Annotated in this window: 346 protein-coding genes, 4 tRNA genes, 4 pseudogenes and 1 riboswitch; of the genes and pseudogenes, 156 read left to right on the top strand and 198 right to left on the bottom strand. The window is 50.7% G+C overall.

The genetic code is table 11. The features are described from left to right. Window positions 1–539: 539 nt before the first annotated feature. The 10 genes and pseudogenes from FOE74_RS21765 to FOE74_RS17725 all read right to left on the bottom strand — a co-directional run. Window positions 540–716 (bottom strand): annotated as a pseudogene (locus FOE74_RS21765) (IS3 family transposase); the annotation flags it as partial. Between the two features lie 112 nt (window positions 717–828). Continuing rightward, a complete protein-coding gene (gene rplT / locus FOE74_RS17765) occupies window positions 829–1173 on the bottom strand; it encodes a 50S ribosomal protein L20 (protein ID WP_149099972.1) in 345 nt (114 codons plus the stop codon). Between the two features lie 82 nt (window positions 1174–1255). Beyond that, the gene (rpmI, locus tag FOE74_RS17760; protein ID WP_066622245.1) at window positions 1256–1450 is read right to left on the bottom strand and encodes a 50S ribosomal protein L35; all 195 of its coding nucleotides are present in this window, start codon (window positions 1448–1450) and stop codon (window positions 1256–1258) included. 23 nt (window positions 1451–1473) lie between these two features. Then, window positions 1474–2004: a translation initiation factor IF-3 gene (infC, locus tag FOE74_RS17755; RefSeq protein ID WP_225840869.1), complete on the bottom strand. Its 531-nt coding sequence runs from the start codon at window positions 2002–2004 to the stop codon at window positions 1474–1476. A 111-nt stretch (window positions 2005–2115) separates the two neighbouring features. Beyond that, window positions 2116–4053 (bottom strand): threonine--tRNA ligase, encoded by a 1938-nt coding sequence (thrS, locus tag FOE74_RS17750; RefSeq protein ID WP_149099971.1) that lies wholly within the window; start codon window positions 4051–4053, stop codon window positions 2116–2118. 50 nt (window positions 4054–4103) lie between these two features. Then, the gene (locus tag FOE74_RS17745) at window positions 4104–5192 is read right to left on the bottom strand and encodes a tetratricopeptide repeat protein (RefSeq protein WP_188686857.1); all 1089 of its coding nucleotides are present in this window, start codon (window positions 5190–5192) and stop codon (window positions 4104–4106) included. 86 nt (window positions 5193–5278) lie between these two features. Then, window positions 5279–7738, bottom strand: a complete 2460-nt coding sequence (locus tag FOE74_RS17740; RefSeq protein ID WP_192576636.1) for a DUF5686 family protein — start codon at window positions 7736–7738, stop codon at window positions 5279–5281. A gap of 297 nt (window positions 7739–8035) precedes the next feature. After that, window positions 8036–8824, bottom strand: coding sequence for a tetratricopeptide repeat protein (locus FOE74_RS17735; protein ID WP_149099968.1), 789 nt, complete (start codon window positions 8822–8824; stop codon window positions 8036–8038). A 64-nt stretch (window positions 8825–8888) separates the two neighbouring features. Further along, window positions 8889–11636 (bottom strand): DNA gyrase/topoisomerase IV subunit A, encoded by a 2748-nt coding sequence (locus tag FOE74_RS17730; RefSeq protein WP_149099967.1) that lies wholly within the window; start codon window positions 11634–11636, stop codon window positions 8889–8891. Continuing rightward, the gene (locus FOE74_RS17725) at window positions 11629–13509 is read right to left on the bottom strand and encodes a DNA topoisomerase IV subunit B (RefSeq protein WP_149099966.1); all 1881 of its coding nucleotides are present in this window, start codon (window positions 13507–13509) and stop codon (window positions 11629–11631) included. The genes FOE74_RS17730 and FOE74_RS17725 overlap by 8 nt, the downstream gene beginning before the upstream one ends. Before the next feature lie 320 nt (window positions 13510–13829). On the opposite strand from FOE74_RS17725, the gene FOE74_RS17720 reads away from it, so the two are divergent. From FOE74_RS17720 to FOE74_RS17710, 3 genes are all read left to right on the top strand, one after another. Further along, window positions 13830–14930: an AI-2E family transporter gene (locus FOE74_RS17720; RefSeq protein ID WP_149099965.1), complete on the top strand. Its 1101-nt coding sequence runs from the start codon at window positions 13830–13832 to the stop codon at window positions 14928–14930. A 144-nt stretch (window positions 14931–15074) separates the two neighbouring features. Next, on the top strand, window positions 15075–15545 hold the full coding sequence (locus FOE74_RS17715) for a ferritin-like domain-containing protein (RefSeq protein WP_188686862.1): 471 nt from the start codon (window positions 15075–15077) through the stop codon (window positions 15543–15545). 169 nt (window positions 15546–15714) lie between these two features. Next, a complete protein-coding gene (locus tag FOE74_RS17710) occupies window positions 15715–17139 on the top strand; it encodes an exonuclease domain-containing protein (RefSeq protein WP_149099963.1) in 1425 nt (474 codons plus the stop codon). 35 nt (window positions 17140–17174) lie between these two features. Here FOE74_RS17710 and FOE74_RS17705 read toward each other — a convergent pair whose 3' ends face one another. After that, window positions 17175–18764 (bottom strand): hypothetical protein, encoded by a 1590-nt coding sequence (locus FOE74_RS17705; RefSeq protein ID WP_149099962.1) that lies wholly within the window; start codon window positions 18762–18764, stop codon window positions 17175–17177. A 156-nt stretch (window positions 18765–18920) separates the two neighbouring features. Between FOE74_RS17705 and FOE74_RS17700 the strand changes: the two genes are divergently transcribed. Further along, window positions 18921–20513 carry a hypothetical protein gene (locus FOE74_RS17700; RefSeq protein ID WP_149099961.1) on the top strand — a complete coding sequence of 531 codons (1593 nt, stop codon included), beginning with the start codon at window positions 18921–18923 and terminating at the stop codon, window positions 20511–20513. A gap of 320 nt (window positions 20514–20833) precedes the next feature. On the opposite strand, the gene FOE74_RS17695 is transcribed toward FOE74_RS17700, so the two are convergent. Then, entirely contained in the window at window positions 20834–21907 is a 1074-nt protein-coding gene (locus tag FOE74_RS17695) for a DNA topoisomerase IB (RefSeq protein WP_149099960.1), read from the bottom strand. Between the two features lie 208 nt (window positions 21908–22115). Here FOE74_RS17695 and FOE74_RS17690 point away from each other — a divergent pair, with 208 nt between their 5' ends. After that, entirely contained in the window at window positions 22116–22982 is an 867-nt protein-coding gene (locus tag FOE74_RS17690; RefSeq protein ID WP_149099959.1) for a M48 family metallopeptidase, read from the top strand. Between the two features lie 84 nt (window positions 22983–23066). Next, window positions 23067–24266, top strand: coding sequence for an App1 family protein (locus tag FOE74_RS17685; protein ID WP_149099958.1), 1200 nt, complete (start codon window positions 23067–23069; stop codon window positions 24264–24266). A 200-nt stretch (window positions 24267–24466) separates the two neighbouring features. Here FOE74_RS17685 and FOE74_RS17680 read toward each other — a convergent pair whose 3' ends face one another. After that, entirely contained in the window at window positions 24467–24916 is a 450-nt protein-coding gene (locus tag FOE74_RS17680; protein WP_149099957.1) for a YybH family protein, read from the bottom strand. A 4-nt stretch (window positions 24917–24920) separates the two neighbouring features. After that, complete coding sequence (gene mtgA, locus FOE74_RS17675; protein ID WP_149099956.1) at window positions 24921–25652, bottom strand: monofunctional biosynthetic peptidoglycan transglycosylase; 732 nt, start codon at window positions 25650–25652, stop codon at window positions 24921–24923. 119 nt (window positions 25653–25771) lie between these two features. Here mtgA and FOE74_RS17670 point away from each other — a divergent pair, with 119 nt between their 5' ends. Continuing rightward, the gene (locus tag FOE74_RS17670) at window positions 25772–26407 is read left to right on the top strand and encodes an LON peptidase substrate-binding domain-containing protein (protein WP_149099955.1); all 636 of its coding nucleotides are present in this window, start codon (window positions 25772–25774) and stop codon (window positions 26405–26407) included. 48 nt (window positions 26408–26455) lie between these two features. After that, window positions 26456–27709 carry a metallophosphoesterase gene (locus tag FOE74_RS17665; protein WP_149099954.1) on the top strand — a complete coding sequence of 418 codons (1254 nt, stop codon included), beginning with the start codon at window positions 26456–26458 and terminating at the stop codon, window positions 27707–27709. Here FOE74_RS17665 and FOE74_RS17660 read toward each other — a convergent pair. Next, window positions 27657–28544, bottom strand: coding sequence for a diacylglycerol/lipid kinase family protein (locus tag FOE74_RS17660; protein WP_149099953.1), 888 nt, complete (start codon window positions 28542–28544; stop codon window positions 27657–27659). The genes FOE74_RS17665 and FOE74_RS17660 overlap by 53 nt on opposite strands. Before the next feature lie 91 nt (window positions 28545–28635). Then, the gene (locus FOE74_RS17655; RefSeq protein WP_149099952.1) at window positions 28636–29445 is read right to left on the bottom strand and encodes a M48 family metalloprotease; all 810 of its coding nucleotides are present in this window, start codon (window positions 29443–29445) and stop codon (window positions 28636–28638) included. A 232-nt stretch (window positions 29446–29677) separates the two neighbouring features. Between FOE74_RS17655 and FOE74_RS17650 the strand changes: the two genes are divergently transcribed. Further along, a complete protein-coding gene (locus FOE74_RS17650; protein WP_149099951.1) occupies window positions 29678–29884 on the top strand; it encodes a hypothetical protein in 207 nt (68 codons plus the stop codon). Window positions 29885–29972: 88 nt separating this feature from the next. Here FOE74_RS17650 and FOE74_RS17645 read toward each other — a convergent pair whose 3' ends face one another. Further along, window positions 29973–30650 (bottom strand): murein L,D-transpeptidase catalytic domain family protein, encoded by a 678-nt coding sequence (locus FOE74_RS17645; RefSeq protein ID WP_192576635.1) that lies wholly within the window; start codon window positions 30648–30650, stop codon window positions 29973–29975. Between FOE74_RS17645 and FOE74_RS21320 the strand changes: the two genes are divergently transcribed. Both FOE74_RS21320 and FOE74_RS17640 read left to right on the top strand, forming a co-directional pair. Continuing rightward, the gene (locus FOE74_RS21320) at window positions 30643–30882 is read left to right on the top strand and encodes a hypothetical protein (RefSeq protein ID WP_192576634.1); all 240 of its coding nucleotides are present in this window, start codon (window positions 30643–30645) and stop codon (window positions 30880–30882) included. The two genes, FOE74_RS17645 and FOE74_RS21320, sit on opposite strands and share 8 nt — an antisense overlap. 222 nt (window positions 30883–31104) lie before the next feature. Then, window positions 31105–31341, top strand: coding sequence for a hypothetical protein (locus tag FOE74_RS17640; protein WP_149099949.1), 237 nt, complete (start codon window positions 31105–31107; stop codon window positions 31339–31341). A 71-nt stretch (window positions 31342–31412) separates the two neighbouring features. Here FOE74_RS17640 and FOE74_RS17635 read toward each other — a convergent pair whose 3' ends face one another. Together FOE74_RS17635 and FOE74_RS17630 are read right to left on the bottom strand one after the other, a co-directional pair. Beyond that, the gene (locus FOE74_RS17635; RefSeq protein WP_149099948.1) at window positions 31413–32111 is read right to left on the bottom strand and encodes a hypothetical protein; all 699 of its coding nucleotides are present in this window, start codon (window positions 32109–32111) and stop codon (window positions 31413–31415) included. A gap of 405 nt (window positions 32112–32516) precedes the next feature. Then, window positions 32517–32981, bottom strand: coding sequence for a DUF4199 domain-containing protein (locus FOE74_RS17630; protein WP_188686870.1), 465 nt, complete (start codon window positions 32979–32981; stop codon window positions 32517–32519). 313 nt (window positions 32982–33294) lie between these two features. Here FOE74_RS17630 and FOE74_RS17625 point away from each other — a divergent pair, with 313 nt between their 5' ends. Further along, window positions 33295–34923, top strand: coding sequence for an ABC-F family ATP-binding cassette domain-containing protein (locus FOE74_RS17625; protein WP_149099946.1), 1629 nt, complete (start codon window positions 33295–33297; stop codon window positions 34921–34923). 86 nt (window positions 34924–35009) lie between these two features. Here the strand turns inward: FOE74_RS17625 and FOE74_RS17620 are convergent, their stop codons facing one another. Further along, window positions 35010–35159 carry a lmo0937 family membrane protein gene (locus FOE74_RS17620; RefSeq protein WP_149099945.1) on the bottom strand — a complete coding sequence of 50 codons (150 nt, stop codon included), beginning with the start codon at window positions 35157–35159 and terminating at the stop codon, window positions 35010–35012. A gap of 55 nt (window positions 35160–35214) precedes the next feature. Continuing rightward, window positions 35215–35367: a lmo0937 family membrane protein gene (locus FOE74_RS17615; protein ID WP_123127185.1), complete on the bottom strand. Its 153-nt coding sequence runs from the start codon at window positions 35365–35367 to the stop codon at window positions 35215–35217. A gap of 241 nt (window positions 35368–35608) precedes the next feature. Here FOE74_RS17615 and FOE74_RS17610 point away from each other — a divergent pair, with 241 nt between their 5' ends. Then, a complete protein-coding gene (locus FOE74_RS17610; RefSeq protein ID WP_149099944.1) occupies window positions 35609–36499 on the top strand; it encodes a 3-hydroxyacyl-CoA dehydrogenase family protein in 891 nt (296 codons plus the stop codon). A 172-nt stretch (window positions 36500–36671) separates the two neighbouring features. Here FOE74_RS17610 and FOE74_RS17605 read toward each other — a convergent pair whose 3' ends face one another. Further along, window positions 36672–37490 carry a 2,3,4,5-tetrahydropyridine-2,6-dicarboxylate N-succinyltransferase gene (locus tag FOE74_RS17605; RefSeq protein WP_149099943.1) on the bottom strand — a complete coding sequence of 273 codons (819 nt, stop codon included), beginning with the start codon at window positions 37488–37490 and terminating at the stop codon, window positions 36672–36674. 45 nt (window positions 37491–37535) lie between these two features. Between FOE74_RS17605 and FOE74_RS17600 the strand changes: the two genes are divergently transcribed. The 13 genes from FOE74_RS17600 (at window position 37536) to FOE74_RS17540 (ending at window position 51635) form a co-directional block, all read left to right on the top strand. Further along, the gene (locus tag FOE74_RS17600) at window positions 37536–38681 is read left to right on the top strand and encodes a glycosyltransferase family protein (RefSeq protein WP_149099942.1); all 1146 of its coding nucleotides are present in this window, start codon (window positions 37536–37538) and stop codon (window positions 38679–38681) included. A 62-nt stretch (window positions 38682–38743) separates the two neighbouring features. Beyond that, the gene (locus FOE74_RS17595; protein ID WP_149099941.1) at window positions 38744–39754 is read left to right on the top strand and encodes a 3-oxoacyl-ACP synthase III family protein; all 1011 of its coding nucleotides are present in this window, start codon (window positions 38744–38746) and stop codon (window positions 39752–39754) included. A gap of 6 nt (window positions 39755–39760) precedes the next feature. Continuing rightward, window positions 39761–40420: a metal-dependent transcriptional regulator gene (locus tag FOE74_RS17590; protein WP_149099940.1), complete on the top strand. Its 660-nt coding sequence runs from the start codon at window positions 39761–39763 to the stop codon at window positions 40418–40420. A gap of 22 nt (window positions 40421–40442) precedes the next feature. Next, on the top strand, window positions 40443–41387 hold the full coding sequence (locus FOE74_RS17585; protein WP_149099939.1) for a metal ABC transporter solute-binding protein, Zn/Mn family: 945 nt from the start codon (window positions 40443–40445) through the stop codon (window positions 41385–41387). 427 nt (window positions 41388–41814) lie between these two features. Next, window positions 41815–42618: a metal ABC transporter ATP-binding protein gene (locus tag FOE74_RS17580; RefSeq protein ID WP_149099938.1), complete on the top strand. Its 804-nt coding sequence runs from the start codon at window positions 41815–41817 to the stop codon at window positions 42616–42618. Then, on the top strand, window positions 42615–43907 hold the full coding sequence (locus FOE74_RS17575) for a metal ABC transporter permease (protein ID WP_149099937.1): 1293 nt from the start codon (window positions 42615–42617) through the stop codon (window positions 43905–43907). Before FOE74_RS17580 ends, FOE74_RS17575 begins: the two co-directional genes overlap by 4 nt. Window positions 43908–43909: 2 nt before the next feature. Continuing rightward, window positions 43910–44791 (top strand): metal ABC transporter permease, encoded by an 882-nt coding sequence (locus FOE74_RS17570; protein WP_149099985.1) that lies wholly within the window; start codon window positions 43910–43912, stop codon window positions 44789–44791. 276 nt (window positions 44792–45067) lie between these two features. Beyond that, a complete protein-coding gene (locus FOE74_RS17565; RefSeq protein WP_149099936.1) occupies window positions 45068–47455 on the top strand; it encodes a hypothetical protein in 2388 nt (795 codons plus the stop codon). A gap of 283 nt (window positions 47456–47738) precedes the next feature. Next, window positions 47739–48164 (top strand): thioredoxin family protein, encoded by a 426-nt coding sequence (locus FOE74_RS17560; RefSeq protein ID WP_188686874.1) that lies wholly within the window; start codon window positions 47739–47741, stop codon window positions 48162–48164. Between the two features lie 31 nt (window positions 48165–48195). Next, complete coding sequence (gene mnmE, locus FOE74_RS17555; RefSeq protein WP_149099934.1) at window positions 48196–49575, top strand: tRNA uridine-5-carboxymethylaminomethyl(34) synthesis GTPase MnmE; 1380 nt, start codon at window positions 48196–48198, stop codon at window positions 49573–49575. Between the two features lie 208 nt (window positions 49576–49783). After that, on the top strand, window positions 49784–50140 hold the full coding sequence (locus FOE74_RS21760; RefSeq protein ID WP_149099933.1) for a helix-turn-helix domain-containing protein: 357 nt from the start codon (window positions 49784–49786) through the stop codon (window positions 50138–50140). A 68-nt stretch (window positions 50141–50208) separates the two neighbouring features. After that, window positions 50209–50535 carry a hypothetical protein gene (locus FOE74_RS17545; RefSeq protein WP_149099932.1) on the top strand — a complete coding sequence of 109 codons (327 nt, stop codon included), beginning with the start codon at window positions 50209–50211 and terminating at the stop codon, window positions 50533–50535. After that, window positions 50532–51635 (top strand): tyrosine-type recombinase/integrase, encoded by a 1104-nt coding sequence (locus tag FOE74_RS17540; protein ID WP_149099931.1) that lies wholly within the window; start codon window positions 50532–50534, stop codon window positions 51633–51635. Before FOE74_RS17545 ends, FOE74_RS17540 begins: the two co-directional genes overlap by 4 nt. 80 nt (window positions 51636–51715) lie before the next feature. Here FOE74_RS17540 and FOE74_RS17535 read toward each other — a convergent pair whose 3' ends face one another. The 14 genes from FOE74_RS17535 to FOE74_RS17470 all read right to left on the bottom strand — a co-directional run bounded on the left by FOE74_RS17535 (window position 51716) and on the right by FOE74_RS17470 (window position 61950). Then, entirely contained in the window at window positions 51716–52324 is a 609-nt protein-coding gene (locus FOE74_RS17535; protein WP_149099930.1) for a hypothetical protein, read from the bottom strand. Window positions 52325–52414: 90 nt separating this feature from the next. Continuing rightward, a complete protein-coding gene (locus tag FOE74_RS17530) occupies window positions 52415–52765 on the bottom strand; it encodes a 2-dehydro-3-deoxyphosphooctonate aldolase (protein WP_149099929.1) in 351 nt (116 codons plus the stop codon). Between the two features lie 317 nt (window positions 52766–53082). Beyond that, window positions 53083–53625, bottom strand: a complete 543-nt coding sequence (locus tag FOE74_RS17525; protein WP_149099928.1) for a hypothetical protein — start codon at window positions 53623–53625, stop codon at window positions 53083–53085. Window positions 53626–53646: 21 nt separating this feature from the next. Then, window positions 53647–54168, bottom strand: a complete 522-nt coding sequence (locus FOE74_RS17520) for a hypothetical protein (protein WP_149099927.1) — start codon at window positions 54166–54168, stop codon at window positions 53647–53649. Window positions 54169–54209: 41 nt separating this feature from the next. Continuing rightward, window positions 54210–55238: a hypothetical protein gene (locus tag FOE74_RS17515; protein ID WP_149099926.1), complete on the bottom strand. Its 1029-nt coding sequence runs from the start codon at window positions 55236–55238 to the stop codon at window positions 54210–54212. Beyond that, a complete protein-coding gene (locus tag FOE74_RS17510) occupies window positions 55235–55420 on the bottom strand; it encodes a hypothetical protein (protein ID WP_149099925.1) in 186 nt (61 codons plus the stop codon). Before FOE74_RS17510 ends, FOE74_RS17515 begins: the two co-directional genes overlap by 4 nt. A gap of 155 nt (window positions 55421–55575) precedes the next feature. Further along, entirely contained in the window at window positions 55576–56007 is a 432-nt protein-coding gene (locus tag FOE74_RS17505; protein ID WP_149099924.1) for a hypothetical protein, read from the bottom strand. A 118-nt stretch (window positions 56008–56125) separates the two neighbouring features. Further along, the gene (locus tag FOE74_RS17500; RefSeq protein ID WP_149099923.1) at window positions 56126–56749 is read right to left on the bottom strand and encodes a hypothetical protein; all 624 of its coding nucleotides are present in this window, start codon (window positions 56747–56749) and stop codon (window positions 56126–56128) included. 280 nt (window positions 56750–57029) lie between these two features. Next, window positions 57030–57611, bottom strand: a complete 582-nt coding sequence (locus tag FOE74_RS17495; RefSeq protein WP_149099922.1) for a hypothetical protein — start codon at window positions 57609–57611, stop codon at window positions 57030–57032. Between the two features lie 557 nt (window positions 57612–58168). Then, complete coding sequence (locus tag FOE74_RS17490) at window positions 58169–59188, bottom strand: tetratricopeptide repeat protein (protein WP_149099921.1); 1020 nt, start codon at window positions 59186–59188, stop codon at window positions 58169–58171. 25 nt (window positions 59189–59213) lie between these two features. Then, window positions 59214–59639, bottom strand: a complete 426-nt coding sequence (locus FOE74_RS17485; protein ID WP_149099920.1) for a hypothetical protein — start codon at window positions 59637–59639, stop codon at window positions 59214–59216. 129 nt (window positions 59640–59768) lie between these two features. Further along, complete coding sequence (locus tag FOE74_RS17480) at window positions 59769–60314, bottom strand: hypothetical protein (RefSeq protein ID WP_149099919.1); 546 nt, start codon at window positions 60312–60314, stop codon at window positions 59769–59771. Between the two features lie 217 nt (window positions 60315–60531). Beyond that, window positions 60532–61122: a hypothetical protein gene (locus FOE74_RS17475; RefSeq protein ID WP_149099918.1), complete on the bottom strand. Its 591-nt coding sequence runs from the start codon at window positions 61120–61122 to the stop codon at window positions 60532–60534. A gap of 60 nt (window positions 61123–61182) precedes the next feature. After that, window positions 61183–61950 (bottom strand): hypothetical protein, encoded by a 768-nt coding sequence (locus FOE74_RS17470; RefSeq protein WP_149099917.1) that lies wholly within the window; start codon window positions 61948–61950, stop codon window positions 61183–61185. A 257-nt stretch (window positions 61951–62207) separates the two neighbouring features. On the opposite strand from FOE74_RS17470, the gene FOE74_RS17465 reads away from it, so the two are divergent. Then, window positions 62208–62432, top strand: coding sequence for a hypothetical protein (locus FOE74_RS17465; protein WP_188686877.1), 225 nt, complete (start codon window positions 62208–62210; stop codon window positions 62430–62432). Window positions 62433–62913: 481 nt separating this feature from the next. Here FOE74_RS17465 and FOE74_RS17460 read toward each other — a convergent pair whose 3' ends face one another. The 3 genes from FOE74_RS17460 to FOE74_RS17450 form a co-directional block, all read right to left on the bottom strand. After that, entirely contained in the window at window positions 62914–63522 is a 609-nt protein-coding gene (locus tag FOE74_RS17460) for a hypothetical protein (RefSeq protein WP_149099915.1), read from the bottom strand. A gap of 91 nt (window positions 63523–63613) precedes the next feature. Further along, window positions 63614–64072: a 2-dehydro-3-deoxyphosphooctonate aldolase gene (locus tag FOE74_RS17455; RefSeq protein ID WP_149099914.1), complete on the bottom strand. Its 459-nt coding sequence runs from the start codon at window positions 64070–64072 to the stop codon at window positions 63614–63616. Between the two features lie 132 nt (window positions 64073–64204). Next, on the bottom strand, window positions 64205–65467 hold the full coding sequence (locus FOE74_RS17450; RefSeq protein ID WP_188686880.1) for an erythromycin esterase family protein: 1263 nt from the start codon (window positions 65465–65467) through the stop codon (window positions 64205–64207). A gap of 523 nt (window positions 65468–65990) precedes the next feature. Here FOE74_RS17450 and FOE74_RS17445 point away from each other — a divergent pair. After that, complete coding sequence (locus FOE74_RS17445) at window positions 65991–66707, top strand: hypothetical protein (RefSeq protein WP_149099912.1); 717 nt, start codon at window positions 65991–65993, stop codon at window positions 66705–66707. Window positions 66708–67073: 366 nt separating this feature from the next. Here FOE74_RS17445 and FOE74_RS21755 read toward each other — a convergent pair whose 3' ends face one another. Both FOE74_RS21755 and FOE74_RS17440 read right to left on the bottom strand, forming a co-directional pair. Then, window positions 67074–67172 (bottom strand): DUF5025 domain-containing protein, encoded by a 99-nt coding sequence (locus FOE74_RS21755; RefSeq protein ID WP_225840872.1) that lies wholly within the window; start codon window positions 67170–67172, stop codon window positions 67074–67076. Between the two features lie 507 nt (window positions 67173–67679). Beyond that, a complete protein-coding gene (locus tag FOE74_RS17440; protein ID WP_149099911.1) occupies window positions 67680–68429 on the bottom strand; it encodes a hypothetical protein in 750 nt (249 codons plus the stop codon). Window positions 68430–68714: 285 nt separating this feature from the next. On the opposite strand from FOE74_RS17440, the gene FOE74_RS17435 reads away from it, so the two are divergent. The 3 genes from FOE74_RS17435 to FOE74_RS17425 all read left to right on the top strand — a co-directional run bounded on the left by FOE74_RS17435 (window position 68715) and on the right by FOE74_RS17425 (window position 71622). Next, window positions 68715–69278 (top strand): recombinase family protein, encoded by a 564-nt coding sequence (locus tag FOE74_RS17435; protein WP_149099910.1) that lies wholly within the window; start codon window positions 68715–68717, stop codon window positions 69276–69278. After that, on the top strand, window positions 69259–70134 hold the full coding sequence (locus FOE74_RS17430) for a hypothetical protein (RefSeq protein ID WP_149099909.1): 876 nt from the start codon (window positions 69259–69261) through the stop codon (window positions 70132–70134). Before FOE74_RS17435 ends, FOE74_RS17430 begins: the two co-directional genes overlap by 20 nt. 123 nt (window positions 70135–70257) lie before the next feature. Next, window positions 70258–71622, top strand: a complete 1365-nt coding sequence (locus tag FOE74_RS17425; RefSeq protein ID WP_149099908.1) for a DUF3987 domain-containing protein — start codon at window positions 70258–70260, stop codon at window positions 71620–71622. Window positions 71623–72261: 639 nt separating this feature from the next. Here FOE74_RS17425 and FOE74_RS17420 read toward each other — a convergent pair. Beyond that, complete coding sequence (locus FOE74_RS17420; RefSeq protein WP_149099907.1) at window positions 72262–73251, bottom strand: hypothetical protein; 990 nt, start codon at window positions 73249–73251, stop codon at window positions 72262–72264. Continuing rightward, window positions 73235–73432, bottom strand: a complete 198-nt coding sequence (locus FOE74_RS17415) for a hypothetical protein (protein WP_149099906.1) — start codon at window positions 73430–73432, stop codon at window positions 73235–73237. Before FOE74_RS17415 ends, FOE74_RS17420 begins: the two co-directional genes overlap by 17 nt. Window positions 73433–73557: 125 nt before the next feature. On the opposite strand from FOE74_RS17415, the gene FOE74_RS17410 reads away from it, so the two are divergent. Then, entirely contained in the window at window positions 73558–73914 is a 357-nt protein-coding gene (locus tag FOE74_RS17410; RefSeq protein ID WP_149099905.1) for a WG repeat-containing protein, read from the top strand. A gap of 154 nt (window positions 73915–74068) precedes the next feature. Here the strand turns inward: FOE74_RS17410 and FOE74_RS17405 are convergent, their stop codons facing one another. Next, a complete protein-coding gene (locus FOE74_RS17405; protein ID WP_149099904.1) occupies window positions 74069–74467 on the bottom strand; it encodes a hypothetical protein in 399 nt (132 codons plus the stop codon). 440 nt (window positions 74468–74907) lie between these two features. On the opposite strand from FOE74_RS17405, the gene FOE74_RS17400 reads away from it, so the two are divergent. The 4 genes from FOE74_RS17400 (at window position 74908) to FOE74_RS17385 (ending at window position 79594) form a co-directional block, all read left to right on the top strand. Beyond that, window positions 74908–75321, top strand: coding sequence for a hypothetical protein (locus tag FOE74_RS17400; protein WP_149099903.1), 414 nt, complete (start codon window positions 74908–74910; stop codon window positions 75319–75321). Window positions 75322–75758: 437 nt separating this feature from the next. After that, window positions 75759–77342: a hypothetical protein gene (locus tag FOE74_RS17395; protein WP_149099902.1), complete on the top strand. Its 1584-nt coding sequence runs from the start codon at window positions 75759–75761 to the stop codon at window positions 77340–77342. Window positions 77343–77512: 170 nt separating this feature from the next. Beyond that, window positions 77513–78346, top strand: coding sequence for a hypothetical protein (locus tag FOE74_RS17390; protein ID WP_149099901.1), 834 nt, complete (start codon window positions 77513–77515; stop codon window positions 78344–78346). 438 nt (window positions 78347–78784) lie between these two features. Next, complete coding sequence (locus FOE74_RS17385; protein WP_149099900.1) at window positions 78785–79594, top strand: hypothetical protein; 810 nt, start codon at window positions 78785–78787, stop codon at window positions 79592–79594. A 306-nt stretch (window positions 79595–79900) separates the two neighbouring features. Here FOE74_RS17385 and FOE74_RS17380 read toward each other — a convergent pair whose 3' ends face one another. From FOE74_RS17380 to FOE74_RS17365, 4 genes are all read right to left on the bottom strand, one after another. Then, window positions 79901–80263, bottom strand: coding sequence for a hypothetical protein (locus FOE74_RS17380; protein WP_149099899.1), 363 nt, complete (start codon window positions 80261–80263; stop codon window positions 79901–79903). Window positions 80264–80361: 98 nt separating this feature from the next. Beyond that, window positions 80362–80859, bottom strand: a complete 498-nt coding sequence (locus FOE74_RS21310) for a hypothetical protein (RefSeq protein ID WP_192576633.1) — start codon at window positions 80857–80859, stop codon at window positions 80362–80364. A gap of 166 nt (window positions 80860–81025) precedes the next feature. Further along, the gene (locus tag FOE74_RS17370) at window positions 81026–83293 is read right to left on the bottom strand and encodes a ThiF family adenylyltransferase (RefSeq protein WP_149099898.1); all 2268 of its coding nucleotides are present in this window, start codon (window positions 83291–83293) and stop codon (window positions 81026–81028) included. A 2-nt stretch (window positions 83294–83295) separates the two neighbouring features. Next, entirely contained in the window at window positions 83296–84465 is a 1170-nt protein-coding gene (locus tag FOE74_RS17365) for an MBL fold metallo-hydrolase (RefSeq protein WP_149099897.1), read from the bottom strand. 220 nt (window positions 84466–84685) lie between these two features. Between FOE74_RS17365 and FOE74_RS17360 the strand changes: the two genes are divergently transcribed. Then, window positions 84686–85672, top strand: a complete 987-nt coding sequence (locus tag FOE74_RS17360) for a helix-turn-helix transcriptional regulator (RefSeq protein WP_188686888.1) — start codon at window positions 84686–84688, stop codon at window positions 85670–85672. A gap of 56 nt (window positions 85673–85728) precedes the next feature. Here the strand turns inward: FOE74_RS17360 and FOE74_RS17355 are convergent, their stop codons facing one another. The 6 genes from FOE74_RS17355 to FOE74_RS17325 form a co-directional block, all read right to left on the bottom strand. Continuing rightward, window positions 85729–86019: a hypothetical protein gene (locus FOE74_RS17355; RefSeq protein ID WP_149099895.1), complete on the bottom strand. Its 291-nt coding sequence runs from the start codon at window positions 86017–86019 to the stop codon at window positions 85729–85731. A gap of 1 nt (window position 86020) precedes the next feature. Further along, the gene (locus FOE74_RS17350; protein ID WP_149099894.1) at window positions 86021–86842 is read right to left on the bottom strand and encodes a hypothetical protein; all 822 of its coding nucleotides are present in this window, start codon (window positions 86840–86842) and stop codon (window positions 86021–86023) included. Window positions 86843–87971: 1129 nt separating this feature from the next. Beyond that, window positions 87972–88391 carry a nuclease A inhibitor family protein gene (locus FOE74_RS17340; RefSeq protein WP_188686891.1) on the bottom strand — a complete coding sequence of 140 codons (420 nt, stop codon included), beginning with the start codon at window positions 88389–88391 and terminating at the stop codon, window positions 87972–87974. 37 nt (window positions 88392–88428) lie between these two features. Beyond that, window positions 88429–89283 carry a DNA/RNA non-specific endonuclease gene (locus FOE74_RS17335; RefSeq protein WP_149099891.1) on the bottom strand — a complete coding sequence of 285 codons (855 nt, stop codon included), beginning with the start codon at window positions 89281–89283 and terminating at the stop codon, window positions 88429–88431. Between the two features lie 129 nt (window positions 89284–89412). Beyond that, a complete protein-coding gene (locus FOE74_RS17330) occupies window positions 89413–90561 on the bottom strand; it encodes an HNH endonuclease (protein WP_149099890.1) in 1149 nt (382 codons plus the stop codon). A gap of 12 nt (window positions 90562–90573) precedes the next feature. After that, complete coding sequence (locus FOE74_RS17325; RefSeq protein ID WP_188686894.1) at window positions 90574–91689, bottom strand: PD-(D/E)XK nuclease family protein; 1116 nt, start codon at window positions 91687–91689, stop codon at window positions 90574–90576. Window positions 91690–91835: 146 nt separating this feature from the next. Here FOE74_RS17325 and FOE74_RS17320 point away from each other — a divergent pair, with 146 nt between their 5' ends. Both FOE74_RS17320 and FOE74_RS17315 read left to right on the top strand, forming a co-directional pair. Further along, complete coding sequence (locus tag FOE74_RS17320) at window positions 91836–93599, top strand: WYL domain-containing protein (protein WP_149099888.1); 1764 nt, start codon at window positions 91836–91838, stop codon at window positions 93597–93599. 132 nt (window positions 93600–93731) lie between these two features. Next, window positions 93732–94031 carry a hypothetical protein gene (locus FOE74_RS17315; RefSeq protein ID WP_149099887.1) on the top strand — a complete coding sequence of 100 codons (300 nt, stop codon included), beginning with the start codon at window positions 93732–93734 and terminating at the stop codon, window positions 94029–94031. Window positions 94032–94235: 204 nt separating this feature from the next. On the opposite strand, the gene FOE74_RS17310 is transcribed toward FOE74_RS17315, so the two are convergent. The 8 genes and pseudogenes from FOE74_RS17310 to FOE74_RS17280 all read right to left on the bottom strand — a co-directional run bounded on the left by FOE74_RS17310 (window position 94236) and on the right by FOE74_RS17280 (window position 100341). Further along, entirely contained in the window at window positions 94236–95513 is a 1278-nt protein-coding gene (locus FOE74_RS17310; RefSeq protein WP_149099886.1) for a Y-family DNA polymerase, read from the bottom strand. After that, a complete protein-coding gene (locus FOE74_RS17305; RefSeq protein ID WP_225840868.1) occupies window positions 95510–96010 on the bottom strand; it encodes a LexA family protein in 501 nt (166 codons plus the stop codon). The genes FOE74_RS17310 and FOE74_RS17305 overlap by 4 nt, the downstream gene beginning before the upstream one ends. A gap of 207 nt (window positions 96011–96217) precedes the next feature. Beyond that, window positions 96218–96622: pseudogene (locus FOE74_RS17300) on the bottom strand (SOS response-associated peptidase). A gap of 243 nt (window positions 96623–96865) precedes the next feature. Beyond that, window positions 96866–97069, bottom strand: a complete 204-nt coding sequence (locus tag FOE74_RS17295; protein WP_149099885.1) for a hypothetical protein — start codon at window positions 97067–97069, stop codon at window positions 96866–96868. Window positions 97070–97245: 176 nt separating this feature from the next. Next, complete coding sequence (locus FOE74_RS17290; protein ID WP_149099884.1) at window positions 97246–97752, bottom strand: hypothetical protein; 507 nt, start codon at window positions 97750–97752, stop codon at window positions 97246–97248. Window positions 97753–98416: 664 nt separating this feature from the next. Continuing rightward, entirely contained in the window at window positions 98417–98578 is a 162-nt protein-coding gene (locus FOE74_RS21305; RefSeq protein ID WP_188686897.1) for a hypothetical protein, read from the bottom strand. 63 nt (window positions 98579–98641) lie between these two features. Next, entirely contained in the window at window positions 98642–99550 is a 909-nt protein-coding gene (gene bla, locus FOE74_RS17285) for a class A beta-lactamase, subclass A2 (protein ID WP_149099883.1), read from the bottom strand. Window positions 99551–99723: 173 nt separating this feature from the next. Further along, entirely contained in the window at window positions 99724–100341 is a 618-nt protein-coding gene (locus FOE74_RS17280; RefSeq protein WP_149099882.1) for a hypothetical protein, read from the bottom strand. A 2180-nt stretch (window positions 100342–102521) separates the two neighbouring features. On the opposite strand from FOE74_RS17280, the gene FOE74_RS17275 reads away from it, so the two are divergent. Next, window positions 102522–102848 (top strand): hypothetical protein, encoded by a 327-nt coding sequence (locus FOE74_RS17275; protein ID WP_149099881.1) that lies wholly within the window; start codon window positions 102522–102524, stop codon window positions 102846–102848. Window positions 102849–102868: 20 nt separating this feature from the next. Here the strand turns inward: FOE74_RS17275 and FOE74_RS17270 are convergent, their stop codons facing one another. From FOE74_RS17270 to FOE74_RS17255, 4 genes are all read right to left on the bottom strand, one after another. Continuing rightward, entirely contained in the window at window positions 102869–104026 is a 1158-nt protein-coding gene (locus tag FOE74_RS17270) for a glycosyltransferase (RefSeq protein ID WP_188686901.1), read from the bottom strand. Window positions 104027–104221: 195 nt separating this feature from the next. Further along, window positions 104222–105244 carry a synaptic vesicle VAT-1 family membrane protein gene (locus tag FOE74_RS17265; protein WP_149099879.1) on the bottom strand — a complete coding sequence of 341 codons (1023 nt, stop codon included), beginning with the start codon at window positions 105242–105244 and terminating at the stop codon, window positions 104222–104224. 332 nt (window positions 105245–105576) lie between these two features. Then, window positions 105577–108918, bottom strand: a complete 3342-nt coding sequence (locus FOE74_RS17260) for a UTP--glucose-1-phosphate uridylyltransferase (RefSeq protein WP_149099878.1) — start codon at window positions 108916–108918, stop codon at window positions 105577–105579. Between the two features lie 63 nt (window positions 108919–108981). Further along, window positions 108982–109932, bottom strand: coding sequence for a UTP--glucose-1-phosphate uridylyltransferase (locus tag FOE74_RS17255; RefSeq protein WP_149099877.1), 951 nt, complete (start codon window positions 109930–109932; stop codon window positions 108982–108984). A 1000-nt stretch (window positions 109933–110932) separates the two neighbouring features. Here FOE74_RS17255 and FOE74_RS21595 point away from each other — a divergent pair. Next, window positions 110933–111067, top strand: coding sequence for a hypothetical protein (locus FOE74_RS21595; RefSeq protein ID WP_262713753.1), 135 nt, complete (start codon window positions 110933–110935; stop codon window positions 111065–111067). Between the two features lie 157 nt (window positions 111068–111224). On the opposite strand, the gene FOE74_RS17245 is transcribed toward FOE74_RS21595, so the two are convergent. Beyond that, window positions 111225–112322 carry a PAS domain-containing sensor histidine kinase gene (locus FOE74_RS17245; RefSeq protein ID WP_149099875.1) on the bottom strand — a complete coding sequence of 366 codons (1098 nt, stop codon included), beginning with the start codon at window positions 112320–112322 and terminating at the stop codon, window positions 111225–111227. Between the two features lie 401 nt (window positions 112323–112723). Between FOE74_RS17245 and FOE74_RS21495 the strand changes: the two genes are divergently transcribed. The 4 genes from FOE74_RS21495 to FOE74_RS17225 all read left to right on the top strand — a co-directional run bounded on the left by FOE74_RS21495 (window position 112724) and on the right by FOE74_RS17225 (window position 117610). After that, entirely contained in the window at window positions 112724–114772 is a 2049-nt protein-coding gene (locus FOE74_RS21495) for a DnaJ domain-containing protein (protein WP_225840867.1), read from the top strand. A 176-nt stretch (window positions 114773–114948) separates the two neighbouring features. Next, complete coding sequence (locus FOE74_RS17235; RefSeq protein WP_149099874.1) at window positions 114949–116238, top strand: LVIVD repeat-containing protein; 1290 nt, start codon at window positions 114949–114951, stop codon at window positions 116236–116238. Then, window positions 116239–116829: a hypothetical protein gene (locus FOE74_RS17230; RefSeq protein ID WP_149099873.1), complete on the top strand. Its 591-nt coding sequence runs from the start codon at window positions 116239–116241 to the stop codon at window positions 116827–116829. Window positions 116830–117418: 589 nt separating this feature from the next. After that, window positions 117419–117610: a cold-shock protein gene (locus FOE74_RS17225; RefSeq protein ID WP_062545387.1), complete on the top strand. Its 192-nt coding sequence runs from the start codon at window positions 117419–117421 to the stop codon at window positions 117608–117610. 438 nt (window positions 117611–118048) lie between these two features. Here the strand turns inward: FOE74_RS17225 and FOE74_RS17220 are convergent, their stop codons facing one another. After that, the gene (locus tag FOE74_RS17220) at window positions 118049–118621 is read right to left on the bottom strand and encodes a transposase (RefSeq protein WP_225840866.1); all 573 of its coding nucleotides are present in this window, start codon (window positions 118619–118621) and stop codon (window positions 118049–118051) included. Window positions 118622–119052: 431 nt separating this feature from the next. On the opposite strand from FOE74_RS17220, the gene FOE74_RS17215 reads away from it, so the two are divergent. Beyond that, complete coding sequence (locus FOE74_RS17215; RefSeq protein WP_149099871.1) at window positions 119053–119817, top strand: membrane or secreted protein; 765 nt, start codon at window positions 119053–119055, stop codon at window positions 119815–119817. A 139-nt stretch (window positions 119818–119956) separates the two neighbouring features. On the opposite strand, the gene FOE74_RS17210 is transcribed toward FOE74_RS17215, so the two are convergent. After that, window positions 119957–120664 (bottom strand): RNA pseudouridine synthase, encoded by a 708-nt coding sequence (locus FOE74_RS17210; RefSeq protein WP_149099870.1) that lies wholly within the window; start codon window positions 120662–120664, stop codon window positions 119957–119959. Window positions 120665–121068: 404 nt separating this feature from the next. On the opposite strand from FOE74_RS17210, the gene FOE74_RS17205 reads away from it, so the two are divergent. The 5 genes from FOE74_RS17205 (at window position 121069) to FOE74_RS17190 (ending at window position 126791) form a co-directional block, all read left to right on the top strand. Beyond that, entirely contained in the window at window positions 121069–121749 is a 681-nt protein-coding gene (locus tag FOE74_RS17205; RefSeq protein WP_149099869.1) for a hypothetical protein, read from the top strand. 92 nt (window positions 121750–121841) lie between these two features. Further along, a complete protein-coding gene (locus tag FOE74_RS17200; RefSeq protein ID WP_149099868.1) occupies window positions 121842–122219 on the top strand; it encodes a hypothetical protein in 378 nt (125 codons plus the stop codon). 45 nt (window positions 122220–122264) lie between these two features. After that, window positions 122265–122669, top strand: coding sequence for a hypothetical protein (locus tag FOE74_RS21300; protein ID WP_188686944.1), 405 nt, complete (start codon window positions 122265–122267; stop codon window positions 122667–122669). Window positions 122670–122692: 23 nt separating this feature from the next. Continuing rightward, entirely contained in the window at window positions 122693–123358 is a 666-nt protein-coding gene (locus FOE74_RS17195) for a class I SAM-dependent methyltransferase (protein WP_225840865.1), read from the top strand. A 544-nt stretch (window positions 123359–123902) separates the two neighbouring features. Next, entirely contained in the window at window positions 123903–126791 is a 2889-nt protein-coding gene (locus tag FOE74_RS17190; RefSeq protein WP_149099866.1) for a PAS domain S-box protein, read from the top strand. A gap of 472 nt (window positions 126792–127263) precedes the next feature. On the opposite strand, the gene FOE74_RS17185 is transcribed toward FOE74_RS17190, so the two are convergent. The 4 genes from FOE74_RS17185 to FOE74_RS17170 form a co-directional block, all read right to left on the bottom strand. Beyond that, entirely contained in the window at window positions 127264–128667 is a 1404-nt protein-coding gene (locus FOE74_RS17185) for a S8 family peptidase (protein ID WP_225840864.1), read from the bottom strand. Between the two features lie 474 nt (window positions 128668–129141). Continuing rightward, a complete protein-coding gene (locus FOE74_RS17180; RefSeq protein WP_149099865.1) occupies window positions 129142–132093 on the bottom strand; it encodes a DNA polymerase III subunit alpha in 2952 nt (983 codons plus the stop codon). Window positions 132094–132761: 668 nt separating this feature from the next. After that, on the bottom strand, window positions 132762–133913 hold the full coding sequence (dinB, locus tag FOE74_RS17175; protein WP_225840863.1) for a DNA polymerase IV: 1152 nt from the start codon (window positions 133911–133913) through the stop codon (window positions 132762–132764). A 1071-nt stretch (window positions 133914–134984) separates the two neighbouring features. Continuing rightward, the gene (locus FOE74_RS17170) at window positions 134985–135752 is read right to left on the bottom strand and encodes an SOS response-associated peptidase (protein ID WP_188686903.1); all 768 of its coding nucleotides are present in this window, start codon (window positions 135750–135752) and stop codon (window positions 134985–134987) included. Between the two features lie 214 nt (window positions 135753–135966). Here FOE74_RS17170 and FOE74_RS17165 point away from each other — a divergent pair, with 214 nt between their 5' ends. Next, the gene (locus tag FOE74_RS17165) at window positions 135967–136713 is read left to right on the top strand and encodes a hypothetical protein (protein WP_149099863.1); all 747 of its coding nucleotides are present in this window, start codon (window positions 135967–135969) and stop codon (window positions 136711–136713) included. A 436-nt stretch (window positions 136714–137149) separates the two neighbouring features. Here FOE74_RS17165 and corA read toward each other — a convergent pair whose 3' ends face one another. From corA to FOE74_RS17150, 3 genes are all read right to left on the bottom strand, one after another. Then, window positions 137150–138100, bottom strand: a complete 951-nt coding sequence (gene corA, locus FOE74_RS17160; protein WP_149099862.1) for a magnesium/cobalt transporter CorA — start codon at window positions 138098–138100, stop codon at window positions 137150–137152. A gap of 244 nt (window positions 138101–138344) precedes the next feature. Beyond that, window positions 138345–140822 (bottom strand): outer membrane beta-barrel family protein, encoded by a 2478-nt coding sequence (locus FOE74_RS17155; RefSeq protein WP_149099861.1) that lies wholly within the window; start codon window positions 140820–140822, stop codon window positions 138345–138347. A 116-nt stretch (window positions 140823–140938) separates the two neighbouring features. Continuing rightward, window positions 140939–141193, bottom strand: a complete 255-nt coding sequence (locus FOE74_RS17150; RefSeq protein WP_149099860.1) for a hypothetical protein — start codon at window positions 141191–141193, stop codon at window positions 140939–140941. Between the two features lie 41 nt (window positions 141194–141234). Here FOE74_RS17150 and FOE74_RS17145 point away from each other — a divergent pair, with 41 nt between their 5' ends. Continuing rightward, window positions 141235–141582, top strand: a complete 348-nt coding sequence (locus FOE74_RS17145) for a hypothetical protein (protein ID WP_149099859.1) — start codon at window positions 141235–141237, stop codon at window positions 141580–141582. Window positions 141583–141679: 97 nt separating this feature from the next. On the opposite strand, the gene FOE74_RS17140 is transcribed toward FOE74_RS17145, so the two are convergent. Beyond that, on the bottom strand, window positions 141680–141904 hold the full coding sequence (locus FOE74_RS17140; protein ID WP_192576631.1) for a hypothetical protein: 225 nt from the start codon (window positions 141902–141904) through the stop codon (window positions 141680–141682). Window positions 141905–142332: 428 nt separating this feature from the next. Next, window positions 142333–144756 (bottom strand): ABC transporter permease, encoded by a 2424-nt coding sequence (locus FOE74_RS17135; protein ID WP_149099857.1) that lies wholly within the window; start codon window positions 144754–144756, stop codon window positions 142333–142335. Between the two features lie 538 nt (window positions 144757–145294). Here FOE74_RS17135 and FOE74_RS17130 point away from each other — a divergent pair. Continuing rightward, the gene (locus FOE74_RS17130; protein WP_149099856.1) at window positions 145295–146653 is read left to right on the top strand and encodes a sigma-54-dependent transcriptional regulator; all 1359 of its coding nucleotides are present in this window, start codon (window positions 145295–145297) and stop codon (window positions 146651–146653) included. Then, complete coding sequence (locus FOE74_RS17125; RefSeq protein ID WP_149099855.1) at window positions 146643–147998, top strand: sensor histidine kinase; 1356 nt, start codon at window positions 146643–146645, stop codon at window positions 147996–147998. Before FOE74_RS17130 ends, FOE74_RS17125 begins: the two co-directional genes overlap by 11 nt. A 608-nt stretch (window positions 147999–148606) precedes the next feature. On the opposite strand, the gene FOE74_RS17120 is transcribed toward FOE74_RS17125, so the two are convergent. From FOE74_RS17120 to FOE74_RS17080, 9 genes and pseudogenes are all read right to left on the bottom strand, one after another. Next, on the bottom strand, window positions 148607–149797 hold the full coding sequence (locus FOE74_RS17120) for an MFS transporter (protein WP_308422720.1): 1191 nt from the start codon (window positions 149795–149797) through the stop codon (window positions 148607–148609). A gap of 84 nt (window positions 149798–149881) precedes the next feature. Beyond that, window positions 149882–150208 (bottom strand): DMT family transporter, encoded by a 327-nt coding sequence (locus FOE74_RS17115; RefSeq protein WP_149099854.1) that lies wholly within the window; start codon window positions 150206–150208, stop codon window positions 149882–149884. A 70-nt stretch (window positions 150209–150278) separates the two neighbouring features. Beyond that, window positions 150279–150842: a Crp/Fnr family transcriptional regulator gene (locus FOE74_RS17110; RefSeq protein WP_149099853.1), complete on the bottom strand. Its 564-nt coding sequence runs from the start codon at window positions 150840–150842 to the stop codon at window positions 150279–150281. Between the two features lie 40 nt (window positions 150843–150882). Then, window positions 150883–151647: pseudogene (map, locus tag FOE74_RS17105) on the bottom strand (type I methionyl aminopeptidase). A gap of 490 nt (window positions 151648–152137) precedes the next feature. After that, window positions 152138–152563, bottom strand: coding sequence for an SRPBCC family protein (locus tag FOE74_RS17100; RefSeq protein WP_149099852.1), 426 nt, complete (start codon window positions 152561–152563; stop codon window positions 152138–152140). Between the two features lie 96 nt (window positions 152564–152659). Continuing rightward, window positions 152660–153232 (bottom strand): hypothetical protein, encoded by a 573-nt coding sequence (locus FOE74_RS17095; RefSeq protein ID WP_149099851.1) that lies wholly within the window; start codon window positions 153230–153232, stop codon window positions 152660–152662. A gap of 77 nt (window positions 153233–153309) precedes the next feature. Beyond that, a complete protein-coding gene (locus tag FOE74_RS17090; RefSeq protein ID WP_149099850.1) occupies window positions 153310–153762 on the bottom strand; it encodes an HAD family hydrolase in 453 nt (150 codons plus the stop codon). Between the two features lie 84 nt (window positions 153763–153846). Next, on the bottom strand, window positions 153847–154296 hold the full coding sequence (locus FOE74_RS17085; protein WP_149099849.1) for a hypothetical protein: 450 nt from the start codon (window positions 154294–154296) through the stop codon (window positions 153847–153849). An 85-nt stretch (window positions 154297–154381) separates the two neighbouring features. Continuing rightward, a complete protein-coding gene (locus FOE74_RS17080) occupies window positions 154382–155176 on the bottom strand; it encodes a thymidylate synthase (protein WP_149099848.1) in 795 nt (264 codons plus the stop codon). Window positions 155177–155488: 312 nt separating this feature from the next. Here FOE74_RS17080 and FOE74_RS17075 point away from each other — a divergent pair, with 312 nt between their 5' ends. Then, on the top strand, window positions 155489–157279 hold the full coding sequence (locus tag FOE74_RS17075; protein ID WP_149099847.1) for a DUF885 domain-containing protein: 1791 nt from the start codon (window positions 155489–155491) through the stop codon (window positions 157277–157279). 1042 nt (window positions 157280–158321) lie between these two features. On the opposite strand, the gene FOE74_RS17070 is transcribed toward FOE74_RS17075, so the two are convergent. Further along, window positions 158322–159974 (bottom strand): NADP-dependent glyceraldehyde-3-phosphate dehydrogenase, encoded by a 1653-nt coding sequence (locus tag FOE74_RS17070; RefSeq protein WP_149099846.1) that lies wholly within the window; start codon window positions 159972–159974, stop codon window positions 158322–158324. A 553-nt stretch (window positions 159975–160527) separates the two neighbouring features. Here FOE74_RS17070 and FOE74_RS17065 point away from each other — a divergent pair. After that, complete coding sequence (locus tag FOE74_RS17065) at window positions 160528–161814, top strand: citrate synthase (protein WP_149099845.1); 1287 nt, start codon at window positions 160528–160530, stop codon at window positions 161812–161814. Window positions 161815–161969: 155 nt separating this feature from the next. Here the strand turns inward: FOE74_RS17065 and FOE74_RS17060 are convergent, their stop codons facing one another. Continuing rightward, entirely contained in the window at window positions 161970–162458 is a 489-nt protein-coding gene (locus tag FOE74_RS17060; protein ID WP_149099844.1) for a toxin-antitoxin system YwqK family antitoxin, read from the bottom strand. 152 nt (window positions 162459–162610) lie between these two features. Here FOE74_RS17060 and FOE74_RS17055 point away from each other — a divergent pair, with 152 nt between their 5' ends. Continuing rightward, window positions 162611–163987 (top strand): PhoH family protein, encoded by a 1377-nt coding sequence (locus FOE74_RS17055; protein ID WP_149099843.1) that lies wholly within the window; start codon window positions 162611–162613, stop codon window positions 163985–163987. Window positions 163988–164140: 153 nt separating this feature from the next. Here the strand turns inward: FOE74_RS17055 and FOE74_RS17050 are convergent, their stop codons facing one another. The 3 genes from FOE74_RS17050 to FOE74_RS17040 all read right to left on the bottom strand — a co-directional run bounded on the left by FOE74_RS17050 (window position 164141) and on the right by FOE74_RS17040 (window position 166329). Then, window positions 164141–164665 (bottom strand): DinB family protein, encoded by a 525-nt coding sequence (locus FOE74_RS17050; protein ID WP_149099842.1) that lies wholly within the window; start codon window positions 164663–164665, stop codon window positions 164141–164143. A gap of 96 nt (window positions 164666–164761) precedes the next feature. Continuing rightward, window positions 164762–165523 carry a hypothetical protein gene (locus FOE74_RS17045; RefSeq protein WP_149099841.1) on the bottom strand — a complete coding sequence of 254 codons (762 nt, stop codon included), beginning with the start codon at window positions 165521–165523 and terminating at the stop codon, window positions 164762–164764. Window positions 165524–165663: 140 nt separating this feature from the next. Further along, window positions 165664–166329: a toxin-antitoxin system YwqK family antitoxin gene (locus tag FOE74_RS17040; protein ID WP_149099840.1), complete on the bottom strand. Its 666-nt coding sequence runs from the start codon at window positions 166327–166329 to the stop codon at window positions 165664–165666. 252 nt (window positions 166330–166581) lie between these two features. Between FOE74_RS17040 and FOE74_RS17035 the strand changes: the two genes are divergently transcribed. Continuing rightward, window positions 166582–167019, top strand: a complete 438-nt coding sequence (locus tag FOE74_RS17035) for a YkvA family protein (RefSeq protein ID WP_149099839.1) — start codon at window positions 166582–166584, stop codon at window positions 167017–167019. Window positions 167020–167217: 198 nt separating this feature from the next. Next, a complete protein-coding gene (locus tag FOE74_RS17030) occupies window positions 167218–169482 on the top strand; it encodes a S46 family peptidase (protein ID WP_149099838.1) in 2265 nt (754 codons plus the stop codon). 151 nt (window positions 169483–169633) lie between these two features. On the opposite strand, the gene FOE74_RS17025 is transcribed toward FOE74_RS17030, so the two are convergent. Together FOE74_RS17025 and FOE74_RS17020 are read right to left on the bottom strand one after the other, a co-directional pair. Beyond that, window positions 169634–170524 carry an SDR family oxidoreductase gene (locus FOE74_RS17025; RefSeq protein WP_225840862.1) on the bottom strand — a complete coding sequence of 297 codons (891 nt, stop codon included), beginning with the start codon at window positions 170522–170524 and terminating at the stop codon, window positions 169634–169636. Window positions 170525–170755: 231 nt separating this feature from the next. Beyond that, on the bottom strand, window positions 170756–172252 hold the full coding sequence (locus FOE74_RS17020) for a phytoene desaturase family protein (RefSeq protein ID WP_149099837.1): 1497 nt from the start codon (window positions 172250–172252) through the stop codon (window positions 170756–170758). A gap of 67 nt (window positions 172253–172319) precedes the next feature. Between FOE74_RS17020 and FOE74_RS17015 the strand changes: the two genes are divergently transcribed. Both FOE74_RS17015 and FOE74_RS17010 read left to right on the top strand, forming a co-directional pair. Continuing rightward, on the top strand, window positions 172320–173147 hold the full coding sequence (locus tag FOE74_RS17015; protein ID WP_149099836.1) for an SDR family oxidoreductase: 828 nt from the start codon (window positions 172320–172322) through the stop codon (window positions 173145–173147). 65 nt (window positions 173148–173212) lie between these two features. Beyond that, window positions 173213–174454 carry a BaiN/RdsA family NAD(P)/FAD-dependent oxidoreductase gene (locus FOE74_RS17010; protein ID WP_149099835.1) on the top strand — a complete coding sequence of 414 codons (1242 nt, stop codon included), beginning with the start codon at window positions 173213–173215 and terminating at the stop codon, window positions 174452–174454. 1082 nt (window positions 174455–175536) lie between these two features. Here FOE74_RS17010 and FOE74_RS17005 read toward each other — a convergent pair. After that, window positions 175537–177459 (bottom strand): DEAD/DEAH box helicase, encoded by a 1923-nt coding sequence (locus tag FOE74_RS17005; RefSeq protein WP_149099834.1) that lies wholly within the window; start codon window positions 177457–177459, stop codon window positions 175537–175539. A gap of 243 nt (window positions 177460–177702) precedes the next feature. After that, on the bottom strand, window positions 177703–177828 hold the full coding sequence (locus tag FOE74_RS21590) for a hypothetical protein (RefSeq protein WP_262713752.1): 126 nt from the start codon (window positions 177826–177828) through the stop codon (window positions 177703–177705). 560 nt (window positions 177829–178388) lie between these two features. On the opposite strand from FOE74_RS21590, the gene FOE74_RS17000 reads away from it, so the two are divergent. From FOE74_RS17000 to FOE74_RS16990, 3 genes are all read left to right on the top strand, one after another. Further along, a complete protein-coding gene (locus FOE74_RS17000; protein WP_149099833.1) occupies window positions 178389–181760 on the top strand; it encodes a UvrD-helicase domain-containing protein in 3372 nt (1123 codons plus the stop codon). Between the two features lie 943 nt (window positions 181761–182703). Further along, on the top strand, window positions 182704–184755 hold the full coding sequence (locus FOE74_RS16995; protein ID WP_188686905.1) for a T9SS type A sorting domain-containing protein: 2052 nt from the start codon (window positions 182704–182706) through the stop codon (window positions 184753–184755). A 127-nt stretch (window positions 184756–184882) separates the two neighbouring features. Next, on the top strand, window positions 184883–186391 hold the full coding sequence (locus FOE74_RS16990; protein WP_149099831.1) for a malate:quinone oxidoreductase: 1509 nt from the start codon (window positions 184883–184885) through the stop codon (window positions 186389–186391). A 561-nt stretch (window positions 186392–186952) separates the two neighbouring features. On the opposite strand, the gene FOE74_RS16985 is transcribed toward FOE74_RS16990, so the two are convergent. Next, window positions 186953–187624 (bottom strand): metallophosphoesterase family protein, encoded by a 672-nt coding sequence (locus FOE74_RS16985; RefSeq protein WP_149099830.1) that lies wholly within the window; start codon window positions 187622–187624, stop codon window positions 186953–186955. Between the two features lie 176 nt (window positions 187625–187800). On the opposite strand from FOE74_RS16985, the gene FOE74_RS16980 reads away from it, so the two are divergent. After that, entirely contained in the window at window positions 187801–190716 is a 2916-nt protein-coding gene (locus FOE74_RS16980; protein WP_149099829.1) for a PD-(D/E)XK nuclease family protein, read from the top strand. 531 nt (window positions 190717–191247) lie between these two features. Here FOE74_RS16980 and FOE74_RS16975 read toward each other — a convergent pair. Continuing rightward, window positions 191248–191679: a DUF2062 domain-containing protein gene (locus tag FOE74_RS16975; RefSeq protein WP_188686908.1), complete on the bottom strand. Its 432-nt coding sequence runs from the start codon at window positions 191677–191679 to the stop codon at window positions 191248–191250. 448 nt (window positions 191680–192127) lie between these two features. Here FOE74_RS16975 and rmuC point away from each other — a divergent pair, with 448 nt between their 5' ends. Then, window positions 192128–193504 (top strand): DNA recombination protein RmuC, encoded by a 1377-nt coding sequence (gene rmuC, locus FOE74_RS16970; protein ID WP_149099827.1) that lies wholly within the window; start codon window positions 192128–192130, stop codon window positions 193502–193504. Between the two features lie 405 nt (window positions 193505–193909). Here rmuC and FOE74_RS16965 read toward each other — a convergent pair whose 3' ends face one another. Both FOE74_RS16965 and FOE74_RS16960 read right to left on the bottom strand, forming a co-directional pair. After that, complete coding sequence (locus FOE74_RS16965) at window positions 193910–194626, bottom strand: pirin family protein (protein WP_149099826.1); 717 nt, start codon at window positions 194624–194626, stop codon at window positions 193910–193912. A gap of 154 nt (window positions 194627–194780) precedes the next feature. Then, a complete protein-coding gene (locus FOE74_RS16960; RefSeq protein WP_149099825.1) occupies window positions 194781–195542 on the bottom strand; it encodes a LexA family transcriptional regulator in 762 nt (253 codons plus the stop codon). Between the two features lie 335 nt (window positions 195543–195877). Here FOE74_RS16960 and FOE74_RS16955 point away from each other — a divergent pair, with 335 nt between their 5' ends. After that, a complete protein-coding gene (locus tag FOE74_RS16955; RefSeq protein ID WP_149099824.1) occupies window positions 195878–197089 on the top strand; it encodes a S8 family serine peptidase in 1212 nt (403 codons plus the stop codon). Between the two features lie 130 nt (window positions 197090–197219). Here the strand turns inward: FOE74_RS16955 and recQ are convergent, their stop codons facing one another. The 12 genes from recQ to FOE74_RS16895 form a co-directional block, all read right to left on the bottom strand. Then, window positions 197220–199349: a DNA helicase RecQ gene (gene recQ, locus FOE74_RS16950; protein WP_149099823.1), complete on the bottom strand. Its 2130-nt coding sequence runs from the start codon at window positions 199347–199349 to the stop codon at window positions 197220–197222. A 123-nt stretch (window positions 199350–199472) separates the two neighbouring features. Next, window positions 199473–199805 carry a phage holin family protein gene (locus FOE74_RS16945; protein WP_149099822.1) on the bottom strand — a complete coding sequence of 111 codons (333 nt, stop codon included), beginning with the start codon at window positions 199803–199805 and terminating at the stop codon, window positions 199473–199475. 16 nt (window positions 199806–199821) lie between these two features. Next, the gene (locus tag FOE74_RS16940; protein WP_225840861.1) at window positions 199822–200913 is read right to left on the bottom strand and encodes an agmatinase family protein; all 1092 of its coding nucleotides are present in this window, start codon (window positions 200911–200913) and stop codon (window positions 199822–199824) included. Between the two features lie 4 nt (window positions 200914–200917). Then, window positions 200918–202201 (bottom strand): polyamine aminopropyltransferase, encoded by a 1284-nt coding sequence (gene speE / locus FOE74_RS16935; protein ID WP_149099821.1) that lies wholly within the window; start codon window positions 202199–202201, stop codon window positions 200918–200920. Window positions 202202–202401: 200 nt separating this feature from the next. Beyond that, window positions 202402–203025: a chemotaxis protein CheC gene (locus FOE74_RS16930; protein WP_149099820.1), complete on the bottom strand. Its 624-nt coding sequence runs from the start codon at window positions 203023–203025 to the stop codon at window positions 202402–202404. A 36-nt stretch (window positions 203026–203061) separates the two neighbouring features. Beyond that, a complete protein-coding gene (locus tag FOE74_RS16925; protein WP_149099819.1) occupies window positions 203062–204693 on the bottom strand; it encodes a chemotaxis protein CheA in 1632 nt (543 codons plus the stop codon). After that, complete coding sequence (locus FOE74_RS16920; RefSeq protein WP_149099818.1) at window positions 204690–205817, bottom strand: chemotaxis protein CheB; 1128 nt, start codon at window positions 205815–205817, stop codon at window positions 204690–204692. Before FOE74_RS16920 ends, FOE74_RS16925 begins: the two co-directional genes overlap by 4 nt. A gap of 37 nt (window positions 205818–205854) precedes the next feature. Next, a complete protein-coding gene (locus tag FOE74_RS16915; protein ID WP_149099978.1) occupies window positions 205855–206235 on the bottom strand; it encodes a response regulator in 381 nt (126 codons plus the stop codon). A gap of 24 nt (window positions 206236–206259) precedes the next feature. Then, window positions 206260–206760, bottom strand: coding sequence for a chemotaxis protein CheW (locus tag FOE74_RS16910; RefSeq protein WP_149099817.1), 501 nt, complete (start codon window positions 206758–206760; stop codon window positions 206260–206262). Further along, window positions 206760–212201 carry a methyl-accepting chemotaxis protein gene (locus tag FOE74_RS16905; RefSeq protein ID WP_188686911.1) on the bottom strand — a complete coding sequence of 1814 codons (5442 nt, stop codon included), beginning with the start codon at window positions 212199–212201 and terminating at the stop codon, window positions 206760–206762. Before FOE74_RS16905 ends, FOE74_RS16910 begins: the two co-directional genes overlap by 1 nt. A 131-nt stretch (window positions 212202–212332) precedes the next feature. Continuing rightward, window positions 212333–213082: a ParA family protein gene (locus FOE74_RS16900; RefSeq protein WP_149099816.1), complete on the bottom strand. Its 750-nt coding sequence runs from the start codon at window positions 213080–213082 to the stop codon at window positions 212333–212335. Window positions 213083–213204: 122 nt separating this feature from the next. Next, window positions 213205–213681 carry a SixA phosphatase family protein gene (locus tag FOE74_RS16895; RefSeq protein WP_149099815.1) on the bottom strand — a complete coding sequence of 159 codons (477 nt, stop codon included), beginning with the start codon at window positions 213679–213681 and terminating at the stop codon, window positions 213205–213207. A gap of 151 nt (window positions 213682–213832) precedes the next feature. On the opposite strand from FOE74_RS16895, the gene topA reads away from it, so the two are divergent. Further along, window positions 213833–216283, top strand: a complete 2451-nt coding sequence (gene topA, locus FOE74_RS16890) for a type I DNA topoisomerase (RefSeq protein ID WP_149099814.1) — start codon at window positions 213833–213835, stop codon at window positions 216281–216283. 180 nt (window positions 216284–216463) lie between these two features. Beyond that, entirely contained in the window at window positions 216464–217153 is a 690-nt protein-coding gene (locus tag FOE74_RS16885; protein WP_149099813.1) for an SIR2 family NAD-dependent protein deacylase, read from the top strand. A 51-nt stretch (window positions 217154–217204) separates the two neighbouring features. Here the strand turns inward: FOE74_RS16885 and menC are convergent, their stop codons facing one another. Continuing rightward, window positions 217205–218281, bottom strand: coding sequence for an o-succinylbenzoate synthase (menC, locus tag FOE74_RS16880; RefSeq protein WP_149099812.1), 1077 nt, complete (start codon window positions 218279–218281; stop codon window positions 217205–217207). A gap of 77 nt (window positions 218282–218358) precedes the next feature. On the opposite strand from menC, the gene egtB reads away from it, so the two are divergent. From egtB to FOE74_RS16855, 5 genes are all read left to right on the top strand, one after another. Further along, window positions 218359–219651, top strand: a complete 1293-nt coding sequence (egtB, locus tag FOE74_RS16875; protein ID WP_149099811.1) for an ergothioneine biosynthesis protein EgtB — start codon at window positions 218359–218361, stop codon at window positions 219649–219651. Window positions 219652–219666: 15 nt separating this feature from the next. After that, window positions 219667–220668: an L-histidine N(alpha)-methyltransferase gene (egtD, locus tag FOE74_RS16870; RefSeq protein WP_149099810.1), complete on the top strand. Its 1002-nt coding sequence runs from the start codon at window positions 219667–219669 to the stop codon at window positions 220666–220668. A gap of 234 nt (window positions 220669–220902) precedes the next feature. Next, window positions 220903–221997, top strand: a complete 1095-nt coding sequence (locus tag FOE74_RS16865) for a pyridoxal phosphate-dependent aminotransferase (RefSeq protein ID WP_149099809.1) — start codon at window positions 220903–220905, stop codon at window positions 221995–221997. 192 nt (window positions 221998–222189) lie between these two features. Further along, complete coding sequence (locus FOE74_RS16860; RefSeq protein WP_308422722.1) at window positions 222190–223524, top strand: MATE family efflux transporter; 1335 nt, start codon at window positions 222190–222192, stop codon at window positions 223522–223524. A 68-nt stretch (window positions 223525–223592) separates the two neighbouring features. Next, the gene (locus FOE74_RS16855; protein ID WP_149099808.1) at window positions 223593–224141 is read left to right on the top strand and encodes a DUF922 domain-containing protein; all 549 of its coding nucleotides are present in this window, start codon (window positions 223593–223595) and stop codon (window positions 224139–224141) included. A gap of 263 nt (window positions 224142–224404) precedes the next feature. Here FOE74_RS16855 and FOE74_RS16850 read toward each other — a convergent pair whose 3' ends face one another. After that, the gene (locus FOE74_RS16850) at window positions 224405–225943 is read right to left on the bottom strand and encodes an FAD-dependent oxidoreductase (RefSeq protein WP_149099807.1); all 1539 of its coding nucleotides are present in this window, start codon (window positions 225941–225943) and stop codon (window positions 224405–224407) included. Between the two features lie 144 nt (window positions 225944–226087). Here FOE74_RS16850 and FOE74_RS16845 point away from each other — a divergent pair, with 144 nt between their 5' ends. Beyond that, complete coding sequence (locus FOE74_RS16845; RefSeq protein ID WP_149099806.1) at window positions 226088–226426, top strand: tRNA-binding protein; 339 nt, start codon at window positions 226088–226090, stop codon at window positions 226424–226426. A 28-nt stretch (window positions 226427–226454) separates the two neighbouring features. On the opposite strand, the gene FOE74_RS16840 is transcribed toward FOE74_RS16845, so the two are convergent. Next, window positions 226455–226916 carry a DUF4296 domain-containing protein gene (locus FOE74_RS16840; protein ID WP_149099805.1) on the bottom strand — a complete coding sequence of 154 codons (462 nt, stop codon included), beginning with the start codon at window positions 226914–226916 and terminating at the stop codon, window positions 226455–226457. A 53-nt stretch (window positions 226917–226969) separates the two neighbouring features. Between FOE74_RS16840 and FOE74_RS16835 the strand changes: the two genes are divergently transcribed. The 5 genes from FOE74_RS16835 to FOE74_RS16815 all read left to right on the top strand — a co-directional run bounded on the left by FOE74_RS16835 (window position 226970) and on the right by FOE74_RS16815 (window position 231011). Continuing rightward, on the top strand, window positions 226970–227851 hold the full coding sequence (locus tag FOE74_RS16835) for a DUF58 domain-containing protein (protein ID WP_149099804.1): 882 nt from the start codon (window positions 226970–226972) through the stop codon (window positions 227849–227851). Window positions 227852–227954: 103 nt separating this feature from the next. After that, complete coding sequence (locus FOE74_RS16830; protein WP_149099803.1) at window positions 227955–228890, top strand: hypothetical protein; 936 nt, start codon at window positions 227955–227957, stop codon at window positions 228888–228890. Beyond that, window positions 228871–229920, top strand: a complete 1050-nt coding sequence (locus FOE74_RS16825) for a VWA domain-containing protein (RefSeq protein ID WP_149099802.1) — start codon at window positions 228871–228873, stop codon at window positions 229918–229920. The genes FOE74_RS16830 and FOE74_RS16825 overlap by 20 nt, the downstream gene beginning before the upstream one ends. A gap of 2 nt (window positions 229921–229922) precedes the next feature. Then, window positions 229923–230606 (top strand): YggS family pyridoxal phosphate-dependent enzyme, encoded by a 684-nt coding sequence (locus FOE74_RS16820; RefSeq protein WP_149099976.1) that lies wholly within the window; start codon window positions 229923–229925, stop codon window positions 230604–230606. A 21-nt stretch (window positions 230607–230627) separates the two neighbouring features. Next, entirely contained in the window at window positions 230628–231011 is a 384-nt protein-coding gene (locus FOE74_RS16815) for a DUF423 domain-containing protein (protein ID WP_149099801.1), read from the top strand. A gap of 246 nt (window positions 231012–231257) precedes the next feature. On the opposite strand, the gene FOE74_RS16810 is transcribed toward FOE74_RS16815, so the two are convergent. The 3 genes from FOE74_RS16810 to FOE74_RS16800 are packed head-to-tail and all read right to left on the bottom strand — an operon-like array spanning window position 231258 to window position 233637. After that, the gene (locus tag FOE74_RS16810) at window positions 231258–231707 is read right to left on the bottom strand and encodes a DUF1573 domain-containing protein (RefSeq protein WP_149099800.1); all 450 of its coding nucleotides are present in this window, start codon (window positions 231705–231707) and stop codon (window positions 231258–231260) included. Window positions 231708–231751: 44 nt separating this feature from the next. Continuing rightward, window positions 231752–233179, bottom strand: a complete 1428-nt coding sequence (locus FOE74_RS16805) for an ATP-dependent DNA helicase (protein ID WP_149099799.1) — start codon at window positions 233177–233179, stop codon at window positions 231752–231754. A 2-nt stretch (window positions 233180–233181) separates the two neighbouring features. Continuing rightward, window positions 233182–233637: a PaaI family thioesterase gene (locus tag FOE74_RS16800; RefSeq protein ID WP_149099798.1), complete on the bottom strand. Its 456-nt coding sequence runs from the start codon at window positions 233635–233637 to the stop codon at window positions 233182–233184. Window positions 233638–233675: 38 nt separating this feature from the next. On the opposite strand from FOE74_RS16800, the gene FOE74_RS16795 reads away from it, so the two are divergent. Then, window positions 233676–234161, top strand: coding sequence for an NUDIX domain-containing protein (locus FOE74_RS16795; protein ID WP_149099797.1), 486 nt, complete (start codon window positions 233676–233678; stop codon window positions 234159–234161). 464 nt (window positions 234162–234625) lie between these two features. Here the strand turns inward: FOE74_RS16795 and FOE74_RS16790 are convergent, their stop codons facing one another. Both FOE74_RS16790 and FOE74_RS16785 read right to left on the bottom strand, forming a co-directional pair. Then, complete coding sequence (locus FOE74_RS16790; protein WP_149099796.1) at window positions 234626–235576, bottom strand: aldo/keto reductase; 951 nt, start codon at window positions 235574–235576, stop codon at window positions 234626–234628. 100 nt (window positions 235577–235676) lie between these two features. Further along, window positions 235677–236309, bottom strand: coding sequence for an NAD(P)H-dependent oxidoreductase (locus FOE74_RS16785; RefSeq protein ID WP_149099795.1), 633 nt, complete (start codon window positions 236307–236309; stop codon window positions 235677–235679). A gap of 119 nt (window positions 236310–236428) precedes the next feature. Between FOE74_RS16785 and FOE74_RS16780 the strand changes: the two genes are divergently transcribed. Further along, window positions 236429–236794: a winged helix-turn-helix transcriptional regulator gene (locus FOE74_RS16780; RefSeq protein ID WP_149099794.1), complete on the top strand. Its 366-nt coding sequence runs from the start codon at window positions 236429–236431 to the stop codon at window positions 236792–236794. A gap of 42 nt (window positions 236795–236836) precedes the next feature. Here the strand turns inward: FOE74_RS16780 and FOE74_RS16775 are convergent, their stop codons facing one another. Continuing rightward, a complete protein-coding gene (locus FOE74_RS16775) occupies window positions 236837–238096 on the bottom strand; it encodes a dicarboxylate/amino acid:cation symporter (protein WP_149099793.1) in 1260 nt (419 codons plus the stop codon). A 526-nt stretch (window positions 238097–238622) separates the two neighbouring features. Between FOE74_RS16775 and FOE74_RS16770 the strand changes: the two genes are divergently transcribed. Continuing rightward, window positions 238623–239438 (top strand): PhzF family phenazine biosynthesis protein, encoded by an 816-nt coding sequence (locus tag FOE74_RS16770; protein ID WP_149099792.1) that lies wholly within the window; start codon window positions 238623–238625, stop codon window positions 239436–239438. Window positions 239439–239721: 283 nt separating this feature from the next. Further along, entirely contained in the window at window positions 239722–240876 is a 1155-nt protein-coding gene (locus FOE74_RS16765; RefSeq protein ID WP_149099791.1) for a sigma-54-dependent transcriptional regulator, read from the top strand. A 103-nt stretch (window positions 240877–240979) separates the two neighbouring features. Here the strand turns inward: FOE74_RS16765 and FOE74_RS16760 are convergent, their stop codons facing one another. Further along, window positions 240980–241972: an acyl-CoA synthetase family protein gene (locus FOE74_RS16760; protein WP_149099790.1), complete on the bottom strand. Its 993-nt coding sequence runs from the start codon at window positions 241970–241972 to the stop codon at window positions 240980–240982. Here FOE74_RS16760 and FOE74_RS16755 point away from each other — a divergent pair. Next, window positions 241971–242633 carry a hypothetical protein gene (locus FOE74_RS16755; RefSeq protein WP_149099789.1) on the top strand — a complete coding sequence of 221 codons (663 nt, stop codon included), beginning with the start codon at window positions 241971–241973 and terminating at the stop codon, window positions 242631–242633. The two genes, FOE74_RS16760 and FOE74_RS16755, sit on opposite strands and share 2 nt — an antisense overlap. Window positions 242634–242714: 81 nt before the next feature. Here FOE74_RS16755 and FOE74_RS16750 read toward each other — a convergent pair whose 3' ends face one another. Further along, window positions 242715–245126 (bottom strand): alpha-ketoacid dehydrogenase subunit alpha/beta, encoded by a 2412-nt coding sequence (locus FOE74_RS16750; RefSeq protein ID WP_149099788.1) that lies wholly within the window; start codon window positions 245124–245126, stop codon window positions 242715–242717. A 184-nt stretch (window positions 245127–245310) separates the two neighbouring features. Between FOE74_RS16750 and FOE74_RS16745 the strand changes: the two genes are divergently transcribed. Both FOE74_RS16745 and ald read left to right on the top strand, forming a co-directional pair. Further along, window positions 245311–246102 (top strand): DUF1573 domain-containing protein, encoded by a 792-nt coding sequence (locus FOE74_RS16745; protein WP_149099787.1) that lies wholly within the window; start codon window positions 245311–245313, stop codon window positions 246100–246102. Between the two features lie 518 nt (window positions 246103–246620). Continuing rightward, entirely contained in the window at window positions 246621–247736 is a 1116-nt protein-coding gene (gene ald / locus FOE74_RS16740) for an alanine dehydrogenase (RefSeq protein ID WP_149099786.1), read from the top strand. 177 nt (window positions 247737–247913) lie between these two features. Here ald and FOE74_RS16735 read toward each other — a convergent pair whose 3' ends face one another. Then, window positions 247914–248381 carry a type I restriction enzyme HsdR N-terminal domain-containing protein gene (locus FOE74_RS16735; protein ID WP_149099785.1) on the bottom strand — a complete coding sequence of 156 codons (468 nt, stop codon included), beginning with the start codon at window positions 248379–248381 and terminating at the stop codon, window positions 247914–247916. A 76-nt stretch (window positions 248382–248457) separates the two neighbouring features. Here FOE74_RS16735 and FOE74_RS16730 point away from each other — a divergent pair, with 76 nt between their 5' ends. Both FOE74_RS16730 and FOE74_RS16725 read left to right on the top strand, forming a co-directional pair. Next, complete coding sequence (locus FOE74_RS16730; protein WP_149099784.1) at window positions 248458–249228, top strand: AMP nucleosidase; 771 nt, start codon at window positions 248458–248460, stop codon at window positions 249226–249228. Further along, window positions 249221–250873 (top strand): amidohydrolase, encoded by a 1653-nt coding sequence (locus FOE74_RS16725; RefSeq protein WP_149099783.1) that lies wholly within the window; start codon window positions 249221–249223, stop codon window positions 250871–250873. Before FOE74_RS16730 ends, FOE74_RS16725 begins: the two co-directional genes overlap by 8 nt. An 87-nt stretch (window positions 250874–250960) precedes the next feature. Here the strand turns inward: FOE74_RS16725 and FOE74_RS16720 are convergent, their stop codons facing one another. Continuing rightward, window positions 250961–252277, bottom strand: a complete 1317-nt coding sequence (locus tag FOE74_RS16720; RefSeq protein WP_308422724.1) for an MFS transporter — start codon at window positions 252275–252277, stop codon at window positions 250961–250963. A 150-nt stretch (window positions 252278–252427) separates the two neighbouring features. Here FOE74_RS16720 and FOE74_RS16715 point away from each other — a divergent pair, with 150 nt between their 5' ends. From FOE74_RS16715 to FOE74_RS16700, 5 genes and pseudogenes are all read left to right on the top strand, one after another. After that, the gene (locus FOE74_RS16715; protein ID WP_149099782.1) at window positions 252428–253012 is read left to right on the top strand and encodes an RNA polymerase sigma-70 factor; all 585 of its coding nucleotides are present in this window, start codon (window positions 252428–252430) and stop codon (window positions 253010–253012) included. Between the two features lie 97 nt (window positions 253013–253109). After that, the gene (locus tag FOE74_RS16710) at window positions 253110–254180 is read left to right on the top strand and encodes a FecR family protein (protein WP_149099781.1); all 1071 of its coding nucleotides are present in this window, start codon (window positions 253110–253112) and stop codon (window positions 254178–254180) included. 88 nt (window positions 254181–254268) lie between these two features. Then, complete coding sequence (locus FOE74_RS16705; RefSeq protein ID WP_188686916.1) at window positions 254269–254949, top strand: head GIN domain-containing protein; 681 nt, start codon at window positions 254269–254271, stop codon at window positions 254947–254949. Between the two features lie 312 nt (window positions 254950–255261). Beyond that, window positions 255262–255552: pseudogene (locus tag FOE74_RS21750) on the top strand (DUF4974 domain-containing protein); the annotation flags it as partial. A 48-nt stretch (window positions 255553–255600) separates the two neighbouring features. Then, complete coding sequence (locus FOE74_RS16700) at window positions 255601–257925, top strand: TonB-dependent receptor (RefSeq protein ID WP_188686920.1); 2325 nt, start codon at window positions 255601–255603, stop codon at window positions 257923–257925. Between the two features lie 119 nt (window positions 257926–258044). Here FOE74_RS16700 and FOE74_RS16695 read toward each other — a convergent pair whose 3' ends face one another. Next, on the bottom strand, window positions 258045–259526 hold the full coding sequence (locus tag FOE74_RS16695) for a hypothetical protein (protein ID WP_149099778.1): 1482 nt from the start codon (window positions 259524–259526) through the stop codon (window positions 258045–258047). 279 nt (window positions 259527–259805) lie between these two features. Here FOE74_RS16695 and FOE74_RS16690 point away from each other — a divergent pair, with 279 nt between their 5' ends. The 6 genes from FOE74_RS16690 to FOE74_RS16665 all read left to right on the top strand — a co-directional run bounded on the left by FOE74_RS16690 (window position 259806) and on the right by FOE74_RS16665 (window position 265121). After that, window positions 259806–260018, top strand: a complete 213-nt coding sequence (locus FOE74_RS16690) for a hypothetical protein (RefSeq protein WP_149099777.1) — start codon at window positions 259806–259808, stop codon at window positions 260016–260018. Between the two features lie 133 nt (window positions 260019–260151). Next, complete coding sequence (locus FOE74_RS16685; RefSeq protein WP_149099776.1) at window positions 260152–261873, top strand: ABC transporter substrate-binding protein; 1722 nt, start codon at window positions 260152–260154, stop codon at window positions 261871–261873. Between the two features lie 429 nt (window positions 261874–262302). Continuing rightward, window positions 262303–263238 carry an ABC transporter permease gene (locus FOE74_RS16680; protein WP_188686923.1) on the top strand — a complete coding sequence of 312 codons (936 nt, stop codon included), beginning with the start codon at window positions 262303–262305 and terminating at the stop codon, window positions 263236–263238. A 9-nt stretch (window positions 263239–263247) separates the two neighbouring features. Continuing rightward, window positions 263248–264303 (top strand): ABC transporter permease, encoded by a 1056-nt coding sequence (locus FOE74_RS16675; RefSeq protein WP_149099774.1) that lies wholly within the window; start codon window positions 263248–263250, stop codon window positions 264301–264303. Window positions 264304–264462: 159 nt separating this feature from the next. Further along, window positions 264463–264747 carry a hypothetical protein gene (locus FOE74_RS16670; protein ID WP_149099773.1) on the top strand — a complete coding sequence of 95 codons (285 nt, stop codon included), beginning with the start codon at window positions 264463–264465 and terminating at the stop codon, window positions 264745–264747. 26 nt (window positions 264748–264773) lie between these two features. Further along, window positions 264774–265121, top strand: a complete 348-nt coding sequence (locus FOE74_RS16665; RefSeq protein ID WP_149099772.1) for a hypothetical protein — start codon at window positions 264774–264776, stop codon at window positions 265119–265121. 59 nt (window positions 265122–265180) lie between these two features. Here FOE74_RS16665 and FOE74_RS16660 read toward each other — a convergent pair whose 3' ends face one another. From FOE74_RS16660 to FOE74_RS16650, 3 genes are read right to left on the bottom strand one after another with little or no spacing between them, the layout of a single operon-like run. Next, the gene (locus FOE74_RS16660) at window positions 265181–265642 is read right to left on the bottom strand and encodes a hypothetical protein (RefSeq protein ID WP_149099771.1); all 462 of its coding nucleotides are present in this window, start codon (window positions 265640–265642) and stop codon (window positions 265181–265183) included. Further along, the gene (locus tag FOE74_RS16655; protein ID WP_149099770.1) at window positions 265642–266169 is read right to left on the bottom strand and encodes a hypothetical protein; all 528 of its coding nucleotides are present in this window, start codon (window positions 266167–266169) and stop codon (window positions 265642–265644) included. Before FOE74_RS16655 ends, FOE74_RS16660 begins: the two co-directional genes overlap by 1 nt. Beyond that, on the bottom strand, window positions 266166–266714 hold the full coding sequence (locus FOE74_RS16650) for an RNA polymerase sigma factor (RefSeq protein ID WP_149099769.1): 549 nt from the start codon (window positions 266712–266714) through the stop codon (window positions 266166–266168). Before FOE74_RS16650 ends, FOE74_RS16655 begins: the two co-directional genes overlap by 4 nt. Before the next feature lie 515 nt (window positions 266715–267229). Between FOE74_RS16650 and FOE74_RS21295 the strand changes: the two genes are divergently transcribed. Further along, on the top strand, window positions 267230–267622 hold the full coding sequence (locus tag FOE74_RS21295; protein ID WP_192576629.1) for a hypothetical protein: 393 nt from the start codon (window positions 267230–267232) through the stop codon (window positions 267620–267622). Between the two features lie 338 nt (window positions 267623–267960). On the opposite strand, the gene FOE74_RS16640 is transcribed toward FOE74_RS21295, so the two are convergent. The 9 genes from FOE74_RS16640 to FOE74_RS16600 all read right to left on the bottom strand — a co-directional run bounded on the left by FOE74_RS16640 (window position 267961) and on the right by FOE74_RS16600 (window position 275806). Continuing rightward, a tRNA-Ser gene (locus tag FOE74_RS16640) sits at window positions 267961–268047 on the bottom strand. Window positions 268048–268122: 75 nt separating this feature from the next. Beyond that, on the bottom strand, window positions 268123–269196 hold the full coding sequence (locus FOE74_RS16635) for an asparaginase (protein WP_149099767.1): 1074 nt from the start codon (window positions 269194–269196) through the stop codon (window positions 268123–268125). 4 nt (window positions 269197–269200) lie between these two features. Next, complete coding sequence (locus tag FOE74_RS16630; RefSeq protein WP_149099766.1) at window positions 269201–269962, bottom strand: TatD family hydrolase; 762 nt, start codon at window positions 269960–269962, stop codon at window positions 269201–269203. Window positions 269963–270052: 90 nt separating this feature from the next. Further along, window positions 270053–271144: a glycosyltransferase gene (locus tag FOE74_RS16625; RefSeq protein WP_149099765.1), complete on the bottom strand. Its 1092-nt coding sequence runs from the start codon at window positions 271142–271144 to the stop codon at window positions 270053–270055. A 3-nt stretch (window positions 271145–271147) separates the two neighbouring features. Beyond that, complete coding sequence (locus tag FOE74_RS16620; protein ID WP_149099764.1) at window positions 271148–271783, bottom strand: polysaccharide deacetylase family protein; 636 nt, start codon at window positions 271781–271783, stop codon at window positions 271148–271150. 179 nt (window positions 271784–271962) lie between these two features. Then, window positions 271963–273186, bottom strand: coding sequence for a PP2C family protein-serine/threonine phosphatase (locus FOE74_RS16615; protein ID WP_149099763.1), 1224 nt, complete (start codon window positions 273184–273186; stop codon window positions 271963–271965). Window positions 273187–273414: 228 nt separating this feature from the next. After that, on the bottom strand, window positions 273415–273672 hold the full coding sequence (locus FOE74_RS16610; protein WP_149099762.1) for a hypothetical protein: 258 nt from the start codon (window positions 273670–273672) through the stop codon (window positions 273415–273417). Then, entirely contained in the window at window positions 273669–274799 is a 1131-nt protein-coding gene (locus tag FOE74_RS16605) for a glycosyltransferase (RefSeq protein ID WP_149099761.1), read from the bottom strand. The genes FOE74_RS16610 and FOE74_RS16605 overlap by 4 nt, the downstream gene beginning before the upstream one ends. Continuing rightward, window positions 274796–275806: a lysylphosphatidylglycerol synthase transmembrane domain-containing protein gene (locus FOE74_RS16600; protein WP_149099760.1), complete on the bottom strand. Its 1011-nt coding sequence runs from the start codon at window positions 275804–275806 to the stop codon at window positions 274796–274798. The genes FOE74_RS16605 and FOE74_RS16600 overlap by 4 nt, the downstream gene beginning before the upstream one ends. On the opposite strand from FOE74_RS16600, the gene ruvC reads away from it, so the two are divergent. Next, on the top strand, window positions 275798–276370 hold the full coding sequence (ruvC, locus tag FOE74_RS16595) for a crossover junction endodeoxyribonuclease RuvC (protein WP_149099759.1): 573 nt from the start codon (window positions 275798–275800) through the stop codon (window positions 276368–276370). The genes FOE74_RS16600 and ruvC overlap by 9 nt on opposite strands. 148 nt (window positions 276371–276518) lie before the next feature. On the opposite strand, the gene FOE74_RS16590 is transcribed toward ruvC, so the two are convergent. Both FOE74_RS16590 and greA read right to left on the bottom strand, forming a co-directional pair. After that, window positions 276519–276929: an HIT family protein gene (locus FOE74_RS16590; RefSeq protein ID WP_149099758.1), complete on the bottom strand. Its 411-nt coding sequence runs from the start codon at window positions 276927–276929 to the stop codon at window positions 276519–276521. 10 nt (window positions 276930–276939) lie between these two features. Further along, complete coding sequence (greA, locus tag FOE74_RS16585; protein WP_062545562.1) at window positions 276940–277413, bottom strand: transcription elongation factor GreA; 474 nt, start codon at window positions 277411–277413, stop codon at window positions 276940–276942. 266 nt (window positions 277414–277679) lie between these two features. On the opposite strand from greA, the gene FOE74_RS16580 reads away from it, so the two are divergent. Continuing rightward, on the top strand, window positions 277680–278606 hold the full coding sequence (locus tag FOE74_RS16580) for a Ppx/GppA phosphatase family protein (RefSeq protein WP_149099757.1): 927 nt from the start codon (window positions 277680–277682) through the stop codon (window positions 278604–278606). A 164-nt stretch (window positions 278607–278770) separates the two neighbouring features. Here FOE74_RS16580 and ppk1 read toward each other — a convergent pair whose 3' ends face one another. Beyond that, window positions 278771–280873, bottom strand: coding sequence for a polyphosphate kinase 1 (gene ppk1, locus FOE74_RS16575; protein WP_149099756.1), 2103 nt, complete (start codon window positions 280871–280873; stop codon window positions 278771–278773). 159 nt (window positions 280874–281032) lie between these two features. Beyond that, complete coding sequence (gyrB, locus tag FOE74_RS16570; protein WP_149099755.1) at window positions 281033–282988, bottom strand: DNA topoisomerase (ATP-hydrolyzing) subunit B; 1956 nt, start codon at window positions 282986–282988, stop codon at window positions 281033–281035. A gap of 670 nt (window positions 282989–283658) precedes the next feature. Here gyrB and FOE74_RS16565 point away from each other — a divergent pair. Beyond that, window positions 283659–284636, top strand: coding sequence for an ROK family protein (locus FOE74_RS16565; RefSeq protein WP_149099754.1), 978 nt, complete (start codon window positions 283659–283661; stop codon window positions 284634–284636). Window positions 284637–284797: 161 nt separating this feature from the next. Here the strand turns inward: FOE74_RS16565 and FOE74_RS16560 are convergent, their stop codons facing one another. Then, window positions 284798–286042 (bottom strand): family 1 glycosylhydrolase, encoded by a 1245-nt coding sequence (locus tag FOE74_RS16560; RefSeq protein ID WP_149099753.1) that lies wholly within the window; start codon window positions 286040–286042, stop codon window positions 284798–284800. A gap of 215 nt (window positions 286043–286257) precedes the next feature. Here FOE74_RS16560 and FOE74_RS16555 point away from each other — a divergent pair, with 215 nt between their 5' ends. Continuing rightward, complete coding sequence (locus FOE74_RS16555) at window positions 286258–286509, top strand: hypothetical protein (RefSeq protein ID WP_149099752.1); 252 nt, start codon at window positions 286258–286260, stop codon at window positions 286507–286509. Window positions 286510–286632: 123 nt separating this feature from the next. On the opposite strand, the gene FOE74_RS16550 is transcribed toward FOE74_RS16555, so the two are convergent. Further along, window positions 286633–287781, bottom strand: a complete 1149-nt coding sequence (locus FOE74_RS16550) for an alpha/beta hydrolase (RefSeq protein ID WP_188686927.1) — start codon at window positions 287779–287781, stop codon at window positions 286633–286635. A 124-nt stretch (window positions 287782–287905) separates the two neighbouring features. Between FOE74_RS16550 and FOE74_RS16545 the strand changes: the two genes are divergently transcribed. The 6 genes from FOE74_RS16545 (at window position 287906) to FOE74_RS16520 (ending at window position 297412) form a co-directional block, all read left to right on the top strand. Next, window positions 287906–288439, top strand: coding sequence for a hypothetical protein (locus FOE74_RS16545; protein ID WP_149099750.1), 534 nt, complete (start codon window positions 287906–287908; stop codon window positions 288437–288439). 10 nt (window positions 288440–288449) lie between these two features. Continuing rightward, on the top strand, window positions 288450–290348 hold the full coding sequence (locus FOE74_RS16540; RefSeq protein WP_149099749.1) for a glycoside hydrolase family 13 protein: 1899 nt from the start codon (window positions 288450–288452) through the stop codon (window positions 290346–290348). 49 nt (window positions 290349–290397) lie between these two features. Further along, entirely contained in the window at window positions 290398–291060 is a 663-nt protein-coding gene (gene pgmB / locus FOE74_RS16535; protein WP_149099748.1) for a beta-phosphoglucomutase, read from the top strand. A 357-nt stretch (window positions 291061–291417) separates the two neighbouring features. Further along, window positions 291418–293736 carry a glycoside hydrolase family 65 protein gene (locus FOE74_RS16530; protein WP_149099747.1) on the top strand — a complete coding sequence of 773 codons (2319 nt, stop codon included), beginning with the start codon at window positions 291418–291420 and terminating at the stop codon, window positions 293734–293736. 569 nt (window positions 293737–294305) lie between these two features. Beyond that, complete coding sequence (locus tag FOE74_RS16525) at window positions 294306–295991, top strand: alpha-amylase family protein (RefSeq protein WP_225840870.1); 1686 nt, start codon at window positions 294306–294308, stop codon at window positions 295989–295991. Window positions 295992–296086: 95 nt separating this feature from the next. Continuing rightward, complete coding sequence (locus tag FOE74_RS16520; RefSeq protein WP_225840860.1) at window positions 296087–297412, top strand: MFS transporter; 1326 nt, start codon at window positions 296087–296089, stop codon at window positions 297410–297412. 139 nt (window positions 297413–297551) lie between these two features. On the opposite strand, the gene FOE74_RS16515 is transcribed toward FOE74_RS16520, so the two are convergent. The 6 genes from FOE74_RS16515 to FOE74_RS16490 form a co-directional block, all read right to left on the bottom strand. Then, window positions 297552–298220, bottom strand: a complete 669-nt coding sequence (locus FOE74_RS16515) for a GDSL-type esterase/lipase family protein (protein ID WP_149099745.1) — start codon at window positions 298218–298220, stop codon at window positions 297552–297554. A 216-nt stretch (window positions 298221–298436) separates the two neighbouring features. Then, the gene (locus tag FOE74_RS16510; RefSeq protein WP_149099744.1) at window positions 298437–300005 is read right to left on the bottom strand and encodes an alpha-amylase family glycosyl hydrolase; all 1569 of its coding nucleotides are present in this window, start codon (window positions 300003–300005) and stop codon (window positions 298437–298439) included. A 366-nt stretch (window positions 300006–300371) separates the two neighbouring features. Further along, window positions 300372–302576 (bottom strand): glycoside hydrolase family 97 protein, encoded by a 2205-nt coding sequence (locus FOE74_RS16505; protein ID WP_149099743.1) that lies wholly within the window; start codon window positions 302574–302576, stop codon window positions 300372–300374. A gap of 260 nt (window positions 302577–302836) precedes the next feature. Further along, window positions 302837–303859 (bottom strand): SusE domain-containing protein, encoded by a 1023-nt coding sequence (locus tag FOE74_RS16500; RefSeq protein ID WP_149099742.1) that lies wholly within the window; start codon window positions 303857–303859, stop codon window positions 302837–302839. 31 nt (window positions 303860–303890) lie between these two features. Further along, window positions 303891–305483, bottom strand: a complete 1593-nt coding sequence (locus FOE74_RS16495) for a RagB/SusD family nutrient uptake outer membrane protein (protein WP_149099741.1) — start codon at window positions 305481–305483, stop codon at window positions 303891–303893. A gap of 18 nt (window positions 305484–305501) precedes the next feature. Continuing rightward, window positions 305502–308513: a SusC/RagA family TonB-linked outer membrane protein gene (locus FOE74_RS16490; protein WP_225840859.1), complete on the bottom strand. Its 3012-nt coding sequence runs from the start codon at window positions 308511–308513 to the stop codon at window positions 305502–305504. Between the two features lie 351 nt (window positions 308514–308864). Here FOE74_RS16490 and FOE74_RS16485 point away from each other — a divergent pair, with 351 nt between their 5' ends. Further along, window positions 308865–309920 (top strand): LacI family DNA-binding transcriptional regulator, encoded by a 1056-nt coding sequence (locus FOE74_RS16485; RefSeq protein WP_149099739.1) that lies wholly within the window; start codon window positions 308865–308867, stop codon window positions 309918–309920. A 116-nt stretch (window positions 309921–310036) separates the two neighbouring features. On the opposite strand, the gene FOE74_RS16480 is transcribed toward FOE74_RS16485, so the two are convergent. The 8 genes from FOE74_RS16480 to FOE74_RS16445 form a co-directional block, all read right to left on the bottom strand. Beyond that, the gene (locus FOE74_RS16480; RefSeq protein ID WP_149099738.1) at window positions 310037–310480 is read right to left on the bottom strand and encodes a GNAT family N-acetyltransferase; all 444 of its coding nucleotides are present in this window, start codon (window positions 310478–310480) and stop codon (window positions 310037–310039) included. Beyond that, complete coding sequence (gene gldG / locus FOE74_RS16475) at window positions 310419–312182, bottom strand: gliding motility-associated ABC transporter substrate-binding protein GldG (protein ID WP_149099737.1); 1764 nt, start codon at window positions 312180–312182, stop codon at window positions 310419–310421. The genes FOE74_RS16480 and gldG overlap by 62 nt, the downstream gene beginning before the upstream one ends. Continuing rightward, window positions 312176–312904 (bottom strand): gliding motility-associated ABC transporter permease subunit GldF, encoded by a 729-nt coding sequence (gene gldF, locus FOE74_RS16470; RefSeq protein WP_149099736.1) that lies wholly within the window; start codon window positions 312902–312904, stop codon window positions 312176–312178. Before gldF ends, gldG begins: the two co-directional genes overlap by 7 nt. 114 nt (window positions 312905–313018) lie before the next feature. Next, window positions 313019–313363 (bottom strand): protein-tyrosine-phosphatase, encoded by a 345-nt coding sequence (locus FOE74_RS16465; RefSeq protein ID WP_149099735.1) that lies wholly within the window; start codon window positions 313361–313363, stop codon window positions 313019–313021. Window positions 313364–313428: 65 nt separating this feature from the next. Further along, entirely contained in the window at window positions 313429–314349 is a 921-nt protein-coding gene (gldA, locus tag FOE74_RS16460) for a gliding motility-associated ABC transporter ATP-binding subunit GldA (RefSeq protein ID WP_149099734.1), read from the bottom strand. Between the two features lie 9 nt (window positions 314350–314358). Further along, a complete protein-coding gene (locus FOE74_RS16455) occupies window positions 314359–315075 on the bottom strand; it encodes an SDR family oxidoreductase (protein ID WP_149099733.1) in 717 nt (238 codons plus the stop codon). Window positions 315076–315269: 194 nt separating this feature from the next. After that, on the bottom strand, window positions 315270–316046 hold the full coding sequence (locus tag FOE74_RS16450) for a DUF695 domain-containing protein (protein WP_149099732.1): 777 nt from the start codon (window positions 316044–316046) through the stop codon (window positions 315270–315272). Between the two features lie 20 nt (window positions 316047–316066). Next, a complete protein-coding gene (locus tag FOE74_RS16445; RefSeq protein WP_149099731.1) occupies window positions 316067–316774 on the bottom strand; it encodes an SDR family NAD(P)-dependent oxidoreductase in 708 nt (235 codons plus the stop codon). A 109-nt stretch (window positions 316775–316883) separates the two neighbouring features. Here FOE74_RS16445 and FOE74_RS16440 point away from each other — a divergent pair, with 109 nt between their 5' ends. Beyond that, window positions 316884–317612, top strand: a complete 729-nt coding sequence (locus FOE74_RS16440; RefSeq protein ID WP_149099730.1) for an MlaE family ABC transporter permease — start codon at window positions 316884–316886, stop codon at window positions 317610–317612. 41 nt (window positions 317613–317653) lie between these two features. Next, window positions 317654–318472, top strand: coding sequence for an ABC transporter ATP-binding protein (locus FOE74_RS16435; protein WP_149099729.1), 819 nt, complete (start codon window positions 317654–317656; stop codon window positions 318470–318472). 237 nt (window positions 318473–318709) lie between these two features. Here the strand turns inward: FOE74_RS16435 and FOE74_RS16430 are convergent, their stop codons facing one another. From FOE74_RS16430 to FOE74_RS16415, 4 genes are all read right to left on the bottom strand, one after another. Continuing rightward, a complete protein-coding gene (locus FOE74_RS16430; RefSeq protein WP_149099728.1) occupies window positions 318710–320011 on the bottom strand; it encodes a NupC/NupG family nucleoside CNT transporter in 1302 nt (433 codons plus the stop codon). Between the two features lie 96 nt (window positions 320012–320107). Next, window positions 320108–320722 carry a bifunctional nuclease family protein gene (locus FOE74_RS16425; protein ID WP_149099727.1) on the bottom strand — a complete coding sequence of 205 codons (615 nt, stop codon included), beginning with the start codon at window positions 320720–320722 and terminating at the stop codon, window positions 320108–320110. A 9-nt stretch (window positions 320723–320731) separates the two neighbouring features. Next, window positions 320732–321706 carry an electron transfer flavoprotein subunit alpha/FixB family protein gene (locus FOE74_RS16420; protein WP_149099726.1) on the bottom strand — a complete coding sequence of 325 codons (975 nt, stop codon included), beginning with the start codon at window positions 321704–321706 and terminating at the stop codon, window positions 320732–320734. A 2-nt stretch (window positions 321707–321708) separates the two neighbouring features. Continuing rightward, window positions 321709–322446, bottom strand: a complete 738-nt coding sequence (locus FOE74_RS16415) for an electron transfer flavoprotein subunit beta/FixA family protein (RefSeq protein WP_149099725.1) — start codon at window positions 322444–322446, stop codon at window positions 321709–321711. A gap of 62 nt (window positions 322447–322508) precedes the next feature. On the opposite strand from FOE74_RS16415, the gene FOE74_RS16410 reads away from it, so the two are divergent. Further along, window positions 322509–322847: a tetratricopeptide repeat protein gene (locus tag FOE74_RS16410; RefSeq protein ID WP_149099724.1), complete on the top strand. Its 339-nt coding sequence runs from the start codon at window positions 322509–322511 to the stop codon at window positions 322845–322847. Between the two features lie 327 nt (window positions 322848–323174). Beyond that, complete coding sequence (locus FOE74_RS16405) at window positions 323175–325109, top strand: sialate O-acetylesterase (RefSeq protein ID WP_149099723.1); 1935 nt, start codon at window positions 323175–323177, stop codon at window positions 325107–325109. A gap of 145 nt (window positions 325110–325254) precedes the next feature. Here the strand turns inward: FOE74_RS16405 and FOE74_RS16400 are convergent, their stop codons facing one another. Then, a complete protein-coding gene (locus FOE74_RS16400) occupies window positions 325255–325980 on the bottom strand; it encodes a GlxA family transcriptional regulator (protein ID WP_308422725.1) in 726 nt (241 codons plus the stop codon). 521 nt (window positions 325981–326501) lie between these two features. Between FOE74_RS16400 and FOE74_RS16395 the strand changes: the two genes are divergently transcribed. Together FOE74_RS16395 and FOE74_RS16390 are read left to right on the top strand one after the other, a co-directional pair. Continuing rightward, window positions 326502–326954, top strand: a complete 453-nt coding sequence (locus FOE74_RS16395; RefSeq protein ID WP_149099722.1) for an SRPBCC family protein — start codon at window positions 326502–326504, stop codon at window positions 326952–326954. 126 nt (window positions 326955–327080) lie between these two features. Then, complete coding sequence (locus FOE74_RS16390; RefSeq protein ID WP_149099721.1) at window positions 327081–327548, top strand: VOC family protein; 468 nt, start codon at window positions 327081–327083, stop codon at window positions 327546–327548. A 205-nt stretch (window positions 327549–327753) separates the two neighbouring features. Here FOE74_RS16390 and FOE74_RS16385 read toward each other — a convergent pair whose 3' ends face one another. Next, window positions 327754–328353 carry a porin family protein gene (locus tag FOE74_RS16385; RefSeq protein WP_149099720.1) on the bottom strand — a complete coding sequence of 200 codons (600 nt, stop codon included), beginning with the start codon at window positions 328351–328353 and terminating at the stop codon, window positions 327754–327756. A 392-nt stretch (window positions 328354–328745) separates the two neighbouring features. On the opposite strand from FOE74_RS16385, the gene FOE74_RS16380 reads away from it, so the two are divergent. Then, window positions 328746–329492, top strand: coding sequence for a ThuA domain-containing protein (locus FOE74_RS16380; protein ID WP_149099719.1), 747 nt, complete (start codon window positions 328746–328748; stop codon window positions 329490–329492). A gap of 88 nt (window positions 329493–329580) precedes the next feature. Here the strand turns inward: FOE74_RS16380 and FOE74_RS16375 are convergent, their stop codons facing one another. After that, window positions 329581–330090, bottom strand: coding sequence for a YciE/YciF ferroxidase family protein (locus tag FOE74_RS16375; RefSeq protein WP_149099718.1), 510 nt, complete (start codon window positions 330088–330090; stop codon window positions 329581–329583). Window positions 330091–330369: 279 nt separating this feature from the next. Next, window positions 330370–333195 carry a DUF4961 domain-containing protein gene (locus FOE74_RS16370; RefSeq protein WP_149099717.1) on the bottom strand — a complete coding sequence of 942 codons (2826 nt, stop codon included), beginning with the start codon at window positions 333193–333195 and terminating at the stop codon, window positions 330370–330372. Window positions 333196–333396: 201 nt separating this feature from the next. Here FOE74_RS16370 and FOE74_RS16365 point away from each other — a divergent pair, with 201 nt between their 5' ends. Further along, the gene (locus tag FOE74_RS16365) at window positions 333397–335418 is read left to right on the top strand and encodes an alpha amylase C-terminal domain-containing protein (RefSeq protein ID WP_149099716.1); all 2022 of its coding nucleotides are present in this window, start codon (window positions 333397–333399) and stop codon (window positions 335416–335418) included. A 225-nt stretch (window positions 335419–335643) separates the two neighbouring features. Here the strand turns inward: FOE74_RS16365 and FOE74_RS16360 are convergent, their stop codons facing one another. After that, window positions 335644–337002 (bottom strand): glycosyltransferase family 4 protein, encoded by a 1359-nt coding sequence (locus FOE74_RS16360; RefSeq protein ID WP_149099715.1) that lies wholly within the window; start codon window positions 337000–337002, stop codon window positions 335644–335646. Window positions 337003–337818: 816 nt separating this feature from the next. Then, the gene (locus tag FOE74_RS16355) at window positions 337819–339615 is read right to left on the bottom strand and encodes a glycosyltransferase (protein WP_149099714.1); all 1797 of its coding nucleotides are present in this window, start codon (window positions 339613–339615) and stop codon (window positions 337819–337821) included. A 407-nt stretch (window positions 339616–340022) separates the two neighbouring features. Here FOE74_RS16355 and FOE74_RS16350 point away from each other — a divergent pair, with 407 nt between their 5' ends. Further along, window positions 340023–340454, top strand: coding sequence for an acyl-CoA thioesterase (locus FOE74_RS16350; RefSeq protein ID WP_149099713.1), 432 nt, complete (start codon window positions 340023–340025; stop codon window positions 340452–340454). Window positions 340455–341024: 570 nt separating this feature from the next. After that, complete coding sequence (locus FOE74_RS16345) at window positions 341025–342521, top strand: M20/M25/M40 family metallo-hydrolase (RefSeq protein ID WP_225840858.1); 1497 nt, start codon at window positions 341025–341027, stop codon at window positions 342519–342521. Between the two features lie 140 nt (window positions 342522–342661). Here the strand turns inward: FOE74_RS16345 and FOE74_RS16340 are convergent, their stop codons facing one another. The 3 genes from FOE74_RS16340 to FOE74_RS16330 all read right to left on the bottom strand — a co-directional run bounded on the left by FOE74_RS16340 (window position 342662) and on the right by FOE74_RS16330 (window position 348268). After that, entirely contained in the window at window positions 342662–343585 is a 924-nt protein-coding gene (locus FOE74_RS16340; protein WP_149099711.1) for an alpha/beta fold hydrolase, read from the bottom strand. Between the two features lie 245 nt (window positions 343586–343830). Beyond that, window positions 343831–345489 carry a M1 family metallopeptidase gene (locus tag FOE74_RS16335; RefSeq protein ID WP_149099710.1) on the bottom strand — a complete coding sequence of 553 codons (1659 nt, stop codon included), beginning with the start codon at window positions 345487–345489 and terminating at the stop codon, window positions 343831–343833. Between the two features lie 295 nt (window positions 345490–345784). Further along, entirely contained in the window at window positions 345785–348268 is a 2484-nt protein-coding gene (locus FOE74_RS16330) for a cellulase family glycosylhydrolase (RefSeq protein WP_225840857.1), read from the bottom strand. Between the two features lie 476 nt (window positions 348269–348744). On the opposite strand from FOE74_RS16330, the gene FOE74_RS16325 reads away from it, so the two are divergent. The 5 genes from FOE74_RS16325 (at window position 348745) to FOE74_RS16305 (ending at window position 351289) form a co-directional block, all read left to right on the top strand. Beyond that, entirely contained in the window at window positions 348745–349254 is a 510-nt protein-coding gene (locus FOE74_RS16325) for a GAF domain-containing protein (protein ID WP_149099708.1), read from the top strand. Further along, window positions 349251–349649 (top strand): hypothetical protein, encoded by a 399-nt coding sequence (locus FOE74_RS16320; protein ID WP_149099707.1) that lies wholly within the window; start codon window positions 349251–349253, stop codon window positions 349647–349649. The genes FOE74_RS16325 and FOE74_RS16320 overlap by 4 nt, the downstream gene beginning before the upstream one ends. A gap of 96 nt (window positions 349650–349745) precedes the next feature. Further along, window positions 349746–350150, top strand: coding sequence for a hypothetical protein (locus FOE74_RS16315; protein ID WP_149099706.1), 405 nt, complete (start codon window positions 349746–349748; stop codon window positions 350148–350150). Between the two features lie 58 nt (window positions 350151–350208). Then, window positions 350209–350778, top strand: coding sequence for a heme NO-binding domain-containing protein (locus FOE74_RS16310; RefSeq protein ID WP_149099705.1), 570 nt, complete (start codon window positions 350209–350211; stop codon window positions 350776–350778). 94 nt (window positions 350779–350872) lie between these two features. After that, on the top strand, window positions 350873–351289 hold the full coding sequence (locus FOE74_RS16305) for a hypothetical protein (protein WP_149099704.1): 417 nt from the start codon (window positions 350873–350875) through the stop codon (window positions 351287–351289). Between the two features lie 583 nt (window positions 351290–351872). On the opposite strand, the gene FOE74_RS16300 is transcribed toward FOE74_RS16305, so the two are convergent. From FOE74_RS16300 to FOE74_RS16290, 3 genes are all read right to left on the bottom strand, one after another. Beyond that, a tRNA-Arg gene (locus FOE74_RS16300) sits at window positions 351873–351946 on the bottom strand. Window positions 351947–352007: 61 nt separating this feature from the next. Further along, window positions 352008–352081 (bottom strand) — tRNA-Pro (locus FOE74_RS16295). A 111-nt stretch (window positions 352082–352192) separates the two neighbouring features. Then, a tRNA-Ser gene (locus FOE74_RS16290) sits at window positions 352193–352280 on the bottom strand. A 285-nt stretch (window positions 352281–352565) separates the two neighbouring features. On the opposite strand from FOE74_RS16290, the gene FOE74_RS16285 reads away from it, so the two are divergent. The 12 genes from FOE74_RS16285 (at window position 352566) to lysA (ending at window position 371363) form a co-directional block, all read left to right on the top strand. Next, on the top strand, window positions 352566–353534 hold the full coding sequence (locus FOE74_RS16285) for a VWA domain-containing protein (RefSeq protein WP_149099703.1): 969 nt from the start codon (window positions 352566–352568) through the stop codon (window positions 353532–353534). Continuing rightward, complete coding sequence (locus FOE74_RS16280; protein WP_149099702.1) at window positions 353531–354436, top strand: tetratricopeptide repeat protein; 906 nt, start codon at window positions 353531–353533, stop codon at window positions 354434–354436. Before FOE74_RS16285 ends, FOE74_RS16280 begins: the two co-directional genes overlap by 4 nt. Window positions 354437–354808: 372 nt before the next feature. Beyond that, entirely contained in the window at window positions 354809–355993 is a 1185-nt protein-coding gene (locus tag FOE74_RS16275) for an acetyl-CoA C-acyltransferase (RefSeq protein ID WP_149099701.1), read from the top strand. 70 nt (window positions 355994–356063) lie between these two features. Then, a complete protein-coding gene (locus tag FOE74_RS16270; protein ID WP_149099700.1) occupies window positions 356064–357389 on the top strand; it encodes a toxin-antitoxin system YwqK family antitoxin in 1326 nt (441 codons plus the stop codon). Window positions 357390–357749: 360 nt separating this feature from the next. Next, window positions 357750–358787, top strand: a complete 1038-nt coding sequence (gene bioB / locus FOE74_RS16265; RefSeq protein WP_149099699.1) for a biotin synthase BioB — start codon at window positions 357750–357752, stop codon at window positions 358785–358787. A 13-nt stretch (window positions 358788–358800) separates the two neighbouring features. After that, window positions 358801–359949, top strand: a complete 1149-nt coding sequence (locus FOE74_RS16260; protein ID WP_149099698.1) for an aminotransferase class I/II-fold pyridoxal phosphate-dependent enzyme — start codon at window positions 358801–358803, stop codon at window positions 359947–359949. Continuing rightward, window positions 359907–360560 (top strand): dethiobiotin synthase, encoded by a 654-nt coding sequence (gene bioD, locus FOE74_RS16255; protein WP_149099697.1) that lies wholly within the window; start codon window positions 359907–359909, stop codon window positions 360558–360560. The genes FOE74_RS16260 and bioD overlap by 43 nt, the downstream gene beginning before the upstream one ends. Continuing rightward, the gene (bioA, locus tag FOE74_RS16250; RefSeq protein WP_149099696.1) at window positions 360550–361836 is read left to right on the top strand and encodes an adenosylmethionine--8-amino-7-oxononanoate transaminase; all 1287 of its coding nucleotides are present in this window, start codon (window positions 360550–360552) and stop codon (window positions 361834–361836) included. Before bioD ends, bioA begins: the two co-directional genes overlap by 11 nt. Window positions 361837–361867: 31 nt before the next feature. Then, window positions 361868–363094 carry a beta-ketoacyl synthase N-terminal-like domain-containing protein gene (locus tag FOE74_RS16245; RefSeq protein WP_149099695.1) on the top strand — a complete coding sequence of 409 codons (1227 nt, stop codon included), beginning with the start codon at window positions 361868–361870 and terminating at the stop codon, window positions 363092–363094. 2438 nt (window positions 363095–365532) lie between these two features. Then, a complete protein-coding gene (locus FOE74_RS21290; protein WP_188686930.1) occupies window positions 365533–368772 on the top strand; it encodes a T9SS type A sorting domain-containing protein in 3240 nt (1079 codons plus the stop codon). Between the two features lie 118 nt (window positions 368773–368890). Next, window positions 368891–370225: an aspartate kinase gene (locus FOE74_RS16235; protein ID WP_149099693.1), complete on the top strand. Its 1335-nt coding sequence runs from the start codon at window positions 368891–368893 to the stop codon at window positions 370223–370225. Beyond that, window positions 370218–371363 (top strand): diaminopimelate decarboxylase, encoded by a 1146-nt coding sequence (gene lysA, locus FOE74_RS16230; protein WP_149099692.1) that lies wholly within the window; start codon window positions 370218–370220, stop codon window positions 371361–371363. The genes FOE74_RS16235 and lysA overlap by 8 nt, the downstream gene beginning before the upstream one ends. Before the next feature lie 298 nt (window positions 371364–371661). Here lysA and FOE74_RS16225 read toward each other — a convergent pair whose 3' ends face one another. Genes FOE74_RS16225 through FOE74_RS16215 form a run of 3 tightly spaced genes read right to left on the bottom strand, consistent with a single transcriptional unit; the run spans window position 371662 to window position 375283 of the window. After that, window positions 371662–372909 (bottom strand): homoserine dehydrogenase, encoded by a 1248-nt coding sequence (locus tag FOE74_RS16225; protein ID WP_149099691.1) that lies wholly within the window; start codon window positions 372907–372909, stop codon window positions 371662–371664. After that, window positions 372888–373943 carry a homoserine O-acetyltransferase MetX gene (gene metX / locus FOE74_RS16220; protein WP_149099690.1) on the bottom strand — a complete coding sequence of 352 codons (1056 nt, stop codon included), beginning with the start codon at window positions 373941–373943 and terminating at the stop codon, window positions 372888–372890. The genes FOE74_RS16225 and metX overlap by 22 nt, the downstream gene beginning before the upstream one ends. 5 nt (window positions 373944–373948) lie before the next feature. Then, window positions 373949–375283: an O-acetylhomoserine aminocarboxypropyltransferase/cysteine synthase family protein gene (locus FOE74_RS16215; RefSeq protein WP_149099689.1), complete on the bottom strand. Its 1335-nt coding sequence runs from the start codon at window positions 375281–375283 to the stop codon at window positions 373949–373951. A gap of 276 nt (window positions 375284–375559) precedes the next feature. Then, a riboswitch (SAM riboswitch) is annotated at window positions 375560–375674 on the bottom strand. Between the two features lie 202 nt (window positions 375675–375876). Here FOE74_RS16215 and FOE74_RS16210 point away from each other — a divergent pair. The 6 genes from FOE74_RS16210 to trpS all read left to right on the top strand — a co-directional run bounded on the left by FOE74_RS16210 (window position 375877) and on the right by trpS (window position 381063). Next, a complete protein-coding gene (locus tag FOE74_RS16210) occupies window positions 375877–376812 on the top strand; it encodes a phosphoribosylaminoimidazolesuccinocarboxamide synthase (RefSeq protein WP_149099688.1) in 936 nt (311 codons plus the stop codon). Window positions 376813–376880: 68 nt separating this feature from the next. After that, window positions 376881–377258: an STAS domain-containing protein gene (locus FOE74_RS16205; protein ID WP_062545662.1), complete on the top strand. Its 378-nt coding sequence runs from the start codon at window positions 376881–376883 to the stop codon at window positions 377256–377258. A gap of 21 nt (window positions 377259–377279) precedes the next feature. Next, window positions 377280–378197: a ribonuclease Z gene (locus FOE74_RS16200; protein ID WP_149099687.1), complete on the top strand. Its 918-nt coding sequence runs from the start codon at window positions 377280–377282 to the stop codon at window positions 378195–378197. A gap of 337 nt (window positions 378198–378534) precedes the next feature. After that, window positions 378535–379293: a queuosine precursor transporter gene (locus FOE74_RS16195; RefSeq protein ID WP_225840856.1), complete on the top strand. Its 759-nt coding sequence runs from the start codon at window positions 378535–378537 to the stop codon at window positions 379291–379293. A gap of 45 nt (window positions 379294–379338) precedes the next feature. After that, complete coding sequence (locus FOE74_RS16190) at window positions 379339–379992, top strand: alpha/beta fold hydrolase (protein WP_149099685.1); 654 nt, start codon at window positions 379339–379341, stop codon at window positions 379990–379992. Window positions 379993–380088: 96 nt separating this feature from the next. Continuing rightward, a complete protein-coding gene (gene trpS / locus FOE74_RS16185) occupies window positions 380089–381063 on the top strand; it encodes a tryptophan--tRNA ligase (RefSeq protein ID WP_149099684.1) in 975 nt (324 codons plus the stop codon). A gap of 86 nt (window positions 381064–381149) precedes the next feature. Here trpS and FOE74_RS16180 read toward each other — a convergent pair whose 3' ends face one another. Beyond that, entirely contained in the window at window positions 381150–382328 is a 1179-nt protein-coding gene (locus FOE74_RS16180) for a hypothetical protein (protein WP_149099683.1), read from the bottom strand. A gap of 767 nt (window positions 382329–383095) precedes the next feature. Beyond that, window positions 383096–383497 carry a hypothetical protein gene (locus FOE74_RS16175; protein WP_149099682.1) on the bottom strand — a complete coding sequence of 134 codons (402 nt, stop codon included), beginning with the start codon at window positions 383495–383497 and terminating at the stop codon, window positions 383096–383098. Between the two features lie 158 nt (window positions 383498–383655). Here FOE74_RS16175 and hppD point away from each other — a divergent pair, with 158 nt between their 5' ends. The 4 genes from hppD to FOE74_RS16155 all read left to right on the top strand — a co-directional run bounded on the left by hppD (window position 383656) and on the right by FOE74_RS16155 (window position 391006). Continuing rightward, the gene (gene hppD, locus FOE74_RS16170; protein WP_149099681.1) at window positions 383656–384756 is read left to right on the top strand and encodes a 4-hydroxyphenylpyruvate dioxygenase; all 1101 of its coding nucleotides are present in this window, start codon (window positions 383656–383658) and stop codon (window positions 384754–384756) included. 69 nt (window positions 384757–384825) lie between these two features. Beyond that, window positions 384826–386574, top strand: coding sequence for a phospho-sugar mutase (locus tag FOE74_RS16165; RefSeq protein WP_149099680.1), 1749 nt, complete (start codon window positions 384826–384828; stop codon window positions 386572–386574). Window positions 386575–387405: 831 nt separating this feature from the next. Beyond that, on the top strand, window positions 387406–389991 hold the full coding sequence (locus FOE74_RS16160) for a gliding motility-associated C-terminal domain-containing protein (RefSeq protein WP_188686932.1): 2586 nt from the start codon (window positions 387406–387408) through the stop codon (window positions 389989–389991). A 4-nt stretch (window positions 389992–389995) separates the two neighbouring features. Further along, the gene (locus FOE74_RS16155) at window positions 389996–391006 is read left to right on the top strand and encodes a PorP/SprF family type IX secretion system membrane protein (protein ID WP_149099678.1); all 1011 of its coding nucleotides are present in this window, start codon (window positions 389996–389998) and stop codon (window positions 391004–391006) included. Between the two features lie 362 nt (window positions 391007–391368). Here FOE74_RS16155 and FOE74_RS16150 read toward each other — a convergent pair whose 3' ends face one another. Beyond that, window positions 391369–392487 carry a glycoside hydrolase family 43 protein gene (locus tag FOE74_RS16150; RefSeq protein ID WP_149099677.1) on the bottom strand — a complete coding sequence of 373 codons (1119 nt, stop codon included), beginning with the start codon at window positions 392485–392487 and terminating at the stop codon, window positions 391369–391371. 509 nt (window positions 392488–392996) lie between these two features. On the opposite strand from FOE74_RS16150, the gene FOE74_RS16145 reads away from it, so the two are divergent. Further along, window positions 392997–394928, top strand: a complete 1932-nt coding sequence (locus tag FOE74_RS16145) for a glycoside hydrolase family 2 protein (RefSeq protein WP_149099676.1) — start codon at window positions 392997–392999, stop codon at window positions 394926–394928. Between the two features lie 150 nt (window positions 394929–395078). Next, window positions 395079–395846: an MBL fold metallo-hydrolase gene (locus FOE74_RS16140; RefSeq protein ID WP_149099675.1), complete on the top strand. Its 768-nt coding sequence runs from the start codon at window positions 395079–395081 to the stop codon at window positions 395844–395846. 121 nt (window positions 395847–395967) lie between these two features. On the opposite strand, the gene FOE74_RS16135 is transcribed toward FOE74_RS16140, so the two are convergent. Together FOE74_RS16135 and FOE74_RS16130 are read right to left on the bottom strand one after the other, a co-directional pair. Next, the gene (locus FOE74_RS16135; RefSeq protein ID WP_149099674.1) at window positions 395968–396345 is read right to left on the bottom strand and encodes a hypothetical protein; all 378 of its coding nucleotides are present in this window, start codon (window positions 396343–396345) and stop codon (window positions 395968–395970) included. A 160-nt stretch (window positions 396346–396505) separates the two neighbouring features. Further along, on the bottom strand, window positions 396506–396847 hold the full coding sequence (locus FOE74_RS16130; protein WP_149099673.1) for a hypothetical protein: 342 nt from the start codon (window positions 396845–396847) through the stop codon (window positions 396506–396508). Between the two features lie 175 nt (window positions 396848–397022). On the opposite strand from FOE74_RS16130, the gene FOE74_RS16125 reads away from it, so the two are divergent. The 3 genes from FOE74_RS16125 (at window position 397023) to FOE74_RS16115 (ending at window position 401414) form a co-directional block, all read left to right on the top strand. Continuing rightward, entirely contained in the window at window positions 397023–398207 is a 1185-nt protein-coding gene (locus FOE74_RS16125) for a transglutaminase domain-containing protein (protein ID WP_149099672.1), read from the top strand. A 138-nt stretch (window positions 398208–398345) separates the two neighbouring features. Continuing rightward, entirely contained in the window at window positions 398346–400814 is a 2469-nt protein-coding gene (locus FOE74_RS16120; RefSeq protein ID WP_149099671.1) for a prolyl oligopeptidase family serine peptidase, read from the top strand. Window positions 400815–400973: 159 nt separating this feature from the next. Beyond that, window positions 400974–401414 carry a hypothetical protein gene (locus FOE74_RS16115; RefSeq protein ID WP_149099670.1) on the top strand — a complete coding sequence of 147 codons (441 nt, stop codon included), beginning with the start codon at window positions 400974–400976 and terminating at the stop codon, window positions 401412–401414. Between the two features lie 92 nt (window positions 401415–401506). Here the strand turns inward: FOE74_RS16115 and FOE74_RS16110 are convergent, their stop codons facing one another. Together FOE74_RS16110 and FOE74_RS16105 are read right to left on the bottom strand one after the other, a co-directional pair. After that, complete coding sequence (locus FOE74_RS16110) at window positions 401507–402550, bottom strand: flavin reductase family protein (RefSeq protein WP_149099669.1); 1044 nt, start codon at window positions 402548–402550, stop codon at window positions 401507–401509. 218 nt (window positions 402551–402768) lie between these two features. After that, on the bottom strand, window positions 402769–405255 hold the full coding sequence (locus FOE74_RS16105) for a TonB-dependent receptor domain-containing protein (RefSeq protein ID WP_188686936.1): 2487 nt from the start codon (window positions 405253–405255) through the stop codon (window positions 402769–402771). Between the two features lie 383 nt (window positions 405256–405638). On the opposite strand from FOE74_RS16105, the gene msrA reads away from it, so the two are divergent. Next, complete coding sequence (gene msrA / locus FOE74_RS16100; protein WP_149099667.1) at window positions 405639–406331, top strand: peptide-methionine (S)-S-oxide reductase MsrA; 693 nt, start codon at window positions 405639–405641, stop codon at window positions 406329–406331. 371 nt (window positions 406332–406702) lie between these two features. Here msrA and FOE74_RS16095 read toward each other — a convergent pair whose 3' ends face one another. The 14 genes from FOE74_RS16095 to FOE74_RS16020 all read right to left on the bottom strand — a co-directional run bounded on the left by FOE74_RS16095 (window position 406703) and on the right by FOE74_RS16020 (window position 418761). After that, window positions 406703–407041, bottom strand: coding sequence for a peptide-methionine (R)-S-oxide reductase (locus tag FOE74_RS16095; protein ID WP_149099666.1), 339 nt, complete (start codon window positions 407039–407041; stop codon window positions 406703–406705). After that, complete coding sequence (locus FOE74_RS16090; RefSeq protein ID WP_149099665.1) at window positions 407034–407477, bottom strand: AAA family ATPase; 444 nt, start codon at window positions 407475–407477, stop codon at window positions 407034–407036. The genes FOE74_RS16095 and FOE74_RS16090 overlap by 8 nt, the downstream gene beginning before the upstream one ends. A 27-nt stretch (window positions 407478–407504) precedes the next feature. Continuing rightward, the gene (locus FOE74_RS16085) at window positions 407505–407888 is read right to left on the bottom strand and encodes a methionine-R-sulfoxide reductase (RefSeq protein ID WP_149099664.1); all 384 of its coding nucleotides are present in this window, start codon (window positions 407886–407888) and stop codon (window positions 407505–407507) included. A 674-nt stretch (window positions 407889–408562) separates the two neighbouring features. Further along, window positions 408563–409420 (bottom strand): HAEPLYID family protein, encoded by an 858-nt coding sequence (locus tag FOE74_RS16080; RefSeq protein ID WP_149099663.1) that lies wholly within the window; start codon window positions 409418–409420, stop codon window positions 408563–408565. 446 nt (window positions 409421–409866) lie between these two features. Then, on the bottom strand, window positions 409867–410592 hold the full coding sequence (locus tag FOE74_RS16075; RefSeq protein WP_149099662.1) for a hypothetical protein: 726 nt from the start codon (window positions 410590–410592) through the stop codon (window positions 409867–409869). A gap of 51 nt (window positions 410593–410643) precedes the next feature. Further along, window positions 410644–411183: a GNAT family N-acetyltransferase gene (locus tag FOE74_RS16070; protein ID WP_149099661.1), complete on the bottom strand. Its 540-nt coding sequence runs from the start codon at window positions 411181–411183 to the stop codon at window positions 410644–410646. Window positions 411184–411276: 93 nt separating this feature from the next. Next, window positions 411277–411786 (bottom strand): DUF2004 domain-containing protein, encoded by a 510-nt coding sequence (locus FOE74_RS16065; RefSeq protein ID WP_149099660.1) that lies wholly within the window; start codon window positions 411784–411786, stop codon window positions 411277–411279. Between the two features lie 69 nt (window positions 411787–411855). After that, the gene (locus tag FOE74_RS16060) at window positions 411856–413163 is read right to left on the bottom strand and encodes a TlpA family protein disulfide reductase (RefSeq protein WP_192576626.1); all 1308 of its coding nucleotides are present in this window, start codon (window positions 413161–413163) and stop codon (window positions 411856–411858) included. Window positions 413164–413339: 176 nt separating this feature from the next. Continuing rightward, the gene (locus FOE74_RS16055) at window positions 413340–413813 is read right to left on the bottom strand and encodes a hypothetical protein (RefSeq protein WP_149099658.1); all 474 of its coding nucleotides are present in this window, start codon (window positions 413811–413813) and stop codon (window positions 413340–413342) included. 541 nt (window positions 413814–414354) lie between these two features. Further along, window positions 414355–415527, bottom strand: a complete 1173-nt coding sequence (locus FOE74_RS16045; protein ID WP_149099656.1) for a hypothetical protein — start codon at window positions 415525–415527, stop codon at window positions 414355–414357. Between the two features lie 294 nt (window positions 415528–415821). Continuing rightward, window positions 415822–416148 (bottom strand): hypothetical protein, encoded by a 327-nt coding sequence (locus FOE74_RS16040; protein WP_149099655.1) that lies wholly within the window; start codon window positions 416146–416148, stop codon window positions 415822–415824. Between the two features lie 667 nt (window positions 416149–416815). After that, window positions 416816–417244, bottom strand: a complete 429-nt coding sequence (locus tag FOE74_RS16030) for a DUF7674 family protein (protein ID WP_149099653.1) — start codon at window positions 417242–417244, stop codon at window positions 416816–416818. A 91-nt stretch (window positions 417245–417335) separates the two neighbouring features. Next, window positions 417336–417983 (bottom strand): hypothetical protein, encoded by a 648-nt coding sequence (locus tag FOE74_RS16025; protein ID WP_149099652.1) that lies wholly within the window; start codon window positions 417981–417983, stop codon window positions 417336–417338. A 103-nt stretch (window positions 417984–418086) separates the two neighbouring features. Further along, window positions 418087–418761 (bottom strand): hypothetical protein, encoded by a 675-nt coding sequence (locus FOE74_RS16020; RefSeq protein WP_149099651.1) that lies wholly within the window; start codon window positions 418759–418761, stop codon window positions 418087–418089. Window positions 418762–418903: the final 142 nt, after the last annotated feature.

The following is a 418903-nucleotide window of genomic DNA, read 5'->3' as shown; positions in this document are numbered from 1 at the left end:
TGTGGGCTGCAGGCCCCTCACCAGGTTCGGGTACTTGCGCAGAAAGTGCTTTGAGTTGGTTGTCTGCACGTAACGCCTGCCGGGACGTAGCAGCAAGCCGAACTCCCTCATCCAGGCGAACAGCCTGCCCCTCCCTAGCTTGATGCCCATGCCCGCCAGGGCCGGGCGCAGCCTGAAGTAAAGCTTACGCGTGCCCAGGCGGGGCAGCAGCTTCCGCTGCCCGTCTACCAGCGCCTTGACCTGCTGCTTGACCAGTTTCTCTTCACATGCCTGCTTCCGTAGCTTGTAGAGGTACTGCCGGCTGTAGCCCAGGCTCCGGGCTATCTGCTTTCGGGTGGCTCCGAGTGCCCCTTTGGCCGGAAAGCTTGCTGCGAGAGGGGCAAATACTTTTTTCGGATATTGGTGCCGAACTGTTCGTCAGCGATATCGATGGCCCGGTTGAGGATCATCTTCTCCTGCTCCAGGCGCTTGATCCTGGCTTCCAGCGCGTGGATCTTCTTGCGGGGTGGCTGCTTGTCTTTCATAGGTGTCCTGCTTTCCCAGTCTAAGCTACCATGTTTACGTAGCCAGACCAAAACCGTCGAACGGCCCTGGATGCCGTACCTCGACTGCGCCTGCTTGTAGGTCAGAAGCCCTTTTTCTACCTGGTCCACAACATCCAGCTTAAAGGCCAGACTGTAGTCCTTTTGACTTTTCCGTAAAAAGCCCTTCCTGATTGTTTCTTCCAAATAAGTCAACTTTTGTGTCAACTTATTTTAGGACGGTACAATATGGTCATAAAAAAAGCCCAGCAATTGCTGGGCTTTTCATTGGTATGGGAAGGAAAGCTTATTTTACTTTCTCAACGATTCCGGTGAAGGCTTCTGGGTGGTTCAAAGCCAGGTCAGCCAAAACTTTACGGTTCAGGTTGATGTTCGCTTTTTTCAATCCGCCCATTAATTGAGAGTAAGACAGGCCGTTGATACGGGCTGCGGCATTGATACGCTGGATCCAAAGAGCACGGAAGTCTCTTTTCTTCACTTTTCTATCGCGGTATGCATAAAGCAAACCTTTCTCAACCGCGTTTTTGGCTACTGTCCAAACGTTTTTTCTCCGACCAAAGTAACCTTTGGCCATTTTCATTATTCTTTTTCTCTTGTGGCGGGCCGCCACGGTATTGACCGATCTAGGCATTTCTGATTTTTTTTGGGGCTGGTGATTTCGGTTTAATGCTTAGTTACCAGTTCCCGTTGAAACAATAATTAAATTGATTGGATTAAGACGCAAGCATTCTCAATACGTTGGCCTGGTCAGCTTCGCTAACAAGTCCGGTGTGAGTCAGATTTCTCTTCTGCTTGGTGGTCTTCTTGGTCAGGATGTGGCTTTTGTAAGCGTGTTTACGCTTTACTTTGCCAGTACCTGTCAGGGTGAATCGCTTCTTAGCCCCTGATTTGCTTTTCATCTTTGGCATTTGGGTGTATATAAAGTGTACTGTTATTTTTTCACCTTCGGTCCCAGGAACAGAAACATCCGCTTCCCTTCCAGCTTGGGCAACTGCTCAACTTTGGCCACGTCTTCCAACGCTTGCGCAAATTTAAGCAAAAGTAATTCACCGCGCTCTTTAAAGACAATCGTTCGGCCAACAAAGTGCACATAAGCCTTCACTTTCGCGCCTTCTGCCAAAAATTGGCGGGCATGCTTCAGCTTGAACTCGAAATCGTGGTCATCGGTGTTAGGACCGAACCTGATTTCCTTCATCACCACTTTCGTGGTTTTCGCCTTCATTTCCCGCTGCTTCTTCTTTTGCTCGTATTTGAATTTCGAGTAATCAATAATACGGCAAACGGGCGGATCTGCCTTGGGAGATATCTCAACCAGGTCAAGGTTCTGCTCAGTGGCGAGACGACGGGCTTGGTCTATGCTGTATACACCCGGCTCCACGTTCTCACCTACCACCCGAACGTCGCGGACGCCGGTGATGCGCTGATTGATACGATAAGGTTCTTCGACCTTGCCACGTGGCACGTAGCGTCTGTTATTCGTAGAAATAGTTGTACCTCCTAAAAGTTTAAGGTTTCACAATCAGGGTGCGAATCTCGCCTTTTTCCCTGTAAAATAAAAGTATTTTATAATATTTTAACTGAGCATCTCTGCCAGCACCGCCCGGAAGTTGTCCACGAAGGCTTCTACCCGTAGCGTACCCATGTCACCTAAGCCATGTTTACGGACAGAAACAATCTGATCTTCCTGCTCTTTTTCCCCTACAATGATCATGTAAGGTACTTTGCTTACTTCAGCATCACGTATTTTCCGGCCTATTTTTTCATCACGGGTATCAATGTACCCTCTGATGTCCTGGTCCGCCAGTTGCGCGTTTACTTTTTGGGCATAGTCATGGTACTTCTCAGAGATAGGCAGAATAGCTACCTGGTCTGGGCTGAGCCACAACGGGAAGTTACCCCCGCAGTGTTCAATCAATACCGCCACAAATCGTTCCAGGGAGCCGAAAGGTGCTCTATGGATCATCACAGGACGGTGTTTCTCGTTGTCAGCGCCTACGTACTCCAACTCAAACCGCTCCGGCAGGTTGTAATCCACTTGGATAGTTCCCAGCTGCCATTTGCGGCCTAGCGCGTCTTTCACCATGAAATCCAGCTTAGGTCCATAGAACGCAGCCTCGCCCAGTTCGGTTACGGTAGGCAAGCCTTTCTCCGTAGCGGCTTCAATGATAGCCCGCTCTGCTTTCTCCCACAGATCATCAGAACCTATGTATTTAGTTTTGTTCTCTGGGTCACGCAAAGAGATCTGGGCGGTGTAGTTCTCAAAGCCCAGGGCTTTGAACACGTACAATACCAGGTCAATCACCTTGGTGAATTCTTCTTTCACCTGATCTGGACGGCAGAAAATGTGAGCATCGTCCTGAGTAAAGCCGCGCACCCGGGTCAAGCCGTGCAACTCGCCGCTTTGTTCGTAGCGGTATACCGTCCCGAACTCAGCCAGACGCACCGGCAACTCTTTGTAGGAGCGCGGACGGGTCTTATAGATCTCGCAATGGTGCGGGCAGTTCATGGGCTTCAGGAAGAACTCCTCCCCTTCATTGGGGGTCCGGATGGGCTGGAACGAATCTGCCCCGTATTTCTCATAGTGGCCCGAAGTCACATACAATTCCTTGGAACCGATGTGCGGGGTCACCACCGGCTGGTAACCAGCCTTGGTCTGGGCTTTGCGCATGAATTGCTCCAGGCGCTCGCGCAGCATGGTGCCTTTGGGCAACCACAATGGAAGGCCCATGCCCACCTTCTCAGAGAAAGCGAACAGTTCCATTTCCTTGCCCAGCTTACGGTGGTCGCGGCGTTTAGCTTCTTCCAGGCGCTCCAGGTACTCCGTGAGTTCTTTCTGCTTAGGGAAGGTGATGGCGTACACGCGCGTCAGCTGCTTGCTCTTCTCATCACCGCGCCAGTAGGCACCGGCCACGTTCATCAGCTTGGCTGCTTTAATGAACCCTGTGTTAGGTATATGAGGCCCTCGGCAAAGGTCGGTGAAGTTCCCTTGGGTATAGAAGGTGATGGAACCATCTTCCAGACCCTGTAACAGGTCAAGCTTATAGGGATCGTTTTTTTCGGTGAAGTAGGCGATAGCCTCGGCTTTGCTGATGGGCTGGCGCACAAACTCGCTTTTCTGGCGGGCCAGCTCCAGCATCTTCTGCTCAATAGCCGGGAAATCCTCGCTGGAAAGCGTTTTATCGTCGGCCAGGTCAATGTCATAGTAGAACCCGTTCTCAATGGCCGGGCCAATGCCCAGCTTCACGCCGGGGTACAAAGCCTCCAGCGCCTCGGCCATTAAGTGGGCTGAAGAGTGCCAGTAGGTGGCTTTGCCTTCGTCGTCGTTCCAGGTGAGCAGCTGAATGGCGGCATTCTCAGAAATAGGGCGCGTCAAATCCCAGACCTGACCGTTCACTTTCACGGCCAGCACGTTACGGGCCAAGCCTTCACTGATAGAGGCGGCTATTTCTATGCCGGTTACTCCCTCTTGGTATTCCCGGATCGAACCGTCTGGTAAGGTAATGTTGATCATATGGAAAGTAATAAAACTTCTTTGTTTTAGGCGGTTTTCTGGCAAAATAGCTAAAAAACCGATATGCCGCTCAATGTATCTATGATGGTACGCTGCGGCACCGGCCTGGTGACCCGTTGCAAAGCTACACTATAGCGCCGGTTCTGCGGATATTTTCTGGTTAAAAAAACGTACTGCTGTCTGGCCGCCTCTTTCTGCCCTGTCCACTCCAAACAAGAAGCCAGGATCCACCGGTTGTGCTCGGTCATGGGCAGCCCTAACTCGCGGGCTTTTTCCAGCAGCGGCAAGGCGGTACTGTATTGCCTCTTCTTGTACCAAGCCTCTCCCAACCCGGCGTATGCCTGGGCTTGTTTAGGATTCAGGTTGATGGCCCGGGAGAAAGTAGCCAAGGCCGTGTCTGTTTGATTGCGGCTCAGGAAATACTGGCCCAACTGCTGCCACCAAAAGCCGTCCTGGGGTTGTTTCCGCACTCCCTGCTGCACCAAGGGGTAGGCATAGTCATACAACTTGCGGGCGGTATAGATAGCGCTCAACTCCCGGAAAGCCGGGAGCGAAACAGAATCCCGCACCAAGGCCCGCTGTAAGTTCACCAAGGCCCGCGTGGTATCACCGGTTCCTACCTGGGCCTGGGCCAGCAGCACGTAGTGTTTGGCTTCAGAGGGACTCAGTTTGATGGCTTTAAGGCCATGGCCCAAGGCCCGCTCATACTGCTTAAGACCCACGTACGTCTCCGTCAAGATGGCTTCCGACTCCGGGGAGTAGTAGTTGAAGGCCTTCGCCTGCATCATCATGCGCATGGTCTCCTGGTACTGCTGCCCCTGGAGCAGGATCTTGGCCTTGTAAAAATAGGCTTCCCCTAAAGAGGGGTCTAAGGCAGTGGCTTTGGTGAGGTCCTTGAGGGCAGGCGTGGCCTGGTTAAGGCTCAGGTAAAGTTTGGCCCTTTTCACGTACCATTCCGGTTGGGGATCCCGTTGGTCCAGGGCCCGGCTGATCTCGTTGATGTGGGTGGGAATGGAACTGTCTACTTTCTGCGGGTGGAACATTCTCTCTTCAGAGGTTTTCTGGGAGCACGCTGAAAGCAGACCCATACCTAACCCCAAAAACAAAAGAGAATAACGCATGCCAGATATGAATTCCATGGTTTGTTGTCGTGGCGAAGGTACTATTTCCTGTTTAGTTCTACTGCGTTTTAACCCCCTATTTCTAAAAACCGCACTTAAACCCGTTACGGATTCACCGCCACCGACACGCATACTCCCCAACGGGGCGCCTCCAGGTCTTGGTAGGTTAGCCGGTGCACCAGATCTACCCGCAACAGTTGGTAGATATTCTTGAAGCCTACGTTCACCTCAGCATAGGGATTTTTGCCTAATCCCTGGAAACGGGGAGTTTCTCCAGCCAGGCCGGTGCTGGCTATCCAGTTCTTTTCTGACAGGTGGCCATACAACACGGCACCACCAGCTACTAAAATAAGCTTGGTTTTCTTGAGCAGGGGCAGCCGGTTGGTGAGCGAGAAAGCCCCTTCAAAATGGTGGTCATACCGCAAGGAGGCAAACTCGTCGGTGGCAAAGGAGAAGAACGGCATCAGGTTGAACCCCTCCATCACAAAGAACGGCGTCTGGTTGCCTAGCGGCACCTGCAACAACGGAAGCGGCACCCTGGTAAAGGTTTTGCCTGCTTTCAGGTAATAGCGCGCATACCCGAAGATGCCCGCCCGCACCCGCTGCTCCAGAGATACCCCCACTTGCTGGTAGGAAAAGTCTGAGTCCATCACCCCTTTGATCCCGGCCGTCAGGTGCAGCCCAAACAAAGGAGCCGTGGAGGTGGAGATGGGTATTTTCTCATGGTGCCGGATGAGCATCTTCTGGTCGGCGGTATAGCGGAAGGCTAGGGTAATATCAGTGGTTTGGAACCGGCCAAAAGTTTTTTGATCTCTTGCGGAAGACCACGCGCCTGGGGCAAAAGAAGGGACGTAGTTGGCCCTACGGACCGTTACCCGTTGCCTCAGCCCTGGAATCCACTCCCGCTCGGCCCACAGTTGCAGGCGTTCCTGCTGGTAAGGATAGCTCATGTTCCCCCACCGGAAGGCCGAGAAGAAAAGGCTGCTGACCTGGCTGTTGTCAAGATCCAATGTGGCTGGACCCACGTCTTGCAGGTAGCTCCCCCCCCACTCGGTCCAACGGTGCCGGTCTATCACATACCGGAGGTTCAAAAGGCTTTTGAAGGAAGCATCTTTGGTGCCATACGCCAGGTACCCGTTCACTATCCAGTTGGGGTGAAATTGAGCCGTAGTTCTACCGCCTACCTGTAACCGGTGCCCTTCCACTTCATTGTACACATAGGTGCCCAGAACCGGCCCCCATTCTACTTTCTCATTCAGAGGCAAATGGCCTTCCATCATGACCCTGACTAGTTTTACGGTTCCCCTGATCTCTGGCAGCTTGTTGATCTGGGCAATGGACTGCACCCGCTTCTGGTCTTCCAGGGATAGTTCCTGAGGCCGTACGCGCTGCCAATACTGCTCTTGGTGGGTAAGGGCAGAATCATGGATCTGGTGCGTCATGTCAAAGAAGGCGGCCGGCTTGGGCTGGTCCAGCGCCAGGCCGGTATAGGTGGTCCTCGACTCAATGAAGAGCCTCACCTCCGTGCCCGGCAAGCCCGTGAGCTGGAACTTGCGTTCGCTGAATATAGGCAGCAGGGAGGGCTGCTGGTCATCCCAGGCCTGGGTTATCTGCAGGCCGGCTACAAAATTAAGTGCCACCGCTGGATTCACCTTTAATTCAGCCCTGCGCAAGGCAAAGGAACCGTCTGAGATCCATATCGTTCCCTCAAAAGCCAGGTCCTGGGCCCGCTTAGGGTGGACTTTCAGCCGGTACACCTTTCCCTGCGGAGTTTCCAGGCTGTCTTCTAAAGTATAGTCATAGTAACTGCTCCATTGGTTGGCAACGGGGCTCACGAAATCCTTGTCAAACATGCGCACCCAGTTCTGGTACAGCGAGAAATGTTCCGCCTGGGCATTCAGGAGTTGGGCCACCTGGCTTTCCCGCTCAATGCCCACCCCTACCGTCTTACTGGCTTTCAAGATCTCTTTCGACTTTCTGGGGAACCGGCTGAAGTAGGTTTCCTTCACCGTTTCCGCCTGGAAAATGGGCAAAGAAGCCGTTTTGGTACCTGCTTTCTTTAGGGAGAGGCTATCCAGGTAGGGCGCGTATCTCTTGGAGAAGCTTTTCCTCTTGTCATGGGCCTCCCCTTCCAGAATACTTCCTTTTAACAAGGTATAGGTGCCAAACTGGATTGCTTCTTGGTTTTCTGGTAAGTACAGGTGTTTGTTCCTGGCAGCCGACCGCACAATACGGTAAGCCGGGTTTTCCTTAGGCCGCACCACCACTTCCTGCAGGGAATAGCTTTGCCGCACCAGCCGGATGACCGGCGTCTCCGCCAAGACCTTGACGGGCAAGGCTAGGGGAGCAAAACCCAACAGGGTGAAGGTTACGGTATCGGTGGGTTGATAGCGCAACAGGATGAATTTCCCGTTGGCATCTGTGAACACCGGCACTTTGGCGGAAGCCACGTGAACGGTCACATATTCTAAAGGTTTCCCACTTTCTGCTTCTACTACCCTACCTTCCAGCGGCCCCTTCTGAGCAAGGACCAGCAAGGCGTTCAGGAAAAAAAGGAGTAACAAGATGAGTGGTTTCACGCCCGCAAAGTAGATTTTCAATTCAAAAGATAGGCATTTTTTAATATTTACTTCTACTTTGTTTCCCAAAAAACAGGCCCGAAATGCGAAAAGAGACGGAAGCAGTGCTTCTTTTTGGTTTCCAGAAAAGAAAGGGGGCCTGGTAGTTTTAGGAACCCAAAGCCGGGAGGGCATTTTCTGGGGAATTTTTCAAAAATGGGCCTGAAACGGAATGGACACTACATAACAAAGGCACCCCTGGGTTGGGTGCCTTTGCCTTATAACTTTAAATAAAGGAGGGGTTTATGCTTTTACCTTCAAGACTTCCTGCAACAAGACTTTGCATCTTCTGCTCACTTCCAGGTCTTCAGAGGTCAGTAGTTTCTGGTCCAGCGCCCGCTGCAAGGTACTCACGCATTCAGAGGACTGATCTGCTTCACGTTGCACCCGGGCCAGGTCATAGTAAAAAAGCAAGTTTGAAGGTTCTAACTCAATGGCTTTTTTAAACGCCTCAATGGCTTCTATATTGGTGGAGGTAGGTAACGGAAACTGCGTCAGCAGTTTATTAGCAGACCGTTCGGCAAAGGAAAGGTTCGCTACCCTGAAAGCCCAACGCCCTTTAAGGTGCCAGGCACCCGCGTGTTTAGGATCTTGGGTAAGCGCTTTGTCTAAGTAGGTTTTGATCAGGCTCAACTGCACCAACCGGTCTTTGAGGCTGATGGTCTGGCACAGGTTGTTGAGGGAAAGCGCCATGACGTAATTTGGCTCTGCGGCCAGGCTGTCAACTTCCAGGGCTTTCTGGGCATACCCAAAAGCCTTCTGAAAATAGAGGCCTTTGCGGGTATCATCCTGGAAGCGGCTTCCAATGCGGCCGCACACAATACTGGCTTTCACCAAGGCCTCTTCCACTTTGGGATAAGAAGCCAGAAGGGTCTCATATTTCTCTAACGCCTCAGCGTCTTTGTATTCCCTGAATAGTTGATTCGCTTCCCAAAGTAGTTTTTCCGAACCTAAGCCCCCCGCAAAGGAGGCCAGGTTCGGAAAAATGATAAGAGACAAAGCTAATAGCATCAGGCTAAATGTTCTTCGCATAACTCCCCGGTTCATCTGTTTTAGTCCAACGTACGGGTAATCTACTTAAACAATTTAAATAATCCTAAAAAAGATTCAACTGTTTCTTAGGAGCTTTTACAGGTGTCGGCAGATCATCAGATTGTTCATTTTCTACGGACAAACCAATATCTTGTTGTACTGCCTCTATTTCTAATAAAACTTCTTCTCCTGTAGAGTAGGATGCCGCTACTGCGGGCACCTGCTTTGGCTCTACTTTTACAGATTTAACTTGTTTAGTGCTATTTTTAACCTTAGTTGGGGCTGCTTCTTCCTCCTTTTGGATTGTTATACCAAAGATTTTAAAGTAATTAAGTTTATTACCAATAGCCCGCCATCCTTTCACGTCAATGAAGGCACTCAGCAACAAAGTCTCACTCTCTTTGTCAGACTTCTTGTCCCGCTGGAACTTGATTTCAGCTTTAGGTTCAGGATGCACGGAGGCAGCCAGCAATTTAGACCCTTTGGACTCACTGATGAAGATAAACCGTTTACCAATGGTGCTGGTCTCTACCACAAAACGTTTTACGTAGGTGACCTTGGTTTCCCCTTCGGTGTATACCGCAGACACCACCAGTTCCGGTGAGAATTTGTGGATCACTTCTATGTTCTGCACATCATAATGGTTCGTCACGTCAAATGAAGTCATCTCATAGGAACCATCTTTGTAGATCACCAGGATTGAATCATCAGTGTTGAAGGACCCCAGGTATCTTCCCCGGTTCTCAGTGTTCAAACGGCCAATCACTTCGTCATAGTAGATATCACGTCCGCCTCTAGTAGAGACTCCCAGTTCCTTCTGCACCACTTTCTTGATGGGGTGCTTGGTCACGATGTTCCCTTGCGAGCCTTTGCCTTTGATCAGCAGTTCAGCAAAATCAAAGTCAAACTGCTTTACTCTGGCGGTACTGGCCGGTTGCAGCGTGATGCTCACCAACTCGGATTCTGAGTTAGGGTTGGCCGTGAGGTACACCACCTTGGAGTTCTTCTCGCCTTTGGTCAGATCATATTCTTTGTCACGGGTAATAGAGGTCACCGCAAAACGCTTCGCGAAGGAGATGCCCGTTTTTCCGTCTACATAGATCATGTTATAGACCATGTGCTCATCATTCTTATTGTACACGCCAACGTAGATGATGTCTTTGCCCATGAAGATCTTGTCGCTGATGCGCGATACCATGAACTTCCCGTCTTTCCGGATGGCAATGATGTCATCCATGTCAGAGCAGTCGCACACGAATTCGTCTTTCTTGAGGCCATAGCCCACAAAGCCGTCTTTGCGGTTCACGTACAGCTTCTGGTTGGCCACCGCTACTTTCTGGGCAGACACCACATCAAAGGTTCTGATCTGCGTTTTACGTTCTTTCCCTTTGCCGTATTTGGCTAAAAGACCCTCAAAATAGCTGATGGCATAGCGGGTGAGGTTAGCTAGATTATCCAATACCTCGGCCATCTCCTCTTCCAGCTTCTTGATGAACTCATCGGCTTTGAAGGAGTCAAACTTAGAGATGCGCTTGATCTTGATTTCCGTCAGGCGGATGATGTCCTCCTGCGTTACCTCACGGCGTAGGATAGGCTTGAACGGATCCAACCCTTGGTCAATGGCCACCAACACCGCTTCCCAGGTCTCGCACTCTTCAATGTCGCGGTAAATACGGTTCTCAATGAAGATTTTCTCCAGGGAGGATTGGTGCCACTTGTCTTCCAGCTCGCCCATCCGGATCTCGAGCTCACGCTCCAGCAACCGGACTGTTTTCACCGTAGACATGCGCAGCAACTCATCCACGTTCAGGAAACGGGGTTTGTCTTCAATGATCACGCAGGTGTTAGGCGAGATAGAGACTTCGCAATCCGTGAAGGCGTACAGCGCGTCAATGGTCAGGTCAGGGGAAATCCCCGGCGGAATGTGTACCTGAATCTCCACGTCAGCGGCAGTATTGTCTACCACCTTCTTGATCTTGATCTTGTTGTTCTCGCTGGCCTTCACAATAGAGTCCATGAGCGCCGTGGTGGTGGTGCCGTAGGGAACGTCTTTGATCACGAGCAGCGATTTGTCTACTTTCTCAATAGTAGCCCGTAAACGGATCTTGCCACCTCTTCCCCCACCGTTGTAGTTGGTGAAGTCGGCGAGGCCGCCGGTAGGGAAGTCGGGTAACAGATGGGTAGGCCTTCCCTTGAGCACGTCAATGGAGCCTTTGATCAATTCCCGGAAGTTGTGGGGCATGATCTTGGTAGACAAGCCCACGGCAATCCCTTCCACGCCTTGCGCCAGCAGAAGCGGGAATTTAACCGGCAAAGTCACGGGCTCGTTTTTACGGCCGTCGTAGCTCAGCTGCCACTCGGTGGTCTGCCCGTTGAAGACCACATCCAACGCGAACTTGGTGAGCCGCGCCTCAATGTAACGGGGAGCGGCCGCGCTGTCGCCGGTGCGCACATCGCCCCAGTTTCCCTGGGTTTCAATAAGCAGGTCTTTCTGGCCCAGGTTCACGATGGCATCTCCAATGGAGGCGTCCCCGTGCGGGTGGTATTGCATGGTCTGCCCGATCACGTTGGCCACCTTGTTGAAACGGCCATCGTCCATTTCCTTCATGGCATGCATGATGCGGCGCTGCACCGGCTTGAAACCATCTTCCAGGGCAGGCACCGCCCGCTCCAGTATCACATAGGAGGCGTAGTCCAGAAACCAGTTTTCGTACAGGCCGGAAACAGAGGTGATGTCATGGATGGTCTCCTCTCCTTCCAGTTCCGCGCCCAGCTCCAGGTTGTTCTCGTTTTCCAATTCTTCGTTAAGCATATACCTCCTCTACTATATCTTTCTCTATTTTGAGATTCTCAATGATAAACTGCTGCCGTTCAGGCGTGTTCTTGCCCATGAAGTAAGAAAGCACCTTCTGGATGTTCTGCTCCGTCTTGCCCATGATCACCGGCTCCAGGCGGATGTTGTCGCCGATGAACTTACCGAACTCCTCTGGTGAGATCTCCCCGAGCCCTTTGAAGCGGGTGATCTCCGGGTTCTTGCCCAATTTGCGCATGGCGTTCTGCTTCTCCTGCTCATTGTAGCAGTAAATGGTTTCCTTCTTGTTCCGTACCCGGAAAAGCGGCGTCTCCAGAATGTAGAGGTGGCCGTTTTTGACCAGATCTGGGAAAAACTGCAGGAAAAACGTCATCAGCAGCAAACGGATGTGCATTCCGTCTACGTCGGCATCCGTGGCTACTACCACGCGGTTGTAGCGCAAGCCTTCCAGACCTTCCTCAATGTTGAGGGCGTGTTGTAGCAGGTTGAATTCCTCGTTCTCATACACCACCTTCTTCTTCAGCCCGAAGCAGTTCAAAGGCTTCCCGCGCAGGGAGAACACCGCCTCCAACTCTACGTTCCTAGATTTGGTGATAGAACCTGATGCTGAGTCACCTTCGGTGATGAACAAAGTGGTCAAGGCCTCTTTCTCCAATTCTTTGCTTTCACCGAAGTGGAAGCGGCAGTCACGCAGTTTCTTGTTGTGCAGGTTCGCTTTTTTGGCGCGCTGGTTGGCCAGTTTCTTGATGCCGGCCATATCCTTCCGCTCCCGCTCACTCTGCTCAATTCGCTTGCGCAAAGCCTCGGCAACATCTTTGTTCTGGTGAAGGAAATTATCCAGATGCTTCTTTAGAAAATCAACTACAAAATTCCGGACACTTTGGCCATCATGGCTCATGTTAATAGAGCCCAGCTTAGTTTTAGTCTGACTTTCAAAAACCGGCTCCTGAACGCGAATCGCGACAGCGCCTACAATAGAAGCCCTGATATCAGTTCCATCGAAATCCTTCTTCTCTTTGGCATAAAACTCTTTAACCGTCTTTACTACAGCTTCTCGGAAGGCAGCTAAATGCGTACCGCCCTGCGTGGTGTATTGGCCGTTTACAAAGGAATAATATTCCTCTCCGTAATCATTTCCGTGAGTTAAGGCTACTTCAATGTCATCTCCTTTGAGGTGGATGATCGGATACCGCATGGTCTCCTCCGCGATCTTGCGGCTCAGCAGGTCTTTCAGGCCATTCTCAGACAAATACTTTTGTCCGTTGAAATGGATGGTAAGGCCGGCGTTGAGGTACACGTAGTTCCAGATCTGGTTTTCCAGGAACTCCGGAATGAAGTGGTAGTTTTTGAAGATGGTGTCATCTGGCACAAACACGGTGGTGGTACCGTTGCGCTGGTTGCTTTCCTGTAAAGGCTCATCCTTCACCAGTTCACCGCGCTCAAACTCGGCCACTTTGGTTTTACCGTCCCGCACGGACTGGATCCGGAAACTGGAGGAAAGGGCGTTCACCGCTTTGGTACCCACCCCGTTCAAGCCCACCGATTTCTGGAAGGCCCGGCTGTCATACTTACCGCCGGTGTTGATCTTGCTCACGCAGTCAATCACTTTGCCTAAGGGAATACCGCGGCCATAATCCCGCACCACTACTTTGTGGTCGGAAATCTTTACTTCAATCGTGCGACCATGCCCCATCATGTGCTCATCAATGGAGTTGTCAATCACCTCTTTTACAAGAATGTAGATCCCATCATCGGGAGAGGAACCATCGCCTAGCTTGCCAATGTACATGCCCGGGCGCAGCCGGATATGTTCACGCCAGTCCAGCGACCGTATACTATCCTCGTTGTAGGTAACATCAGTCAGTTCAGCCATAGAGAACTTTTGGGTTTAGTAGAATAAGGTAAAATAAAAGAAAAAATGCGTGTACTTTGGCATCATCACCGGGAAAGGGCAATTTTATTGCAGAAACATCTGGTATGGAAAAGCAGTTAAGTATTCTTAGGCGAGCAGTCCAATAGCCCATTTTCTCTTTTAGTGTAACCAAATATAGCGGTTAGCAGTTCATTCACACGGCTAACTTTTGCTTATTTTATTAGCTAAAATACTACTGCCTTCTATTACAACTGCTTATAAATACTAATATTATTAGCACAGCTTAAAATTCCTTTCCTCCGCACAGAAACCTTTAACAAATGGAAATAAAATTACCCGTTTACTTCAAGTACACCGTTATTCTACTGGGGCTGTTCCTGCTGCTTCATTTCTTGCAGACCTTCAGCCCGGTCCTGATCCCCCTCTGCTTTGCGGCCCTGTTCGCGTTGCTGTTGCTGCCCATGACGCGAGGCATGGAAAGACGCCTTCCCCGGGCAGCAGCCATTGTTATCTCCCTGGTGGTGGTCATGGTAGTGCTGGCCCTGCTGATTTGGTTTCTATCGGCTCAGATCAGCAATTTCTCCTCTGAGCTCTCTGAGATCAACAGCAAATTCTCTATGCTGCTGGCCAAATTCCAAACGTTCCTGTTTGAACGCTTTGGCATTAAGCCCACGAACAAATCTGAGTTCCTGCAAAAGGCCCTAGGCAACGTGACCCAGACAGGAACCGCCTTCTTAGGCAGCACCATTTCACTTACCACTGGTGCCCTGACCGTTATCTCGCTTATCCCTATCTACATATTCTGTATGCTTTACTACCGTGACCACCTGCGGCAGTTCATGTTCCAATTCATCACCAGAGACCGCCGTGAGCCGCTTATGGAAACCGTAGATAATATTCAGCGGGTGGTACAGGGCTATTTGTCTGGGTTGCTGATTGTGATCGCAGTGGTGTCTGTGCTCAACTCGGTGGGCCTGATGATCATGGGGGTGGAATACGCGATCTTCTTTGGCGTGATGGCGGCCATACTAACAGTCATTCCCTACATTGGTATTTTGATTGGCGCCTTGTTCCCAGCCTTGTTTGTGCTCATCAACACAGGTTCTGCCGCCCAAATGCTGATCGTGATCGGAATTTTTGGGTTTGTGCAGTTCCTGGAGGGGAACTTCATCACGCCGTTTGTGGTAGGTTCTAAGGTGAGCATCAATCCGTTCGCGGCTATTTTGGCCCTGATCATAGGGGGTGAGATATGGGGAGCCCCGGGCATGATCCTTTCCATCCCCATCATTGCCATCCTGAAAGTGATCTTTGATGCTTATGAACCACTACAGCCGTTCGGGTTCCTGCTCAATGACATCAACCAGGGGCCAAAGGAAAACAAACTCCTCAAGAAGCTGAAGAGCCGGCGAAACAAAGAATAAGAAAAGTACGGCTCTGTTTTGGCAATTGGGGCATTTCAGCACCGTAACCAATACAGGACACCCTAAGTATAAGAAAAGGCATTGAAGTAGTTGATTACCAACTCTTCAATGCCTTTTCTTATACCACCAACTAAAACTGAAACTATGGACAATGCACAAGACAAAGCCCTCAACACCTTGAATGATTTAGTGGAAACCGCCCGCGATGGGCAGAAAGGATATGAAACAGCCGCGGGCGCGGTAGACAACCCCAGCGTGAAAGCAGAGTTAGAACGCTTTGCGCAGCAACGGGCCATCTTTGTGAGTGAACTGGAAAGCAAAGCGCAGCAGTTGGGCGGCAGCACCAGAAACACCACCACCTTAGAAGGAGCCGCTTTACAGGCCGCCGGAGCAGTACACCGGGGCTGGATCAACCTCAAGGCAGCCGTAGGGGCCAATGACAGCAAAGCCATACTTGGGGAATGTGAAACCGGTGACGAGGCCGCCCTCAAAGCCTATGATGCCGCCTTGCACGAACAAGGCCTGCCGGTAGACCTCAAAACCGTGGTGCAGCGTCAATACCAGGAAATACAAGCGGCCAAACAGACCATCACTTCCCTGAAGGAAAGACTGTAGCCTGCGCCTGACAACAGCCGATTAGATAGAAAGCAGCCTTAGGGGCTGCTTTCTTTTTACCTCCTTTGGCGCCTGATTTCTCAAAAAGGGCCATGAAACGTTCTTGGCTATTTTTTGGTTTTACCCTTACGAGTACCCTGGTACTGATCCTTCATCTTAAACAGAGCGCGTGTACGCAATAGTAGATATTGAAACCACAGGCGGCCAACCCGCCGAAGACCGGATAACGGAAATAGCTATCTTCATCCATGATGGTACCCAGGTGGTGGACCAGTTCCATTCCCTGATCAACCCCGGGCGGCCCATCCCCTATTTCATCTCTAACCTCACCGGCATCACTGATGAGATGGTGCGTGATGCCCCTAAATTCCATGAGGTTGCCAAGCAGATCGTGCAGATCACCGAGGGCAATGTGTTTGTAGCCCACAACGTGCGGTTTGACTATTCCTTTCTTAAGAAGGAGTTTTCTGACCTGGGGTTCACCTTCCAGCGCAAAACCCTGTGCACCGTTCGGCTGAGCCGGAAACTGATGCCCGGTTTGCCTTCTTACAGCCTGGGCAAGCTGTGCAAGAGCATTGACATTCCCCTGCAGATGCGGCACCGCGCCATTGGCGATGCAGAGGCTACTGCCATCCTTTTTGACCGGTTATTGAAAATTGATGAGCAAAAGGTCACCTCGGCCCAAGATGACAAACTGCTGGAGCCTTCCTTCATCTCCAAGGAAATCAAAACCTCGCTGTTGCCACCTGCTATCACCAGAGACATGGTAGACGCGCTTCCATTGGAGGCCGGGGTCTATTATTTCCATGATGAGAGCGGCGAGATCATTTACGTGGGCAAAAGCAAGAGCATCCGGAAAAGGATCATCCAGCACTTCAGCATTGACTTCAAGAGCCGCAAGTCCATTGAATTCAAGAACCGCATTGCCAGCATCACCTATGAGCGCACCGGCAGTGAACTGGTGGCCTTGCTGTTTGAATCAGATGAGATCAAGAAACGGAAACCCTTCTATAACCGCGCCCAGCGCCGCAGCGTCTATCATTCAGGCATTTACTCTTTCATAGACCAAGACGGTTATATGCGCCTCACGTTCCAGAAGGCCAAAACCGAGGTGCCGCCCCTGCTCACCATGAGCAACCAGTTCCAGGCAAAGAATTTTCTCTTTAACCGGGTGGCCAAGTACAACCTGTGCCAGAAAATGTGCGATCTCTACAAATCAAATGGCCCTTGTTTTGATTACCAGGTCCACCAGTGCAAAGGAGCCTGCGTGGGCAAGGAGTCACCGGAGGAATACAACCAACGCGTGATGGAGGCCATGGATGCCTTCAAGTATGACTATGACACCTTCGTGATCATAGGCAAAGGCCGGCATCCAGAGGAAAAATCAGTGGTGGTGGTAGACAACGGACGTTATTTGGGTTTCGGGTATTTTGATGAATCGTTCTGCGCCAGCTCCATGGAGGACTTCAAAGGCGTGATCAAGTACTACAATGACAATAAAGATACCCAGCAGATCATACGCGGGTACATGCGCACCAAACACCAGGACAAAGTGTTGGTGTTCTCGCAAGACGAGGAGAACGCCGCGTTTTAGGCCTAATTTTTTATATATGGCCCGTAAACCAGCAGTTAATGCAGGCGGTGCCGAAGAAGCCAACCATCACCGTTGAATTCCTGGGCAGCGGGCACATATGCCTTCTTGTTGATCTTCTGGTGCTTGCCAAACTCGTTCCCGTCTTCCTCGTCCAGCACCAGGATTTTCCTGCCCTTTAATTGAAAACCAGGGGAAATCTCCAACAGATCGGTGCCTTCTCCGCCATAGAGTTTCAGGTTCATCTTGTTTTTACCGGTCCCCCGCAGCACGAAGGTGTCTTTATCCCCTAAGCCGAAGACAGAGATGCTGTGGGTTTCCTTAGGAAGGAACTTCTTCTGGTGGATCAGTTTCTTTTCTTTGTCGGGCGAATGGGTATAGTGGAAAAGGAGCAGACTTCCGTCCGGCTCAAACTGAAACTCAAATGTGTCCTGGGCATCTGTGCCGGGCACCAGCACGTCTTCATTGATTTCTTTATAGAACGCCTCCGCCGCAGAAAGCAAATCCTGGCGGCGCGATTTGAGCTTGTTCGCAAACTCCGCCGCTGACAATTCTCTGATCTGAGGCGGCCAGGTTTGCAGCGCCTGTTCAATCACCTGGTCGGTTAGCCTGGCCTGTAGATCTAAGGCGGCTTGCTGAAATTCTTCCCGGGTCAGGTACGCGAGCAGGTAGGAATCCATCTGGCGGGAGCTTTTAATCAAGCCTGTCACGTTACTGCCTACTATGGTTTTGTCAAAACTTTGGTAATTGGGCTTGAAAACGCCCACCAATTTGGTTAAAACCCCATCATTGAATTTAAAGAAAGCATGGTCCCGGTCGCGGGGAATGGGCGCGTAAAAAGTCTGACCATCCTTTTTCTGTACTGCCCAACGCCATTGGTCTTCGCGCCGGCTCCAGTCGCTCAACCACATGTCAAACAACCTGGACCGCAGGTACCGGCCGGCCTCTACAGCATGCGTAGGGCTTTTCACCATTTGGCTAATCGCTTTTTTAGAGCTTACTATATCATTTGGATTCCCGAAACTGCTGATGGTTTCCCAATTGCCATCGGGCCGCTCCTCCAGCAAAGCCAACGTATGGGCGAACTCTGCTCTAAATTCCCCCAGTGCGGGATCATCTGCCACGTAGACCAATTGGGGATTGGTATGGTAAACATCCGCGGCAGTGGCCAGGGCCGGCACAATAAAGGCTCCGTACGGATGGATCACGCTGGTTTGGTCCCGCATGAGGTTGGCTACAAACGTCTTCTGCAGAAAGGTAGGCAAGGCTTTTGAGGGGTCCTTATCAATGGACCGTAGCACATACTCCCGCCCCTTCTTGTCTACTAACCTCAGATTCTTGGTCTGGAAACTCCCCCCCTGTTTCAAGGGTTCCACACCTCCCTGGAATTTGCTGATCCAAAGAAACGGCACCTGCACCGGCTCGGCCCACACCTTGCGGTAATGTTCTCCCCACCAGAACCGGTGAAAGCTACTACGCAGGTAATGCTTGCCCGCCGCCACCGTAGCGGTTGAATCATTGGGTACTGATTGGGCTTGAGCAGCAACCGGCCAGAAGTAAGACAATACCCACAATAGACCTATTATAGATAACGTGGCCTTCTTCGGGGAAAAGGGAAATTTCATCATAGATTCGTATTTATACCTAAGAAAACCGTGCGATGTTCTGTGTCTATGCGCAATTTCATTAAACCCCTGATTTTCTTACTTTTAACTATATATAAAATAAGCTATTAAAACTTTTTTGGCATACTTCCTGTATGGCAAAAGATTCACACCTGATGCATGCGGAAACTATCTACCTACTTTTTCTCTCTGCTTTTCCTCTGTTTCGGTTGCGCCCGGAAGGAGTTCTTCCAGAAATCTGCGCTGGTTGGGCCTATTGAGCAGGAACGCCATGCCCGTTGGGATTCTGCCACGGTGGTGGCTGGAAAACACTATGACAAGGGGCTATTTCATCGTTTCGTTTGGGGTACGCATTACCGCAAGGTTTGGGCTCAACCCGTGATTTTGCCTGTTTTAGATATTTCCCGCATCCACGGAGGGTTAACCCCGGAGAAAATGGGCGGCGGCTTTCAAACCACCAGTTTAACCTTGGAGAATGAAACAGGCAAACAATATGCGCTTAGGTCCGTGGACAAAGACCCGCAGGAGGTTCTACCCAAAGGCCTCCGGAAAACGGTGCTGACCAATTGGCTGCGAGACCAGACTTCGGCCATACATCCCTACGGGGCAGTGGTGGTATCTGAATTGGCGGGCGGCGCCAGAATCCCGCACAGCCACCCCAAGTACGTGTACATTCCCAAGTATGAGAAAGGCCTGGGCAAGAATTCCTCTGAATTTCAGGACCGCGTCTTTCTGCTGGAAGAGAAGTATGAAGGCAAGGAAGCCCTTACCAGCTACCTGGGCAAAGCCAAAGACCTGATTGATTCCGAGGAGTTTTTCAAAAAACGCTTTACCCAGCATTCGCATTTGCCTGACCAGCTGTCTTTTGCCAAGGCCCGCCTCTTTGACGTTTTCATAGGCGATTGGGACCGGCATGAGGGCCAATGGCAGTGGGCCGTTTATGACACCAGCCACGTGACTACCTATACTGCGGTACCCAAAGACCGGGACCAGGCCTTCTTCAAGTTTGATGATGGCATGATGCCCTGGCTTTTCACCCGCCGCTGGGCACCCCTGAAGAAGATGAAGACCTTCCACCCCAAAGTTTCCTTCACCAAAGGCTACCTGCAAAATGCGCAGTTCATAGATGCCCGCTGCCTGAACGAGGTGACCCTTGACCAATGGCAACAACTGGCCCAGCAACTCCAAATTCAATTAACCGACAGTGTGCTAACGGCAGCGGTTTCTGCCTTACCAACACCAGTATACGCCATTACCGGAGAGGAAATCCTACGGAAACTGAAGACCAGACGGGAACAACTAGCTCACATAGCCAAAGATATGTACCGGCATCTTTCTAAACATGTGGTGGTGGCCGGAACAGACCAGAAGGAGAAATTTGTGGTGGAACGGCTGCCCACCGGAGACACTCGCGTGTACCTGATCCAGATAGGTGATAAAGGCAAAAAAGGCGACCTTTTGGTTTTTGACCGTATTTTCAAAAAAGAAGACACTAAATCCATTGCCTTGTACGGCTTAGCCGAAGAAGATGAATTTGTTATTACCGGTCAGGGAGACAGCGGCATCAAGGTGTTGATATACGGCGGCATGGGCGAAGACAAAGTTAGTGACAATTCCCAGGTGAAAGGCTGGGGCCACAAGACCTTGGTACTGGACACCAAGCAAGGGGTTGAGGTAGAGAAAGGGAAGGAAACTAAGGTTAAGAAAAAGAAGAGCGTAGCAGTTCATGCCTTTGACCGCGAAGGTCTTTAAAAAAAAGATGTGGAGATTTGGAGATTTGGAGATGAGGAGATTTGAAAATTTGGAGATGTGCAGATATGAAGATTTGCAGGCGTTTTGCCTAATCAATTAAATGCATAAGCAGATTTACCTAAAGAAAAGAAAGTACCCTTTAGCACTACCTAGTTCATTACTTTTCTAAACCTATTCACAACTCCACATCTTCTCATCTGTTCATTTTCAAATCTCCAAATCTCCTCATTTATTCATCTCCATATTTCCAAATCTTCAAATCTTCAAAAAGAGGCATCATTGCCTCCTTTAACGGTAGCTTGTCAAGAGGAACTAGAGGCTTAAGCCACCTTTACTTCCTTCAGCATTTTTATGAGGAATTCCTCTGTTCGGGAAAGGAACGGGTTTTCCTTCCGCTTTTTGGCGTCGTGCTTTCTTAGGTAGTCTATCAATTTGTCTTGCTTGAACAGGTTTACTACCTCTGGGTGGATGTAGTACTTACTGCAGACGGTGGGCGTGTTGCCTAACTCTTGCGCAACCCGTTTGGCTGCCTCTTTCACTGATTTCTCCTTCTCAATATCCGGGTTCTCGTCCAGTAGTTGTTCCAGGCATTCTACCATCAAGACGGTGCCGCCCCAGGTTCTGAAGTCTTTGGCGGTGAACTCCTCTTTGCTCAGGCTGCGTAGGTACTCGTTCACGTCCCCAGATTCTATGGGTAGGTGGTGCCCCTCTTCGTCATAATACTGGAACAGATCATGGCCTGGGATGTCCTGGCATTGCTTGACCAGGCGCGCCAGGCGGCGGTCTTTGATGCTGATCTCATGTTTTATGCCTTTCTTGCCCACAAAGTCCAGCCGCAGGTTATCGCCTTCCACCTTCACGTGGCGATCACGCAGAGTAGTAAGGCCGTAGGATTTATTTGACTTGGCGTAAGTTCGGTTCCCGATCCTGATGAAGGAGTTGTCCAGCAGTTCCACCACAATGGCCAGGATCTTGCGCTTCTCCAGCTTCTTAAGGCGCAGGTCTTTCTCCACCTGTTTCCTGATTTCGGGTAACGCCTTGCCAAAAGCCAACATGCGCCCAAACTTATTCAGGCTCCGGGCTTTCCGCCACTCCGCGTGGTAGAGGTACTGCTTCCGGCCTTTGTCATCGCGACCTGTGGCCTGGATGTGCCCATTCGCTGACGGACAAATCCATACCTCGGTCCAAGCCGGCGGGATGACCAGTTTTTGTATGCGGTCCAGGATTTTCTCATCAGTGACGCGTTCCCCCTTGGCGGTGAAATACTCAAACTGTTTCCGTTTTAGCTGCCGGGAGATGCCAGGCTTGGTGTCAGGGAAATAGCGCAGCCCGGCTTGCTGGGCAGAGGCGGCCACGTCGGCGTAAAGGGCATGAGGAGTCAATTGTTCTTCCATGGAAGTAGATCAAGACAAACGTTCCTTCCTTTAACCTATCCAAGGCATAAAAGTTGTACCCTTCCTTTTGCCGTTGTTTTACAAAAAGAAGCCTTTTTCTCTTCTTTCCCCATAATTCAGAATGGTTGGAATTATCCGCCGAAAACAACTTCCTTTGTCGTTTTTCCAGAACCTGCGTAGTACTCTCAAAGCAACCATCTTTCCTTATATGAACCATACCAAACTCCCGGTCTCCGCCAACGTTAGGCAGCGGATTTCAAAGGCCTTCTGTATCCTGTCCTGTGTTTTGCTTTCGGCTTGCGGCAGTGATAAAAACGGCGATACTGTGTTTTTCTCCATTGAAGAAGATCTGAAGCTGGGGCAGCAAGTAGCCAAGCAGGTAGACTCTACCTATGAGGCTACCGGAAAACTACTCAACCGCAATTCCTCTGACCCTAAAATCAGGGCTGCTTACCAGCACCTGGATCAGATTGTGGAGCGGTTACTGGCCACGGACCAGGTAAGTTACCGCGAAGAATTCCCCTGGGATGTGAAGATCATCAAAGATGCGGAAAACCTGAATGCCTTTGCTACGCCTGGGGGTCACATCTATGTTTTCACTGGCCTCATCAACAAACTAGAGACCGAAGATGAATTGGCCGGCGTGCTGGGGCATGAGATTGCTCATGCTGACCAACGGCACTCCATTAAGCAGTTGCAGAAGCAATACGGCATCTCCTTTATTACCAAATTGCTTTTAGGGGATAATGCAGGCGAGTTAGAACGGGTGGCTACCTCGGTGGCGGGTCACCTCACCGGATTAAAATTCAGCCGGGATTATGAGCGTGAAGCCGATGAATACTCGGTTTTGTACCTGGGCGCCACCAATTACTACGCGTGTGACGGGGCCGCGGGCTTTTTCCAGAAAATGCAGAACCTGCAGAACAGCGGAAACCCGCCAGAATTCATCAGCACTCACCCGGCGCCCGGCAACCGCATTCAGCAGATCCAGGCCGAGGCGAAGCAACGCGGCTGTAATACCCAACCTGCCGCCAACACCCGTTTCCAGGAATTCAAGAGAAACCTGAGCTTGTAAAGGAGCTTTAAGCCGCTATGCGTATTTATACTTATAAGCCCTTTTTTCGTACACTTAGCAAACACGCCAACCTACCTCACAACTATGGAAAACGATTGGAAAAAAAAGGCAGGATCAGTCATTGAGCGCCTGGATGATTCGTTTGACCTCTTCATGCAGCGGTTCCGGAACAGATTCGGGCTGTATAAGCCCCTCCAGATTGTACCTTACCGCAGCTACGGAACCGTGAACCGGTTGTACCTGAAAGGAAGGGTATTGGCCAACAAAGGCATTACCGGGGCGGCTGACAATGACAACCTCCTGAAAAACCTGGTGAACATGTACCGCCGCTTTGAGAGTGACGAGGTGCGGGATGCCCAACTGCGCGTCTCTTTCCAGGGGCAGGAACACACGGTGATCACCGACAAGGAAGGTTATTTCGTGATCAACCTGGAGCCCCAGACGCCCCTGGTGCTGGAGGATATCTGGCATGAAATGGAAGTGGAACTGGTCAAAGCCGATATTTCCTCTTTTGTGCCGGGCATTACCACCAAAGCCCACGTGCTGGTGCCGCCCCCTGATGCAGAATACGGGATCATCTCAGACATTGACGACACCATTGTGCTCACCTCGGCTACAGATGTGATCAAGATGTCGCAGCACACCTTCATGAATAACGCGCGTACCCGGCTGCCATTTGCAGGGGTCTCGGCGTTCTACCGCTCTTTGCAGCTGGGCCGAAACGGCAAGCGCAACAACCCGTTTTTTTACGTGAGCAGCAGCCCCTGGAACATGTATGACCTGCTCCACGATTTCCTAGACATCAATGATATTCCAGCCGGCCCCCTCCTGCTGCGCGATTTCGGCCTCATGCAGAACAAGTTCTTTGGGGCAGACCACATGAGCCATAAGTTCAAAGAAATCCAGAACATCCTGCTCACCTATCCGCACCTGAACTTTGTGCTCATCGGGGACAGCGGACAACAGGATGCGCCCATCTACAAGGAGGTGATCAAGAACTTCCCGGGCCGCATTCTCTGCGTCTACATCAGGGATGTGGAGTTGGAGGACCGCGCCAAAATAGTAACTACCATCTCTGAGGAACTCAAAGGAACCGTAGAGATGCTGCTGGTCAAAGATACCGCCGCCGCCGCTAAGCACGCCGCCGACAATGGCCTGATCTACCACGAGGAGATCCAGAAAGTAGAGAAACAGAAAGAAATTGACAAGGATGATGCGGCAGGCACCGCCACCCAACAAACCCCAGCCCCCATCAGCAAAGACACGAGAGGTGTGAAGAATTAAGAATTTAGAATTAGGAATTAAGAATCAGAGGAAGTGTTTAGAAACCAGTTTTAAGGAAACAGGCCCAAAACACTTCCTCTGTTCTTTTACCTCGGAACCTAAAAGTAAAAGGTACCAATTCAGATAAAGGCGGCCAAGGAAAAACTAATTCCTAATTCCTAATTCCTAATTCCTAATTCCTAATTCCTAATTCCTAAAAATCAACTTGAATGGTCGGCTACGATTTTCCATTCTTGGTCTATTTTTCTGAAAACAAGGGTAAAATGGCCTTGGACATCGCCTATGGTGCGGCGCAGGTGCCATTTGCCTACCACAAACACCACTTCTTTGCTTAGCTGCTCAGTTTTCAATAAGGTAAAGGTGAGGTGCCCCATGGCTTCTGGGGTGGGATAGCTTTTCCGGTAATTCTGGAGCGTTTTCTCCCAGCCATAGGTGGGGCCGTTCTTGCCCAGGAACAGCAGGGAATCAGACTTCCAGTAGGGCTGCATATAAGTTTCCAGGTCTCCTTTGTTCCAGGCTTCGCTTTGTTGCCGCATGACTTCCCCAATCTCTGTCTTAATATTCTCTAAGGGCTGAGTTGTCTTACAGCCCAACGTGAAACAGAGCAAGAGCAGATAGAAAGTTTTGCGTAGGTAAGGAGGAATCTTCATAACCTTATTCTAACATCTTTTTTATGTAGGTAGAGCCGCCCAGGCGGGTCATGTTCCGGGCAATGTTCCGGCGGCGCCGAAGGGTATAGCCAGAGGGGCTGGCCGCCGTATACTTGATAGGGTTGGGTAACACAGCGGCTAGTAAGGCAGCCTGGTTCTTTGTGACTTCAGTAGGCGCGCACCGGAAATATTTCTGGCTGGCCGCGTGCACCCCAAAAATATGGTCGCCCATCTCGGCTATGTTCAGGTACACCTCCAGAATACGCTCTTTGCCCCATAACACCTCTATCAGGAACGTGAAGTACATCTCCACTCCTTTTCTAAGGTAGCTGCGGCCGTGCCAAAGAAAGACGTTCTTGGCTACTTGCTGGCTGATGGTGCTGCCCCCTACTGTTTTCTTGCTGGACATGTTCCTTTGGAAAGCCGCTTTGATGGCCTTGAAGTCAAACCCATGGTGGGTAAAGAACAGTTGGTCCTCCGCTGCCACCACCGCCAGAGGCAAGTGCAGAGACATGTCCTCCAGGTCTACGAACTGGTGCTTGATCTCTGAGATCTTCTGGTTTTTAGGAGACGGTTCTGACCGCTTAGACAACATGTGCAGCGTCACCGGTGGATCAAGCCAACGGTAGGCCAACACCCAAAGCACCGACCCTAAAAATAGAGTGATACAAAGCTTCAGGAAAAGCCATCGGGCATCTGCCCAGGTAAAAGACCAGGATAATTGCTGTTTTGCCATAAATCAACCTACGCAGGCCGCCCCAATTGCCAAAGCCGGCCCCACAAAAATACAGAAATAGTAGCAGCATCAGGAAAGGCTTCTTAAATTAGGAGCTTATCCTTTTCCCCTGCCCGGCCATGAGTAGATTTCTGCCTCTTTTTCCGCTGAACATTGTCGTTTTTCCGGGGGAAAAGCTCAACCTCCATATTTTTGAACCTCGCTACCGCCAGTTGATCCTGGAGTGCGAAGCCAATGACTCTACCTTCGGGATTCCCGTTTACCTGGAAAAAGGGGTGGGTGATTATGGCACGGAGATCAAAATCTTGGGGATAGAGAAAAAATACCTCAGCGGCGAGATGGACATCAAAACCAAAGGGTTGGGCATCTTCAAGATCAAGGAGTTTCAACGGCAGGTACCAGGGCGCCTCTATTCAGGGGGCGAGGTGGAAGACCTGGAAATCATCCAGGATGAGGAACCCTTGCAGCGGGTGCAGATTCTGGAGCTGCTGCGGCAACTGTACTCGGCACTGGGCATCCAAAAGCTCATGCTCAACCTGCCAGACAACTTCAAGTCTTATGACGTGGCACATCATTTGGGCTTCTCCACAGAACAGGAATATGCCCTATTGCAATGTCTGCGCGAAAGTGAGCGGCTGGAGATCATATTAGACCACTTAACCAAGATCTTGCCGGTAGTGCTGGAAACGGAACGCCTGAAAGAACGCGTCAAATTGAACGGCCATTTCAAACATCTACCGCCACCCAACTTTTGAGGGCTTAAAAGAGTAAGATAAGAGAGCTTTAACCGCCCGCACACGCACATGCTCTATATTATTGCCCTCATTGTTTTCCTGGCTGTCAATACGTGGTTTATCCTGGCATATAGGCGGGAAAGGAAATTCAGGAAAAAACCTTTCTACTCCCTGGCAGAGATTGGCTGGCGTACTACCTCGCCCCCACCGGCGGAAAAAAGAACCCACTCCATTGCCCTGGTAGGCGATGTGGGCAACAACGGTTCCTTAGAAGATGACGTATTGCTGCAGGCGGTGCACCATTGGGTGCAGGAAGCCGGGCAGAATAGCACCATCCTCTTCTTAGGCGACAACGTCTATCCCACCGGGCTACCGCCGGTGGGCAGTTTCAGGCACCCCCAGGCAGTACAGAGGCTGGAAAACCAACTGGCGCTCTTCAAAGGGTATACCGGAAAAGTCATCTACCTGAGTGGCAACCATGACTGGAACAAAGGCCGCAAAGATGGCTATGACTTTGTGTTGCGGCAAGAGAAGTTCATCAATGAAAAACTTCAGGATGAAAGCGCATATCTTCCCCGCGGGGGCTGCCTGGGTCCGGTAACCTGGGAAATCAACGGACAGCTCCTGATCATTGTCATCAATACGCAGTGGTGGGTGCAAACCGGACATAAACCTCTGGAACGGTCACCGGAGGAGCCATATGCCACCTCCCGGGAATTTTACGCTGCCCTACAGGCTCTTTTAGAGGAGAACCGGCACCGGTTCATTGTGTTGGCCGCCCACCACCCGGTGTACAGCAATGCCCTGCACGGGGGCAAGTTCACGGTCAAACAACACCTCTTCCCGCTCACTTTCATCAACAAGCGAGCCTTGGTCCCCCTGCCTATTATGGGCTCTATTTTCAGAATTTACCGCAAATACGTGGGGGCCCATGAAGACATGTCTTTTCCGCCGTTCAGGAAATTCCGCCGTAGGTTGCTACGCATCCTGCACCAGCACCAGTCTATCTTCTACGTGGGCGGGCATGACCACAACCTGCAGTACTTTGAGGTAAAAGGCAACCATTATGCGGTAAGCGGCTCAGGAAGCAAGACAAACTTTGTAGCCAAGGGCGGAAAAGCCTCTTTTACCCACGAAAACAAAGGATTCATGGTGCTGGACCAGTACCAGGACGGTTCAGTATGGCTTAGGGTGGTAGAACCAGCTACGGCGCCGGGAGAAGATCCGCAGGTGGTCTTCCAGAAAAGCATCTACCAGGGAGCACCGGTTCCTACTCGGCAGGGTGCGGCAGCACCACCTTCAAGCTCTTCGGTTGCACCGTGAACTTTAGTTCCTGGTCAAAGTGCTCCGGCTCCCCGTCTATCTGGCAGACTTCGTTTGAATGGTTGATGATTGTAGCCGAACTACAGCTGAACCGGTGGGTATAGACCGAGCTGTCAATGCTATCTGTGTACAACCGGTACAGGATGCCCAGGCTGGAGGATTTAGGAAACGGCTCTAAAACACAAATCTCAAAGCTTCCGTCATTGATGACCCCGGTTGGGTTGATAGCGGCGTTGCTGCCGAAGGCTTTGGCATTGGTCACGGTAATCATGAAGGCTTCCGCATCAAAGATGGTTTTGCCTTCGGCGATGATCGTGTATTTTTTTGGCTCATAAGCCATGAATTCCTGCATGGCAATCCAGGCGTAAGCCCCGGGCCCCCGGGTATCACCCGAACAGAAACGCTCTACCACCAGCGCATTGAACCCCACATCACATAAGTGGATGGATAATTGGCCGTTCACATCCAAAGTGTCAATGGCCATGATATGATGCTCCGCGAGCAAATGGAGGGCCTCATCAAAGTTTTGGGGGATTCCCAGGTCTTTTGACAAACCGTTGCCAGAACCCTGCGGAATGATGGCCAGGGCCACCCCTGTTTTATTGATGGCCTTGGCTACCAAGCTCACCGTTCCGTCACCGCCCACCGCGCAGGCAATGTCTGGGGAAATGGCAGCGATCTTCTCCTTCAGTTTTCGGTCATCCTCTTCCCCAGTGGTTTTGTAGTAGTCCGCCTGGAGGTCATTCTGCCGGCAGAAGGCGATGATGTCTTCGGTCAGTTCATCTTTGTCAATGTCGCCGGAAATGGGGTTTATCACGAAAAGGATCTTTGTCATACCAACACAGCAGATTTAGAAGGCGTATCTAATTTATAACCAGTTCCTGTTTTTAGCCTGTTTTACAGAAACCGGTGCTTTTTTGGCTTACTTACGGAATCAGCCCAGAGGGAACCCCGTTGGGAAAAGCGGAGGCAATGGCTTGTTCAATGCGGCCCACCCGGTTTTCTGGGTTAGGGTGGGTCTGGAAAAACTCTGGACCACCCGCCCCCGACCGGCCTTCAGACAACACCTCCATCACCCCTATCATGGCTCTGGGGTCATACCCAGCCTGGGACACAAACAAAACCGACAACTCGTCTGATTCCAATTCATCATCACGTCCGTATTTGAGGTTCATCAATTTCCCAATCATGGCGGCCGCCGCGGCCGCGCTGGCACTGGAGGGGTTCTGAGGGTCATAGGTTGCAACGGCCGCAGCCCCGGAAATGCCTTGGGTTAACTGGCTTTTGGCGATCTGTTCCGCTGAGTGGCGCGCCACCACATGCCCGATCTCATGGCCTAATACTCCCGCCACCTGACCTTCCGTTTTCAGACGGGCTAATAGACCAGCGGTAAGGAAGATCTGTCCGCCGGGCAAGGCAAAGGCGTTGATGGTGCTTTCATCTGCCAATAAATGGAAGTCAAACTGGTAAGGGGTTTCCCGGGCTTTGGTGCTTTGCACAATGCGTTGCCCTATTTCTTTGACCCTGGCTGCCGCTTCCTGGTCTGAGTGCAGGCCACCGTATTGCTGGGCCATTCCAGGCGCCGCCTGCAACCCTAGGGCTATCTCCTGGTCAGCGCTCATATTCACGTGCTGCGTTTCACCCGTCACCGGATTATACTCCTGGTTGCACCAGTATGTCACCAAAGAGAAGGCAGCAATGAGCAAACCGATCACTAAGCGCAAAGAACCTCTCATTTTTGTAGTTTTCTCAGTCCGGTTAAAAGTTTCCAACTTCCCTTCCTGGCAAGGTCAGGTAAGTGCTTGAGTAGAAGAACGGCTATCAAAGGACTTGGTTACGTGCACTACGGAGGAGCTGTGGCAGAATTTCTTTCTGATATAGGGCAAATACTATATCATTTTTGATTGTACATACGTAAGAAGCTCTATAACGTCAATTGGCGGATATAAATCACTTATTGATATAAAAATGAACCTAAAAAGAACGTTCGGCGCTATTCTCACAATCCTAGGGATTGTTGGCGTCATTTGGGGGGCTTATGCCTTTTTAGCCGGTGGTGATTCAGTAGGCGGCGTGTCTATGAACCAATTCTCATCAGTGGTACCCTTCATTGTAGGATTGATCTTTTTCTTCACAGGAATCAGCCTCATCAAAGGCACCAAAGATACCGCTTGATCACCCGTGTAGGTTCTCATGCTGATAAAACAGAAGAAGCCGGTCAATCCTGACCGGCTTCTTCTGTTTTATGCTTGTTCCTAAAAGGTTATTTACTCAACAATTTCGCTTGCTTGGCCAGGATCTCAGACTCAAAGCGTTTGATGGCGGAATCAGTATCTAAATAGGCTGAGGTGTAGTTGGCAGAGGGAGCGTCTATGTATAACAGGGTTCCTCCTTTGATTAACTGAACCACCTCTGAGGTGATTTCTTTAGGTAAGGCAGGGCAACCGTGGCTGCGGCCTAACCGGCCATGTTGTTTGATGAAAGCCTCACTAACGTAATCTGCTCCATGAATAACCACGGCACGTTCTTTGGCTTTGGTATTAAAGCCCTTGTCCAGGCCATTCAGTTTCAAAGACAGACCATGTTTGCCATGGTAGGTGTTCTCTGTCACATAAAAGCCCAGGCTGCTCATGTGGGAATTGACAATGTTGGAGAATTTCACTGCTTTCTCGTTGCCAGAACCCATGCCATGGGCCACCAAGCTGTGGTATAACACTTTCTTCTTATCTAAGTCAATGATCCAAAGACGCTTCTCTTTGCTGGGCTTGCCAAAATCCACCACGGTGAGCAGATTTCTGGGGCTTTTTAATTTCTTCTGCTCTTTCAGGTTATAGAAACCAGTGGCTGCTTTGCTGAACACCTCATAGCTTAAGCCTGCTTTTCTAAGGTCAGCCTCATCGTAAAGATCTTCCAGGAAATCCTCAAAAGATTTATTGACCATTACCATCTCCTTGTCAGAAGAAGCCAAGGCAGTGTCAAATGAAAAGTTTGGAGTTGAGGTAGCGCTTTGTGCAGGAAAAACAAAAGACAAAACTGCTATACAGGAAAAGGAAGAAATCAATCGTTTCATATACGGATTCTTTACGAGTGTCGGTTTTATAACCCAAATACTTCCTACTTTTGTTCCAAGCAGCCAAAATTCATTGTTAGAAAACTATATTTGTTTGAGCTGACAGAAGGGTTTTAAGGTTATTAGTATCTAGTTACAAGGCATTTACATGATGAAGGTATATACTTTTGGCAAACAAAAAAAGATTAAATTTTGCCTTTGTTTCATTTTTTGCCTCCTCTTTTTTTCCTGTTCCTCCAAAACAGACCACCTGAATTTTGATTCTGACACCTGGAAGGCGGACCTGAACGGGTGCAAGGGCCAGAGGCTTTCCCTTAGAAGCCAGGTGGCAGACATCCGGTTACAGCTGGTGGGCCTGAAGGAAGGAGATGTACGCAAGCTCTTTGGCAAGCCAGACACAGAAGAACTGATGGAGCGCAGCCAGAAAATTTACATCTATTTTATCACCCCCGGCCCAAAGTGTTCCCCCACCCCAGCCACCCAGCCAGGAAAAAAAGAAGCACTGGCTATAAGACTAGATGCCTTAGGGAATGTAAGGGAAGCCAATGTGTTTGTAGAGTAACATGAAAGGCCTATAAAAGAAGAAAGCCATTCTCCCACAGGAAGAACGGCTTTCTAGGCAAGCGTCAAATCTTAGTTTTTGACCTTCTTTTTAGTAGTCTCTGTTTTTATCTTCATTTTGTCATGCTCCACTTTGGATTTACCTTCCGGAGTAATGATCTTGGTTTCTGAAGGAGAAGACTTATATTTTACTGATTCTGTTTTCAGTTTCTCAGTATTGCCTTTTACTTTCATTTCGCCGGAAGCAGATTCAGCTTTCATTTTATCGCCTTCCAGCTTTACCTTGGCATCTCCGCTTTCCATCTTCACTTTGTCGTCTTTGACTTTGATCTCAGCATCAGTGCCAGTGGTGGTTCCCCCTGAAACATCAGTGCTGGTTCCGTCTGTTTGGGTTGAGGCGGGCGCAGGGGCTGCCGTTGCGCGGCCATCCATTTCCAGGTAAGCGGTAAATTGCTTAGGTGTCAAAACCTGGGCGAATTCTTGATCAAGTTGCTCGTTTACTTCTTTGATCTTGGCTTCGCGCATTTGGGCATCATTGCCATACATCTTCTCAATCTCACTGAACTTGTCAAACCGGGCTTGGTTCAAGGCCTTCAACTTGATGTACTGCCCTTCATTCAACTGCAGCTCATTGTACATCTGACGGCTCATTTCCTGGGCACTCATAGACAGAACAGCCCGCGACGTAGCAGCAGCACCGGTAAGGTTTGTTTGAGCTTGGGCTGTGAACACAGCTCCTACAAATAAGGCAGATAGGATAAATTTTTTCATGGTGTTTTTTGACGCTTTAGGTAGATTTTTTTATCAAGTCTCTCGTTGTTGTTATATATGTCCTTTAACGCAAGCTTAAATACGCAGGTTATAGGAAATTTAACATTTTGTTATTGCACTTAACTCACAACCGGAATTGAATTGACTCATTCGCTTTCTATTACTCATCAATCTATATATATGATAAAACAAATATTATAGTCTTAATCGGCCATTATTCCACTATCAGGTAAAAAAAAGCCCCGCTAAGCCAAATAGTAAAATGGTGTTTAAGTCATTTTATAAATTCTTAAACTCTTTCATACACCAGAGTCTCATCTAAGAATATTATAGTTACCACCACAAAACAGGGACAAAAAAAGTCTGACTTTCAGGTCAGGCTTTTCAAATGCTTGGGGCTTCCTTTTAAGAGGTAAGTTTATGGTCTGGTCTTTTAAAGAACTGCATGGCGATGTACCCCACAAAAGCACCAATCACCACGCCCATCAAAACCCAGATAACCCCTACCAGCCAGGTGGCCTGCTCGTTCCCTGAGGTGTCATCTACCATATAGGGGTAGGACAAAGCCAGGTCGAAGATTTTATTTACCACTACCTGGAAAAGGGAGAAAAGAACAGAAGATACCAAACCCACAAAGAACCCTACTCCTATCCCTTCCAGATAGCCTAATTTACCGTGATTGGCTATTTTATGGCGTTTAATGGCCAGGCATACGCCTACCACTAAGATGATACCCGTTAAAAAATGCAATGACACGTTTTCTATAAGTCCTAACAGCTTGATCAGGACAATGTAAATAATGGCAGCAATTCCCGTCATTACTCCAAAATAGGTACCGGTTTTCTGTACCGTTGCTCGACGTTGTTCCATGATGTTTTTTTGTTTGTTTAGGTTCATTTTATGGAGGCATCTTCCTGTGCTCCGCTTTATCTGTCCTAGATATGGAATCTTATATACTTATTTAAGTGGAGAGGCGTTGTGCTTTCCCCTATTTTTTTGCCGTTTCCCAAGCCTGCAAATAGCTGCGGCCCCTTCCCAGTTTTGCTGAACTCAATTAAGCCTTTGATTGTCTGTAGGTAAAGACAGTTTTCCAAAAAGCTTGATTTGCACCTCCTATAAGGTCCTTTTCAGTTCTTTTGGTAACTTCGCACCCAGAAATCCTATTTATTTAGTATAGAGCAGCATGATCAGTACCAGCAACGTAAGTCTTGGCTACGGCAAACGCACCCTTTTTGAAGACGTTACCATTAAGTTCTCTCCCGGCAACTGTTACGGCCTTATTGGCGCCAACGGAGCCGGCAAGTCGACTTTTCTGAAGATATTATCCGGCGAGATAGACCCCAACACCGGCACGGTAGACATTCCGGCCAAAATGCGCCTGGCTATCCTGAAGCAGAACCATTACGAGTATGATGAGTTCCCGGTGCTTCAGACGGTGATCATGGGCCACAAACGGCTCTATGACATCATGAACGAGAAAGATGCCATCTATGCCAAAGAAGATTTCTCTGAAGAGGATGGCATGCGCGCCTCTGAGCTGGAAGCCGAGTTTGCGGACATGGAAGGCTGGAACGCCGAGTACGAAGCCGGTGAATTGCTGAGCGGCCTGGGCATTCAACCCGACCTGCACTACACGCTCATGAAAGACCTGGGCGGTAATGAGAAAATCCGCGTGTTATTGGCACAGGCCCTGTTTGGTAACCCAGACATTCTGCTGCTGGATGAGCCTACCAACCACCTGGACGCTGAATCCATCATGTGGCTGGAGAACTTCCTGGACAACTTCCAGAACACGGTGATCGTGGTTTCCCACGACCGCCACTTCCTGGATGCAGTGTGTACGCACGTGGCCGACATTGACTATGGCAAGATTCAGCTATACGCCGGTAACTACTCCTTCTGGTATGAATCCAGCCAATTGGCTACCAAACAGCGCACCGACGCCAACCGCAAAACCGAAGACAAACGCAAAGAGCTGCAGGCGTTTATTGCCCGCTTTAGCGCAAATGCCTCTAAATCAAAGCAGGCCACCTCTCGGGCTAAATTGTTGGAGAAACTTACCCTGGAAGATATCAAACCTTCCAGCCGCAAGTACCCCTACATCCAATTCAAGCAAGAGCGCGAGGCGGGCAACCAGTTGCTGCAGGTAGACAACCTGACCAAAAGCAATGAAGGGGAGTTGTTGTTCAAAGATGTCACCTTCACGGTAGATAAAAAGGACAAGATCGCCGTCATCAGCCGCAATGACCTGGCCGCCACTACCTTCTTCAAGATCATCATGGGCGAGGCTTCCCCAGATAAAGGAGAATTCAAATGGGGCACCACCATTAGCACCGCTTACTTTCCTAAAGACAACAATGAGTTCTTTGAGGTAGACCTGAACCTGGTGGATTGGCTGCGCCAGTTTTCCGTGGAGAAAGACGAAAGCTTCATCCGAGGTTTCTTGGGCCGTATGTTATTTTCCGGCGAGGAATCTTTGAAGAAAGCCAGCGTATTGTCTGGAGGCGAGAAAGTAAGATGTATGCTGTCCCGTATGATGTTGCAGAGCGGCAACATGCTGGTATTGGACGAGCCTACAAACCACTTGGACCTGGAATCCATCACCGCCCTGAACAACGGCCTCAAGGATTTTGCGGGCTCCCTCCTGTTCAGCTCCCATGACTTACAGTTCGTAGACACCATTGCCAACCGTATCATTGAGCTGACGCCCAAAGGTATCATTGACAAGCGCATGAGCTATGATGAGTACCTCAGAAACGAAGAAATCAAAGCGCTTAGAGCCCAGATGTACGGCGTGAACACGTTGGTATAAAGTTGTTTCAGCCCTTTATTCAGAAAACCAGGCAAAAAGAAAGGCCACCCGAGTGGGTGGCCTTTCTTTTTGGTAAAGCTCCTGGCTTAGCCGCGTATTAATCTGAGTAAAACCATTACAATGGCAATCACCAATAATACGTGGATGATACCGCCTACCTGGTCTCCGAATCCGAGGAACCCGATGAGCCATATGATGACAAGAACTACCGCGATGATATACAGTATGTTTCCCATGATCTTGTTTTTATTCAGTTTATACAAATATTGAAAGCCTCACACCAGGGCAGGTTTACGCCCTGCGGATCAGTCGAAGCAGTACGGCAATGACTGCGATCACCAAGAGCACGTGGATGATTCCACCCACTTGGTCACCGAAGCCTAAGAACCCGATTAACCAGATAATTACCAGCACTACCGCGATGATATACAATAGATTTCCCATAGTTTTAGTTGTGTTAGGTTTTAGTTTTTGTTTGCACCAATACTTGGATAAAAATCCTAATATTGATTTTTCTGCTTGTACGCAGGAATATTATAAAAGATTTATATAGACTTTTAAAAAGATGTAAGCCGCTATTTTCCTGCTCCTTAAAAAGTGCAACCTGGCCCAAACGAACGCTTCTTGTCGGCCTGCAGAAATATCATAGCTTTGTAACTTCACTTTACTAACTAACGCTTATTCTATGAACATAGCCGTCATTGGGTCTGGCACCATGGGCAACGGAATCGCCCACGTCTTTGCGCAAAATAACTTCTCTGTCGCTCTTATTGATATTTCCCAGGATTCGCTGACCAAGGCAGTGGGCACCATTTCTAAGAACCTGGACCGCATGGTAGCCAAAGGAACGGTCACCGAGGAGCAGAAAACCGAGACCCTGCAACGTATCAGCACCTTCACTGATTTAGAGGAAGGCGTGAAAGAAGCGGACCTGGTGGTGGAAGCCGCCACCGAAAACGTGGACATCAAGTTGGATCTTTTCCGGCAATTAGAGCAGTTCACAAAGCCTTCCTGTATTCTGGCCAGCAATACCTCCTCTATCTCCATCACCAAGATCGCCTCAGTTACCAAGCGCCCGGACAAAGTGATCGGGATGCACTTCATGAACCCGGTACCGGTTATGAAGTTGGTAGAAGTGATCAGGGGCTACTCCACCAGTGACGAGGTCACAAACCAGATCCTGGAGCTTTCCAAGAACCTGGGAAAGATTCCGGCCGAGGCCAATGATTATCCGGGATTTGTGGCCAACCGCATTCTCATGCCTATGATCAATGAGGCCATCTATTCCTTGTATGAAGGCGTAGCCGGTGTGGAGGAAATTGACACCATCATGAAATTGGGCATGGCCCACCCCATGGGCCCCCTGCAGCTCGCCGACTTTATAGGGCTGGATGTGTGCCTTTCTATTCTGCGGGTGCTACACGATGGGTTCGGGAATCCTAAGTACGCCCCTTGCCCTCTGCTTGTGAACATGGTACAGGCCGGCCACAAAGGAGTGAAAAGCGGCCAAGGCTTCTACTCCTACAGCCACGGCACCAAAGACCTGGTGGTCGCTGACACCTTCAAAAAACGATAGCGGTATAAGGGAACGCAATCCTTGTTTTCTGGCCCTTTTCTGAAAATAAGAGCAAAACGCAGAGTAAAAGATCTCTCCAGCTCTTAAAACGGCACAAAGTCTAATAAAAAAAGGAGAGGCCGGTGCAGAACCGGCCTCTCCTTTTTTATTAGACTTTTAAAAAAAAAAAGCCTTAAACAGCTACGCCATTTTCCCGCAGTGCATCATTCAGGGAAGTCTTCAGGTCGGTGCTCTCTTTCCGCTGGCCAATGATCAAGGCGCAAGGCACCTGGAAAGCTCCCGCTGGGAACTGTTTGGTGTAGGAACCAGGAATCACCACAGAGCGCGGTGGCACATAGCCTTTGTATTCCTTGGGCTCAGCTCCGGTCACGTCTATGATTTTAGAAGAACCCGTAATACACACGTTGGCACCTATCACGGCTTCTTTTCCAATGTGGCAGCCCTCCACCAGAATACTGCGCGACCCGATGAAGGCCCCGTCTTCAATAATTACAGGTGCCGCCTGCACCGGTTCCAGCACGCCGCCAAGGCCCACGCCCCCGCTTAGGTGCACGTGCTTGCCCACCTGGGCGCAGGAGCCCACGGTGGCCCAGGTGTCTACCATGGTTCCTTCATCTACGTAGGCACCAATGTTGGTGTAAGACGGCATCAGGATCACGCCTCTGGAGATATAGGAGCCATAGCGCGCCAAAGCATGCGGCACCACGCGCACCCCAAGTTCGGCAAAGCCGCTTTTCAGAGGAATTTTATCATGGAACTCGAAAGGCCCGGCCTCAATGGTCTCCATTTTCTGGATGGGGAAGTACATGAGCACGGCTTTCTTCACCCATTCGTTTACCTGCCATTTCTCAGTGTCAGTGGGTTGCGCCACCCGCAGTTCCCCGCGGTCCAATAACTGGATGACGCTTCTGATGGCTTCCGCCGTTATCTTCTGGCTCAGCAACGACCGGTCTTCCCAGGCGCTTTCTATGATTTCTCGTAAGTCGTTCATTTGGTCTTTGTGAAAATAAGAAACCAAAATTATTAAATTGTGGCGATGATTCGAAAACGAATTCTGCTGGCTTCCCTTCTGAAGCCGGTTTCTGACACCCGTTTGTATGAGAAAATAGGGAAAAGCCTGGCCAAGCTTCCGCAGCTGGAAATCCACGTGGCTGGGTATGCCGCTCCCCTCCCGGCTGCGCCGGAGTCGGCTGGAATCATCTTTCATCCGGTCTTTTCGTTCCAGCGCTTATCCATAGGTCGCTTTACTGCCCAGAAAGCGTATTGGGCTCTTCTTCACAAGGTACAGCCGGCAGTACTGGTAGTAGGCACGCATGAGTTGCTGCTGGTTAGCTGGCTTTATGCTAAACGCCACCGCTGCCAATTGGTCTATGACGTGCAGGAAAACTATTACCTGAACCTCACTACCCAACAGGTATACCCGGGCCTTCTGGCGAAGTCGATGGCATCTATTATCAGAGGCATAGAGAAGGCGGTAGCTCCTGCCATACGCCATTTCTTTCTCGCGGAGCAATCCTATGCTTCGGAATTACCTTTTATTATGGACCGGTTCACGGTACTTCAGAATAAATACCTGCCCCCGTCTGACCAGCCGGCAATTTCGTCTACACGCGAGGTGGTTTTGCAGCACGTAAACCCGCTGCGGCTGTTGTACTCTGGTACCATTTCTAAATTGTACGGGGTATTGGAAGCCATTCGGTTCACAGGCCGGCTGCACAAATGGGTGCCCTCGGCGGAACTAACTATCATTGGCTACTGCGCAGATCAGACGTTTCTCCAAGAATTACAGGCCCTCATCCGGCCCCTGCCCTATGTGCGCCTTATAGGAGGTAATACTCTGGTGCCCCACCAGGAGATCCTGTACCAGCAAAGGCACCACCACGTGGGGCTCTTGCCGTACCGTCCCCACCCCAGCACCTTTGCCTGCCTTCCTACCAAACTCTTTGAATACATCGGCAATGGGTTGGTCGTACTCATGGAGGAGAATCCGCTCTGGGCGGAGGTTTTACGTAGAACCACCGCCGGAACCTGCCTCTCATTTGACCAAGAGCTTTCTGGGCAAGAAGTAGCGACCTTGCTCCACCAGGTATTCTACCAAACCGGAATTCCGGAGGAGGTTTTTTGGCGGCAGGAAGAGGAAAAAGTGCAGCAGGTTATTCTTGCGTTAGCGGAGGAAGGGTGACACCCAAATTTAATTTAGACAAACCTAAACTTTTATTTCAATACACGTATATTTGACCAACTATGACAAAAGAACTAAGAAACTCCCGTATTGCCGGTCTTGGTCACTATGTGCCGGATAAGGTAGTAAAGAACGCTGATCTGGAAAAACTGATGGACACCTCAGATGCCTGGATCGTGGAGCGGACAGGTATAAATGAGCGCCGGTATTTTGAGCCGGGCAAAGACACCACCGCTAACATGGCGGCCAATGCAGCCCGTAAGGCCTTAGAAAAAGCAGGTCTGGAAGCTAAGGACCTGGACATGATCGTGTTTGCCACCCTGAGCCCCGACTATTTCTTCCCGGGTTCAGGGGTATTGCTGCAGCGCGAACTGGGCCTTTCTGAGATTCCCTGCTACGATGTACGCAACCAGTGCTCCGGTTTTATCTACGCCTTATCTTTAGCGGATCAGTTTATCAAAACCGGGATGTATGACAACGTGCTGGTGGTTGGCTCAGAAATCCACTCTTCAGGGCTTGACTTCTCAGACAAAGGCCGGTCCGTTTCTGTGATTTTCGGCGATGGAGCCGGAGCTGCCGTTTTGACTCCCTCAGACAGCTTAGATCGGGGCATTCTGTCCACCCATTTACACGCTCAGGGCGAATTTGCCGAGGAACTGATGACCAAGGGACCATCTAGTAACGATGCTGAGCGCCTCACTTACCAGACCATTGATAGCGGCGACATCTGGCCAGTTATGAACGGCAGCACCGTGTTCAAGCACGCGGTAACCCGCTTCCCGGAAGTGATCAATGAAGCCCTTACCCACAACGGGGTTACCGCAGAGGACCTTGATTTGGTAGTGCCCCACCAGGCTAACCTGCGCATCACCCAATTTATCCAACAAAAAATGAAGCTACCGGAAGGTAAGATCTTCAGCAACATCCAGAAATACGGAAACACCACCGCAGCATCGGTGCCTATTGCTCTCTCTGAGGCTTTTGAAGAAGGCCGCGTGAAGGATGGTGACCTGATCTGCCTGGCTGCCTTTGGAAGTGGTTTCACCTGGGCTTCGGCCTTGATTCGCTGGTAAGCCAACATGCATAGTACCGCGGAAGAAAACTACATCAAGGCCATTTATAAATTATCTGGCAACGGAGCTAACGCGGTCAGCACTACCGGTCTGTCTGACATGCTGGCCACCAAACCCGCCTCAGTGAGTGACATGCTCCGGAAGCTGAGTGCTAAAGACCTGGTGCACTACGTGAAATACCACGGCGTGCAGCTTACGGAGGAAGGCCAGCGGGTAGCCCTGAAGATCATCAGGAAACACCGCCTCTGGGAGGTGTTCCTGGTGCAGAAGCTGAATTTCACCTGGGACGAGGTGCACGAGGTAGCCGAACAGATGGAACACGTGAAATCTGAACTGCTGGTGCAGCGACTAGATGAGTTCCTGGGCCACCCGCGCGTTGATCCGCACGGTGACCCTATTCCCACCGAGGCCGGGGAACTGCCAGAGATGGAGCAAAGGGCTCTGGCCTCGCTGGAAGTAGAGCAGAAAGGTGTGGTGTGCCGGGTGAAAGACTCGCAGCCCGCCTTCCTGCAATACCTCAATAGAGTAGGTATTCAGATTGGTACGCAACTGCAAGTGGTAGATAAAATACCCTATGATAACTCCCTGGAGATAAGCATCAATAAAAACAAATCAGTCATTCTCTCTTCAGATGTGCTGGAGAAGATTTTTGTGATTAACCCCTGACGTGCGTTCTAGCGTTGCTTTTATGAAACTAGCCCTGAAACGTCGGTTCACTTGTTCCTTTTTCCTTTTGCTCCTGCTGGCTGCGGCCTGCAATCCCCAGGATACGCCCGGGGCGCTGGCCCACCAGCAAGGCAAACTCTACATCGTCACCACCACCGGCATCTTAGCTGATGCGGTGACCAACGTAGTAGGCGACCGTGCAGTGGTCACTGCCCTCATGGGCCCCGGCGTTGACCCGCACCTTTACAAAGCTGCCCTGGGGGATCTGCAGACGCTACGCGAGGCGGACGTGATCCTTTACAACGGGCTGCATTTAGAAGGTAAAATGGGAGAAGTACTGCAGAAACTAGCGCGTCAGAAAGTAGTGTGGGCGGCCGCCGAAGGGTTGCCAGAAAACCTGCTCCGCCGTACGCCTGAGTTCCAAGACAGCCATGATCCGCACATCTGGTTTGATGTAAGCCTCTGGAGCCGGGTAGTGGAACATGTCTCCCGGAAACTGCAGCAACAGGACCCGCAGAATGGCGCCTATTACCAGCAGAATACCCAGCGTTACCGGGCGCAGCTAGACAGCCTGCACCAATGGACCAAAGAACAGATTGCCTCCATTCCGGCCCAGCAACGCATTCTTATTACCGCCCATGATGCGTTCGGGTATTTCGGAAGCGCCTATCAGATTCAGGTGCGGGGCCTGCAGGGTATTTCCACGGTGTCTGAATTTGGTCTGCAGGATGTGTCTTCGCTGGTGAACTTCATCGTGGATCGGAAAGTAAAGGCGGTGTTTGTAGAGAGCTCAGTGTCACAAAAAGCCATTGAAGCCGTGCTGGAAGGTTGCCGCCAGAAAGGGCATGCTGTGAAGTTAGGGGGCACCCTGTACTCAGACGCCCTGGGCGATTCCCAAGGTCCGGCCGGTACTTACGCAGGCATGGTACAGGTGAACGTAGGCAAAATAGTGAAGGCGTTACGGTAAGGAGGATTTGGAGATGTGGGGATTTGGAGATATGGAGATATGGAGATTTGAAGATTTAAGGATGAGGGATGAGGCGGAGATGAGGAATTTGAAAGAGAAGTAGCTGTGGGAGAAGTTGGGAAGCTAGTTCAGGAAGGGTTCTTTTTAAGGGCCTGTTTTGCAATAAATGATTTTAAAACAATTGCTCTTCCGGCTAGCGTTTTCTCCCACTCCTAGCTTCTTATTCTCCTCTTTGTCATCCTGAAAGGATCTTGTGGGCGAACGGTTAGCAAGCAAGTTCCTCGTAGATCAGGTTGGCCACATTAAATCCTTAAGGCAGGGTCAAAGAGTTAAAGCCAAAATAAAAACGATTGGTTAATCACTTTACTCATAAGCATTTATCCTCTTTCTAACTAACAGATACATAAAGTAAATTAATTACGAGTCCATGATACAACACGTGACAGAGCCGGTATTGGAGGTGCATGACGTAACGGTGAGTTATCAGCGGAAGCCGGTGCTGTGGGATGTGGACCTTACCTTGCCTTCCCAGGCGCTGGTAGGCATCATCGGGCCCAATGGGGCCGGTAAATCTACCTTGATCAAAGCCATCATGGGCTTGCTGCCTTTGAACAGCGGGTACGTGGAGCTGTTCGGGAAATCCCTGAAGGAGGTGCGCCACCGGGTGAGCTATGTGCCCCAACGGGAGTCGGTGGACTGGGACTTTCCTGCCTCGGCGCTGGATGTGGCCATGATGGGAACCTATGGACAATTAGGCCTCTTCAAGCGGCCAGGTGCCCGGGAAAGAAAACTAGCCATGGAGGCACTGGAGAAAGTGGGCATGCAGGATTATGCTAACCGGCAGATCTCCCAGCTCTCCGGGGGGCAGCAGCAACGGGTCTTCCTTTCCCGCGCCCTGGCCCAGGATGCCGACCTATACCTCATGGATGAGCCTTTTGCGGGAGTAGACATTGCCACCGAGACGGCCATCATAGAACTGCTGCGGCAGATGCGCGAAACCGGCAAAACCGTGGTGGTGGTGCACCATGACCTGCAATCGGCGCAGGATTACTTTGACTGGACCATCTTGCTGAACATGCGCCTGGTTGCCTCAGGTCCTACCCATGAAACCTTGACGCCTGACTTGCTGGAGAAAACCTACGGTGGCCGCCTCACGGAGCTCAGCAAGGTGAGCGAGTTGTTGCATAAGAAGAACTTCCCTATCCGGGAAACCAAACCTGTTCGCAAATGAATACGCTGTGGGAATTCCTGAGCATGTCAGATGCCAACGTCAGGTTTGTCACCATCGGGTCTATCCTGCTGGCGGCTTCCTCGGCGGTGGTAGGTTGCTTTACCGTGCTCCGCAAACGGGCGCTGGTAGGCGATGCGGTTGCCCATGCGGTTCTTCCAGGCGTCTGCCTGGCCTTTATGCTGACTGGTGAGAAAAACCCGCTGGTCCTGCTACTGGGCTCTTTTCTGACCGGTTGGTTATCCTTGGTCATCATTGATGCCATTACCGCCCACAGCCGCATCAAAGAAGACACGGCCATTGGCTTGGTGCTGTCGGTTTTCTTTGGGATAGGCATTCTATTGCTCACCGCTATCCAACACTCCGGCAACGAAAAGCAAAGCGGGCTGGATAAATTCCTCTTCGGCAGTGCAGCCGCCCTGGTGGGCCAGGACCTGATCACCTTTGGGGCCGTGGCGGTGTTGTTGCTTTTAAGCGTGCTGCTGCTTTACAAAGAATTCAAACTGATCAGCTTTGACATGGCCTATGCCCGTACCATCGGGCTTCCGGTGCGGGGGCTGGAACTGCTCCTCACCACGCTTACTGTTTTGGCCGTGGTAGTGGGGATCCAATCGGTGGGCGTAGTGCTGATGTCGGCCATGCTGATTACGCCGGCTGCCGCCGCCCGCTTCTGGACCGACCGTCTGGGGGTGATGATCTTTATTGCCGCTGCCATGAGCGCCTTCTGCGGGGCCGCCGGGGCCTACGTCTCCTTTACTGCCCCGGCCATGCCTACCGGTCCCTGGATTGTGATGCTGCTGTCTTTGCTGGCCATTTTCTCGTTTATCATGGCGCCTAAGAAAGGCTTGCTGGCACGGTACCTGCTCCAACGCCGGTTACGTAACCAGATGACCCGCGAGAACATCCTGAAAACCCTGTTCCTGCTAGGGGAAACCAAAGAGGAATTCGGGCACAGCTACTCCAGGCAGCAGATCATGGAGCGCCGCAAACTGCCGTTGCTCCGCATGCAAGGTGGCCTTAAAGCCCTCTGCCGGCAGAACCTGGTCAAGAAGGATTCGGCGGGCTGGGCCCTTACGGATGCCGGTAGAAAAGAGGCGCAGCGGGTAGTACGCCTGCACCGCCTCTGGGAACTGTACCTGACCCAGTACCTGCAGGTGGCCTCTGACCACGTGCATGAAGACGCCGAATCCATTGAACACGTGTTAACCCCGGAACTGGAAAAACGGCTGGAAGAACTCTTGAACTATCCCACCACTGATCCGCACCAAACCATCATTCCCCAACAACCATGAACATAGATGCCTTCTGGATCATATTGACGGGTGCCCTGGTGGCCATTTGCTGTAGCCTGCTGGGGTGTTTTTTGATCTTGCGCCGCATGGCCATGGTAGGCGATGCCATCTCCCATGCGGTATTGCCCGGTATAGTGCTGGCCTTTCTCTTCAGTGGCTCTCGCGAGGTTTGGACCATGTTGATTGGCGCAGCTCTTTTAGGAGTGGCTTGTACCTTTCTCATTGAGTTCTTCCACAAGAAGGCCAATGTGTCTGCTGATGCCTCTATTGGGGTGACCTTTACTTGGTTGTTTGCCCTGGGCATTATCCTAATCTCTGTTTTTGCGGGCAAGGTGGACCTGGACCAGGATTGTGTTTTGTACGGCGAAATTGCCTATGTGCCCCTGGATCTTTGGCTTACCCAAAGCGGCCTGAACCTGGGCCCGCGCACGGTCTGGATTCTGGGTGGGGTGCTGGTGGTCTTGTTGCTTTTCATAAGCTTGTTTTACAAGCAATTGTATCTTACCTCCTTTGACCCGGCGTTTGCGGCGGCCATTGGCCTCTCTACTACCCTTTGGTATTATCTTCTAATGGGCGCCGTTTCTTTGACCACGGTAGCAGCCTTTGAATCGGTGGGTGCCATTTTAGTGGTCGCCCTCATGGTAGGCCCTCCTGCCACGGCTTATCTACTCACCGATGACCTGAAAAAAATGCTGTTGCTTTCGGCGGTAGCCGGAATTATTGCCTCTGCCGCCGGTTATTACCTGGCTCTTTGGTTGAACGGGTCGGTGGCGGGTGCTATCTCGGCGGTCATTGGGATAGAATTTCTGTTGGCCTTTGTGTTCTCTCCTAGCCATGGTCTTCTGTCGCGGCGGCGGCAGCTGATGCCGGTAGCAAATGGATAAAGTTGATTTCAAGCAATAAGCCAACTCTTATACTATCCTATTTCTTGCCCCTTTTCAGAAAACTCCTTGAAAAACAGCTTAAGGCACCCCTTAAGGCTTTTCTTTGCCATTAGTATGGACATAGGATGGCTATACATATATATAAAATCTCACTTTAATTTATTACTAAAATCATATTAATAATGTATATAATTAAATTTATTTAGAATTTTAATAACTATTCGTCTATATTTAGAGAAACGGAACCCGTTTGATGTTTCACCACACGTTTCTTCTATGCCACTCCTCTCCTTTGTAGTACATCTTGGTTTACTGGCGATCATGTCCCATTTCAAAGGATGTGCGCAAGCAGGTCCTGCCCTTCCACCGTCAGCGGTGTCCCTCAATTCGTCTGAGGCCACAGAAGGAAGGAAATCTGGGGTAATCCCGTACAACCCAGATTGGGCCTATCAGCTGGATGTGTCTGAGAATAATTTCGAGATGTGGTTTGATGGCACGCCAGGTAACAACAAAGACACTCCCACCTCTTTTGAATTGAAAGGAGTCATGGACACCACCGAGACCAGGTTCACTTTTCCGGCAGAGATGGAAGTGGAATTAACCGAAATACGGATCCACGATGCCGAAGGCAGTTCCACCCACCCTTTGAAGGTGCAGCTTCTGTTACAAGATGGCCAACGCATAGACGGGGCGGTGCCCGATTTCCTGGGCAACCAGTACCTGGCCTGGCTCTCCCACCCCATTCCGGCCAAATACCAGAAGGTAAAGGCAGTGGTTTTTTTGATGCCCAAAGACCCCATCCATGCCACCGATGCCGGCATCTACCCCAATGAGATTCAGTTCATAGGCAAATATAGCCCGCTTCCTACCCCTAAAACTGCCCCTGTGACCAGGGTAAGCTTCCGGAACATGTACGGCGTGAATTCCTTTCCCTGGGATAATACCGGCCGAGAAGCTACGTTGGCAGCACCAGGAGATAAGGAGCAACTGTCCAGGTTTGAACAGATGGGATGGAACCGGGCGTATGATGATTGGCACCTGTTTGAAGCGGTAAAGGATGATTACCGGTTTGCCCCCACCCACAGCGGCGACTGGAATCAGGACCGGGGATTTTCCCGCCTGAAGGAAAAAGGAGTGAAAAACATTCAAGCCATCAAAACTATACCATCATGGATCACAGACACTTACCCCAAGTCGCATGTGAACCAGGTAGAATACCGGAATGGAGAGAATGCTTACCACCCCTACAAAGGAAACGTGGCCTTCTACAGCAGCCTGGGTGCGTTTCCAGAGAAGGGAACTACCAACCCAGAGGACTTTCCTTTTACCTCCAAACAGCCTACCACCTTTGTTGCCCAGGACACTAAACTGTGCTATACCTGGAACGGCAAAACCTATGTATTACGCACCACCAATGACGCTGTCAACTACCTGGAGGTATTCACCAAGGCGAATGCCTCTGATGAGAACCCGGTGGGGAAACTGAAAAGCCTCTTCAACAAAAACCTGGACCGCGACCGCCTAACTCCCGCTACGTACCTGGCTTTCGCGCAAATGGCCTTCCAATCGGCGGTGCGGTACGGGACCAACAAAGGAGTGAACCCGGCTTTGGTGCTTACCCCCGACAAGAAAACCGGTTTGGATTTGGTAGATGGCGTGGAGGCCGGGAACGAGTTGAATGCCCATTGGCACGGCCGCAAACGGTACCTGAACCCCTATGAACACGCGGCGTTTTTATCGGCGTTCTATGATGGGCACAAAGGCACGCTGGGCCCAAGAGCCGGCGTAAAGAAGGGAGACCCTAACCTGAATGCCTATGTAGGGGGTATTGTCTCGGCCAACCCCCGGTTTTACCGGGCCATGATTGACTGGTGCCGCGAGAACCGGGGCTACCGGAAAGACGGCACGGTAGACATCTGCTGGGATGTGGTCAAATACCACCAATACACTACCTCCTCCGGTCTGGAGCAGCATAAAAACTCCACTCGCTTTGCCATTCCCGCCGACATGCACCCTGATGCCACGGGCAAGGTACAGACCATTAAAAACCTGCACCTCAACCTGGTGGGCCGTACGGTTCCCGTGCATATTGGTGAACTGGGCTATGACGTGGGTCCTTCTGAGCAAGGAGCCGCCCAAATCAAGAACTCGGCCACCGGGTATATCAGTAGCCGGAAGAACACGCAAGGGGTTTGGGTTTTGCGGGACCAACTCACCTATGCTTTCCAAGGCGTAGATGGCCTGCAGTTCTATATTCTGGAAGATCCAGTGTACATTGAAGATCCCTACGCCTCTGCGGCCATTTATGCCACCTCCGGGTTTTTCGCCCGAAATTTTGGAAAGTACCCCAAAGAGAAAAGACCAGTGGCCTGGTATTCGGCCCAGTTCCAGAAAGAGTTTGGGGAATATACCCCGCAGCAGTTGGTGAACAAAGCCCCTATGGTGTTAAAGGCCAATAACAAGGAGAAGGTGATGTACGCCCTGTGGCTTCCGTCTATGGAAGGGAAAACCGGAACTTATCCCCTCGCCTTACCAGGCGTGACCTCCATTACCTTGTTTACCTTGCAGGATGGCGCAGCCACCATGAAAAGCCAGGTGATTCCCGTGAAAGGAACCTATACAGTAGCCCTTTCAGAAACCCCTGTTTTTGTGAAAGTAAACTAGAAACGGGTGTTCGTTACGGGAAGGAATTTGATAAATTGGTTCGAAAGGTAGTCAAGGCTAAAGGTGATTGGAAGCTTTATGATGACCAAAGACAATACTTGAGCAAGTCATCCGTATAAAGAACGTGCTTCCCTTACCTTGACAAAAGATTGTCCTTCTAAAGGAGAAGCTAATTGGGTTTTACCCCTCTTTTCAAAAAACACCCATGAATCTCGCTTACCTTCTTTTGTTTTCCCTCCTGCCCTTCACCAAGTCACCAGTGGGACTTAAGGAGGAGAAACCAATGAAAGAAACTGTAACGGCCTCTACCCAAGGGCTGGAATGGCTTACCTTGCCCCAAGCCCTGCAGAAAAACAAAACCAAGCCCCGCAAGATCCTTATTGACGTGTACACTGATTGGTGCGGCTGGTGCAAAAAAATGGACAAACAAGTCTACCGGCACCCCGAGGTGGTACGGTTGCTGAACGAGCAGTACTACGTAGTAAAATTGAATGCGGAGCAGAGGCAGCCCATCACCATAGAAGGCAGAACCTACAAGTATAATCCCACTTACAAAGCGCATGAACTGGCCCTCTCCCTTCTGAACGGGCAGATGAGCTACCCTTCCACCGTTTTCCTGAATGAACGGCAACAAGTGATGGAGCGGGTACCCGGCTTTATACCAGCCAAGAATTTTCTGCGCGCTTTGGCGTATCTTGCGGAAAAATAGCCTTTAAACGCCCACAGGTGGGCACCTTGCTGTGATACCTTCGCTTCTCTCCAAAGATACCATCGTGGCCCTGGCCACTGCCTCCGGCCATGGGGCCATTGCCATCATCCGATTATCTGGTCCCCAGGCCATCTCTATTGTTCAAGGGGTGTTCAAGGGGAAAAACCTCCAGCAACAGCCTTCGCACACGCTCCATTTCGGCACCATCCGGGACGAAGAAAGAATCCTGGACGAAGTGGTGGTATCCTTGTTCAAGGCTCCAGCCTCTTATACTAAGGAAGATGTGGTGGAAGTTTCCTGCCACGGCTCGCCCTATATCACTGAGCAGCTTTTGAAACTCTTCCTGCAGAAAGGCGCCCGTCTGGCGGAACCTGGGGAATTTACCAAAAGAGCTTTCCTGAACGGGCAATTTGACCTGGCCCAGGCCGAAGCCGTGGCTGATCTGATCGCCTCTGATTCTGCGCTCACCCACCAGGTAGCCATGAAACAGATGCGCGGCGGGTTCTCCCAGGAAATCAAGGCGCTGCGGGCGCAACTCATCCATTTTGCGTCTATGATAGAGCTGGAGCTGGACTTCAGTGAAGAGGACGTGGAATTTGCTGACCGCACCGCTCTCAGGAAACTGATCTCCCAACTGCAACGGCTCATCACCGATCTGCTTCAATCCTTTGAGATGGGGAACGTGCTGAAGAACGGGGTGCCCACGGTCATTGCCGGCAAGCCCAACGCGGGTAAATCCACCTTGCTCAATGCCCTGCTGAACGAAGAGAAAGCCATTGTCTCTGAGATTCCCGGTACCACGCGTGACGTGATTGAAGACGAAGCCCTGTTGGGCGGCATCCGGTTTCGGTTCATTGACACCGCGGGCCTTCGGGAAACCTTGGATACGGTGGAAGCCATTGGGGTGGCCCGCACCAAGGAGCAGCTGAAAAAAGCCGCCCTGGTGCTCTACCTCTTTGACCTCTCTTCCACCACCCCTACCCAATTGCAGGAGGAACTGGCCGCCCTGGAGATGCCGCAGGTGCCCTACCTGTTGCTGGCCAACAAAAAAGACCTGGCCACTCCGGCGCAGATCCGTGAATTCTCAGGAATGGAAAACGTTGTTTTTCTCTCCGCGGGCACAAAGGAAGGAATGGAAGACCTGAAACACACGCTCTTGGAGCAGGTACACGACAATGAAGCCATGACCGGCGACCGCACCATTGTCACGAACCTACGCCATTACCAAAGCCTGCAGCAAACTTCTGATACTCTTGCTGAAGTGCAGCAAGGCCTAGACAATGGCCTAACCGGCGATTGGCTCGCCGCCGATATCAGACGCTGCCTCTTTTTCCTTGGTCAGATCACAGGAGAAATCACAACCGATGACTTGCTAGACAACATTTTCACCAAGTTCTGCATCGGGAAGTAAATCAGCCTAAAAAGGCGATTTTAAGCCCACTTTTACAATTCTCGAGGTCTTTTGCAGGGTTAAATACCCAGTTCAAAGGGGGAGTTTGTTACATTTTTGTTACGAATTCCCCCTTTTTGCGTCCATGTCCAAAAAGTGGCGAAATTATGTCACTTCCTGTCCCTTTAAGTCACCTCCTGTCCCCTCAGGACACATATAGACATGCGAGATGAGCAGCAATATTCGAGTTACTCGCAGGTGCCAATTCTGCGGCAAATCTTTCATCGCCAAAACCACCGTCACAAAGAATTGCTCGGACTATTGCGCCAAGCGGACCTATAAGCTCAAGCTAAAGGAAAAAAAGGTCCAATCCTCAGAACTAGATAGTGCATCTGTATTTAAGGTCGCTAAAGGGAATCTCTCTGAGAAACCATACTTATCCATAGATGAGGCTGCAACATTATTTGGTGTTTCCTCGCGTACGCTCAAGCGGATGGTGGCTAATAAAAAGCTGCCAGTACTAAGATTCTTCCGAAGGATCATACTTGTTAAGGAGGAAGTAGAAACTATTTTGAAAAATAGATGAGACTCTTATCAAACTTTCAATAGGTGAAAATCTATAATGATCGATTTTGATTTTCAACTTAACCGATCATGTGTTCCAAAAACGAGTTTAACTTATTACAGATCGCCTTGTTGCAGGCGCAGATTATGGAGGCAAGAAGCGCCAGCAGAAAGAACCTTTGGGAGCGAGAGTACATCACGCAGGAGGAGGCAGCCTTCCTTTTAGATATCACCAAGGAGAACCTACTTGACAAGAGCATGTACTACAAGCCCATAAAAAAAGGCAAAAAGCTCTACTATAGTACGGAGCAATTAAAGAGATCTTTCGCTGAAGCAACGATTATGCCTGCTTCTGCTCACAGTGACTTAGAGGTGCAAATGAAATTCCAACAGCTTACTAGAGGAAAAACAGCATGAGAGTATCATTTTACACAAGGAAGAACAAGAAGTTTGACTCCATTTACGCAGATATCTACTATGGAAATGGGAAAAGGAAGCAGGTGAAAATTGGTAAGATCTACCCAGATGAGACAAATCCCGAAGTGAAGAAAAACAATATGCTGGTGATGCAGAAAGTGGTGGAGTTTGAGCAAATCATTAAGAGCACCAACAATCCCTATTCATTTGCCTCAGCTACCTACTATGACCTTAACTCAGACTTCTTACAGTACTTTCAAATATTGGCCGAGAAGGCAACGGAGAGCAATCAACAGTATATTTCTTCTATCGGTCACTTCAAGAAGTTTTTGGAGAGTAGATCTGGGAAACTGAAACCTTTACCTTTTAAAGATATGAGCGCCGCTCTTGCAAAAGATTACCATGACTATTTGTTCGAGAATGCTATTTCAAGGAACAATAAGAAACTGGCAAATAACACTGCCCTCGCCTACTTTGAAAAGTTCTCTTCTGTCCTGAACCATGCAGTGGAAGAGAACATAATCATGAAGAATCCAGTGCTTAAAATGAAAGATCGACGTAAATATCGGCAGACCCAGCGAAGCTACCTGAGTGTAGCGGAAATTGATCTGGTGGAACGAACTCCTTGCCCTCACAACATATTACGGCGTGCATTCCTATTCGGCTGCCACACGGGACTACGATTTGGGGACATCAAAAATTTAAGGGTGAAGGATGTTTACTCCGTTGGCCTTGGAGAGTTTGAATGCTCCATAAGGATGCAGAAAACAGATGATCCTATTGCTATCCCCCTCAATAACAAAGCTTTTGCCCTAATTAAAGATGAACTGGGAAGGGATCCTGAAGAAAGGGTTTTCCATGGACTTTCCTATAATCAGTCCAATATCATCATCCAGCAATGGATAACGGATGCTGGAATTTATAAGAAGATCACTTTCCATAATTCAAGGCATTCTTTTGCTAGCAATTTGATAAATAGAAACGTGAGCATGGCACATGTTAAACACCTATTAGGTCACAAGAGCATAAGTACCACCGAAATTTATGCCAAGTCTTCTGCTGGTGTTCTGAGGGAAGCAGTTCAAAAACTAACCACATGATTCTATATTTGTGTTCATCAGTTACACATTTTCCAAGTATTGAAATGTGCAACTGATGAATACCTACATATCAATCAAGCCTATGGTTTCCTTCTCCTCCACTGAATCAGCATAATCAAAACAAATCCACCCACCAAGGTGGCCAATATGATCCTCCCCCAGCGCAGCTCTTCCTCCAGCCTCCCGTTGGATGCCCTCAGTAGGCTCAACTCATACTCCGCAGCACCACCCAAGGAGACATACTCCGTACCCTTCGCCTCCTGCATGAGCTTCCTGAGTTGCTCCAGCTCTGACACTTCGGTATGCCCCAGCAGGCCTGTCCTGTCGCAGAGGGAAGATCTGAGCATACCCCACTGGGAGTCGGCGTAAGCGTAGATCAAGTATTTCTCCCCCACGCGGAAATAGCTATCGCATGCGGCTCCCCCATTACTTACGAATGACCTCAATGGGTAGCCTTCATAAACCTCCTGTTTGAAGGATTCCAGTACCCTGACGGTGAACAGTGTCACTCGCCCCCCACTTGAGGAATAGAAGTGACTTGAGGTGTCAACTCTTTCTACCTGACCTATGAAGACTTGGCCCGCCGCCCGCCAGTTCTCCTCGACGGAAGGGGGATTCATGCAGGAGCAGGCCACCGCCACGTGGGCAGTAAGCAGGAATAAGGAGAGCACAGTGAAGGTCAGTTTCATAGTCGAGGCATAAAGGTTTATAGCCGTAAGTCGTTTCCGCCAGCCACCACGTGGTCACCCAAAGTTGGATCGCCGAGCCAGCGGGCACCTTTATTTCTTGGCTGTAAACCCCACAGGCACCTTCAGGTCGCCTTTGTCATACATGTTGACGTAAATATCCAAGGTGTCCTTCCCACCTTCCCAGTACATCCTGTACTTGTCGAGCATGCCCTCGCCCATAAACCCGTTCGGGGTCTTGAAGCCGCAGCAGCTCCCCGCCCGATGGTAGCCGACCCGCTCCCCGTTGGGGCCGAGCAGTGCGTTGAGGAACCTCCGCTCGTTTAGGGGGCCGCTGTTTTCCCCGCTACCGCCGACATTAACTGGGTTTGCCCTATTGTACCCGTAGGTCTTGTCGCTGCTTGTCTCGGTCAATCTGTAGGTGTCCTCGTCAAGGAAACTCACTTCCGTAGTCCGCGTGTGCCCCGTGCACTCTTGGGTTGCGGCTGGAACCTTCTGAGTCGCGCAGCCAGCAAAACTATCATGCCAATGGCTAGTAGAGTTTTTCTCATATTGTGTGATGTGTATTAAATTTGGTTAAGCCTACTGGCTGGAGCAATTCAGGGGTTGTTTTATCCTATGATGCAGAGCCGAGGTTATTTCCATAAACCATGCGTCAGTGATACCCTGCTTGCTCTGGGGAAGGCTTCAGTGTTACTGTGGCTTCAATGCCGCTTAATGTAGAAGACCCAGTCGCTGGCACATATCAAGACTGCGTTAAGTCATTTCCACTGCCGCCTTATACCCTTGCCCCTAAGATGCTCGCGGATGGATTGCCCGTCCCTTAGGAAAAGGGTTAGGTCGGCTATTGTCTCAGAGACACCGATCAGGAACTCGTTTCCGTCCTTCTGGGTAAAAAGGAAAGCGGAGTCGTACCTGACTGAAGCCAGCTCCGACTCGGGATCGGCGTATTCAAACTCGTCGCTGTCCTCGAACAACTCGATTTTCCTGATGGCACTCGCGGGCGTGATGCTTATCCAAGAGGTGGCCATCAACAGGCCTTCTTGGTTTCTGGTGATGCCGAAAGGGTCGTCTGTTCGGCTCAGGGTCATCTCATAGTAATCGAACTCGTCCGAATCTATCCATGAGGTGTAGAAATTGAAGAAGCCCATCTTCGATGACAATGAAAGGGAATTGGCCTCGATCATGTTGAGGTTGGCGTCCACGTGCAGCCCTGGGCTGTAGATCATATATACCTGCTCCCCCAGAAGGCTGGGGATAAGCTCAAGTTCCTCATCAGTCAGGTATTTCTCTATGGTCTTCATCTGTCTTACTGAGATCACAATCTATTTAACGGTTACTTTCAGGGGTATGCGCTCGGCCTTTTCCCTGAAGCCCAATAACTGGCCACGCAGGATGAACATCAGGGTGGAATCCGCCTCCAATATGAGCGTATCTCCTTTTTTCTCCCACGTGCCATCAAGGAAATACGTTGAGGAGCCTGCGCTCTCAATGTAGCCCATCGAGAACTCCCTAACCTCCTCCCATTTGGTCAAGTGGAACACCGTATCCTGTCTGGTGAACTCCCATGCGTCGAGCCGCCGCTCCTGATGCACCTCGATCCCCGCGTGGAAAAGATGGGACATCAGCAGGGAGGAGACCAAGGCGTTGGCGAAGAAGACCATGCTGTCCCTTTTCCGAAAGAAGGCCAGCACCCCGCCGATGGCGGCGTTAATACCGAACACCAGCGGCACCAGCAATGTGACTGCGATCGAAATGCTTGGGTCTGGGTCAAGTTCCCTCACCCACGCCCATATCAGGGCGTAATCTATGAGGGCGAGGCCCATTATCTTCCCGAGTCTATCCAAATTTAAATAGCTTTTGCAGTGACATGGCAGAAAAATCGATGTCAGTTAGTTGTAATGAATATCAAGAGCTTCCCTTTTTCAAAATGAGTGACGGTCATGGTGTAGTGGGGTGTGATGAGCGCGGCGTTTTTAGTAGAAGAGTTGAACCCATCCAATTCACTTAGAACCAATGATGGTGATTTTATCCCATTCTTTTCTTCTCCATCAAAAGTGATAGAGTAACCTTCAGCACGGATGCCTTCTTCAACATACCTGTGAAGATCCGCCTCGAACTGCTTCTTGTCTTGAAGATAGTTCAAGGTCATTTCGCTGCGAATGGGGTTGTCCGAGTTATCATCAAGCTCCACCAAGATCAACTTCATGTCTTCCTCGCCATACTTGGTTTGGAATGAATGACTGTCGGTGAATGACTGGTGGTGCTTTTGTGCGACACGGGAATACTCTTCTAATAACCTGTTCATCTCAGCGATGACCTTCGTGCCGTTATCCTTATCACCGAAAATAGGGTAGAACTGACCGAGATCAAATTCATAATCCATCACCCCAATCCTTGCTGACATCCACTTCGGAGTCGGTGGGTCTTTCAATTCTAAATCAATCTTGAATTTACCGTCACCTAAGCCTTTAGAAGTTATGGTAAAGCATGGTGTAGTAATGATCGTGTAATTAGTGAAGTCGAGGTATAAATTAGATACAGTTGGGCCAAGAAATGACTCTCCGTCGCAGATGATACTATATCCCATTTCGTTTAACCAACGTTCTACCTGATACTGACGCTCAAATTGATAATTAGATAGAAGTGCGGAGTATGTTTTCTTTTCTTCGCTCTCAAAATCAAAGGCTATTCCAAACGAAAGGTAAGGAGGTAAATCGCCGTCCTGTTTACGGTATCCACAAGCCTTCTCGAAATTGCGTCGATGAAATGTATCATAGTGATGTGTGAATTCCCAATTCAGCCATGATATCTCTTTTTCTATCTTTTTGATCAGCTCAACGGTTGATGGGTCAATACCACTGAAGTAGCTTACCTCGCTTCCAAATATTTCGTCTGACCACATGTCTAATGTCATAGGTTTATTACTTGATTAAAGTCTCTCTCCTTGATGGTTACCCTGTGCCTGTACATGCCCAGCATGCCGCCCATTGCTTTCAGTAAAGCCCAGATGACTTCCTTATGGAGGGGTATAGCTGTCTTGTTGCGTGACTCCTCTGGGCTGAAGTAGATCTCTGTGTACGGGTTGACGAAATTCATACAGGGTTTGTGTGGATTCAGGTACTGGTTAGGCCATAAACAGGGTTAAAGGTCTTGCTGGAGGCAGTATTGGTGGATCATCCGCAACTGGGCATAGCTTTCAACCCTTATACCCAGCCGCTCCGCGGCACGGAGGCTATGGCAAGCCTCTTTTTCTAACTCGCTATCATGCTGGACAATGGATAGGTTTGCGTGGTAATCCCATCGGAGGCCAAATCATAGGAGATGGACAGGTGGTGGAGGTAACCCCTTTCAAGCTCCGTGAACTGTGGCTCGTCCGCGAGGCCGTACATCATCCTTGAGACTAGGTCAAAGCCGTTACCTTCCCGAAGACGCCTGTAGAGAAGCCCCAGCAGTGCCTTGCCGTTCACGGGCTGTTCCGAGCGCAGGTGCCCCAACAGAAGAGAAATAGCCTCGTTGGCCGTTCCCGCCAGCGATAGCTCGATGAAGAAGATGTCTGGCTCCGCCTCACGCAGGATGATGTCGTCCGCCCACACGGTGACCTCCTCTTTGCTAATGAGTCCGCCCGCCAGTCCTGTCCTGAACAAGGCCAGTAGCTCCCTGTACTCTTTGGGATCCGCCCCCATAAGTTCAATAAAATAGTTTAAACAGTTATTGAATTAGAAAACAGTTGGACTTCCGCCAGTAGCAACCTTACTGCAAACACCATAAGCTATGCCTGACCTTATTCAACCCTGCATTGACTTAAAACCAGTTGTCAGGGGCAGTGCCTGTCCCCTCAGCCATTCTGTTGATTTTAGGCTGCAAGCTCCATATCCCGATCGGGAAAAACCAAAACTGGAAGAATTCCCCAGAGAAATCCCAAAAACCCACCTCCCTCTGAAGCTCCACCGTCTTGTATGTCTTTGCCACGAAATAGAGGCAATAGAAAATGCAGAACATGGAGAATAGGTGCAGCGGCACAATGATCCCGATGAAGCCGCCGATAAGCCCCTCGCTTGGGCCTGTGCCCCCTCCCACCATTCCATCCACTGCTCCCCCCATGGTTATAGAGATGAGCAGGATATATGCCAACGGCATGAAGAAGAACACCTTGAACTTCCTGACCTTCATCTTCACATTCTTGGGAACCCCGCCCTGTAGTCCGATCGCAACTGACCAAAACCATCCAAAGAAAATTGCCGCGAACAAAACCACCACCACCAGAGAGAGCTTCAGGTAGGTGAACACGGCCGAGGGGTCAGAATCACCCCCGCTGCCGATTTTTGAAAGGATTACCTCCATTATCCCTAACTGGAAAACCACAGGTATTCCGCAGGTCAGGATGAATAATTGCCAGTGTTTGGCCTTTAGGAATTTCTCTTTCATGTTCTTCTCAAGGTATTCGTTTTATTAAGGATAACTGCAAACGGTTAAGCCACTGCGCGTTTGCACTATAGCTGGTTTTGTGCGGGTGCGGTTTTATTTATTGCAGCCCCACTGCGGTAGTGGTGCAAGATAGAAATCGCAAGCCTATCAACCTCAGGCAAGGTCAACTTTCCTTCGTCCGCCTTCAACTGGTTACAGTTCCCAATCTGCTGCAAACTACTCTCAAAATCCATTTTGGAGGAATTTTGAGAGTAGTTTGGATGTCAAATTTTGCCTTGGCTCAGAAATCGATCTGGAAATAATAGTAACTACTGTCATAGATGCCATCCACCTTCTTACTGAAGTAGATCCTTTTCTCCTTTTTGTCGACCAACAGCTCCCGAGGGATGAAATCCGAACCCGCGATCGGGTACTCGCCAAAGATTACCCTGTCACCCTCCATCGTGTAGGTGCCAGAGAACCTCTCCTCCCCGAACATCCAACCCGAGAGCAGCAGGTATTTCCCGTTTTTATACAGCTCCAGATCCATCCTGCTCCTGTCGTCGATGAAGGCGGCATCAAGGACGGGCGTGCCCCAAAGCAGACCATTCCTGTAGGCGAAGGTAAGCGCGAAGGAGGCGGCCAATGCGGCTGAGGCCGCCAAAGCCTTTCCGCCAGACTTTATGCCAACGAGGCCTGACTCCGAGGCGATCGTCAGGAAGAGGGCGACACTGGCCATCAAGGCGAGCAGCATCGCCAGCCCCACGAAAATCTCATAGGTCATGAACAGGTCAAGGGCTACGATGAGGTACAGCGCGTACGAGACCGCCAGCAGGATCAGGAGCAGGCGGGCGTTGGCCTTGGCTTTTTCAAACTTATCCATTTATGATTTTGGTTACTATCGGGTAAATCAACCCTCTGCGGTCACAATTGAGCAGAGGGAATGCCTCTTCTTCCTGCCGAGAGGAATCGGTGGGCTGTGCCAGCTAGATATAGGCCAAACAATTTACTATTTTCTTCCTGAACAGCATGTGGTTGCTCTTCTTACCATAGTGTCGCCGTCTGCTTGGAATTAAGCCAAGTAATGTCCCACAAGGGCGCAAACAGAGGAAATGCCAAGCATGGCCGTTAACCTTTGGCGGAGGCCGCTCTGCTGCGCCCTCGGGTCTTGCCCAAGGTTAGCCCCCATCCGCAAGGCGATCGACCAGCCGACCGTGGCATCGTAGACTCCTACCGCGCAGGCACTCAGGATCGCCCAGGGGAGCGCACTTTCTTTCGAGACCCAGTACCCGATGAAGGCGTAAGTGATAAGGGATAGCGGCGTTAGTAGGGCGTAGTTAAAACCCAGCCGCCTTGAGGCGAGGGATCCGAAGAAATCGATGGCGGTCACGGCTAGCAGACCAAGCAAGGTGGGGAGCAAAATGGGCATAAGCGTTTGGATTAGTTCGTGCAGCTTTGGCTGATCAGCGCATCGGCCGTCTGTTTCCCCAGGGCCTTGATCTGGTGGAGGTCTTCGCAGGCAGCGGCCCTGTTGCCCAGCCGCAGCCTCACCACCGCGCGCTGGTAGAGCAGGTCGGCGTCCGTGGGCACCTTCTTCAGACCCATGTCCAGGTAATAGAGGGCCTTGAGGTATTCCTTGGCCTGTATCGCCGACCTAGCCTTGCTGGAGTAGTCATAGAGGGGAAGGAAGTTGCGGGAGGAGACGAACCTGAACCGCTCCAGCATGCGCACGTCCACGTTCCTCCCCCCGAGTGTGGCGGGGATCCACTTGCCTTTCGCCTTGTGGAACGCCTTGGTGAACTGCGCGTCGAACACGGGGTTGAGGCTCTCCAGAATCTGGAGGCTGTCCACCTCCCCCGTCTTCCTGACGATGAAGCTGGCCAGAAAGGTGTTGTCGGAGGACTGCACGGTATTGTAGGAGGGGATGTTGGCCGTCAGGAAATCATGGAAGGAGACTGGGCCGCTGTATTTGGCGTACACCTTCGGGCTGGCGGCGAAGAGCGTGTCACCAGCAGTAACGGCAAGCACGTCCTCCGCTCTGAGCGGGATACCTGCCTGGTAGCTCGGCTCCGCGGTGAAATAGTAGCGCACGCACCCGTCATCGCTGAACCCGCCGTTCGCCGCTTGGAGCAGCACCATCTCCCCCTCGGTTTGCCGCTCGACGAGGAAGCGGTTCATGGTGAACCCCTGGGGGCTTTTGACCTCCAAGATACCTTTCCCCATGCTATAGGCCATGGCCATGCCCTTGTCCTCGTAGGCAAGGGCGACAAAGAGCCTGCTGGTCTTCTCGAAGGAATAGCGCAGGTAGCTGTGCTTCACGCCGTCCTCATCGGGAAGGGCGGTACCGTCCCTGTACTCTACCTTGGCCTTCACCCAGCTTCCGAGGAGTGCCTTCGGTCCATCCTGCGCGAAAACGCACCCGCAGCACAGCCACAGGGCGATTGTGATTAGTTGTCTCATATGGCCTATATAATTTGTCTGGCGCCTAAAACAGCCCCTTGAAAATAGTCACGATCCCTGTGACCAAAGCCACCAGTAAAAACAGCAATGTGAGCAGGCAGCCTACTTTTAGGGCCTGTTCCTTCACCGTCTCGGGCCTTTCGTCCTCCCCCTGACCTGCCAGCGTCGTATCAGCCAGCTCTATGTGGCTGATGACCGTTTCGCTGCCCTCTCCCCATGCCTCTTCATCGAGGACGGCAGTCGTTTCCCTTTGCTCCTCAAACCGCCGTAGGGCCTCCAGCAGTTGGGCGGAGAAAAGCCTCAAACCAGCGGGGTTGGCTTCAATGTGGCTACTCTCTGTATTATCCCCATTCCCGAATATACCGAAACGGGCCTTCGTCCCGAGCGCATCGGCGTTCAGCCGATCCGCAAAGTCGCTCAGCTCTTCAGGCTTCAATTTTCCGTCTTGCATCCTGATAGGTTCTGAAAAGGGCATTGTCTATTGACCATAATTTAATGTGCGCATGAGACCGCCAGCGGAATTAGATGGCCAGAAGCCTTTCTTGAATCAACCTAGCTGGTGGTTCGGGTGTGGGGGCCATCAATCTTTAGTGATCTCGATCGAGCGCAGGAATCGCTCCTCCACGGCACGGGAGGAATCAGTGGCCTGTACCAGCGGGGTATAGGCCAAGGAATACACCATGTTCTTTCTGAACAGCACGCGGTTGCGCCGCCTTCCCACCGTGCCGTTGGCCTGCTGGGCGGTGTAGCTGAAATCAAGGCCCTTAACCCCTCCCACGGAGAAAGAGGCTGAGTCCGTCAGGGTACCATTCACGTTGCGCACCATGGAGTTCATCATCCCCAAATAGAACTGGTACGAACGGGCCTCCGTGACGGTCTGCTGCCCAGCCTCGGACTTGTGATTGAGGTACATGGCCATGTATACCGCCTCTGGCCTTGCCACCTTATAGATTTGTATTCCGTTCATTTCCTGCTGGGTGGGTTTCTCTGGGAAACTGACGGATACGGCAGGGGTCAGCCTCACCTTTACCCATTCAGTAATGTTTGGCCTGAAGGAAAGGAGCGGCAAAAGGCAACTGGCAGCTACCAGCAGTATCAATAATTTTACGGATAATTTTGATGACATAAAGCGGGTTTTACTAGTAGAAGCTGGTCTACTGGAACAGGGGATTAAATGGCTCATAAATCTAGTGTATTGCCCTGTAATTACCACAAACTTTGGGGAAGGTCAGGCTTTAGGAGTGGGGTAACGACTATTGTGAAAATGGCCTAGGTAAACAGTTGGAATGGTGAAAGTGCGGCAGATCCTACCAAAGTCTGCGCCTCCCCGCTTTCTTCCCCGATTATCCCTGCGTTGGATCGCCGTTGCCCGTTGCTCTGGCGGCAACGGCTCGGTATTCCCTCTCCAACTCCTTCAGTGCCTGGTCGGCCTTCTTTCCCAGCGTCTCCCAAAGCCCGTGGTTTTGCCAAGTGAAATCACTATAGACCGAGAGGAATTCCTCCATGTCCTGCCTCACCTTCGGGATGGTGCCCCAAATCTTCTCAGATGCAAGGTCATAGCCATCATTCAACTGGTAGATGTAGCCCCGTTCCAGCTCGGTAAACTCGGCCACATCCATCACACCGTACATGGTTCTAACAATGACGCCGAGGTCTTCCCCTTCCATGAGGCTCCTGTGGAGAAGCCCCAGCAGCACCATGCCGTTCACTGGCGCTTCCGAGCGCAGGCACTCCCCCAGCAAGGTCACCGCCTCATCCGTTGTCTTGGCAAGGGACAGCTCTATGAAGAGGATGTCAGGCTCAGGCTCGCGCAGGATGATGCCGTCCGCCCACGCGGTGGCTTCCTCCCTTTTGATCAGGCCGCTCGCCAGCCCCACCTTGAACAAGGCCAGAAGCTCCCTGCCTTCCCTCGGATCCTCCATATTCCTAATCATTAACCCTATTTTTAATCATTAAACTTTTTTTATTCTGGTTGCTCTACTAAGAAGTTGCATTCAGGGCGTTTTCCCTTTTAGTTTTCCAATCACCGCCTTCTCAAAATCCCTGATACCTTTTGCTTCGTCTTCGTCTCCCTCTGGACAGGAATGGGAAATGCTCTCCAGCGTCAGGAGCGTCTTCCCGTCGGGAAGCTCGTCCACCCTTACCGCGGCATCGATTCTATCGAAGCACAGGTCGCTGGGTATTTTGAGGTAAACCATCTCGGGAATATCCCCCATCATTCGAACACCGTCCCCCCCGTGGAGGGAGTCCAACAGGTTCAGCCTCTGCCCAAGAGTGGCCTTCTCCATGTCCAGCACATATACCTTGTTCACCTCTACGCTGGAAACCCTACTGGTGGCCATGAAGGCGAAGGCGGACAAGGCCAGCGGGAACAGGGGGTTTACCCTTATCCCGCTGGCCTTGAGCGGCTGCTTGCTGTAGAGGAAGGCGGCTGGCAGCACGGCCAACGCCATCAGGTCGGAGAAGTCCACCACCCTCCCGATCTGGAGAGGCACATGGCTATTCCACAGGTCGATGAAAGGCTGGCTGTGCGGGGATTTCCACCAGATGAACACAAGCCCAGTCAAAAGCACAGCCTGGAGCCTGTATTTAGGGAACAAGGCGCACCAGAACAGGGGGAAGACGAAAAGGCCAGCGAAATCGGAGAGCTTGCCCGTGAGCCAGTTGCCGTAAAGGCCCTTCAGCACGAGGTCGTTCAGCAGCAGTGCTGCCAGCCCCAGCAGGAAATACATAGATGATAAGATACCGAGTTCATTTCTCATGTGTTAGAAGAAAACAAGATTTGGTACATGGTTTTGGCTATGCTGCGGCCCCACGTGGCACGAAGTCTCCGCAACCTACTGACAAGCACATTATACCATTAATCTGTTTTACCCAAATTGGTAACCCTAATCGTCCAGATGGCGCGAGAAAATTTACCAGGCAGAAGCAATTTGGTAGTTAGGGCGGCAGTGTGGGTGATGCACCTGTTAGATCTTTGCCCGAGGGTCTACGTAACGGGATTACGATGGAGGAACCAATGAAGGACCAGATAGAGGTTTTGCTCTCAAGGTACAGGCACGAGGTGCACCTGTACGAGACGCTGATAAGGACAAAGCTTGACGCGCTCAACAGCGAAGCTCTGTTCGTGAACCCCAACGCCAGCCAGGGAGACATCCTTGAGTTCCTGGAGTGCAAGGTTAAGATTCACCTCCTATACACGGTGATCCGCGACCTAGAGACAACCCTCGGCCACCACACCTAGAATGAAATCAGAGGCCAAGTATCAGGCACCATATTAGTCAGTAGAGCCATGATTGCGTCTCATTGAAACCCAACCATTTGCGAGCCTGGCAGATCCCATAGATTCAAGAGGCCAGAGAGGGCGCTAGGGTATACATAAATATTGCTAATGGCCAAGGATGTTTGTATTACCCAAAGAAACCAAGTGAATATAAATTTGTGCATGTTGGATCGATATGCCATCGTGTGTCCTCTTACAAGTAGTGCACACCGATTAAAATTTAACAGGAGTCTTAAATTAAGCTTTTCTGATCATGGAATTCTATGTGACGTTCCAGGTATTTAAGCCAGCCAAGTATTGCTGAGGCCTTTGTATATGTCGGATAGTCGATTCTAACACTACTTACCCCTTTGAGAACGGGTCGGGACAATTTGATTTTGAACGTTGTCCCAAGTGGATGTTGGCTGTCAATACTCCTGCTCCTCACCCTACCAAACAATTACTAAAGCTTCCCATTCCTCCACTGGATAAGCAGAAGCAAAATGAATCCAGCCGCCATGGTGGCCAACGCGGCCTTGGCCAAGCCTAGTCTTTCCTCCAGTTTCTCGTTGGAGGCCCTCAGCAGGTTCAGCTCAAACTCCTCAGCGCTGACAAAGGAGACATATTTCGCACCTTTCGCTTCCTGCCAGAGCTTCCTTACCAACTCAAGCTCCCCCTCCTCGATATGCTCCAGCAGCCCTGTCCTATCGCAGAGGGAAGACTTGAGCATGCCCCTGGGGGAATCACCGTATGCGTAGATCAGGTATTTCTCCCCTACGCGGAAATAGCTATCGCACGCGCCTTCCCCTGAGCTTACGAATGTCCTCAAGGGGTAGCCCTCGTGCACCTCCCGCTTGAAGGACTCCAGCACCCTGACGGTGAACAGCGTTACACTACCCCCGCCTGAGGAATAGAAACCTCCTGAGGTGTCCACCCTTTCCACCTGGCCAATGAAGACTTGGCTCGCCGCCCGCCAGTTATCCTTCACTGTGGGGGCCTTCAGGCAGGAGCAGGCTAACGCCGTTTGGGCCGTGAGCAGGAGGAAGGCGAGAATGAATTCGGCAAGTCTCATTTATGGGGATAGGAAAGGTAAATAGCTTTAAGGAATCCCTGCCAGCGGATCAGGTGGTCTCCCAGGTCTGGGATAAGCTCTAGCGGACACCCTATTTCTTGGCCGTAAGCCCCACGGGCACCTTCAGGTCACCCCTGTCATACATGTTGAGGTAGATGTTTAGGGTGTCCTTCCCTCCTTCCCAGTACACCCTGTAAATATCAAGCATGCCCCCACCCATGAACCCGTTCGGGGTCTCGAAGCCGCAGCAGCTCCCCGCCCGATGGTAGCCCACCCGCTCCCCGCTAGGCCCGAGCAGCGCGTTGAGGAACCTCCGCTCGTTACGGGGGCCGCTGCTTTCCCCGCTCCCACCCACCTTGACGGGGTTGGCCTTGTCGTACCCATAGGTCTTGTCGCTGCTCGTCTCGGTCAAAAGATAGGTATCTTCGTCAAGGGAACTCACCTCCCTTGTCCGCGTGTGCCCTTGGGTATTGTCGGCCGCGGCAGGGACCTTCGGGGTCGCGCAGCCCGCGAGGGCTATCATGCCCATGGCTAGTAATGCTTTTCTCATATTTTGTTATTTATGATGGGTTGGTGGGGTTGTGTAAGTTGCCTTAGCGCAAGCCAAAGGGCTTTCCTAGCAAGGATGCCGAGTTGACGGGTTTTCCATAATTCCTGAAATGGGATGCCCTTCCTGCCCTGGTCAGGGCTTCAGGGAAACGGTAGGCTCCATGTCGCGGATGTAGAAGACCCCATCGAAGACCTTTGTCCACAGAGCGGTGGCGTTCATGTGCCTGCTCCCTTTCATCATGAACAATTCCCTTCGGCTGGGGTTCTCCCGCCTGAACCGCCTGAAGTCCACGAACCCGTAAGCCATGCTGTCCGCTACCCACGTCTCAAACCCGTCCTTCAGCGGCTTAGGCACCCCGACCAGCTTCGGGCCGTTTCTGTAGGTTCCCTGCCGCGAGGCGAAGCCGATGGTGTAGGCCTGTCGCTCCAGGGTGGGGTCTTCGGCGAGCTGGGTGCCCATCCATCGGATGGCCGCATCCTGTCCCTTGAGGGCAGAGCCTGCGTTCTTCATGATATGCGAGTTAGCCGCCCACACGATGACCTTGCGGTTCGGGTATCTCACTTGGGCCAGCCAGCGTAGGTTCCGCGCCATCTGCGTGTCCCTGACGATGTAGCTGGCCAAGGGCTGCTCGTAGACGAGGAGTTGGCGGGCGAAAGCCCTGGCGTTCTCCAGCATCAGGTAACCGAAGTCATCAGAAGCCGTGGGGCCGAGTTGCGCCAGCACGGTGTCCGCCGCGAGCGCGAATCCCTCCATCCAAACCCTTCCCTCCTTTGTTTTACCCGTCCACTCCTTCAACCTGGTGATACTGGGAAGGAACAACTGTTCGTACCTACCCATGCGGGTATAGGGAACGCCTAGGCGGCGCAGGTACTGGTCAATGGAGTCCCTCAGCGATGCGTTGCTGTGGGCGTAGCCCACTTGGCTGTCGAAGCCAGTGATCTCCATCGGCCTCCCGTACAGGTAAGTGGCTGGCAGGAAGGAGTACAGCAAGGAGGCGCATTGGGCGGTGGAGGACCACATGGGCGGCAGGTTCCGCGTCAGGAACGCCCTTACCCCTGCCGAATCTTTCTGGGCCAGGCCCCAGCCCGTGTTCAGGCCGAAGAAGTCGCCCTCGAAGGCTAGCACATCGAAGCCCTTCTTCTCGTGCAGGTACCTCACCAGCCTGCTTTTGGCAAGCATCGTCGCCCCGTCCCCATGGCTCTGCTCGCCCAGCAACACAATCCTGGAGTCTGCGATGGCATTGCCGATGGCCTCCAGATCGGAGTAGTCGCGAGAGTCGGGGGAGATGGTTGCGACGGGGACGGTATTATTCTGGATATACCCTTTGGCCTTCTCCTGGGCTAGGGATGGGAAGGATAGAGAGAAGAGCAGCGCGGGAAGCAGGGCAAGGCGCATGGGACAGGTTATCATTTCTTATTTGGGTGCATTATACAAATTCTATATAATACCTTCTATATAGCACCGACAAACAACTGGTCACCTCAATGAACTACCGTCTGGTAGGTCACGCGCAACTCAAACACCCCGTTCCTGCTCCTGAATCGGGAAAGGTACCACGGCTCGTCCGCGAGGCACTGGAGGCCTACTTGCGCTTACAAAGCCCGACAGACCATCTTCCCAAGTCATTGTGGAACCACAGGGCTGTTCCGCCCATGCGGCTGCATTCTGTTAGGTACACTAGGATTAAGAAGCCTAAGTCAAACGATCTTTATCGGCAAAATAATTAACCCAGAAAGGGACGAGGTAAAGGCTGGGGCTATGAGCTTATGTAGGTTAACACAACCTGAGGGAAATGCAGTGATATAGATACGGATATCATTGGGATTGACGATATTTAATCAAATGTTTACTAATCCTCTATTAAATTTTATCTGAATATTCACCCCTACCTTTCATATAGCCCTATCAATATTTATAAATGATAACGCTTATACAAGTACTAGCCGCACTCCCACAAATTGAACCTTGGGATAGCCCGAATAAGCTACTTCCAATCATCATTGGTGCTTTACTGGGTTCTGCATTAACCTTTGGCATAGGAAGGTTTATCATTTACTATGAGAGGAAGGTAAAGGAGAGAGAGATAAGGAAACTTATCATATCTGATTTAAAAAGGCAGATTCTACCATTGGCAAGGTTACGCGAAGAGATTCTTCAATTATCAGAGTACTTCGGTGGAATAGCGTCAACTGGGATAGTACATGACGAAGGCCATATGTTCACCCTAAACAGAGGGTTACAGACCGATACTTTCAAATCCCAAACCAGGATGGATTTCTTCAAATCCTTTGATGAGGATGACTTCCATATCCTGATGGAGATATACTTTGCCATTAGGATACTAGAGAATGTCAACCCTTTAAACCTTAAGAACGCCCTGATTCAAAAGCACGCCGAGATGGTCAAAGAGGGAAAGGAACCATGGATTATAGAAAACTATGTTGGCGGTGAATTCAACATGCTTAGAGGTTATGAAACTGGGGCATCCAAGGCAACTAGCCAAATCAACCAATTAATCGAGAACGCTGCCTCCAAATATAACAATAAGAACCTAGTTTTTTATTTTATGCCCTACCTCCTGTTGATTGTGTCCTTGATAGCATTGGTAGGGTCTGTTCTATGGAAATTACGATAAAAATGCCGTTAAAATCGAACCTGTTTAGTAAAGAAACCGCAACTGACTCTTGCCCTTGCTGCGTGTTTTCACTAGCAAGCGAAAAGGCTCCTGCGTCTGGATTGTTGGCCCCTGGGAACACCAACAATGGCGGCTGGATTATCTATTTTTGTTCTGTACTAAACAGGGTCATCTTTGACAAGAAAACGTTAGGTCAATATCTTCCCTAAGATTGCCGCTGTTGCTTTCATAGTACGCATGAACCGTTGGATGATTCTGGCAGGGATTCCCCAGCCATGCCAGGTTGGAAGGGATTGGGTATGCTTCCCGTTGCCGCTGCGGTCTTTCCCCTCACCAAGCACGTAGGGCATCCTCCTCTGCCGACCGTCAATGCCTCAGCCGCGCGTCGAACCTGCCCTCCCGAACCTCGATGCTGTCATGGGGATCACTGGTGTTATGCAGCACCCCGCTGAAGGTGCCCGACACCACCTTCTCCACCGTGTCCAGCCTTGTGATGCGAAAGTCACCCTTGAGCTGGTGGAATATGTTGTTCTCTTTCCCTACTGGGGCCTTTTTGATGTAATCCCAGAAGACCTTGGCCTCAATTCAAGGGGTGGCCAGGGCCTGAACCTCGCCTTTTCTTATTTCCAAGGTATAGGTTTCCACCGTCACCTTCGGGGCATCCTCCTTCTCCGTGTCAGAGGCGGACACCTTGTATATCCATCCTTTTATTGATCATAAGACTGGCCCCAAAACATATTGTAGCACTTATAGGGGGCACCCACCACCCAAACCCTTCCGCGGGTACGAGCACCTCCCCGTACTCGTGCCCACGGAAGGGTTCAGGCTCTGCCACGTGGCCTTTGGCAGCCGCGGATTGTCGTCATCGTCAGCGCAGGAAAACAAGGAGTAAGGCGAGGATGATGTGAGTCATCATTAAGCCCCAGCCATTTGGCTCTGGCTCAAATTTTTGTTCAAATTCATGGGGCAGTCTTACAATGTTTCCCTGAATTCTTCTAATACAAGCAAATAAAACCTAGTGTCATTAATTGCATGAGCAGAATCCATAGCCCTCTGACTTCTAGGGTCTTCAAATCTAGTATACCTAAATTCTAGGCTTCGATCTATTATCCTTTTAGAGTATTGATTATCGTAATTACGAGCTACCTCTATTTCCCTAATCACCCTCATTACATCACTACTATAATAATTGAATGAAACCTCCCAAGCTCTTTTTTGGCCACTGAGAACACTGTCAATTATACCTTTTCCCCTCATGATGATTAAATCAACACTTCTCTTCTGACGTTCATTAACTAAATTCATCTTTATTTGGTTTTCAATGTAATCAAGGGAATCTTGTCTACGTTCATCAGCCCGAAGACCCTCTGCTTCTTTCCGTTTAAATTCATTTTCTGATTCACTATGTCTTATTGATACATATGCAATGATTAATCCCCCACTTATTAATGAAAAGGCAATAATTAGTTGACTTAGAATGCGATTGTTTAATATTCTTAAAGTAACTGTGCCACGTTCTGATTTAGCAATGCCAACAAACTTTATATCAAGTCTTTCAGCGGTGGCTCTATACGCCTCGGGATTGGCTTCAAGTTTTTTTCTATCATTAATATTTTTTGATATAAAATAATAGGTAACTAATGCACAGGCATAAGCAACCAAAGAAATCGGATGAGTGATATACTTTGTAACTTCAAAAAAACTCACATCAAGTAATGTCATAACTATAAGATTTATTAAATCAATATTGTTATATAAACTTAAATCAACTTTTTACTAGGCTCCTTCCCATTGCTCAGGGCACAATTTCTTTTATAGGCCACAAATGACTTAATAAGTTACAAATCAATAGTTAATAAAACAATTGGTTTCTTTACTCCTCTACCGTGAAAACGGGAAAGCCTCACCAAGCTCCTATTGGCATCTTCAATAGTAAATAAACTCGGTAAAGTATTCAAAGTAAGTTATTATCTTAGCGCCACGAGTTGTTTAACCAAAACCAACCACATGCAGATAGGATACGCCAGGGTCTCCACAATCCAACAGGTAGCTGACCTCCAGCATGACGCACTTAGGAACGCTGGCTGCGAGAAGATCTACACCGACAAGGTAAGCGGCTCGGTCTCCAGCAGACCAAGCTTGAATAAGGTAAGGGAGATCCTCAGGCGCGGCGACACGCTCGTCGTCTGGCGGCTTGACCGCTTGGGCAGATCGCTCAAAGACCTCATCGAGTGGATGACCTATCTGGATCAGGAAGGCATCGCGCTCAGAAGTCTTCAAGAAAACATAGACACCAGCACCGCGACTGGGAAGCTGGTCTACCACGTCTTCGGGGCAATTTCCGAATTCGAGAAAGGATTACTCAAGGAGCGGGTCATGGCTGGCCTGACCGCCGCTCGGGCGAGGGGCCGCGTGGGTGGCCGCCCCCAGAAGCTGAGCGACCAGAAGAAGAAGCTCGCCGTCCGACTGTATGAGGAGAAACAGCACTCCATAGATGAGATCTGCCAGATGATGCAGATCACTAAGCCTACCCTATACAGCTACATCAGGCATGAGCAGAAACAGAAATAGAATAACATCCTTGGAAGTATGGAAGTGGAAGCGGAACCGAGGAAAAGGGCACATACTTCCCTACTTCCAAAACATCAATAACAACATAAGCACCAAAATGAGTAAAAAGTCAGCAAAAGAAAGGCTATTACAGGCACTAGCAGACGGGCAGGTTGAAATCATCGACCATTTATACCGCGAAGAAGTATCAGACGTAAGCTACAACGAATATTTCCTCGGCGACCAAACATCAGAGACAATTGACAAGGCTAAGGAGGAATACACGAAGCTTTTGGAGAGACTATACACAGAATTCAAGGATACAGCGGATGAGGAAATGGTACAGGCATCAAACTCGGACCTATACCTAAGGAACCTGAAGAAAAAACTGGAGGAGGTAAAGAAACTGTTCGACTCGAATAGACAAGAGGTGCAGGCAAGGATCGAGAAACACAGGTACCGTGTACCCGAAGAGAAGATGGCCTTTCTCAACTCTATGGCTGATATCCAGAGCGGCTATATCGGAAAAACAATCCAATATGTAGAGGAGGCAATCTCAGACATGTATCCTCAGGTTTCCCCACCCACTAACGGAGTTGAGCTGAAATTGAAATTCAATCTAAGGAAAAATGAGGTTATTACCCTGTTTCTATTGCTTGAGAGCGCTGGATTCCTCAAATCGAAAGTTACCGAGAACGAGATTTCAATGTTCCTTGAGAAGCATGTGACTTTCAACAAGAAGGATGAATCGGAGTCTATTAAGGGATTATCCTCCCTTTTAGCTCAGATCAAAAACGAAAGGGCGGTAAAACCTTATACTATAAAAAAACTAAAGGATAGAATAGCCAAAGCATCCATCGTGACAAACGATCGATAATAGTTTGAAAGTTAAATACTTACAAAAAGCGCTTCTTCCTAAAAAAGAAGCTTCTTTTTTAATCTTTTTGTCGCCGAAACAAACCGCAAACTTTGTCACATCGAAACCAAAACGGCAAAGTTTATGACAATCAACAGACACCTTCCCAACCCTCACGCACCGCTTTCTGAGCACAGCGGATCAAATCCTTCCGACGTCAACGGCTTCCCTGTCGATGTTTTTCCCGCCCCATTAAGAAAGTACATTGAGGAAAACCTAACCTATAGGGGCTGGGACCCTGCCCTCTCAGGGCCAGCTACGCTTGCGGCGGCGGCCTCGGCGATCGGGAACACGCATAGGGCAAGGGGAAACGGTAAGGAGGTAGCACCCGTGCTGTTCGTCATCCTCACCGCTCCCCCTGGCACCGCCAAATCCGATATCGCCGAGGCGGCCTTCAGGCCATTCAGGGAAAGACAGCAGCAGTTACATGACACCTATATTAAGGAGAGAAAGGAATACCAGACCAATTTACTTAATTGGAAACTCAACAAGGCCGAAATGGTCAGCCTAGGGATTGAGAAGCCCGAGGAGCCAAGGCTGGAGAAACTGTACATCGACAAACTGACTTCTGCCTCACTTTCCCTCGCCCTTCCCAACAGCCGCAGATCTATCACCATCTTCAAGGACGAGGTTGCCGAGTTCATCCGCGGGCTGAAGGGCGAGACGAGGGATGACTTCCTGTCCTTCTGGAACAACTCAGTCTACTCTCGGGAGACCGCCCAGACCATGCAGTTCGTGGAGATGCCCTTCGTGAACATGGTAGGCACCATCCAGCCAGAGCGGCTATCGGTGTTCGCCAAAGGTGACGGGATGGAGAGCGGGTTCAGCGCGCGGTTCCTATTCGGCTACCAAGAGGCTAGGCGCAGCAGATCCAAAGATACCATCGGTACGGTCTCAGAAGAGGCCGTCATTGGTTATGAGGATACCATCAGCAGACTTATGGGGCTGGAGCTTCATTTGGACGGCTCAGGCAACCCATTGCCTACCGTTATCGGGCTTGACCGAGAGGCTTTCTCATTTTATGAGCGCTGGCGGGCCGAATTCACCGACTATACCGAGGACATGGACAATATGGAAATGTCCATTCGGGGGAAGCTGGAGAACTACAGCCTGCGTTTCGCCCTGATCCTGCAACTGCTGTACTGGGCCTCCTCGGAACAAGACAAGGGTGCCATAGGCTTAGAGGCGGTAAAAGGGGCTATAAGGCTGACGGAGTATTTCCTCGCTAGTTCCCTGAGGGCACACAGGCAAATGGCGGAGGGAGGGAGGAGCTTGGGCAATGCCAGCAAGGTTGCTGAAGTCATTGACCTCTTCAATGATGGCCGCACATACCCTCAGATAGCATCCACCGCCAGAATAGCCCAGCGGGATATCAAACCCATACTTTATACACACCGTCACCAGCTTACCCCCAAGGCCCTCGGAAGACTGAGGGATCTGAACAGATAAACTGCTGGAATTTGGAAGTGGAAAGTGGGGAAGCGGCCAAACCCTACTTCCCACTTTCACATCACCAGAAGATTAGACTTGGTAAACCTAAATACATACCATTCAATAAAAGTCAAGCCCCCTGCGCGCTTTACTGTACGGCACCCGCCCCTCTCTGGGGCGCTAAGCTTTTAACAATTAATAAGCCATAAAAAAAAGATGATTAAGCAAAAGCAGCAAAGTGGATCTTTCCTACTCGATGATCCCACAATATCCAAACTCATCCATGGATGCATTAGGACGGTGAACTCCGAACTGGGCAATTCATGCGGGTACCCAGAGGGCATAAACGTTCGGGAACTCTCCGACCGCTATCTCTTTAACTTCAAATGCCTTTTGCAGGACAAGCTCGGTCTTTCCCATCATATGGACCAAATTGCCGTGTTCGGGGGAATTACCCGTAGGATGGGAAAATATTTCATTGTCACTTCCATTGGCCTAGGCTCTAAGCTCGGAAGCCAAGTCAGGTTCACCATGGACTTTGAAGTGCCGAAAGCGAGGGTGAGGCGACAAAGGACCGCCCACCTCCTACAACACCTCTAACAGAGGGGTAAACCCGTCCCAATGAGGCAACGCCCACAGAGTCGCTTCCCTATTCCTTCAAGTCAAATACGGAAAATCCCTGAAACCTCGGATGATCTTCCGCTCCGAAAGGTCAAGCTCACGATAACTAAGGTCTTTGAAGGGGATCTTGGCGGTTGGGAATTCCACCGTCGCCAGTTCGATCCCTACGCGACACCAGGTGGTATGTAGCTTCTGTGACCCGACCAATGTAGAATACACCAGTATGTCAAATTCTACCTTGTTGGCGGCCACGGGTTCCTCCAACCCCGATATTATGCGATCTATAAGACTGCCAAGCTCTTCCGCCTTGGAAAAGAAATCGTAAGAGGAGGTATAACCCACGTTCATTTTCACCGTGACGTCAAAGGTGGCGTTCCCACCAGTGTATTTATATAGTGTCTCTATGGCTTTTTCTTCGGTCTTCATTTTCTCTTGGATTGGTTTTATGGGTAGCTCTTTGATCCTGTGGCCAAGGGCGGGCGGCGTGGGTTCCTTCCTGAAGGCAGCAAGATCCTTCGCAAAATAGAAGTGGGCGGTGATGGGCTGGGCCTTGTAGAACGCCTTGCCCGAGTCTATCAATAGAAAGGAGGCGTGGCCGTACTGCTTGCCAGCCAGAAGCCCTATATAATTCTCCATATCTCGGTCGAGGGTAGCCGTGTAGGAGACCAAGGAGAACATCCCCTTCCCATAGGTTTCCCTTTCGAATTGGACATAGTAGTACCCACCCTGGGTCTGGATGACCATGGGCCGCGGAAACCTGAAAGCACTACCCATCGTGGACAGCCCAATCATGACCCTTATATCCAACATCTCATCAGCCCGCTTCCCTCCCACGAGCCTGATGTAAAGGGTAAGGTCGAATGCCTTGGCAGATAGCGCCGTGTGGCGCTTGATGGTATCCTTCAGTTCCTCTAAGCTGATCTGATATGCAAATTCGAAGTCTTTCTCCTCCGCGGAAGAAAGGCTTATGGTGGCGAGATACCTGTACTTTTCGTCCTCCCACAGGAAATTATTTGGCTTTTCCATCCTTGCCCTCCTTCATTTTCGCCAGTTGGTTCCTGACACTGCTCACCATCAAATCCAACCCGAGGTCCATGCACTGGCTTCGGTTCAGGTGGTAGCCTATTGCCTTGAACGAAGCGCGGATATACCCTACCTTCTCCCACGTCCTTGCGTAGACCTTGATGCTTTTGAAATTGCTTCCCATATAGATTTATGTTTAAAGTATATATCAAGGCCATGGCCCAGAAAACCCTTTTCCCCGTTTTTTTTCTACTTTTTTTCTACTGGATACCCCCCTCTGGGATATATAGCTGAAAAGGAAAGAGAGAGATGATTACACTGATTTACAGCGAACTAGGCCATGGGCTTGTGAAAACAGTTGACCCAAGAACGGGCCTCTATGGGGCCGTCGATGGGAATGGGAAGGAGGTGTTCAAGCCAATCTATTTTGAGCTGCACCCGTTTAAAGGTGACTTAGCGGCCGCTAGAAAAGATGGGGAGTTACTCCAGCTAGACAGGAGTGGAAAGGAATATAGGGAGGTGGAAGCGGAAGTAGAAACAAACCCATGGCAATTCCTGTTGAACAGGAAAGCCGACCGATGCCCGAGCTGCTATAATACGGGCTGCGGCTTCTGCAATGGCTTGGGGTTCATTCCGCTGAATTTTAGGTTCGGGGACATCGACTAAACCACTACCCAGAGTACAGGCATAGCTGAACTTGGATAAGTAGCTATTGTCTCCCTTAATGCGATGATAGTTGGGTTAGTGGTTATGACAGCTTAGGTTTACGCAAAAAGGGGGAAAGTGCCTGTTATAGACCCCTTCCCCCTGCTTAGGCGGCTTAACGGTACACCCCGCTGGAACCGATGGCATGCTTAGCCCCCTTTTTCGAGCCGACCTTCTCCATGGTGAATATGTCACCCGCCGTTACCTTCATTCGCTCGAACTCTTCCGTGGAAAGGTACTCTTGCTTGGCCGACATTAGATGATTCGCGAACTCCTCTGAAAGGAACATTCTCCCATCAGGGTGGATGAAGTAGGTACCAAAAGGTGTGACCAATTTATCCATAGCGATAAAGACCTCCTCCATGTCCATGGTCTCCCCAGTGGGGATATACTCGATCACCTGTTGGGCAACCTCCTCGGTTTCCTCGTCAAACAGATTAAATACCCTAATTCTTTTTACATTGCTTATTATCATCGTAGCCAGCTTCTTGTGACGGTTCTTGATAGGTCTCATTGTGATTCTTTGTCTTTAAAAGGTTAGTAATACCCTTTATAGACGGCCGATCGGGAAAGTTTGAAATGCCGACAAAAATTATTTTCACTTTCCCTGTGGGTGCCCATCAGCCCTTGGATTCCCTCCCTGAAGTTAAGGTTGCACCGCCAGCTAAAGATCACCCCCAACCTAATGCGACTGGAGAGGCCCCGTTCCCTTGCCGTCCCGTGTCATAGGGATAACCTTCTTTCCACAATCGGTATAATCCCAATAGGAAGCAGCGCAGAGCTTAAATTCCGCCTTTATGCCAAAGGACCCCTGGCAAAGTATACCCGCCCTATTTTCACAACTTTCCCTGCTTCCGCTATATAATTATAGGGTCAGTGAATAAGCTGTTTTGGACTGAACAGACCAGCCTACTCCCCTTGGACAAATAAGTATAAACCTTTATAACAGAGAACATGAAACTGAAAATACTGATACCCTCCCCAAGCGAATACTTCAAGACAAAGGAGGAACACGGGGAAAACCACATCAGGGTGAACAACGAGAACATCGCCCGCATGAACGGCCTGCACCTCTCCGACACTTACCGAAGGCTCAGCCTAATCCAAAAGGCAGTCGGCCACTACTACGTGGTGGCAGTGCTGGACGAGCGCGGACAGTGCTTCCGAGTGGGGCACACCGAGTCCCCCTTCGACTACTGGACAAACCTGCTGTCGAACGATACCGTCACCCAGCCTATCGCCGACGTGGTCGTGCTGGAGAGAGGGCTGGAGAGGAAAGCGGCGCACAGGAGACGCAGGGAACTGGACGGTGAGAAGCTACAGGTAACCCGCAGACTGAGGATAGCAAGGCTTCTTGCCTATGAGTGATATAAGAAAGAGGCGTCGGTTTATGCTGACGCCTTTTTCATGTCTTCTCCTTCTCGGTGGAGCAACCGCCTGAAGGCATATCAATCTTTTAAAGGTATATCAACCCATGGATGCATTATACTCCCCAAACCCCTTCAACCATTTAGATCCTTTTTCATCAAACTCCATCTATAATAGTTCGTCTACTGCGTGTCACCGCCCTTGGGGCTGCGGTGACACAGGTAACATAAAACAGGAGTATAGTTCCTTCCATGGCTCTTAATACATAAGAGCATTCAGGCTTTACCTCTCCCACCCCCAAACACCACAAAACCAAACCACCATAATATCTATTTCCCTCCTCCCTCTCTCCTATCAATAAAGTCAATGAAACTTTTTTTTGGGTTCGTACCCAACTTTCCCGATCGGTGTGATATAACAGGAAACGAAACCAAGATATGGAATACACACACGGACAAAGGCACCCAAAGACTGGAAGGTACTATAACTCCAGCAATCAGAAATGGCTAGCAAAGCCAGTGCGCCCCAGCACCAAGGGGATGCACAAGGGAAAGGCGAAAGGGAAGGCGGTCGGCAAGGCCAGAGGAAAAGCCAAGGGCATCACGTACATAAAGAGACTGGAGGCGCTGAAGGTCAGCCACCCAGAGAGCTGGATGAGCCACGGCTGGCTCCCCATCAACGTCACTACCCAAGACATAGAGGCCGCGGCGGCCAAACACTGGAAAGACACTGAAACTAAGTTCGAGATCGACAGGGCACTCTCCCTTTCCTCCCTGCTGATCATCCTGCGCTGCAAGGTGAGCAAGGAGCAGAAGCGCAGGGCGGCCTACTCTGCTGGGTTCGCCAACCTGCACAGCCATGACCTTATCCTCTACGTGGGAAACCACTACAGAAAGTACCTCCAGCTCTTCATAGATGCGAGGTTCATCAGCGTCCACCCCAAGGGACTGGAGGACACACGGGAGAGCTTCTGCCCCAACGCCTTCGCCAAAGCCTACAAGTGGCAACCGAGGCACATGAGGAAAGAGGGGGACCAGCGGATGTTCCAGCGGGTGGAGTACGGAAGCCCACGCCTGCTGCTGAGGTTGTTCAAAAAGAAGCAAGATAGGAAACAGCAACTGCTCAAAGACCAGTTCAGGAGCAGGCTCAAGGAGGACGCCTTCAGGCTGGCGGCGGGACTGGAAGCGGACGGGTTCACGGCGTGGGCACTGGCCAACCCTCAGGAGTTCCCCAGCCAAGAGGAGCTGAACAAAGCCATCGTGCAGGTGCACGCCATGAAGGCGGGCGAGCTGGGCATCACCCCCACCGACGCGTACGGGGAGCGTTTCCACAGTTCCTACACCCAGACGAAGCGGGAGCTGCGGCAGTTCCAGCGAATAGGCTATGAACAGGCCACGGAGCTGGACCTGAAAGCCTCCCAGTTCTTCTTCTTCGCCTGTATGGTGCACTACCCCGAGCAGTGCACGGAGGTGCTCCGAAGGGGCATGTCGCCGCTCAGGCTCAGGGAGGTCATGCATACCATGCGCGCGTCCTACGAAAAATATGCCGACGTGCGGGAGTTCGTGGACGCCTCGCTGGGTAACAATATCTATGCGACGATAATGGGAAGATATGGGGGGAGTCTGGGCAAGGCGGCGGTGAAGGATCTCTGCTTCAGGGCCTTGTTCAGCAGCTCAGGCCAGTCACCCGAGGAGAAGAAGGTGCTGTGTGAGCGGTACCCCAACGTGATAAAGCTGTGCGAGAATATAAATAACTGGGCAAAGAAACAGGAAAAGAGGAACAGATTGGGGGGGAACCCAGACGCCCCGATCTATTCCATCCCGCAGCTCCTCCAGCGGCTGGAGAGCCGCATTTTGATCGACATGGTGGCCTTGCGCGCCGCCGACCATACGGACAAGCCCTTCACCACCATCCATGACAGCTTCCTGATAGCTCCGTCCGACGCGCCTCTTTTCAGGGCCGTGATCGAGGATACCTTCAGGGGGCTGGGGCTGCCCGTGCCGAGGGTGGAGCAAAAATAAATATGCAGGCCAGTTAAAACTATTCCTTTTTCTGGGATATAAGGGTTGTCGCTGGACCTTGAGGGAGTTGGGCGGGCGGCACCAGTGAACCCATCTCGGGAAACTGGCTCGGTGGCCACAGGGAACCACATAAACTCCAAAATATAAACATAAACCCAAACCCACACAAAATGGATTTCAGCCTAAAGGACATACTGAATACCAGTCCCCTCTACACCAAAATGGCTCTTACCGATTACAATACCATCGACAAAGACCTGAATGAAGAGTATTACCGCGGTCTTACCCCTGAGCAATTGGTCGGGATCTCGGATGTGGTAATGCTCGATAGCCAGTTAAGCGTAAAGCCCGTGACCCACACTATTGAAAATGATAATTGGCTTTGCTTCGCCTCCACCGACTGGACCGATAAACGACCGATCAGAAGGTATTTTGACTTGCGGTATAAAGGCGAATTCGAATCCGCGTTCGGCACGAAAATCACCTCGGTCCCCTCCCACCTGCCACCCGTCAACCACAGCAGGTACGAAGCATGGGCCTTGGGGGTCTGGGACAGCAATACCCCGTACTCAAAGGCCACCGAGTTCACTTCTGAACCCGCACGTAACCGCTATGGATTCTATACCGAGTCTGAGGAGGAGTTCGGGTTAGGTATCGCCCACATGGTGCACGTATTAGGGGAGACCACGGGGTACACTTGGTATGACCGCGGTCTCACCCCACGGGAAGGGGCATTATACGCACATATCATGGCGGTGATTGACGAGGAAACTTACCAAGACCTTGTCACAATGACCATCTACACCTTTAACTCGGAGGGAAAAACCAAGGTACTGTACAAATTCGAACTCAGGCTCGGCGGAGAGATGCACGGGACGGTGGAGGGTTTCGAGCATGGGGAGGGTAAGCCCCTTTTCATAGAGTATAAACAGTGGGGTGGGAAACCCTGGATGGGATCGGTTCTGGGCTGTAGGGTCATCCTTGACTCCATGAGTTTGTTTTAGGCCCAGACATTGCCATAAGGGCCAAGCCTGGGGTTTGGAAAGGTTTCCAACCCCTCCAGATATACTTGATTTTTTCAAAGCGGAAAAGGAGCTACATGGCTCCTTTTTCGCTTTAAGGCCGAACGCTGAGGGTTTCTCCTATTGCAGGATGCTGTTCGGGCATTCTATTGGGGACGTCACCTCCTGCCTCCAGTCCACAACCATGCACCCTGCTAACCCATCGCAGCCGAAGGTCTAAACCCTAATGCTCTGCGAAGGCTCATCGTCCATTGGTTGGCTGCTTGCCCTAACCCATTCTTATGTGGATAACTTTATTTATACCTCCCATCAAACTTTTCCCATGGGCAGGATATAACCTTCACAAACCAGAACAGGACCTAACACCTGAATGGCCCAACAAAATATTCTAACCAATTTTTACCACTAAACCCAATTGACATGAACACATTAATACTCGGCATCGCCCACAAAAGCCCCTTCTACAAAACCGTGAAGGCCGCAGAAATGAACCAGATCGATCTGACAAAAGGCGAAAGCCACTACTCAGCCCACTCCAACCAACATGTCCTTGCCTTGTTCGCCGATATCAAGGAAGAAAGCCAGAACCCATTCATGAAGGTAACCCACCGCCTCGACGAAAAGGGAAGGATATGTTTTACTACTTACGACAGCAGGAATGGCAACATCACCAAAAGGTTTATCTGTTACCTTCGGTTGATTCCCCTTGTAGGCTATCTACTCAACTCCTACGTCAGCAATAACCTCACCCCGCTCCCACCAGTCAACAACCGAAGCTTCGGCCAAAGGGGAAGGCGTTTGTTCAGCAAGGACTGCGTCTTGACCTTGCCCACGGAGATGACGGTCAGCGAGGGCGGCAAGAATTCCCATCTCTACACAGAGACGAAAAGGCACTTCGAGGCTGGGATCGCCCACATCGTTTACATGCTTGACTATATAAGCGGGCACCACTGGATAAACCAAACCAGTAAACCTAGACAGAATAAAATCTATGCCACCCTGGAAGCCTATCTACACAGGAACTACCTCCAGCTAAGGTTATTTGGTTTTGACGCACAGGGAAATGAGATCAACGAGTATCTTTTCAGGCTTTCTATTGGAGGGGAGTTAAAGGCTCAGGCAAGGGAAGTGATGTACCAACTGAATGGGGCGGAGGATCGGCAACTGCTCGAAAAACTCAGGCAGTTGGCAAGCCCTCAGAAAGAGGGATCCCTGCTGGTGGCCTGTTAGCTGGATCAAAGACCTTAGGCTTTAGGGCCGCACAATGTCTTTACTTAATCAATACCGCTTCCTGACTGGAAGTAAACCAAACATAAGAGGAGCCTCATGGCTCCTCTTATGTTTAATGGGTAAAGGATTTGGTCACCTCTTGATCGCTTTAAGGTGGTGATACAGGGTTATTGCGTTTAAAATTTCATTGAGAACTATATACCCGAGGGACGAACCGCTACTTCCTACTTCCTGCTTCCACCGAAAGGATTTTGACGATCAACTTGCTTTGCCATACAAAACATAGAAAGGAGCCATGGGTGAGGGTTAACTAACCAGGTCAAGATCCTCTTCGGCCATCCATTCCCTCGTGGCAGGGAAAACGACCTCGCTCACCCAGTCGAAAAAGTCTTTGGAAGACTTGGCAGAGGGATACCCTCCTTCCTCTCTCCTTCCCAACCAAGTCAAGTGAACCGTCAGTAGGGTGCTTTGGACATTGGATCCGCTAACGGGGAAGCCTGCGATCTCGTCATTGTCCTGCCTCCTTGCAAACGGTAGGATGTCCATTCCTGTCTCCAACTGGAACTCCCTCCTCAACTGAGCCTTTGCTTCTGGCTCAACCAAATGCCAAGGCGTCAACAATTTGAACCCGTGGGCTATTGCCCATCTGTATTCAAGGGGTGGATCCATATCAACTGGGACTGGTTTTAAAGGTAGGTAAAAGTCCAAAGTTGGTCACTTACTTATTGATAATACATTCGTTCTTAAATAACCTAAAGCGATCAACCTTAGGTGGTCTTCATTTTCAGGTACACAGTCAATATCTCACGAGCATAATAATAATTTCTTTGTTTACACCGTAGCCAAACGGTAAACAGAATTGGTATAAGTATAGCGTAATATCTCCAATCCATATAATTTCTGACAATCAACACCGCCGATCCAATAAATACCGTCGTTAACAGTACCCGAGCAAAAGCGTAAGCCGTGTTGAAATCTTCCACCCTTGGATCTTTTTGGCTGTTCGCGTATCTCATCGCTATTGAGAAAAGTTCATCATTACAGGCATTCGGTTTTCCCTCGGCAATAAGTAAAGCCTTGGCCTCCTCGCTGCAATAAAACCGAACCTTCCAGATCCCATTCCCCTCCAACAACCGAACAGAGGGCTTTCCCCCCCACGTGAAAAAGAAGAAGTCCTCCAGCCAACTGGACAGTGTATTCATCACGTTACCCAGCAGGAACGCGACAGCGGTATAAGGCACAACCATATCCTTGTCAAACGGCATCTTCCCCAGCTTTAGGAATAGAAGTAACATCAAGAACCCTGGGATAAGAGAGGATAGGATATCGTATGCTTTGAAGTTCATTACTTGAGAATCTATTGGTGATTTTTATCAAATGTACTTTTTTATAGCCGTCCTAGCCCCTTTATAACCAACACGCTTTCAGAGTCTATAGGAAAATGAACGGCAGGATCTTGCGGTTGGTAACGATAACCGCACAGGTAGGTATAGGTACTTTTCTGTTCACTACCGCCAGCTCTTCTATGGTGGCCCTATCTCTGGCACTCAGCCCTTCCAGATCCATTGGATGGGAGTGCCACTCGCCGATATAGCCAACCAGCCCTCCCGTCTTTTCTTTGACCGCTTCTATAATCTCGGACAGCCCCTTCACCCCCCTGATAAATCCAGTGCAGGTTCCTTTACTGTCCTGCGGTTCCTCGATTAAATCGAAGATATGGATCGTACTGGTTTTGTAGTTGGCCATGCCCACTAAAACGCCTCCTGTCTCTATCCGAGCATTCTGTTTGCAAAGGCTTAGGAGTCTTGCGGATGTACCTGCCGCCATCCTGATCTCCCAACCGCTTCCTTCTTGACACGACATACTTTCGAAAGCGGGTACAGTGATAGTTTCGCTGTGCAACCTCGGGATTCCCTCTGTCTCAATTTGGCTTAGGTAAATCAATCCTTCACCCCCAATCGAAGATTTGCTTTGTTCTTGGTGGAGCAGTCTGGAGAACACCGATGAATGAAAGGATATAATATCGTCTGGCATTACGGTAGTAGTGGAGCTGCACCCCAACCCAACATCAATCGTGCTAAACTCCCTTTCTGAGTCGCGCCGTCTCCAAGACTCCAGTGCAACGTTGCTGATGGCAGAGAAATAAGCCATGTTGATTAAGTCATCGATACGGGGGTTTCTATTTTCACCCTCTATGTAAAGCAGCCCGAGCCTTCCGTCATCGGCTATCTCGCAGCGGCTCACCTTGAGCGACGTTGAAAACTGCTTCCTTGCGAGCCAATTCTGCACCAGCAGGCTGGCCGAGCTGTCCACCAGCCACTCATACTCCTCGAATACATTGTCCGCAACAAATTCTACTGCCATAGCAAAGGCACGGAAACCTGTGGTAATGTCGGCTTCAAACATGTCAGAAATCTGCCTGATGATAGCCTCCGCCTTATTCACCCCCACCTTATCATCGTACAATGCGTGACGGGCAAGGTTGTGTTGCAGGAGCTTGTCTTCATCCACCACGCCGATATCCATCTTACCACTTCTGGCGTCATGTATGATCATCTTGGAACCTAGGGAGCCTGCACCAATGTAAACGGTTTTGGATGACCTTCTTTCCCCAGACAATTTCGCTGCCAGATCAGGACTGAAGGGTTCCAAATTAGACTGGCACCAAACTTCGGCGTCGTCTGGAATTGGAACCCCCTTTGTCTCAGGGGTGAGTACACAGAAGTTTATAAACTCATAATGCCCGCCATACCCGACCATCTTCTTTGGTCTTTTGATGGCATGTACAATCGGAAGGCCCCGCTTTTCTCGCAGTCCTAAGTTCTCAAATACAGCCAGTGTTGCGTCAATATCAATCCCCCTTTGGTTGAAGTACTGCCTTAAGTCACCAAATGCCTTCGGCAGACTTGAGCTGTACTCCGCCTCAATCTCGCCGTCTACCCTCCAAACAAGTATAGACAGAAGAGGTGAATTAGACTTACTTTTAGCCTTCGTGTTCAGTTCTTCGATGACCTTAACAATTGTATCGAGCTGTGAGAAAGGCACGGAAAACAATGTCTTATATGTCAATGACCCGTACTTTTTGTCGTGGTCGTTCAGGATGCATGAGAAGAGCAGGGCCATCCCAAGGTCTGACAGGAACCGTTCGTCCTTGCGCACCACTTCATGCAACACGTCATATTTGTATACATGGTACCCGCTGTAACGCTCCAGACGGATGGGGTCAAACTCCTCACCGTCATCGGAGAGCCGACCGATCGCTGCTTTGAATAGCCACTGCTCCCCGACTGCCAGCAGATCCGACATCCTGACCCCTGCGAACCACTCATTTGGGTTGTTCCTCACAAGGCAGAACTTGCCTGGCTCCTCCGAGGTTCTGGATACATAGAGATGTGCAAGGTGCTTCTTTGGGAAGTCCTTGCGGTTGCTGAGGATCAAAGGTACGTGGTCAGGGTACCTGTTGAGGGATATTTTGATAAGAACAGGCTCCTCTTCACGTATGTCTATGCCGCCTACCGTTCCCAGTGGAGGTATGGATACCTTGTAAGTAACAGGTATGGCTATATGATTTTTATCATATGCCAAAACGCTTACTTGCTCTAAACCAAAGAAGTCACGTATCTCTCTTAACCCAATCTGGATTTCCGCGGAAAGCTCACCCTCATAAGGTTTCAACCCCTCGCTAAATAGCATACTCATTTTTAGCCCTGCTTCACCACCGTTGAAGCCGCGCCTAATCCGCCAGCGGAACCTATCGCACTACCAACCTTACTCGTCGGGGAAAGGGTCGGCCCCCCGCTGGTGACGGTAAACTCAATAGGTTTCAGCTCGGATTCCTTCGGGTAGACGGCTGTGTTGAGAAAGTCCGCTGCCTTGTCTAACTTCTTCACGTACTCCTCCTTCGCCTCATAATGAGGAGGGTTTGGCTTCTCGTCCAGTATCTTCTTGCAGGATGCGATAATTTTCCCACCTGTCCTTTTGTAATCAAGCACTTCGAGAGAGTTTGCCTTTGGTTCTGGGTTATCGGCTTGCGGTCGGTCATTGAAGAAAGACCATGAGCAGTGGTGTGGCGCAAGGAAGATATCCCAGTCAAGTGCCTGCTCTTTTTTATCATTCTTGTATCTTTTCGTTTTCTCCAAAATGATCTCCCATGAGTAATGGTCAGAATCCCCACCGAACATAGCAAGACAGGCGTATTTGGAATCGTAGGAGGCATTTTTGAACCTTGCTTGGAATACAATACTGGTAGAGTTCTTGTCTTTCTCCGCTGAGGCTAAGTGTTCCTTGAACGGCGCGTGGATGAATACTGAGAATGTTGTCTGCTTTTTGCCGTTGAACTCATCCACCACGGTGCCAGGGGTCGCACGGAGATGGTCTATGTCTTTATAGTCTTTGTTACCGTCGTAACCTATAATTTTGATTCTGTTACCAGTCTTGTCTCTGTCCGCGCTCTTTTTGCGGTGCAACTCGATTCGTCTCTCTGCTTCTTGCTGGTAGGCGTCCTCATCATCGTTGGTGTGCTCTTCCGCGATCATAGGCGAAAACCACATCTCGTCAATCAGGATTTTATTCTCTTTCCTGTCCTCAGCACTGTACTTGGTCGGGTCTCCTTGGTAAAAATTGCTTTTGAAGCCCCTACAGTGGTCACAATCGCCGTGAGTCAAGACGAATACATCCACGAAAGGATTAGAGTCTCTCTTTTTAATGGAGTAGAGAAGGTCTTTCTTGACGTCATAAATCTTCGAGTCGTTGCTGCCGATTGAACTCTGCCTGATGTTACAGTCCACAAGGATGGACGTGTCATCTTGGAGCAGGATCAGCGACATATCTCCGTTGTCTACTGGGTAATACTTTATTTTTGAATCTGCCATAAATTATAGATATCCATTATAGTTAAAATTTTTTCTAATAGTTCGACCTACATCTGATCAGGTTTATTATAGCCCCAAACAGGAATAGCATGTGACTTTAATACCAGGTAATGAGCCAAAGCTACACAAGATGAACGCAATGTTTCTGCGTTCATCTTTTTATTATTAACTTTCTAAAAATAAAATCAATATGCCTAAAAGTAAGCAAGCATTGGTGCGGATGAGGATTATTGATGAGTGCCTCAGGAACAAGACTGGCTGGTACTGGTCGAAGGAGCAGTTAATTGCCCGTATTCTGGAGAAGAGTGACATCATGGTGAGCGAGAGAACGCTGGACAATGATATCTACCTGATGCGTCACTGTACCCAGCTCAACTATAAGGCACCGATCAAGTACCTGAAGAAGTTCGACGGTTACGTCTACACGGAACCTGACTATTCCATAGAGAAGCTCCCGCTGAATGAGGCGGAGATCGCCGCGCTGGCAATGGCCGCCGCCACGTTCAGCCAGTACAGGCATGTGAGGGTGCTCAGCGGTTTCGCCTCTACCGTGGACAAGGTGATCACCTTGGTCAACCAGATCAGGAAAGAAGGGGCGGAGGAGCCGTTCAGGTTCATCGACTTCGAAAAGGCACCCTACTCCGTGGGCAATGAACACATCGACTTTATCATCGAGTCCATCAGGAGCAGAAAGCCGATCGCTTTATCTCACCGAAGCTTTGACCAACCCCTGCCAAAAGATCGCACCGTCAGCCCCTATCTGCTCAAGGAGTACCGCAACAGGTGGTACCTGCTAGGGTTCCAGCACGAGGACGGTAAACTGCGCAAGTTCGGTCTTGACCGCATCGTTAGTATTGGTTTTGCCGAGGGTACGAGGTATGTGGAGCCAAAGGATTTTGACCCCGAGCTGTATTTCAGGAATACTATCGGGATCTCTTTAGAGGACAGTGAGGTGACTGAGGTGATTCTATCCTTTTCACCGCATGACGGCAACTACGTGAAGACACAGCACCTTCACAGCTCGCAGGAGACGCTCGTGGATGACGGCAAGGAGTTCAGGATCAGGCTCAGGGTGGTGCTCAACTATGAATTGGTCTCGACAATACTTGGGTTCGGGAAAGGTGTATTGGTCTTAAGTCCTGAGCGGTTGAAAGATCAAATATCCGACGTTCTTGAAGACCGTATCAAGCATTATCGAAATATGTAAGAGAAAACCCACAGTTGCTAGTCTATATCACAATACTGCTGGAGCAGCTAAGACGACTAAACTGGGTTGTTCCAGAGTTTAAGCAGTTTTCTTATTTTTTCTTTTCTAAAAAACACACGGTGTTCGCGGTGCATCCAAGCCAATTGTTCTGCATTGAGTTTATCCACATGCCGCTGCCTTATAATCAGGTTTCTATTTCTCATGTTCGCGCTCAGCCCGTCACCGAACCAAAAGAACACGCCATCTTTGTAGTACAACCACTCAATCATAGTGTACCCAGCATTCTCTAACGCTTTCTCAGGTGTTTCGCCTTTTTTAACAGCAACTTTTTCTAAAACGTCCTTCATTTTACAGGCCTTTTAAAAGGTTCCCGATCCGTTTTCTTCTCAAAAAAGGGGTAAAAGAAGTGTGCCCCATTATCTTCTGCTCTTCGAGGGTATGCAATTTTCTGAGTTTAAAGATATCGGCTTCAAAGGTTGTTCCCTCCGCTTTATAGATATGGCCTTTTGCATAGCACCAAACAGCACGGTTATATAAGGGAGGAAGCACGGAGTGTGTAACTTTCATGAATTCATCGGGAAGGGCTATGAGTCCGTTGGCGTTTAAAAGCTCTACTTCTAATTCCCTATATGTGGCTTTACATATCTGCTGTGCTCTCCTGTCATTTGTTTTGCTAGTAGTATGCTGTAAGCTGTTAAAGGCAAAAGCTTGCATTCTCGTTAACCCTAATTCAAGGTACTTTCCATCAAGAAAGGCGTCTATTTTATCTCCGACTAAATCCAAGCCACTTGAATGCACACCTTGTTTATAAGCTAAAGAATCAGCAAGTATTTTATTAATACAGTGAGATATTATACCGTTACACCCCTCATCAAAAACATTATCTTTTAGGTAGTTAACCAATCCATTATCAGTTGAAAAACAATATTGATCCCTTGTAAATCCCAGCTCATTTAAGTCGTAAAAAAGAATCAAGAATTTATTTTCTATGACTGGAAAGTTCGAACTGAAAAGAGTTTCTAGTTTCAATAGAGTATCCAAGGCAGCCTCTCTTTTTGACAAAAGCTCACTACTAACTATTATAACAATAGGACGCTTGAATTGAGAACGGCCAGCTTTTAGGATCTCTTGCTCTAGTTTTTGGTTAGGTGGAAGCTGTGTTGTTGTCATCGTTGTAAATTTTAAAAGTTAAAGGTTATAATTATGGGTTCCCGAGCCGCTCGTTTCGCATGGATTATTATAGGCTTTCGAGCCATATGACACAAATGCGAAAAGGCTGACAATTTTTCCAGGTTTAATCTCACTACTTTTTTGAGCTCAAGGACAAAACACAAAGTGATAATGCGGCGCATAAATATGGAAACCATCGTTACAGACTATGACCAAACATTTAATAGTTAGCATTCTCTCCACTTATGTATATCATGTTTGTTAAACATCAAGCCGCTCGCCATCCTTGTAGTGCTTCCATTGTACCCGAATCAAATCTTAAAAATCTTAATATTGTATTATCCCAACGCTACAAATGTATAGGAAGATTTGTAATAAACAAAATAAATGACAAAATTATTTTATACTTTTTTTAGCCTAATGCGTGTTTCTGCCGTTTTAAAGCTATTATATTATAATTATTTTAATTTACATCTTCAATATTAAATTTGTAGTTAACTAACAATTTTTCCCGATCATAACAAATATAAATATCATACTTGTCTCAGTTTTAGCACTTTTCCAATAAGTATAAAAAATGAATTGATTGAATTTATAATAGAAGTTGTTCAGCCTATGTAAATGCATCAGTAGGCAAGTTGACGATGAACCGTATAAGGGGTGCTTATAAATGATCTATAAAATGCCTAATATTGGAAGGATAAGTTCGCGAAGGATAACCTCTGTGATGGTATGAGCAGTGCCATAGGGTTCGATAGCTTGGGGAGAGACCTTACAAGCCAGGATGGCTTCGCTACGGTGAATTTCAGAACTTCAAAAAATGAAGGCTTCATAGGCTCAAAATCGAGTTTTAAGGAGATGGTCAGCCATCAGGTCTACTGGTCAAGCCCATTCGATAAAATCGGTCTTTATGACGGCAGGAAAAAGGATTGAAAGTACTACGTACACTTGCATCACCGATCGCTGAAGCAGCCTGATACATGAAGTAAAGCCTGTTTTATCAAAATTAGCAGTGCGGCTCAGTCCAATGAAAAAGGCCTACCATAATCCATGGAAAGTCTTTTTCATGGCAAGATTAGACTAAGGATCTGAAACTGAAAATAAATTAGATGGTCAGGTTAACCAAACATCAGGTCTCTATAAGGACTGTTCTAAAACCAGCAAATTCACCACTAGACGTTGATCCTAAGGCCAAGGCGGTCACCTCAACCTTTCCAACTCTGTACACCTTCACATCGGATAAGCTCTTGACCATGAAATCCTGTAGTGCCTGAAACCGCAGCGTAGTCTCTATCCTCGCAGGATCCGCTTCTGGCGGCACCTTCGTCATGTTGCGGAGGAAGTATGTCAACTCCACAACCTCCACATTAGCGTCAGCAGGCTTCCCAGCGAAGCCCCGCAATTCATCAGGGGAAAGCTCATCTTCCTTCACGGCAGTGACGGTGAAAGGCTCCAAAGGATAGTCGCTCTCACTCATAAAATACAGGCCCTGCGTAAGCTCGCTCAGATTCCTCATCACCTGTTCTTTGTCTGCACTGGAAGTATCCATAGGACTCATCTATAGTTTCGGTTCATTATCAAAAAACTTAGCGGGTTGGGCCATTGTCAATTTTAGATTCCAGCGTTTTCTGCAACTGCTCAGGCAAAGCAGAGAGTAGATCATAACCTGTGGCCTGCTCGATGGCATCCACCGATGTCCTGTACCCTCCCCAGTCTGCGGAGACAGTATTGCAGTTTGGAGTATTGACGGCTATTACACGCGTGGATTCGTTGATGCGGGCGAGATCATCCCTACCCTGAGGCAATACCACGATCACCTTCCACAAGTTCTTCGGCACCGTCACCCTCCCGTTATCAATGGTGCTGGCTGCACCATTTGCCCCTGTGCCTCCTACCCCATAGGATCCCATAATCACATATGCCTCCATCCCTGTCCCTACCAGATCGCGCGTGTAATCCTCCAGCGCTGCCCATGTCTGGCGGTTATGGTTCGGGGCTTGGGGTATCATGTTGGTCATCAGGAAGGTGGAGGAGTTGTCCTCCACCGTCTTTGTCCTGTCCGCGCTGGGGATGTTGTGACCTCGGTCGAACCCTGTTCCCGTGTAACTGGAGGCACTTACCCTATACCAGCCAGTTGGAAGGCTCGGGTCAGCCCTGAAGTCGTCTTGGCGGTCAGCATTTCCAAGCCAGTCGGAGCTTACGTGCCAGCTAACCCAATTCGGGGTACCACGGTCTCTGCTGTAGGAGAGAACGAACTGCGGCTTGAGCATCAGATAGTTATTGTAGTCCGTGATTTCTGCTGTGGCCCCACTGGGGTTTCCTAAGGTAAGGTGCTCGCTCAGCGGAAGATCGGTTGATTTCTTAGGCGTGACCTCGGTTTCTTTACACCCTACTGCCATTATCAGGAGCACAACCAAGTAACTCTGTATCCTTTTCCTCATAATCTACCGTTTTGATTGACACCAACAGCTTGATTACAGTTGGTGTCAATCAAAACGAATGGATCCACCAGAAAGTTGGTCTCTATATACTACACAGATCAAATACCATGGTTTTTGCGGTTCAGTCCGCTACTTTCTGAACACTTCCTCTCTATGGTATTCCAGATAAGATAAATTCTGAGGGTATACCCTCCTAAGCCGCATTCCTAAAGTGATGTTAAGCAGCTTACAGGACTGATATGAAAGACTTTTGGAGATAATGATGGTACCGTCACCCTGGAAACTGATGTAGCCGTTGTCGAAGAGCGAGTCCAGATTGGGTGTCAGAAGTAGGCCGTTGTACGGATCCAGCCTTTGCATATTGTCACAATCCCTCCATGGTTTAATGTGGGAAGCGACAAGGATACCCAGCGGGCCAGCCCCCGTTACCGCGCATGTCTGCCAGAGCCGAACCAAGTTCTGCCTGTAGATTCCCTGACCGACTCGGCTGGAGACTATAGATTGCCGTGTGGTGGCATGGACATTTGAAGGAAGTGGTAAAACAGGATCCAATATCTCCGTATCGGCACTCCCTATGATCCTGAATACTGCCGACATAGGAGTAGTGAAGACATCCGCGCTCTCCAGCTCCAGCAAGCCCATATAGGTAAAATCCGTGTGGTGCTTCTCGCGGTAGAACAGGTGGATAGTGTCACCCGCCTGTTTCGCGTTAAGGATCCTATTGTTGCTCCTCCCCTTCTCCTCCCCCTCCCAGTATAGGTAATCGGCACTTATGTAGTCGTTGTACTGGGTAAGGGATGCTTGTTTTTCGCTTGTGACGAAAAGGATGATGGACTTTGAATTGGCAGGCGCGACTACCCCTCGGCTAATGGCTTGGCGGCCTTGGTATCCCCAGAGAGAGGCAAGGACGTTCCTGTCATACCTTTCGCCGATCCCGATGTTTTCGAAACTCACCGTTGCCTGCGAATTTGATAAAGCACCATCACCAGTTGAAGGGGCGCATGTCTTACACTCCTTGGTTATGGAAATGAAATTTGGTCTTTCCTGCTGAAGCCAGCCCTCTATCTCTCCTGGATCGTGAGAGCATAGCTTTATATAGTTCCTCTCTGTAAAGGCACCATAGGTCTGGCCGCTGGTAATGGCGATATGGGGGCAGCCAGATCGATGAATCACATAGTATCTACTGTTGCCCCTTCTCTCGGTGTTAACCACGAAAGCGGCAGGATTGGCATTCATCCAGCTCAGGTAGTCTCTGTCATCTTTGTCAAAAACTCTCACTTCCCTTATTGATTAATTGAGAGTTTGTGCTTCTAGCTGTATTTCAATAATAGGCTCTACAACCTTATGCTTCAGGATAGAATATATTTCAAATAGCCTTTCCGTTATCTGCTCCTCGGTCGGGTTCAACATTGGGTCGAGACGGAAATTGGCCTTCCCGCCGCCATACTGCACCTCATTGTCTGGGAAAAGCGGGGTGACCGCGCTGCGGAAGTAATCCCAGTCTTTAATATTCCATGCGGTGATCTGAATATTGAACCTCCCGATAGGGTTTCGCTTCTCCTTCTCGTACACCGACTCGATACCAAGCTTGCGACCTTCGGTATCGTGGAAGGTAAACCCAAGGTCGAAGCCTGACCAAATCCACCAGTTTTCCCCAGTCTTCTCCGACATGGCTTCTCGGAGGGAATTGATGTGCTGGTTCCGAATTTGGGTAATTTTGTTGTTGAACTCATTGTAGAGCTTGACCAATTCATCCACCTTCTCGGCGTTATCGAAGAAGAAGTCAGCCAAGGGCTGGTTCATGGTATTGTTGCCTTCCATGTTCTCTATTGTCTTGATGAAGTCCTGTAGATATATAAGGTATTTGTCGCTGCTCTTGCCAAGGTAGAAGCCTATGTTCTGCTTTACACTAGTGAACAGTTCTGAGTAAAGGATATTCACGAAACCGTTCTCCCGCATCCAATCGACTTCCTCCCTCCGCTGCACCCTCCTCAGTGAGAGGACGACGCCGATCGCCTTCTCCTTCTGGTAGGAACTGAGCTTTTCCCTGTATTTATCCAGCGGGTTGTACAGACCTGCAGTGATCTTGTTCTCAATCCCGATCACGAAATTCTCCCCTGCCACCACTAGGTCTATACGCTTCCCCTCTGCGTTGTCCTCCACGATCACTCTCAGATTGCCAGTGCGGTACTCAAGGTCCTCCTGCAAGGTTTGGGCAAGCGACTGGATGAACAATTCATCCATGCCGTGTTCTGCCGTAGGCTGAAGAAAGAAGCTGAGCATCCTGCTGCAAATCTCCTTTAACCTGCGGTACGGGTACTGGCATAGCTCAAGGTACGTGGGCTGAGGCACCACCTTTGGCAGCGAATAAAACTCTTTGATCAGTTTTTCATATTCCTCAATCATAGGCGCATCATATTTCCTCGAAATGCAAGTAAGGTACCATAACAAGGTTAAATAGCTACAAATTGTATTGAAAATTTTATGAAATTGGGCAGACATAATAACATTATGTTTCAGGACTTATATTTATCAAAGATTCTATTAACCAAATGACAGTACAGAAAAATCTACTTGCGCAGGTGATGTCGTCAGACACCCTCACGCAAACCGCAGATGCGGCAAATGATTCCGAGGGTACCTCGATGTATATATTCTGGGTATTATTCGCCCTGGCAGTGGCCCTAATTTGGCTACTTGTTTCACGTAAAAAGAAAGTAGCCGATGCCAACATTGCTATAGTAAAGAACAAAGCCTCAGCTTCTCCAGTGGCCCAGAACGTACCACCAACACTACCACCAGCGGAAAAGGTGATCCGCCAGAATCCCACATCCAGTAGTAACACCCTGCATATAGGGATATCAAACCCAACGCCGTCGCCTGCCCCGACCATGGTTAAACCACCAATCAAATCGGCTCCTCGAAGGACAGTAACGACTGAGAATAGGGAGCTGCCCCAACAGCGGGTTGCAAAGCCTTTGGCTCCTGCCGCCCCAGTGGTATCGGAGCCAGAGACGCAGACGAACGTAAAATATATAGGGTACCAGCCTCTGAATGTCTTCGAGCAGTCTGAGCCGTACAATTTTCCGATTGTCATCATGCCTAAACCTAATAGCGTGATCAAGTTTCCGAGGAAAGGGCGGGTCGGCAGAAAGGGATATAAGGAAGAGGCTTTCAAAAAGATATTGGACCCTTTTTTCAAGGATACATTCCAAGTCTTCGATGACCGCTTCATAATGGTGAAGGGCAACGCCCAACCGTTTGAGCCAGACTTCACGCTGGTGAACGAGCACAACGGCCTCAACATGTTCATCGACATCGAGATCGATGAACCGTACGAAGGCACCAATGACATAGCCACACGGCAACCCATGCATCACCAGCTCGCTGATACCGCCAGGAACCTCGCCTTCAGGAACAGGGGCTGGATCGTGATCAGGTTCGCGGAGAAACAGGTTCACCAGAACCCGAAGGGCTGCTGCCTTTTCATAGCGGATGTCATCAAAAGCCTGTACCCAGCCTTCCAGATCCCAGCGTCACTTATAAGTGCCAACCAAATAGCCTCAGTCCAGCAGTGGACATCGGATCAGGCGAAGCAGTGGTCGAGGGAGAAGTACCGTGAAAAATACCTCGGCATAGAAAGCTTTGGCCATACCGCCTCCTCTATGCGAACAGAGAACGTGGCGGAGACATCCCTTGGGGATGCCATCGAGAAGGAAGTCAATGATGAGACCTTCAAGGCACCACGCCCAATAACAGCCACATCTACCACCGACCCAAAGATGGATATGCTGAGGGCTTCTATCGCTAGGCAGAAATATATTTCCTTCACCTATAACGATAAACCTACGGTAGCCAAACCGATTAAAGTCGAGAACGGCAGACTTTCCGCCTTCTGCTATGTCAAGAATGGCGAAAGAGAATTCGATGTCACCAAAGTATCAAACGTGGTTATGAAAGAATCTCCCTTCACTCTACGAGTGGCAGGGCCGACCCTTGGGATCGACAGCATAAAGTCAGTGGTGAACACAGCCATCCAGTACCAGAAATACCTCAGGATCACATACACAAGAGCCTCATGGTCTTCCATGGCAGTTGACAGGGAAACAGGAGAGCTGATCCTCAACAGGATTGAAGCGGAGGAAAGCACCCGAACGATCTGTGATGTACAGTTGGCCATAAACGCGCTGGAGCAGGAGCACATCAGACGCTATAACCTCACCAGCGACTATATCACCGCGTACTGCAACCGAAGAGATGAGAAGAGAACTTTCCGTTTCGACAGGATAGGCCAATTGGAGATCTTGGATTTGTAGTGAAACTTTTCGGATGGATAACAAGGAGGACGACTTCAGGAAATACGTCATCAGCCTATTGGAACCTAACTTCAAGGTATTTGAGGACGTGAAAGGCTCCATCACCTACTGGGGGAGACAAGGCATTTGATAATGAATTTGGGGATACTGCCTAACCCTGAGCTTATTGCGAAGGGATTCCCTGACTTTTTCATTGGGGTAGAAGTCAAGTTCTATGATCTGGAAGGAGGTGGCGATTGGAGCGCAAGAAGGAAATTGAAGGAGGCACTGAACCAGTGCATCTCATACAAGTACTCAAAGTTCGGATCGTCAAAGATGGAGCCAGCAATGGTCATGTTGGCCACCAACATCTCCACTCAATTCAGTAAATACAGCCCAAAGGTTGTCAAAGGGTTTGATGATGCCACCGAAGATCTTAGGCACTTTTGCTAATGCCAGAACATAGGCTTATTAGGATATGGATGGAAAGGTGTAGTACTTAAATTTGGACATGCCATATGGACAGAGGAAACTGGGTGCCAACACCAAGAGCTGCTGGATCTTCATGTAGGCTACAGAGCCAAAAAACCTATTAGACCTGTTGAAGTGAACAGCACGAAAAATCTCGATTCGCCATTGGAGGTATCATAATAGCTCTCAAACGGAATTGTTCACAATGGGCAGATCAGAAAGGCGGGTTGTATAACAGGGAGACTTGCGCTCGCATTTGAGCTGCCAAGAATTACCTAAGCCCTGCGTGCCCACCTTCACGACATCCCTGCCGTACCGCGTCGTGAGTTTATCTACTGTCTCCATGATGCTGCCGTGCTTTTCCCTGTCCACGGTGTCAAGAAGGTCATACTGTATCTGGTTGTCAGGCACGATCTCCTTGAGGATCACCCCCGTCTTCTTGTAGCGGTACCCAGCACGGTAGATGGACTTGAGAGCAAGCGTAGCGTAATGGATTAGTTCTAGATCCGAGCTGGTCGCCACGGGCATGGCAATGGTCTTGCTGTTGAAGTACTGGGCATCCCGCTCGGAGAAATGGTTGGTCTGCACGAACACCGTGACCACCTTAGCGCAGCTTTTCTGTTTCCTGAGTTTCTTGGCGCACTTGGCCGCATAGTTGGCAGTAGCCTCCACCAGATCATTCAGCTCCGTGAGCCGCTCCCCGAAGCTGCGTGACGTGCAGATGCCCTTCTTCGGCGGGGAGACCTCATCCAGATCAAGGCAGCTCTCGCCGCGCAGCTCCTTCACCAGCCGCAGACCTACCACGGCCATGTGCTTCTTTACCCACGCATCTTGCTTGAGCGTAAAATCATAGGCGGTCTCCACCCCGTGCCTGCGCAGCAACTTGGCGTACTGCCGCCCCACGCCCCACACGTCTTCGATGCTGGTCGCCTTCAGCGCCGCAGTGATGTGGTGCGGATCGGTGAGCACCAGCACGCCATTCGCCTTCGCCGACTTCTTGGCGAGCCTGTTGGCCACCTTGGCCAGTGCTTTCGTGGGGGCGACACCGAGACTGATGGGGATCTTCGTCCATTGCAACACGCTTTCCTTTATTTGGCGGCAGTAAGCGTTCATATCCTTTCCAAGCATGTTGCTCAGGTCTAGGAAAGACTCGTCGATCGAGTACACCTCCACACTGGGCGCGAACTCCGCCAGCCCGCGCATGACCCTGCTAGAGATGTCACCATATAGCGTGTAATTAGAGGAGAACGCATGAAGGTCACCGCACTCCACCAGATCTCTTATCTGGAAAAAGGGAGTACCCATCTGGATGCCCAACGCCTTGGATTCGTTGCTGCGTGCGATCACACAGCCGTCGTTGTTACTAAGAACCACCACAGGTTTGCCATTCAGTGAAGGCTGGAATGCGCGCTCACAGGAGGCGTAGAAGTTGTTGCAATCGCATAGCGCGAAGAGCGTGCTCATCGCCTGATGGGTTTGTGCAGAATCCAAACGATTACTCCCCAAGCCCGCAATTCCATCTCACCCGTGATCTCTATGATAGGGTAATCTGGGTTTGCTGGCTCCAAAAACAGCCTCCCGCCCTTCTCCCTGAACGTCTTTGTGGTGAACTCACCGTCTATGGAGCAGATGATCGGGTAGCCGTCCTTGGGCTTAGCCTTACAGTCGATGATCAGGATGTCGCCGTCCTCTATTTTGGCGTCACGCATGGAATTGCCCCTTACCCGCATCATATAGGTGGTGCCAGGGTTTCGTATCAGGTGCTCCTTAAGGTTAACCATCTCTTCTAGGTAGTCATCTGCTGGTGATGGGAACCCAGCGGTGACGTAGGAGGAGTACATGGGTAGCAGTATACCCTCGAATGATTCCAGTGAGAGCGGCTCCAGAGTGTTCTGGGTGGTGATGGTTGGTGTTTCTTCGCGCATATCAACTTCTTCAGTAAATATAAATACTAATTTCATTAGCAATAACGGCAAAGAATATAGAAAAGCTGTATGATCTAGTATAATTTTCTAATATTGTTGGTAACTAACGTGGATAAGCCCAAAATTGTTAGCAACTCCTGCTAACGGGAGTTTAGTACCTCAGGCACCTTGTTCAGAGGAGAGTTCACCAGCGGCGAGACAGGGAAAGCCTTCATCAGCGCGGCGTCGAACGCCCTGAGCAGGTCAAGCAGCTCGATTTAGGTCTGTGCGGCCCAGCCAAAGTTCCTCGGCCTCGGGCATCAAGATGACAGGCATTTGGTCATGGATCGGCTTCACCAGCTCGTTAGCTTCGGTAGTGATGATGGTGTAGGTGTGCAGCACGTCGCCCGTGGAGGTGTCCGCCCATTCATCCCAAAAGCCAGCTAACGAGTACAGATCCTCACTGCGCTACAGGATCCTGTACGGTTTCTTTCCCGAGGAAGCAACCTGCCACTCATAGAAAATGTCCGCCAGCACCAAATAACGCTTGGACTGGAGCAGTTTCCTGACAGACGGCTTCTCCGCCAGTATCTCCGCCCGCACATTAATCGGTTTCCTGAGCGACTTCAGGTCATTCGCCCAGAACGGCACCAGCCCCCACTGGTACATCTGCACCTGTCTATAAGTGCGTTCGTAAACACGGGCAGGCTCTGGCTGGGAGCCGCGGAGTAAACTCGGTTCAAAGCTCCGTTACAGGGAACCACTCTTCTCCTTTATCCAGCCCCTGAAGGAAATTGCTTAAGGAGTAGCTGATGCAGATGTGATATTCGGCACTTAGGTCTGAGAACGACGTCAGCACGACCTTGAACTCCTTCCCGTTCACCTTCTCCAAGGCGTAAGCTCCCCCCCGTTCTAGCCTATCCCCAATGAGCCAGGGATGTTTTTCTGAATGGCATATCCCAGGTTTGCGCTTTCTGGCTCACCCAAGTCCCACAGTACCACGTGCTCTTTCACGATCTGCCCCTCGAAGCCATGGAAGGTCCTCAGAAAACCTGCGTAGTCGGCTGGTAACTGGAACCCTAGGGTAGCCTCCAGTTCCTTAAAGGAGAAGTTCATTGGATCGACCCGCTTTGTGGCTCCATGCCTTGATAGGATGGCTTCAATGTGATGCACAGGGTTTTCTCAAGGTTGAGTTTCTATGGGACACGTCAAAGGCAGTGGCTTGTAAAAGTGGGTTGCTCCTGCCCCTATTCGAACCTCGTGTTACCTTCGGTATCCTTGGCTGGTTTGAACTATCGGTAATACCCGAATACTCTCTTCCTGACAGTATACATGAGGGCAATCGTCAATAAGAGGAATCCTACGTAACCCCATGAAAACAGCACGATGAATCCGCGGTCAGGCTCATCGGGCGAAAGCCAATATACATCTTTTGCCGTATTGTAGACCCCGAGGGCTAACCACACCATGCCCGCGAGGTAAGCATCACCGTTAAACCGCCAAAGCTGAAATAGAAGAAAAAAGGAGCCAGCTAGGGAAAGGATGGTCTTTGGGTTGAACCAGCTTGAGGTATCAAAGTCTCCGAGGATTTCCATCAGGACAATCAGAACCCAAGACCAACAAACCGCATTGTTCAGGATGCGGTCAGCCCTTCTTAGCTTGCGCGGCGGTTTGGAGGCCAAAGCCCTCCTCAGGGTCTCGTCATCAGTGCCATTGGCAAGCTCGTGATAAATGTCCGCCTTGCTGGTTCCCGACTTTAGCCGTTGAGACACCTCCGACCTCATGGCACTGGTACTCATGTTCTTCGCTGTTTATTGGTTTGCATGTGTAATTTGAGACATACCCTTAAAGAAATGACGGTGGTATTCCGTCAGTGAAATATATCAAAGTATATCATATGCACCAACTTCAGAATGACCATTCTAAAAGAATTTGGGTCTTAAATCACGTTCAAGAAATATAAAATTGGGGGAAGGGAAAGCAATGGCGTGTAGAACAACCTCTCAGGCGTGTAGAACAGTTTGTTCTACACGCCCAGACCTTTAAAAGCAAAAAGCCTCCATACGCAATGTATAAAGGCTTTTGCAAATTGAATTTTGTGATCCCGTTTGGATTCAAACCAATGTAAAGCTCATGTAGAACTTAAATTTTCTAGCGTTTTCTCTTATATTTAGGTCATTATAATCAGATGGTTAATTACCACTTATTGTTACAAATCTTGTTACGCTAACACATAAACACCTGATATTCATGAATAATTACTTTCTGCATCGGAAAGTAAAGCGACAATTCAGTTGACTAATGAAGGCATGGAAAAGTTAGGGTTAGGTTAACCTCTTATGAGCACAAACCGCCTAATGCAGGAGGGACTTCGATCATTACTAGTAGGTATGCACCCTAAACATCAACAGGAATCACCTCGGTAACCAAGAAGAGGCCTTCACTACTTTGCCCATTAGAGCATTAGTCGTCCGTTTTGCGCTTCTTGTCTGCTTGATCGTCGGCCTTAGATGGCTCGCTTTTGGCTTTTTTTGCCGCAGCTTTCTGCCTTTCCTCGTTCTCTTTTCTTTCCCTGAATTCCTTTTGGCGCTGCTTCTTTTGTTGGTCTGCTGATCTGGTACTCATCTTTTAGCTCCTTTAGTTCTTTATTATAGGTACAGGACTTTCTAAAAGAAGGTTAGAGTAAGGCTATTTTGCCGAGGAAATAAAATAGTCCCAGGCTGCTTTAGAAATGTCTGCAATGATTTTCTCGTTCGTGGGTAAATCCTCATTCGAGTTGGATGCAAATACACTGATGAAGTAATATTCTCCGTTCGGCAAAAAGACTACGCCAATATCGTTGACCGCTGCAGTGATACCGGTACTTTTGTTCCTGCCCGAAGAGCCTGTTTTGTGGGCCACCACGGTACCCTTTGGCAGTTGCCCTTTCAACCTGTTTTTACCTGTTTCTGTTTCTCTCATTTCTTTCCACACAAAGTCATGACTTTTTTGGGAAAGCAGTTTTTCCTGGTTGTGATAATAGGATTTTAAAACTTTGCTGGCGGCATTAGGAGTCGTCCAGTTTTGGAACTGCAGGTCCCAGTTATTCTGCATAACCTCTTCATTGATTTTGATGGAAATATCTTGGAAGTTGTTTCTTACAAAGTATCTCTCTACTTCCTGTGGTCCGCCCAGAAGCCTTAACAGAGCATCACAACCCACGTTATCGCTGCTAGAGACCGTATAGCTTAATACTTCTGAAAGGGGAAGTGAAGCTCCGTTCGGATACTTTTCCCTGAGCGGGCTATGCAGGCCGGGAAGCAGGTCTTTCTTCTGAATCTTTATTTTTTGATCCAGCGACAGCCTTCCTTGATCTATTTGGGACAATACTGCCAGGGCAATATGAAACTTGAACACGCTTTGCATGGGAAAGCGATTTTCTCCATTAAGAGATAAGGTGTCGTTCCCATTACTACCCATAATCGAAACACCCACCGTGGCATTCTTTGCTGAGGCTATCTGATATATCTTATCTCGTAGTGATTCTGGAATTTGCGCCGATGCATGGAAGACTAGAATTAATAAAAGGCCAGTTGTGAAGGTCCGTACTTGGATCATGTATTCTGGAAATTTGATTGTTGTTGAATGGGTACAAAAGAATATATGGACGGTTGGGTATAACTAAAAGCGGTTTTTTCAAACCATCAATCCCTTTAAAACAAGGGTTCATTTAATAATAGTCACAGTAGCACCTTTCAACTATTGCACCTTATAAGGTTAGTGGAAGGCTTTTATTTTCCAATTAAGACATGGTATTCTTTTTGGATAGTTACTCCTGCAAAATGATTCGTTAGCCCATAAAATATCACCACTGTGAGAATAACTCCCATAGCTAGAATGGCGTTTGATTGCCTATGTGGTGACAACCCAAAAACAGTATGTTTCATCTTTTTACTATGTACTGCAGCGATATGTCCAAAGAAAGAAACAATAGCAAGACCATAATAGGGTATAAAAAATAAATTATATGGAAACGTATTCAATCCTGCTACTCCAAAATAAAAATTGGTATCCAGTTGCAGAAAAAACCTTCCGCTTAAAACAACACTTACATGGATAAGAAAAAAAATAAACAAATAAAACCCCGTCCATACCTGCAATTTATCAAACTTTGAGGCAGCTGTTATTCTTTTCTCTTTAAACAGCCTTAACCCTGACAGAATCTGCACCAATACAGCCAACAATAAAATTGTCTCTACAAATACATTGCGGTAAAACACTCGCAGTAGGTCCATCAATTCAATGTGGCTTTCTGCACCCCATAGACTTACCAAATGATTTAATAAGTGAACGCCTATAAAAGTCATTAATACCAGACCTGAGATATAATGGGTTTTGTTTACTGTCATTCTTAAGTTCGCATAAAAAGGGGGATGCTTGGAACAGGTTTTAAATATTAGATATAGCCAAAGGTTTTGGCGAAGCCATTGCCTGATTCATTAAAACAATTAGCTTCTAAAATTTTCAATATTACCCAAGGTAGAAGACCTAGGCATTATACATAGACTGTTATGAAAACAGTCTTAAAGTTCTAATCAACTTTTTTACCTAATTTTTAAGCTCCTTCAATTGCCTGTTTTTTAGAAAATTAGGCCAAAAAATATATACTAGTTGAAGTCTATATTATAGTAAACTTAGGACCTGAAATAACATAAGGCTCACGAACATAATAGATACTACTTTAATTGTTCGTTTCAAGCCGTTTCCATGGTTCATTTGCCATTGGAGGTATTTCTCTTTTTTGTCGCTTCCTTGAATGTTGGCTTTCCCATCCGCATATCGGTAGAGGTACCTTGCTATAAATAAAAAGGCAACTATTCCTAAAATCGACGAGAGAAGTAATGTTTGATTGTCCACTTTCTTTATTAAGTATTATAAATTATAAAATTTGCTACCGAGCTAGGTCGTCGGCCGAAGGGTGACGTTTATGCATTTTTGGCAATGAGCTTTTTTTACTTTTATATGACTGGGCTTTAAAAGTCTCAACGAATTCTTTAGCTTCTTTTAAGGTCTCTGGATATTCTACATTTTCAGTTAATAACTTTATGTTTAAGTCGGTGTATTTATAAATATGTTGGTACTTAAATCCATTATCAATAAAGAATCCGACCGTTTTCCATCTTTTGTAGTCGGTCCGTTTTGGTGGTCTGAATCGGTGTGGTATTAAAATCATTTCTTTACCACAGTCGGGACAAATGTAAATATGGCCTTAACCACCGTCAAATTCACGGTTGAATGCCTTTCTACAGTTTAAGCATAGTTTCTTATGACCCATTTCGATTTTATAGGTTACCGCCAACTACAGTATAAAAGGTACCCTTTGATTATTTGATTTTTGGTTGGAGCTTTTTTTCGTTTTCACCCTCTATTTGGTAAGGAATAACTGCGCGGCCTTGCCCTCTTCTGATCCTTTCCCAATATAGTTGTTTTCTAATAAACGACAAGGTAGCTATTGTTCCTTCTTTATTTGGAAAGTAAAGAAGGGATTGTCATGACAAGCCCTTCTTTTGACAAAACTGTACTGGAAATGAGGTGATTAAAATTTAACAACCAAGAAAAAGTAAGACAAAGCAGGATTAGTACTGAAAACTTTTCCATAATTAGAGACCATAGGCTCCCTTAGCTTAAGAAAGACGAGGATGATTGAAGATAAATCCGAAAGTGAGTAAACCTTTTAACTGCTAATTACTTAGGGAACAGGGCATCGATAAGGTATCCTAATGAGAAACTCCTCATACTTTAATAAAATTAATGTAAGAGTACCTAAATACGTTACAGAAGAAGGTATCAAGGAACAAATAGATAATTCCGACTTTATTTAGGTAAAGGCGAAGTACGCTAAGTTTTAACGAGAAGCCTACCCGGTATTTAGACGCCCTAAATCTGGGGAAAGGAAACTACCATATCTGTTGTAACATGGGCCGTTGTCTTCACTCTAAATGAAACCAGCAGTCCCAATCTTAGAAACACTTTGACAAAACCAATCCTATCCTAAGAAAAGTAAGGCCATTATAAAAAACCCAAGGCTTTTCAGAATTTATTCCCCCTGTCGCATCTGTTGTTGGATGGATTTCACTTCCGCTACCTTATCAAATTTCAATTCTTCTTTTATCTAAGGCCTAAAATTTTAACCATGGCGTTGGCTAATTAAGCAACTTGGACAAGAGGATAGGTTCTACATTTAACTGTTGAGCCAAAAGGCTACCTATTAATGGCAAACAACCAAACCAGTCCATTTTACTCTAAGAAGTAAAGATTTCCCCTAACTGGGCCCTAAGGCATTTGTTTATTCGTTCACCACAAGTCTTCAAGAAGAGCTAAAGCGCAAGTATTAGGCACTTATTTTATATTTTTTATTCTTTTTATACCAATTCAATTGCTTTTATCTTTTTGCTTTATTATAATCGTGCAATAATTAATTGTTTTTATGATAAATAACCGGGCAATTGGACAATACTTACGGCTTACCCATGGGTTAAGGCTAGAAGATTTACAGCGAATGGTGAAGAACCAGAACCTTATGAAGTTAATGACCACACAAAAGGTGGAGCCGTGGGAATACATCTGCGCCCCTGCCTTTGGAGACGAAAACTCCTTCTATGGGCAATATTTGGTGAACATCACGTACCTGGGGCATGACAAGGATAGCCTTTACTTCATAGATATTGACGGGTACCTGATCAAGAGCAAGTACGCCATCAATGGTAGTGGCCTTTGTTCTACGATGGTATTAACCAGTACTTCCGTTTTTCCGGCCGAAGAGGCAGCTACTGTCTTGAATTTCAACTTGGCCAGCAGTCTTACCCAACTGATCAGGAAAACTATATCTTCCCATTTCCCAGTGGCGCCTCGGTAACCAAAAAAATAACCTTACTCCTACCGCTGCTTCTTTAAATCCTTCAGGGAATAGAAGCTATCACGCCAGTAGATGCCACCTTGTTGAATGGTAAGAAAGGCCGATTTTAGCAGGATGTACATGATTATGGCGCCGGCTACCGGAATCATAAAGGCATGCCACCATTTTCCCTGAATGCCTTTCTTGAACACCATCAACAGGAGTTGTGAGGTGACCAAAACGCCTGCCATGGCCAGTCCATGACTTCCGGATAGCAACAGCAAAGGCAAGGGCAGTACAAACACCAGGAACGTAGCCAGGGCCATTCCCAGGGCCGTGGGCAAATGGTAATTTGAGATGGAAAAGGTATTCTTCATAAGCCCCTGCACAAATTCCCTCAAGCTGGTGTACCACTCCAGCGATACTTCGTCTGTTCCGTAAGCCACATCTTGCCGGAACCCAGCCGCTTTGATTCTCTCCCCCAGTTTCAGGTCATCGTCGGGACGCAGAGAGAAGGCGGCGTGGGTCCCCATTTTCTCGTAGGCGGAACGGCGCACCAGGTTGAAGGCTCCAATCCCGATAGAGGCCTTGGAAGTCGGTTTCCGGATGTCCCAGGGCCGTTGCCGAAGTTCCAGCATTAAAGCGAAGGTGCTCATCACGCTTCGGAACAAGGCGGACCGGGAGGTGATGTCGGGCAAAACCGCCAGGTGGTCCAGGCGGTGGGCCAGCACATAACCCATGGCCTTGTGGAGAGCCTGGGCATTGAAGGTCACGTCTGCATCGGTAAACAACATCCACTCTTCTGCCGAGGCAAGGTACCCTTGGTACAGGGCATGGTTTTTCCCCAACCAACCATCGGGTAGCTCTTGGATGGTCAGCACCGTGAGGTTAGGGTATTGCCGGACCATCCTTTCCAGGATCTGGGGAGTTTGGTCGGTGGAGCGGTCATTGACAGCAATAATACGGGCGTTGCTATACTGTAACTGGCAGAGGGTGGTAAGGGCTTGTTCCAGCTCGGCCTCCTCGTCTTTTACCGCCACTATGATCGCCACCGGCGGCGCCTGCTCCTCTGCCACAGACGGACAATCCCCCAAAAACGGGACCTTGTGGCTATTCAGCAGCACATACCCGGCCACCACTACCCAGTTCAACGTCAGGAGAAGGGAAAAACCTAAGAGAACCTGGTCCCAGAAGGTCATATCTTCAGAAAAGGAAAGGGCTAAATAGACCATAAGCAGGAATAGGGCAAATTTCCAGAAAAGAGGCTATAAATAGCCAAATCTGCCGCTAGTAGGTTAACCCCCAAACAACTTGCATTGTTTCCCTTGCCTTTTTAAAGAAAGAGGCTAAAAATGCCTTATCCTCTTTGCCATTTCCTAAACTTAGGGATTATCTTACAGCGTCACCACCACCTTGCCTACCGTTTGCCCCCGTTGGAACAGATGGATGGCTTGGTGCATCTCCTCAAAGGGAAACACATGGCCAATGTGTTGGGGCGCCAGGTGCAGCTCCTGAAGCTCGCGCAGCAACTGGTGCATCAATTCTGCTTCCTCATACAGGTAAATGAGGTTGAAGCCCATCAGCGACTTGTTTTCGGTGGGGAGCCGCAGGGGATCAATCTTCGGGCGCCGCAGGTATTTCCAGAGCAATTGGGGGTACTGGGGTTTGGGGCTATGGCTGGAGAAACTGGCGTTACCGTAGACCACCATGCGGCCCATGGGAGCTAGTTGTTCCCATCCCTGCGCCAATATGCGGCCCCCAATGCACTCCATGATGAGGTGGAGTGGCCGGCCACCCAAGGCCTCCTGCAACCGGTCCGGGAAATCCTTTCCCCGCAGGATTACCGCGTCATATGCCTCCTGCTGCCGCAGGAAATCTATTTTCTCCGCCTTCCCTACGGTACCAATGGTAAAGGCCCCGTACTTTTTACAGATCCGGTTGGCCAGGATTCCCACGCCGCCTGCCGCGCTATGGATGAGCACCGTCCTCTCTGGCTTGAGGTTACCCAGTTGGGTGAGGGCATAATACGCGGTAAGGCCCTGCACCAGAAACCCTGCCCCTTCCTCAAAACTCCAGTTACCGGGCAATGGCACCACGTACTCCCGGTGGAGGTTGAGGTGTGAGACATACCCTCCGAACTTGGTAACGCCCATAACCCGGTCCCCCACCCGCCATTCCGGTTCACCCTCGCCTACGGCGATGATCTCGCCGGCAAACTCCAGACCCGGGATGAAAGAGCCCTTAGGGGTGGCGCTATAGAGACCCTGCATGGCAAAAATATCAGCGAAATTAAGGCCTATGGCCTTTACCTGCACGCAGACCTCCTGCGGTTGGGGAGCGGGCAAGGCTTCTTTCACCAGTTTCAAATCAAGAATAGAACCCGCTTTAGGCATGCGGTACGCCAAACGCTCTAGCATGGGCAATTGGGTTTAAGGCCTCCTTTTCACCTTTTATTGCCAAACGGACTACGGGAGATGGAAGTTTAACATCAGGCAGCCCAGCCTAGTCCAACCTATGAACCGCGATGGCTGGCCATTTTCATCGCCTGCCAGAACCACCTCCTGCCAGAGGGGTGAGCAGAAGGCTTTTCAAGTACCTATGTCTCTCCATTTTTGTATGCCCTTTAAAGCTTATGCTCCACCTGTTGATCCTCTAATGAGCAATAATGTACCTTTTTACACAAGAATTCCCGGTTTCAAGCGCTTTTTCAGAAAAAGCACCTAAAACCGGGAATAGGTTTAACGGGATTTTACTTGGCCGCTTCAAATTTACCCAAAGCTGCTACGTGGGCTTTACTCCCATCGGTGAGCCAGGCATCCAACTGGGCCGGGTCTTTCATCTGTTGCCCCCGGTGGCGCGGGACGGCCAGGTACCCGCAGGGAACCTCGGGCAACGCCGACATGTCACTCCAGAGCTTCTCAATCTGGGCTACTGGGTAGATGTCTTCCTGGCCATGCCCCCAACGGTACTTCACGTCTTTGATGGTGACATAAGTGGGCATTTTATGCGCTACGTTCCTGACGGCCTCGGCCAGAACTGCCGGGTCGCCTTTCAGATCCTGGCGGGTTAACCCGAAGAGGGCCAGCAGCGGGTCTATCTGGATCCAGGTGGTCATGGTGTTGTAGTAGCTCAGGTTCAGCTCGTCTTCTTCCCTTGGTTGGGCCAAACCTTCCAACAGCCGTACCTTGCCGTTCACCCGGGCCAGTCCGCCGCCCCGGTCTTCAATGCGGCGGGGCACCACCTCAAACGTAAGTACGTTCCCCGAGGCCAGATGATGGCCCAGCGCTGCCGGATGCAGGTCAGCGCCCAGGGTGTCAATGTTGTGGAGCATGAGTGTCTCCAGCTGCGGGTTCTCTTCCAGTACCTGGGCCAGAATGCCGTTGCGAAGCATGTTAGACACCTCATACCAGTGCCCCAGCGGCGAAAACCGTTGCGAAGCGATGTTGTCTACGTAGTCTGCCCCTTCGCCTTTGGACCTCGCCCATTGGATCATGGCCCCTCTGCCAGCTTCCCGTACTTTTTGTTTGTTTTCATCCAGCGTTTCCTGGGGCATTTCTTCCCACAGAAACCGCAGATCCCGCTCGGTAGGCACAAACCGCTGCCCAATAGACCGGCCCGGCGACAAATACACAGGCCCCTCGTAACCAAACTTCTGCGTCAGTTCCAGGTGCTGCCGAATGGGTTCATGGGTGAGGTAACTGGTGGCTACCACATGCGGGAGCACCGCTCCATAGGTGGCCGCGACTGCTTTGGTTTTGGCCATGTGGATTTCCAGGAAGCTGCGGTGCACGCCGTCAATCTCCACAAACGGATTCAAGGCCTTGATCACCCCGGCACCTTTGGTCCAGCGGCTGCCCACCCCAGCGGCCAGACTCAGAACCCCCACCTTTCCGGCTTTCAGGGCTCCTTCGCCAATGCCAGAAGCTTGCCCTACTGCTTCCAGATGGGCGAGGTCGGTGGGGAGCACGTCTTCAATGGCCGTTTCAAAAGGCAACCGGTTCCTGGACAAGCCAATCAGGCCTTTCTGCAGTTGCTCCCTGATTTCTTCGTGCTGGATAAAGTCAAACCCATTTTCTTTCTTGATGGTATCGGCTTTCTCGTTTTCAAGACTGCGGTTGCCCTGGGTGGTGGGGTCTGACACCTTGAACAGGTTGCTCACAATGGTGCGCAGCAAGGGGTAGGCCAGGTTGTTTTGGTGGCAGTGGGTGGTAAAGAAGTCGATCTCGGCGCGCCGCACATAGGAGACCGTCTGCGGGTCTTTCCGCACCAATTCAGACACGTGAATCCCGTAATATTGGTCGGGCATGAGCGCCTGAGAACCTTCGTGCAGGTAAGACCAAGAGCCTTTCTGGTTGATGCGCCAGTTGTACACCACCGGCTCCATGGCAAAGGGCAACGAAGCGGAAAGCTCCTGTTTGGTAGTGGTTAAAATCTCCAGCACCCGCTGTTTGTGTTCTTCATACCGGCCCGGATCTACGAACATGCCCATGCCTCCGCCCGACATGCCGCCCAGCATCAGGAAGCCTAGATAATCCTCGCCTAGCTGCTGCTTGGCTTTCTGGATAATCTGCTCGGTAAAATGGGTGGAGGCCCAGGGGATAATCGTTTTGATGGGGTTCTCCCAATTATAGGCCGTATTCGCCGCTAGTTTTCTGATGTCGCCTTCTTTCAGGGCCGCCAGGATGTTGTCAAAAACCTGGTTCGTCTTCTGCCGGGCCGCCCACTCCTGTTCGCCCCGCAGCAGGTATTTCTCGGTGACCATCTCCAGGATTGGCCCCACGTTAGAGGCCATGCCCCCGTGCATGAGCACCAGGGAGTTGATGATCTTGTCGGCCATGTCCGGATGTAGGTCCTCGCCCTGCAATACCCGGTGACGGGGCAGCAAGGTGCCGCGGCTAATGCCAAACTCTGGATCGCCTTCCTGGGCGAAGGTGCCTTGGATGGCTTTAATGCCGGGCCACACGCCCCCGGAATCCTGCCAGCCGCCGCCCGAGCCGCCAATCCATTCCCCAAGAATCGCCCGCGATGCTACCAAACGGCGTTCACTTTCCTCCAGACCGCCCACCAGGTTCTTGGTTTGGCCCGTGGCCCGCATCAACAGACTGATGATGGATCCTAACAGGTTAGTAGAGACGGCAAACCGTGACCCTTTGGGAATGTCGTTCACCTTGGTCACCAATTCAATGCCCATGCCCGGGGCCACCATGCGCGCCAGCATCTGGGGCAAGGATTGATTCGTTCCTTCAAAAGAGGGCGGCACCAACCCAGAGGCAATCACGCCAGCCTTGATCAAACTCAGATAATCATTCCCGAAGTTGAACAGGTCTTCCAGGTCGGTGATGTCTTTGGTGGTATTCAGGTCAATGCTGGTCAGGCGCAACACCGGCTCAGGGATGACCCGCACATATGTCTGCAACGGCGGCTTGATGTCCTGGTCCCGGCCAAACACGCCCAGGTCTATGGAGATGTTCAGCACCCGCGCCCCTTCCGGATAATCCATGCCCAAGAAGAAGATGTCTGACCAGCCACTGTGAGTCAAATCCATCCTCACGGCAGTCTGCTCTTCCAACACGGGGTAGAAAAGGGAGTTCTCCTGCCGCTGCAGCAAAGCGGGGTGAATCTTGATGGGGTGCTCTTCCTGGTGCCCCACCCGGAACATCCACTGGTTGCCTTTGCTGGACCGCACGCTTTTCCGGACCTGGTTGGCCAAGATCTGGAAAGACAGGTGGTGGTAGCTTTCGGCCAGGCCGCTGAACAAGGTTGCGTTGGGCCCGTGCCGGTCTATTTCTCTCAGGAAAGTGGCAATGGCATGCTCAAACCGCCTGGACAGCAGATCCTCAAAGCCTGCGTAAGGGATCTTTCCGGTAGGCGGGGTATCTGCGGCTTCCATGAGGAAGAACCGGTAGCCCGCAAACAGGAACAGGATGGCCCGCACCTTCTCGTAAAGATTGGGGGTTGTTTTCCTGAAATCATCCAGTTCCCGCAAAGCCTGGAATAGCTCTTTGGAAGAAAGGCTACGGCTAAGCTCAAAAAAGGACCGGTCCCGCAGGGCGGGCGAAGAAGAAGTAATGGTTTGGATAAATAGATTCATCTGCCACTTTGGTGAAGGTATGGGGAAAGGGGACAAGAAACCGCGGTAGGAGTATGGGAAAACCTAGAGCGTTTTCCGCTGATTCGCCTCGGCCAGCAGGTCTACCATAGAGGTAAGAGTTTCATCATGCGCCTCCCCTGCCAGCCCCAAGGCTATCTGGGCCTGCAACAGCCCTTGCTTTTTGCTCAGGTCATAGCGGTTGCCTTTTACCTCCAGGGCCAGGTATTTCTCCTTTTGGGCCAGTTCCTGTAAAGCAGGCGTTAATTGAATGTTTTGGTTCCCACTTTCTACCTGCGCCTGCAAGCTGGTAAAAACAGCGGGGGTAAGCACGTGCATCCCGAAGAAGCAGAGGTAGTACCCATTGCGCAGGCCGGGCGTTTGCAGTTCCAGTTCCGCAGTACTCATGGAAGGCTTCTCTATGATCCGCTCAATCTGGTAGATCCCTTTGCGGTTGGGCAGGTGTTTGCCGGTGAGGGTGCCGTACCGGTGAATCTGGTGTTCAATGGTAGGGTTCACCGCAGACACGGCACATTCTTCCTGCACGGCCAAGGAGATCAATTGGGCCGCTGAGCGTTGACCGGACCTGTTGGAGACATACAGATGGTCGCCTAAGAGCAGCAGGAAAGGCTCCTCTTTCACAAAATCGCGGGCGCAGTATACGGCGTGGCCGTAACCCCACGGCTCCGCCTGTTCCTGGAAATGGAGGCAGGTGCGCAGGTGGTCTATTTTCTCGGCTTCCTCTCTGGCCCAATCGGTGTTTTTATATGATTCCAGCAGGTTGTTGCGAAGCGAAGTGAAGGCGTTCTGGTAACGTGGTCCATCACCGGGGGCACAAATGACGCAGATTTCCTCTATGCCAGCGGCAAAAGCTTCTTCGGCAATGATTTGGATGGTAGGTTTGGGAAGTCCGTCAATGTCCACGACCGGAAGCATGGCTTTTTGCACAGTATCAGCTACCGGGTAGAGCCTGGCCCCGCGGGCCGCCGCCGTAATCACAGCTTTTCTTATTTTCATCTGAGCAGGTTGAGAGGATTGGTGTAACTATTACATTTCTTCTGTCGGCCCCAATATACTATTTTAATTATTTTTCAGGATAAAATTCAGTCTGCGGTTGATGGGAATGCTGCCTCTCTCCTTTTAAGCTGAACCCATTTCACTGACCGCTATTCTGAAAGTGTAAAGCCTCTACGACCATTCGTACTTCCTTGATGTCCTTTTCTTTTTCTGGGAAAGGATTCAGCTTCGGTGTTGGTACCCAGTTTTAGAGTTGTTTCCAGGTAAGGAGGTGAAGCCGAGAAACCTCTTTCCATCCTTTGGAGGATAGGCAGATGGTGGTTTAGGCGTATTGATCATCCCCTACCAACGGAATGCGTGGGCCCATTAGTTACTGGTAGTGGGCCAGAAAAGCTGGATTGGGATATGGGAGTTGACTTATGGTTTTAGCTTATGTATGTTTCAACCTCCCGCTTTTCAAGATTTAGTTGAGGCCTAGAAAAATATCAAGGGTAGAGGGAAGTTGGCTGTTATTGAGGTGGCCTTGAACCTTTATAATTCATAAAAAAGAAACAAGAGGATAGAACAAGAATGCTTAAGCCTTCTTGATAATAGGAAAGGCTGTCTAGTTTGGGGCATAGAACCAGGGCAACTCAATTCCCCCACTTTTGATCCAGTACCTCCTTCAGCATGGGGCAAGGAGTCATCAGGTCTGGCAACCTGTTTTTCTTCCGTTTAATGGCTCTTCCTGGTATTTTATGCTGGTCTACTACCTCTTTTGGAGATAAGAGCAAAGAGCTGTAAACAAACTACTTCTAGAATAAGTACTTAATTACAGTTGTTTTACTTGGAATTAGCTTTAGAAAGTACAATATTAGCCGCGTGGCAACAATAGCCCAGGATTTGTAGTACATTAGGCATGGAAATTTATGCAAGGGAACAGGTTTCAAGGGAAGTACTAGAAATTATTCTGGAGCACTACCAACCTAGACTCACTTCTGAGACCCTCTGTTTGTTTGGAATGTCCATTACCTATTTCTTCCCGGCAGATGACCAGTCTGGAAATGAGGAAAATACAGTCGCTTTTTCCTCCACAGAAGGTTCCTGTACCGCCTATTACCTGCTGGTCCGCCTTGAGCAGTCACGGCTAGGCTGATACCCACTCATTTTTTACAATACTTCTCTTTCTATAAAGTATAGAGACCGGCCGCTATGCGGCTTTTCCCTTTACTAAATAGTTACCAGGAAAAGGCAATGGCTTTTCTATGAAGAACCGGCCAATTACCCATCTCGCATTTTGCTACAGAACCTTGCTAAGGTATTTGCACTTTGGGTAAGCGTAAGAAGAAAGTAGTTCCTTTGTTTTCCTCACTCTCCAACCAGATGTCTCCCTTGTGCCAATCAACAATGGTTTTCACAATGGACATGCCCAACCCCACAGATTGCTCCCCTTTCAGACCAGGCCGGCGAGCCTTGGTGAACTTTTCAAACAGATGCTCATGAAATTCTTTAGGGATGCCTACCCCTGTATCAGCCACTTTCACCAGGAAGGTGGTTTCTTCCTTTTCCAGGCTGATGGTGATTACTCCTCCGGGAGGCGTGAATTTGAGGGAATTAGAGATCAGGTTGGTAATGACCTGTAGGAACTTCAGGTCATCCAGGTCTACAAAAATCTCCTCATGGCTATACTGGAATTCAAACCGAACATCCATGAGGCGGCCCTTTTCTCCCAGGTACTCCTCCAGGGCCTCGCGCACCTTCTCTGTCACATTCACCCGCCGGGTCACCAGGTCTGTCTGAGATGATTCCAGAAACTCATGGTTCATAAAGTCCCGGAGAATGGTAGAGCCGTGTTTGCTGATGCGTTCAATAAGGGCAATGGTTTTTTGGCTCTCTTCTTCCTCCAACGCCTTCAGCTGGTCGGTAAGAAGGCCCGACAAGTTGTGGATCATACCCAGGGGGCCTGCCAGGTCATGAGCCAGGATATTCAGCACCGAGTTTTTCTTATTGGAGAATTTCTTGAGGTGGTCATTGTATTTCCGTTGGGTGGTAACGTCTTCCACATGCCCTACCAGAAGGCGCTGCCCATCCCCTTTTTCAACCACTGACGCGGACAAGCATACCCACTGCCCTGGCTGCCCCGGAAGCTGCACCCTGAATTCAAGGGAGTGGCAAACCCCAGAGGCTAGCACTTCCGGCAGTTTCCCAACCACATAGTTGCGGTCTTCAGGGTGTACCACCTCTAGCCATTCCTGTTGCGTACTAGTGCCTTCCGGGACCTTGAAAGCCGCTTCAAAGGCACTATTCTGGTAAACCAGACGCAGTTGGCCCAGGTCAAAAGCAAAGAAGGCCTGGCCGGTTCTTTCTATCAAAGCCTCGTAGAAATCCGGAGGAAGGTTGGTTGAGGGCATGGAAGTACGTAAAGCTGTTAACACGATAAGCTTAGGCAAATTTACCAATAAATAAGCATAAAAGTTTTCTCCCTCTTTTGGCTGGGTTTGTACGCAGACTATCTTCCTAAAATAGGTGGCTTTGGCAGGCGACTACTGAAAAGTGGAAAATTTTCCGCAGCAAGAAAACTAGCCCTTTTTATCTTTTTGGGTTTCTTTTCAAAAAGTAGCCTCAAAAGAACCAGGGACCTAAGAAAAATTCATAAAAGCTCATATCTTAAATTTTACCTTTATTTTTTGTAATTTTTACTATATTTAATAATCAAAACAGCTGCGGTTTGCCTCATAGTGCTTTCAACCGCTGGTTTTATGTCTATCAACCATTTTATAAAGGCTTTTTCATACCACCTGTACTACCCAAAATGGACAAGAATTATTACCAGCTCTTAGGCCTGAAACCTAGAGCCTCCCAGCTAGAGATCAAAGAGGCGTACCGAAAGCTTTCCAAGAAGGTGCACCCAGACCTGAACCAGGGCGAGGTGTTTTTTGAGGAGTATTTTAAAGAAGTGAAAGAAGCCTATGAGGTGCTCTCTGACCCGGAGCGAAAGCGCCAGTATGACACCAGGCAGTACAGGCCTTTGGTGGCCGCCAGCCCCATTCTCCCATCCAACCTGAAGAACCTGGAGTATCAGGTTTCCCGGCTGGAATTGAAATTACAGGACCAAAACGAACAGATGGACCTTTTGCAAGCCGAAAAGAAAGCCTTGCACCAGGAGCTGGACCATTTTGTGCAGGCCTTGTTTGAGGTGAAAAATGAAAAGACCCTTCTACAAAAAAAGGTAAAGGAGCTGGAGAAGGAACAAGCCACGGTTAAAAAAGAACAACCGCCGGTGGTGCGCCCAGCAGAAGGGCCTTCTCCGCAGGAATTGCAGCGCCGTATTCTGGCCCTGGAGCAGGAACTCCAGCGGGTCCACCAAAGCGCCTCCAGCAAACGCCAGGAACTAACCCAGGAAACCCAAAAGAAACAGGCCCTGGAGAAACGGGTTCAAGAACTTTCGCTGGCATCTGCCAAGCAACACCAGCTGGAAAAGCAAGTGCAGGCGCTGGCCCAGGAGGCAGAACAGCACCAAACCCGTCTGGCAGAACTGCAAGAAATCGCTGATCAGGCCACTGCCGAGCTGCAGGCCAAAACCAAGGAACTGGAACGGGTGCTCCTGCAACGCCAGACCCTGCAGGGGCATCTGCAGGAACTGGAACAACGGCAGCAGCAACCGCCTTTGCCCATAGCTTCCTCAAAGGAAGAGAAAGGACGCCACCACCAAAACCAGCTTCTGGAGATCACCACCCAGAATCAGGCCCTGCAAACCCAGGTACATGACCTGGAACTAGCCACCGAGCAGCTCAAACAGGTACTGCAAGACAAAAACAAGCTCCTCCAGCAGGAGAAAACCCAGAAGCAGGACCTGCAAGGCAAAATCAAAACCCTTGATATCCAACTTACCCGGCAACAGCAACTCCTGAACGACCAAACTACCCGCCTGGAACAGGAGGTGGCCTCAAAAAACACACTGCTGGAGAAGATCAGGCACCTGGAGGAAGAAGAAAGCCAGCTGCAGGTTTTCCTGAAAACCAAAACCCAGGAAAAAGGCCAGCTTTCTCAACAGCTGATGGCCCTGGAGAACGCGCGGCAAACGCTGGAGCAGGAAATAGCCCAGCTCCGGACACAAGTTCAAGCCCTGGAACTTCAGGCGGCCCAGGACAAGACTGCCTTAAAAGTTAGCGCCCAGGCTTTGGAAGGAAGCCACCAGGAAGTGAAAACCCTGCACCACCAGCTGGAAGACCTCCGGAAAACCCATACTGCCGCGCAGCAGGCGCTGCACCAGAAAACCCAGGACCTGGAAAAAGAAGCGGCTAAAAAACGGGTAGCCTTAGGCAGAATCCAGGAACTGGAAAAAGAAAAATCGGCCCAGGTTCTTAAGGAAAGGGAACTGCAGAAGGAAATGACCGGGGTGGTCCGAAAATACGCGCACCTGGCACTCCTCCAGCCATTTCTGGTGGAGCACATGGATTTCTTCAATTCCGCAGCCCCAGAGCAGTACGGCACCTCCTTTGAGCGGGCCGACATCAAATACATTTTCAGCCGGATGAAAATCACGGTGCTCACTGATAAGCCCGGAACCCTGCCAGTGTTGGTCAAGTACCTGAAACCGAACGGCCAGTTGTACTTCAACCCCAAATCATCGCCTACGGGGTATTCTTTTGCGGCTACTATTAGTTATAGTCCGGAAGAAGAGTACCTGTACCTTTCTGGCTGGGGAAGTGACCGGGAAACCACCTTCGTGGCCGGGGACCACCGCGTGGAGATCTATGACCAGAGCGGCCGCCAACTAGCGAACGCCAACTTCCAGGTAAAGGAGAAAATGATGACGGTCTCCAAAATCAGAAACTTCTTTCAGCCTTCTGGTGCCTGAGTTTAAAAATGGAAATCTGTCTAGAGTAGTGGGAAAGGGGAAAAGGGAGGAATTTTTAGTTTTCCGGTACAGGCCATGCAACCAATAAGGCGGGCGAAGGCTCTTGTAAGTAAAGAAGTTATCTAAGAAAGCTATCTACTTACGAACAGACGTTTCCACCTCTTCACCCTACTTCTATGCAGCCAAAACTTTTACTCTTATTTAAGCCGTTCTATTTGGTGCTTTTTTGGGGCTTTTTTCTGGCCTCCTGCACCGATGAATGCGAGTCTACCATCTCCTACACGGTGTATGAACCGGTGTATCTGACCAAAGAAGAACTGCGTACCTCGGTGAAAGTAGAACCCGCCCGGGCGCTTCAGAACCCGGGTAAGATCTATTCCTACGGCGACTACCTGTTTGTGAATGAGGTGGGCGAAGGCATCCACGTCATTGACAACCGGGTACCGTCCTCTCCGCAGGTGCTGCGCTTCCTCAGTATTCCTGGCAATGTGGACCTGGCGGTAAAAGACAACACCCTCTACGCCGACAGCTACATTGACTTGGTGGTGCTGGACATTTCCCAACCGCTGGACATTAAACTGGTGAACCGCCTCCAGGACGTATTGCCGGTGAACGGGGTTATTGTCAATCCGGCGGCCACCACCTTTTTGGCCAAGTACAACCCCAAACAAGTCACCGCCCCTTATTCCTCTGATTGCGGGGCACCGGTGCAGAACGGGCGGGGCATCTTGTTTGACAATATTTCCACCCAATTCTCTAACAAAGGCTTGGCTGGAGCCGCCATGAGTAGCCCGCAAGGCAAAGGCGGCTCCATGGCCCGTTTTACCATCACCGGAGATCACCTGTATACCGTGAGCCTTTCCTCGCTGCAGCTTTTTGACATCAGCCAGCAGAACCAGCCGCAGAAAGGGCAGCGTATCAACCTGGGTTGGGGCATAGAAACCATTTTCCCGTACCAGGACAAGCTCTTCATTGGCTCTACCAACGGCATGCACATCTACGACAATGCCAACCCAGCCAGTCCGGTGCATTTGTCTACCTACGCGCACGTGAACAGCTGCGACCCAGTGGTGGTGGAAGGTGATCTGGCCTGGGTCACGCTCCGGTCGGGCAATGCCTGCGCCGGGTTCACGAACCAACTGGAGGTCATCAACATCAGCAACCCCAGAAGCCCTAAAATGATCAAGACCTACCCCATGCAAAACCCGCACGGCTTGGGCATTGACCAAAGCACCTTGTTTCTGTGCGAGGGCGCGTTTGGCCTCAAAGTCTTTGACGTTAAAGATCCTTTGGCCGTGACCAATAACCTGCTGAAGCATTTCAAGAACCAGGATGCCTATGACGTGATCCCCTTGGGGCACACGCTTTTGCTGGTAGGCAAAGACGGCCTGTACCAATTTGACTACAGCAACCTGGCGCAAATGAAACTGATCAGTAAGATTCCGGTGGCACCCGCCAACAGCTAAATGAAAAAATTATTTCTTCTCCTGCTGGTTTGGCTGCTGGTCACGGCGGCCTCCCTGGCCCAGGAACGCGTTCCTGCTACACCGTCTGCCTCTGACGCGACTGCCAAGAAATACCTGGGTATGGTGGAATTGGGCTACCTGAACCAGAGCCACAATGACCAGCCCCTGCATATCTCGGTCTCGTCGCCTACGTTTACCATCTTCAACGGCTACCAGTGGCACCGCCTGCTGGCCGTGGGCACCACCCTGGGGCTGGATTTCTATCAGGAGGCGGTGGTGTCTCCGCTGGCATTGGGCTTTCGGGGCACCGTGCTTCCTGCCCGCGTAAGCCCTTTCTATAGCATGGATATGGGCTACGGCGCCACGTTCCTCCAGAAGGGCAGCGATGCCAACGAAACCAGGGGTGGCTTTCTGTGGAACCCGGCACTGGGCCTTCGGGTACAGGCCGGTCCCCAAACCGCCTTTGCTTTCAGCCTGGGCTACAAAACCCAACGCCTCCACACCAAAATCACCAACACTTGGGACAATTCGGTTATCTCTAATGACATCACCTATAAAAGGCTTTCCGTTAGGATAGGGTTTCAGTTCTAAGGCGAGGCCTTCTTTAGGTTAATGTTCTGTGAGTAAATAATCGATGGCAAGCCTTCCCTAGGCAGTTTCTGCTATGGTTTGGTTTTCCGGTTAGATTTTATAAAATCGGCCGAAAATGGAAAAGCTGTGGAGGGTGGTTTGCCTGCCTCCGCAGCTTTTTCGTTTTGGGCTTCTTTTTAAGGAAGCGCTTGAAAAACGGCCCGGCTTCCTTCTGGTGTTCTTACCAACCTGCGCTTGTTTACCTCATTGTTTTCTTCTGGCCCTGCTTCGCTGCACAGCGTAACTTTCCTGCTTGTCTCACAGACTTGACAAAGCTCCCTTCAAATCAGCTGTTGTTGCTGGGTTGCCAAGGGAACAAGTTATATAGAGAAGAAGCCCCGCCCCTGCTGCCCTGCCGCTAATATTGTTTGGCCGGTTTAAGCTTTCTTAACTCCAAAACAGGGCAAAAAACAAGGGTGGGTAAATTAGTTGGCCATTTTTTATGCCCTGAGGGCCTGGAAACGAGGTATTTGAAAGTTTCTGGTTTATTTTCCATTCATAATGAACGATTGCCCGTATAGGAGTGTCATTACGGTATAATAACAACAATATGAATCAAGGAACAGTAAAATTTTTTAATGATGATAAAGGCTTCGGCTTCATCAAAGACAGCAATTCAAATCAAGAGTACTTCGTGCACGTGTCAGGTTTGATCGATGAAATCAGAGAAAACGACGAAGTAGTCTACGAACTTCAAGAAGGAAGAAAAGGACTAAACGCCACCAACGTTAAACTGGCTTAGTCTTTCGCTATAAAGACAAATTGCTTTAAAAAGCCTCTCCTATCTGGAGGGGCTTTTTTGTGTTTATATACTTTGCTACTTAGATTACTTAAAGGGCTAGTTGTTTAAAAGAAGCTAAACGATACCAAAGCACAATTACAGCTTGCCGAGAAGAAGGTGCTGTGCTTAAATGTAAAAGCAGAAATGCAGGTGATACTGGATGAAATACTGGAGCAGGCAGAGGAACGGTATAAGGTGTGGGCCTTTGAAGTGGCGTAGTTCAGGAACGATTGGACAGGTCGCGACCTGTCCAATCGTTCCTGAACTACATCATCAAAGCGCCCTTCCAGAATAAGGGGATCAGGCATGCGGGGATCTGGAATGCGGAGAGGACAGGTCGCGACCTGACCGTACCTCGTGCCCAGCTCTCCCTCCTTTTACGGATCTCCTTCCTGGATATCATCTCCTGAAGGTATCCTCCTGCCACCGGGCAGGGTTATTTTCGATGTAATCTTTGATGCGCTGGAAACTACTGGCACTTCTGATGATATGATCATGGAAAGAACGGTGCCAGGCAAAATCCGTTAGGCCTGCCAGCCTGATTTGCTTGGAGGTGATGGTTTTATACGCTCCCATGATCTGAGAAATAGATTTTATCTTAGGCACCTTCCCCCCAAGTACGGACAGGTCGCGGTCTGTCCCCACGCATTGCTGCTGCTTCCCCTCGCCCACCGGGCCCAAGGTATTCCCTTCTTCCCCTAAACCTTCTCTGTTTATTTCAAGGATAGCATGCATGTGATTGGGCATCACCACGAAAGCATGGGAGACCACATAAGGGTAGCGTTCCAGCAGCCAAAACCAGTTGCGGGTGGCTATCTGCCCATAGGTAGTTAAGTGCATTTCTTCGTGGACTACCTCCCCAAAGACACAGGCCATCTCTTTCACGCAAGAGGTGACAAAATAGAGGGCATCATGGCTGTAATCGAAACCGAGGAGCCTGTTCCGTTTTCGGGCTGGGTGCATGGGGTGCATTAGTGAATTGGTTTTTACGGAAAAGCAGTAGGGAGAGAATGGAAGATGGGTGCTTGCGTGGGAGGATCAGCAATGCGTGGGAGGATCAGCAATGCGTGGGAGGATCAGCAATGCGTGGAAGATCAGCAATGCGGGGAAGATCAGCAATGCGGGGAGGACAGGTCGCGACCTGTCCGTACTGAACTGATCTTGGTCGCGTTTATGATATAGCTATCACTAGGAAGCAATTAAGGAACACTTTTGGGCTTGGGGTACTTTGCCTTTTCTTATTTTCAGCGTCTTTTCTGGAAAACAGGCTAAGAACAGCAGAAAAATTCCTTTTTCGTATTTACTTCAGAAAGGCATGTTAAACTCCAACTTTATTCTTTTTTCCTATGGCTACGCTACCCCTACTTACTTCCTCGGCAATCTTAAGTTTAAGCTTTCTGTTTATGGGCAGTTTTTACCATTTCTCGCCTGAAACACCTGCCTACCTTACCCACGAGCACCGCATGGTGCAGACCTCGTCTTCCCCAACAGAGTTGGAAGGAGCCTGGCAACTGGTGGGCAAAACGGGGATCGGAGGCCAAATGACCGTGGTGCAGACCCTTGCGGATGGCTTTTTCTCGGTGGCGCACTTTGATAAGGCCGGGAAGAAGTTTCTGGGCACGTACGGTGGCACGTACACCCTTGCTAAGGGGAAGTTCGCGGGAAAATATGAGTTCAATACTTTTGACAGCACCAAGGTTGGTTCAGCGGTAGCGGGCACCTTGGCAAGGAAGAATGGGAAATGGCTATTGCAGACGGTAAGTGGGGTGGACAAGGCGCCTCAAACCTGGGAGAAAGTAGCAGATAAAAACGCTACCTCTCCGTTGGCTGGGGCTTGGCGCATCAGTGGCAGACTGGGCGAGAATGGCCAGATGAACCGGATGGTGCCAGGGCCGCGCAAGACCATCAAGATCTTATCCAAAGACCGCTTCCAATGGATCGCCTTCAATTCTGAAACCGGCGCTTTTTCCGGCACGGGCGGCGGCACCTACACGGCCCAGAATGGCAAGTACACAGAGCACATTGAGTTCTTCTCCCGCGACAACAACCGGGTGGGCATGGAGCTCACGTTCAACTATGAGATTAAAGACGGCAACTGGCACCACACCGGCCTCAGCAGCACCGGCGGCAAAGTAAACGAAGTCTGGTCTAGGTGGACGAACCGGTAATTCTTTGGGATTAGCGTCAATACTTTTCCGCTCAGGGAGTGCTAACGCAATTTGAAGGCGCTTTTAGGGCGTTTTCTATAAAAGCGGCCTAAAATGCTTGGATTAGCAATGAATAAAGAGCTATAAACCTGGGGTTGCCCTACTTTACAAGGCATTGATTCAAAGAGTCCAATTCCGCTTGCGGGATGGGGCGCCATTGCCCTGGAGAAAGGTCACCAATAGTAACCGTTACTACCCGCACTCGCACTAACCTCTCCACCTCAAATCCCAGCTTATAGCACATGCGGCGGATCTGGCGGTTTAGGCCCTGGGTCAAAACAATGGAAAACGTCTTCTCTCCTAGCTTCTGCACCTGGGCGGGCCGCGTCATTTTCCCCATGATCACCACCCCGGCGGCTAAGTGAGCAAGGGCCTCAGCAGTTAAAGGTTTGTCTACTGTCACCACGTATTCCTTTTCCTGGTGGGTCTCAGCATGACTGATGCGGTTGTAGAATTGGCCATCGTCTGTGAGCAGCAGCAGCCCTTCTGATTCCTTGTCCAGCCGCCCTACCGGGAACACGCGCACGTTCAAGTTCAAGGCTTGGGTCAGGTTGTTCTCAATTTCTGGGTTAAGCGTAGATTCTATGCCGCGGGGTTTGTAGTAGGCCAGGTAGGTGAAGGCTTGCCCCGCTTTCAGGAGTTGACCGTCTAGCCGCACCTCATCTTCGGGTTGCAGAACCTGCCGGAGTTGGCCTTTCTGATTATTTACCAAAACCCTTCCTCCCAGGATGGCCTGAATGGCCTCTTTGTTGGAAAGGCGTCCTTTCTGCACCACAAAATACTGGAGGGAAGACGTCAGGGATTTCATGGAAAGGAAAGGCGTATTGGGTGAGGGAGCCGCATAGTTGCCTGGCAAAGATACATGTCAGTGACCAGACTGCCGGAAAGGGGCTACTTATTATCAATGCTCATCGCTTGATCCTCGTTTCTCCCTCTATCCTCTCCTTTTCAGGGGTGGTCTTTTTCTGGAGAAACGTTTCTGCTTTAAAAAATCTTATTTCCAACCTTCGCCACCCGCACGCGTTCAAGAGAAAGAGATTTCACCTGTCAGGTGCCGCATCCTTTCTTTTAAAGCCTGGCTTTTCACCTCTTCGTTTTCTACCGGCTGTTTTCATCTTTTTTCCTTTGCATCTGCTGCTGCAGAAATAGAGCAAATGTTGCTCTTTGGTTTGACGTTAAAAACAAGCCTTCCATCTACTTACCTTCCTTTATATGAATTTTTCCATCACCATTCATAGTGCCGAAACACTTGAAGAAGTACCCGGCTATTGGTCAGACCAAGACTACATCCAACTGCTGGAGAAATTCAATTTTCCAGATGCGGCTTCGGCCAGTCCAGAGTCCCTGCCTGAATTACTCGCCATGGCCATCACTGATTTTGAGCCCAATGAAGCGGCAGCCCTGGTGTTGGAATACAAATTGTCTGACAGCCTAGGCGAAGGGCAGATTCAGCAAATCTCCAACGACATGCTCCTGGACAAAATCTCTGAGGAATACCCGGTGATCAGCCTGCATGCTCCCTTGTTCCACATCAACCAGTTGCTCTACAAAGCTTTTAACGGCAAATTCCCCAATACCAAAGCCACGCGCATTCAGTTTACCGCCTTACCGCAGGACCAGTCCCAGAACGCTTCCCTTTCCAAAGAAGGCGCTCTGCGGTTACTGGAACAGGGGTTATCAGACAGTAACCTGGTGAAGCGGTTGTTTGGGGAGCAGATGGCCGGTACCGTGGCCTTCCCGGAAGCCGATGCCATTGTTTGGGAGTTACAGACCTCCGGAGACCATACCTATTCCCTGCTCACGTCTGAGTATTGGATCAACAAAGAAGAAGTGGTGACTCAGGAGTTTGAAGGAACTTATGAAGAAAGCACTGCCCCGCAGGAAGCTGCTTAAAAAAGGCTGCTAAAAACACAAACTGGCCACTATACAGGGAAAGACTTTGCTCCTACGGCCAGCTACAGGCTAATATATTTAAACCCAAGAGAATGTCAGGAAAGAACAGCAAGCAATTTGGCGTATGGTTAGATTCAGGTCAGGCTACCGTAGTAGGTAGAAAAGACGTGGATTCCGGTGCCTTCGTGGTAGTAGGCCAGGCCAAAAACGAAGGCCAGGGCAGTAACTCCAATGAGAACACCGCCCACCACGCAGAACAATCTTTACAAGTGAAGTTCTTCAAGGAAATCAGTGCCTTAATGACGAATGCTGAGGAAGTGCATGTGACCGGTACCGGCATCACGCAGGAGCAGTTCATCCATTTCTTAGCGGACACGGCCCAATTCAAGAACACCCAGGCTAAAGAAAGCACCTCCAACCACATGAGCGACGAAAAACTGCTTCAATACATCACGGAGCAATTTAACTAAGGGCTAGCTTTACCTAGAACCTCCCGTGAAAAGCGGCTTCCCAGGTTGGAAAGCCGCTTTTCTATTTTCCGGGTAGAAGGTTTTTTAACAGAATGGCTCTCTAGGATATGTTCTAGGGAACACCCTTTCTGTTTATGGCTTGATTTAAAGAAAACAGACCTTTTACAAGCCTCGCACTTCATCCCTTACCAAAAAGCGCTACTTTCCGCACAACTTCTCCTGGACCTGGGCTCCCCTGATTCTGTTCACAAGGAAGGCTTCCCTCTTCCCAAAGGGCCTGAAAGAAAGGTGGCGCAGCAAAGCCCACCCTACCAGAAGCAGACCAGTACAAACTTTTCTGTCGGAAGAAGGTTAAAAGAAGAGATCCCAGGTTATGCCTTTTGTCTATGTTCCCTTTCCGGAATTCTCTTGCTGTCGTTAGCTTTTTCTGGGGCTCCTTACTGGCGCTAAGCACTGGCTGTGAGTCACAGCCGGTGAAAAGCCAGAAGGTCGAAACCGGTAATTATACCTATAAATACCCGCACCCCGACGGGACTGGCAAAGTATACTTGGGCCGGGAGATCGCGCACGTGATGTCGGCCTCTGGGGCGGCCTGGCTGGAGCGTGACACCCGGCAGGAAGAAGAGAATGTGGCGTTGGCTCTCTCCCATCTGGAACTTGCCCCCTCCAGCGTGGTAGCCGATGTAGGGGCCGGCACTGGGTACTACACCTTCCGGATCGCGCCCAAAGTACCCCAAGGCAAGGTGTATGCCGTGGAAGTGCAGGACGAATTTGTCTCTATCCTGAAGAGCCGCGCCCAGGAGTTGGGGCTGGCTAATGTGACGGTGGTGAAAGGCAGTGCCTTATCACCCAACCTGCCTGCGGCCTCGGTAGATGTGGCCATCATGGTAGATGTGTACCATGAACTGGAATATCCGCAGGAAATGCTGCGGGCCCTGCACCAGGCGCTCAAACCTACCGGCAAATTGCTGCTGCTGGAATTCCGCGCCGAAGACCCTTCGGTGCCCATCAAGGAACTGCACAAGATGAGCATAGCCCAGGTAGACAAAGAACTCGCCGCCAATGGGTTCACCCTTTCCCGCCAGGAGAACTTCTTGCCCATCCAGCATTTTCTGTTGTATGAGAAGAAAAAAGAGTAACCCCAAAAATTCACCTATTTTCTAAAAATAGCAGGTAAACAGCCCAACCTGAGGCCTTCTCCTTCGTTTTGGGCTTCTTTAACCTAAACCAGCCAAAAAACAGAAAGAACACCTCCTTAACTAGCCATAGTTTTCACCCTTTCCAGTGGCTACAGGTAGGATCTCGTTCCTTTTCATTGGCTCTAAGACGCACAAGGTTTAGAAAACGGTTCCTGAAAGTCTTATCAAAGCTACGATTCCGGGCTACTTATTCTGCCTTCCTTTTTTCAGCTTCTTCCAAGTATCCTGCCTTAGAAAAATCCGATTCCAGGCATTGATGCACTTTGGTTTGACAGGAAAAAGGAGTTACGGGTAAAAAGCTGTATCTTACCAGAGTTCCACTGCGCTATAGACAGTACTGCATGGTCTTGGTAGTTATTACCGGATCAACCCAGCTGTTCTTAGATCTACCTCCCCCTTCACCCTTCCGGGTGCAATGGCCGTTGCCGTAGTCTTACACCCTAACCAGACTACCCGCTAAAGGGCCTTGAAAGCCTCTACCCCCATGAAGGAAAGTGAAAAAAGATACCGCCGCCTTATAGAAGCCAGCCTTGACCTGTTGGTCACCGTGAACCTGGAAGGCATTGTCACGGACACGAACGAAGCCGCCGCGAAAATCACCGGGGTGGAGCGTGATCGGCTGCTAGGGTCAGACTTTTTCAGCTATTTCACCCAGCCAGCGCTGGCTCATGCCACCTACCAGCAAGTTATTGCCCAGGGCGCCGTGGTAGATGCCCCGCTCACGCTCCGGCACCACGACGGCACCTTGACTGATATCCTGTTCAACGGGTCGGTGTACAAAGACGAAGAGGGAAACGCCTTGGGTGCGGTGATTGTCGCCCGCGAAACCACCGACCGGAGATGGGCCTCTGAACTCGCCATCGCCAACAAAGAATTAGCCTTCCAGAACGACGAGAAAGAGAAACGCGCCGCGGAGTTGAGCATTGCCAACAAGGAACTGGCCTTTCAGAATGATGAGAAGGAGAAACGTGCCGCCGAACTCAGCATTGCCAACAAGGAACTGGCCTTTCAGAATGATGAGAAGGAAAAGCGGGCGGCCGAGTTGAGCATCGCCAACAAAGAGCTGGCTTTTCAGAATGATGAGAAGGAAAAGCGGGCGGCCGAACTCAGCATTGCCAACATTGAACTGGCGTTTCAGAACGACGAGAAAGAAAAGCGCGCCGCGGAACTGAGCATCGCAAACAAAGAATTAGCCTTTCAGAACGATGAAAAGGAAAAGCGGGCGGCGGAGTTGAGCATCGCCAACATAGAGCTTGCCTTCCAGAACGACGAGAAAGAAAAACGCGCCGCTGAATTAATCCTGGCTAATAAAGAACTCGCGTTCCAGAACGATGAGAAAGTGAAACGGGCCGCTGAACTGCGGGTGGCCAACTATGCGCGCGGCCTTATTGAAGCCAGCCGAGACCCGCTGGTTACCATCAGTCCGGAAGGCAAGATCACCGACATGAACCAGGCCATGGTGAACATTACCGGTGTTGACCGACAGGTACTTATTGGCTCTGACTTCTTTGATTACTTCACCGAGCCCCAGATGGCCCGGGAGGTGTACCAGGAGGTTTTCGCCAAAGGCGCCGTAGCCGACTTTCCCCTTACCCTGCGGCACAAAGGCGGCAAGCTCACCGATGTTCTGTTCAACGGGGCCGTCTATAAAAACGACGAGGGAAACGTGCTGGGGGTGGTGATCGTGGCCCGTGACGTGACCGATCAGAAACGGATTGCCACCGAGCTCATGGAAGCCAAAGAGGCCGCCGAACAAGCCACCGTGGTAGCCGAAGAAGCCAAAGCGAAGGCGGAGAGCGCCACTGCCCTGGCCGAAGACGCCGTGAAAGCGAAGCAGCAGTTTCTGAGCAACATGAGCCACGAGATCAGGACGCCCATGAACGCCATTATCGGGTTTACCAAGGTGGTCCTCAAGACCGATCTGACCGCCAAGCAGCGGGAATACCTGAACGCCATCAAACTCAGCGGAGATGCCCTGATCGTGCTCATCAACGACATTCTGGACCTAGCCAAGGTAGATGCCGGTAAAATGACGTTTGAGCAGATCCCGTTCAAGCCCTCGGCTTCCATTTTTGCCATGGTGCACCTCTTTGAGACCAAGATACAGGAACGGAACCTGGAACTGGAGATGGACTATGACCCCAAGATCCCGGAGGTGCTGGTGGGTGACCCCGTGCGCCTGCACCAGATCATGTTGAACCTGGTCAGCAATGCCGTCAAATTCACCACCGAAGGGAAAATCACCGTGGGCGTGCGTATGTTGGTGCAGGACGAGGAAAAAGTCATTCTGGAGTTCTCTGTCACCGACACCGGCATTGGGATTGAAGAATCTAAGCTGGAGCGCATCTTTGACAATTTCCAGCAAGCCACCAGCGGCACCTCGCGCTTGTACGGGGGCACCGGTCTGGGGCTGGCCATTGTCAAGAACCTGGTGGAGCCGCAGGGCGGAACCATCACGGTCAAAAGCAAAGTAGGCCAAGGCTCCACCTTCAGTTTTATCCTTAGTTTCAAGAAAACACAGGAAAAAGCCGATGCCGACGCAGGCCTGCACATTGACCTGGAGGCGGGCCTGAAAGGCGCCCGCATTCTGGTGGTGGAAGACATTGCCCTGAACCAGCTGCTCATGAAAACCTTGCTGGAAGACTTCGGGTTTGAGATGGAAGTAGCCAGCAATGGCAGAATAGCCATTGAGATGCTGGCGCATACCACCTATGACATCGTGCTGATGGACCTGCAGATGCCGGAGATGAATGGCTTTGAGGCCACCTCCCACATCCGGAACCAACTGCACCTGCAGGTACCCATTATTGCGCTCACCGCTGATGTGACCACCGTAGACCTGGAAAAATGCCGGGCCGTGGGCATGAACGACTATATCTCCAAACCCATTGATGACAAGCTCCTCTACAGCAAGATCATCAAATACCTCAAGCACGGCGACCAAGGCCTGGCTCCGGTGTTGTCAGGTGCGGGAGCCCGGAAACTCCATTCCCCGCGGTGCGTCAATTTTGACTACCTCATCCGGATCACCAAGAACAACACCCGGTTGGTAGAGATGATCCAGCTGTACCTGCAGGAGATTCCTCAGCTGGTGCAGGCCATGAAGCAGGCCATCCAGGAACGCCAATGGAACGCTTTACGGCTGGCCACCCACTCCATCATCCCTACGTTTTCTACCATGGGCATTCACCAGGAGTTTGAAGATCTGGCCAAGGCCATTCAGGTGTTGGCGGTAAACCAAAGCCTGAACGCGGCTGATCAGGAAGCCACCCCAGAAACCATGGCCCTGCTCCACACCATGTTTGGTAAGATAGAAGCTGTTTGCGCCCAGGCGGCTGCCGAACTGGAGGAAGAATTGCTAGTGCTTTCTTAGGAGCTGGCGAGGAAATTACGTTCGCTTTAGGGGGCTGCCAGCGGTGAATTTGACTAACCCCTGGTGGAGGAACGCTTTCTCCAGGGTTCATCTTCGGTTGGCTGCTGATTGGGATCAGTGTTTAAAGCCTCTTTTTGCCAAAATCACATAATATCCTTCTGCACAAAAAGATATACCAGATCAACTGGCAACAACCAACCTCCACTACAGCTGCTTCTTTGGGGCCTTTTCGCTGAAGACAGGCGGTAATCAAAGGGCCGCTTTCCTTCCTGTATCTGCCTTCCTATTTCAATTTCCTTTTTAAGAACATACTGCGTTTAGGGACCATTTCTCAGAAATTGGCTTGAAAATCCACCTCTGGAAAGTACCAAACTACTGCCACCTACGCCTCTACTTTTCCTGGTCACTTCCACAAAAAAAAAGCCGCCCTGCTCTAAGAACAGGACGGCTTCAACTATAGGAATTGGATGGTTTAGAAACCGCTCACGTTCAGGCGGCCCCCAGAGACGCATTTCCCGGCCATAGAAGGCGTAGGAACGGTGCTGCTCATGATGGCGGCTTTGATGGCGGCCGCCGTAGAACCTGGGTGCGTAGCGGCATACAAGGCTACCCCTCCGGTTACGTGCGGCGTGGCCATAGACGTTCCGTTGTAAGAAGAATAGGTGTTGAAGGCCGTGGTAGAATAGATGGCAGAGCCAGGCGCGCCCAGGTCCACGGTGGTGGCACCGTAGTTAGAGAACGAAGACTTCGCGCCGGTGTTGGTGATGGCCGCTACCGCAATCACGTTAGGTAGGTCCATGTTAGAAGGGAAGCTGGCTACAGCATCATTGTTGTCGCCTACTCCGTCGCTTCCGCCGTTGCCGGCTGCGGCCACAAACAGGATCTCTTTGGCGTTGGCGCGGTTCACGGCGTCATACAGGGCTTGGGAGAAGCCGCCGCCGCCCCATGAATTGTTGCTGGCCACAATGTTCATACCGTGGCGGGTTTTCAGGTCGGTGAGGTAATCCACGGCTTTCACGGCATTGGCCGTGGTGCCGCCTCTGCGCCCCAGGAACTTAAGCGAGATCATGGTCACGTTCCAGTTCACACCTACTACGCCGGCGCCGTTGTTCTTGCCGCCAATGGTACCGGCCACGTGGGTTCCGTGGTCATCGGTTCCGCCGCTTGAGCCGCCGTCATACACGCTGCTGTTGTTGCCGTCAAAATCCCAGCCGTTCACATCGTCTATGTAGCCGTTGCCGTCGTTGTCAATGCCGTCTACTTTGTCATAAGGGTTGATCCACATCTGGCCCTGCAGGTCTGGGTGCGTGTGCTGTACGCCTTCGTCAATGATTCCTACCACCACAGAGGCAGAACCGGTATTGCCGCGGGCCCAGGCTTCACCGGCCTGGCTGCCGAACTGGTTTGCAGGGCTGGTGGCATCGCCGTACAAGCCCCACAGGGAACCATTGGTGAAATAAGGATCGGCGGTAGCCGCCTGGTGGGTATAGATGTAATTAGGCTCCGCGAACTCAATCTCTGGAGCGCCTTTCACTTTGCTCAGCGCCTCCAAGGCCGCCATGGGCGTATGCAACAAGACCAGTCCTTCTTTGTCGCCCAGGCGCTGCATGGTCTTGGTCAATATCTTTTCTTTTACTTTTCCGCTGATGCGGGCCAGTACGGCGGCTCTCGCCTCTTCTGAGGCCCCGGCCTTGAACTTCACCAGCACCTCATTCGGCACGAAGTCCTGCTGCCCTACGGCATCCTGCGCCTGGGAAGACGCTACCAATTCTTCATTCTCCATCAGCTTGTCTGTTTCGCAACCTGTTAAAAAGGCGACAGACAAGGCTGCAGCTGCCACGGCAGACTTTCCAACTGTAAAATAATTTTTCTTCATGTTAGATTGGTGTAGTAAGGTTTGTAATAAGTGTATCTAATTGACACATTTAAAATTGTAAAAAACAGGAAAAGAAGGCGGGATTGGTAACATCAAAAATGGCAGATTCTCCTTGGCTTATAAGCAGGTTTCTGTCTCCGGATGGCCTTTTAACCCTATATGTCTGACAAAAAGCAACCACTATTCCGGCTAATGGTAACAATAGCAATTTCCCTATACTGTGACTCCATTTAGAGTGGTCCTATCCGCTTCTTTAAATAAGGCTACTTTTCAGGCTGCTTTCCGGTGGCGTACAGCGCGCAGGCTCATTGAAAACCGGTTCTTTTTGGCTCGCTAGTTTTATTCCGGGGCTATTTTGGTAGAGATTCTGTTTCTCTGGCCTTTTGCAGAAAAGAGGCTTTAAACTAGTCAGGCACGGTGCGGCTTCTACTTGCCGGCCTGGGAAGCAGAAGCCGCACCTCATGCGCTTGGCTTTTAGTACCGCGGGTCTTTCTGGAAAGGCAGCTTGGCCAGCTTCTCCACCTCCAGGCTGGGAAACCCGAACTCCTCTACTACTTTGCCATAGATCAGGTACACGCCATTGCCTTTGAAAGGCCAGGCCTTGAGGCTGGGCGGGAAATGCACGGTGTCAAAGAAATCGCCGGCGGCGTCCAGGAACGTACCGAACTGCATGACCTCGCCCCGCACGGTACGCACATACTTGGTGGTGACCAACACGCCCATCATGCGTACCGACTGGCCCAGGAACGCCAGCAGGTCTTTGGCGGGCACGTCGCCGCGCTCTGCGGTCTGCAGCAGGTCAAAATAGGTACAGGACACCGGGAACCCCAGCAGTTCCATCTCATCATAGGCGTCTTCTACCCAGGTATGGGTTAGGGTGGGCAAGGTGAAGACCTTGGCGGGGGTCTGGAAGAGCAGTCCGGCTCCGCTCCCCTTCCCGGGGGTGGCTTCTTGCAGGTGGGCCTCCCAGAGCAGCGTCTTCTTGCCCTGGCCCGTGAAGCGCAGGGCCTGCACCCGCACCAGGATCAGCAGCTGCTCCAGGGTAGTCTGGGTGCGCCGCAGGAAATCCGCCAGGCTGGTGTAGGGCCCGTTCTCTTCGCGCTCGGTTACAATTTTGAAAGCCGCTTTCTGCTCCAGGTTCTGCACGTGCACCAGCCCTAGATACACATCGGAGCCTTGGAGGGAGGTGTAGTAGCTGCTGTGGTTCACGCAGGGCAGGTGCAGGATGCCCCCCGCCTTCTGGGCCTGCTGCACATACACCCACGTGCGGTAGAAGCCCCCGAAGTTGTTGATCACGGCCACCATGAACTCCAGCGGGTAATACGTCTTCAAATAAAGGCTCTGGTAACTCTCCACGGCAAAAGAGGCCGAATGCGCCTTGGAGAACGAGTAGCCCGCAAATGACTCCACCTGCCGCCAGACCTCTTTGGTGATGGCCTCTGGGTAGCCCCGCTCCCGGCAGTTGTCAAAGAACTTGTCTACCAGTTTCTGGAACTCGGCGCGGGAACGGTACTTGCCGCTCATGCCCCGGCGCAGCACATCGGCATCTGCCAAGTCCAGCCCGGCAAAGTGGTGGCAGACCTTGAGCACGTCTTCCTGGTAGACCATCACGCCGTAGGTCTCGCCCAGCTGTTCGGCCATGACCGGGTGCAGGTGTTCAATCTTGCCCGGGTCATGGAACCGCTGGATGTAGGCTTTCATCATGCCGCTCTTAGCCACGCCCGGCCTGATGATGGAGCTGGCGGCCACCAGCGACAGGTAGTTGTCGCAGCGTAGCTTAGTGAGCAGCCCCCGCATAGCCGGACTCTCTATATAGAAGCAGCCGATGGTATCGCCGGACCTGAGCTGCTCCTTCACCTTCTCATCTTGCTTGAACTTGGCCACCTCGTGCGCGTCTACCTTGATGCCCTGGTTCTGCCGCACCAGGTGCACGCACTCCTTTATATGCCCAATGCCGCGCTGGCTCAGGATGTCCAGCTTCTCAAAACCGATGCTTTCTGCTACATACATGTCCCACTGCGCGGTGGGCAGGCCTTTGGGTGGCAAATCCAGGGCGGTGTAATTATAGATGGAATCCTCAGAGATGAGGACCCCGCCCGCGTGGATGGAGCGCACGTTGGGGAAATCGGTGAGCAGTTGCCCGTACCTGAAAATCTCCTGGGTGAGGCGGTTCGCGTTCCTGGAGGCCTGCGGTCGCTCCACCAGCGCATCCAGTTCGGTTTTAGGCAGACCGTAGACCTTGCCCAGTTCCCGCAGGATGGAGCTCTGCTGAAACGTGACCATGGCCCCCATGAGCGCCGTATGGTTTTTGCCGTAGCGCTTGAAGATATAATCCAGCACCTCGTCGCGCTCGTCCCAACTGAAGTCAAGGTCAAAGTCTGGGGGCGAGGTGCGTTTGGGATTCAGGAAGCGCTCAAAGTACAAATCCAGCTCAATGGGGTCCACATCGGTGATGCCCAGGCAATAGGCCACCACGCTGTTGGCCCCACTCCCCCGCCCAATGTGGTAGAAATTACGCTTCTTGGCGTAGCTGATCACGTCTTCGGTAATGAGGAAATACGCCCCGAACTCCAGTTTCTCAATGATAGCCAATTCATGCTCCACCCGTTGTTTGGCTACTTTGTTGGCCGACCCGTAGCGCCGGTTGGCCCCATCCAGCGCCAGCTTCCTCAACAGCACGATATCCTCATTGGCAGAAGTGGTGAAGTGCTGTTTATTTCTTCTTTTCTGAAAATCAAACGAAAAAGCCGCCTCCCGCACCAAGTGCTCATTGTTTTTCAGCAACTCAGGGAACTGCCCGTACTGCTGCCTGACCTTGCCCGCAGAAACAAAGCACGGCTCCTCAGCTACCCCATGCCCCACGTCTAGCTGGCTCAGCAGAATGTTGTGGTCAATGGCCCGCAAGTGCCGGTGCAGCGCAAACCCCTCCAGGTTCTTGCAGGTGAAGCGTGGGTACAGCAGCAACCGTATGCCTTTCCGGCGGAGGTCAGAGAACAACAGCTGGTTCACTTCCTGGGGCCGCACTCCCACGTACTCATTCTCCCGCAGTACATGCTTCAGTAGCAGCTCCTGGGCCCGGGCAAACGGATAGATGGTCAGAGCCTGCGAGAAAGCCGGCGGCACCAGAGGCACCGGCTCATGTTTCAGCAGGTAGGTGCTCAGGAACTCGTTCAACTCCCGGAAGCCTTCCTGGTTTCGGGCCAGGCCCGTGTACACCCACACGTTGCCCACCCTAAACTCAATGCCTACCAGAGGTTCAATGCCCTGCGCCCGGCACGCCTGCACAAACGGAAACACGCCAGAGGTGGCGTTGATATCCGTGAGGGCCAGGGCACTGTAGCCATTGGCCTTCGCCTCCACCGCCAGTTCTTCAGGCGACAGGGTGCCATAGCGCAGGCTAAAATAGGAATGGACGAAGGCTAACATTTTTTAGAGACACAAGAAGCAGGATATAAGACACAAGACCGGAAGATGTCAGTGGTTTTAGAGATGTGCAGGAATGAGATGTTCTTCGTTAGATGATTAGAATCAATTAACTAATAGTTAGATATTTATAGAGTCAATTCTAATAACACAAGCTACCCCTATATGGCTTTGGCTGCGCCCGCCTCCCCTCTTCTGTCATCCTGAAAGGATCTTGTGGGCCAGCCAGCCAGGCAGTGGCTACATGCTGGGCCGCTTTCAGCCTTCTTTCTAGAAAACAGCCCCTAAACGCATTACCGTGGTTCCTTCTCCCTCAGGGAGAAGGCTAGGATGAGGGGGGATTAGTTTCCCTTTAAAAAAGCCTTTGCTATAAAACAAGGGCCGCCTGCTCAGGGAAATACTCCACTATTGAACAGCCTTGGCTTAGGCACTAATGCTATTCCCTCAGGGCTTATTTCGCTGGTGGTTTGCGCTGGAAAAGCCTTTGCCTTGGCATCACCGCTGCCCCCTCACCCTAGCCCTCTCCCTCCAGGGAGAGGGGATACCGCTTTTCACGTTTTGGGTCACTTCTCAGAAAACAGGCTGAGAAATGCCTTTCGACTTTTCAAATCCTCCCATCTTCAAATTTCCAAATCTTCAAATCAAAATCAGCACATCAGCACATTAATAAATCAGCACCCTACCGCCCGCTTCACCGCTGTTTCGCCGTAGCGGTTCCGGATTTTGTCCATGGCTTGGTAGAGGCTGGCTAGTTCAGCGGTGTCTTCAAAGAGGTCTATCTGCTGGAAGCCCTGCACCAGATGGCTGAACCGCACGCCCAGGAGCCGGATGAGCAGGCGGCGGTTGTAGAGTTTCCGGAAGAGTTCTTTGGCGGTTCTGATGAGGAGGTGGTCTGCAGCGTTGTAGGGCACGGAAATCTGCTGGGTATGGGTGTCGAAGTTGGCGTAGCGGATTTTGACGGTGATGCAGCCGGTGAGCTTGCCCTGCTGCCGTAGGTCAAAAGCCAGTCCCTCGGTCATGGACACCAGCAGGCTGTTCAGGAAGGCCAGGTCGGTGGTATCGGTGGCGAAGGTCTGCTCCGTGCTCATGGACTTCTGCTCGGTGTACGGCACCACCGGCGCCCGGTCAATGCCGTTGGCTTTCTCCCAGATGTGCACGCCTTCCTTGCCCAGCACCCGCTGCATCACCTCTACCGGGATCATGGTGAGCACCTCAATGGTGGGAATGCCCATGTTGCGCAGCAATTGGTAATTCTTCTGCCCCACCCCTGGTATTTTCCGGATGGAGAGCGGGGCCAGGAACGGCTTTACCTGGGGCTGGGCTACCTGTAGCGCCCCGTTGGGTTTGGCCTGCCCGGTGGCGATCTTGGACACTGTTTTGTTCACCGACAAGCCAAACGAAATAGGCAAGCCGGTATCCTGTATGATGGTCTGCCGCAGTTCCTGCATCCATTTCCAGGTACCCACGAACTTGTCCATGCCGCTTACGTCCAGGTAGTGCTCGTCAATGGAAGCTTTTTCGTAGACGGGGGCCTTGGCGGCGATGATCTCGGTGACCAGTTTGGAGTGCTGGCTGTAGGCTTCCATGTCGCCGCGCAGCACAATGGCCTCAGAGCAGAGCTGGCGGGCCATCTTCATGGGCATGCCCGCGTGTACCCCAAAGAAGCGGGTCTCATAGCTGCAACTGGCCACCACGCCCCGATCAGAGAGGCCGCCAATGATGATGGGCTTGTTCTGGAGCTGCGTGTTGCGCAATCGCTCCACAGATACAAAGAAGGTGTCTAAATCTAAATGGGCAATGGTACGGCTGTCTTCTGTCATCATCCTCTTCCGGTAAAGCTAAAACCAAGAACCTTTTAATAGCTAATATTTTTAGCAAATACGGAACTAAGACATAGAAAAGCTAAATATATAAGAAGTATTTATTCACAAATTTACTAAATAACTTAGCAATAAGATGCTTTTGCTATTCTCATAGGCACCTCTAATCTTCATGGTGAATCACGGAAACAAGGTCAGAAATAGAAGTTCAGCGTTAGCACGAGTGGCCATTCTAAGTTTGAAAGAGGGATAAGGAAATGGAAGGCACTTAAGTAAAGCCGCGGCTCTTCTAGAGCTTCGGAAGTGATCTGTAAAGAAGTTGTATTCCGCTGTGTTCGCTGATGGTTTTTGGCGGAGTGAAATTACGCAGCAGGCAGGTTTAGGAGTAGAACTCCCGAACAGTAGACGACAGAATATTGCCTGCCCCTAAAGGAAATTTGCTTTTGCAGGGCAGCAAAAGCTAAGCGTAAGTAACAAGGACGAAAGGAATGAATCTAAATGTGGGTAAGGAATGCGCGAGAGCAAAAGAAAGCAATGCGTGAGAGACAAGAGAAGGAAATGCGAACGAGCAAAAGATACGATGCGTGAGAGACAAGAGAAGGAAATGGGTGAGAGACAAGGCGGTGCCTGGTCTCTACAGGGTTCCATATCACCGCATTTACAATCATTCCCCTGTTCCAGTCTTTCCCGAGCGCGCCTCGCTTTTGGCCTTAGATAAATGATCAATAAGAGAGAAGGACAGTTCAGGCCGAAAGGGCAGTGCGAGAGGGGAAGACGGGGCCTCGCGGCCATGAGCGCTCGGAGGGCAGCTATGGAAATACCCAGCATAAGGGCCTCGCTAAAAGCGTCTGCTACGCCAGCAGAAGCAAAAGGCGTGCACAGAACAGCCATAAGTGGAATGAGTAGTAAGGAGCCGCAGTCTTGGTTGTTGGTGAGAACACCAACAACGGCAGGAAATCACAAATTCAGCTAAGGCAGCTGGACTAGCAGAAGGACATCCTTCCTATCAATACCCCAAAAGCCAACTAAAGGGCTATTTTAGGAAACAGGCGTTAAAACAAAACTACAACCGTGTCATTTTGAATTCAACGCCGGCGCCACATAATTGCCCCAGATGCTTTCTGCCTCATCAATGGCCATTACCTTCATCTGCTTGGCGTCATAGGGTTGCAGCACGTGGTACCATTGCTTCTCAGCCAGGCTGTTGTCCAGCCAGATCTCTTCGCTCTGTGGGGTCAGGATCACGGGCATGCGGTCGTGGTAGGGCTGTACGGCGTTGTTGGCCTGGGTAGTGATGATGCTGAAATGCGCCACCAGTTCGCCGGTACCCGGATTCAGGGATTCCCGCCAGAGGCCGGCCAGGCCGAAGGGCTCCTCGTTTTTCAGGGTGAAGCGGTATTTCTGCTTGCGGGGTTTCGGCTTGCGGGAACGGGCCTTCTCTTCTTTGCTGCGGATGGGGTTCCCGAACAGATCCAGGCCCAGATCAGCGGCAGGCGCAGGCGCAGGTGCTTCCGGTTCTTCCTCCTCCTCCAACTCCTTCCACTCAAAGAAGCCGTCCACGGGAATAAGGCACCGGTGGCGGGGCAGCAACTCCCGGAACCGCGGGATGTAGAGCAGGTTCTCCTGCCGCACGTTGAAAGGCAGCGTGGGCTTGCCGTCGGGCTCTTTCTCCGGGGAGGCCCAGGTAGCCATCATGGCTTTGGCGGCCTCCGGGAGAATGACCGGCATCTGCTGCGACGGACGGGCATCGAAATTAGGGGAGAACACCAACCCCTCCAGCTTGGAAGTGAACCGATGCTCTTGGGGTACTTTTTTCTTACTGAAGGAATAGCGGCCACACATACGCGTCTGGGTTAAGGGGTAAGAGAGAAGGAAAGATACGCAGTTTACGCCCAAAAAGGCAATCCAACCGGCCATTCAGCCCAAAGTAGAAAACAGCCTGTTTTCAGGAAAAAAGCTCTAAACCGACAGGCGCTAACAGGCCAGGGCGTTTCTTCTCCCCGCTTCGCGAAACAATGTGCATCTTCGCGGCGCGGAAATTCCGTTACATGTCTTTATGAACCAATTTGTCTCCCGAGAAACGGCGGCGCAGGTGCTGCAGAACCTCAAGGCCCTGGCCCTGCCGACCACCTATGACCACGAAAAGCACCGCGTAGTCGTCTCAGATGCTCAGGGAAACGAGCAGGTGGTGTTCCGGTTGCCGTTGCCTTTCTCGGCGTTGAACGCGCAGTTGGAACCTGTGCAGGAAGACCCGGTCCAGTACGTGATTCTGCTGATCCAGGCGGGCAATTGCGCCCTAGGCTATTTTGAAGATGGGGTGAACCTGCACCACAAAGTGTTCAGGTCGTACATGGTGCGCAAGAAGCAGGGCAAGAGCCAGATCAAGTACCTCAAGACAAAGGGAAAGTCCCGCGCAGGTTCCCGCGTGCGGCTGGGCGAAACGGCGGAGTTCTTTGAGAACATCAACGGCCGGCTGCAGGAATATTTTGCGCACTACCAGATCCATCGCATTGCCCTGAGCTGCTCCAAGACGCTGCTCCCCTACCTGTTTGACGCCAAAGTAGCGCCTCCGTTCCAGAAACGCGACGAACGGATTCTCAAGATCCCCAAGCACATTCACACGCCCATCTATGAGGTGATGATGAACGCGAACCGGTTCCTGCTCAAAGGTGAGCTGATCTTTGATCCGCGCCACCAGGACCTGATCCACCAATTACTACCCGATCACCAGGACGAAGAATTGCCGGAGGAGGAAGAGGATTTTGGTTCTGAAGAGGAGGATGAACAGGAAGATTACTATTAGCCTTTCCTTTGTTTCACCTCAGTCCCTTCCATTACATGAAGCTTACAAATATATAATACAATACAACTCTCTGTTAAACAACAAATTATATTTAAAATATTCCCCATCAACATTTCCACTCAAAATGGGGCAGGGGTTGATTCAGACTCAGGAATTCTTGTTGGGGTAGAGACACCAAAAGTCAATTTTGAGGCTATCGCCTCACGGAGCCCCAAACTTCCGGTAATGGTAGGTCCAAGTTGAAAACTTGAACCAGTGATAAAGTAGAACCAGAGAGGAAATAGAAGAAAATGCCCTGCTTTTACTGGTGTCCCTTTCCAACCTTGGAAGCCGGAGATGAAAGTCTGCTGCGCGAACAATCATCCCCTCCTCCCTTTGCAGGTGAAAGGAAGACGCAGGAAGCAAGGTACTTACGGTTAACTCAAGCCATGGAAGCCTAGAGCCACTTCTTGCGTTTGAAGTACCACAGGAAACACAGAGACGAAAGCACCATCATACCCAGGGCGAAGGGGTAACCGGCCACCCATTTCAGCTCGGGCATCACCTCAAAGTTCATTCCGTAGATGCTGGCAATAAGCGTGGGCGGCATGAAGACTACCGTCATCACGGTGAAGATCTTGATGACCTGGTTCTGCTCAATGTTCACCAGACCCAGAAAGGTGTTCTGCAGGTACTCCAGGCGCTCAAAGCTGAACTGGGTGTGTTGCAAAAGCGAGTTGATGTCTTTGATAATGGTGCGCAGGCGTTCTTTCTCGGGTTCATCTACGGCGTAACTGCGCAACAACGACGACACCAGCCGCTGCTTGTCCACGATGCTCTCCCGTATGAGGATGGTGTTTTCCTGCAGTTCGGTGATGCGCAGCAGTACTTCCTCTTCAATGGACTGCTCTTTCACCAGCCGCTTGCTCACCACATTGGTGGTACGGGTAAGAAGCTCAATAAAATCGGCGTCATAGTCAATCTGGGTTTCCAGGAGCAGAAGCCAGATCTGGAAGGCCTTGGTGGTGGCGCTTCTGATGGTCTTCAGCTTGCGTACCGCCTCGGCAAAGGACTTCATCTCGGTGCGGCGCAGGGTGAACAGGATGTCGTTCTTCAGGATGAAAGAGACTTGCCGCGTGCTGTAAGATCCGTCATGGTGCATCACAAAGGCACTGTTGGCCTCAAAGATGTCGTCGTCTTCAAAGTAGCGCGAGGAGCTCTCAATCTCGGCGGCCTCCTGCTGGGTGAAGAACTCAATCCCGAACTCCTCCTCCACCACCCGCTGTTCATGGTCAGTGGGGGCCTGCAAGTCAACCCAAATAGTGCGGCCCTTGCCGGGGGCTACCAAATTCTCTGGATTCTTCTCCCAATGGATCTCCCCCTCTCTAATGTAGAAGCCTCTAATCATCTGTGGAATGCTGGTTTCCCTTCGCCCGGCACGCCCGGGCAAAACGTATTTCTTTCTGCAAACTTAAGAATAATGTTCGCATAGGAACCGGTCTCCCAAAGGCCTTTTGCCCGACCCCGCCTCTTTTTTAAGGGCCTATTCACAAAAATAGCCCAGAAACCAAAAGAAAAGCCTCTCTCTGTTCTCTGGAAGCAGAGCGCAGGGAGAGGCCACCAAGACCAGAGGCGTTTCCGGCTTGTTTCTATTAGGTGCGGTTCAATTCATCCAGGCTGTTGGTGCGGCGTTTGGGATCGAATTTCTGGCCGCGGCTGAAGTTGTAGCGCAGGGTCACGCCTACGCTGCGGTTGTAGAAATACTGGTCGAAGTCATTGATGTTGCGGCCCAGGCGGGCGTCAAAGCGCAGGCGGTAGGTTCTGAAGATGTCGTTCGCGTTCACGCTCAGGTCCAGTTTCTTGTCCAGGAAGCTTTTCTTGAAGCCCAGATGCACCCACCACATGGGCGCGATCTTGTACAGGCCTGAGACGCCCGCACTCCGCACCACCCCATTCACTTCCATCTGCACGCCCAGGGGCAGCAGGATGTTATGGTTCGTCTGCAGCACATACAACACCTGCGAGTTGACTTCCTGCACGTTGTCTACCATCATCCTGAACTCATTGTAAGACACGGTCATGGTGTTATTGGTGTCCCACTTCTTGGTGATTTTGATGGGGGCAATGGCGGCCAGGCTGAAGTTCTGCGAGTTGTCTACGTTGCCCACGGTGTAGATGGTGGTGGCGTTCTCCACGTCCAGGAAGGGGAGTTCAGAGATCACGTCTTGCAGGCGCTGGTAGTTGAACACCAGGTTGTAGTCTTTCTTAAAAGTCTGCGTGATGCCCAGGGCGTGGGTGTACTGCGGGCGCAGGTACGGATTGCCCTGCCAGTAGGTATAAGGGTCGCGGTAGATGATGAACGGATTGAGGTTGCCGTAGTTGGGGCGCTGGATGCGGCGGCTGTAGCTGTAGCTGACCTGGTAATTCTCAGAGACCTTCTGCTGCACAAAAATACTGGGGAACAAATTCAGGTAATCACGTTTGGTTACTTGGCCCGTAGTCAGCTGTTCTCCCTTGGAAATGGTTTCCTCGGCCCGCAGGCCCGCCTGCACCGTGTACCGTTCCCCAAGTTTGTGGTTCCAGTTCACGTAGGCCGCCAGAATATTCTCACTGTACAGAAAGTGGTTCGTGCGGTTGGGGTCCAGCACCAGGCCCTGGTTGTTGAAAAAGAACCTGGAATCGTTGTCAGACACCACCCGGCTGGCCTTGGCGCCCAGTTCCAGTTTCCCCAGCCGTTTCAGCTTTTTGGCGAAATCCACCTTGCCCGAGTAAATGTCAAAGCCGTTGTCTGAGTTGGCGTGCAGAAAATCCTGGGTAATGGGCTGGGCAGGGTCTACGGCCCCGAAGTAGTTGAAGAAATCTGAGTGCCCAGCATTGGTGATCTTCACAAAGTCCACGTCAGCGGAGAGCGTGGAGCCCAGGGTGTCTAGTTTGGCAACGTAATGCAGATTGGTGGTGAAGTTGGTAAAGGTATTGGTGACATAGTTATTGGCTTTGATGAACTGATCTGGTTGCTGCGGGGCGTTGCCGATGAAGGTTTCGGTATTGAAGTCTTCCCACCGGGTGTTGCGGTTAAAGTAAACCATGCCGCCAATGCTGTGCTTGTCATTGAGGGTATAGTCCGTGCCCAACCGGAGCACCGGCGGGCCCAGGTTCTTGCTTTTCCCGAAGGCCTCCTGGTTAAAATAGGTGGTCTCCTCTTCCTGGAAGAACACCCGGGTAAAGGTACCGTCGCGGTTATAGGCCCGGCGCTGGTACTCCAGGCTCATAAAGGAATTCCATTTACCCGCCTTGTAGTTCATGTTGCCGCCCACAGTGGCCGCCACCTGCTTGAAGTTATAGGTGGACGTGCCAAACACGCTCCCATTTATTCCGCGCAGCTCGTTTTTCTTCAGGTTGATGTTCAGGATACCCGACACCCCTTCGGCATCATACTTGGACGAGGGGTTGGTGATAATCTCAATGTTCTTGATGTTCTCCGCTGACATGCTTTGCAACAGGTTGCGCAGATCCGTCGCCGACAGATAGGTCAGCTTGCCGTCCAGCATCACGGTCACCCCTCCCCGGCCGTTGAGTTGGATGTTGCCGTCCTGGTCTACAAACACGCCCGGCGACTTAGCCAACACATCAAAGGCCGTTCGGCCCGCCGCCAGGGCCGTGCCCTCAATGCTCACCACCAGTTTATCGGCTTCCTGCGTGATGCGGGGCCTGAGGCCAGTCACGGTCACTTCTTTAAGGTTGGTGGTAGCCTGGGAGAGCTTCATGGCCCCCACCCGCACCTCTGGCGCTCCTGGTGCCACGGTCACCACCGGACTTGTTTTGGTTTTGTACCCAATGAAGCTGAACGACAAGACATAGTCCCCAAAGGCCACGTTCTGGAACGAATACCGGCCCTGGGCATCTGTGAGAGTGCCACCCACGGCGGTGTTGGTACCCTTCTGCAGCAACGCCACGGTGGCAAATTCAAAGGGCTTACCCGTAAGTGAGTCGGTGAGCTGGCCAGAGATGGCCCCGGTGGCGGCGGGCGCGGTGACCGCAGGGGCTGGTGGTGTGGTTTGCCCCCAGGCCGCCCCAAAAAAGTTCAGGCAAAGGCATACCAGTCCCAGCAAAAAGAGGGCTCTTTTTTTCATAGGAGAAGAAAATTTAGACGTTTATGTTAGAAGATCGGGTTCTGGTGAGGCACTTTAAAAGATAGACACCAGAAAAACCAAACCGTTGCACAGGACTCTCCATTAGGAGTAATAATTTATTTCCCCGCAGAAGGGGCAGGTGCCTTTTCAGCCTGCTTTTGCGAAACAAGGCCTAAAACGCAGGAAGGCCGCAGCAGACAAACACCTTTGGGTTTGATCAAACCAAGGAAAAAGAAGTGCCGCTTCACTGCTTTTCCTTGGGTGGCTGAATTCCTTAAAACTGCTTTATTCCAAGTGAATACCGCATAAAAAGCATCACCAATTAAAACCATCAGCCCTGAGAATGAGGCGGAATAGTTGCCTGTTTTCAAGCTAAATTTTAACCATGGAATGAATAATCTTATATTGCAAAATGTTTGCGAATGAACTTAGGTTAGGGAATATCGTTTTGGAGGCTGGGAAACCCGTGGCCCTGGACGTACCCAAACTCATCTCTATCTTACAAGGCCAGGAAGTCGCCTTTGAGCCCATGCCCCTCACGGTGGAATGGCTTTCCGGCGCTACCTATAATGAACTGGAGCATGAATACACATTCCAGGAGTTGAGCCAATGGGCTCTAGACCCTGAGTACAAGGAGATTGTGTTCAATGGCGGTTACATTGCCACCAGTGCCCCGGTAGAGTATGTGCACCAGCTCCAGAATTTCTTTTTTGTGATGACGGGTCAAGAGTTAGCCCTACCCCTGGAGGCATTTCAATAGCTTCTCTCCTTTTCCGCCTCCGGTTTCGGGCCTGCTTTCCTAGAAACAAACCCAAAACGGGGCAACACCAGCTCTCTTCAAGCTTCTTTCAATTCCCTTATTCTTGGGCCGCCCGTTGCGCTTCTTCCAGCCCCTGTGGGGTGAGGCGGCAGAAAAGCATCATTTCCGGGCTCTGGTCCAGTTCCACCAGCTTCTTGAGGCTCAGATCCCGTATCTCCTGCTCTATCTCTCCCAAAGAGAGGCCAGGGGTTTTCTCTGAGATAGCGGCGGCATCAATAGGCCAGCTGGTTTGATTTTCTTGGTCTTTCACTACGGCATACATTGCTTTTAAAATTCTCTTCTCCTTGGCCATATCGGTTATCGGTTAAAGGCTGTTGTGGTGAATTTTCTTCTTTTGGTATCCCTGATGTACGAAAGAAGAAACCAGAAGGTCAACAACACGATAAGCCCACCCCCCAGAAATAGGTTCTGTCCCAATTCCAATAGGATTTTCTGTTGGCATCTTGCACCTATTACCTTTATCACCTCCTGCCTCCCAGCCAAACAATTAGATCCTTCATTTTGAAAGCAGTAGAAAAACAATAACCCAGACGATGAGCCTTAAAATAGGCTGATAACCCTAGATGACAAAAGTTTACCACCACCAAGATAACCTACTTGTCACTAATAGCTTATCAGACAACAACTACTTCACATCTTTAACTTGTAGCAAGGTCAGGGATAGTAAAAGACCCACTCTGCTCCACAGCCTTAATCCATTCTTAGGTTTTTCACGGGATTGAGGGTGGCGGCTTTGAGGGCCTGGTAACTGACGGTGAGGAAAGCCACCAGGGCGGCCAGGGCAAAAGCGGCCAGAAAGGCCCAGACGGGAATCTCTATGCGGTAGGCAAAGTCTTCCAACCACTTGCTCATGGCGTACCAGGCCAGGGGCACGGCCAGTAACCCGGCAATCAGCACCAGTTTCAGGAAATCCTTAGAAAGCAGGGTCACAATGGAAGAAGTCTCCGCGCCCAGGATTTTCCTGATCCCGATCTCTTTTTTCCGGCGTTCGGCCGCGTAGGCCGCCAGCCCGAACAAGCCCAGGCACCCCACAAAAATAGCCAGTCCCGTAAAGATCCAGAGCAGCGACCTCAGCTTGTCCTCTGCCTTGTACATGACCTCGAAGTTCTCATCCATGAACTTGTACTCCATGGGGTACTCCGGCGAGAAATCATCCCACACGTTTTTGACATGGCTCATGGCCCCTTCCACCTGGTCGCTCTTCAGTTTTACGGCTACTTTCCAGTTGGCTCCCGGGAAAATCTGCAACACGGTAGGGTCCACTTTGTCAAAAAGGCTCTTGAAATGGAAGTCCTTCACCACGCCAATCACCTCGCCCCGCTTCAGGGAATCAGGCTTGTCTGACCACACCTTCCACTCCATCTTCTGGCCCAGGGCTTTCTCGGGGGTTCCGAATCCCATGTCGCGCACGGCGGTCTCATTGATGATAAACGCGGCGTCTTTGTCGGTGGGGCGGTCTTTGGAGAACGGACGGCCCGCTACCATCTGCAGGCCCAACGTGTTGATGTAGTCATGGTCCACCATAAGCTGCGTCACCGAATGGTGCACCCACTCCCCGTTCTTGAGCACCTCTATGGCATCGCCGGCCGTGGCGTCACCCGGAAACCCGTACCCAATGGAGACGTTGGCCACGCCCGGCGATTTCAGTAACTCCCGCTTGAAGGTCTCATAGTTGGTGAACATGTTTTCGCCGCGCATGGGAAAGAACAGGATCTGGTCCTTGTTGAAGCCCAGGTCTTTGTTGTGCAGGAATTCCACCTGCCGGTACACCACCAAGGCACTGATGATAAGGAAGATGGAGAGCGCAAACTGCACCACAATGAGGCCGTGCCGCAGCCAGGGCGTTTTGCCCGGACCACCGTCGCTCACAGCGGCCCCTTTCAGCACCGCCACCGGCTTGAAACCGGCCAGCACCAGGGCCGGGTACAGGCCCGCCAGAATGCCCACCACCAACACCAGGGCCAGCAGCAGGAGCAACAAAGCAGGTTGGCTGAACACGTTGAACGTCATCTCTTTCTCAGTGAAGGTGTTGAGCCAGGGCAGAAACAGGGACGTAAGCGCCGCCGCGAAGACCACGCTGATCAACGTCAGCAGCAAGGTCTCTGACAAGAACTGCAACAACAACTGCTTCCGGCTGGCGCCGATGGTCTTGCGGATACCCACCTCCTTGGCCCGCTGCAATGATTTGGCCGTGGACAGGTTCACAAAGTTGAAACAGGCAATGAGCAACAGGAAGGCGGCAATAATGCTCAGGGCCTTGACATAGGTGATGTTTCCCCGGATGGCCTGGTCAAACTTGAAACTCGCGGAGTACAGGTGCACCTGGTGCAGCGGCTGGAAGAAGGGCTCGTACTTGAAGGGCTTCTCTGTTTCCGGGTCTACCTGCTTTTTCACCAGTTCCCGGAATTTGCCCAGCATAAAGGCAGGGTCTGTCCCTTCCTTGACCTTTACATAGGTGTAGAACTGCTGCCAGCCCCAGTTCTTCATGCGGTCCGGGGGAAGCTCCATGGCCGCCAGGGGCCGCACGTAGTTCACCGGCAAATGGAATTTGGGATTGCTGGCGAACACGCCTTTCACCAGCAGGGTCTGCTTGTTGATGGAAACCTTCTGGCCCACCGGGTCACCGTTCCCGAACACTTTTTGGGCAAACTTATCAGAAACCACCACCGACGTAGGATCTTCCAAGGCTTTCTCTGGCGAACCGTACACAAAGGGCAAGGGAAATACCTGGAAGAAGCCCGGGTCAGCGGCCAGACCGCCTTTCTCATAGATCCGTTGGTCTCCGGCCTCTACCAGGCTCTGGGCGTCCCATTGCTGCATGAGAATCCGCACCACCGTCTCCGCTTCCGGAAAACTTTCCTGAAGGGTGGTGCCAAACATAGGCGGCACGCTGGTGATCACGTCATTGGCTTCTTCTGAGCTCACCTGGTTATACACCCGGTACACCCGCTCGCCCTGCGGCAGGAACTTATCATACTGCAGCTCATCCACCACAAACAACCCAATGAGCAGGCAGGCCGTGATACCCAGGGCCAATCCGGCTATGTTGATGAACGAAAACCCTTTGTGCCTGATGAGGTTACGATAGGCTACTTTAAAGTAATTCTGGAACATATGCGTCTGTTTTAAGGGTCTTTTATGAAATCCACCTGGAAAACCTGAGGCCGCCAGAAGGCAATGGTTAATCTAACGCCGGACCTACCGCCCTTACCTTATTCCCTTGAAGCCGCTTCTCCGCTTTCCCGTCACGGACTTCTGATCATCCACTTCTGGCAGTGAGCAACTCATTTTGGAGGTCGTTTCAGGAAAATGCACAAGAAATGCCAAAGCCATTTCTGCTTTATTCTCAGCAACTTATGAAATTACTTCCAGAAAAACCTGTGCAGATCCGCACTGAAGGTGTGCGTTTTCGCACGGGGTGGCACCGTCAAAGGCGCCAAAAACATTAATGTTCAAGCAGTTGCAAGAATGGCATAATAATCGTTTTTTAGCTAAGCCCGGAACAGGCTTCCCCCCGTGACTATTTACGCCCTGCTCTGTGGTGCAACCCTGGGCTTTTTCCGCTTCTTTTAAGAAAATAGGTTCTAAAGGGACTTAAAGGCTAATCCCATAGAATGATGTTATGGTCACCCACCTTCCAAAGTAGAAACCCATGCAGTTGAAGAAAGCCACCGTTCTGGTGATTGATGATGACCCTGATGTGCTGACGGCGGTACGCTTACTTCTGCGGCCGCAGGTGAAGGAAATTGTGGCGGAGAAAAACCCGGCCAACCTGCCGTCTCTGCTGCGGCAATACGCCTTTGACGTGATCCTGCTGGACATGAACTTCGCCGCTTCCATCCATACCGGCAACGAAGGTATTTTCTGGCTCAAGGAAATCAAACGGCTCAAAGCGCAGGCTGCCGTGATCATGATCACCGCCTACGGCGACATTGACCTAGCCATCCGGTCGCTCAAAGAGGGGGCTTATGACTTCGTGGTTAAACCTTGGCACAACGAGCGGCTGCTGACCACCTTGCAAGAGGCTGTGAGCGGCAAGCAGAAAAGCCCCAAAGCAAATGGTCAAAGCTCCAGTGGCTCTTTGACGGCTCCTGAATTGCTGGGCGAGTCTGAGGCCATGCAAGACATCTTCTACAAGATCAAGAAAGTGGCCCCTACTGATGCCAACATCCTGATTCTGGGCGAGAACGGAACCGGGAAAGAACTCATTGCCAAAGCCATCCACCAGCATTCCCTGCGGGCGAACCAGCCGTTTGTGAAAGTAGACGTAGGTGCCCTCACCGAGTCTCTGTTTGAGAGTGAGCTGTTCGGGCACAAGAAAGGCGCTTTCACCGATGCCCGCGAAGAGCGCGCCGGCCGGTTTGAAGCCGCCGACAAAGGCACCATCTTCCTGGACGAGATCGGCAACATCTCTTTGCAGCAGCAGGCCAAACTTCTGAGCGTGCTGCAGAACCGCCAGGTGATTCGGGTGGGGTCCAATGAGCCCATCAACGTTAATGTGCGGCTGTTGTGTGCCACTAATGTGTCGCTCACAGATCTGGCCAGCGACGCGCGGTTCCGGAAAGACTTGATTTACCGCATCAACACCGTGGAGATTCTGGTGCCGCCCCTGCGCCAACGGGGCAACGACGTGCTGCTGCTGGCCCGCCACTACATGGCCCTTTACGCCGAAAAATATTTCAAAGGCCCGCTAGACCTCACCGCCCGGGCCATAGAGAAACTGAAAAACTACTCTTTTCCGGGAAACGTGCGCGAACTGCAGTACGCCATGGAGCGTGCCGTGATCATGGCCGATGACCAGGCGCTGGATGCCCGGGACATCATCTTCTCCCCTATTGAATCGGTGCAGCCGGAAAGCATCTTGCCCACCGCCACCAACCTGGAAGAACTGGAGCGGGCTACTATCATTAAAGTATTGGAGAAACATAACGGGGTGATGACCAAAGCGGCCAAGGAGTTAGGCATTACCCGCACCGCCTTGTACCGGAGACTGGGAAAATATGAGCTTTAAGAACTTCGAGGGAAAGTTACTGCTGCGGGTGCTCCTGCTGCTGGTGACCTTGAGCACTCCATCAGTGGCACTGGTGAACGGCTGGGCCGAGTTGCTGGTGTTCCTGGTGCCCCTGCTTATGTTCCAGGTGTATGAGCTGTACCATTTCCTGAAAAAGGCCCAGGAAGAACTGAACCTGTTCATTGAGGCCATCCAGTACCGCGACTTCTCCCGCTATTTCAGCGAAAAGCCTACCTCGCCGCAACTGCTGTACCTGCGCAAAGGCTTCAACCAGATCAACACCACGTTCAAAGCCATCAATCAGGAGAAAGAAACCCAGCACCAGCACCTGCAACGCATCCTGGAACTGGTGGAAACCGGCATCTTATCCTATGACCTGGAAAGCGGCGAGGTGGTGCTGTTGAACGAGTCGCTGAAGAAACTGCTCCAGGTGCCGTATCTGCGGTCGGTGCGTACGCTGGAGAAAAGGGACCCCAGCCTCTACGCCCAGATTTGTGCCTTGGCACCGGGCCCGGCCAAGATTGTTTTGATCCAGACGCCCAGCCTGGAAAGAAGCACCTATAAGTTCATGCTGAGCGCCACGGTTTTCCAGAACGAGGGCCGGCGGTACAAACTGGTAGCGTTCCAGAACGTGAACGATGCCCTGGAAGAAACCGAGTCTGAGGCCTGGCAAAAGCTGCTTAACGTGATGACCCATGAAATCATGAACTCCATTGCGCCCATCTCCTCCCTCGCTGACACTTTGAAAGACCGCCTCCAGGCCACCGTGGTGGGTGGGGTTTCTTCCCATGACCTGGAAGATTTGGAGGAAGGCATCAGCACCATTAAATACCGGAGCCAGGGCCTGCTGAAGTTTGCCCAAACCTACCGCAACCTGAGTAAAATCACCCACCTGCACCAGGAGAAGCTTTTGGTGGAAGACATTTTCCTGAACCTGCGCCGGCTCATGCACCCCTCGCTCGCCCAGAAGAACATCTCGCTGCAGTTGCTCCTGCATGAACCCCACCTCACCATAGAAGCCGACCCCAACCTGCTGGACCAGGTACTCATCAACCTGCTGGTAAATGCCATGGACGCGGTAAAAGAACAACCGGAGCCTCAAATCACCCTGGCGGCCTACTCCGCCGCTGACGGCAAAGTAGTCCTCAAGGTCACCGACAACGGCGTAGGCATGCCCAAAGAAATACAGGAGAAAATCTTCATCCCGTTCTTCAGCAGCAAGAAAAACGGCAGTGGCATTGGCCTGAGTCTGTGCAAGCAGATCATCATGCTGCACAAAGGCACCATTCAGGTACAATCTGAGGAAGGCAAAGGAACCACCTTCACCCTGCTGTTCCGGCATTAGAGGTTTCCTTGGTATTTGGGTGAAATGGTAATTTGAGAGGCGATCAGGAAACCGTAAAGCATTTTCTGCTATGGCGCGGATTTACTTCCGTAACTAACGGTTATCAAATGAAAAGACAAAGGAGACTCCAGGAAAAGGCGTATGATAACGGAATTCCCTCTCCCTCTGGTAGAGGGCTAGGGTGAGGGGCAGCGGCGCTCCATGGAAATAGCCTACCCATTTTGAACTACATTTCTATTAAAAGTCAAATGATGCATGGCCAAGGCTAATCTCATTTGAGACTTCTTCCCCTCATCCTAACCTTCTCCCTGAGGGAGAAGGAACGGCTGGCTTCCTTTTCAAGTCAGGTTTAAAGAAGGGAGCCTTTATACTGCTTGTATCGTCAGGCACGGAAGTAAATCCGCGCCAAAGTGGGGGTTTTCATCAGGTTATTTAAAACAAGGCTCTAAACCACTCTGAGTCTAATGGAAAACAATAATAAAGGTGGCGTCTCCAAACTCCCGGAAGTAGATCTGCGCCCCAGTGGGTGACGCCGAAACTGTCCTTTTCCCCTTGTTTTCAGAAAAACAGGCTTGAAAAGACTTTTCGTTTCCCTAGATGCAATCACCTTACCGCGCAGGCCTCCGCAGCAGGCGCCGCATGGCCAGCAGGCCCAGCAAGGGCCCAACAAACAGAATCAGGAACCAGAACCTGGCTGGTACTTCCGGTTGCAGGCTCCGCACCACCTGGATACTGACAATAGTGATGGCAAACCCAATAGAGTTGACAATGGTCAGCGCTGTGCCTTTGGCTTGCACCGGGGCCGCCTGCGCCACCAGCGTAGAGAACTGCGGGGAATCCATGACCACGGCCAGTCCCCAGACCACCAGCAAGCCTAGAAAAAGCGGCAAGGACAACTGAAAGGACCACGGCGACAACAGGCAGCAGACCATAGACACTGCTAATGCCCCGAAGGCCGTTCTGGCGCTTCCCACCTTTTCGGCTATATAGCCACCTAAAATGCAAGCCAGCGTTCCCGCCCCAATCACCCAGAAAGACAAAAGGGAGATTTTAAGTTCTACTGTAGGGTGCGCTTCCGCATAAAGGGCCAGCAGGACCGGTACAAAGGCCCAGAAGGTGTACAGCTCCCACATGTGCCCAAAATACCCGAAGGCCGCCGCCCTGAACTCCTTTTGCCGGAAAATCTGAAAAAAGGCCCGGAAATCTGGCCGGGTGCTTCGGCTTCGGAAGGGGCCGTCAGGGACCAGCGCCACCAGGGCAATTCCTCCAGCCAAGGCCAGGCCCGAGGTAGCCCAGATAACGTACCGCCACGGCAGCCCGTGGGTGAGGCTCTTGAGCAAATGGGGAAACGCCGTACCCAACACCAAGGCTCCTACCAGATACCCCAAGGCTTTTCCTAAACCCTTCTGGTGGTAATCTGCCGCTATTTTCATGCCCACCGGGTAAATGCCGGCCAAACAGAAACCCGCCACAAACCGGGACAGCAACAAGGTAGTAAAGCCTTCGGCTAGCAAGAGGCTCAGGTTAAACCCTGCCCCCGCCACCGCGCAAACCAGAAACACCTTAGACGGCGAGAACCGGTCTGAAAGGGTGAACACGGCAAACACCAACGTGCCCAGAATGAAGCCCAACTGCACCGCCGAGGTTAGATGTCCCAAGGAACCCGCACCTAACCCAAACTGCGGGACAAGGTTAGGCAGCACCGCATTCCCCGCAAACCAAAGGGAGGTGCAGGCAAACTGAGCCAGGACAATGGTAGGGAGGACATGGCGAGGAATGCTTGCGGAAGGTGGTATCAATTAGGTACCTGGTTAATTCCTGGGAAAATTAATGATATGACTCTTCGCGCTGACAATAAAGAGAGCAGCACAAGAATTGTTCTTTTAATGCGACACTGATTTCAAGCCGATGATGGAGCCAATAAGCGTAAAAAGGAAGAAGATTCTCCAAAAGGTCACCGGATCTTTAAAGAAAAAGATACCCATGAGGACCGTTCCTACGGCTCCAATCCCCGTCCAGACGGCGTAGGCCGTACCAATGGGCAAGGTCTGTACGGCTTTCATGAGTAAGACCATGCTTATGGTCAGGGAAACGAGGAACCCGCCATACCACCAATACATTTCATTTCCGGTAGTTTCTTTGGCTTTGCCTAAACAAGAAGCAAACGCTACTTCAAACAAACCAGCAATAATGAGGATAATCCAGTTCATACTTTTTTTGCCCCAAAGGTCAGGAGTAGAGCGGAGATTTGATTTACCAAATGGTAAAAACCACCAGAAATTACCTGATTTCTGCCCTGATCCGGCTGAGACTTCCCCTGGTAATGCCCAGGAAAGAAGCAATATGCCCTAACTGTACCCGCTGCACCAGGTCTGGGTTTTCCCTTAGTAATTGCTGGTAGCGTTCAGAGGCACTTCGGAATTGACGGGAAATCAGGCGTTCTTCTGTCTTGATCAATTCTTGTTCGGCAAAACGCCTTCCCCAGTTGGCCAGGTGCAGGTCTTCCACGAAGAGCTTCTGAAGGGTAACTGCTTTCAACTCGTACAGCACGCTCTCTTCCAACAGCTCAATGCTTTCATACCCCTTCTGGTTTTCAATGTAGCTCTTCATGGAGATGACCGGGTCCCCTTCCCTCCCGAACCAGAACGTCACCTCCTCTCCCCCTTGATACGCGAAAGCGCGGGCAATCCCTTTTTTGATAAAATAGAGGTTTGGTTCTATGTGGTCCGCCCTTATCAATAGGTGGCCTTTGGGATAGGTGACTTCTGCCAAGTGCCCTTTCATTATATCTTTAGAGGCACTGGGCAAAGGGTGAATACAATCCAAGATCTGGTCTAACTCCATTATATGCCGCTTCTCTTTAGCTGACAGCGTTCCATTCAGGCTACTCCCAAATACCATTCAGGTGGGTGAGGATAATGGGCTGATCATCTGTCACTACCAAGGTATGTTCATGTTGCACCACAAAACCGCCTTTGTTCCCCACCAGGGTCCAACCGTCTGGTAAGGTATTGGCCATGGTAGAATTGGTAGAAATGAACGTTTCCACGGCCACGACCGAGTTTTCCTTGAACCTGGTCGTATTAAAGCGATCATAGTAGTTGGCAATCTCACTGGGCTCTTCATGCAGCTTTCTGCCAATGCCGTGCCCAGTCAGATTTCGGATGACCTTGTAACCTGAATTTTTTGCCTCGGTTTCTATGAGCCGGCCTACCTCTGCAATGCGAACTCCGCCCTTGATGGTTTGCAGGGCTTTTTTCAAAATCCATTTAGAGGCATCTACCAGCTGTTGATGCTGGTGCAGGTCTTGCCCCACCACAAAAGAGCCGCCATTGTCGGCTCAGAAGCCGTTTAACTCCGCAGACACATCAATATTCACCAGATCTCCTTCCTGTAATATTCTGGTAGCAGAAGGAATACCATGGGCTACTTCATTGTTCACGCTGATACAGGTCCACCCCGGAAAGCCATAGGCCAACGCTGGCGCAGATTTCGCCCCCAAAGATTGAAGCAACTGTCCGCCGAATTCATCTATTTGTTTTGTAGACATGCCGGGCTGGGCAAACCGTCTCATTTCCTTCAGAGTAGTAGCCACTGCCTGGCTTACCTTCTCCATGCCTTCCCATTCCTGGTCTGTTGTAATAGACATGATCTTCTTAATTATTCGGGTTTCTGTTTTCTGATGACCGCCAATCCCACTGGGGAAAGATGCACCTAAAGACGGTCCATTCTTCCTTCGGAAGGTTTGGGTTTTCAGGATTCCCCTATCAAAAGTTGTCGTTTGATTATATCCCCGGACATCTCATATCTTTCCTCCGCTTCTGCGTTCCAAGCCGCTTGGTTAAAAGACTGCTCAGGATAATAAGAAACAGCAGGAAACAGAAGCAACATCACGACTCCATAAAGGCAGGGAGTAAGAACGGCCGTAGGAAGTAAGACCAAGGATTTTCTATGCAAGGCCGTGCCTATTCCTGCTTTTCTGAACACCTAAAGTAAAAGGTGATAAACTGGAATAGCCAATACTAGAAAGATAACCATTAGGTCTACCCTCATATCTAAAGGATCAGTTGGTGACAGCACTGGTGGGAAAGAGATTTTATTCCACGGAAGAAGTCAAGGTGAGGCCCTACCGGAGGTGGTTATTTGGCTTCTGTGTGTTTTTTAAAGTTTTCTAAGATGGCTTGCCACCCAGATCTTTGCAGGTCCAGCGAATTCAGGTCTTCTACCTCAAAGGTCTCCACCACCTTAGTCTCCTGGCCCAGTTCCGTAAAGGTTATGGTCACTTGTCTGTTGTCATCCAGCCTGTACTCAATACTTTCATGCGGCACTACATGGCCATAGGTACCAGAATAGTCAAACCCGAAGCTTCCGTCTTTTGCTTCCATTCTCCAGACAAAGCGCCCGCCGGGTTTCAAATCATTCTCCGCCGATGGGCAATGCCAGGCATCGGTGGCGAAATTCCATTGCGTGATGTGCTCTGGGGCAGTCCAAAGTTCCCACACCTTCTCTACGGGTGCCTGAACAGAGGTCTCAACAGTCACGGTAGTCAAGTCTTTCTTTTCCATTTTATTGCGATTGTAGCGTTAAATGCGACTTACCATTAACGAACTCGGCTAAATTGTGGCGTAGCAAAAGTTTGCCTGTGGGCCGAACTTTCTTGCTTAACCTATTCTCCACCAAGGTTTTTTCTCAATTTTATATCTGTTATAGCTGCCACCTGTTAACAGTTTTGAGTCAATATTATAAGTGAATTCAACCCATTGATCTTCCTCATTCATTGGGTCATAGGAGAGTCCAATGACAACATTATTCTCAAGCTTAAGGTCTTTCATTCCGTCCCAAGAAATTCTTTCACTATAGCAGTATTCTCCATTGGTCTCCATGATGGTTAGGTCAACCTGGTCCTGAAGAATGAGCCGGCCGTCTAAATTACTTATTGAATCAACATAGCCAGAACCAAAAACAGAAATAGGTTTTGTCTGGTCAGGATTCATTAGGTAGCAAGTCCCGCCAGCAATAACTAGCATGTTTTGGCTGTCCCTCAAATCAAAAACTCCCTTGAAATTCGTCCATCCCGGTTTAAAGTTAGCAACCCATTCATTCCCGTCAGATTGGTAGAATCGAATAGCAAATCCTTCTGAAAAGAAAGGTTCGTCATCACCAGTCACGGGTATGTACATCGGTCCGTAGGCTGGCAATGATTCTAGAATTTCGTATCGTTTCTTTTCTTTCAAATTCAGTTTCTGTTTTAAGGATACCCGCTCACCTCTGGGTTAAACAACGAGAAAGGCCGTCGGCCGAAGCATGGTTTTTATAAGAGGCCGTTAGCCCCTGTTTTTATTTTATTTAACCATTCAGTATCATCTTTTTTAATAATAATAGTCTGAAAGCTGAACTTATGCCCTTCCCGTTCTACGCCAGGTGAGTCATCAATATGTAAATTAATCTTAAATGCAGGTGGATATTTAGAACAACTGATGTGTCTTTTTGCTAATTCACGTCTATTCTCTTTTTCAGTAATTATAAAGTCGGGGCTAATTCCATAAGTTAATAAGTGAAGCCTCAATTTTAATTTAGGCCTATAAGAGGTGGTATAAATACCAACCTTATGACCTTGGTTCTTGAGATGTCTAATCAAATCACTTGCTCCGAATCTTATTCGCTCTACTCCCAATATTTTTTGCAAGACGTTTCTTTGCTCCGTAGGAAAGCCGGTATCACTTAGAGGAATCAAGGTATCATCCAAATCGAAGGAAATTATCATTTTAGTAGGTCCAAACGTACTTGTGTAAACGGCGGCAGAGGCCGGCGGTCGATCCTTGCGTTTACATGTTATTGAGCTACGTATTTAGTTATGGTTGCTCCAAAATATTTTATTGTTACTCAATGTGAACCGAAAAAAGTAGTTAAAAATCGTCGGCACGTCAAAATTAGGCTCAAAGGTAATCCATACATCTTCACTTTTTCTTTTGAGCACTAAGGCTGAAAGGAAATACATTCTTTTTAATTCCTTCTCAGTTCTTTGCCACTTTGTACCTGCAAAGCAACCATAGATGTGTTTATAAATAGCTTGCTCTGTGTTTTCAATATTCTCAGAAAATTGATTTAAAAATTCTATCTGTTTACTTGAGGGCGGAGAATTTCCCTCTACCTCAATCGTTAATTCTACAGTATGACTTTTAGAAATATTCTGAACGACCCCAAACCATTCATTATCGCTTTTGTCGGGATTCAATTCTAGTAAGCCAAATCCTTCTAATTCAAATACAGGTTCTCTATCTTTTCTTCCAAAGAACATTTCTTATTTAATATAAAGCCTAACCATCATATATCAGGAACTCCTCCGGTTATTGGACCTATATTATAGAGTTGAGACATATACATTACACCGCCACCGGCGCCTTAATCCCCGGCCAAGGTTCATACTCTTCCAGGGTAAAATCCTCGAAGTCAAACCCGAAAATGTCTTTCACGGCTGGGTTCAGTTTCATCTTGGGCAGGGGTTTTGGGGAGCGGGAAAGCTGGAGTTGAGTTTGCTCCAGGTGGTTCGTGTAGAGATGCGTGTCGCCGCCAGTCCAGATGAACTCGCCGGGCTCCAAGTCGCACACCTGGGCCACCATCATGGTAAGCAGCGCGTAGGAGGCAATGTTGAAGGGCACACCCAGGAACACATCTGCGCTGCGTTGGTAGAGTTGGCATGACAGCTTGCCGTTGGCCACGTAGAACTGGAAGAAGGCGTGGCAGGGCGGCAGTTTCATGTTGTTGACCTCGGCCACATTCCAGGCACTCACAATAAGGCGTCGGGAATCTGGGTTGCGCTTGATCTGGTCAATCACCTGGGCAATCTGGTCAATGTGCCCGCCGTCTGGTGTGGGCCAAGACCGCCACTGCGACCCGTATACCGGCCCCAGCTCCCCGTTTTCGTCGGCCCATTCGTTCCAGATGCTCACCCCCCGCTCCTGCAGCCACCGCACGTTGGTCTCGCCGCGTAGAAACCACAACAATTCATAGATAATGGACTTGAGGTGCACTTTTTTGGTGGTCACCAGTGGGAACCCCTCCTGCAGGTTAAACCGCATCTGGTAGCCAAACACACTAAGGGTACCGGTGCCTGTCCGGTCCTCTTTCTTCACCCCGTTGTCCAGAATGTGACGCATCAAATCTAAGTAAGCCTGCATGGTATTAAGTAGGTATTAGGATTTAAGATTAAGGAATGGGAGTGCCCCATTTGAGACTTGAAGATAGGAAAAACCGGTTACTCCCAAAGACTCCACCAGAAAGTCATGGCCTCTTTTGGGGCAATTTTTTCCTTCCCCGTCCTCTGGCAGGACCAGAAAGAAAGCAGTCTTTTTTCCCCCTGATTTTCGGGAATCCCCCTAAAAACAGGCACTTAGGGGCTAATCCTCTTGTAAAGGCAAGCCGATGCAGAAGCACGTTTACCTCCAACAATTCTTTATCTTGTCCTTTATTCCAACCCTCAAACAAAACCTATGAAGAAAATTTTGCTCATGGCCGCATTGGCCGGCGTGCTGTTTTCCTGTCAAAAGAAAGCAGATTCTGGGGCGGCCGCCAACGTGTGGCCCAACCAGCAGCTCATTACCATGTTTGAAACCTACTGGGATCAGAACCTGCGGTTCTTCCCCCTGGAAGCCACCGCACAGGGCGACAACCGCTACAACCACCTGCTGCCCAACGACAATACCCAAGCCTTCCGGGACAGCCTCCAGACTTTCTACCAGCAGCACCTGGACAAGTTGCACCAGTTTGACCGCGCCAGCCTGAACGCCAACGACCAGATCAGCTATGACATCTTTGAGTACGAGCTGGAAACCCGGCTGGAAGGCCTTAAGCTGAACACCTGGATGATCCCGTTCCAGCAATTCTGGGGGCTGCCCCTCACCATGGGCCAATTGGGCGCCGGCACCGGAAATCAACCGTTCAAGACCACCAAAGACTATGAGAACTGGTTGGGCCGCGTACAGGGTTTCACCGTATGGGCCGACAGTGCCATTGCCAACTTCCGGCAGGGAATGGCGGCCGGGGTGGTATTGCCCCGCCCCCTGGTGGTCAAGATGATTCCCCAGATGCAGAGCATGGTGGTTTCTGATCCTACCAAAAGCCTTTTCTACGGCCCAATCCAGAACTTTCCGGGTGAGGTTCCGGCCGCCGACCGTCAGCGCCTGACCCAGGCCTATCAACAAGCCATCAGCACCCAATTGGTGCCCGCGTACCAGAAACTGGCTACGTTCCTGCAGCAGGAATACCTGCCCAAGGCCCGCACCACCACCGGGATCAATGATGTGCCCGGCGGGAAGGACCTCTACACCTACTACGTCAAGTACTGGACCACCACAGATAAGGCACCTGACGAAATCTACAAAACCGGGCAGCAGGAAGTAAAGCGTATTACTGCAGAAATGCAGAAGGTGAAAGACCAGGTAGGCTTCAGAGGAAACATGGAGCAGTTCTTCACTTACCTGCGCACCAATCCCCGATTCACGCCCTATAAAACACCAGAAGAGGTGTTAAACGCCTTTAGGAGTATTCAAGCTAAGATTGAGCCCAACCTTCAGAAGATGTTCGGGCGTACCCCCAAAACCCCGTTTGAAATCCGCCAGACCGAAGCCTTCCGGGCTGCCTCTGCTTCCGCTGAGTACAACCAGGGCTCCCCAGATGGCACGCGTCCGGGTATTTTCTACCTGCCCATCTTAGACGCCACTAAATTCAACACCACCTCTGGCATGGAGTCGTTGTTCCTGCATGAGGCCATTCCCGGGCACCATTACCAGATCTCGCTGCAACAGGAAAACGAGAACCTGCCCAAGTTCCGGAGGTTCAGCTGGTACGGCGCCTACGGCGAAGGCTGGGCGCTTTACACTGAGTCGTTGGGCAAGGAACTGGGCCTCTACACGGACCCTTACCAGTACATGGGCGCCCTGGGCGATGAGATGCATCGCGCCATCCGGTTGGTGGTAGACGTAGGCATGCACACCAAAGGCATGACCCGCGGGGAAGCCATCCAGTACATGATGGCTAACGAGGCGATCTCAGAGGAAGGCGCTATTGCCGAAATTGAACGCTACATGGCCATTCCCGGCCAGGCTTTGTCTTATAAAACCGGCCAGTTGAAAATCAAGGAGCTTCGGGAGAAATACGAGAAAGAACTGGGCGACCAATTCAAGCTGGCCGCCTTCCATGATGAATTCCTGAAAGACGGCACCATGCCGTTGCGTCTGGTGGAGAAGAAAATGGATGACTGGGCGAAGCAGCAGAAGAAATAACGCCTTCCGCTGCGAAGGGCTTCCTTTTAAGAAGAATACATTTACCTGCTACTTTTTCAAAAGAGAGGCTATTGCTTTGGCAGTAGCCTCTCTTTGTTTGTATGGAGTAGTAGAAAGACTTCAGCCGTCTAGCCGTTGTTGGTGTTCTCACCAACAACCAAAACTGCTTCTCTCCTGCTTCTTTCTTAAAATGCTTTGGGTGCATGCCTTTTGCAGTTCCCCTGGCAGTACCGCTTCTAGCGATGATCCAGGTACGGCTCTTTACATAGGTGCCGCTAAGCGCTCACGGCCGCTAGGCCCCGTCTTCCTTTCTCACACTGCCCTTTCGGCCTGCGCTGTCTGTCCCCCTTAGTAATTGTCTATCTAGGGCCAAAAGCGAGGCGCTCGAAGGAAAGACTGGAAACAGGCAATGCGTCAGGGGATGGTGGCAGACCTTACAGGTTTTAAAAACCTGTGAGGTCTGCCACAATGCGCAAGCCTTCAACTTAGTTCTGTGGTTCGGTTGTACTTCCTTAACGAAGGGATAAAGTCAAGTAGAGGCTCTGTAAAATGGCATGATAAGAGGAATTCCCTCTCCCTCTGGGAGAGGGCTAGGGTGAGGGGCAGCGGTGGTTCCAAGAGAAACAGGTGCCCTCCCCTTGGAACCGTAGGAACAGGTATTGGCCTGTCCCTACGGTAGTTTTATAGTTACTGTTTTTCTAAGTGGTGGCTTCTTCCCCCTCATCCTAACCTTCTCCCCCGGGGAGAAGGAACTCCGCTTTTACATTAAGGACCTGTTTTACTGAAGGGAGGCAGAAAACGCATTTCCGCATAAAAAGCCCATGCCAACAAAATCAAACCCATGGTTCAAGTTTGCAACTTAGACCTACATTGTCGGGAAGTCTGTGACTTCCCTCGCTGCCCTGTAGCGAAATCGGGAAGCTTCAACAGAACCAATGACAGCTTAAACCTTTCACCCGCATGCCGGTACCACGGCCAAAACGAAAAAGCCTACGCAGAACAAGTCTGCGGAGGCTTTTGGCTTGTTTTCTGGAAAACACTCCTAAAAAATAAACTTGGTGCTTAGGAACGTTGATTTTTCTTCAGAGATGATCTGGTTCAGTAACTGCTTGTTGTTCTCGTTCATTTTGGTGGCTACCAGCGAGCGGATGGAGAACGAGCGCAAGGCATCTACCACGGAGAGGGTGCCTTCTGCGCTGTCTTTGCGGCCGGTGAAGGGGAAAGCGTCTGGTCCGCGTTGGCATTGGCAGTTGATGTTCACGCGGCTTACCTGGTTCACCAGCGGGTCAATGAGCGAGGCAACTTCTGAGGCATCCTGGCTGAAGATACTCACCTGCTGGCCATGGGTGGAAGCAATCAGGTACTGGATCGGCTCCTCCAGATCGTCATAGGCTACTACCGGGATGAGGGGCCCAAACTGCTCTTCGCGGTACAGCTTCATTTTCTCGTTCACCGGGTACAGGATGGCCGGGTACACAAACGACTCAAAGGCCGTGCCTCCACCGGGGTTCACCACTTTTGCTCCGTGCGCCAGGGCATCGTCAATGCACTCTTTCAGGTAGGCGGGCTTGTGAGGTTCAGGCAGCGGCGTAAGCGTCACCCCTTTCTCCCAAGGCATGCCGTATTTTAGTTTGGCTACTGCCTCTGTGAGATGCTCCAGGAAAGCCTCTACCTTGCTGCGGTGCACGAAGATGATCTTGAGGGCGGTGCAGCGCTGGCCGTTGAAAGATAGGGAACCCAGCACCGTCTCCTCCACTGAGAGCTTCAGGTCGGCGTGTGGGGTGATGATGGCGGCGTTTTTGGCGTCTAATCCCAGAATGGCCCGCAAACGGTTCACCTTGGGGTGCAGCTTTTTCAATTCGTTGGCCACCTTGCTGGAGCCAATGAGAGTGAGCACGTTGATCTGTCCGCTTTTCATCAAGGCCGGCACAATGGCGTGACCACGGCCGTAGATGGTGTTCACCACTCCCTCGGGGAAACTGTCTCTGAACGCCTCTAATAAAGGATAAAACAGCAAGGTGCCGTGCTTGGGTGGCTTGAAGAGGATGGTGTTGCCCATGATGAGCGCCGGGATCAACGTGGTGAAAGTCTCGTTGAGCGGATAGTTGAAAGGGCCCATGCACAAGACCACGCCCAACGGCGAGCGGCGTACCTGCGCCACAATACCCTGCTCTATCTCAAAGCGGGAGGACTGGCGGTCCAGGTTCTTTAGCGCGTCAATGGTGGCGTAAATGTACTCCACGGTGCGGTCAAATTCCTTTACCGAGTCAGCGTAGGATTTGCCAATCTCCCACATGATCAGCTTCACCACGGCCTCTTTCTGCCCGATCATCTTCTGGGTGAAGTGCTCTACACACCGGATGCGGCCGTCTACGCCCATGGTAGGCCAGGCGCCCCGGCCGTCGCTGTAGGCTGCCACGGCTGCATCCAGTGCCTCCAAGGCCTCTTTCTCCGTACACACGGGGTAGGTGCCAATAAGTTTGCGGGCATAAATCCCGTTGGGTTGGGCCAAGGCTACCGGGGAGTACACCTCGTGCACCGGTCCCGACCATTCCTTCATGAACCCATTGGAGAGGTACTCCCGCTGGTGCAGCTCCCCGGCCAGCGCGTAAGGCGCCGGCACCTCAGCATCTGTCACGAAAATCCGGCGAAGCGAATCCTGCGTAACCAGAGCAGTTTGGTCTTGTACTTCCATCTTACTTTTGTGTATAAGTGATTGGTGAGAAAACGAACTTCTAATCCAATCATACTTATTATTGTCATATCTTCAAAGCATTTTATTAATATTTAATAAATTTTTATTATATCAGCTATTTTTTTAAATATTTCTTGTATAATAACTTTTCTTTGAATTTTTGGCAATGAAATTTTCCTAACTGTTGTTTGTTTACCATTTTTGCAATACCATAAAGGTACAGCCCCCCTGTTTAAAGCGGGAAGCGCCAGCTAATCCTGGAAAAAATGAAAAGAAACGCTTCCTCTTCAGGCAGGAAATTTGCCCGGTTTTTCATTTTCCTTAGTAAGACTTATAACGCCTGAATCCCCTGCTCCTGCCTTCTATGCCCCTTCTGGTTTGTACTCAGAAAAGAAACAAAAGGGGTATGCGCAACTTTTTAGGCAAAACCTGCGCAATAGAGGGAATACTGGAACAAGTAGGTTCTGCATAACACTTTTCATTTTAAATCGCTTTTGGCTAACTTCGCCGCAAGGCGTCATACCCTAACTAAACACTCACTTAAAGAAGTAATATGTCTGATTTTGCTGAACTAATTCTAGAGGGCAAATCGTACCAGTTTCCGGTTGTAACGGGTGCTGAGAACGAGAAAGCCATTGATATCAATGCTTTACGCGCGCAAACCGGTTATATAACCCTAGACTCGGGCTACAAGAATACAGGGGCTACTGAAAGCGCCATCACGTTCCTGGACGGCGAGGAAGGTATTTTACGGTACAGAGGGTACCCGATAGAGCAGTTGGCAGAGAAATCTTCTTTTATTGAGGTTGCGTATTTATTGATCTATGGCAAGCTTCCCACCCAAACGGAATTAGACTTCTTCGCAAACGAAATCAAGATCCACACGCTGGTGAACGAAGACATGCGGAAGATCCTGGACGGTTTCCCTTCCGCTGCCCATCCCATGGGTATTCTTTCTGCATTGGTGAGCTCCCTTACTGCTTTCTACCCCGAGTCTCTTAAATCAAACCAGACCAAGGAAGAGGTAGATCTTTCCATCATCCGGTTGATGGCCAAGCTTTCCACCATTGCCGCCTGGTCTTACAAGAACTCGATGGGGCACCCAGTGAATTACCCAAAGAACAAACTGGACTACTGCTCTAACTTCCTGCACATGATGTTCGCCTACCCTACTGAGGAGTATGAGGTGAACCCAGTGGTGGTAGATGCGTTGAACAAGCTGTTGATCCTGCACGCAGACCATGAGCAGAACTGCTCTACCTCTACTGTGCGTTTAGTAGGTTCAGCCCACGCCAGCCTTTATTCTTCGGTTTCTGCCGGTATCAGCGCCCTTTGGGGCCCGTTGCACGGCGGTGCCAACCAAGCCGTGATTGAGATGCTGGAAGCCATCAAAGCAGACGGTGGTGATTCCAAGAAATACATTGAGAAAGCGAAAGACAAGAACGATCCGTTCCGTCTCATGGGCTTCGGGCACCGGGTGTACAAGAACTTTGACCCGCGCGCTACCATCATCAAGAAAACCGCTGATGAGGTGCTGACAGCCTTGGGCATCAATGACCCCATCCTGAACATTGCCATGGAACTGGAGCAAGCCGCCTTGACAGATCCTTATTTTGTGGAGCGCAAGCTGTACCCGAACGTAGACTTCTACTCCGGCATCATTTACCGCGCCATCGGCATCCCGACGGAGATGTTCACCGTGATGTTCGCCTTGGGCCGTCTCCCAGGCTGGATTGCCCAGTGGAAAGAGATGCGCGAAGCCAAAGAGCCCATCGGTCGTCCGCGCCAAGTGTACACCGGTGAAACTGAGCGCGACTATTCCGCTATCAATGAGCGCTAGTCAATCGCTTGCTTAGTTACTTATCAAATATAAAAGAGAAGGTCAGGCTTAACCGCCTGACCTTCTCTTTTATATCCCTTACTGGTTTTTAGCCTTCTTTTGAGAAAAGGCCGGTAAAACATCCTTTTCTATCTGTTACTAGTACTCAAGTGGCTTTAATTAGTCTTTAGAACCGGATCTCTGGTGGTGGGAGTCCCTTTCACAAAAGTCTTCACGCCCAGTGGGCGACCAACCTCATCAAAATACTCCCAGTCTCCCTCCCAATAGAAATGAACCCCACCGTTTTCGGCGTCTTTTAAAAAAGCAGTGCCTTTATGCGAGACTTGGCCGTTGGGGTGGTAATACACGGTTTTGATGTTCTGTTTCCGGCGGCGGATGCGCTCTGTGAAATACAGTCTGCCGTCTGGGGTGAAGGTTTTCCAGGCCCCTACCTCTTTTCCGTGCCGGTACCTGCCCACGTAATGGATCACCTTGGCGTCTGCATCGTGGTACACGCGCCACCGGCCGTTCTTCAGTTGTTTCTTGTCAAAGCGGTTCCATTGCCAAGGCCAGGCCTGTGCTGGTGCCGCCAGCAGGAATAGCGCCAGTATCAGAATAAACCATCCTCTCCGGTGGTGGGTGCTCTTTGTAGTAGACCAGGCCATAGCGTACGAGGTTAATGACAGGAAAAAGGAGAAGGCGGACACCTAAAATATAATGCCTTCTAATTATACTTTAAAACGAAATAATTGCCATCTTAGGTATTTATGATGCGCCTCTAACCGGAGGAAAATGTTCACCCTCTAACCCCTTTCGTGTGCAGACAACAACCAAACCCCGTAAGCGTGCAGCCAAGGCTACCACTGAGGCGCAAAAAGTAAAAAAGGCCTTTGTGCTGGATACCTCCGTGATTCTGTATGACCACAGCGCCGTGGAGCATTTTGGAGAGCATGATGTGGCCATCCCCATCACGGTGCTGGAAGAACTGGACAACTTCAAAAAGGGAAACGACATCAAGAACTTTGAGGCCCGGGAATTCATCCGCTACATTGACAATCTTTCCGCGGAACACATGCTGCAGACTTGGATTCCGTTGGCAGGGTCTAATAAAGGGCGTTTCAAGGTGCTTATGGGAAACGGCTCGCCCATAGACGCGGAGAAGATCTTCAATGAAGACAAAGCCGACCATAAAATCCTGAATGCCACCCTGTCGCTGCAACACGAGATGCCGGACCACCGCGTGACCCTGGTGACAAAAGACATCAACCTGCGGCTCAAGGCCCGGGCGCTCAACCTGTCGGCAGAGGATTATGAGACCGGCAAGATCCAGAATGTGACCAACCTGTACCGGGGCAATGACCTGGTGGAAGACATTCCGCAGGCGGTGATTACCAAACTCTATGATAAGGGAGAGTGCCCCGTAGAGGAAGCCATGCCCAACCCGCCTTCAGACAACCATTACTTTATCCTGAAAAGCAATAAATCTTCTGCCTTAGCCTATTATAACCCCCAGGAACGAATTCTGGAACGGGTAGACAAGCCCCACGCGGTAGGTATAAAGCCCCGCAACGCTGAGCAGACGTTTGCCCTGCACGCCATCCTGCACCCCGACATAAAACTGGTCTCCATCCAGGGGGTAGCTGGCACAGGGAAAACCTTGCTGGCTCTGGCCGGGGCCCTGGAGCAGCGCGAGACCTACCGCCAGATTTACCTGGCCCGCCCCATCATCCCACTCAGTAACCGCGACCTGGGCTTTCTTCCCGGCGATGTGAACTCCAAGATTGGGCCCTACATGGAGCCCCTGTGGGACAACCTCAAGTTTATCCAAAACCAGTTCCCGGAGCACAGCAAGGAAAGCAACCGCATCAAGGAAATGGTGGAAGATGACCGGCTCGTGATCACGCCCCTGGCCTACATCAGGGGCAGAAGCCTCTCCAACATCATCTTTATCGTGGACGAAGCCCAAAACCTGACGCCGCATGAAATAAAGACCATCATCTCCAGGGCCGGCGAAAACACCAAGATCATCTTCACCGGTGATATCTACCAGATTGACACCCCTTATCTGGACACCCAAAGCAACGGCCTGTCTTACCTCATTGACAAGGTCAAGAACCACCCACTTTACGCGCACGTGACGCTACAACGGGGCGAACGCTCAGAATTAGCCAACTTGGCCAATGAGTTGCTTTAGGGGTTGATTGATGATTGTTAATTGTCAATTGTTCCTAAAATCAGAATCCCTTTCAGGGCCGTTTTGAAAAAACGGCCCTGAAAGGGATTCTGATTTTAGGAAGTACCTCCCGAAAGAACAATTAACAATTAACAATTAGCAACTAACAATCAACTACAACTTCACCAGGTAACGCTCTTTCAGGATATTGAGGTGGTGGCGCTCATGGCCGGCAATGATGAAAGCCAGGGCTGCTACCGAAACGGGGCTTCCGTTGGCGTTGCCAAGTCTGGGGTAAGCGGCCGGGGCCATGGAATCAAACAAGGCGATGGTGGCTTCGCGCACTACCTTGTGTTCTTCCAACAAGCCAGCCAGGGTACGTTCATGAAAGAAAGCATGGGCCACGTAGTCGTTTTCGTCAAAGCCCGGCAAAGAATTCTGCTCCCCCCGGGCAATGCACAAGGCCCGGTACGCCATGATGCGCTCCGTGTCATTCATGTGCCCCAGCACCTCTTTAATGGACCACTTGCCCGGTGCATAGGCGAAGTCAGCTTCGTTCTCACTTACCCGGCCAAATAGTTGCAGTACATCATACCGTTGCTTCTGCAGTACCTCCAGCACATCTGCCTGGTCTGGGATGCTCTGCACATATTTCTCATAATAGGCATTGTATTCAGAGGGCTGAGGCTTTGGAATCATAGCAAGACAGTTTTAAGACCAGCACCAAGGTCGGAAGACTTGCCTTCTTTTACAACTACCGGCTCCTTTATGGGTCCCTGACCGGCCGATTTAACGTTATTGGTCAGGAGTGGTGGAAAACAGGTCTTTGCCTTCCTGGTTCTGCTTTTTCTCCCGCGCAAACTTTTCTTTCCGGGTCAAGATGTCTGACAGCATCCTTTCCTGCTTGTCCAGGTAGAATTTTAGTTCTGGGGTAGGAACAAAGGTGATCTGCTGCAGATAAGGGGCGTTTTCCTTCAGGTCCACCGCCACAATCTCGCACCGCAGCGCCTTCAGTTCCCTGATGATGGCGTTGAACTTGCTGCCCGTTGCTTCCAGCTTTATGGTATATTTCTCGTTATCGCGGTATCCGTACCGTACGTAAGCGCCGGCTAGAAAAGAATACCGCTCCTGGTTTTCTTCAAAAAACTTTGGTTTCAAGAGCCCCACCAGTTGCTTGTACCCCTTTTCATCCACCTCCTTGTTCCACTTGAACGAATACGCGGCGTGTACTTGCTCCACCAGCTTAGGAGAAACAATCCGTTTGAACTCAGGGCAGTAAAAACAATTGGGTTTCTCCCACTTCTCAATGGAGATCTGCACTTTGTCATAGGTGCGCTTATTGGTTTCCTTGATAAGGGAATCCAGGTAGTTGACCAAAATCGTTTCTGTGGAATGGAACTTGTCCAGGACGGGGCTTTCAGTGGGGTTGTCCTTCCACCACGTTCTTCCGTTGTAATCATCTATCAGGCCCAGCACATAGGGAGTGATCAGAAGTTTTTGGCCGTGGGTCGAAGAGAGAAAGCAGCAAAGGACACTCAGAAGTAGAAATCTTTTCATAAGCTAAAAGGACCAGGTGTGGCCAGTGGAAGATCAGGTATTGATTGAAAGAGAAAATGAATAAGGTATTGGTAACTTTTTAGTTTAAAGATGTTTATGACTAAAGTACTTTATGATCAAATGGCACGAATACCTGAAGGCTAATTTACCTTCTTGGGCATTACCCGCACGGTACTATCTCCGTTCTCATGGTACTCAATGAGGATTACCTCCTCTCCTTTCCGCATCATTTTGGTGCCGCTCCTGTATTTTCCGCCTCCCAGTTTTTCCCCTAATTTTAGCACCTGTGGTTTGGGAGGAGGCGGAGTATGGTTGACGGTGCCGTCTGCATAGGTAGTCTGCACGCCCCAGCCGTCTTCAAAAACCACTTTCTTATCAAGGTCCCCGTTGGGCTGGTAATACACCCATTCATCTTTCAGGAAAAAGCGGGGTGTCTTGCCGGTACGGTCCAACACCGCGATTCCTTTTTTATGCACTTGCCCATTGGGGTGGAATTCAAGGGTCTCCAGAATGTTTTTGCCTCCGTCTAGCCGGCAGATTTCCAGCTTCCGTAGCTTCTTATCGGCGGAGAAGGTTTTCCATTTCCCTACCATGTACCCATGCTTGTACCGGCCCTTGGTGGTCATCTGCTCCTTGTCCCCCACGGCATCGGTCAAAAAGACCCAGCGGCCATGGTGGCTCCCGGCCCGGTCAAACTGATTCTTGAAAAACAGGTTCACCAACGGCCAGGTTTTGATCTGGGCCTGGGTAGTGGAAGCCCCTAATAAGAAGCCACACGTGACAACAAAATAAAACCACTTTTTCATGCCGGCAGAAGTTGAGTGTACCCCATCTTGGCTTTCTTCCGGTGCAGGGGAAGGAGGGCATCGCCGCCAAAACTACCCTGGTGCATACCCCGGAAGATTGCCTTTCTAAATATATAACTTTATCTATTAAAAAGTAAAGGATATGTTGTTTTAGCCTTGTTTTACCTAAACCAGCCTTAAAAAGGGCAAGACATCCCCCTGCCGGTTACCTGCGTATACGCAGCATGTTTTAAGCCTTAACTACTGCTGTATATGACCACACTCTCAGAAAAAGGGTTGCAACTCTCTAAGAATGCTTTTTTCAACTTTATGGTCTCCCGGGCCTCGGGCATCATGAAAAAACCAGTTAAAATAGGATTGCTCCTGACTACCGCCTATGAAAGACTCACAGACGCCAACAGCAATGAAAGCGGCGTGAACCAGATAAAGGACCTTATGTTCCGGCTCATCAGGCTGGTGAAAGCCTACTACAGCGGCGCCTACCGGCAAGTGGAAACCAAATCGCTGCTGCTGGGGGTGGCCGTGCTTTTGTACCTGGTCACGCCTCTGGACCTGATCCCAGACTTCATCCCCATCATCGGCTTTGCCGATGACCTTAGCCTCATGGCCTGGTTTATCACGGCCTTCCAGGATGAGCTGCAAAAATTCCAGCTGTGGGAAGAAAGCTCAGTGGCCGTAGGGCATTCCTAGTCCTGGAAGAGCCCCTCTCCTTTACCCCGTTTAGGGCCTGGTTTAATAAAACAAGGCCCTAAACGGGGTTTTCTTTTTCTGCTCTGGCTGCGCGGGAAGCTCTCATTTCTTCTCTTCTGCTGATCGCCGATGGTACGCAAAACCCCATGAGAAGCAGATAATTGTTAATTTTGGAAAATTCACCACTTAAACGAACCTATGTTTAACCGCAAACAACTCTGCCTTTGGGTGTTGCTGGCTCTAAGTTCTTTTTCTGCCTCCGCTGACGAGGGCATGTGGCTTCCTATGTTGCTCAAGCAACTGAATGAAGCCGACATGCAGAAAAAGGGCATGCGCCTGTCCGCCGAAGACATTTACAGCATCAACAAATCCAGCCTCAAAGACGCCATCGTCCAGTTTGGGGGCGGCTGCACCGGCGAGATCATCTCCAACCAAGGCTTGCTGCTCACGAACCACCACTGCGGCTACGGCCAGATCCAATCGCACAGCTCGGTAGAGAACGATTACCTCACCAACGGGTTCTGGGCCATGACTCGCCAGGAGGAGAAACCCAATCCCGGCCTCTCCGCCACCTTTATTGTGCGCATGGAAGACGTGACCAAGCAGATTCTGGGAGATGTGCCAGCCGGTTTGCCGGAAGCCGAACGCGAGAAGCTGGTGCAGGCCAACATCAAGAAAGTGCAGGCCCAAACCACTACCGGCACGCACTATGAGGCCATCATCCGCCCATTCTTCTACGGCAACGAGTATTACATGTATGTGACCGAGACGTTCAAAGACATCCGGCTGGTAGGGGCTCCGCCCGAAAGCATCGGGAAATTCGGCGGCGACACCGACAACTGGATGTGGCCGCGCCACACCGGTGACTTTGCCCTGTTCCGCATTTACGCCGGGCCAGACAACAAGCCGGCGGCCTATTCCCCTGACAACAAGCCGTACGTGCCCAAGCACCACCTGCCTATTTCCCTGGCGGGCATCCAGCAGGGTGATTTCACCATGGTGTTCGGGTTTCCGGGTAGAACCACAGAGTACCTTCCTTCGCAGGCGGTCCGTGAGATTGCCGAAGTCTCTGACCCTGCCAAGGTGAAAATCAGGACTGTGAAATTGGGCATCCTGGACCAGGACATGAAAGCTGACCCCAAGGTGCGCATCCAATATGCCGCTAAATACGCCAGCGTGAGCAATGCCCACAAGAAATGGATTGGCGAGATGCGGGGCCTCAAGAAATTAGACGCCATTGCCAAAAAACAGGCACTGGAGCGTCAATTTTCGCAGTGGGTAGCCCAGGAAACCGGCCGCAAAAATACCTATGGCCAGGTTCTGGGGCAGTTTGAGCAGAACTACGCCCAATTAGGCCAGAACCTCACCCTGGGTCGTGACTACTACATGGAAGCCGTTTTAGGGGTGGAATTATTGAACTACGCCCAAAACTTCGTCCGGCTGGCGGACCTGCTCCAAACCAACGGCTCTGCCGCCGACGTACAGGCCCTTACCAAGCGCCTGCAGGAATCAGCCCCTGGGTTCTTCAAGAATTACAACCTGCCAACTGATAAAAAAGTATTTGCGGCCCTGATGGAGCTGTACGCCAAAGACCTGGATCCATCTCTGCACCCCGCTGCTTTTGGGGTAGTGGCCAAAAACCACAAGGGAAACTGGGCCGCCTTCGCGGATAATCTATACGCCAACACCAACCTGGTGTCTGAGCAGAAAGTACAAAACCTGCTGCAACTGGACCCTGCCGCCCTTAAAGCAAAGCTTACCGCCGACCCGGCTATCATGTTAATGTTCAACTTCATGGCGATCTACCAGAGCCAGATTTTACCAAAGTACACCCAGCTAACCGACCAGAACACCTTGTTGAACCGCACCTATCTGCAAGGACTGCGCGAGATGCAGAAAGACAAGAAGTTCTACCCAGATGCTAACTCTACCCTTCGGGTTTCCTTTGGGCAGGTAGATACCTACAAACCCGTTGACGGCGTGACGTACGACTACTACACCACCCTGGAAGGCATCATGGAGAAGGAAGACCCTTCCATCCCAGATTACAAGGTACCTGCTAAACTGAAGGAGCTCTACCAGAAGAAAGATTATGGTCCCTACGGCGTGAATGGCAAAATGCCGGTGGCGTTTATCGCCTCTAACCACACCACGGGCGGTAACTCTGGCTCACCGGTGATCAATGCCCGCGGGGAGCTCATAGGCACCAACTTTGACCGTAATTGGGAAGGCACTATGTCTGATATCATGTATGACCCTGACCGGGTGCGCAATATCAGCATGGACGCCCGCTATTTCCTGTTCATCGTGGACAAGTTTGCCGGAGCCGGCCACCTTGTAAAGGAGATGACCCTGGTGAACAACGGTCCTCAGACCCCAGCCCCCTCTGCCAGCAAGAAACAGCCGGAGCTTAAAATCAAGAAAAACAAGAAAAACACCAAAATCAAAGTGGAAGCAGAATAAGGCCATTGCCTTCTGTTTTCATCAAAGAAGCCCGGAAATGTTCCGGGCTTCTTTTTTTGCCGCTCCTTCAGGCCTAAAAACTTCAGACCATAATCGAAAGGCCGATTTTTAGCGATGAAAGGCTTCTATGGGTGGCCGCATTGGCAGTTGCCTATTCCGCCTGTTTGGGTTTCTTGCCACGAACCATGTCTTCAATGGTATCCCACATCTCATGCGGCACCTGGTCCAGGTAATTGAACTCGCCGCCGCCGTACAGCCACTCACCCCCGTCTATCGTAACCACCTCACCGTTCACATAAGCAGAATAATCTGAAATAAGGTAGGCTGCCAGGTTGGCTAGTTCCTGGTGTTCGCCGTAGCGTTTCAAAGGAATCCGGTTCAAAGGATCTAATTTCTTCGCTAGGGCCTCCGGGAAAAGGCGGCTCCAGGCGCCTTCCGTAGGGAAAGGACCCGGCGCAATGGCATTGGACCGGATACCGTATTTGGCCCATTCGGCTGCCAGGGACCGGGTCATGGCCAACACGCCGGCCTTGGCCGTGGCCGAGGGAACCACATAGCCGGAACCAGTCCAGGCGTAGGTGGTGACAATGTTGAGGATGGTGCCGGGCTGCTGCAGGTCAATCCAATGCTTGCCCAGGGTAAGGGTGCAGTTATAGCTACCTTTGAGCACAATGTCCACGATTACGTCAAATGCTTTGGGCGAAAGCCGTTCGGTGGGGCTGATAAAGTTTCCCGCGGCATTGTTCAGCAAGCCATGCACGGCCCCAAAACGGTCTAAGGTGGCTTGTAGCATGGCTTCCACCTCTAAGGGTTTGCGCACGTCACAGGCTACCGGCAGTACCTGACCACCGGTTTGATGGGCCATTTCCTGGGCAGCTTTCTCCAGCACTTCCATTTTACGGCTGGTGATCACAAGATTGGCGCCCAGTTGCAAGAAATACAGGCCCATGGATTTACCCAGGCCTGTTCCCCCGCCGGTAATGATAATCGTTTTTCCGTTCAGTGCCCCGTCGCGCAGCATTGGTTCTGTGTAAGTAGCCATGGTCAAAGTGGTATGGTGAAAGTGTAAAGTCTTATTTCTTGTTGTAGTTTCCTGAAGTAGCAATTTCTCTAAAAATAACCTAAAAACTCCTAGAGATACAACGGCCAAGGGTTTCTACAGCAAAAGAGGCTCTTTTCCTTAGCACCCAAGCTCAAAGAAGCGGGTTCCCTTTGCGCAAACGTTACTGTAGCTAACATAATGGGAACCGTTTCCTTTCACCCATGAAAAGAATCAAGCCACCAAAGATTTATGTTGGCTTGGGAAATGATCGCGCAGCAATTTATGCGCCGCGATGATCCCACTTAGGCACACGCCCGGTATTCCCTGACCCGGATAGACGGTATCACCACAGAGGTAGGCACCTTCGCCGTCTAACCGGGCATCCTTCATCTGCCAGGGTTTGATGTGCTGGTATTGCGGATACCCGCCTACCTGCCCCCATTCCCGCCCCGTCCATTCCAGCCAAGCACCTGGGGTGGCCGCCTGCACAAACTGCACCTGGGTAGGCTCAAAGAAGCCTCGGTCCGCTAAAAACTCCAACACCCACTTCTCCAGCTCTTTCTTCTGCTCCACCCATGTGTCTTTGGGGTTCCTGACATGCGTGCTCACCGAGGCTACACAGGTGCCGATGGGCGCCCGCTGCTGGTCCTCAGGGTGACTCAAGCTGATAAAGATGCTTTCGCTTTTGAGGAAAGGCACCCCGCCCGGCACATGTATCTGGTGGTGCAGCACCGTAGGGGTGGTGGCAGACCGCTCAAACACAATCCCCCAGGTCAAAGCCCCGTTTACCTGGTGGGCAGGTAAAAGGTAGTTGGCCAACTTCTTCTGCACCGCCTGGTCCTGAAACAAGGAAACCACGTTGTTCAACGGCAGCCCGCACACCACATAATCCGCGTGCACCTCGCCTTTGTCGGTCAGAACTCTATAGCCGCCTTCAGGGGCCGGTTGTATCTCTTTTACCAAACGGCGGTACATCATCTGGCTTCCTTGTTCCTCCAGGTACGTGGCCACCTGCTCCCCCAATTGCCGCAGACCGCCTGGCACGTAGTAATTCCCAAAGAGGGTGTAACAAAGCGCTGTGGCCCCAAAAAGGGCATTTACCTGGGTATGGTCATTCTGCGCCGTGATCAGCAACTGTTGGTCAACGAAGGCCACAAACCGTTCATTCGTGAGCAGCCCATGACGTTGCAGCAAATCTTTCATGGTGATGAACGCCTTCGGCACCAGCCCCACCTGCTCTATCCGGGTGGCCTTGAGAGCCTCCCATACATCAGACAAGGAACTGAAAGGGAAAGACAATTGCCGCACCGACGTGCGCCAAACTTTCAGGCTGAGGTCATAACAGGCTTCCCAAAATCCTTGCTGCCCTTCTTTCCCGAAAACCCACTCCGCCTCGGCAACCCAGGCGGCCAGCGTGGGGTAGCGGGTGACCAAGGTTCCGTCCAGAAGCCGCACCTGCATGGGTGTTTCCAGTAAAAGCACTGGCAACTGGATGCCCGTCTTGTCCAGCAGGTACCGGAGCGGCATGTCCTGGTCCAGACCCACCAGGGTGGTGGCACCGGTCTCAAACCAAAACCCTTTCCGTTTATAGGAAGAAGCGCAACCGCCCGGGTAGTTGTTCTGTTCCAGCACCGCCACCTGCAACCCGGCTTTGGCCAGCAGCGCGGCGGCGGTCAGTCCCCCAAACCCTGACCCGATGACGGCAACCTGTACGCGTGGTGTCTCCATGTTTGCTTAGAACCCAATGCCGGGCCTTTTGTTGCAGCAAATGGTATTAAACCCGTTCTTTGCGCCTATGAGGAAGAAAACAATCAGCGTGTTAGGCTGCGGCTGGCTGGGCTTGCCGCTGGCCCAGGAACTGGCGCAAGAGGAGTTCCTAGTGAAAGGATCCACCACCACCTCTCAGAAGCTAGAACTCCTCCAGAACAATGGCATTGAGCCATTTTTGCTTTCTTTCCCAGAAAATGCCCCGGAATCGGCCTTGGCCCAGTTCCTTGACTCAGATTACCTGGTCTTCAACCTCCCCCCTTCCAGATCCTCTTCTTCTTCAAGCACTTATGAGGCCTTGCTTCAAAGGGTACTGAAGGCTCTTCCTCCTCGTGTGCAAGGCGTTTTATTTGTTTCCTCCACCTCCGTTTACCCAGACCTGAACCGGGAAGTAACGGAAGAAGATGCCCTCCCTAACCCAGAGGCTACCTCTTTGCTTTTGCGTTGTGAGCACCTGGTACAGCAGGCCACGAACGGGAACTGCACCATTGTCCGCTTCGGCGGATTGATGGGCGGCAACCGCCATCCAGGCCGGTTTCTGGCGGGCAAAACCGAGGTGCCGCAACCCCAGGCCCCGGTTAATATGATTCATCTGGCAGATTGCGTAGAACTGCTGAAAGAGATTCTTCACCAGGAGAAATGGGGCTTCACGTTCAATGCCTGTGCGCCGGAGCATCCCACCAAAAAAAATTTCTATGAGCGGGCGGCCCGGTCCCTGCAACTCACGCCCCCTTCTTTTGCCGCTGAAGGGGAAGCGAAGTTTAAGTCCATCAACAGTGACCTGATCACCCAGGAGTTGAACTACTCCTTTCAGTTCCCAGACCCGCTCCTGTGCCTGTCTTCACCCCACTTTTAAGAGTGGCCTCTCCCTCAGAAACCTTCTGTTTTTTGCGTATTTTTGCAGATTCATAGCAGAAACAGATGCAAGAGACCGTCGTGATTATTGGAGGTGGAGCCGCCGGATTCTTTGGGGCCATCACCTGTGCCGAAGCGAACCCCAAGCTGAAGGTGGTGTTGCTGGAGAAAACCTCCAAACTACTGTCGAAAGTACGGGTTTCTGGAGGCGGGCGCTGCAACGTGACGCATGCCTGCTTTCAGCCTTTGGCTTTTTCGCACCATTATCCCCGCGGGCAGAAGGCGCTGAAGAAACTTCTCCCGCTATTTGGCGCCCAGGACACGGTAAATTGGTTTGAGCAGCGCGGGGTGAAACTGAAGGCGGAGCCCGATGGACGGATGTTCCCGCAGTCTAATACCTCTGAAACCATTGTAGACAGTTTATTGCAAGCCGCCCGCCAGGCCGGGGTGCAGATCCATACCAGCCTTGGGGTGAATTCTCTGGAAATACAGGAACCTGCCTCCTCTTCCCGAAGGTTTAAACTGGTCTTGAGCAACGGGTCTACTCTGGAAGCCGCCAAAGTATTGGTGAGCACCGGGGGCAGCCCTAAACCTGAGGGGTACCAATGGCTGCAGGCCTTGGGCCACACCATTGAACCGCCCGTCCCTTCCCTGTTCACCTTGAATGTTCCTACCTCGCCCTTCAAGGATTTGTTAGGCGTTTCGGTACCGAAGGCGAAGGTGAAACTGACGGGCCAGAAGCTAGAGACCGAGGGTCCTTTGCTCATCACGCATTGGGGCTTAAGCGGCCCCGCCGTGTTGCGTTTCTCCGCCTGGGGCGCGAGGCTCATGCACGGGTTGTCCTATACCGGCACCGCCCTGGTGAATTGGGTGCCGGGGGCGACGGAAGAGCAGGTTCGGCAACAGATCCTCCAGCAGCGGCAGCTTTCGCCCCGCAGAACCGTCTTCACCAATCCCCTTTACCAACTCCCCACTCGGCTTTGGCAACGGTTGTGCGTTCTATCAGAAGTTCCTGAACAGGTGAAATGGGCCGAAATGCCGGGCAAGGCCCAGAACAAGCTAATAGAGCTATTGCTGCGCACGCCCTTTGAGATGAAAGGCAAGACTACCTTCAAAGAGGAGTTTGTCACCTGCGGAGGCATCAAACTAGACGAACTGCACTTAGAACGGATGGAAAGCCGCCTGGTACCGGGCTTGTTCTTCGCCGGCGAGGTGGTGGACATAGACGGTATCACCGGAGGATTTAACTTTCAAGCGGCCTGGACCGGGGGATATTTAGCCGGGAAGGCGATGGCGGAGGAAAGGTAAGCCTATAGGGCTTCGCTTAATGGGCGAAGGTGTGTTTTGTGGATGGCTTTTGCAGATTTCTTGGCTGGTCAGCTTCTAGCGGTGATTCTAGAATGAATCTTTGTGCACGCCTTTTGCTATTCCCTTGGCATTTCCGTTTCTAGCATTGATCCATAAGCGGCTCTTTTCATTTCCGGCGGTAAGCGCTCACGGCCGCGAGGCCCCGCCTTCCGCCTTCGCGCTGTGCCCTCTACTCCACCCACTTCGCTTCGCTCAGGGGCGGTCGAGTGCTAGGCGCTCAAGCGAAAGGCTGGAATAGGCGATGCGTGGGGAATTGTAATAGACCTCACAGGTTTTGAAAACCTGTGAGGTCTTGGCTCCTAAGGCGCTAAGCTCCCTTCCTATGGCGCTGATTTAATCCCTTACTTAAGGGAAGAAGCTAAAGAAAGGGGAAAAGGCGTAATAACAGGAATTCCCTCTCCCCCTGGGAGAGGGTAAGGGTGAGGGGCAGCGGTGGTTCCAGGGTAAAGCTTATCCAGTAGGCAAAATTGCCCTCATCCTAACCTTCTCCCTGAGGGAGAAGGAACGCCGGTATTGCGTTTGGGACCTAGTTTACAGAAAGGAGGTGGAGAAAGCATGACGGCATAGATAGTCCTTTCAAACAAAATCCACCCATGGTTCAAGTTTCTAACTTGGACCTGCCTTACCAATAAACCTGTGAATGCCCCCGACGTCCCGCAGCAAAATCGGGCAACAAAATTAGACTAGTAACCTTATGGCCTTTGGGTAGCCATCACTCAAATCAATAGAAACGCCCTTTCCCCTTCCATGTCTTAACCCTGAAATATTACCGATCCAGCCCAGCCAGCTTCAGAAACAGTTGCTTTAGAATAGAAGGTACAAGCCATTAGTAAGTAGTGCTAACTTATACAATCGCCCTTTTGAAGATTTGATTCGGATAAAACAGGCACAAAAAAAAAATCGCGGTCTCTTCTGGACCGCGATTTTTTAAAACAGATACTAAACCCTTTATTAACTTTTAAGCTCTGTCCCTCGGGTATACGGAGGGTGTTTTGAAAGGGTTATGCTATTTGAAAAATAAATTAGAAATCTCTTCTCTTTCTTTCTCTGAAGCCGCCGCCGCCAGTGCTGCCACCACGGTCACGGTCTCCGCCGCCGCCGTAGCTTCTGCCGCCACGGTCGCCACCGCCGAAGCTTCTGCCTCCACGGTCACCACCACGGTCTCTGTCGCCACCGCCGTAAGAACGGCCGCCTCTGTCGCCACCACGGTCTCCACCGTAGCCGCCTCTGCTGCCACCGCGATCACCGCCACGGTCTCTGTCGCCACCGCCCCGGTTGTTGTTGAACGGTCCGTCATAGAATTTCTTTCTAGGGCGGTCTTCCAGTTCCTGCAACTCACGGCCGCCTTCGGCAGGGTCCATGTTTTTCTTCTCTGCCTTCTGGAATTTCACGGTCATGCCGTTGATTTCCGTCACTGACAGTTGCTCCAGGATCTCAGCGGTGTACTCGGTAGGTACTTCAATGAAGCTGAACCGGTCATACAGGTCAATATCGCCTACTTTGCCACCCGGTATGCTGGTGCTGTTGGTCAGGATATCTACCAGGTCTTTGGGGTGCAGACGGTCTTTTTTGCCTAAGGTCACGAAAAGACGGTCGAAACCAACTTTAGGGCCACCTTTGGCCTCACCGGCTTCGGCACTCTTTTCTTTGGCTTTAGAATCTTTCATCACCATTTTCAACAAAGCCGCGGCAATGTCCATGGTAGTAAGATCCTGGTCCACCAAACGCTCAATCTTCAAAATGTGCTTAGAAAGTCCGCCTTTGGCGATCACTTCTTTTACCTGGTCTAATACCAACGTGGTACGAACTTCGGCCACATCTTCATAGGTAGGTACGTTCTGACGGATGATTTTCGCTTTGGTGAAACGCTCAATGTCCCGCAGCTTGTACAAATCACGTCCGGCTACAAACGAGAAGGCTTTCCCTGATTTGCCGGCGCGGCCTGTACGGCCAATACGGTGCACGTAGCTTTCATCGTCCTGTGGCAGGTCATAGTTGATCACCGCTTCCACGTTGTCCACGTCAATACCACGGGCAGCTACGTCTGTCGCTACCAAAATCTCCAGGGTACCGGCTTTGAATTTATTCATCACGTTGGTACGCTGGTTCTGGTTCAGGTCACCATGCAAACCGTCAGCGAAGTAGCCACGGGCTTGAAGGTTGCTTACCAGCTCATCTACCATGCGCTTGGTGTTACAGAAGATGATCACCACCTTGAAATTGTACATGTCAATCAGGCGAGTGGTTACTTCCATCTTGCCGCCGCTGCGTACTTCAAAGTAGATCTGCTCAATGTTGTTCACGGTCAGCTGCTGCTGCGTTACCTTCACAATCTCAGGATTGGTCTGGTACTTGCGCGTCAGCTCCATGATGGGCTTGCTCATGGTAGCCGAGAAGAATACCGTCTGGCGGTCTTCAGGCATCTTGGTCAAGACAAACTCAATGTCTTCTCTGAAACCCATGTCCAACATTTCGTCGGCCTCATCTAAGATGATGGTTTTGGTGGTTTCCAGACGAAGGGTGCCTCTTTCAATGTGGTCCATCACGCGGCCAGGGGTCCCGATCACGATCTGTACCCCTTGCTTAAGGGCGCGTAACTGGCGTTCATAGGGCTGACCACCATAGATAGGCACTACGCTGATGCCTCTTTTGTATTTAACAAGTTTCTGAATCTCTTCTGATACCTGAATGGCCAACTCACGGGTTGGGCACAGGATAAGGGCTTGTACTTCGCGGTTGTTGGGGTCAATTCCCTCAATAGTTGGGATAGCGAAGGCGGCAGTCTTGCCGGTACCGGTTTGGGCTTGTCCGATTACGTCACGGCCTTCCAATAACACAGGAATGGCAGCAGTCTGAATAGGAGAAGCTTCTTCGTAGCCTAAGTCCACGATAGCGCGCTGGATTTCTTCCGACAACGGAAGCTCCTGGAATTTAATTCTTTCCATTAATTTTTGATAGTGTTTTATAAAGACAATACACCTGCCCTAGGGTATTCGTCATTTATCAAGATTTCGTTGCGGAGAATTCCACACAGAGGTTTGCTTGAGAAGTGCCTTAATGCCAAAAAATGAGACCAACGAAGTCTCGGCGTGTATTGTGGGGCAAAGGTACGTAAAATAATAGTAGGTTCCTAATATATACCAGAAACCGGCAACAGCGTCCTTCTTAATTTCAACTTATAACCTTTTTTAATTAATATCATTACGTCTTGTCACTTCCATCACCTGTTTTGCCTTATTTTCAGGAAACACCTTTAAATCGTGGTTAAGAATAATCCCTCCCCTTATGGTCTCTTCTTTAGGAGGAACTGTCATAGGGTTTTAGCTGCCTTCTTTCTCCGGGTTCCTGTACCCTGGTTTCGGTTTATTTGCTCCTTTTTAGGGCAAATGCTTTTAAATTCTATTTTGTGAGGCACTAATCCTGAAAAGCTTATAAACCTGGGGCTTTCCTAACCGCTTCCGGGTTGAGTGAAAATAGAAAAGACCGGAACCTCTTAATCAAAAAGACACCTACTAAAGTAAGAACCCAGTTTTATATCTGAGGACGAGGATTCTGCACCCTCTCTCATCTTGATGAAGTCCCAAGTTTTCCATCCTTTTCCTATCAAAGGTAATCCTGTCTCTAAGCGAAGTGGGTAGCCAGCGATTATGCCCTCTTTTCACTGGAACTTATAAAATCTTAAAAGGAAAGCCAACGGGAGAAAAATGGTTAGTTTAGGAGGAGGCCCCACATAATAAAAAGTAGGTCTATGGTAAAATAAACTGTGGCCCAAAGTTCCGTTTTTTGCTTATTTTCGTCAAAACAGCTTAAATTCGAAGGGTGTTGATCCCCCGGCTCTGCCAGTTTCTTGATTCCCACTTTTTAATTCTTCAAAGTGCCTGCTTCCTTTAAAATCTACTCCTCCTCTGCCGGCTCGGGCAAAACCTTCCAGCTCACCAAAGAATATCTGAAACTGGCGCTTCAGAGCGAGGACGTGTCTTACTACAAGAACATTCTGGCCATCACCTTCACCAATGATGCGGCGCAGGAGATGAAGACCCGTATTCTGGGGGCCTTGCGCAGTTTCAATGAACAGGGCCTGCAAGAGAAGGAGAAAAGAAAAAGTGACGCTTTACTGCTTAACATATTAAATGAAATCAAGGATGAATACGAACAACCTAACCTGACAGAAGCCCAATTGCGCGTACGGGCGGCGCGGGTGTTTGACCATCTGCTGTTCCATTACTCAGAGTTTGCGGTAAGTACTATTGACTCCTTCGTAAACCGGGTGGTAAGGGCATTCACTACGGAGTTGAAGCTACCCCACAATTTTGAGGTAGACATGGACGCGCAGACCCTCCTGAGCACCGCCGTGAGTCTGCTGCTGAACAAGGTGAACACGCAGGCGGAGAACCGGCTCCTGGCCGAAACATTGCAACAGTACGCCCTGGAAAAAGCCGAGGAAGGCAAAAGCTGGAACAACCTACCGGAGGAACTCGCGGAGTTTGCCCGGCACCTGCTCAATGAACAAACCTATGAACACCTGCTCGACATAGGCACCCTTACCCTCCAAGATTTCAAGAAGATACGGCAAGACCTGTACGCCCAGAAGCAGACGGTAGAAAAACAGATCCAGGCCCTGGCCAAAGAAGCCGCTGACCTGATAGACCAGCACCACATCCTGCCCGAGGAAATATCCTACGGCAAGAACGGCATCTACTCCTACTTCCGGAAATGGAACGCGTCCTTTGACATCACCACCGCTAACAGCAACGCCGCCAAGACGGTCTCTGACGACAAATGGCCCAGCGGCAAGGCCAGTACCGGCGCCAAAGTAAGCCTGGACCAGATCAAAGGCAGGCTGGCAGAGATTTACCGGGCCATTGAAGACCTGAAAGAGCGCGAGACCCAGAACCACCTCCTGATTTCGGCTATGCTGCCGCACCTTTATAAGTTGAGTGTGCTGAGTGAGTTGGAACGCTGCATCCAGGAAATCAAGGTGGACAAGAACCTGGTGCACATCTCGGAATTCAACAAGCGCATCACCGACATTGTGCTGCAGGAACCCATTCCCTTCATCTATGAAAGACTAGGCGAACGGTACCAGCACATCCTCATTGACGAATTCCAGGACACGTCTGTGCTGCAGTGGAACAACCTGCTGCCTCTGGTGGAGAACGCCCTGGCCGGCGATAACTTCAACATGGTGGTGGGTGACGCCAAACAGGCCATCTATGGCTGGCGCGGCGGCGAAATGGAGCAGATCCTGCACCTGCACCGCAACCAGACGCATCATCTGTACCAGAACTCCCGCTTTGAGGAAAACGTGGCCCCGCGCTATGACACCCTTCGGTGGACCCTCACGCCAGAGCACCTGAACACCAACTACCGAAGTGCACCGGAGATCATCACCTTCAACAACGAGCTATTCGGGTACATCAGCCAGGCCAACCCGCAGTTCCCGTTGCTGGGCGCTATCTATGACGAGAATTTCGCGCAAAAAGCCCCGGAGGGCAAAGCGACTGGTTTAGCGCACCTCCAGGTCTTGTTCACCAAAGAAGAAGACAGCCCCAGAAAGTTTGACCTGGACCAGTGCACCCGAACAGAGGAGGTCTATGCCGGCTACGCTTCGGAAGACTTGCTTTCCTACCAGGAAAGCACGCTGCAACTGGTGCTGCAGATGGTACAGCAGGCCTTAGCAGATGGGTACGCCCCTCGGGACATCGCTGTCCTGAGCCGCACGAACCGCAACAGCAAACTGGTGGCGAATTTCCTGAAGCAGAAGAAATTCGATATCATCTCGCAGGATTCCCTTTCCCTGCAGTTTGCCGAGGTTATTAACCTGATCATCGCCTTCTTCCGGCTCCTGAACCAACCGGCCAACAGCCTGGCCCGGTCCCAGGCCTTGTACCTGGTCTACAAAGTGGTGCACCAGGAACTACCGGACGGGGCCACCACCGCCCGCATAGCAGGATTGGCCACCACTCCTTCGGTTGATCCCTTCTTTGGGTTTCTGCAGCAGCAAGGGTTTGACCTGGCGTACCGTGACGCCGGTAACCTCTCGCTCTATGAACTCACCGAGAAGCTGATCAGGGTATTTGACCTGCTGGGCAAGAACAACGAGTGTGAGTACCTGTTCCGGTTCCTGGACCTGGTGTTGGAATACACCCTCAAGTACAGCAACAACCTCAACAATTTCCTGGAGTACTGGGACCTGCACAAGGAATACCTGAGCATCAACACCCCTAAAGACCGCGACGCCATCACCATCACCAGCATCCACAAGAGCAAAGGGCTGGATTACCCGGTGGTGATTGTGCCCTTCTGTGACTGGAGCCTGGAACCGCAGACCTCTACCCTCCTCTGGGGCACCCTCCCCGCCTCTATCTCGGGCGACTCTAAATTACGGACGGCCGTGGTGACCCTGAACAAGAAGCTGGAACAGACGGCTTTGCACCAACAGTACACGCAAAAGCTGGAGAAGACTTTTATTGAGAACCTCAACATGCTGTACGTGGCCCTTACCCGCCCCGTGGACCGGCTGTACCTCATAGCCAAGGCCCAGGATTTCAAGAAGGGCGGCGCGCAGAAGAACGTGAGTTATTGGCTTCAGCAGTTTTTAGTCAATAAAGGGGTTTGGCAGGAAGCCACCCTTTGTTACCAATTGGCCAAGGGCCCCACCCAGGCGGTGAGCCACAAACCCGTGACAGAGGAAGTGTACGTGCTGGATAAATTCACCTCCGCTGATTGGGCCAAGAACCTGAAACTGAAGCAGCACGCCAACAACGTGTTTGACTTTGAGACCCAGCAGGAACACCGCCGTTGGAACCGCAAGTTGCATTACGCGCTGGCCCGCATCACCTACGCCCAAGATATGCCCAAGGCCTTGCGCCAGCTGGTGCACCAGGGCATCATCAGCCAGCGCGAATTACCCACCCTCACCCAGATGGTGGACCACGTAGTGCATCACCCGCAAATGCAGCGGTACTTCAACCGGTCTGTAACGGTGGAGAACGAGCGCGAAGTGCTGGACGTGCGCACCAACCGCTACAAACCAGACCGCATCGTGTTCGGGGAAACGGGCGATGTCACACTCATTGACTACAAACTGCCTCCTGGCAAACCAGAATTCGTAGAGAACCTGAACTCCTATGCCGCACTGTTTCGAGAACTAGTCTTCAGCAAGATCACCTGCGTGGTGTATTACTTTGAAGAAGACCGCGTGGAGGAATGGGAATACACCGGGGAAGTAGCAGAGCAGAGGTAACAAGAGGATTCGAATGGTTTTAGGCTTGCTTTCAGAAAACCAGCCCTGCAATAGGCGTTAGCAAAACCTGAACCCTCTGGTGAAGCAGCAGCGAGTGGTGAAACGGTGAATTTCCGTTTCCACTTCTTTTTTCATTTTTAGGCCCTAAACAAAAGAGTGAATAGTTAAGGCCATCTATTGCATTTGCCTATCCTTCATCAAAGGAGGGGACGTTTCAGGGCATCCTTCATCTAAAAGATTATCTAACGGTCTGCCCCCCTCCTTAGAAGTTCCCTCATTGAAGTATAGTATGGCGCAACTGCCATACCTTATCAAAGGCATCTTCCCCTCCCAGGCCGACTTTTGGGGCTCCCTGAAAATTGTATCCTTTTAGGAAAATAAGCTGAAATTGGTCGCTTGGGGGCTAGAAATCTGTTCTCCTGTTGGTTTTAGGGAATAACGACTGGAAACAGGCTTGGGCTTTCTCTAAAAAAAGATTCAAAGGTTAAAAAAGCTATTGCCTTCAAGGCAGAAGGCGAGGTAGAATCTTTATTTGGTTCGATAAATCAGGGATACTCCTAAGTGTCCTCCCTTACGCTCAAATAGTTAACCAGAACCATTTAGGATATTTGCTCCGGGCCTTCTTCCCTAACAAATTCCAAGGGGTAAAAAATAATCCCATTTAGGTTTACCTGTCGCCAACAAAGTTCTTAGGAGGATTAGTTCTCGTTAATAAATTATCTCTTTCTCCTTCATCGGGCATTTCCACCCATTCATCGGGCATTTCACCTCATTCACTTCGGAAATCGATTTCCTTAACCCTAAATAATCCCGATTCATCACCTAAAACCCCTCCCTCATCGAAACCTTCCTTTAGCAAATAAGGATACAGGTACCTTTGCAACATCAAATTATACAGCACCGAAGTATGATTTGCACCAAGAAATATAACTTTCTAAAGAACATGATTACCACGCTCACACCACTCCAAATTTCACGTAAAGGCCTGAAACTCTCATTCTGGTCCAACAAAGTGGTGGTAGCGATCCTTTTATTTGCCTTGATCACCCTGGCGGCTCAGGCGCAGACTACGACCATTACTTCCGTAAAGAACGGAAATTTTGAAAGCGCTGATACCTGGAACCTAAGAAGAATTCCTGCCAACAATGAAATCATCGTGATTAACCACACGGTAGCCCTTAACCATGACTTCATGTTAGGGGAAACTTCCAGAGGTGAAATCAGAGTGGCTGCCACAGGTGTTTTTTCCACGGGTATGAACGGGAAATTGAGAATCAGAGGCAACGGGTCACAGGTAGAGAACTTTGGCCGGGTGACCCTAAAAAACCTAGGTTTGGGCGTGAATGGTAGTGACTCAGGGTTTTTCATCAACCACAATGTTGCCATCCTCACTGAAAACCCAGAAATGAAGGTAGGCGCTATCAGAAACTCAGGTACCCTTACTTTGAATACTTCCAGCACCGTTACCCTGGAGAAAGTAACCATCACCAATGCCCAAAACGCCACCCTTACCTTTACCAGAAACCTCTTACTTACCAGTGGTGCATTCGTTAGCAATAGAGGCAACCTGCTGCTTCAGGGAAGAGATGCTTCAGCTCTGATGATCAACCAAGGAATTGTAGACAACTACGGCGACATCAAGGTAACCGGCGGCCTGAATATCTCAGGGGCACCTATTGACAAATCAAATTCCAACCTGAGAAACTACGGCACCTTCAGCACCAGCAGTGTCTATCTGAATGTGCAGACCAGCCTCCAGAACTGGGGAACCTTCGTGTGTGCCAATAACTTTATCTCCAGTCAGGCTACCGTAGTGAATCATGCCAATGCACTTTTAGAGCAAACCAATAGCGGTAGCGTTTTTGAAAACAAAAATGCTGGGGCTGTTTTAACCAACAATGGCAGCCTGAAAGTAAAAGGTGACTTCACCAATACCGCCAGCGCTGTTTTGAATGGGACGGGTTTTATCTCTATTGAAGGCTATTCCAAGAACACTGACCGCGCCATCATCCAAGGATCCCTTACCATCTATGACCCGTCGGCTTACAGAACCACCATTATGGATGAGGGCTTCTCCAATGGTGCCACCATGGCTTCTACGGTACAAGCAGGAACTCCTACTGCCGCTCCTGAGTGTAAGAACCCAGTGGTTGCCGTAACAGGCCCTACCCAACTTTGCAACGTGGCAGATGAGTTCTACACCTTCACCGTTGGCCAGGAGGCGGCTAATACTACCTACTCCTACACTTTGCCAGAAGGGTTCTTCATCATGGAAGGCGAAGGAACCGGCACTATCTCGGTGTTTGTGGCCGTGGAAGAATATCTTCTGAACCAGCCTTTGACGGTAATGGTCACCGCTACCAACGCTTGTGGCTCTACCTCAGCGGAAATGGAAGTAACGGTTAAAGACTGCAACCTGGGTACCGCGCTACCAGTTAGCCTTACCTCTTTCACCGCGGCAGTGACCAAAGGCAGCAGAATCCTACTTAACTGGGCTACGGCTTCTGAGAAGGACAACCAAGCATTTTTGGTAGAGCGTAGCGCTGATGGCAAGAACTTCACCGCCATAGGGACAGTAAAAGGCGGCGGCAACAGCAACGTGCCTTTGAACTACTCTTTCCAGGATGCCCAACCTTTGGCCGGTATCTCTTACTACCGCCTGAAACAAGTGGATTTTGACGGCACTACGGAATATTCAAAAGTAGTTAGCGTGAAAAACCTGAACGCCGGTTCTACGACTGCTACTAAAGTAACTGCCTATCCTAACCCGTTCCAAGCCACTCTTTCTCTGGAGCTGAACGTACAGGAAGCCGCTGAAGTAAAGATCACCCTTACCAACACTGCCGGCCAGGTGGTGCAGCAGAAGACGGTGCACGCGGCAGGAACCGCCACCTACACCCTTGACAACCTACAGAATGCCCCGGCAGGTATCTACTTTCTAAGAGTATACCAGGGCGATGAAGTAACGGTGCATAAACTTCTGAAAAACAATTAATAAATAAAGGCCTCCTTTATCAGCGCCACTGCCCATGCAGTGGCGTTTTTTATTTAGGTTCATCCAGATTTGGGCAAAACACTTTCTGTTGGTTTCTTCGTACTCTAGGTAGATATAACAGCAGACCATGGACAAGATAATAACTGAACCAGATGTAGTGTTGATTGGCGCCGGCATCATGAGCGCCACGTTGGGCGTGATGCTGAAACAACTACAGCCGGATCTGACAATAGAAATACACGAGCGACTAGACGAGGTGGCAGCCGAGAGTTCAGATGCCTGGAATAACGCCGGCACCGGCCACTCTGCTTTCTGTGAGCTCAATTATACGCCTGAAAAGGCAGACGGCTCCATAGATATCTCCAAAGCAGATGTCATTGCCGAATGGTTTGAGCAGTCGCGCCAGTTTTGGGCTTTTTTAGTGGAAAGAGGCATTATCTCAGACCCCAAGGCTTTTATCCGCAGCGTACCGCACATGAGCTTTGTGTGGGGCGATAAAAATGTCTCTTTCCTGCGCAAGCGCTACCAGGCCATGACTTCTTCGCCCCTTTTCCAGGGCATGCAATACTCAGAAGATTTTGACCAACTCCACCAATGGATGCCCCTCATCATGAAAGGGCGCAACAGAAACGAGAAGGTGGCGGCCACCCGCATGGAAGTAGGCACTGACGTGAACTTCGGGTGCCTTACCCGGCAGCTCTTCAAACACCTGAAAGAGATGGGCGGCGTGGAGTTGTTCCGTAACCACGAGGTTCGTTCCTTCAAACGCAAAGACAACGGCCACTGGAGCGTGCGCATCAAAGACCTTACCACCGGACAGAAACGCAGAGCCCGCACCAAATTCGTCTTTATCGGCGCTGGGGGGGGATCACTGCCCCTTTTATTGGCTACCGGTATTCCCGAAGGCAAAGGATTTGGGGGCTTCCCCGTTAGTGGGCAGTGGCTGAAATGTACCAACCCTGAGATTATTGCCCAGCACCAGGCCAAGGTTTACGGCAAAGCCTCTGTTGGGTCCCCGCCCATGTCGGTACCGCACCTTGACACGCGCGTGATCAACGGGGAGAAAGCTTTGCTCTTTGGGCCTTATGCCGGATTCACCACCAAATTCCTGAAGAAAGGGTCTTTCTTTGACCTTCCGCTTTCTATCAAGGTAAACAATCTCCGGCCTTTGCTGGCCGCTGGCTATACCAATATCCCGCTCACCAAGTACCTCATCAACCAAGTCATGCAGTCGCCGGAAGACCGTTTGCAGTCCTTGAAGGAGTACGTGCCCACGGCCCAGGGCGATGATTGGGAACTGGAAGTTGCCGGACAGCGGGTGCAGGTCATCAAGAAAGACGCGAAAAAAGGCGGCGTTTTAGAATTCGGCACCGAAATGGTCAGTGCCGCTGATGGTTCCGTAGCAGCCTTGTTGGGAGCTTCCCCTGGCGCCTCCACGGCTGTGTCTATCATGGTAGACCTCATCCATAAATGCTTCCCGCAGAAAGCCGCTTCTCCTGAATGGAAGGAGAAAATAAAGCAGATGATTCCCACCTATGGCATGTCCTTGGCCAAAAATCCGCAGTTGTGTGAGGAAACCAGGGCATTCACGGGCCGCCTGCTCCAATTGCAGGAACCGCACCCGGTACAGAGTTAGCGAATACATAGCCTCAGGTTTCTCCTGGGGCTATTTTTTTAGTCAGCTTTTAGAGTTATGCGGGCGGGGGCTTTGCGTCAGCAGTAGCCAGTTGGCTTAAATATGGGGCGTTTCTGGTGGGCGCAGAAGGATGTTTTTTCAATACAGGTTCTTGGTAGAGACAAGGCACTGCCTTGTCTCACGGTCGCAGATGAAAAACCCTTCACTGGTGTGTACCGCTGTTGTTGATGTTCACATCATACACCTCTTATGCCTCTTCCTGCGGCTTTTTTGCTCATAAGGAGGTTTTGTGCACGCCTTTCGTTACTCCCCTGGCATTTCCGCTTTCAGCGTTGATCCATGTGCGGCTCTTTGCATAGCTGCAGATAAGCGCTCACGGCCGCGAGGCCCCGCCTTCCGCCCTCACGCTGTGCCCTCTACTCCGCCCACTTCACTGCCGCTCAGGGGCGGTCGAGTGCTAGGCGCTCAAGCGAAAGGCTGGAACAGGCGATGCGTGGGAAATGGCGGTAGACCTCACAGGTTTCCAAAACCTGTGAGGTCTTGGCTCCTCGGGACCTGGATTTACCCCTCTTCCCTATTTGGGGTAAATTTAAGTTCTAGCGTATCTAAATTCAAGGCAGCTAAATAGCCAAGCCTGCTCTTGAAAACGCAGCCCCCGTCTATATTTAAGACGGAATCCACCGGGGTTTGTAGTGAGGTTTTCATCTGCTCTAGGGGGATTGGGGTGTGTCCGTGCACGACCTTACGGTGGCCTAGCTTTTGGGGATCTACCTCGAAATCCCTGGCCCATAAAAGGGTATGGCGGTCAGAAGAAGGGTCAGCGGCGGCGAAGTTGAATCCTGCGTGCACCAACAGGTAATCGTCCAGCTCCAGGAAAAGGTCCAGTTTTTCAAAAAACGCCCAGTAAACGGGCCCAATCTCCTGAAGGGAAGTCGCCTGAAAACTCTTCAAGGTCTCTTTTCCTCCGTTCAACATCCAGGTAGTATGGTAAAGGGCATCTTCGCGGGCTTGCAGCAGCATGTCTTCATGGTTTCCGCACAAGGCGTGAATGGAATAGCCCTCTTTCTGTGAGGCCATGATGTAATCCAATACCCCCTTAGAATCTGGTCCCCGGTCAATGTAATCCCCTAATAGGTAAAGGTCATCCTTGTGTTTTAGTTGGATCACCTCCTCCACCAGATACCTAAAGGTTTTTAAACATCCATGAATATCAGAAATGGCATATCGGCTCATAAGCTTCCCCCTCGGTTTTACCTTGTTGTACGGGCATGTTATAAGAAGTTCTGCCAGCAGAAACCTTCAAAGGCCTTCCTGTCACTCTTGGGCTGCTTTTGGCCTGTTTTCAAAAATACCGCCTGAAAACGTTGTATCTTGCTTCTTGATCTTCTTACCAGATTCCTCACCGCGTCATGCAATCTTTCCTGCGGCAAACCGCTGAACATATCTACCAAACATACACAGACCGTCTGAGCGATCTGTGCATTGTTTTGCCTACCCGTCGGGCCACGCTGTACTTCAAGAACGCCTTGGCCCAAGCCGCTCCTACCGGTATCTGGTCGCCGCAGATTTACTCCATGGAGGATTTTGTCTGCAACATGGCCCAGGTGGATGTGCTGGAACCCCTGCATTTGCAGCTGGACCTCTATGACCTCCTGCTGCGCTTTGACCCGAAGCTGGATTTTGACCAGTTTGTGGGGTGGTCGGCGATGTTGCTGGAAGATTTCTCGCGCATGGACATGGAGTTGGCCGACCCCAAAGCAGTGTTTGAATACGTGAGTGAGGCCAAGGCACTGGAACGGTGGGATCCCTCCAAGCCGGGCAGCAGCGCCCTTACGGGCAACGTGAAGCAATACTTTCAGCTGTGGGCCAATCTGGAGCGCACCTATTTCGCGCTGAAGGAGAAACTCGCGAAAGATAAACAGGCCTATACCGGCATGGCCTTCCGTATGGTCTCTGACCGCATCAAAGACATTGCGCAGAGCAGCGAAAGCTTTTACCGTTACATTTTCATTGGGTTAAACGCGCTGTCAAAGGCCGAGCAGAAGATCATCCACACCTTGCTGCAGGCGGGCAAAGCCGACGTGTTCTTTGATTCAGATGAGTATTACATGGCCCCGGAGGCTGAGAAACGGGCCGGTCACTTTCTGAAGCGCTACAAAACCAAGTGGCCGCTGCCCGAATGGAACTGGCAACAGAACCTGCTGCTCACCGACACCAAGGAAATCAACGTGATTGGCGTGGCCAATGCCAGCATGCAAGGCAAGATTGCCGGGCAACTGCTGCGCGAGATCCGGCAGCAAGACCCTACCGCGGAGATCGCCATCGTTCTGCCCGATGAAACCCTGCTCCTGCCGGTCTTGCACTCTATTTCAGATGAGGTCTCTGATTATAACGTGACCATGGGTCTCTCCTTTAAAGGAACGCCTTTGTTCAACCTGGTAGACCTTCTCTTTGACGTGCACCTTACCGGCGTGGTGCAGCCCACAGATACCGGCTACAAGGTGAACCGTTACCACCACCTGGCCGTGACCAAACTGTTGCAGCACCCCTTTCTGCGCCGGTATGAGCAGTACCTGAACAGCATTGCCGAGCGGGAAACGGATCTGGACCTGTTTCAGCACGTGCTGGATGAGATGGTGGCCCGCAACAGCGTCTTGCTGACCGCCGAAGAAATCATCCGGCTGGGCCGGGAACACCCGATGTTCATCACCCTCTTTCGGACCTGGGACGACTGCACCGACCTGATTGACACCTTGTACCAGTTGGTAGATGCCCTGGGCCGCATTTACCGGGTAGAATCTGAAAACCCCATTGAAACGGAGTACCTCTACATTCTGTACACCATTGTAAAGCGGCTGGACTCACTCTTTGACTGCCGTGAGCACAAGATCTCGGTGCGTAGTTTCAAGAAGTTCCTGTATGAGCAGATTGGCAATACCAAGCTGCCGTTCAGCGGGGAACCTATCTCGCCCACCCAGGTCATGGGGATGCTGGAAACCCGCGCCCTGGACTTTGAGAACCTCATCATCCTGAGCGTGAACGAGAATGTGCTGCCCCAGCCCAAGCAGCAGAATTCGCTTTTCCCGTTTGATGTGCTGCGCACCTTCGGGCTGCCCACTTACGCCGAGCAGGAAAGCATCACCTCCTATTATTTCTACCGCCTGTTGCAGCGGGCCAAACGCGTGAACCTGCTCTACGTGCTTCCTTCAGACACCTACGGTTCCGGCGAGAAAAGCCGCTTCCTGCTGCAGTTGCAACATGACCTGGCCCCGCGCAACCCCAACATCACGTTCTCCGAGATGACCGCCGTGGTAGAGCAACTGGACACCAAAGAGTACGAGCCCGACATCATCATCCAGAAAGACGCCGAGGTGCTGGCAAAACTAAAAGAGCAGCTGAAACGCGGCCTTTACCCATCGCACCTGAACCAGTTCGTGAACTGCTCTCTGCAATACTACTTCAGCCGCATCGCCAAGCTGGAAGAGGTAGACGAGATAGACGAGCTGGTAGGCGCTGACACATTTGGCACTATCGTGCACCAGGTGCTGGAAGACTATTTCAGGCCCTTCGCCGAGGAAGCCCGTCCGCTGGAGAAGCTGGATGTGCAGCAGATGATCGATGCGCTGCCGAAGAAAGTACAGCTGGAGTTCAAACGCGGCACTTTAGGCAACCTACCGGAGCAAGGCATGAACCTGATTCTGTACCAGGTGGCCGTGCAACTACTCACCCGCTACCTGGAAAGCCTGCTGCAGTCAGAGGAACTGCCACTTTACATTCTTCAACTGGAAGAAACCCTGCTCACCGACCTGGAGGTGAAACTACCCTCAGGTGAGAAAGTACCCGTGCGCATTGCCGGCAAAGCCGACCGTATTGACCTCAGTGGCCGCACCTTGCGCGTAATTGACTACAAAACCGGCAAAGTAGAGGCCCGCCATTTGAAAGTAGCCCCTGAGGAATTGGAGGCGACGCTCCTTCATGACCGCCACCTGGACAAGGTGCGCCAGCTGTGGCTCTACCGGTACATTCTGGCCAAGGAAATCCAGAAGGGAAGCTTGTTGGAAAGCAAAGTCCTGAACCTGCCCAAGAACCAATATGACTTTGAGGCGGGTATCATTTCCTTCCGGAATTTAGGTGCTGGGGTACTGACTTCTGAACTTCCGTTCGTAGATGCCTTGGGCGAACCAAAAGATTTCATAGAAGCCTCAGAGCACCTCCTCAAGGACCTGGTCATCCGGATGCTGGACCCTCAAGACCCTATCCGGAAAACCAATGACCTGGAAACCTGCCAGTACTGCGCCTACAAAAGCATTTGCGCCCGAGGGTAGTCTACAGCTTCCTATTCCTGAGGACTTGTTTTAAGGCTGTTTTAATAAAAATAGCCTTAAAACAAGTTTGCCAATTTGGTAAAGTAACCAAGAAAAATAAGCTGTCTCTCACGTAAAGCTTTCCATCACATCTCTAAAGAAGAAGGGCAATGTGAGGTAGATGTCTGAAGAAAGCCCTTTTTCTCCCATTCCACCAAAGACGCTTCTACAGTTAAAACCTTTTACCGAAGTTTTATTTAATGGCCCTTTTTGAGAAATCAGGCCCTAAACCTTACTTATGATTGTTCCTTCCTAAGGCTAATAATAAAAGTGCCTTCCTACAGGAAGTCTTCACCTGCTTTTTAAGGAAAAGGATGAATAGTGCTAGCCTCCTGCCAGCAAAGGCTTTCCACAGAAAAGCCCGAAGGTCCTGTTACGGCGCCACCGGGCTTAAATTAGGGTTCCAGGACCAGGGATTTAGTGCCTCAGAAAATAAGGTACTTCAAAGAAAGAGGTAAATGATTGGCTTCTTTAAAAATATGGGCGCCTCACCTAGGCAGCAGGTTGGGCAGGCAACAGACGGTACAGCATCTTTCGGCTTAAAAAATAAATAGCCACTCCTAAAGGAATACTGCACAAAAGCCAGGCCACCACGCCAAGCAGATTAGCGAACCAAAGTTGCTGCAAAGCCAGAAGCCAGTCTGATTGGAACATCAAGCTCAGTTTCTCCAGGGAAAAAGGAATAGGAGTAACCGGGAAAATGGTCTGCCCTAGGTCCACGAAGGGAACGTACAGCGCCAATTGCACCGGCTGCATCAAATACCCAATAAGAATGGTAAAAGCCACGTTCAGTCGCAGCCGCAAAGCCCAGAAAGTGCAAAGGATGGTAGTAAGCCCCAGGAAGGGAACCATGCCAAAGCCAGCGCCCAACGTAATGGTCAAAGCCAATTGGTGCGGCGTGACTCCTTGTTTGACTAATTCCAACACCGGCTCATACAGCCGCCGGCGGATAAATTTTTTAAAAGTTGTAAATGTAAAGGGCAACACAATAGAGGATAAATTTATTCAATATAGAAGTCTATGGTTCTTTTAAAAAGGTAACGCTTAAAGCAGACCTTTCCACACGTAACAGGACACTTATTTTGCTTTCTTCAAGATAGGTACTTCATTCCGTTTTCCGCCTGGTTTCCCAACCTTTAGCAAAAACAGAGAGGGAAACCTATTTAGGAAACCCTTCCTCTCTTAATACCAGGTTCCTGCTTAAGTAACCGCTCTTTTAATTAGAAAAACAGGAATTTCCTGCTTTTGCCCTTCTTTTCATAAAAAGACAGGGAAACCCATTGCTAACCCTATTACTATTTGCGAAAAATTTTAGGAAAGGGCACTTTTGCTTTATCTTTAAGTGTTGGTTCTGTTAACCAGCCTCACTCCTATGGACATCACGCTTTCCCTGCTGGCTTTTCTGCTTGGCGCCATCATCACCTATTTCATGGTGCGGTCAAAACTGGCTGCGCTCCAGACTCAGCTGCAGAACCTGGAAGGCGACCGCGTGGTGGCCTTAAAGCAACAGGAAGCCGCCCAGGCAGAAACCGCTAAGCTGCAGGAACAGGTTCGGCGGGAGAACAGCAAAGTCATGGAGCTGCACGCAGAAGTAACCCGGGCCGAGAATGACATCTACCACCTCAAACAGAAACTGTCAGATGAGCGGGCTGAGCTTTCCCATCTTCGGGAAACGTTCATGCAGCAGTTCACCCAGGTGTCTAACCAGGTGCTGGTCACCAATGCTGAGCACTTCAGGAAGGCCTCCGCTGAAAACCTGGAGCAGGTGTTGTCTCCCCTGAAAGAACGAATTAAGGAGTTTGAAAGTAAAGTAGAGCAGACCTACGAAAAAACCCTGAAAGACACTACTTCCCTAAAGGAACAAATCACCTACATGGCCAGCCTGAACCAACAGATGAGCCAGGATGCGGTAAATTTGACCAAAGCGTTACGGGGCGAGAAAAAAGCCCAGGGGAATTGGGGCGAGTACCTGCTGGAGAACCTACTGGAGAAATCTGGCCTGGAACGGGACGTGCATTACCGCCGCGAACAGGTTTTACAGCACGACGATGCTAAGATTTTCCGGCCAGACGTCATCATTGACCTGCCCGACAACAAGCATCTCATCATTGACTCAAAAGTAAGTTTAGTGGCATATGATGCCTATTGCAACTGTGAAGATGAAGGGCAGCAACAACTTTACCTCAAAAGCCACGCCCAGTCCATCAGGAACCACTACACTGACCTGAGCCGCAAAAATTACCAATACCTGCACGGTATCCATTCCCCGGATTTCGTGCTGATGTATATTCCCATTGAACCGGCCTTCAATTTGGCCATCCAGCAGGATCGTGACCTTTTCCTGGAGGCCTTGGACCGCAACATCGTCTTTGTCACCACCTCTACCCTTCTAGCAACCCTACGCACGGTGGCTAGTGTCTGGAAACAGGAAAGCCAGAAACGCAACGTATTAAGGATTGCGGAGGAAAGCGGAAAGCTGTACGATAAATTCGCCAATTTCTTAGAAGACCTGAAAGACATTGGGGTCAATCTTGACCGGAGCCAACAGAAATACCAGGCTGCCATGAACAAGCTCTCTGAAGGAAATGGCAACCTGCTCAAAAAGGTAGAACTCCTGAAAAAATTAGGGGCCCGCACCAGCAAAACCATGGAGACGCAATGGCTTCAGAATACCTCTTCGGTGGCGTTGGGTTTACTAGAAGGTGATACCTTGAAGGAAGAAAACGTGGCAGACGGTATGGAAGGGTAAAACCTTTATAAAAGTACTTAACTGAAAAGGCAGTTACGGTTAACTTGATAGCCGTCACTGCCTTTTCAGTTTAAAATAACCTATTATGTTTACCAGCATTTGGTTCTTAAAGCAGGAAGGACCAACCTTTAAGTTGCCAGATTAGGGTAACTTATAGCAGCAATTGTAATTCCTTTAGTTCAGCAGATGGATGATTTTTCATCAGGAAGCTGGTTGATTCCATCTTCCGCTAAACGAGGGATTATCACTATTCCTTTAATGCTAATAGCTATGCCTTTGAAAGATTACATAAGAGTTTCATTCTTGAACCTTACCATTACTATACCTATTCCAAGAAACTCTACCCACAAAAAAAAGACGGACCTTTGGAAAAAGATCCGTCTTCCCCTTTAATGGGTAAAATGCTTAGTAATTTGCTTCTACTCCAGGTAAGTCTATTAGAAGGAAGGAGCTGTCAGCAGTGGCTTGGATACGAAGGGCGTCTACATCGGCTGACCGTACCTGGTCGTTTTTCTGCACCTGGATCCCATTTACAAAGAGCTCACCGGAAGTCACATAGATCAAGCCTTTCCGAATAGGGAAGGTTTTGAAGTCGATTTCTTTCCCTTCGCTAAGGTTTGCGTGGTAAATGGTGGAATTGGAATTGATGAACACCACATCTTCCAGTACTTTCTGCCCGGTCACCAAAGGAATCAACTGATTCTTCTCCCCGGTGAAATCAATGGGCTTTTGCTCATAGGAAGGGGTCAGGCCCTTTTTATTAGGGATAAACCAAAGTTGGTACAAGTGCAACTCCCCTTCTGTATGGTTGTGTTCTGAATGGCTGACACCCGTACCGGTAGACATGCGCTGAACCTCCCCGCCTTTGATCACCGTTTTGTTCCCCAAGCTGTCTGAGTGGGTGACTTCTCCTTCCAGAACAATGGTCACGATTTCCATTTCTGAGTGGGAGTGTTCAGGAAACCCGCTGTTCCCTTTGATGTAATCATCGTTGAAAACCCGCAATGGCCCCCATTGCACGTTGTTCGGGTCATAATAATCAGAAAAGGAAAAGAGGAAATATGAATCAAGCCAGCCATGGGTGGCATGGTGTCTTTCAGAGGCGGGAATCACTTTTATCATATGATTGACGTTTTGGGTTCCTGATTAAATACGTACCCACGTGCCGGAGGTTTATAATGCCTTTCCTATATAAAAAAGGTTCGGCGTTTAGGGGTTGTTCTGGTTAAAACAACCCCTAAACGCCGAACCGGAGTTTAATTTTGACGATAAGATTTTACTTGGCCGTCTTTAGTTTCTTTACTTCTTGCTGCAGGTCAAGTACCAAGGAGGTTAGTTTATCCAGGGAGATTTCCGCCAGCGGGAAGGTAGTGCTGATGTAGGCTTTCGCTTCCCACAGTTCCACCACATCTTCCAAAGCCACGGTGTATGGCTCATAGCTGGGGTTGTCTGAATGGAGCCTCAATGCCGTTTCTTTCTGTTGGTGGTAGATGCGTTTAAACACGATCCCTTCCTGCAGGCTCACCACCACGCAGGGGGTTCCGTCTTTTATTTCCTGCCAGTTTTCTACATAACGGCCCACAATCACCGTTCCCGAAGGGATGGGCAGCATGGAATCTCCCTTGATCTCAAAAGCGCGGTACGTGCCCGGGCTCTGGATCATAGGAAGCCTGAACTTAGGAAGCTCTTCCATGAATTCAGGGTCAGAATACCCATTAAGGTAACCTGCACTGGCCTTGTACGGCACCAATTCTATATTTTCTCTGTCCTGGGCATCAACCGTAATGGAGAGCACCTTGACATTTGGCTGACGACGGCCTCCTCCACCTTTGGCGGTATTAGGCAAATCTGGATTGATAAGCTCATCTACTGACAAGTTAAACACCTGCGCCATCTTCACCAGGGTGACCAGTTTAGGTTCTGCCCTACCCTCTTCATAGGCACCAATCAGGGATCGCTTAATCTCCAGCTTTTCGGCAAGCTGTACCTGGGTCAGATTAAGTTGCTTTCTTAGGTATTTGAGATTAGTGCTGAGCATATGTCTGTTTGTCTATTTTTAAGAAAAGTAAAAGTACTAATTCTTTAGCAAATAACTAACAGTTTTGGCATCTGATTCTGTTCCAGAATTAATTATTTTTCTTTCTTTAAGTACCACCTTTAAAAAAGACCTAATGATCAACCAGATACCATGATTTATATAATTATATAAGAATTAAGATACTTCTATGTTCTCATCATTATCAAACTATTATTTATATAAACCCTTGGAGGGCATTTGGATTATTTTGTACATTTGAACACTTTACCAATGAATCCCCCTAGGTGGTGGAGAAAAAAGAAATTATATGATTTTATTTTACTAATTCTTATTTTATGAATTCATCTTCGTTCAAGAAAGCGGTGTCTTTCTTTGCCTTGGCCTCTGTGTTTTCAATGGCAGGTTGCCAGCAGGATGGCTTAATGGAAGAGGTAGCTACTAAAGCGCCTGTTGATCCTTCCGCTTCCTCAAAAGTGATTGCAGGGAAGTACATTGTCATCCTCAAAAACAACAACGCGTTGTCCAGCTCTGCCGTTAGGGAGCGCGTGTTAGGCAAAAACGGTCTGGAACTGAGCCGTGCCCGTGAAATTTTACAAGGCGCCATCAATGGCTTCTCCGGTTCTTTCAGCGAAGATGAGATCCAAAAATTAAAAGCCGACCAGAACGTGGCCTTCATTGAACCAGAGCAAGCCATCATGCTGGGCAAAGGCTCTAAAATGGGTTCAACAGTTTCACTTTCTAGCCGCACTACTACCTCCAACACTACTACTTCCACTTCTACCACTTCTACGCAATCTATTCCTTGGGGCGTTGCCCGGGTAGGTTACGGCGACGGTACCGGCAAAACGGTATGGGTAATTGATTCTGGCGTACAGTCTAACCACCCAGACCTGAACGTAGACATTGCCCGCAGCAAATCCTTTATCTCCGGCGATGTGTCTATTGAAGATGGCTATGGCCACGGTACCAGCGTTGCCGGGGTAATTGGCGCGAAGAACAACAATGAAGGAGTAGTTGGGGTTGCCGCCAATGCTACTATTGTAGCTCTTAGAGTGTTTGACAACACTGGCTATGGTACCCTTACCCGTATCTACTCTGCCGTGAACCATGTGTTTTCTAACGCCAAACCAGGTGATGTGGTGAACATGAGCCTTCGGGTAAATGCCTCTACCATGTTGGATGACCTGATCAAGAAGACGGCCGCCAAAGGAGTTTACTTCGCGGTAGCCTCAGGAAACAGCTACATTGACTGTGTAGTGGATTCTCCGGCCCGTATCATTGCACCTAACGTGTACGTGGTTTCTAACATGGACATCAACAGTAACTTCAGCCCTAGTTCTAACTATGGCGCCTCTGTTACTTACTCTGCCCCTGGTACTGATGTACTGACCACTGGAACCAACAGCGGTTACCGTTATGCCTCTGGTACTTCCTTTGCTGCCCCGCACGTAGCTGGTATCCTGGCCGTGAACGGAGGCGTAGTTAATTCCCAAGGGTTCGTGAACAATGACCCAGACGGTAAACCAGATCCTATCGCTCTGAAATAATCTTTCAGGTTTCATAAAAAGAAAGGCCCGCCAACATTTTGGCGGGCCTTTCTTTTTGATCACATATTTCGTTTTAGGCCTGTTTTCAGAAATAGAAGCTAAAACGATTCTCTTTCAGGTCAAACCCGTTTTAACTATTCTCTTTATTGAACCGGCCAATCCCCAGCCTGATTTTCATGTAATCAATCTCTCCTTCCAGATAATCAAAGATGGGTTTCATGGCCGCTGTCTGTTTGGTTTGCAGAATGGCTTCGCGCACCCGGCTGTACTCCCAATCTGCCAGATATGGCTTCAAGTCCACTTCATAACCCTGCTGGTATAAAGTAGCCAGGTGCGAGTAAATGGTGGTCAGTTGAACCTGGCGCTGTTCAGATATTTGCTCTGGGGTTTTCCCTTGGCGCAGGAGTTCATAGGTGACCAGGTGGGTGGTGCCTTTCAATCGGGCCTGCTGCTGGTCGGCTTGTTGGGCCAGGAAACTGAGAATGGCGTTGATGAAGATCTCCCCGTACTGCTCGTACTTCGCCTGCGCCACCCCTGATATTGCCAAGAAGGCGGGTTTATTGGTAGGCCGTTGCTCTACGATTTCCTGCAAGGTATTATCGGTGAAGACCACGTACGGCGGAATGTTGCGTTCATTGGCCAATTGTTTGCGGAGTTGCCGAAGGTGCTCAAACAAGGCATTCTCCACCCCGCTTCTGCTTTTCTTCTGCCGCTTCTCTTTCTCTTCTTTGGGCAACGGTGCCTGGAATTTTACCAGTTCCACTTTTTTGCCCCTGAACAGCACCTCCTGGCTGGCATTCGTCAGCTTCAAGGCGCCGTGCTCATCATAGGCCACTTCCAGAATGCCTTGGTTGATGAGTTGATGGATATACCGCTGCCAATCCTGCGACGGCACCTCGCGGCCGGCCCCAAAGGTCTTCAACTGGTCATAGCCCCGGCTAATGGTCAACTGGTTGCGTGAACCCCGCAGAATATCCACCACTTGCGCAGAGGCGACCGTTTCTTTGGTTCTGGCTACCGCCGAAAGGATCTTCTGGGCCAGTTCGGTTCCGTTGAACGAGGTTGGCGGATTGTCGCAGATGTCACAGTTGCCGCAGTCCCGGTCAAACTCCTCGCCAAAGTAGTGCATGAGCGTTTTGCGGCGGCAACTGGTGCTTTCGGCAAATTGCTGCATGCGGTCCAGCTTGGCCAATGACAACGCCTGTTCCTTGTTGTCGCCCTGGGTTACAATATCCCGCAGGGTCATCACATCCGCCAGGCTGTAAAATAGCAACGCCTCAGCCGGAGCCCCGTCGCGGCCTCCCCTTCCTATCTCCTGGTAATAGCTCTCCAGGTTCTTGGGCAGGTTGTAATGGATAACCCAGCGCACATTGGATTTGTCAATGCCCATGCCGAAGGCGATGGTGGCGCACATGATCTGGATGTTGTCCTGCAGAAATTTCTCCTGCACCTTGTCTCGGTCTTTAGCAGACAGGCCGGCATGGTAATAATCGGCGTTAAAACCTTTTTCCTTTAATTTGGCAGCCAGAGACTCCGTGGCCTTGCGGCTGAGGCAGTAAATGATGCCCGGTTGGAACGGGCGCTCCTCCAGGAAATCCAAGATGGCCTCCATGCGCTTCTGCCCCGGCTGCACCTGCAGGTGGATGTTGGGCCGGTCAAAAGAGGAAATGAAGACCCGGGGGTTCTGTAGGTACAGCTGGGTAAGGATGTCTTTCTGGGTGAGACGGTCGGCGGTGGCGGTGAGCGCGATGATGGGCACCTCCGGGAACTGCAGCTTCAGGTTTTTGAGCTGCAAATACTCTGGCCGGAAGTCATGGCCCCAGGCCGAAATACAGTGAGCCTCGTCAATGGCGAACAAACTGATCTCCAGGCGCTTCAGGAAAGAAAAGAAACCGGCAGACAAAAGCTTCTCCGGCGACACATAGAGCATTTTCAGGCGGCCGTCAAAACACTGCTGTTCAATCAACTGCTGTTCTTTGGCGGCTTGGGAGCTGTTGAGGTAGCCCGCGTTGACCCCGTTGGCCAGCAGGGCCTCCACCTGGTCTTTCATCAAAGCAATCAAGGGCGACACCACCACGCATAAACCCGGCAGCACCAGCCCCGGCACCTGATAGCACACTGACTTTCCGCCGCCGGTAGGCATGAGCACGACCGTGTCCCGTTTTGCCAGAACGTTTCCAATGATATCCTCTTGACCCGGTCTGAACTGATCATAGCCAAAAAACTGCTTCAGAACCTCCCGTGCTTCCTTAACTCCCATTTTAATGTCTTTTCACAAAAATACGGCAAAATCGGCTCTTATCCTTTCGCCTCAAACCCCAGCAACAGAAATAGCCCGGAATTGCTTCCGGGCTACCCACGATTCCTCAATTTGGGGCTGTTTTTAGAAAATTGCGTCTAAAATGGCCGTGACAATTGACAGGGCCAAGCTGAACAAGATCGCCGTCAACAAGCCGCTGATGTCAACCCCGCTCAGAAGATAATCTGCCAGATACAGGATAATGGCATTGATCACCAGCAAGAACAGGCCCAAGGTTAAAAAGGTGATGGGAATGGTCAGGATAACCAAAATAGGCCGTACCACGGCGTTCAGGATAGCCAACACTAAGGCAAAAAGAATAGCAGTGCTGTACCCGTCAATTTTGACCCCGGGGAAGAACTTGGCCAGAACTATGGCAATGAAACCGGTAAGGATGATCTTGAGGATAAATCCCATGTTGTGTGGTTTAAGGTTAATGCGAAGCTTCTAAGCGTTTCTGTGATACGGCCATCCAGTTGCAGAGTTTATAGAGCAGGCGCGCGCCTACGTTTCCGTTCCACTCTGTGTCACCGGGGGCCACTTCGCATAAATCAAACCCAATGATCTCCCGGCCTGATTTCACCAGGGCCTTGATCAGGTACACTGCCTCCTCAAACTCAAACCCACCGGGCACCGGGGTTCCCGTACCTGGGCAAAGCTTGGGGTCTAAGCCATCAATGTCAAAACTGATGTACACCTTCTGGGGCAACTGCGCAATGATCTTCTTGCACTGCTTGCGCCACGAGGTTCCTTCATACATCTTGGTTTTGATCTTGCTGTCATAGAAGGTGGTGATGCGGCCATTAGACTGATCTACCAACTCCGCTTCTGCCTGACAAAGATCTCTGATGCCTACCTGCACCAGTTTTTTCACCTGGGGCAGCTTCAAGGCATTAAACATGATGGAGGCATGCGAGTAGGTAAACCCTTCATAGGCATCACGCAAGTCGGCGTGGGCATCAACCTGCAAGATGCCGTATTCCTCGTGTTTTTCCGCCAAAGCGTGCATGAAGCCCAACGGCGTACTATGGTCTCCGCCTAAAACCCCTACCAGCTTGTTCTGTTCCAGCAAGGCCAGGGTTTCTCTCTTGGACCATTGCAGCAAAGCCTCACCTCTTTGGTTTACTTCTTCAATGGTTGCCTCATGGATAGCGCTGTCCCCTTTGCTGCCGTTTTCCAGAAATTCAATGTACGCTTCCGTTTTCTCACGCAGGCGCTGGCTTTCCTGCGCCCAATCTTCCGGAACCGCCGGCATGTGGATGCCCAGGTGCCAGGCGTTGGGTAACTCCGGATCGAACAGGTCCAGTTGGGGCGAGGCGTCTCGCACGGCCGCGGGGCCCTCGGCGGTGCCGGCGTTGTAGGAAACGGTTACTTCCCAGGGAATGGGAAAAATCACGATTTCAGATTCTTCCTGGGTAAAAGGGAGGCCAAACAGGCCGCTTCCCACTTCCCCCACCCCGTTCTGGTCAAAAGAGGTGATCTTGGTGTGCTTGGAATCGCACATGGTAGGCATGTTCAAACTCATACAACTATTGGTTAGAAGAAAGTAACTCTTTTACGAAATTAGGCAGGGCAAAAGCGGCCCCGTGGATGTCTTCATTGTAGTAGCGTAAGCCTTGGGTGCGGGAGAAAGCCGCAGCCGCCTCCTGGTTGAACTTCTTGGGGTGCACGCTTCCTTTAGAGCAGAACGAAAAACTCCAGGTACCAGTGGGATACGTAGGAATGGCCGCCAGGTAACAATGCACGTTGTCTGCCCCAAATATTCCTTTGTACGTATCAAAAATCTCCACGAACACCTTGGTGTTGAACCTAGGCGATTCACTTTGGGTGATCATGACGCCTTCAGGAGTCAGGCACCGGTACACCTGGTTGTAGAATTCAGCGGTGAACAAGCCTTCGCCGGGGCCAACAGGATCCGCAGAATCCACGATGATCAAATCAAAAGAGCTGTCAGCACCTTCCTGAATGTATTTGATGCCGTCTTCAATGAGTAATTTAAGTTTTGGGTGGTCAAAGGCGCTGGCGGTCTCCGGCAGGTGGGCCTTGCAGGCTTCAATCACCAGTTCATCTATCTCTACCAATACCACTTCCTCAATGCTCTCGTGCCGAAGCAGCTCCCGCACCGTTCCGCCGTCGCCGCCGCCTATTACTAAAGCACGCTTTACATTGCCGTGGCTGAAGAACGGAACGTGCGTGATCATCTCGTGGTACACGTACTCATCTTTCTGGGTACACATCACCATGCCGTCTAAGGTAAGCATGTTGCCGTAGGCCAAGGTCTCAAACACCTCCACTTTCTGGTAGGGCGACTGTTTCTTGTAGAGCTGGTTTCCGGTGTGTTTTAAGGAAAGGGCAATGTTTTCGTCGCGCTCCGTGAACCACACATCCCGCTTGATACGGGGAATAGGCGTCACCTGCTGGCCAGAGTCGCGGGCCTCCACGGTGAAATCCGTGCGCTTTAAAAGGCTCTGCTGCCCCCGCAGGCATTCCATGGAAGAGCCATGGCTGGCCTCAAAGGCTTCAATCAAGTAATTGTAAGAAACCCAGGGGTCCACGGAATCGCCGCAGGTAAAAAGGTCCACAGCGGCATAGCCGAACTCAGGCCAGGTATGGATGGCCAGGTGGCTTTCCTGGATAACCACTACCCCAGACACACCATAGGGAGAGAAATGGTGAAAGGTACTGTTGATGACCGTGGCCCCGGCCGTTTCAGCGGCGGCCACCATGCTGTTCTCAATATGTACAACATCGTTCATCAATTCTGGCGAGCAGTTGTAAAACTCCACCAGGATATGTCTTCCTAAAGCGTCCATAAACGGGTTATCTAAGTCAGGTTAATCTTCTGACGCGCAAAACAACAAAAAAGATACTGGAATGGAAAGGCCCGAAAACCGGTGGTGAAGGGTCTCTTTTATGAAAAAGAGGCCTTAAACCCGCTCATCTGGCTCTCTTCCAAGCAAAAGAGCCGCACGGGGCGGCTCTTTTGCTTTATAGAAAATATGCCTGGGCAGGCTTATTTGGTAAGGAAGTTATAGGATCTGATGATTTCCAGGATCTTGATAAAGGTATTGGTATCAAAAAACAGGAGAAGCGGCAACTCCACCATTTTGGAGTTGTTGGTGAACTGGGTGATGACGGTGAACACCAAGGGCTGGAACAACGGATGGTCCGTAAAAATACCCTTGAGCGATTCAGCGATATCATGTTTGGGGGCCACCGGGGGCGACCCGTAGATATTGGATTTCAAGATATTGGCCAACTGGGTCACCAAAGCCCCGGTAATGATGTTGCTTACTTCCAGCAGCAGCGACTCCTGCATCTCAGTGAGAGGGTCACTCCCTTTCACGGTCATGCCCAGGCACACCTTTGACAGCTGTTCCACATGCAGGTCAGAGAATAGCATCAGGGTAGACCCATTCAGTTCCCCCTTTATGTCTGACTGGATAATCGTATGCGAATTCTCATACGCCCGTACTATTTTCAGCAACTCCTCGGCCTCCATTAACTGCAGGTCCGGCACTTTCAGCAGTACACGGTCTTTGGCAATCACTGCGAACGAGTCAGCTGCCCGGGCAAGCCCTATGTTCAGGATCTCTTTGATGATATCCCGCTCTAGTTCATTTACTTGAAGCTCCATGAATCAGGCATTAATAATGTTGTTTCCCATCAGCTTTTACCTTCTGGCAATAAAGTAACGCGTAATAGCCGCCACATCCAGCACCAGACACACTTTGCCTGATCCTAAAAGGGTAACCCCGGCGTAAATTTCAATGGTATTGACCGGTTTGCTTAAAGCCTTGATCACAATGTCCTGCTGCCGCAGAAGTTTGTCCACAATGAGTCCCAGCTTCCGGTTGTTGTAGGTCACTATAATGATGTTCTGCGCATCTCCGTTTAAATCGCTTTTCTTAACGCTGTAGTCGTTGAGATCGGTATTGAACAACTCGCGCATGGAGATGATGGTAATGGTCTCTCCATTGATATCGGCTACCAAAAGGTCTCCCACCTCGTGCAGTTCCTGGGTGGGGAAAGCCACCACCGAGTCGGTGTGCATGAGCGGGATGGCATAGAAGTTCTCTTCCACCTGGCACAGCAAAGCCCCTTTCACGGCAATAGAAGTAGGCAGGAAAAGCGTGAAGGTAGTGCCCTCGCCTTTCTTGGAATCTACCTTGATTCTGCCGCCTATGGAATCAATGGCGTTCTTAACCACATCCAATCCCACCCCACGGCCCGACACTTCTGTTACCTCTTTGGCCAGGGAGAAGCCGGGTTCAAACAGGTAAGACAAAACCTCTGTATCCCGAAGGTCAGCGGCGGCATCTGCCGTCAGAAAACCGCGATTCACAATGGCCTTTCTCACTTCCTGCTGGTCTATGCCTTTGCCGTCATCAATGAGCTTTAGGATCACCGTGTCCCGGTCGTTCTGGGCCGAGAGCGTTACATTCCCTTGCGGGCTTTTCTTGTTTTTTTTGCGAACGTCTTCTTTCTCAATGCCGTGCGAAATTGCATTCCGCATCAAGTGCAGCAAAGAGTCTGTGATGATCTGGAGGATATTCCGGTCTATCTGGATATCCTGGCCTACAATCTCCAGGTTGATCTCCTTCTTCTCCACCACCGCAATATCCCTCACAATCCGGGGGAATTTATTGAACAAAGACCCTACGTTAACCAAGCGAGCGTCCATGACGCTGTACTGCAACTCCTCGGTGATACGGTACAGGTGGGCACTTACATTCTTGAGGTCTTCGTTGTCCAGTTCCTTGCTCAGGGAAAAGATACGGTCCCGGTCAATGATCAGCTCTCCTACCAGGTTGAGCAGATGATCCAACTTCTTGATCTGAATATAGATCAGGTCAGAGAGCGAGAGGTTCTTGGTGGTGTAGTATTTCTGGACCTTTGTTAACTCTGATGAATTTTCAGAGAGAGAATTAATGATGATGTCCAGGTTGCGGAGCAGCTCGGGGCTGGGTTCTACCTCTTTGGGGCTGTCAATGTTAGTGATCATCTCTCCTAACAGATCCACGCCGTCAAAAAGAACCGTCACTACCTCATCACTGAAACTAAGTTCGCGGCTCCTGATCAAACCGAAGGCGGTTTCCAGTTTATGTGACACATCCCCAATGGACTCATACCCAATGGCCTTGGCATTGGCCTTGAGGTTATGCAGCAGCCGGAAGATTTCGGCCAGTAACTGCTCATCTTCTGGGTTCTTCTCCAGATCACTGATGTGCCGGTTCAGCGCATCATAGTACTCGAGAGCCTCGGCTATAAATATCTCTTTATACTCCTGATCTCTCGACTTCATCCTACCAATTTCTGTTGGAGCATAGCGCTCATGTTCCGGTCTGTGACGAACCGGTTGATAATAGAATTAATTTGGCCTAAAGCAAACACCCCATTCACTGCCCCACTCTCAATCGCTGACTTGGCCATCCCGAAAATCGTGGAAGTCTCCTCATTCTGGGCAATCACCACGCCTCCGTTCTCCCTCACCACCCTGGCCCCGGCGGTACCGTCCTGGCCCATACCCGTCAGGATAATGCCTAGCACCTGTTCCTGGGCGCAGCAAGCGGCCGATTGAAACAAGGCATCTACGGAGGGCGAGTCCATGGCCAGAGAGGGTTCCAAATCCAGTTCAAATTGGTAAGCTCCCCTTGTGGTCCTCTTCACCCGCATGTCTTGGCCACCCGGCGCAATGACAATGGTTCCGGGAAGAAGCGCCATGCCTTGAAAGCCTTCCTCTACCCGCCAGGTGGTCAGTTTCTGCAACCGGCGGGCCAGGCGCCTGGTGAATTTCTCTGGCATGTGCACCGCCACTAAGATTACAGCGGGCTGTTGCAGCGAAAGATCCTTTATCAAGTATTCCAACGCGGAGGAACCACCCGTGGAAGCGCCAATGGCCACCACCGGCAGAGGGGCATCCACACGAACTGGCGGACCCAAAAAAGATTTTTTCAAGGAAGCCTCCCCCATGGGGCTGGTTTCTTTAAGCTTTTCTTTCTGGGCGCCGGAAATGAACTGACCTACAAATTCCCGCAGGCACGACATAAAACCTGTCTTGAGGCCTTCTTTGGGGGCGTTTTTCTCAAAAGAGCCCTGAAACGGTTTTACCCGGTGAAGATAGGAGAATGGCGCAGAACCAGTGGTCGTCTGAGCCCAATCCTGGGACACCATGAGCAGCAAAGAAGACGTTTCGCCAAAAACAGGCTGGAAAAAGGGCACCCGGCCACTCATGGTCATGCTGAACTGGGCCACAATCAAATCAGGTCTGGAAGCCATTGCCTTGAACAGCAATTCTTCTCTGGATTGGGCAGTATCCACCACCTCCAGTTGGGGCTCGGCATCTATCATGCCGGAAAGCACCAATCTGGAGCGTACGGAGGTATCCCCAATTAAGACCTTAATTTTTGGTTGCTGCGTCTGCTGCACGGGTAGATAGGGTGGCGGAAGGTAAGGTTCTTTTCTGCTATTCTCCTTGAAAGGCTTTGCTCAACGCTTCCAGCACTTTGTCTTCTGAAAAGGGCTTGATGATGTAGTGCAAGGCGCCATATTCAGCGGCCTCGGTCATGATCACTTCCTGCCCTACGGCACTTACAATCACAACCTTGATGTCTGGGTTATCCTGTTTGATTCCCTTGAGCACATCTAGGCCGGTGTTGTCTGGCAAAATCACGTCTAGTGTCACCAGATCCGGAATTTTGTCTTTGGCCATCTGGAGCGCCGTTTTTCCGTCTGGGGCTTCCCCTACTACATCATAACCGGCATCTAGCAGCATGTTCTTCAACATAGTGCGCATGTAGAAAGAATCATCTACAATCAGTATTCTTTTTTTATCGGTGATTTCCATAAGTAATAAGGTCAAATATGAGCACTATGATTTCAATTGCATCACTTCATCTGAAGTAAGGATCTTGAAGATGTCCAGCACTATGATGAGCCGGTCTTCATGCTTCCCTATGCCTTCAATGAAGTTCTCATTGATGTTGATGTCCTGGATAAAGGAAGGTGCTTTGTCTATGCTGGATACGGGCAAGGTCAGAGACTGGGGCACCTCGTGTACAATAAAGCCCATGGTATACTCCCTGGCTTCCATCACCAAGGTATACGTATGCTGGTGCGGCAAGCCGGAAGGGCGCTCAATTCTGAAGCGCTCTTCCAGGTCCATAATAGCGATAATGTCCCCCCTGATGTTGGAGACCCCTTTTATGAAGGAAGGTGTTTTGGGCATGCGGGTGATTTCAGGGGTAATGGTTACCTCCTTTACCTGGTCAATGCGCACGCCGTACTCCTCCAGGCCTAGTTTAAAGACAATCAGGTGCACCTTCTCCTCTACTACCTTCTCCTTTTTATCTCTGATGTTCTGAGACTCCATTATTCCTGACCTCTGTTTTTAGACGATTTTTTGCTCGCAATCTTATTGTCAAAATCTACGTCGTTGGCCTCGTCTCCGGTGAAGGAGCGTTTGCGCGGCGCCGGCACTGCTGACAATTTGCGGGCGTTGCGGTTAGGGAACACCAGGTTTCCGTTCACCAGCTTGAAGGCGGAAATACTTCCCTGCAGGTCATCTGCAATGTCATTCAGACGCTGAGAGGCAGAAGTCATCTCCTGCATGGAAGCTGATAGTTGCTTCGCGGTTCCGGCTACCTGCTGGGTACCAGAGGCCGTCTGTTCCGCAATGGCTACCACTTCTTCCACGTATTTCACTACGTCGCCAATAGAGGTTTTCTGTACTTCGGTAGACACCAAGATATCCTGGGCACTGCGGAGCGTCTCACCGCTGGAGGTGGCAATGTTCTTAAAGGCCCCGGATGCCTCAAACGTGGCATTCTTTCCTTTCAATACCCGCCCTTCCATGGTAGCAATCGCCGCGGCGGCAGAAGAGGTATCTTTCTTCACATCATCTACCAGCGTATTGATCTCACTCGCTGATTTGCGCGAACCTTCCGCCAATTTCCGGATTTCCTCGGCTACTACCGCGAAACCACGTCCTGCCTCGCCGGCTCTGGCGGCCTCAATGGCTGCGTTCAGGGCCAGTAAGTTGGTTTGGGCTGCAATATCCGTGATCACCCCCAGTGATTTAGAGATTTCCTGGCTACGGGTGCTCAGTACTTCAATGGTTTTGGCGGTCAGGGCTGCAGAAGAAGAGATTTCTTCCATGTTGCGTACCACCTCGGCCACTGTTTTCAGACCCAACTGGGAAGTTTCCTCTCCCATTACCGCTGAACGGTTCACTACATCCGCTTTGTTGGCGGTTTCTTTGGTGGCCTTCATGATTTCTTCAATCAGTTTGAAGGCCTGGTCTGTTTTCAAGGCTTGGTTCTGTGCACCCTCTGCCATTTGTTGCATGGCCAATGCTACGTCTACCGTTACCCGGTTCATCTCCAATCCTTTGGCAGCCATCTCTTCAGAAGACGAGCCCACGATGAGCGAAGAATCATTGATTTCACCTAATAAGGCATTCAGGTTGTCTACCGCCAGGTTCAAGGCGTTTGACATAGCCAGAATATCACCGGCGGTATGGATTTCTACTTTTTGGGTTAAATCACCCTCAGAGATAGAACGTACCACACGGGATACTTCCAATACTGGCGTTACGATGGACTCTAAGAGATCATTCAGGGTATCTACCAGCTCTTTCCAGCTACCTGATACACCGTGCACGGTGGCCCGCTCCGTCAGCTTCCCTTCCACCCCGGCTACTCTGGCCACCCGGCTAACCTCACCCGCTAAGCGGTTCAGGTCTTCCACCATGCTGTTGATGGTATCCGCCAGGTCTGCTAATTCACCTTTGGCTTGTAAGGTCAGTTTCTGAGTTAAGTCACCTTTAGATACCGCCGTTACTACTTTCACGATTCCCCGTACCTGAGTCGTCAGGTTAGAGGCCATGGTATTCACGTTATCCGTCAGGTCTTTCCAAATCCCAGCCACATTCGGCACTTTGGCTTGGCCACCTAATCTTCCTTCGGTACCTACCTCTAACGCCACCCGGGTTACTTCCCCGGCAAAGATGTTGAGGGAGTCCACCATCTGGTTCAGGTTGTCTTTCAGCTCAGCTAACTCACCCCGTACATTCACGGTGATTTTCTGGGTCAAATCCCCTTTCGCTACCGCGGTGGCCACGTTGGCGATGTCCCGCACTTGCAGCGTCAGGTTAGACGCCATGGTATTCACATTATCGGTTAGGTCTTTCCAAACCCCAGCCACATTGGGCACTTTGGCTTGTCCACCTAATCTTCCTTCGGTACCTACCTCTAACGCCACCCGGGTTACTTCACCCGCGAAGATGTTGAGGGAGTCTACCATCTGGTTCAAAATATCTTTCAGTTGAAGGATCTCGCCCTTCACGTTCACCGTCATTTTCTGGCTTAGGTCACCTTTCGCCACCGCGGTGGCTACGTTGGCAATATCCCGTACCTGAGAAGTCAGGTTAGACGCCATGGAGTTCACGTTGTCGGTGAGCATTTTCCAGGTTCCGGCCACATTCGGCACAGAAGCCTGACCTCCCAGTTTCCCTTCGGTACCTACTTCCAAAGCTACCCGCGTTACCTCACCAGCGAAGATGTTCAAGCTGTCCACCATCTGGTTTAAGATGTTCTTCAGCTCTAAGAGCTCGCCTTTTACATCCACGGTGATTTTCTGGGTCAAATCGCCTTTCGCTACCGCAGTAGCTACGTTGGCGATGTCCCGCACCTGCAGCGTCAAATTAGACGCCATGGAGTTCACATTGTCAGTGAGTTCTTTCCAGGTACCACGTACTTTAGGCACGGAGGCCTGACCGCCTAGTTTCCCTTCGGTTCCCACCTCGCGGGCCACCCGGGTTACCTCATCCGCAAAGATGTTGAGGCTGTCCACCATCTGGTTCAGGTTGTTCTTCAGTTCAAGAAGTTCACCTTTCACGTCCACGGTTATTTTCTGGCTCAAATCGCCGCGGGCTACCGCAGTAGCTACGTTGGCGATGTCCCGTACCTGAGAGGTAAGGTTCGAGGCCATGTAGTTCACGTTCTCAGTTAAGTCTTTCCAAACCCCGCCTACGTTAGGTACATTGGCCTGACCACCTAAGATACCCTCAGTACCTACTTCTCTCGCCACTCTGGTTACCTCACCAGCGAAGATGTTCAAGGAATCCACCATCTGGTTTAGGTTGTCCTTCAACTGAAGGAGCTCGCCTTTCACATCCACGGTGATTTTCTGGCTTAAGTCCCCGCGTGCTACCGCAGTAGCTACGTTCGCGATATCTCTTACTTGCAGCGTCAAATTAGACGCCATAGAGTTTACATTATCTGTAAGGGCTTTCCAGGTTCCAGCTACATTAGGCACAGAAGCCTGGCCACCCAATTTACCTTCGGTTCCTACCTCTCTCGCCACGCGGGTTACCTCGCCGGCGAAGATGTTGAGGGAGTCCACCATCTGGTTCAGGTTGTCCTTCAGCTCGGCTAATTCGCCTTTCACGTTCACCGTGATCTTCTGGCTTAGGTCACCGCGGGCAACGGCAGTGGCCACATTGGCAATATCCCGCACTTGCAGCGTCAAATTAGACGCCATGGAGTTTACGTTGTCAGTAAGGGCTTTCCAGGTACCGGCTACATTTGGCACAGAGGCCTGGCCACCTAGCTTACCTTCCGTACCCACTTCCAGCGCCACGCGGGTTACTTCCCCAGCGAAGATGTTGAGGGAATCCACCATTTGGTTCAGGTTGTCCTTCAGCTCAGCTAGTTCGCCTTTTACCCCAACAGTGATTTTCTGACTTAAGTCGCCGCGCGCTACCGCAGTAGCTACGTTGGCGATATCTCGTACTTGCAGCGTCAGGTTAGACGCCATGTAGTTCACGTTGTCGGTGAGGTCTTTCCAAACCCCGCCCACATTAGGTACGGAGGCCTGGCCACCCAATTTACCTTCGGTTCCTACCTCTCTTGCCACGCGGGTTACCTCACCGGCGAAGATGTTAAGGCTGTCCACCATCTGGTTCAGGTTGTCCTTCAGTTGAAGGAGCTCGCCTTTTACGTCCACGGTGATTTTTTGGGTCAAGTCGCCTTTCGCTACCGCGGTCGCTACGTTGGCGATATCCCGCACTTGCAGCGTCAGGTTAGACGCCATGTAGTTCACATTATCCGTCAGGTCTTTCCAAACCCCGCCCACATTCGGTACGGAGGCCTGGCCACCTAATTTACCTTCGGTACCAACCTCCAAGGCCACGCGGGTTACCTCACCGGCGAAGATATTGAGGGAGTCCACCATCTGGTTTAAAGAGTCTTTCAACTGAAGGAGCTCTCCGTTTACATTTACCGTGATCTTCTGGCTCAGCTCGCCACGGGCCACCGCGGTGGCTACGTTGGCGATGTCCCGTACCTGGAGGGTCAGGTTAGACGCCATAGAGTTCACGTTATCGGTCAGCTCTTTCCAAACCCCGGCTACCTTTGGCACGTTGGCCTGGCCACCCAGAATACCTTCGGTTCCTACTTCTCTCGCCACCCGCGTTACTTCGTCTGCGAAGATGTTGAGGGAGTCCACCATCTGGTTCAGGTTGTCCTTCAGTTCGGCTAACTCGCCTTTCACGTTTACCGTGATTTTCTGGGTCAGGTCGCCTTTGGCAACCGCAGTGGCTACGTTGGCAATATCACGCAGCTGCGAGGTCAAGTTGGAGGCCATGGTGTTCACGTTGTCGGTGAGGTCTTTCCAAACCCCGCCTACGTTCGGCACTTTCGCCTGACCACCCAATTTACCCTCGGTACCCACTTCACGGGCTACCCGGGTTACCTCATCCCCGAAGATGTTCAGAGAGTCCACCATTTGGTTGATGTTCTCTTTCAGCTGAAGCATTTCCCCTTTCAGGTCTACCGTTACTTTCTGATCCAGGTTCCCCTGGGCAACGGCAGTGGTTACTTTCGCAATGTCCCGTACCTGAAGCGTCAGGTTGGAGGCCATCGCGTTCACGTTGTCGGTTAGTTCTTTCCAGATACCGGCTACGTTCGGTACCGAGGCCTGTCCGCCCAGTTTCCCTTCAGTACCTACTTCCAGGGCCACCCGGGTTACCTCACCGGCAAACAGGTTCAGGTTGTCAATGGTACGGTTGATGGTTTCAGCCATGACCTTAAAGTCACCGGACACCGGAATCTGGAACGTCTCATCCAGGTTACCCCGGGAGATGTTCTTCAATACCTTGCCTACCTCCAATACCGGAACGGCGATGGAGTCTACCAGGCCGTTGATATTGTTGATCATGTCTTTCCAGAAACCGGAAGCACTCTCAGCAGAGGCCCGGGCTTTCAGGTTACCCTCTACCCCGGCCACTTTAGAGATCCGCGACACCTCTCCTCCTACGCCGCCAATCATCTCCACCATGGAGTTGTAGGCTTCGGCAATCTCAGAGAAGATGTCGTTATTCTGTTTGGTCAAGCGTACGGAGACGTCCCCTTTCTTGAAGGCGTCCAGGGCGTAAAGCACCCGGTTCAGCTGCTCGTTGATATAATCAGAATCCTGCGTCTGGGTGGTCTGGCGCGGAGAATTGCTTTTCCGGGCCTGATCATTGGTCTCAGATTCTATGATGGCTTTTTCTTCTTTCTCTTCTTTCTTCTCCACTGATTTTCCTCCTGCACGGGCCTTTGTGGTAGCAGTTCTTCCGTTAGTCTCTACCAAAGGGAGGTGTACCTCTGGGGTAGCGACCTCCTGGGCTGGCATTTCCTCAGGCTGCGCGTTAGCCGGATTCTCTACCGGAGCCAAGGCAGCGCCCTCCGTAGACGCTTCAACAGGCGTCCCGTTTTCTGTCTTCCCAATCAATTTATCCTTGTTGAGTTTCAAGTTTTTCCCTAAAGCCATCTTTTCTTTGAATGAAGAGCGTTTTTACCTCTACTGCACCACAACGTGCCAATAATTTTATATAAGATGTCCTCTATTATCAGACATCCTCGCAATTTACTAATAAAACAAGACTTCCGGAAGTATCCTTGCTAAGGAAGTGCCACAAATTCCTTGGCTAAACCCAGATAATCCTTTGCCCCGTAAGAGGAAGCATCATAGTCCAGGACGCTTTGCCCAAAGGAAGGCGCCTCTGCCAGTTTCACATTCAGTCTGATGCGCTGCTGGAAAATATATTCGTCTATGTTCTCTTTCAGGTAATCTTCTATCTCGGCACTTAATTTACGGCGTTTATCGTACATCACCACCACAATTCCTTTGACCTTCAGCTTGGCGTTCAGCGTTTTCTTGATCTGTTGCACCGTGTTCAGGATCTGCCCCAGGCCCTGCAGCGTGAGCACTTCCATCTGTAGCGGAATCAGCACCTCATGCGAGGTGGACAAGGCATTTACTGTAAGCAAAGACAGGCTTGGGGGACAATCAATGAGAATATAATCAAACCCAGTCACTTCTTCCAGAAAATGCTGCAGGAAACGCTCCCGCTCCTCATGGTTCACTAAGGAAATCTCTACATCTACCAGGTCATTGGAACCAGGGACCACAAAAAGCCCGTTGGTTTCCTGCAGGCAATCAGTGAGTTTCACCTTGCCGGCAAACACCTCTGCTAAGGTAGCAGAAGGCTCTGTGATTCCCAAGGAATAAGACAGGTTGGCTTGGGGGTCAAGATCAATCAACAACACGCGTTTGCCCAGTTTTTGAAGGGCACTCCCCAGGTTAATGGTAGTGGTGGTTTTACCAGTACCCCCTTTTTGGTTGATGACCGATACGATAGTTGCTGCCATTGGTTACAGTAAAAAAAGGAAAAATATTTCCTGGTGTGGGACGAGCCGCTAAACTACAAATAATTCAAGGCCTCTCTATGGTTTTATGCCTCTTTTCAGCAAAGAACCCTTAAAACAAAAATCTACTCCCGGTATAAGCCATGAAGCTTGCAGGTGTTGGCCCTCAGGTTCTCCCAGGAAAAGCCATTATAATGCAGATGCGCAATGGTGGCCGGCTGAAAGTTCACCTCTTCATGCGCCAGGTCAGAGGCGAAAAAACTGATGGTGGGGTTATGGCCGATGACCAGCACGGTGTCTGCCTCTTCGGCCACGCCGTGCAACAGGCTGAGCAGGTCGCTTTCAGAGCCATAATAGAGGTCATGCTCCAGTTGAACCGGTACTTTGCGGCCTAATTGCTCTACCACGTTCTCCAGCGTCATCTGGGTTCTCACGGCCGGACTGCACAGGATCAGGTCGGGCTGGAGTTTCTGGTCTTTGAGCCAGAGGCCGGCCTCCCCTGCCTGCCGTTGTCCTAACAGGGAAATCTCCCGGTCAATATCAAGTTGCCCTATGGCTTTGTCTGCCGCTGTGGCATGCCGCATCAATAAGAGATTCTTCATGGCGAAAATGGACTAAAAAAACCTTTTTACCCCCTCAAGGTATATTATTTAACCTTCTGGGAACAATCGGCATAAAGATAGTGGTTGGATTGTCTCAAAAAATTACTACATCTTTGAAAAATTTTTGGGCATAGCCCCACTCAAATCCCATATGATAAAAAACCTAGTAATTGTGGAGTCGCCGGCCAAGGCCAAGACCATTGAAGGGTACCTGGGTAAAGATTTCATTGTGAAGTCGAGCTTCGGGCACGTGCGTGACCTCCCCAAAGACAATAATGCCATTGATATCAAGAACGGTTTCAAGCCCACCTACGTGGTCAGCGCCGATAAGCGGGAAGTGATCTCGCAACTGAAGAAATTAGCCAAGGAAGCGGAAGTTGTGTGGTTAGCGTCCGATGAGGACCGTGAGGGGGAAGCCATTTCCTGGCACTTGTCTGAAGCCCTGAACCTCTCAGAAGCCAAGACCCGCCGCATCGTTTTCCGGGAGATCACCAAAAGCGCCATCCTGAATGCCATTGAGAATCCCCGGGCTATTGACGTGAACCTGGTGAACGCCCAGCAGGCCCGTCGTGTGCTGGACCGCCTGGTAGGGTTTGAGCTATCTCCGGTGCTCTGGAAGAAAATAAAGACCGGGCTTTCCGCTGGCCGCGTGCAGTCCGTGGCGGTACGGGTGGTAGTGGAACGCGAGCGCGAGATTGAGCGCCACAAGTCGGTTTCTGCTTATAAAGTAGTAGCCCAGTTTGATGCCGGCGGAAAACGCCTGGAAGCGGAACTGAATACCCGCTTTAAAACCCAGGCCGAGGCCGAAGACTTTTTGCAGCGTTGCATGGGTGCCTCCTATTCTATAGAGAGTTTGGAGAAAAAGCCCACTAAACGCAGCCCCGCACCGCCCTTTACCACCTCTACCCTGCAGCAGGAAGCCAGCCGTAAGCTCTCTTTCTCCGTGGCCCAGACCATGCAGGTGGCCCAGCGCCTGTATGAGGCCGGAAAGATCTCCTACATGCGTACCGACTCTGTGAACCTGTCACAGGATGCCATGACCGCGGCTGCCGCTGAGATTTCGCGCTCCTTTGGGGAAAACTACGTGAAGACCCGCCAGTACAAAACGAAATCAAAATCAGCGCAGGAAGCCCACGAATCTATCAGGCCCACTGATTTTGCCGCTTTACAGGTTAGTTCTGACCGCAACGAGCAACGCCTGTATGACCTGATCAGGAAACGCGCCATCGCCTCGCAGATGGCCGATGCCGAGATTGAAAAAACCACCGCCACCATCACCATCAGCGGCCAGCCCGAGCGGTTAGTTGCCACCGGAGAGGTGATCAAGTTTGAAGGGTTCCTGAAGGTGTACACCGAGTCCACGGATGACGAGGAACTCGCCGACGATGACGTGAAAGGAATGCTGCCGCCGTTAACAGAAGGGCAAACTTTGGGTTTCCAGCGGATGCAGGCCACCGAGCGGTTCAGCCGCCCCGCCCCGCGCTACACCGAGGCAAGCCTGGTGAAGAAACTGGAGGAGATGGGCATTGGCCGTCCTTCTACTTACGCACCTACCATTTCCACCATCCAGAAGCGGGGTTACGTGGAAAAAGACAACCGCGAAGGAAAGGAACGAGCTTATAACGTGCTCACCCTGGAGCAGGACCAGATCTCTACCCAGAAGAAAACCGAGATGGCCGGCGCCGAGAAAGCCAAGCTTTTCCCCACCGACATTGCCATGGTGGTGACTGACTTTCTGGTAGCCCACTTTGAGAGCGTGATTGACTACTCGTTCACGGCCAGGGTAGAAGAAGAGTTTGATGAGATAGCCGCGGGTAAAAAGCAATGGGACAAGATGTTGGACACGTTCTACTCAAGCTTCCATCAAACCATTGAAACCAGCGCCAACGTAGAACGCTCTACTGTGAGTGGCGCCCGTGAATTGGGGGTTGACCCGGTTTCCGGCATGAAGGTAATCGCCAAACTAGGCCGCTTTGGCCCCTATGTACAGTTAGGCGAGGAAGTGGAAGGAACGGATGCAAAGCCGGTGTATGCCAGTCTTCGGAAAGGCACATTCATTGAGTCTATCACCCTGGAGCAAGCCTTGGAATTATTCAAGTTGCCGCGCGTGGTAGGTGAGTTTGAAGGCAAGGACATGAAGGCTGCCATTGGCAGGTTTGGTCCCTACATCCAGCACAACAGCAAGTTCTATTCCTTGCCTAAAGACCTGGACCCGCTCCTGGTAACGGAGCCAGAGGCCATTGCCTTGATTGAAGCCAAGCGCAAGGCAGATGCCGAGAAAATGATCAAGACGTTCCCTGAAAACCCAGAAGTGACGGTACTCAATGGCCGCTTTGGGCCCTACATCTGCGTGGGCAAAAAGAACGTCAAAATCCCCAAGGGGCAGGAACCATCAGAACTCACCTTGGAACAGTGCCTTGAATTAGCAGAGGCCACTCCGGACAAACCCGCGCGGGGAGGCTTCAAGAAAAAGGCTGCCCCTTCCGCAGACGCCCCTGCCGCCAAGAAAACCCCAGCTAAGAAAACGGCGGCTAAGAAAGGAACTACCACTAAAGCAGCCACAACCAAGAAAGCCGCTGCTCCCAAGAAAAAAGCCAGCTAGTTTTTAGACATAGGAGGTAAGACCTTAGATAAAGGACTTATATTTTTATTAAACCCCGTTACGGGCCTGTTTTCGTGAAAACGGGCCCATAACGGGGTTTATCGTTTCCGCGCTGCATTCGTATTACCTTCACCCTCTTTTGATAAGGAGCCTTGTATCTTACATCCTGAGTCCAAAAAAATGAAACAAAAAGTAGTCGTTTTAACCGGAGCCGGAATCAGTGCGGAGAGCGGGTTGGCCACGTTCAGAGATGCCAACGGCCTGTGGGAAGGGCATGATGTGATGGAGGTCGCCTCACCGGAAGGCTGGCAGAAGAACCCGAAGCTGGTGCTTCAGTTCTACAACGAGCGCCGCAAAAGCGCCCTGGCGGTAGAACCCAACGCCGCCCATAAGGCCCTGGTAGACCTGGAGCAGAAGTATGAGGTATCCATCATCACGCAGAACGTGGATGATCTGCACGAGCGCGCCGGTTCCACTAACATCCTGCACCTGCACGGAAAGCTGTTTGAGAGCCGTAGCACCAAAGATGAGCGCCTGGTGTACCCCATGAAAGGTTGGGAATTGAAACTGGGGGACCTCTGCGAGAAAGGTTCTCAGTTGCGGCCCAACATTGTATGGTTTGGCGAAGCGGTTCCCCTGATAGAGAAAGCCGCCGAGGAAACCATGCACGCTGATTACCTGCTGATCATTGGCACCTCCTTGCAGGTATATCCCGCAGCCGGCTTGCTTGCCTACGCTCCCCATGACACGCCCATCTACCTGATTGACCCCAACACCCCCGCCGTCTCGCACAGAAGAAACTTCACGATCATCCAGGAAAAAGCCACGGTAGGCGTCCCGGCTCTGGTCAAAAAACTGCTGGGAGAATAAAAGCGGGTTTTATGCCTGTTTTTCGAGAATACCTCTAAAAATCCCCTTCTATTAGCCAGGAAGCTCCCAGGCATTAGCGGGGTTGTACCACAGCTCTTCTCCCCTGATCTCCAGGGGGGAGGCAAAATTATTATGGTAAAGTTGCCCCGTGCCTAACCCCTGCGGCAACGGATTATCCAGCTCTGCCGCAAACTGGGCAATGGCATTAAGGCCTATGTTTGACTCTAACGCCGAGGTAAGCCACCAATCCACGCCCAAGGACTTTGCCACCTCAATCCATTCGCGGCTACTCACCAGGCCCCCCACCAAGGTTGGTTTGATGATGATATAAGGCGGCCGAAGCTGGTCTAAAAGGTTCCATTTTGCTTCTTTGCCTTTGACCCCAATCAACTCCTCATCCAGGGCAATGGGAATAGGCGACACGCTGCTCAACAGCTGCATGGTTTGGCCCTGGCCGGGTTTAATGGGTTGTTCCAGGGAATGAATGCCAAAATGGGCCAGCTGCCGAAGCTTTTCCTCTGCATCTGTAGGAGAAAAAGCGCCGTTGGCATCTAACCGCAACTCCAGCACCTCAGGGCCCGCCACTTTTCTTATTTCCTGTAAAATCCTCAATTCCTGGGCAAAGTCAAGCCCGCCAATCTTGAGCTTCAGGCAGGTGAAGCCCTGGGCCAGCTTTTTCTCAATCTGCTCCCGCATAAACGCTGGGTCGCCCATCCAGATGAGGCCGTTGATCTTGATGCCCCTTTCTGACCTAGAGAAATCTGTAGGGTACAGAAGGCGTTTGGCGCCCCTGAAATAATCCACCCAGGCGGTTTCGGCCGCAAAGCAGATAGAAGGCCATTGCTCCAGCGATTTCCAGAAAACCATACCCTCCTCAGATTCTGAGTCTTCCAGCTGCAAGGCGTTAAACTGGTGGCAAACCTTTTCCAGCAGCTGCCCGAACCCAGCGGAAAAATCGGGGCTTAGGCCGGGCAAGGGAGAACACTCACCCCAGCCGTGCTTTTCGGGGTTCTGGGTGTGGTGCACCCGCAGGTAATGAGCCTGGTGGATTTGCATGGCGCCCCTAGAGGTACGGGCGTCAAATTTGAAAGACAGGTCGCGGTGGAAAGGAGTTAAAACAAAGGGCATAGTTTCGTTTTGGCACCAGTGAAGGTACAACCTTTCGGTAAAAATCTAGTTTAGAAGGTGTAAATACGTAAAACCAAATGTCTTTCCATTCTTTAGAAGGTAATGCCGCTTTTTGGCCCAGGTTCCAGGGCATCCGGCGGCAGACCGAGCAACTATGCGCTCCCTTGACCGCCGAGGATTCTGTCATGCAGCCCATGGTAGATGTCAGCCCGCCCAAGTGGCACCTGGGGCACACCACCTGGTTTTTTGAGACCTTCCTCCTACTTCCGCATTTACCGGGCTACGAACCGTTCCACCCCCAGTACGCGTTCCTGTTCAACTCCTATTACAACACCATGGGCAGCCGGGTGGCCCGCTCTGACCGCGGCACCTTGTCACGGCCACCGCTAGAGGATATCTACGCCTACCGCCGGCACGTGGACCAGGCCATGGAAAAACTGCTAGCCCCCGCTTTGCTCCAGACCTTACCTGAGTTACCCGCCCTGGTAGAATTGGGCCTGCAGCACGAACAGCAGCACCAGGAATTATTGGTCACCGACATCAAGTATATCCTGAGCTGTAACCCCCTGTTGCCCGCCTACTCAGAAAAGAAGGCAACTGTATCTAGTCCGGTTTCAGAGAAACAAGGTCAAAACGAATGGTGCACGGTGCCGGCTGGGCTTTACTCCATCGGGTACACGGGCAATGGTTTCAGCTTTGACAATGAGCACCAGGCCCACCAGGTGTACCTGCAGGAGTTCCAGGCGCGCCGCACCCTGGTAACGAATGCTGAATACCTAACCTTTATGAAGGCGGGCGGTTATTCTGATTTCAAGTACTGGCTAGACGAAGGCTGGCAACTGGCGCAGCAGGAACAATGGCAGGCTCCCCTGTATTGGCTTCAACAGGACGGCGACTGGTGGCACTACACTCTGCACGGGTTAGAGAAAGTGGAGGAACAGGCCCCCGTCACGCACATCAGCTTTTATGAGGCCCTGGCCTATGCCAACTGGTCGGGGAACCGGCTGCTCACCGAGTTTGAGTGGGAAGCCCTGTCGCAGTTGCACGCCAACCCGGTGGGCGAAGGGAATTTCCTGGAAAGCGGCTTGCTGCATCCGGTGGCTTCGGCCCTGCCCGACCATCCTTCACATGTGGCCCAGTTGCTGGGCAACACTTGGGAATGGACGTACAGTGCGTATTTCCCGTACCCTGGCTTTGTCACCGCCCCGGGCGCCCTGGGCGAGTACAACGGCAAATTCATGATCAACCAGATGGTGCTGCGCGGCGGTTCCTGCGCCACGCCCCAAAGCCACATCAGGCCCACCTACCGCAACTTCTTCCACCCAGAGAAACGCTGGCAATTCACCGGCATTCGGCTGGCGAAATCCTAACGCAAGACATATTCTATGACCGCACGTACTACCCAAAACTCCCTTGTCAACTTGTTGCCCACGCGTGTCTCCGACGACAACGGGTTGGCGCAAGACGTCATGCAAGGCTTGAGCCAATCGCCTAAAAAGCTCTCATCCAGATTCTTTTATGATGCTAAAGGAAGTCAGTTGTTTCAGCAGATCATGGAGCTGCCGGAGTATTACCTTACCAAGCTGGAGCACCAGATCCTGTCCCGGCAGCGCAAGGAGATCCTGTATGCCATAGACACCCAGAATCCGTTTCAGCTGGTAGACCTGGGGGCCGGTGATGCCTATAAAACCAAGCTCCTGCTCTCGGAGTTGGTGGCCTCCAAGGCTGATTTCTCCTACGTGCCCCTGGACATCTCTGAAGACCAACTGAACCTGCTGCTGGAAGACATGCACCACCGCTGGCCCCACCTGGAGGTACAGGCCCTGGCTGCCGAATATTTCCAGGGCCTGGAGTGGCTGAACCAGAACCGGCGGCAGCGGAAGGTGGTGTTGTTCCTAGGCTCCAACATAGGAAACTTTGATTTGCCGGAGGCCCAGAACTTCCTGTGCGCCCTTCGCCAGACCCTGAACCCCGAGGATTCCTTCCTTTTGGGCCTGGATTTGAAAAAAGACCCCGAAAAAATCAGACGCGCCTATGACGACGCCGCCGGGGTAACCTCTGCCTTCAACCTCAACCTCCTGCACCGCATCAACAAAGAGCTGCAAGGTGATTTTGACCTGGACCAGTTCCAGCACTTCGCGGAATATGATCCCCTGGAAGGCACCATGCGCAGTTTCCTCGTCAGCCGGCAAGCCCAGGAGGTACACATTGGCGCCCTTAAGCAGACCTTCCGTTTTGAGGCCTGGGAGGCCATCCATACTGAGAACTCTTACAAATTCACCCTGCGCCAGGTAGAAGAAATGGCCGGCTCCTGCGGGTTCACCATCCAGGAGGTCTTCACAGACAAGACCTTCGGCTTTGCCGATGTGCTTTTAAGGCCTGTTTAAGGAAAATCAGCTTCAAATCAGGTGGGTAAAACCAAGGCAACTCAAAGATTGGCAAAGCCGAAGCTCCAGTTAAAAAAGGCCTATGGACCAAAGAAACCTCCAAGAACTGGATCCTTTTAATGTTTTCAGCTCCAACTCTTAACATTGGGCCTATTTTCTGAAAAACAGGCCCACAACAAGGCTCAAAGGAAAGACAAAAGGTAGTTTAAGTGTTCCCACCCGAACCCAAGACCCATGGACATCATCCCGTTGCATTTAGGCGTGAGCCATTTTCCTACGCCCGCAGTGGCTACCCAGGCTCTGCAAGAGGCCATAGCCCAGAACAACACCTTCTACGGGCCCAACGAGGGATTACCTGAACTGCGGCTGGCCCTGGCGCAGCGCTACCTGGAAGACGATGGGGTACCGGTACCGGCCGAGCAGATCCTGATCACCCACGGGGCTAAACACGCCATTCACCTGTACCTGCACAGCCTGCTGCACCCCGGTGATGAGGTGGTGGCGCTGGCGCCGTATTGGTTCGCCTTTCCGGAACTGATCAGGCAGAGTGGCGGGAAACTGGTGAGCGTGCCGGCCAATCCAAACCAGGAGTACGCGCTGGAGGTTGAAGCCCTCCGGGAAAAACTGAACCCCGATACCAAGCTCCTGATTTTGACCAACCCCGGCAACCCCACCGGGAAAGTCTACTCTCCCGCTGAACTGCAAGCCGTGGCCCAACTAATGGAGGAGTTCCCCAACCTGCACCTGCTCTCTGATGAAATTTACGATGGTTTGGGATTTGAGGGTCCGGTCCAAAGCTTTTTACGTTTTGAACACCTGCGCGATAGAGTGGCGGTGGTAAACGGTTTCTCCAAGTCCTTTGCCATGTCGGGGTGGCGGGTGGGGTACCTGGTGGCGCCCTTCCAGATCCTGCACAAAGCCACCGATCTGCAACTGAGATGGATCTCCGGGGTGTCGCCATTTCTGCAGGCCGGAGCCGCCGAGGCGATCCGGCAGCGGCACCAGATCTGGCAGCAGTTTCGGGAGGACTTGGCTCAAAAACGGACTCTGGTAATGCAGGAACTGAAGAAGATGCCCAAACTCAAGTTCACGGTTCCGCAGGCGGGGTACTATGTCACGTTGCAGGTGGAGTGTTGCCTGAGGCCCCAAGATCCCTCCTCTCCTTTCCAATTGGTAGAAGAATGGGCGGCGGCCTTGAAAGACCAGGTGGGGCTGGAAGTATTGCCCTCTACCAACATGGGCATGCCAGCCGCTGTGCGGATGTCCTTTGCCGTGCCTGATGAAATTCTTTCCAGCGCCTTGATCCGGTTAAAAGCTTTTGTCTCCTGAGTTTTTCTGGCGGTTAGATTGGGATAGCCTGGGTTTAAGGGGTGTTTTTGGCAAAACAGGTGCTAAACATCTCCTGGCTCTGAGGTACAAACTGGCTCGGAGGTAGAGACCTGTAGTCCAAAGCATAGTAGTCCTCCTTGGGTTAGGGAAATAAGCCGTACCTTTGCGGCCTGTTTCAAAAACCGTAGCCGTTTGATTTTCTCCGCCCACTACCGCGAACATTATAAAAGCACTTTCTGGTTGGCCTATCCTGTGGTGTTAAGCCAATTAGGCCACATTATGGTTACCGTGGCCGACAGCGTCATGGCAGGCCGCATTGGTACGCTCCAATTGGCGGCTGCCTCGTTGGGCAATAGCATCTTTACCATTGTCCTGGTCTTTGGGCTGGGCATCTCGTTTTCCATGACGCCCCTGGTGGCCCGCGCCGATGGCCGTAAGAACCACACCCGCATCGCCTTGATCCTGCTGAACGGCCTGGTCATGAACACCTTGATTGGCGTTTTGCTCTTCCTGGCTTTCTGGGGCCTCTCGCCGTTGCTTGCCTTTTTGAATCAACCCGCCGAGGTGGTGCGGTTGACCATTCCGTACGTGAACATCCTGTTCCTGTCTATGGTGCCGCTCATGGTGTTTCAGGCCTTCAAGCAGTTTGCCGAAGGGCTGTCCCTCACCAAGCAGTCCATGTACGTGTCTATTATAGCCAACGTGATCAACATAATCCTGAACTACCTGCTCATCTATGGCAAGTTGGGGTTACCGGCCTTAGGTCTGAATGGGGCCGCCTGGGCTACCTTGATTTCAAGGGTACTCATGGCGGTCATGATGGCCATGTTCATCTTCCTGGCGCCGCGCTTTGCCCACTACCGGAGCTACCTGCGTTGGCAGAGCCTATCCTGGACCCACATGACCCGGATGTTCAAGATCGGTTTCCCTATTTCCTTGCAGATGATTTTTGAGATGGGGGCTTTCAGTTTCTCTGCGGTCATGATTGGCTGGCTGGGAGCCAGAGAGCTGGCCTCGCACCAGATCGCGCTCAACGTAGCTTCGGTGACGTATATGATGGCCGGCGGCATCTCTGCGGCGGCCACCATTAGGGTGGGCAAGTTGCGCGGTTCCAGTGATGCCCACGCCGTGCACACCGCCGGGTACACCAGCCTTATCCTGGGCGTTTTATTCATGGCGGGGAGTGCATTGTTGATCATCCTGGGCAAAGACTTGATTCCGCACTTGTACGTGGAAGACGTCTCTGTGCATGCCCTGGCCTCTAAGTTGCTTATCATTGCGGCCATCTTCCAGTTGTCTGACGGGGTGCAGGTGGTAGGTTTGGGTGCTTTGCGGGGCCTGGAAGATGTGAAGATCCCCAGCATGATCTCCCTCTTCTCTTATTGGCTTATTGCCCTGCCGCTGGGGTACATGCTGGGTTTCTGGGCTGGTTTAGGCGCCATTGGCGTGTGGTTGGGTCTGTTGACAGGACTTACCTTTGCCGCGGTTCTGTTATTTTTGAGGTTTAAGAAACTCAGTCCGCAATAATTTTTTTTAGCTGGTAGTTGTACTCAAAGGAAACTCCTTTTAGGAGAGAATGTGTTACGCGAGCAGCTATGTCATTTTCCTTTTTACCTCTTTGGATCAGCGCGTTGTTTTTTGCTTCTTTTCCAGAAACTACGCCCACAACGATTGCCCCTGCGGCAGACATTCCCTGGTCGGTGCAGAAGCGCCTTACCTGGGATGACTTTGCCGGCAATCCCGCGCCCGAAAACCAACACCATGCCCTTACCTCTACCAACATGGAGATGAAGGTGAAGTGCGAGAACAATAAGCTCAAGTTCAAGGTAGAGGCAGTCTTCAACCCCAAGGAATCCTGGACCCGGAACAAGACATCGGTGCTCTTGCTGGCCCACGAGCAGCTTCATTTTGACTTAACCGAGCTGCATGCCCGCCTGTTGCGCAAGCGCCTGGCAGAACTACCCAATGCCTGCCAACGCGGGGCCGGTGATCTAAACAAATACGCCAATGAGGCCTTTAACAATTGGCACCAAGAGCAGGATCTCTACGACCAGGAAAGTCGGCATGGGCTTAACAAAGAAGTGCAGATGGAATGGATTGCCTCAGTGAGCCTACGACTGAAGCAACTGGAGGCTTATAAGTAGTTGTTGGTTATTAGATTTTAGTGATTAGTGTTTAGTTACTAGTGATTAGTTTTTGATTCATTGTTGGAAAAGGCCCTAAATCGCTAAAAAATAAAAGGAGAAGAGCTTGGCAGATACTACTGCCCAGCTCTTCTCCTTTTATAGCTACTTCACTTTCAGGCTTTACTTGTTTGAAGAAAACAACTGATCCCTTAAAAGCATTATTTATCACTAATCTCTAGAAACTAATCACTAATCTATAGCAACTAATCACTAGAAGCTAATTATAGTTTATCCAAATCTTTGGCAGCCGGACCAGCCACTACTTTCCCGTAGGGGTCAAAGCGCGAGCCGTGGCAAGGGCAATCCCAGGAGTTTTCCAGGTTGTTCCAGTGCACAATACAGCCTAAATGGGTACAGACGGCGGAGCACTCATGCCTGTTGCCTTGGGCATCACAATACACCGCTACCTTTCCGGCTCCTTTCTGCACCACTACGCCCGTGCCCGGGGAAATGACTTCTTCTTCCTTGCTTCCGGGTTTCACCCAATCCAGGTACTGGCCGGCTACGTTCAGGTTCTCTTTCAGGAATTCCTTGGCAGAATCGGTGGAGAAGGTGATGCGGCCTGGGTCATACAGTTTTTCCCAGGGATTAACCCTTTCCAGGATCAGGTCCGTGATCAGGATGCCGGCAATAGTGCCATGCGTCATGCCGTGGCCCGAGTCACCGGTAGCAATGTACACCTGCTTGTTGTCGCCAGGGTTACGGCCTATGAACCCCATGAAATCAACGGGCTCCATGACTTGGCCCGACCACTGGAACACCACGTCCTGCACCATAGGGAATTTCTTGCGGGTCCATTCTTCCAAGCAGTCAAAGCGTTCGCGCTCATCTCCCTGGCTTTGGCCGGTTTTATGGTCTTCGCCGCCCACAATCAGGACCTCGGTATCCAGGTTCTCTTCGCCTGCCACGGTGGCCAACCTTACATAGTGGTAAGGGTCAGAATCATCCCAATACAGGGCAGAAGGTACGCTTCCTTTGGGTACCCGCGCGCCCACCACGTAGGTGCGGTACGGGGCTTGCTTCGTGTGCATGGTCACCTGGTCATTGACCGGGGAATTGGTACACACAACCAAATGGTTCGCAGTGACGGAGAAACCGGCATCGGTGACGGCCCGGTGCACCCTGCCGGTATCAAATTGAGACACGTGGCTGTTGGTATAGATTTCCCCGCCGTGGTCCAGGATGTACCGGGCTAGGACAGAGAGGTATTTCACTGGGTGAAATTGCGCCTGGTGCGGGAACTGCAGGCATGGCCCGTTGCTGAGGCTGGGCAGTGGGCACTGTTTTAGTTTCACCACCTCTTTGATGCCCAGTTCATGGCAGGCAGCCAGTTCTTCGTCTAACTGATCTTCAGAGTCAGTGGCGCCCAGGAATAGATACCCTGGCAGGTACTTGAAATCACACTGGATCTTTTCGTCTTTGATGATCTGCTCAATCCGGTGGATGGCTTCGCGGTGGCTCTCATAAGCCAAAAGAGCCTGGGCTTTGCCGAAGACCTTGATCAGTTTGGAGAACCGATCATCCAGGGCCCAGGAAAGGTGGGCGGTGGTGCGGCTGGTCTCGCCGCCGCAGATCTCGCCGGCCTCCACTACTACTACCTTCTTGCCTTCTTTGGCCAACAGGTAGGCGGTGGTAAGCCCAGAAATGCCGGCTCCTACCACGCATACGTCGGTGGTGACATGGGAATCTAAGGTTTGGGTGACCGGCATTTCCACGCCCGGCTGCCAAACCGACAAAGTTGTACCTGTGTTGTTTTTCATAGTTGGGATGGGTGTAGGTGGTAGCGAACGCGAATGCAGTTCCGCCTTTTGAGGTACGCACACCTTTAGGAGAGGTTTCTAACGTAGGGGTCTCCTTATTTGCCTCTTAGGGACAGAGCCCTTACCTTGGCCTTAAAAACACCAATGGAAAACAACCTCACGTGGGAGCAATTCATGGCCGTAGACCTGCGGGTAGGCACTATCATAGAAGCTTCGGCTTTCCCGGAAGCCCGCAAACCAGCCTATAAACTGAAAGTGGATTTGGGTGAGTTAGGCATCAAAAAATCCAGCGCCCAGATCACCCATCGCTACACCAAAGAGGAACTGGTAGGTCAACAGGTAATCTGCGTGACCAATTTCCCACCCAAGCAAATTGGGCCCTGGCTTTCTGAGGTACTGGTCACGGGCTTTGAAGACGAGGAAGGTTTTATTGTCCTTTCCCAACCCCAGGCACCCGTTCCCAACGGTAAACGGCTTATCTGATCTTACCTTTAGCGCCTAGCAGGAAGATTTACAGCGAATCAGGACCTGAAACACGCTTGAATTTGGTGAGCACAGCTTTGGTTGTATCCTTGGCTACGTTAGAAGTATCAGAAACAGTGGTTGTGGAGTCCACGGTTGGGGCCGCCTGTTGGGCCGTTAACTTGGCTTCGCGGGCACTCAGGCTGTCTAACACCACCTCATAGATCTTGTCAAACTGCTCGGGGTGGGCAAGGTAGTAGTCATAACTGTGCTTGAAGGCACTATCAGAGACAGCGTGGCGTTTTAAAAGCAGGGAATGAGCCTGCTTATAAGCTACCCGAGAGGTGTCATAATTAGGAATCGTGCGCCCGATCACGGCTTCCGCCAGGTGAATGTCTATCATGAGGCGGGCCATCTTTGTCTCAGGGATAAGATCAGCCGGCTTCTCATTCTCTGGGTTGCAGGAGAAAAACGCCAATGGCAGTAAAAAGAGGCACAAACGTTTTTTCACGCGGTTGTTCGTAAGTTTGGGTAATTTTAATCGCTGCAAAACCTTCAGCAGGTATGAAAGACTTGGTCAGGAAGCTACGAAAGTACGAGATACAGATCAGAAAGGCAATTGACGCCCAGATGCAGGGCGATTTCAAATCTGTCTTCAAAAGCTCTGGCCTTGAGTTTGATGACGTACGCGCCTACCAGTACGGAGATGATGTGCGGGCCATTGACTGGAACGTGTCGGCCAAGGGCCACGGCACCTTCATAAAAACCTACCGCGAAGAGAAAGAGCAAAACGTGTTCCTGCTCCTGGACGTGAGTGGCTCCCACTCCCTGGGTAGCCAGGGGGCAAAGAAAATTGACATTGGCAAAGAGATTGGCGGCATTCTGGCGCTTTCCGCCCTGAAACAGGGAAGCCAGATAGGCATGATCTGCTTCAGCGACGGCAAAGAGCGCTACCTCAAACCCAGCAAAGGGAACGAGCACGCCTACACCCTCATCAAAACCCTGGCTGTGCTACAACCCCAGTCGCTGAAAACAAACATTGGGGCAGGCATCAAATTGTGCCTGAACGTGGTCAAGCGCAAGAGCATCATCATCTTGATTTCTGATTTCATTGACCAGAACTATGAGCGGGAACTCATCATGCTGGCCAAGAAACATGACCTGATCGTGTTGCAGCTCCTGGACAAGCGCGAGATCGACTTCCCTAAACTGGGCATTATTCCCTTGCTGGACAAAGAAACCGGGAAGACCATCTGGATCAACACTTCTTCCAAGGCATTCAGGGAACGGTATTTGGTGCCCTACGTCCAGAACCAGGAAAGACTGATGAAGATTTGCCGCCAATACCAGGCCGACTTTCTCCCTATCTATGTGGAGCAGGACTATGTACCCCAGTTGGTGCATTTGTTCCGGTCCAGAAACAAGACCATGAAGCGCAGTTCGTAAGAATAGTGCGGCCGTTTTACCGCCTAATTTAAAAAAGAAGCCCAAAAACCACCCTCTACTTGTACGCACCCATTACCCCTGTTTTGTCCCCGGAATCTGAATAATGTCAAAATTGCTGTCTGTCTTAAAAAAGCAAGCGTGGCTCTTGCTCTGCTTCCTGCCGCTCCTCTCCTGGGCCCAACTCCCTGCTGTCAAAGTAGAAGGGTTCTTCCTGCGTGATTCAGTGGAAGTAGGGCAGTCAGTGAAATACGTGCTGCGCTCGCGCCATGCCCCGCAGGCCGAAGTGGTCTTCCCCGACACGGCTGCCCTTTTCGCGCCCTTTGAACTGGTCAGGAAAGACTTCTACCCTACCCGCACCGTGAACGGTACCAGCACCGACAGCACCGTCTATACCTTGCGTACCTTCTCCCTCACCCCGGTACAGGCTTTGCAGGTACGGGTGCAGTTGTTTTACCGCGGAGACACTTTGCATCTCACTACTGCCCCAGACTCTGTGGTGCTGGTGCAGAACGTACCTGCCGTTCAGGAACCGTTGCAGCTTCATTCCACTACCCTTTTGCGGCCGGTACCGGAGCAATTCAACTACCTGTATTTTGGCATGGCGGCTATTGCTGTGAGCATTCTCATTGGCGGCATCTGGGTTCTGTTTGGGAAGGAAATCAACATCAGGTACCGGCTGTACGTGTTGCAAAAAGACCAGGCCCAGTTCCAGAGCAGGTTCCAGACCTCAAAAGAACGGTTCCAGCGGGGTAAAACATTAGATCAACTGGAGCGGGCGATCATCTTGTGGAAGAACTACTTAACCAAGCTGGAAGAAACAGAAATCAACTCCTTCACCACCAAAGAGATTGTAAGTTATTATGAAGAAGACGAACGGGTCAGCAATGCCCTCAAAGTCTGTGACCGGGCCATTTACGGGAACATCATCTCAGATGATGAAACCGAGGTGACAGGCTCCCTCCACGAACTGGCCGAGTTTTCAGCCTTTCGTTATGTTTTAATCAGAGACTCCCTGCGCAATGTGGCAAGCACCCGCTGATTTCTCCTGGCTTAACCTGAGCTGGTTTTCCTGGCGCACCTGGCAATCCTTTGACTGGGCCAACCCAGGCTACCTTTACGCGCTCCTGGCAGTGCCGGTGCTATTTCTGCTGCGGTGGCTATTGCACGTGCGCTTCCGCAAGAAAATGGATGTAGCCCTGTTTGAAGGCAACCTGACTTGGCACTGGACCAGCATTCTGCGCTACCTGCCAGATGTGGTGTTCGGCTGTTTTCTCATGTTGGTGCTGGTAGCCCTGGCCCGGCCCCAGAAATCAGATGAGACCGTGGAGCTTTCAGCGGAAGGCATTGACATTGTCCTGGTGATGGACGTGTCCGGCTCCATGGAACTGACAGATTTCCTGCCCAACCGGCTGGAAGCGGCGAAGGAGGTAGCCTTGCAATTCGTGAACGGGCGGGTGCAGGACCGGATTGGCCTGGTGGTTTTTGCAGGCCGGGCTTTTTCGCTGGCTCCGCTCACCACAGATTATGACCTGGTGCGGCAAAGCATCAAGGGAATTCACCTGAACATGGTTTCGGAAGACGGCACGGCCATTGGCAGCGCGCTGGCAGTCGCCATTAACCGCCTCCGCGACTCGCAGGCCAAGGCCAAAGTCTGCATCCTGATCAGCGACGGCGAGAACACCGCCGGCAGCCTGGACCCGGAGCTGGCGGCCCAGCTGGCGCATGCCTTCCACGTGAGGCTGTACACGGTGGGTATAGGCAAAGAAGGCACCGTACAGCTGGAGCCAGATTCTACGGGCAAGGCCGTGACCGTGCAGACGGGCCTGGAGGAGAAGACGTTGCGGCAACTGGCCTCCTTAGCGGAAGGGCAGTTCTTCCGGGCCCAGAACGCGAACACCCTTTCTGAGATCTTCCAGAGAATCAACAGCCTGGAGAAAACCGAAATAAAAGAAACCCGCTACCGTGACACCCGTGACTATTACCAGATATATTTGCGCTGGGCCATGGTGTTGCTTTTGCTGTGGCTCTTGTTAAAAAACACCTTTTTCACCAACGCGTTAGAAGACTGATGATGTCCATTGCAGAAAATATCCAGGATTTCCAGCAACGCCTGAGCGGCACCAACTGCCAATTGATAGCCGTGTCTAAGACGCACCCGGTAGAGCTCATCCGGGAGGCGTATGACGGCGGCCAGCGGGCCTTTGGCGAGAACAAGGCCCAGGAAATGATGCAGAAACAACCCCAGCTTCCCGCTGATGTGGAATGGCACATGATTGGGCACCTGCAGACAAACAAGGTGAAGTACATTGCGCCGTTCGTGCACCTCATCCAGTCAGTGGACAGTCTGCGTTTACTGCAGGAAATCGATAAACAAGCCCAGAAACACAACCGCGTCATAGACTGCCTGCTCCAGTTCTACATTGCCGAGGAAGACACCAAATTCGGGTTGGATCTGGAAGAGGCCAAACAGTTGATTTCCTCAGAAGCATTTGCGGCCTTACAACATGTGCGGCTCTGCGGAGTTATGGGCGTGGCCACTAACACAGATGACGAACAACACCTGCAGCGCGAATTCTCTCGCCTTAAAAGCTATTTTACCACCATCAAAGAGCAGTTCTTCCCTAACGACTCCTTTTTCAAAGAGGTCTCCATGGGTATGAGCTCTGATTACCAATTGGCTATTGCCGAAGGAAGCACCATGATCCGGGTGGGCAGTGCCATCTTCGGGAACCGAAACTATTCTGTTGCCCCCTAATTTTCACTTGATTTTCTTAAAATGACCGTAAAAACCATATTGATTCTTGGTGCCCTGTTGAGCGGCATTGGCGTGATGATTGGCGCCTTCGGAGCACATGGCCTGGCTAAACTGCTCACCGAGACCGGCCGCACCGACACCTTTGAAACTGCCGTGAAATACCAGATGTACCACGCGCTGGGCTTGTTGCTGGTGGGCGTCCTCATGACCCAGTTCCCAAGCGCCACCGGCCTGTCCGTGTCTGGCATTTGCTTTCTGCTGGGCATCCTGATTTTCTCAGGCTCCCTGTATATTCTCTGCCTCACGGGTATTACCTGGTTAGGGGCCATCACGCCCATAGGTGGCTTGTTCCTGATTGCTGGTTGGCTGAATCTGGTATGGGCCCTGGCCAAGAACCTGCCGTAACTTTAACAGCCTTTTTAATGAAAACGCCTCTCCTGCAATGCAAGAGAGGCGTTTTCATTTTATTTTTAAGAATAAGACGCAAAGCGGTAAAAGACCTTAATCCGTCCTACCCTTTCTTCAGCAGCCTTTGTCCAGGCGCCAATGCAGATGGACCTCAAGAATAAGCTTTATAGAAGCTTTCACCCTTAACATACGGGAGTTTATTCATTAGTTTTAGGGAAATGGCCCTGAAACTGTTCCAAGTCCTTATTTCGCGGCCACAATGGTGGTGGCAATAATAACCTGGGTTCTGCCCTGCACAGCGTTGGACTCAATGGTGATCACTTTGTTCTGCTGTCCCCGTTTGCCGGCACTATTAAAACTGGCGGTGATGGCAGCGGTTTCGCCGGGCCTTACCGGGGCCTTAGGAAAACCAGTGGCGGTGCAGCCACAGGTGGTGCGCACGTTAGAGATGATCAAGGGCATGGTGCCATTGTTGGTGAACTTGAAGGTGTGCTGCACCACGTCGCCGGGTTTTATTTCCCCGAAGTCAAACCGCTGCTCTTCAAATTGAATGGAAGGCCCTACCGGGGCAGGTGCCGGGGCGGCAATGGGGGCTACAGGAGCCAAGGGGGGCTGCTGCCCGCTAGTGGTCTGAGCCAGGGCAGCGGAACCGCCAAAAAGCAGAAACAAACCTGCCACTATTAACTTTTTCATGGTATTCCTTTAAGCGTATTTCACCTCCAACAAAGCGAAGATACTTAATCTTCTACCCGTTCAGGTGCATTCTCCAACAGTTTTTCATTGAAATTCACCAGGAACAGCTGCTCAGAGGCCCGGGTGGTGGCCGTGTACAGCCAGCGGGCGAATTCCTGGCCTACCGTATCTTCCTTCAGGAACCCATGGTCCACGAATACCGCCTGCCACTGCCCGCCCTGCGCCTTATGGCAGGTGAGCGCGTAGGCGAACTTAACCTGTAGGGCATTCAGGTATTTGTCTTGCCGCATTTCCTGTGACCGGGCGCGCTTGCTGGCGATATGCTGGTAGTCTATCAATACCTGTTGGTACAGCTCCTTGTTTTTATCGGCGGGCAGCGCGGGCGATTCTGTGTAGAGGGTATCCAGCATGATCTTGGTTTCCAGTTCGGGCTCGTTGGGGTAATCCACGAACCTGATCTGGACATCCGCGAAGCGCATGCCGTACATTTCCTCGTAGCGGATGATCTTGGTGATCTCCACGAAATCGCCGTTGGCCATGAACCCGATGCTGGACTCTTTGGGCAGCCAGGTGTAATTGTTGCGCACGATCATGAGGTAATCGCCTACCCCTATCTCGTCCTCGGCAAAGAAAATCTGCCGCCTGATGTGCTGGTTGTACAAGTTGGCCGTTTTGTTGGACCGGCAGATAACCGTGGTGTTGTCTATCCCGAACTTATCGTAGGCGTATCGCAGGCCGTCTTCCAGCTTATCGCCCCGCATGGAGAAGATATCCTTGAACCCTTTGGTTCTGAAGGCCAGGGACGGCTCCTCCTTGACCAGTTCGTTGCGCAGGCGGGTGGCGTTCATCAGAATGCCGGACTCCTCAGCCTGGCGCATCACCTGGCGCAACTCCATCTCGTGCACGTGCAGCTTAAAGTAACTGGTGAGGTACGAAGGATCCAGTGAGGGGCTGATGGCCTGGTTCACCGGCGGCAGCTGCGCGGTGTCTCCTATGAGCAGCAGTTTGTTGCTGGGGCTTTCAAACACGTAGTTGACCAAATCCTGGAGCAGCCCGTTGTCGCCGAAGGCCTTGTCGTCTGAGATCATGGAGGCCTCATCCACGATATACACCACCCGCTCGTTCTTGTTGGGCTGTCGCGCGAAGGCCAGGCCCTCAGAAAACGGGTTGGCCGTCTGCTTATAGATCTTCTTGTGGATGGTAGAAGCCGGCTTGGCCGAATAGGTGGACATCACCTTGGCGGCCCGTCCGGTGGGGGCCAGCAGCACATATTTATAGCCGAACTTGTTCAGCACTTTCACCAGGGCGCTCACCACTGTGGTCTTTCCGGTTCCGGCAAACCCCTTCAGCATGAACACTTCTTTGAGCCCGGTTTTGCGCAGGATAAACTGATCCAGTTTCTGGAAAAGCTGGGCCTGGTCTGGGGTGGGCTCAAAAGGGAAATTCTGACGGATGGCTTCAGATGGGGTCATGTTCAGTTCTGAGGTGATGTGGCAGTGGGCGGCAACGTGGCCATGGTGGCCGAAGCTTTGGCCACCAGGTTCTTCTGGCCCTGGCCATCTATACTAAAGATTTCTGCCTCACAAAAGTTCAACCTTTTGCCTTGTTTCAGCACCCAGCCTTTGGCCACCAGCGCGGTGCCCACGCCGGGGCTTAAGTAGGAAATCTTCAAATCCGCCGTTACCACGTGATGGTCAGCAGGAACCAGCGTAACAGCGGCAAAACCCATCACTATGTCAGCCAGGGTGGCAATCACGCCCCCATGGGCGAAGCCTTTGTGCTGTTTGTGCTTCTCCTGCAACACCAGGGTGCCTTCAATTAGCCCAATTTCTACGGTTTCTATTTCAAATTCCAGCAAATGCATGTAAAATTGCCGCTGAAGTTTTTCTTTTACCGTATTGGTGAAGTCAGGATTGAACGTTTTTAACATGAGGCAAAAGTACTGCCTCTGGACCTGCCCCACAACCTATGGAGAACATTCATCCGCTTGCGGAAACATACTCACACAAAACCAGAGTCCGGGTGTGCGGGCTCCTGGTGCAAAACAACACCTTACTTCTAGCTTGCCATAAAGCCGCGTTTGGCTCAGGGTTTTTCTGGATGCCGCCCGGTGGGGGTCTGGATTTTGGCGAGAAGGTGAAAGATTGCCTGGTTCGGGAATTCAGGGAGGAAACTGGGCTGGAGGTAGAGGTTGGCCGGTTCCTTTACCTGAACGAGTTCCTTAGGTCCCCGCTCCACGCCATTGAACTGTTTTTTGAGGTGAAACTGGTGAAGGGCACCTTGGCCCTGGGTTCTGACCCAGAGCATGCCTCACACGCCCAGCTTCTGGAGGACGTGAAATTCCTGTCCATCAGAGACATGTTCCAGTTGAAACGCGATGAGCTGCACCCCATTCTCCACGCCTTGGTCAACCTGGACGATCTTTTTATTCCAAGACAGATTTTCCTGGATTAGGCCTTCTCTTATCGTTTACAGGCAGTTTCCATAAAAACTGCTTCGAATGAAGGCTAGGCTAGCTGCCCTTTTGCTTGCATCCCCCGGAATTGATTCCTCTCTGGTAATAAAGAGGCCCCAGATAAGGAAGGCTGCCGCATAAAGGCCTGCTTACTTGGGAGGCGTGGTTTCAGAAAGGTGATGAGTCCCTAAGCAAGAAGAAAAAAAAATTGTTTACGGCATCCATCCCTATTGTCATCCTGCATGGATCACGTAGGCGAACGGTAGTAGCGTTTACTACAACGCCTTACAAATTCGCCCACAAGATCCTTACAGGATGATGAATAAAGAACAGGAGCAACCATGGAAACATCCTTTTCGCCTGACCACTTAAGAACAATGTCCGTGTATTAAGGCTGGTTTTTGAATAACAGCCTTAATACAGGAACTTTGGGTATCAACTTACTAGTGCTTCCGCCTAATCCTTAATAAGCACTGGCAAAATCCAGCTGGGCGATATCCTCCTGACTTAGTTCAAGTTGGGCGGCTTTAATTAAATCATCCAGTTGTGCCAGACTGGTGGCACTGGCAATGGGCGCTGAGATACTGGGCCTCGCCATGAGCCAGGCCAAAGACACCTGGGCCGGATTGGCGTTGTGTTTGGCCGCCACTTCATCCAGCGCCTTCAGAATTCGGAAGCCTCTCTCGTTCAGGAACCGTTTGACGCCCCCACCCCGCGGGCTTTTGCCCAAATCTTCTTCTGACCGGTATTTCCCCGTCAGGAAACCGCTTGCCAGAGCATAGTAGCTGATCACGCCAATGCCTTCCTGCAGACACAGAGCCTCCAGCCCAGATTCAAATTCCTGTCGGTTATAAAGGTTGTATTCAGGCTGCACACTTTGGTAAATGGGCAGCGCGTGGTGCTTGCTGACTTCCAGGGCTTCTTTTAGTCGGTCTGCTTTGATATTGGAGGCGCCAATGGCCCGCACTTTTCCTTCTTTGATCAACTGGGCGTAGGCTTCAAGCGTCTCCTCAAAGGGAGTACCGGTGTCATCCACGTGCGATTGGTACAGATCCAGGTAATCGGTTTGCAGGCGGCGGAGCGATTCTTCGGCCCTTTTTAAAATATAGGCTTTTTTCAGTCCTTTCTGATCAGGAGCGATCTCCCATCCCACCTTGGTGGCGATGACTACCTGGTCCCGGTTGCCCCTTGCTTTCAGCCAATTTCCGATGATGGTCTCAGACTCACCGCCGGTGTGGCCGGGCACCCACACCGAGTACCCGTCAGCGGTATCAATCAGGTTGAAACCTGCCTCCGTGAAGGCATCCAGCAGTTGGAAGGAGGTTTTCTCGTCAATGGTCCACCCAAAGACATTTCCACCGAAGGCCAATGGCCCTACTTCCAACCCAGATTTTCCTAGCGTGCGCTTTTTCATATTCTCTTGAGGTTAGATTAGTTAAATAAAAAAACCGCTGAGGCTTTTCTTTAAGCACCCAGCGGATAGAGTATTCTTATTCCCTCTTTAAGGAAAATAGTTACGAAATGGTCAGGAAAAATTCCTCCGCCGGACGGCGCACCTTCTTAGCCGTGGCCAGAACGTCATTCGCCGCATCACGGTAACCCAGGGCTAAGAGAGCCACACTCCGGAGGCCTTTCTCGCGCAGGCCCAGAAGTTCATCCAGGGCCGCGGGGTTGAATCCTTCCATGGGGGTAGAATCTACTTTTGCTGCCGAAGCAGCCACCAGCCCCGTGCCTAAAGCAATGTAGGCTTGTCTGGCCGCCCAATTGAAATTCTCTTCGGGGGTTCTGCTCTTGATCAAGCCGTTGATGCTGCTGGAGAAACCTGCAAGCGATTCAAGGGGCACGCCTCTTTCAGCGGCAATCTGGTTCATGTAGGTGGCTACCTGTTCTTCTGACAGAGAATCCCAGGCGGCGAAGATGAGCAGATGCGAGCTTTCCACCACCTGGGGCTGGTTGGCGGCTTTGGCCTGTATCTGTCTACGCACCTCGGGGTCTTCCACTACCACCACGCTATAGGGTTGGAATCCCATAGAAGAGGCGGAAAGCCGGATAGCTTCCAGGATAGCCTCTACTTTTTCTTGTGGGATCTTTTCTCCCGTCATGCGTTTGGTGGCGTAGCGCCAGTTTAAATCCTGCAGTAATTCCATGGTTGAAGCAATAATTATTGTGTCTACTTTAGTTGTATAAACAAATTTACGTACCTTTGGTTTCAATTAGATACTGGTTTACGTTTGTATACTGGTATACACCGTGAAATCATACAGATATGGAAGCAGTTATCACACCCAAACGCAACCTTTGCATCACGCACATCCTCCCCATCAGAGATGCGCTGGACATCCTGAGCGGGAAATGGAAAATCCCGATTATTGTAGCACTATGCGTTCATAAGAGACGCTTCAAGGAGCTGCACCGTGATGTGCAGGGCATTACCGCCAAAATGCTCTCCAAAGAACTGAAAGAGCTGGAAATGAATAAGCTGGTGAAACGCACTGTGCATGATACCTCTCCGGTCACCGTGGAATATTCCATCACCGACTATGGCCATAGCCTCACCCCCGTGATCAACGAATTGCGTGACTGGGGCATGAAACACCGTGACAAGATCATCTACCACCCGGAAGAAGCATAAGCAAAAGGGGCCGTTTTTTCAGAAACGGCCCCTTTTTATCTTTTAGCCAATCAGTTTCTTGGCTCGTTCTAGGTCAATCTCCTTCTCCCATTTAGAGACATAGATGGTGGCTACGGCATTCCCGATGAGGTTGGTAAGCGCCCGGGCCTCACTCATGAACCGGTCAATGCCCAGAATGAGCGCCAGCCCCGCCACGGGAATGTTGCCCACCGCCGGCAACGTGGCGGCCAGCGTGATAAAGCCGCTTCCGGTGACGCCGGCGGCCCCTTTTGAAGTAATCAGCAATACCAACAGCAGCGTTACCTGGTGGCTAAAGTCCAGGGGCGTATCAGTGGCCTGGGCTACAAACACGGCAGCCATGGTCAGGTAAATGGACGTGCCATCCAGATTGAAGGAATAGCCTGTGGGTACCACCAGCCCTACCACCGGTTTAGAGCAACCCAGCTTCTCCATTTTCTCCATTAAGGAAGGCAAGGCGGCTTCTGAGGAGGAAGTGCCCAGCACAATGAGCAGTTCCTCGCGTATGTAGCGCAACAGCTTGAAGATACTCAGCCCCATGACTTTCATCACCCCGCCCAAAATGACCACAATAAAGACAATACAGGTCAGGTAGAACGAACCCATCAACTGCCCCAAGGCTCCCAAGGACTCCAGCCCGTATTTCCCGATGGTGTAGGCCATGGCTCCTAACGCCCCCAAAGGCGCCACTTTCATGATCATGTGGATCACAGCAAACAAGGCCGTGGCAATGGACTGGATAGCCGTGTACACCGGCCGCCCTTTCTCGCCTATTTTTGACAAACCAAAACCAAACAACACAGAGAAGAACAGGATCTGAAGCAAGTCCCCTTGGGCCAGCGCATCAATGATGTTCTCAGGAATAAGATGCAGGAAAAAGGCCATAGCCCCAGTTTGCTCTGGTTTCTTAGTGGTGGTAAGCGCAGACAAAGCACCGGTATCTAAACTGGCGGCGTCTACATGCATGCCTACTCCGGGCTGCAGCAGGTTCACCACCAACAACCCCAGTAACAGGGCCACCGTGGTGAGGACCTCAAAATACAGCAAGGCCTTCACTCCTACCCGGCCCACCTGCTTCATGTCTTGCATGCCCGCAATCCCCGTGACAATGGTACAGAAGACCACCGGCCCGATCATCATTTTCACCAGTTTAATGAAAGCATCCCCCAACGGTTTCAACTGCACCCCCAGGTCGGGAAAAAAGTGGCCCACGGCAATACCAGTGATGATGGCGGCAATAACTTGAAAATAAAGACTTTCGTAGATGGGCTTCTTCCTGATCATGTAGGTGGGTGGTAAAGCAAGCCCTAAGGATACTGGATTTTATCTTTAGGGCAAATTCTGTGTTCCTTGGCAAATCTTATTTCCAAACTTATTAAAATTTTTTAAAAATACTTTACTGATTATATATATAAGTTTAAAATATTTATAAAATAGGCATCCTTTGAAAGAGGCGACAACCTTAATTACCTTGCTTTTGCCTTAATTTGAATAAAAGCAAAAACAGGTGATTATTGAAATTGTCTGGATTTTAAAGTGAGAAAATATTTCCTCCCATTCACTCTAAGCAATTTTCTTCGGAGTAGGTGGTTGTAAAGTGAGAAAGGCAATTAACATGATTTGTTCCTTTGGATTATAAGAAATAGATACCAAAGAAATAAGGCAGGGCACCTGCTTTTTCGTTTTTTGAAGCCATTTAATGGTTATCTGGGCGTAACAGATAAGCATCAGTCAGCCAATTTCCCATAAGGTCCTCTACGAAGAAGATCACAGAACATTTGTAGATTCAGCCCCCCATTATGACCAGGATATGAATATCAAAACCTATATCGTAGATGCCTTCACCACAGAAGCGTTCAAAGGGAACCCTGCCGGAGTTTGCCTCCTGGAAGAACCGCTGGCCGATGGCCAGATGCAGGCAATTGCCGCGGAACTTAATCTTTCAGAGACTGCCTTTCTCAGACAGCAACCAGAGCAGGTAGATAAGTTTGATATTCGGTTTTTCACTCCCACCGTAGAGATGGCTTTTTGCGGCCACGCCACCTTGGCCTCCGCCAAAGTGGTGCTGGATAAAATAGGGCTTTCGCGTGTTACCTTTCGCACCCACCAAAACTTGGTTCTGCAAGCCACCAAAGAGAAGGATAATATCTTAATGCAATTCCCGCTGTACGGATACCAGCCGCTGCCGCACCAACCTCTGGTCTCTGAAGCCCTAGGTTTGCCCTCTACCAATCATTTCTATTTCGCGGAAGAAATTCAAATGCTTTTGCTGGAGGTCCCGGACAAAGCTACCTTACTCCAGATCACGCCGGATTTCCCGCGCCTGGTGAAGGCATTGGACACTGTTAATGGGCTGGCCGTCACCACTAAATCGGAGGATCAGGAGTACGATTTCTATACCCGGTGCTTCTGGCCCTGGGTGGGCATCAATGAAGACCCGGTGACGGGATCAGCCCACAGTGCCCTGGCCAGGTTCTGGGCCGACCGGCTGCAGAAAACGGAATTGAAAGCGTTCCAACTCTCGGCCAGGGGTGGATTTTTACACCTGAAGCTGAAGAATGACAACATCTTGGAGGTGCGTAGCCAGGCCCAGATTGTATTGGAAGGAACATTATTTCTAACCTAAGGGAGCTGTAAGTCCATTGACCTCTAATCTTGGCTGTTGTTATTCATTTAAGGGCCGAGTTATCAAAAAAGCACCAAAAACAGAACCAGGTCGTTAACCTGTGAGGTGCCTCCGACAAGCCTTTGCCGCCCAGCAAAAGTTTCCTACTTTTAGCGGCTGGTACCTTTCGTTTTAGAGCCATTTTAGGAAAAACGGCCTTGAAATATCTAATAAGGCTATTCTCCCGTATGCTTCGGGATACACCTGGAACATCCACCGTTGGCAAAGTAATTAAGTAAAACCCATGCCTAAGATTCTGATCATTGATGATGAACGTAGCATCCGCTACACCCTTAAAGAGATTCTGGAATACGAAAATTACACCGTTGATGAGGCCGAAGACGGCGAACGTGGTCTAGAATTATTGCAGAAAAGCAAATATGACGTAGTGCTCTGTGACATCAAGATGCCTAAAATGGATGGCATGGAAGTGCTAGAGCGGGCGACGGCCCTGGTACCCGACACCCCTTTCATTATGATCTCGGCCCACGGTACCATTGACACGGCGGTAGAGGCAACCAAGAAAGGCGCCTATGATTTTTTGGTGAAGCCACCCGACCTGAACCGGCTATTGGTTTCGGTTCGGAACGCCCTTGACAAGGCCCATCTGGTCACGGAAACCAAGACCTTAAAGAAAAAGATCTCCAAGACCTATGAAATGGTAGGCTCCTCAGCCGCCTTGGGCAAGGTAAAGTCGGCGGTGGCAAAGGTGGCTCCTACCGATGCGCGCGTGCTGATTACCGGGCCTAATGGGGCCGGGAAGGAACTGGTGGCGCGGTCCCTGCACGAGCAGAGCAACCGATCCCAGGGGCCTTTGGTAGAGGTGAACTGCGCCGCCATTCCCAGTGAGTTGATTGAAAGTGAGTTGTTCGGGCACGAGAAAGGCTCTTTTACCTCGGCGGTGAAGCAACGCATCGGTAAGTTTGAACAGGCCCACGGCGGCACCTTGTTTCTGGACGAGATTGGGGATATGAGCCTCTCGGCGCAAGCCAAAGTATTGCGGGCCCTTCAGGAACACAAAATCACCCGGGTAGGCGGCGACAAAGACATCACGGTAGACGTACGCGTGGTGGCAGCCACGAACAAAAACCTGCTGGAGGAGATTGAAGCCAAGAACTTCCGCGAGGATTTGTACCACCGCCTCAGCGTGATCCTGATCCACGTGCCCCCGTTGAACGAGCGCCGCGAAGACATACCCGCTTTGGTAGAGAAATTCCTGCAAGACGTGGCCCGTGACTACGGCAATAAACCCAAGAAAATCTCTCCTGAAGCGCTCACCTATTTGAAAGGCTTGGACTGGCGCGGGAACGTACGTGAACTGCGCAACGTGGTAGAACGCCTGGTCATCATGAGCGAAGACACCATCACCGAAGACGACGCCAAGTCGTACGCCAAGTAGCCAATAAAAAAAAACTCTATTTCCTAAAGCAGCAGCGGCCCCTGATCAGATTCAGGAGCCGCTGCTGCTTTAAAGCCATTCAACAAGAAACAAGGCATAAACCTCAAGATACTAAAAGGTTACAACCTCTTATATCTGAATTATCAAAGCGGCCCATGACCTCAAAAGAACCATCAGCATAGAGCTTTCCCAGGTCTTTGGTTTCTATAAAAGCGCAGGAATCCACATTGGCCAGGTCAATGACATTCACCCCACCAGAACCAGCTTGATCAGTGATAGTAAACGGGTCATTCACGTCCCGCACCAATACCCGTAACGTACGCGATGGCTGGAAAATACCCTCTCCCGTGGAATAGGCCTGAGAAAGAAGTTCGGTCATGCCATATTCAGAGTGGATGGCTGTGGCCCCAAAAGCTTTGGTTAAAATCCCATGCAACTCTTCACGCACCATCTCTCTCCGGCGGCCCTTCATACCACCGGTTTCAAAGATGGTGATGCCGCTTAGTTCCTGGGCACCTGGTTCCTCGGCCAGATCCAACAAGGCGTAGGTGACCCCAAAAAGATAAACCTTCTTCTGGCTCGCTTTGGCTTCCTGAACGGCTTTTCTCAGATCGTTGTGGTTCTGGAGAAAGAAACCATTCTGGGATTGCCCTGATACCTGCATGAAGTGGTCCACCATCATGACCAAAGAGGAATCACCTTGTTCCAGGTAAGAAGGCAACAAAGCCAACACCACTGAACCCGCCAGGGGGCCATATGTTTCTTCAAATAGGTTTTGGGCGTGTTTTTTGTAAAAGTCTGTATGGGCTACCAAGTGCTGGCTCCGCTGTTGCAAGGTGGTGCCGCTGCTCTTGAAAATAGTCTGGGGCGTGAAAGGACGCGATTGCACCTGGTGGGTTTTGAAGAACTCTATTGGGAGAAAAGGAATTTGAGGCAACTCCTTCACCTGGGCTGGGTCTTTCTTCAGATGCTTCAGGTACGCCTGGTAAACCGGATTGTGCTGCGCCTGGTATTGGAATAGCTCCAGAGCGGCCGTGGTAAAGTCTGGTGGTCCTTTTTGGATGATGATTTTTTTGTACTCTTCCGGAAATCCCATGGGAGATGATGCTAAAATTATACAACAAAGTAAGCAAGTGCGCGTTAGGATTTGTACCTTAGGTGCTCATAAATCTGCTATGAAAAAACATAGACTTCTGTTTGGTTTAGCCCTTGTGTTGAGCTCCCTGGGGCTCACCTCCTGCTATGATGACCCTGATTTTTCACTTACCCCCAACCTCACCTTTAGGGGAATTGAACAGCGCACCTTGCGGAATGCCCAAAACATAAGGTATGACTCGCTTATTCTGGTGGTGAGGTTTCAGGATGGAGACGGAAACTTAGGGCTTTCTGAGACCATCTTTCCAGAGGATGAGGCCCCCCCATTCAATCCAGAGAAATTAAATGTTCCTCAAGGACCTGGCTTTCATAACATTCTTTGCGATCTTTATAAAAAGGCGAATGGTAAATACATAAAAATAACTAATCAAGCGGGCAAATCCTTCTATAATGGACGTTTCCCCAGAGTCTCCACCGATAAAAGATCTGAACCATTGGAAGGTGATATCCGCTACAGTATTAGTATTTATGAGAACCCAAGTCGTGAAAATCCAATACAAAAAGGTGACACCATTAGGTTTAGTATCCAGATAATGGACCGCGATTTAAATAAAAGCCAAGTAGTGAATACTGATGATATTATTTTCCTTTCCAAGGAATAACTTCATTGAATTAATTTGAGTAATTAATTATAAATCAAATGGCCTGCCTTTCACAAAGCAGGCCATTTGATTTATAACCCTTTAGTACAAGGCCGGGAAGCTTTCCGGGTCTGCTTCATGTAGGAGGGCGTAGACTGTTTCATACACATCCTCAGCACTAGGTTTTGAGAAATAATCGCCGTCGGTAGAGTAAGAAGGCCGGTGGTCCTGCGCGGAAAGGGTAGCCGGTTTTGAGTCTAAGTAGCGCCAGGCCTCTTGCTCATCTACCACTTTCTGCATCATATATGCGGTGGCCCCGCCAGAAACGTCCTCGTCAGTGAACAGCACCCGGTTGGTTTTCCGGATGGAGTCTGCGATCACATGCTCCAGGTCAAAAGGAAGCAAGGTCTGCACGTCAATCACTTCTGCGGAGATGCCCGAAGTCTGTAATTGTTCCGCTGCCTCCAGGACCACACGGCACATAGAACCATAGGTCACTATAGTAATGTCAGTACCGGTCCGCAGCACCTCTGGCATTCCCAATGGGATAGTGAATTCCCCTATGTTGGTCGGGATACGCTCTTTCAAGCGGTAGCCGTTCAGGCATTCCACCACCAGGGCCGGTTCATCTGCTTTGAGCAGTAAGTTGTAGAAGCCCGCTGCCTGGGTCATGTTACGGGGCACCAACACGTGCATGCCGCGCAAGCTGTTCAAAATCATTCCCATGGGAGAACCAGAATGCCAAACGCCTTCCAAGCGGTGTCCGCGGGTTCTCACAATCAAAGGAGCTTTCTGTCCACCTTTGGTGCGGTATTGCAGGGAAGCCACATCATCACTCAGGATCTGGATCGCGTAGAGCAGGTAATCCAGGTACTGGATCTCGGTGATAGGCCGTAAACCCCGTAGAGCGGCGCCAATGCCCTGCCCTACAATAGTGCATTCCCTGATGCCGGTATCGGTGACCCGCAACTCACCATATTTGTCCTGCAACCCGGCAAAGGCCTGGTTCACATCACCAATCTTACCCACATCTTCACCTATGGCGAATAATCGGGGTTCCCGGGCCAAGGCGGCATCAAAGCAAGCCTGTAACACCTCGCGGCCATCTACTGCCGGACTTTCCTCGGTATATTCCGGCTTGACTTCTTCCACCAACAAGGCAGACTCGTCTGATTGGCTGTAGAGGTAGGAATTGTAACGCTCCGCATTCTCCCCTTGCACGGTTTCCAGCCACTTCACCAGATCACGTTTGGCCGGGGTTTTCTCTCCCCGCACAATCTGTAAAGCTCTTCGGGCGGCCCTGATGGCATCTGACCGGAGTGGGTTGATGGTTTTCTGGAGCTCTTCCCGTAAGGAGGCTATTTTAGACGCATTTCCGTTGATACTGGCTGAAAGGGCCTGCAGTAAGTGCAGGCACTGCTGGTGGTCTTCCAGGATGGCTTTGTTGAAGGAGTTCCAGGCTGCGGCCCGCGCTACCCGCACGGCTTCTTTGGCTTCTGCCTCAATCTGGTTCAGTTCAGCATGTTCGGCGTAGCCGCTGGTGATCAACCAGTTGCGCATTTGCTTGATACAGTCGTATTCTTCTTCCCAGGCTAGGCGCTCCTTTGATTTGTACCGCTCATGCGAGCCAGAGGTGGAGTGGCCTTGGGGCTGCGTCACCTCTTCCACATGGATCAATACGGGCACGTGCTGCTCGCGACAAACCTTAGTGGCCTGCTGGTACACTTCGCACAGGGCAGGATAATCCCAGCCTTTCACCTTGAAGATCTCATAGCCTTGTTCGCCTGGGGCCTCGCGCTGAAAACCAGCCAGAATCTCAGAGATGCTGCTTTTGGTAGTCTGGTAATGGGCCGGTACCGAGATGCCGTAGCCGTCATCCCACACAGACACCAGCATGGGCACCTGTAAAACCCCGGCGGCATTGATGGCCTCAAAAAAAACTCCCTCAGACGTAGAGGCGTTGCCAATGGTACCAAAGGCGATTTCGTTGCCCTGGTGGGAAAAATCAGTGAATGGGTGCAGGTCTGGGTTCTGGCGGTATAATTTAGAGGCGTAGGCCAATCCTACCAGGCGGGGCATCTGCGCCCCCGTGGGGGAAATATCTGCCGTGGAGTTCTTGCGGCTGGTCTGGGGTTTCCATTTCCCTTCCTCATCTAATAAACGGGTCCCAAAGTGACCAGTCATACTGCGGCCGGCAGTAGATGGTTCCTCTTCCACGTCAGTGTGGGCGTATAATTGGGCAAAGAACTGCTGAACGGTCAATTCACCAATGGCAAACATAAAGGTCTGGTCCCGGTAGTACCCAGACCGGAAATCCCCGGGGCGGAAAAACCGGGCCATGGCCAATTGCGCCACTTCTTTTCCGTCTCCGAAAATCCCAAACTTGGCTTTACCCATGAATACTTCCTTTCGGCCAGTTAAACTGGCTTGCCGGCTTTCGCAGGCGATGCGGTAATCTTGCAATATCTCTTCTCTGGTAAGGGAAAGCTGATAGGTCCGTTCAACGGTTTGCATGCGATTTCTTATAAGGTCCGAAAAGGATTTTTAAAGCCAAAACTAAACAAGTTTTGCCCCATTTTCAAATGGCGGCATGGGGCCAAGCAGGTTTAACGTGATTTTGATAGTGATCCGAACTAAATTTTATTATTTTTGTTCTGTCCCTAACGGGGTTAATTAACTGAAGCAAACACTAAGAATTATGAAAAAAGTTTATCTTTTCCTGTCTCTTGCCCTAGCCCTGCTAACCCAAGGAATGGTTTACGCACAAGGGGTGCTTACCTTTGAGAAAGATCTCCATGACTTCGGTAATGTAACAGAAGGGGTACAAGCCGTTTACGAATTTAAATTCAAGAACACCGGAAACCAGCCACTTATCATTTCCCACGTGCAGGCTTCCTGCGGTTGTACCACCCCGGAGTGGCCCAAAGAAGCCATTTTACCCGGTAAATCTGGGGTAGTGAAAGCAGGTTACAACAGTGCCGGCCGCCCTGGCGCCTTCAACAAGACCTTAACCGTTACCTCTAACGGAAATCCGGACACTAGGTCTTTGTTCATCAAAGGAACGGTGATCCAGAAATCTGCCGCTCCTGCCCCGGCAGGCGCTTCCGTGGCGGAAGCAGCCAATTCTCCAAAAATCGATTTTGCCAGCACTACCTATGACTTCGGCAAATTGGAGAAAGGTCAGAAGGCTACGGCCAAATTCAGCATCAAAAACACCGGGAAATCTGATTTAACGGTTTCTGGTCTGCAGACCGCCTGTAACTGCGTTGGCTTCAAAATGAGCCCTTCGGTAGTAAAACCTGGTCAGTCTGCTAAATTGGAACTAACCTATAGCCCACAGGTGTTGCAGGATAGAATAGAGACAGTCACTCTCCTTTCAAATGACATTACTGGGACTACTCCTACCCTTACCCTTAAGGCCAAAGTAGTAGAATCCCTTGCCAAACAAAGTTCAGTTAAGGTTAACAAGGCGTCAGTGCCTTTTAAATAGTTTTTTCATAGTTTTATTTTGTACTAATGGCAGTAACACAGTTGCTGCCTTTTTTTATGCCCTTTTATAAAAAACTAGGGTATTCGCCCACCTATCTCCTTATTAGGGAAACAAAAAGGAAAACATTTCTAAGACAACTATAAGACTGTAATCAGGCGGCAGTAATCCCCTTTCGAATTCTGAGGAGCCGGGGAAAATTTACTTTTCGTTATTGGCATACCAGGTTTAACCTTTAATATAACTCTTTGCATAAGGGCTTCTTCTTCCATACTGGAGCCTATTTTTATTTTGGCAATTACCTTTAGACCCTCCTTTTAATGAATTAACCACAAATCAATCCTCCTTTTGGGTGGGTTTTCCTTTTGGCTGGAACTTGTTTTAGGGCTTTATTCTAAAAAAGAATCAAAAAACAGGATAAACCGAACAAACGTTAATTTATTCCCGCTTACAGTTGCAAATCTGCTAGCAGGTTGGTGTATATTTGGGTACTTTTTCACCAACTTATAAAAAATCATACGATGATAATTGGTCTTCCGAAGGAGATAAAAAACAACGAAAACCGTGTGGCCCTCACCCCCGGTGGCGTAGCAGAATTTGTAAAAAACGGCCATACTGTATACGTACAGAGCACCGCCGGCCATGGCAGTGGTTTTTCTGACGAAGACTATACTGCGGCTGGGGCAACGGTTCTGCCTACTATTGAGGAGGTGTACGCCATCGCCGAGATGATTGTAAAAGTGAAAGAGCCCATTGAGCAGGAATACAGCCTGATCAAGGAAGGTCAGTTAATCTTTACCTATTTCCACTTTGCCTCTTATGAGCCGCTTACGCACGCCATGATTGAGCGCAAAGCCACCTGTCTGGCGTATGAAACGGTAGAGTTGAAAGACCGCTCGTTGCCTTTGTTGATTCCTATGAGTGAAGTGGCCGGACGTATGGCTCCCCAGGAAGGTGCCAAATACCTGGAGAAACCATTGAAAGGCCGTGGTATCCTGTTAGGTGGCGTACCTGGTGTGAAACCGGCCAATGTTTTAGTTTTGGGCGGTGGTATTGTAGGAACACAAGCTGCCAAGATCGCTGCGGGTTTTGGTGCCAACGTAACCATCATGGACATCAACCTGAAGCGTCTGCGCGAACTGGATGACATCATGCCGGCCAACGTGAACACCATGATGTCTAACCACTACAACATCAAGCAGGCCATCAAAGACTCAGACCTGATCATTGGGGCAGTCTTGATCCCCGGTGCCAAGGCACCTCACCTGATTACCCGCGACATGCTGAAAGACATGCGCCCAGGTACGGTGTTGGTAGACGTGGCCGTTGACCAGGGAGGTTGCATTGAAACCTGCAAGCCTACCACCCATGAAAACCCAACCTTCATCATTGATGATGTGGTGCATTACTGCGTAGCCAACATGCCAGGCGCGGTTCCTTACACCTCTACCCTGGCCCTCACCAACGCTACTCTTCCTTATGCCCTGTTGCTGGCCAACAAAGGCTGGAAACAAGCTTGCCAGGAGCGCGAAGAGCTTAAACTCGGGTTGAATGTGGTAGACGGTAAAGTAGTTTACCCTGGCGTTGCCCAAGCCTTCAACCTACCGTTAACAGACGTTGCCGAAGTTCTGGCATAAGCATAAATTTAGCTTCAAATTAAAAAGGCCCTCCTCTGCAAGCAGAAGAGGGCCTTTTGGTTAGGTATGTTTAGGGCCTTTTTCAGGAAAAAACACCTGAAACAACCCCCGATTGCTTTGGCTTTTTAGTGGCTCAAGTACAAATTGGAAATTTAAAAGCCTCAAAGGATACTAAAGCTACAAACCTATTTTCTGGCAGATTTCAGAAAAGGAAGGTAAAACCGGAATGGGGGTAATGGTATTCGTTTGGGGCTGCACATGCCAGCAATAATGGTCGCGGCCGTTGCTCACCATGAGGTAAGGAGCGGCAATGCTTTGGTTATAGACGGCTACCTGCTGCACGGTGGCTTGGGTGATGGGAACGTGCCCTGCCTTGCATTCTACCAACAGAAGAGGCGTCCCCTCCGGGGAATACACCCGAAGATCCGTCCGCTTCTGCAGGGCGTGGTATTTGGTGCCCCGCTCCACGCTCATGAGTGTCAACGGATAGTGCAAATGCGCATGTAACAAATGGATGATATGTTGCCGTACCCACTCTTCTGGGGTTAACACCACATATTTGCGCCTTACCTGGTCCAGGATAAATGTTTTCCCTCCAGAATCCTTAAGTTTGTGGGAATATGCCGGTAAAGAAAGCTGATCCATGCGGTAAAAGTACTAAGTTAGGGGCAGACCGTTTGTTTTTGCGCCTTTTTTCTCATTACAGAACAAAAATAACACTATGAAAACCAAACAGGAAATTGTGGAGAACTGGCTTCCCCGGTACACGGGGAGGCCTTTGAATGAATTTGGTGAATACATCCTGCTGACCAACTTCATCAATTATGTGGTCATGTTTGCCGACCAGTTTGGGGTGGAGATCAAAGGCACCGACAAACCCATGCAAACCGCCACGGCGCAAAACATCACCATCATTAACTTCGGGATGGGGAGCGCCATGGCGGCCACCGTTATGGATCTGCTTTCGGCGGTGAAGCCCAAGGCGGCGCTGTTTCTGGGCAAATGCGGGGGCTTGAAAAAGTCGCGGTTGGGTGATTTGATCCTCCCCATTGCTGCCATCCGGGGCGAAGGAACCTCTGATGACTATCTGCCGCCTGAAATTCCGGCCCTTCCCTCCTTCCGCCTGCAGCGGGCGGTCTCGTCCATGATCAAGAAGCACGAGATGGACTACTGGACGGGCACGGTGTATACTACCAACCGCCGCGTGTGGGAGCATGACGAGGAATTCAAGGAGTACCTGCGTTCCATTAGGGCGCTGGGCGTAGACATGGAAACCGCCACCATTTTTGTGGTAGGCTTCATGAACGACATCCCGCACGGGGCCTTGCTTTTGGTGTCTGACAACCCCATGACCCCAGACGGCGTGAAAACCGCGGAAAGCGACCTCCGCATCACCCAGGATTACGTCACCAAACACCTCCAGATTGGCATTGACTCCTTGCTGGAATTGCGTGACTCCGGGGAATCTGTGAAACACCTGCGCTATGATTAAAAAATGGACTCCCTGGGGAGGCGCGGCACTGCTGGGCCTCTTCCTTTTCACTTCCTGCAACAAGGGGGAAAAAGCAGATTTGTTGGTGTACAATGCCACTGTTTACACTGTGAATGATGGGTTTGAAAAAGCCCAGGCCCTGGCAGTAAAGGACGGGAAAATAGTAGAGGTAGGTTCCTCAGAAGGCCTCCTGAAAAAATATGCGGCCTCTGAGGAAGTAGATGCCCAAGGCAAGCCGGTCTACCCCGGGCTCATAGACGCGCACGCCCATTATTATGGGTATGCCATGAACCAGCGCGATGCGAATTTGGTGGGCACCTCCTCTTTTGCCGAGGTAGTGCAGCGGCTGCAGGCTCACCGCCAGGAATTCCCGAAGGCAGCCTGGCTCACGGGCCGCGGCTGGGATCAGAATGACTGGCCGGTAAAGCAGTTCCCTACCAAAGACACCTTAGACGCTCTGTTCCCAGATGTTCCGGTATTGATTGAACGCATTGACGGCCATGCATCCCTGGCGAACCAGAAAGCGTTGGACTTGGCGGGCATCACCGCCCAATCAAAAATGACGGGCGGCAAAGTGGAAGTGGTGAACGGCCAAATGACCGGTATTTTGGTAGACAATGCCGTGAACCAGGCAGTGGCCAAAATCCCTTCGCCTTCCACCCCAGAACTGACCCAGATGCTCAAGCAGGCAGAACAGAACCTGTTCGCGGTAGGGTTGACCAGCGTGGTAGACGCCGGGCTTTCTAAAAGCGCCGTCCACCTCATTGACTCGCTGCAAAAGAAAGGCGAGCTGAACCTGCGGGTGTACGCCATGCTCACTCCCAGCCAGGAGAACAAAGACCATTACTTCAAAAACGGTCCTTACCTCACAGATAAACTCACCGTGCGCTCCTTCAAAGTATACGGCGACGGGGCTCTGGGTTCTAGAGGCGCGTGTTTGTTGCACCCCTACACCGATCGGCCTACTGAGACCGGGTTCTTGCTGGAAACGGAGCAGGAATACAAAGACCTGGCGGCCCAGCTGTATGAACACAACTTCCAGATGAACACCCACGCCATCGGGGATTCAGCTAACCGGATTATCCTGCAGATTTACGGAAACCTGCTCAAAGGAAAGAACGACCGGCGGTGGCGCATAGAGCACGCGCAGGTGGTAAACCCGGCAGACGTTCCCCTGTTCGGGAAGTACAGCATCCTTCCCTCGGTACAACCTACCCACGCCACCTCTGACATGTACTGGGCAGGCGAGCGGCTGGGCCTTGACCGGGTGAAGCACGCCTATGCGTTTAAAGCCTTGTTAGAGCAAAACAACATGATTCCGCTGGGTTCTGATTTCCCGGTGGAGCATATCAATCCGCTGTATGGTTTCCACTCGGCTGTGGCCCGGCAAGATGCTAAGAACTACCCAGCTAAAGGGTTCCAGATGGAGAATGCCTTGAACCGCGAAGAGGCTTTGAAGGGAACCACCATTTGGGCCGCTTACGCTAACTTCGAGGAAAAGCAAAAAGGCAGCCTGGAACCTGGCAAGGTAGCTGATTTTGTGATCCTGGACCAGGACATCATGACCATCAAGCCAGAAGCCATCAGAGATGTGAAGGTGGTAAGTACCTACCTGGGCGGGAAAAAAGTATTCGGGCAACCGTAACGTTTTTCTATCTGTTTCCTGAAAACAGGTTAAAAACAGAAAAGGCCACCTAAACCGGTGGCCTTTTCTGTTTTTAACCTGTTACAGCTACACGGCCGCCGCCGCCACCACAGGGCTTAGTTTTCTGGTCCTGATGGAAAAGAGCAGCACGAGGCCAATCACAAAGAAGATCAACAAAGTCAGGATGCTGTTGCGCATAGACCCGAAAATCTGCTCGGTTATCCCGAAGGCCAGCGTTCCCAGGGCCAGGCCAACTTTGTCGCAGATATCATAGAAACTGAAGAAGGAGGCGTGGTCCTTGGTTTCAGGCAGCAATTTGCTGTAGGTGGACCGGGAAAGTGCCTGTACTCCTCCCATCACCGCCCCTACCACAAAAGCCAGCACATAATACTGGTTGCCGGTGGTCACGAAATACGCGCCAATGGTAATACCTACCCACACCAAAACCGCCCACATGAGCGCCATGGTGTTTCCTATCCGGCCAGAAAGCCACGCGAAGAAGTACGCCCCCCCAATGGCCACCGCCTGAATAATCAGCAGCACGGTGATAAGCGCGGTATCAGGTAGGTTCAATTCCTTTGACCCGAAAAGAGAGGCTACGTACATCACCGTCTGCACGCCCATATTATAGAAGAAGAAGGCCACCAGAAACCGCTTGAGCAAGGGCAGGCCTTTGAGAAGTTTAAAAACTTTACCAAGTTCCCTGAACCCATTTAAGAGGTAGCTTCCTTCCTTCGCTTTGGGTTTGGTATTGTTGGGCAGGTACGCAAACGAATACTGGGAGAAGCCAAACCACCAGAGTCCGGTGAACAGGAAAGAGATGCGGGCCGGCAAACCAGAATCTTCAATGCCCACCACCTCAGGAAACAGAACCAGCGCCAGCGAAAGAATCAAAAGGATCATGCTCCCAATGTAACCCAAAGAAAAACCACGGGCGCTCAATTTGTCAAAATGCTCTTCGGTGGCTATCTCCGGTAAATAGGCGTTGTAGAAAACAATACTGCCGCTGTACCCAATAGCGGCGATCATGAAAAGCAGGATGGACAGGGAAAAGGTGGCCTCAGTAAAGAAGAACAAGCCCATGCAGGCACAGGAGCCCATATAACAGAAAAAGCGCATGAAGGCCTTCTTGTTGCCGCCGTAATCAGCGATGGCCGTGAGCAAAGGGCTTAGGAAAGCTATGGTGAGAAAGGCCCCCGTTAAGGCGTAACTGTAGAGCACCGAAGCGGAAATATTCCACCCGAAGAAACTGACCATGTCTCCTGTTTCACTTTTGGTGAGGGCGACATAGTAGATAGGGAAAATGGCGGTGGTGATCACCAGCGAGTACACAGAGTTGGCCCAGTCATAAAAGCACCAGGCTCTCATCACTTTAGGGTCATTGATGGTAGAAGTTTGCATCATGTCGGCAGGAATGCCCAGATTAAGAATGGTTAAGGAATCTAATTAAGCAATATTGGTAGAATTATACGCAGGAAAGTTTGATTTCAGTCAGATAATATAGGATGGCTTGCAGGTTCTTTTATCTTTGCAGTACACTCTAATGAAGTTTTTATGGGTACTCTTCCACTTACCCAGGACCATGAATTCCATGCGCTGCTCAAAACCAATGAGGCGCTTTTCATGGAAACGCTGTTCAAGCAATACTATACGGTATTGTGCCGGACAGCGGTGCGTTTCACCAAAGACACAGAAGCCGCGGAAGACCTGGTACAGGAAGTTTTCTGTAAAATCTGGCAGAACCGTGAGGTGCTGGACGTCACCTCCTCTTACAAAGCTTACCTGGTGCGATCGGTCACCAACCAGGCATTGAACTATATTGAGAAGCAGAAGCGGCTAGTACTGGCCGAGGATACTTTGCCGTATGAAGCGACCATGTCGGCCAACACGACCATGGACCTTCTAGCAGGCACTGAAATGGAAGAACGTATCAACAAGGCCCTCAGCGCTTTACCACCCCAATGCCGGTTGATCTTTGAAATGAGCCGCTTTGAAGAGCTTACCTACAAAGAAATAGCTGACTCACTGCACCTTTCCCCAAAAACCATTGAGAATCAGATGGGGAAAGCCCTCCGTATTCTGCGGGAACACCTCCTGCTCTTCCTTATCACTTCTGCCTTCCTGGCCAGGTTTGGGTAGAAAATTCCCTTCATGACCTTATTATAACTTTTTATGGCAAGGCATAGGGGTTTTACCGCCCTGCCCTGTCTTACAGACACCACGACACAAACCAAACATGACACATACAAACCTGGACTCCCCCGAAAACCAAGAATGGGTTTTGATGGCCAAAGCTTTGCGTGGAGAACTTTCTGAAGAAGAACAACATACATTTGCGACCTGGTTGCAGAAAGAAGAAGCCCACGCCCAGCAATGGACCGAGGCGCTGGAGATGTGGGAGGAAATAGGCACTGAACAAAACCTCTCCTTCCAGCCTAACCTACAGGTTGCCTGGGAGAAATTCTGTGCCTCCAATGAGATAGCGCCTTCCGCTAACGTCATTCCTTTGGTTCCGAGGGAATCAGAAAGCGACGCATCGGATTTCGCCCACACAGAGACCACCTTTTTACAGAAGTTTCCATTTTTGAAATACGCCGCGGCCCTGGTAGTGGCCGCCGGACTGGCCTGGCTGGGCTATCTCCAGCTTTCCCCCACAGCTGCCTGGACTCAGGTAGCTACCGCCTCAGGGCAGCGGCAGCTTTTTTTCCTGCCAGACAGCAGCCGGGTCACCTTGAACGGAAACTCAGTCCTTAAGTACCAAACAGCCTTCTCAGGGCAAGAACGAGTGGTGGAACTAGAAGGAGAGGCTTTCTTTGACGTGAAAAAGAATCCACAGCAGCCCTTTGTGGTGAAAAGCGGACCTGCCCAAACAAAAGTCTTGGGTACTTCATTTAACGTGAAGGCTATTTCAGGAGAGCCAGCCGTTTCTGTGGCCGTGCTCACCGGGAAAGTTTCCTTTTCCTCCCTGAATGATAAGCAGGAGGTATTACTTACCCCAGGGTACACGGGTTACCTTTCTGCCTCTGGCCGGATAGACAAAAAAGTCACCGTTCCATCAGCGGCGCCTACCTGGCGCGCACTTACGTTCCAGAACTCTTCTTTGGAAGCTGTCACGCAGGCCCTGGAGGAATACTTTAAGGTCTCCATCCAGGTTCAACAAAAGAAACTGTTAGCCTGCACCTTTACCGGCACGTTTGAAAACCCAGACCTTCACGAAGTATTAGCGGTGCTGGAAGCCTCCATTGAGGTAAAAATCATTAAAAAAGAAGAAGGCACCTACTCCTTTGAAGGGAAAGGCTGCCAATAGTACCTAAAGCCATTTTTGGCTAGTTTTCCAGATTATGCTTTTAAAACCTTTTATCCAATCTCTTTTACTTGCTTGCTCTTTAAGCTTCTTGGCTTCTTGTGACATTCTAGGTTCCGGACCCTGCCTCCAAGGCAAAGGCGCCACTAAAAAGGAGGCCCGGGATGTAAGCCCATTCAAAGGGATTGACTTGCGGGTACAGGGGAATGTGGTGGTTTCAGCAGGATCCAAAACAGAGGTGAGTTTGGAAGGCTTTGGCAACCTGCTGCCGGAGATTACCACCGAGGTCATGGGCTCCACCCTGGTGATACGGTCAGCTTCTTGCCTTGAATATGACAACGAAGACGTCACCATTTATGTCTCCCTTCCTGACCTGGACCATATAGAACTAAAAAGCGCCGGCACGGTACGGGTACAAGCGGTACCTTCTTCGCAAAAGCTTCGGCTTAGTGTATCCGGTTCTGGTACGTTACGCTACTCTGGCAGCGCAAACCGAATCAGCCTTTTGCAAACGGGCTCCGGCGAAATAGAATTAACTGGTACCGCCCACTATTTAGAGTCCATCTCCAGCGGGTCTGGGAAAATCTCTGGCTATTTTCTACAGACAGACACCGCCAAAGCCATTTCCACCGGGTCAGGGCACCAGCACATCTGGGTCACCAAAGTGCTCGACGCAACAGTGTCAGGAAGCGGGAACATTTATTACCGGGGGCACCCCTCCTCCTTGACAACCTATTCTTCTGGGTCTGGAAAGATTCTCAATGATAACTAGGAACTTAGAGGTGAAGTAGTTTAAGAAAAGGCCCTTAGATTTCCCGCCCTCTTTCTAAACCTACTGTAACCTTTGAGGTTATTTTTTAATCTCTTTGTTTTCCCTTTCCAAGGCTCATTCTTTAGATAAATTGGTTTAAGGGCCATTTTCCTAAAGCTAGGCCGAAATAGGGATTGGTCTTAAAACGGCATTTTACTTATTTTTAAGTATGGTAAACTTATGAGTGGCTTTTGTAAGTCCTGCTTAAATTACTGAAATTAGCCCCTCAAGATTCTGCCTCTTGCTGATGGTCATCCACCAAAATTTCAGGCCTTGCCCAGACAAGCTTCCATATACCTTACTTCCCTTTTTCTGGTCCTCCTTTGCCTGAGATCAGCGGCGCAGGAATTGCCTTCCGTAGAGACTATTACCTTCTCTTATAAAGCAACATCGCTGGAATCTGTCTTACTTGACCTACAGAAAAGATATTCTCTCAAATTCTCCTACAGCAACAGCCAGCTTCCCTTACAAAAGACTATTTCCTGTAGTGCCACCGCAGTGCCTCTAGAAAAGGCGCTGGAGAATCTCTGCGACTGCGCTAACCTTACTTTTCAGATCATTGGTGAGCAAATCGTCCTGAAGCCAAAACCAGGAAAACCTTTACCAGCACCCTTGAAAGCCTTTACCCAAACGCTGAGGGGCAAGGTAGTGGACGCCGAACTCAAGACTCCCTTGATTGGCGCCTCAGTCATCCTCCATTCTGTAGACCCAGCTAGGGCTACCAGCACGGGCATTGATGGTTCCTTCGTCTTGGAGCAACTGCCCATAGGCCGGCACTCTATTGAAGTAAGGTACTTGGGCTATAAGAACGGCTCCTTCACCAACCTTATGGTGGTGTCTGGAAAAGAAACGGTGCTCACCATTCCTCTGGAGGAAAATTTCCTGGAGCAATCAGAGGTTTTGGTGGTTGGGGAGCGTGACAAAACCTTGCCCCAGAACCTGCTCATCTCCTCCAGCGTGCACACGCTCAGGACCGAGGAGATCAACCGTTTTGCCGGATCGCGGCAAGACCCTAGCCGGATGGCGGCCAATTATGCGGGGGTTTCCAGCGCCTCTGACCAACGGAACGACCTTATTGTGCGGGGTAACTCGCCCCTGGGCGTTCTTTGGCGGCTGGAAGGTGTGGAAATACCCAACCCTAACCACTTCACCTTTACCCCCAACACCGGAGGCGCCTTCAGCCTCCTGAACAACAACCTGTTGGCCAACTCAGATTTTCTGACGGGAGCTTTCCCTGCCGAATACGGCAACCGGATTGGGGCGGTAATGGACATCAAACTGCGGGAAGGAAACAGTAAAAAAGTAGAGAACACCCTGCAATTAGGCCTGAACGGCATGGAAGTGGTGACGGAAGGACCCTTGGTGAAAAAATGGGGCGGCTCGTTCTTAGGGAGCATGCGACTATTCACGTTCCGTCCGCTGGAAAAGCTGGGGGTGGACATAGGGTATGATGGGCTTCCCAGGTACCAGGATGGTTCTTTCAAGTTAGTTTTGCCCACTCCCAAAGCAGGAAAGTTCTCTACCTGGGGCATAGCAGGCAGCAGCAATATCACCATCTATGATATTGATGAAGACACCACCACGTGGGGAAAGGTAAAATACCGCTTAGAGCCTACCTTGAATAATCAGATGTATGCCTTCGGTGTGCACCATACCTATTCCGGGCTACCTAAAACGGTGACGGAAATGATTGTCTCCACCTCAGGAAGTCAGGTGGAGGCCACGAGCATTGCCACTTACCGCAACCTTAGCTCCAGGCTTTCTTATTACCTGCGCAACTATGAGCAACAGCTGATTACCCGGTTCAACATCACGCACAAGCCCACGTACCGCCTCTTATTCAAGGGGGGTATCACGTGGCAGAAAATGTACTACAACAACCAGGAGATACGATACCAGGACCAGCGGGATGTATATGAGATTCCCTTAGATGCCCAAGGGGCCGCCGCCCTTTTACAAGGCTTTGTTTTAGCCAGGTATTCCCTTTCCCCTCGGCTGGATGTCCAGACCGGGCTATATACCCAACGGTTCTCCATTGGAAAGCGATCTGCCATAGAACCCCGGGTAGCGGTGGATTACTATGTCACTGATGACCAGAAGGTGTACCTGGCGGCGGGCCTCCATAGCCAAACCCAGCCCCTGGTGTACTATGAATACAAGTTCTTCTCCCAGGAAAAGCCTGAGTTCTACCAACCCTACAATAAACTGGACTTCACCAGAAGCCGGCAGGCCGTAGTAGGCTATAACTACAATGTCAACACCCATTGGCGCCTGAAGGCCGAAGCTTACTACCAATACCATTACCAAGTGCCCGTTAGTAAACGGGAAGGTGAAGAGGCCTTCTCCATGCTGAACATAGGCACAGACTACAACTTTGTGACGGTGGATAGCGTGGTGAGCGAGGGCACGGGCCGAAATTACGGGGTGGAGTTTACCGCAGAGCGTTTTTTACAGAAAGGCTTTTATACCTTGGGCAACCTTTCCCTCTTAAAATCAAACTTCACCGGCGGGGATGGAGTCTTAAGACCCACGGCGTTCAGCATTGGGTTCATATCAAACCTCTTAATAGGAAAAGAATTCAAGTTAGACCCAGAGGAACGGCAGAACATTTCCTTTGATTTAAGAATCAATTATGCGGGCGGTAAACGGGTAGTTCCCATTGACGAAGAAAAGACCCTGAATGAGCAAACAGATAAAATCTACTACGATGTGGAGAATGCCTACCTACCCCAACTAAGGAATTATTTCAGGTCAGATATCCGTCTTTCCTACCAGCTTAATACCCAAAAAACAACCCATTGGGTGTTTGCAGCCGCAGACAACATTCTTAATAACAAAAATGAGTTGTTCTACGGGTGGGATTTGGAAGAGAACAGAGCCAAGAAATACTACCAGTTGGGCATCTATCCTTATTTGGGGTACAGAATCCAGTTCTAATTTTTATGCCCAAAAATTCTCATCAAGCGGAAAAAGCTCTTTGGAAGTTTTAAAGGGAGGTACGGTTTTCGTTTCCTTTTCCAAAACAAGGGCCAAAATAAGAGGGCCTGCCTCTCCTACTACTTTGCGAATAAAGAAGAGGCTTTGATTTTCTCTAAGGTCAACTCCCACAAATGTTCATAGGGAATGATTTCAATCTCTGCATAGGCATCACCTGGGGTTGGGGTACGCTGGAGCTTCTGAAAGATAGAATGCCCTTTTTTCTGGGTGGTAGCATAGGCGAAATTTGAACGGACCAATACCGTCAACAGTTTGAAAAATAGCCGGCTTCGTTCACTGAACACATCTTTGAAATGGTGTTGGGCATACTTTTTCAAAGAATCTACCCTGTATTCTAAGGCCTCAAAGTCTTCAATTTTCAGATAATACATCACCTGCAGAATCAGGATGGCCACGTTAAAGCCCTCTTTGTCTTTACTGTAGGTAGGGGCGCTGTACAATAGGCTTTGCCATTTCACCGGCTGTTCTTCTTGAGGCGAGATGAATTGTAAATAGGCTTCAATCAAGGTCCATCTTTCCTGAGCCAGTTTGTTTATCTTTTTAATAAAAGGATTCGCCTGAACCTGGTGTAGCAGCATATAGGCTACCTCATATCTCCTTGCATGGATGGCCAGTAAAATATAATTTTCCATGAAGGCAAACCAGTTATTGCTGGATTGGTTAAAAGAAGTCAGGTATTGATTTGCCAGCACCAACCCTTCCTCCAACTTTTTCGCCCTTAGGTGGGCATATACCTGTATAAACTTATTATACCGGTGATCAAACCTCTTAGCTGCACTTTTATACTCTTTAAGTACTGCCTCTGAATTATTAGTTAAGTGAACAATTTCATCAAAGTTGCCAATTAATTCATGTAACCAGATAGAAATTCTATAGTAATAATGGAAGGTTTCAAACGTTTTTGCTCTTTGCCAAATGGTGTGCATATTGGCTAGAACTTCATCGATTTTGGACAGGTAGGCTTTTCTTGCTGCTATAGAATGGCTGAGCTCAATGTTTGCCTCAGAGAAATACATTTCTGATTCTTGATCAGCAGCAACCCTGGGCATTATCTCAGTAAGCTGCTCAACAGCTTTGTAATACAAAGCTTTTTCCTTAAGGTTAACAAAAGCTTGTATTAAAGCCCTTAAACATAAGGAGGCAATGTAATTAAAATCGTATTCAGTGGCTTTAGATAAAGCTTGTTTGAGCAATGGCAGAGCAAGGTCACTTCCTCCGGCATCAATCAGTACTCTTGCCTGTAGAAGTTTCGCTAAACAACTTTGCTCTACGGTATGGGAAACCTGCATTTGTTCGTTTCTGCTACCCACAAGAAAAAGTTGGTTCATCAATTTCCTTCTTAATCGGGATTTGATCATTTTCAGTCCCCCTTTTTCTTTAGAATCAGTATATAAAAGGGAATTAGCCGAGGAATCATTAGTTATCTTCCCTAATGCTATCTCTTGATACAACCGAAGTTCTTTTGACTTTTTGGAAAATAAGTGGGAAGGCAGCCCAATCCTCTTTTCCACTATTTGGACTAGTTTAATTAATTCTTCCATTAATAATATATATAAGATTTATATATGGGGAACCTTCAAACATTTATTGTTATTAATGGCAAAAATTCTAAATTTATAGATATTCATGGTATTGATTATACTATAAAAAATCTAAAACAAACATTATGCAAAAAGGGGATTACCGTTTAAGTAAACATTTTTTATTGCTTTTATTATATTTTTATACATAATATTTATAGTTACGAAAATACATAATATTTCCTTTAAAACCTCTTTCAAACCCTCCACTTTTGTGGTGTACTTTAAACCTAAGGAACCATGATAGATTTATTACTCGCCCTTTTATTGCAACTGTCTCTTCTTACTGGAAGCACAACTGAACAGAAAGCCTCTGATAATAATGTAGGCACCACTTCTGCTTACTCCACCAATTCTACTACAAGTTCGGAAAGCACATCAACAGTTACAGGAGAAACAAATCCTGGTGAGACAGGTTATGGCGGATCTGGCACTTGGGACACAAGAGACTAATAAAGAGGCAGATACAACTTATTCTTTAAAATAGAGGGTTTTATTATCTTATCAAGCGATATAAAAGGCCAAGGCTATTTGAGGCAAGTTTAGTAATATTGAGCAGGGCATATGCCTAAACCTTTTGCTCTCTATGAAAAATTACTGCGCAAACAGCCTTGGCATTATATTTTTTTGGCTGTTATCGTGTACAGCTCCCACTCAGGAACCAGCTATTAATATCCGGTTAGCCCAAGACCCTGAATCACTTCACCCCCTAAGTCCAGGGAGTGCACCAAAAATTCAAATCCTGAATTATCTGTTTCAAAGCCTTTTAGCTACTGAACTAAAGGATAAATCCATACAGCCCTTATTGGCGGCCGAGTTGCCTCTTATTGAAAGAAAGGATTCGATGTCTTATTTCACATTTGAAATTAGGCCAGAAGCACAATGGGATAACGGATCACCTGTTACGGCGCATGATGTGGCTTTATCTTTGAAATTAATCCACAGCCCTCTTTTAGACAATGAGCGATGGAGAGCACAATTTGATTTTATCAAGGACATAAAGCTTTATTCTTCCCATCCAAAACGATTGACAATTGTATGTTCAGGATATTCAACAGAAATGAAATTGATGGCAGGAGACTTCTTTGTACTTCCTGCCTACATATTTGACCCAAATAGTGTACTCTCTTCTATACCGTTGAAATTAGTCAGGGATAAATTTGATTCCCTGGCTACCTCAAATACATTTAAATCATATGCCAGCTTTATCAACCAAAAAGCAATGGCAAGGGACACTTCCTTTGTAAAAGGCAGTGGGCCTTACAGACTCAGCAATTGGAAAACCGGCCAAATCTTGATACTTGATAAAAAAAGTAATTGGTGGGGCAACAAAGTCAGCAAAGGCAAATCTGTTTTTAATTCCAAACCTTCAAAAATAGTTTTTCAAGTTATTCCTGATAATGCGGCTGCTTTGCTTGCTTTAAAGACAAAACAATTGGATCTGATGGATAATATTCCTGTTGTTCCATTTATTGAAATGAAGAAGGATAAAAAATACAATCAAGCATTTAACTTTTATTCTTCTCCTTCTTATGATTTAGCTTTTATAGGTATAAATGGAAATAAAAGTTATTTAAAGGATAACCTAACAAGACAGGCTTTAGCCCACCTCGTAAATATCCCAGAACTAATCCAAGTATTACAAGGGGGATTTGCAAACTCTACCGTAGGTATTGTACATCCCCATGAGAAACAATATTACCATACCAATCTTAAACCCTTTCCTTTTGATGTGAAGGAGGCGCACCGTCTTTTAAATAAGGCAGGATGGAAGCAAACACCTGCCGGGTGGAAACGAAAGAATGGCCGCAATGATGAAACATTAACCTTGTCCTTATTATATAGGGGAGGCAATTCAGAATCTGAAAATATTGCGTTGTTATTTAAACAAAATGCGCAGTCTTTAGGAATTAAAATTAATCTTCAAGCCTTAGAAAGCAGTCAGATTGGGGAAAAGCTGAATAATAGAGATTACGATTTGTTTATAAGAACATTGGTAGGGAATCCTTATTCTTATAATTTTATTCATCTTTTCCATACTTCAAACACTCATACGGGCGGGGCCAATGTGACAGGGTTCGGCACCCCGGCCACGGATGAGTTATTGGAGAGGATAGCAAAAGAGGAAGATCCAGCTGAAAAGGCAGTGCTTCTGAAAAAACTCCAGGAAAAGATGCAGGAAGAAAGCAATTTGATTTTTTTATATTTCCTCCAGAACAAAATGGCGATTTCCAAACAAATCGACTCCGTGGTGGTGTCAGGCATCAAACCGGGGTATGATGTCACCAGGTTCGTAAAAAAGAAATAAACTTCCATGTCCTTTCAAAAGGTCTGCCTGCAGCTGCTAAGGTTCTTCCTGACCGTTTGGTTTACTGTTTCTTTCGTTTTTTTACTGAGCCAACTCTTACCCGCAGCCAGATCTCCCAAGGGAATGCAGGAAGCTGATGCAGCAGTCTACGGAAGCACCAATGCGGAAACCCTTCAAAGGATCAGAGGGGACTTTTTGAAAAGGATGGGGTTGCACCTGCCGTTATTCTACAGCAGCATTACTTCTTATGGTGAGTCATTGGCAAAGGCACTCGCATTTCCTCCGGAAGATGCCCTTTGGGCAACGGCTGCCTTAAGGAAACATGGCGCCTCCCCCACCTTGGCTTTCTTTTCCTTATGGCAGGCGTGGGTGAAGCAAGCTACCCCAACAGAAAAACGTAAACACCGAGAATTATTAAATGCCTGGGCTGTGCAGGTTGTAGCCACCTCCCTTTCGCCCGAAGCAAAGGAGGCTTCTACTCTTTTTCCGGCCGGTTTTACCAAATCGGGTTCTAAACTAGAGCTTGCCTGGGAGACTCTCCAAAAAGCCACGGCCCCTGTCTATTATTCTTTCCCGGTTTTGAGTTGGGAAGGAACGAATAATATTTACCACCAATGGCTGAAGAGCCTTTTTTCAGGAAACCTAGGCATCTCTACCCAGGATCATTCCCCTGTCTTAGACAAAATCAAACCTGCTTTCCAGGTATCGGTTTTACTGGCCCTGACAGGCCTCGCCACCGCATTATTGGTATCGTTCTTTGCCGGGATTCACTTCTCCCAGAACCCCGGTTCTCTCTTCACCCAGGTGTGTCAGAAGTTCCTGTACATACTTGACAGTATTCCTGGGTTTCTTATTGCCTTGGCCATCTTTGCTGTGTATTTGGCCTTTGGGGGATCGCTTTCTTCTTCTTTGCCTCCAGACGGATCTTCTACCCCTTGGCATTTGCTTCTGGACCCTGCCCTCTTATTGAGCAGCCTTTGCATTGCTTTGTTTGTGATCCCCCACCTTTCCTTACAATTCACCCGAGGGTTAATTGAGCAAAAGGACAGGTTTTATCACCGTACAGCCATTGGCAAGGGATTATCTCCAAAGAGAACTCTATGGCGGCATGCTCTTCCCAACACTTTAGCTCCTACTCTTACCATTATCAGTGAGGTAATTATAAGTTTGGTGGCTGGTGTATTGGTAGTGGAAATCACTTTTTCCTTACACGGTATTGGCAGCCTATACACCAATTCTATTCTTACCGCGGATTATCCGGTGATGGTAGGCCTCACACTTCTGTTATTGCTGTTCCGGTTAGCCATAGTAGCATTAACAGATTTCACCCTGAATATTCTGGACCCACGCATGAAAACGATTTAAGCAGCTGGCATGGGGAAAGAAATCAAAAAGCGGACATTTACCAGGGGAGAAAAACTGTCTCTTACCTGGTTTCTTCTTTTTTCAGGCGCAGCACTTGCTGCTCAAGCCATCACGCTCTTCGGGCAGGAACCTCAGGCCCATCCGGAGCGGGCGTTTTTGCCTCCCTTTACCTCCGTGGCCCATCTTCTGGGAACAGATCATTTAGGCCGCGATTTACTTTTTTATCTTTTACTCAGTTGCCGCACCGCTTGGCTTCTGGCCATTCCGCCACTTTCTCTGGCTACTTTACTGGGGGTGGTGGCCGGGACCAGTGCGGCAATCTTAGGTAATTCAGGACTCAAAGTTTCCCTCTGGAAAATACTGGTCCTTCTTTTCTTGGGTTTTCTCTATTTCTATTTCAAGGGTGCGGTAAACTGGGCGATTACCACCTATTCCCTATCCTACCTTAGGTATGGTTATGAGGGAGTTTTAGTTTTCTTGCTGTTCCTGTTATGGGGTATGAAGGTGCCAAAAGGCCTAAAAAGAGGGAAAAATGAAGTAGCCATCCCTATAGAAGGAGCTTTGTTGAAAATAATAAATATTTGGTCCACCTTACCCAAATTGCTCCTTCTACTCATCCTGAGTGCCTTCACTCCCTTCTCCCTCTATAGTTTGATGGGTTGGATTTGCGTTACGTATTGGGTACTGCCTGCCCGTATTGCCCGGGCCAGTGTATTACAACTGAAGGAGGAAACCTATTATGAGGCTACCCGCGCTCTAGGAATTCCCTTCCGGAAGGTATTCGTTCAGTTTTTGTGGCCTTCCATCAAAGGACCAATTTTGACTAATTTTTGCTTTGCAGCCTCTGGCTTGTTAGGCATAGGGTCTACTTTGGCCTATTTAGGTATTGGAATCCCGGCAGATGTACCCTCCTGGGGGAAATTATTGGCCAACGCACGGTATTCTTATGAAGCCTGGTGGATTTTCCTTTTCCCCGCCATTACCCTTCTTTTCAGCATCCTAAGTCTGCAGACATTGGGGAACAGATTTTCCGCCCGGAGCACCCAAGCATCTGTTACAAAATAAGCTTATCTATTAATTACTCATCCTTATTAAACCCACTATAAGGCTTTAACAAAGCCTTATAGTGGGTTTTTCTTTTATAAATTATAGGTGATATGGTTTATTTTATAGTTACCTACTACTAAACCCTTTCCTATTTTACGCTCATCACACCCAGTATTATTGTATCATAATAAAGAGCAAAAGGAAATGAGTGTTACAGGGATAAGTTTTATAAATGCTTACAAGCAGGCTTCACCAAAGGTGATGTTGATGGCTACTAAGAAGCCAGGTGGGCAGACTTATCCTACAGGGTTGGTGAGGGTAGAAAACCATTCTGCCAGTATCGCAGGGATAGCTCCTCTTTTCGCTAACCGTCCTTCTTCTGAAGGGTTTGTTTTAGACGGCTTCTTTTTAGGAACCTTTGAATTTGATTCTTTAACTGGTCATCCAGGTATTCGATATTAGTTTTTGAGTTGTCTTCTGTATCCCCCATGCGGAAGTTAGTATTTTGTTTCAGTTTTTTTGTTGTTTGTCTGTTGCCTGCCGGCTTGTCACCGGCAGGCTTTTTTTTGGCCTACCTCTACCAAGCCTTTTTCCCTGAATATTTTACCTGCCACCGACCAATATTAATTCCTTCAGGTCAAGCCTTATGCTCTTTCCCTCCTGATGGTAAATTATTTAATCAGGTTGGTAAAGAAAACTTACTACCCCACCAAAGAGAGAGAACTTACAACTGGAACCAACTAAAACCTGAAAGCGGGGAAGTCGCATTCGGGGCAACTTCCTCAGGCAGAGAGATTCTTTCACTTTACTTTTCCCGCAGGATAAAAAGAAGCTAGGTCTCGTTTAAGGTGCTTTTAAATAAAATCAGCCCCTAAACGGAAAGATGCCAAAGTCCTTACTTTGCTCTATTCCCCATTCGCCTTCTCATCTCCAGCATAACGCGCCTTCTGATCTGCGCTTCTGCCTTAAATAAGGTCATGACCTGTTGTGCTGTTAAGACCGTCTTGAATTCTGGGTAATAATTCTTTCGGATGGTACTTAGCTTCACGGCATTGTCTAACTGCTGCGCCACCAGCTTATCGGCTTCCTCTGCGGAAAGGCTCTGGAGGCTGGTGCCCTTAGGCCTTGCCTGACGGGCGAGGTGGATGCTATTCACCTCGCTTTCATACCGCCTGTAGATAGGGCTGAGCGCTTTCATCTTTTCCTCCTCCAGCAGTAGGGTTTTCTGGATCTCGCGCAATTTCACTTGCGTGAGGCGCTCCTGTAGTTGAGGATTATTTCTGAGGTCCTGGGCCTGGCCGGAAACTACCAGCAGCAAACCAATCCCTAGCAGCATCAAGGTTCTATAAACTTTCATTATTGGAGGCTTTCTTCGTAAACGTAGGTCTCTGAGGCCGCAATGGCAGCTAACTCCGCCACTTCCTCATCAGAAAGGCTGGCTAAAAGATTATCTAATGATTCTTCTGGTCCAGCTTCCAATTTTCTTGTAGCAAGCCTTGGTTCCCGATTCGAAGCTTTTTCCTGGGCCATTGCTGCCTCGGGTTTAGACTCAATTTTCTTCTGTGCTTTAGGCGTTACCGGAGGAGCTAACACGGGTTTAGCTTCATGTCGCGCTACAGGGGCATGTTGCCCACCTGCCTTGGCAATAGGTTGGCGGGTGGTGGGTGCGTCTGCCCAAAGAAAATAACCTACCGCCAAAAGCACCGCCACACTTGCGGCCATAGCCCAAATTTGCCAGGGGAAGGCAGATTTAGGGGTAGCAGTGGCAGCCTCTCTCCTTTTAGCCTCTTTAAGAGTGGCATGCGTTATGCCTTCAAAGAAACCAGGAGGCACCTGGTAAGGCATTGGCTTCTGGGGTTTATCCAAATCAAATTCTTCTTTCATGCTTCTTTGATCATAAATGCCTTGACTTTACTGCTGGCCAAGTGGTAATTGGTTTTAAGCGAAGACACGGAACTGTCCAGGATCTTGCTTATTTCCTCATAAGGCAACTCATCATAATACCGAAGGGTAAACACCAGCCGCTGCTTCTCTGGCAATCGTAGGATAGCCTCCTGTAAGCGCACCAACACCTGATCACTTTCCAGGGTGCTGTTCTCATGTAAGGTATCTACCAGTTTCTCGCTGATTTCCTCAAAAGAGCCCAAAAACCGTTTGCGTTCCTTAAATAACCGGAGGCACTCATTCGTGGCTACCCGGTATAGCCAAGTATACAATTTACTGTCACCGTTAAAAGTGTGCAGGTGCTTGTACACATTGATGAAAGTTTCCTGCAGCAGGTCCTGTGCGTCTTCATGGGCAACTACCAGCCGCCGGATATGCCAGTAAATACGGCGGTTGTACCGGTCCATCAACAAGGTAAAGCCCTTGTCTTTGGTGCCTGGGTTCTGAAACAAAAACAAGATCTGCTCATCTGTTGCCTCATTCATTCCCCCCAGTTCATGTAATATTCACTCATATTGCTTAGAGTCTAAAGCCCTTGAAAAGTTAAATCCTGCCAAGATGATAATTTTCAGGAAGTACCGGTTCCTCCACTATCAAGCAAAAATCTCTTTCCCGCAAAGTTTTTTTTCAACTGCATTTAACCTTTCCAGTTTTCCCACCTCCTAAAGAAGGAAAGCCAGAAGCAATAAAATAGAACGGCTGTTCTAGCTTCTGGCTTGCCAAGATTACCCCAATTCCAAAGCCCACTAAACTAATCCTATTGAACCAAAACTTTACACCTATGATGAAAATGAGACAGATGTGTTGCATGCTGGCTTTGCCAGTGTTTCTTTCTTTTTCCGCCTGCCAGCAAGAGGAAGCCCCAATGCCGGCTACCACTGAGTTTGCAACCGCGGATTATCAACTGGTTGACCTAACCGAACTGGAAGCCCCTGAGGTTTCACTTGGCTCTGAGGCTACTGCCTTTACCTGTACGCCCCGGGAAACCAGTAAGGAAAAAATGGAGACCTTGAAGCGCGCGCTCCAGCATTTAGGCCTTGATGAAAACCAAAAAACGGCTGTCAAAGGGTTCGTTCAGCAACATAATGCCTGTATAGCCCCCTCCATTGACCGTATCCATAGCCTGCACCATGACTTATTGCGCAAAGCGAACGCTGCGCGGGAAGAGTACATTATAGCTTATAAGGCGGGTAAAATAACGAAACCACAGCTGGAAGAAAATCTAGCCAAATTACGCGCTTCCCTCAAAGCAGAATTGGAGAAGCATGAGGTAAAACAAAGGCAGATGCGCCTGGTAAGGAAATGCCGACAGGAGCTTCTTCAGAAAATAGAAGCCGTCTTAAACCAAAACCAGCTTCTAAAATGGAATAACTGGAAAAGCCGCTTGAGTTAAACTTCCAGATAGCTAAGGCCCCAACAAAGAGAGGCGAAGAAAGCTTTTGGCCTTCTCTTTTCTTCAACCAAGGCAAGGCAGTTTTGGCTAGTAAGGCTTCAGGACTTTTCTGAAGGACTGATTATCAATAAAGGTAGCCACCTTGCCACAGAAGACAGACGCTGCCGGTCCAACTTCATTTGCCCAGGAAGGCAGAATACCAGGTAAGTTTTATGGATTTACTTTCAGGTAGCCTACCACCTCTGGGTACTGTTTATTTTAGACGTCCTTTTTGCTGATCAATAAACTAGAAAACAAAAAGCCCTGCAAGTATCAACTTACAGGGCTTTTTGTTTCAGCGGAGAGGGAGGGATTCGAACCCTCGATACCGTTACCAGTATACACACTTTCCAGGCGTGCTCGTTCGACCACTCTGACACCTCTCCGGGGTCTTCTTTTTCGGAATGCAAAGAAAGGCAGAAGGAGCGGTATTTGCAACCCCCGCCCCATCATTTTTCTATTTAGTTCCGGAGCGTCATTTCCCCGCGTAAATCCATCTCCAGCATCCGCACCTTTTCCGGGTGGGGAACTTCCTGGGCCAGGACAAACATCATCTTTGTGATGGCAGCTTCGGTGCTAATGTCAGACCCCCCAATCACGCCCATTTCTTTGAGGTAGAGGCTGGTTTCATATTGGCCTTGGTGCACTTCCCCTTCTTCACACTGTGACACGTTCAAAATGGTGATGCCCCGGTCCACCGCTTCCCGCAACAGTTTCAGAAACCAGGGATAGGTGGGGGCATTTCCGGCGCCAAAGGTTTCCAACACCAGTCCTTTCAACCCCTCCGCTTTCAGCATGGCTTCTACCAACGACTGGTTGATACCCGGGAAAAGCTTCATCACCGCCACCTGGCTTTCCAGCTCCTGGTAAATCCGGAGGGATTGGGATGGCGCCGGCAGAATGACCGAGTTGTTGTATTCAATGTCAATGCCCGCTTTGGCCAACTGCGGGTATTTGCCCGAATGGAAGGCGTTAAAATGGCGGCTTTCCACTTTGGTAGAACGGTTACCCCGCAGTAGAACGGTATTGAAGAAAATAGACACCTCTGGCACCAGGGCCCTTCCCTTCCGGTGGGCTGAGGCTATTTCCAGGGCGGTGATGATGTTACGACGGGCATCCGTGCGCATACGACCGATGGGCACCTGCGCACCAGTGAAAATAACGGGTTTTCCTAAATTCTCAAGCAGAAAGCTCAGGGCCGAGGCGCTGTAGGCCATGGTATCAGTGCCGTGCAGGATCACGAAGCCGTCATACTCATGGTAATTCACCTGGATTACCTGCGCCAACTTAACCCAATGTTCTACGCCCACATTAGACGAATCAATAGGCGGGTCCAGGCTGAGCACCGTAAGCATAACCTTGAACTGCCTGATCTCGGGGACCCGATGGATGACCTCACTAAAATCAAAAGGCACCAGATGGTGGTCTTCCTTGTCAGAGACCATGCCTATGGTACCGCCGGTGTAAATAAGCAAAATGGAAGCCTCTGGGTCACGCGGGGCTGCCGTATTGATATTTACCTTTAAAAACTTCATAGAATTAGGCAAAGAGGTTTTGTGCGTTGGCCGTAGTAACCGCTGCTACCTCATCTAAAGTACAAGATTTGATTTCTGAAATGCGGGCCGCCACATACGGAAGGTAAGCAGGCTCATTCCTTCTTCCGCGCTTGGGAACCGGCGCAAGATACGGACTGTCGGTTTCCAATACTATGTGTTTTAAGTCAATTGCCTGTAAAACCGGTTCCAGGCCCCCATTTTTGAAGGTGCTCACCCCGCCAATGCCCAGCAGGAAGTTCACGTCTACAGCAGCCTGGGCCTCTTCTACGCTGCCAGAGAAACAATGGAAAATGCCCCGCAAAGTACCGTCCTGCTGTTCACGGATAATCTCCAGGGTATCCGGGAAGGCGTCTCGGGTGTGCAGCACAATAGGGATTTGGAGGCGTTTGGCCCACCCGCACTGAATGCGCAGCGCCTCTTTCTGCTCCTGCACAAAGGTCTTGTCCCAGTAATAATCCAGACCCGTCTCACCTATTCCTTTAAAAGGTCGCCGCTCCAGCCACTCTTCCATTTCAGCTAAAACTTCCTTGTAATCCTGGAACACATGGCAGGGATGAAGGCCTAAAAGCGCGTGGCACCACGGGTGGTTTTTCTCAATTTCCAACATGGCAGGAATAGAGGCTAAGTCTATGTTGGGCATGTACACCTCCGCCACATGGGCATCAAGGGCACGTTGCAGCATTTCCTCCCGGTCCTGTAAAAACTCAGGGGAAAACACATGCGCGTGCGAATCTATATAGGTCATGGATATGGCTTCTGCTGAACCTGTTTCTAGGCTTGTTTAAAAGAAACAGGCGTAAAAAGGCAAAGATAAATAATTCTGTTTCCAGTTCTCTTAATATAGCCTTCCCTTCCACCGGATCTTTAGGGGCAGGAAGAAAAAAATGATCAACACCATTGAAGTGAACAAGAGATAGAATTCCAAAAAGAAAAGGTCCAGCCCTTTCACTTTCACCCCCACCCGATGGGCACACACCAGTACAAAGAGGCTTTGGAGCAGAACCTTGAAAGCAAAAATAGCGGCAAAGACTCCCATGGAAGTATGCAGAAAGTACGGCAGCCAGACCGGGTAGTAAGAGGAATGCACCACAAACAAAAGCAGCATGTACCAGGGCAAATGCACTGAGCCCCGCATCCACCGCCGCCGCTGGTGCAACAAGGTTCCCAGGTTGGGGGCCGGGGCAGACCAAGCCAATACCGCTGGATCGTACACGTTGCCGGTTTTAAAGCCTTTTTCTAAAACCTGCCGGAAAAGCTGCACGTCTTCGGTGATGGAAAAGGGGATTCCCTCAAATCCACCCACACCCTCATACGCCTGACGCGTCACCAGCATGTTGTTTCCCATGGTAGACACGGGTACTCCCTGATCGGCCACTACCTGCATGAGGCCCAGGTTATACAGCCAATCCAGGGTTTGCAGCCGCTCAAAGAGGCTTCCCCCTTTGGTGGTGGTGATACCCGTCACAATGCCGGTCCAGGGCTTCAGGTGTTGGAGCATGGTTTCCACCCAGGTGGTTGGCACCTCAATATCAGCATCGGTGATGAAGAAGTACTCGGTGGTGGCGTGGTGCGCCAGTTGGGCCAACACGTTCGCTTTGCCTTTGGTATTGGGGAGGGTTTCCAGAATGGGCAGGCACCGCACGTAGGGATGATCTTGGGAAAACTGTTCCACCAGATGCCTGGTTTGGTCTGAGGAACGGTCATCACCCACCAACACCTCCAGTTTGTCTTTGGGGTAGTGTAGACGGCTGATAGCGGTGAGGCAGGTATGGATATTCTCTTCCTCGTTCCGCGCGGCGATGAGGATGCTTACCCGGGGGAATTCCTGGAGAAGTGGTACCGCTTTTGGTTTCCGGCTTCCCCACAACCCCAGCAGGGCCAGGAAAAGCAGGAAGTACACGACCAGGAAAACCGAGGAAAAAAGCATCTGCTAGAGGGTTTTAAAGGAAAAGCCTTGGTCAGAGAAATGGCGCAAGAGCCGGGGCAACACATACCGCAGGTTCTTTTCGGCCTTCAGGCTGTCATGGAACACCACCACAGAACCCGGCTTGCAAAAGGAAACCGCTTTTCGTAAACATGTTTCCGGCGACAAGGTTTCGTCAAAATCATAGGTGAGCATGTTCCACATCACCACCTGATAGGCGGGTTGTAGCAGCCGTAGGTGCCACGGGGTCATTTGCCCATAAGGGGGCCTGAATAGTTTAGGGCCTGCCGTTTCTGCGCCAAGTTCTTTCAATACCGCCTGGCATTGCGCTACCTGCTCCAGATACGCCTCCGGCGACAGGTGCCAGGCCTTCACGTGCTGCTGCGTATGGTTGGCCAACCGGTGCCCCTGAGCTAATGCTTGCTTGGCCACAGCCGCATGGCGTTCCAGGTTCTCGCCCACGCAGAAGAAAGTAGCTTGGGCCCCAAAAAGGGCCAGTTGCTCCAGTACGAAGGGTGTCACTTCTGGAATAGGGCCGTCATCAAAGGTGAGGTAAAGGGTCTTTTCAGCACCCGCTCTGTCCCACCACACCTTGGGCAAAAACCAAGGCAGCACGGGCGGACGCTGGTGGAAACGGATCACTGGATATGGTAAGTTTTATGGTGACGCAGTGGCCGGCAAGGTTCCCACGCCCTGCCTCCCCTCCTACTTTTTCCTGTCAGATTTCGGGGCTATTTTTTGGAAAAAACGTTAAAAACAAGCCCAGCCTTTCCTTTTAAATTACTTGATTATAAAGCTCTTAATTCAATTTACAGGATACTTTACTTAAACCGGCACGAAAGCAGCGTGATGTCATCACTGAACGAGGTGCCACTGTTGTAGCTATTGATTTCCTGCAACAGGTGCCGGTGGATGTTTTTGGAGCTCACAAACCGGCAGTCCTGCAAGACCCTGATCGTGTTCTCAATCCCGAACTCATCCTCCTCAAAGTTGAAAACCTCTGTGAGGCCATCTGTATAGCAGAACACAATTGAGTTGTGCGGCACAAAAACCGTGGTCACGTTCAGAAACGGCAGCTCATCCAGAATACCCAACATGGTGCACCCTTCCTCCAGCAACTGGTAAGAATTATCCTCAAAAAGGAGGATGGACGCGTTGTGCCCGGCATTCACGTAACTTAGCTCGCGGGTGTTTCTGTTGTAGATTCCCAGAAAACAGGTGATAAACTTCTCCGCGATGGCGTTGCGGTAAATAAGGTCATTCAACTCCCGCACCACGGTAAAAAGGTTGGTGGTCTGCCGCAAGATGGTGCGCAGACCGGCCTGGAAATTAGACATCAGCAAAGAGGCTGGTACGCCTTTCCCTGACACGTCTGCCACGCAGAACAGGAACTGGTCCTGGTCTATGGGAATAAAATCATAGTAATCACCGCCAATGGAAGAGTGCGGGATATAAGTGGCATGGATGGTGACATCCTGGTTGTTGGGCAGTGCCTTAGGGAAGAGCATGTTCTGTACCTCGCGGGCAATCTCAATCTCCTTGCGCATGGCCTCCTGGGTAAGCCGGTGGCGCTCCAGGCGGCGGTTCTCCATGGCCACCAGAATGATGTTGCTCAAGGTCTGCACAAAGCTCAGGGCCCCCAGCGTGGTATAGTAGGTGTTCACGTTGCCAATCATCACAAACGCCAGAATGCGGTTGTTGTGCATGATGGGGATGACCGTCTCAAACTCCTGCCACCGCCGGTCTACCTGAAGGGTGGCCAGCGAGGAGATTTCCCGCAGCTCCGTGATGGCGGGCGGTAATTCAATCTCCCTGAAATTATGCGAGGTGCCGAAACAGACCTTGCATTCCCATTCCTCATCAATCAGGAAAAGGGAAAGCCTTCTGATGTTGAGTTGGGCTAAAAGGGTGAAATGGTAGATCTTGTACAGCGCTTCCTCCGGAAGGTTGTTATTGATGGCTTTGGTGATTTCCAACAGTGCTGCCAGCTCCAACTTCTTCAGGTTTAACTCTTGCTCAACTGTAGGAAACTTCAAATCTGACATTAGTTATAGACATTAATGGCTCCTTCCCTCCAAATTCCCCTCAAACCTAAACAACCTGCTTCAGGAACCAAGCACAGGTACAGTTTTACTCAGTTAAAACGCCCAGAAGGGTTACTCTTATATGCTGTTTCTGTAAAAACACCAGTGAAACGGTCTTCAACGGCCGGGCCCGGGGACAGAAAACGGAACATCTTTCCCTATAAAAAGTTTTTCAGAGGCCGGGGGCCATCACCTCAGGTTATGGGCAAGCAGCCCTTCTTTGGTTGCCAGGAAATAATACCGGTGGCCTTCCCGGTCAAAATGCTCCGGGTCAAAAGGCACCTCTGAGTCCTGGTTGGGAAACAGGCACTTGACAAAGTTCATGCCTACCAGGCTCCTCAAAGCGTGACGCAGCTCTGGTTCCGGCATCTGAAGCTTTTGCCGCAGTTCTTCAAAAGAGGTAACAAAATAGAGCTCATCTATGATATCGAATTCCTGATCTGTCATGCCGTTCTTAGTTGCCGGCCCTTCCAGTGGTACTTCCCTTTCCATCCTAGAAAAGAACTTAATAGGATATAAGGCACATACACCAGTTGTAAGAACCAAAGAAGCGAAAGTAGCTTCTTTTTATGGTAAAACCCCAATATTTGGTTTAAAAGTACGGCATCAGCACCCAATTTCAGTAGTAATACGATCATGAAAAAAGACCATTCCCAAGTTTGGGCAAGAGCAGCCCCCAAAGTGCCCATGACTGCCACATTGGCCCCTAACACCACTACCGCCAGCATCTGCGAGGAAAGGGTCTCATAATGCCGCCATTTGCTCGCCCACCTGATCCTTTGGTTCACGAATTGGGTCACTGAAGCGGCCGCCGGTGTCTGGACTAGGGCTTCTTTGGCTTTGGCGAAAGCTACCTGCCCGGGAAACCGCTGATGGATTTTATGTAGCAAAAACTCATCGTCGCCGGAAGGGACTTGTTCATTTCCGGCATAGCCCTCTACGGCGTAGAAAGCGGCCTTTTCATAGGCCAGGTTGGCGCCATTGCACATGGTAGGTTTCTGCAAGGCGATGGAGGCGGCGCCCACCCCCACCAAAGCCGAGAACTCCAGGGCCTGCAGCCGCTCCCAAAAAGTACCCAACGGAGAATAGACCACGGGGCCACTGATGAATTTTGGCTTTTGGTTCTGCCTCACTTGGTTCAATGCCTGAAGCCAAAGCGGTGAGAGCCGGCAATCCCCGTCGGTGCAGGCGATCCAATCCCCCTTAGCATAAGAGATGCCAATTTCTACAGCCGCCTTTTTCTGCCTCTTTCCCGGAAAATGGCTCAACAACAGGAGCCGAAGGGGAAGGTCGCTGGATTCCTGGAACTGCCGCACCACGTCTGGCGTGCCATCTTCAGAATGGTCATCTACCACCAGCACCTCAAACTGGTGGGCAGGATATTGCTGTCCTTCCAGGTCCCGCAGCAGGGCCAGCAGGTTGTGGGCCTCGTTGCGCACCGGCAGGATCACCGTGAAAAAGGTGGTGGGCGTTTGAGGGTTTAATTCAACTTCCGGCAGGGTTTTCCAGGCGTACCAGCACCGTAGCACAATACCGGCATAGACCACCACCAGGAACAACACCAGCAGGCTCATCGGGAAGGGGAAAGTTTAAGGGGCAGCACGAACACCAGACCCAGGAAACTTGGCAAAGCAATGTTCAAAGTCCAGAGGGTGAGGCTGGCGCCCAGCACCAGCAGCGTGTCCTGCCCCATGAGCCCGAAGAAATGCATGGCCGAGAGCTCCCGCATGCCAATGTCTGCCAACGCATTGATAGAGGGCACCGCAGATTTGAGCAGGAACGTAGCCCCTACTCCCCACACGTATTCTTCCGCCGTTAGGTGCACGCCAAAGGCCCAGAGCAAGGCTACAAACTGCGCCATGAACACCCCGTACCTCGCCCCTGAAACCAGCAGGACCCTGGTTAACTCAGCAGGGGAATAGGTGCCCATTACGGAGAAATAATGGACCCATTTCCGCAGGAAGGAGACCCGGGTTAGCAGCGCCACCGCCCAATGAAAACTGAACAACAGCGCCAACGCCCATCCGTTCAACAGCAGCAAGGCCAGGCAGATAGAGAAACCCGCCGGAGAGGCCAAGGGAACATAGTATTTGAAAGTGAAATACGCAATAGCCCCTGAGCCTACCAACACGGTGGCATACAGCTGGCACAGCCTACCCAGCAGAATGGCGCCAATGGCATCTGCCCGGTGGGGTTGGTGCAAAGACAGGATTCTGCCGGCGTAATCCCCCATGCGGTTGGGGGTCACAAAACCCAGGGTAAGGCCCACCAACACGGCACGGTACGCCTCCAGGAAAGAGGTTTTCTCCAGTTTCTTGGAGAGGTACTGCCACTTATAGGCCTCCACGCCCCAGTTCACGGGCAGCAGGGTTACCGCCAGAAACAGGGCCACCCCCTTGGTCTCCCAGATTTGCCGCAGGGTTCCCCAGGAAAAAGTAGAATGGGTGCTGGCTTCCAGAATGGCCTGACGGAGGTAGTAGAGCGTGAGCCCCAGGACAAGCAGCTTGCCTAGCAGCACCAAATGCCGCCGCGATACCCGCAGTTTGGCAGATTGTTCGTATTTTTGCCCTTCATGATTCATTCCTCCGCAGTTCTTCCGAATAATAAGTTAATCTTAGGCATTGACCCTGGCACTAATGTCATGGGCTATGGCCTCATTGAGGTGAACGGCGCCAAAATCACAGTTCTCCAGTACGGGGTTCTCCAGCTCAAGAGTTACAGCAACCACGCCGTAAAGCTAAAAAAGATCTTTGACAGCACCCTGCGCTTGATCACGGAATACCTGCCCGACGAGATGGCTATTGAGGCCCCTTTCTACGGCACCAACGTGCAATCTATGCTGAAACTGGGCCGGGCCCAAGGGGTGGCCATTGCGGCGGCTCTTTCCCGTGACATTCCGTACGTGGAATATGCCCCAAAGAAAATCAAACAATCAGTGACCGGCAACGGGAACGCCTCCAAAGAACAGGTGGCCGCTATGCTGCTTCAGATCCTCAAGATCAAAGAAGCCCCTAAGTTTTTAGATTCAACGGATGCCCTGGCGGTTGCGCTCTGCCACCATTACTCCCAAGGAGCCAATCAAAAGGCCGGGGGAAAATCATGGAAGGCTTTCCTCACGGAAAATCCAGACCGGATGTCTAAATAACCTCTCCTGACAGCCCCTTCTTGATAGGGTATTAAGGGAATTCGCTCCGTTTTAGGAAAGTTTATCCAAAAACTGCCTAAAACGGAGCGAACTACCTAAGCCTGGCTTGTTGCCTTTGCTTTGATACGCTTCCAACGGAGATTACCTGCTAGGTGCTGCCGCCCACTTTAAGCGCCTGCTTTATCTGGCCGGCAATCCCCTCCATTTCCTCCGCCTCCAGTTTAAGTTTAGGATTGCTGAAGCTCAGATCAGAGATCTGATTCATGGGTATGAGGTGGATATGGGCATGGGGCACTTCCAGGCCCGCTACCGCCACACTAATCCGCTGGCAGGGAATCACCTTTTTCAGACCCACCGCTACTTTTTGGGCAAATTTATGCAAATCGCCCAGCGTGTCTGGGTCCAGGTCAAAGATATAGTCTACCGGCTCTTTGGGAATAACCAAGGTGTGGCCCTTCACCAACGGGAAGGCATCTAGAAACGCTACAAAACGCTCATCTTCCAGCACCTTATAGGCAGGGATCTCGCCTTTGATGATCTTAGAGAAAATGGTTTCCATAGCCTAACGGTTAGCGCGATATTTCCAGGATCTCAAAACGCAGTTTACCAGCTGGCACGGTGATCTCAGCGATCTCCCCTACTGACTTGCCTAACAAGCCTTTGCCAATGGGTGATTTCACGGAGATTTTGCCAGCCGCCAGGTTTGCCTCTTCTTCGGCCACCAGGGTGTAGAGCATTTCCATGTTATTGCCCAGGTTCTTCAGTTTTACCTTAGAGAGAATGAGGGCTTTGGTGAGGTCCAGGTTTGATTCATCTATGAGGCGGGCATTGCCCAACACCTCTTCCAGTTTAGAGATCTTCAATTCAAGATGGCCTTGGGCATCTTTGGCCGCATCATATTCAGCGTTCTCACTCAGGTCCCCCTTGTCACGCGCCTCCGCCAACTGACGCGCCACTTCTGACCGTCCTTTCGTCTTCAGTTCATGTAACTCTTCTTTGAGCTTCTGCAATCCCTCCGGGGTGTAGTAAGATACTGTTGCCATATTTTTAATGGGTTAGTACAACGATTAAAAAAGAAGAACGGCCTTCCTGTCTGGAGACCGTTCTTATGCTAAGGTATTACATTTTTTCATAATTGCCTATTTCAGGCGTAATATTTTGCCCCGAGGGTCCCCTCCCATCCGGTGGTCAAACGTCCCAGAGCTGTCTCCTTTGGCCTGCTGGTTTTTTCTGCATTTTGCAGAAATACCACAAAAACCGCGGCGGCATGGTAACAGGTTTAGGGTTTTGGTTCTATTTTTACAAGCGTATGCCAGAATCTACTGAACCATTCCTAAGACTTGCTGCCATTGACATAGGATCTAACGCAGTAAGGTGCCAGATTTCCAACATCTTTAAGTTTGAAGACCACACCCTGTTTAAACGGGTAGAATACATCCGGTACCCCATGCGGCTGGGCGAAGACGTGTTCGCGTCTGGGGTGATCTCCCGGCCCAAGGCTGAAAAATTCATCAAACTGCTGCAGGCCCTTCACCTTCTTATGGAGGTGCACGAGGTGCATGATTTCATGGTCTGCGCCACCTCGGCCATGAGGTCGGCTAAGAATGCCCCAGAGATCATTGCCGAGGTGCACAAGCGCGTGGGCCTGCGGATCCAGGTTATTGACGGGGTCACCGAGGCCGACCTGATCAACCTGGTCATCCGGCAGCAACTGGACGACCGCAATTACCTGCACATTGACGTGGGCGGCGGAAGCACCGAGTTCAACATCTACGTGAACCGCATGAAGGTGGCCTCGCAGTCTTTTGAGCAGGGCTCTATCCGGCACATGCAGGGCGACGAGTCCATGGAGATATGGCAGTACATGCAGGCCTGGGTCACGGAGAAAGCCAAACTCCACCACGTTACCCGCGCCATTGGCACCGGGGGTAACATCAACAAGATCTATGACATGGCCGGCAAGATGGGCGGCAAGCCCATATTCAGGAAGCAGATTGAGGAAGTGGTGGACCGGATCTCCTGCCATTCCATGGAAGAGCGGGTAAAGGTGATGCTCCTGAACGCTGACCGCGCCGATGTAATCGTGCCGGCCGCTGAGATCTACCTTTCGGCCATGAAATGGGCCCACGTGGAAAGTATGTTGGTTCCCCAGGTTGGTCTGAAAGATGGTATTCTTCAGTCTCTGTATGAGCGCCACCAGGGCCCCACGCAACACCATTTCAAATTAGACAGTTGATCTTCTTCTTAAAGAAAAAAGCCCAGGGGCCGCCAGTTGAAATTGGCGGCCCCTGGGTTATCAACTGATCTAGACAGGATACCAGCAAGGTAAGACATAGCCCTTGCCCTCCTGTTACCCGTTGCTGTTGCCTCCGTTTCAGAGGTCTTTCTTTAAAAACAAGTTTAAAAAAGACAGCTATCCACCTCCGTATCCATGGATAGGTGGTAGAATTCCTTGTGCATGTTGAATGGCTCCTCTCCCTCGGCGGGTTGCCGTTTGATGTAGGAACCGTCTTCGCGCATGATGTAGGAATTCTGGTTGTCCATGAGGTTGTAGCGCAGGATATTGATGGTCTGGCGCTTCAGGTCTTCGTGCACAATGTGGAAGAGGGCCTCAATGCGGCGCTCAAAGCTGCGTACCATGATATCGGCGCTGCCGCCCAGCACCTGGGGGTTTCCGTTGTTATGGAAATAGAACAGGCGCGCATGCTCCAAGTATTCCCCTACAATTGAGCTTACTTGGATGTTCTCACTCAACCCTTCGCGGCCCGGCCGCAGGCAGCAGATGCCGCGCACAATAAGCCGGACCTGCACCCCGGCCTGGGAAGCGGCATAGAATTCGTCAATGACTTCCTTGTCTTCCAGGGAGTTGATCTTGATCACGATACCCGCCGGTAAACCGTTCTCCGCGTTGCGGGTCTCCTGCCGGATGAGTTCCATGAGCTGCTGCCGCATGTCTTTGGGCGCTGTGATCAGATATTCATAGTTCTCTGGGTACGAGTGCCCGGTGATCACATTGAAGAATTCAGACACGTCATGGCCGTACACATCATCCGTCGTGAGCAGGCTGATATCAGTGTACATGCGGCTGGTCTGCTCGTTGTAGTTCCCGCTGCCAATGTGCACATAACGCGTCACCTTCTCCCCTTCCTTCCGGATGATCATGAGCATCTTGGTGTGCGTCTTGTACTTGCTGATGCCGTAGATCACGAAACAGCCGGCTTTCTCCAACTTCTCCCCTTCCCTGAGGTTCCGTTCCTCGTCAAACCTGGCTTTCACCTCTAACAGCGCCGAGACATGCTTGCCGTTTTCGGCGGCCTTGAGCAACGCGGCGGTTACCCGTGAGTTATCTGCCAGGCGGTAAATGGTTTGCTTGATCCCCAGCACGTACGGGTCTTCTGCAGCTTTCTCCAAGAGGCACACCACCGGCTCAATGCTGTTGTACGGGTGGTGCAGCAGCACGTCATGGTGCTTGAGGTACTCAAAGATGTTGTCCATGGCCCCGGGCGGCAAACTGGGCGCCGGCACCGGCGAAGGGGGTCGCTGGATCTTGTTCGCGAAATGGGGGTGCTTCACGATTTGCCACAGGGCTTTCAGGTCAATAAGCCTCTCAATGGAAAAGATGTTGCCGTTGTCAATGCTCCAGCGCTCTTTCAGCATCTTCAAGACGTAGGGCGAGGGGGTGCGCTCCACCTCCAGGCGTACCACGCGGCCTTTCTTACGGTTCTTGAGCTTCTGCTTTACCTCCTGCACAAAGTCCTGGTCCATGTCATCACTTTCCTCCAGAGTGAAATCGCCGTTGCGCGTGATCCGGAACAGGTTCACCGATTCTATCTCCACGTTGCGGAACAGCTTGTCCATGTTCCAGCGGATGATCTCCTCTATGGGCACGAAGATGATCTTGTTTTTGCGGGAGATTTCAAAAAAACGCGTCAGATTCCCCGGTACCTGCACAAAGGTGACCCGGCTCTGCTGCTTCTCTTCCTCTGATGTGCGCGTGACCACCGCAAAGATGAGCAGTTGGTTCATCATGAGCGGGAAGCCATGGTAGCTGTCATACACCATGGGGGTGAGCAGCGGATAGATGGTGTTCTTGAAATAAGAGGCGGCTTTCACTCGCTCGGCCTCGGTGAGGTCATCTACGCGGCAGATGTTGAACCCGTTCTTGTCAAAGTCTACGCGCAGGTCTTCATAAGCCTGGCATTGGTCGCCCACGAAGCGGTGCGCCAGGTCCAGCAGTTTCTTGCGGAAGGGGATCTCGCGCAGGCCGGAGTAGTCAATGCGTTCCTTGCCGAAGTCTATGTAGTTGTACAAGCTGCCCACCCTGATCATGAAGAACTCATCTAAGTTAGAGGCGGTGATGGCCAGAAACTTCATCCTGTCAAAAAGCGAGGTTTGGTGGTTCCGCGCCAGACCCAGCACCCGGTAATTGAACCGCAACCAACTAAGGTCACGGCTGATGTAGTTACTTCTTCGGATCTGTTCCGAGGCCTTGATTAAGTTCATAGCAGGTGGTCAACGTTACGTGTCTATTCCTTTTCTTCCTGGCAAGGGCGGCCTGGCCGTTTTTGCCTTCTTTAGCTAAATTAACGACTTTTTATGCCCATGCGCAATAGAAAAGCCTGCGTATAGCAGGCTCTTCCAACATAATATGGTGGCAGAAGCTTATACGTCTACTTTGGCGTATTTGGCATTGCGCTCAATGAAATCACGGCGGGGGGCTACTTCATCGCCCATCAACATAGAGAACAAATGGTCTGCCTCTGCCGCTGATTCAACAGATACGCGTTTCAAGCTGCGGGTGTCTGGGCGCATGGTGGTTTCCCAGAGCTGTTCTGGGTTCATCTCACCAAGACCTTTGTAGCGCTGCACGCCTACGCTGTCCTCTTTGCCTTTGCCCAGTTCGGCAATGGCCTCCAGACGGTCCTGTTCAGTCCAGCAGTAACGCTCTTCCTTGCCTTTCTTCACCAGGTACAACGGCGGTAATGCAATGTACACGTAGCCGTTGTCAATCAGGTCCCGCATGTAGCGGAAGAAGAAGGTAAGAATCAGGGTTCTGATGTGGGAACCGTCTACGTCCGCATCGGTCATGATGATGACCTTGTGGTAGCGGAGTTTGGCCATGTTCAGGGCTTTTTCATCTTCCGGAGTGCCGAAGCTTACGCCCAGGGCGGTGATCATGTTCTTGATCTCGTCGTTCTCATAGATGCGGTGCTCCTGCGCTTTCTCCACGTTCAGGATCTTACCGCGCAAAGGCAGAATGGCCTGGAACTTACGGTCACGACCCTGCTTGGCAGAACCACCCGCTGAGTCACCCTCTACCAGGTACAACTCACAGTTTACCGGGTCATTGTCAGAACAGTCGGCTAGTTTACCGGGCAAGCCAGAGCCGCCCATCACGTTCTTGCGTTGCACCATCTCACGGGCCTTGCGGGCCGCCAGACGGGCCTGAGCCGCCAGAATCACCTTCTGGATAATGATACGGGCTTCTTTGGGGTTCTCTTCCAGGAAACGGTTCAGGATCTCCCCTACCACCGTGTCCACGGCACCCATCACGTCTGAGTTACCCAGCTTGGTTTTGGTCTGGCCCTCAAACTGCGGTTCCTGCACTTTCACCGAGATCACGGCCGTCAACCCCTCGCGGAAGTCATCGCCCTGGATCTCTACTTTCGCCTTCTCCAGCATGCCTGATTTCTCAGCGTAGCTTTTCAGAGTACGCGTCAAGGCCCTTCTGAAACCGGCTACGTGGGTACCGCCCTCATGGGTGTTGATGTTGTTCACGTACGAGAAGATGTTCTCTGTATAGGAGGTGTTGTAGTTCAAGGCGATCTCTACCGGAATACCGCCTTTCTCGCTTTCCACGTAGATTGGGTCTGGGATCAGGTTAACCCTGGTTTCCTCAATATAGGCCACAAACTCCCGCAGACCGCCTTCTGAATAGAAAGACTCAAAAAGGAACTCGCCCGGGGTTACTTCCTCGCGCAGGTCTGTGAGGTTGATCCGGATGCCCTTGTTCAGGAAAGAAAGCTCCCGCAAACGGCTGGCCACCGTCTCGTATTTATATTCTGTAGTGGTGAAGATGCTGGCGTCTGGCTGGAAATGGACCGTGGTCCCTCTTTTCTCCGTAGTGCCAATCTCGCGTACCGGATAAGCTGGCACCCCAATATTATAATGCTGCTCATAGAGCTTGCCGTTGCGGTGCACGGTCACGTGCAGGTCAGAGGAAAGGGCGTTCACGCAGGAAACCCCTACCCCGTGCAAACCGCCGGAGACTTTATAGGAATCTTTGTCAAATTTACCGCCGGCGTGCAACACCGTCATTACTACCTCCAGGGCAGAACGACCTTCCTTCTGGTGGAAGTCAACCGGAATGCCGCGGCCATTGTCAGAGACGGAGATGGAATTGTCTGGATGGATGGTGACGCTGATCTCGTCACAGTGGCCGGCAAGGGCCTCATCAATGGAATTGTCTACCACTTCCCACACCAGGTGGTGGAGACCTTTCACGCCGATATCGCCGATGTACATGGCGGGCCGTTTACGCACCGCCTCCAAGCCTTCAAGCACCTGGATACTGTCTGCGGAATAGGCGGTCATGTTGTTTTGTTCGATGTCACTCATTGAGTTTTCGGTGGATTATTAACATGCAAAAATACGTATTTTTATCGGGGTTTGCCAGCTTCCGCCCGTTAAATATAGCCATTGGTAATTTATTTATTCTGCCCCTGAAAACCTCCTGCGCCCAAGGCCATTTACAGGCTTCGAAAATTGGTAATTTTCTAAAAATCAGGCTGTAAACCCACATACACTATTCTTACCGGAAACCTCTGCCCCAGTATCATCCCGTCAGCCACAGGCTCCCCATCACCTGTATCCCCTTTCCTTCTTTTAAAAGGAAAACCGAATGGGCCGCTGCCTCTTTTGGTAAGGAAGGCTCTCCCCCCAGCTTCCCTCCTGGCGCCGAATGCCTTTCCTTATTTCTCTTTCCTTTCTGGCTTGTTTTTAACAAACAGACGCATAACCCTTTGCCCAAGACAGGCTTCTTTCCCTGTCCGTACAAGTTCCACGATTTCGTTTGGCTAAGGCGCTGTTTAATGGGAAGATTCAGTTTTTAAAAAACCAATACATCAGAGGCAACAGGTGGGGGAAGGAAACCTTGGAACGCGGGCAACCAAGGGAATATTTGGCAAAATGGAGGTTTCTTCTTAAGTTTCCACCTCATTACTATTTATCCCGCACGACTACCCATTGGACCTCGTGCCTTTACCCGCACCAATCTCTACTAACACTCATGAAGGATGTAATTTTAGGTATTGACATCGGTGGTACGAACACCAAATTCGGGTTCATTGACCGTGATGGCATCATTTTAACCCAGGGCGAACTTCCAACCACGGAAGGGGAAACCGTCCATGATTTCCTGCGCATTCTCTATGCCGAGGTGCAGGCTAAATACAAGAAGATTGAAGATGAAGCCAAGGTGGTTGCTTTAGGCGTAGGTGCCCCTAACGGCAACTTCTACACCGGCACCATTGAGAACGCCCCCAACCTGAAATGGCACGGCATGGTGCCGTTGGTGGAATTGCTGCAATCGTACTTCAAGCTGCCGGTTTACCTGACCAATGACGCCAACGCGGCGGCCATTGGCGAGATGATCTACGGCGGCGCCAAGAACATGAAGAACTTTGTGGTGGTGACCCTGGGCACGGGCCTGGGCAGCGGCATTGTGGTGAACGGGGAACTGGTGTACGGCCATGACGGCAACGCTGGCGAGCTGGGCCATACCCTAGTGAACGTGAAGGGCAGCGGCCGGGTATGCGGTTGCGGACGCCGCGGGTGTCTGGAGACCTACGTTTCTGCCACCGGCATCAAGCGCACTGTGTACAAGTTCCTGGCAGATTATACCGATTACAGTGAACTGCGCGGGGTGAGCTTCAATGACCTCACCGCTGAGATGATTACCCAGGCGGCCAAACGTGGAGACAAAATCGCGATTGACTGCTTTGAATATACCGGCAAGGTACTGGGCATGAAACTAGCCGATACCGTGGCCCATTTAAGCCCCGAGGCGATCTTCCTCTTTGGCGGACTGGTAAGGGCCGAGGAATTCCTCTTTGACCCGGTACGCTACCATCTGGAGAAAAACCTGCTGAGCATCTTCAAAGGCAAGGTGAAAATATTGCCTTCTGGCCTGGGCCTGAACAATACCGCCGTAATGGGCGCCGCCGCCCTAGCTTGGAAAGAACTGGAGCGGGTGCCTATGGCATAACTCTCCTCCCATTCATGTAAAAGCCCGAAGGTCCTCCCTTCGGGCTTTTTGTTTGTGGGAATAATGGTATTAAACGCTGCAAGGCTCCTTTGATGGAAGGCAACGTTTTACAGGTTTTTTTTAAAACTGCTGCCAAAACCCTCTTGGTAGAATCTCTCTCCTTAGTGCCAGTTTTTATCAGGTGTCTTTTTCAACCGTTGGGCCGCAGCCACCACATCTTGCAGATCTACAGGGTCGTTGAAGGGATCTTCATCCAGTACCGTGACGCGGTTCAGCTCTTTCTGCCAGCGGCGCAACTCAGAAATATAAGGCTCACAAGGCACCCGCTTCAACATATCCCCATCCGGTTCCAAATCAAAAATCCCGTTGTGCAGCCACTGACCGGTGTGCCAGTCCGGCATGTCAATGGCCGGGAAAAGGCATACCCCGTGCAGGTCAAGGCCTGCCTCTACCGCTGCCAGAGACTCATCCATGACATCACGCAACCAGTCTTCCCGGCCATCTTTCAGCCCGCTGGTCTCGCCAATGATCATGGGCCGCCGGTACCTCTCCCAGACCAGGTGCAATAGTTCGCAGAGCGGTTTTATGCGGTCATCGTCCGGCGACAGCGCCTGGTGCGGCCCTTTCTCGCGGTATTCCATTTGCCCGAAGGAATAGTTATTGGCGCCCACAATGTCCAGGATTTCGGGGGATCCTCCCAGTTCAGGGTGTTCCTTGCCCGCAATGATGTCCCAGGCCAGAAAGGTGTCTACGTAGGTTTCGTGGTGGGCGGCTTTCTGCAAGTCGGGCCGGTCTCTGGGTGCCACCACCTGCACCAGGGGGTCTATGTGTACCATGCGCGCCTCGGGCACCACCTCCCTGATGGCTTTCACCCCGGCAATGGCGGCTTTACACAAGGCAACCCTAAAGTGGAACCGGTCTTCTTTGGTGGTTTTGTATGGAGCCACCCATCCCCATTCGCCGCCGCAGAATGAGAAGAAGGTGATCTCATTGATGGGGGTGAAAAAGTAGGGGCCAGGCAGCCGGTCTACCACGTAGTGGGCGGCCGCCCGGCAATAAGCGGCAAACCGTTGGGGAAAAGCTTCCGAGAAGGGATCCACGTCATCGGGGTACCCATAGTGGCAAAGATCCCAGATGGGAAGGATCTTTTGCTGCTGCATGGCCTGGATCATGGGATCAATCAGGGAGAAGTCGTATTTACCGGCTTTTTCTACCAAAGGCCACGGAATCCCTTCCCGGGCGACTGCGATCCCTAGGTTCCGCAGCAGTTCATAATCTGAACCGGCCAACCGGTCATGCTGGGTTTCTGCCACCAGATTACGCCGTTGCTTGTCTTTCCAGAGGAAGGTGGAGCACTCAAAGCCAGAAATAAAGAACGTAGGGAAAATACCGGGTTTCTTTGCCATACTAAAGAATACCTCCCAAAAACGGGAAAGGTTCTCCCTGGCAAGCCGGCAAGAAAAAGGCGCTTGTTGGTTATTACCTTACCCGCTTTTTGACTCTATATGATGGGCTAAAATTTCCTGGCCTGAAGGATTTACGGGATAAGGGAAATGGCAGAAGGGAAACAACCCGGGAAGAGCATCCAGGGCGTTTCTTTACCCTGTTCAATAAAATACGTATGGAAAGTAGCATAGCCAAGCAGCTGTGCTCCTTTTACTTAAACCTTACTCCTATGAAAAAGATGATGTTCCCCCTCTTGGTGGCCATAGCGTTGACCACCGGCTTTTCTTCCTGCGGAAGTGACACCAAAACCCCCGCGGAAAAGACCGGCAACACCAATACCGAAGACATGGTAGAAGGCGCAGACGGTGGGCTCGACTCCTTAAACCTTCCCGCCGACACAACCGACAATCAGGACCCCATCGAATAAGGAGGCTTGGGCAATTGATCGGGTTGATCAGCATACGCTGGAACTAAGAAGGGCTGTTTAGGGTGTAGTTTTACCAAACCACGTCCTAAACAGCCCTTTTTGACAGCCTGGGCTGCTAATGGATTATTGAAAGAACAGCCATTTGAACACGCGCGGGAATTCCCGTTGCCAATAGGCTTCTTTGTGTTCCCCGTCTTCGTGCACCTCATATTTCAGATTGGCGGCAGGAAGGCCTTGCTTTAGCAGCAGGTCGCGCATGCGTTTCATATCTGGTACCATCTTCTCGCCTTCCTTGGCACCCGCCACCAGAAAGATCCTGAGGTCTTTGGCCGGCTTGGTTTGGGCCGCATATTTGTAAAACTCCGGTGAAACCCAGAACGCCGGGGAAAAAATGCCGGCTTTGCCATACACCTGCGGGTACTTCAAGGCGGCATAAAGGGAGATAAGCCCACCCATGGAACTACCGGCTATGCCCGTATGCTCTTTCCCTGGCAGGGTGCGGTAGTGGCTATCTATGTAGGGTTTGAGCGTTTGCACCAGGAAATCTACGTAGGCATCTCCTTTGCCGCCCCCCATTTTCTGGTTATGCCAGGGGGTGTATTCATTCATGCGTTCCTCGCCCCCGTTGTCAATGCCTACCACAATCACTTCGCGGCCTTCAGGGGCAAACTGTTCGTTCAGGGTCTCATCTATGCCCCATTCCCCGCTGAAAGAATAGAAGGAATCAAACAGGTTTTGCCCATCATGCATGTACAGCACGGGGTACTTCTTGCCCGAGGTGGCGTAGGAAGGGGGCAGGTATAGCCATATCCGGCGAGATTTCTCTAGCTGGGGCATCCAGAACTCATTGCTCAGGATCTTGACGTTTGCGGAGGCGGTATGGTCTTTCGTAACGGAAGGGAAATTATCTTGCCAATTCTCCACCTCAATACGCAAGGTGTCCCTGCCTTGTTTGGCTTTGTAAGTCCGGTTTCCGCGCCCGGCCCCGTTGCCTTTGGTTTCTCCCTTCTCCCAACTGCCCCGGGTGATCTTATACTCCAGCTGCCCTTCGGCCACGGGCAAAGTCAGGGTGTACCGGTTGTCGGCGATTTTACGGAAGGCATGCGGCTGACTTTTGGGGTTCCAGTTGTTCAGGTTGCCCGCCAGAAAAAGCGTATCAGTGCCAGGAGTGTTGGCAGGCACCGTTACTACTTCAATAGTGACCTGGGCTTCAGCCGCTAAGGCGATAAAAAGCAACAGAAAGGGACTAAGCCAGCCTAAGAGATTTCTCATTTTCATAAATGGCATTTAAAAATCCAGGAAATCGATTTCTTAATTAAAAAAGTGTAGATTTACCTTCCTGATTTTACAATATTAGTAATAGAACAGACAAAAACCAGTACCTGGTGCCCAGAGCATGAAGAAGTTAGCGCTTTGTTTTCTGATAAGAGGCTACCGCCCTGCCCCACAAGCTGCCGGTGAGCCTTCCGCTCTTAGGCTGACCTCCTCTGTTCTTCTTCGGTCGCCGTCGTCTTCAGGAGAGGCTGTCCACCAGGTAAATCTTCTAGCGAATAGGCTACTACCAGCCCTTCTTCCCTTTCGCCATCTAATTCATAATCAATATTTTGCCTTCTTCCAGATGGAAGTAAGGAAAAGCTATGATTGGTTCAGATGTAGATTTTTCATTAGTAACAGAGGAAAAAAGGTAGCCTTTACAACTTGCCATCAGCCCCACGAAGCGGAAGAAACCAACCGGCAGCAGGAAGCCAGGCTAAAAGCCAACGATAACGATTTCCTATTTCAGAATAAGGTAAAATGGACTCCCTCTCTTTTCACCAAAGCCATGGGATATGTCATCTGCTTTTTGCGGCTGTTTTTTAAAAAGCCAGCCTTAAACGGCTGCCAGATGCTCCCTTTTACTTTGCTTGAAAATGACGCCGCCCCTCAATAGTCAACTGAACATGAAGCACACCCCTTACTCCCTCTTGCGTGCCAGGTTATTCGCCTTCTGGGCCCTCCTTTTTCTTTCCCTTCCGGTAGCGGCCCAGAAGAAGGCGGCCATTACCCGTATTGACCCCACCTTCTGGTGGGTGGGCATGAAAAACCAGAACCTGCAATTGCTGGTGTACGGCCCGGAGGCGGGTACCTACGCTTATTCAATTTCCTACCCCGGGGTGCAGTTGGTACAAGCCCATAAAACAGAGAACCCCAACTACGCCTTTCTGGACCTGACCATTGCCGCTGACACCAAACCCGGCACTTTCACCATCCAAGGGCAGAAAGGAAATCAGAAACTGACCCGCAAATACGAACTGAAGGCCCGCAGCCAGGAGCCCAAAGGGCAGGGCGTGACTTCCGCGGATTTGATTTACCTGGTCCTTCCCGACCGCTTCGCCAATGGTGATCCCAAGAACGACCGCTTCAAAGACATGGCAGACCCAAACGCAGACCGGAACAATCCTTTCCTGCGCCATGGCGGGGACCTCAAGGGCATTCAAAACAACTTACCGTACCTGGAGGAATTGGGAGTTACCGCCCTTTGGCTGAACCCGATCATAGAGAACGACCAGCCGCTCACAGATGAAGGCGGCCAGATGCGCAGTGCCTACCACGGCTACGCCTTCACCGACCATTACCAAGTGGATAGACGGCTAGGAGGAAACGAAGCATATCTGAAATTAATCAGGGCGGCGCACGCCAAAGGCATGAAGGTAGTGCAAGACGCCGTCTACAATCATGTGGGCATCAACCACTGGTTTATCAAAGACCTGCCTTCCAAAGACTGGATCCACCAGTTTCCCTCCTACACCAACACCTCCCACAAGTTCCAGCCCATTATTGACCCGCACGCTGCCCAGGCCGACTGGTCGGTGATGATAAAGGGCTGGTTTGTGCCCCACATGCCAGACCTGAACCACCACAACCCGTTTCTGGCCAATTACCTCATTCAGCACGCCCTCTGGACGGTGGAGCACTTCGGAGTAGATGCCTGGCGCATTGACACCTACATGTACAATGACGATGCCTTCATGAACCGCTGCAACCAGGCCCTGCTAGACGAGTACCCCAACCTCCACATCTTCGGGGAATCATGGGTGAATAACGTGGTGGCGCAGGCCCGCTTCACCCGGAATAACATCAACTTCCCCTTCAAGAGCAACCAGCCCGGCACCATTGATTTCGTGCTGTGGACCGCTATGAACGATGCCCTGAACCAGAAGTTCGGATGGGACGAAGGCGTAAGCAGAGTGCACCAGGTGCTGGCCCAGGACGCGGTGTACCAGGACCCCATGAAATTGGTCACCTTCCTGGACAACCATGACATGAACCGCTTCTTCTCGGTAATTGGCGAAGACCTGGACAAATACAAAATGGGCATGACCTGGCTTTTTACTACCCGCGGCATTCCCTCGGTCTACTACGGCACTGAGATCCTGATGAAGAACTTCAAAGACCCTTCAGACGCCGAGGTGCGGAGAGATTTCCCTGGTGGTTTTGCCGGTGACAAGGAAAACAAATTCACCGCCGCCGGCCGAAATGAGCGTGAGAATGAAGCCTTCAACTTCGTGAAGAAACTGGCCCACTACCGCAAGAACACCCCGGCCCTGCACTCGGGCAAGCTCATGCAGTTTGTTCCTCAGGAAGGCACCTATGTGTATTTCCGGTATGATGACCAGAAAACCATTATGGTGGCCACCAATTCCACTGACAAAGAGGTAGACCTGAAGATGGACCGGTTTTCAGAACGGTCGCAAGGCTTTACCAAAGGCCTTAACATCCAGGACCAGAAAACTATCAGCCTTCAGCCTACCCTAAAGATTCCGGCCAAAACCGCTTTGGTGCTGGAACTTCAGAAGTAACCCTATTTTTAACCTGATTTCCCTGAACCAGCCGAAAAACACCTTGTATATGAGTCCCATTAAAGCCTGCCTTTTTGATTTAGACGGAGTTTTGGTAGACACCGCCGTGTACCACTTCAAAGCATGGCGCCAACTGGCCCAATCGCTGGGCATTGATTTCACGGAGCACGACAACGAACGCCTGAAAGGGGTTAGCCGGGTAAGGTCCCTGGAGATCATCCTGGAAATAGGGGGCAAAACCCTGCCCCAGGAGCAGATACTGGCCCTGTGCGAGCAGAAAAACAGTGAATACCTCCTGGACGTGGCCAAGATGACGCCCGAAGAGATCTTACCCGGCGTGGTAGACTTCCTCCAAGCCCTCAAAGCCGAAGGACTTAAGATTGCCCTGGGATCGGCCAGTAAAAACGCCCAGCTTATTCTGGAACGCACCCAGCTGCTCCCCTACTTTGAGGCTATCATTGACGGCCGCCATGTGGTCAACGGCAAGCCCGACCCTGAGGTATTCCTGAAAGGAGCCGAGGCGTTGGGGGTTTTACCCGAAGAATGCGTGGTGTTTGAAGATGCCCTGGCCGGCGTAGAAGCCGCCAAAAACGGAGGAATGTTATGCGTAGGGGTAGGCCAGCCAGAAGTGTTAACCCTGGCAGACATCGTGGTGAAAGACCTGACCGAGATGTCCGTGGAGCGCCTGCATTCTCTGGCCCAGAAAGGCTGATTTGTTTTGGAGCTGTTTTCTTGAAAACGGCCTTAAACAGATACTCTTTGGTCTCCCTTTGAAGGGGCTTGGGGATGGTAAATAAAGGAGAACTCACCTTGTAGATATATTGTAGGGCAATCCCTTGTGGTTGCACTAATATAGAGTTCATCGCAAAAATTGCAACCACAAGGAATTGCCCCTACATAGAAAAGGCCAAAATAAGGAAGAGTTATCCCCTGTTTACCCTTTCGCAAGGGGACCAAGAAGAAGTAAAATAGTTTAGCGTCTGTTTTACCAAAAACAGCCAGAAACGGAAAATACTAACCGATAGAAAAAGTCTTGATACGTGTGTCTTGATACTTGATACCAACTAATATGAAGCAATTTTTAACCATTGATGAGTGGTCCATCATTGAAGAAGGATTCCAACCAGAATATAACCAGATCTCAGAAAGCGTATTCAGCTTAGGCAACGGCCGCATGGGCCAGCGGGCCAACTTTGAGGAAGCCTATTCCGGGGAAACCCTTCAGGGGAATTACGTGGCAGGGGTGTATTACCCAGACAAAACCCGCGTGGGCTGGTGGAAGAACGGCTACCCAGAGTATTTCGCCAAGGTATTGAATGCCACCAACTGGATAGGCATTGACGTAAAATTGGCCGGCGAAACCCTGGACCTGCACCAGTGCCAGGTGGCCGGGTTCCGTCGGGAGCTCAATATGCGCGAAGGCTGGTTATCGCGGCAGTTCACCGCTACCCTCCCCTCTGGAAAGCAGGTGCGGGTAGAGGCCAAACGGTTCACCAGCATTGTAGACGACGAGGTAGGCGCCATCCGGTACAGCATCACGCCGTTTAACTTCAGCGGCACGCTCACCCTTACCCCGTACCTAGACGCCGATGTCAAGAACGCTGACTCTAACTATGATGAGAAGTTCTGGAATGAGGTGGTGCAGGAGGCCCAGGACACGGAAGCGTATGTGGTGGCCGAAACCAAGAAGACCTTCTTCCATGTGTGCACCGGCCAAAAAGTAATCCTCACCCAAGGCGGTCAGGAAATCACCCCTAAAGCCACGCCCCTCACGCGGAGCAAATACGTTTCCACCACTTTAGAGATTCCTGCTCAGGAAGGCCAGGAAACCGTACTCTACAAGTACGCCGCTAACCTTTCCTCTGAAAACCACCCCAAACAAGACTTACTGGCCAACACCAAAGCCGTGGTAGCGGCCGCCGCGGCCAAAGGGTTTGAGCAGCTGCTGCAGGAGCAGGCCGCGGCTTGGGCCGCCAAGTGGGAAGAAAGCGACATCGTAATAGAGGGCGACGCCACCGCGCAGCAAGGCATCCGGTTCAACATCTTCCAGTTGAACCAGACCTACACAGGCGAAGACGAGCGCCTGAACATCGGCCCCAAAGGCTTTACCGGCGAGAAATACGGCGGTACCACCTACTGGGACACCGAGGCATATTGCCTTCCTTTCTACCTGGCCACCGCTGATCCGCAGATAGCGCGCAACCTGCTGGTGTACCGCTACAAGCACCTGCCAAAAGCCATTGAAAACGCCGAAAAACTTGGTTTCACCGGCGGGGCGGCCCTTTACCCCATGGTGACCATGAACGGCGAAGAATGCCACAATGAGTGGGAAATCACCTTTGAGGAAATCCACCGGAACGGTGCCATTGCGCACGCCATCCATGACTACATCCGGTACACCGGCGATGACCGCTACCTGGCCGAATACGGGCTGGAGGTATTGGTAGGCATCTCCCGCTTCTGGGCACAGCGCGTGAATTGGTCTGGGGCAAGAAAACAGTACGTGATGCTGGGCGTGACCGGACCCAATGAGTATGAGAACAACGTCAACAACAACTGGTACACCAGCACCATTGCCACCTGGACCCTGGATTACACGCTCAAGGCCCTGCAACACGTGCAAGAGGCAGACGCGGCCCGCTACCAGGAATTGGTGCAGAAAATGAACCTGGACGTGGCCACGGAGACGGAGAAATGGCAGCATGTGATAGACCACATGTATTACCCCGAAGATCCCGAACTGGGCATCTTCCTGCAGCAGGACGGCTTCCTGGACAAGGAGCAGACCCTGGTGAAAGACCTTCCGGCCGAAGACCGCCCCTTGAACCAGAAATGGTCCTGGGACCGGATCCTGCGCTCGGTGTTCATCAAGCAGGCCGATGTGCTGCAAGGCATTTACCTATTCGAGGACCGCTACGACTTGGACACCATCCGGAGAAACTATGATTTCTATGAGCCGCGCACCGTGCATGAGTCGTCGCTTTCGCCGTGTGTGCACTCTATCCTGGCCGCCAAGTTAGGCGATGAGGAGAGAGCGTATGAATTCTACCTCCGTACCGCCCGCCTGGATCTGGACGATTATAACAATGACACCGAAGACGGCTGCCACATCACCAGTATGGCAGGCACCTGGATGAGCGTGGTGCAGGGGTTTGGCGGCATGCGTGTGCGCGATAACCAACTGCATTTCAATCCGTTCATTCCGGCTGGCTGGAGTTCTTATTCATTTAAAATCCGGTTCCGCGGACACCTGCTCAACATCAAGGTAACCAAGGAGGCTGTGCTAATAGAAAACCAAGCCCCCCACGCCTTAACCCTACAGGTGTTTGGCCAATCCCAAACCATCGGCTCGAACGCCAAAGGAGAGTTCTCGCACCAGTTGGTATAAAGCTATCAGCCCCTAAACCTTTCTCCCACAAGGAAGGGTTTAGGGTCTGGGTTATTTTAGTAATTGGTTTAGCAGTTGTTTTAGAAAAAGAGTTCAGAAAAGAAAATGGCATGCCTGGCGTTCTTCTCTTTTTCCTCTGTGGCGGGAGATTAATGTCACGTGCCAAAATGTGGTGCAAGTCTCCAGACTCGCCGGAAACCATAAAAAGAAAAGCTTAGGATAAACCCTGAAAACAACCGGTAATAAATTAACCAACGAAGAAAAGAAGCTAGAAACTTCCCCCCTCTTATGGCACTAGTCTGAGGCCTGCGCCTGATAAAGAAAAAGCCTGCTCCTAGACAGGCACTACCAGAATTCCGTACCCTATGATCCAACCTAAGAACAAACCTTCCTTCCTTGCACTTCTGGTACTGGCTACTTTGGCCGGAAGCTGTACTTCGTCGGCTCCTTCCCCATCTAATGCCCAGGAAGCCACTACTACGTCTCCCGCCACGGCTACTATCCAACCGGTCAATGACCCTAACACCACCGAGGAGGAGGTGCAGGACCATAAGTTTGTCATCTACCAGATGATGACGCGCCTGTTCGGGAACCAGAAGACGGTAAACAAAACCTATGGCACCCTACAGGAGAACGGCGTGGGCAAGTTCAACGACATCAACCACAAGGCCCTGCAGGAAATCAAGAAACTGGGCGCTACCCACGTGTGGTACACGGGGGTGCTGGAGCACGCCCTCATGACGGACTATTCCAAATTTGGTGTTCCGTTAGATGACGCTGATGTGGTGAAAGGCCGCGCGGGATCCCCTTACGCCATCAAAGACTACTATGATGTGAACCCAGACCTGGCAGTAGACGTGCGGCAGCGGATGAAGGAATTTGAAGCCCTGGTGCAACGCACCCACAGCAACGGCCTGAAGGTCTTGATTGATTTCGTACCTAATCACGTAGCCCGTTATTATGAGTCAGATGCCAAACCTGCCGACGTGCAAGACTTTGGCAGCCAGGATGATAAATCTATCGGCTTCAAGCCGAACAACAACTACTATTACATTCCGGGGCAGTCGCTTCAGGTACCTGCCACCTACAACCCTTTGAGCGGGAAGTACCCGGGGCCGAAGGAAGACGGCAAGTTCGCGGAGAGCCCGGCCAAGGCCACCGGCAATGATGTGTTCAGCGCCAGCCCCTCAGAAAACGATTGGTTTGAAACCGTGAAACTGAACTACGGCATAGATTACCAGAACAACCGCACCGCCCACTTCTCGCCTATCCCCGACACCTGGAACAAGATGCGAGACATTCTCCTGTTCTGGGCGGGCAAGGGCGTGGACGGTTTCCGGTGCGACATGGCCGAGATGGTACCCGTGGAGTTCTGGGCCTGGGTCATTCCGCAGGTGAAAGCCAAACATCCAGACCTCCTCTTCCTCGCGGAGATCTACAACCCCAAAGAATACCACAACTATATCGAAACCGGGAAGTTTGACTTCCTTTATGACAAAGTAGGGTTGTATGACGGCCTGCGCCGCCTCATGGAGAACAAAGGCCAGGGCACCACTTCAGACATCACCAAAGTGTGGCGAGAAGAAAGCCGGGGCATCTCCCACCACATGCTGCGTTTCCTGGAGAACCATGACGAGCAGCGCATCGCCTCGCCAGACTTCGCGGGTACGCCTTGGGCAGCGGTTCCGGCCATGACGGTGAGCGCCACGTTGGGCAGCGGGCCCATCATGGTGTACTTTGGGCAAGAGGTAGGCGAACCGGGCCGGGGCCACGAAGGCTTCCAGGGCGAAGACGGACGTACCACCATCTTTGACTATTGGGGCGTACCCACGCACCAGGCCTGGATGAACGGCGGCCAATTTGACGGCGGAAAGCTCACTCCTGACCAACAAAACCTGCGCGCCTTTTACACCCGCCTCCTGCACCTGAGCACGAGCCGTGAAGCCATCAAGAAAGGGAAGTTCTACGCCTTGACCGCTGAAGAAAACTCGGCCCCGGCTGGGGTATACGCCTATCTGCGCCACACAACTCAGGAACAGGTGCTGGTACTGGTGAACTTCAACCGCAAAGCCACTGATTATGGTCTCTCCCTGTCGCCGGCAGCACTTACGGCCTTAAACCTTGGTGCCAAAGGCACCTTCCTTTTGCAGGACCTGCTCACGGACACGCCCCCGCTGTTTATCCAGCCTACGGTGAAAACCAGCATTACCCTGGCTCCTATGAGTGCGCACGTGTTCTTGTTGCAGAAGAAATAGCCTTTGGGGGTAGCCCTAGAATGGGTTAGCCTTTTTGGTATGTTTTCTTCAAATTAAAGCGTAAACAACCTTTCACTTTATACACCTACTTGCCCATGGCACAAACAATACAGGCGCAAGCCAAACCCCGGCTAAGTTTTTGGCAGATCTGGAATATGAGTTTCGGGTTTCTGGGGATTCAGTTTGGGTTCGCGTTGCAGAACGCCAACGTGAGCCGGATCTTTGAAACCCTGGGCGGCACCGAAATCGCTTTGTATTGGCTGGCGGCTCCGGTCACGGGGCTATTGGTGCAACCCATCATCGGGTACCTGAGTGACCGCACCTGGAGCCCGGTGTTTGGGCGCCGCAAGCCCTTTTTCATGGTGGGCGCGCTGCTGGCCTCCCTGTCCCTGCTCATCATGCCCAACGCCTCGGTGCTCTGGATGGCGGTAGGCATGCTCTGGATCCTGGACTCCTCCATCAACATCTCCATGGAGCCTTTCCGGGCCCTGGTAGGCGATTTACTTCCCTCAGACCAACGTACGGCGGGCTTCGCGACCCAAACCTTCTTTATTGGGGTTGGTGCAGTGGTGGCCTCTTCCCTTCCCTGGATTTTCAACAACTGGGTAGGCCTGCCAAACACTGCTCCCGCCGGCGAGATTCCCCCGTCGGTGAAATGGGCCTTTTACTGCGGCGCGGTCGTTTTCTTCCTGGCCGTTCTCTGGACGGTGCTTAAAACAAAAGAATATCCGCCGGAAGACCTGGAGGAATTCCACCGGGAGAACAGCCAGACCACCTTTTGGCAAGGGGTTTCTGAGACCTTCTTCGGGATCTTCAAAATGCCCAAGACTATGCTGCAGCTGGCCTTTGTGCAGTTCTTTACCTGGTTCGCGCTTTTTGCCATGTGGATCTTCACCACGCCCGCAGTGACCAGCTACGTGTACGGCACCTCAGACACCACCTCCAAGCTCTACAATGAAGGAGCCGACTGGGTAGGCATCTGCTTTGCGGTGTACAATGGTATCTCCGCCATCTTCGCGTTCGTACTGCCGGTCATCGCCAAGAAGACGAGCCGGAGAATGACGCACCTGCTTTGCCTGTTGATAGGTGGCCTGGGCCTTATCTCTATTTATTTCATTTCTGACCCCAACCTGCTGCTGCTTTCTATGGTAGGCGTAGGCATTGCCTGGGCCAGTATCCTTACCATGCCTTACGCCATTCTGGCCGGTTCTTTACCCGCCAAGCGCATGGGCTACTACATGGGCGTGTTCAACTTCTTTATCGTGATTCCGCAGATTGTGGCCGGCACCTTACTTGATTTCATCAATAAGCACCTCTTCAACGGCGAATCCATTTACGTGCTGGTGGTAGGCGGCTGCTCCATGATTTTTGCCGGTTTCCTTACCTTGCTGGTGAAGGATGTAGACGAGGAAAAGGCTTAGTCGCTCTCCGCTTGGCATTACAAAGAAGAAGCCCGAGGTGATGCCTCGGGCTTCTTCTTTTTTAGTCCTTTTAAAGAAAACAGGCCAAATACAAAGACCAATTATCCTTTAGTGCCGTTGTGCAAAAAACAAACATTTGCTATTTCACCAGATAAGGGGAAATGATTCCTTGCCAAATGGAGTAGCCTTCTGGTTTCATGTGCAGGCGGTCTCCCACGTAAAGTTCCTCGCGCATGTTACCTTGGGCGTCTAACATGGGCGCGTACACATCAATATAATCTGTGTTCTTCTGCTTTTTAAGGAACCGTTTAATGTCTTGGTTGGCCTCCTTCACCTTCCCCTGGATGTGGGCTCGGCTGGGGCTAGGTTTGATGCTCACGAAGCTGATTCTGGCATTAGGCAAGTTAGTTCTGATCATGCCAAAAAGGGTCATGAACCGGGGCACCGCCTCTTCTGCCGTAATACTGTCTCCTGAGGCCAGATCATTCTCGCCACAGTAAATGACCACCTGTTTCGGCTGGTACGGCAAAATAATTTCATAGGTATACCTAATCACGTCTACCAGGGTAGAACCGCCAAAGCCACGGTTTACAATAGGGTAGCCCGGGAAGCTGGCGTGAATATCCTTCCAACGGGTAAAAGAGGAACTGCCTACAAAAACAATAGGGTTGGCCGGAGGAGCCTGAACGCTATCCTGCTTTTTGAAGGCTTGGATATTGGACCAAAAAGCAGGGGCTGTCTGCGCCTGGGCGGATGCAGATAGAGAACCTATTAAAAGGAACAACAGGAAGAAGAGAATCTTTCTCATGAAGGGATATAGGAAATAAATTGATACTGGTAAGATGTTTCCAGCAGACGGCTAAGGTAAGAAATACTTTGATTTCTCCGCAAAGAACAGATGCAGCAGGAAAAAGCACCCTCCTTTTCATGCCTTATCTATACAAAGTCGGCTAGACAAAAAAGGAGGCGGAAAGGTACAACCCCTTCCCGCCTCCTTTCTGAAGGACGGATGAAAACTACAGGTTTACTTTTTTAACACCAAACTGCTGAAAGCAGGCAAGGTCACCGTCTTTTTACTCAGGTTGGCCCCTTTGGTCTTGAATAAAGTATTAGTGTACGTTTCCAGTTGAGTTGGCAGAGTAACGGAAGCCTCTTGGCCAGACAGGTTGTGCACTACCAGTACATTCTCGCCCGCGTGGCTTCTGGTATAGGCGCTGATGGCCTTGTTCTCCAGTGAGATTGGTTCCAATTTGCCGTAGGTAAGGGCTTTGCTGGAGTTGCGCAAACTGATCAGGCGGGCGTAATGGTTGTAGATGGAGTTCTTGTCTTTTTTCTGCACGGCCAGCGGAGCCACCGTAGCCTCAGTGCTATACACTGGTTTTAACCAGGTAGTGCGGCTTTTGTCTTTGGCTTTGGTATCCCAGAGGAAAGGCTCTCTGATCTGCTCATCGGGCTTTTTACCGGTCATGCCTATTTCCTCGCCATAGTAAAGGTACGGAGAACCCGGCAAGGTCAACAACAGAGAGGCCGCCACTTTGGCCTTGTTCTGATCATTGTTGAGCGAGCTCATGATTCGGTTCTGGTCATGGTTGCTCAGGATGGTGGCGTCAATGAAATCTGGGTTCACCGACTGATAGAAATCGGTGATCTTGGCGTGCTTGATGGCCAGAGAGTCTCCCCTGCCTTCATTTATGGCTTTCAAGATGTCCCAGCTCATCTCAAAGTTGAACAGGGCCGGCAAACCTTTCAGGTACGGGGCTACCACGTCAGAGGGTGCCCACACCTCTCCTACCAGGTATACATCTTTGTTCGCCTTCAACATCTCGCTTCGGAAATACACCCACCACTGGTGGTTGTCATGCGGTCGCTCGTCGGGGAAGATATGGCGGGCGGCATCCAGCCGGAACCCGTCTACGCCAATTTCAGTGAACCAGAAACGGCCCATTTTGAAGACCTCCTCGCGAAGTTTGGGGCTGTCAAAGTTCAGGTCGGGCATGCCGCCATAGAAATAGCCGTAGTACAGGTAATCACTGCCCTCTACCTTGTGCCAGTGGCGGGTGTTGTCTGAATCTGCCCCGGTAGGCCGGCCCTCTTTCTGGGTTTGCGGGTCGTTTTTATGTGTCCAAACGTAATAGTCGCGATAAGGGCTGTTCTCGTTCTTCACCGCATCCTTAAACCAGGGATGCTCGCTGGAGGAGTGGTTCAGCACCATGTCCATCACCACTTTGATGTTGCGTTTATGGGCCTGCTTGATAAACTCCTTGAAATCTGCCATGGTCCCGTAATCCGGGTGAATGCCATAGTAGTCGGTCACGTCATATTTATGGTAAGACGGCGATGGGTTGATCGGCATTAGCCACACGGCTTCCACGCCCAGTTCCTGGAGGTAATCCAGTTTGGAGGTCATGCCTTTGATGTCGCCAATGCCGTCCCCGTTGGAGTCCGCAAATGACTGCACGAAGATCTCATAGGTGATGCCGCGCGGCCACTGACTTACTTTTTTATCCTGGGCCTGAACCGCTTCGGGGGAACCCAACGTGCTAAGTGAAACAAGAACAGATAATGCGAGGTGCGATAAGGATGTTTTTTTCATGTGATAAAGGAAAGTTGGAATGGAAGTCCCTGTTAGAAACAGGCAGAGAAGAGGGCGAAACTCTTTGTGCCCTACCAGGGAGCATTATTTACAAGAGAAAAGATTTCCAGTAAAGCGGTTTAGTATAGCAGAAGAACTGGCCACCACCTACCAATGTTGGTGGTTTCACCATCCAGACGCAGGCTCCTATCTGCTTCCTGGTGAAAACACGCAGCAAGGGCTAGGGTACTGGCTTTACTTTATAGGTTCAATAAGAAGGAGCTAACCTTTTTTATTTCCGGCTGGTTTTCAGGAAACTGCCGGAAAAGGGTATCCGTTTACTGCCTGATTCTTAAAAAACAGGCAGTAAACGGATACCCTTTTGGCCTAGAGCCGCGGCAGCCCTTTCGCTTGGTTTTTATCAGCCTCAACAAAGCTGATGGCGTACCCCCCGCCCGGTGCCACCCACTGCGACAGCTTGGACTTGTTGTTTACCACCACCTTGCGGATTTGGTACGCTTGGGGATTGGTTTTGTAATGGGCACCCTTCGCATCAGCGTAGATAGTGGCAATATACGTTTTGCCCTTATCCAGGAAGTCCAGCCTGATGTTAGAGGTGCGGGCATCGTTTCCGCCCACGCTGCCCAGGAACCACTGGCCCGTGCCTTTGGCCTTACGGGCCACGGTCACAAATTCACCCGGCTCTGCTTCCAGGTAGTTGCTGTCATCCCAGTCTACCGCCACGTCTTTGATGAACTGGAAAGCATCTGGGAAGCGGTCGTAGTTCTCAGGTAAATCGGCGGCCATCTGCAGCGGGCTGTACATGGTCAGGTACAAAGCCAGCTGGTTGGCCAGGGTGCTGTTCACGTGCGATTTATTATCCGGGTTCAGCTTGCTCAGGTCCATCTCGAAAATCCCCGGCGTGTAGTCCATTGGACCACCAATCAAACGAGTGAAGGGCAACACCGTCACGTGGTTGGGTTTGGAACCTCCGAACGACTGGTATTCCGTTCCTCTCGCTGATTCGTTGCTGATCAGGTTGGGCCAGGTACGCGCAGTACCCGTAGGCCGAACCGCCTCATGCGCATTCACCATGATCTTGTAATCGGCGGCTTTCTCAATGGCGTACTGGTAGTGGTTCACGATCCACTGGCTGTAGTGGTTCTCCCCACGGGGCAGGATGTCGCCCACATATCCGCTTTTCACCGCGTCATAGCCGTTGTCTTTCATGAACTGGTACGCCTTGTCCATGTGGCGTTCATAATTGCGTACCGAGGAAGACGTCTCATGGTGCATGATCATCTTCACTCCTTTGGCCTTGGCGTACTCCCTGATTTCCTTTACATCGAAATCTGGATAAGGCGTCACGAAATCAAACACGTAGTCTTTGGAATTCCCGAACCAGTCTTCCCACCCAATGTTCCAGCCTTCCACCAGCACGCCGTCAAAGCCATGTTTGGCGGCGAAATCTATGTACTTCTTAACGTTTGCGTTGTTGGCTCCATGCTTGCCGTGCGGTTTGGCTTTGGTATAATCGGTGACGCCAAGTTCTACTGAAGGGTAATCATTGGTATAGGACCAATTGCTCATGCCGGTGATCATCTCCCACCACACCCCTACGTATTTGGTAGGCTTGATCCAGGAAGGGTCTTTGATCTTGCTGGGCTCATTGAGGTTGTAGGTCATTTTGGAGGCCAGTATGTCACGGGCATCATCGCTCACGATCACGGTGCGCCAGGGCGTGCTGCGCGGAGCCTGCATGTAGCCTTTGTCACCTACCGCATCGGGCGTGAGCCAGGATTCAAACACAAAGTTCCTATCATCCAGGTTGAGGTGCATGACGGGGTAATCAATCAGAGCCGCCTCGTGCAGGTTGATATACAGGCCGTCGGCTGACTTCATCATCAGGGAGGTCTGCACCCCGGTTGGGGAGAAGGGGGTTTGGGAAATATTTGCCGTTACCGCCTTGGCCATAATGCCTCTGATCTCTGAAAGCTTGGAGGTGGTATAGTCGTATTCCTGTGTGTCATAATCGCCCGCGATCCAGTAGGCGGTATGGTCCCCCGCCATGGCGAACTGCGTTTTCTCCTCCTTTATGACAAAATAGGTCAGATTCTTTTGGGTAGGAAACTCATAGCGGAAGCCCAGCCCGTCGTCGAACAGCCGAAAACGCACCACCATCTGGCGGGCGGTGCCTTTTTGGTGGAGGGTTACGGCCAGCTCGTTGTAGTGGTTCCGGATGGTCTTCACCTCGCCCCACACCGGGTTCCAGGTCTCGTTGAAAGCGGCGGTCTTAGTGCCTGCCACGGTAAAATTATTATGCAACGATCCCTGAAGGTTAGCGGTCTTCTGCTCCATGTTGGCATCTGAGCCTCCTGACGCGGCGTCAGCGGTTTTGGTCTTTAGCTCAAACCCCATCTTGCTGGGCTTGATGACCGGTTTGCCTTTGTAGCTCAGGCTGTACGAGGGAGAACCGTCCTTCTCCAGGGAAAACCTCATGCTGAGCCTCCCATTGGGGGATTTCAAGTCCTGGGCCTTTGCCGCACCCATACAGGACAGCAGGACACAGGCAATTATTACTAGTTTGTTCATGATCAATCTGGGGTTGATGATAGAATTTGGAAAACAGAAGGAAAAAAGAACCGCCTATTTCTTAAGCCAGGAGGCACTGCCGCTTCGCCTGTCACTTCTTCATTTAATCTTAAAGAGCGCACAGGGGACTAGCCACTTAAAGTGAGTAGGCAGGTTCCATTCCTATTTCAATGATCTTAGAAGGCAGATTTAAAAGGAAGGAGGCTACCCCAGGGTTGAAGTGGGATAGCCTCCTTGGCATTATGTAGGCTTACCTACTTCTATAATTTGGTTAACGTGTAGGTATTGGTAGCCAGGCTGAAGGTTATCCTATAGTTACCAGCAGAAGGAACTGCGATATTGTCACCACCTGAAACTAGGTTACCATTAGACCCTCCATAGTTCGTACCCCAATCATCATTCAACCGGAACTTGATGGACCCTGGAGTTAGATTGGTAGTGATAGACCAGGTTTGGGTACCATTGTTATAGGTCATATCCGTATCTGCACCCCATCCCCCGGGAGTGGCATCTCCAATCACGCCAAAACTATACTTGGCAGCCGTAAAAGTGTTATCGTTCAGGTTAAGGGTCAAGCGGTACATACCGGCAGTAGGCACAGATAAATCGCTTCCAGAGGTACTAACTTTACCTGCACCGGCATCACCATACGCCACATCCCATTTCTTGGCTGGTGTAATCTTAAACTTAGTATTACCTTCTGTGAAGTTGATGATACCGGTATAGATGTTGTTGCTGGTAGGTGAGATCAAGCTGTCAGCAGTGGCTGGGTTCCAACCCTGGTAAGCACCTGGTACATACACAAAGGAAATCAAAGGATAGGGATTAACCGTCATGCTCACCACGTTGGAATAAACGGGGGCAACAGCTTCACTTCCTGCTATTTGGGTTTTTACCCGTGCCTCTATAGTTGAATTCCTCCCAGTTGGTAAATTCAACGACAGCATTAGGGCATTAAAGTCCAGTACCGTGTAGCTCTTTGAAATATCTCCGCTCCCTAAAACAACTTCTTTAGGGTTAGCAAAGTTAGTTCCGGCTACTGCAAACTGCAGGGTGTTGGTTAAAGCAGCATCAAAGCCGAAATCAGCCTTGGTCCAGGTGAAATTTACTGCCTGGTTATTTTCATTCGCTTTTTGCAGCGTCAAGTTGTTCGCTGAAGCTGTGAACGCAGCTCCTTTGCCCTGGGTATTGGCAATGACTCTTTCCTCGTCTTTTTCACAAGAGGAAAAAAAGAAAAGCAGCAGCCCGAGCAGCCCGATATTCTTAATTAAAGATGTTTTCATATAGTCTTCATTTATATGTTCTGAACACTGATTAATACCCAGGGTTTTGGACTAAGTTAGGGTTTACCGTCAAGTCAAAAGATGGGATCGGGAATAATCTACGGTACTCCTCTACTCCTCTTCCTTCTTTGACACCGCCTTTCCAAGGCCACACATAAGTTCCAGAGGTGAATCTGCCAAAACGGATTAAATCTGTCCGGCGGTGGCCTTCCCAATGAAGTTCGCGGGCTCTTTCGTCAAGGATGAAATTAAGGTTCAACTGACTGGCGGAGATGTTACCGCTTGTATTGCCATAGGCTCTTTGCCGAAGTGCATTCACATAGGTCAATGCTTCCGCCATTGTTCCTCCTGCACCTCCTCTTACCACTGCTTCAGCAAACATCAAGTGGGCATCAGCTAGGCGGAACATAGGGTAATCTGTATCAGGATGTACTCCTGCAGGGTCTGAACCTGCGCCGCCAGTAGATTTGATATTACGGTACTTAGTCACGGCATAGCCGTCAGTGAAGGATCCAATACTTTCAATTTCCAACTTTTGGCCATCCCTATGGAATTGAGCCCGTTTGTCTGTATTGCCAGATGGATCAGCGAAAACATTAACAATGTTTTTAGTAGTTCTTATGCCTCCCCATTTTTCCTTCACCCCAAAATCAGCGTTGTTCATGTTGCCACCAATGGAGGCATTAATCAAGAACGTGGTTCCACCCCAGGTTTTGGTGCGGGTTCCATCAAATGCAATAGGAAAGATTATTTCTGGAGAGGTATTATTATCTGCCCAGAACAAATGTCTGTAGTTCTGTTGCAGAGAATACCCTGAATTGATTACCTTTTTGCTGTAGGTAACTGCTTCTGTGTATTTTGCCTGCCCTGTATATACTTCTGAGTTGAGGTACATCTTGGCAAGAAGCATCCAGGCAGCAGCCTGGTCGGCCCGGGCATATTCATTTTGCTTTGGACCCGCCAATTCTGACTCAATGGCTTTCAGCTCCGACTCAATGAAGTTGAATAAGTCTGCTCTCTTGATTTGATTAGGGAAAAAAGCTCCTACCTTATCTTGCTCAGTCACAAATGGGACATTGCCAAAAAGGTCCAAGGCATGGTAGTAACTCAAGGCCCGTAAGAACCGGGCTTCAGCACGGTACTTTTTCGCTTCTGCCAAATTAGCTTCCGCAACGCCCCTTTCGCTCAATTTAGCGTCAGTGGTTTCACGCAAAAATTCATTGGTTAAAGCAATCTGGTAATAGATCCGGTCATACATCATTCTGATGTACTCGTTGCTGGAAGACCAATCCATGTCATGTAAATCAAAGATGGTCCCATCATTCCAAGCGACCACCGCCTCATCCGTGGTCAATTCCTGCAACTGCCAATAAGCCCGTATGTAATTCGATTTCCCCTCATCAAACCCAGTCACATCTGGTGCACCAGAGGGTCCTTGCAAACCCGTTAAGGCATATCCGCCATAAAGCTTGGCTAACACCAGCTTGTAGTTGGCAAAATCATTATAAAGGTTAGCCGAAGTAACATCATACTTGGGAGCAAGATCTAAATCATCTGTACAGGAAGAGGCAGAAAAAGCCATCAATCCAGACAAAATCATCGCTTTTATATAATTTTTATTCATAAGAATTTATAGTCAAGATTAAAACTCTAGGTTAGCGCCAAGTGAGAAAACACGTGCTCTTGGGTAGAAGTTATTGTCAATTCCGCTGCCCACTTCTGGATCCAAGCCTTTGTACTTGGTGATGACGAACACATTCTGAACAACACCAGAAAGTCTTAGATTCACTTTATCTCTGTAAACCTTCCCAAAGTTGTACCCTAAGTTCAGGTTCTCCATGCGCAGGAACGAGGCGTTTTGCACATAGTAATCTGAAAAGTATTGCGGAGCGTTGAAGTTGGTTTCCAGGAAATTAGGAGAAAGATTGTTCAGATACGTGTTATTGGAGGTTACCTGGAAGTTCCCTTTATCTGAGTGGATGTTGTTATACACGTAGTTCCCAATATTTGCCCTTAAAACGAAATTCAGGTTCCAATTGCCATAGGTAAGGTCAGAGTTAAACCCTAAGAACACTTTTGCCTGCGGAGACTTGTAGCGGTACAAATCTCTTTCATTTACAATTCCATCTTTGTTCAAATCCACATAGACACCTTCCAGAGGTTTTCCTTCTGCGTTGTATACTTGTTTGTACACATAGAACGCGAATGGGGTAAACCCTACTGAACTTATCTGTAGGTTATTCCCGGTACCCCCTGAGATTTGACCACCAGGCTGTCCTACTGCATTTGGATCTTCAAATCTGCTCAGGCTGGTTACCTTCACATCATTGTAAGTACCATTTACGCCTACAGACCAATTCGCTTTCTCATTGTTGAGGATGTTGACATTCAAGGCAGCTTCAACCCCTTTGCTTTCTATGGCCCCCACGTTGGTAAACAAACCATTGGTAAGGTTGGTACCCGCCGCTGGGTTGATGAACGCAATAAGGTTATTGGTTTCTTTCAGATAATAATCCAAACTACCCGTTACTCTTCCTGCACCAAAGCCAAAATCAAGACCCGCATTGTATTGTTTGGTTTCTTCCCATTTCAAATCAACATCATACCCGGCCGGGCGAAGAGTGGTATAGAACTGGTTTCCAAATTGGTAAGAGGCGGTGTTCTGACCATAGCTGTAGAAAGGGAGATACCCATAGTTGCTGCCAAAATCCTGCTGACCAGTAAGACCATATCCTACTCTTAACTTAAGGTCAGAAAAAAGTCTGGAATCCTTCATGAATCCTTCTTCACTGATTCTCCAGGCCAAAGCAATAGAAGGGAAAGTACCCCATCTATTGTCTGCGCTATACCGGGAAGTTCCGTCTCTTCTGATGTTGGCGGTAAGTGAATACCGGTCATTAAAGGTGTAATTTATTCTACCAAAAAAACCGATCAGGGTGTTTTCAGTTTCAAAAGGGAACAAGGCTGCTGGGGTAAACACAACACCCGCCTCTGTGTACACCGGGAAGGAGGGGCTCTTGGTCAAGAAATTCTGATAAGAATAACCAGCCATTAATTCAACGCGGCTTCTTAAGGCCGTAAGGTCTTTGCTATAGTTCAAGTAGAAATCCAGGAGCTTATTATCTTTCTCCTGCTCATACTCAGAAAAGCTGCCTCCCTGATTAAACACAGAGGCCATGGTCATAGGTGCGAAGGTACTTCCCTCACTTCTGGACATGTCATAGCCAACATTCAGGTTCGCCCTTAGGTCAGGTAAGAAGTGGAACCTGTAGTCTACCTGTAGGTTTCCAATGCTTCTCATCACATCAGACACATTCCTTCTTTGCTCCAGTAAACTGAGAGGGTTTTTAGGCGCCAGGTTATTTGGAGTACCATCACTGTTCACCCACTCATAATAACCACCAAGTTTAGGATTTTCAGCATAAACAGGCTGGGTAGGGTCAAAAATCACGGCAGAACCAATGGCTCCTTCGTCAGCGAAGCGACTTTTTGACAAGGAGCTTTTCACGTTTAGGTTTACTCGTAAATGATCGTCAAGGAAGCTGGGATTTAAGTTTAGGGCCAAAGTACCCCGTTCCAAACCAGACGTTTTAAGTGTTCCCTGCTGATCAAGATAGCCTAAGGAAAGTCGGTAAGGAAGATTTTTGACAGACCCGCTTAATACCAAATTGTTGTCTGAGGCGAAAGCCCTACGGAAGATCTGATCTTGCCAGTTAGTCTTTGTATTCCCCAATAAAGCTTTCTGAGCGTCTGTACCACGTTCATTGATCAAAGCGCGGTACTCATCTGCAGAAAGAACATCTACCTGATCTGTCAAATCATAGAGAGAGGCAATAGTATTGAACTGCACTCTGAATTTCTCGCCGGCGGCTCCTTTCTTGGTAGTAATAATAATTACCCCGTTAGAAGCGCGGGTTCCGTAGATAGCTGCTGCCGAAGCGTCTTTCAGGATATTGAAAGATTCAATGTCATTAGGGTTTATCAAACTCAAAGGGTTTGGAGAGCCTGAAATAGCGCTATTATCTAAAGGAACTCCATCAATCACAATCAGAGGGTCATTGCTGGCATTCAAAGAAGATCCCCCTCTAATGCGGATAGTACTACCAGAACCTGGGGCACCCCCGTTAGAAGTAATCTGTACACCTGCCACTTTACCGGTTATCAATTGATCTGGCGTAGTTACTAGGCCACGGTTGAAACTTTCCTCAGTAACCGTAGCAACCGCCCCCGTTACATCTTCGCGGCGTTGGGTACCGTAACCCACCACCACTACTTCTTCCAAAGCTTTGGCATCGGTCAACAGGTTCACGTTGATAGTAGACTGCGTGCCTACCGGCACTTCCTGGGTCACGTACCCAATGTAAGAGAACACCAAAGTACCGGCAGTACCGGTGAAAGGCAACGAATACTGGCCATTCACGTCCGTAGCTGTGGCAGTAGAAGTCCCTTTCAAGACCACAGAAACCCCAATGAGAGGAGCAGCTCCGTCACCTGTCACGGTACCAGTGATGGTTCTTTGTTGGGCAGAAGCCTGCCCTAAGCTCAAAGCCAGGAAAGCCACCAAAAACAGAAGAAAAGAAGAAGCCTTCTTCCCTTGCCTTGGATTAAGCCAACCCTTGGGGACTAGCCGATTTTTTAGTAATGCGTTTGTCATATGTGAAGGGTTTTTGATAAGGAAAAGGTTTTTACTGGAAATCATAAAATCTTAAAAATCCATAACTCACTGAAATAAAAACTCTTAATCAAATCCTTTGTTTTAGGAAATCGATTTCCTTACCGATTTACCAACTTTTTCCAGGATTTCAAACTTTTTGGCCGTCAAAAGAGATATTTATTTTAACGTTTTGCCAAAATTACAATCCAAAATGGCAGGATAATTCAAAATATAGGCTTTTAACGCCGGCATTTTTACAGATGTTTAATTAGATTTGCGTTACCAGCGCCTTGAAACGGAAGTTTTTCTTATTATTACGGCCTCACTCCCACACGAAATCGATACCCCTCCATGAGCAGAACAACTATCCATGATATTGCAAAGGAGCTTAACACTAGTCCCTCCACCGTTTCCAAGGCCCTGAACAACCACCCCTCTATCAGCGCGGCCACCAAGGAGCTTATCAAAACGACGGCGGTGAACCTGAATTACCGACAAAACCGTCTGGCCTCTTCGCTACGGTCTGGGCGGACCAATATTATCGGGATCATGATCCCTAGTTCAGACATCGGGTTCTTTGGGGGAGTGGTACATGGCATTGAGAAAATTGCCCGCAGTAACGGGTACAATATCTTATTGTTCCAATCAAATGAAACCGGGGAGTACGAGGTGGAAGGAATTGAGACCTTGCTCCAGACCAGCGTAGATGGGATTATCGCCTCTATTGCTAAAGACACCCCCAATCTGGACCACTTCTTTGACGTGAAGAAGCGCAAGGTACCGTTGGTGTTGTTTGACCGGGTGAAAGATGAGTTGAATTCCCCCAGCGTGGTAGTAGATGATTACAAAGGGGCGTTCATGGCCACAGAACACCTCATTCAGCAGGGCTATATGAACATTGCCCATATCTCAGGCCCGCAGCACATCAAGATCTTCAATGACCGCCTGTGCGGCTACGTAGATGCCTTGAAGATGAACAACCTCCCGGTCAATGACGACCTTATCCAATACGGCCGGAACTCCATAGAATCCGGGAAATTCAGTGCCGAGCGCCTTTTGGGCCGAAGCAAAGACATGGACGCTATCTTTGCGGTAGAAGACTTCACCGCCTTGGGCGCTCTACAGTACCTGAAACAGGCAGGCGTTAAAATGCCCGAAAAGATGGGCATGATCGGATTCGGAAACGAGTCCTTCAGCCCGTACGTTACCCCTAGCCTTTCTACCATTGACCAGCAACCGGCCCGCATGGGCGAAGAGGCCTTCACCCTGTTTTTAGAGGCCATGGCCAAAAAAGCTAATGGCAGCCAAAACGGCGAGGTAGAGGTAGCAGAGGAAGAACCCAAAAAGATTGTATTAGACCCGGTCCTGATTGTGCGGGAGTCTTCTATCAGGACACCTCAAGGGTAAAGGAAATCGAAGAGGGGGCTGTTTTGGGCATGCTTTTCTATAAACCTGCCCAAAACAGCCCCCTCTTCTGTAAGGGTAACCTGAGATAGGCCCCAATTAAAAGCAAATTCACCCGTTCAGTTTACCTGGCTTCTCCTAGGGTCTGTCACTTCAAATACCATTTTCACATAGGCAAGGTCGTTCTTCCTGAACACCTCCCCTTTCTCCTGCAATCCTGCCTTCTGGTAAAAAGATCTGGCTGAGGCCCGCGCATGACACCAGATGCTACAGGCACCTTGGACCGAAGCAAAAGCGAGGACATGTTGTAACAAGGCGGCCCCGAACCCTTTCTTTTGAAAGGCAGGAAGGGTGCAGAATTTCCTGAACTGAGCCTGCTCCCCGTAAAGGAAGAGGGAAAGCACGGAAACCAACTGCTGCTCTACAAACAACCCAAAGTGGATTCCGGCTTCATCTTCCGGGAGGCGCACAAAGCTTTCAGGCTTGTCTGGCCACATCACCTCATGGCGCACCGGCCAGGTCTGGGCCGCTGGGATTTCCTTGATCTGGAAATGAGCGGGCATATTTGCGCTTCCGTAACCAGAATTTTACTACGCCAAAAAGAAGGAGCAGCACCAACGGAACGCCCAGGTTAATGGCTTGCCACTTGGTTCTTTCGTCGCGAAGTTTGGCTTTGTCCAGCGGACGGAGTTTGATTTCTTTGCCGCGTAGTTCAATCAAGCCCTTTTCATCCAGCAGGTAATCGGCTACGTTTTTGAGCAATTCCTTATTGGCGAACCTGGAACGGGTGAAACGGTCAAAGCCCAATTCTAACGGACGGCCGGTGCGCGGGTCCACTTCATTGGCGCCTAAATCACCGTCTGAGAACACTACTACCTGGGAGGCCTTCCCTTCAGCCTGGAACGGAATAGAGGAGCCCTCCGGCACCGGACGATTCTTGAAGACCGACTGGAACTTGCCTTCCAACAGGTAGCCTACCGGAATCGCGTTTTGGCTGAACAGCTTGGGGTCACGGTCTACGCGCGGGTCATTGAGGGAAATAGACACCGGTGATTCCCGCTTGCGCGAGTATTGCGACGTCCAGAGCAAGGGCGATTTTTTGATACCAACCGCCTTTACCGTATCAATGGAACTCACAAATTTGGTTTGCACGGCATCCAGGTTGCGGGTCATGGGCAGGTCACTGAAATTTGTGATCAAGGGGTAAAACCTCCAGGGCACCAACTGCGTCTGCGGCTGGTTGCCCATATACCCGGTAACCATGGGAATAAAACTGGCGTTGAGGTCCTGCACCAGGTCTGGGTTCACCCGCACCCCATACCGGAAAAGCATGTCCTGCAGGTTGAGGTCATACGGGAAAGCCAAGGCGCCTTCCTCAGACAGGCTGTCTAAAGAAGCGCGAACGCCATCCAGCAGAAACAACAGTTTTCCGCCCCTGATCAGGAACTGGTCCATCTTGTACTTATCCAGCTCAGAGAAAGGCTGGGTGGGCTTCATGAGTACCACCAGGTTGAAGTTGTTCAGGTCCGGCACCTGCGAAAGCTGCACCCGGTTTACCGTGTAAAATTCAGAAAGCGTGCCTAAAAAGTCAGCGGCCTGCGGAAGCCAAAGCTCACCGTGGCCCTGTAGTATTCCAATGCGGCCGGCGCTGGCCGAGGCCACTTTCCGGACAGCGGAGGCCAGCTCGTACTCCAGACCCTCTATGGATTGATTCAACCTTTCCTCGGGCGGAGCCGCCTGGCTGCCTTTGAGTAAGATGGCGGCCGTTTCCTTTGTGCCCGCTGAGATGATCGCTCCCGGAAAAACGATCTTCTCTACCTTCTTGTCTCCCTCCTGCGCGAAAAGGTTGGTAGGCTGAAGTCCTTTCTGGGCAAGTTGGGCGTAAAATTGGTTTCGGGCCTGCTCATTGGTATTGGCGCTGGGGTCCACGAACTGGTACTGGATGTTGCCGTCTGAGTAAAGCCGGAATTCCTCCAGCATCTCGCGGGTACTGTTCTGCAGGCGCCGGAAACCGGCCGGGAACTCCCCTTCCAGGTACACGGTGACTTGCACGGGCTCTTTCAAGGCCCCCAGCAGTTTTTTGGTTTGATCAGAGATGGTGTAGCGCTTGTCTTCGGTAAGATCCAGGCGGAAGAAGTAGCGGCTGGCCACAAAGTTGAGGACCAACAGCAGCCCCACGGCTACCAGAAAGAAGGTCCAGTCAGAACGGCGGCGGCTTTCCACTACCGACTTCTGGGGTTCAGGGGTAAGGGGATGCTCTACCATTTTCTGCTCTCTAAGACTAATTTGGTACCTAACAGCATAATCGTGATCACACTCAGAAAATACAGCACGTCACGCGAGTCAATCAACCCTTTGCTGATGGAGCTGTAATGGTAGGAAATGCCCAGCTGCGCGATATAGTAGGAAGCCGTTCCCCAAGCATCAATAGAGGCCAGCAAATCAAAACCGGTATACACCAGGTAACACAGAAACACTGCCAGAATAAAGGCCACAATCTGATTCTCAGTAAGCGAGGAGGCAAAGATGCCCATGGCCACAAACACCGCTGCCAGGAACACCAGCCCTAGGTAAGAACCAGCTACCGCCGCCGAATCAATGTTGCCCACCGGGTCTCCCAGTTGGTACACGCTTACATAGTACAGCAACGAAGGCAGCAGCGCAAACAGCACCAACAACAGGCAAGCAAAGTACTTGCCCAGCAGCAGCTGGGTGTCAGACAAGGGTTTGGTTAACAATAATTCCATGGTACCGCCTTTGCGTTCTTCAGCGAAGGTGCGCATGGTGATAGCCGGAATCAAAAACAGGAAAAGCCAGGGCGCCAGCAGAAACACGCTCTGCAAATCGGCGTAGCCGTAATCCAGCACGCTGCTGTCTGGGAAGACCCACATGAACAGGCCCGTAGCCACCAGGAAGACCCCTATGACAATATAGCCAATCAGGGAGTTGAGGTAGGAATTGAATTCTTTACTTAAGATTGCCAACATATTTTTCGGGATACATGTAGCAAGACACAAGTATCAGGATTTTTAGTGCAGTGGTTAAAGATGCGTTTCTGGCCCCGTTTCAGAAATTGAGCCAGAAACAGCGGCCTCAATATTTTATAATTGAAAGGTAACGTTAACAGAGGCGTTGATTTTATCAGTGAGCAGTTCAATTAGTTCTTGGTTCTGGTATTCATATTCATCTTCAATTTGAAGTACTTCAATGGGTGGAATTTCAATGGATCTATAATCAGCAGCTATGCGGGTTTTGTGCCCATCTTCCATCACTAGAATTAAATCTGCCCAAAGCACGTCTTTTTCTTTTATCTGCCGCTCGCTTTTGGCACTGAGTCCCAATGATTTGATGTTGAACCGCCTATCATTCTTGAAGATGTATTCAGCCGTCCTACTTCTCCGCTTGTTGCGGCCACATACCACTAACACATTGGGTCTATCTGCCACTGAGTTGTTTGTTAGATTTCTTTTTTCGGCTCCATTTACGGAAATAAGGACCTAAACAGCTTTTTCTATTTTCCTGATTTCGTCAACTCCTGGAACAGTTTCTCCAAGGAATTCTCTTCCTGCTGCAAGCCCACCAGCGGCCACCCTCGGTCGCCGGCCAGCCGGAAGATGGCCGAACGCAAATCTGAATTTGATGCCGCAATGATCCGGTATTTCAAGGCTCCGGCCGGTTCTACCCGCGTCACGCCGGGCAACGCCAACAGTGGTTGGGTGTCTACCTCTGCCTCAAACTCGGCCAGGATCCTGGTTTCCTTGCGGCCCATGTTCCGCAGTTCGGCCACGGGGCTATCAGCTACCAACTTACCCTTGTTGATGATGAGCACCCGGTCACAGAGGGCACTCACCTCCTGCATGATGTGGGTAGAGAACAAAACCGTCTTCTGCTGCCCCACCTCTTTGATGAGCTGCCGGATCTCCACGATCTGGTTGGGGTCCAGCCCGGTGGTGGGTTCGTCCAAGATGAGGACCTGCGGATCATGAATCAGCGCCTGCGCCAGGCCTACCCGCTGCCGGTACCCTTTTGACAAAGCGCCTATCTTTTTATGCCGCTCGCGGGTGAGGCCGCACAGGTTGATCATCTCCTCGGTACGGGCTTTTACCTGGCTGCTGCCCAGCCCGTGCAGTTTGCCTACGAAGTGCAGGTACTCGCGCACGTACATGTCCAGGTAAAGCGGGTTATGCTCGGGCAGATAGCCTACCTGCCGGCGCACCTCTTTGGGTTCTTCCAGTACATCATGGCCGTTCACCAGCACCGTTCCGCTGCTGGGCGGTAGGTAACAGGTGGCAATTTTCATGGTAGTGGACTTGCCTGCCCCATTAGGTCCTAAGAACCCCACAATCTCACCGGTGCTCACCATAAAGGAAACGTGGTCCACAGCGGCCTGCGGTCCATACAACTTGGTCAGGTCTTTTATTTCAATTCCCATGCGTGCGGGTTAGGCTTTCTTTTTCTCTGGACGGCCCTTGGGCATGAGCGGACGAACCTCTATGTCCACGTGGTGGTAATTGGGCGGGGACTGCAGCACGTGCAGAATGGTAGAGGCGATGTCTTCGGGCTGCATCATGTTCTCAGGGGCCGTACCGGTGCCCTCAAAGCCGTCAAAGAACTGGGTGGCGGTGGACCCGGGGTAGATACAGGTTACTTTGATACCAAATGGCCGCACCTCTTTGAACAGGCTATGGGAGATCCCCCGCACCGCGAATTTGGTGGCGCAGTAGCCGCTCATGTTCTCCACCCCGTTCAGGCCGGCAATAGAGGAAATGTTGATGATATGGCCTTCCAGTTGTTTTTTCATCTGCGGCAGCACCAGGCGGGTGCAGTAGAACACCCCGTTCACGTTGGTATCCATCATTTTATGCCAATCTTTGGGGCTCATGGTGTCTAAAGCACCCTGTATGCCCAGACCGGCATTGTTGATCAGCACCGAGATGTTCTGGCGCAGGCGCTCCACGGTCTGCTCATAGGCGGTCAGCACCGAGTGTTCATGGCGCACATCACACTCAAAGAAATAAAAGTCCTGGTGGGAAATCTTGGGCCGGGTGCGGCTCCAACTCACGACTGTAGCGCCTTTCTCTAACAACAGTTTGGCGGCAGCCAGACCTATCCCGCTGCTGGCACCGGTGATCACAACTACTTTTCCTTCTAGTTCCATAGCTTAGAATTTGCTCAAATTTAATCAAAAGAGATTTACTGTTACTTAATTGTTCAATTTTAGCGCCATGGTCTGAAGACGGGGCTTAAATAGGAAATTACTAGAAAAGGCTTTCTCTCCCGTAATTATTTTTCCGCCATCGTTCTCTACTTCCTCTTCTGGAGGTAGATTCTCAAAAGCTTTGTTCACTTCTATTAGGCAGGGTCACCTTTTTCAATGGAGGTTTCCCAACCATCATAGGTGGCATCCTGTTCCTGGGCAAGGTTCCAGAGGTACAGGACCATGTCATGGATGGTCTCTTCCTGGGTCTTTGCCTCTAATGAAACCTGTAGTTTAAAGGGCGTTTCTTCAGAATGGGGCTCAAAACCCTCTTCTTCTTTCCTGTAACCTTTAGCAGCAATTTCTTGCCAGTACTTTTCCAGGGAAGCTTCGTCCCGGAAATAGATCCAGTGGACGACCTTTCGGGAGACATCCGGATTGTCTCCTAGGTCTTCCAGGTTCCGAAGCACTTTCCCATTCTGGATCCGTTGCAAATCGGCCGGCTCGGGGAACAGGAACCCAAGATACGTTTCCCACTCTGGATCTTCCCAGGTTTCGGCCGCAAACTGGTACTGGGGGAAGGCCTCTTCTACCTCTTTCAAATGATGTTCCACCAGGAGCACCTCTGAGGCGTAGAAGTAGAACTTCCGTAAACCGGCGTTGAGCGTTTTACCTGCCATAATGGCTTCCAGGCCATTTTCAAAGGCAGTAACTAAAGCGTCTTCTATGTCCCCCAGCGCTTCCCATTCAATATCCTCCGGAAAGCCGTCTTCCCGCACAGATGCCAAGGGAACGGTGATTTCTATTACCTGATTTTGCTCTTCCAGGGGAGCCAAGGTTGCCAGGTTCAGATCCAAGCCTATAAAGGCTGGTTTTGACTCGATTTGGCAAAAGTAGACCTCCCAGTCTGGCTGATAGTCCTTTGTTTCCATACTATTCTTTTGGTACTGGCCTAAATATCCCCCAACTGCGGACGGAGCAGCAGTTCCTCTATCACCGTCTGCTTGGAGACGCAATGGGCGTTCCAGATGGCGAAGGCCACATCTTCTGATTTCATAAAGCGGTCCTGGGGCAGGTCCACGCCTTCCCAGCTGGCGGTATACGTGGCCCCTGGCAACACGGCGGTTACCCGGATGTTGTGGGGTTTTAACTCTTCGCGTAGTACCCTGGTCATACCGTAAAGCGCGTGCTTGGCAATGCAGTAAGAGCCCCCGTTGGTGTAGGCCGTAATGCTGGCGGTAGAACAGATGGTGAAGATGTGCCCGTCGCGGCGCTTGATCATGTCGGTAACCAGGCCTTTGGTCAAATCATAGGCGCTGTATAGGTTGGTGTTGATCATCTGGCGCAGCACCGTGTCGTCTTCCTGGTGTATTTCCCCGGGAACGAAGAAGCCGGCGTTGTTCACCAGCACGTCTACTTTCACTTTCAGGCTTTTAATGTAGTCCAGAAAACGGCGCACCTCCCCCTCCTGGCTTACATCGGCGGCCAGGTAAAATACTTTGGAGAAGGTATAGGCCTGTTCAATGTCCAGTTTCAGTTTATCCAGGTCTGGGAGGTGGCGTGAGCAGGTGATGATGTGGAAGCCTTCGGCCGCGAACTTGTCTACAATGGCCCGACCTATACCTTTGGTGCCGCCCGTCACCACTATATATTTTTGCATGGAAATGATGTTTTTTCTTTTTTCCACGTAATATAGGCATTTGAAACCAAGAATGGCCTAAACAACGCCTGCTGCGGTAATTTGCAGGGGCTTCTTTCCCACCTAATGCATGAAAACCTTTGGCGCATTTATACTCTTCTTGTCCAGTCTGCTCAGAAGGGGTGAATCACCCCGCATCGTCTTTAACCGGACCATTGATGAGGCGATCCTGATAGGCATTGACTCCATCTTTATTGTGGCGGTAGTGTCTACCTTCATTGGGGCCGTAACCTGTGTGCAGATATCGTATAACCTCACCAATGCCCTAATCCCGCGCTCCACCATTGGGTTCATGGTGCGGGAAATGACCATTCTGGAGCTGGCCCCCACCATTACGTCTATTGTGTTGGCGGGGAAGGTAGGCTCCAGCATTGCGGGTGGGTTGGGTACCATGCGCATCACTGAGCAGGTAGATGCCCTGGAAGTAATGGGGATCAACTCGGCTTCTTACCTGGTGCTGCCCAAGATTCTGGCGTCCCTGCTGGTGTTCCCCATGCTGGTGGTCACGGCTATGTTTCTTTCCATTTTAGGCGGATACCTGGCGGGAAGTTTCTCTGGCGCCTTGTCTGGGGAGGAATACATCATGGGGCTCAGATCTGATTTCATTCCCTGGAACATCGCCTTCGCCTTGATCAAGTCTTTGGTGTTTGCCTTTCTGGTGTCTACTATCTCCTCCTACCAGGGGTATTTTACGGAAGGGGGCGCGTTGGAAGTGGGCCGGTCCAGCACCAACGCCGTAACCAACAGTGTGATCGCCATCCTGATCGCTGACTTTGTCTGCGCCCAGTTACTGCTTTGATTCTTTGAGGCTTAATAAGGCCACCCGGGTGGCGAAGTACCATGATAGAAATCCATAACATCCATAAAACCTTCAACGGCAACAAAGTGCTGGACGGGATCAGCGGCAACTTTGAGTCTGGCAAGATGAACATGCTGCTGGGAGCCAGCGGTACCGGTAAAAGCGTGCTGTTGAAATGCATTGTGGGCCTGGTGAAGCCCGACATTGGCAGCATCACCTATGACGGCCGCATCTTCGCCAACAACAAACTGGACATCAAGCAGGAAATCCGCCGTAAGATAGGCATGCTCTTTCAGGGTAGTGCTCTGTTTGACTCCATGACCGTGAACGAGAACGTGGAATTCCCCCTCAAAATGCTCACCGACATGGACCGGCAGGAGCGCCAGGAACGCGTGGAGTTCTGTCTCAAGCGGGTGGGCCTGGAGAAAGCCGGCAACAAGATGCCCTCTGAGTTGAGCGGCGGCATGAAGAAACGGGTGGGTATTGCCCGGGCCATTGCCCCCCATTGCACCTATCTTTTCTGCGATGAACCCAACTCCGGCCTGGACCCTCTTACCGCCATCACCATTGATGAACTCATCAAAGAAATCACCGAAGAGTATAACATCACCACCATTGTGGTAACCCATGACATGAACTCAGTGCTGGAGTACGGCGACAATGTGATGTTCCTCTACAAAGGGAAAAAGCTCTGGGAGGGCCACAGCAGCACCATCATGGATACGCACGTGAAAGAACTCAACGACTTCATCTTCTCTAACCGCCTCATGAGAGATGCCAAGAAAGTAGAGGAGATCGCCGAAGAAGAGCGCCAGGAAGAAGGCCAACGGCAAGAAGATGACAAGAATCGCAACCGGTAAATAACACGAACCCGCCTTATAGCGTGAAGGGTAGTTTAGGTCGTGTTTTCATGAAACATGCCTTAAACTACCCTTCTTTTTTAACCTAAGCCTTCCACAGAAACCAAACCGCTTATTGGGATTAGTGCCTGAAGGCGATAAGCTAGTAAGACTATAAAATAAAAGGTCCCCGTTTAGAGCCTTCCTTTTCAGAAAGAGCGCCAAAACGGGGACTTTTTATTTTATTTACTCTACTTCTTATAGCTCAAACAGGATACCGGCAATGGTGGCGGTCATCATACAGGCAATAGAAGCACCCAACAACGCCCGTAGTCCCAGTTTTGACAAGTTGCCTTGCTGTGTAGGAGCCATTCCGCCAATACCCCCAATCTGGATGGCAATGGAACTGAAATTTGAGAACCCGCACAAGGCATAAGTAGCCAGAATAATAGATTTTTCTGACAAGGTTCCTGCTTCTTTCATTTTGGCCAGGTCAAGGTAAGCCACAAACTCATTGATAGCCGTTTTCTGGCCTAGAAGGCTACCTACCTGCAAGGTGTCTTGCCAAGGGCTACCCATCAAAAACGCAAAAACCCTGAACACCTGCCCTAAAAGGTACTGGAAGTTAAGACCTTGAAAACGGCCTCCGGTAGAGTCTACAATGATTTGGTTTAATCCAGTGGCTCCTCCCAGGCTCATCAACAGGTAGTTCAGCAAGGCAATTACCGCAATGAACGCCAAGAGCATCCCGCCCACGTTCAAAGCCAACCTTAACCCATCGGCTGCACCGGTAGACATGGCGTCAATGATGTTCACCCCCAGGGATTCCTTGTTTACCTGAAGCTTGGTATTAATTTTATCTTCCTCCGTCTCCGGCACCAGAATCTTGGCCATCACAATCCCCGCCGGGGCATTCATGATGGAGGCTGTGAGTAAGTGGGCCGCAAAAATAGCCTGCTGGGCCGGGTCATCCCCGCCCAGGAAAGCCACATACGCCGCTAAAACTCCGCCAGCCAGCGTAGCCATACCTCCGGTCATCAGACACATCAACTCAGAGCGGGTCATGTTCTGGATGAAGGGACGCACCAGCAACGGCGCCTCGGTCTGGCCCAGGAAGATGTTACCAGCCGCCGATAAACTTTCAGCACCGGAAAGGCGCATTCCTTTTGACATAACCCAGGCAATGCCATAAACTATTTTCTGCAGAACACCCATGTAGTACAGGCCCGCGGTCACCGTGGAAAAGAAAATAATGGTGGGCAATACTTTAAAGGCGAAGATATAGCCAGTTCCGGCAGGTGAATTAGGTTTGGCCAACTCTCCGAAAAGGAATTCGGCTCCGGCATCAGCAAAGCTCAGCAGACGAACAAAACCTTCGCTGACCGCTTCAAAACCGGCTTTCACAAAGGGGACTTCCGTCACCAGGATACCGAAAATGATTTGGATGAGAACTCCCACCCCCACCAGTTTCCAGCTGATGGCTTTGCGGTTGGTGGAGAAAAGAATGGCAATTCCAATGAGGATAAAATAACCAATGAAGCCTTGGAAAACTGATAGCATAGAATGGAAGTATGGTCAAAATTAAATCAAATTCTGCTCAAAAAGAAAAAGTCTTGGGCAGGGCCCAAGACTTTCTTTATCAATGCGTATTTCAGCTTAATTCCGTTTGTTCAATTCGTCGCGGATTTTGGCGGCCCGTTCGTAGTCTTCCTTCTCCAGGGCGTCGTTCAGCATGGTGTTCAGCTCCTCCACAGAGATCTCTTTGAGGTTGCTCTTGCTGCTGCCCGAAGCAGAGGAACTACCGCTGGCGGCGGTGGTGGGGATCTCGTCGGTTTCTTCCTCGTCTTCGTCTTCTTCCAGGTCACTCAAGATGATACCGGCCTCAGACAGAACAGACTCTACGGTGTAGATGGGCACCCCAAACCGAAGCCCAATGGCAATGGCGTCTGAAGGGCGGGCATCCAGTTCAAACTCCTTCTCTCCGTCTGTGCAGACGATCTTGGAAAAAAACACCCCTTCTTTTAAATCCGAAATCATAATCTCCTGCACGCTCACTTCCATTTGCTGGGCAAACGACTTGAACAAGTCATGGGTCAGCGGACGTGTAGGGTTAATCTTCTCAATCTGGATGGCAATGGACTGCGCCTCAAACATACCTATGATGATAGGCAATCGGCGGCTTCCTTCCTTCTCACCCAATACCAGGGCGAACGATCCAGATTGCGACTGGCTTGACGACAAACCAAGAATCTCTAGCTCAATTTTCTTCACAGTTTCTCTTTATTTGTCTAAAGCTTTGGCGGCTTCTATCAATTTTGGAACAACCTCAGTGGCGTCTCCTACAATACCGTAATCTGCGGCTTTGAAGAAGGGTGCTTCCGGATCTTTATTGATAACGACAATTACTTTAGAAGAGTTAACCCCGGCCAGGTGTTGGATAGCGCCAGAGATACCCACCGCTATGTACAGGTTAGGGCTTACGGTGATGCCGGTCTGGCCCACGTGCTCATGGTGCGGCCGCCAACCAATGTCGGCTACGGGCTTAGAGCAGGCCGTGGCAGCACCCAGCGCTTTGGCCAGATCCTCAATGAGATGCCAGTTTTCAGGGCCTTTCAAGCCTCTCCCCCCAGAAACCACCAGATCTGCCTCGGTTAACAGGATATCACCAGACTGCCGGATGGTCTCTTTGGGCGCCGTGGCGAAATCTGCGTCAGCTAAATCTGCCGAGAAATTCTCTACCGTAGCCGTTCCGCCGGCCGCGGTGTCAATGTCCAGGGCGTTCTTTTTAACCGCGATTATTTTTTTATCTGAGGTCAGTTCCACGTCAGAGAAAGCCTTCCCGGAGAAGACCCCGCGGCGAACCGTGAACGAAGAACCGTTGATCTGTGGCAGAGACACCACGTTGGTGGCCAGGCTGGCGCCCAATTTCACTGCCAGACGCGACCCTATGGCTGCGCCGATGTTGGAGTTGGAGAGCACAATCACCGCGGAGTTTTCAGACTCAGCGGCTTTGGCGATCACTTTCACGTAAGCAGCGGCCACAAAATCATGCAGACGGCTGTCATTGTCTAACAATACTTTGGTAATCCCTTGCTCCCCCAGGCTGGAAAGGGCATTGGCCTCCACGTTGCCAATGGCTACGGCAGTGGCCGAGGTACCCAGGGCGGCGGCTACTTTGCTTCCGTACGAAGCTGCTTCCAGGGAAGACTTCTTCACTTCGCCGTTCGCGCATTCTATCACTACTAAAACTGACATGCTTATAGAACTTTAGCTTCGTTGCGTAATAATTTAATCAGGTCACCGGCATTCTCGGCCGCAATCATCTTCACCCCTGACTTGGCGGGCGGCAACTCATAGTTCTGCACACTGGTCTTGGCCTCCTGCCCTACCGGCTCCACTACTTTCAGGGGCTTGGTACGGGCGGTCATGATACCACGCATGTTAGGGATGCGGGGCTCAGACATAGGCTGCTGGGCACTCACCACCAACGGCAGGGTTGCCTCAATGATCTCTTTTCCGCCTTCAATCTCGCGCTCCAGGGTGGCGGTAGAACCGTTCACGTCCAGTTTGATGGCCGGCGCTATGGTTGGGATGCCTAATAGTTCGCCTACCATGCCGTGCACCTGGAACCCGTTGTAGTCAATTGACTCACGGCCCATCAAAATCAGGTCATAACCGCCTTCTTGGGCGTAGTGAGCTATCTGCTGGGAAACCAGGAAAGCATCAGTAGGTTTCAAATTAACTCTGATGGCGTCATCAGCCCCTATCGCCAAGGCTTTGCGGATGTTGGGTTCCGCGTCGGCCTCGCCTACGTTCAATACCGTTACGGATCCGCCCAGGGCTTCTTTCAGCTCAATGGCACGGGTAAGGGCATATTCATCATAGGGGTTGATCACAAACTGTACACCGGCCGTGTTAAACGCTTTGCCATCAGGCGAAAAGGTAATTTTGGTGGTGGTATCAGGAACGTTGCTAATGCAAACTAAGATCTTCATTTAACTTAGGGTTAGCTTAATTAAGTTAATTTTGAGGGCAATTTAAAAGAATAATTCATCAAATGGAAACGACCAACAGCAGATTGACGCAACTCCTGGCCTTCTATGAGGAAGACCCGAACGATCCGTTCACGCTATACGCCATTGCCACGGAATACCGCCCCACAGACCAGGCCCAAGCCCGGTTTTTCTATGAGAAACTGCTGGCGGAGCATCCAGAGTATGTAGGTACCTACTACCACGTGGCCAGTCTCTATCTGCAGCTAGAGGAGCCGGAACTTGCCCGTCAGGCGTACCAGAAAGGCATGCAGGTGAGCCGCCAGCAAGGCCAGCTCCACGCTTTCTCTGAGTTGCAGCAAGCCTACAACAAGATGATGGGTTTAGATTACGAAGATGAGTAAAAATTAGTTGGCATGCATACCATTTCCCGTCTTCGGGCTCATTTTCCGCAAACACCTGCTAAACCAACAGACAATGCCCCTTTTTGGTTTAAAGCAGGCTGTCTCTGGTCTATGCCTGGCGGGAGTTGATTGGATTGCCCTTTTGGGCTCTTTTGGCAAAACCGAGGCTAAAACAGGAAAACCCTTTTCCTTGGGGCCAGAGGCAGGCCCTTTTTGAGGATAGATTTTGCCGAAACAGCCAGGAAACCCTAGCCGGAATGTAAGTGAATCTTAGTAGATTAGGGACCCAAACAAGTGCCTAACCCGTTTTGAACCAATTCTATGCGCATGGCTTTCCTCAGAACCCTGGTTTTTCTCCTGCTGGTGCTTCTTTCCTTCCCCGGGCTTACCCAGGTGCGGCTGCCAAGGTTGGTCAGCAACGGCATGGTGCTGCAGCGCGACCAGGAACTCAAAATCTGGGGCTGGGCCGGAAAAAAAGAGAAAGTGGCCGTGTCGTTCCGGGGGAAGAATTACCAGACCCAAGCTGATACCGCCGGGAATTGGCAGGTGAAGCTTCCGGCCATGAAAGCGGGCGGGCCCTTCCCCATGACCATCAAGGGCTTTAACACCATTACCCTGCAAGACATTCTGGTGGGCGATGTGTGGGTTTGCTCCGGCCAGTCCAACATGGAGACCACCTTGACCCGGGTGCGGCCCCTGTATGAGGCGGAGATTGCCGCCGCGCACCACCCGCAGATCCGTTTTTACGTGGTTCCCCAGAAATACGACTTCCAGGCTCCTAGGAAAGACCTGGAGGGCGGCAGTTGGACCGCTGTCACGCCTACCTCGGTGCTGCCTTTTTCGGCGGTAGCCTATTTCTTTGCTAAGGAACTGCAGGCCAAATACCAGGTACCCATGGGGTTGATCCTCTCTGCCGTGGGCGGCTCCCCCGCTGAGGCCTGGGTCAGTGAGAAAACCATTAAAGCGTTTCCGGCCCACTTCCAGGAGACTCAGCGGTTCAAAGACCATGCCCTTATTGACCAGATAGAGAAAACCGGCGCCGAACAAAGCAAAGCCTGGCATACCCAACTTCGGCAAAAAGATGCCGGATACCAGCAGCCCAACCTGCCCTGGTACAGCCCCCTGGTGTCTACGACTGACTGGGCCACTATGAAAGTACCCGGCTACTGGTCTGACCAACCCATGGGCCCGGTGACCGGGGTGGTGTGGTTCAGGAAAGACCTTGAGGTACCGGCTGCCATGGTGGGCAAACCCGCCAAACTGCTCCTGGGCACCATTGTAGATGCTGACTCCGTTTTCCTGAACGGGATCTTTGTGGGCACCACCTCTTACCAATTCCCCCCCAGAAGATACGACGTGCACGCTCCGGTGCTGAAAGAAGGCAAGAATACTCTTACGGTGCGCATCATCAGCAACGGGGGCCAGGGCGGATTTGTGGAAGACAAGCCTTATTCGCTTTCGGCCGGCGGCCACACCATAGACCTGAAGGGCGACTGGCAGTATAAACTGGGTGCCTCCATGACGCCCATGGCGGGGCAGCCCACGGTACGCTTCAAACCAGTGGGGCTGTACAACGGCATGATCGCGCCGCTGCAGAACTATCCCATCAAAGGTGTGATCTGGTTCCAGGGAGAATCCAATACCGACCGGGCGGCCGAATACCGTCAACTGTTCCCGGCCCTGATCCAGGATTGGCGAAGCAACTGGGGCCAGGGCGATTTCCCGTTTTTGTTTGTGCAGCTGGCTAACTTCATGAAAGCCCAACCCCAGCCTTCGCAGAGCAACTGGGCCCTTTTGCGCGAGGCCCAGGCCAAGGCGCTGGCCTTGCCCAACATCGGCATGGCCGTGGCCATTGACATTGGCGAATGGAACGACATCCACCCGCTGAACAAGAAAGATGTGGGCCATAGGTTGGCCTTGGCGGCCCAGAAAGTAGCCTACGGCGACAAGAAAGTAGTTTCGTCTGGCCCCACGTTCCAGAGCATGACGAAGGACGGCCAGAAGATCATCCTGACCTTCACCAATACCGGCAGTGGGTTGGTGACCAAAGGAGGACCGCTGCGCCATTTCGCCATTGCCGGCCCTGACAAGAAATTCGTGTGGGCCAAGGCCGAGATCAAAGGCAACACCGTCACGGTCTGGAGCGAGGCCGTTCCGTCTCCGGAAGCGGTGCGCTACGCCTGGGCAGACAACCCCGAAGGCGCCAACCTCTACAACCAGGAAGGCCTTCCTGCCGCCCCGTTCAGGACCGATGTAGACTGAGAATTGCCCCATCGGGTTTAAGGCCCTTTTCTGGAAAAACACCCCTTTAACATCAGCCAACCAGGAACGCCTGCACCTTTCCAGGTCAGAGATGCTTTTCCAAAACCTTTAGGGAAAGCACCTGCGCTTTCTTATGCGGTACCGCTTAGGCTAGTTCCACCGCTTCCCTGTTGTATTTGTTCCGGTATTCCAGGGGCGAAATACCGGTGATTTTCTTAAAAGTGGTCCTAAACGCTTTGGTGTCTGAATAGCCCACAGAATACATCACCTCGTTCACATTCTCCCTGGAGGACTCAAGGCTCATTTTGGCTGCTTCCACCTTTACCCGCTGTATGTATTCCACCACCGTATTGGAGGTGGCTTTCTTGAAACGGCGCTCAAAATTGCGGCGGCCCAGGCAACACCTTTCCGCTAGTTCCTCTACGGTGAGCTTGGCCGGGAAATTTTGCTCAATATATTCCTGCACTTTTTTGATCTGCTCGTCCGGGTGCTCTTTCTGGCCATGGAAGATGATGAACGGGGACTGGCTGTTGCGGTCAATGTCAATCTCAAAGATCTTGGAAGACCGGATGGCCATGCTTCGCCCGGCGTATTTCTCTACCAGGTACAAAATCAGGTTCAGAGAAGAATACGCACCCCCACTGGTGTAAAGGCCGCCTTCATCCGTGATAATCTTGTAGGGCACCAGGTTCACCTCAGGGTACATCTGCTTGAACTCCGGGGCCGCCAGCCAATGAGTGGTGCAGCTGCGGCCTTTGAGTAACCCTGTGGCGGCCAGAAGGAAGGCCCCAATGCACAAAGACACCACTTCTGCCCCTTGCTTGTATTGTTTGATGATCCAGGGGAGAAACGCCTGGTTAGCGGCCACCACCTGCTTATGTCACCGTGCACGGCTGGTATGAGGATGAGGTCGGCCTGGGCTGCCTCTTCCAATACCAGCCCTGGCGTGATGCTGAATACCCCATTTGTGACCTTGTTGGTTTTGGTGAGGCCCACCAGCTGCACTTTGAACAAAGGGGCCTTGCCCGTTCTGGCTAAGCCCTCATTCACCATGGAGAACATCTTGCAAGTGGCCTCCAGGTTACTGAAGCTGACATCACCTTCGGGTATCAGGAGCGAGATGTGTTTCATAGCCTTAAAATAAAAAGGAAAGCAGTCGTAATCAACCCTTCTATTGTCGCAATCCCCCATCCTTGCAATTGGTAAATGATTGTATGTTTGCACTATACCAGCTCCATTTCCTAGTAAGTGGGGTCATGCCACCTTCGGGCGAAAGGCTATCCCAACTAAGGAAATCCCCGCCCGTTTAGAACCCAGTTTCAGGAAATCAAGCTCTAAACGAACCTCAGAAATTACTACCTTAGGTACCTGTTCAATCAACGTTTTACCCTTATGGAAAAAACCACCATCAAAAATGGAATTGAGATCAACGCACCCGCAGCGAAAGTGTGGGACGTGCTGTTGCAGGACCACTATGTACGGCAGTGGTACGCCGCTTTCAGTGAAGGCGCCTACGCCGATACGGATTGGAAATTAGGCAGCAAAGTCCTTTTCACAGACCACACCCAGAACGGCATGATTGGTAAGGTAGTGGAACACACGCCCCACCAAGTGCTGTCAGTGCAGTATGAAGGGTTGCTGGTGAACGGGGAAGAGGACACCCAAAGCGAAGGAGCGCAGGCCGTGCAAGGTGGCTTGGAAACCTACAGACTCAAAGAAACTGCCCAGGGTACGCAGATAGCCGTTGAGGGAGATATGTCACCGGAGTACTATGATATGATGGTAGAGTCCTGGGACAAGGCCCTGCTTAAGATAAAGGAACTGGCCGAAAATAACACTCATTAAGTTTCGGGCCTTTTTTCTTTAAAACACCAGAAAATCTGTTTCCGGCAATCGCCTTTTAGGCTTCCTGGGTTTTAAGGCGATTTGTATGCACCCGCCAAAGGAGTACCTCACCTCAAATAAATAACCATGGTCACCTTACATCCATACCTAAATTTCAACGGCAATACCGAAGAAGCCTTCACCTTCTACAAATCCATCTTCGGAGGGGAGTTTTCTGCGCTGCAACGCTTCAAGGACACGCCGGAGGCTGCTAGGGTTCCGACCCATGAAAAGGAAAAGATCATGCACATCGCCTTGCCCATTGGGCAGGGAGGAATGCTCATGGCCACCGATGCCCTTGAATCTATGGGCCACTCGGTTACCATGGGCAACAACTTTCACCTGTCTCTTTCCACCCAAAGCGAAGAAGAAGCCTCTGCCCTGTTCCAGGCGCTTTCTGAGGGTGGGAAGGTGTTGGTGCCCCTGGAGAAAATGTTTTGGGGCGACCTCTTCGGGATGGTGAAAGACCGGTTCCAGATAAAATGGATGGTCAGCTACACCCTTCCCCAGACCCAGCCAAGGCCAGAGATGGCCGCGGAATCCACCACCGTTTAGTTCCTCACCCAGGCATAAAATCAGTAAAACTGCCCAAGCCTTAAAAAAAACCATCCCCATAAAACCGCTCGCCTGATGACAGACGCCAATCGGTTTTATGGAGATGGTTTTTACAAGATCAGGAGAACTTGAAAAGCATGGCTCCTGATCTTGATTCCCTGGCAGGCAAATCCTCTCCAGGAAGAAAGCCTTCTACTTACCTTCTTTACTTGCCAAACAATTTATAGCCCAGGCTCAGAATCACCTGCTGGTTCCTGAAATCCACGCTTCCGGTGTTGGGATCTGTATAGGAGCGCTTGAGGCGTTCATACCGCACATCAGCGGTGATCCGGGAGATATCAAAACCCGCCCCTACTTGGTAGCCCCAATCTGAAGATTCAAAGGAATCCTTGATCTCTTCCTTCTGCATCTTGCTGTTAATCATGATGGATGCCACGGGACCGGCATAGGCGCGCAGGAAAAACAATTTGTAGCCTACCAGAATAGGTACATCCAGGTTAGTGAACCCAATCTCCTCTATGGACGTCTGGCCCATTTCATTCGGTACTTCAAATTTGCCGCCGGAGGAAGAAAGAACCGCTTCGGGCTGAAGGAGGAAGCCCGCCACGTTGAGCCTGGTGAAAACCCCGGCATGGAAACCGGTGATACTACCTTCTTCCCTGAACTGGGAAAAATTGGCATTTGGGTTTTTGAAGTCCACGTTAGAGGAACTAACCCCCGCTTTCAACCCCAAGGTGAACATTTGCGCCTGAGCCGCCAGGCTGGTTAGGGCAAAAAGGGCCAGTGAAAGAAAAATACTTTTCATAGAAGAAAGTGGTAAAGTAAAAGGAAGGAGATATAAAACGGTGTGTTTCCGGTAGTAAACGAACCATACGCAAATTTCTTTCCGTTTTCAGGGGTTTTACTTGAAAATTTTCGAAAAAGAAAAGCTCCGCAGGATATCTCTTGGTTTTTTCTTTCTGCAGGGGTACCGGCCCCAGGAGATTTCCTTGGCCGAAGGTTGAACAGATTATTTCCTTTTAAAAGCCCGTCTACTGTCTCTACCTTCCACTTGCCGGCTACCCAAACCAACAACCCCTAACCCATCAAGCCTTCTGGGAGGTTTGCAAAACAGAAAGAAAAATACTAGCATTAGTACCTGAACCCCAACCATATTCAGGAAGCGCCAGGTGGGCTTCTTTACTCTTGCTGCACGCTATGAAACCACTTTTATTGCTCCTCTCGTTCTGCCTTTTGGTCTTCTGCTCTTGTACCACCCTAGAAGGATTCAGTCAGAAAAAGGCTTTGCCGTCTGTGCTGGTTTTCTATAAAACGGCCGGTTTTTACCACACCTCCATCCCGGCCGGTCTTGCCGCGCTTCAGAAAATGGGGAAGGAAAACGGGTTCAGGGTAGACACCACCAAAAACGCCGGGAAGTTTGTGCCAGATACGCTGCAGAAATACAAGGCGGTTATTTTCCTCAACACCACCGGCGACGTGTTGAACGATCCGCAGCAGACTGCTTTTGAACAGTATATCAAAAAGGGCGGCGGATTTGTAGGCGTGCATGCGGCCACTGACACGGAATACTCCTGGCCCTGGTACAACCAGCTGGTGGGGGCTTATTTTGCCAATCACCCCAAGGTACAGACCGCCACGGTGCGGGTAGTAGACAAAGGCCATGCAGCAACCCATTTTCTGCCCGAGGCCTGGGTACGGAAAGACGAGTGGTATAACTTCAAGAACCTCAACCCCAAGGTGAAGGTCTTGGCCCATCTGGATGAAACCACCTACTCCGGCGGCACGAACGGCGCGCACCACCCTATTGCCTGGTACCATACTTTTGATGGCGGACGGGCCTTCTATACCGGCGGCGGCCATACCGCCGAGAGCTATGCTGAACCTTTGTTCCTGCAGCACCTTTTGGGCGGCATCCAATACGTATTGGGGTTAAAAGGCAAGTAACTTCCACCCGTTCCTCATAGCAAAGGCCTGCTACTTTTCAGAAAAGAGCAGGCCTTTGTTTGGGTGCGAGGCATGAAGGGTTGTTCTTTTACAGAATGCCGCTGCCGGGCATGGCTTTCTGGTTGATGTTGTTTTTGGCCAGGTTGTTCAGCAGGGTATCGGTTTTCTGCTCTTCTTCCAGGCTCATGCGCAAGAGTTGCGCCACCTCGGTTAGGCCCAGTTCCTCCGCCAGGTAGGCGGCGGTGCCGTAGCCGGAAATCTCATAGTGCTCAATTTTCTGTGCGCCGCAGATGAGGGAGGCATCCATGACCTCTGGGGTGGCATCTTTGTGCATGGTTTTCTCGCCCTCGGCGATGAGCCCTTTCATGCTGGGATTGCCATCGCCTTCGGGGCTAACTCCCAGTTGGGCGGCAATTCGTTCCAGGCGCTCGGCTTGGACCTTGGTTTCTTCCAGGTGGGTGGTGAAGGCGGATTTCAGTTGCTGGCTGTGGGCTTTTTCTATCATGCGGGGCAAGCCCACCATGATCAATCTCTCTGCGCTGTACAGCACCTGTACCTCGTGGCTCAGTAAATCTTGTAAGGTTTTCAATTCTGCCATAGTCTTGTCTTTTAATCTGTTAGGTGGTGAATCCTAAATTTTACGCACCCCCTCCCTTGAAGTTGATGGTATAAATACCCTATTCCCGGCTTAACTCCCTCTAATCTCCCCTTTGCAAGACTATTGCCTCCATAACTCAAAAATTTGGGTCTGAGGGAGCACGAGTTTTAACATAGCTGTCTAGCCTGCCCCATAAAAAAGCCTTCCCTGTTTGGAAGCCGTTTTTCGAAAACAGCCCCCAAAACAGGGAAGGCAAAAGAAAAGGAAGCGTCTTGGGATTTAGGGCACCACTACTACCTGGATGGTTTTAGCGGTAGTCCCGGTTCTCACCTTCACATGGTACAGGCCTGGCGCCAAGCGATTCTTGGTGGCCGTGGTAAGGCCCAGGGTGTGGGTATGCGAACCAGCTGACTTTTTGCCCAAAGCTTTGCTGGAGATCAACCGCCCCATTTGGTCATATACCTGTAGGGTCACATCAGTGGAGGCGGCCAGTTGGTATTGGAGGGTGATGCTGCCCGTTCCGGTGGGGTTAGGGTAAGCTACCACGTTTTTGGCCAAGGCACCTTGCTCGTCTTTGGAGCTGAGCAGGATGCTAGAGGAAGTGAGTCTTTTGGTGGTATAGATGCGGTACTCCCCGGGTTGTAAGAGAAGGGGCTGGTTAACGTTAGTCACCGCCAGGGCCTCTCCCGTCACGAAGTCATACCAGGTACCCGCATTCTGGAATTTAGGGTCAATGCTGCCGGCCGTCACCCCAAAGTTCCCCAGCACCGCCACGTTCATGTCGGGGTCTTGCAGGTGGATGGTTTTCAGGAGGCCTTCCAGGTTGAGGGTGTAGTTGGCAGATTCAAAGGCGGGCTGGTTTATTTTCAGCTTGATCAAAGCCGCGTAAACGTTGAAGAGCTTCTTGCGCTCCGGGTCCTGCAGGTAGTTCCAGAGAATGGGTTTGTTGCCCGTACGCCCGTTCTGGTTGATGGGGATCTCGTACCCCAGCTCACCGAACTGCCAGACCATCTTAGGCCCTGGTATGGTGAAGAAAAAAGCAGCGGCTAACTGCATGCGTTGCAAGGCGGTGTTCAGGTTCTTCACGTTGTAGGAGCCGGAGCTGGCCCCGTAGTTCAAGGCCTCGTACATCTGGCGCTCCTCGTCATGGCTCTCCATGTAGCCTACCACGTGCGGGCTGGCCCAGCCGCGTTGCTTGTAGGAGATCCAGTTGAAGTTAGAGTTGTCTGCATAGCCCAGAATGGCTTGTTTGTAATTGCCGTGCAGGTTGCCCCAGAGCATCATGCCATGGTTCGCCAATTCGGTTTCCTCTCTGTTTTCAGCAAAATGCTCCAGAATCACATAAGCGTCTCGGTCAACCGTCCAGATATGGTCTGCCATGCGCTTGAGGATGTCAATACGGCTTTGGTCATACTGGCCCATGGCGTTCACGTTGCCTATGGTCTGCTTCTGGGTGAAGCCTTTGGAAAGATCGAACCGGTAGCCGTCAATCTTGTATTCCTGGAGCCAGAACTCGGTAACACGGTCTACATAGTACTTGGTGGCGGCGCTTTCATGGTTGAAATCATGGCCCACGTTGAAATCATGGGTAGGATCCTGGTTGAACCAGGGGTTATCGGCTGTGGTCTTGCCGGTGGCCGGGTTGAAGTAGAGCTGCACCATTGGAGACTGCCCGAAGGCATGGTTCAGGACCATGTCCAGGATCACAGCCATGCCCCGGGCGTGGGCTTCGTCAATAAACCGTTTCAGCAAATCCTTAGAGCCGTAGTACTTGTCCGGCGCGAAATGATAGGCCGTGTTGTACCCCCAGCTCAGGTTGCCCTCAAACTCCTGGATAGGCATAAGCTCAATGGCATTCACCCCCAGGCGGCTCAAGTAATTCAGGGTATCGGTTAAGGTTTTGTAATCGTGCTTCTCTATGAAATCACGCACCAGCAGTTCGTACACCACCAAGTCGGTTTTCTTGGGGCGGCTGAAAGAAGGCACTTTCCAGGTATAGGCGGTTTGGTTTGTCTGGAACACAGACACCATGCCCGTGGCTTTCCCGGTTGGATAGGCTTTCAGGTTAGGGTAAACCTCCGCCGGTATAAATCGATCTTCATTAGGATCTAAGGTCTTCTGCGTATATGGGTCTCCTAGGCGTAGGTTTTCGTCAACCAGGTACTGATAGGCGTATTCCTGACCGGGCACCAGGTTGTCTATCTGGACCCAGAACCGAGAGCCGTCTGCGGTGCGGTTCATGGGGCTGGCCCCTACGGTCCAGTTGTTGAAGTCACCCACTACGTATACATTCTGCTTTTTGGGCGCATATAGGTTCAGCAACACGCTGGTGGCACTGAGGTAGGTAACGCCATCCTTGGCCCCCGCCGGAAGCGCTTGGACAGGCGTGGCGGTGCGCACCACAAACGTGAAAGAGTCCACTGCCGTGGTGGCCCCGCTTTCGGCGGTCAGTTTCACTTTGTTAGACCCGGCTACCGTGGCGATCAATTCTGTCTGGAGGGTAGTGCCCGTGGCTTCTTCCTTCACTTTCTCGCCGTTCAAATAAAGCGTGAGCTTTGCAGGAGCAGATGAAGTGCCTTGCACCGGTATTTTCTGGCCTTGGTTTACAAACAACCCATTCAGTCCTACAGCGGGCTGGGTAATCGAAACATTGACGGCGCCGGCTGAGTAGAGAGGTACCTTGATGTCTTTGCCTCCGTTGTCTTTGCCTTCTTTGCTGCCGTTCGCGGTGCGGAACACGAACATCAGGGCTTTGATCTCCTCATTGGCCGGCACATTGTAGTACGTGCGGGGGTTGAGGGTGATCTGGTACCGGTTGTTCCCTAAGGAGGTCATCAAAGCCGCCGGGGTGTTCACGGTCCAGGCCGCCTTTACGTGCCTCCAGTCGGCGTCTGAGTTACTCAGGTTGGTGAGTACCCCGGTATGGGCGTAGATAGGCTCATTCAGGTTGATCAGGCCCGCGGTTCCTTTGGTGGCATCAAAGGTGATGGTGACGGGCTCATTCTGCGTAGGAAAGGCGGGTGACCAGGTCACCACCTGCGCCTGTACCGTCTGTGCCAGCAGCAACACCAGCAACAAGCTTAGCAATCGGAACGTAGTTTTCATGCAATAGGCATTAAGTATTTAACGATGGGACAAAAGACAAACCGAGGGGAATCACGAAATCGATTTCCTTGCGAATTTATTAAATTCTGCGCGTTTTATCAGGTAAATATTACAAAGTTCTAACCTTATTTTTCCACCTTCTCCAGAAGTTGCACCTTACCCTCAGGAAGTGTAACTTAACCCAATCCCAAACTCGCCATTATGCCACAGGTACCCCCTACGCTTCCCTTAGTCCAGTCAGATAGTTGGCTAGCACCCTACGCGCCGCAGCTCTTGAAACGCCTGGACAGGTTAGAGAACACAAGGCAAGCCATCAACCATGAACACGCCTCCCTTGACGCCTATGCCGCCTGGCACCGGCAGATGGGCCTGCATTATGAGCCGGAGAACCAAGGGTGGCGCTACCGCGAATGGGCCCCCGCCGCCCAGGCCCTTTCTTTGATTGGGGATTTCAACTTCTGGGACCGGGCGGCGCATCCGTTGCAGAAAAAAGAAAACGGTATCTGGGAGGTATTCCTTCCCCAGGACCAGGTACAGGTACTTCACGGTCATCGGTTCAAGGTGCATGTGGTGGGCGCCACGGGAGAAGGCCGCGACCGGGTCTCCCCCTTCGCCTTCAGGGCTGTGCAGGACCAGGAGACCTATGATTTCTCGGGCCAGTACTGGGCCCCGGAAGAATCTTTCTCCTGGACCGACGAGGAATTTGATGCTACCCAACTCACCCAGCCCCTGATCTATGAGTGCCACGTGGGCATGGCGCAGGAAAAACATGGCGTAGGCACGTACCGCGAGTTCGCGGACCAGATTTTACCTAGAATCGCAGAAACGGGGTATAATTGCCTGCAGCTCATGGCCCTCATGGAGCACCCCTACTACGGCTCCTTTGGCTACCACGTCTCCAGTTTCTTCGCCCCCACGTCACGGTTTGGTACCCCTGAAGACCTGAAATACCTGGTGAACCAGGCGCACCGTTTGGGTATTGCCGTGATCATGGACCTGATCCATGCCCATGCCGTGAAGAACGTGGCCGAAGGGCTGGCAGACTTTGACGGGTCGGGCGGGCAATATTTCCACCAGGGGCCCCGCGGGCACCACCCGGGCTGGGATTCCAAGTTGTTCAACTATGGGGTGCCCGAGGTGCGCCGCTTCCTGTTGTCAAACGTGCGGTACTGGCTGGAGGAATTCCACCTGGACGGTTTCCGGTACGATGGCGTGACCTCTATGCTGTACCACCACCACGGCGAGGGAGTAGCTTTTGGCCACTATGACCGGTACTTTGACAAAAGCGTAGACGAAGATGCCATCCTCTACTTACAGCTTGCTTCTGATCTGGCCCACTCCTTTACCCCGGGTTCTTTGCTGATCGCCGAGGACATGAGCGGCATGCCCGGTCTCTGCCGCCCCATTGCTGATGGGGGAATAGGTTTTGATTACCGTCTGGGCATGGGCATTCCTGATTACTGGATCAAAACCCTCAAGCATAAGCGCGACGAAGATTGGAACCTGGACGAGATCTGGTATGAACTTACCAACCGGCGGGAGGGAGAGAAAACAGTGGCCTACGCCGAGTCACATGACCAGTCTCTGGTGGGAGACAAAACCATAGCGTTTTGGCTCATGGACAAAGAGATGTACTTCCATATGCGCACCGTAGACCAGCACCCGGTGATTGACCGGGGCATGGCGTTGCACAAAATGATCAGGTTGATCACCCTTTCGTTGGGCGGAGAAGCGTTCCTTACCTTTATGGGTAATGAGTTTGGCCACCCTGAATGGGTAGATTTCCCCCGATTGGGCAATAACTGGAGTTACCAGTACGCCCGGCGGCAATGGTCTTTGGTGGACAATGGCGAGTTGAGGTACCGGCAGTTGTGGCAATTTGAGAGAGACATGCTGGGCCTGGCCCAAGATAATACCCTCCTGGAACAAGGACCGGCCCAGAAACTACACCAGGATAACACCAACAACGTGCTCATCTTCCAGCGGGCTGGTTTGGTGTTCCTTTTCAATTTCCACCCCAAAAACTCGGTGCCAGATTACCGGTTCCCGGTGCTGGAGGCCGGTAGTTACTCCCTGGTCCTTTCTTCAGACACGCCAGAAACGGGTGGCCATGACCGCGTTGACACGTCAATCCGCTACTTCACCCAACCCACCAAATACGGTCCCCGGTTGAGCATCTATTTACCTAACCGCACCGCCTTAGTCTTGCGGAGAGAAGATTGATATCTGGAAGGAATTGGTCAAGCAGCGCCCACGTTTCTCCCCTTTTTTCTTAAAAGGGCTCTAAAACGGAAGAAGCTACTTACCGGTTGACTGCATTACCTCCTAAAGCTCCCTTCTGAAAAACAGAGGAAGAGGCATATAAAAGTCCAGTAAAAAGCCGACCGGCTGTGATGGTCACCCATCACAGCCGGTCGGCTTTTGTTGTATTGGAAAGGGGTTTCGGCTCTATTCCTGCAGAAGCAGAACGCTGTGCAGGCTTTCCATTACCTGGTCAGCCGTGGTACCCCACGTGAGTTTCTGCACTGCTTTCTGATTGGCTTCCACCTGATTTTTGCGCAGCTCCTCATCTTCCAGCAACTGCAGGATGTGCTGAGCCAGGCCTTCGGTGTCATTGCAATCTGCTATGCTGGCTTCCGGTAATACTTCGGCCGCGCCGGTCTGGTAGGTGATCACTACCGGGAGTCCGGCTTGGGTGGCTTCTAAAGCTGCTAACCCAAAAGGCTCAGACAAGGCGGGCAAGCAGAAGACGCTGGAATTCTTGAGCAGGGCCTCCGCCTTGACCGGCGGAAGGAAACCGGTGAAGGTCACCGCCGCTTCTATGCCCAGGCGCTTCACCATCTGCTTGGCTTCGTCTAGTTGAGGACCATGCCCGGCTACCACAAAAGTCACCTCCGGGTCTTTGTTCAACACCAATTTGGCTACTCGCAAAAATTGTAAGGGGCCTTTCTGGGCCACCAAACGTCCCAAGAAAGTAACCTGTTTTCTCTTAGGCGACTTCACCGGCGAAAGCTCGGTTTTCACGGCCCCATTATAGACCACCTGTACTTTTTTGGCGGATATGCCGTAGCGCTTGGTGATCATGCGGGCGGTTCGGTCGCTTACCGTCAAAATCAGGTCCGCCTCATGCATGGCTTTGGTTTCCAATTCATACACCCAACCCAAGGGCTCGCCTACCTGGCGGTCAAAGGAAAGGCTATGCACGTGCACAATCAAAGGCACCTTGCGTTGGTTTTTGATTTCCATGCCGGCCAAAAAGGTCATCCAGTCATGGGCATATACTGCGTCAAACTCTTTATGCGAGGCCAGTCTGGCCGCGTAACGGGCAAATTGGATCACCTCAAAATTAAGGGTTCCTTTGGTGCTACTGGTATAGGTGATCTGGGGCTGTCCTTGGGGGAAAGCATACGCTGGTGCTGGTGCTGGTGAAGATGGAATCTGGGGCTCACCCAGGCCATTTGCTGAAGCCAGTTTTTCCTCCGCTTCCCCTTCTTGGGAATAAGCCTGGGCCCCAGGGGCAGCAGGGTCTTCATAAGGAAACAGGGCCGCCGGCACCCGGTGGGTGGTGGCAAATCGTTCAAAGGTTTTGGCTACGGGAGCCTGCTTTATTTCTTCCAGGTCAAGGCCGTCTAACCCCACTACCTCAGCATGCTGATCAAGGGCCAGATTATCTGCCTGGGGCACAATCATGGTAAGCTCTACTTGTTTGGCTAAGGCTTCGGCTAAGTGAAAACAGGCTTTGCCTACTCCTCCATTTAAAATAGGCTGATCTTCCCAGCCAAGCATTAATACTTTAAGTTTTCTCATTATATGATGGATTCACTAAGATGCGCAAAGTGAGGTGTCTTGTAAAGATAAGTAAGGCAGACGCTACATCAAGCCTACCCCTTAATTTTTTTATTAAATTATTCACAAAAACAGAATTCTTAAAAGCATTCCGTAATTCTGCGGCCATTTTTACGAACAAATACGCAAGAAATTGCACCAAATTTTGATTTCTCCCTCTTCTATGGTGAAAGGGATAGTACCATGCGGGTGCCTCTTTTCAAGGATACTATCTGCAGGGAAGACGTAAGAGTTCCTCAGAGATAGCCTTCTCGGCAGGTGGAAGCAATCTAAGGTTTAGCCATCCATCCACGGCTACTGAAGGGCAAATCTCAGAAAAAGGCTTCTGCCAACGAAATCCCAGGTTCTTGAAGGGTTCCAGAGGAAAGGACGCGAATTTGTCCTGGCACTACTAAACCCTCTGATGGACGCAAAGGGTTCCACTCTGAAAGGTCAAAGTGTCAGGAGGAGCTTTAAGATCCGATGGATTAACAAAACCAGGTAGCTCCTTCTTCGGAATTTCAACTAAATCTACCAATCTCTTTTTTGACATGCGGGTGAAGACACAAGGCAAAACCCCAGGAGATAGGTGCTGCCTCTTCCTCAAGATTTCCAAGTTCATTGGACCAGAATAGGGTTCTAGCAAAGATAGCGCTTAAAGTTACGCCCACTGGGTAAGGAGATAATTTATGGATAGACTTAAAATTCGGGTTTGGTTTAGGCGGCGTTTTTCTGTTAACGCCGCCTAAACCAAACCCGGATTTTGCCAAGAATAATTCTATCTAAATAACGATACTCCTACTCCTGGTTGGTACTGAGGGCTAATTGGTAGGCGCGTTCATAATGTACCAGCAACTTCTTCCAGTCAAACATCTCAGAGAGACCTTCCACTTTATTCCGTTGCGTAATGCGCTCGCGGCGGCTCAGTTCTACGTAGTCAAACAGATGTTGCGTGAGTTGTTCGGCAGATTCGTCAAAGCTTTTCTCGTGGCGGTCAATCACGTAAATGCCTTTGTCGGTGTGTTTTTTGATGTTCTTCTTCACGTAGTCACCAAAGCCCGACAAGTCACTGGTGACGGCCGGTATGCCGCTGGCCACGCACTCCAGCGGCGTGTAACCCCACGGTTCATAGTAACTGGGGAAAACCCCTAAGTGACAGCCCCGCACAAATTGCCCGTACTCCATCCCGAAGAGCGGGTTGGTGGGTGAGATAAAGTCAGGGTGGTACACCACCTTCACGCGGTCATCAGAATTGTTCACCAGGTTGGAGGTCCGCAGGAAATGGAGGATCTCATCGGTCTGGTCGTTTACCAGGTTGTGGGTCACTACCGGTGGCAACAGGTGCGTCTTCCAGGACTGGATGGTGCGGCGGTACCTCAGTTTCCAGTAGTCATCCACGTACTTGTTCAGCTCCGGCAGGCGGTGGTCAGAGCTGGTGGCCGCGTCATAGAACAGGCGCTCCCCAATCTGCTCCTGAATGGCATCACACGTATCCTGAATCTCTTCCATGAGGGCCTTGGAATGCAATACGTGCGGGTTAATGGTGGTGAACGGCTGCTTGGTGACAAAGAACATCACCACCGTCATGTCGCTCTTAGACACCTTCATGCGGTGGTTCAGGCGGGCCAGGGCTTCCAGGGTAAGGTCAAAGCCTTTGTTGCGGTACTCAAAGCGGCCCGAGGTGAACAGGTAAATGGTTTTCTCCAGGTCAAAGGGGAAGCTCTGGAAGAAATGCCCCATCACAAACTTGTGGATCTTCTTCTTATAGGTAAGGTGCAGGTTCTGGAACTCGTGCATGGCAATGAACCGGCGTATGTTCAACCCGTTGGGCAACACCGTGTCCGGGATGCGGTCCAGGAGGTAGATACATTCCCGCACCGTTACCTCGCTCACCGTAGTAAAAACGTGCGACCCATGGGCGGCGGCCCGCTCAATGGAAACCGCGGGTTCAATATTGAAATGCCGGGCCTCCCGCTGCCAGTCAACAGAGGTGAGCTGGTCATAGAAGTTAGGGTCATTCATGGCCAGGTACCGCCCCAGCAAGGTGGCATGAGTGGTGAACACGATCTTTACCGGCACCTGCTCGCGGCGAAGGTCAGGAATGGGCGAACCCACCATCCATTCGTGGAAATGAGCCACCACCTGGGTTTTTTCGGCCAGGATGGTGATGAACTGCTTTACCTGGTGCCCAAAGGCCAGCACCTGGTGCAACAGGTCTTCATTGGAGGTGGGAATCTGGTGGTTTTCCCACAGGAAATATTTGATCTCTCCCAACTGACCAAACGCGCTGTACGGGTTAATGAGCACAATGCGCGGCCGCCCGGTCACCAGCCAGGTTCCATAATAGCATTCCACCCCCTGCGCCCGCAGCTCCAGCACGGCCTGCCCATACACATCTGAATAATCATCTGTGGGCTCAAACTCGTTGGCCGCATGTTGCGGGAAATAAGGCCCGATGAGGCAGTACTGGTCGCCCCAGTATTCAATCATGGCCGGTACTTTGGAGCGGATCACCGTGTAGATACCACCTACTTGGTTGCACGCTTCCCAGGCTATTTCCAGAAGATGCGGAGAAGCAGAAGACATTTGTTGCATGGGAGGGTCATTTTAGAGCTATTTTACTCAAATTAGGCTAAAAGGGATATATAAACAGTCAATTATTTAGATTTTTTCATTTCCGGATTTCGGCTCCTGCCGCACCCTCTTCCTAAGCGCTTCAAACTCAACCCAAAACCCCTATCCGCTTCTTCCAACCCTACTCTTTGCAAACTAAAGGATGCATGCTTATTATTTTCCGTCATTCAAGTGGAGCAAAGCCGCCTACAACCTCACCTACAGGGCCCAACCTTCTACCCTCTGCAACCTATCCTCGTTCCATTCCCACTTCTTCGCCTTTTTTCTGCCATGCAAAACCAAAAGCTTCGTATGCCTTATAAGTTATTGGAAGAAAAACCGCCGGAAACCCAAAGAGGCACCGGTTCCACCACCAGCTGATTTAAATTATGAGCATTGTATATGAAGGGCACGTGATCTGGGCCCAGGTAGACGCCAACATGCATTTACGCCACTCGGCGTACGCCGATTTTGCCGCCCAGGCCCGTATCTCCATGTTAGACAGCCTGGGCCTTGACTTCAAAGCGTTCCAACACCTGAAACTGGGCCCCATCCTGTTTCGTGAGGAACTCCAGTACCTGCGCGAAGTGGGGCTTAACGACAGCATCAAAATTGAATCAGTGCTCACTAAAGCCCGGGAAGACGGATCGCGGTGGTCCATCAGGCATGAACTGTACCGCGGAGACGGCGTGAAAGCGGCCATTATTGTGGTAGAAGGCGCCTGGATGGATCTGCAGAAGCGGAAGCTGGGAACCCTGCCCGAAGAACTGTCCCAAAAATTCATGAGCCTGCCCCGAGCGGAGGATTTCGTCCTGGAGTAACTGCTTGTTTTGGATGTGTTTTAAAGGAATCAGCCTTAAAATAGTGAATGATACAGGAACGATCAGGCTTTCCCCCTGCCTTATTTAAAGTTTCCCACTGGTCCCCACACCTTGGGCAAAGGTTTGTAATTCCGGAGAGAAGCAAACCTTAAAAACCCGCTTGCTGAACCTGAAAAAGGGTTGCGGCGGTAGCAGGAAACCAACCTATTTGTTTCAGGGTCATTATAGTAGAAATAGCCCCGAAACAAAGAACCTGGGTGGAAAGGAATTAGTGGAGCGCATTTTCTTTCCTGCGTTTTCTCAGTAGAGAGCATAGCAATCATTAAAGTTTGTATTTATAAAGGGTGCGCAGCAGGAACGCCAAAGTTTAACTTCCTGAAAAGAGGCTTCTTCTGGAAAAGGAGCCCTAAAACATATTTTCCGGTAATTATCTGACTTTTGTGGGGCAATATTTATTTGCCTTCCTAAATTTAGGTCATGATAAAACAAATTACCCTCCCGGGGAGGTACGTTAAGAAAAGTACCTCCAGACTATTGTTTCTTTCCCTGGTCTTCTCTGCCCAACTTGGAATGGCGCAGACCAAGAACCCCATGGTGGAAAGTATTGTGCAGGAAGCCACCCAGAACTCACAGCTGGAAACCTTGGCTCATGAACTCATGGACGTAGTTGGTCCGCGTCTGGTGGGCACTCCCCAGATGCTGCACGCCAATGACTGGGCCGTGGCCAAGTACAAAGGCTGGGGCATTTCGGCCCGAATGGAGAAGTGGGGCGAATGGCGCGGCTGGCAACGGGGCATCTCGCACATTGACATGGTGCACCCCCGCGTGAAATCACTGGAAGGCATGCAACTGGCCTGGAGCCCCAGCACCAAAGGAAAAGGCGTGACCGCCGAGACCATTCTGCTGCCGGAAGTCACCGACTCCCTTTCCTTCCAGAAATGGCTGCCTAGCGTGAAAGGCAAATTCGTTCTGATTTCCATGCCACAACCCACCGGCCGCCCAGATTACAACTGGCAGGAATGGGCCACCAAAGAATCATTTGAGAAGATGAAGAACGAGCGCAATGCCCTCACCGAGGCCTGGCGCACCAAGATGTCCAAAATGGGCTATACCGCCCGCACCTTACCGGTTGCCTTAGAGAAAGCCGGCGCCGCGGGTGTGGTGATGTCAAACTGGTCGGCTGGTTTTGGCGTGAACAAGATCTTCAGTGCTTACACCAAGAAAATACCTACCGTAGACCTGGCCCTGGAAGACTACGGCATGCTGTACCGCCTCACCGCCTCGGGCCAGAAGCCTAGAATCAACGTGGTAGCCGAGTCGAAGGAAAAAGGCATGGTACCGGCCTTCAATACCATCGCAGAGATCAAAGGCACCCAGAAACCAGATGAGTACGTGATTTTATCAGCGCATTTTGACTCCTGGGACGGCGGCACCGGCGCCACCGACAACGGCACCGGCACCATTGTGATGATGGAGGCCATGCGCATCCTGAAAAAATTGTACCCAAATCCAAAGAGAACCATTTTGGTGGGCCATTGGGGTAGCGAAGAGCAAGGCCTAAACGGTTCCCGCGCGTTTGTGGAAGACCACCCTGAAATAGTGGCCAAGACCCAGGCGGTTTTCAACCAGGACAACGGTACCGGCCGGGTAGTAAACCTATCTGGATCAGGGTTCCTGCATTCCTATGAGTACCTGAACCGTTGGCTGGCCCCTGTTCCGAACGAGATCAAATCACAGATCCAAACCAGCTTCCCGGGTTCCCCTAGCGGCGGTGGTTCTGACCATGCCTCCTTTATAGCGGCCGGCGCGCCTGCCTTCTCGCTTTCTTCGTTGAGCTGGTCGTACGGCAATTACACCTGGCATACCAACCGCGACACCTATGACAAGATCGTGTTTGACGATGTGCGCAGCAATGCCATTCTCACCGCCATCTTGGCCTACATGGCCAGCGAAGACCCTACTACTTCTTCCAGAGAGAAGAGTGTGGTACCGGTAAACCAGAGAACCGGTCAGCCCGGCACCTGGCCTGCCCAAGGGAAACCAACCCGTAAAGGCGGAGTGGAATAAACCTTCAGGGGAGTAAAAAAATTAAGTAAACAGTCCGTTTTTTTAAAACGAGTATAAAAGCCTTCGCAGGAAATTGGGTTCTTCCCCATGCCCCTGCGAAGGCTTTTTTGTGTGGCTATAAATCCAAGAAAAAAAAGGGGTCAACCAGCTGAACGGCGGCTGAGCAGGTATCCTCCTACCCCTACGGCCAATCCCAACCCTAAAATGGCCGCCCAACTTGTGCCCGGTTTTCTTTCCCTGGCCATTTCAGCGGAAAGCAATGGTTCATAGTTGATGCCGCTGGTGACCGTTAAGACCAATTGGATGGCTTCTTCAGGAGAATCCCATTGGGGGAAATGGCCACAGCGCGCAAACCAGTGCAGGCAGGCATCGGGGAAAAGCGAGAGCGCCCGGGAGGCCTGTGCCGGGAAACATACCCGGTCTTGCCGTCCCCAGCCAATGACCAATGGAGCGGAGATGGTTCCGCGCGGGGCACCTTTCTGGGTTTCGCCATACGCCAGATGATACAACAGCTCGTCAAAGGACGGCGAGGAAGCCAATGTTCGCATTTCTTCCAACACCAGTTCTGCCGGTAATTTCCAGGGGCGGGCCGAAAACTGCGGCAACAGCAAAGTCCGGCCTATGGGACTCCCGGCCAGCGCGGGCATGATTGGTTGCAGTTGCTGCACCAGGCGCTTGGAGGCCGCCACTGAATAATAGAAGAAAGGCTTCTCCCACCCTTGCCAGAACCCGCCGGGGTCTAAGGCTACCACCGCGCCCAACACCCCTCCGCGCCGGGCCAGTTCCAGCACCAAACGGGCCCCCATGGAACTTCCCACGGCGTCTATGCCCAAAAGCTGCTGCTGTTCCAGGAAATCGGTGACGGCGTCTGCCAGGGTTCTGATGGATACTTCGCCTGGCAAAGGAGGCGTGGCGCCATGTCCCGGCAAATCCACCACAATGACTTCGCGGCCGGCTTCTACCAACCCCGAAACCATCAACTGCCAGGAACGGGAGCTCCCGCCAATACCATGTAGCAGCAACAGCGGTTTGCCCTGCCCGAGGCGAAGGAAATGCATGTCCATAAAAATGTTCGGTTTTGGAGCCCAAGGCGTTATGAGGCTTTTTTTAAGGTACGCACATCAACGCCCTCGGTTTTTCCTTCTGGCCCTCCTGCTTCCTTATTTCTCTCTGCTCTTCCATAAGTTACACCTCATCACTTCCAGCGTTTCAAAGCAGATTTTACAAAAAGGAGCTGAAAACAGAACTGCCTAGGCTTTACCGGGTTGGCAAGCCAAGGCAGTTCTGTCTTTATTATAAGATAGGCTATTTATGGTACCCGCTGCTGGGTCACGTAGAAATTAGGGTCTACCTGAAGGTCTTCAGCTCCCGCGGGCAGTTTCGTTTTTTTCCAGGTACCGGCTACCGGTTGCAGCCATTGCTCCTTGCCCGCCACCATTACTTTCACAGGAAGGTTGAACCCTTTCACGCTGTTGCCCCAGCGGTAGGCCAGGGTATTGCCATCCACTTTGTATTCCAGCACCGGAATGCGCACATCGCGCAGGTACTGGTTGAAGAAGGAGGTCAAATCACGGCCGGTTTTCTGGCTGATGTACTTCTCTATCTGGGCAGTGGTCACGGTTTGGTGGTAGAATTCCTTGTTGAGGCCCCGCAGGATTTTCCGCCATTTCTCGTCATCGTTCACCACCTGCCGCAGGGTGTGCAGCATATTGCCGCCCTTGGAATACATATCACCCGAGCCGCTGTGGTTCACGTTGTAAGTGCCAATGATGGGCCGGTCACTCCTGATTCCCCGGCGGGTACCGATCACGTACTCACTCCCCGCCTTCTTGCCGTGGTAATATTCCACAAAAAGGTTCTCAGAATAGTTGGTAAAGCTTTCATGGATCCACATGTCCGCGGCATCTTTGTAGGTGATGTTGTTGGCGAACCACTCGTGGCCGCTTTCATGGATGATGATGAAATCGAACTTCAAGCCCCAGCCCGTGCCGCTGAGATCACGGCCCAGGTAGCCGTTCTGGTACTTGTTGCCGTAGGTCACCGAACTTTGGTGTTCCATGCCCAGGTAAGGCACCTCTACCAGCTTGAACCCGTCTTCATAGAAGGGGTAGGGCCCAAACCAATGCTCAAAGGCTTTCAACATCTGGGGTACCTGCTTGAACTGCTCTTTCGCCTTATCCAGGTTTTCGCGCAGCACATAATACGAGCAGTCCAGGTTTCCTTTCTCGCCGGCGTAGGTTTCTGAGAAATGCACGTAATCACCCAAGTTCACATTCACGCCATAGTTGTTGATGGGGTTGGTCACCGCCCAATGATAGGTTTTGGTACCATCTTCGTGCTGCTCAACCTGCCGCAACCGGCCGTTGGAGACATCTACCAGGTTCTGCGGCACCGTGACCCTGATCATCATGCTGTCCGGTTCATCATACATGTGGTCTTTGCAGGGCCACCAGAGGCTGGCGCCGTCTCCCTGGCAAGAAGTGGCCACAAACGGAAGTCCGTTGCTGTCTTTCTTCCAGGTCACGCCCCCGCTCCAGGGCGGATTGGTGCTCACCTGGGGTTTGCCACCGTAGATCACCTCTACGGTCTGCAGCGTGCCCGGCGTTTGCTTGGCCTGTAACTGGATAAACCAGGCGTTGCCGTCCTGTTTCACCGCCAGGTCCTGACCGTTCTGCCGTACCCGCTCAATGCGCATGGGGGGCTGCAAGTCAATCTGCATGGTTTGGTGCGGCTTCAGGACTTTATAGCGCACCAGGTTCACGCCGTTCATGGTACTGTCTTGCGGGTTCACCTTGAGGCGCAGGTCATATTGCACCAGATCCCACCACGCCCGCTCCGGCGTAATGGAACCTCTAAGGGTATCCTGGCGGGTAAAGGTAGGCGCCTTCTGGGCCAAGGCCGAAGGAAGAGTTACTAAGCCCAACACGGCGGAAAGACCAAGTGCTAAGGCGGAAAAGGGTTTTCTCATGTATAGGGAGTTTTAAGGGCAATTTTTAAAAAAGAAGCAGAAAACCGAAGCTTACCCTACTATTTTCTCACTGCTGGTGAAGAAGCGTTTCCAGCGTATTTTTGTCGAAATAGCGATTTTCTTCTTGACGGTTTTTGCGCCTCTTCTTAAGGAAGGGCCGCCTCCTTCAGAAGCAAATATAGCCATTCCAGCTTCTTAACCAGTTAGCAGCGAACATGATTAGAAACGTCCCCTAAAACCATTTAAACCCTGTTTTTAGAGAAACAGGCCAGAAACGTTTTTGAACGGTCAAACTTTACTCCTTCTCCAGCCAGACCGCCTCTATTTCAAAGGAATAAGGAGGATTAGCAGAGGCTCCGGTGAGAGGTTGCCCCAAAGAAACCTGAAGTTTCTCCATCTGCTGCAACTGGAACTTTTCAGAAGCAGAAGCCTTAAACCAAAACGGGTGAAAGCCAGGGTACGGCCTGGGCAGCAGCATAAACGAATCAGGGGCCAGGGAAGTCAGCGGTATTTCCAGTTCCTGGATCTCCGGGCCTGCGGTGACCTGGGCGGAGAAGGCTGCCGCGCTTTGCCCAATGAGGGTAACTTTGAGGGGCAAGGGGGCCGGTTGGCCGCTCCTAACTCTGATCACCAATTTGGTAAAGGCCGCCAACTCAGATTCCCTGCCTTGCAACTTATCCCCTATGAAGTGTTGAAAGCCCATGGTCTTTTCTACCGGTAACTCTTTAGCCGTTAGTTTCAAAACCAGTTGACCTGGTTTCTCGGCCGCGGTTAGTTCCCGTTCATCCCCGCGCCACAGGTTGGGGAACACATGGAGAGAGCGATCAGTGGTGGCGTTGAACAAAGACAAGGCGCCTTTTGGGTGGGCCACCAAGGTTTGGTAGGTGTCCTGGTGGTAATAGTCCCAGGCCCAGGGATCGCCTTCGTACCCTCCCGGAAAAGTGATTTGCCGGGCACCGTCCTGCACCATGATCCGGTAGGTGATCAGGCCCGGACTGGTGAGTTCCGCCGGAACCAGGGCTTGGTATTGGTGGGGGCCTACTTTTTCCAGGGCAATGGATTTATAGACGGCTGCCTGGTTGTTCAGGTGCACAGAAACCTTGGCCTCTGGAGAAACACTTACCACCTGCGCCCGCAAAATAAAGGGTTGCCCCGCGGTCACCTCTATCAAGGGTTCATGCGCTATCATGAGTTGATTGCTTTCCGGTTGCGGAGCCACGAATTCTTTTACCCGCAGGTTACCGAAAGGCCGGTCTCCTTCCCAGTTCCCCCTGCCCTTTCTGGTGAGCAGGTAGGTGCCGGGTTGTATTTTGAAGCTTCCGCCCTGGGCGGTGGTTTGGTATTGGTTTCCTTCATTTAACCCTGAAACAGAGAACGCTTCCCCTAATTCCGGAAGGCTCAAGCGCATGGCCTGGGTCTGCCACTGGATACGGGTGACTTCTTTGTTAGGCGAGGCCTTGGCGAAGGGGTCTCTAATAGGCACGGCATCGGGCATCACCTCCAGGCGCCACACCCCTTTCTCCAGCCGGTCCAGGAAATAGGCCCCTGAGCCACCGTATTCCACCACCGGTGAACTGCCTACCCCGGCTACCTTGGCCAGTTTGGCGGCGTTGACGGGCTTGGTGCGGGTGGTATTGGTGTAATAGAAAGCCCGGTCTGTGTTCATCTCGCTCAATGCTTGCTTATAGCTAACCCGGAATTCCTGGAAAACGCTGTCTTTGGGGTACGTGCCGAAGCTTTTGCGAAGGGGCACCCTCCGGAAAACCTCCCCGGCAATGAGCAAGCTGATGGCTTTGGAAGGCGTGTAGGCCAGGTTGAGGTAATGGGTCTGGTATTCGGTGTTGGCGTAGGCCGTGGCCATGGGGTCATAGGCAAACTGCGTGGCCCACTGGAAACCGGCCGCCCGGAAACTCTTAGCCATGGCGGGGTACATGTACGACCCCATCACATCACCGGCATCAAATTCATAGACCATCAAGGCCTTGTTCTTGAATTCTGGGATGGTGTCAAACGGGATGTGGTACCGATCTACGTGGGGAAGGTAATTGCCCGGAAGGGTTCGGTTGGCTACCAACCCGGTGGGGTACCACTGGAAGCTGAAGCCGTCCACGTTGGCCTTGGCCACAGCATCGGCGTAGCGGGGAGACTCACTGATGTTGTAGAACACAGGCTTGGTCCAGCCGGTGGCGCGGATGGCGGCCGCCATGCGGTTCACATACTCGGTGGTGCGGGCTTTGGGCCCGGAATGCTGCGGCTCATTGTTGACCTCGGCCCCTATGATGTTGGGGTCATTGCCGTAGGTGAGTTTGGTGTACGGGTTCACGTGGTGCAGCAGTTGCTTGAGGAAGTTCTCCTGCGCTTTGAAAGCATGTTCGTTCACCAGGGCCTTCTGCTTGCCGTACAGGCGCGAGAACCCGGGCGTTTCCTCGTCCTTCTCGGGGTACCCGTTGCCCCAGAAAGCGATGGGCGTGAGCATGATCCTGATGTTGCGCTCCTTCAGTTTGAAGACCAGGTAATCAAACAGGCGCAGGTGCTCATTTTCCAGCAGATTGCCCAGGGAATCAGAAATCTCAGTATCCCAGACGTGCACCCGGAACGCATTCAGGCCCAGGCGGGCGAAATGGTAGACGTCCTGGTCAATGGCCTTCTGCGGGTCTACGTTCCTGGCCTTCACAGATCGGTAGCCATAGGCGAAGGGCACCGTGTAGTTTACCCCAAAAAAGGCGGCTTCGCGGTTATCCTGGTTCCCGCGCAGGATGCCTTTCTGATCTATATACACCCAGCTGGGACTTTGGACCTTCTTTTTTTGGGCGATTCCCGTTTCAGGCCTCAAAATCAGAAAACACGTCAAAAAGCAAAGGAGGAGAAATGAGTACTTTATTTTCATGGGATATCCGTTCGTTTCAGACTTCCTTTTGCCAAAGAAGCCACAGACAAACTTACGGAAGGAAGGCCTTTCTTTTATAGAAAAGAAGGCAAATACGGGTGATACCAACTGATCCTACTTCTGACCTGGATTATAAAGAATCGTTTTTTTACTAAAGGCAGGTTTCCTTCTTTTTTAGGTACCACTTGTGATAAAGAACCTATCTAATCTTGGACAATATTAGTATTCTAATCACCTACCTTTGTAGGTAGCGCCAATAATTATCTACTACCTTTGCCACCCCTATTTACCTTTCCCGCGTGGGGAGATAAGTTAAAAAATTATAGCAGTTCCTCACCAGAGGAAAAGCCCTCCTATATAGATTCAAAATGGACAATACCTTCGGGATCCCGATCATCCCAGAAAACGAGGAAGAACGCCTACAGAAACTTCATAGCCTGAACCTTCTCCCTACCCATCAGGAAGAAGGGGAATTCAAGCATATCGCGGCCATGGCCGCCCGGATGTTCAACGTGCCCATTGCCCTGGTCAATCTCGTGGACAGTGGCTACGTTTATACCAAGGCCAGCGAAGGCCTTACAGGAGCTGGTCCAGTGCCAAGAGGAACAAGCCTCTGCTCCCTGGCTATTCTTAAGAATGAGGTAACCGTTTTTGAGAACTCCCTGGAGGAGCCCTGCCTTTTGGCCAACCCTATGGTGACCGGCGATTTTGGCTTGCGCTTCTACGCAGCCGCCCCACTGAGAACCAGCGACGGGTACAACATTGGCGCCCTTTGCATTGTGGACAAAGAGCCCAGGGTTTTTCCGGAGTCGGAGCAAAAGGTATTGGAGCACCTGGCCACCATTATCATGTCTGATATTGAAAAGGGAGTGGCATGAACGAAAAGTTATTAGCCAACGAACCTTACCTCCTCATTCGATATGATTTGGTGAATGACTCCATCCAGGCTGAATGGCTGGGCGAGCAGACTGAGGTGACTGTGAGGGAAGGCTGTGAGAAAATCCTCAAGTTCCTGACGGCCCACCGGTGTTTTAAATTGCTGAATGATAACACCAAAGTGACGGGCATGTGGTCAGATGCCGCTGAGTGGGTAGCCCTGGACTGGCTACCCAGAATGGCGAAGGCAGGCTGCAGGTTCCTGGCCCATATCTACTCCCCAGACATCTACGCTAAACTTTCAGCAGATAAGGCTATCAGTTTTGGGGTAAAAGGGGTAATGGTTGCTACCTTTCAGGGAAAAGGGGCCGCTGAGGAATGGCTGAGGGCGGTATAAAATCAGGCTTTGAGATACCCTTTAGATTTGTTGAGATTAGAATTTAATTAATTAACTCCTTCAGACATGGTTCTTTTTGAGAACAGCCTCGTGAAAATGGATTACGATCCCGCTACTGATGTGGTGGTAGTGGCCTATCCTGACTTACACGGCTACCTGCTCCCCGAGATAAAGCACACCATCACCCAGATCGTGGAGGTGATCAAAAACTATGATATCAAAAAACTTCTCCTTGACTCCACCAAAACAGTGATTTCCGTGCCTGATGAGGAAAGCAGGTACATTTCCACCTCCCTTGCCAGTGGGTTTTCCTTGACCCGCCTCCAGAAAGTAGCCCGTCTCCAATCTCACAGCCAGGAAGTGGAGGTGCGGGCCGAACAAAACATTGAACATATTCAGGCCACCCAGAAGCTTCCCTTTCAACTGCGCACCTTCAATGACAGGGGGGCCGCTATGGATTGGCTAAAAGAAGGCAACTGGCCGGTTCCATCAACAGTATAAATCATCCAAGTTATCCCGGGTAGGCACCTGTTACAGGTGGACTTTCAATATTTAATTCATGACATCAAACCAGAGAACAGAGGACAAAATGCACGGCTCCATTTTCGTGCTGTTGAAGCGGTACGTAGAGAGCACTTATGATTACAGCACGTGGAGGCGGTTGTTGGAGAAAGTGGGTGTAAACCATACGTATCAGATGCAGGAGATGTACCCTACAGATGAGCTTTTCGCTATTGTACACCAAGCCTCTGAAGACACAGGTATTCCCGCGTATGATCTTATGGAGCGGTATGGGGAGTTCCTGGTTCCTGATTTGCTGCTCGTTTACAAGAAGTACATCAAAGCTGAGTGGCGCACCTATGAGATGCTGCTGAACACAGAAGAAGCCATGCATGGCGCGGTGAAGAAGGAAGACGGCAGAACCACCCCACCAAAGCTGCTGGTCACCAAACAAGGGGAAAACAGGCTGATCATTGACTACCATTCCAAACGCCGGATGGCGGGCGTGGCGGTAGGAATTGTAAGAGGCATTGCCAAATATTACGGAGAGGCCGAAAAGGTGACCGTTACCCGCCTCACTGATTCTATGGCGGAAAGGGTGCAAATTTTAGTTGATTTCGAAAGATAAGTTTGTTAAATCGCGGCCAGAACGAGTAACCTCCTTCTCTAGGAAGGTTTCCGTTCAGACGCTGAACCAATAAACCCATACCTAAACCACTGGCATGAACCTGCTGCCCAACAGCCCCATCAAGATGGAGTACAGCCCAGCTTCGGATATCCTGACGGTGGAATACCCTGACTTATCTGCTCCGTTATTACCTATTGTGCGGGAGAGCCTGCTGGTCATGGTGGAAACGATCAACGACTACGACATCAAGCGGTTGCTGCTGGATACCACTCACACGAGAGTAGCCGTAAATGAAGCAGACAACCGGGCTATGTCCATGCTCCTAGCCGGTGAACTGGCGAAGACCCGGCTCCAGAGATTGGCGCGCCTCCAGCTCCATGACCCTGCGCAGGAGCGGGTGGCCCAAGAGAACATTTCCCACATAAAGGAAGCAGCCGTTCTTCCTTACCAAGTCCAGACCTTCTTCCACAAGCCCGAGGCCATTGAGTGGCTTAAAGCTCCGCAGGCGTAGAAGTATCCCTTAAAAGCTTCTAATAAAGAGTATCCCCTTTTCAATGATTTTCTGATTCTTTTTTCCGGTACCAAAAAGTTTCTTCGGGCAGGTAGCAAGTTGTTGCCTATTCTTGGTCTAAGCCTTATCAAGGTCTAAGTCTTGTAAAGAAAGGTTGATGGTCCACTTTCTTTGTTAGAAAATAGTTTCCTGTAGGTGATAAAGCCCTGGGACCGCCGTGATGGGAAGGTGGAAATTTTCAGGATTTGCTAAATGGTGGTGATGTTCACCCACTACCAAAGTGCAGGAGAACAAGATCCATGCTTTGGCTACTTCTTTTTGAATAGAATTCATAGGAGTGTCATGGCAGGTAAAGCTTAAAAGCCTGAAAGGTTTAAGAGATCCCTAACCAGAAGAAATGGTACCTGGTTTTGACGGCCCGAAGATAGCGATAAAAAAAAGGGGCCGAAAAAGAGGGACTTTTGAGGGTGGGTGAACCGGATCTGTTTACGGTTGGCAATACTGCAAAACCGCGTTTCCTGAGCGCAGGGCAAGAAAAAACCCCTAGAAACCGAAGTTATCTAGGGGTTATCCCGGTGAAAAGTGATCCCATTTGGATTCGAACCAAAGACCTACTGCTTAGAAGGCAGTTGCTCTATCCAGCTGAGCTATGAGACCATCGAAACAAAAATGAGTAATGGAGAATGTCTTTACATCCAACATTACTCATCTCTTTTCGTCGGGGTGGCAGGATTCGAACCTACGACCTCCACATCCCAAATGTGGCGCGATACCGGGCTACGCTACACCCCGAGTCTTGCAATTACAAAGTTTCCAACTTCTCAAACTCCCGTTCTCCATAATCGCGGTGCAAAGATACAAATTGAAATTTAAAGTCAAAATTTAATTTTCCTTAAAATTTCGCGGAGAGAGGGGGATTCGAACCCCCGGTACCCTTTAGAGGTACGGCAGTTTAGCAAACTGCTGGTTTCAGCCACTCACCCATCTCTCCGGGCAGCTCTTTCGGTTAAAGAGTGTGCAAATATAGCCGAACAAAAAGGAGATTACCAAAGCCCGGGGTAAAAATATTTATGAGCTACCTACCCCGCTGCGGCCATTCGCTTAGCTTCCAACCCCTTAGAAAGACAGAAATTTTTAAAATTTTTTCCTCTCACCGGCGTTTTATCCCGGTGTGCCCCGTTTTAGCGGCCTTTTTGCCAATTAAGCTAGGAAGAACACGTTTGTATGTTTCTTCCTAACTTGCCGCGGCAACCTTACATGCCCCATCTTTTCGCCTATGACCTGGTATTTGCCTTTCACTTCCATGGAGTTCTTTTTCCTTCTCCTGTTTGGGGTGCTCTACGGCGGATATCTGTACCGGATCAAGCGGCTGGCCCGCCAGTTTTCGCAAACGGCCAATACCATCTGGATCAAAGCCGTTATCCGGTCCATTTACATGGGGCTCTTGGTGGTAGCTTTGCTGGGCCCCTCCTTCGGGGCCATGACCAAAGAGATCAGGACCAACGGCAAAGACGTGTACCTGGCGGTAGACTTGTCCCAATCCATGAAAGCGCTGGACGTGCCTCCTGCCCGGCTGGAGAAAGTAAAACTGGAATTGCTGGACTTCATCAAAAACACCAATGCTGACCGGGTAGGCTTGATTGGGTTCTCCTCAGAGGCTTTCGTCTTGAGCCCGCTCACCTATGACCAGGGCGCTTTGGAGCTGTTCGTGCAGGCCCTTAGCACAAACCTGGCACCCCCAGATGCCGCCCAGTTGACGCCTGTGCTGGAACTGGCCCACCAGAAATTCAAAGACAGCGAATCAAGCCGGGAAACGGAAAGGTCTAAGATCCTGGTCATCTTCTCAGACGGCGAGACCTTTGGGGAAAGAATAGAATCTGCCACTTTACCTCTCCAGAACCAAGGCGTACGCGTGTTCTGCGTAGGGGTAGGCTCCTACGCGGGTGGCAAGATCCCCGTGGGCCGCACCTTCAAAAAAGACCAGGAAGGCCAAACCGTGCTGACCAAGCTGGAACCCGAGGCTTTGCAGCGCATCGCCAAACGCACCCAGGGGAATTACTTTGAGATCAACCAGAACCTGAGCGAGATGCCGCGCCTCCTGAGTGCGGTAAATGCGGTCAAAAGCGAATTACGGCAAACCAAGGTGGTGGAGGTAGCGGCCAACAAATACCTGTACCCTCTGCTGGCCGCCCTGCTGTTGATTGCCTTTGACGTGTTGTGGACTTTACAAGTGCTGCGGATATGAAAGTCTGGTGGTTTATCCTGTTCCTGGCTTTCTCCCCGTTTGAGGGACTCCAGCGCATTGCGCTCCGGAACCAGTATGCCCAGCAGGCCCAGGCGGCCTACCAAAAGGAAGAGTACCAGCAGGCAGCCTTCCTGTACGAAAGGGTTCGGCAAAACGAAGGCGGAAAGCCCCATCCTTCTATTCTGATGAACCTTGCTCACGCCTACTTCCACCAACGCCTGTTCACCAAAGCCTCTCCCCTTTACCGCGCCCTCCTGAAGAACTCAGACCCAAGTCAGCTTTCCACGGTGGCCACCCAGCTCTCTTACATTGAAGCCGAGGAAGGGAATTATACCAAAGCCCTCTCTTACGCCAAGCAAGCCATCATCGCCGATGAGACGAATCAGGCGGCGCGTTACAATTATGAGTTGCTCCAGAAATACCTGATCCTGCACCCTGAGAAAAAGCAAGGGCCTCCCCCGCCTCAACCCGCAGACAATAAAAAAGGGTCCGGTGGCCGCCGCCAACCCACTCCCGGCGGCACCCCAGCCGAAGGGGGATCTGCCCCCAACCAGGCGGGGTCACTGAACCAGAGCGCCGGGGCAGGAACTAACCCCCAAGCCGGTAAGAACGGAACCCCTGAGGAACAACCAACTGGGAGCACCCCAGGGCCGCAACAAGGCCTTAGTTCCCTGAACTCCCAGACCAGCAATAGAAGCGCCACCCACCAAGGGGCCGATCAGGAGAACCTCCAAAACCAGGCCCTGCTCCAGACACGGTTTGAGCGCCTCAAGAAACTTCAGCTCAGCCCAGAAAAAGCCAGGCAGTTACTGGATGCCATGCGCCAGGAAGAGGCCCAATACCTGCAACAGGTGCCGCGCAAAAGAAGCACCCAACGGGATAAGAATTCCCCCGATTGGTAAGCACATCCGCTTTTCAGTTGTTTTAGACCTGTTTTGTAAAAAGAAGCCCAGAAAGGGTAACCTCAAATAGCTTGAATAGAAAACACGGTGCTCTGCTTTCACTTAACTGATCATCTAACCCTTCGCGGCTTATCATCCGTTACCCATTTAAACAACTTTTATTAGCCTTAGCAGAACCCTTTCAACCTAACAAGCGTTTGGTTTTTATCTTTAATCTAAGTACTTTCAAACCCATAACTAGAAAGCACTACTGATCGGCAAGTCAATGAAGGATTTCTCTGTCTCAGATTACATACTAACCGTATTCTAACATCCTAAATCCACTTTTGTAACTATCAGATTATAAACATGGAACAAGCAACAAAACCAGCTATGAAAATAAATGAAGTATATGTCATCTCCGCCGTCCGGACTCCTATTGGAAGCTTTGGCGGGGCTTTGGCCAGCTTAACAGCCCCTCAGTTGGGAGCTATCGCCATCAAAGGCGCCCTGGAGAAAGCGGGAGTAGACAAAAGCCTGGTGCAGGAAGTGATCATGGGCAATGTGCTGTCAGCAAACGTGGGCCAGGCCCCGGCGCGGCAAGCTGCCATTGGCGCTGGTTTAGGATATGAGGTGGAGTGTACCACCATCAACAAAGTCTGCGCCTCCGGTTCCAAAGCCATCATGTTCGCCTCGCAGGCCATCATGCTGGGGCACAAAGACATCATTGTGGCCGGTGGCATGGAAAGCATGTCCAATGTGCCGTATTACTTGGACAAAGCGCGTTTCGGGGCTAAGATGGGCCATGGCCAGATGATTGACGGTTTGGTGAAAGACGGCCTTTGGGATGTCTACAACGACTACCACATGGGCAGCGCCGCCGAGAATACCGCGCGCGAAATGGGTATCACCCGCGAAATGCAGGACGAATACGCCATCAGCTCCTACCGCAAATCGGCCAAAGCCGCCCAAGATGGTTTCCTTAAAGACGAGATAGTACCAGTGGAAATCCCGCAACGCGGCAAAGATTCTCTTTTCATCACCGAAGACGAGGAATACAGCAAGGTCAACTTTGATAAGATCCCTAGCCTTCGTCCCGTTTTTGACAAAGAAGGTACCATCACGGCCGCCAACGCCTCTACCCTTAACGACGGGGCCGCCGCCATCCTGCTCATGAGCCGGGAGAAAGCTGAGGAACTTGGCTTGAAGCCGATCGCTAAAATCCTGGGCTTTGCCGATGCCGAACAGGAGCCGAAATGGTTCACCACTACCCCAGCCTTGGCCATCCCTAAGGCTTTGAAAGTATCTGGTGTAGACCCTTCTGAGGTTGACTTTTACGAGATCAATGAGGCTTTCTCAGTTGTTTCTTTGGCGAACAACCAGAAGCTAGGCCTGGAAGGCGGCAACGTGAATGTGTACGGCGGTGCGGTTTCTTTGGGTCATCCACTGGGTGCTTCCGGGGCGCGTATTGTTACCACCCTCATCAATGTCTTGCACAAAAACAACGGCAAGATTGGCGTGACCGGCATCTGCAATGGCGGTGGCGGGGCCTCTTCCATTGTGTTGGAGCGCATGTAAACAAGTTGAACTATACTAATTCTAAAAAGCCTTACGTTACATGTAAGGCTTTTTTTATTGTTTTGTATCCATGAAAAGGATTCTGTTTCTGTCTGCGTTTCTGTTTCTCACCATCGGCTTTCAACTGGAATCCCAGGCTCAAACCCGCGTGGTCACCTACTATGATTCTTTGCAGTCAGCCATCAAAGAGGTGTACTATATCAAAGCCTCGCCAGACACGGTCATCCATGGCTACTACCGCAAGTATTACCCCACCGGAGAACTGGAGGCGTTGGTGAAAGTAGTGGAAGGCAAACGCGACAGCCTTTATACCGAGTTCTTTCCAGATGGCAAACCCAAGCTCACCGTACCCTACAAAGAGGGCAAGAAGAACGGACCCTTCTCTGCTGTTTACCCCAATGGGAACAAGTTGCAGGAGGGCTTCTACGTGAATGACCTGCAATCTGGTCCTTTCAAAAGCTACCATGAGAACGGCCGCCTGAAAAAGGAAACCACTTTTTCAGAGGGCTTTCCTGAGGGACCGGTGAAAGAATACTTCCCAGACGGCAAACTGAAGTCGGAGATCACGTACGCCCGCAAGGTGCAGACGGGCGTGGCGCGTACCTTCCATCTGAACGGCGAGAAAGAATCAGAAGCCAATTACCGCAACGGAATGATTGACGGCGGCTACCGCACCTACTATGACAATGGCCAACTAGAGACCGAGACCTTAAGCCAAGGCCCCACCAAACCAGCCCGGCTCAAAACCTACTACCGCTCCGGCAAGCTCATGACCGAGGGCACCGTGCTAGCGGGTAAACCCGATGGTCCTTCGGTGGCCTACTACGAGAACGGGAACCGGCGCGCCACCCTTACCTACAGCAAAGGTGTGCGGGTAGGCCTGGCCCAGAACTTTGATGAAAACGGCAAGCTGCAGCAGGAAATCAAATACGCCAACAACGAGCGGGATCGCAAGATCACCCGCTACTACCCCTCTGGCGTGGTGGCTGCCCAGCAGGAATTCAAAGACAACAAACCCTTCGGCACCTGGCAGGAGTTCTACGACAACAAGCAACCCAAGACCACTGAGCCCTACAAGAACGGTAGAATCACCGGCGAACGCCTCACCTACCATGACAACGGCCAATTGGCCTCCAAAGCCACCTGGTTGAACGGCAAGATCATCAGTGCCCTGGTCACCTACTTCCCGTCGGGCAAGGTGAAATCAGAGACCTTCTACAAAGACGGCCTCAAGTTTGGCACCTTCAAACAGCTCTACGAGAGCGGCAAAACTGAAATGGCAGGCACGTTCCGCAACAACCGTGAAACCGGCACCTGGACGTATTTTGACGAAACCGGAAAACCTACCAAAAAGGTTGAATACCGCAACGGCCAAGTGGTCGCCGACAAGAAGTAGTTGGTAGTAATTAGTTGTTAGTGATTAGCCACAGTTTACGGCCTGTTTTTGGAAAACAGGCTGTAAACTGTGACCTTTTCCTGTAGCGGCGTTACACTGTTACGCCGTGGTGGAGGATCCTGCAAACGTCCACCCATCCTAAATCGTTCTTTCTCCTCTTCATCATCCATACGGCTGGCTTATCCCTACCATCCACCAACCTCGGTGTTACGGTGTAACGCCGCTACCATTCCGTTTTCTGCCTGATTCTCAGAAAACAAGTCTTAAACCACCCAAATGCAAGGGGAATCCCGCGTAAATAATTTCGCCTATTCCGTTTTCTGCCGTACTTTAGGCGCCTAAACTTAGATTATTCAGACTATGACGGACGCCCAGAACACTTCCCCTCTCCGCACGGATTGGACCATGGATGAAATTCGCGCCATCTACTATAAGCCTGTCCTGGAACTCATTGTGGAGGCCTCGCAGGTACACCAGCAATACCAGGCCACCGGCGAGGTGCAGGTCTGCACGCTGCTAAGCGTGAAAACCGGCGGCTGCCCCGAGGACTGCGCCTATTGTCCGCAGGCGGCCCGCTACCACACCGACGTGAAAGCGCATAAGCTCCTCAGCAATGAGGTGGTGCTGGACGCTGCCCGTCAAGCCAAAGAAGGCGGCTCTACCCGTTTCTGCATGGGCGCGGCCTGGCGCGAGGTGCGCGACAACCGCGACTTTGACCGTGTGCTGGAAATGGTGGAAGGCGTGAACGAGATGGGACTGGAAGTGTGCTGCACCCTTGGCATGGTCAACGAATACCAGGCCGAGCGCCTGAAACAAGCCGGCCTTTACGCCTACAACCACAATCTGGATACCTCAGAGGAGAACTACAGCAACATCATCACCACCCGTACCTACGGCGACCGCCTTGGTACCATTGACAACGTGCGCAAAGCCGGCATCTCGGTGTGCAGCGGCGGCATCATTGGCTTAGGCGAGACGGATGATGACCGCATAGCCATGCTGCACGTGCTCAGCAACCTGCCCCAGCACCCAGAATCGGTGCCGGTGAACGCCCTGGTGCCGGTAGAAGGTACGCCGCTGGCCGAACAGCCGCGCGTGAGCGTTTGGGAAATGGTGCGCATGATCGCCACGGCCCGTATTCTCATGCCGAAGACCATGGTACGTTTGTCCGCTGGTCGGCAGGAAATGCCAGTGAGCGAGCAGGCACTGTGTTTTTTAGCGGGAGCAAACTCCATCTTCTCCGGTGACAAACTCCTCACCACGCCTAACCCCGGCTTCGCCGATGACAAAGCCATGTTCGCTTTGCTGGGCCTCACCCCCCGCAAATCGTTCAAAGCCCAGACCTCGTGCGGCGGAACGGTAGATGTAGCGGAAAACGCGGCGGCTATTGCTGAATAAGAAGCTAGCCAACATGGTACCTGAACGGCTGCGGCGGCAATTAGATGCCAGAGACCAGCAAGGAATCCTGCGAAGGCTGGCTTGTCCCGCGCCCGGATTGGTAGACTTCAGCTCCAATGACTACCTCGGGCTGGCTACCTCTTCGGCCCTGGCGCAGGCCATAGCCGAAGAGGTAGGGGGAACCCCTGCGCATGGCGCCGCTGGTTCCCGGTTGTTGAGTGGCAACACCCAATATGCTGAAGACCTGGAAGCTGAAATCGCCGCTTTCCATGGGGCTGAAGCAGCTTTGCTGTTTACCTCCGGCTACGCCGCCAACTGTGGCTTTTTCTCCTCGGTTCCGCAACGCGGTGACACCATCTTCTACGACGAAGCCAGCCACGCCTCCATCAAAGAAGGTATCTGGTTGAGCTTCGCGCAGAGTTTCGCGTTCCGGCACAACAACCTGGACGACCTGTTCCAGAAATTGAAGCGGGCGCAGGGCGATGTGTACGTGGCGGTGGAGTCTCTGTATTCCATGGACGGGGACTTTGCCCCCCTCACGGACTTAGCGGCCTTGTGCCAGGAAAAAGGCCTGTATCTGGTAGTGGATGAAGCCCATTCCAACGGTTTGTTTGGGGAAAATGGCGAAGGACTGGTGGCTGCCTTAGAGTTGGAAGAACAGGTTTTTGCCCGTATCATGACCTTCGGGAAAGCGGTAGGGGTCCACGGCGCGGCCATAGTGGGGCCCAAGGTGTTGCAGCAGTTCCTGTTGAATTTCAGCCGGCCCTTTATCTATACTACCGCCCTGCCTTTGGCCTCTTTGGTAGCTATCCGGCAGGCGTACCGACGCCTTCCGGGCTTAACTGACGAGCGAGAACAGGTGCAGCAACTGGCCCACCTTTACCAAACCAACATCTCAGGAACCAGCCAATTAGGGCCACTTTCAGGAAAAGGGCTAATAAACAGTCCAATCCAGGCGTGGACCTTGCCCGATCCGGTGGCGCTGCGGGCACTTTCCCATCAGTTGCAGGTGGCCGGATTTGATGTGCGCCCGGTGTTCAGTCCTACCGTTCCCGCCGGGAAAGAACGGCTCCGGTTGGTGCTGCACGCTTTTAACACCCCTTTACAAGTACAAGAAGTATGCTCCCTCCTGCTCCAGCACATCCCAAAAGATATTTCATAACCGGCATAGGCACCGACGTAGGCAAAACCATAGCCGCCGCGGTGCTAACCCAAGCCTTGGAGGCGGACTATTGGAAGCCCATCCAGGCTGGCAGCCTTGACTTCTCTGACACTCATACGGTTCAGAGCCTGGTTTCCAACCCAGCCACCGTTTTTCACCCCGAGGCTTACCGGCTGCAAATGCCTGCCTCCCCCCACACCGCCGCGGCCGCAGAAGGGCTCCACCTCCAGCTGGAGAACGTGAAATTGCCCCAGACCAAGAACCATCTCATAGTAGAAGGGGCCGGGGGCGTGATGGTGCCCTTGAACGACCGGGAACTAGTCCTGGACCTGATCCAGAAACTCGGGTTGGAGGTGGTCATCGTTTCGCGGAATTACCTGGGCAGCATTAACCATACCCTTACCACCGTAGAGGTGCTCAAATGCCGCCAGATTTCTATTGCGGGCATCCTATTCAACGGAGAACCCACGCCCTCCACGGAGGAATTCATCTTACAGTACACTCAATTGCCCGCTTTCCCCCGGCTTCTGCAGGAGGAGGTTTTCGACCAGCCCACCGTAGCGCGGTACGCGCGAACTTTCCGGGATTATTTTACCAACCATGAACAATAGCCTCTCTGAACGCGACCAGTTGGTGAACTGGCACCCCTATACCCAAATGCAGACGGCCCCGCCGCCCATCGGCATTGTGCGGGGCGAAGGCGCCGTTCTATTTGCCGAGGATGGCCGGGAATACATTGATGCCGTCTCTTCCTGGTGGGTGAACATCCACGGACACGCCCACCCGCACATCGCGGAGCGGGTGAGCCAGCAGTTGCGCACCCTGGAGCACGTGATCTTCGCGGGGTTCACCCATGCCCCGGCTGTGGAACTCTCGGAGCGCCTCCTTAAGCTGCTTCCTGCCAACCAGGCCAAAGTCTTTTACACCGACAACGGTTCCACCGCCGTGGAGGTAGCCCTGAAAATGGCCTTGCAGTACTGGCACAACCAGGGCATTCCTAAGTCAAAGATCATCGCGTTGGAAGGCAGTTACCACGGCGACACCTTCGGGGCCATGTCCATTAGTGAGCGCTCTGTCTTTACCAGGCCCTTCCAACAGTACCTGTTTGACGTGGAGTTCCTGCCCGTTCCGGTACCAGGCCAGGAAGAGGCCGTGCTGGCGAAGATGGAAGAGCTGCTGACCCGTCCGGATATTGCGGCCTTTGTATTTGAACCGTTGGTGTTGGGTACGGCCGGCATGGTCATGTATGAACCTGAAGTGCTGGATAAACTCATGGCCCTCTGCCGGCAGAAAGGCGTGATTATCATTGCCGATGAAGTAATGACCGGGTTTGGGAGAACAGGCAAACGCTTCGCCGCTGATTATCTGACCCAGGCCCCCGACCTGATGTGCTTTTCCAAAGGCATTACCGGCGGCACCATGGCCTTAGGAGTCACCACCTGCACGCACCAACTCTACGCGTCTTTTCTGAGCGAGGATAAAACCAAGGCGCTTTTCCATGGTCACTCTTACACCGCCAACCCCATTGCCTGCGCGGCCGCCTTGGCCAGCCTTGACCTGGTGGAACCAGAGGATTTCCTGCAGAACCTGGACCGCATCTCGGCCGCCCACGCGGCTTTTGCCCTGGTTTTGAAAAACAAGCCAGGAATCAAGGAAGTCCGGCAGAGAGGCACTATCCTGGCGGTAGAACTGGAAGTAGGCGCCACCACGTACTTCCATTCCCTGCGTGACCAGCTGTACCAGTTGGCCCTTGAGAATGGGGTGTTGCTGCGGCCCCTGGGCAATATAGTGTATGTGTTACCTCCTTACTGCATCACGCAAGCCCAATTAAACCAGGTGTATGGAGTACTGGAACAAATGCGCGAATTGGTGACGAAGGCCGTTTAGGCTCCTTTTTTAGAAAACCAAGGGAAAACAGATGAGCAGGGGAAAAGAGCAGGAATACATTGTGATCAGAGGGATGGGTTCTGTGTCTGGCTTAGGGGGAACCCCGGAAGAGGTTCAGGCTTCCTACTCCAGCGGGAAAAAAGCATTTACCACCCTTCCTCACTTGGGTTCGCAAGTTCCCGTAGCGCCCCTGTCCCCTGCCGCCGAAGAATTACTGAGTTCTCTTTTGCAGGAAAATCCGGTGTATGGTTCCCTGGACCGCTCCGTACACCTAGCCATTCTGGCTTCCCGCCAGGCGTTGGCGCAAGCTGGATGGCAATCCGAACCCTCCTGTGCCATTGGCATCAACATTGGCTCTTCTAGAGGTGCCACGGGCCTTTTTGAACAGTTTCACGCCCATTTTCTGGAAAACTCAAGCCAACGACTTCCCCCGGGGGTATCTCCCAGTACCACCTTGGGCAATGTGGCCAGTTGGGTAGCGCATGATCTGCAAGCCACTGGGCCCCTTATCAGTCACTCTGTTACCTGCAGTACAGCGTTACAGGCCTTCGCGAATGGGGTGGCGTGGCTGAAAGCGGGCATGGCCAAGCGGTTTCTGGTGGGCGGCACGGAGGCTCCGCTTACGCCTTTCACTATTGCCCAGATGAAATCCATTGGCATCTATTCCAAATTTGCCGCTGATGATTCCCCTTGCCGTCCTTTGAACCAGGAGAGCAACACCTTTGTGCTGGGGGAAGGAGCCGCCGTCTTCGCCTTGGAAAGAATGACCTTGCCAGAGATGGCCGCGGTAGGGCTCTCTGAAATAGTAGTGGTGGAAGCGGTGGGATTGGGGTACGAACGCAGCCCCTCAAAAACGGGTATCTCACCGGAAGGCGCCCATTTTCAACTGGCCATGCGGGAAGCTTTAGCCCAGGCAGCCCTGATGCCTGCCGATGTGGGGGCTATCGTGCTGCACGCCCCAGGAACCAAGGCCGGCGACGCCGCTGAAATGCAGGCAATTCAGCAAATCTTTTCAGACGTTTCCCCTGCTTTTTACTCAAACAAGGCCCAGATTGGCCACACCTTGGGGGCGTCCGGTGCCTTATCAGCTGAGATGGCTATTTCCGCTTTACTGGGCAAAAACCTGACCCAATATCCTTCCGCCTCAAGAAGAACAGACCTCTCATCTAATTTCATGCCTTCCTCTATCATGGTCAATGCCGCAGGATTTGGGGGCAACGCTGCTTGCGCCCTTTTTAGATTGCTTAGAACCGCCTAATTGCTTTTCCTTTCTTAGCTAACTCCTTAGCATACGCTTATTCTCTTATTTCTTGTAAGGATACCTGCTCACGCCAAATCCTGGCTAAAAAGTTGTCATTCTGACCTTTCTAACTGTATTAGGCTCAAATTCATGTATGAACATGAAAGTTTTATACCCTCCTCTCTCTTTTCAGGAATTATCTAGTCTATTTTCAATTTAATTATATTACACCTTTGGTTCATCGGGGATTTGAACCCATTCATCGAATAAAATCCTTTTTTCTTACATAGTTTATAAATTCGCATCCACTTTTGGCACTTATTCAATTCATTTATATAATGGGTAAGTGAATTCCAGGGTTTTCATAAGTAATACCTGCAATAATGTTCACTTCCCCTCTTCAAAAAGTTACCGGAAGACCTGCAATCTTCGCTTTTCTCCTTTTTCTATTTCTTTCTGCCTTGCAGAATACTTCGCATGGTCAAACGCCAGGTTTGATTATTCAAAGATCGGTAGGTCCTGGGGCGGGCATTCTGGACCCCAATGGGGATGGGTACACCTCTAGAAACCCAGCGGGGTTTCAAAATGGAATAGATATGGGGGCGGCCAGTGAATTGCCTTTTCGGTTTCTCCCCCAGATGCCTACTCCGGGCGGACCAGAGCCCATGAATGATTTAACTACAGGATCAAACGGAGGTCATACAGATTTAGCCCCGGTTCCTCTGGCCATGGCCTTTAACGGGAGCCAGGTTTTGTTCAGGGTTCGTTTAGGGGGCAATTCTTCTGCTTCAAAAGGGTATAGCTTTCTGATCGATTCTGATGGGGTTTTCAATAAACAGCGGCTGGCCAATGGCACCTTGATTGATTACGCCACCCCCTCCAAGGTAAAGAATTTGGGCTTTGAATATGAGGTAGTTCTGGCCCTCAATTTTGACGTGATCATTTACCGCCACCGGGGCAGTGGAGACGATAATGACCCTTTCACCAGCAATGTAATCTGGCGGGGCAGTGCCAACGGTGGCTATGGGCAGTACTTTCAGAAAGCCATGGCCGGCACTACTGCCAGTGAAAACCCAGACTACTTCTTTGATTTTTATGTGCCCTTAACGGCCTTTAGCGCAGACGGAGGCCAAGGCATTCTTCCCACCACCCCCCTCCGGATATCCGGCTCTACAGTGACCAGCGCCCAAACAGGTTTGGAAGGTACCATCTCTGACGTGGGCGGTGTGAACGACAAGTACTACAACAATGACAAAATGAGGATTTGGAAAGAGGTAATACCGGCTTTTCCGTCCACTTCACTAAATCAGATCCAGAATGGTGATTTTTGCCAGACTTCCGCCCCTGCTGCACCAGTGATAAATGCCACCAGAGTAGGAACCTCCTCCATCACGGGGACCTCCTCAGAAAATGGCGGAACCATTTCTCTCTTCCGCAATGGAACCCTGGTAACAGCCAGTTCCCCTGTGACAGTTGTAAATGGTAATTTTTCTTTTCCTTTACCAAGTGGAACAAACTTGGCAACAGGAGATATCCTGACGGTGCGGGTTACGCGGGCGGCCAGTAGCAACTGTGCGGCAAGTACTTCTGTTTCATCAAATACGGTAACTGTAGCCAGTCAACAATTTGGAACATGTAACACTGTTCCTCCAGTGATTACTTCTATTAGTAATAAGGATGCTGTCACTGGAAATACAGTTTACCCAGGTGCCCAAATTAAAGTTTTTAAAGATGGATTGTTTTTTGGAACTGCAACTTCAAATACGTCCAATACAGGAACAACAGCAAGTCCGACTTACTCTTGGACTTATGATAACCCTACCTACCCTAGAGACTTATCATATCCTAGAGATGCAAAAAGTGAAAACATTACGAGAGATTATGCAACTATCACGACAACTGTAACACCAACTGGTGGAACCTGTGAATCATCTAGGTCTAACAGTTGGTACGTAAATTCGAATTCAGGTACCCCAACAACAACAGGTACTGCACAAACAACCCTTACCCCTGTGCCTACAAATACTTTTGTATGTACTGGTACAAAAACTTTTTCAGGAAGCTCTGAATCAGGGGCACTTATTTACTTATATATAAACGGTTATCCAGTTGATCCATCTAATGATGGAAGCTTAACAGCCACTACTACTGCTGTTGGTACTAGTTGGACAATTGATCTTACTAAATATGGATTGATTAAAGGGAATAAAATTTCTTTTAGGGCAAAAGTACCCAATGCTAATGCAGCGGACTATCCATCTGGTTATGAAGGCCTTTCAGCGGCAACTACTGAATTTACAGTTGATTCAAATTGCGAAACTGCCCTCCCAGCCATTACCACAAACCCTACCCTGTGCCCTACCACTACCACCATCACAGGTACCTCCACTGAACCTGCAGGCACCACCATTATGGTCTACCGAAGAAGCGGTACAGCTGCAAATACAGCCACAGATATGCGCGTTAGTGAGGTTGTCACCGTATCTGGCGGGAATTGGTCAGCCCCGGTACTGGGCAGTGCTAATCTAAAAGGAGGTGATGTGCTGTATGCCGTGGCCATTGCACCGGGTGGTAAAACAGAAAGCCCTGCCTCTGCAATGGTAACCGTCACCACCCCTTCTTCCGCCTTCAGCCTTGGGTTAACGCTGAATTCGCCCATCAAAGAAAGGGCAACAATTATCACAGGCACCAGTGCGACTAATGGGATTGTTTCGTTGTTCATTGACGGCCAGCGAATCGCTGGGACAGCAACAGTAACAGGAGCAACCTCATCCGCTCCAGTTCCCTGGTTTATCGCTATCAGTGCAACCAACCAAGCCAACCTGGCCCCGGGTATTGAAGTATCAGCTTCGTTGGCTGCCTCTGGCTGTGAAAGCCAGCCAACGGCTGCGGTACTAGTGAGTTGTGTAGCCCCTTCTACCACGCCTACCTTTACCCCGGCGGCCCAAACAGTTTGCCACAATAGCCAAGCGACCTTGACGGTAGCTAATACAGAGAACGGGGTGATTTACCAGATCTACGATGGGTCAACTCCCAGCGGCCCTGCAATGGTGGGCAACGGAAATACGGTTATCTTAACTTCAGGTCCCCTTACCAGCGCCACCGTATTAACGATGAGGGCCTACCAAGTAGGAGCCTCGGCCTGCCAAGCCACCCTGAGTGGTTCAACGTCGATCACCATTTCACCGGCCCCTTCCGTGTTTGTGGCTACCCCTGCTTCTGCTACTGTATGCCAGGGAAGTACCGCCACGGTCACCTTATCCGGTTCAGAAGAAGGCGCCTCTTACCAAATCCAGGTATTAAATGCCACCACCGGCACCTACTCAAATACCGGAAATGCGGTAGTGGGCACCGGAAAGGCATTGTCCCTAACCACGGGTACGCTTACCGCTAGCGGCACTTTCAAAGTGATTGCCACACGGAATGGGTGTTCCTCTGATATGGGCAACACCTTCACATTGACGGTTCCTTCTAACGCCTTGGCCATTGTGCCTTCGGTCCAGTCTGTCTGTGCCGGAAGCACGGCCTCTGTGGTCATCCAAAATTCAGAAAACGGGGTGGTCTACCAACTGCAAAGTGTTTCAGGTACGGTGTATACTAATACCGGCGCCTCTGTCACGGGCAACGGTGGAAACATCACCCTGACTACTGCCACGCTTTCCACTGCTGGGGCAAACAATTTCAGAGTGCTTGCTTCCTCCATGCAATGCGCTCCGTTCCCGTTGACCCAACAGATCACAGTAAATGTAACCTCAGGAACGCCTACGGTCTTCTCCCTGACTCCTTCCACACAGACAGTATGTAGTGGCATGGCTGCCTCCTTTACCCTTAACGGTTCCCAAGTGGGCATGACCTATCAATTATTGGCCAATGAGGTGCTTGTACCTAACAGCAGTGTAGCGGGAACTGGTAATCCGTTGACTTTTTCCTCCGGGGCCCTCACTACGGGCGGAACATACACGGTGAGAGCTTCCAATGCCTGTGGAAACACAGTCCCTATGAGTGGGAGTTCAGCCGTTACGGTGACGCCTGTAGCTACGGCCTTTGCCTTGACCCCAACTACCCAGATGATCTGCAACAATTCGGGCGCCACCTTCATCCTGGCTGGCTCAGAAAGTAGCGTAACCTACCAGCTCCAAGTGTACAATCCCACAACTGGGGCTTTTGTAAACTATGGCGCTGCTATCATAGGCACGGGAAGTGCGCTTACCTTACGTACCAACGCATTAACTTCCAGCGCAAACTTCAAGGTGGTTGCCACAAGGAGCGGTAGTACGTGTTCTGTGGAGATGAGCAATACGGTTTTTGTCTCTGTACCCACCAACAACCTGACCGTTTCTGCCATCACCCCTGCTGTCTGCACCGGTAGTACTGCCCAGGTTAGGGTAAATGCCTCAGAAGTGGACGTCTTCTACCAATTGTTTGTGAATGGGGTAGCCAATGGAACCGCCGTAGAAGGAACCGGGGGGGATATTACTTTGGTTTCCTCCGTCATTTCGGCTAGCACCACCTTTACAGTGCAGGCTACTACCGCCTCTTGTTCTGCTTTTACCATAGGAAATCCGGTAACAGTCGCTGTCTCCACTCCCACTGTACAGTCTTCTGAATTAACCACCCTTCCCAGTATCTGTAGTGGCTCTACTTCCAGCATCCGGTTGGGTTCTTCCCAGCCGGGCATCACCTACCAGATGTATAATGGCACTTCGCCTACTGGGTTTGGGGTAACAGGAACCGGACAAGCCATTACCTTGACTTCAGATGCGCTTTCCTCCAACGCCGATCTACGCATTTTTGCCATCAGCTCTGGCTGTGCCAATACCGCTATGGGATCAGCTCATGCAATCACGGTGAATGCGCTACCTACCCAATATACTTTCACCCCTACTAAAAAGGTAACCAGCTCCGGAGGCACCATCACCATTGAGATGCCCGCCTCCCAAAACGGGGTAGATTATCAGATATATGATGGGAATATGCCGAGCGGATCCCGGGTACAGGGTACCGGTGGCGCCATCACCTTAACCTCTGGTCCGTTGTCCAAGACCACTACCCTAACCGTGCAGGCCATTGGAACAGGCGGCTGCGGCAACACCACTATGAACGGCTACTCTATGGCCACGGTGGAATCAACCACGCTGCCTGTGACCCTCCTCAGCTTTTCGGGTTTTGAAGCTACGGCGGGGGCTGTCCAATTGACTTGGGCCACTGCTGTGGAGAAAGACAACGATTTCTTTCTGGTAGAGCGCAGCCAGGACGGAAAAGCCTTCGTGGCAGTGGGGAAAATCAAAGGCCACGGCACCAGCAATGAACTGCACCGCTACCTGTTCACTGATGCCGCTGCCCCTGCTGGTACCAATTATTACCGCCTGAAGCAGGTAGACTTCAACGGCCAGTTTGAGTACAGCAAAGTCATTGCTCTGAAAGCGAAAGGAAATTCAAAAGCCGTCCAAGCGGTGGTTACTCCAAATCCTTTCCAGCAGGAATTAGGCGTGGCCTTCACCAGTACCGCCTACAAGACTGTGCAGGTGCAATTGTTTGACCTGAACCAGAAACTGATCTATCAGGAAACGGCTGAAATAGCGGCCGGAAAAATGATCTGGAAGAAAGACTTTTCTAAAATAGCAAATGGCCTTTACCTGCTGAGAATCACCAGTGAATCCGTCTCAGAGGTGAAACGGGTGGTTAAAAAGGACTGATAAAACTACCTCTGTCAAAGGACCCCATTCCAAGCTATTTAAAATTTAGTTTGGGATGGGGTTTTCTGTTAATAATCCCCAATTCATTTATTAAATTCGCAGGTTTTATTTTATTTCTATGAAAATCATGAAATTTGGGGGCACCTCCGTCGGTTCTGCGGAACGGATGAGTGCTGTCTCACAATTGCTTCCTACCCAGGAGCCGGTGATCGTGGTACTGTCAGCTATGTCTGGCACCACCAACCACCTGGTGCAGATAGGGCAGCAACTGGCGCTTGGCGACGTGGCCCAGGCCGACTCTCTCACAAACCAACTGGAGCATCACTATAAACAGGTGATCGCAGATCTATATAAACAGGATGCATCAAAGGAAAAGGGGAAACAGGTTATTCAAACGGTTTTCACTCAAATCAGGGCGTGCTTTGACCATCCTTTTTCCCCGGCCTCAGAGAAAATTATTTTGGCCCAGGGCGAATTGCTTTCTACCCAGCTATTCCAGATTTTCCAGCACGAGAACGGGATTTCTTCGGTGCTGCTGCCGGCGCTGGAGTTCATGAAGATCACCCCAGACGAAGAGCCTGACCACGCCTACATCCGGGAGAACCTGAGAAAGCAACTGGAGCAATACCCAGATAACCAGCTGTTCATCACCCAGGGCTACATCTGCCGGAACGCCAAAAATGAGATTGATAACCTCAAGCGCGGCGGCAGTGACTACACCGCCTCTATCATCGGCGCAGCCGTGAAAGCCTCTGAGATCCAGATCTGGACCGATATTGACGGCATGCACAACAATGACCCGCGCATTGTAAAGAACACCTACCCTATTGCCGAACTCTCTTTTGACGAGGCAGCGGAGTTGGCTTACTTCGGTGCGAAAATCCTGCACCCGTCCAGTATTCTGCCGGCCCAGCAGCACAACATTCCGGTGCGCCTGTTGAACACCATGCAACCAGAGGCCCCGGGCACCACCATCTCTTCCAAGAGAAGCGGCCACAAGATAAAGGCAGTAGCGGCCAAAGACGGCATCATTGCTATCAAGATCAAATCAAGCCGCATGTTGTTGGCCTATGGTTTTTTGCGTAGCGTGTTTGAGGTATTTGAGCGGTTCAAAACGCCCATTGACATGATCACCACCTCAGAGGTGGCCGTGTCGCTCACTATTGACAACGCTACCTATCTGCCTGAGATCACGGAGGCTTTGCAGCGCTTCGGTTCTGTGGAGATAGACTCAGATCTGACCATTGTCTGCGTGGTGGGTGACTTCATGGAAGACCGTCCGGGGGCTGCGCTGCGCGTGGTGCAGTCGTTGCGCCACATCCCGTTGCGTATGATCTCCTACGGCGGAAGCAAGAACAACATCAGCTTTTTGGTGAACACCAACACCAAAGAAGAGGCTTTGCTCTCCATCAATGAGGGGGTATTTCAGGAAAAGGAGGAAGCGAATGCGTAGAGAGCATTTGACTACCTTCGCCCAGCACCCCACCCCTTTCTACGCCTATGACCTAGCCCTGCTGCGCCAAACCTTGGACGCGGCAAAGGCCGAAGCCACGCAATATGGCTACCATGTGCACTATGCCTTGAAGGCCAACGCCAACTCCCCTATTCTGGCCGAAGTGCTGGAAAGAGGGTTCGGGGCGGACTGCGTGAGCGGCAACGAGGTACGCCGGGCTTTGGAAGCGGGTTTCACCCCTGACCAGATTGTGTTTGCGGGCGTAGGCAAGTCTGACGCGGAAATCAACTTCGCCCTGGAGGCGAACATCTTCTGCTTCAACTCAGAATCGGTGCAGGAATTGGAGGTCATCCAGGAACTGGCCGCGGCTAAAGGGAAAACCGCGCAGGTTGCCTTGCGCATCAACCCCAACGTGGATGCCTACACGCACAAGCACATCACCACGGGGCTGGAGGAAAACAAGTTCGGGATCAATGCCTGGGAACTGGAAGAACTGGTGCCGCGCTTTTCGGAGTGGCCCAACCTGAAGCTCATTGGCCTGCACTTCCACATTGGGTCGCAGATCATGGACCTGACCGCTTTTGAAAACCTGTGTGTGCGGGTGAATGAACTGCAGCAGTGGTTTGAGGCTAAAGGATTGGTTTTCCCGCACCTAAACGTAGGCGGTGGTTTAGGCGTGGATTACCAAAACCCAGACGGAAACCCCATCGCGGACTTCGCGGCGTATTTTGCCGTTTTCCATAAACTGCTGGAGAAACGGCCAGGCCAGGTGGTGCATTTTGAGTTAGGCCGCGCCCTGGTGGCCCCCAGTGGCACCCTGGTCTCTAAAGTGCTGTACCTGAAGCACGGTCAGAAAACCAATTTCGTGATTCTGGATGCGGGCATGACCGAGTTGATGCGCCCGGCTCTTTACCAGGCGTACCACAAGATTGAGAACCTGAGCAGCCAGTTGCCCCCCATGACCTATGATGTGGTAGGCCCCATCTGCGAATCAACCGACTGTTTCTCTAAAGACACAGAACTGCCTGAGACGAAACGCGGAGACCTGGTGGCCATCAGAACCGCGGGTGCTTACGGCGAAGTAATGGTCTCTGAATACAACCTCCGTGACCGCGTAAAAGCCATTTATCTGGACTAATCTATCTTAACGAAGCTTTGCTTCCGGTTAAAAGTAAATCCAGTTTGAGGAGTGTTTTATTGAAAACGCTTCCTAAACGGGATTTACTTTTATATGTGGTCTTTGGCAATGGAGCATAGGTAAAGCCTCCATAGAGGGACAGAAACAGGAAAGGGTTTCAGGCCTTTTTTCTTAAAATCAACCAAAAACGAAAACACCCAACGTGGAAGTTGGGTGCTGACGCAGATAAAACGAACAAACTAAACAAGCTACTTTCTAAGGGTGGCTAAACCCTTTTGGTTTATTTCATTATCTTATATTATGAGGCATGCACGCGCTCTTTTGATTTCTTCACGCCCGCGTTCACGAAGTCGGAAGACAGGGCCATGATATAGGCGCCGGCTTTCCTGATCTCGTCTTGGGCTTTGATCAGATTGCCTAGGGTAACCGTTCCCAGCACACTGAAAGATTCATTTTCCCGCTGCACATTCTGGAGGTTGGTTAAGCCCAAGGCTACCACCAGTTCCGGTTCAGTGCTTCTCAAATATACTTCCAATTCAAAATCCAGGGCCAAGGCCGGAGCATTGGTGGTTTTGTGCAGCTTCTTGTACCCGTAAGAATAGCCTTTTGAGATAGAGACGATGTCTGAAAGAACGGCGGCTCCAGTGGGGTGCCCTCCGGCGCCGCGACCCTTGAACAACTGTGGTCCTGAATAGGCGCCTTGCACTACCACGCCGTTGAATTCCTGCTCTACCACAAACAAGTCATCTGAGGCATCTACCAGGCTGGGCAGTACCACGGGCACCAATTCGCCATCAGCGGTCAGGTGGGCAGAAGCCACCATCTTGATCACGGAACCATCCTGCTTGGCATATTCCACGTCCTGGTCATTGAGGTAATCTATCCCGAAGAAGGCGACATCCTCGGGGGCAATGGTTTTCCCGAAGGCGTGGGCCGTCAAAATGCAGAGCTTATGGCGGGAATCGGCGCCGGCTACATCCAACCAGGGATCCAATTCGGCGAAGCCTTTGTCCTGCGCTTCTTTCAACGCTTCGGCGTAGCCTTTCTGCAACAGGAAAATCTGGCTTAAGATATAGTTAGAGGAACCGTTCAAGATCCCGTGCACCCGCTCCAGCGGTTCGTTGGAGAAATACTCCTCCACGGTTCTGATGATGGGAATGCCTCCGGCTACGGCTGCCTCGTACAACAAGGTGCCGCCAAATTCCTCCTGCAGAGCCAGGAGCTCCGGCAAATGGAAGGCCACCAGCTTTTTATTCGCGGTCACCACTTTTTTCCCCTGGCGCAAGGCTTCGGCCACAATGGCAAAGGCTTCCTCAGCGTCGCTGATGGCTTCTACCAGAAGGTCCAGGCTTTCATCCTGCAGCACTTGTTGCCAGTCATAGGTGAAGTTCTCTGCCGGTAAAGGCCGCAATTTTTTGGGGTCTTTCACGCAGATACGCTCTACCTTGAAAGGAAGGGTCTCTTCTCTGGAGAGGATGTCATACAATCCTTGACCTACGCAGCCAAACCCGAACAAGCCGATTTTTAAAAGACGGTGGGAATCCATGTTTTTCTCTGTTGTTTTTTCTGTAAAAAGGAATCTATCAGGGTAGTGAGCTGGGGAGTCTCCAGCAGAAAGCCATCATGCCCGGCCAAGGACTGGATCACCTGAAACGTAGCCCGGGGAATGTACTTGGCCACGAACCGCTGCTCATTGAGGGGGAACAGTTGATCTGAGTCTACCCCTATCACCAGCGTATCTGCCTGCACACGACCCAAAGCGGTTTCCAGTCCGCCCCGGTTGCGGCCCACGTGGTGGCTGTCCATCATCTTGGTGAAGTGCCAGTAAGAAAAAGCGTTGAAGCGCTTGGCCAGTTTCTCGCCCTGGTACTGCTGGTAAGAGGCCGCCCGGTACTGCTGTTGCAGGTTGGCAGAAGTTTCTTTCTGGGCCTGGTTATAGGAGTTGTAGGTGCGGTAAGACAGCAGGGCCACGGAACGGGCGGTTTTCATGCCTTCCAGACCGGCATCATCAGTGGCCAGTTGCCAGGTCACGTCCTGCTCAATGGCCATGCGCTGGCTTTCATTGAGGGCGATGGCCCAAGGGGTTTGGCGGGCATTGGCCGCAATCTGTACCAACCGTCTTGCCACATCTGGGTACTCTACTGCCCACTCCAGAGCTTGCTGCCCCCCAATGGAACCGCCTATCAACACGTTTATCTGCTCTATTTCCAAATGGGTCCGCAAAGCGTCAAACGCCCGCACCACATCTCTGTTGGTCAATGTAGGAAAGGCATGGTAGTAGGGTTTGCCGGTATCTGGGTTGATGCTTAACGGCCCGGTAGACCCATAGCAGCTGCCCAAAGAATTGGCGCACACAATGAAGTCCTTGGCCGGGTCAAAAGTCTTCCCTTCGCCAAAAAGCCCCTCCCACCAATCTTTCACGAAGGCGTTGCCGGTAAAGGCATGGCATACCCACACCACGTTGCTGCGGTCTTCGTTCAGGGTGCCCCAGGTGGTGTAGAAGAGTTGGAAGCCGGGCAAAGATTGCCCAGACTCCAACGTGAATTCATCTGTATAAGTAAAAACGCGTCCTTTCAACATGGCCACTACTCACTTAAAGCCTCTAACTTGGGTTGGCGTATTTTTACTTTGGCAAACGCCTGTTCAAAGTCTGCCTTGATATCATCCAGGTGCTCAATGCCCGCTGACACCCGCAGCAGCGTGGGGTTCACCCCCGCCGAGAGTTGCTCCTCTTCATTGAGTTGCTGGTGCGTGGTGGAAGCAGGGTGGATGATCAGGGTTTTAGCGTCACCCACGTTGGCCAGGTGGCTCACCAATTCCAGGCTGTTCACAAACACCTCGGCTTCTTCTTTGCCACCTTTCAGGTTGAAGCTCAGCACGCCGCCAAACCCGCGCTTCAGGTATTTCTTGGCCAGCTCATGGTAAGGGCTGGAGGCCAGGCCTGGGTAGTTCACGCTCTCCACGAGCGGGTGTTTCTCCAGCCATTCTGCCAGGGCCTGGGCATTCTGTACGGTGCGGTCTACCCGCAGCGAAAGGGTTTCCAGCCCCTGGATCAATTGGAAAGAATTGAAAGGGCTCAACGCCGGTCCGAAATCCCGCAGACCTTCCACCCGCGCCCTGATGGCGAACGCGATGTTACCGAAAGGCCCGCCAGCGCCGAACACCTCCCAGAAATTGAGGCCGTGGTACCCTTCTGACGGCTCACTGAACTGCGGGAATTTACCGTTGCCCCAGTTGAAGTTTCCGCCGTCTACGATTACGCCGCCTAGGCTGGTGCCGTGGCCGCCAATCCATTTGGTAGCGGATGCCACCACTACGTTGGCCCCGTGCTCTAACGGACGGAACAGGTACCCGCCGGCTCCGAATGTGTTGTCTACCACCAGCGGAAGGTTGTGCCCTGCCGCTACCGCCGCAATAGACTCAAAATCAGGAATGTTGAAGCGGGGGTTGCCAATGGTTTCCAGGTACAGCGCCTTGGTGTTCTCGTCAATCAGAGCGGCATAAGTAGCGGGCTCATCGTTTTTAGCGAACCGCACCTCAATTCCCAGGCGCTTGAAAGCTACTTTGAATTGGTTATAGGAACCGCCATATAGGTTGCTGGAGGCAATGAAGTTATCACCGGCCTGCAGAATGTTATTGAGCGCGATGAACTGGGCAGCCTGCCCTGAACCTACGGCCACGGCCGCCACCCCACCTTCCAGGGCGGCAATGCGTTTCTCAAACACATCAGTGGTTGGGTTCATGATGCGGGTGTAGATGTTCCCGAACTGTTTCAGGGCGAACAGGTTAGCCCCATGCTCTGCGTTCTCAAAAACGTAAGAAGTGGTTTGGTAGATAGGCACCGCCCGTGAACGAGTGGTAGGATCTATTTCTTGGCCAGCGTGCAGCTGAAGGGTTTCAAAACGGTATGATGAAGACATGATCGTATCAGGTTACAATTAGAAAATTGAACAAATTCAAGAGCCAGAAAAGGAATAGACAACAGGTTTCCTCCTGCCGCTATGCGTCAGGCCCCTGAGAAATAAGAATTTAACGAAAGGGGATTAGCGACAACAGCAACAAATGTCCCCAATGGACGTGTTGCACATTCGCAAAATGGATGGGAAAGAAGTTGGTGTAGAACCAAGTGCCGCCATGGTCAGGCGCGGCGCTGCATTGTCAGAAGTGGCGTTGAATTGATTTTCCATCTTCGTATCAATTTATATTCCCCAAGTGGCAATATGTCCATTGGGTTCAGGAATTAGCACCTTACACGGCTGGTAGGTTGCTAGAGCTTCATTGAGCCTGTCTCTCCGCTCTTCTTTATAAATCAACTACCTAGATAATTGACTTGATGCTGCAAATCTATCAACGAAATCCTTACCCGCAAATAAATTCAGAAAAAAAGTGTAAATAATTTTCAAAAACCAACAAATGTTAGTAAATGGAGGTCTAAGCCGGGCCGCCAACAAAATTGAAATATTCTTGCCTCCTCTCTATCCTTTCCTAACTTTGCCTCCCTTAGTCAATTGCCATGCAAGCTTTAAAAGAAACCAATTTCCACTTTCCCCAGCAGACGGGGTTTTACCGAGGCAAGGTTCGGGATGTGTATTACTTTCAGGACAAGCTGGCCTTAGTGGCCACTGATCGTATCTCAGCGTTTGACGTAGTGCTGCCGCGGGCCATCCCCTACAAAGGACAGGTGCTGAATCAGATTGCCGCCTCTTTTCTGGAGGCTACGGCTAGTGTGGTTCCCAACTGGGTATTGCGCCACCCGGCCCCCAATGTCACCATTGGCCGGCAATGCGAGACCTTCAAAGTGGAAATGGTGATCAGGGGCTATCTGGCGGGCCATGCCTGGCGTGAATACAGTGCCGGGAAGCGCACGCTTTGCGGCGTACCTATGCCCAACGGACTGCAGGAAAACGACCCGTTCCCTGAACCCATCATCACGCCTACCACCAAAGCCGCCGAAGGCCATGACGAGGACATCTCTCGGGAGGAAATCCTGCGCCAGGGCATTGTGTCTGAAGAAGACTACCTACAGCTGGAAGCCTACACCAGGGCCTTGTTCCAAAAAGGAAGTGAGTTGGCGGCAGAGCGGGGCCTGATCTTGGTAGACACCAAATATGAGTTTGGCAAAGCAGATGGCATCCTTTATGTGATAGATGAAATCCACACCCCTGATTCGTCAAGGTTCTTTTACTCAGAGGGTTATGAAGAGCGGCAGAAAAACCAGCAGCCCCAGCGACAACTTTCAAAGGAATTTGTACGTCAGTGGCTCATAGAGAATGGATTTCAGGGAAAAGACGGCCAGCAGGTCCCAGAAATGACTGACGCTAAAGTCACCGAGATCTCTCAGCGCTACATAGAATTATACGAGCAGTTGTTAGGCAAAAAGTTCTCCCCCCAAGACTATGCCAGCCAGCCACATACGCTGCAAGAAACCATTGCGGCCAACATTTTTTAACTTACTTTGTTAAAGATATTCCACCAAAAATTGGTAGATTCGCATTCTAAACCTTTTTGCTGTTACTTATGAAGTACACAATAGATAAAAAAGAAAATTACACCATCATCACCATAGATGAAAAAAAACTAGACACCACGATCGCTCCTGATTTGAAGTCTGAGTTTGTGAAGTTGAATGCAGAAGGTATTACTAACCTGATCCTGGATCTTACCAACGTAAAATATACTGATTCCTCTGGCCTGTCTTCTATCCTGATAGCCAACCGCCTTTGCAATTCTTCGGGAGGGGTTCTGATCCTGACTGGCTTGCAAGAGCACGTTACTAAATTGATCACTATCTCTAAACTGGAGTCTGTCCTGAACATTCTGCCTACGGTAGAGGAAGGCATTGACCGTGTGTTTCTGCATGAGATTGAAAGCGATCTTACCAAAAAAGAAGAATAGATTACCTAAGCGGGCCGCAGTTTGGACTTTGAGCTGAAAATACTTGGGAGCTCTTCTGCCACCCCGTCTTTTGAAAGAAATCATACCGCCCAACTACTCACAGTTGGCAATCAGCTCAACCTGATTGATTGCGGAGAAGGTACACAAATGCAGCTGATGCGTTACAAAGTAAAGCATCAGCGCATTTGTAATATCTTTATAAGTCACCTCCACGGTGACCATTATTTTGGGTTAGCCGGCTTGCTCTCCACCATGCACCTGCAGCAACGGACAAACCACCTGAACCTGTTCGGGCCCAAGGGCTTGGCGGAAATCATCACCCTCCAATTCAAATACGGCGGCACCCAACTCCCCTACCCTGTCAATTTTGTGGAGGTGGACACCACGGTCTGCAAGAAAATCTTTGAAGACAAACACCTGACGGTGCATACCTTGCCCATGCAGCACCGGGTACCGTGTTGTGGTTTCCTGTTCCGGGAGAAACCAAAACCCCGGCATCTTCTCAAAGGAAAGCTGCCTGCGTTTCTTACCCCTCCGCAGTTGGTGCGCCTCAAATGGGGCGAAGACATTGTGAATGAACAGGGGGAGGTTTTGGTACGGAACCAAGATGTGACCACCGCGCCCAAACGCAGCCGCAGTTACGCCTACTGCTCAGACACTAAATACAAGGAAGACATTCTACCCCTGGTGCAGGGAGTGGATCTGCTGTACCATGAATCTACCTTTCTAAGCGATCTGGAGCACCGGGCCACGCATACCTTCCATAGTACGGCTGCCCAGGCGGCCACCTTAGCGGAGAAAGCCCAGGTACGCAGGTTGCTCATTGGCCATTTCTCGGCCAGGTACAAAGACCTGAACCCTCTTCTTAGTGAGGCACAAGCCATTTTCCCCAATACGGCCTTAGCGACGGAAGGAAAAACCATCAGTATCCTTGACTAAGGCAATATCCTTCAAGCGATTATGGCAATCCCATAGGATTGGACCTTTGCCATTTCTTGAAGCGGTTGCCTTTCTTCTGCCTCCAATTGAGCCACTACAAGAGATCGTTCTACTCTGGAGCAAGGGATACAAGACGGACCTGTTCTCTTCCAATAATTTGGCCTTCATTAACCGGGTATTTTCAGAAAACCAGTAGCAAAATACCAGGTACCATGTGAAGGCCCTTTTTCCAGGCCCGTTTCATATTAACTGTGTTTCTACCATCTTTGCGGCTGTTATTTCCTCTACCTCTTCCTTCTATTTGGTTATGCAGCAAATTCCTTCTTTCGGATCAAACATGGCCTACAAGAAAAGACAACTCTTCATGGTCTTGTGCGGTATTTTCCTGACCAATGCGTTGCTGGCAGAGTTGATTGGGGTGAAGATTTTTTCCGGGGAAGGCATATTCGGCCTACCCGGGGCGCAAATACCCGTCATGGGCGCCAACTATGACTTCAACCTCACGGCGGGGGTGATTATCTGGCCGGTCGTCTTCATTACCACTGACATCATCAATGAGTATTTTGGCAAAAGCGGGGTGAAACGGATCAGTTTTCTCACGGCCGCGCTCATTGCCTATGCCTTTTTGGTCATTGTGGTGGTGACGGCCTTGCCTCCAGCCCAGTTCTGGCAAGAGCTCAACAACCAGGGCCCCAACGGTACTTCCTTTGACATGGACTATGCGTTTAACAAGGTTTTCCGGCAGGGGCTGGGCATCATCCTTGGGTCTTTGGTGGCGTTCCTGTTGGGCCAATTGTTAGATGCCCAAGTGTTTCACTGGCTCAGGAACCTTACCGGCAGCCGCAAGATCTGGCTTAGGGCTACCGGGTCCACCTTGGTGTCGCAGTTGGTAGACACCGTGGTGGTGCTGTTCATCGCCTTTTACCTGTTTGGCAACTGGGACCTGAAACTGGTTCTTTCCGTGGCTGTGATCAACTACCTGTACAAATTCACCGTGGCGGTGCTGCTTACCCCCGTATTGTATTTAGCCCATGCGGGCATTGACCGGTACCTGGCCTCAGAGAATGAACCGCCCCCCGAAAGCCATTTGGCCTAACCTCTATCCTTCCCGTTTTCCTGGTCCTTTTCCAAAAAGCCTTCTATGCAGCACCCTCCCCTTTACCTCCTGAGCGGGCTTTGCGCCGATGAACGCCTGTTCAAGTTCCTAAGGCTGCACCACCCTTCGCCACTGGTGATCCAATGGGTTACTCCTGACCGGCAAGACACCATGGCTTCCTATGCCCAAAAGCTTAGGCAGCAGATAGTGCCCGGACAGGAACCGCCTATCCTTATTGGGCTGAGCTTTGGGGGAATGGTGATCCAGGAAATGGCGAAGCAAATGCCCGTGAAACGTTTGATCCTGCTCTCCAGCCTGACCAACACCCAGGAGTTGCCCTGGCATTACCAATGGGCGGGTGCCGTGCACATGCAGAAATGGCTGCCGCTGGGTTGGTTCAAAAGCTGGGTTGGGCCGGCTAGTTGGGTTTTCGGGGCGAAATCCAAAGAAGAGCGGCAAATCCTGGCTTCTATCTTACAGGAAACAGACACTCCTTTCCTGCGCTGGTCCCTTACCCAGATCCTGCATTGGCGGCACAAGGCCAGCCCTGAGAAAACGGTGGCTATCCACGGCACCCAGGACAAGGTCCTACCCGTTCCTGACTTCCCCAACCTCCACCTCCTGCCTGGAGGGGAGCACCTGATGGTGATGAGCCGGGCCCAGGAAGTAAGTGATTTGATCAACCGCTACCTTAAGTAACGTATTGCTGGTGTTTTAATAAAACCCGGCCCGAAACAGAACAAGCTTTCCCGTTTGCCTCCCAATCGCTTTCTTTGTACAAATATTCAGTAGACCATGGCACGAATCCTTACCGGTATCCAAAGCACGGGCCGCCCCCACCTGGGCAACCTGCTTGGGGCCATCCTCCCCGCGATAGAGCTTTCCAAAGTTTCAGGGAACGACTCGCTATACTTCATTGCTGACCTGCATTCGCTTACCTCCATCAGAGATGGCGAAGAGCGTCGCATGAACACCTACGCCGTAGCGGCTGCCTGGCTGGCCTTCGGCTTTGACACTGACAAGAATATTTTCTACCGCCAGTCTGATGTGCCCGAAGTCACTGAACTGACCTGGTACCTGAGCTGCTTTGCGCCTTACCCCATGTTGGCCAACGCTCACTCGTTCAAAGACAAGTCGGCGCGCCGGGGCCTTTCTGATGTGAACGCGGGTTTGTTCACCTACCCCATTCTCATGGCGGCTGACATCCTCTTGTACGATGCTGAATATGTGCCCGTAGGGAAAGACCAGGTGCAGCACCTTGAAATCACCCGTGACGTGGCCAGTACCTTTAACCACCTCTATGGGGAGACCTTCGTCTTGCCTGAGGCGCGGGTAGATGACAATGTCATGACCATACCCGGCATCAACGGGGAGAAGATGAGCAAGTCGTACGGCAATACCATTGATATTTTCCTGCCTGAGAAAGAGCTGCGCAAACGTATCATGAGCATTGTCACGGACAGCAAAGGCCTGGAAGACCCCAAAGACCCTAACACTGATATCACCTTCAAACTATACGCGCTGCTGGCAGACCAGGAACAGGTGGCTACCATGCGCCAAAATTACCTGGCCGGCGGGTATGGCTACGGCCACGCCAAACAGGCACTCTATGACCTGATCCTTACCAAATATGCAGAGCCTCGTGAGCGTTTCCAGTACTACATGGAAAACCTAGCCGAGGTGGACGCAAAATTGGCCGAGGGTGCCGCCAAGGCCCGGGCGATTGGAGCCCCGGTGTTACAGCGGGTGCGGGAGAAACTAGGATTTTAAGTTGAAGAAAGCCGCTGGTTTCGCGTCGGTCCTGCCTCTTTAAGATAAAACAACAAAGCCGAGGCACTACCCTCGGCTTTGTTGTTTTAGAAGCTCTCTTTGACAAAATAGGCTTTTAACGTATCGCCAGAAAAATAGAAAGAATACTTTTTCCCAAAGAAAGTTTGCTCCAAAGCTACCTCCTTCCACTTTTTATCCTTGGGCCGGTTCCATAGTTTCTGGAGAGACTGGAAAGGGATCCTTTGAGATTGGCGGGGATCAGAAGTGGAATAAGCATGAATGGTTGTGGTCTCCTCATCTAGCAGGTAAAGCCGGCCCACCTCTTCTACTGTGAAGGTGGGTACTGCGTAATCAAGCTCGTTGTAGAAGCCATCATACCTATAGCTTGCCAATTGGCTGCCGTTTACGTGGTAGAAGATTAAGTTCTTGGTTGTTCGGTCATATAGGGCGTCCCATTCCTGCTTGTCTTTAGTAAAAGTCCACTTCACGTAGTTGTACAAGGCAAAGAAGGAAGTATCTGAGAGGAACCGGGCTGTGACCATATCTGGCTTGCCAAACTTGAAGGCATAGCCATTGGGACCGTACAAGGTATGGCAGGTGAGAAAGTATTTCCGGTTCGGGTTGGTGTGCACTTGCCCGTCACACCCGTTTCCCCCGGTACTGCTGTAAGACTCCAACTGCAGCAGATTCCCCTTCAAGTCGGTGGAGAAATAGGAAATCCCTCCGAAATCACTTGCAGGCAACCCAAACCAGATATCAAACAAAACTCTCCCCTCTTGGGTAACCCCTCTGAACTCTGGCGCCATGGGCACACTCTCAATAATAAAACCGTCGTTCTCCAGCTTCAGGAAATCATGTTTTGTAAACTTCTTGCTGTACAGGGTCTTCCCATTTTTGGTCAAGGTGATGGAATACACGTGGTTGTGCGCCTTGATGACGCGTACCCGCGTGAGTTTCCCCTCGGCGCTGTCTCTTTGGATTTCTGTCAAGGAACTGTCATTCAGGCTGTATCCTTCGGTAATGGCTTTATAGGTATCAGGGCCCGCTTTGAATTCTTTCTGGCTGCGTTGGTAGGAGTATTCTCCTCTTTTATAAGGTTCTTGGGTAAACCGGAGGGTGTCTACTGAAGGCGGAAAAGGTTGGGGCGGCTCCGTTATCCCTATTGTTGGGGCAGAGATTTCTTTTTGCTGAATTGGCGTACGGCTTTCACAGGACATCAGGAAGAAATAGGCCACCCAGCCAGCTCCACAAAAATACTTTTTCATGGCTTATGTTACTTACAATCAAGGTTATTTGCAAGGAAGGGAAGAAAGTCTTCCTACTGGGAAAAGGCCTTTTCAAAGGAGCATCTTCTGTTTTCGGTCCTAATAGGCAGGTGAGCAGCTCCTTTCTGCCGCTTCTACCGCACATAAGCGGGTTTGTGCATGCAGTTTGTTAATCCCCTGGCATTTCCGCTTCTAGCGTTGATCCAAGTACGGCTCTTTGCATAGTTTCTGGTAAGCGCTCACGGCCGCGGGGCCCCGCCTTCCGCCCTCGCGCTGTGCCCTCTACTCCGCCCACCTCGCTTCGCTCAGGGGCGGTCGAGTGCTAGGCGCTCAAGCGAAAGGCTGGAATAGGCGATGCGTAGGAAAGTGCAGTAGACCTCACAGGTTTTGGCTGTTGCCTAGTAGTAGTTCAATTCTTCTATTTGGATCTACTTTGATAGCAGGTGGCAGCTGTCCCAAAATAAACACCCACCCCAGCTCTACTATCTAGGCTTTCTATTATGAATGGCTGACCTGGGGAGTTTCTACCGCAAAGCTTCACAGGGATTGGAGATTGGTTGGGTCTTTTCTTTTGTTGGTTTTTTGTCTTATTTTAGAAAAGGGCTTAGAAACAGAATCTGTGACGTTCATAACCTACGTCTCTGTCCGTTTTGACTCTTTTCAGGGAAACCAGCTTGAAAACAGAAAAGGCTCCTGTAGGGGATTACCCTGGCAGGAGCCGTGAAATTTGGGAGGATTTCTTTTCTATTGTCAGGTGGTAGGTTGGCTTATTCCGCTTTCCACACTTCCTGGCGCACGGTTTTGCCAACGCTCAGGATAAGGCGGGTGGGGTTGGGAACCAGCACCAGGCGGGCTTCTTTGTTAGGGAAAGCATCTGCCTCCACCCAAACCCCCTGCTTGCCGGTAAGGTCTACCTGGCCTTCGCTGTTGAGGGTCTCTGGCAAGTACGCAGTGGGGAGAAGCACATCCGTATCTGGGCATACCTTCAGGTGCACATCACCTAAGACATCTTCCAGGTAATCGCCATAGTTATCGTTGAACTCATCTTCCAAATCATGCAGCTCCTCTTCCACGTCGTCATAGCGATCATCATTGTAAGAGAGTTTGCCTAACTCCTGCTTCTTCTGGATTATGGTTACCAGTGACGTATTCAGTTCTTGGATATTCATTCGTTCTTATTTTTCACAAATTTTATAACATCTGCGGCTATTTGCAAATTGCCGGGCCAAATCCGGGCCGTAAATTCCTATTTTCTTTCCTGTGCTTTTATTCTATTTTTACTAAAATTGAGCATAAAACCTGTTTTTTACCGCTAAAAGCACCCTCTATGGCTGAACAAACCGATTTCCTCCCGCTGAACGGTACTGACCACATTGAATTCTATGTGGGCAATGCCAAACAGAGCGCCTATTTCTACCAAAGCGCCTTCGGGTTTGACCTGGTGGCCTACGCCGGACCAGAGACCGGCGTGCGCGATCGTGCCTCCTATGTGCTGCAGCAAGGCAAAATCAGGTTCGTGCTCACCACCTCCCTCCTGCCAGACTCCCCTATCTCTGAGCACGTGCGCCTGCACGGCGATGGGGTCAAGGTCATGGCCCTCTGGGTAGACGATGCCTACAAATCCTATGAGGAAACCGTAAGCCGCGGGGCCCGTTCTGCCGGGGAACCCCAAACCCTGACTGATGAATTCGGGGAGGTGCGGGTGGCTTCCATCTACACGTACGGCGAGACCATTCATACGTTTGTGGAACGGAAGAATTATACTGGCGCCTTCATGCCCGGTTACAAGCCTCGGAAGAGCACTATCCCGGTAAATCCGGTGGGCCTGAAGCACGTAGACCATTGCGTGGGCAACGTGGGCTGGGGAGAGATGAACACCTGGGTAGACTTCTACGCCAAGGTCATGGGCTTCCAGTTGCTGCTCACCTTTGATGACGAGGACATCTCCACGGAATATTCTGCCCTCATGAGCAAAGTCATGAGCAACGGCAACGGGTACGTGAAGTTCCCCATCAACGAGCCTGCTGAAGGAAAGAAAAAATCGCAAATTGAGGAGTACCTTGATTATTACCACAGCCCCGGCGTGCAGCACATTGCCATTGCCACCGATGATATTGTGGCCACGGTGGGCGAGCTGCGCCGGCGGGGAGTAGAGTTCCTGAGCGTGCCCAGCTCCTATTATGCAGACCTGCTGGACCGCGTGGGCACCATTGAGGAAGACCTCAAGCCCTTGCAGGACCTCAACATACTGGTAGACCGTGACAATGAAGGGTACCTGCTGCAGATCTTCACCAAACCCGCCCAAGACCGGCCCACCGTTTTTTATGAGGTGATTCAGCGCAAAGGGGCAAAATCATTTGGCAAGGGAAATTTCAAAGCCCTTTTTGAATCAATTGAACGTGAACAAGCCCTGCGGGGAAACTTATAATCTTTTATGCCGTTTTGGGACTGTTTCTGACAAACAGTCCCAAAACGCTTCTTCTTCTACAACTGAACTATGGAAAACAATTTATCGCTGGAGCCGGCCGTGCTCTCTAAGGTGAACACCTGGCTGGAAGGCGGCTATGACCAAGACACCAAAACCGAAGTACAACGCCTGATTGACAGCCAGGACACCGACGCCCTCACCGATTCCTTCTACAAGGACCTTGAGTTTGGTACCGGGGGCTTACGGGGCATCATGGGCGTGGGCAGCAACCGCATGAACCGCTACACCGTGGGCATGGCTACCCAGGGTCTGAGCAATTACCTGCTCAAGTCGTTCCCCGGCCAGCAGATAAGCGTGGCCATAGCGCATGACAGCCGCAACAACAGCCCTTATTTTGCCAACGTGGTGGCAGATGTGTTCAGCGCCAACGGCATCAAGGTGTATTTCTTCAAAGAACTGCGGCCTACGCCGGAATTGTCTTTCGCCATCAGGCATCTGGGCTGCCAAAGCGGGGTGGTGCTCACGGCATCGCATAACCCCAAAGAATACAACGGGTACAAAGCCTACTGGAACGACGGGGGCCAGGTTACCGCGCCCCATGACAAGAACATCATTGCTGAGGTGAACAAGATCACCTCCCTGGACCAGGTGAAGTTTGAGCGGAACGAAGCCAACGTGGAATTCATTCTGGAAGAGGTGGACCAAGCCTACCTAGACAAAGTAGCTACTTTGTCAGTAGACCCTGAGATGATCAAGCGCCAGCAGGATTTGAGCATTGTCTTCACCCCTATCCACGGCACAGGCATCACCTTGGTACCACAGGCTCTGGAGCGCTTTGGGTTTACCAACGTGCACGTGCTGGAGGCGCAGGCCACCCCAGACGGCAACTTCCCTACGGTGGTGTACCCAAACCCTGAAGAGAAAGACGCCATGAACCTGGCCATGCAGAAAGCGGAGGAGTTGAACGCGGAACTGGTGCTGGCCACCGACCCTGATGCCGACCGCGTAGGGATTGCCGTGCGGGACCTGAGCGGCAAGTTCGTGCTCCTGAACGGAAACCAGACCGCCGCCCTACTGACCTACTACATCTTGCAGGCCTGGCAGAAAGCGGGCCGGTTGACCGGTAAAGAATACGTGGTGAACACCATTGTCACCACTGACCTGATCAACCGCGTGGCCGAAGGCTTTGGGGTAGACTGCTACGAAACCCTGACCGGCTTTAAATACATTGCCACCATCATGCGCGAAAAAGAAGGTGAGGCCCAGTACATCTGCGGCGGAGAGGAAAGCTACGGTTTCCTGGTAGGGGATTTCGTGCGCGACAAAGATGCGGTCTCTTCCTGCGCCATGATCGCGGAAATGGCCGCCGCCGCCAAAGACCAGGGCAAGAGCCTCTATGAGCTCATGATCCAGATGTACCAGGAGTTTGGGTATTACAAGGAAGATCTCATTTCCCTAACCAAGAAAGGCCACCGCGGAGCCCAGGAAATCCAGGAAATGATGCAGGAACTGCGCGAGAACCCGCCCAAATCCATTGCCGGGTCAGACGTGGTGGAATTGATTGACTACAAGACCGGCTTCCGCCGGAACCTGAAAACCGGCGAAGAAAGCGCCACAGGTCTGGAAAGCTCCAACGTGCTTCAGTTCCTCACCCAAGACGGCACCAAGGTTTCCGCCAGGCCATCGGGCACAGAGCCAAAAATCAAATTCTACTTCAGCGTGCGGGAGCCGTTGGCCTCTGCCGAGGAATATGAGCTGGTAGGGCAAAAGCTAGATGCTAAAATCCAGGCTATTATCTCGGATCTGAACCTGAAATAGCCTAACCGTATTTTTCAAGGTCTTACTTAAAAAGCCCTTCTGATCTCAATTCAGAAGGGCTTTTGGTTTCTGGCTTCTTTTGTAAAAACAGGTTCTAAACGCCTGTTACGAGCAAAATATGGGTTTAAGGCCTCTTTTCGGGAAATCAAGGCTAAAACGGAGGCAACAGTACATCCTCTTGGTAGTTTTACCTTTCAAGCATCATCCTGTCTTCTTGTCTTCCATTCTAGTATTCCAGCCTACCGTCCATAGGAACTAGCCCCCGCAACAAGAATCCTATAGGATTTACTAAAGATTTATTTTATCTTTTCACCTAACTAAATCCACCGCCTACTCTGGGCTCGTATACGTTAAGTTAAATGTAGAGCTACCATGGGCATGGCAAGGCTGGGCAGGCTCAAAAACGGGATAAGGGATACAGCCTTCTGGGAGAAGAGGGTGGGATTTAGTTTTCCCTTGGCAAGTGAGGTCTTTGAAAGTTTACCCATTGCCTAGGCGCTCATTTAGCCTTATATTAGCCTTGCCAGGGTCTCGTTTTTTTATGAAGGATTTCAAGGAAATCATATAATAAAATCCTGCGTTTTACGATTAATAACAAGAGGTTCATCAACTTAAGAAGAAAGACTATTTGATATAACTATTACTTCCCTCCTACTTCTGGATCATCCATTTAGTACCTGTTTCTGGAAAGGCAGACGCAATAGTTCTGTAGAATTTCTTCTTCAACATGATTACCCGTTTTGATGTTGTTTACTTTTTCCAGAAAATCGAATGCACTCCTTCAAAAGCTATCTGCTGATATTTGCGCTTTATCTCTATAGCTCCTCTTTGATGTATGGGCAACCCCCCACACCATCATGCGGTGCTTCCATCGCTGCCTTACCTTCCCCTACAGTCTGCTCCGGAACCACCTTAACGGCCAACCCTGCCGGCACCAGGTTCTTCTACCAATGGCGAAAAGACGGCGTAAACATCCCAAATGCGAACCAACGAACCTATCCTCTGGAAGAATCCGGTAGCTATACGGTGATTGTCAGGAGTGCCACCTGCGCCGCCGACACCTCTGATGCCGTAGCCGTGACCGTGAACAAGGAAGAGGCGAAGTTCAGTATAGAAGAACGGATACGTATTCAGCCACAAAGCGCCGACACTTGCGGGATACCCGTGAAAGTCACCCTCAAGAATGAATCTACCCCGGAAACAGGTCTGACCTACACATGGGAGATTACAGACAGCAAAGACGAAAAGGTAGATTCAAAAGTGGCCAAATTCCTGGACGGCACCACCGCTTCCTCGGCCAACCCTATCCTACAGTTCAACCAGAAAGGCCAGTATACCATCCGGCTACGGATCAAGGGTGCCTGCTTTGACCCCACCAAGCCAGACGGCCCGGCAGACGCCGTAGACCCAGATAACCCAGACAAAGAATCTGACGGCCGGTATGTGCATGAAGAGCAGGTAACGATCGTGTATCCGCAGGTGAGTCCGCAGACCATCAGCGAGTGCGAAGATTTATCGCCTACGGCTACTCCTTTCACTATCAACGGGGCCCAATTAGTAGGCAGCCAGGATGGTAAACTGGATTACAACCTGGGCACCCAAAGACCCGGCTCCATTGAGTGGAAGATAATCTCCGGAACCGGAGGCACCATCAGTGACCCTAAAATTGAAAACCCGGTGTTCACGTTTCCCCGGAAAGGCTCCTACGTGGTGACGTTGCGGTACGCGAACGAGTGCGAATTCTCAGATGCCCTGAACGGGATCACCCAGTTCAACATTGACTTCACGCCGCGCCCGCCCAAGCCGATTCTGCCGCTGGCAGAAACCTATGTCTGCGCCGGGGGCACCTATGAGCTATCGCCTACTCCTTCGCAGCCCAATAGGATGTATAACTTTTACGCGAACGAAACCAGCAACCGCCCTCTGAATACCAGTGGTCCCACCCCGTCGTACTTTGCAGGACCGGTTAACGGCAGAACCGTCCTGTACGTGGCTGCCTTTGAGAATGGCTGCGAAAGCCTGGAAAGGACTATGTTCACCATCAACACCATTCAGGAGGACATTGACAACACCATCTCCGCCCCAGACACCATCTGCGAAGGCACCAAACCCGCGGCTTTGTCCGGGACCAACGTGCGGGTAGGATCGCTGAAGCCTACGTACCTCTGGGAAAGCAAGGCCGTAGGAGCCTCTGAATTCTCAGCCGCAGCCGGAACCAATAACCAGCAGAGTTATTCGCCGCAGGAACTCTCTGAGACTACCATCTTCCGGAGAACCGTCTCCTTTGAAGGCTGCGACACGCCCAACCTCAGCAATGAGATTACCATTGAGGTGCTGCCCGTCATTGAACCCAGTGAGAACGTGATCTCTGTAGACAAGAAAATTGTGTGTAGGGGTGACGAGCCTACCTTCAGTGGCAACCTGCTCAACGGGGACATAGAATACCAATGGCAGAGCAGCACCACCAGCGCCACCACCGGGTTTGTGGCTGCGCGTGCGGCAGACGGTTCAGATAATAAAAATGGTGCCTCTTTCACCCCAGAATTTGTGACGCAGAAAACCTGGTTCAGGAGGGTAGCCAAGTACAAGGGAACCAACTGCGATTTTGTACCTTCCTCTGAATCTATTCTCATTGAAATAGATGAACTGCCCCAGGCCCCCAGTGTGACCTCTGCCGACGTGCGTACCTGCCAGGGAAGCTCAGCGGTACTGGAGGTTCAACCGGCCACTGGCAGCAACCTGACCTACATCTGGTACACTGATAAAACCGGGGGAGAACCCATAGGCGCCGGCACTTCCTTTACCACGCCAGCCTTGACGCAAAACACCACCTTTTATGTGGAGGCAGAAAATGAAAATAAGTGCGTGAGTACTTCCCGTACTCCGGTAAGGGTTACTGTGGCACCTTTCTCGGCTTCTGCCGGAAATGACACCACTGTCATTGCAGGGCAATCCCTGCAACTGCGGGCCACGGGTGGCGGCACCTACAAATGGACACCTGCTACTGGCTTAAGCAATCCAGACATTGCCAACCCGGTAGTGACCACTCCAGACAATGTCACCGACATTACCACCATCACGTACACAGTAACCGTTTCTAATGGTACTGGCTGTGAAGCCACCGATGAAATTACCATCACTATCATCCCACGCATTAAGATTGTGAATACGTTCAGCCCCAACGGTGATGGCTTCAATGAACTCTGGGAAATCCAGTACATAGAGAACTACCCCGAAGCTACTGTGGAAATCTTCAACCGGTACGGGGCTCAGGTGTATAAATCGCCTGCCAGTGGATACCAGCCCTGGGATGGGAAACAGAACGGGAACACCCTGCCCCTGGCCACCTACTACTACATCATCCGGCTGAACAAGAATGAAAGACCTTTTACGGGCAGTATTACCATTATCAAATAATCAGATGAAGAAGAACTTAGGCGCTTTTCTGGTTCTACTGCTCTTATCCGCCCCGGTGTGGGGACAACAACGGCCGCAGTTTAGCCAGTTCATGATCAATAGCTATTTACTGAACCCCGCCATTACGGGTATTGAAGATTATACCGAGGTGAAAATGGGTACCCGCCAGCAATGGGTGGGGTTGGAAGGAGCCCCCAAAACCTACCACGTGAGTGCCCATACGCCCCTGAACAAGCAGGTGGCCAGCGTCCGGAACGTAGGCAAAGGGATGTCCCGCACCCGCTCGGTGAACAAGAACCGGTTCATGCGTACTTACCCCCACCACGGAGTAGGTATTCAAGCCATCAGTGACCGCACCGGTCCCTTGCGCCGTACCAACGTGAACCTCACGTATGCCTACCATTTACCCGTGACCCGCAGCATCACTGTGTCTATGGGGGCCAGCGCAGGCATTTTGCGCAACAGCATCAATGCCAGCGAAGCCACCTTTACCAGTCCGGGAGACCCCGCTATTGCCAGTAGCTACGTGAACCGGAATTACTTTGACCTGGGCTTAGGAACCTGGATTTACTCCAACACTTTCTTTGTGGGCCTATCTGGGGCGCAGCTCCTTAGGAGCAACCGAGACCTGAACTTGGAGGAGAGTGAAACCACGTCTAACAATGTGTTGCAGAAACACTTTATAGGAACGGCAGGCTATAAATTCAACATCGGCCAGGAGGTAACATTGATTCCTTCAGTACTGGTGAAACTGACCCAACCCAGCCCCACCACAATTGATTTCAACCTGCGGGCACTCTATGCGGAACGCGTATGGGCGGGGGTCTCTTACCGCAGTGAAGATGCCTTCGCCGTCATGACCGGGGTCAACATCAGCCATATCATGGACGTGAGCTATTCCTATGACTACAACACCTCTCCCCTGAGCATTGGCAATACCGGTTCCCACGAGGTAGTACTGGGCCTGAAACTCTTCAACCGTGGGAAAGTGATCTGCCCCCGGTGGATGCATTGATTTCTGTTATCGTGCTGAAAAACAGGAGAGGTCCTTTTCATATGGAAAGGACCTCTCCTGTTTTTACCCTGTTCTACTGAAAATAGCTTCTAAACACCTTAGTTTTTGCTGCTGGTCAAGCGTTGTCGAATTGACCGTAGAGACAAGGCGCTGCCTTGTCTCCTGCCCCCCATTGACAGCCACCTTGGTGAATACGCTGCCATTTTTATGCTATTTTCCTTAAAACTATTCCTAAACGCGATCCCTAATTTCACACCGTATTACGCCGAAAAGTTTGCTTTGATAGAACCTGGAACAACCTTGAAAGCAAAAGCCCCACCTCTAGGTAAGAGGTGGGGCTTTTGCTTGGGAATTCGTAAAGGCTAAGATTTCAAGGGGTGGATGGTCTGGATGGTCCCGTCAGGCAGGTGGGTTAATTCCGTTACTTTGATGTTCCGTAGGTGCGTTTTGCCTGATAGCTGCGTGTCATGGTAGAAGAGGTACCACTTGCCGTTGAACTCCACAATAGAGTGGTGGTTTGTCCAGCCTTCCACCGGATTCAGGATCACGCCTTTGTAGGTAAACGGACCAGCGGGTGAATCTCCCACGGCGTAGGCAATATTGTGCGTATCTCCGGTGGAATACGAGAAGTAGTATTTCCCATTGTATTTATGCACCCAGGCCGCCTCAAAGAAACGCTTGTTATGATCAGTGGCCGGGAAAGGCTTTCCGTTCTGGTCCAGGATCTGCACATCTTTCACCGGGCCGTCAAACCCTAGCATATCGGCCCGCATCTTCGCCATTTTGGGTGCCAGGGCATTGCCGGTGGCTGGTTCAGGCGCCGCGGTGGAGTCATATTTCCCGGTAGCCCACCGTTGCAGCTGTCCTCCCCAGATGCCTCCAAAGTACATGTACGAAGTACCGTCTGTATCAGTGAAAACAGCAGGGTCAATGCTAAAGGAACCGGCAATGGGTTTAGCCTCCGGCTTGAACGGCCCGGCGGGCGAAGTGGAGGTAGCCACTCCTATCCGGAAAACATCCTGCTTGTCTTTCACGGGGAAGTAAAGGTAATATTTCCCGTTTTTGAAGGCAGCGTCTGGCGCCCAGAGCTGCCGGCCGGCCCAGGGAATGTCTTTGATGTCCAGGGCTACCCCGTGGTCAGTCACTTTCCCGTTGACGCTGTCCATGGAGAAGACATGGTAATCTCTCATGTCAAAATGGTCACCGTTGTCATTCTCCGGGGTACCTGCCTCAATGTCATGCGAAGGGTAGATGTAAATCTTGCCATTGAATACGTGGGCCGAAGGATCTGCGGTGTACATACCGGGGATCAGCGGTTGGGACAGGTATTTACCAGCGGTAGAATCTTGCCCTGCCGCCGCAACGGTGTTCTCCACCTGCGTGGAAGTTGTTTCAGAAGAGGCTTGCTTCTGGCAGGCACCGGTGAAGGCCGCCGCCGCAAGTACCAGGGGCAGGTATTTGGTAGATTTGAATGAAGTCATCTTCGCTATAGGATTTTAGATTAGTTTGGTGAATATATAGAAAACCACCCCATCAATGCAACCGATTTCAATAAATTTTGCCTAAAGGAGGTAATTCCCCAAGCCACCTGGTGCTGAACACCTTGGAAGGAATCTATTCTTTACTTTTCACCCGTTCCCCAGAGGCAACGGAGCAGCCAGGTGTCAACTCCGGCAGCTCCTTCCCTGAGGCAAAGGTTTAGGAAGAATCTCTCTGGTTCTGAAACCATAACCCGAATTTTTGGTGCTTCAGAAACCCATATCCGGCAAGTATTCAAATTATCCTAAGAAAAGAAGCACTAAAACTTATTTCCATAAGAATGAGACAATTACATAATTTTCAACTTTAGATTGAACCAAAAATATCAAATTCCCATTTTAGCGGTTCATTCCCGGAAACGCTCTCATTTCGGTGCCCGGTAACCTTCCAGGAAAAAAACAACGTAAAGACAAGATCAGGAAAAGACTTTCCCATACCTATTGACATTGCTATGATCTCTAAACACCCTAACCTCAGCGCCACTGAGAGTTTTGAAGAATCAAAAATCGCTCAGAATATTGAGGAGCCCGAAGAGGTAAAAGCCCACCTGGACACTGACTCATCCTTTATCGCCGACAACCCTCTGCCCCGGGTAGTCCTGAGGCCTAACAACTACTCACTGCTGGACGGCGAATGGAAGTTCTCCTTAGATGAGGAAGACCGAGGCTTGCGCGAAGGCTGGTACCTGGGCCACAAATATGACCACACCGCCAACTGGCCGGGCTCCGTGGAAGAGCACATGGCCAAAACCAAGGGAGAGGTGCAAACTCCGGCCTGGCAAGACAAACTGGTGGCTTGGTATGAGCGGGAGTTCACCCGGCCAGAAAAACTGGAAAGCGGCGGAAAACGGATTTACCAGATCACCTTTGGGGCTTGTGGCTATGAGACCAGGGTTTGGTTAAACGGAAGACTTCTGACCGATGTGGAAGGCGGAGAAGTGCATTACGGCGAATACAACTCCTTCTCCTTTGAGATAAACGAAGACCACTTGCTGCCGGTGAACTGGCTCACGGTGCGCATCTCCCACAGCATGGACGCTGAGGTACCCCGGGGCAAGCAGGAATCGCACGTGTACAAACGCGGTGGTATCTGGTACCAGACCTACGCGGGCGCCGTGCGCAGCGTTTGGCTGGAAACCGTGGAGCGGAACCGGCTGCGTTCCCGCGTGGGCGTGCAAAGCCTGATTGAAGACTCCCTGGTGCGGTTCAGCTTCACCACCCGAATCCAGGACCCGGGGCAGTACACCCTGCGGCTGAACATCTTTGAACGGGACGCCGAGGAGAATGATGCTCCTATTTCCACGTCAGATTACCCGCTCAGGTTAGAGGCCGGGCAAAAACAGCAATATGTGGTGATAGAGGTGCCCAATGCGCTGCTTTGGAGCCCAGAAGACCCGCACCTGTACAAATTCGAGGCGCAGCTGATCGATTCAACCGGGTATTCCGCTGAGATTGCCGGACACTTCGGCCTGCGCAAGATTGAGGCCCGCGGCCGCCATATCTACCTCAACAACGAGGAAATCTATTTGGACGGCATCTTGTACCAACCCGGTACGGCCACCTATGATGAGATGCGCCGCCACATGTACGCCATGAAGGATCTGGGCTGTAACCTGGTGCGCGTGCATATTGCGGGCATCGACCCCCGTATTTATAACCTGGCAGATGAGATAGGCTTGCTCCTGTGGGTTGAGGTGCCCAGCCCCCACTCCTCTACCAGACGCAGCCGGGAAAACCACCGCCGCGAGTTGCTCCGGATGCTGGCCCTTATTGAGACCAATCCTTCGGTGATCATCTGGAGCCTTTACAACGAGGACTGGGGCGCCCAGGACATCGCCACCAACCCAGAGACCCGGAACTACATCATGGAGATTTTCCATTTGATGAAGATCAGGTACCCGCAGTTCCTGGTGGTGGACAATGACGGTTGGCAGCACATTTCCTATGAAGGCAAGCTCAAGTCTGATTTGCTTACCGCCCACCTGTACACCCCAGAACTACCCAGATGGATAGAGCTGCTGGATAAGCTGACCGCCGGGGAAATGGAGGGCGTGGCCGTGTTGCCACTGGTCATTGGTGACCAGTATTTCTATCGCGGCCAGACCCCGTTGATCGTGAGCGAATGGGGGGGCTTCGGGTTCTCTGACTATGGCGGGCCCAAAAGTGCCGAGGAACGCACGAACCAGATTCTGGCCTTCAAGCAGGAGCTGCGCAAAAGGAACATCGCGGGGGATGTCTACACGCAGGCCACCAATATTGAGGACGAGAAAAACGGCCTTATTGATTTCCACACCGGGGAACTAAGCGTGCCAGCCGGCTTGCTCAGTACCCGCAGCCTCCCAGAGAGCACAACAGACAAAAAGAGGAGAAAAAAAGCCAAATAGGCCAAAACTTCCACTCATTCAAGCAGCCCGTTTTCCGGGGTGATTTAGTAAAATCGCCCCGGAAGACGGGCTGCTTCTTTATTGGACGGCAAAGGGTTAAACATTGGCTGGTTTATTCGGTATACTTGTCAGGACCAAACTTTTTCACAGATGAAGATAAAACACTACGTGCTGGCTTTGTTTTGCCTGGCCACCCTGGCTGCCAATGCCCAAAACCTTCCCGCCCCAGACCGAATCAAAACCAATCAAGGGGATCTGGTGGTACAGCCCGTGACCCATGGCTCTTTGGTGCTGCAATGGAATGGCAAAACCGTTTGGGTGGATCCCTATGGCGGTGCCACCTTGTATACAGGCCTAGCTAAACCAGACCTGATCCTGATCACAGACATCCACGGTGACCACCTGGATCTGAAGACCCTGCAGGCCTTGCCTGTCTCCGGTGCCATCCTTGTGGCCCCGCAAGCCGTGGTAGACCAGCTACCGGATCCTATGAAGGCCAAAGCCGTGGTATTGGCCAACGGAGCTAAAACCACCCAACAAGGGCTTGAGATAGCGGCCGTACCCATGTACAACCTACCCGAGACTGCTGACTCCCGGCACCCCAAAGGCCGGGGAAACGGCTACGTGGTGCGGTTGGGCAACAAGAACGTGTACCTGTCCGGCGACACCGAAGACATACCTGAGATGCGGGCGCTCAAGAACATTGATGTAGCCTTTGTCTGCATGAACCTTCCTTACACCATGGACGTGGACCAGGCCGCCTCTGCCGTACTGGCTTTCAAACCAAAAATGGTGTACCCCTACCATTACCGGGGCCAGAACGGACTTAGTGACGTCAATGCCTTTAAAACCAAAGTAGAAGCCGGGAAACAGCCCATTGAGGTCCGGTTGCGGCAGTGGTATCCCAAAGCCAACTGATACCACGTTTTTCCTACCATAAAGGCACCTGGTGATTTCCAGCGCCTTTTGAAGAAACAGCCCAAAAACAAAAAGCCGGTTCCCCTTTCCAAGGAACCGGCTTTTTGTTTGAGTTGGCAGATTATAAACGGTTATAATCCGCTTCCTCTGAGTTGGTGGTATCACTGTCTAAGGGCTGATCATTCATCCGGAGGCCATTGGCAGAGCCATCCATGGCGTCGTAGCTGCCTTCAAACTCAAATCCGGGCCCTTGGGTGTCTGACTCCTTGCTGTTCGGGTCATTGGCCCCGTAGCCGGTTACCTCGTTCCCGCCAATGTGCAGGTTCTCTAATTTGTCTTTCTGGTCATTCCGCTCCGTGTCCCCATTCGGGCCAATGTTACGTTTAGCCGAGGGATCAGGATGATTGCCAGGAGCGTTGCGCTGATGGTAGTCATCGTTGATGTTGTTCGCCCGGTTGTCATCTTCTTTATCGTCTTTGAAAATATCTAGAATACCCATGGTCAAGTTCCTTTAGTTATAGCCTTGTGTACGCAGAGAAACCCAAGGGGTTGGTGCCTAGGGTCTTTGAAGGAGGTCCCAGAGTTAGACCATAAAAAAAAGCGGAAGAACCATTTAGGATTGGTTCTTCCGCTTTTTTTATTTCTTAGGCCGGAAAGGGCTACTTCTTTTTGCCTTTCTTTTTCTGGCCATTGTTGCCATTACCGTTGTCCTTCCCGTTGCCATTGTTCTTGTACATCTTCTTCTGCTGGCCGGGGGCATAGGCGCGGGCAGACTGGTCACCATTTACCTTCTTGGCCTGGCCTGGAGGCAACCCTTTGGTAGAGGAGGTTCTGCTGCCTGGGTAAAAGATCTCAGGGAATGATTCTGAGGTGCGTTGGCTTTTAGAGGTGCGGGTGCCCGAGGGATAGCGTGAGCTGCTGGTATCTCTGGAACTGGAGCAGGAGGCGGCACTCACCAGGAAAACGAGCAACACCACCAATTGTACAATCTGTTTTTTCATGATTCTAGCTTCTAAGGAAAACAACTGTCAAAGAAGCTGCAAGTATAAAGCCAAAAATAAAGGCAAAATCCTCTTTCGACCTGTCTTTCTAAACTAAGCTTGAAACGTTCTACAGCCAGAGGATGTTCTTTGGAAACAAACACCTTGATATTCTTCTTTTTAAGGGACTTTCTGAATGCCCAGACTTCTTTCACTTTTTTTCCTTTTCTGTGTCTGTTTACAGGCGGTGGGGCAGGAATCAGCTGCCGCCCCCGGGGCGGGCACCCTCCTTTCGCCCGCTATTCCGGCAGCCCAAGCCAAAACGACGGCCGGCATTGCCGCTTACCTGAACAGCCACTTCCAGACCCCACAGCAAAAAATACAGGCGCTTTATGGTTGGCTGGCCGCTAACATAACCTATGACGTGCAGGCCCTTGCTTCCATGCCCCGGTATTATGAAAAGCAGGCCCTCATCACCCAGACCCTGGCCACCAGGAAAGCCCTTTGCCAAGGCTACGCCGAGGTGTTCCAGGAGGTGTGCGCCAGGATGGGAATCCCGGCTTATCTGGTCACTGGATTTGTGGTGCCCAAGGGTACCTCTACCCAAGTGGGGCATGCCTGGGGAGCGGCCCAGATAGAAGGGCAGTGGTATCTGTTTGACCCCACCTGGGGCGCCGGTTATATGGAAGAAGGAGCGTTTGTGTCCCGTCCCAACACCAGGTACTTTATGGTGGCGCCTGCCACCATGATCCAGACCCATATCCCGTTTGATCCTCTGTGGCAATTCTCCCAGAGGCCGCTTTCCTATCAGGAATTCCTCTCGGCCAAGGCCGGTGTGGCCCGGCCCACCGCGGTTCGCCCCTCTCCGGTCTTTTCTTTCCGTGATTCGCTGGCCGCCTATGAGGCTTCTTCGCACAGAAAGCGGTTGGAGGGGACCATCAGAAGAATCTCTGCCCACAAGGTGATTCCGCCGGTGGTATTGGACCATTTGAACCTCACCAGGAAAAACCTGGCCATCAACAAACAGAACGAGACCGTTGACCTGTACAATGAAGCAGCCAGGGCTTTCAACACAGGCATGGACCAGTTGAACGAGTTCATCAGGTACCGCAACAACCGGTTTTTACCCGTTACCTCAGACCAGGAGCTGAAACAGATGACCCGGCAATGCGCTTCTTCTTTCCTGCAAACCAAGCGGCTGCTCCAACAGGTGAAGCCCACGGATAACACCGATCTCTTCCTGACCACGCAGCACATGAAAGCCCAGGTAGAAAAGGCCCTGTTGTTGGTGGAGAAGCAAGAGGTGTTTCTGGCCCGATATTTCAAAACTCCTCCTAAAGAGCGCCCTGCCCTGTTCTTCCGGCCAAGCCGGCCAGAATAACCTCCTTTTCAGGATTACGCTTTTCGCTTTAGGTTGCCGGCCTGGTGGTTTTGGGTTCGTTTTTAGGAAACTAGTCCTATTCTATCTTAGAAGATGTGTATATTAGCTTCTATATCTTGATCCCACAACTACACAAACATGCTACAACAGATCATTTCCAGCCGCAGCCGGTTGTCTGTCTGGCTCTTGGCCCTCTCGTTGGCAGGGCCGGGCGCTATGGCCCAGGGCACCAAAGACCTTAACCTCCCCTACCAGCGTCCCGCTGAATCCATTGCCAAACTGATTGAGGCACCCGCCACTCCTTCCGTCTTGTTTGATTCCAAGGGCGAATGGATGCTGCTCATGGAGCGTGCGGGATACCCTTCCATTGAGGAAGTGGCGGCGCCCGAGGCCCGGATTGGAGGGTTGCGCATCAACCCGGCAGTGAACGGCAGCAGCCGGGGGTCTTCTTTCAATAACCTCAAATTCAAAAAGGTAAACGGCGGCCAGGAGTTCACGGTGCAAGGGTTACCCGCAAACCCCAAAATCACAGATGTGACCTGGTCACCAGATGAAAAACAAGTGGCGTTCCTGAACACCGTGACCAACGGCATTGAACTCTGGGTCATGGGGGTGAATGATAAAACGGCCCGAAAACTGACCACGGCTACGGTCAATGATGCCTGGGGCAACGCCTTCAGTTGGGCACCCGATGGCCAGAGCCTGCTGGTGAAAGTGGTAAACTCGTCCAGAGGCGAGGCTCCCAAAACCAACACTACGCCGGTAGGGCCTATCATTCAGGAGAACCTGGGCCGCACCGCCCCTTCCCGCACCTACCAGGATCTACTCAGGAACAGACAAGACGAGGCCCTTTTTGACTATTACCTCACCAGCCAGTTGGTGCAGGTTTCCTTAGACGGGAAGCAGACGAACGTAGGTGCCCAAGGCATTATCCGATCGTTCAGCGTGTCACCAGACGGTCAGTATGTACTGGTGAGCACCACCAAACGGCCTTACTCTTACCTGGTACCCTCTAGCCAGTTCCCTTACACGGTGCAAGTGTGGGACCGGTCTGGTAAACTGGTGCAGCAAATCGCAGACATCCCGTTGGGGGAAAATATTCCGGTAGGTTTCAACGCCGTAGCCACGGGTCCACGGCAAGTAGCTTGGCGGGCCGACCAACCGGCCACCTTGTTCTGGGTAGAAGCCCAGGACGGCGGGGATGATAAGAAAGAGGTTCCTATCCGGGATGTGGTCTACACCCAGGCGGCTCCTTTCACGACCAAACCAGTGGCCCTGGTGGGCACCAAGCTTCGGTTCAGTGGCATTACCTGGGGTTCCAATGACCTGGCCCTGGTGACCGAACGGTGGTGGAGAACCCGCCAGGAGCGGAGGCTGCGGGTAAAGCCAAGCCAACCCGGGGCAGAACCAGTGGTGTTGGTAGAACGCTCCTATGAAGACCTGTACACCGACCCCGGATATCCGGTAATGACCAAGAACCAGTTCGGCCGCAGCGTGCTCATGACAGATAAAAGCGGGCAAAACCTATACATGATCAGTGAAGGAGGCTCGCCGCAGGGCAACCGCCCGTACCTGAGCAAGTTCAACCTGGCCACCAAGAAGGCAGATATCCTCTGGCGGTCTGAGGCACCTTATTATGAGCTTCCCATTGACGTGATCAACCCAGAGAAAGGCCAGTTCATCACCCGTCGCGAATCTGAGAATGATCCGCCTAACTACTTCCTGCGCCAGGTGGGTTCCAAGAAACTGACCGCCCTGACCAAGTTCCAGCACCCGTCGCCTGAGCTACAGGGCATTGGCAAGCAGTTACTGACCTATAAGCGCAATGACGGCGTTACGCTGACTGCCACCTTGTACACGCCCAAAGGCTATAAGAAAGAACAAGGGCGTTTACCGGTGCTCATGTGGGCTTACCCACGGGAGTTCAAAGACGCGGCCACTGCCGGACAGGTAAAAACCTCCCCGTATGAATTCACGCGCATCAACTACGGTTCCCCCCTGTTCTGGGTCACCAGAGGATACGCCGTGCTGGACCGCACAGATTTCCCTATTGTGGGCGAAGGCGATGCCGAACCCAATGACACCTACGTGGAGCAGCTGGTGGCTAGTGCCAAAGCCGCCATTGACGAGGTAACCAAAATGGGCGTGGCAGACCCTTCCCGGGTAGCCGTAGGAGGCCATTCTTACGGGGCGTTTATGACCGCTAACCTGCTGGCGCATTCAGATCTGTTCGCCGCCGGTATTGCCCGCAGCGGAGCCTACAACCGCACCCTGACGCCGTTCGGGTTCCAGGCAGAGGAGCGAACCTTCTGGCAAGCCCCGGAGGTGTACGCGAAGATGTCTCCGTTCAACTACGCGCATAAAATCAAGACCCCGCTCCTCCTCATCCACGGCGAGGCCGACAACAACTCCGGTACCTTCCCTATTCAGAGTGAACGTTTCTACAATGCATTGAAAGGCCACGGCGCTACTACCAGGCTGGTGTTTTTGCCCGCTGAAAGCCACGGCTACGGAGCCAAGGAGTCCGTGATGCACATGCTGTGGGAGATGGACCAATGGCTGGAGAAATACGTCAAAAACAAACCCCAGCCGCAATCCAAGCTTTAAGCAAAACCATTTTTCAGAACTGTTGTTTTCCAGATAATCGCCTAAGGATTCTTAGGCGATTTTTTCTTTCAGGAAGAAAAAAGCATTTTTACCGAAGACAAAACCGCTTGCCCTGAGACTAGAGCTAAACAGGCTGGAAGGGGGAAATAGACCAACAACATGACGAAGACGGAACTAAAGAAACCCAACGGAGATGTGTTTCTCATAGCAGAACGTGCAGCCGACAATGCTTACATCCATGCCCAATGGATTGGTATCCAAACCTTGGATACCGTGAAGCAAGGGGGAAGCTTTTATATCAAGATGCTGGAAGAGCAGCCTTGCCCGCGCCTGTTGAACAACCACAAAGAATTGATTGGCCCCTGGGAAGTAGCCAACGACTGGATTGTGAGTTTCTGGACCCCCAGGGTAATGGAGCTGGGCTTGCATTACATGAGCCAGGTGTTGGCTCCAGGAATCTACGGAAAAATGTCCTTCCACCAGCTCCACCAGCACATAGGCGATAAATTCCAGATCAAGATGTTTGAGGAAGTAAACCCAGCCCTGGAATGGCTGCTTGCAGTGGACAACCCTACCCCACCCTTGCTCCAAACAAAATAACCATTCTTAATCAGGCTGTCTCCAGGGGCAGCCTTTTTCATGGCTGGTTTCAAAGGTTTTTCTTAAAAATAGCCCAAAAACCAATTAAAGCCTTATTTGATTTCCAACACTACCTCTCCCCCCACCGGGTGCCCTACGCACGTCAGGACGAGGCCTTGATCCAGGTCTTTCTGCGTCAGGACCTCATTATAAGACATCCATACTTCCCCTTCCAGGCAGCGGGCCACGCAATTTCCGCACCTCCCCGCCTCGCAGCTGTAGGGCAGAAAGATGCCGGCTTTACGGGCAGCCAGAAGAATGTTATCTGGGTACTGCGGCACTATCTGCCGGGTTACTCCCTGGTACAGAAGAGAGACCAGGTGCGGCAAGGTGTCTGGAGGAGCGATTCTCGCCGGTACTTTGGTGGTGCTGAACGTTTCCTGCCTGAGGTTGTCAGCAGGGATGCCCGCCGCCCGTAAGCCATACCGGCACAACCTACGGTAGTTCTCCGGCCCACAAACATAACATACTATTTTCCCTAAGGGCGCTATGGCATTTTCCTTGACTATTCGCTTGAGAAGGTCCTGGTGCAACCTGGCCTGGTCTAGCCTGGGGGAATTACTGAATAGAAAAAGGATCTTCAGCCGGTCAGGGAAATCACTTTCCAGTTGCAGCAACTCCCGGTAAAATAAGGTGCTATGTTGGTCATGGTTGCTGTACACCAATACGACGGCCACGGAAGGGTGCGCGTAAAGAACCGTCTTCAACAGCGAAAAGATAGGCGTAATGCCACTACCGGCGGCCCAGAAGAACACCTGTTGCACATGGTCCATTTCCTGAGGAAGCACAAATAACCCTGCTGCCCCCGCCGTAAGCACCTGCTCTCCCTCCCGGGCCTCATCAACTAATCTGCGCGAGAAAATGCCGTTGGGGATCCGCTTCACCCCTATGGTCAATGGTTCTCCAAGAATGGGGCTAGAGGTAATAGAGTACGACCGCCGCACCTCTCCCTGCGCGGTGGGTGCCACCAGCGTCAGGTACTGCCCCGGCAGATAGGAGATAGAATGCGCCTCTCCTCCACCAAAGACAAAGGTTTTCACCCCCGGTACTTCTTCCTTGATCTGGGAAATGGTGAGGGGCAGATACGGTACACTCATGCAGTTTTCTAAAGATTACCTCCCTATTTACGGCAACCCCAGTTAGGCAGGATGCACTTCTAACCGCGTCTAAGTTCTTTCTCAAGAATTAACTTTCTGAACCATTAAAAAGATAAGGTCACAGGAGGAAGCTTCCTTGCTATCTAAGGAGGCTTCTTCCTGTGACCCTGTACATGAATCAAATATTACTGAAGCTTATCTGACGAATGGTGCACAACTTAACCGTTGGTATCCCCGTCAGACTTGGCGTCATCATTGTTGATCTTCTTTTTGCGGCGGGGCTGGCTTTTAACGGCCGTGATTTTCCCAAACTTATAGTTCGCGCTGACTTTCACCTGGCGGTTATACAAATACATGGTGTTGACCTGCTCTGCCACAGGGGTTTTAAAGGAGCTTTTCTGCTTCAGGGTGCCAGAGAAGAAATTTTCCACACCTACCGTTAAGCTGCCGTTTTTCTGTAAAATATCTTTTTTCACTGCCAGGGAATAGAGCGCCAAAGCAGATGTCTTGCCCTGGAGCGTGACCCGCCGCGAATTGAACTGCCCAAACACCTGGGCACTGATTCCTTTGTTGAAACCATAGGAAGCATTCATGTTGGCCTGGTACATCATACTGGCGTTGGAGGCGTTCAAAAGGGAAGTCTGGCTTTCCAGGTCCACATAAAACACATTCACGTTCCCGCTGAGGTTCCCCTTCTCCAGGAACTTAGTGTTTCCAAAAAGGCTGGCCCCATAACTGGCGTTCCTGCCAATGTTCCCGAACCGGGTATAGTTCACGCCTTCACTGGTGGGTAAGATAAAAGCTTCAATGGCGTTATTGGTTTGCCGCCAGAAAATGGTGGCATTGACAGAGGTTCCCTTCTTGGAAAAGGTGCTGTACCCCACTTCATAGGCATGGGTGATTTCGGCACTCAGGTTGGGGTTCCCCACCTGGATGTTGAAGGTATCAATGCGGTTCTCAAAGGGATTCAGGTAGCCCAGCTGCGGACGCTGAATGCGTTTGGTGTAGTTGAACTTCAGGGTTTGGTTCTCCTTCAGGGACCTGGAGATAGCCAGGCTGGGGATAAAGTTCCCATAGCTCTGCTGCACCGTACTTTTGGAGGAAATGAAATCGCCCTCTACCTGGGTATGTTCATACCGGGAACCCAGCTTCAGGTTATATTTCTTATTCAGGCTGAATTCATAAGAGGCATAGGCCGCCCCTACATTCTGATCATACGCAAAAACATCTGACCTGCCGGGAACCTCTTTAAAAGGAGAAGCTGCGGGATTGGCCACTAAAAACCGGAAGTCGCTTTCTGCCGACCGGAGAATGGCTTTGGCTCCCATTTCAAGCAGGTGCTTGTTCTTGAAAGGGTGGCTGTAGTCAATCTGAAGGGTTTTCTCCTCATTGTAAGCATCATTCAGGTTTTGTTCTTTTCCTGCCAGCAGTTGTTCCTGATTGAGAATATCTGCGAAATGGTAGTTCTCCCGGTTGCTACGGCTAACTAGGCCTAAAACACTGATTTCCTGGCCCGGTTTAGCTAGTTGCTTGGTAAAGTCCAGGTTGACGTCAAAGTTGAGGTTGTCAAACTCGCTGCGGTTCCGTCTGGTGTTACGGGCGGTCACCGCCTCGCCCAGGTACTGCGTAGACGTCAGAAGGTTGCTGTACGCGAATTCGCCGCTTTGCATTCTTATGCCGGCCGCCAGGCTGCTCTTCTTGGACAGTTCATAGTCTACCCCCACCTGCAGCAGTTGGAACTCACCTTCCCGTTTCCCTTTCATGGCCTGCCGTAAGCGGTCAATCCCTGGAATGCCTTGGTAGATAGTTTCACGGTTGCTTTCCATAGGGTTGTTGCGCCAGCTTTGCCCGAAGGACGTATTCACCCCCACTTTCCCTTTCCGGTAATTCACGGTCCCGTTCACGGCACTGATGCGGTTTCCATAAGAACCCGTCACATTCCCGTTAAGGCCCTGCAAACTGTTTTTCTTGGTGATGATGTTGATGATACCCGCCGTGCCCTCCGCATCATATTTAGCCGATGGGCTGGTGATGACTTCCACGCTCTTGATCAAATCAGCCGGAATCTGCTGCAGCGCGTCAGAAACGTTGGTGGCCATGATGGCCGATGGTTTGTTGTTGATCAGGACCCGTAAATTGGAACTGCCCCGCAAGGCTACGTTCCCTTCTAAATCAACCGTTAAGCCCGGTACTTTTTTCAGGACATCGGTGGCGGTGCCACCGGTATTGGTGAGGTCTTTCTCAGCATTGTAGACCAGGCGGTCTACTTTGTCTTCTACCAATAGCTTGTCGCCCACCACCGCTACTTCATCTAAAGCTTTGGTTCCCCCTTTCAGCGCCACTACCCCAATATTGACTTCTTCCTTAGGGCCCAGGGTAACAGGGTCTACCACTTTGGTTTCATAGCCCAGGAAACTGACCGAAACCTGATAAGAGCCGGCGGCTACTTTACCCAAGGAGAATCTTCCTTTGTCATCAGACACCGTTCCATCCACGGTTTTGCCTGAGGCTTTGTCTACGAGAGAGATGGTGGCGAATTCTATGGGCTTTTTACCGCCCTCCTCTAATACCACCCCGCTTATTTTCCCATTTCCCTTAGGAATGGCTTGAGAGGCAGCAGGAACAGGCCTGTCCTGAGGGGTCTGTCCAAAAGTAGAGGGCACAGCTAACATTCCGGCCAGCGCCAAGAGTATCAAATTTTTCATATCTATGAGGTTAGAAGTTAATGAATCACTTTTCATCATAAGAAACCTGCTTTCTCCCGGGCCCCGGTGCAGGAATGGGCGACCATGACTCAGAGAATCAGACCGCAATAGCTTAGCGATGAGACAAGGTTAGCCAGCCTGCCGGTTACCTGAAACAAAATGTGACGAAACCCTGGCAAATTGGGACGGATTCCTTACCGCCTCGGTATCTGGCTCTGTTTCTACTATAAAGGTGGGGTAGTAAGCCTAATGATTGGGATGATAGAGGAGCACCTGGCACTGGAAGCGCCGCGGGAAGCAGCCCACCGGTTTGGGTCTGTCAGGCGCTTTGGCAAAAAGGGGTTGTGCTTCCACGAGTTTCTTCCGTTTCCGTACAAGAGACCATGAAACCCTTACCAGAAACCAAGATACCCGCCATGGATCAGGTCCTCTACCCTAACCTGCAAACCGCCACCTTGGCCATGGGTTGCTTCTGGGGCGCGGAAGCTTATTTTGGGGCTGTGGGGGGCGTGGTGAGAACCCGGGTAGGCTTTGCCGGAGGAACCACAGAAAACCCCACCTATAGAACCCTGGCTGATCATATAGAAGTTGTTCAGCTGGAATTTAACCCGAAGGAGGTGACGTATGGTCAGCTACTGGAAAGGTTCTTCAACCAGCACACGCCTACCAAAGAACCCCGCAAGCGACAATACACATCGGCTATTTTCTTCCATAACCCGGAGCAGGAGGAAGTGGCGCGGCAGGTGATAAAAGAGGCCGAAGGACGGCTTCAGGAGAAACTAAAAACCGAGATGCATTCTTACAAGGCATTTTACCTGGCGGAGGAGCGGCACCAGAAATGGAAGCTGCGGCGGGTGCCCGAAGTCCTGCAGGAATTGCAGAAAATATACCCAGATCCGGAGGCCTTTAACAACTCCCCGGCTGTGGCTCGGGTGAATGGCTATGTGGCGGGTATCGGGGAGAAGGAACGGTTCATGGAGGAGATGGGCAGCCTGGGTCTCTCCTACCCGGTTCAACAAGTGTTACTGGCCCATTTTTTAGCCCAGGAACTGGGCGGCTTCTCGTTCAAGCTATAGCTTTTGTGGCCTCCTGATTTGGTGCTCCTTTTCCAAAAACACGCTTTTTTCCCAAACTTCTTGGTTGAGGCGCTAGGCAAGTGGAGGAGTTACGATGCGGGTTTAAAGGAAGTAAGAAAATACCTTCTTCCCTTAAGGTGATAGAACAAAATCTAACCCGCTTCCGCTTTGGAAGGGAATCAACCCATTCAAGGGCTTTCCTCCCCCTGCATTTTTGTTGAGCAAGCTGGAGGGAATAGTAGGCTCAGGGGCTGGTTATTCCCTTTTAAGGTAGGTTACCTAGCTCAGAACCCAATGCTTATTTAAGCCCCGTTTTTCAAAAACTGACTATAAAAAAGGTTTGTATCTCCTGGCAAATCCAGGTAAAGAAATCAGGTTGATGAATCTGGGGAAGGAGGTGCCGGGTAGCCAAGGGAATCTGAGTTGATGCAGTACCGGACCTGGCTGGGGGTTCTGGGGTCTGGGAAAAGGTGCCCCAGGTGCAGGCCGCATCCCTGACAAAGCAGTTGGATGCGGTCCCGCCCGTAGGTGAGCAAGCGGGTTTTCCGCACATTTTCTTTAAAATGCGCCCAAAAACTGGGGAAGCCGGTTTTGGAATCAAACTTCTGACTGGAGGAGAACAAAGGAAGACGGCAACGGCTACAGGTATAAAAGCCTTTCGGTTGGCGCCCTGCGTTCTGTTCCCAGTCTATTTTGCGGTTCTCAAACATTGCTATCCTCCTTCTTCCATTCTTCCACCCAAAAACCATTCCCCTGAATGCGTACGCTGAACAGACGGTCAAACCCTTCCGCAAAAGAGGGCGGTTCCAGCTTTTTACGCACGTCATACAGCGCTATGTCCTTCACCTTGTCTCGCCCTTCCCTTGCACGGTTGCGTTCCAAAGCCTCCTGCAAGGAGGTCTGGAAGAAGTACCCGATGACCTGGAACCGGTGCTCTTTGAACCTGGTCAGGTACTTCTCCCGGTCCTCAACCCGCGGGTTGGTGTTATCTACCACCACCCGGGTATTGGTTTGCAGGCAAAGGCTGAAAAATTGGCGCTCCCGGTTTCTGGTCCTGAGCAGATCCAGGCTGAGGCGAACGTGCGAGTTGAAGAAGTTCCGCTGGTAAAACGTGGACTTCCCTGAGGCTGGCAAGCCGATGAACATGATGCCCTCCACTCAGTAGGCGCTACCTTACTTCTCCTGGGCAGGCACAAACTCCATGGAGATGGAATTCACGCAATGGCGGGTATTCTTAGCCGTGAACCTTTCACCCAGGAACACGTGCCCTAAGTGGCCGCCGCAGTTGGAGCAGACAATCTCGGTCCGGCTCCCGTCTGCATCTGGCACCCGGGTAACGGCACCGGCAATCTCGTCATCAAAGGAAGGCCAGCCGCAGTGTGACTCAAACTTGTCTTCTGACCGGTACAAAGGTGCGTTGCAGCGGCGACAGATATAAGTACCGGGTTCTTTGACCGTGTACAGCTTACCGGTGAAAGGCCGTTCCGTGCCTTTGTGCAGGATCACATACTCTTCTTCGGGGGTAAGCGCGTTATATTTCTTTTCTTGGTTTTCCATGATGGTATAAGTTTAAGGCAATTCATAAGACCAGAGTAACGTTTCTGGTGCACTTGAAGGTAACGTAGCAAAGGTAAGGAGAATTCCCCTACGGCTTTTTCCGGTGTTTTTGCAAAAGCAGTCCTGAAGCCCCAAAAAATGGTTCTCAGATTAGCTAGATCAGTAAGGATCACCTTGGTGCCTCTACCACAAAAAGGGCCTTACCAGCTTTAACAAAAAGAACGGCGAACTACCAATACTTGAGTTACCAACGGCACAGACGGCTCAACGGAAGCACTGGTTGTTGCCCGAGGCAATGCTAATGCAACTGGTTGGGGTATGTTTTTTTTGATACCAATTGGGGCATAGGTTTCTTCCCCGCATGCTAGAAGTTTACCAAATCTACCTTTACTTCCCATTTCTTAATCACCCAGGTCAAAAATTAGAACAATATTACTTGAAGTTGTTTTAGCTAGTTCTTTTCTGTTCTGTATCCATCTATTTTACCTTTTAAATGATTTATGAACTCTTCCAAATTTGTCCTTTGAAGAGAGTGCAACGATTCTCTGGTGTAAAAGCGGTTTGCTGAAAAGGGCATACTCGTTTACTAGCACATTGCTTGTTAAGAACAAAAAAGTTACGAATCACCTTGTCTCTTCAATGTTTTCAACCCCTGTTAAAAGTCTATATTTATATTACTTATGGTGGCCTGGCTCCCATATTAGTCTGACAAAAGAACTCAGTCTTTCATTTTCTCTGCTAACTGGAATTCCTGCTACTATTCCTATTAATAAATTATCTTCAATACCAAGTCGCATTTGGGGCCTTAGGACCATATCAAAGTCACCGTTCTCCAAGGTTTTGTTTAATTCAACTCCTATGAAGTTCCTCGTACCAGTTATCATGTAATGGAAATTGGTGTTGATGCCATAAGTTGTGTGAATACTCTTGGTTCGAAAATTCTGTTCTATCATGGGGCCGGTATAAATCAGGCAATGAAAGTTGTTTCCCCAGCGCTTGGCAACTACCAAAAACGGATTATAAATATTCCCTGTAAAAAAAGAATCTCCGAGCCTTTCAAAGTCTGAAAGTTCAAATTCATTGATATACCCAAGGGCCATGGAGGTGGCTATTGGCTCCTTCACCAGAAAGGACCATTGGGCTGCTACTTTTATGCTGTTCAATTGATTAGAGGGAATAGATTCTCTTGGAATACTTTTTAAAGGCGAATAAAATGTGAAGGGCAGTTCAACTTCCAATCCCAAACGATCAATAGGAGCCCATTCATACTCAATCAAGGCTTCATAAGAATCATAATCTAACCTATCTGTTAACCCAAATCCCAAGTTCCATTCTTTCTCCCCCTTTCTTACGCCCAAGTCTCTGATCAAGTCGATATATATGGGTTCTGCATGCAATACCTTGGCTGGTTCTTTACGGCCCTCCACTTCTTGAATGTAAAGACTGTCTATTTTTGCGTCATTGGTTTGGGCATAGGTGTACATAGAAGAAACCATTAGTAATGGCAGCACCAAAATATATTTGATGTTCATAACTAATTTATTTTTGTAGCTGGAAACCTTCTCTGATTTTTATGGAGGGATGGAGAAAAAACTAAACTAAAAACGAATCAAAGGTTAGGTGGCGGAGAGGTAAGTGAGGAATACCACGTTGTCAATCAAACTTATACTTAGCTTGTCCCTTCTTACTTATGTAAGTAAGCCTTTTAGATTGGGAGGGTCAACTTAGGATAATACGATAAGATGTATGATAGGATTTCAATTTTAATACAGTCCTCTGTGTCTTATGTCAAAAGATAATCTCAAATTCAAGCACTTATCTGAAAATGATTTAGACCTAACCTTCTTGATCATAACTTGAAATGAATTAGGTATTCAGGTAAGTGCGCAGCAGTAGTGTCTGAAGTATCAACGGCCTTGTGCACGAGGCGTGCTAAGCCTTGGGCCGTAGCATGGCTTATGCCCTTTATTAGCAACTGTTATTTATATTTCAGTTTAAGGTAATATTCTTCTGAAGGCTCTTTCGGGTAAAAATTGTCCTTCAATTTACCTGCTTTGATTACTAAATCACCCTGCTTATTCCACAAACATTCTTTTGGATTAAACAATAATTGGTCTAGTTCCAGGATTTTTACTAGCTCAATTGGGTCAAAGGAGTCACTTTGGTCTTTCTTTATTCTCCAAATTTGTAATCCTACAGGCTCCCCTTCCAAGCCGTATGGTCTCAAACAGAAAAAATACTGACCATCCTTTGTAAATTGTGGTTCATTCCAAACAGGGGTTTTTGTGCCTTTATTTGAAATCAGGTTGTATTCATTGTGCTCATAATGTTGGGTCACTAGAAGGTGCCTATCTATTTTTTTGTAATAGCCTCCATATTGGAAAGTTATATCTGCTTCCTCATTGTCGGGGAAAGTCTTGTCAAGGAAAACCAAAAATGAGTCTCTGCGTGTATATCCCTGGATTAGCAAAATAATCTTTCCGCTAGACTTCTTAATTAAAGCAGTATCTACAAAAGAACCATTGTTGCTTTCTTTCTGTGCTTGTCTGAAATGCTTTTCATCTACTTCTGTGATGGAGAAGATATTATTGCTATCGGTTTTTGCCTCTGTTGGAGCACCTTGAGGTGAGGTAACGGGTTCCCTACTGTTCTGTTCGCAAGCAACCGTTAAGAGAGACAGTAAAAGGGTTATAAGATATTTCATTAATTATAAATGTGGCTAACGACCTAGCCTAAACGGTGGCATAGCTAACGTTTAGCCTAGGCCGTTGGGCAAAGGTTTCCATTTAGATTTTAATAAGGAGTAAACTACAGAATCCAAGATTTCATTTTTCATTTTATAATGTTCTTTTAATATACCTTCTCGGGTAAATCCCAGGTTTTCAATAATTTTAATAGAGGGTAAATTTGACGGACTGATAAAAGCTTCAATTCTGTTCAACTTCATAATCTTAAACCCATAATTAATAACACATTTGAGTGCTTCAGACATAAACCCCCTCCCTTGAAAATTAACATTTAAAAAATAACCTACTTCTGCTCTTTCATGTTCCTCGTACCAATTATGAAAGCCACAACTTCCAATAATTTTTTGAGAGTCCTTCTCTATCAACTCCCATTTAAGCCATTTCATTTCAAGATTGTTCAATCGCTTATTGCTTCTTATCAATTCTGCATGAAGTTGTTCTACAGATTCTAACCCCAAAAATTTTACCTGTTCTTTTATAGGCAGATTCAGTAGCTCCTTTTGGACCTGTTTTGTTCGCTCCCTAAAAATTAGTCTTTCTGTTTCCATTCTTTTGATTCATGTACTTGGTTGAACGGCGCCAGTAGCCGTCGGCCGAAGCTGCCGTTTAGGTTTTGTTAGTAGTAGTCTTTATTTAACTATTTAACTTTCCCAGGTTATATGATCAAGGTCATCTTTTACATCTGTTTTTACAACTAGAAGCTGATTGCAAGGTTCTCCGTCAATTTCAATTGAGTAATCAAAAACGCCAAAATAATCCGCATCATATTTCCCATCAGGGTAAAGGCCAACTCTTATTAACCTTAACTTATCAAGAAGCTGTTTTTCTTTAGGATAATTATCGTTATCAATGTTAATGATACTGGAAAGTTCTTCTTGGCCTAACTCATCAAGGTAAAAGTTTATGTAATCAAAAGCTTCTCCCTCTTCTTTAAAGTCATTTGAGATAAGTGATTTGTTTTGTTCGTCGAACTTAGGAATGCTCTCAAGAAAGTTTTTTAAAACCTGAAAGGTATTCTCATCAATAAACTTTTTCTCAAAATTTATGTCAATACTAATTTTACTATTGTCTAAAATCGTGTGGACCTTATAGTACTCTTTTAAGGTTGAGATATCTATACTTTCAAAAAATGGTAGTTGATGATTGTTCATTTATTTAAATTTTCAATATGCTCTATATATTTTTTAAAAATGATAGCTACGATTAAGCTAAAAAGGGTTTTAATGTTTTTTAGGTGTTGTTTGTGGCTGTACTTCTGATTTCACTTTTCCTGAGAGTATTTCCTTGACATGGTCTAAATCCCGCCCACGCGAAAGTATTTTACCGTCTGGGCCTATCAAAATGGTTGTGGGGAAGGTGGTTACCTTCAACCGTTCCACTATGTTGTTTTCTCTTGCGCCTTCATCTTGAAATATATTGACCCAGTCAATTCTATTTTTCACTAAAAACTTCCTTACTTTCTCCTCCTCTTTTTCATAGGCTATACCTATCAGAACAAAATCGCCGTCCTTATACGTATTGTTCAGCTCCCTTAGCTTCGGCATTGCCGCGATGCAGGGGCCGCACCATGTGCCCCAAAAATCAAGTAGAACATGTTTTCCCCGGAGTGTCTCCATGTCTAGCACCTTGCCGTCAGTAGTGGACGCAGAGTACTTCGGGAAGTAAAAGCCTTCTGTGATTCCTTCAGCCCTGCTGCTATACCCTAGTTCCTCAAGCTTTACTTCCTCTCCTGACATAGAGACAGAGGAAACTCGGTACCGGTAGCCGTCAATGTTTACCGTGTCACTTAACTTATAAGCAATTTCCCCTTCCTTCGCGCCCTTGAAAGCTAGTTGTGCCGGTGCGAAAAAAAAGCTGCTGTTACCTGCATTAAAAGTGGCTGTAGTAAACCCATTGCTAACTGCTATTCTATAATCTTTGCCTCTCAGACGAACCGTTCCTTCACGGTGCTCCATTATTCCAATTTCCAAATAGAGGCTTTGCTCCAGGGTGTCCTCGGTGAAGAATTTAACTGTTTTAGAACCTTTATATGGGTTCAGGCTGACAGTGGTATTCTTACTGGTGATCTTCTGTCCATCGTAGTACTCGTATGCAATTTCAGTAGTAGGAAGTGACTCCAAGGCTTTTTTCTCCTCCTCGTTGGAAAGGTTGCCTTTGAAAGAGTGAATCCTGTCGTCGGTGAAGTCTTTGTTTTGGTTACCGTCTACTATTACAAGGAATTGCCTCTGTGAATCATAACCAAGCAAAATTGGGACCTGATGCTTAACAGCTTTATCCTTTGTCAGGAGGAGCGTGTCTATCCTATACTTTAAAATTAACTCCAGGAACTTCTCTTTTGGCAGCTCCCTCATGAGGTAACTCTTATATAATGTTTGTTCCGGCTGGAGGTCAAGTTCCCGTATCCTATATTGCTTTACTGTTACAGGCACCTTATATACCATTGGTTGCTCATCAAGTGGGAAAAGCATTTTTCTACCTGAATGGAATGGCCCAAACCCGTTCTTCACAGAAAGTTGAACGCTGGTCATACTTTGTGAAAAGCACTGAGAAAAAGCAGCATTTAATATAAAAGATAGAATAAAATATTTCATGTATCTAATAATATTATTTTCCCTTTTATAACCACCAACGTCTAGTATAAACGACGGGCGAGGCCGTCGGCCGAAGGCTGACGTTTATGCCTTGTTGGCAAATCGTTTTTTTATTAGCTGGCAATGCTGATGTTATTTTTTGAATTTTTTATTGAGTCTATAATCAAACCAACAGCTAATAGACCAAAGCTACTTGCGGGGAAACTGGAAACTGCTCCAAAAATCAACTGTCCGTCACTTCTAAAGTTAAATCTGCTTGCCCAGTAAATGTAGAATCCTAATGTATGGATTAGAAAATACTCTATTACTAATATTCCTGCTATCAATCCGTTCGTTGCTTCTTGAGTCCGTCCTTTTTTTAGAAAAATAGCCAAAGGTAAGCACACTAAGATTGCTAATGTAATGATTGTAGCTATACCTACATTTGAATAAGGTTCATTGTCGATTACCAATTTAAGCAGAGACTTTATAAATACCCCTGGAATAACAGATACAACTGGAACTATATAAGTTTTAGTCAACAGCAGACTTACTAAAGTAAATATCCCGCCTATGATTGTTCCGCTATACCTTTTATTGATTTTCATAATTTAAATGTTTGCCAACGTCTAGTATAAACGACGCGCAAGGCCGTCGGCCGAGGTGACATTTATACCTTGTTAGCTACTGTGATTTTTATCTTTTCTCATTTATGAACATTCCAATCCCATAAGTAAGGCGAAAACCAAATGCTAATGAGTCTGAGTCAAAATTTACAAATGAAACCTGTTCGTCCTGTTGAATTGAGAAAGTGCCAATCTTGTTTTCTTGTTTTAATAACTCAATTATGCAGTTGGCCTTATATCCTTTTTTTTTCAATATTGAGGTCATGTGTAAGAACCTCCTTTAGGTATTGAGTCTCTTCTTGCGTGAGTAAGATTGGATTACTTATAGTCGGGTATACAAGGTTGATGGAATCTGCTTCTTTTAATAAGGACAAATATTGCTTATGCTTCTGTCCACTTGAACAAGCACATACCACCAAAAGCACTACCAGCAAAACTTTATTTTTCATTGTTCTCATTGTAGCTAACGGACTCGTGTAAGCGGCGGTGGAGGCCGTCGGCCGACGCTGCCGTTTACACCTTGTTAGGCATAGTTTTTTATATCGAACTCCATCATACTCAAATATTCATCAAGATTCATTTCTCCCTTAGCCTTCTTTAATGCTACTTCGATAGAAATTGTAGCAGATGCAAGTATGTTTCGGTTGTCGTCTACAATACTTATTTTAGTTTTTAGGAAGTTGTCCCTCACAAATGTATCGTCGTAAATAGCGCATGAGAGTTGGTCTAAACACTGAGAAGCATGTATTAAAGAAGATTTCACGTCATGGTTTGGTTTCCCTTTGACATTGAGACAAAAAGTCTCGCTTAGTTCCTCGTTTGATACAAACTCAAACCCTACAATTTGCATGTTATGTATGATGTGCAGGAGTGAAGATTCAAATCTAACATTCGTATCTTTAGTGCCGCCCATTTCGGCAACTATTTCAACAATATAGTTTAAGTAAGTTAATACTTGTCCGAAACGGATTGTTCTATAAATGTCTTGAGTCCAATGAACGACTTTATAAAAATCGTTGAAGGATAAGGTAAGTGTTTGAATAGTGTTTCTTCCGTATTCAACCACTATGTTATTCTTGTTAATAGTAAAGGATTTGTGCGCTGCTATATTCCTCCACTGATTTGTTGAGATTGAAAAAAAAGGGTCTTCGAGGAAAAGAATTGAGTCGCTCTTTACCTGATTAGGAAAATCTCTGATTACTTTCCCGAAGTCAGAACCTGAATTGTTAGGGATAACACTAAACAATTTATAGTTAACAAGTTTGTCTAGTAATTTCAAGCGGGGTTTAAATACGCCCTCCAAAGTTTCGTCTATAACCTTGAAATAATAACTTATTTTGTCTCTTTCTGAAAATTCTTTTTCTTCTGGTTGCGTCAATACATTTGTCATCCATTTCATGTCCGTATTTGAAATTTCGTCAAAAGAGTCAGCTAGTACTTTAATGATTCGTTGTTTGTCGGAATTTATACAGTCCTTATAAATATTAAACGTCCACTCAAAAAGTGCGAAGTACTCAGGTTTAGTACAGAATCTTATATAATTAATAATTTCGGTTCTTAAAATCTCTTTATTTTTTTCAAAGATAGATTCATCTGAAAAGTACTTTAGTAGTTTTAATTTTATTAAAGCATTCCAATCTTCTACTGAAAAATCAGAAGGAAAATGTAAGTCCTCATATATTTTGTCTCGTTTCAAATCCTTTTAAAATTACGCCTAACGTCTAGTATAAACAACGGCGAAGGCCGTCGGCCGAGATGACGTTTATACTAGACGTTAGGTCTAGTTTTTTCTATGCAAATACCGCACGGCATTTTTCTGTTTTTGGCCTGCTTTTTCAAAATGAACAAGAAAACGGCTTGCCGTCCGCAATCAACTATTCCTCTTTCTACTTTTCCAGTCCGTCCGCTTTTGCCTTGATTTCTGAAAAACAGGTCGAAAACACATTATTCAAGTCGGGGTCATACGTTTTAAATGCTAATCAATTTTATTTTATAAAATTAAGAATGCTAATGTGCCAATAAAACAAGCTCCCAAAACTATTGTCGTACTTCTAATTGCTAGGTCTTTTAAACTTATCTCAGAATCTAGGAAGGCCCTATTTATTAATAAATTAACAAGCACTAGAACTCCTGCTCCAATTATTCCTAATAGTCCAAAAGCCAAGAACCTTTCTAAAAATGAAGTTATAGGTTCTAGAAGCAATTTTTGCTTGCCCTCTTTAGTTCCTAAGAATAAAGCAAAACTCAAAAAGCCCAATGTCCCTGACATCAAAAGTATCAAGAACCAATTGATTGCTGTTAGGAGTTTGAGAGCCATAAATTATATATACTGCTGATAAATTTTTCTGTAAGTCGAGAAGAACGGTTCTTCATGTTTAAAATTAGACCTAACGTCTAGTATAAACGACGGCGAAGGCCGTCGGCCGAGATGACGTTTATACAGTGTTAGCTCCAGTTGTTTTTTCCTTTTTTATATATTTTGAAGGTTCTTAATGAAAGTGAAAGCCTTTCCAGAAAGAGTGTCCTTGAACTGTTTCCCAGCCAATATCCCAGCCGTACAGAGGCAACTCAAGAGCAACAAAAACTAAGAAATATAGAACGTAAAATCTTAACATTGTTCTGTTAAGTTCTTTTCTTCTAAAATAAGTGGTAATCGCGCTGATTAAGATTGAAATGCCTAAAAGATAAAAGGTACATTGTCCGATGAATTTATCCAGTGAATTTTCGAATGTCGCTGTGACACTATTTTTGTACTTAGAATAATTTAAGACGATTTCGGGAAATTCTTTTAGTGTTATCCATTGTTCCGCTATCACATAGGCAAATATGAGACTAGCTGAAACTAGAAAAACAAGTACCCACTTTCTGCCCATTCATTTTATGATTTACAATTGGAGCTAACGTACTTGTGTAAGCGGCGGCGGAGGCCGTCGGCTGATGCTGGCGTTTACACGTTGTTAGCTGCTGTTTTTCTTTTTTTATGCTTAATGTTCACCTTCCCAGAACTGAATTATTTGTTCCCAAGCTTCTTTGGTTTTAGGTCGAAGCCAAATATCAAAATCTTTATGGTAATCAATATCCTTTTCTCCACTTGAAATATTCTGTATATCTTCAAGTAGTCCAACAACTAACAAATTTATTGTGTCAACATCTCCGTTTGCTAAAACAGTCTCGACAGAATCGAAAAAGGAGGTAAACCCATTAGTTTTTTTAGCTTTAGCTTTTTCAACGATATAGCGAGCAACTTCTCCAATATCTATATAATCATTTCTTTCTGTTGAGTAGTCGGCGTATTCCTTACTCTTGTAAATATCCCAGCGCTTCTTTAAATCGGGAATAGACGACGTAATCAATTCTATAGCTTTGTCCTTGTCAATAGAATTTGGCTTTTTATAGTATTCCCAATTTATCATAATTTTAAATTGCAGCTAACGTCTAGTATAAACAACGAGCAAGGCCGTCGGCCGTGGCTTGATGTTTATACCTTGTTATAGGGCGTTATTTTTACTTTTTTATAAACACAAATTCTTGTTGTTCATTCATTCCTGATGGATTCTTAAACACTAGGTCGCCGTTTCTTATTTCAACTCTTCTTTCTCTTAGCTTGTAAGTCTTCTTTGGGTTATAATCTTTAATTACTGTGATTTTATTATTAAATATATTCTCTACAGCGACTGTTGTTTCACTCCTTTTTGTCTTGAACTCGATAACTTCTACAGTATTCTTAGGTTGATTCTTCCTCCTTTTCTTTAGCTCAGTAAATTCAAACTTAACAATACCCTGAGTGTCGGTTCTTTTATAGAAGTTATCTTCATTTATTCCGACTTCTAAATCTGATAATGGGCTTCCTTTTTCATCAATGAATTTAATGACAACAAATTTTTGGCCTTCTACTGTTTGTCCCTCTACTTTACTTTTAGAATTTACAAACCCAACAGAATCAAATAAAATCAAGCTATTCTGACTAATCCTCCATTTTCCCGCCTCTTTTATTGTCCCATTGATTATAGCGGGTCTCAAGTAGGTAAATGAGGAATCTTGATTCAAGACAATGGAATATTTATGGCCATTCCTTTCGTGGATATATTCTCCTGTTTCAAATTGCAGGATGTTGAACCAGAAAGAAAGAAGTAAAACCAAGAGTAGCTTCATCAATTATTTTTATTTAATGCCCTATAACGTCTAGTGCATGAGGCGTGCAAGGCCGTCGGCCGAAGCATGGCTTATGCACAATGTTAGGCACTGGCTTTTTTCTTTATTCATTTATAATTACTGATACCCCCATTCCGTGAATAGAAAATGAAGGATAATCACTCAAGTCCGAATTAGGAATGTACTGTTTGTAATTCTCTTTTTCCAGTAAATGGAATTTCTCAATCCCATATCCCCTTGTGCTCTTGTTAAATTGATTCAAGAAGGGACCAACTCTTTTCTCTAACCATGAATCCATTAGGAACTCATTCAGCTGTTTATAACTAATGTTTTTCTTTCCGAACTGATTTTCATAACTCTTTGAAAGCTCTGTTGTCATGTCCTTGTAGAAAATCGGAGACTCGAAATGAAGGTAGCCGAGCTTATGTAAATTAAAATCTTGTTCAATCAGTGGTAAGCTTTCATTTATCTTGTCCAACGCCTTTGAAAATAAAATAGGGCTACGGTGAAATATCCTAAGCTGGACTGAGCTGTCTCTCACATGTTCTGTCATCCCGATTTTATAGTCGAGGGTATCTTTACCAGCTATCCAGAAATATGTAAATGACTTTGAGTAGAAGCCAATTTCGTACGACTTGTTTAGTTTATTTTCAATCTTAACTAATACTGTGTCTATCGGAATTTTCTCAGAATTAGACGCAATGGTGTCTTTACTCTGACTTGAGTTATTGCAAGACAGTAATACCAGAGATAATATTGAAATGATTATAAATTTCATTTTTTTAGCTTGTGCCTAACGGCCGCGGCTAAACGACGGCCAAGAGTTTTGCCTGGTTGTCTTTCAAAGTACCAACTCCGGCCGTAGAAAGCAAAGCGGCTGCACCTGAATACAACTTGGCTGACGTTTAGCTTGTGTTAGA

The organism is Rufibacter glacialis (assembly GCF_008271745.1).
GTDB lineage: Bacteria > Bacteroidota > Bacteroidia > Cytophagales > Hymenobacteraceae > Nibribacter > Nibribacter glacialis.
This window is presented reverse-complemented; position numbering and strand designations above follow the sequence as displayed.

Coding starts and splice junctions, on each gene's coding strand:
- rplT (WP_149099972.1), bottom strand. CDS start 1,173: ATGCCTAGATCGGTCAATACCGTGGCGGCCCGCCACAAGAGAAAAAGA.
- rpmI (WP_066622245.1), bottom strand. CDS start 1,450: ATGCCAAAGATGAAAAGCAAATCAGGGGCTAAGAAGCGATTCACCCTG.
- thrS (WP_149099971.1), bottom strand. CDS start 4,053: ATGATCAACATTACCTTACCAGACGGTTCGATCCGGGAATACCAAGAG.
- FOE74_RS17745 (WP_188686857.1), bottom strand. CDS start 5,192: ATGGAATTCATATCTGGCATGCGTTATTCTCTTTTGTTTTTGGGGTTA.
- FOE74_RS17735 (WP_149099968.1), bottom strand. CDS start 8,824: ATGCGAAGAACATTTAGCCTGATGCTATTAGCTTTGTCTCTTATCATT.
- FOE74_RS17730 (WP_149099967.1), bottom strand. CDS start 11,636: ATGCTTAACGAAGAATTGGAAAACGAGAACAACCTGGAGCTGGGCGCG.
- FOE74_RS17725 (WP_149099966.1), bottom strand. CDS start 13,509: ATGGCTGAACTGACTGATGTTACCTACAACGAGGATAGTATACGGTCG.
- FOE74_RS17720 (WP_149099965.1), top strand. CDS start 13,830: ATGGAAATAAAATTACCCGTTTACTTCAAGTACACCGTTATTCTACTG.
- FOE74_RS17715 (WP_188686862.1), top strand. CDS start 15,075: ATGGACAATGCACAAGACAAAGCCCTCAACACCTTGAATGATTTAGTG.
- FOE74_RS17705 (WP_149099962.1), bottom strand. CDS start 18,764: ATGATGAAATTTCCCTTTTCCCCGAAGAAGGCCACGTTATCTATAATA.
- FOE74_RS17700 (WP_149099961.1), top strand. CDS start 18,921: ATGCGGAAACTATCTACCTACTTTTTCTCTCTGCTTTTCCTCTGTTTC.
- FOE74_RS17695 (WP_149099960.1), bottom strand. CDS start 21,907: ATGGAAGAACAATTGACTCCTCATGCCCTTTACGCCGACGTGGCCGCC.
- FOE74_RS17690 (WP_149099959.1), top strand. CDS start 22,116: ATGAACCATACCAAACTCCCGGTCTCCGCCAACGTTAGGCAGCGGATT.
- FOE74_RS17685 (WP_149099958.1), top strand. CDS start 23,067: ATGGAAAACGATTGGAAAAAAAAGGCAGGATCAGTCATTGAGCGCCTG.
- FOE74_RS17680 (WP_149099957.1), bottom strand. CDS start 24,916: ATGAAGATTCCTCCTTACCTACGCAAAACTTTCTATCTGCTCTTGCTC.
- mtgA (WP_149099956.1), bottom strand. CDS start 25,652: ATGGCAAAACAGCAATTATCCTGGTCTTTTACCTGGGCAGATGCCCGA.
- FOE74_RS17670 (WP_149099955.1), top strand. CDS start 25,772: ATGAGTAGATTTCTGCCTCTTTTTCCGCTGAACATTGTCGTTTTTCCG.
- FOE74_RS17665 (WP_149099954.1), top strand. CDS start 26,456: ATGCTCTATATTATTGCCCTCATTGTTTTCCTGGCTGTCAATACGTGG.
- FOE74_RS17660 (WP_149099953.1), bottom strand. CDS start 28,544: ATGACAAAGATCCTTTTCGTGATAAACCCCATTTCCGGCGACATTGAC.
- FOE74_RS17655 (WP_149099952.1), bottom strand. CDS start 29,445: ATGAGAGGTTCTTTGCGCTTAGTGATCGGTTTGCTCATTGCTGCCTTC.
- FOE74_RS17650 (WP_149099951.1), top strand. CDS start 29,678: ATGAACCTAAAAAGAACGTTCGGCGCTATTCTCACAATCCTAGGGATT.
- FOE74_RS17645 (WP_192576635.1), bottom strand. CDS start 30,650: ATGGTCAATAAATCTTTTGAGGATTTCCTGGAAGATCTTTACGATGAG.
- FOE74_RS17635 (WP_149099948.1), bottom strand. CDS start 32,111: ATGAAAAAATTTATCCTATCTGCCTTATTTGTAGGAGCTGTGTTCACA.
- FOE74_RS17630 (WP_188686870.1), bottom strand. CDS start 32,981: ATGGAACAACGTCGAGCAACGGTACAGAAAACCGGTACCTATTTTGGA.
- FOE74_RS17625 (WP_149099946.1), top strand. CDS start 33,295: ATGATCAGTACCAGCAACGTAAGTCTTGGCTACGGCAAACGCACCCTT.
- FOE74_RS17620 (WP_149099945.1), bottom strand. CDS start 35,159: ATGGGAAACATACTGTATATCATCGCGGTAGTTCTTGTCATCATATGG.
- FOE74_RS17615 (WP_123127185.1), bottom strand. CDS start 35,367: ATGGGAAATCTATTGTATATCATCGCGGTAGTGCTGGTAATTATCTGG.
- FOE74_RS17610 (WP_149099944.1), top strand. CDS start 35,609: ATGAACATAGCCGTCATTGGGTCTGGCACCATGGGCAACGGAATCGCC.
- FOE74_RS17605 (WP_149099943.1), bottom strand. CDS start 37,490: ATGAACGACTTACGAGAAATCATAGAAAGCGCCTGGGAAGACCGGTCG.
- FOE74_RS17600 (WP_149099942.1), top strand. CDS start 37,536: ATGATTCGAAAACGAATTCTGCTGGCTTCCCTTCTGAAGCCGGTTTCT.
- FOE74_RS17595 (WP_149099941.1), top strand. CDS start 38,744: ATGACAAAAGAACTAAGAAACTCCCGTATTGCCGGTCTTGGTCACTAT.
- FOE74_RS17590 (WP_149099940.1), top strand. CDS start 39,761: ATGCATAGTACCGCGGAAGAAAACTACATCAAGGCCATTTATAAATTA.
- FOE74_RS17585 (WP_149099939.1), top strand. CDS start 40,443: ATGAAACTAGCCCTGAAACGTCGGTTCACTTGTTCCTTTTTCCTTTTG.
- FOE74_RS17580 (WP_149099938.1), top strand. CDS start 41,815: ATGATACAACACGTGACAGAGCCGGTATTGGAGGTGCATGACGTAACG.
- FOE74_RS17575 (WP_149099937.1), top strand. CDS start 42,615: ATGAATACGCTGTGGGAATTCCTGAGCATGTCAGATGCCAACGTCAGG.
- FOE74_RS17565 (WP_149099936.1), top strand. CDS start 45,068: ATGCCACTCCTCTCCTTTGTAGTACATCTTGGTTTACTGGCGATCATG.
- FOE74_RS17560 (WP_188686874.1), top strand. CDS start 47,739: ATGAAAGAAACTGTAACGGCCTCTACCCAAGGGCTGGAATGGCTTACC.
- FOE74_RS21760 (WP_149099933.1), top strand. CDS start 49,784: ATGAGCAGCAATATTCGAGTTACTCGCAGGTGCCAATTCTGCGGCAAA.
- FOE74_RS17545 (WP_149099932.1), top strand. CDS start 50,209: ATGTGTTCCAAAAACGAGTTTAACTTATTACAGATCGCCTTGTTGCAG.
- FOE74_RS17540 (WP_149099931.1), top strand. CDS start 50,532: ATGAGAGTATCATTTTACACAAGGAAGAACAAGAAGTTTGACTCCATT.
- FOE74_RS17535 (WP_149099930.1), bottom strand. CDS start 52,324: ATGAAACTGACCTTCACTGTGCTCTCCTTATTCCTGCTTACTGCCCAC.
- FOE74_RS17525 (WP_149099928.1), bottom strand. CDS start 53,625: ATGAAGACCATAGAGAAATACCTGACTGATGAGGAACTTGAGCTTATC.
- FOE74_RS17515 (WP_149099926.1), bottom strand. CDS start 55,238: ATGACATTAGACATGTGGTCAGACGAAATATTTGGAAGCGAGGTAAGC.
- FOE74_RS17510 (WP_149099925.1), bottom strand. CDS start 55,420: ATGAATTTCGTCAACCCGTACACAGAGATCTACTTCAGCCCAGAGGAG.
- FOE74_RS17505 (WP_149099924.1), bottom strand. CDS start 56,007: ATGGGGGCGGATCCCAAAGAGTACAGGGAGCTACTGGCCTTGTTCAGG.
- FOE74_RS17500 (WP_149099923.1), bottom strand. CDS start 56,749: ATGAAAGAGAAATTCCTAAAGGCCAAACACTGGCAATTATTCATCCTG.
- FOE74_RS17495 (WP_149099922.1), bottom strand. CDS start 57,611: ATGGATAAGTTTGAAAAAGCCAAGGCCAACGCCCGCCTGCTCCTGATC.
- FOE74_RS17490 (WP_149099921.1), bottom strand. CDS start 59,188: ATGAGACAACTAATCACAATCGCCCTGTGGCTGTGCTGCGGGTGCGTT.
- FOE74_RS17485 (WP_149099920.1), bottom strand. CDS start 59,639: ATGCAAGACGGAAAATTGAAGCCTGAAGAGCTGAGCGACTTTGCGGAT.
- FOE74_RS17480 (WP_149099919.1), bottom strand. CDS start 60,314: ATGTCATCAAAATTATCCGTAAAATTATTGATACTGCTGGTAGCTGCC.
- FOE74_RS17475 (WP_149099918.1), bottom strand. CDS start 61,122: ATGATTAGGAATATGGAGGATCCGAGGGAAGGCAGGGAGCTTCTGGCC.
- FOE74_RS17470 (WP_149099917.1), bottom strand. CDS start 61,950: ATGAGAAATGAACTCGGTATCTTATCATCTATGTATTTCCTGCTGGGG.
- FOE74_RS17465 (WP_188686877.1), top strand. CDS start 62,208: ATGAAGGACCAGATAGAGGTTTTGCTCTCAAGGTACAGGCACGAGGTG.
- FOE74_RS17460 (WP_149099915.1), bottom strand. CDS start 63,522: ATGAGACTTGCCGAATTCATTCTCGCCTTCCTCCTGCTCACGGCCCAA.
- FOE74_RS17455 (WP_149099914.1), bottom strand. CDS start 64,072: ATGAGAAAAGCATTACTAGCCATGGGCATGATAGCCCTCGCGGGCTGC.
- FOE74_RS17450 (WP_188686880.1), bottom strand. CDS start 65,467: ATGCGCCTTGCCCTGCTTCCCGCGCTGCTCTTCTCTCTATCCTTCCCA.
- FOE74_RS17445 (WP_149099912.1), top strand. CDS start 65,991: ATGATAACGCTTATACAAGTACTAGCCGCACTCCCACAAATTGAACCT.
- FOE74_RS17440 (WP_149099911.1), bottom strand. CDS start 68,429: ATGACATTACTTGATGTGAGTTTTTTTGAAGTTACAAAGTATATCACT.
- FOE74_RS17435 (WP_149099910.1), top strand. CDS start 68,715: ATGCAGATAGGATACGCCAGGGTCTCCACAATCCAACAGGTAGCTGAC.
- FOE74_RS17430 (WP_149099909.1), top strand. CDS start 69,259: ATGAGCAGAAACAGAAATAGAATAACATCCTTGGAAGTATGGAAGTGG.
- FOE74_RS17425 (WP_149099908.1), top strand. CDS start 70,258: ATGACAATCAACAGACACCTTCCCAACCCTCACGCACCGCTTTCTGAG.
- FOE74_RS17420 (WP_149099907.1), bottom strand. CDS start 73,251: ATGGAAAAGCCAAATAATTTCCTGTGGGAGGACGAAAAGTACAGGTAT.
- FOE74_RS17415 (WP_149099906.1), bottom strand. CDS start 73,432: ATGGGAAGCAATTTCAAAAGCATCAAGGTCTACGCAAGGACGTGGGAG.
- FOE74_RS17410 (WP_149099905.1), top strand. CDS start 73,558: ATGATTACACTGATTTACAGCGAACTAGGCCATGGGCTTGTGAAAACA.
- FOE74_RS17405 (WP_149099904.1), bottom strand. CDS start 74,467: ATGAGACCTATCAAGAACCGTCACAAGAAGCTGGCTACGATGATAATA.
- FOE74_RS17400 (WP_149099903.1), top strand. CDS start 74,908: ATGAAACTGAAAATACTGATACCCTCCCCAAGCGAATACTTCAAGACA.
- FOE74_RS17395 (WP_149099902.1), top strand. CDS start 75,759: ATGGAATACACACACGGACAAAGGCACCCAAAGACTGGAAGGTACTAT.
- FOE74_RS17390 (WP_149099901.1), top strand. CDS start 77,513: ATGGATTTCAGCCTAAAGGACATACTGAATACCAGTCCCCTCTACACC.
- FOE74_RS17385 (WP_149099900.1), top strand. CDS start 78,785: ATGAACACATTAATACTCGGCATCGCCCACAAAAGCCCCTTCTACAAA.
- FOE74_RS17380 (WP_149099899.1), bottom strand. CDS start 80,263: ATGGATCCACCCCTTGAATACAGATGGGCAATAGCCCACGGGTTCAAA.
- FOE74_RS21310 (WP_192576633.1), bottom strand. CDS start 80,859: ATGCCGTTTGACAAGGATATGGTTGTGCCTTATACCGCTGTCGCGTTC.
- FOE74_RS17370 (WP_149099898.1), bottom strand. CDS start 83,293: ATGAGTATGCTATTTAGCGAGGGGTTGAAACCTTATGAGGGTGAGCTT.
- FOE74_RS17365 (WP_149099897.1), bottom strand. CDS start 84,465: ATGGCAGATTCAAAAATAAAGTATTACCCAGTAGACAACGGAGATATG.
- FOE74_RS17360 (WP_188686888.1), top strand. CDS start 84,686: ATGAGGATTATTGATGAGTGCCTCAGGAACAAGACTGGCTGGTACTGG.
- FOE74_RS17355 (WP_149099895.1), bottom strand. CDS start 86,019: ATGAAGGACGTTTTAGAAAAAGTTGCTGTTAAAAAAGGCGAAACACCT.
- FOE74_RS17350 (WP_149099894.1), bottom strand. CDS start 86,842: ATGACAACAACACAGCTTCCACCTAACCAAAAACTAGAGCAAGAGATC.
- FOE74_RS17340 (WP_188686891.1), bottom strand. CDS start 88,391: ATGGATACTTCCAGTGCAGACAAAGAACAGGTGATGAGGAATCTGAGC.
- FOE74_RS17335 (WP_149099891.1), bottom strand. CDS start 89,283: ATGAGGAAAAGGATACAGAGTTACTTGGTTGTGCTCCTGATAATGGCA.
- FOE74_RS17325 (WP_188686894.1), bottom strand. CDS start 91,689: ATGATTGAGGAATATGAAAAACTGATCAAAGAGTTTTATTCGCTGCCA.
- FOE74_RS17320 (WP_149099888.1), top strand. CDS start 91,836: ATGACAGTACAGAAAAATCTACTTGCGCAGGTGATGTCGTCAGACACC.
- FOE74_RS17315 (WP_149099887.1), top strand. CDS start 93,732: ATGAATTTGGGGATACTGCCTAACCCTGAGCTTATTGCGAAGGGATTC.
- FOE74_RS17310 (WP_149099886.1), bottom strand. CDS start 95,513: ATGAGCACGCTCTTCGCGCTATGCGATTGCAACAACTTCTACGCCTCC.
- FOE74_RS17305 (WP_225840868.1), bottom strand. CDS start 96,010: ATGAAATTAGTATTTATATTTACTGAAGAAGTTGATATGCGCGAAGAA.
- FOE74_RS17295 (WP_149099885.1), bottom strand. CDS start 97,069: ATGAACTTCTCCTTTAAGGAACTGGAGGCTACCCTAGGGTTCCAGTTA.
- FOE74_RS17290 (WP_149099884.1), bottom strand. CDS start 97,752: ATGAGTACCAGTGCCATGAGGTCGGAGGTGTCTCAACGGCTAAAGTCG.
- FOE74_RS21305 (WP_188686897.1), bottom strand. CDS start 98,578: ATGAGTACCAGATCAGCAGACCAACAAAAGAAGCAGCGCCAAAAGGAA.
- bla (WP_149099883.1), bottom strand. CDS start 99,550: ATGATCCAAGTACGGACCTTCACAACTGGCCTTTTATTAATTCTAGTC.
- FOE74_RS17280 (WP_149099882.1), bottom strand. CDS start 100,341: ATGACAGTAAACAAAACCCATTATATCTCAGGTCTGGTATTAATGACT.
- FOE74_RS17275 (WP_149099881.1), top strand. CDS start 102,522: ATGACCACACAAAAGGTGGAGCCGTGGGAATACATCTGCGCCCCTGCC.
- FOE74_RS17270 (WP_188686901.1), bottom strand. CDS start 104,026: ATGACCTTCTGGGACCAGGTTCTCTTAGGTTTTTCCCTTCTCCTGACG.
- FOE74_RS17265 (WP_149099879.1), bottom strand. CDS start 105,244: ATGCTAGAGCGTTTGGCGTACCGCATGCCTAAAGCGGGTTCTATTCTT.
- FOE74_RS17260 (WP_149099878.1), bottom strand. CDS start 108,918: ATGAATCTATTTATCCAAACCATTACTTCTTCTTCGCCCGCCCTGCGG.
- FOE74_RS17255 (WP_149099877.1), bottom strand. CDS start 109,932: ATGAAAATAAGAAAAGCTGTGATTACGGCGGCGGCCCGCGGGGCCAGG.
- FOE74_RS21595 (WP_262713753.1), top strand. CDS start 110,933: ATGTCCATTACCTATTTCTTCCCGGCAGATGACCAGTCTGGAAATGAG.
- FOE74_RS17245 (WP_149099875.1), bottom strand. CDS start 112,322: ATGCCCTCAACCAACCTTCCTCCGGATTTCTACGAGGCTTTGATAGAA.
- FOE74_RS21495 (WP_225840867.1), top strand. CDS start 112,724: ATGGACAAGAATTATTACCAGCTCTTAGGCCTGAAACCTAGAGCCTCC.
- FOE74_RS17235 (WP_149099874.1), top strand. CDS start 114,949: ATGCAGCCAAAACTTTTACTCTTATTTAAGCCGTTCTATTTGGTGCTT.
- FOE74_RS17230 (WP_149099873.1), top strand. CDS start 116,239: ATGAAAAAATTATTTCTTCTCCTGCTGGTTTGGCTGCTGGTCACGGCG.
- FOE74_RS17225 (WP_062545387.1), top strand. CDS start 117,419: ATGAATCAAGGAACAGTAAAATTTTTTAATGATGATAAAGGCTTCGGC.
- FOE74_RS17220 (WP_225840866.1), bottom strand. CDS start 118,621: ATGCACCCCATGCACCCAGCCCGAAAACGGAACAGGCTCCTCGGTTTC.
- FOE74_RS17215 (WP_149099871.1), top strand. CDS start 119,053: ATGGGCAGTTTTTACCATTTCTCGCCTGAAACACCTGCCTACCTTACC.
- FOE74_RS17210 (WP_149099870.1), bottom strand. CDS start 120,664: ATGAAATCCCTGACGTCTTCCCTCCAGTATTTTGTGGTGCAGAAAGGA.
- FOE74_RS17205 (WP_149099869.1), top strand. CDS start 121,069: ATGAATTTTTCCATCACCATTCATAGTGCCGAAACACTTGAAGAAGTA.
- FOE74_RS17200 (WP_149099868.1), top strand. CDS start 121,842: ATGTCAGGAAAGAACAGCAAGCAATTTGGCGTATGGTTAGATTCAGGT.
- FOE74_RS17190 (WP_149099866.1), top strand. CDS start 123,903: ATGAAGGAAAGTGAAAAAAGATACCGCCGCCTTATAGAAGCCAGCCTT.
- FOE74_RS17185 (WP_225840864.1), bottom strand. CDS start 128,667: ATGAAGAAAAATTATTTTACAGTTGGAAAGTCTGCCGTGGCAGCTGCA.
- FOE74_RS17180 (WP_149099865.1), bottom strand. CDS start 132,093: ATGTTAGCCTTCGTCCATTCCTATTTTAGCCTGCGCTATGGCACCCTG.
- dinB (WP_225840863.1), bottom strand. CDS start 133,913: ATGATGACAGAAGACAGCCGTACCATTGCCCATTTAGATTTAGACACC.
- FOE74_RS17170 (WP_188686903.1), bottom strand. CDS start 135,752: ATGTGTGGCCGCTATTCCTTCAGTAAGAAAAAAGTACCCCAAGAGCAT.
- FOE74_RS17165 (WP_149099863.1), top strand. CDS start 135,967: ATGAACCAATTTGTCTCCCGAGAAACGGCGGCGCAGGTGCTGCAGAAC.
- corA (WP_149099862.1), bottom strand. CDS start 138,100: ATGATTAGAGGCTTCTACATTAGAGAGGGGGAGATCCATTGGGAGAAG.
- FOE74_RS17155 (WP_149099861.1), bottom strand. CDS start 140,822: ATGAAAAAAAGAGCCCTCTTTTTGCTGGGACTGGTATGCCTTTGCCTG.
- FOE74_RS17145 (WP_149099859.1), top strand. CDS start 141,235: ATGTTTGCGAATGAACTTAGGTTAGGGAATATCGTTTTGGAGGCTGGG.
- FOE74_RS17140 (WP_192576631.1), bottom strand. CDS start 141,904: ATGTATGCCGTAGTGAAAGACCAAGAAAATCAAACCAGCTGGCCTATT.
- FOE74_RS17135 (WP_149099857.1), bottom strand. CDS start 144,756: ATGTTCCAGAATTACTTTAAAGTAGCCTATCGTAACCTCATCAGGCAC.
- FOE74_RS17130 (WP_149099856.1), top strand. CDS start 145,295: ATGCAGTTGAAGAAAGCCACCGTTCTGGTGATTGATGATGACCCTGAT.
- FOE74_RS17125 (WP_149099855.1), top strand. CDS start 146,643: ATGAGCTTTAAGAACTTCGAGGGAAAGTTACTGCTGCGGGTGCTCCTG.
- FOE74_RS17115 (WP_149099854.1), bottom strand. CDS start 150,208: ATGAACTGGATTATCCTCATTATTGCTGGTTTGTTTGAAGTAGCGTTT.
- FOE74_RS17110 (WP_149099853.1), bottom strand. CDS start 150,842: ATGGAGTTAGACCAGATCTTGGATTGTATTCACCCTTTGCCCAGTGCC.
- FOE74_RS17100 (WP_149099852.1), bottom strand. CDS start 152,563: ATGGAAAAGAAAGACTTGACTACCGTGACTGTTGAGACCTCTGTTCAG.
- FOE74_RS17090 (WP_149099850.1), bottom strand. CDS start 153,762: ATGATAATTTCCTTCGATTTGGATGATACCTTGATTCCTCTAAGTGAT.
- FOE74_RS17085 (WP_149099849.1), bottom strand. CDS start 154,296: ATGTTCTTTGGAAGAAAAGATAGAGAACCTGTATTTGAATTAGAAGGA.
- FOE74_RS17080 (WP_149099848.1), bottom strand. CDS start 155,176: ATGCAGGCTTACTTAGATTTGATGCGTCACATTCTGGACAACGGGGTG.
- FOE74_RS17075 (WP_149099847.1), top strand. CDS start 155,489: ATGAAGAAAATTTTGCTCATGGCCGCATTGGCCGGCGTGCTGTTTTCC.
- FOE74_RS17070 (WP_149099846.1), bottom strand. CDS start 159,974: ATGGAAGTACAAGACCAAACTGCTCTGGTTACGCAGGATTCGCTTCGC.
- FOE74_RS17065 (WP_149099845.1), top strand. CDS start 160,528: ATGTCTGATTTTGCTGAACTAATTCTAGAGGGCAAATCGTACCAGTTT.
- FOE74_RS17060 (WP_149099844.1), bottom strand. CDS start 162,458: ATGGCCTGGTCTACTACAAAGAGCACCCACCACCGGAGAGGATGGTTT.
- FOE74_RS17050 (WP_149099842.1), bottom strand. CDS start 164,665: ATGATTCCAAAGCCTCAGCCCTCTGAATACAATGCCTATTATGAGAAA.
- FOE74_RS17045 (WP_149099841.1), bottom strand. CDS start 165,523: ATGAAAAGATTTCTACTTCTGAGTGTCCTTTGCTGCTTTCTCTCTTCG.
- FOE74_RS17040 (WP_149099840.1), bottom strand. CDS start 166,329: ATGAAAAAGTGGTTTTATTTTGTTGTCACGTGTGGCTTCTTATTAGGG.
- FOE74_RS17035 (WP_149099839.1), top strand. CDS start 166,582: ATGACCACACTCTCAGAAAAAGGGTTGCAACTCTCTAAGAATGCTTTT.
- FOE74_RS17030 (WP_149099838.1), top strand. CDS start 167,218: ATGTTTAACCGCAAACAACTCTGCCTTTGGGTGTTGCTGGCTCTAAGT.
- FOE74_RS17025 (WP_225840862.1), bottom strand. CDS start 170,524: ATGGCTACTTACACAGAACCAATGCTGCGCGACGGGGCACTGAACGGA.
- FOE74_RS17020 (WP_149099837.1), bottom strand. CDS start 172,252: ATGGAGACACCACGCGTACAGGTTGCCGTCATCGGGTCAGGGTTTGGG.
- FOE74_RS17015 (WP_149099836.1), top strand. CDS start 172,320: ATGAGGAAGAAAACAATCAGCGTGTTAGGCTGCGGCTGGCTGGGCTTG.
- FOE74_RS17010 (WP_149099835.1), top strand. CDS start 173,213: ATGCAAGAGACCGTCGTGATTATTGGAGGTGGAGCCGCCGGATTCTTT.
- FOE74_RS17005 (WP_149099834.1), bottom strand. CDS start 177,459: ATGGAAAGAATTAAATTCCAGGAGCTTCCGTTGTCGGAAGAAATCCAG.
- FOE74_RS21590 (WP_262713752.1), bottom strand. CDS start 177,828: ATGACAGTTCCTCCTAAAGAAGAGACCATAAGGGGAGGGATTATTCTT.
- FOE74_RS16995 (WP_188686905.1), top strand. CDS start 182,704: ATGATTACCACGCTCACACCACTCCAAATTTCACGTAAAGGCCTGAAA.
- FOE74_RS16990 (WP_149099831.1), top strand. CDS start 184,883: ATGGACAAGATAATAACTGAACCAGATGTAGTGTTGATTGGCGCCGGC.
- FOE74_RS16985 (WP_149099830.1), bottom strand. CDS start 187,624: ATGAGCCGATATGCCATTTCTGATATTCATGGATGTTTAAAAACCTTT.
- FOE74_RS16980 (WP_149099829.1), top strand. CDS start 187,801: ATGCAATCTTTCCTGCGGCAAACCGCTGAACATATCTACCAAACATAC.
- rmuC (WP_149099827.1), top strand. CDS start 192,128: ATGGACATCACGCTTTCCCTGCTGGCTTTTCTGCTTGGCGCCATCATC.
- FOE74_RS16965 (WP_149099826.1), bottom strand. CDS start 194,626: ATGATAAAAGTGATTCCCGCCTCTGAAAGACACCATGCCACCCATGGC.
- FOE74_RS16960 (WP_149099825.1), bottom strand. CDS start 195,542: ATGCTCAGCACTAATCTCAAATACCTAAGAAAGCAACTTAATCTGACC.
- FOE74_RS16955 (WP_149099824.1), top strand. CDS start 195,878: ATGAATTCATCTTCGTTCAAGAAAGCGGTGTCTTTCTTTGCCTTGGCC.
- recQ (WP_149099823.1), bottom strand. CDS start 199,349: ATGGGAGTTAAGGAAGCACGGGAGGTTCTGAAGCAGTTTTTTGGCTAT.
- FOE74_RS16945 (WP_149099822.1), bottom strand. CDS start 199,805: ATGGGATTTATCCTCAAGATCATCCTTACCGGTTTCATTGCCATAGTT.
- FOE74_RS16940 (WP_225840861.1), bottom strand. CDS start 200,913: ATGAGTTTGAACATGCCTACCATGTGCGATTCCAAGCACACCAAGATC.
- speE (WP_149099821.1), bottom strand. CDS start 202,201: ATGGACGCTTTAGGAAGACATATCCTGGTGGAGTTTTACAACTGCTCG.
- FOE74_RS16930 (WP_149099820.1), bottom strand. CDS start 203,025: ATGGAGCTTCAAGTAAATGAACTAGAGCGGGATATCATCAAAGAGATC.
- FOE74_RS16925 (WP_149099819.1), bottom strand. CDS start 204,693: ATGAAGTCGAGAGATCAGGAGTATAAAGAGATATTTATAGCCGAGGCT.
- FOE74_RS16915 (WP_149099978.1), bottom strand. CDS start 206,235: ATGGAAATCACCGATAAAAAAAGAATACTGATTGTAGATGATTCTTTC.
- FOE74_RS16910 (WP_149099817.1), bottom strand. CDS start 206,760: ATGGAGTCTCAGAACATCAGAGATAAAAAGGAGAAGGTAGTAGAGGAG.
- FOE74_RS16905 (WP_188686911.1), bottom strand. CDS start 212,201: ATGGCTTTAGGGAAAAACTTGAAACTCAACAAGGATAAATTGATTGGG.
- FOE74_RS16900 (WP_149099816.1), bottom strand. CDS start 213,082: ATGGCAGCAACTATCGTATCGGTCATCAACCAAAAAGGGGGTACTGGT.
- FOE74_RS16895 (WP_149099815.1), bottom strand. CDS start 213,681: ATGAAGAATCTCTTATTGATGCGGCATGCCACAGCGGCAGACAAAGCC.
- topA (WP_149099814.1), top strand. CDS start 213,833: ATGATAAAAAACCTAGTAATTGTGGAGTCGCCGGCCAAGGCCAAGACC.
- FOE74_RS16885 (WP_149099813.1), top strand. CDS start 216,464: ATGAAACAAAAAGTAGTCGTTTTAACCGGAGCCGGAATCAGTGCGGAG.
- menC (WP_149099812.1), bottom strand. CDS start 218,281: ATGCCCTTTGTTTTAACTCCTTTCCACCGCGACCTGTCTTTCAAATTT.
- egtB (WP_149099811.1), top strand. CDS start 218,359: ATGTCTTTCCATTCTTTAGAAGGTAATGCCGCTTTTTGGCCCAGGTTC.
- egtD (WP_149099810.1), top strand. CDS start 219,667: ATGACCGCACGTACTACCCAAAACTCCCTTGTCAACTTGTTGCCCACG.
- FOE74_RS16865 (WP_149099809.1), top strand. CDS start 220,903: ATGGACATCATCCCGTTGCATTTAGGCGTGAGCCATTTTCCTACGCCC.
- FOE74_RS16855 (WP_149099808.1), top strand. CDS start 223,593: ATGTCATTTTCCTTTTTACCTCTTTGGATCAGCGCGTTGTTTTTTGCT.
- FOE74_RS16850 (WP_149099807.1), bottom strand. CDS start 225,943: ATGAAAAACAACACAGGTACAACTTTGTCGGTTTGGCAGCCGGGCGTG.
- FOE74_RS16845 (WP_149099806.1), top strand. CDS start 226,088: ATGGAAAACAACCTCACGTGGGAGCAATTCATGGCCGTAGACCTGCGG.
- FOE74_RS16835 (WP_149099804.1), top strand. CDS start 226,970: ATGAAAGACTTGGTCAGGAAGCTACGAAAGTACGAGATACAGATCAGA.
- FOE74_RS16830 (WP_149099803.1), top strand. CDS start 227,955: ATGTCAAAATTGCTGTCTGTCTTAAAAAAGCAAGCGTGGCTCTTGCTC.
- FOE74_RS16825 (WP_149099802.1), top strand. CDS start 228,871: ATGTGGCAAGCACCCGCTGATTTCTCCTGGCTTAACCTGAGCTGGTTT.
- FOE74_RS16820 (WP_149099976.1), top strand. CDS start 229,923: ATGTCCATTGCAGAAAATATCCAGGATTTCCAGCAACGCCTGAGCGGC.
- FOE74_RS16815 (WP_149099801.1), top strand. CDS start 230,628: ATGACCGTAAAAACCATATTGATTCTTGGTGCCCTGTTGAGCGGCATT.
- FOE74_RS16810 (WP_149099800.1), bottom strand. CDS start 231,707: ATGAAAAAGTTAATAGTGGCAGGTTTGTTTCTGCTTTTTGGCGGTTCC.
- FOE74_RS16805 (WP_149099799.1), bottom strand. CDS start 233,179: ATGACCCCATCTGAAGCCATCCGTCAGAATTTCCCTTTTGAGCCCACC.
- FOE74_RS16800 (WP_149099798.1), bottom strand. CDS start 233,637: ATGTTAAAAACGTTCAATCCTGACTTCACCAATACGGTAAAAGAAAAA.
- FOE74_RS16795 (WP_149099797.1), top strand. CDS start 233,676: ATGGAGAACATTCATCCGCTTGCGGAAACATACTCACACAAAACCAGA.
- FOE74_RS16790 (WP_149099796.1), bottom strand. CDS start 235,576: ATGAAAAAGCGCACGCTAGGAAAATCTGGGTTGGAAGTAGGGCCATTG.
- FOE74_RS16785 (WP_149099795.1), bottom strand. CDS start 236,309: ATGGAATTACTGCAGGATTTAAACTGGCGCTACGCCACCAAACGCATG.
- FOE74_RS16780 (WP_149099794.1), top strand. CDS start 236,429: ATGGAAGCAGTTATCACACCCAAACGCAACCTTTGCATCACGCACATC.
- FOE74_RS16775 (WP_149099793.1), bottom strand. CDS start 238,096: ATGATCAGGAAGAAGCCCATCTACGAAAGTCTTTATTTTCAAGTTATT.
- FOE74_RS16770 (WP_149099792.1), top strand. CDS start 238,623: ATGAATATCAAAACCTATATCGTAGATGCCTTCACCACAGAAGCGTTC.
- FOE74_RS16765 (WP_149099791.1), top strand. CDS start 239,722: ATGCCTAAGATTCTGATCATTGATGATGAACGTAGCATCCGCTACACC.
- FOE74_RS16755 (WP_149099789.1), top strand. CDS start 241,971: ATGGGAGATGATGCTAAAATTATACAACAAAGTAAGCAAGTGCGCGTT.
- FOE74_RS16760 (WP_149099790.1), bottom strand. CDS start 241,972: ATGGGATTTCCGGAAGAGTACAAAAAAATCATCATCCAAAAAGGACCA.
- FOE74_RS16750 (WP_149099788.1), bottom strand. CDS start 245,126: ATGCAAACCGTTGAACGGACCTATCAGCTTTCCCTTACCAGAGAAGAG.
- FOE74_RS16745 (WP_149099787.1), top strand. CDS start 245,311: ATGAAAAAAGTTTATCTTTTCCTGTCTCTTGCCCTAGCCCTGCTAACC.
- ald (WP_149099786.1), top strand. CDS start 246,621: ATGATAATTGGTCTTCCGAAGGAGATAAAAAACAACGAAAACCGTGTG.
- FOE74_RS16735 (WP_149099785.1), bottom strand. CDS start 248,381: ATGGATCAGCTTTCTTTACCGGCATATTCCCACAAACTTAAGGATTCT.
- FOE74_RS16730 (WP_149099784.1), top strand. CDS start 248,458: ATGAAAACCAAACAGGAAATTGTGGAGAACTGGCTTCCCCGGTACACG.
- FOE74_RS16725 (WP_149099783.1), top strand. CDS start 249,221: ATGATTAAAAAATGGACTCCCTGGGGAGGCGCGGCACTGCTGGGCCTC.
- FOE74_RS16720 (WP_308422724.1), bottom strand. CDS start 252,277: ATGATGCAAACTTCTACCATCAATGACCCTAAAGTGATGAGAGCCTGG.
- FOE74_RS16715 (WP_149099782.1), top strand. CDS start 252,428: ATGGGTACTCTTCCACTTACCCAGGACCATGAATTCCATGCGCTGCTC.
- FOE74_RS16710 (WP_149099781.1), top strand. CDS start 253,110: ATGACACATACAAACCTGGACTCCCCCGAAAACCAAGAATGGGTTTTG.
- FOE74_RS16695 (WP_149099778.1), bottom strand. CDS start 259,526: ATGGAAGAATTAATTAAACTAGTCCAAATAGTGGAAAAGAGGATTGGG.
- FOE74_RS16690 (WP_149099777.1), top strand. CDS start 259,806: ATGATAGATTTATTACTCGCCCTTTTATTGCAACTGTCTCTTCTTACT.
- FOE74_RS16685 (WP_149099776.1), top strand. CDS start 260,152: ATGAAAAATTACTGCGCAAACAGCCTTGGCATTATATTTTTTTGGCTG.
- FOE74_RS16675 (WP_149099774.1), top strand. CDS start 263,248: ATGGGGAAAGAAATCAAAAAGCGGACATTTACCAGGGGAGAAAAACTG.
- FOE74_RS16665 (WP_149099772.1), top strand. CDS start 264,774: ATGCGGAAGTTAGTATTTTGTTTCAGTTTTTTTGTTGTTTGTCTGTTG.
- FOE74_RS16660 (WP_149099771.1), bottom strand. CDS start 265,642: ATGAAAGTTTATAGAACCTTGATGCTGCTAGGGATTGGTTTGCTGCTG.
- FOE74_RS16655 (WP_149099770.1), bottom strand. CDS start 266,169: ATGAAAGAAGAATTTGATTTGGATAAACCCCAGAAGCCAATGCCTTAC.
- FOE74_RS16650 (WP_149099769.1), bottom strand. CDS start 266,714: ATGAATGAGGCAACAGATGAGCAGATCTTGTTTTTGTTTCAGAACCCA.
- FOE74_RS21295 (WP_192576629.1), top strand. CDS start 267,230: ATGGAGACCTTGAAGCGCGCGCTCCAGCATTTAGGCCTTGATGAAAAC.
- FOE74_RS16635 (WP_149099767.1), bottom strand. CDS start 269,196: ATGAAGTTTTTAAAGGTAAATATCAATACGGCAGCCCCGCGTGACCCA.
- FOE74_RS16630 (WP_149099766.1), bottom strand. CDS start 269,962: ATGACCTATATAGATTCGCACGCGCATGTGTTTTCCCCTGAGTTTTTA.
- FOE74_RS16625 (WP_149099765.1), bottom strand. CDS start 271,144: ATGCTTTTTTCCTCGGTTTTCCTGGTCGTGTACTTCCTGCTTTTCCTG.
- FOE74_RS16615 (WP_149099763.1), bottom strand. CDS start 273,186: ATGTCAGATTTGAAGTTTCCTACAGTTGAGCAAGAGTTAAACCTGAAG.
- FOE74_RS16610 (WP_149099762.1), bottom strand. CDS start 273,672: ATGACAGATCAGGAATTCGATATCATAGATGAGCTCTATTTTGTTACC.
- FOE74_RS16605 (WP_149099761.1), bottom strand. CDS start 274,799: ATGAGCCTGCTGGTGTTGTTCCTGGTGGTGGTCTATGCCGGTATTGTG.
- ruvC (WP_149099759.1), top strand. CDS start 275,798: ATGATTCATTCCTCCGCAGTTCTTCCGAATAATAAGTTAATCTTAGGC.
- FOE74_RS16600 (WP_149099760.1), bottom strand. CDS start 275,806: ATGAATCATGAAGGGCAAAAATACGAACAATCTGCCAAACTGCGGGTA.
- FOE74_RS16590 (WP_149099758.1), bottom strand. CDS start 276,929: ATGGAAACCATTTTCTCTAAGATCATCAAAGGCGAGATCCCTGCCTAT.
- greA (WP_062545562.1), bottom strand. CDS start 277,413: ATGGCAACAGTATCTTACTACACCCCGGAGGGATTGCAGAAGCTCAAA.
- FOE74_RS16580 (WP_149099757.1), top strand. CDS start 277,680: ATGCCAGAATCTACTGAACCATTCCTAAGACTTGCTGCCATTGACATA.
- ppk1 (WP_149099756.1), bottom strand. CDS start 280,873: ATGAACTTAATCAAGGCCTCGGAACAGATCCGAAGAAGTAACTACATC.
- gyrB (WP_149099755.1), bottom strand. CDS start 282,988: ATGAGTGACATCGAACAAAACAACATGACCGCCTATTCCGCAGACAGT.
- FOE74_RS16565 (WP_149099754.1), top strand. CDS start 283,659: ATGAAGGATGTAATTTTAGGTATTGACATCGGTGGTACGAACACCAAA.
- FOE74_RS16560 (WP_149099753.1), bottom strand. CDS start 286,042: ATGGCAAAGAAACCCGGTATTTTCCCTACGTTCTTTATTTCTGGCTTT.
- FOE74_RS16555 (WP_149099752.1), top strand. CDS start 286,258: ATGGAAAGTAGCATAGCCAAGCAGCTGTGCTCCTTTTACTTAAACCTT.
- FOE74_RS16550 (WP_188686927.1), bottom strand. CDS start 287,781: ATGAGAAATCTCTTAGGCTGGCTTAGTCCCTTTCTGTTGCTTTTTATC.
- FOE74_RS16545 (WP_149099750.1), top strand. CDS start 287,906: ATGAAGAAGTTAGCGCTTTGTTTTCTGATAAGAGGCTACCGCCCTGCC.
- FOE74_RS16540 (WP_149099749.1), top strand. CDS start 288,450: ATGAAGCACACCCCTTACTCCCTCTTGCGTGCCAGGTTATTCGCCTTC.
- pgmB (WP_149099748.1), top strand. CDS start 290,398: ATGAGTCCCATTAAAGCCTGCCTTTTTGATTTAGACGGAGTTTTGGTA.
- FOE74_RS16530 (WP_149099747.1), top strand. CDS start 291,418: ATGAAGCAATTTTTAACCATTGATGAGTGGTCCATCATTGAAGAAGGA.
- FOE74_RS16525 (WP_225840870.1), top strand. CDS start 294,306: ATGATGACGCGCCTGTTCGGGAACCAGAAGACGGTAAACAAAACCTAT.
- FOE74_RS16520 (WP_225840860.1), top strand. CDS start 296,087: ATGGCACAAACAATACAGGCGCAAGCCAAACCCCGGCTAAGTTTTTGG.
- FOE74_RS16515 (WP_149099745.1), bottom strand. CDS start 298,220: ATGAGAAAGATTCTCTTCTTCCTGTTGTTCCTTTTAATAGGTTCTCTA.
- FOE74_RS16510 (WP_149099744.1), bottom strand. CDS start 300,005: ATGAAAAAAACATCCTTATCGCACCTCGCATTATCTGTTCTTGTTTCA.
- FOE74_RS16505 (WP_149099743.1), bottom strand. CDS start 302,576: ATGAACAAACTAGTAATAATTGCCTGTGTCCTGCTGTCCTGTATGGGT.
- FOE74_RS16500 (WP_149099742.1), bottom strand. CDS start 303,859: ATGAAAACATCTTTAATTAAGAATATCGGGCTGCTCGGGCTGCTGCTT.
- FOE74_RS16495 (WP_149099741.1), bottom strand. CDS start 305,483: ATGAATAAAAATTATATAAAAGCGATGATTTTGTCTGGATTGATGGCT.
- FOE74_RS16490 (WP_225840859.1), bottom strand. CDS start 308,513: ATGACAAACGCATTACTAAAAAATCGGCTAGTCCCCAAGGGTTGGCTT.
- FOE74_RS16485 (WP_149099739.1), top strand. CDS start 308,865: ATGAGCAGAACAACTATCCATGATATTGCAAAGGAGCTTAACACTAGT.
- FOE74_RS16480 (WP_149099738.1), bottom strand. CDS start 310,480: ATGCCCGCTCATTTCCAGATCAAGGAAATCCCAGCGGCCCAGACCTGG.
- gldG (WP_149099737.1), bottom strand. CDS start 312,182: ATGGTAGAGCATCCCCTTACCCCTGAACCCCAGAAGTCGGTAGTGGAA.
- gldF (WP_149099736.1), bottom strand. CDS start 312,904: ATGTTGGCAATCTTAAGTAAAGAATTCAATTCCTACCTCAACTCCCTG.
- gldA (WP_149099734.1), bottom strand. CDS start 314,349: ATGGGAATTGAAATAAAAGACCTGACCAAGTTGTATGGACCGCAGGCC.
- FOE74_RS16455 (WP_149099733.1), bottom strand. CDS start 315,075: ATGGAACTAGAAGGAAAAGTAGTTGTGATCACCGGTGCCAGCAGCGGG.
- FOE74_RS16450 (WP_149099732.1), bottom strand. CDS start 316,046: ATGGAAACAAAGGACTATCAGCCAGACTGGGAGGTCTACTTTTGCCAA.
- FOE74_RS16445 (WP_149099731.1), bottom strand. CDS start 316,774: ATGCAAAAATATATAGTGGTGACGGGCGGCACCAAAGGTATAGGTCGG.
- FOE74_RS16440 (WP_149099730.1), top strand. CDS start 316,884: ATGAAAACCTTTGGCGCATTTATACTCTTCTTGTCCAGTCTGCTCAGA.
- FOE74_RS16435 (WP_149099729.1), top strand. CDS start 317,654: ATGATAGAAATCCATAACATCCATAAAACCTTCAACGGCAACAAAGTG.
- FOE74_RS16430 (WP_149099728.1), bottom strand. CDS start 320,011: ATGCTATCAGTTTTCCAAGGCTTCATTGGTTATTTTATCCTCATTGGA.
- FOE74_RS16420 (WP_149099726.1), bottom strand. CDS start 321,706: ATGTCAGTTTTAGTAGTGATAGAATGCGCGAACGGCGAAGTGAAGAAG.
- FOE74_RS16415 (WP_149099725.1), bottom strand. CDS start 322,446: ATGAAGATCTTAGTTTGCATTAGCAACGTTCCTGATACCACCACCAAA.
- FOE74_RS16410 (WP_149099724.1), top strand. CDS start 322,509: ATGGAAACGACCAACAGCAGATTGACGCAACTCCTGGCCTTCTATGAG.
- FOE74_RS16405 (WP_149099723.1), top strand. CDS start 323,175: ATGGCTTTCCTCAGAACCCTGGTTTTTCTCCTGCTGGTGCTTCTTTCC.
- FOE74_RS16395 (WP_149099722.1), top strand. CDS start 326,502: ATGGAAAAAACCACCATCAAAAATGGAATTGAGATCAACGCACCCGCA.
- FOE74_RS16390 (WP_149099721.1), top strand. CDS start 327,081: ATGGTCACCTTACATCCATACCTAAATTTCAACGGCAATACCGAAGAA.
- FOE74_RS16385 (WP_149099720.1), bottom strand. CDS start 328,353: ATGAAAAGTATTTTTCTTTCACTGGCCCTTTTTGCCCTAACCAGCCTG.
- FOE74_RS16380 (WP_149099719.1), top strand. CDS start 328,746: ATGAAACCACTTTTATTGCTCCTCTCGTTCTGCCTTTTGGTCTTCTGC.
- FOE74_RS16375 (WP_149099718.1), bottom strand. CDS start 330,090: ATGGCAGAATTGAAAACCTTACAAGATTTACTGAGCCACGAGGTACAG.
- FOE74_RS16370 (WP_149099717.1), bottom strand. CDS start 333,195: ATGAAAACTACGTTCCGATTGCTAAGCTTGTTGCTGGTGTTGCTGCTG.
- FOE74_RS16365 (WP_149099716.1), top strand. CDS start 333,397: ATGCCACAGGTACCCCCTACGCTTCCCTTAGTCCAGTCAGATAGTTGG.
- FOE74_RS16360 (WP_149099715.1), bottom strand. CDS start 337,002: ATGAGAAAACTTAAAGTATTAATGCTTGGCTGGGAAGATCAGCCTATT.
- FOE74_RS16355 (WP_149099714.1), bottom strand. CDS start 339,615: ATGCAACAAATGTCTTCTGCTTCTCCGCATCTTCTGGAAATAGCCTGG.
- FOE74_RS16350 (WP_149099713.1), top strand. CDS start 340,023: ATGAGCATTGTATATGAAGGGCACGTGATCTGGGCCCAGGTAGACGCC.
- FOE74_RS16345 (WP_225840858.1), top strand. CDS start 341,025: ATGGCGCAGACCAAGAACCCCATGGTGGAAAGTATTGTGCAGGAAGCC.
- FOE74_RS16340 (WP_149099711.1), bottom strand. CDS start 343,585: ATGGACATGCATTTCCTTCGCCTCGGGCAGGGCAAACCGCTGTTGCTG.
- FOE74_RS16335 (WP_149099710.1), bottom strand. CDS start 345,489: ATGAGAAAACCCTTTTCCGCCTTAGCACTTGGTCTTTCCGCCGTGTTG.
- FOE74_RS16325 (WP_149099708.1), top strand. CDS start 348,745: ATGGACAATACCTTCGGGATCCCGATCATCCCAGAAAACGAGGAAGAA.
- FOE74_RS16320 (WP_149099707.1), top strand. CDS start 349,251: ATGAACGAAAAGTTATTAGCCAACGAACCTTACCTCCTCATTCGATAT.
- FOE74_RS16315 (WP_149099706.1), top strand. CDS start 349,746: ATGGATTACGATCCCGCTACTGATGTGGTGGTAGTGGCCTATCCTGAC.
- FOE74_RS16310 (WP_149099705.1), top strand. CDS start 350,209: ATGACATCAAACCAGAGAACAGAGGACAAAATGCACGGCTCCATTTTC.
- FOE74_RS16305 (WP_149099704.1), top strand. CDS start 350,873: ATGAACCTGCTGCCCAACAGCCCCATCAAGATGGAGTACAGCCCAGCT.
- FOE74_RS16285 (WP_149099703.1), top strand. CDS start 352,566: ATGACCTGGTATTTGCCTTTCACTTCCATGGAGTTCTTTTTCCTTCTC.
- FOE74_RS16280 (WP_149099702.1), top strand. CDS start 353,531: ATGAAAGTCTGGTGGTTTATCCTGTTCCTGGCTTTCTCCCCGTTTGAG.
- FOE74_RS16275 (WP_149099701.1), top strand. CDS start 354,809: ATGAAAATAAATGAAGTATATGTCATCTCCGCCGTCCGGACTCCTATT.
- FOE74_RS16270 (WP_149099700.1), top strand. CDS start 356,064: ATGAAAAGGATTCTGTTTCTGTCTGCGTTTCTGTTTCTCACCATCGGC.
- bioB (WP_149099699.1), top strand. CDS start 357,750: ATGACGGACGCCCAGAACACTTCCCCTCTCCGCACGGATTGGACCATG.
- FOE74_RS16260 (WP_149099698.1), top strand. CDS start 358,801: ATGGTACCTGAACGGCTGCGGCGGCAATTAGATGCCAGAGACCAGCAA.
- bioD (WP_149099697.1), top strand. CDS start 359,907: ATGCTCCCTCCTGCTCCAGCACATCCCAAAAGATATTTCATAACCGGC.
- bioA (WP_149099696.1), top strand. CDS start 360,550: ATGAACAATAGCCTCTCTGAACGCGACCAGTTGGTGAACTGGCACCCC.
- FOE74_RS16245 (WP_149099695.1), top strand. CDS start 361,868: ATGAGCAGGGGAAAAGAGCAGGAATACATTGTGATCAGAGGGATGGGT.
- FOE74_RS21290 (WP_188686930.1), top strand. CDS start 365,533: ATGCGCGTTAGTGAGGTTGTCACCGTATCTGGCGGGAATTGGTCAGCC.
- FOE74_RS16235 (WP_149099693.1), top strand. CDS start 368,891: ATGAAAATCATGAAATTTGGGGGCACCTCCGTCGGTTCTGCGGAACGG.
- lysA (WP_149099692.1), top strand. CDS start 370,218: ATGCGTAGAGAGCATTTGACTACCTTCGCCCAGCACCCCACCCCTTTC.
- FOE74_RS16225 (WP_149099691.1), bottom strand. CDS start 372,909: ATGGATTCCCACCGTCTTTTAAAAATCGGCTTGTTCGGGTTTGGCTGC.
- metX (WP_149099690.1), bottom strand. CDS start 373,943: ATGTTGAAAGGACGCGTTTTTACTTATACAGATGAATTCACGTTGGAG.
- FOE74_RS16215 (WP_149099689.1), bottom strand. CDS start 375,283: ATGTCTTCATCATACCGTTTTGAAACCCTTCAGCTGCACGCTGGCCAA.
- FOE74_RS16210 (WP_149099688.1), top strand. CDS start 375,877: ATGCAAGCTTTAAAAGAAACCAATTTCCACTTTCCCCAGCAGACGGGG.
- FOE74_RS16205 (WP_062545662.1), top strand. CDS start 376,881: ATGAAGTACACAATAGATAAAAAAGAAAATTACACCATCATCACCATA.
- FOE74_RS16195 (WP_225840856.1), top strand. CDS start 378,535: ATGGCCTACAAGAAAAGACAACTCTTCATGGTCTTGTGCGGTATTTTC.
- FOE74_RS16190 (WP_149099685.1), top strand. CDS start 379,339: ATGCAGCACCCTCCCCTTTACCTCCTGAGCGGGCTTTGCGCCGATGAA.
- trpS (WP_149099684.1), top strand. CDS start 380,089: ATGGCACGAATCCTTACCGGTATCCAAAGCACGGGCCGCCCCCACCTG.
- FOE74_RS16180 (WP_149099683.1), bottom strand. CDS start 382,328: ATGAAAAAGTATTTTTGTGGAGCTGGCTGGGTGGCCTATTTCTTCCTG.
- FOE74_RS16175 (WP_149099682.1), bottom strand. CDS start 383,497: ATGAATATCCAAGAACTGAATACGTCACTGGTAACCATAATCCAGAAG.
- hppD (WP_149099681.1), top strand. CDS start 383,656: ATGGCTGAACAAACCGATTTCCTCCCGCTGAACGGTACTGACCACATT.
- FOE74_RS16165 (WP_149099680.1), top strand. CDS start 384,826: ATGGAAAACAATTTATCGCTGGAGCCGGCCGTGCTCTCTAAGGTGAAC.
- FOE74_RS16160 (WP_188686932.1), top strand. CDS start 387,406: ATGTATGGGCAACCCCCCACACCATCATGCGGTGCTTCCATCGCTGCC.
- FOE74_RS16155 (WP_149099678.1), top strand. CDS start 389,996: ATGAAGAAGAACTTAGGCGCTTTTCTGGTTCTACTGCTCTTATCCGCC.
- FOE74_RS16150 (WP_149099677.1), bottom strand. CDS start 392,487: ATGACTTCATTCAAATCTACCAAATACCTGCCCCTGGTACTTGCGGCG.
- FOE74_RS16145 (WP_149099676.1), top strand. CDS start 392,997: ATGATCTCTAAACACCCTAACCTCAGCGCCACTGAGAGTTTTGAAGAA.
- FOE74_RS16140 (WP_149099675.1), top strand. CDS start 395,079: ATGAAGATAAAACACTACGTGCTGGCTTTGTTTTGCCTGGCCACCCTG.
- FOE74_RS16135 (WP_149099674.1), bottom strand. CDS start 396,345: ATGGGTATTCTAGATATTTTCAAAGACGATAAAGAAGATGACAACCGG.
- FOE74_RS16130 (WP_149099673.1), bottom strand. CDS start 396,847: ATGAAAAAACAGATTGTACAATTGGTGGTGTTGCTCGTTTTCCTGGTG.
- FOE74_RS16125 (WP_149099672.1), top strand. CDS start 397,023: ATGCCCAGACTTCTTTCACTTTTTTTCCTTTTCTGTGTCTGTTTACAG.
- FOE74_RS16120 (WP_149099671.1), top strand. CDS start 398,346: ATGCTACAACAGATCATTTCCAGCCGCAGCCGGTTGTCTGTCTGGCTC.
- FOE74_RS16115 (WP_149099670.1), top strand. CDS start 400,974: ATGACGAAGACGGAACTAAAGAAACCCAACGGAGATGTGTTTCTCATA.
- FOE74_RS16110 (WP_149099669.1), bottom strand. CDS start 402,550: ATGAGTGTACCGTATCTGCCCCTCACCATTTCCCAGATCAAGGAAGAA.
- FOE74_RS16105 (WP_188686936.1), bottom strand. CDS start 405,255: ATGAAAAATTTGATACTCTTGGCGCTGGCCGGAATGTTAGCTGTGCCC.
- msrA (WP_149099667.1), top strand. CDS start 405,639: ATGAAACCCTTACCAGAAACCAAGATACCCGCCATGGATCAGGTCCTC.
- FOE74_RS16095 (WP_149099666.1), bottom strand. CDS start 407,041: ATGTTTGAGAACCGCAAAATAGACTGGGAACAGAACGCAGGGCGCCAA.
- FOE74_RS16090 (WP_149099665.1), bottom strand. CDS start 407,477: ATGTTCATCGGCTTGCCAGCCTCAGGGAAGTCCACGTTTTACCAGCGG.
- FOE74_RS16085 (WP_149099664.1), bottom strand. CDS start 407,888: ATGGAAAACCAAGAAAAGAAATATAACGCGCTTACCCCCGAAGAAGAG.
- FOE74_RS16080 (WP_149099663.1), bottom strand. CDS start 409,420: ATGAACATCAAATATATTTTGGTGCTGCCATTACTAATGGTTTCTTCT.
- FOE74_RS16075 (WP_149099662.1), bottom strand. CDS start 410,592: ATGAAATATCTTATAACCCTTTTACTGTCTCTCTTAACGGTTGCTTGC.
- FOE74_RS16070 (WP_149099661.1), bottom strand. CDS start 411,183: ATGGAAACAGAAAGACTAATTTTTAGGGAGCGAACAAAACAGGTCCAA.
- FOE74_RS16065 (WP_149099660.1), bottom strand. CDS start 411,786: ATGAACAATCATCAACTACCATTTTTTGAAAGTATAGATATCTCAACC.
- FOE74_RS16060 (WP_192576626.1), bottom strand. CDS start 413,163: ATGACCAGCGTTCAACTTTCTGTGAAGAACGGGTTTGGGCCATTCCAT.
- FOE74_RS16055 (WP_149099658.1), bottom strand. CDS start 413,813: ATGAAAATCAATAAAAGGTATAGCGGAACAATCATAGGCGGGATATTT.
- FOE74_RS16040 (WP_149099655.1), bottom strand. CDS start 416,148: ATGGCTCTCAAACTCCTAACAGCAATCAATTGGTTCTTGATACTTTTG.
- FOE74_RS16030 (WP_149099653.1), bottom strand. CDS start 417,244: ATGATAAATTGGGAATACTATAAAAAGCCAAATTCTATTGACAAGGAC.
- FOE74_RS16025 (WP_149099652.1), bottom strand. CDS start 417,983: ATGAAGCTACTCTTGGTTTTACTTCTTTCTTTCTGGTTCAACATCCTG.
- FOE74_RS16020 (WP_149099651.1), bottom strand. CDS start 418,761: ATGAAATTTATAATCATTTCAATATTATCTCTGGTATTACTGTCTTGC.